Here is a 461,373-nt window from a genome sequence, read left to right as displayed (position 1 = left end):
GGGTCTCGGCCATCGTGTGCGCGAGATGCAGCGCCCACGCCAGCCACGGGTTGTCGGGCGCCGAGCCGGATCTCAGGTCGACGCTGCCGTAGCGGTAGGTACGGGGAAGGTTTGCGAACAGGACGAGCTGCGCGCCGTCCGGGCGGGGACGCAGCGCCACTGGTGGTGGCGGCTTGACGGGCCGTCCCTTCGCTCCGCGGCGGCGGTCAGCCGTGCGCGGGCGAGCACGAGGGCGGTACAGGTCGGCCAGGAACAGCTGGTGGAACCGCACTGTGGCTACGAACGGGGCGAGCACGGCCTTGGCGCGCGCATCTTCGGCGGCGACGGCGCGATCCTCGCGGGCCTGGCACCAGCACAACCGGCAGTAGCCCTTCTTCAGCCGCACGCGACGCCGGCAGGCACCGCACTCGCCGACGTGCTGGCCGAAGCGGGCAGCGGCGAAGTTGTAGCAGGCCAGGCACACGCCCTGCGCGTAGGTCTGGCCCCAGGCCAGACAGTCCGCGCAGCTGGTCACCGACCGGGCGATCCTCGGCCCGACGCCGTCACGCGCGACCATCGATCAGGTCGGCGGCAACGACCGGCCGTCCCGCCGACGCGGCACCACGCGCGGCGGCGTCGCCGGACCGTTGGCGGCGGGTTGTTCGATCTCGGCATCCGGGCCGGGAACCTTGTCCGGCTCGGGGATGAGCAGTTCCCCGATGTCGCAGCCGAGTACTACGCAGATCACATCCAGATCGGCGAGCTTGAGCGACGCCGGCTGTCCGGACCACAGGTTGGACATCTTGCCCAGCGAGATGACCAAGCCGCGTTCGGCGAGCTGGCGCTGCAACTCGGAGGCTTGCCAGATGCCGCGGTTGGCCGCGGCCAGACGCAGGTTCCACCGCATTCACATCAGTCCTTCCAGCCGCGTCGCGGCGCGCTTCTGCCCAGCGACCCAGGCGTCCTCGATGCGGCTGCGGTGCACGTGGACGTACTTCATCGTGGTGGCCACCCATGCGTGGCCGTACATCTCCTGAATGGAGATCAGGTCGAGGCCGCCGAGGTAGAGCTGCGAGGCGCAGTAGTGCCGCAGCACGTGCGGCGACAACCTGCCCGCCCAGGCTGGCAGGTGCGTCGCGGTCGCCTCGGCCAACCCTGCGCGCAAGGTGTCATAGCCGACCCGGCAACGCGATCCGTCACGGTTGGTGCGCTCGGAGGGAAACAACACGGCGCCGTGCCGGGTGTGGTCGTCTCCGAACTGGCCCCACACATCTTCGATGTACCAACGCAGTGTGCGGTTGGCGCCGTTGAGCAGCGGCACCATGCGTTCGCGTGGTCCCGATCCTCGTGCGCCCTTGCCCATTCGGATGTGGAGCTTGCCGAACCGGCCCAGCTCCCAGCGGATATCGGCCAGGTCGAGGTGCCGGGCCTCGTTGATCCGCACGCCAACGTCGGCCATCAGCCGCGCCGCTGCGTAGTTGCGCGCCGCGGGTGCGAACTTCCGGCAGGTCGCCAGTTCCTGCGCCCACCCGGTGAACAGCGTGTTGATTTCGCTTTCCAGCGGCGGGATGCGCAGCCTGGCGTCTTTGTTGCCGCGCGGCCGGTTCATCTCGTCGAGCGGGCACTGCACGACCCGGCCGGTCATCGCGTGCAGCTCGACCTTGTGCCGCAGCTCCAAGAATTCGAAGTAGAGCAACAGTGCAGCCGCTCTGGCAAGCCGAGTTCCGCTCGGCGCCATGCGCATCGCCTTGCCGAAGTAGGCGTCCGCGTCCGGCGGCTCCATCTCCCACAACGGCCGGCCGAACCACTCGCGGATCTGCTCCAGGTTGCTCACATCGCTGCGGACCGTGCCGTCCGCCATCCCCGCCGACGACCGCGCGAGCACCAGCCCCGCCATCACGTCGACCTCGAACCGCTCGAGTTCCTCGGGCGACGCCACCGCGCGATGCGCCCGCAAGTCCCGAACCGGTGCGACAGCCAACCCACGCCCCTTGTCTTCAGTCAACGTGGAGGGAGTTCACTCACGATGACACCACTTCAGGAATCCCGAAGCAACTTCAACACACCGCAACGCCCGTCACAAGGCATGAAGCCCTGGGCCAGCAGCCAGTGGCCGCCGAGGTCTCGATCGAACTCAGGTGATGTCGGATTGCATGCATCCGCGGGCAACACAGCGGTCGGCACCGCAACGCAGGACGCACCCGAGCAGCACCGCTCGACGCGATCCACGGCAGCCGCGTGTGAACGAGGCCAGGCGGCATGACACGCCGTCCGCAGCGTTCACGTCACGGGCGGCAGACTCGCTCGCTCACTGCTGATGCGGTCCCGGTGGCGACGCCGGGACCGCGCCAGCGGGCCCTCCCCGTTCACGATGCCGAACCTGTCGTGGGGTCGTTGTGCACGGGCTATGGAGGCCTGGACCTCGGAGTGCTCGCCGCGCTCGGCGCAGGCCACGTCGCGTGGTGCGTCGACCCCGATCCACACGTCGCACAGATCCTCGCGGCGCGCATGCCGGGCGTTCCCAATCTCGGCGACGTCCGGCGCGTGGACTGGCACGCCATCGAACCGGTGGACATCGCGGTGCTCGGCCTTCCCTGCAAGGACATCTCCGCCGCAGGCCGTCGTGCCGGCATCGAGAAGGGCAAGCACAGTGGCATCTGGACCGACTGCATGGCGGGCATTCGCGTACTACGACCACCGCTCGTCGTCGTGGAGAACGTCGCCGCGCTTCGCTGGGCGCGCGGAGGCCTGCACCGTGTACTCGGCGACCTGGCCGAAGCAGGGTATGACGCGCTCTGGCGTAGCGTCCGCGCCGCCGACGTCGGCGCCGCACACCGCCGCGAACGAGTGTTCCTGCTCGCCTGGTTGCGTGAGTCCAGGGCCGATCGCGCGGGCGGAAATGTTGCCGACGCCCACCGCGCACGACGGATCATCGAACGGCATCAGCGCCGCCAGCAGGCAGGGCGGGCCGTCACTGCTGGATCGGCTTCGGCTACTGCCGACACCGACGGCCTCGGACGCGAGGAACTGCACGCACAGCAACCAATCCGGTGGCCTGTCGCTGCCGGACGCGGCGCAGTCGCTGCCGAGTCAATGCACTCCAGGAACTGCTGTGGCGGAACCCGGCGTGTACCTCCCGATACCCCGGGCGACGGACGGCACGAAGGGCTGCCCGGCCCAACGCGGCTCGAAAGGCGACTTGATGCTGCCCTCGGCAGTCATCCGCCTGCTCGAGGTGGCAGCGCGCCACCAGCACGATCGCGTGAACGACGACATCTCGTAGCGGTCGCCGACCTCGGCGGCGAATCGAGCTCGGCGACCCGCAACGAGCCAGCCCTGATGAACTGGGGTGTCTACGAGGCGGCGATCCGCCGCTGGGAAGCGGTGCTGGACCGTCCGACACCTCACCCGATCCAGCCAGGAAGACACGGCCGACCCGTCCTTGCGCCTGCCTTCGTCGAGCACCTCATGGGCCTGCCGCAGGGCTGGGTCACCGACCTTCCAATACCCCGCACCGCCCAACTAAGGGCGCTGGGCAACGGCGTAGTGCCCCAGCAAGCAGCCCACGCGGTGTGCCTGCTTCTGAACGAGCTAGCCGAGCTCCTCGGCGTCAGCGCCGAAGCCCACGACCAACCCGGACCGAGCAGGAGGTGGCCGCGGCATGACCACCACACACCCGACGGCGAGCCACACTTCACCTGCCTTAAAGTTGCTCTCCCTTGGCGCCGGTGTTCAGAGCACAGTGGTCCTGCTCCTGGCGTGCGAAGGCGAGATTCCGTCCTTCGACGCCGCTCTGTTTGCCGACACCGGCTGGGAACCACGCGCCGTGTACGCGCACCTCGAACGGCTCACCGCGCACGCCAGGAAGCACGGCATCCCGGTCCACCAGGTCTCAGCTGGCAACATCCGCACCGACGCACTCGATCCCCGGCACCGTTTCGTGTCCATGCCCCTGCACACCCGCAACCCGGACGGCAGCAAAGGACTCGCACGCCGGCAGTGCACGTCGGAGTACAAGATCACTCCGCTGAAGAAGGCCGCACGAGAGTTGCTCGGATATCCGCACCCGCGACGTGTGCCGCTTGGGGTGTACGCCGAGCAGGCGATCGGCATCAGCACGGATGAGTTCACGCGCGCCAAGGACTCGGGGCTTCGTTTCCTGCGCAACGTGTTCCCACTGATCGAACTCGGCTTCGATCGAGCGCGATGCGTGGAATACCTGGCAGAGCGGGGCTTCGGAGACACGGTCAAGAGCGCCTGCGTCGGATGCCCTTTCCACGGCACCGCGGGCTGGCGATGGGTGCGTGACCACAACCCGGACGGCTGGGCGGAGGCGGTCGAGTTCGACCGCGCTCATGAAGTTCTACCTGGGAACCCATCAGCCGTCCTGGTTGGCGCGCGATCTCGACGTGCCCTTCCTGGTCAGTCACCGGCGCCTGGCCTGCCGCCGCTCACTTCCACGAGCGAGCACCTCGTGGGCGCTGGATTCCGGCGGCTTCACGGAACTGTCGCTGCACGGGCGGTGGCGCACCGATGCCGCAACCTACGTGAAAGCCGTACGTCGCTACGCCACCGAAATCGGCAACCTCGACTGGGCCGCACCCCGTGACCGCATGACCGAAGCCCATGTACTCGACCGAACCGGCCTGAGTCTGCGTACACACCAGCACCTCACCGTCGTCGACCACTTCCGGCTGCGCGACCTCGCCCCGGAGTTGCCGTTCATTCCCGTCCTTCAAGGACAGTCGATCACCGACTACCACCGATGCGCTGACATGTACGAAGAACGCGGCATCGATCTCGCCGCGCTCCCGCTCGTAGGAGTGGGAAGCGTATGCCGGCGCCAGCACACGACCGAGGTCGAACGCATCGTGCGGTCGTTGGCAGCACGCGGCTACCGACTCCATGCCTTCGGCGCGAAGACACTCGGACTGTCCCGATACGCCGAAGCCATCGCTTCCAGCGACTCAGCATCCTGGAGCCTGCGGGGACGTCACCTTCCCGGTTGCACCCCCAGCCACCGAAGCGAGTCCAACTGTCTGCGCTTTGCACTGGCCTGGCACACCCGGCTACTCGCGGCGCTCAGCGTGAGCGAGACCAAGGACACCGACGACTGCTTGTCGCGGTCCGGCAGGTTCGGCGAATCGCTTGCCGCGTAACCATTCCTCATTGGACCACACAACTCGGAGGACCCATGAACGATCAAACTCCGCATCGACAGACACGTCGACGAGCGGCGGGACGGCTCCGGCTTTCCCCGTCTGCGCAGGAGACCCAACCTGCGCCAGGGGAGGACGAATCCAGTATCGGCGAATCACCACTGGCGACGGAGATCGAGGAGAACGCAGACCAACTGCTCTTCACCCCAGAGCAAGCCGCACCTCTTCTCCAAGTGCGGCCGTCATGGTTGCGGCGCCGTGCCGCGGCGCGTGCAGTCCCGTGCCACTACTTGGGCAAACACCTCCGGTTCACGCGTGAGGATCTCGAGGAGATCGTGGCCACAAGCCGACAGCGGTCAGAAGAGTCATGCGTAACCCGATCCGGCGATCCTCCTGTGTCGGCTTGATCGCCTCGTGCACACAATGCGTCCATGAACGAACACGCCGACACGTTGCACAGCAAAGGGTTTGTCTCATGGCCTGGCCGGAAAAATCAGGGAAAAACTCGTGGCGCGTTCGCTATGAGAAGGACGACGGATCCCTCGCGTCGGTCTCAGGCTTCACCAGTGAGGCTGCGGCACAGGAAGTCGCCGATCGACTGAACCGCGAGGCGGCGGTGCGTGGTTTCGTCCCGACCGCGAGCACTCAGCCCTTCGGTGGCTGGATCGAACCGTGGTTCGGATCGATCGATGTCGCTGAGTCGACGCTGGCACAGTACCGAAGTCTCACCAGAAACCACATCGAACCGCGCTGGGGAGTGGTGCCGTTCAACGCGATCAGCAACCTCGACGCGCACACCTGGGCGGTCAGACTCCGCAATGGCGGACTGTCTGACAGCACGGTCAAGACGATCATGAAGATTCTGAAGATGATGCTCGCAGACGCCGCTGACGAAGGCATCATCCCGACGAGCCCCATCCACGCCCGGCGCCGTGGACGCCGCCGCCACCAACTCAAACCGGACATCGTTCACGCGACCCCACTGCAAGTTCTCCGCATCGCACTCCAAGCAGCCTCGCTGATGGGGGAGTGGGCCGCGATCCTGATCATCAGCGCCGCCTACACAGGCGCGCGGTGGGGCGAACTCACCGGACTGCAACGCCACAACATCCACCTCGACGACGGCTGCTTCGTCATCGACCCGCGAATCGGCGCGCTCCACGAGGTCGACGGCAAGTTGTCTCTCGGTCAGCCCAAGACCGCGTCCTCAGCTCGCACCGTCACGCTGCCGCCGTTCCTCTGTGACATATGGGGATACCTGCTCGACCAACACGACCACCCACACATCTTCGTCACCCGCGACCTGGAACTGCACCGGCGCTCTAACTTCTCCCGCCGCGTCATGCGCCCCGCCTGCGACGGAAACTACGGCGTCGCCAACCCACGGGTCCGCACCCGGACGATCTGTCCCGACCTGGTCTTCCACGGGCTACGCCACAGCCACAACACCTGGCTCATCGGCGACGACATCCCCGAAGTCGGCCGCGCCCGCCGCCTCGGCCACCAGATCCACGACAAAATCCGAGAAATCTACGATCACGTCGCCCCCGAAGTGGAGGCCAAGATCCTCATCGTCCTACAGCGACGGTGGGAAGATTCGCTGGCCACACAGTTCCCGAACGGGCTCAACTTCCCTGACGCGGCACCGATGCCCGCCCTGGCGGCGGCCTAGAGGCCGAGAATCGCATGACGAGCTGAATCGCGGAGAGACGTACCCGCAGCTCTCAGAGATCGGATCGAGCCAGCCCGGCTGACCGCGTCGATGGTGGATGGGTTTGCCTCCGATCAGGCCTTTCTGACAGGTCAGCCCTGTTTGTCTAGCGCCTGTCCTGTAAGTCATCGAAGCCAGAGCACGATGGCGGCGATGGTGAGTTCGGCCTGGTAATAGGCGACGCGCTTGGCGTAGCGGGTCGCGAGGTCCTGGAACTGTTTGAGCCTGTTGAAGCATCGTTCGACCACGTTGCGCTGCTTGTAGAGCTCGGTGTCGAACGCCGGTGGCCGTCCGCCGTGTGAGCCTTTGGCTGCGCGGTAGGCGATCTGGTCGGTGCGTTCAGGGCTGACGAAGGTGATCCCGCGCCGGCGTAACGCCTGTCTGGTCGAGGGATGCGAGTAGGCCTTGTCCGCGCGATCACGACGTCCGGTCGTGATCGCGGACGTCCCGGACCATTACGCCGGACGCGGATGCTGTCGAGCAGTGGCAGCAGTTGCGGGTTGTCTCCTGCCTGTCCGGCGGTGAGCAGCACGCGCATCGGCAGGCCGCGTCCGTCGACCCGCGAGGTGGATCTTGGTGCTCAGTCCGCCGCGGGACCGGCCGAGTCCTTCCCCTGCGACCGCGAGGGCTTCGATTTCGGCGCCGCAGCCCCCTTTTGCGGGCTCCGGCTGCGTGCTGATGGGCCCGCACGACGCTGGAGTCCACGCTGATGACCCACTCGACATCGCCGACGGAGTCGTCTTTGACGATCACCTCGTCCAGGATGCGCGCCCAGGTGCCATCTTTGGTCCACAACCGCAGTCGTTCATGCGCGGTCTTCCACGGCCCGTACCGTTCGGGCAGGTCACGCCACGGCGCAGCGGTCCGCAGCTTCCACAGGAACGCGTTGATCACCTGCCGGTGATCCCGCCACCGCCGCCCACCACCCGACACCGGCGGCAGCAACGGCGCGATCGCAGCCCACGCCCGATCCGTCAACTCACCGCGACCAACCACCGCACAGAAATATCAGACGGCCTGATCAGCCGCTTACAGGACAGGCTCTAGCCAAGAAGTACAAGACCAGCCTGTGGCCGGACCTGGCCAACGCCTTTCCCCACGTCGCGAGCCGGTAGTTGGACATCATCGAGAGTCCGGTGAAGTCCCTGCATGAGTTTCGCAACCGGCTCGCTCATCACGAGCCCGTCTGGAACAAGCCCCTGACCGAGTACTTGCAGCAGATCCACGTGGTGCTCAAGGCCATCGACCCGGCCGTGCACACCTGGGTGACCGGCCACTGCCGCGTGACCACCCTGCTGGCCGAGTGCACGTTTCACCGACCTCAGTCCTGACACCACGCATGGCCGCATCCACATCAGCACGACAGAAGGCGACGCCACCCACCGCAGGTGACGTCGCCTCGCGCTAAACGGATAGGCCTCCGGTCACGCGTGCCGAACGATCAGGCCGGCGGAGCGATCGGCCTCTGTTCCTGGACCGGCACCCGAACCTGCGGCGGCACCTCAACCTGGCCCGGCATCTGGACCTGGGGCGGGTACGGCGGCAGCGGGTACTGGGGGAAGGGGTAGGGCATCGGCGGGTAGGGCGGCAGGGGGTACGGCGTGGGCGGTTCGGCGACCTTGGCCTTGTGGGTCTCGTCGCCGGAGATGGTCACGTTGATCATGGGCACCTCCACCGTGAGGTTGAAGTAGTCCACGACGAAGGCGAGCATCACAGCGAGCACGACGGCGCGCGAGACGGCGCCCCAGGTGCCGAACAGGAACTTCAGCGTGCGCCGCGTCCTGGTCAGCTGGCTGTCCTGGGCGACGTCGTCGTTGCTCTCCGGCGTCGCCGTCTCTACGGAGCGTGGCGTACTGGGCGGGCGTTCGCGCTTTCGTGCAAAGGATTCGTTAGTTTTAGCGAAACGGCGTCGGTTCGGTGAACTGCCGTTTTGCGGGCGACGTAGTCTCACAATGTGCTCCCTGATTGAGATGCATCCTTGGCGGATAAATCGGACGACTGGGAGTACCGACGTTCACCTGCGCCAACAGGTGGTCGTCTCCCGCTCAGGGGTCGCCAAGGCGGCCCCTGAGCCATGTGCGGGGACAGGTGTCACCACAGCCCGCGGTTGGAGCCGCGGGCTGTTGCTGGTGGTGCGCTACCTGGTCTAGTGGGTGAGTGTCACCCCGGTGAACAGGCCCGAGAGCAGGCCTAAGAAGAACAGCAGCATGCTGATCGGCACCATGGCGCGCACCGGCACGGTCCGTGCCGACCACGCGACCTTGACGCATGCCGCGGACATCGATGGGCGGTCGGCCCTTGTCATCGCGGTGCCTGTCGTGGTGCCCCTCATCGTGTCGCCGCGGACTTCGGTGGTGTCGGCGGTCGACTGACCGGTGGCGGGTGCGGAGCCGGTGGGCTCGGTGCCGCCGTCGGGGCGATGGTCGGTGGCCATGCGAAGCCGCTGCCAGGCCAGGTGCCAGCGGTCGGCGTCGTCGGGGGTGCCACCGCAGACCAGGATGAACGTCCGCACGGTGTCCGGATTGGCTGGCAGTGCGGGTTTGGTGCACAGCGCGTGCACGCGGCTGCGTGACAGCGGATGTCCCAGCTCCTGGCTGGACTCGGCGATCTCGGTGTAGGACATCGCCGCGCCGTTCTTGATCGCCTCCAGCAGCTGCGACCACTGCTCGGGCGTGGTGATCTCGGCCGGGTCCGGCCACATCGCCGAGTCCGGCCACCTCCGGCGCCGCCGCGTCGACGTCACGGACGAGACCGACCCCGCCGACACGACGCCAGAGGAAGCGTTGGAGGACCGGCGCCGGTGGCGTGGCAGCGTCGCGACCACACCTGTGGTGCGCGGCGCGAGCGCGTCGCGCTGGTGGCGCTCGTAGACGCGGTTCCAGGCTTGACGGAGCTCGGCCCGCAGGGAGCCATCCTGCCCAGCACATGCGAGGTAGCCGTGCAGCACCGCACGGGAAGGCAGAGCCGGACCGGCTTCGGCCTCCCGCACCGCCGCCGCCGGCACCTCCGCTTTGCGGGCGAAGGACTCGATGTCGAGCCCTGCGGCGACGCGGACCCGGCGTAGCGCCAGTGCCAGCTGACGCCGATCGCGCTCAGTACCCACGTGGACGTCGGCGGAGCGACCCGAGCCGGACGAGTCCGTGCTCGACGGACCGGTCACGGACAGGCCGGTGTCGGACGCCGGCGCGGAGGAGGGCAAGATGGCCACCACTCACCGGCCCGCGGGGATGCGGCGCGTCAGCGCCGACGCAGGAAAACCCCCTACGCAGGTGTGAGGCGTGTCACACCAGATCGTGTAAAACATGCGCGAAGCTCCTCGATAAGAGAGTGGTTCAGGACGGGCGTTCCGTTCTGGCCGAGTGCGGCAGGGCTGCCAAGCCACCGCATTCGAGTTGCCCACCAGTATCCCCCAGACGCGCGACAGTTTCGCGCACGGGGGTGTACTCCACTCCTTTCAAGATCACCGAACGGGAGAGTTACCCGCCGGTATTAATCCAATCGGCGGCGACTAGTCGTCGTTTCTCGCGGGGATCCGGTTGACCCGCCGACGCGCGTGCGTGTGTCGATGGTCAAGCGTGAACAACTGCACATCGCCCGTTTGTGCAGGTCAGAGGGTTGGGACGTTTCAGGACGTACTCAATCGGGTGAATCGGGTTGCGTCAGGTCCCCTTGACCGCCGAATGTTGGCGGCGCAGAAAAATCCCCCGTGTCGCGAGTCCTCATGGTTCAGGGCGGGCGCAGGGAGAACAGAGGAGGGTGGAGTCCTGGCTGCCAAACTTGGACTCCACCCTCACCCTTTCGAGTAGCTATCGCATTTGCCTCCAATGCACTCTGCTTCCAGTACGTACGTCCTTCTTTTTGCCTGTAATCGAATACAGGCAGCTCACCGCCTTTGATGCGGCTGGAACATTGCGATGTGCGCGCCACTGCGGTCGCGCCCCGAGGGTGCTGATGGACGCCAGATGCACTCTCTGCTGTGGTGTTGGTCACCCGTTTGGGGTAAGCGTGTCGTGGTCGCGCTCTCACGGTCTCGGTCGTCCCGGTGTGCACGGACCGTCAGACCCATGAGGCATGCTGTTACCCCCGCCTCGCGCCGCAGCGGCTGCCGCACAGACGCTCGCGTGATCACCGCGGCGGGGCTCAGGAGCAGCTCGTCGGGGAGCTTAAGGATCACTGGTACAGCTATGGTGGGTGACGCGACCGCGGACAACGCGGACGAGCACGACGAGAACGAGAACGACACGGCCGGAACCGGTGGGCAGGACACCGGCGAGGACGTCGGCACGCACGCCGAGAAGAGCAGCAAGCGGGGCGAGTGTGACAGCGAGAAGACGCGGGGTCTGTCGCTGCCGAGGAACTTGTCCGACTTCTCCGATAACTGCAAGCTCGGCGCCGACGAGAAGTACTTCATCATCTCGATCGGCAACATCCTGCGCACGCACCCCGAGGCCACCAACGTGCGCCAGTTCCAGCGATGGACCGAACGGCAGGACAACCGCCCCGCCTGGGCGCGGGTCGAGCACAGCAAGCTCAAGAACCGCCTCTACGGATGCCTGGGCGGATCAGCTACACGCCTGCCCGACTGGGAGATCATCGAGTGGGTCATCGAGTCGTGCAGGCCCCCGACACCCGAGACCCACAAGATCGAGCAGCACCTAGCCACGCGCTACAAGAAGCTCACCGGCAAGCACCCGGCCGGCTACATCCGCAAGCCGCTGATCGGTGAGCGGCCCCTGACGCCCGACACCGCGCCGGATGACCGCACCGCAGTCCGTCTGCTGCAGCGCGAGCTCGACCGCGTCACCCAGCAGCTCGGCGATGTCGAGCACCAGCTGCGTGCGGTGGCCTTGCACGCCGAGTCCAGCGACACCGAGCTCGGCCTCGCCGAGGCCGGCGACCAGGTCCATATGCTGCAGAAGACCCTGGGAACGTTGCAGGAAAGCCTGAGCGGCCTGCGAGAACGCACCACCACGCGCATCCTCGCCGTAGAGGAGGCCAGCAGCCGCAGCGCGAACTTCGTCGCCATCCTGGCTGCCTGGCTCGACGCGCACGACGTTCTCCACGACGACCTGATCACCCACCTGCGGCTGCTCAACCTCGACGTCGACCCCGCGGCCGACATGCCGCTGATCCTCACCGCGCCACGCACGTTCCCCCAGCGCAAGGTCACCCGCTGGGTCACCGTGCACCTGCGTGCGTTCCTGCTGGCCCGCTACAAGGACGGCATCGAGCCGTTCATCGACGACTCCACCGGCCAGCTCGCCGCGCTCATCCGCGACTGCACCCTGCCCTCGATCGAGGCCGTCGCACCGCTGCTGGACGCACACGAAGTCCTGCGCGGGTTCATCCCGCGCGTGCTCGAGGAAGCGCACGCCGAGTGCCGCGAGCGCCGCTCCGAACGCGACCAGAACTCCGAGACCACCGTGATGCACATCGTCAGCGACCCCGAGCCCATCGTGATCGTCACCGACACCGGCACTGGCACCGACCTCAGACCCGCTGTGAACGCCACGTCCGCCGACGGCTCGGCGATCGCCACGAACATGAGCTGGCGCCCCGACGAGAACATCACACCCCACCCCGTGCCTGACGAACTCGCAGCCAAGCGGGTACGCGACCAGCTGCACAAGCTTGACGCCGAGACCGTGGTGATCAGGCTCGCCAGCGCTACCAGCGACGCCGCGCACATCGCCGCCGACCAGGTGATCCAGGAGCTACGTGCACTGGAGACCGGAACCGCGTAGCGGTCAGCGGCACGTCCTGACACTGGGTGCCAATTCGCCCCTTCCCCGCAAGATCCTGTGTGCCACGCCTCAGCCACTACCAGCGTGAAAGCGCAGCTAGTGGCTGAGGCGTGGCAAGCGGAGCCGCCGGCGACTACGTCGAGCGACCCACCATGATTATGAGCACGCGCTGATGAGCCGGTCGAAGCGGGTCTGCTGCTGGCCATAGCCTCTTGGACGGGTTCCAAGAGCGACCACAGGATCGCCGATCTTGTACTGCAGTCGGTGACGGGCACGATGGAGTCGTGACCTGGTTCGACGTCATCATGCCCGGTGTGAACGCAGGGGTGTTCGCGCTCAAATGCGGGGCAGGTAGGCGGAGACTTCGGCGATGGCGTCGAGGGTGTCGCGATCGATCTGGCCGGAGACGAGTTCGGTCTCGGCGATGGTGACGTTCTTGCCGTCGCGGTCGCTGCCGTAGTTCAGACCGGTGAACCGGATATCGGCGATGCCGAGCAGCGAGGAACCGAGCGGGCGGATGTCACCGCTGCCGTGGACCTTCATCACCGACTCGAACTTGTCGGCGTCGCGTGCGGAGGCCAGGCCGACCCAGGCGACCGAGAGCACCGCGGTGTTGCCCGCGCCGTCGCCGATGAGGAACAGGGCGCGTTCCAGAGAGGTGCAGCGGGTGCGGGTGAAGAACTCGCGGATCTGCCCGAACGACACCGCGACGCATTCAGCCTGCTGACGGGCGGTGCGCTTGAGCTGCTTGACCCCGAAGCGCTGCCACGCCGCCGTGCTGTCGCCGCCCCGCGCGGACTTCTGCCCTTCCGCTTTGCGCGCCCGCAGCTGCGTCGATCCACCCGAGCCCGACCCCGAGCCGAGGCCCTGCGCGGCGTTCTGCGCGCCGACCCCGACCTCGGAGACCAAGCCAGATCCGCCACCCAGGGTGCCCAGGCCGCCAGCGCCGCCGGCGAGGCCGAGCGCGAGCACCGTGCCCGCCACCACCACGCCACCCTTGCCGCCGCCGCCCTTGATGGGCACACGGTTGCCGTTGATGGTTCTCCACTGCATCAGGTTCCCGCCCTCAGTCAGGTTGTGGTCGTACACAAACGCTGCCAGTCACCGATCTCGCAGGCCCCCGGAGACGAGATACCGTCGGTGATCGCGGAGCAGCGTTCTGTGAGACAACGCGACCGCACGCCGCCACGTTGACCGGCAAACGGGTGAAACCCAAGCGGTCCACGAAGCCGAACGTCGTGACCTGCACCCGGCGTGCTGGTGCGTCAATGTCAGCACGCCTGCGGTACTCGGCCGGCAGTACTCGGCGGGCGGTGTTCGGGCGCATTAGCGTGGGAATGGGTGACCGCTGGTCGTGTCGTGCGGCGACACGGCGTGACTGGCGGTATGCCCTCCCTGCTGCCAGCGACGGGTGAGGCGTGATGCGGATCGGGCACAACGGGCGGAGCAAGGTGCAGGCCCAGCTCGTCGACGGCGTGGACGTCGTGCACGTGATCGGTGACATCGACGCCGATATCACCGAGGAGCTCGCGCCGCTGGTCTCGCAGTGGGCGCAGCGAGCCGACCGGGCGGTGGTGCTGGACCTGACCGGGGTGACGTTCCTCGGCTCAGCCGGGCTGCACCTGCTGATCGGTTTCTCGGTTAGGGCGCACTAGGAGCGGTCGATCAGTTCGCCGATCTCCATCCGGCTCAGAAGCTCCTCGATAGCCGGCTCGGTGCCGAGATCGGTGGGCTGAAGCTCATGTGTCTTGCGTTTGAGGTTCACCACCACCTCGGTCGCGGCGTCATGGATGATCGCGTTGGCCTTGGCATCATCCCAGCGGGGCAGCGGCGAGACGTTCGCGCTCGAGTCGAGCGTCGAACAGCACGTCGATCCGCGGTGCTCCGTATGCATCGGTGCGCGTCTGTTGCAGCGCGACAACTCGCCTCATGGCTCGGTCTCTATGAGGCCGACGCCGACGAATCCATCGACGCCGATCTTTCCCCACATGTCGGCTTCCTTGAACGTACTGACGTGATCGGCGATAATTAGGCGCCCTGCGCGTCGTACGTACGACAGCGCACTCGTCAGCGCCTCGGCTGTCCGGCCGTATGGGGTGGTCGAGCGTGTCCCAATCCTCACCATGCGTACGGGAAGTTCCTCTGTGAGCTGGATTTCGGCGGGCGAGGCGGTGAATTCGTGGAGACCGAGCAGAACCCCACGGTCGGAGAGGATCTGTGCGTTGTCGAAGCTGTCGTCGGCTGCCAGCAAAGACTGAACAGGGAAGTCGAGAAGTAGTCGTCCTGCGGGCATCGTGCTGCGATCTAGTAGTTGGAGGACGTAGGACACGAGATCAGGGTCGCAGGCCATGTCGTCCGTCAACGTGACGAGCAGTGTTCTGTTGTCCTGCGTTACTTTCTCGACGGAGACAGACAAAGCCCACCGCCCGATCCGGCGCATCAAGCCGGAGCGCTTGGCGATGGTGACGCATCGGTCGTGGTGGATCTCGCCTTGGAGCGGATGGTTCCAGCGAAGTCGCGACTCGACAAGAGTTTTAGTGTCACCGGCGAACATGTGCACTGGCCGGTGAAAGACCGTGATCTGTCCTTCCTCCCAAGCGCCTGCCATGAACGCGGCGAGGACTGCCTCCCCGCGGTCGACGTCATCGACCGCCGGGTCGTACATGGCCCACTCACCGCTGCCGGAGGACCTGGCGCGGTGCAGAGTCGCGCCTGAAGCACGAAGCAAACACTCAGGCGATGTGTTTTCCGGCAGACGTGGCAGCACCCCCGTCGACATCGACACCGCGATGCCGCCGCCGTCGAGCCAAAAGGGGTCCGACAACTCTTCAGCAACATTGCTGATTGTTGAGACGATGATCGAACTGGTTGTCTCGTCTTCGACGAGCACCACGAACTCTTCACCGTCCAGACGGCAAACCAGGCTGTGCTCCTGGAAGAAGACGTGTCTCAGTCGGGTCGCGACGTGTTGCAGGATCCTGTCACGTGCCGATTGACCGAGACCTCGAGCGATCGTGGGAAGAGAATCGACGCTGAAGTGGTAGAGCGTCGTACTGCGTTCAGGTGCGTTGCGAAGTAACCACTCCAGGCGGCGAACGAGTGCGGAGCGGTTCTTCAACCCGGTCAGCTGGTCGTGGTCCCGCGAGAACGCCGAGGCCATATCCGCGAATTCCAAGGCAGTCAGGTCGCGGTCCTGCCCGTCAAGTAGTTGCTGGACCCGGTCCAGTCCGGCCGTCGTGTCGCGGAGGACGTCGTCCGGGCTGGGGGTGTCGACGCCACGTAGATCGACAGTGAGGTCATGATCAGGAAGCGGAACGCTTCGCAGCCGGCTCTCGAGGTGCACGATCTTGGTCTGTGCTTCGTCGCTGAGCCGGGCGGCGCGGTCGCGCTCTTGTTCTGCCTGCGCGAGTTGTGCGTCAGCGCGGGCGCGCTCCTGCTCGGCGATGGTCAGTCGTTGCTGCACCGACTGCAGTTCCGCGCGATGAACGGCGGCTTCCCTTCGGCTTCGGTCGCGGTCGGCAGTGAGGTTGGTAATCAAGGTGGACAGTCTCATCAGGACAATGCGCAGCACCGTGATCACCTGTGCTGCCTGGTTTTCTACCTGAATGGATACGAGCAGCTGTTTCCGGGCGTCATTCAGGTCATCATTGACAGCCGCGAGTTGCCGGTAGGCCTGGATCGTCTCGTCTTTAGCCTGAAGCAACCGTGTATACGCATCGGGTAGCTCTGAACCGGAACGAGGCCGGGCGTTGCTTCTTCGGGCAGCGTCCCACAACCCCCTGGCGGTGTGCTTCCGGTCGGTCCACTGCTGCTGACTTGTGCAGGCTTCGACGAACCGCACAACGAACTGCCAGTCAGGCAGTTCCGCCCCGTTTATCTGCTTCGAGACGGTTGTGTCGCTACAACCGCAGCGAACCCCGATCTCCTTCACCGTCAGTTTCTGCTGAACAGCGATTCCGCGCAGATAGCGCGCCAGCTCGTGCCGAGCGGAGTCTGTGCCCTTCAACGGCCCCCAGGGCCTGCCCCGTCCCACTGGTTTCCTCCACGACTTGTCCGCGGACAACCTGGAGTTGTCCGCCACGACCTGAGTTGTCCCTGCGGACAAACGCGGGATGAACCGCTGATCTGCAACCTCCTCAGGGGACCTGGCCTTCAGAGTCCCGACCTTTTGAGGAGAAGACCATCATGCCCGCTGCCATCAGGGAGATTTGCCGCACGATCCGTGTTGTGTTGTCGACGTGGCACCACACATTGCGGTTTTGTGTGGTGGTCTGTGCGGTCGCGGCCTTGGCTGTCGCAGTCCGCGTGCACGGTTGGCCACCGTAAATGTGACACGGTCCTGCGAGCCGCTCCAGTGCGACAGTGGTCAGCAGGTTCTCCAGCGTTTCAGAGCAGGATGCGGGTGCCCGTATGCCGTTTGGTCCTCGTTGGAGGCGTCGTCACTCCAATGGGTGAGGCACGGTAGGACCCGTGCTCTCTGGGCGAGTTCGTCCTCTTTCGCGCTCCCAATGCTCATCGGCGGGACCAACGTGGTGAACTAATCCATTAGCTCTTTGAGCTGCGGGTTCGTGGCATGCTTCACGTCGTGGAAGATCGCGGCCCAGCGCTTCTTTTGGGTGCGCTGGGCCGCCAGGGTGTCTGTGACGAGGCATTGTTTGGAGGCCAGTGGCGGCGGCATTCCCACCTGCCGGTTGGTGATCTCGTTACGTGCCGCCGCCCTGGCCGGACCTCGGGGAGGGCACCACCCTACGCGAGATCGTTTCTGCGGAGGGCCGGACCTCGGGCGGGAGTACCAAAGGATGGGAACACTGCTGACAGGCCGCTTTATATCGGCAGTCTAGTGGTTGAGTGTCGAATCGGGCTTTCTTCTCCGGATTGACAGGCGACCTGGGTGGGGCCACTCGGTCCCCACCCAGGTCTGAATGGGCGACCATCTGTCGGGGCAGTTCGTCAGTCGTTTGCTCGGCGAGAGGCGAGGCGATTACAAGCCGGAGGTGTACCTCGACTACCTGACGAGACCCGAGCACGGGTCACGGGGGGAGTGCACCATGGGTGCCGAGGAACAGACCACTGTGGTCGATGTTGATCTCGTCGAGCTCGATGAGGGCGTTGACGAGGACGAGCGCGAGCGTCGTCGTAACAAGGCGTACACGGTCGTGGTGCGTACGCCGGCCGGGTTCGAGGCCCGGTTCCGGGTCCACCCGAATGAGAGGGTGGAGACGCTGGCGCGAAAGGCGGAGCGGTTCTTCATTCGGAGGGGTGAGCTGGCTGAGGGCAACTACCGGCTGGAGAAGCTGGCCGACGGCACGACGGTGCCGTCGGTCCCGTCGGCGACGTTGCGCGAGTCTGGCGTGGTCAAGGGCACCGTGTGTGTTCTGGTGGTCGCTGACCCGCAGGTGGACGGATGACCACGCACCCGGCGCTGCGGGCTCGTACCGCATCGGGCAATGGCATGCTCAGCGTGCTCGCGACCGCCACCCGGCTCGGACTGGCCAACACTACCTTCAGCCGCCGGTTCCCTGACCTGGTCAGCGAACTCGCTCAGCACCACCGCACCGGCACCGCGACCGCCGCGGCGACTGGTGGCTACACCGAATTGCAGCAGCAAAACCGGCGGCTGCGTGCCGAGCTCCAGGTCGCGGGCGGCCAACTCGAACTCGCCCTGGCGAGGGTGCAGCGATTGGCCGAGGATAAGCAGCAGCTGATGTCCGCGTTGGAACGGGCGCACGCTGTACGCGTTTTGCGGAACCAGACCTGACATCACGTCTGTACGCGCAACCCGACCGCGCTACCGCCCGCCTTGTAGCTAGGCGCAATCGGAAATACCGCGATCTCTTGGTCGCCCCGCGAGTGGCCCTAGACAGACGCACGTCGCGTGATCGAAGTTGTTCGCGGCCTTTCGGTGACTTGTTGAGTGGTGCGCGCTGACGGACGTCGGATATCCACGGCAGGACTTTCTGCGTATGAGGGATGAAATGGTGAGCCCGGTGAGAACGGGGTCAGGTCCGCGTTCCCACCGGGCTGGCCGGGGGTGCCGAGAGGTTGATCGTGTGCATAGCTGCAGATGATAGTCACGTTCCGTTTCGGTCCTGCTTCGGCTTTAGCGGGGCCGGAATTCGCATCCGAAGGAGTTGTAGTCCCAGTAGGCGCCGGTTCGGACTGTCGGGTCGTTCGTGGCGCCGCCGCCGAAGATGCGCTGGCGGACGTCGAACGTCCACTTGGCGCCGGCGGGGTAGACGTAGAGAACGCCGGCCCTGTTGTCCTGCTCTTCGCACGAGACTTGGATCTCGTCCTCGGTCTGGTAGCTGGCCCCGACCTTGATCTTGAGCGCTTCGGTAGAAGCGCCTTCCCAGCCGCCTTCGAGCTTCCACGTCACCTTGGTGGTCAGCCTGATGATGCCCTTGACGTTCGCGCCGACAGGCAGCGTCTTGATCGGGGTGGCGTTGCGGTCCATCTCCGCGTCGCTGACCTTGTTGATGCCGGTGTAGTAGCAGCCGGTCCGGACGCAGGGGTCGTCAGCTGCCGCGGCGACACCAGGCATTGCGGCCATCGCGGCTGCGGCTGTCAGGATCGCCACAGCGCTCCTGGAGGAGGGCGAGGTCTTGCGAATTCGGGTCATGACAATCCAATCGGAAGAGAAAGCGAATTACGGAAATGATGAACAAGCCAAGAAAGACTTTATAGCGAAGATCAATTCCTGGGTGCGCGCGTAAATCATTTATTTCGCCTTGGCGGGCGGAGGCAAGGCGGACTGCCCGGAGTGATCTGCGCTGCAGGGTATTAGCAGGTTTGTGAATCGGGTCGTTTTCCGGTGATATACCCCGGCGCCGCATGTGGTGGGGCGCTGGGACACAGGTGACCACAACAGCACGGGTGCGTTGGTCACCGAGCTTCGTTGTATCAGGACAGCGGTGTGTGGCAGGTGCTGGAGAATCCGAGGATCGAGTAGCCGGGCTGCACACCGCGCAGGCCGTAGAAGTTCGAGGTGATGAAGAACAGCCGCGGGTAGGGCGTGTTGACGTTGCCGAAGGCGTGGTCCTCGTAGGAGCCGGGCGCGACCGTGTAGACGTGCTCGGTGGTGGTGTTGCCGGCGCCGTAGGACACGGTGACTCGACCGATGATCCCGCCAGGACCTGGGTTGTAGACGCGCAGCAGTAGACCACCGTAGGTCCGGGCGGAGTACGAGCCGCTTTGCTGCACGTACACCGAGCCGCAGGCTCCGGTACCGGCCGGAGGCGCCGTGGGATCGCCCACCGCAGCGTGGGCCGATGAGCCGGACAGTAGCGCCAGCACGGTGAGCAGCGACGCTGTCAGCACCGTCGCGAGGGCATTCCATGTCGATCGCATGGAGATCTCCTGTCGATTCTGGAATTGAAGGGAACTCGTTGATGGCCGCGTTCTCTGTCATCTGGGACCGGTGTTGCCCGGCTCGGCGCGGAGCCGGGTAACACCGGGGTTCTAGGGTCTGGCTGATCGCGCGGGCCGCGCCTGCGGCCGGACCGTGGCTCTCAGCGGATGGTGGGATTCACGGTCAGGCCGCCTCTGCGCGCTGCGAGTGGTGTCAGCGCCGCAGGCCGACGGTGCGGTAGGTCACGGTGCTGCCACTGCGGAGCGTGACCACCCGCGTGGCGGTGAACTGGGAGACACCGAAGTCGTCACAGGATGCCGACTGCACGTAGTGATCCACGTGGAGACCGTCGACGCCGTCCGCGCCGAACCGCATGGCCGTGCGTCCCAGGCCGGGGTAGTAGCGGTTGGTGTCCCAGGTGCCTGGGAAGATCGCGCCCTGATCGTTGGTGATCGAGGTGATGCCACCGACGTAGAACGTGGCGTCGACCGACCTGCCGGGCTGGCCAGGCGGCGTCCAGGTGACCAGGTAGGACAGGTTGCGCCAGTCCTCGGCGTTGAAACCGCACGGCAGCGATGACGCCGCGTTCGCCGACGCGGGGGCCAGGAATCCCAGCAGCCCGGTCACCGCGATCGCGAGCGCCCCCAGCAGAACCTTGATTTTCTTCACTCGAAACCATCCTCAGGGGCGGAATCAGTATTTCTTAGTGGGTTTTTCGATGTCCACGGCAGCGTTGGACGTGCTGGAGGTCCGACCGTTGTGGTCAGATCCGACAGCTGGCGTGCAGTCCGACGTGGAAGTTGTTGTTGATGTTGGAGAAGACGGTCTTGGTGATGGTGCAGGTCGCGCCGATGGCCTCGTAGGTGGCCTTGTTGGCGTAGGCGCGGTCGTTCGCGGGGCCAGGCGTGTTTCCGTGGCCGTTGAACACCACGGTGACCGGGCTGCACGGCTTTGCGGCCAGGTTGTTGATCTCACTGGTCGACAAGCCGGCGGAACGTGCTGCGTTGTACACGGTGGCGCCGGTGATCGTGATGCGACACCCGTTGGCGGCGGGGGTGTACATGTTCGTGCTGTAGTACCAGCCAGACACGCCTGGGTAGTCACAATAGAATCCGCTGTCACCGGCCACGAAGAACGAGGCATCACCCGGTTGACCCCACGGCGCGGGACCGGCGCAGTCTGCATACGCGGTGTATCCGCCGTACGACGGTGCCGTGGCTGCCGATGCCGGCATAGCCGCGCCGATCATGGCGATTGAAGCGACCGAGGCCGCCAGGATGGCTGCACGCACTGTTTTCATCATTTCTCCCATGGGTCGAATTTCTGAATAGGACATCGCAAAGTGAGGCAAGGGGGCACGGTGTTCTTCTCGGGAACGGTGCGGGAGTCGCGGCGAGCTCGTGTGGGAGTGCGTCAGGCGGTGCTGCGGGCGCGGGACACGGCCTCGGTCGCGTCGTCGGTGAACAGGTCCGCGGCGGGGCGTTGCAGGTTGACCACGTCCAGGAACAGCCGTGCCAGGCCGGTGTCGGAGGCGGCGGCGGTGTGGAAGGTGTCGAGGTAGTGCTCGAGGTTGCGCTGTTCGGGGGGCAGGGTGCCGACCAGTGGTGCGTCACCGGCGACGGCGATGTCCCAGGCCATGGCGGTGGCAGCGGCGGCACGCGGCAGGAAACGGCCGGCCAGATCATGGAGGCCGCCGGTGAGGGTGTCGCGCAGGCTCAGGGCGTGCAGCGCGGCCACGGTCATCCCCTGGCCGTAGAGGGGGTTGAACACGCTGACGCTGTCGCCGACGGGCAGGATCGCGTCGGGGAACTCGGGCATCTGGTCATAGCGGTACCACCGGTTGGCGGGAACGTGGTGGGAGTACGGCCCCTCCAGGACCCGTTCGCCCTGCAGAAGGTCATGGATGAGGGATGAGGGCAGGCTGGCGGCGAAGCCGAGGAACTCCTCTTCGTCCAGGGGCGGCCGGTCGGTGCCGTAGCCGCCCAGGGTGGCCATCCACCGGTCGTCCTCCATCCACAGCAGTGCACCGGCGCGGGCACAGCTGGAGGTGGGACCGATGACGGCGCCGCCGGCGGGGGTGCGGCGGGTGTAGATGCGGGTGACGTAGCGCAGGTCGACGTCGAGCCGCTGCTCCTGCGGTGCGGGGTAGTCCCAGGCGGCCAGCCAGTCCGGCAGCCGCGACGCACGTCCGGCGGCGTCGACGACCAGCTCTGCGGGCAGCACGTCCTCGTACGGCAGCCCGGTCGTGGTGTCGGTGTAGCGGATCTTCACGCCGATGACCTGTCGCCGGCTGTCAGGCTGCAGCCGTGCGCGCGGTTCGAGTACGGCGCATTCGTCGCGGATCTCGACGTTGCCGATGTCGGCGACCTGGGTGCGCACGACACGTTCGAGGGCGGCGCGGCTCAGCGACAGTCCACGTAGACCGCTGTCGAACGCGGCCAGGCGGTGCCCGCGGTTGATCCAGGCCACGTCGCCGGCGATGTCGTACGGGCGTGCGCCCGCTTGCAGGAGCCGGTCCATGACGCCGGGCAGCAGAGTGGTGATGGCCTCGATCCCGCGGGCCAGAAGCCCGTGTGCGTGGCGTGCCTGCGGGGTGCCGCGGCGGGGTGCCCAGTCATCGGAGCGGGCGGGGCTGGGGAGCCGGTCGCGGTCCACGATCGTCACACCCGCGCAGTGAGGGGCAAGCGCCGCGGCGGACAGCAGACCGGCCATCGACGCACCGATGACGACAACGTGCCCCAAACGTGCCGACGCGGGCGAGGTGGTGGCGTCGAAGACGCCCGAGCGGGGGAAAGGAGACGACATGAGGCTGCTCTTTCTCCGAAGGGGCGGGGGCGAACACCCGGTCTGACAGCTCTGGTGCTGGGCGTGCTGGCGGAGGAACGCGCTCAGATTCCGCAGGTGGGGTGAGCGGGTGCCGAGCCGGTGAGCAGCGCGAGGATGTGCGGGCGGGCCTGGCGGTAGAGGTTCTCGCCTACCTCGAGGTTCTGGCGCATCGTGATGACGGTCGCCTGGCCCAGCGACGGGTCGATCAGGCCGATGAACCCGAACGCCCCGGGATCGGATAGTTCCGGCCCGTCGCTGCCGGGGCGGGCACACGGTTCGCGGATCCACCACGCCAGCCCGTAGCCGTCGAGATGATGACGGCGCCCCGGTGACACCCGCACCGCGGCGCCGGCGACGGCGTTGACGCGCATCTCCCGTACCGAGTCGGCACTGAGCAGCTGGGCGCCGCGATACACACCGTCGGCCAGATGTGCTTGCAGCAGGTGCAGATAGTCACGCGCTGAGGCTTTGGCGCCGCCTGCGATCCGCGGGTTGGCGCTGGTGTCGAAGGCCAGGGTCGGCATCTCCGCCGGAGCGGCCACATAACGACGGACGAGTTCCTGCCAGCGCTGCCCGGTCACATGTTCGGCCAGATAACCGGCCAGCTGGTAGCCCGTTCCGCCATAGGAGAAGGCCGTTCCGGGGATGTCATTCAGCGGCGCTGAGGCGATATCACGGGCACAGTCCAGCAACGTCGCCGCACCGCTGATGCATCGGTTCTCCGGGATACCGGCCGTGTGCGACAGCAGCATGCGCAGCGTGATCGCATTCTTGTTCTGTGGCCAGGACACCGGCGAGTTCCGCAGATACATCGCCACCGGGGTGTCGAGAGCGAGCAGGCCCTGGTCCACCAGCGCCATCATCGTCGTCGCGGCCACCAGCTTGGACCCCGACGCCAGCGGCACCACCTGGTCAACACCGGTGCCCCCGTCGTGGGAGTACACCGTCTCGGCACCGCGGGCCACCACCATGCCAGCACCTGCCTGGTCCACCAGGGCGTCAAGGGTGCCCACCGTGGAGGCTCCCGCGAAAGCCGTCGACAACACCGTCAGCGCAGTCGCCATCGCCGCCCCGACGAGAATAGATCGAGACCGGCTGCGAGCCACAAGGCGATTGAACATGGCAGGGGTCCTTATTCGCTCGAAACTGGCACCCCGCTTCGCCGACGAAAAAGTCAACCGGCGAAGCGGGAAGTCGATGAACAAATCTTCTAGAACGCCGCAGGTGGTTCTGAACTCCGCCGAGCCGCCCGCTTGTCAGGAAGTACAGATTCCGGCGCGTGAAAGCGGAAGTACTGAACTCGTGATAAGTCCTGGCAGGGGCGCCAACTCTGCTTATATGCCCTCGTGGGACGCCGTGTCCGCCGGGCAGGGGTCGTGACGCTTCACATCAACGCGAACAGGATTCATGATTATTCGCGCGGTCTGATCATGCAGCCGGTATGGGTGATGGACGAACGTTTCCCCAGGTGATTACTTCTGTACATGATCTGGAGTGACGCCGATGTCTTCGCCGTGGTCGCGGAAGAGAAGTCGTTCACCGCGGCGGCGGCGAGACTGGGGAAATCTCAGCCGGCGATCTCGCAGGCCGTGGCGCGCTTGGAGCGCCATCTGGGCGCGCAGCTGCTGAGCCGCACGACCAGGCGACTGAACATCACCCCAGAGGGAGACGTCGTGCGGGCGGCGGTCACTGAGATTCGGCTGGCATGGGCGCAGACACTGCGTGAACTCGATGAACTGCGCGCACCTTCCGGCGTGCGCGCAGTGCCCGCATCCGGTCATGACGCGGTCTCCCTGCTGGGGGTGGTGTCGTGGGACACCGCGCACCTGGTGCTGGCTATCTGCAGCGAGGGTTCATTCGCGCGAGCCGCACAACTGAGGCGGATCCCCCGGCAAACGGCGTCCCAGCGAGTCCGCAGCCTCGAGCAGCACCTCGGTACAGAGTTGTTCACCAGAGCAGCGACCGGGTTGACTGCCACGACGACGGGAGCGCTGATCATCAGCGTGCTACGTCGCGCCATCGCCAGCTGGGAACGCGCCTACGACCAGATCCACCGGCCGATCACCTCAACCAGCGAGCAGTCCGCCACGGCTCTGCCCTCGCCGATACGCCTGGCCGGGTTCTCGCTGGCGATCCCCATGCTGATCGAGGCCATGACCGTCCGTCTGCCCGAAGCACAGTTCGCCACCATCCCGTTCGACCCGGCGGCGAGCATGAACGAACTACGCGATGACGCGATCGACCTGGTCTTCGGCTACGCCCCGCCGGGCTCGCACGTTCCCCGGCTGCCCGGCGTCACCACACAGCCGATCCTGGACGAACCCATCTGGCTCGCCGTGTCCGACTCAGGCCCGCACAAGGACGCCGACGAACTCGACCTGCGTGACCTCGCCGAGGAACGCTGGGTCGTGCGGCCCGACGGCCCGCTGCGCCGGCTACTGGTCGACTCTTGCGAGGCTGCGGGCTTCAGCCCCCGAATCGAGCACGCCGTCTCCGACAACACCGCCGTACGCGCGCTCATCAGCACCGGCAGAGCCGTCACCCTGAGCGCACCCGGAGTCCCACTCGGCGCGGGCCTAACTGTCATTCCCCTGCGCAACGGCCCCCACCGCACCTGCTTTGCCGCCTGGAAACCCGACCGCATCCCGCACCGCTACATCCCCGCGCTACTCGACGGCCTCTGCCACTGGTATTTCCTCACCGCCCAGCAGAACTCCCGCTACTGGACGTTCCTGATCGACAACCCCGGCACACTCAGCGACACGCAAGGACACCAGGTGCTCCACGAACTCGCCCACCCACACACCACCGACCACCACTCCGGCCCGGGCCACCGCTGACCTCGTCAGCTACACGGTGTTCGGCGCCCCGAACCATTCGACTCCACCAGTCCCTGGGCATGAGGATCGACGGGAGTGCTCGCTGCCGGTGGAGCGCTGCCAAGTTGGAGGCCAGCGGCGGCGGCTTTCCATCTGGCGGTTGGTGATCTCGGTACGTGCCGCCGCCCTGGCCGGACGTCGGGGAGGGCACCACCTTGCGTGAGATCGTTCTGCACGGGGCCGGACGTCGGGGAGGGCACCACCTTGCGTGAGATCGTTCTGCACGGGGCCGGACGTCGGGGAGGGCACCACCTTGCGTGAGATCGTTCTGCACGGGGCCGGACGTCGGGGAGGGCACCACCTTGCGTGAGATCGTTCTGCACGGGGCCGGACGTCGGGGAGGGCACCACCTTGCGTGAGATCGTTCTGCACGGGGCCGGACGTCGGGGAGGGCACCACCTTGCGTGAGATCGTTCTGCACGGGGCCGGACGTCGGGCGGGAGTACCAAAGGATGGGAACGGGGCTGACCTGCTCAGCCTGGCCATCACCTCGTGGGAACTAGCTACCGACCGTTCCGCGACGACAAGTTCCTCTGCGGAGACACGGGCACCGCGGGCTTGGGGCAAGTCCATCACCGAAACGACTTTGGACCGCGAGACCGGGAGGCTGGATTTGGGCAGCCACAGCCACGCGGGTTCGAGGAAGCTGTCGTCCGACGCGTCGATTCGCCGGTAGGACCTGGGGGCAGCACCGGGGTCCTCGCGAATCACCTCGGAATAGAAGTGGTTTGAGGCGATCATGGCCACGGCGCCGTCAGTCTGCCACGACGCCAGCCCCGCCTCCTGGAGATCCAGGAGGCGGGAGGCCAGCTCGACCGGTTGGCCGGCCCAGCCCGACCCGTTCTTCCGGATCTCGCCCGCGTGCACGGCGACCCGCAACTTGATCCTCTCCCCGCCCGACCTGGTCCCGTCGTACCTCAGGACCTCCACGACCAGCTGTTCAGGCAGCTTGTCCGCGAGCGTGCTCTTGGGGACGGGGGGCATCAGGATCAACGCGCCGTCACCTCGGTCTTCGATCTCACCGTTGCCGAGATCGACGCCAATCCTGCTGAACGCCCGCTGCAACAGGTAGTGGAGACTGTCGTGCAGATCGAGTAATCGGCGAAGTTGCTCGCGTGGAACCTCGGAATCCACGGCGTCCACGGCCACGATGGTTCGATGCTCCGTTGGCACAACTGACACGAGCCCACCCACGACATCAGCCCGGCACGGTCAGCCTGGCGGCGCTGTGTCGATTATGGGAGCACTGGTGGCTGAATGTCCCATCACGCAATGTTCGCGGGGCCACCGAACGGTGATCCCGCGAACGTCCGATCACTTCTGCCTATTTCTTGAGATCAGTACCAGGCCCACCCCTTGCCGTCCGGCCGGTGCCACAGACCGTCACCGTTGGTATAGCTGCCGTCCGGCGCCTCCTCGCAGGTTCGTGGACTCTTCCGGTATCACAGTGTTGATCAGCATTGCCGCTCGACGAATCGGGTATGTGGTTGGCCGGCGCATTGAGGCGATGCGCCAGCTGAAAGGCCGGGCGGCCTGGTGTTGCGACCGGTCTGCTTGATCGTGGCGTGGATCTGACGCATGTGATCGGTGTCGAGTCGGCGGATCTCGTCGGGGACGTCCTGCGGCACCTGGACCCGGACGTTCAACGGCTCATGGCGACGAAGGGAGCGCAACGAGTCGATGGCGTGGACCGCCTTGGGGTAGCCGAGTTCTCGCACAGCCTGGAAGACATAGATGCCGAACGACGTCCGGCTCCTCTGGATGAACGCGTCGGTGTAGAGGCCGACGTTGGCGAAGTAGAAGTCGACACGTTTCTTCGAGGTCGCCGACTGTCCGGGGATCGCGGCGCAGTCCTGCTCGAGCGATGCCGAGGACTGGTAGAGCTTCCAGCGGAAATTCGCCAGGCTGTTCTCGAAGGCCCCCTCCAAGCCACCGTCGAACTCGGCGAAAGTCAGCTTGTCCTGATCAGCCAGCTTCCGCAACGCGGCGAGAACGTCCCGCCGGTCCGTCAGCATCTGACGCAGGTAGTGGTCGAGCCTTGCGCGGCACTGCGGTGACCCACTGGTGCGGAAGATGTCGTGGTAGGCGGTGTCATTTGTGTCGTCGATGTCACTGGAAGCGGAGTAGGCGATCGTGCCGTCGACGTCCTGCGGGAAGAACGCGCGGTGGTGGACGGCGCTCATTCCGCCCTTGCTGCTGCCCGTGCTCACCCAGGCACCGGTAAACAGCAGCCTGAGCGTCTGGACCAACCGGTGGTGATCGGTCGCCACTTGGGTGATGGTGAGGGTGTCCCACGCGACCGGCTGTGGCCGTGATCCGGGGAAGTGCCCGTGCTCCAGCGCGACCTGGTTCGCGTCCAAGAGACTGGTGATCTCACCGCGGAAGGGGAAGTCGGGGAGGTCGTAGCCCGGGGTCTCGAAAGCCGTGGGCCGGCTATCACCCCGGAACAGGACAGAGCCTCGCTGCTCGAACGTTCCTCTGTCAGGCCGCGAGTGATCAACTGGTTGCGTGAAGGCGAACGTGATGTACCGGTAGGGGGACGGCACCGCGAACTCACCGGTGATCGTGATGCCCGGCCGGTCGTCCAGGCGCACGGAGATGTCGGACGCCACAGTCGCGTTCGCCGACGACGCCGAACACGCGATGACTACAGCGGCGGCGGAGAGTCCGAGCACTCGCTTCGCCACGACTTGCTTGGTCACGAAAGCCTTTCACACTAACGAGATCGGCTGAACCCGGGTTGCGGGTGGCTCCTGGTCGCGCCGATGTGACAAGTGGACTGAAACCGATTGTCAGAGAGGATCCCGTGTCTCGCGGGCCGCAGAACTGTGCAAAAGAACACCAACATGACTCGACCTCGCCGAACAGGTTAAAACACAAGCTAGTCGATGAACAATAGGCGAGCTCAGCGCACATATGTGTGGTCCTGTTGAGTCAAGAGTCATTAGTCTGCGCCTGTGATCCTGGTGTTGTAACTGTATTGAGCTCCTTCGAGATCAGCTGGAGCAACCCGGCTATCGCGTCGGAGACCTGTGGTGGAAAGAGTCAGGCGGTCTTCATTGGCCGCAGTACGACCTTGAGATATTCAGGTATTTCAATGGAATAGCATGCGGGGGAAATATAGAGCACTGTGTAGCGCGTATTGACCACTTGCCTGTTGTGTGGAAAGGTAAATTTGTTAATGGTTCGCAGAATGCTTTCGAGCATACTTTCGTCAATCTCCTTTTTGGCATTTTCTGCAGGGGTCGCGATCGAGGCTGAAGCGGTGACAACGTTCAGTATAAGGTTCACTGACGCGGCGGGAACAAATTTCTGCAATGCTGGAGTAAAATACGAAATAAAATCGAATGGACCATATCGCGGAGATCTGGTGGTCTACGTCCAGCCGCAGTCTGGAGGCGCGGGGCCATCCGATTCCGAGTCGTATTCATGGAATAGTAGTGGTGGCATAGTTGCTAGCGTCGGCTTCTTGTACTGCGATTCTTTCGCAGGTCGGGGTCGAGGTCACTATCTGCGACTAGTCGACATTAATAATAGGCCGCTAGCGCAAAGTCAGGCGATTGTTGTTCAATAGAGAGTATTTTCCGCTTTTCTCCTTGTGATCGAGCGGAGCTGGGCGTTGGCACGTTCGCCGGGTCCGCGCAGGCGGCATGAGCATGGTTGGCGTCCTTCCGGCGACTTGGGCTTGATGCGACCCTCGTACGGGATGATCAGGTGTCAGCTCGTCTGGTCGTAGCTGTGATAGCCCTTGTCTCCCAGGACGATCCCCGGCATCGCGCAGTGCGGAGAGGATGTTCCAGGTGTTGGCCGTGGCTGTGCCGGGAAGGTCGCCGGACATCTACAGGATTGTGCTGTCCGGGGAGGCGATCATCTGCAGGTTCACCCCGTGCATCTTGTGTTTGCCGGAGTAGGGGGATTCGGAGGCCACTGGCCAGCAGTTCGACGGTGTCGTTGACGTAGCGCCAGCAGGTCGCGGTCGAGACCGCGAATCCGGCGCCGACATCGGCGAGTGGCTCGCCTTTGCGCAGTTACGCAAGTACCAGTAGCGCCTACTGTCCTGGGACGAGCTTGCGCCACACCGCCCCCAGTTGCTTGCGGTGAGCGCGAACCAGCCCGGACACGACGACGGCACCACGACCATCACTCTCGGACAAGTTGTCGCGGGCACTCGCATCGCGGGCCCCAGTCGCGTCGCCGACCACCGGTGTCGCTGCCGTCAAGGCGTCCATGGCAATGGCCACGCTGATGCACCAGGTCGACGACCCGTCGACACGGCCCGCCGCTTGCCGCGCGCCCGACAACGCTGCACCACATCAATAGGGAGGTGGCGGCAGACATGAGAAGGAGCCTCGTTCGACACCCGCGACGGCAGGAACACCAAATACGTACGTTCGGAAATTCGCGCTGATGGCCGCATCAGTGCAGGAAAATATGAGCTTGGTCATTCACCCGAGCGGTGGGCGAAACGTACGATCTGCGATCTCCTGCGGGACGACGCGCTCTAGCGTGCGGCGATGCCGCGGTGCACGAGATCGATGAGCGACTCCAGCCAGGGGCCGGTGGGGTCGGCGTGTTCGAGGAGCACTCGATGCATGATCGCTCCTACCAGGACGAAGATCACTTGGTGCGGATCGGCGTCCTCGCGCCATTCACCTCGTTCACGGGCTCGTTCCGCGATGGCGAACACCGGTGACACCTGCTCGGACATCCGGTGTGCGGCGAGGGCCGCGATGTCACCCGTGGTGTCGGTGCTGATGGCGGCCCGGGCCAGCGCCGTGCCGTCGGGGCGGGACAGCAGCTCGGCGATGGGCGTGGCGAGTGCGCGGAGGTCGCCGCGCAGGCTGCCGGTGTCGGGGCTGTCGGCGAAGTCGGTGCGTAGCCCGTCCATCGCGGCGGCCACGAGCGCCTCCTTGGTGGGCCAGCGCCGGTAGACGCTGGTCTTGTTCACCTCGGCGCGCCGTGCCACCCGGTCGATGCTCAGCCCTTCGAGCCCGGTCTCCGCGAGCTCGGCGCGCACGGCCGTGAGGATCGCCGCCACCACGGAGGCACCCCGCGGACGGCCCGCGTCGCGTCGCTGTGGTGCGCCGGCGTCGCGGCTGGCCATGTCGTGCTCCCCCTTCGACGTGCTGCTCGGTGCTGGCCAGCCAGTATGCCGCGCCGTGCCGCGCTGCCACTCACGGTCCCGGGCCGCCGACGCCGAGATACGACTACTATTGCAACAACTAGTTGCAATGGAGGTTCTGTGAAGATCTGTGTCGTTGCCGTCGACACCCGTGGTGGTGTCCAGCCCTACGCCGCACTCGCCCTCGGTCTGACCCGTGCGGGTCATGAGGTGCGCGTAGTCGCACCTGAGGACTTCACCGGTTGGCTGACCGGGATGGGACTGGACGCCGCGCCGCTGACAGGCCGGATGGACGAGGCCGCGCGCGCAGCGGCCGAAGCCGGCTTCTCCGGTGCCGTCGTGCCGAAAGGTATGCGCGCGCGACTGGTCGAGCAGTCACTGGTGCAAGCCCGTGAGCTGCTTGGTCACGCCGAGGGCAGCGATGTGTTGATGGGCGGGATCGGCGGAGCCGTGCTGGGGCGGGACGTGGCCGAGAAGCTTGGCGTGCCGTTCGTCGACGCCCACCTGCACCCAGTAGGCCTGGTGTCCACCGCGCTTCCCGGCGTGCTGGCGCCGTGGATGCCTTCCTGGACTGGAGGAGCCGGCAACCTGATCGGGTCGGCGATCACCGAGTTCGCACTCACCGCGCCGTTCCGCGCTGTCTCCCGCGCCGTGCGCACCGACGTTCTCGGTCTTCCGCGGCGCCGGCGGCGTCCCAGCGCTCTCGCGCTCTACGGCTTCAGCCGGCACCTCGCTTCCGCGCCCACGGGGTGGAACGTCACCGGCTACTGGTTCCTGGCCGAGGACGCGGAGTGGACCCCGCCGGCGCGGCTCGAGCAGTTCCTGGCCGAGGGCGATCCCGCCGTCTGCGTCGGATTCGGCAGCATGGTGGGCTCCGATCCCGCGGCGACCGCTCGGCTCGTGGTCGAAGCGGTCCGTCAGGTCGGCGTGCGGGCGGTCCTGCTGACGGGATGGGACGGCATGCGGGACATCGTCGACGGCGACGACGTGCTCGTCGTGGACCAGGCGCCGCACTCGTGGCTGTTCCCGAGAGTCGCCGCGGTGGTGCACCACGGCGGTGCTGGCACCACGGCCGCGGCCGCACGCGCCGGTGTCCCCGCGGTCGTGGTGCCGCACGGGGTCGACCAGCCTTTCTGGGGCAACAGGATCGCCGCACTCGGAGTCGGTCCGCGTCCGCTGCCGCGAGCGGACTTGACCGCGTCGTCGTTGGCCACGGCCCTCCGGACCGCTCTGACCGACGACGGCATGCGCCGACGTGCGGCGGTTCTCGGCGAACGACTCGCAGACGAGGACGGCGTCACCAACGCCGTCGAGCTCTTCGGTCGAGCCTTCGGGAAATGAAAGTGCGCGCATCCGAAGCGTGAGACCAGTTCGCGCACCACACGTTTGTGTGGCGAGTTGAATTATTCGCATCGATACATTGATGACCTGAGTCCGGTGTCACTGTCGTGAGGAACTGGAAGGTCATCCACTCGATGAGACTGGCGAATCTCCTTGGTTCGATTTTGGGCGTCGTCGCTGTCGCTGTTCTTGCGCCAGTCGCTGACGCGGCTGAAAGTTCGTGTGTCTCAAGCAGTTTCGGCGGGACGTATCAGCACACCGAGTTCTTCTCCGGAGGTGGCCAGCGGGCAGCGCAGGTCACGTTGAGCTCCACTGGCTACGCTTCTGCGTCATTCGGCTCCGGTGGCTCGACCTCCGGCAGTTGGAGGTACTACGACGGTGCCTTCACGATGTCCTTGAGCGGCGCCTCGTACCGCGGAATTCCGAGCTGCTCGGCTCCTGCGGGGCTGGCCCGCACGATCGGCGGGAACATCAACTCGTCTCCGTACGGCAGTGGCACTTTCTCGATGCGTCGAGTCTGAACAGGGGTTTTCATGCTGAGATTGAAGCGAATCGCCGCGGCCTTGCTGCTGCCGCTCCTGCTCGTGCTTGGTTCGAGCGGCACGGCACTTGCCGGTGCCGAGTGTGCGAAGTCGGCGTTCGTGGGTACCTGGAACGTCCTCTACAACTGGGACGGCCCGAGCGGAATCGGCAGCGGCAAGATGAGCGTCTGTTTCCGTTCCGATGGAACGTTCAGCTCCTACGACACGGAAGGCGCGGGGGCCGGTTGCTCCACCGGGGGAATCCGCTACAGCGGAACGTGGAACTATTCGCCCCAGTTCGGAACCATCTCGTTCATCTACAGCGCTCCGGCGACCGCCAGGTACTACGCCACTTCCTCCTCGTGCGCCAACGGCGGTGCGGCCATGGCTGGAACGATGACGAACGGCACGAGCGGGGGAACCTTCAACGCTGTGCGCTTCTTCCCGTGATCTGGATCGACCTCTGAGCTTCAGCGTGGTCGGTCCACGACCTCTCGCTCCGTCGGCTGGACTTGTCGCCGGCGGAGCGAGACACCACTGTTCGCGGGCGTTCCTCGAGAGCGTCCGGTCGTGGTGGCAGCTGTAGTACTGGGATTCTGACATCAGGTTGTTCGCTTGATCCGGTCGGCGTCGCCCTGTCCAGGGGCGGCGCCGCCAAGGCGTGAGGCCTCCGCCTGCCCAATTGTTCAGTCGACGTCGATCTGGCTTTCGGGCCGCACCCGGTCAAAGCGGGAAAACGAAGGCCTCTGGTCATGTGAAGTGGAACCCGAAGAGCTCCACTCACATCCAGAGGCCTTCGCTCGTCTTCGTGACGTGCGTCATCTGACCAGAACGGAACAACGTCTCGGAACCACCTCCAGTGGCCCGGCGAGTCCGCACAGGACGATCTACTTGAAGCGCAGGTAGAGGTTGTAGTACTCGTAGTTCTTCAGGCCGTCGTACACCCTTGTCGCACCGCACTGCCCCTTGTCGTAGGGGGAACGCACGTTCGCGTAAAGCGCGCTGCGGCACCTGTCGAACGAGTCGTAGGTGCCCGGCTTGTAGTAGCGGCCGTCGATGCTGCGGCCGTTGGGGTTCTCGGGGTTGAAGTAGGTGCACCAGCTGCCGCTCGGGCCGACCTGTGCGGTGCACTGTGCGGGCTGCGGGTTGAGAGGGGGGTACTCGCTTGCGTGTGCAGCCGGTACCGACAGCATGAAAATGGACGCTAGTGCGGCCGCGCCTGCTCCCACGCGTCCCAGCATTCCGGGCATATGCACTCCCTCGTTTCCTTGAATCCTTTGGCCGGTCGTGCCCGGCTTGAGTATGCGGTTCCCGATTGAAACCTCGAATTCGAGTACAGCACGGCTGCATCTTGTTTCGGGTGCACATTTGTGTTGGTGGGGAGAAGGTCTCGAGTCTTCAGGGCGATGGAAGATATACTTCCCGAGAGCTCCTGTGGTCTTCCGTGGATCGGCTTTTGTGTGTCAGTGTGATCAGGCAGAGATTTTCGTGATGAACAACCGAACGGACCTCGGTGGCGGACAGCTGAACGGTCCGTTCGGCAAGATGGTCACAAAGGGCTGCAAGATCGATTGAGCTGTGTCCTGGCCAAGACATCGGGTGAGCCATGCGCACCTCGCCGGCGGTCAGCCGCAGCAGAGCCATGAGCAGGTCTATGAGCGCGGACATGTCAGAGGCGTGTTCCGCCAGTCGTGGTCCCACCAGCGTCAACGCGAAATGACCGTCCGCACACCCGGCCAAGCCCTCCGGCCACGGTCGATAAACGTCACACTTCGGGCGGTAGTCGCTGAGGAAGCGGCGCGCGTTGTCCTGCCACACTTCGAAGAACTCGCCCGGCGCGGCGTTCACCTCGGGAGCGAACAGCTGCGGCTGGGACTCCGCGGCCAGCCTGAGGCTCGACGCCGTGCGGCGGGCCGCGTCGAGAAGTGCTTGCGGTGGCGACTCGTACAGGTTGTCCACCGACACCACGCGCCCACCGCGTTCGCGGAACTCGGCGGCGAACGCCGAAGTGCCACCGGCAACCTCGAGCACGGGACCTGACTGAAGGTCGGCGTCCGACAGCTCGAACACCGTCCTGTAGTCGGCGAGGGAGTACGACGGCACCCACACGTAATTCACACCACCACTGTTCGACGTTGAATACCAGACTTTTGCACTCCAATGAGTACTGGACCGGGAGGGCCGGCTGGTCGATGGTCGACTGTGCGAACGCACGCAAACACTCGAATCAGGAACAACCGGTGAGCCGACAGCACAACCAGGCAGACCGAGCCGGCCTCGACACGGGCTCGATGGCCGACTTGATGCCCATCGCAATGTGGATGGTCGACCGTGATCTTCGTTTCACCACTGTCGGGGGCAGTCTTTTCGACACACCGGTGGGGTCGGGCAGGCCGACGCCCGGCGATCCTTTGGCGACGTTCCTGAACGTGGTGCCGGCTGCGGACGGCACAGTGGAGGAAGGACGCGGCAGCGCGTCGTGGCGAGCACACCGCCTGGCCCTGACCGGAGAGGCGGTTCAGTGGCGCCTGGACATGCCCACAGGCGCCTACCTCTACAGCGTGTGGCCGATGTGCCTGGACGGGCAGGTGATCGGTGTGTCCGGCCTGCTCGTTCCGCTCAGCGCCACCTACGCCGCTGAATGTGCCGACTCCGACGCTCGAATCTGGCTCGCTGAGATTCTCGACCGGTCTCCGGCGGCCGCTGTGGTCAGAGACGGGAACGGTCGCCTGGTGTGGGCATCACCTGCCTTCTGCCGGGCGGCCGGCGACGAGCTGGTGAATCTCGTCGGACGCACCCTGGAGGACTTCTTCGGCGCTGAGGCCGCTGCTGTCCACGAGCGGAGCGACAGGTGCGTCCTCGAGACAGGCGACGTGCTGAGCAGCGTCGAGACGCACACCTCGAACACCGCGGGGCAACGGCAGTACGAGAGCGTCCGCTTCCCGCTGAGCGGGCCGGGCCGGAACCGTCTGATCGGTCAACTGCTGATCGACGTCACCGACCGGGAGAACGTACGTCGACGTGCGGAGCGCGCTGAGAGGAGATTCGCCGCGTTCACCGAGTACGCGCCGGTGCACGCGGCGATCGTCGACGGGCGCGGAACGCTGAGCTGGGGGAACTCGCACCTGTTCGCCGAGGTACCGGGTCTGCGTGAGTCCTGTGACCTGGGCTCGGTGCTGGTGGATGACATCGGGCGCTCCCGCCTGGCCGAGGACGTCCGGCTCGTCCTGGAGGAAGGCCGTTCACACACCTCCGTGCTCATCGTGAACTCGGCAAGCGGCATACGCACATTCACGACCAGCTACTTCCCGCTGGACGAGCCCGACGACGCCACAGGGGAACCGTCGCCCCTGGTGGGGCTGATCGCCATCGACGACACAGACCGGGAACGAGCCAACGCCCGCCTGCAACAGGTGCTGGAGCAGTTGCCTGTGGTCGTCACGGTCGCCGAACCCGACGGCACCCTCGTCTCCGTGACCGGTGCCGCCGCCCATCGCACCCAATTGATCAACTATGTGGGCAAACGACTGAGGGACAGCGTCGTCCAGGCAGACACGCAGGTTCGAGGTCGCGCGCTGTTCTCCGCCGCCGTCGCGGGTCGTACGACTCGCGACCGGGTGATGATCGATGGTCGGTGGTACGACACCATCTGCGGTCCGCTCATGCGGGACGGGGTGGTCACGAGTGTGCTGACGGTCAGCCTCGACGTTCACGAGGAGGTGGTGACGCGGGAGCGGCTCGACGCTGTGCTCAAGGGGCTGCCTGTGGTGTTCGGACTCGCGGACCGGAACGGCTTCATGACCGGTATCACCGGCGGCGCGCTGCAGCGCTTCGACTTCCTCGACGAGGAACCCGGTGAAGCGCCCGACGAGGGGGCTCTGCGCGATCCCGCGTTCCTCGAGATGCACCGCGAAGGACTGGCCGGCGGGACGGCAGTGCGGCAGGTCGTCATCAACGGACGGTGGGCCGAGGTCCGCGCCTTCCCGGTGCTGCTTCACGGCGAGGTGAGCTCTGTGGCGTTCCTGGCGATGGACATCCACGAGCAGATCCTCGCCGAACGTGACCGGCTGGCGGCTGAAGAGCGGTTCCGGTTGTTCATGACCCACGCACCGGTAGGCGCCTGGATCAAGACACCGGAACACCGGTACGTCTGGGCGAACCGCCTCCATCTCGACCACCTCGGCGACCTAGAGCTCGATCAAGTCATCGGGCACACGGCACAGGAGTTGGGGGCGTTGTGGGACGGTCCCGGCCGGAACGCCGAAGACGATCTCGTGCTGTCGACCGCCAAGGTGCTCACGGTGCGCGGCGAGTACCTCCACGGCGGCCGGGTTCGAGTCCAGCAAGGGCACGTGTTCGCTCTACCTGACCCGGGCAGGCCGGGCGGTGCGTTGCTGGCGGGTGTCTTCATCGACGTCACCGATCTGGAGCACGCGCGCAGAGAGGCCGCGACCGCACAAGCGCGATTCGACGCCTTCATGCGCCACGTTCCTGCTGCGGCGTACATGAAAGACGAAGAGGGGAAGCACATCTGGGCCAATCTCGCCTATCGGCAGCACTACGCCGCAGCGGGCATTGCCGAGGTGATCGGTGTTTCCACCGATGACCTGGACGTGCCCGGCCTGGCGGCCGCGAACCGCGCGGAGGACGACGCGGTGAGGTCCAGTGGTCAGCCCAGGCGGATCCACACCACCGGCGCTCATGGTGAGCCGCACGCCACGGGATACCGCTTCCTGGTGCCGCTCGAGGACGGGACCAACGGCATCGGCGGGATCTGGGTGGACACCAGCGATCTGACGCGAACACGGCAGGAGCTCGGACGATGGCGTGACCGCTACCGCACCCTGTTCGACCGCAATCCCACTCCTATGGCCGTCGTCGCGCTGTCCGGTGCCGTGCTCGACGCGAACCCGGCCTTCTGCGTGATGCTCGGGCTCAGAGCCTCCGAACTCCGCGGTACGCACGTACGCGACCTCACCGACGCGCGGAGCTTCGACGAGGAAGGAAAAATGCTCGCGCCCCTGCTCGACGGCCAAGCCGTGGTCACCAGACTTGTCAAGCAATACGTGCGCTTCGACGGGGGAAGGATCACGGCGGACATCACGTGCATCAGAGTGCCGGACGCCGCGGACGGCGAGGACGCCGTCGTCGGCATCGTGCAGCCGGTCGGAGAGCCCGTCAAGCCGAAGTGCTCCGTGCTGCTCAACTCGAAGGAGGCCGCGGTGCTCAGCTCGCGCGCCGCGGGCATGTCCCTGGTCGAGATCGGAGAGCAGTTGCACATGACCCGGCGAGGCGTGGACTACTACCTGCGACAACTCGCACAGCGTCTGAGGTGCCCGTCCAACAACGCCGGCGTGATCGTGGCGCGCGGATTCCACCTGGGAATCCTGGACACGGACAACTGGCCGCCTACAGTCCGCAAGGAGCACCTGGAACCCGACACGGCCGAGTGAGCGGGAACTGTCCGGCTCACGACGTGCGGGATCGAAGTCGGGTGGGGTTGTGGACCGGGCCGCCCGGTCGACAACCCCACGCTTTCAGTACTTCCGGCTCATCGCCCAGGTGCCGGAGCCGCCCGTCGCCTCGACGTACCCCGTGGCTCCCTTGATGCCGTTGACGTCGTAAGAGGGCGTGAGCGAACGGTAGCGGGAGAATCCACCCTGCGAGTTGCTGAGCTGGAAGATCAGGTGGCAGGTGCTGTCGACGTACCAGTTCCCGCTTCCTTCGGGAATCGCGACCCAGTTGAACGGCGGAGGCAGCTGCGCCTTGGACGCCGAGGTGACGCGCTTGGTGCCGAAGTCGTTGTAGAAGTAGACCGTGCCTTCGGCCACCGCTCCGTCCGACCGACGTGCGCTGATGTCGTAGCTGCCCGCGGGTTCGGGGCACGCCGCAGCGGCGGCTGCGTCCGTCGATGGTGCGGCCGCGCTGGTTCCGACGTTCATCACCAGGCCCAGGACTACGGACATCGACGCCACGGCGCAACTTGCGATTCGAACTGCTGCTCTCACTGTCTCGTCCTTCTTTTCTTTCGGTGTCGAACCACTTGTACGAGTTATAAGGCACAGGTTCGGAATCGGAGGTACGCAGATGTGTAGGCAAGCCGGCTGTTGCATTCTTGAGTGTTGTCAGTGCTGATTGATCATCACCTTGAATTGTCTGTGTTGTCGCCACATGTTTGTGTGGCGACAACGGTGGCGCGGAAGTCTTACTGTGTTCTTGGTTCGCGTACCGGGGTTTCGAGTTTTCTTCGGATCCATGCGGGCCGGTTCGATTTGTTCGATGCGATCTTTTGAGAGGTTCTCATGCGGACTTTCGGCGTTGTGTCGGGAATCGCCGTCGCGGCGATCATGTTCTCCCCGGCTGCGCAGGCTGCCGGGGCAACGGAGGTTTCCTGGCCTCAAGCGACCGGTGGCTACTACTACATCCGATGCGACCAGCCGGCGCCGAACAAGGTCAGCTGCAACGGGTACTGGTTCCTCAACGGTCAGCGGCTCGGCAGCAACACGCTCGTCCCGAACGGTTCGCGGAGCGGCATCTACGCCTCCTACGGGACCACGACCAGCGTGGCGTTCAAGACGATCGATGGAAGCCTGGTCTCCAAGGTCAGCCCGCTTCCCTGAGGTTCAGTTCTGCGATTCATGGCTGGCGGCGGCCCGTGTCGGTCGCACGCCGAACGTTGATCATCAGATTTCAGAGGTTTGTGCGTTCCTGTTCAAAATTTCATAAAAGGAGAGACATGAGGTCATTTCCGCGGGTTGTCGCGGCCGCACTCTTCGCGGTGCTGTGCACCTTGCTGGCGGTCGTGCCGGCCTCCGCCGGCACCTCTGGCGGCTCGATGAACGAGGTCTCCAGTGCCTCGTCCGACCTGTGCTTCCCGTTCGGCTGTTACACGTCCAACAGCACGTTCGTCGGGTTCTACCACGTGCCCAACTCCGCGCCGCTGTGCTCGGCGTCGGCGGTTGGTGCGGGAACCTCGTCGTGTGGCTTCAGCCGCTCGTACTCCATCACCGCGGGCGTCAGTGCCAGTGTTGACATCACCCTGATCAAGGACTCGTTGTCGACGAACTACGGTGTCAACGGCAGTTTCACGAAGACCATCACCATCACCAACGGCTGCAGCGCGACGTTCGGCTCGCGCGGCGGGTACCTCTACGGTGTCCCGGAGTACACGAAGTACGAGTTTCTCGTGCGCAACCGTGCGGTCGGCGGAGGCGGCGCCAACGACGCGGTCGTCGGCAAGGGCTGGATCGGCGTTCCCAGCGGTATGAAGTGCTTCTACAAGCACTACTGATCTCGTCGGTGGGCTGCGTCGTTCCGAGCTGGCGCAGCCCACCAACGGCGTGCACGCGAGGGCCGTCGGCTCACAGCGGCAACGCCGGAAAGTCCTCGTGGTGAGCCGCTATCCATCTGCTGTAACGCGGGCATCGCGCGACCATGACGCGGTAGACCTCCAGAACCAGTTCGTGGACCCGCTTAGCTTGCTGCGGATCGAGGGACCGGTTCGTCCAAGCCAGGTAGAGCCGCCACCGAGGTGCGTCCTTCAACGGAACCACGGCCCTGAGCGCGTGCGGCACCACGGTCGGCGCGGCGAAGCACACAGCCTCGCCGGAATCGATCAGCGACTCCACCGCGGCCGCCGGCACCGAGTCGGCGTGGTCGGGATCGATGCCGGCCGCGCGCAGTACCTCGAGCTCCCACTTGCGCACGGGCACCGACGGTGACGACAGCAGCCATCGGTCCTGGGCGAAGTCCGCAAGCGTCGCGCCGTTCTCCTCGTCCGCCGCGGGGTGGGCCGTCGATGCGAAGACCCACTGCGGTTCGGTCAGCACGGTCCTGAGCTGGATGTCGGAGGCGGAAGGCAACGGCTGAGCCGGGTACGCGTAGCCGATGATCACGTCGAGTTCTCCGCCTCGCATCGCCTCGAGAAGCGCGGGAGCGTGGTCTTTGGTGAACGACCAGGCCGTCTCCGGCGCCGCCGTCGTCAGCACCTCCCTCGTCAGCTTGACGTAGTTGAGCTGGGTCCCCACCCGCAGCCGCGCCGGCAACGGAACTGCTTCGCCGCGACTGGGACGTGTGACCGTGCCGGCCGATCCAGCAGTGCGCGAAGCGAGCCATCTGGCGCTGAGCGGAGTCGAATGCGCGGTGAACCAGTCGAGCCCCAAGCCGTCCGCCGTCGCGGCGCGCAGCGTGGACGATCCGATTTCCTCGCCCAGGACCATTGCCTGCCGGGTGTCGAGGGCATTCGAGTTCCACGCGAAGATCAGCCGGCACACGGCGTCGTCGGCGACTCTCACCTTGGCCACCCCCGCGCTCGCCGAGGACCCGGGAAAGGTGAAGGTCACCGCGCCGCTGTGCCTCACCAGGTCGGCCACGAGCTGAGGATCATCGCTCAGATGGGTCACCTTCGGTCGCGCGATCCCGTGCTCCCGCAGCACGAGCAACTGCGCTTCCCGAGTGCTCACGTCAGGGGACAACACCCAGTCGCGTTCTGCGAAGACACTGATCCGCGTGCCCGCGTCCTGCACAGCCGGGTCGTGGCCGGCGATGGCGATCCAGATCGGAGCAAGCGCGAGGGTGCGCACCACCACGTCTCTCTCCGCAGTCAACGGTTCGGCGGGCAGCGCGAAGCCACAGCACGCGTCGATCTCCTGTGCGCCGAGCCCGCCCAACGCCCCCGCGATCGTCGTGCTGCGCAAGACGTAGGTGAGACCGGGGAACGTTTCTCGCAGGCGTGCCGGAACGTGGGTCATGCCCGTGGAAGTGAGTGCTATGCGCAACTCGGCCGGCAAGCCCAGCGGATCCGCAGGCGCCGCAGAGGCGGCGGCGAGCGTGCGATCGGCGATGTCGTCTCGGAGTGCTACGAGTTCGCGGGCCCCGTCTCGAAGGGCCCGTCCCGCCGCCGTCAGCCTGATCTCGCGCGTCGACCGCTCGAGAAGCAACGTGCCGATCTCGCTTTCCAGCCGGGCGACTCGCCGGGACACCGCCGGCTGGCTCGTGTACAACCGCGCGGCTGCCCTGCTGAACGACAGTTCCTCCGCCACGGCGGTGAACGCTTCGAGATCTTGCCAGTCGTTCATGGTCATGCGTTGTCCAAGCCTGCCGCCGATGTGATCTCACACATCGTAGCCAGCTGAGACATGCCGTCTGGAGATCATCCTTCTGGGTGTAACCGGTGTCGCTCTCCGTCGGAGTTGCTTTCGGAGACTTCCCCTCAGAGGTGCTGTGAAGTGCCTTTTTCCACCCGCACACGCCATTTATGCGCTAGGTGGATCAGAGGGGTGACCTCGCATGCCGAAGCTGGCGTTGTAGAACCCGGCCCGGCTCTTCGAGAGTTGTCCTGGGTGAAGTTTCGGCACATCGGGGGCATGACGTGGGACTGGTCGACGACATCACCGCGGCAGGAGTCCACACCGGCATCCTGGACGCCGTGGAGGAGCGCTATCTCGGCGTGCTCATGGAGAACCCTTCGATCCATGCCGCCGTGGTGGACGAGGGCGGGGGTTACATCTGGGCGAACCCGACAGCTCTTGCCTTCTACGGCGCCTCCTTGGAGCAGGTGCGCGGTAAGACCCCCGCTGACCTCGGCATCGACGTGCTCTTCATGGCGCCAGGCGGTGTCAGCGTAGGGCCCGGTGAACCCGGCCCGATTCCGCAAGACCTCCAGCAGCGCCACCGTTTCCGCCTGCGTACCGACAGCGTGAAGGGGCGTCACTGGTTCGACGGTGTCGTGTTCGCGCTTCCCCGTCAGGGGTGGCGAGGCACAGTCGCGTTGGACGTCACCGCCCAGGTTGAGGCGGAGAGGGCATCACGGGAAGCGGAGGAGCGCTTCAGCGCCTTCATGCTCAACCTGCCGACAGCCGCCACCATCAAGGACGGTGCCGGTCGTCACCTGTGGGCCAACCCTGCCTACCTGCACGCTTATGGACTACTCGCCGCCGACGTCGTCGGCCGGCAGATCGCGGACCTGGTGGAGCCCGAGGTGGCTGCCGAGGTCGACCGCCTCGATCGCGCGGTGCGCGTCGACGGCACCCCGCGCAGGGACATCTGCACGCTCCCGCGAGGTGGCGATCCCAAGAGCGGCACCGCCATCGCACACAGGTTCCCACTCCGCTCTGCGGCAGGTGAGCAGGCTTTCGGAACGGTGCTGGTGGACATCAGCACCGAACGGCAGGCGCGCCGCGAAGCCGAAGCGGCCCAAGAGCAGTACCGCGAGCTCTTCCACCACGCCGGCGTACCGATCGCGTTGCTCGACATCGACGGCGTACTGCTCGACGCCAACTGCGCCTATCTCAAGCTGCACGGCCAAGACCTGTCGGAGATGCGAGGTCGGTCAATTCGCGAGATCACCCGCGGGGTGGTGGAGGCAGCAGGAGAAGACCACTGGCAGACGTTGACTTCCGGAAGACTCGCCTCCTACCGCAGGACCGCCATGCTCAAGCACGCGAACGGCGCGCTGATCATCGCCCTGTGCACCCTCACACTGGTCCGCGGTCACGATGGAGCGGCGAAGTACGTGTACGTGATCGCTGATCCGCTGACCGACATCTCGGCGGGAGGATTGCGGCCCCACCTCGAAGAGGACGGGCTCAGCACAGAGGAAGCCACCATTCTCGTCACGCTCGCCGCAGGGGAAACCTTGGGCGACGCAGGTGAGGCACTCCATCTCTCCCGCGCCGGGCTGAACCACCACCTGAGTCGGCTGCGTCGACGGCTCGGCCTGCCGGCCCGCACTCGAACAGCAGGTCTGGTCGCGCGGGCCTACACACTCGGCTTGCTGGAACTGGGAACTTGGCCGCCGAAGGTAGCCGTGGCGGTCACCGCAGGGCGCACGTCAGGTCGGATCACCGACAGTTCCGAGCCTCAAGCGCTGTAGCTCCTCGCGCTTCTTCGACCGGCGTTCCCACATCTCGCGTGCTTCTCCGCTGTCCCAGAGGCATGCCCTTCCCAGGCCGTGTCGGGAGGTGCGGCAGTCCCCCACATTCGTGTAGGGCTCGCCTGTCGTCGACGAATCAGGATGTGTTCGTGGCACTCGGAAAGGCCTTCGCGGAGCTCCGCAAGACCGGTCTTCGAGGCCCGATCTGCTTGGTGTCGAACAACCTTCAGGAGAACACCATGAAGACCATGATTCGCAAGCTGTTCGCCGTCTCCGCACTCGGCACGGCGGCATTGCTGGCCTTCGGCGCGCCGGCCCAGGCGGCTTCGGCGACGGCTGAGCGGTCCCTGCCCTCGTTCGCGGACTGCAACTACAACAAGCAGTCCGTGAGCTACCTGGACTACGCGACGCCGGGTCAGATCTACGCGCACACGGAGAAGTCGACGAGCAAGTGGGACGGCAACTGCGGTGACGTGACCATCACGCAGAACCTGTTCGTCGTCTCCGCCTCCGGCGTGCAGTACCAGACGAGCAACTCGTCCAAGGACGGAACGGTCACCCAGCAGATCACCTGGACGCTGCAGCCCGGTCAGAGCGCTCACATCCACACCAAGTTCAGCAGGAGCGGCAAGTCCAGCCCCACCTACATCGCCGCAGTGGACAGTCAGGGCAACGTGTCTTACGCCCAGGCCTGAGCCGGACGGCATCCTCGTGTTCAGCAACTGCTGGACACATGATCCCGAATGGAGACGGGATGAAGCTGTGGACCGTGCCCGCGGCCCTCGGAGTCGCTGTCACCGCACTGATCTCAGGTAGCGGGGTGGCGTCCGCCGCGTACACCGAGCCTGACCCCGCCCTTCCGCCCGGGCTTTACAAGATCGCCACCTACATGGATGGCACGGCTTGCTACACGGACGCGCAACTGTTCCTGAGCAGGCACATGGACAAGTGGCGGACCGCGGACTGCGTGCAGACCTACCCGAGCACGGGGTCCGCCTACTACTACACCCTGTGGGCTCGCAAGGAACGGGCATAGCAACTCCGAGCATGTGCGCCTCAGGCTGTGCGGCGCTCACCCGCACAGCCTGAGCTTCCGACTCGGCTACTGGAGTCTCTGCTGGTGTGCCGAGGGTGTGGTGTCCGGTAAGCAGCGACCGTGATCCGGGTCGCGGGTCTTCTCAACCACTTTGATCATTTTTGACTGCTTGTAGTTCGCATACACGATCGGGGACTGTGATGAACGCGCGTCTGCGCAAACTCGGTGTGGCCAGCCTGTCCGGCGGTGTGCTGGCGGGAATGTTGGCTTTGTGCGCCGGGCTGGCGCCGGCAGCTTCGGCTGGAGAGTGCCGGCTCGGTTTCTGCGGCGAGATCACCAACATGACCGGTACGACCATGATGATCGCTCGCTACGGCTACACCGGAATCCCTTTGTACAACGGGGAGAAGTCGAGCCAGTTCATCGCGGACACGGACGAGATCTGGTCCACTTCGTACTCGGTCCGGGTCGGCAACCGGCAGGTGGGACCCAACCAGCGGTTGAAGATCACCGACAACGAGTGGCTCACCTGCAGGCTCAGCGGATCGCTGATCACCTGCTCCTGACCGACCTCCACCACGCGCGGCGAGGCGTGCCTGGCACCGAACACGGTGCCGGGCACGTCTCGCCGTACGGCCGTCAGAGTGGACACTTCTGCCTCGCGGAAGTTCGGTGAAGCGGCTCGGTCATGGTTGACGAGAGCGCGACACCCTGTGGGACGGAACAACGGGAGGCCACTGCGAGCCGTCGAGAAGCCCCAAGTTCACCGCGCGCATGACGAGCTCGGTTCTCGTGTTGGTGTTCAGCAAGGCGCTCAGCCTCCTCAGGTGGTGCGTCACGCCGTCGCGCGTGAGCCGCAGGCACTGGGCGACCGCGGTGTCGGTCAAACCGGCCGACACCAGCTCGAGAATCCTCGCCTGACCCCGGGTCAGCAGAAAAGACGGACGGTCGTCCTCTCCGCGCTCATGTGGTTGAACCTGGAGGGGCGACAGGACGTGCACGAAGTGGTCGGGTTCTCCTCTCCAATCGCGTATCAGAACGATCGACGACTGCACCGTGCGGGGGTCGGAGTTCGCGACGAGCACGGTCACGTTCGCCGGCGGGCATCTCCTCCCTGCGAGCAAGGCCGCGCGTTGCCTGGCAAGCGTCGCGCCGAACTCCGGAGCGAGGAAGTTCTCGAGGAGCTTGCCGCGAGCGGTCGCCAGTGACCGTCGGAGGAGCTGTTCCGCAGAGCTGTTCAGCTGGTCCACCGCTCCGTTCAGCTGCGTGGCCACCATCGCCACCCCGCAGTGACCGAACAGGTCGCGGTAGCGCGCTTCAGCCGCGTTCAGGCGCGCTTTGACCGAGGTGCTTTCCGTGATGTCGAGGAAGACCTCGCCCAGCAGCTTCGTGCCGTCCCCCGCGGGCAGGGCGAACCTCCAGCCCACGTCGGTTCCGGTGGAACCGTCCGGTCTCGTGAACTTGCGGGTCGCTCGAGCCGGCTTGCCCTGCTCGAGCACTTGGCGATCAGCCAGTTCGATCATGCGCGCCTGCTCTCGGGCCTGGAGCGGCAGGTGGTCTTCCACGGTCGTGCCGAGGAAGTTGTCCGGGGGGATGCGGTAGGTGTCGAAGTAGGTGGGGTTCGCCCAGACGTACCTCCCGGCCTCGTCTTTGAGCACCGCGGCCACAGGAGCGTGTTCCATGAACGAACGAAACCGGGTTTCCGCCTCATCGAGGTTGAGCGCCGCGTTCACCACCCCGCTGAGGTCGAGTGCGAGCATCCCGTGAGTCCCGTCATCAAGAGGCATGCGCCTCAGCAGGACGTGTCTGACCCCGCCCAGGCCCACGACATCGACCCACTCGGGACTGGCTCTGAGAAAGGGGTCTGTCGCCCGAGCGACCCTCACGCCGATGTCGGTGAGTTTGCTGCCTTCGAGCGTCTCGGCGTCCACGTTGAGGTAGGCGCAGGCGGAGGGGTTCGCCCACACGATCCTCCTGTCCTGGTCGACGACCCCGGCAGGAAACGGAACGGCGGTCGCGTGCTCGCGGAAACCGGTCGCGCTCGCTCCTCCCTCACCCGCAGGCCCCGCGCAGACGAGTGCGTCCGCGGCCAGGGCGAAGAATGCCGACAGATCCGGGAGCCACAGGTTGTCCGCGGTCATCCGGCTGCCTTCGTCTCGGGGACACACCTCACGATCGCCTGCGCGAACAGCTCCACGTCGGCCATCGATTCTTCGCGTGCCGGTCGCAGGACGAGTCCGTTGACCACCACCACGCCGCGGAACTCACAGCTCCACCGCCACCGAGGAGCTACGAAGCGCTCGACCGCGAACGTGCAGCCCCCGGTCGCCACCAGCCGCCTGACCCCGTCGAGGTCGAAAGCCGCTGCCCGCAACCCGCCGAACACCGTCGCGGACCGGGCGAACCGCATGCCGGCCGCTGTCAGGAGTGTCCATGCGAAACCTCTGCCCACCTGCTCGAACCGCACTGTCGGAATGCCGTCGAAGGAACAGTTCGCGTTCTCCGCCCCTCGAGGCGCGTGAAGAACACTGATCTCGCCCATTGCGAAACCTCTCGTTGCACTGAGACAGGGATGTGCGAGCCCCCGAATCCGCCGCCGCAAACTGCTCGAGAACCGAGTAGTGCAACCAGTGATCCTGTGCTCCACGGGGAGCGTAAGCCGTGAAAGTGGCTGGTAACGCGTGTGCAAGGGGACATTTGCACAGTGGGCTGAGGTGGTGTGGTGAGAACTTCAGACTTATGTCTGGTCTCTTGTTCGGGCGGGATTGCGCAATAGGCGGTAATGAAACCGGATCGGGCGTCCCCGCCCACCACTCCGCGCCGCTGGAGGCGTCTCATTTCGCCGGGTGCCTCGACGGCGAGGGCGCCAACTCGCCGGCCATCCGTGTGACGGCGTGAACCGTTGGGACAACCGATGGCTCCGTGCTTCCGTGCGCTCTGCAGCCACACGTTTGTGCGTGGTGTGCACGGTTCGGTGGTTGACACCATCTGCCGTGGCTTTGGTCAGGCCGGCCGACGGGACGACATGCCCCTGCTTCTGGTGATCAGGGCCTGCTTTCTTCGTCCTGCTCCCGCAGTGCTCAACGAATAGGGTGGAAACCGTCATGATCCGCACGTCTGTTTCGTCCATGGCTGCTCTCGGGTGCGCGTTGGCTGCTGCTGCGGCGTTCGGTGGTGTGGCCTCCGCCGACACGACCACCCCGCAACCCGAGTGCACGTTCACCAACGCCCCGGGCAAGGTCTACTCGGCCACGGTGCGGGGCGCTTCTCCCTCGACCGGCAGCAGCAGTGTCAACGGTCGTTGGTACTTCGACGACGTGCCCGCCACCGCCAACACCTTCGTCGCGATCGGTTCCAACAACACGGTGACGCGCAACAGTGGGGCAACCAAGATCGCGTTCAAGGCGTCGGGCGGCGGGAAGGTGTACTGCGTGTCCTCCAGGTGACACAGCTCGCGCTGGGCGACATTCGATCTACCTGAAGATCAGGCGGGTACTGGGTGTGCAGGGCACTCGGTACCCGCCACTTTTCGTCTTTCGGCCTTGTACGTCCTCGCAGTTGCTTTTGTCGCTCACGAGCTGGTGTGGCGCCGAACACGGAGGACGGCCCTACGTCGACTCACCTGCCAGCCAGATTGATCTTGCTGATCCACGTCGAGACAGTTGACGGGACCTGATTCGGTCCGACAAATCCTAGAAAGTGATTCGCTTTGAAGAAGATTTCGCCTGCCCGGTCGATGCCAATGGCACGACCATCGGCCCCGGCAGGGCGGTCTCGGCTGGCTCGGCTCGGCGTTTTCGCCTTCCGCCGGCCGTGGCTCGTGCTTGGTCTGTGGGTACTGGTGCTGGCGGGTGTACCGGTCTCGGCAACGGTCGGTCTCGGGTTGCACGGGAGCGGACTGAGCACTCAGTACTCCGTCGGATCGGGAGATGCGCAAAAGGCGACGGAGTTGCTCCGGGAGCGCTTTCCCGCACGCGCCGGTGATGGCGGGCAGATCGTGCTGAGCGCGGAGGTAGGTCTGGCGCAGACCGACGTGCGCCAGACGATCGAACGCGGCCTGGCCGCCGTCCGCGCGGCCAGCCCGGAAGTGGTCGGTGTGAGCAGCCCCTACGGTGAGACCGACGGCCAGGTGGCCGACGCCGGGCAGACCTCTCCGGACGGGCGCATCGGGTTCGCCTCCGTCCAGTTCGGCCAGAGGGCGTCCGCGCTGCCGGACGGGACAGGTGAGAAGATCAAGTCGGCGTTCGGCGACGCCGTCCGCGGATCAGGTGTCACCGTCGAGTACGTGGGACAGATGTTCGTCGACAGTGGCCCGCCACCGTACGCAGAACTCGTGGGAATCGCGGTCGCTCTGGTCGTGCTGCTGTCCCTGGGGTCGATCGTTGCCCTGTCGGTGCCCCTGCTGGTCGCGCTTTTCGGTGTCGGTACCGGAATCACCCTGGTCTTGTTCTACCTGTCGAGGCAGGTCCTCGTTCCCGACTTCGCGGCACAGGTGGTCTCGTTCCTCGCCATCGGAATCAGCATCGACTACGCGTTGTTGATCGTGCACCGCTACCGGGGCGAGCTCGGACGCGGCCACGAACCTCTGGAAGCCGTACAGGCAGCCATGTCCACCGCGGGGCGAGCGACGGTGTTCTCCGCGCTCACGGTGGTCGGTTCGCTGGCCGGCATGCTGGTGGTCGGCATGGAGTTCATCAACGGCCTGGCGGTCGCCGCGATGGTCGCCGTCCTGATCTGCCTGGCCGCGACCCTCACCCTCGTGCCGGCGCTCATCAGCTTGTTCGGTCGCAAGGCACGGCCGTTGCCGCCTGACTCCGCCCAGGGGAACCGGTGGCGCAGGCTCAGCACGAGCATCCAGCGGAGTCCGCGCGTGGCAGCGGTCCTTGCCGTCGGAGTCCTGCTGATCCTCGCCGCACCGGCGTTGTCGATCAGACTCGGTCAGGTCGACGCGAGCAACGAGTCCGAGTCCTCGGCCGGACGCCGTGCCTACGACCTGCTCGCCTCCGGATTCGGGCCGGGCTCGACCGGTCCACTCACCGTTGTCGTCGACTTGACGAGGGGCGGTGGCGATCTCGACGCCGTGCGCACGCTGGCCGAGCGCTCTGCCGAACTGACCGGCGTCGTGCGAGTCAGCGAGGTGACTCCCAACCGGTCCGTGGACGCCGACGCCGCCTTCTTCCGCATCACTCCCGCCTTCAGCCAGCAGGACGAGCGCACCGCCGAGCTGGTGGCGAAAGTGCGCGCTGGCGTCATGGCCGACTTCACCCGCACGACGGGCAGCCCGGTGCACCTCGGCGGCCAGACCGCTCGTGGTATCGATCTGGCCGCGACTCTGCAGGACAGGCTGCTCTGGCTCGTCGGCGGAGTGCTCCTCGCCAGCATGATCATGCTGACCGTCCTGTTCCGCTCGGCGTTGGTACCGCTCAAAGCCGCTGCGATGAACCTGCTGTCCATCGGTGCGGCGTTCGGCGTCGTGGTCGCTGTGTTCCAGCTCGGCTGGGGAGCCGAACTCATCGGCGTCGGCCGACCTGGCCCCGTCCTCGCTTTCGCGCCCGTGCTCATCTTCTCCATCGCGTTCGGCGTCTCGATGGACTACGAGGTGTTCCTCTTGGAACGGATGCGGGAGAGCTACCTCGAGACCGGCGACAACACCGCGGCGGTCACCGAAGGAGTCGCGGGAACCGGACGCGTCGTGACGTCCTGCGCCCTGATCATGGTCGCTGTCTTCGCCGCACTGGTCAGTGGAGACGCGCTGCCGGCGAAGATCATCGGCTTGGGCCTCGCTGCCGCGGTCGCCATCGACGCGACCATCGTTCGCATGATCCTCGTTCCCGCCACCATGCAGCTCCTCGGCCACGCCAACTGGTGGCCGGCCGGGCGGCGGGGCAGGTCGGCGGCCGGCGCTGCTGGGCGGGCTTGCCCGCAGCCTCAGCTGTAGGGGGCCGCCGTGTGAGGCGGCCAGGTCCCGGGTACCAGGATGCCCACCGCGTAGGCGCGGGCCACGAGGCCCGCGGTGCGGGTTCGCTCCGGCAGGCCAAGGCGTCTGCGCAACTTCGTCACGTGGTGGTTGACGCCTTGGCGGGACAGGTGCAGTGCGGTCCCGGCTTCCGCGAGCGTGCCACCTGCTGCGAGCGTGGTCAGGATTGTGTGTTCCTCGCGGCAGAGGCGTTCTTCCTCCAGCTGCGGCACGGGACCTGTCGCCGCTCGGGGAGCGAGATCCGTGTCGATGTCCGCGACCGGGTCGGTGACGGAGTAGACGTACTGAGGTGTGCCGTCCGGACTGCTGATCAAGCTCATGGTCGCCACCGCGGCGCTCAGCGTCCCTTTGGCATGGCGGAGCATCGCACGCGACCGGTAACGACCGATCTCGCCGCTGACCAGCTTGTCCCAGCGAGGCTTGTCCTTGACCGCCGTCGTGCCGGTCACGAGGTCACGGATGTGCAGGGAGCGTAGGTGGGAAAGCGAGTGCCCGATCATCTGCGCGTACGCGATGTTGGCGTTCACGACCTTGCCGCCCAGGTCGAACACGATGATGGGTATCCCGCTGTGCTCGAACAGCTCTCGGTAACGCGCCTCGGCGCGCATCGCCGCTTCGCGTGCCTCGTGCAGCTCTGTGATGTCGATGGACACAGCACCCAGTCCTGTTCGGCCGTCCGGTGCCGGTAGGGGGAAGCGGTAGCCGATGTCCACCCCGGTGCTGCCGTCGCCGCGGGTGTGGCGGGACGTGTCGCGCAGGGGCTGACCGCTGGACATGACCTGCTGGTCCAGAGCCGTGGCGTACGCCGCCGTCTCCGTGTCGGTGAGATCGTGGATGGTCCTGCCCACGAAGTGGTCCGGATCGACCCGGTAGGTGTGGAAGTAGGCGGGATTGGCCCACAGGTAACGGCCTTCCGCGTCCTTCATCACCGCCGCCGCTGGGTTGTGCCTCATGAACGAGGTGAACCGCTCCTCGGCTGCGGCCGCCCGCGCACTGGCTTCCACCTCTGCGGTGACGTCGATGAAAACCGACCCGATGCAGGTGCGGCCGTCGGCATCGGTGAACGTGAAGCGGGTTCCTCGACGCACCAGCGGCGCGTCGCCGGCGCCGCGGTCGCGCAACTCGAACGTCATGGGTCCGCCGCCGGCTTCGAGCATCGCGGTGTCCTGAGCGAGCTCGAGCTCGGCCACCTCCGGATCGCAGACTTCGGCCGGTGTTCGTCCGACCACCTCGTCGACGTGACGGCCATGGTGCTTGGCGACCGTGTCGGTGACCCAGATGTAGTGCTGGTTCAAGTCCTTGATCGCACCGAAGGCACCCGAGTGCTGCATGAACAGTGCGAATCGTTCTTTGGCGCGAACGTGCTCGGTGATGTCGAGCAGCAACGATCCGACGCCGGGCCGGCCGTCGGGCCCGGCGACGGGGAACCGGATGCCCACGCCGTGCCCTGTCCAGCCATCGCGCTGCCGGAATCTGACGGTGATCGCCAGAGGAAGGTTGCCGGAGATGACGGTGTCTTCTTCCGCGCGGATGCGATACCGGTCGGCCTCCGCCATGCCCGGGAGGTCTGCGTCGCTGAGTCCGATCAGCTGCTGCGGACTCGTGCCGAGCCGGTCGGCGAAACCGGGGGAGACGTGGACGAACCTGCGATCGTGATCCTTGACGGCGAAGGAGATCGCGTTGAGGGCCCGCGCCCATTCTCCGCCCCACCAGGTCGAGACGCGAAGGTCGTTTCCTGCGTCCAGTTCCGCTTGCTCGCGGGTGTCTCCCGAGTGTGCAAAGTCCCCGCCGCTCATCCGGTGGTCAAGCCTCTCCGCTGTGCCGATCCTGGTCGTTCGGCCGAAGCGCACCATGCCGGCGCACGCTGTCCAGACCGCTCCGACCAGACATATGTGTGATCATTCAGCAGGCGTGGGGCCTCTGCACACCGACGAAACGTCCTCATCACGTGGCCATGCTCAGGTGGTCACGACGCGGGTCAGGTGCGGCTTGCCGGCCCGATGCCGAGGAGCGGAAGTTCCGCACTTTGCGCCGATCATCTGCACGGTCGTTGGGCGCGAAATATCTCTTCGTCACGCGGTGGATCGCGCGGTTCGATTATGAGGCCTGTTACTCGTTGTTCGCAGGAAAAGTCGAGTTCCTGACCCAGCTCGTTCCGAGAAAGTACACACATGTGTGCCTTCAATGCGGGCGCGACACCAGACTATTTCTCCCGCAAGACGTCCTCTGATGCGGCTTTCAAGGAGAAGTGATGAACACGTCGTTGCGCCAGAAGGGTTCGGTGGCCTTCGTCTTGTTGGCCATCGTCGCGTCGCTGTTCGGCACGGCAGGCACCTCTGTGGCTGAGGGCTATCCGACCACGCCGAGCGGTTCTGTCTTCTTCGCCGTCAAACCCGGTAAGACCTCGGCGACGATCACTGTCGACTTCACCGTCTCGCCACGCCTCTACAAGGCGGAGATCCTCGTGAATGGCGGCGTCAAGTCCATCATCACCGGTGCGTGTGAAGCGCCTGCTCCCTTCTGCAACTACAGCAGGACCGTCGCGACCTTCAGCTCGGTTCCCATCGACAGCCTGGAATTCCGGCTCTACGCCACCAACGGCACGATCTCGAATTCCAGGATCGTCCAATGACGGTCGCATCTCTTCAGCGTTTCAGCAACCCGACTGCGAAGAAGGAAAAGATGAGCAAGAGTCTGAAGCTCCCGCGTCTCGCACGCGCCGCCTCGGTTGCGTTGGCCGCGTCCGCTGTCCTGATCTCCCCGCTCGCCGCGGGGCAGGCCTCGGCGGTCAACGGCTACTTCCAGGTGTCCATCCAGTGCCCGGTGCTCGCATCGGAGTCGTACTCCCCGACGCCGGGCTCCATCACGTACCACGAGTACAGGTTGACCCCGTCGATCTCGGTCACCGCGACTGGTGCGGCCGGATCCGGGTCTGCAAGCGGCGCCTGCCCCTCGAGCGGTGCGTCGCAGCGCATCTACATCAACGTCGTCGTTCCCAAGGGCGCGAACTACACCCTCGACGCGAACGTCAGCGGGCTCGGCAAGTTCCAGAATCCGCGTGCGCCCTACCCCATCCCCGCGACGATCACCATCACCTCGTTCGCGGCGACGCCGGGCGGGAGTGGCACGGGGACGAGCAGGACCGTTCGCGACGGGGCCAACGCGCTGGGAAGCGGATTCAACATCGGTTGATCCTGGGGGATGACCTGGAATGATGGAAGACGATTACACGTAAGGCCTAGCGGTGACAATGGCCCGGTGACTCGATGAGTCGCCGGGCCATTGTGCTGGTGTTGAAAGATCGCTTGCTGGTGCCGAAAGCGCCTGCAAGCGATCTTTCAAACTGTTCGTCAGAGAAGAGAGAACTCGTCGAAGAGTACCGCGGCATCTTTTGGAGTTCGCGTGTCGTATCGGTACGACCGCACGACTCCGCGACCGGAGTCCAGTACTGAGAACGCGGTGACCGAATTGCTCGACACGAACGGCAACGGCGTCCCGTCGGGACCGGTCAGCGGCGCGATGGTCGGAACCACGGGCCGAAGCCCACCGGGATCACCCTGCTGGACGTAGTCGGGAGACTGCGGAACAGCGCGGGAAGCACCAGAGCTCGTGTCGTAGGCGCCGTAGGTGTTGCCGACGTTGGACGTCTCGAGCCAGTGCATGCCGCGGGCGTTGCGGAACCTGTTCCAGATGTGGGAGTGGCCGTTGAGCACCAGGTGGACACCGTGGCTGTTCAGCATCGGCTCCAGGTCGGTGAGGATCTCGTCGCGCTGCAAGGAGTAGTGATAGCGCACCGCGCTCACCTCGCCCGTCGCAGGGTCGCGCTCGACCGACTGCTCCGGATCCGAGAACGGTGGCGCGGAGTTGTCACCCAGGCCGTGGGACGGGTGATGGAACATCACCACGCGGTACTTCGCACGGCGGGCCTCGGGAGAGGACAACTCACGCTGGGCCCACCGGTACTGCTCGCTGCCCTTGGCCACGGATTCGAAGGGGAACTGGCCGTAACCCCAGCGTTCCGGTGAGCGCAGGTCAGACTCTGCCTCGCTGTACCTGCCGCGAGCGCCGGCCGTGGGAACGCGCCAGATCTGCGTGACGAACAGGCCGACGAGGAACACGTCCCCGACGGTGCGCGACCACCACCGCGATCCCCCTGAGTTGCTGCGTGGGTAAGGGAACAGCTCCTCATAGGTCCGCACGTTCCACGACCTGTCGTCAACGGAACCGCGCGCGGTCCGGTCGCGCATCGCGATCCTGCGCGGCTGCGGATCGTTGAACTGGGCGCTGAGAGGGTTGGTGGTGGAGTAGCGTCCCATGACTTCGTGGTTGCCGATCACGGGGTACAGCGGGCTGTTCTGCAGCAGCGGAGCGCCGCGGTAGATCCTGCCCGCGATCTCGCGGTGGGCTCGTCCGGTCATGCCGGCGAAGAAGGCCAGGCCCGAGGCATCGTCGAACCACTCGCTCGCGCGGTCGGGCACGTTCACCAGGTCGCCGGCCATGAGAACCCCGTCGAGTTCGGTTCCCACGGTCTGCCCCACGAGCTCGAGGTTCGCAGGTGTCATGGTCTTGAGCTGGTGGTCGCTGGTGAGCAGCAACGTCACTGGTTCGCCCGCTCGCGCCACCGCGGACAACGTGTGCACGGGAGTGATCGCCACCCGCCACCGTTCGTCGAAGGACACGACGCGGTAGGGCACGCGACGCGACGTCAGACCTTCAGCTACGGCGACATGGCGGTACACGTGCCGTTCCACCACGGTGCTGGGCTTCGAACCGCTGGAACTGTTGGACTCGGCATCCTCGCGCATTCTCGACAGACGAGCGGTCTGTGCGCTTGCCACCCTCTGATCACGTCCGCGGCGGCGGCCGCCTAGTGCAAGGGCTATGACGTCGACGTCATCAGCGTTGCGTACACCCTCGCCGTACACCACCCGATGCATGACGCCACGTGTTTCGGTGTGCCACACCACACGCACGCTGTCCGCGTCGGGGTCGAGCAGATACGGCTGACACAGAAGTTCAGTGCGTTCGATCTGCCACGCCGGCCGGTTCTTACCGTCTTCTGCGGCTGATGCCGTACCTGTTCCCGCGGTGAGCAGCGCACCGGTAGCGAGAGCTCCTCCGATGAACGACCGCCTGGTCGTGTCACCGGGCGTCGTCGCTTCTGCGTCGTGTCCAGCCGCAGCGTTCGCCTTTGTCATCATTTCCCCTGGTGGAGGTGGCGCCTCCGAGCCGGGCTCTCGCTGTCTTCCGCATTCGCGGACCGAACGAGCCGATCAGGACGAGGGGCGGCGGCTCGGCAAGCAACCATGTGGTCATGACGAGTGAACATTCAGCAGTCCGCGCTGGAGGACATGGTGTTCGACCACGAATCCAGTGTGGATTTTCCGCAGAAGTCCAGAAAGGACGGCTGAAGCACTCGTCGCGATCGTCTACGACGATCAGGTCATCCAGGCGCACAACTGTGTGGTCGCAGGATTTTCTGCCTGAGGATCGCTTGCCGGCGGGAAGCGGACTTCCGGGCTGGTGCAACCGAGGTTGCCAGCAGCCTCATGTCGTGGAGGTGAAGTCTCGCGTGGCGGCGCATGTGATCGTCCGATCCCACGAATCGTTGGAAACCCTGACTCGATACACCTGGGAGTAGGGAGTGAACGAGTTGTACGAAGAAACGAAGTTCGTGGACTTCGAACCTTGGTTCGCGGTGACCCATGCGCCATCGGTCTGGAACTGCTTGTGCTCCCAGAAAACCCTGGCGGGAGAAGTCGTTGCAGCAGTGCAAGTGATCGACACGACTGGCCAGTCGCGGTCGCGGTCCCAGGAGAAACCTCCTGTCTGACGAGGAGCGATGCTCACCGCATCCGCGGAGGAGGCGGCTTCTGCGGCCGGTGTCGATGTCGCGAAGGCGCACGCGAGCAACATCGTTGCTGCGATCAGCGGGGTCTGAGGCACCGGGACTCCTGTCGAAGACGTGTCAACGTTGCGGTGGCTGCTCACCACCGCTGCATCGTCTTCGGAGTGCGCGTGCGTCGCGCTACACCCATGTGTGCTTTGTGGCGCAGCGAAAGGGGATCCCTGTCGGAATCGCTTCCTGCCAGGGATCGAGCGGGTGGCCCCGTCGCGTCGAGGAACGCGATTGCGGACCACCCGCTCCTGTGCCGTCGGCCGATTGTCGCCGCGGTCGACCGACGGTCCCGGCTGCGGCTGGAGGCGTGCTAGGCCACCGAGCACCTGTAGTTGGCCACGACCTTGTAGCCGTTGGTGATGATGTACTGCTGCTCCGACACGCCCGCACAGGAGTGCCGCCTGCCGTCACGGTTCCACCACAATGTGAGCGACCGCTCGGCCTCGGCCTCGGCAGCGCCGATGCTGGAGCCGACGCCAGAGCACGCCAGGGTGATGCTGCCGGGCGAGCTCTGGGTCTGCGAGCAGTCGTTCGCGGAAGCCGCCGAGGCTTGACCTGCCGCCGACAACATCGCGGTGACCGCGCACGCGCCGAGCAGTGCCATCTTCGCTGGGCTGATGTACTTCATCTCATCCTCCTGAGTGGACTTGGTGCCCGTTTAGTCCACTCAGGACACTGCTTGTCGGCAATGCACGTTTGTGCGCCTGCTGTTTGGTGTCGTCTGACTCGTTCATCGATCTCCATGGCACGCAGGAGGGCTCCACGCGCCAGGAGAGATGCGCATGGAGCCCTCTCGGGGACGAACCCGAGTGCACCCCTGCAATCCGGCGACGAAACTGTGGGAGTCGCCGTGTTTCATTCGTGCTCTCCCAGTGTCCGTCCTGCGGGCGATGGTTTGCGTCGCGTTCTCTGTGCATCCGCACATCGTTGTGATGGTCGACTTCGGCCCGCTTGGTCGATGCGGGCCGCGCGGTTGGGATCGGATCGACGGCCACGTCGGGTGTGCACGTCCTGCAGCCCGCGAAGAGCGTGGCCGGTCGAGGCTGAAGACGCTGCGCTCGGCCCGCACGTGCACCCGGAACTCTTCACGCGTGGCCCGTCCCGCGCGAGCGCGATCGCCGACGAGGTGCGGCGGAGAGGGTGACGCCGCGAAGACCTGGTTCGATGACCAAGGCTGCGGTGGGGAAATGATGAGCCCACACGCTACACAAACGTGTGGGGATTTTGTCTTCCGTCTGGATAATCTCCGGCGTCGATGTGAGATCGCCTGAATTTCGGTGGCTCGCGCCGCTCGCGAATGAAGGCAGGTACCAATGTTTCGTGCGGACAACCTTGTTGCTGATGACAGCGACTCGTCGGCGTCACGGGAAATGTGCGGCGAAGACGTCGGCGTGAAATTGGGCGACGACAGCTTGAGTGTTGACCAGGTCGTTGCGGTGGCGCGAGCTGGTGAGGATCTGTCCGTGAGGATCGACGGCCGTGCGGCTGCGCGCATGCGCCGGTCTGTCGAGTTGCGGCATCGCTTGATCGCGACCGGAAGACCCATCTACGGCGTGATCACGGGCTTTGGCGACAGCGCGCGTTTCCACCTGAGTCCGGACAAGGCTACCGCCTTCCAGCAGAACCTCGTCACCTACCACCTCAACGGCACGGGTTCGAGCGCGCCTGTCGAGGTGGTTCGAGCGGCCATGCTGATCCGGGCCAACAGCTTGTCCCGAGGCTTCTCCGAACAGGCCGAACGAGTCGCGCAGGGACTGGAGCCGATCGACGTCATCCTGCACTTCGACCCGCACGCCGTGCTGGAACTGCCCCAGGAACGGAAGAAGTTTGGTGACGGGTCGGCGTTCATCGCGGACCTCATGTCGGCCACCTAAGCCAAGTTCAGCGCACGGCGGGACGAGATCCTGCGCAGGTTCGCCGAGGCGGCCGCTGCACGGACGGAGAAGCGCTCCGGCGGATGAAGGGCTGAAGTCCCTTGGTCGCGGGCGATGAAGGCCGGTCGGTCGGGATCCTCTGCGGCTCAACCTGCCGGTTCTGACGCAGACGTCACGGTGCGGTGCCCGGCCAAGAGGGCGAGTCCGTCATCTCGGCCGCTGACTCGAGCCTCCGAAGCCGGCCCGGCGACGGCGCTGTCGTCGTCGACGACGACAGCGCTTGGTAGACCCGATCGGCCTGGTCAGAGGACAGTCCTGTCAGCAACGCCTCGCTCGCGCGACGCAGCACGGCAGCCCGCCGGTCGTTGAGATCGCCGACTTCCCGGTAAGGCATCGGCGCATCCAGGTCGGCCGACAAGGTGGCGGATCGCATCGCCGCGACCAGGACCTCCCGTGCGGTCATCGCCTGGACTCCCAGGGAGACGTGCAGGCTGAAACTCTCGGCGGAAGCGACGTGCGGGCAGCCGCGTGGCACGAACAGCGCATCGCCCTGCTGAAGCACGACATCGAGGACGGGTTCGTCCGACACGTCCACGGGTGCGTTGCGCACCGGCTCCGGACGCTTCGCGAACACCCGCCATCGCTTGCTGCCGGTCGTTTGGACGGCGAGGACGTCATAGGCGTCCGTGTGCACGCTGAGTCCCGTCTCCGAGGCCGGAGTCAGGAAGAGCCCTGCCAGAACGGGCTGGGCGAGGGCAGAGCGCAGTTGATCACACAACACCGCGATGCCGGGGAGCCACAGTTCGCACCCCGGCAACGCCAGGGTGTGCCCGCTCTCCACGAGGTCGAACAGCGCTGCGTGCCTCACCACACCGGGAAGTGGAACGCGGTCGATTCGCGCGGTCGCGGTGTACTGGGCCGCCGGTACCACGACGCCGTGCCTGGTGACGACCACCTGTTCGCTGCGGAGTCCGTGCCGCCCTATCACGCCTTCCACCTCGGCGGCGGTGACGGCGGTGAACGGCGCACACTTGCCGAGGCCCGGAAGGTGCGCCGGCGACGGCTGCTCTTGAACCTGGGAGAGTCGCGCCAAAGCGGCGAAACGTTCCACAAGCGGGTGCATCTCACGCTCCTACTCGATCTGGGCTGGTCAGGGTGCCGATGACATCCGTCGCCGTGCGCGAGAGCAGGTAGCAGACCTGCAGCCTCTGGGACGCCGTGATGCCCAATCGGGTCAACTGCAGGTAGCAGAGGTTGACCGCGAACCGGTACCCCTGGTGCCAGTCGCAACGGGACAGCCGTTCGAGCTGGGCGGGATCGCCCATCGTCGCCATGTGCAGAGGACTGGCTCGCACGGACTCCGCATAACGACCCCACGTGGCAGGATCCGCGCTGGCCATCGGCATGCGCACGCCACGGCGGTGCAGAGCCGTCGCCTCATCGCGCCGCGGCTCGATCAACGACGTCCATCGCAGACCGGCGATGTCGCCGTCGGGCACGCCGTCGACGATCGAGCGAAGGCGGCGGATCAACGCCGGGCGCAGCCTGTCGTACAGCGATTCGCAGTGCTGTCGTACTCGAACAGGATCGGACGCGGTGACGACCAGCCGCTCCGCCTGCATTCGCATCGATCCGAACCCGGAGACGGGATCATGACGCTCCGGTGTGGCGATGAGTGCCGTCGAAGCGAGCAGGTCGAAAGCCAGGGAGAACTTGGAACGGCCTGCCTCCACGAGCCGATAGCTGTCGACGGAGTGCTTCCAGGCAGCGACGTCGAAATCACGCACCAGGCCGGCGAACTCCGTTCCCACCACGCCCGACCGGTCGTCCTCCACGCCGAAGTGAACGCTGTTGTCCGGCGCCAGCGGGTGCAGCGGCTCGAGGACCTGCTCGTCCCAGGCCAGTTGCTCGTGCACGGTCCGCAGCGCGTCGGGGTCGATGCGTGCGGTCGAGGGTTCGTTCAGCAAGAAGGGTTCGACGAAAGTCTGGACGCCGTGCGCCAGGAGATCCTCTGACCCGGTTCGCGGTGCGACTGCGATGCGCAGGTGGGGACCGAGTCTCCAGTGCGGTGCGAAGTAACTGGGAACCGATCGGTCTTCGAGCCACCGCAGGAGCGGAGCCACCGCACGCAACACCAGGGCATCGCGATCTTGCGAGTAGTAGTGCACGCGCGCCGCGGCCCATTGCCCGACACTCATGCGAACGCCCGGTCCGCTCGAGTCGCGAGCACGAGTGCGCGCAAGGCGTCTTCCTGAAGCGGGCCGATTCCCAGTCGGTTGGCCAACAGGTGTGCGCAGTCGCGGACCACTCGCGAGATCGGTGGTGCGTCGTCGGCTGTGCGAAGGGCGTGCACCAGCTCCGCGACGGAGTGGGCGAGAGGGGATCCCGCCAGGGCGGGGTTGTCGGATACCAGCCCCTCCGCGTGGGACTCCGCCAACCAGGTGGCCGTCAGTGTGAGCCTCGCCCGAGTGGGCATGTCATGTTCCAGATGGCGCAAAGCCAGTCTGCTGGAGTCGGTGAAATGCCGCTCGACAGCCTCCAGCACCGCGCCGCGTCCGTAGCGATCGTGTTCTGGCCGGTAGGTGGACTCGACGAGACTTCCGTGCGGAAGTGGTGGCAGCACGTCGCGCTCACCCTCCGCGGCTGCCCACGGCCGTACCGCGTCCAACCACGACCGCTCGTCGATTTCGGGTGCGGCAGGACCCTCGCGCAGCCAGTCGGAGCTGTTCTCCAGCAGCGCGTGGCGGATCCGTGCTCGATCGGCGCTGATTCTCGGATGAAGCCTCACGCGGATGTGCGGCCCTTCCTGCCAGTAGCGCAGGAAGAAGCAGCGGTCCACCAGTTCTCCGTCCATCATGGACTGGAAGAGCGGTCGCACGACATCGCGCAGGTAGTCGTCTTGACGGTGCGACAGGTGCACGTGCAGGCACACCCAGCTGGTGTCGTTCACCGTACTTCTCCCTCCAGCAGAACGTGTTCCTCGACCCTGTCGGCACTGCCGGGATCAGGCGCGAGCTCGGTGAAGACAGCGATCCCGCCCGCTCCCCGCAGCGAATCCTCGACCGCGCGCACGAGCAGCGGCGAGCCCAGGTCGAAGTAGAGGGGCTTCCTCGCCTTCGTTGTGTTGGTCGACGCAGCGGTGGAGTCGTGTTGATAGGCACGCACGAAACAACGTTCCGGAACGCCATGTTCCGCAAGCCACCGTGCCCAGCGAACGAGGTGGTGAGCACCTGTCTCGCCCGCGGCCCGTCGCGGCAACCCGTCGACCCACGCCGACCATGACCGGCGGCGCAACACCAAGCGTCCCAGAACAAGTCTCGGGTGCGACACCACATCGGACCGATCGTCGGCGCTGGGCCGGCGCAGCCACAGACGCCCCGGATACAGCGTCAAGGTGTCGGCGCAGAACCCGTGCACCAGCAGATGCAGAGCCGGGGGCAGAAAGGCCGGTGACAGCGTGCTCGTGTGCACGGGCTCCACCGCCACGTCCTCTCTGCTCCAGCGCAGCTGGAGGAGCCCGGACTGATCGCTGACCACGATCAGCTCACCGATCGGCACCCGCCGATCCCGTGCGGCCGACGAGACGAGTGACGGATAGTCCAGTACGTGTGTCGTGGTGCGAGTGCGTGCGTTGAGCGGATGCCCCAGCACGTTCTCCACCTCGATCCTGAGTGCCGCACCCCCGTCTGAGGGCGGCTCGGCCCTCAGCCCGGCAAAGCCGGCCCGCCGCAACGCTCTGTCCACGTGCGACGCTCCCCACGCCTGTGCGGGAACGACCGAGTTCACGGCGAACCTGCCCTCTGGCAGGGGTTGTCCGAGCACCGCGATCCTGGGAAGTGACCACCGGCCACCGAGCGCGATCGGCTCGAGGTCCGGCACCTCGACTTCTTCCTCGTCGCAGGGGAGTGATCTGAGCGTTCGTTCCGCCGCCGAGCGTGCCGCCAGAACGTCCCTGAGGAGGTTCCACTCCGGACCGGGCGGCGCATTTCCCGGCCACACCGCGGCATCCTGGACGGCTCGGGCCGCGATGTGGTGCCGGTGGCCGGGATCGCGAAGCGCGCGATGCAGTTCCTGGTAGAGGACCAGAAAAGGGACAGGCGAGCGCGTGAAGGCGCTGGCGTGGAAACCGGCCAGCGCGGCGCGATAAGGCAGCGTGGAGTCGAACGGGCTCAGCACCTGCCGAAGACGACCCAGATCGTCCCGGACGTGAAACGCGGGCGCGCGTGGCACGGCTATCGCCTCGCTCACCACCATTTCCTCTGTTGCCCAGGCGCCTGTGCCGCGAGGTGCCGCCTGATCGGCAAGCCACCGGTCCACCCGATGAACACCGCGCTCTACGGCGCGGCCGCACTCGTCCAGGCGCTCCGTCGCCGGCGCGGCGGCGAGTTCTTCCAGCGCCGCGACCAATTCCGCGTCCGTCGAGCGTTCACGCAACCAGGCCAGCAACGTCCGGGGCCACTCCGGGTCCTGGTCCGCCACGGGAACGTGCACCTCGAGGACGTTGGCCTCGACCAACCGCCGCACAAGCAGCTCGCCCTGGTCCGGTCGACGTGACAGCGCAGAAGCGACGTCCTGCGTCGTCGCCGGCGTCCGGTCCGCGATCAGTGCCAGCGCTCGTTCCAGTGCAGGAGTCAGCGGGATCTCCGCCACGTCGCCGGAGGGAGGAGGGCCGAGCACGACGAGACGATCGGTGTGCGCTACCAGACCGGGATTGAGCCGGATCGACAGTCGCGGCCACAACCGCGGTTCCCGAGCGATAACCGCTCGCAGCCGCATCAGCCGCTCGACCGAGGGTTCCACCACGAGGGCGGTCCGGTTGCCGCTGTCCGCGAGCTCGTCGTGCCACCGGGCCGCGCCTTGGACCAGGAACGAGGACAGGGGGCTCGTCTTCACCGCCGCACGGCACACCAGGCGGACCAGCGCCGCTCGCAGCCGCCATCCGGGAGGAGTGCCCCCGCGCAGCCAGGGCAGGATCGCGTCGGCGACAGCCGGAAGCGTCGAGCGGAGACCGCGCTGCACCACCGGGTCCGCACACACCCGCCGAAGGTGGTCCAGGGCGGACCGCTCGTGTTCGGTCACGATCACTTCGAGTTCGGCCCCGAGCCGGTCGATCTCGGCCGACCGGGCGGCGACCTCCGCCACCGCGTCACCGATCCGGTCTCCAGACCACGTGCGTGCGATGTGCACGTCCGCGGCCCGCACCTTCCTCCTGTGCGCCGCCCGGCGCACACCGACCAGTTCGCCCCGGCCGTCGCCGTGAGCGCGGTTCGCGATGACGTCGTGGAGAGCATCGGTCACCCGGCTGACGAGCACGTCCACCTGCTGCTCCCGTCGCACCAGTTCATCGAGGCGCGCTCGCAGCGGGGCCGACACCAGCGCCGTCGCGTCGGTCGATCGCAACCCCGCGCGCCTCACTGCCACCGGCAGCACGATGTCGTCCACGCTTTGCTCCTACTGAAAGGGATGGGGGTGCGAGGTGAGGGCACGTGCCGAGGCCGTCAAGGCGGCGTCCAACCGCGGGATGCCCAGGACACGTCTGGCGTTGTGGCCGAAGGTGATCGGTACCGCCCCCGGAACCAGGACCTTCACGCACCGCAGTTCTGCGGTGGTGTGTTCGACCGTCGTCTGGTCGACCACCAGGACGTCAGCGCACCGCGCGAGCGTCTCCTGCACCAGCGCGCGGCAGTCGAGCAGCAGATCGCCGCGGCTCGGCCGGCGCGACTTCGCGAACTCGCGCCACGGTCGCATCGCGCCGTGACCAAGCAGGAAGTTCCACCGTGGCACCGTGTCGGGATGGCAGTACAGCAGTCCGTGGTCGGTGATGTCCTGGACGAGGCCTGGATCCTGAAGCATCCTCGCCGCGCGGTGTCGCTGTTCGGGGTCGCCAGGCCAGGACGCGCGCCTGTGGTCCAGCGCCGCCGCCAGCTCCAGAAGGCCGCCACGCAGCGCGCCAGCCGGACAGGGAGCGGCGCCGGACGCGCACACGATCGCGGGCAGATCCGGCTGGCCGGGGGGAGCGGTCGCGACCACCCAGAACACCGGCACCGCGATGTCGCGAGTGGCCCAGAAGGCTCGAAGGTCATAACCCGACCGGGTGCGCATCCTGGTGATCAGAACTCGCAGTTCCGGATCGGTGACCGTCGTGAGATCCACTTCGGGTAACGGGGTCCGGGCGTACCAGGCAGTGATGACAGCGTCTCTTTCCACCACCTCCACCAAGGCGTGCAGAACCGCCTCTTCGAGGCACGACCCCACGGCGCACCCGCTGGACGTCTCCTGCAGCACGGGCTGGTCGGCCCCCGTTGCCCACGACTGGTAGTACGCGACGGACCTCGGAACCAGCACGAGGCGGTCCTGCCCGGCGGACCACGCGGTCACCCAGGCGAGCTCCACGTCAGGGGTGAGCCGCTGGTACGGAAACCCCTGCGGGCCAACCGGAAGCCCGAGCGACGACACGTCGAACGCCCGGTCGCCCAGTTGCGCCGAGGACGCCACGGCTGCCGCATCGCGATGGTGACGGGCCGCCCGGCGCTCCAGCGCTTCCGCGACGGCGACGACCTCGGCATCGCACGAGTCCAGTGCTCGGCCGTATCCGCGATCGGCGGCGCCGTCCAGACCGAGGGGGACGCTCGCCGACACGGAGGGAAAGGTGGTGGGGTGGTGACGAACCAGGTTGCTCGTCACTCCGAATTCCTCGTCCGAGCACCGGAGCAGCGGTACTGCTCCAGCACCGCGTAGATCGGTCAGGCGGAATCGGCCTTGCAGCACGGGACGCGGCGTTCGGGGTACGGGATCGTAGCTGGGCTCGCCGTCCTCGCCGCACACCTCACAGCCGGGATCTCGGATCAGCCGATGATCGGTGACGGCGGGAACAGCGGGTCGAACCTGCCGGACGAGGGTGTCATCGGGAAGTCCTCTTTCGAGGACGGCGGAGAGAACCGCGGCGACCAGTCGATCCTCGGCAGCCGTGTGCGCGGTCTGGTCGCCGACGTCGCGGCGTCCGGAGTGCAGGGCCTTTCTGCGCCTGACCGCACAGCGCGCACAGCTGCCGGCAACTCCCTGTCCCGCGCAGATGATCACGGATCCGCCGTCGAACACCGCTGTCACCCAGCGCGTGTGCTCCGGCAGCCGCCGGAGCACACCCCGTTCGACCGACGTGGAGTACAGCAGGCGGTAGACCGCTTGAACTCCCGGCAGGATGAACGCATACCCCGGCATCTTCTCCGGACGTGGGGACAACAGGGGAGCCAGCCGCTTCACCAGGTCAGGTTCGCCAACAGCGACGACGTCAGCCAACGCACACCTCGACCTGGCACGACACTCCAGCGGCTCGCCACACCGGACTGCCGGCCTCATCGCGGGATTCCACCGGATTCATGCGATTCCCCAGGACTGTCAACGGATCGCCGCACGTCCGCCAGGAGGGCGCCACACCTGCACTGCCGATCACCGTGCGTCCCCGCTCGCGCTGCACGCCCGCAGCGGCAGCGGACAACAGGGACTCGACACCGCGCTCCACGGTGCGTTCAGGGGTAGGGGTGCAGAAACGACCGACGACCCTGTTATCGAGCCAGAACTCCAGCACCGGCACTTCGTCGCCGAGCTGGGTCACCGCCCACGACCGGTCGTCCGCATCGAGGAGTTGCTCGAAATCCCTCAACGGGGACGGCGCGGTCGCCACGATCGCACGCACGCGCTCAGCCGGCACCGACAGCCGTGGACCGCCGGACACCTGGGAGAGGCATTCCGCCGCCGCCTCGCTCATGTCGGATCCGACGCCGATCACCGTGTTGGCAGTTCGCCGCAGGAGAAGGTCAGAGGTGATGTGCTTGCGGAGAACTCGTTCACAGGCGCGGGCGCGTGCTGTGGCGAGGTCGTCGGCAACGGCGACCGCTGTCAGGACCGCGGCACTCGCCGGGCCGGACGCTGCCGCGGTGGCTTTGGTCGCAACGCCGAAGCCCTGGAACAGACCGGTTTCACCGACACCGCGCAGAACTCCCGTCACCGGGTCTGTGCACCAGCGAAGCGCCTGTTCACGAGACAGGTCCTCGCGCATGCTGCGCACAGGTACGACGTTGTGTCGAGACGTGGTGCCATCCGGGTGAACCGCGACCACCTGTGGGCACGTGCCCCGGCGTCGGGTCTTCACCTCGAGCTCGAGAACCGCCGCCACCAGTTCTGGCGGGGCGAAATCGTGTGAGAAGCCGGTGAACGGCGGTAGCCGGCACTCGATCTGCGACCACCGCGTCTCGGTGCATCCGAGCGGTCCTATCCAGGCGGTGTCTCCACGCAGAACCGCGTGAACGGCGGATTCCGTTACCGTGGACCTCGAAGACGACGCCCCCGTGACAAGTGATCGTTTTGCTCGGTCGCGCCAATAGGCAGGACCTCCGAGAACGATCAGTGGCACATCAGGTGGCTCGCCACAGGAGAGCAAGCCGTTCGACCGCAGCAGCGTCAACGCCTCGTCGAGCCGTTCAACCAAGTGAGCGGGCGCGGCAGCGCGCAGCTCGGCGACACTCATGCTGCCGTCGAGTCTCTCGCAGAGCAGGGACATGAATCGTCCCGCCGCGCCGCTGAAGCGAAGCTCGCCATCCGGTCCGGGCAGAACGATCTCGCTACCCCGAGACTCGATCCACACGCCACGGCGCAGGACTGCTCGCACACCTACCTCCAGGTGGCCGCCGCACCGAGGCGGCGGCCCCTCACTCAGAGCGCTGGTCAGGCGACCGGGCCGGCAAAGCTGCAGCCGACCGAGCAGAACGACGTCGAGAGGCCGATCTCGGTCGCGCCGTGGCCCGCCGCGAGCGCGGCCTCCACCGAGTCGTTGGAGATGGGCATGATCTCCAGCGCGGCCATGTCGAAGGTGTCGAGTTCGTCGAACATTGCTTCCTCCTGATTGGTTGAACAGCAATCTGTTTGAGCAGCGCTGCGAACTGGCCGCGAGCTACTCCTGTGTTGAAGCTCTAGCGCACTGACTCCGATGACGATCAGGCGCTGTAAAGCGCGCACCTGATCGGAACCGTGCCGGCCGCATTGGTTGCCCGAAATTCGAGGCGCACCGACGAAGTCGGCCTGCTCCACGACGACCTGAACGGCGTCGCCCTTCCAGCCGTGTTCGCCACGAGTCTGCCGTTCTGGTACCACGCGACGTTGGCGCGTGCCGCTTGTCCTGCGGGGTTCGTCTCGCACTCCACGTAGAAGCTCAGCTTTTGTTCGTTGCCTGGCACCACGAGACCGCCCTGGGCGCCAGGTTGCAGCGTCATCGCGTCGAGTGCCGACACGTCCGCTGTCGCCGGCATCGAGGAGACGGTCATGACGGTCGTCATCACGGCGAAGGCAGCTGAAAGCAGGCGTAGCCTCGAGACGGCGCCACGTGCTTTGGTCGTGCTGGGCATGGGGTATGCCTTTCTGAATTTCTGTGATGCGGAGTGGTGAACCAACCTGCTGTTTTCTGCCGGCCTGGTGGTGTGCTTGCTCAAGTCAGCTGACGATGGTGCCGTTGCATGACAAAGAGCGGTCGTAGGAGAGGTTGTTCGCCACAAAAGTGATCTTTGTCGACGTGTTCGGCCTGCTGTAGGTGGACGTGAACGGTGTCGCGACGCCATAGCTCGTCGCTCTCCAGTCGTTCTCGCCGTATCGCCAGCCGATGTCGGCAGCTGCTGTGGCCCCTGCGGTCGCGGTGCGACAGGTGATCCGGAATGTCAGACCGGATTCGCCGGGGAATCGAGCGAAGATGTACTGGCCTCTGGGAGGAACAACCACATCGGCGCTGGCGACACCTGGCAGTGCGCCCAACAGGGCGGCGAAAGCAACGGTGGATGCGGTAAGAATTCTGGAAAATCCCATCTTCTCCCCGTCTTGAATTAGACGCAATATCGCGATTTGTAGCGTAGTGCGCACGAGTGGCGTGCAACTACACATTCGAGTGGTGTGTACCACTTGATTTCTGCTGATGTACGCGGTCGTGGAAATTGCCGAATTGGGCTCGCGAAGGCGTCAGGCAAGCTGCTGTCGTCGCCCGGCAGCTCTCACCGTGTCTTCGTCTGCGCCGACGGACCCGACTCGGCTCCGAACGTCACGCTGATCCACGGCTTCCCCATCTCGTCCCACGACTGGGCTCCGATGCGGCCCGCGCTGCGCCAGAGGGATCTGCGGCTCGTCGCACCCGATCTTCTCGGATTCGGCCACAGCGACAAGCCGCTCCAGCACTGCTACCGCATCCACGACCAGGCCGAAATGATCATGGCTGTCTGGGACCACTTCGGCATCGCCAGCACCGATCTCGTCGCACACGACTACGGAGTGAGCGTGGCCCGGGAGTTGCTGGCCCGCTGCCCGGAGAGGATCACCTCGGTGGCGTGGCTGAACGGCGGTCTCTGCCCCGACCTGCACCGGCCGGTCCTCGCCCAGCGCCTGCTCCACAGTGGACTCGGCCCGCGCGTGGCCCGAGCCATGTCCTACCGGTCGTTCGTGCGGTCACTCCGTTCCGTGCTGGGCAGGCCGGTCAGTGAGGAGGTGCTCGCCGAAATGTGGTGCTCGGTAACCCATGCGCGTGGCAACAGGGTCGTTCCCGCCCTCATGCGCTACATCCATGATCGACGCCTGCACCAGCGCCGGTGGACCGAGGCGTTGGAGAACTTCGCAGGACCGATGTCGTTCTTCTGGGGGCCCGCAGACCCGATCAGCGGAGCGCACGTCCTGAACAGGATCCGGGAGCGAATGCCTGCGGCGCAGGTGTTCGAGCTGAGCGACCCCGTCGTCGGCCACTACCCCCAGGTCGAGGACCCGGAACGGGTCGGTGCGCTCGTCGCGGACTTCCTGACTGCCTCAGCGCGGTTCTGAGGCGTGGGCGTCTCGCTTCGACGGGGACGGCGTGGTGACCGCGGTGATGCTCGGTCGAACCGTGTGAGGAGAAGCTCGCCGGTGGTCAGCGGAGAGGCGAAGTCACCACGAGATGAGCAGTTCGCGCGGACCGCGCACCAGCTGTCCCCAGCGCCACGGGACTTCCTCCGGCGCTACAGCCAGCCTGAGGCCGGGAAGCCTTCTGAGCAAGGTCGACAGCGCGACCTCGATCTCGGTCCGCGCGAGATGCGCTCCGGGGCAGAAGTGCGGACCGGACCCGAACAACAGGGTCCGGCGCTGGTTCTCGCGGCCGGGGACCAGGCTGTGCGGATCGGCGAACACCGAGGCGTCGCGGTTGGCGGCGATGACGTCGGGGAAGACGACGTCCCCCGCGGCGATCGGCTGTCCCCCGAGCACGGTGTCCCGGGTCGCTTTGCGCGGAAAACCCACGTTGATCGACAGCGCTATCCACCGCATCATCTCGTCGATCGTCTCGTTCAGCCCGGTGCTTCCGGTGCGTGCGTGTGCCATCAAGTGGGGATTGGTGCACAGCAGGAAGACCATGTTGCAGATCTCGTTCGCGGTGGTGTCGTACCCGCCCACCAAGATGCCGATGCAGAGGTTCGCGATCTCGAGTCCGTCGAGCGGTGTCCCATCGCCGGTAGGGGTGTGTGCCAGCAGACTCACCAGGTCGTGCTGTGCTTCGTTGCGCCGGGCACGCACCAGATCGTGCAGGTAGCCCAGCAGCGACTGCTTGTTCGCCGACGCCTCGTCCGGGCTGATCGACGAGATGGCCATGATGGAGTCGGCCCACCGGCTGAAGGTCGCTCGATCCTCGTACGGGACGCCGAGCAGTTCACAGATGACCATCAACGGGAGCGGGACTCCTACTCCCGCCACGAGGTCGCCCGGGCTTCCCGAGGCGATCATCGCGGTGACCAGTTGCTCGGCGATCACCTCGACTCCGGGGCGGAGGCGGGTGATGGTCCGAGGGGTGAACGACGCGGCGATGACCTTTCGCACGCGGGTGTGATCGGGAGGATCCAGTGAGACGATCGCGCCGGGCCCCTCGAACGCACCTCCGAGCGGGTCGGCCGCGTCGCCGGTCATGGCCGCGCGACTGAACTGGGGGTCACGCAGGACTTCCTGGACCGCGTCATGACCGGTGACGAGCCAGCCGATCCGCCCACCGGCGGTGTCGACCGGGTGAACCGGTCCGCGATCGATCAGATCGCGCACCACGGGGGAGATGTCGATGCCGGGGACGTCCTGCAGGGGATAGCTGACGTGGGGGGCCACGGGCGCTCCTGAGTATCACAGCGGATGAGGGCACGGCCGATCGTCCGACGCGGGTCGCGTCGCGGCACACAGGCACTCTCAGCGCTTGGTCGTCCGAGAACGCACGAGAGTTCGACCCGGTGCTGAGCTCGTCCAGCCAGCTGACTGGACCACTGCACTCCCGGACGTCAGTTCGGAGCGGACAAGAAGCAGAGATACCTGTTGATGATCGAGTGATTGTGCCTGGGTTTCCAGTCACAAGCACAGCACAACTGTGTAGGCGGGCGTCTCGCGAATGAGAGAAGGTCAACGGGATTCGGGTGATCGACGGGTGCGAATCCGAACCTGTCCACCCGTGTGCAGTTACTGGCGCGAAAGGAGCAGAGTGCCTCACCTGAGCGAGGTGATCAAAGGTGTCGCGGCACGCTCGTTGAGCAGCAATGCGAAAGCGCGGACCAGGTCGACGCGGTGTTCTTCGATTGACGCCGTTGTGGAGTCGCGCAGTCGGTCATCCTTCCTTTCTTCGCTACCTCGAGGACGGAACCGCAGCAGGCCGCCGACCCTGTGGCGCCAAGGTCGGCGGCCTGCTGTGATGAGTCACGCCTCGATGACCGGGACCAGCAGGTAGTACGTTCCGCGGCCACTGGGCCGGCAGTAGCTCTTCGGGGTGTAGAGCGACTCGTTGACGCATTCCCTCTGGGTCTTGTACTCGGCGATCACGAGGGTGCCGCTTGCTTGAGACGCCGCGGTGGTCGACGCGAGGGCCTGACCGTCGGAGAGCAGGATTGCTCCGATCGCGAGAGCTGCTGCGGAGATCTTGGCGAAGTGCATTGGTGTGTCCAATTCAAGTCGTGTCAGTGGTCTCGGAAATCGTGGAATTCTCGTGACGCTATAGCCGGATGATTTCCCGGTGGGTACGCGTTCATGTAGTTCGTGTCACTTCGTCGTGTGGTCGTCCTGAAATTGAATTCGCAATTCAAGTGAAAGTGGTGTTTCGGAGTGAGTGGCAGCAAGAGAGCGGTCGTCATCGGGGCGTCCATGGCAGGGGTGCTCGCGGCCAGTGCCCTGCAGAGCGTTTATGACGAAGTTGTGATCGTGGAGCGCGACTCGATCGCTGGCCGGCCTTCATCTCGTAGGGGAGTCGGGCAGTCCAAGCATGCGCATGGGCTTTTGGCGCGTGGAAGTCAGGCGATCGAGGAACTCGTCCCCGGGATCACGGCCGAGTTGCTGGCTGGCGGCGCACGTTCTTACGACGTTCTGCAGCAGGGCAACTTCTACAACCACGGCCAGCTGATGGCTCACGGTGTCAGTGACCTCAGGGGCCTCATGGTCAGTCGCAACCTTCTCGAACACACCGTCCGGCAGTCGGTTCTGCGCATGCCCGCCGTGCGGATGGTCGATGGCCGCGAGGTGCTCGGGCTGCTGCACGAGACCGGCGTTGTGCTCGGTGTGACCTGCAGCGGGCCGGACGGCGTGGACACGATCGAGGCTGATCTTGTCGTCGACACCACCGGCCGTGTCAGCAAGCTCGCGTCGTGGCTCGTCGCCATGGGCTTCCAGGCGCCGGCAGAAGAGCGCGTCGATGTCGACCTCGTGTACACGACGTGGACCGTGACGGTTCCCGACCACATCGCCGCGCGGCACGGTGGCGCGCTGGTGGGTCCCACGCCGGGCAATCCCCGTGCCGCCGCGCTGCTGTGGATCGAGGGCAATCGGTGGACTGCGACTCTTGCCGGCTATCAAGGGCTTCGTGCGCCGCTGAGTGTTGAGGGATTCCTGGAGTTCGCCGCTGATCTCCCCACTCGTCACCTGCACGAGGTGCTGTCCCACGCGAAGTTCGAGGAGGGACCGCACGTGTACCGCGTGCCGGCGAACCGGCGCCTGCGCTACGACCGGTTGTCCCGTTTTCCCGCCGGGCTGCTCGCCCTCGGCGACAGCATGTGCGTGTTCAATCCCCTTTACGGGCAGGGCATGACGGTGTCCGCCCTGCAGGCGCTGCTCCTTCGTGCCTGTCTCACCGAGGGCGAAGAGGCGCTAGCCCGTCGCTTCTTCGCCGGCGCCGCCGAGATCATCGACGTTGCGTGGAGGATCGCGACCGACGCCGACTCCGTCGTGGTGGGCACCGCGAACCCGGAACAGCTGTCCGCGAGCGAGCAGATGGGACACTTCCACGAGGCAGCGGCCCACGATCCCGAACTGGCACGCCAGTTCCTCCAGGTCATCAACTTCCTGGAACCGTCCAGCAGCCTGGTCGAGGCGCTGCGCAACCGCGGAGGGGCCGCGTGAACACCGCTGCCGCGCACGAACCGCGCACCATCGTGCTACTGCACGGATTCCCGCAAAGTTCGTTGTGCTGGAACGACGTGCAACGTTCACTCAGAGCTGCCGGCCACCACACTGTCGCGCCGGACCTGCGCGGCTACACCCCGCACGACCGTCCTGCGGAGCAGGAGGCGTACCGGAGCGAGGCGATCGCGGACTGTCTCATCTCGACGCTCGAACACCTCGGCACGCCTGTGGACCTCGTCGGCCACGACTGGGGCGGTGGGGTCGCATGGCACATCGCACTGAGAAGGCCCGATTTGCTGCGGTCGCTCACCGCGGTGTCGACACCTCATCCCGCTGCCTACACACGGGCACTGCGCGAGGATCCGGAGCAGCGGCGGAAGTCGGAGTACATCAAGTTCTTCACATCCGCCGACGCGACGGATCAGTTGCTCGCCGACAACGCCGCAGGCCTGCGGGCGGTGTTCTCCCACTCCCGCATGTCCGCGGAGTTGATCAGCTCCTACGTCGGGCCGCTGTCCACTCCCGCAGCGCTGAACGCGGCCCTGGCCTGGTACCACGCCGTTGACGGTGCAGGCAGCCAGCCGCCGGGCCGATGCATCGTTCCCACCTGCTATCTGTGGGGTGACAGCGACGAGGCCTTCTCCCACGCCGCTGCGGAGGGCACCGCCGCACTCGTCGAAGGTCCTTACACCTTCCGAGTGTTGCGAGGCGGAAGCCACTGGCTTCCGGACGAAAATCCCGACGAAGTCGCATCGGCCGTTCTCGAGCTCATCGCTTCGACCACCGCCCGGCCGTCCGGCGGCGAGTGATGAACCACAGCGAGGCCCGCGCTTCTGGTTGTGCCACGAGGTATGTGGTTCATGTCTCGATGTATTTCGTGGTCGAGCACGGCTGCGAGCGGTCTGCGGCTAGCCCTGGAACCAGAGGCCTTTCAGTTCGTTGCGCGACAACCAGTCTCTAGCCCCCATCAGGGTCGCGGTGTGCACGGCGCGCGCGAGTTCGGCGCCCCAGACCGATCTGGGGCCGCCGAACTGCTCTCCGGGACCTTCCGGGCAGCAGATGACAACCGCGTCACTCGCTGTCCCGGTGCCGGGTATGTCGAGCTCCGTCAGAGCCTGGGACTTGGCCTCGGTAGCGGTCACCACCATGTTGACCAAGGCGCCGTCCTCGAGAGGGACGGGCACCCAGCAGAAGGTGTTGATCGTTCCGACCGAACGCGGTACCTCGTCATGCGGAGCCGAGGCGAAAACGGGGTACGACAAGCCGACGGTCGTCGCGCAGTGCACGCCACGGTCGGCGGTGGCCGACGCGTACCGCTTGACTTCCGCGGCGGTCACCATGCCGGCACCCCTGCCGGAGAGTCTCAGCTGAGCAGTGATCTCCAGCAGGTGCTCGACCGGATCGCGGTGGTAGTCGTGGTCCACCTCGGCGTTCACAACCCAGTTGCAGCTTCCGATGCCGCCACCCACAACGGCGGTGGACACAGCACGTGTCCCTCGGGGAACCCGCCACAGCAGGACGGCGCGATCCAATTCATGTACTTCAACAATCACCCGGAACCGCCTGAGCTTCTGCGTAATCGGACGGGTGCGGCAGGAACACGCCGGGAACGGTCCACACAGGCCCGAACCGTACATGTATGCCAAGGTTGCGGCGTTTGCGGGACGAATCAGGTAGCGCTTAAATAGAACCGAAGGCGACACTCTGAAGTGATTCGGGTCACGCAAGGTGTCGTGGCTGGTCGAATGATGGAGTCGCAAGTACAAGGCGCGGGCGAGCCTCCGACGCCAAGCCTGTGGCTAGCGCCCGACGCCCCGCAAGGCGTCAAACTGCTGCTACTCAGACATGTTTCCTGTGGTTCATGGATACGGGCGCGAAACCGGTAAAACGGGTCTGCTGCACGAGTAGGTGACCAGCAGGTGACGGCCGTTCGTTTAGGGGTGGGTTAGGTGTGGCGGCGCACGGCGGCGGCGATGTCCTCGGCTTGGCGGCGTCGGTCGCGTTCGCGGTCGAGCTCGTCTTCGAGTTCGCTGATGCAGTCTTCGAGCCCGGCGACGCGGTTGCGCAGGGCGGTGAGCTCGGTGGCGTGCGCGGTTTCGCGGGCGGTAAGTGCGGCGAGTTAGTCGGCGCGGTCAGACCGGTTGGCGGTCATGAGCCTGTGGTTGGCGGTGAGCAGGTAGTCCACGACGATCACGAGCGCTCCGGCAACGCCAAGTTGGGGCGGCAAGGAGGGGTCCACGTTCCTCCTTCCGAGGTACAGGGAGATTCGCTCTGGTGAGGCATGAATCCGCAGCTCGTGCGACAAGCATATGGCTCTGTGGCGTGTACTCTCGTGCAGACTTGACCTGTCGGTCGTGGGCCAAGTATTTGGCGAGACCCGTTGGTCGTTACCAAGCTGCAAGCTTGCAGCCGCAAGGGAGAGTGATCCGCTAGGACGAGGTCTGCCAGTCCGCCTCATCTAAGAGGTAGTCGGCCTCAGATGGACGTGCCCACATAGGGCGCTCCTGAGAGTGATCGCAACACCAATTCGTCGGTGTGTCCTTCCACAGGCGCGATCGCTTAGTCCTGTTGGTTCCCTTGCGTGTTGGTTTGCTAATCGCCTTCCAACACCAGCCGTTGTGCTGGAGTACCCATGAACGCTATGGTGATCGCCGCAATCTGCCTGATCGTCCTCGGTGCCTTTGTATGGATTGCGGCGATGTGGAAAGACCCTTCTACTGCGGAAATTACGATCGGCTTGCGCATCTGGAGACTGGTGGAGGGGTCTTTCAAGATCAAGCGCAGATCTGACGACGAGCGAGGCAAGGCCGGGATGAAGCCCGACGGCACTGGCCCAGAGAAGGCGATCGAGCCGCGGTCGCAATCCCGTCGTAACCGTGCACCTGGTGGCAGGCCGTCGGGGCGGTAAACAGCCTCCTCATAAAACGGGGAGCGGACGATCGCATCCGCGCTGAATGAATCTCATGGAACGCGCACGCCTTCGCGCACAAGCTGTGCGCGGGCGTCGGGGCTCATGGGTAGGTCGGGGAAAAGGCCTGCGTCGGCGGGTGGGCCGGGGCTGGCGGTGGCGCGCAGGGTGAGGACCTGGCGAACGCGGCCGGTGCCGTCGCCGCTGATCTTGTTGCCGACAACCCACGCTGGGGTGGACAGGGCCGCGCCGACGTCGTCGACGATGCGCGACTAGTGCTCGATCACCCGCAGTCGGCGTGACAGGACGGGGCTGAGCTTGACCGTGCGGGCCGTGACGTTGAACACCAGCTTGGCTTGCTCGGTGTCGCGGGCACAGCCGTAGATCTCCGCGGGCTCCACGACACCGCCGACCAGCATGTACAGCGCCACGAACGCCAGAAGCTCGCTCTTGCCATTCTTGCGCGCGATCTCGATCCACGCGATGCGAAAGTGCCGCACGTAGCAGGAGGCCTCGGGGTCCCAACGGACCTCGCCGAACAACGGCCGGACGATGTCGTCCCGCTGCCACGGCGCGAGGATGAACGGGCGGCGCGCCCGCCGGTCCTTCGTGTGGACGCAGATCTCCTCAGCGAACGCCTGCGCGTGATCCGCGCGCGGCACACAGAAGTGCGTGCCGCGCTTGCGGCAGCGCGAGCCGTCGGACTCCCGACCACACGGGAAGCCGTGCCGTCCTGGTTGAGCCCGAGGTGCGGCGCGTGGAACGTGCCCTCGGTGCCTGCAGAGGCACCATCGTTAGTACCTCCCAGGGCTATCAGGAGGTGCGGCGTGCGCGAGTCGTACGGCCTTGAATCACACACGAAAAACAAGAAGAGATAGAGGGACGGTTTCTGCGCTTAAAACCTCGGCGGGGGTTTAAGGTTTTACAGAAACCCTCATAGTGCGCCTGAACTGCTGATACATCAGCGGAGTTGGTGGGACGCGGTCGTTTCTGATAAACACTTCTGCGCCACCGTTGGGCACGCACTGAAACCCGGTTAACTTCCCGAGGAGGGGTGCCGTGGGCTGGGTCGCGCGTCAGTGTCGGGAAGATGTTCCGTCCAGACCACGTGCACCTAACGAGTACTACGAGAGGAGTCGGTTCGCTCCGGCCTTGCCGCCGTCGGCGCCGATGTCGACCTTGACGGACTGCCGATCGGACGGCGTGAGTCCGAAACGTGCGGCGATCTGCAAGAAGGTGCGCTCGGCCTCGGCCTACACCTGGAGTGCCGGGTTTTTCATCAGGCCCGAGCCGCCCTGAACGAGCAGGGCGGAGCCGTTCACGAGCTGCGTGGCGGAGCGGTAGCGGGCCAGCGCCTCGCACAGCAGCAGCAGAAACGCGTCCACGGCCCAGACAGTCAGTACCCCGCGCTCTTCCAGGCCGGGGGCGAGTCGTTGCCAGATCTCCCGCGCACCTTCAGAAGCCCAGTCAGGGCAACGAAACTCTTCCTCGGGCGGCTCAGGTTCATCGGCGTTGATCCGGTCAGCTCGGTCGCCATGCAGGACGCGGAGCTTCGTCGGCTTCGCAGCGGGACCGCGCTTACCCATCGGCGTCACCTCGCAGGCACGAGCAACAAAGCTGAGTAGCAACGGCGGAGGCGAGATGGGGACGACGAACGAATGACCGTGGCGATAACACTACCGGCCAGTAGACCGGTATCGGTCAAGGGGCCCCGGATAAGGTATCGATCGCGCGGAGCAAGGAGGCCGCGCACGATCACTTGGTACCTACCAGGACTTCCCCGACGACGATCGGGTTGGGGAAGCCGACACCAGCCCGCCGTGAACGCGTCGGCGGAGGTACCGAGTGAAGGAAGAGGAACACGCCCAGGACAAGGAGCCTGAGCGTAAAGAGGAACGACAGCCCACCAGGAGTTCGCGCTCCGAGCAGGCCGCCGTCATCCTCACGCTCCTGATTCAGTTCGCCACGCTGGCCAGCGAGATCAGCGAACTGTTCAGGTAAAGGGGCGGGTGGTGCACGCGTTGCGTGTGCCACCCGTTCCGGCTGGTCAGCGAGTCGGCAAACGCTTGCTGTTACCAACCTGACCAACCTGACCTACCTTACACAATTTGTCCCACCGTGGGACATCTGTGTCCACATCGGCGCAGGTCAGTGGTGTTTTCAGTAAACTTTGGCATATGCCAAGCTGCCAGAGCTACGCCCTCGCGAAGGGCTGGCGGCGCGGCGCGAGATGGCGCGGCGGGCCTGCGATCAGTCGGCCGATACGGCTTCGCAAACGATCACTCCTCTCCAGTGTCGGGGGTGGTCAGGTCGACGCCGAGCAGCGCGGCGGCGGCGTGGCCGTCGAGGTACTTGTCTCCGATGTGCATCAGGCCTGCGTACTTGAGGAACGCTTCCTTGTCCTCGCGGGACTTGAAGCACAGCGCGAACCAGAACTCGGAGTCAGTGGCCAACCGGAACCGTTCGTCTTCGCGCTTGGTGCGTTCGCGGAAGCCGATCGCTAGGGTGTCGAGCTCCGCGCCGGCGTCGGCCGCCAGGTCGCCGGTCAAAGACTTGAGCGCTCGACGGCTCCGAGAAGGAGTGAATCTTCGGGGCTGCGATCAACGGTTGTTAACGTCCATGATCAATCGTCAAGTGTGCTGAACCGCGCTCAACGTGCTTGTTTTCGCAGGTCAGCGGCCTGTGAACTCGTATCTGGGGGTCAAGGGGTCGCAGGTTCAAATCCTGTCGTCCCGACGGTCTGAATCAGCCCGCTGGTTCTGGGTGAAAGCCCAGGTCGGCGGGCTTTTTCGTGCGCTCGAAACGATCTTCACTTGATCATCAATTTCATGATCAACAGGCTGATGAAGGAGTCAAAAAGGAGGCACTGGCTCCTTCGTTTTGACTAACGCCAAATGGGGTCACCACGAACGGGTGAACTTGCCGAACGACGCTGAACTGGCGTCAACCGTCCCGTTCTGACTTCATCTGCGGTCAACGGGCCATGACTGGTAATGGGTCGACCGATGCAGGAGGCCGGTCACGTCGAAGTCGTGAACGTGCTCGAACCTCTCTGTATCGGCCTGTGGTGCCCCCGTTCTTACCGCAATGCGGTCCAGCGGGTTCGAACTCGCCTTGGCTGGCACGCTGTGCCTTGCGCCGCGAAGCAGAGGCTCGAAGAAGCAGGCTTCGAAGTGCCTGCGGCGTTCGGCTGGCTTGTATCGCGAACGCTCCGAGCGAGTGCTGCCGATCCGCCAAGATGGCGGCATGACGCAGTACGCCTTCGACGAAACCCGCCACGCGCTGATGGCTGTCTGGGAAACCGGTGATGGACAGTTGGCTCGCACGGTCGCGGTGTTGCCGCCGGTGCTGGACCAGGAAGCGGCGTTGAGGCTCTCGGCCAGTCTCACGACCCTGTCTCGGTGGGCGTGGCGGACCTACACCCATCCGGCGAGCGCCGCCGAGAGCGTGGAGCCGAACACCGAAGGCTGGCGTCGGCAGGGAGAGAGGGACGCGTTCGCCGAGGTGCTCGACCACGTGAGCAAGCCCCACCTGCCCGATGAGCAGGGGTCCCTCGTTCAGTCGTACGTGCTGGTCGAGGAAGCTGCCCACCGCGTCGGGCGGGCCCTGCACTCGTTCGGTGACCAAGCGCTCCAGGATGCTGTCATTGCGGAGGTCCAGGAGGAGTTGGCGGCGGTCGAGCATGCGGAGCTGGGCGACTTCTCAGGCCGTGCGCGGCAAGCGGTTCGGTTGAGCCGTGCGGATGCTTCGCCATTGCAGGTGAACGCCGCACACGACTTTCTGCACGCGCATCCACTGTGGTCGGGCAGGCTTTTCGACGAGGTCGACCCGACCGCGGCTGCCGTGGCGGCAGCGCACTGGCTGCAGGTTGCCGCAGGGATTGCCAGCGATGCCTCGGGTGTCGCCCCCGCGAGCGTGGTGATCGAGGCGGACAACATCGAATCGCTCGCACTGGAGACCCCGACTCTGGTGCTGGAGCGCTTGGTCGCCGGGGAGAGTCCGCGACGTGTCGTTGTCGATCTGGTCGCCGGCGCTATGACCGTCGCGGAGGGCAAGCTGCCGGACCCGGATGGGTTGGTGCATGCGATCGAAGAGGCAAGGACGAAGGCTGAACTCTTCGGACCAGGTGATGAGGAGCTTCTCGCCGGGTTGATGCCACGGGTGACGCCGCTTGATCCCGCTCGTCCTGCCCAGGATCTTCTGGAGGACCTGCTGGACGGGATTCGCGGGTGCTGGCTGCTTTACCGGGAGTACGCCGACTATGACGATCTCGACGATGAGGAAAGTGGCAACCGGGTCGACGAGGAGTTCTTCGAAGCTCTTCGAGAACAGGCCGAAGACGGACGCGATCGACTTCTATAGCTCCGAGCCAGTGGCCCCTTGGGGGTGAACTATGGCGCCGATGCCGCGCTGACCTGCGGAAACAAGACTGTTGCAGGTCGGCGCGGTTCCTCTCAGGTCCGTTGAGGACCGTTCCGGCACGTTCAACGCACGAACTTGCTCCCAATCTGCTCCCACTCCGTGCTCCCAAGGCCTATGCGGAGCTACCTCGCAGCCTTGCTGGCCAACCTGATGACCCCTGCGTTAGTCGTTTTCCTGCTCGGTTGCGTGCAGGTGTTCGACGCGGTGGGAGATGGGAAGGGCGTGCTGTCGTGCACGCTGCTGGGGTTGGCCACGATGGAACGGCGCCGCCTGGCGGGAGCTGACGAGATTCGGCGTCTGGTGCGGAAGCCGGAAGCGCGGTAACGGGGCCTACCGCAGAAGCGACATCCTGTTGATTTGTTGTCATCACCGCTGACGATCACGTCGCGGATGACGCGGATCGCGCGATGGACAGCGAGGATCAGGCCGATCAGAGCGGTGATGACGCGGGTTACGAAGATCAGAGGCTGCCACCCAGGCCAGCCGGCCAAGGTGATCAGCGCGTCGAGAACTGTGGTCCACATCGTGTCTCCCCGGAGGTTGAGGTTGATGTGGATGACCTTGCGGCCGTGTCCGTTCAGTTCGGCTCGATCCGCGAACTGAACGAAATGAACGCTGGGAACCGAGGTGATGATGGTCGGAGAAGACTTCCGTTCGGCAGGAGCTGTGGTGCTGAAGTCGCTGTACGCGCTGGCAGGCGACCACCGTATGCACAGTTGATCGAACGGAGTGAGTTGCGCGGAGAATCGTTGTGTAAGGGACGATCACGAATCTCTTGATCGGAAAAGGATCACCACGACCGCGCACCGTACCGGCCTTCGTTCTTGCTTGTGTAGAACTTGCCCCCAAGAAGACGGTGTGGCCGCAGGAAACGTAGACCGCGCAGGAGTGGATCGTCGCCTACGACTCGGCCTGTGACCGGACCGCCGAAGCAGCCGAACCAGTCCGACAGGTACGAGTCGGCGTGCTTCCGCTGCCCGCTGCGGCGTTCCAGCCGCGTATGGAACTGGTCGCGCTGCTGGGTCGCGTCGTCGACGAGGGCAAGACCGCGGTACTGGCCCAGCCGACGCATCGGACCGCTCACGTCCTGTCCGGGCTCTGTGGGGTCGGCAAGTCGCAGGTGGTCGCCCTCTACGCACGTCAGCAATGGCACGACCCGGAGATCGACGTCATCGTGTGGGCTTCTGCCGCCGCTGTCAGCGGCATCGTCGAGGCGTACGCAGAGGCCGCCGTCCATCTCTTCGGCGGCGGTGGCGGGGATGCCGAGCAGGACGCGCGCCGGTTTCTGCGCTGGGCGGCCTCCACGCCGAAACGATGGCTCATCGTGCTGGATGACCTGCACGTGCCCGGTGACCTCGCCGGTTGGCGGCCGCCGATGACCTCGATTGGGCAGACGGTGATCACCACCCGGTACCGAGGTGATGCGTTCGACCGGGAGGACATCGAGTTGATCCCGGTGGACGTCTTCACCGCCGAGGAGAGCCTTGCGTACCTGCGCGAGCGGTTGAGCGGCCACAGCCACCTGGTGCCCGAAACCGACGCCGAACTCGCCGGCCTGGCCGTGGACCTGGGTTTCCTGCCGTTGGCGTTGGCGTTGGCGACCGCCTTCATCGTCAACGACGCCACCCCGGTGGATGTCTACCGGGGGCTGGTGGCCGACCAGCGCCGCCGCCTGCAAGATCTGGTACCCGCGAAGGACGAGTTGCCGGACGGCCACCAGGCCACGATCGACGCTACCTGGGCCAGTCATGCCGTGAAGAACGAAGGGTGCAGCCTCGTCGGGTTCGTCCAGTCACAGCAACGCCTTCAGGTCCTCCAAGAACTGCGTTCGCCCGGTGAAATGTGGATCGGGAGTCCATCGAGACGACTCGACAGTCGCGGGGTCTTGTGCGCATGCATGGTGGTGGATGTCGAAGTCGCCCGTTATCCGCCCGATTTGCACTGTGGTACCGGACACGTCACCGGTGATCTTGTTGTCGGTCACCGTGCTTCTAGCGCAGACGAGAGGTCATCCGTGCAGTACCAGGAGGCCAGGTCTCTCGCTGTCCATCCTCTGCCGGCGAACAGGCCTGGGCTCTCGTCGTGAGGCTCCAGGATGAAAAACCTGCTGCCGTCGTCATGGGCCCACATGATTAGAAACCGCAGCGTGGACTGTTCGATGCCCCGGACGCATACCGAGTCGGACTCCGGATAGGCGAGCTGCATGTACAACGTCGCCAGCGGCTTGGAATAGAACAGCGGAAAGGCACGAGATTGATCGTCAGGGTCGGGAACGCCCAACCAAACCCCGGTGCCGGCACCATCCTTCATCTCCATTAGCGACCAGAACGGCTGGCCTATAGCGGACTCCGACGGCAGTACCATCGGTGAGATCATCTCGCCCAACACGGCGTTGAAATGGGGTAGTTCATCTCCGTCGTAATGCAGGACCCCGTGGTCTTCGAGGTACTTCTTCGCGGCGGGCTGGAATCCGCCATTAGAGATGAATACCCCGATCGTACTCGGCAGGTCCCGGATCTTGCCTATGAAAGCGATCGTGTCGTCGCGTTCGACCGGCCGCTTGGTGTCCTTGCATTCGATGGCGACCCTGTGGTGCACTCCGGCGATGTCGAACTCGTAGAAGACATCGATGTTGTAAGTGTTTCCGCGGGTGTCGGTGACCATCGCCCGTCGTGACACCGAGATGTTTCTGCCCTGCGCGCCCAAAAGGGTTTGGTACACGAACTGGACGTACTCCTCGAAGATGTCGCCCTTGTTGGGCATCCGCCATGCCTCCGTTGAACAGGTGCGCGCCGAGCAGCCGTCTGCATCGGTGAGGTGCCGTCGACGATCAAGTGGATGTTCGATCGTAGCGTGTAAGGGCCGCATCGCTGCAGTACGAGGAATCACCGCGACTAGGTTGCGGGGAACGGTTGATGCGCCCAACCGGTCGTTCGGCGTGCAGATGAACTCAAATGGTCCCCGCAGTGTCGTTCGCCCGCTCCGCCGTCGCGGTCGATGGTCCGACCATCAGTGCCGCCGGGATCGTTTCCGGGGACGATGGCGATGAACGGGAAAGGAGAATCCGGCAGGATCCCAAGTTCGCCGGCCGCTCACGACCGGCTTCTGTAGGTCGACTTCAGCTCGTTCCACCGGTCGGACAACTCAGAACCGAGGAACTGGGCGCTACGCGCATTCGCAAGTGCTCGGCACAGCACCTCGTCCCCTTCAACGCAACCGAGGTCACGAATGACCATCACCATTCCGACGCCGACGGTCGGGCCGTTGGTCACGACGAAGTCAATCAGTTCTCTGCCACGCGGTAGCCGAAGTACGTCGTCGGCGTCATCTATACCGAACAAGATGCCGACACGTTCTGGGGTCGGACTTGGTGTGCTCGGCGAAGCAGCGCGACCCTCGATCACCCTCACTGCTGCCTCCAGGTTTCGCAACGTGTCCGCGACGTTCATGGCGATCCACGCTGGACTGTGCACCACCTTGTCCCAGAGACGATCGAAGCCGTGTTCGTTGCGCGGATCGGACGGAAAGATGTGGAACAGTCCAGACCCGATCGCCTCCATCAACACGATGCGCAGCGCGTTGGACTTCCCCATGCCGTCGTCTCCGAGTAACCAGACGTGATCAACTGTTCCGGTCTCCGGATCGTTGAGCCAAATCGGAACCCTGTCACCGGTTATGGTGCGGCCGACACTGATCGTTCCGGTCTCGGCGTCGTAGGAGCAGGTGCCCGGATGGAAAGACGGGCTGTCGAAAGCGATCGCCAGATCACGTGTTCGGGCGATCGTCTCGGACAGGGAGGTACCGGTCAGGCCAGCCAGCTCGTCGGCCAGGTCGAGCTCGACTCCGACCAGGTCTGCGAGCAGACGGACCATCGCCTCATGGGTCATGTGCGTCAAGATGTCGTTCAGCTCGGGGTACCAACCCTGATGCAGACATCGAAGGACGGCGCGCGTCGGGACGGTGTCCACCAGGTCGTCGTGCTGGGAGCGGATCAGGCCGTCGTCGCATCTGGTCCGCACGTCGTCGATCGATTCTCCGGTGATTTCACCGACCGTGTAGGACACCGTGTCGAGCAGTCGCCAGGCGCCGATGAGGTGGTCGACGTAGTCCTGAGGTTCCAGAACAGGCGCTCTCAGCGCGTTCTCGACGTCTGCTGCCGACACGAGCCCGTCGCCACTGAGCGAGGCAAGCAGAGCCGAATGCACAGCGATCCCACGCACCCGGTCGATGCTGAGGCCGCTTTCCGCTCCTGACAGCTCAACACCGGGCTCGTCCGTTTCGGCCGGAACCTGTCTGGGCGGTAGAGGATCGAAGTGGTGGCAGGGACGCGGCTCGTACCGAGGCCTCACCGGAGCGGAGAGCGAGTCCGACAGGCCCTGTCCCGGCGCGAGCCCATGTCTGAGGGTGCGCTGGAGTTCGGCGAGCGACTCGACCAGTTCCATGTTGTCGGCCAGCATCTCGACGTTGCTCGGCAGCTTCTTCCGGTACTGACGGCGGAGGGTCTTCACTTCGCGCGCGAGCCTCTTGTATTCGTCGAGGTGACCGTTTTGCGCAGCGTGCACGGCTTTCACTGAACTGATTCGGATGCTCATCCAATCGCGTTCGGTGGTGGTCCAGTCAGCTTCTGCGACCTGGTCGTCGATGTCGTCGAGAAGCATGCGGATCAACTTGTCGATGTCCCGATATGGATACCCGGTCGTCTTATCGATGCACAGCCCGGTCAGCCCGAAGGCGAGTTCGACGGACTCGTCCACCTGGAACGCCGGATCGAGCCCAGGCATGCCGGAAACGATCTCCTTGAACCTCTGGTAGTGCCGCCAGAAGGCGTCAGTCGCGCCTTCTGCCCCGTGTGCCTCGGCCAGAGCCAAGTGAGCGTATGCGTCGGCCACCGCCTCTCCCCGCCCTTGTTGACGGCTCAGGATCAGCAACCTTTCGGCGCTGTCCAGAAAGTCGTTCTGCTCGCCCGCGTTCCAATCGAGCTGCCGCGCGATGACCACCAGACTGGCGGCACGTTCCATGGCAGCCTCGTGCGTCGGTTCTGGCAGCGCCTTGACGTTCTCGAACCGTGCCCGGATTTCGGCCTTGTCGGTGGTGCGGTACGCCTCGAGCCGATTGAGAAGCGCCGTGCACGCGACCAATGCTGCGGAATGAGCCGGGATGAGCCGGTGCAGGTCGTGAGCTCGCCTGGCTGCTTCGAGCGTGGACCGCGCGGCCTCGGAGTCGTTGTGCTCGAGTTGTAGGTTCGCCAGGTTCGCCAGCGTCATCCCGCGCCGGCCGGCGATGATCGGGTCGTAGTCGTTGGGTGGTATGAGATCCAGTGCCTCCCTTAGCAGACGTTCGGCTTCGGTGAGACTTCCTTGGAGTCGTGCGATCGACGCCGTGTTGGAGAGCATCGCCGTGGTCGTCTGCCAGCTCTGCTCACCACGCTGTTTCAGGCGTTCCGCGAGGGTGGTCGCGTGCAACCGCAAGGCGCCGCCGATCACCATGTCGATGTTGTTGGTGCAGTCGAACATCAGTTCAGTGACGGCTTTCTCCATGGCCAGCAACGTCGTGCGGAACTCGTCCGGGTGTGTGCCGAGTTCCGCGCGGACGACGTCCTGGACGACTCGGTGCACACGCATCCAGTCGCGTTTCTCGCTGTCCTGCCACCGGTCGATCAGCGAGAGTTCCGTGAGAGCGGCGACCGAGACGTTGAGCGTGCTTCGATCGATGGTGAGGAGCTGCACGGGTATCTGGTCGGGATGGAGCACGCTCAAGCGCCTGAGCACGTTGATCGCGTCCGCTGGGATGTCTCCTCCCCGCGCACGAATTCGTTGCAGGGCAAGGTTCACCGCTGCAACGGCTGTACGCGGGTAGTCGTCGAGACGCTGGAGCGGGAAACTCAGCGCGTCCAGTCGCTTCACCTCGTCGTTTAGGCTGTCGAGGAAGTCTCCGATGGACTCGCGAGTGCTGCGCAGGTAACTGGTCGCTGTGACCAGGCTGAGTGGGAGGCCGTCCAACCTGCCGGACAACGCATCGGCATCCGAGTCGGCGAGAGCCCAGTCTACGAGCCTTCTCTGAACCAGAACCCGTCCCTGCTCCGTCGTGAGCGCGCCTACGCTGACGACGGGATGCTGCCCGTGCCATGCATTGGAGCGTGTGGTGATCAGCACTGCTCCGTACCCGGAGGTGGGAAGCAACGACGCGATCGTGTCGGCTGCGGGCGCGTTGTCGATGATCAGCAGCCACGACCGGGTACAGGTCGCCAACGCTTCGACTACAGCAGCAGCTGCCCCTTGCGGCGAACGGTGCGGAACGTCGCGTATCGCGATGCCCTTATCGTGCAGCCATGCCGCGAACTGCTCCAGTTCACCGGCTAGGACGCCCTCGGACGCCGCTGAGTCGTCGTCCGCATCCGCCGTCAGTTGGTAGATCCAGTCGAACTCGGCGGCGTTGTCGAGGGCGTACTGCTGGGCCAGCGTGGTCTTGCCGATTCCGGCAGGACCTGTCAGCACACAGGTCCGGACCCGCCCGTCGGTCGTGTGCGTTCCGTCCGCGGTCGTGAGATGTGTCGCCACTTCCTTGAGCAGCGCTTCACGACGAACAGCGTGCTGGCGGTCCAGCAGCCCGACCGGCACGCCCCACCTTGCCGCCAGGGCGGTTTCCACGTCGGTGCGCGACGCGCGGACAGCTGCCAGGAACTCCTCACGGCGCCACGTTCGACCGGCGACGTCGTCGGCCTCGGACTTGTCCATCGCCAGACCGAGCAGGTGTGCACGCAACAGTTCCGCCGGCTGATCACCGAGCGCTTGACCAGACATCGCCCGGACTCGTCTGAGCTCGACTCGGACCCGGTCACGCAACTCGGGCAACGCGCACGGCTGGACTCGAACCGAGGAGCGCCGCAACGCCTCCAGCAATGCGGTGCTCGGGTTTTTCCTCGACGTCAACCTCCGCAAGGTCTGCGCCAGGTCCGCATCGGTCATGGTGTGCATCTGGTCGAGCATCTCGACAAATTGCTGCGCCTTGGAGCTGAATGCTCCGTTTGCGACGAGTTCCAACCGAGTGGACTCGGTCGCGTCCCGTTCCAAGGACGTGAGCAGGCCGAGCAGTTCGTTGGGAGACCACGCCTTGGCGCCCCACCGGCTCTTGACCTGGACCGCGGTGCCGTCGGTGCCGACGCGGCCGATCAACTCGTAGTCGACCTTCTCAGCGCCAGGGCGTCCCTCGATCACGATGGAGTCGACGCCGAAGTCGTCCGAACCGCACCACAGCTCCAGCGCGGTCAGCACGATGACGTGGTATTGGAACCGATAGCCCGCCAGCCCGAACTCGCCGCTCATGACATCCCGCGTTCGGTCTGGTCGGAAGCGGTCCTTCGTTTCCAGGGCCGCCAACGGGTGCGTGGGAGGTTCCGACGACCGCTCCAAGGGATCTCAGCCGCGGCAACGATGCCGGAGCGCCTGGATCGGAGGAGCTCTGCCTCGCGATCTGCCTCGGTGTACGTATTGCGCCCGCGGGGGATCCGCACTCCCACGAAGACTCCGTAGATCACCCGCACGGCTCGTTGTGCTTCCGCGGTGGCTAGCCACTCTTCGTTGACTGTCAGTTCGGCGCGGGCCCAGATGCCGCCCTCGTCCCACAGCTCAACGCCGTCCGGTGTGTGCCTGACCGACCACGAAGGCAGCTGGGGCACGATCGTGGTGTCCGGCAGGAACCTGCCGAAACCGGCCGCGATGATGGTCTCCGCCTGAGCTTCGAACGTCCTGCTGCCGCCCGCCGACCGCATACCGACGCCGCCGAGTGGCTCGAAGAGCACGACGGGAAGGGCGCCACCTCCCATCGCGGGAGGCGGGATCTGCAGCAGCCTGGCTTCGGTGGCGGTGTCCCGCAGAATCTTCTCGATCTGATCGAATTCCTGAGAGTGCTGAGGTGCTCGAACCTCCGGAGAGCGGGACGCCACCACTTCGACGGCATCGATCGGGATCTCGTCAAGACGCAGGCTTTGCTGCCCTTCTTCACCGCGGACGGTGAAGAAGAAGTCGCCGGAAGGCTCGACCACGAACTCGGCCTCCCTAAGCACGTCGAGCAGACCGTGCAGCCGCGGGTAGGGCGCCTTGCGCACCCTCCTGGCGACAGAGCCGACTCGGAATAAGGTAATCGCGCGGCTTGCGAGACTGATCCCGGTACGCCGATACCGTTCGTCGTCCTCGTGCGACAACGACGAGGTCACGAGGTCGCGGTGAGCCGGCCCTGTCAGCTGATAGACCATGTCGCCGTCAGCACCGGCCACCCCGATGTAGGAGCCTGCGACCAGCTCACTTCCAGCAACGATCGTGTCCGAAGGTGACATTCCTATTGCCCGTCCGACCACAAACCCTGCTGACGTTCGGACGGGCGCGGAGAACTGCTCGACCGTGGCGTCAACGATCCTTCCCGACTGTGGCAGCCACAACAGGCAGTGCCCGTGCAGAACCCCGCCTTCCCAAAGCGGGTCGAGGCGCCCGTACGTGCTCCATTGGTCGCTCTCGTGCGGTCTGACCGACAACGTGACGGTGTACACGTGGGCTGCGATGCCGAGTTGTTCGTACGCGTGCAGCAGTATCATCGCGCCTACGACGGACGAGTTCGATTCGAATGCCTTGGTACGGCTGAGCCACAACAGCGGAGGCAGGATCTCGACCAGAAGGTCCGGCTCGGTCTCCGCGGTGTGCAGCAATGCCGCCACGGCCTCATCTCCGATCGGCAGTTGTATGGTCCTGTCGGGCCTCTTCCTAGGCAGGCTCCCCGCGAAGTTCGGCATGCAATGCAGGCTAGAGCGAAGCACCGACAATTTCGGGACGATATTTTGACGAACCGCCGCTCATACATCCCCTACCAGGCATATTACAGAGCAGATCGAATTTTTCGGGTAGGTGCGGATCACTGGCACGTGCAGCGCGTGACGGCCACCTTGATTCGCCGCCGATGTGAGCCGACGAGGAGGTCGACCTGTCCAGGAAGCGTGCACAGAGGTGCTATCCCTGCAGTCCAGGTCAGAGCCTGTGGGGTGCCAGAACTGTGCACTCTCCACATGATGTGGGCGTGGTGCTGTGACTGCTCCAATGCGGGTTGACTTGGTCGGTGCACGTCGTGAAGCTGCACTAACTGCGCTGAACGGTAGTCAACGGCACTGGTTTTCTTGCGCCCCTTGTGTCCCTGCAGGCCAGAGGTGTCGGGTTGTCATTCTGGCAGTGTGAGGGCCAAGGCTTGAGTCCTCGAGGGCTCCGAGAAGGAGTGGATCTTCGGCTATGTAACCAAGGGTGGTTGATGTACTTGATTAACCCTCAAGTGCGTCGAACTGCGGTCAAAGTACTGGTTTATGCAGGTCAGCGGCCTGTAAACCCGTATCTGGCTGTGTAGCGGTCATCTGGGTTAGGCGCGGTTGAGGCCTGTTGGTATGAACCGAGCGACACGGTCTTGATGTTGCGGTGGGAAGGTCGGGCCGTCGTAGGCTTCTCAGATGGTCAGCCAGGCGTATGCCGGTGCGGGGAGTGTGGCCGGTTCGTCAGGCGATGCCGGTGTCGAATTCCGTCGTGGGGTCGCGGCGTATGCGGTTGCGCATGCTCTGGCGGCCGCACCGTTGCCAGGCCTGGGTATCCCGGCGGCGGCTGGGCTGGTTCAGGCCGTCACTCTGGAAACGGAGGATGCTGTCGATGATCTGAGGATCGACTTCGCCTCTGGTTGGCGGGCTCAAGTACAGGCCAAACGCACTCTGGCCATGGGCGGCGTGCTCGCGAAGGCGGTTGGGCAGTGGAGACGCGCGGGGCTTGAGGCCCTGGATCCCGAGAAGGACCGGTTGGTCATCGTGGCCGGCACCGTGCGTGGCGGAGCCAAGGATTTGCAATACGCCTTGGAGCGACTTCGGTTCAGCACGTCTGGGCCGCCGACCGCGAAGCAGTCCAAGGCCCAGAAGTACATGGAGAAGCTGCTCATCCCCCTGAGCATCGACCAGCTAGAGATTGTCCTGCGGTGCGCGCTGATCTGGGAGCTTCCGGTGGAGGAGCCAGACCAGCCCGGAGCCCAGGCTGCAATCAGCCAGTTGCGGCACGTCGTCGCGACAGGAACCGCCGATGGTGCACTGCAAGCGTGGAGGTCGCTGCTTGGGCTGACCGGGCGCGCTGCGAGATTGAGAGCGGGACACGATCTCGCCGGCTGGCGCACCGCGCTGCTGGGTGAGGGGGTCGCGCTCCTCCGTGCCGAAGGTGCGCTGGACTTCGAGTGGCTGCGCGATCGGGCCGACGAAACGGTGCGGCAAGTCGGCGAGCGCTACACCAAGATGCTCACCGTCAAGGTGCCGCTGGGACAGGTGATAGAGGGTGTTGCGCGTTCGCCTGGCGCCCTGAAACCGATCAGGAAGGCGCTGCGGAAGTCGTTGAACCTGCTCGGCAGGTTGCGGGTTGATGAAGGCGCTCCAACAGCCTGGTGCTCTGCGCGGGAGAGATTGGCAAGCCTGGAAGGTGAGGTGAGCGCTTTCGATGGTGGGAAGGAGCTACCAGCTGGATGGGCTGTGGAATGCAGTGAGATCACGGAACTGCTGATCGCCGCAGCGTATTCCGCAGAGGATCGTCTGGCAGAGTTCCTCGACCGGACTGCCACCACCTTGTTAGACGCGGAGCGGTGGCTCGCTTCGGATACCGCGGCGGCGTGGGACAACAAGGCGCTGTTGATCAGTGGCGAGCCAGGGCAGGGCAAGAGCCACCTCCTGGCGGACACGACGCTCGCAGCGCTCGACCGTGGACAACCGGCCGTCTTGCTCCTCGGACAGCAGTTCGGGCGACGGGAGCCTTGGAGCCAGGTTCGGGAACTGCTGAACTGGTCCGGCACCACGGACCAGTTCCTGCAAGCGCTGGACGACCTGGCCTCGGCTCGAAACTGCCGCGCACTGCTGATGATCGACGCGCTCAACGAAGGCGAGATGAAGGACGCCTGGACCTCACACCTCGCGACGTTTCTCACGCGCGTCGCGAGATACCGTTCGATCGCGGTCGTGCTCACAGTTCGCTCAGCCGCGGAAGGTTCCTGTGTCTCTGCGGGTGCGCGCGAGCTGCTGTACAGAGTGGAGCACAGAGGGTTCATCGGTGTGGAGTTCAACGCTGTTCGTGCGTACTTCGCGCACCACCAGCTACCCCCACCCAGCGAGCCACTTGTCCTGACCGAGTTCAGGAATCCCCTGTTCCTCAGCATCTATTGCAGGGTCGCCAAAGCGCGACCGAACCTGCTCCGGGAGAGCTTGCCTGGGCTCAGCACGGTCCTCGAAACCTACCTCGATGTGCTGGACGGGCCTGTATGTGCTCTGACGGGCGCCGATCCGCATGACCAGGTCGTTCGTCAGGCATGCATGCGACTCGCGGGGAAGATGCACTCTGCTGGTACGCGTCACCTGCAGCGGGCCGAAGTGAAGCAGGTGCTCGACGACGTGCACCGTTCGCAGTCCTACCCACAAAGCCTGCTGGCAGGGCTGCTCAACGAACGAATCCTCGCTGAGGACTACGTCAACACCGCTACCGGCACGCAGCCGGTGATCCGGTTCACCTTCGAGCGCCTCGCCGATCATCTGGTGGCCGTCACTCTGCTCGCTCGGGTGCGCCGGGGTGACGGATCCTTCGACCTTGAAGTGCTGGAGGAGGCCGTTGAGGCCATCCCGGCTGGCAGTGGAACGATCGACGCGCTGGCAAGCTACTTACCGGAGCAGACCGGCGTCGAACTGGTCGAGGCGATGACACCGCGCGATGGTCGTGAGCGCGCTGTCCTGATTGATCGCATCTTGCAGTCGCTTCCTTTCCGGATCCCCGAGAAGATGACGCCGACTGCTGAACAGCTTCTTCGGACAGCGATGCTGGGGCCAGACCGGCGCCGTGCGCGGTCTGCAGCGGGAATCGCCATATCGGTCGCGTGCCGCAGTGGTCACCTTCTTGACGCTGACTGGTTGCACCGGACGCTTCAGGCCCTACCGATGTCCGATAGAGATGCCACGTGGTCGGTCGCGATTTCGGACATGGGCCGTAGCGGCCGAACCCCGTACGTCTGGCTTCAGCGATGGTTGCAAACCGAGCACCAGACGGCTGTCGAGGAGCTTTCGGCAGCCTCTGCCCGGATGGTGGCAATCACCGTGATGTGGTCGTTCACCAGTCCAGATCGGTTTCTGCGGGACCAGATGACACGGTGGCTGGTCCGGCTCACGTCGGCGCACGCCGGCCTGCTCCCAGAGCTTCTGCGGCTCGCGGTGGAGATCGACGACATCTACGTCCTTGAGCGAGTGTGCGCTGTCGTCTACGGCACGGCCTTGCGCGGAATCAGCGTCGAGCAGCTGCGCGCCGTGGCGGAGGTGCTCTCAGACGAGCTGTTCGCCGGTGAACCGCCCGTGCATGTACTGGTTCGCGACTATGCCCGCGGGGTCATGAGACTGGCGCGTCAGCAGGGCTTGCTTTCGGACGACGCATGGCGTCGCGCCGAGGGGCCGTGGTCGAGTTTGTGGCCTGGCAAGAACATCCCGACCCAGGCTGAACTCGAACGTGACTATCCCGCCTTCACCGAGAGCAACCCGACCGGAGGCGAGCGCCTCTGGAACTCGCTCCACAGCGGGCTCCTCGGCTACGGCGACTTCGGTATCAAGATCATCGGAACTGACCAGGGACACAGCTTCCCGTTCACGCCGGCTCCCGCGCCTTGGCTTGCAAAAGCGAGTCATGAGCTACAGAACGACGACGAGCCTGAGGTTCAGGCAAGCTTGTTGGAGCAATGGTTGCAGGACCCTGAGCTGGACGATGCCCTCCGGGCTCAACTCCAAAGCCTGCTCGACCATTCCGCCAGGGCCGCGTCGGCTGCGTCTGCGCGCAGGCCGCCGCCCTTCGACACCAAGTCGGTCAGCAGGTTCGTCTTCGCCGGCGTCGTCGAGCGTGGTTGGACTCCGGAGAAGTTCGGTGAGATCGATTCTCGGCTCGCGCGAGGCAGCGGTGACACCGGTCGGTCGTCACACAAGCGGGAGCGCATCGCCAAGAAGTACCAGTGGCAGGCTTGGCACGAAGCCTATGCGCGGCTCCTCGACACCCATGAACTCCGGGATTCGTACGGCCTTCCGGTAGCGCCAAGAATCGACATCGCGATCGACCGCGTTCGAGACATCGACCCGACCCATCTGCTCACTGGAAATCCCAGCGGTCCATCTGACGCTGAGGACGACGGTGAGGAACCTGCACTCTATCCAGAGCCTGCGTCGCCGGACCTGACGACGTGGGACCAACACACACTGTGGGTGGCTGACGCCTCGGCGTTGTACGACACCGAAGCGCTCAACTTCGTTGCGGGCAGTGACCTTCTCAGGACACCGGCAGGACGTGCTCTTCACCTCGATCCAGAGTCGCAGTGGGTGGTGCTGAGCAGTACGACCGCGTGGAACTGGGACCTGTACGGCAGAACGCCGACCATTTCGGATGATCTATGGGCCGACCACGCCATCGTCGAGCACGCCCTGCTCGTCAAAACCGCAGACACGCAAGCGGCACTCGGCAAAGCGCCTCAGCGCTACGACGGTTTCAAATTCAGGTCTGAGTTCTTCGACGGTCCCTTCCTCGGCGAGGTGCCTGATCAGCCTCACTACACTGCGCTGCTCGAACACCGCGACTTGGACGGCGTCAACGACGACGGCTTCGGCGTCGACATTGACGCGACCGATACGGTCGACAGGTACGTGTGGGAAGGCGGGACCTACGACTGCTCGCTCCGCGGCACGGTGTCGGTCTCGTTTCCCAGCAAGCCGCTGCTCGATCTACTCGCGCCAGGAGCCAAGGTCCGGGATGGCGCGACCCGTGCGCTTGACGGCACGTTGATCGCGTTCTCGCCGGGCGTGTTCCAAGCCAACGATGACGTAGATCTCTTCGTGCGGGAGGACCCTCTTCGCACAGCGCTCCTTGGATCTGGACTTGCTCTGATGCGCGTCGTCTTCCAGGAGCGCCGCGGAGGCACGGATATACGAGTCAGAGGTAAGTCCGCCGGCATGAGGACGAGGACCAGCGTCCACGTCCACGAGCCGCTTGAGACGGGATGGCGGCTCGTCGGTTCTGCACCGCACCATGACGAGTTCATGGAACCGGGTGTTCCTTGATAGGCGAGGCTTCGTCCCTGCAGACTGGCTTTCGTTCACCATGTCTCCATTGCGTTGTCAGACGAGGGAGTCATCGCGCGTTTGTCCTTCGCGCCGTCACAATCGCGTCGCTGGTGCGGTCTCGAGTAGACGGTCTGCGGTCCGGCCCTGCAAGTCGTCCTGCTCATCGCAGGGCGGATCAGTTCACCGGCGGATTTCGAGCACCGGCATCACGGCGATGTCGTGCATGCGCCAGTCCGCGTCGCGCAGCAGGCGACTGAGCCGGTCGAGCCGTTCGACGAGGTCCTCGGTGCCGGGCCGGGGCACGACCAGCATCTCGCCGACGAAGACGTGGCCTTCCTCGCGCAGCCGGATCCAGGCGTCGGTGACCCAGGGCTGGGTCAGGGCGAGTTCGGTGAGCTGGGTGGGCAGGGGGTGCGGCCGGTTGTCGGTGACGGTGCGGGGCCGGCGGTCCATGAGGTCGGCGACGGCGGTGCGGGTGGTGCGCACGTCGTCGCGGACGATGTCGGCGGAGATGATGATCGCGGCCACGGCGTCGGCCCACCACAGTCCGGCTCCGATCCCGATGATCCCGAGGACGGCCGCGCCGGCGGTGAGCCAGTCCGCGCGGTTCATCTCGGCGTCGGCGTACAGGACCTTGTCGTGCAGCTGTGCGGCCAGCTTCGTCTTGGCACGGCCGAGGAGGATCGCCGGGACCTGTGCCGCTCGAAAAGTCATCGCTGCACGTCACGCGGCATATCTGTACTCGTTGATGACTCCACCGAGGATTCGAGTGCGCAGCAGTCGGCGGGTATCGAGGTCATGCACCACGGCGGCGTGCTCTACGGCATCGGGGGGTAGCTGGTCTCGGGATTGGTGAGGCCGATGCTCGTTGTAGTGCACCTGGTAGGCCGCAAGGACTTGGCGCGCGTGGGCTTCTCCCATGATGAGGATGTGGTCGAGTACCTCGCGCCGGATACTGCCGATGATCCGTTCGCAGTGGGCGTTCATCCGGGGCGCTTGCGGCGCGCTCTTGATCACATGCAGTTCCTCGGCCTCGAAGACGGCGTCAAATGCCTCGCCGTATTTGCTGTCGCGGTCGCGTAGCAGGAAACGAAAGGACTCCGTCCGTGTTCCGAGGTCGGCGGCGAGATTCCTGGCCTGCTGCACAGTCCAGTCGCGCGTCGGATGGGCGGTCACACCGGTGATTTGCAGGCGCCTGGTGTCGTGTTCGAGGAATACCAGCGCGTACAGGCGTTTGCCGAGTGCTGTGTCGATGTGGAAGAAGTCTGTGGCGATGATGCCTTCGGCTTGGGCTGTGAGGAACTCGCGCCAGGTGGGGCCGGATCGACATGGCGCCGGGTCGACGCCTGCCGCATTCAGGATCTCCCAGACGGTGGAGGCGGCAATCGGATGGCCGAGTCGGGCCAGTTCGCCTTGGATCCGTCGATGTCCCCACCGCGGGTTCTCTCCAGCGAGTCGGAGCACGAGCGCCTTGATCGCTGCTCGGGTGGGTGGACGTCCAGTGCGTCGGCGCGCCGAGTAGTCCCACTTCCAAGCGATGAACCTGCGGTGCCAGCCGAGCAACGTGCCAGGAGTGACCGGGAAGGTCTCGCGCCAGCGGGAACGATGTATCAGGCGGGACAGGGCGGCGAACCAGAATCGGTCTGCGGGCTCGTAGCGGACCGGGCCGGCCAACTGCCGGCGAAGCACGGTGTTCTCATGCCGCAGCACGAGAAGCTCCGCATCCTTCACTGCCTCGCGGCGGAGCAGCACCGACGGGACGGACAGTAACTTACGGGTCACCTTGTACAGCAGGGACACGATCACCCGAGCATGCTCTCAGCCGGGACAACCTCGCTGCTCTCACAGCGACGAGGACTTTCCGAGCGGCACAGCCCCGATCTACGTCATCCTGGACAACCTGTCGGTCAGCATGGCCAACTCCGACCCCGACAACCCCGCGCTCGCGCGCGAACTGCAGGCCCACCTGCGCTGGCGCAACACCAACAACCGCCACCCCGACGTCCCGGCCGCACAACGCCGCGAACGCCATCAACGCTGGGAACGACCACGACCGCGAACGGCCTGACCAACCCGGCAAACCCATGAGGTCATCGCACTGGCTGGTGCTGGCGCCGACGACGCCAGCACCAGCCAGACTCGGCCACTACGAACGCGCACACATCTGTTCACGTGAGCGCCGCTGCAGTACTAAACCCAGTAGGCACACAGGTAAACGGTGTAGTTGGGGCCGGCGCCTGGCTTAAGAATGCCCAGGTAAAGGCAGTACGGGCGCTGCCCCTTGTACTGAGCCGTCTTGTAGATGCGGCTGGTCTTGCCGTTCGCCGTCCAGGACTGACCATCGGAGTAGTGTCTGAGACGGACGGTGCCGAAGCTGCCGTTGTAGGTCCCACTGCGCCCGACCACGGTGCACGACCAGCTGCTGCCACGATGCGCCCGATCCCCGGGAACGTAACACCACCCGTGGTGTTCCTTGGCGTCCTGAGCGTTGTCGTAGAGGCGCAGGTGCTTGTCACTCAGCGCCCCGTCGACGGATTTCGCGTTGTACACCGCTTCCAGGTAGTAGGCAGCGGCCGAAGCGGTGCCGGTCATGCCAAAAAGGGACGAAAGAATGAGAGAAAGAAGTATCAAAGGTTTCATTGCGCGCACTACAAAAACCTTCCCGATGGCAGAAAGTGGAACTTTTTGCCTTTGTGTTGGATGTCCCAGGGAATTTTATTTCTTCAACTTTTGCCTGTCCACGGGAAAAATCAGGAAAACTTCATAAACCAGTCAGCACTCTGCGTGACGAGCGCCCGGTTCCTCGACCTTCTCAGTGATCTGCGGCCTTTGCGCCTAGACGAGTAGGTCCTAAGTCCTGGCGGTGTCTGAAGACAGACGAAGGGTGTTCAAGATCAGTTTGTGAGGACCGACCTGAACACCCTTCTAATGACACCGGAACGATCCGGTGTGGATCTTGACGCCTGACACCCTTCCGCCCCGTGAGGCTCCGGTCAGACCGGCGCTCGTCCGCATCGGGCCGTTCTGCTGTCCGTCACCGTGCCGACGCCCGCACGCCCCTGGGCCCTGACGCCTCGCTACAGGCCGACGCGGCATGGTGACGGCGGTGGTGGTCCGGCCACGCTGGGCTCATGCCTGCACACCTCGTGGACCTGCGAGTCCTTGTGCCAGACCGGCGTGCACGGCGTGTCCGGGTCACCTCCGTCGTGTCGTGCGGGCAGGTTGTTGGTCGTGGTTCGAGCCCGTCCGCATGGCACACACCTCGCAACCGTCGAGCCGTCGAGCTCTGGCGCGCAGACCGGGACCGTGCGGGTCGCTGGGATCGCGAACGGCTCATCGGAGGTCAGGCCATCGAGCCTCGTCATTAGGGCGCCGCGCGTTCTCGCCAGGGTCTCTGACCAGCAGAGATTCCCCAGCGAAGGAGGACAGGCTGTTGAAGGTGTTCTGTGGGATCGACTGGGCCGAACGCCATCACGACGTTGCCTTGGTCGACGCCGAAGGCAAGCTGGTGGCCAAGCGGCGCATCACCGAGTCCGTCGACGGGTTCGCCGAGTTGACCGCCATGCTCGCCGAGGCCGGTGACAGCGCCGAGTCGCCGATCCCGGTCGCGATCGAGACCCCGCGCGGGCTGCTGGTCGCGGCCTTACGCGCCACTGGCAGGCCGATCTACGCGATCAACCCGCAGCAGGTCGCCGCTTACCGCACCCGGCACTCGGTCTCGCGCAAGAAGTCCGACCAGGCCGACGCCAAGACGCTGGCCAACATCCTGCGCACCGACGCCCACGAACACCGCACCCTGCCTGCCGACACCGCGCTGGCTCGCTCGATCGCGGTGCTGGCCCGCGCCGCGCAGGACGCGACCTGGCGGCGCACCAAGGCCAGCAACGAACTGCGGTCGCTGCTGCGCGAGTACTACCCCGGTTTCCTCGAAGCGTTCGCCGGCGGCACCACCGCGGGCTTGGCCACCGCTGAAGCCCGCGCGGTCCTGGCGATCGCACCGACACCAGCAGCCGCGATGAAGCTGACGAAGACGCGCATCGCCGCGGCGTTGCGGCGAGCCGGCCGCCAGCGCGGGATCGACCAGAAAGCCGTTGAGCTGCAACACATTCTCCGCCTGCCACGCTTGCGGCATGACCCGTTGGTCGAGGAGGCGATGGGCGCGCAGGCGCTGCGTCTGCTGGCCACTTTGGACGTTGAATGCGGCAGCGTTGAGCAGCTCGGCCAGGCCGCCGCCGAGGCGTTCCGCCAGCACCCCGACTACGCGGTGATCACCAGCTTTCCCGGCCTCGGTGAGCTGACCGGCGCACGAGTGTTCGCCGAGATCGGCGACGATCGAGCACGATTCGCCGACGCCCGCGCGCTCAAGGCGTTCGCAGGGTCCTCGCCGGTGACCAAAGCATCCGGCAACAGCGAGTCGGTGACCTTCCGCCGCGTCAAGAACGACCGCCTGGCCGCAGTCGGCTGGATCTGGGCCTTCGTCGCGTCCACGAAAGCACCCGGCGGCGCGGCGCACTACCAACGCCGGCGAGCTCGAGGCGACCGACACGCAGCCGCCCTGCGGCACCTGTTCAACCGGCTGCTAGGCCAGCTCTTTCACTGCCTGCACACCGGACAGCCCTACAACGAGGCGATGGCGTTCCCCAACCCAGCCGACCATCCCGAACCCGCCGCTGCTTGACAGCTAAACCTGATCGGAGGTCTGACCGCACTCTACGTCAAGATCGATGATCACCTGGGCAGGCCTGTCCGGACCGGACGACCACCACGGCTGACCGACGCTGAACTGCTCACCCTCGCCGTCGCCCAAGCCTTGCTCGGCATCCGTTCCGAGGCCCGCTGGCTGAGGTTCCTGCCCCGCCATCTGCCCGGCGCTTTCTCTTACCTGCCAAAGCAATCCGGCTACAACAAGCGACTGCGCACCGCGGTCCCGCTGCTCAAGAAGGTCATCCGGCTACTCGCGCTCGACACCGACCTGTGGACCGACGCGACCTGGGTCGTGGACTCCACCCCGGTCGAGTGCGGCCGCTCCCGCGAGACCACCAAAAGATCCGAACTGGCCGGCTGGGCCGGTTACGGCTACTGCTCGTCGCATTCACGGTTCTTCTGGGGACTGCGCCTGCGCCTGGTCTGCACTCCGGCCGGACTGCCGCTTGGCGCAGCAGGATCTGCGTCGCCGCGTTCGCCACTACTGCCTTGCCCACATCGCTACCGAGCACGTCCGCAGTGTCCTGGGTCGCGACGGTCAGGCCGGCCCAGTGTTTCCGCCCGGCTTTGGCCATGCGGAAAAGGAACTCGGCTCCGGCGCGCTCTTTCATCAGCAGCCACGCCTCGTCCACGACGACCAGGCGTGGGCGGCGGATGGCCGGGTTGGATACCCGCCGCCACACCGCGTCCAGCGTGAGCAGAGTGCCGATGGCCTTCAGTTCGTCGGGCAGGTCGCGCAGGCTGAACACGACGAGGTGGCCCTCGGGGTCGACGGTGCTGGGGCCGTCGAACAGTTGCTTGAACGCGCCCTCGACGAACAGGTGCAGCCGGGCGGCGAGCTCACTCGCGGACTGGTCGCTGGCATCGCCCGCGCTCGCGAGTTGGTCTCGCAAGCCTTTCAGCGTAGGAGAGGGGCGGGTCCAGGTGCGGGCGTCGGCGGTGATCCCCACGCTCTGATGGGTCGCGGCGATGGCCCGGTCCAGTGCTGCCCGCTGCGCCGGGTTTGCCTCCGATCAAGCCCTTCTGACAGGTCAGCCCCATCTGTCTAGACCGTCCTCGCTCGGACCTCAACGCGAGTCTGGACTTCTGTCCGCATCTGCCAGCCCAGCGGTGGCCTTTTCGCTGTCACTAGGCACCTTGAAAGCTCCCCTGATCTCTGATATTGGTCATGGTGTAGTCGTCGTGGGGACGGGCCAGTACGCGCAGATCACAGAAGATCGAAATGCCGCCGGCGGCGAGCTTGGCGTCGCGAAATCTGTGGTTCTCAGGAATCGGCGTACATGCTCAGCGTGTAGGCGCTCAAGACGTACCCCATCTGAACTCCGAACATCTTCCGAACGCCATTGGCATCGGTGGTGTGACCTGAGTGCGATCCAACGACGACTACTTTGCCGTCACCGTTGATATAGTAGACCGGAGCTCCGGAATCGCCGGAAGTCGTGTGTCTTCCGCCGTCGTACATGAAGCCCCTGTTGTCCAGGATGCAGGTGTTCTGGCCACTGAGGCAGTGGTTGGTTCCGGAGTCGGTGACGTAGTGGTTACCCTGGTTGTAGGTCGTCTGCCCACTGGTGTAGAGGTTCCTCATTCCTCGATAGGTGTACGATCCGCCGCCGACGAGCAAAGATGACTCGCTCTCGCGGTAGCCGCCAGTCCAGATTCGCATGTTGTAACTCGAGTTGCTCCCGCTGAGCAAGGCTATGTCAAGACGCCTGTTAATATACGCGACTGTGCCGATAAATCGTTTCGTGTCTGTTACGTAGACTTTTTCGCCGACTGCTCCTACGCAGTGTCCGGCGATTGTCATGAAACTGCTGCCGGATCTGTCTCTTACGGCGGCTCCCACGGTGCAGATTCCGGCATTGGTTACCACAGAGGTGGCTCCGTTGAACGGGAAAGTGTCATTGTATCTGTGTTCGGCGACGGTTTCACCCCATTCGGTTGCGAGCTCTCCTGGATATTTCTTCAGCAACGGCTCGAGCAGGGATGACGGCGCATCCGTCTGAATCACGTACCTGTCCTTTTCTGCAACGTAGAGTGTTGTGTAGCCGTACTCGACAGGAATTCCGGAACTCTCGCGCGGACCTGTCTGGCTGCCAAGGAATTTAATCCGATCGGTGGTGAACTGACTCGCTCTGACGTCGATCAGCGCACCGGTGAGCTGCGCGTTGATCCTCGACCTGACGATGCCGATCGAATCAGCTTTCTCTGCGGGCATCATGACCACATTGCGAACGCCGTCTCGGAAGGTGCCAAGTGCGCTGAGCTCTTCACTCAGGAGATCGACCTGGTGGAACTGAGAGGCTGCCAGCTTGGCCTGCGCCTCTATCGGCGGTGCTGCCATGGTGACGCCGGGCACAACGGACGCCGAACCGACTACGGCCAGGGCGGCCAAGACGGCCCGCCACTTCGGTTGAATCCCTTTTCTGGACACGCCTGTTGCCTCTCGAATGTGTGGATAAAGTGCATGTCGACAACCCGTGTCGATAGTGCATGCTTAGTCCGGATCGGGCAGTTCTGAAGTTTGCGGCTGTCAGGGTATTTCAAGCAGTTGCAAAATTGTGATTTCTCTGGCTGTGGGTCTTTGAGGGTCAGTATTGATTGGTCATGCGTTATTATTAGTCGGCCAACGCAGGGACGGCATCGCCTACGTCACTGGTTTCGGAAAAATTTCGTTGCTTTTCGGAGTGTGTTCGCATTGGTACGCAGTGTAGTCAGTTGAGTACGGGGCGCACGAGGCGGGCAAATTTCGAATGCTCACGTCGGGCATTGAGGCGAGTGCGCGAATGCCGTGGACAGTGGGCGGCAGTGCTGGTCTGTGTATGTTTCGCATGAGGGTGACCAAAGGATCGTGCGGTCAGGTGTGGCGAGGCGTGGTAACGCTTCTCGGACCCTGGGATTCCTGGTTTCCGTGAACGCCACGTTGGCGCATCGGCCGGCGAGCCGGATGCGTTCGCGGAGCATGAGGTGTGTCGGCGGCTGCCCTGACAGCCTGGTTGCTCGTCGCCCACAGAGGCTCCCAAACCGGCCGCTTCCACCATGTCGACGTCGTTGGGGATATCGCCCATGGCGGCGATCTCGTCCATCGAGACACCGTGTTGCGCGGCGAGGAATCGCAGCGCGGCGCCCTTGCAGGCTTCCGCGGGCAGCAACTCGAGGTAGTTGGTCTCCGAGGTCAATAGGCGAAGACCCGGCAGTATGCCGCGGATCAGCGACATCAGGTGATCGACACCAGGTGGCCCGGCGACGAGCATCACCTTCGTCGTCGGTTCAGAGGCGCTACCGTTCCGCAGTTCGATCCGGTCGCGCCGGGAGTAGTTGGCGAGCGCGTAGCGGAGCGCAGGACGTAGCCGCGCGGCCTGCGAATCCGACAGCGCCGACGTCCGCGGGCAGCAGGGAAATCACCTGTTCACGCAGCAGAGGCCGGGAGGCACCGAGATCGAGGTCGAGTAACCGATCGCCGGATTAGGGATCGATGATCTTCGCGCCGTTGTAGAGGTTCATCGGGTGTGCCGAGACCCAGGTCGTCACTTCGCTGGACGATCCGCAGTGAGCGGTCGACCAGAGCGCCGTCCCGATCGGTGATCAGCCAGCGCGTCGAAGGACCGGGTGCGGGTTCGTCCGAACGCTCCTAGACGAGGCTCACCACGCACCGTTGCCGGTCCGGCTCGATTGACGGCCCGCGACGAACGCGCGCAGCGACCGGATCGAGGTCCGCGGTGTGCGCTGCATGGCCGGGCTGGTCCTAGCCGGTTCCGCCGAAGGGATGGTAGTGGTCACCTGCCGGGATCAGGAGCAGCCAGGCGGCGCACACGTCCCACCCACTGACCAACGTCCCGAGCGCCGCGTCGGCCCAGCCCGCGGCGACGTGTGCCATGGACAGCGCGGCGCTGCCCGGTCTGTGCAGGTTGCTGTAGCCGGCTACCAGTTCGCCGAAGTGGGCGAGCCCGTCCGGGCCGTCTGTGCGGGTGTCGCGTGCGTTCGGGTAGCCGGTGATGAGCAGGCCACGCGACTCCATCATCACTCCTGTGGAGCGAATCGGTTCGCCGGTGAGTTCGGCGTTGTCGAGATCCGCAGTGAACACGTGGCGGGCGATCGGGTCGACAGTCATGCCGTGCACGACCGCGCCGACCGAGGTGCAGAAGAACGCGATGCCGCGAGCGAGGTTCGTCGTACCGTCGATCGGGTCGACGTCGACCCGATCGACGGACCTGCCCGAACTCCGCGCACACTCCGCATTCCCCGGTGGCGAGGCACCCGCGTGACGAGGCGTGGGGCCGGGTGGGCGGCATGCCGACGGCGACGGGACAACACTGATCCTGCAGGGACACGTCGCCGTCGTCTCTCCTAGTGACCTTGTGCGGTGACAGGTCGACCCGTACCGCCCGCGCGTCACCAGCGATGTCGTGCACCCCGCCGCGCCTGCGACATGAAGGCGGAAGTGGCGGCGATCCTCGCTGCGCTTGCCGCGATCCGGTCCACTGCGACCAAGCTGCGAGGCGGGGTGGCCGTGTACTTCGTCGTCAGCGAGAAGGACGGCGGCCTCGGCGCGTTCGACACCCTGCACCGCGTCCGCATCGGCGATACCTGCGTCGTCACCGAACCGAGCTGCGCCGCGTGGATGGTCGCGAACGCGGCACGCTCATGTCCCAATCGGAGTACCGGGCCGCGCAAACCACGGCAGCGCGCGCTACGGGGTGTCAGCGCCATCGACGCCTACCTGCCGATCCACGCCGCGCTCGCCCGCCTGGAGACCCGCCGCAACCTAGGCACCGACGCGCTCATAACCGAGTGACCCGTTCCGTACCCGCTGTCGGTCGGCATGGTCCAGGCCGCTGACTGGGCGAGCAGCTTGCCGCACCTGCTGGTCGTCGAAGTACGACTGGCGCGGCGCTGGAGGAGGAGCCCGCCCGCGCGCGGGCCGAACTGGAGACGTGCGTCGCCGAGGCGTACGCCGAAGATCCGTGGCTGTCGGTGCATCCCGCAATGGCGACGTGGCCTGCGCGCGGCCGGCTGGCCGCCAGGCACTCGCTGGCGACCCCTTCTTGACCTTGCCGAACCGGACTCGGCGCAACCCGTTCTCGCCGAGCTCCGGTCCGTTGACGTTGCCGAACCGAGCAGAGTCCTTGACATTCTCCGGAAGGAATCAGGTGCAGGCCATTGCGCTCGCCTCGGGGAGTCGCATCAGAACCAATACCAGAGGTACGAGTAGGAGCCGGCACCAGGACGGCAGCTCCATGCTCGATGATCTGTCCGGCGCCACTGGCCGTCCTTGAAGAGGGAATAGGCTTCCCGAAGGTCATAGGTGTTACGCGCACTGGCGTTGCAGGAATCGCCGTTGCCGTAGTACGACAGCGTCTGTAGTAGCACCGGGGCTGCGTTCGCGGGTGCGGAGATGCCGACCATCATCACACCCGCGAACGTAGCCGCGGCTAGACTCCGCGCTGTACGAGACTTTCGGTAGAAGTTCATTGCAAGCGATTTCTCCCATCATATTTTCGAGTTGGCCCGCCGGGCTCCGGTCGTGTCAATTGCGCGAACCCGTTCGAGTCAATAGTGGAAATATAGCCACACTCCGGTCTCTGCTCTATCAGATTTTTGCGGAACCTCTCTCTGTGACACTGCGGCTGACGATGTCGACGTGCTCCTGCGGCTTCTTCCGCGCGGCCACCGGCGTCAGCATCTTTTCGAAAAACTCCTCGATAGCACGCGCGACCGTCCTGTCTTCGGCGCACTCTTACGAAAATTACACAACGGCTTCACGAGAAGCGAAAGGTCCGCGCACTTCTTAGGGCGAGTTCGCGGAGCCGGGCGAGTGCCCCACGTGGCGGCTCGACCGCCTGCGGTGTCGACACCCTGAGTCCAGACACCGCCGCTCCAAGAACGACACCAGCTGACACGATTCGACTCAACGCCCCTCACGACTCTCGGCAGCAACTCACCGAGGTACTGCGCTCAGTCACATCTCACGATCTCTGCCGATGCGATCCTCTGCGTTCTGGAGGCCCGCAAGAAAGCGAGCCGTGTGCGGCAGCTTTACCAGGCTGGGCTCGCGCGCTTGTTCAGCAACGACGTGTTCACCGTTGAACTGCCCAGACGCCGGGAACTTCTGCGCCGCCTCGACGTCATCGGGTTGCGGCTGGGGGAGTGTGCCGACGTGCTTTTCGAGGCGATGCAGAAACGTAGTCACTGATCGGTCTTCGTCCTGACATCATGACTTCGCAACATGCGCAACCGAGTGTCCCGTACGCCGTCGCGCGAGGTGAGGAGGTCGTCACGGCACAGTTGAGCAGTCTGGTGACCATTAACCGGCACAGCCCGATCCTCTTGTAACTCCAGCTCGCTCGTAGACTGCAGGACCTGATCGAGCGGGGGAGTTGACTCCGGGGATCGTCTCGACAATGAGTTCGTCCTCGCTGAGCAGCTCGGACTGCCGCGGCCTACCGTGCGGCAGGCCATGCACACCTGGTCGACAAGGAAATGCTGACGCGCAAGCGCGGAGTCGGCACCACCGTGGTCAACAACCGTGCGTGTCGCGCTACCCAGTTGACCAGACTGTACGAAGACCTGGAGAGGGCGGGAACGGGGCCGAGCACCGAGGTGCTCGGCTTCGAGGTCGTTGCGGCGACTGAGGACATTGCGGCCGCGCTGACCATCGAAGCAGGTGCGGACGTGATCGCGGTCCGCCGGCCGCGCTTCGTCGACGACGAGCCCCTGGCCATCCTGCGCAACCACGTGCGCGCCGCCCTGGGTGTGACGGCCGTGTGCCTGGCTGAAGAGGTCTCTACCAGTTGCTCCGGGAATCCGGGAACGCCGTGCGGTCGGTCGAACAGGCCATCAGTGCGCAAGGCGACCGCCGCGGAAGCCACTCTGCTGAACGAGGGCAGGGGCGACATTGCTGACGTTGGACCGTACCGCGCACGTCGCCCAGGGCCGCCCGCTTGAATGCGGCAACGACCTGTACCGGGCATCGTTGTACTCGATCTCCATGTCCGCGGTCAGCGACTGACATCTCCTGCTGCGCAGGTGTTCGGGGGAACGTCGCGAGGTCTTCATGGACCGTTCGATCATCGGCCCGGCCTTGGTCATGTTCGTGTTCCACTGTGGACTTGAGCCCGGCGGTACGGAAACTTGTCTTGACATCAATGTGACCTCGGTGCCGGGATGGTCTCATCCCGGCAGGTCAGAGCGGTCCGGTTCAGGTCGGTCGCGCGCTCCGCGGGATCGGTCGCCGCCACCGAAATGCTTGTCACCGGCGAGAGGCACGGGCGGCGAGCGTGTCCAGATAGGACGCACCACTCCGATGGAACCCTCCGTCAGTTAAGGAATCCCAGTGACCACATCTCATCGGCGGCCGAGGGCTGCTGCCCTGCTCTTGCTACCCGTCCTGCTGGCCGGCGCGGTGACCCCCGCGAGTGCCGCCGCCGGTACGCCGACCGGCCTGGCCGCTCCGACCGTCGAAACGCCCAGGACGTTCAATGACGACGAGGGCGGCAATGTGGACTCCGACGATCCGGAGGTGTGGATCCACCCCGACGACGACGAGGATTCCATCGTCATCGGCGCGGAGAAGGAACACGGGATGAGCGTGTTCACCCTGGACGGTCACAAGATCCAGCACGTTCCTGCCGCTCCCGCACCCGGTCCGGATGACGCGGTCGGTCGGCTGAACAACCTCGACGTGCTCTACGACGTCGAACTGGGCGGGCGGGAACGCGACATCGTCGTGGTCAGCGACCGAGGCCTGGACAAGCTGCACGTCTACTCGATCGACGAGGACAAGGCCGAGGACGGCGAGCCGCCCTTGACCGAGATCACCGCCCCCGGTATGCCGTTCCTGTTCTCCGCGGACCAAGCGGAGGTCAACGAGCAGGACACCGCCTACGGCATGGCCGCCTGGAAGGCGTCGAACGGTACGGTCTACGTGCTCGCCACCAGAGAGCACCGCACCGACCTCGGTCTGTTTAAGCTGGTGTCCAAGCCCAACGGCAAGATCGGCTACGAGCTCGTTCGCCGCGCGGCCCTGCCCGCGAGCTTCACCCTGCCCAATGGTTCGTCGTGGACGCCGTGCGACGAGCCGGGCCGGCAGCCGCAGTCGGAAGGTATGGTCGTGGACAAGGAGCGCGGCCTCGTCTACATCTCGCAGGAGGGTGTGGGCATCTGGCGAGCGGGCGCCGACCTCGTCTCCTTCGCCCCGGTCCTCATCGACAAGGTGCGTGAGTACGGCGTTCCCGCCACCTACGACGCCGAGTCCGACGAGTGCATCGCCGGTGCCAACCCAGGGTACGGTGGCGCACGCCTCAGTGCCGATGTCGAGGGTCTGACGATCTACAACCGCGAGGACGGCAAGGGCTACCTGATCGCCTCGAGTCAGGGTGACAGCACCTATGCTGTGTACGACCGCAAGCCTGCCAACACCTATATCGGCTCCTTCAAGGTGGGCGGTAGTGCGACCATCGACTCGACGGAGAACACCGACAGTCTCTTCGTGACCAATCTGGCCGTCGGGGACTTCGAGCACGGTTTGTTGCTGGTGCAGGACGGCAACGACACCCCGGACATCCTGGGCGGCGACGGAGAGGTGCGGGAGAGCACCAACTTCAAGTTCGTGCCCTGGGAGAACGTGGCCCATTCCTTCAGCACTCCATTGAAGATCGACACGGACGGCTTCGATCCTCGCGACTGATCTGCGGACCAAGACCACGATGCCCTCGCCGAGGCCCGGCGCGGGCATCGTGGTCCGCTAGTAACATCCCGCCAGACGTGGCGGTGAGGTGATCACGTCTCGTCCGGCCGGGGCCACCGACTTGATCCTGTGGACACATCTAGCCTCGCGGGTACCCACGGCGGCCGGACCTTGGATCCATTGTGGACGTCGTCGTTGTTCAGTCGCTCCAGCGTTTTCCCGCACCGGATTCGAGCTCCGTGGAAACAGTCCTCATTCCGGGGACGGGTCCGCGCTCCGGCCACACGATGGTCCGCGGACGCCCTGGGACGGTGACATGGCCGCGGTTGCCTTCGAGTCGAGGCTCGCAGGTGACCGCTACCGTCGTTCAGCCGAAGTAGCGCCAGTTGAATCGGTAAACCAGTACGAACACGCCGCCGTGCACCCACTCGTGTGCCTCGACGACTCTGGTCTGAAATCGGCCATAGTAGCCGACAGTGCGCGCGAATTGCACGAAAGCCGCCGCTGCGGCAGCGGCGTCCCTGTAGGCCCTGTAGTTGTTCTGGTCGTATTGCCACGCTCCCCACGCCTGCTGCGTTTCCATCGGGACCGAGGACGTCTTCGCGATGCTTGGCTTCCCCTCCGCCACCACTGGGGCGGCACTGGCGTTGCCTGTCGCGACGGTCAGCGCCGCGGCGATCACCGCTGTTGCCGCGACCAGTCGCATCAGAAACCTGCGGGACGTGTTCGGCTGCATGGAACTTCTTCCTTCCTCTGGGGACGTCATCTGACTCCGGCAGGACCGCGATAGCAGGTCCTGCCCGGAAGATCGCGGTTCGTTCAGTTGCCGGTTCCCACGAAGAGCAGGTGGTTCGGGGACCCGGCGCCGGCGTAGGTCACCTTGTTCTTGGTGGACGCGGTGACCAGGTCGGTCGACACCTGGGCGGGGGTAGCGGCCTCGTCGTTCTGCAGGTAGCAGGCGATCGCGTCTGCCACGTGCGGGGTGGACGTGGTAGTGCCACTGATGGTTTTGGTTGCCGTGGCACTCGTGTTCCAAGCCGATGCGATGTCCCTGCCGGGCGCGAACAGGTCCAGCGCGGGTATGTAGCTGGAGTAGAAGTCGCGCGACCGCCTGGCCAGTCGGTGAAGCCGACCGTGATGGCCTGACTGACGCGAGCGGGGGAGACGGTCCTTGCGTCCCAAGACTCGTTGCCCGCGGCCACCACTTACGTCACACCGGAGGCGATGGAGCGCCGCACGGCGACGATCGCGGCGGAGACTCCGCCATCGAGGCTCATGTTGGCCACTGTCGGCCTCACCGCGTTGGCGGTGACCCAGTCGATGCCCGCGATCACGCCCGCTGTCGTGCCGCCGCCCTTGCCGTCCAGCACCCGCACGGCAACGCTCTTGGCTGCCTTGGCCACTCTGTAGGTGATGACGGCGATCGTGCTCGCGACACGGGTGCCGTGGCCGGTCCCGTCCTGGGCCACCGGGCCGTTGTCGATGAAGTCGTAGCCGTTGCCAGCTAGGCCACCGGAAGTGCTGTGCGAAACCCGTACACCGGTGTCCAGCACGTAGGCGGTGACGCCCGCTTCGGTCGAGGTGTGGTTGCAAGACCTGCTCAGCGGTAGGTTGGCCTGGTCGATTCGGGCGAGCACCCACAACGGCGCGGTGTTCTGGACCGCTTCGGCGCGCACCGCCCAGTCCTGTTCGACGTACTCCACGGTGGGATCTGCCACGAGTCGCTTTGCCTGGGAGACAGGAAGATTCTTCGCGGTGAAGCCCCGCAGTGCGCTCCCGAAGACCCTGTCGATCACGCCGCTGTGCCGTGCGGCGATGGTGTTCGCCACCGCTTCGTTGCTCGAGACCGTCTCCGAGGTGTCCTTCAGCTTGGCGATGTAGCTGTGGGCGATCTTCCCGGCCGAGTCGGCCGACAGGATCTCACCCGCGGGTGCGGCCCGAGCCGAGGAGACCTGCAGGTTGAGCGTCGTGGCGGCAGCAGCCGCCACCCCGGCTGCCGTCGGCAATCGGACGTGCCGTGACTTGCCCATTCTGCGGATCCCGTTTCTCTGGCCGTGTCGATGGCGTGGCCGATCGCGCCTGGAAATTCGCTTTCGAAGAGCTGTTCGCGGTTCTGGAGCGGTCTGCGTCGGCCCTGCCGATGTCCGGTCAGGAGGTTGCCCCTGTTGTCGACGGCACGACCCGATGAATGTCGGGCCGGCGACCCGCTTCCATTGCGTCACGCCAATCTTCACCCGCACCGCCGTATGTCTTAAAATACATCAACGAGAGAAATTTTCCCCGTTTTCGCGAGGATTCCTCGGATCTCCGAGAATCTCGATTGGACTTCGGACTGAGGTATGGGGAGGTTGGCGCCGATCGTGGTGTCGCTGGCGTGCCGTACAGCTACTTCGCGGTCAATCAGAAAAATGTGGACGTGAGCATCCTCCGGTCTTCGACCTGCACATCTGACGGAGTCGGCGTTCACGCAGCTGCTACTTCGGGTTCGCGCCTGAAGTAGCAGTACACCTGGTGAACCGTGAAGCTCCGTCCACGCCCGCGCGCCGTCCACGACTTGCGCAATGTGAGGAAACGAAGTTGTAGACAGACGTCCGGCGACCAAAGCGGGGTTAACGTTTTCCATCCGGTCTCGCCGCTGGCCGCGAGTTCATGGCGCAATCGCGGACGCGTTCTCCTCACGACCGCACCGGTGACAGCGCGCGCCGCAGCGGTCCAAAAGGCAGTCCGGACACCGGGCAGAACTGACCGTGTCCACAACCGACCCGCTTTCCCGGCTCCTGGACGCCATCGCGTCACCTGTCGCTCCCGCGTGCCACTGCGTGCTGAAGCGCCTCGGGCCGCACATCGAACGAATCACGCTCAACGCTAAGGATTCAGATGAAAGTTCTCCTCGCTGTGTTTGTGTCGCTGAGTGTGTTGCTCCCGGCACCGGCCGCGTCGGCCGATACCGTGGTCACCCCCACGAACCCGAACATAAAGTACTTCGGCCGCTGGAACACGGCTTCGCCGTCGGCACATGTATCGGAATGGGCGGGCGCCTATCTGGTCACCGGTTTCACCGGGAGTACCGTCAAACTGCGCCAGCGCGATCCCATCGACTTCTTCGTCAGCATCGACGGTGGACCTGATGTGGTCTACGTCAACAGGAGCGGGACCGTCGACGTGACACCCCGCGATCTTCGGTCGGGCAACCACACGCTGCGTGTGTCCTACCGCCCGGTCGCCGGTTCCTACCGAGGTGACGCCGTCTTCGGCGGACTCGTGCTCGGAACAGGTGAGCGGACGTTTGCCCCCGCCGTGCCGTCGAAGATCATTGAGTTCATCGGTGACTCGATCACAGTCGGTCAGCGCTCGTCGAAGCAGGCACTCACCGCCTACGGCTGGTTGACGGGCGAAAAGCTGAAGATGGGACACACTCAGATCGCCGTGGGCGGGGCTTGCCTGCACCCGGCGGCCGATGGCTGCCTGAGCATGCGTGAAGGTTTTCTGCGCACCGGTCTGCCGGTGAACTCACCCCAGTGGTCGTTCTCGCGGTACCGGGCCGGCGCGGTCGTGATCAATCTGGGAACCAACGACGTCGGTCACCGGGTGTCGAGGCAGGACTTCCAGGCCTCCTACCTGATTCTGCTGCGCCGCGTGCGTGAGAAGTACCCGGATGCGGCGATCTTCGCCCTGCAGACTTTCCGCGGGCGATACGCGGCGGAGACCCAGGCGGCTGTTCGAGAAATGGCCGGCACCGGAGATCGCAACGTCGTCTTCGTCAACACCGAAGGATGGATCGACCCCGCCACCGACACGGCCGACGGTGTGCATCCCAATGACACCGGACACCGGAAGATCGCCGACAGGCTGGCACCCGTGATCGCGGCCAGGGTGAGTCGCTGAGACGCGGATGCCCGGCACACCCATCGAGTGGTGTGCCGGGCATCCGCGTTCATCGCCGCTCAGGGACGAGCGAAGCTCGGGTGAGGCGGCTGGTTGTAGGCGCTGTTCTGCCACGCGACCGCGAGGCGGTATTGCCGGTCCTCCATCAGGGACAGTCGGCGGATCGTGGTCGGCTCGGTGGTGGTGTAGATGCGCAGCGCGGTGCTGTCCGCGGTGCGCCAGACGACTTCCTCACGCCAGTCGCCCAGGATGTCCGCGGACAGCGCCGGGGTCGCCTTGGTGCCGTTGGCCGCCTGCACACCCTGTCCCGTGAGCAACCTGAGCTCGCCCGACGGGCTGTACTTGTCGATCGTGGTGCCGTTCAGCAGCTCACGTTCGGCGTCGCCGTCCCACCACACGACGAAGTTCGCCGATCCCGGCTTGCGGGCGGACACCACCGCACCGGTGGTCGCGCTGCGCAGACCGTCAACGGCGGCGGACCACACTTCGGCTCCGGGGTTGTCCGGCCAGATGTCCGCGGCCACGGCGCGGCCGTTGTCACAGCCGCAGGACGGTGCGCTCCAGATGATTCGGCCGGTGCGCGCGTCGCCCATCCAGTCAGCGACGTCGGTCTTGCTCTCGGATGGCTTGAACACCTCGAATCCGGGCCTCGACGGAATGAAGTCACCGACGTGGTAGGCATCTCCGTGGTGGGTGTTGTTCTGCCACATACCGCGACCGTTGTCATCGATCGCCATGGAGCCGTAGGCGATCTCGTCGCGTCCGTCGCCGTCCACGTCGGCCACCGAAAGCTGGTGGTTTCCCTTGTCCATCCAGTCCGCCGGCCGTGCCTGCGCCGCGGAGTCGAACACCCAGCGGTTGACCAGTACGCCGTCGCGGAAGTCCCAGGCGGCGATCGCGGAGCGCTTGTAGTAGCCGCGGGCCATGATGATGCTGGGCCGCACCCCGTCCAGATAGGCGGTACCGGCGAGAAAGCGGTCGACACGGTTGCCGTAGTCGTCGCCCCAACTCGCCACCGAGCCACGAGCCGGAGCGAAGTCCGCCGTGGCGAGGACAGCGCCGTCGGTCCCTCGGAACACCGACAGGTACTCGGGTCCGGAGAGGACATAGCCGTCGGTGGTGCGGTGGTAGGCCTTGGCGTTGCCGATGACCTGGCCGGTGCCCGAACGGGTGCCGTCCGCTGTCTTCATCGCGACCTCGGCCTTGCCGTCTCCGTCGAAGTCGAAAACCTGGAACTGCGTGTAGTGGGCCCCGGCGCGGATGTTGCTTCCGAGGTCGATGCGCCACAACCTGGTGCCATCGAGCCGGTAGGCGTCCAGCAGGACATTGCCGGTGTAGCCCGCCTGTGAGTTGTCCTTGGCATTGCTGGGATCCCACTTGAGCACGATTTCGGTGACGCCGTCGCCGTCGAGATCGCCCACGGATGCGTCACCGGCCGTGTAGGTGTACGCCTCGCCCGAGGGGGTGGTTCCTCCCTTCGGAAGCTGGAGCGGCACGTCGATGCTCGACGTGCGCGTTCGCACTCCTGATCTCAGCGCTGTGGTGTCACCCACCAGGCGCACCTCGTAGGACGCGTCGGCCGGTGCGCCGAGGTCGAGATAGCTGGTCGCCTTGGTGATGGGATCAGCATTGATCTTCACACCGTTGCGGTAGACGTTGAACGCCGGAGCGCTGCCGTCTGCTCTCAGCAACCGCCATGACACGAAGTTGCCCGGTTGCCGCAGGGACCTGATGCTCACCAGGGCACGGGTTTCCTTCACTGCCACAGCACGCGGCTGAGCTGATGGTGTGTCCGCAGAGGATGTTTCGACAGAAATGCTGGCCGCGAGGACAGTGGAGGCGAGCACCAAAGCTTTTGCTGTGCGCGACAAAGTTTATCTCCATCCCGGTTAATTCCGATGGGAGAAGATATATCCGTCACGCGGGCTTGATCTTCCGAATTTTATTGAAGAAGCTCAAAAAAGGCCGGATTTCTCAACGCTGAACTCTCTGGGTCTGCCGGGGTCTCTGGAGTAAGTTAATCGTTCGATCTCTAATGTTAATGGTTGGCGGTGTGCTGGATCTCATTCTGTGTGGGCTTTTCGCCTGTATTGCTAGGCAATTCGGCCCACGAGATTCGCGCCTCTGTGGGCGCTGTTGAACCAGATGTCGCACTCCGGCGTGCTGGGTGCGAAGCTATTTCTGTATCGGCTGTCAGTCCTGCGGAAGCTGATTTTGGCAATCAAAACATGGCGAAGTGTGTAATTTTTGAGGTGTATCCGGTGAGCTTGGATCACAATTTTCGCGCGGCTTGGTAGTTTTACTTACGGTCCTCATAGTTATGTGCGTTTAATTGGTCTGAGTCTGTCGATCTTGCTACGGTGGCGCCGTGTTGTGATCGGCTTTATCGGCTTCGGAGGTTCAGTTGAGATCTTTGCGTGTTCTCTTGGTCGTGATGTTCGTTCTCGTGGGCGTGTTGGTTCCGGCTGGGGCTGCCAGTGCGGCGGGCGAGCGTCACTTCGTCCACATCAGCACGAGTGGTGCACCCTTGTGGCGCGCGTCGGCGACTCTCTTCGCGCAGAGTGGTAAGCCGGTGTACTACTGGAACCAGTCCCAGCGCTCCGGCGGCAGGGCGTTGTGGTATTTCACGTGGTACGGCGACAACGGCTGGATCCACGCCAACCTGCGCAGTTCCGGGGGTGAGTACTGGTCGGAACCGCTCCGTCTGGATCGTGATCACTGCTTCAAGATCGATGGGTGGGGGCAGATCCGATACACCGGCGACAGTGTCACCGGTGGGTGCAACTCAAGGTGACTACCAGGTGAGGAGGCAGCGGAAACATCGCCGTCGGCGGCGGTCGCACGGTCGTTCGGCGACCGGAAGTCGGTCATGATCTCGGCTGGTCCGGCTACATGCTGATGCCCGCCGAACGCGGAGATGATCCGATAGCGGATGCGCCCCAGTGTGCCGTCCACGATCAATACCGCGTCCGGCCTGTACTCGCGGCTTGTTCAGCGCTCCGGCAGCCGGAGTCCAGGACTTCACCGACGAGGTGCGGACCGGTGGCAGGAGTAGCTCCCGCACGTGGCGGAGTGGTCCTGGACAAACCCAATCGGAGCCCGCGGAAGTCGCCCCAGCGCACGAGAAGTCCGCAGATCCTGCACAGTGTGGGGCCTATTCGCGCGCTGTGATCGTCCCTGCCTGGTGCTTGCCATGGGACGGTCACAGCACGACGTGTCAGACCCTGGCGAACCCGAAGGTCGTCGCGATCTTGTCGATCCGAACGGCGAACATGATCCCGTTGATGAGCGCGATGTGCATGCCGGCAACCATCGCCTTGCCCTCGTGGACCGTGTAGACGGGTGCTCCCGAGTCGCCCGCTCGCGTGAGCGTGCCGTTCCTGTAGGCGATGAGGTCCTGGAAGCACCGGCCGTCGAAGCACGCGCGCGCATGGGCATCCGCCACCCGGTGATCGCAGTGTTCACCGGTGCTCCTCCCGCTCACGCACAGGTCGTTGACCGGGCCGGACAGGTGGTTGATTCCCCCGATGAGGTACGTCGCGGATGAATCGACGCCACCGCGGTAGATCGAGTTCCCGTAGCGGCCGGTGGTGGCGGCGATCAGTGCGACGTCGATCGACGGCACCGTGGACACGATCTTGCCGATCTCGGCGCGGACTCCGTTGTGGCCCGCCTTCTCCGAGTAGATCCGCGCGCCGGCCGGGAAGCAGTGAGCCGCCGTGATCATCCGGGACACACCGTCGGGGTAGACCATGCGGAATGCGCTGGTGCAGATGTTGCCGTTGCTAGGGCTCGCGATCGAAGCGCCACCGTAGAACGGGCTGTAGTCGGACTTGCGCGACTGTTGCCCACCGTCACCTCGCTGGACCACCACATCGTCGGAGAGCAAGTCCTCCAGCCGGTCGACCACCTGCTTCGGCGCGGTCGTCGTGACGATCACCCGACCGGTGTTCGCGTCGTAGTGCGTGCCGAACGAGGACTTCCGGCCGTCGGGGTCCTTCGTGGCCATCTCCTGGACCACGGCGGCCACGGCGGATGTTCGTGCTGCAGCCGACGAGTGGTCCTCGTTGGCCGCCGCTGTCGCCGGGCCGGGCCAGGCGAGCTGTGCCGCGAAGAGGAACGTCGTGGCAGCGCACAGCCGCCGCGTGCGTGCCTTGTGTGACGTCGTCCTCCGGCGCTTTGCGGAGGAACAGGAAAAGGCGGTTCTCGACATGACCTGAACTGAAACAACAGCACACCAACTCTGCCTATGCGAAAAAGTTCGAGTTCTTCTCGAATACCGTGGATTCGGGAGTCAGGGCTGCTGGCGCCGCGCTCACCGGCGGTGGGACTTGTTGCTTCCCATCCTGGATCACGCTTCCGGAAGCTTTCTCCGGGGTGAGCTTGAGGTAACAGTCGAACCGATGCGGTCGCTTATCCGTGATTCGTACGCCTGGGGTCACGCGCGATGTGCTTCAGCAGGTCTCCGACGGCAGGACGACATCGGAGACCCTGGTCGCGTGGTCGGGCGACGCCAAGCGGAGCCACAGAGTTGCCGCCAGCACCGCGGAGGCGGCGCCGAGGATGGCGAGCGCAGGCCGGAGACCTCCCGCTGCCGCAGTCATGCCCGCGATCACCAGTGGCGAGATGAACTGGCCCACGAACAGGGTGCCGGTCCACAGGCCGGTGCCCCGGCCGCGGTGGACGAAGTCGAGCAGGTCCAGCGCCCAGGTCAACAACGTCGGCAACAGCGCCCCGGTGCCGAGTCCCGTCAGGACGGCTCCCGCGGTGATCATGGGCACCGAGCCGGACGCCGCCACGACGACCAGGCCCGTCGCCGCCAGCAGGAACTCCCCGACGAGCAGCTTCCTGCGTCCGAGCCCGGCCAGGCGTCCGAACACCGCACCGCCGATCGCGGTCGCGATCGACATGACGGCACTGATGAGGCCGATGACACCCGTGGACGTGACTCCCGCCGCATCGAGCACGTAGGACAGCTGCACGATCAGCGCGTAGAACACGATTCCGCCGAGGAACGTGACACCGCACGGCGCGAGGAGGCCTCGCCACGGCACGGGCTCCAATCGCGTGCGTTGCACCGCCGACGGCGTCGGCGCCCACAGCGACCGCGCCAGGGGAATCACCAGTGCCAGGGAGACGAAGTACATCCAGAAGGGGGTGCGCCAGCCGCTCGCGCCCAGCAGTCCCCCCAACAGCAGGAACAGGGTGGCGCTCACGGCCGCCACGGTGGCCTGCAGACCGAGGTAGCGGTTGCGCTTCGCGCCGGACCAGTAGTCGCCGATCAGCGTCGTGCAGCACGTCATGATGGCGGCCTCGCACACGCCGACCAGAACGCGGCTTCCGATGATGGCGCCGAGGCCGTCGAGGTAGAGCGGAGCGGTGCCGAAGATCGCGTAGGCCACCATCGCCGCGATCAGCAGTCGTACCCGGCCCAGCCGGTCGACCACGACGCCGGCGAACGGTGACACGAGGCCGATCATCAGCGCGGGAACGGTCAGCACGATCGGAACCAGCACCGCCACACCCGGTGTCGCGGCGAACTCCTGGGCCATTAGTGGGAGGACGGGCGCGATCAGCACCGAACCGAGCACCGACATCGAGCTCGCGGCGAGAAGTAGGAGCAACTGGGGCGTACCCGCCACGCGGGTGGTGCCGTTGCCGTTCATGATCACCTCACGACGTTGTGGAAGTCTGAACCAGGCGGGCGGCGTCCGAGATGGACTTGACGCCGCCGTGTGCGGTGAGCCCGCCGTCCACGGCGATCTCCGTGCCCGTGACGAACGAGGATCCGTCGCCGAGCAGGAAGAGCACGACCGCCGCGACCTCCTCGGGAGTGCCGGTACGGCCCAGCGGGGTTTCCGCGATGTTCGCCGCGCGGAACGCCGGGCCGGCGGACGCGGTCATCGGTGTGTCGATGTAGCCGGGATGGACGGCGTTGACCCGGATGCCGCGCGGTCCCAGTTCGGTTGCGGCCGCACGGGTCAGACCGCGCAGTGCCCACTTGCTCGCGGTGTAGGCGACGGGGTGGTGACCGGTCAGCGCGGCGACCGAACCGACCGTGACGATCGACGCTCCCGCGCTCATCAGTGGCGCGAGGTGCTGGATGCCCAGCAGCGGACCGGCCACGTTGACGTCGAGCACCCGGTGCAGGTCGGCCGGATCGAGTTCGTCCAGCCTCGCGCGCCACGTGATGCCCGCGTTCGCGACGAGTCCGTGCACGGTTCCGTGCCGGGCAAGCAGTTCCGCCGCGAACACCGCCCAGCCTGCTGGGTCGGTGACGTCGAGGCGCCGGCCGGTGATGCCGGGACGGTGCGGTACGGGCTCCCGGTCAAGCGCGTACACCACGGCCCCCGCCCGTGCGGCGGCCAGTGCTTCCGCGGCGCCCTGTCCGCTCGCCGCCCCGGTGACGACGACCACGCGGCCGTCGAGGCTCATGGCCGTGTCCTGGGACGCTGCCGCGCGGCGGGGATCTTCACCGGGTCACCGCCTGCCACGACGGTGTTGGCGATGGTGCCGATGCCCTCCACCGTCATGGTGACGACATCGCCCCGCCGCAGCCCCGTGACGCCGGCGGCGTGGCGGCCCCACTTCTCGGCGAGGCAGCCGCCGTTGCCGCACGTGCCGGACCCCAGCACGTCGCCAGGCCTGACCTCGGTCCCGCGACTCGCGTAGGCCACGAGCTCCTCGAACGGCCAGCCCATGTTGGACAGCAGGTCCCGGCCGACCTCGATCCCGTTGACCTCGACGGTCATGCCCAGCGTCAGGAACCCGTCCGCGTCGCGCCACGGCTCCAGCTCGTCCGCGGTGACGAGCACCGGGCCCAGCGTCGTGGCGAAGTCCTTGCCCTTGCAGGGGCCGAGCCCGACCTTCATCTCCCGCCGTTGCAGGTCGCGAGCCGACCAGTCGTTGAGGATCGTGTACCCGGCGATGTGCTCGCGCGCGGCTTCCGGGGAAAGGTCGCGGCCGACACGGCCGATGATCGCGGCGACCTCCAGTTCGAAGTCGAGCGCGGTGCAGCCTGGTGGCACCGCCACGTCGTCGTGGGCGCCGATCACCGCATAGGGGTTGGTGAAGTAGAACGTCGGCGCCTCGAACCATTCCGGTGGCACGGCGGCACCACCCGACACCGACCGCACCACGCCCTCCACGTGTTCCTCGAACGCGACGAAGTCACGCACGGTCGGAGGTTCCAGTGGTGTGAGCAGCCGCAGACCCGCCAGTGGCACGGTGTCTCCCTGACGGAGCGCGGTGTCGCCCGCCGAGTGCAGCTGTTCGGTATGCAGCAGGTCGAGCACCGTGATTCCGGCGGGCAGGCGGTGGAACAGGTCGTCGGTGACGAGTCCGCACCGGGTGCCGGCGTCCTCGTCCCACACCGTCGCGAACTTCACGGCGCCACCTTTCCGCTCACGTGCGGCAGCGGTGCGCCCGCGTGCCACACCTCGGTGATGCGGACTTCGGTGAAGCGCCATCCCTCCGCCGTGCGGCGCAAAGCGCAGTCGTACCAACCGGAACCGTCGGCGTGGTCGAACGTGTCGTCGCTGAGCATGTGCACTCCGAGCAGATAGGACCGCGTTGTGGCGGTGTCGCCGTCGATGCTGATCGCGTGGTTCGACGACCCGTGCCACGTGCCCGTGTAGCGACCGAGGCCTCGTTCGCCTGCTGTGGCGGCGCGGATCGCGGTGCGGCCCTCGAACCGTGCCGCACCGGGGATCTCGAGCACGCCGTCCTCGGCATAAGTGGCGGCGTAGGAGTCCCAGTCCTTTTCGTCGAGCGCTCTGGCGAACTCGACCAGCAGGTCCGAGATCAGCGCGCGGTCCACCAGCCAGCGGACCTGCTCCTGCAGCGCGCTCATACCGGCGGCGCCACGAACAGGCCCTTGTCCAGATCGTTGAACGACCTGGCGGCGACGAACTCGTCCATCTTGTTGGCCGTGCCCCACTGGTCGGAGACCTCCGGGTCGGAGAAGTCGTGCAGTCCCGGGTGCCAGGTGTCCTCGTCGAGCACCTCGAGTTCGGTGGTGTACTCGATGGTGTTGCCCTGGGGGTCGAGGAAGTAGGAGAAGGTGTTGTTGCCCGCCTTGTGCCTGCCGGGGCCCCAGATCTTCTCCACGCCCAGCCGCAGCAGCCGACCGGTGCCGCGCATGTACTCGTCGATGCCACGCATCTCGAAGCTCGCGTGGTGCAGTGACGGGTGAGGGCCGCGGGCGATGGCGAAGCTGTGGTGCCAGCTGTTGCACCGCATGAACCACATCGCGTTGCCGATGTTGGGGTGGGTGAGGATGTCGGAGACCGCGAACGACAGGTACCGGGTGTAGAAGTCGACTGTGCCCTCGGGGTCAGCGGAGTTGATGACGACGTGCGACAGGCGCACGGGAATCGCCTCGGTCTCCTCGATCCTGCGGTGTTCACGCTGCGCGACGTCGCACGACACCTCGACCGTGCGGCCCTCGTTGTCGAAGAAGCGGAACCCGTACCCGCCACCGGGGGTGCTGACGGTGCCCGGCTCGGACACGATGGTGACGCCTGCTCGGGCGAGTCGCTCCGCGAGCGCGTCGACGTCGGCCGGGCGGGCCGCGCCGAAGGAGATCAGGTCGATGCGCTTGTCGGTGGTCTCGCGCAGCCGCAGTACGTACTGCTCGGGAGACCCGACGGCTGCCAGGAAAGACAGGCCCGTGTCGGTGACGGTCTCGGCGAGACCCCACTCCGCCGAGTAGAAGGCGCGTGCCCGCGCCAGGTCGGGCACGCCGATGGCGACGTGCCGCAGGTGGGTGATCAGGCGGGTCATGATCATTCCTTTCCGGACTGTCGGAGGGTGGGCCACAGGCCCAGCTTCTCGGCGTTGCCCACGGCCACGGCGGCGCGCTCACCCGTGGTGAGACCGGCGGCGTCGAGTGCCGCCAACGGGTCGGCCGCGCCCATGTCGAACGGGTGGTCGGACCCGAGCAGCACCCTGTCGGAGCCGACCTTGCCGACGAGCGCGCCGAGTTCTTCCGGTGAATGCACGAGCGAGTCGAACCACAGCCGTCGCAGGTAGGCCGACGGCGGCTCGGCGCACCCGCGGGCGTCGGGCCGCACCCGCCACGCGTGGTCGGCGCGGCCGATGTGATGAGGGAGGTAGCCGCCGCCGTGCGCGGCGAGCACCCGCAGGCCCGGATGGCGGTCGAGCACCCCGGAGAAGATCAGGTGCGAGAGCGCGACCGCGTGCTCGACCGGCTGTCCTACCGTGTTCGACAGGTACCGCAGGGCCAGGCGTGCGCCCAGGGAACACCCGAAGGGATGCAGGAACACGACGGCGCCGGTCTCGGCGGCGCGCGCCCAGAACGGCTCGAGCCGGGGATCGGACAGCTCGACGCCGGGCGCGTGCGAGGAGATCTCGACCCCGGCGAGGCCCAGCGCGAGCGCGTTCTCCAAGTCCTCGACCAGCGTCGAGGGGTGCTGCAACGCGACGAGCCCGAGTCCGGCGAGACGATCGGGCGCCGATGCCACGAGGTCCGCGACACCGCGGTTGGCCGTGTGCACGATTCGCCGGGCCTGGTCCTCATCCGCCCAGTAGTGGTACTGCGACGGGGACGGCGACACGACCTGCGCGTCGATTCCTGCCGCGTCCATGTCCGCGAGCCTGCGTTCGAGGGTGGTCAACGAGGACAGGCGTGTGCGGACCATGCGCGCCGACTCGGCTCGGGACTGCGGGCTGTCCCTCAGTGCTTCGTGCTGTCGCTGCTCCCACAGCCGCGGGTCGTCACCGACCAGCTCCTCGACCGCCCCGATGACGCAGTGCGCGTGGACGTCCACCGCTTTCATGCCGGCTCCGAGACCAGAGTGGACACCCGGTTCATCAGCTCGGGAACACCGCTCTGATCACCCGCCGCCACCATCCGTCCGATGTGGAGGGACGCGTCCACCACCGTCCGCACTCGCTCCAGCCTCCTCGCGGTGAACGAACTCCACAGGCGGTCGTCCAGGTCGTCCGCGGCGAGCAGGAGTTCGGCGAGTACCGCCGCGTCCTCGAGGGCCATCGCCGCCCCCTGAGCGAGAGTCGGCGGGCAGCAGTGCGCGGCGTCACCGATCAGTACGACACGACCGCGGTGCCACGGGCCGTCGAGCAGGTGCGTCTCGAACCACGTGTAGTGCACGCGGTCGGCATCGACGAGACGGGCGCGGATCTCGATCCAGGGTCCCTGGTACTGCTCCGCCAGCTCGCGCATCGCCGCCAGCTTCTCGGCCGGGGACAGGGCGCTGCGGTCCTGCGCGTCCTCCACCAGGTAGGCGTAGAGCGAGTCCTCTCCGGTGGGGCAGTAACCCGCGATGTGCGCGACACCGCCGTAGCAGAGTTCGGTTCGCGTCACCGACGCCGGGCGTGGGGTGAACGCCCGCCAGATGCCCATGCCGGTCGCGCGGGTCTCCAGTTCGATCCCCATCGCCCCGCGCGTCCACGACCGCACTCCGTCCGCACCCGCGACGAGGTCGTAGCGGCCACCGCTTCCGTCGGAGAACAACAGGTCCACGCCATCGACGTCCTGGGCGAGCGAGGTCGGCGAGGTGCCCGTGCGCACCTTGACACCGAGCGCGACGGCACGGTCGGCCAGGAGCCGGGCGAGGTCGGGACGATACATCCCAGCGGTGGCCGGGAGGTCGGGGCCGCCGGTGCGGGTGTCGGACACCTCGGCGAGAAGTTCACCGCTGGGCAGGCGCAGGCCGATCGAGTCGAAGCAGTACCCTGCCCGGCGGACCTGTTCCCAGACTCCGAGCCTGCGCAGCAGGCGCAGAGCGTTGCCCTGCAGGGTGATTCCCGATCCGAGCGCGGTGACGTCCGGTTGGGCCTCGACGAGGTCGACGGCGACGCCCGCCTCGGCGAGCAGCACGGCGGTGGCGAACCCGGCGACCCCACCACCGATCACGGCTACAGAACTGACTGCGGGCATCGATGCCCTCCTCACTTGACGGCGAGCGGGTTCACCGGTGCTCCGACCGCACCGGTGAACGGAATCGGAACGGCCGTGAGCCAGAACGCGTGGGCGCCATCGGCGGCACAGTCCTCGGCGAGTGCGTCGAAGTCCCACATCTCGCCGATGTACAGGCCGATGTGCGGGATGACGACCTGGTGCAGTGGCTGGAACGAGTCGTCGAACTCGTTGGGCCGCACCTCGAAGCCCCAGGTGTCGGTGGCGATCGCGGCGATGCGCGAGTCGTGCAGCCAGTCAGCGCACAGGAAGGACAGGCCGGGAGAGTCACCGCCCGCGTACTCGCCCCACCCCTCGCGGCGGGCGCGGGACAGTCTGCCCGTGCGCACGCAGACGATGTCGCCTTCCTCGATCGTGACACCGTGTGCCGCGGCCGTGGCGTCGAGGTGCTCGGGCAGGATGGCGAACCCGTCGGGCAGTTCGCCGTCGCCCAGCACCCTGCCCACGTCCAGCAGCACCCCGCGACCCGCAATGAGCGCAGCCGCCGTCTCGATGCCCGTGACCGCGTCTCCCGCGCTCGTCACGACATCACCGGCTCGTCGGCCGTTGTACGCGGTGCCGTGGTCGAAGATGTGGCCCAGTCCGTCCCATTGGGTGGAGCACTGCAGTGGCATCGACACGACGTCGTCCGCGCCTCCGAAGCCGTGTGGGAAGCCCTGCACCCCTCGTTCCGCGTCGGTGCCGGTGTCCGTCATCGAGTGCACCGGGTTGGTCCGCCGCCGCCACCCGCGCTGCGGACCGTGTTCGTCGAAGGTCTGGGCGAGGGAGAAGGTCACTCCGCGGCGCACCAGCGCCGCGGCCCGCACACGTGCTTGCGGGGTAAGGAAGTTCAGCGTGCCGTGGACGTCGTCGGAACCCCAGCGGCCGGCGTTCGAGCACCGCTTCGCCGCGGCCGTGACGGCACCTTCGGGGTCGGTCCGGTCGAGGCTCGGTCGTGGCACGGTCATGGCGCCACGCACCGGGTGCGCTGCGTTCCCAGTCCGGTGATGGTGCCTTCCATGACGTCTCCGGCCCGCAGCAGCCTGCCGTGGTGGAAGCCGTTGCCCGCGGGGCTGCCGGTGAGGACGATGTCGCCCGGTCGCAGCGGTGTCGTCCAGGAGGCCGCGGACACGAGCGCCGCCACGTCGAAGATCATGTCCTTCGTGGACTCGTCCTGCATCACCTCTCCGTTGAGGCGCAACGTGATTCTCGGATGCTGCTCGACGAACTCGGCCGGGACGAGCCACGGTCCCAGCGGGGTGAAACCAGGCGCGTTCTTGGAGCGGAACCAGTCGGCGCCGATTTCCGGCATGTCGCGCCGGAAGACCAGGTCGCGCGTCGTGAGATCGTTCGCGATCGTGTAACCGGCGATGTGGCCCAGGGCGTCCCCGCGGTCGACGCGGAAGGCGTCCCGTCCGATCACGACCGCCAGTTCGAGCTCCCAGTCGTGCTGGGCGGAGTACGCGGGCAGCGTCACGTCGTCGTAAGGGCCTGTGATGGCGGAGGGAAGACCGACGAAGAGGTACGGCTCACCGGAGGCGGCCCGGCGGTCCATCATCTCCGCCGTCTCGGCACGCACCTCGTCCGCGTCGCGGTTCGGGGAGTGCCGGACAGCGAGGTCCACGACGTGTGTGCGGTAGTTGGCCCCGGCCTGGATCACCTGGCCCGGTTCCAGCGGAGCGCACACCCGCAGTTCTTCCAGCGCCTGCCACGGCCCAGGTCCGGTCGCGAGCCGGCGCAGTTCGGGCAGTACCTCGTCCCAGGCCTGCAGCAGCTTCCACGTGGACTCGGCCACGTCGCGCAGATCGCGCACGCGGGTATCGCGCACGAGACCCGGGAAGCGTTCGCCTTCGTCCGCGGTGAATGTTCCCAGTCCGAACGAGATGTTCACGCGGGACTTCCCTTCGGTCGCAAGTGGTTGGCACCACTTTCGGACCGAGAAAGACATCAGGGAAGCGCTAGTTGCTGATGCGAGTTATCACTGGCATTAATATCCTGTGAATCTCGCAGCCCTTGATCTCAACCTTCTGGTCCCGCTGGACGTCCTGCTCACCGAGCGTTCCGTGTCCCGCGCGGCAGCCCGGCTGGGGCTGTCGCAACCGGCGTTGTCCGCCTCTCTGGCACGGCTGCGCCGGCACTTCGGCGATCCGCTGCTCGCCCGCAGCGGGAACACTTACGAACTCACGCCGCTCGCTGTCCAATTGCGCCAGCGCACCGCGATCGCGCTCAACGGTGTCGAACGCGTCTTCGCCAGCGAGCCCGCGTTCGACCCTGCGACGTCGCGCCGCACGTTCACACTCCTCGCCTCGGACTACGCGATGACGATGATCGGCCCGCGGGTGGTCGACCTGCTCGAAGAACGGGCACCCGGCACGACCCTGCGGCTCGAGCGACACAGCACACCGCTCATCGACGCGGGCGTTCACGCCCTTCGTGCCTTCGACGGAATCCTCTTCCCGCACGGTTTCTTCTCCGAACTGCCCTCGGTGGACCTGTTCAGCGACACCTGGGTCTGCCTGGCCGACCGCCGCAACCCGCACATCGGTGAGGAGCTCACCATGGCCAACGCGGCCGAACTGCCCTGGGTGTTCACCTACAACGGCCCGACCGCGTTCACCCCGGCCGGACGGCAGCTGCAGATTCTGGGCGTGGCGGCGAAGGTGTGCACCGTGGTGGAGAGCTTCCTTGCGCTGCCGCACTATCTGATCGGCACCGGCCGCATCGCGCTGGTGCAGGCCAAGCTCGCGGACCTGCTGGTGCGCGACGACCGGCTTCGGCGGTTGCGGTGCCCCTGGGACGCCGTGCCGCTCGTCGAGGCACTGTGGTGGCACCCCATGCACACACACGATCCCGAACACGTGTGGCTGCGGTCCGTTCTGATCGAAGCCGGTCTCGCCATCTGATCACGTCGCGAAACCAGAACCCGGAAAGACGACGGCACAGCGGTCAGGTGTCTCCGAAATGCGCGGAAGACCGTTGACCGTCACGTGTGACGAACGTCGACAATCCCTCTTCAACAGCGGTGGTGAGCGTGGTCGAGATCCGGTGACCGACGCTTGTTAGCGCTAACATCCTGTTGTCCGCCGGTAGGAGTTGGATCATGCACCACGGTTGCGCCAGATTCGGACGTCGCCTGCTCGCCGCGGCCACCGGCCTGCTCGTCGGGTCGGGCATCATGGCCGCGGCCGCCCCGGCGGTTCACGCGGCGGGTCCCGCGGCTCACTACGTCATGACGGCGTTCACGCGGTCCAGTGAGTCCAACATGAACGTGTACGCGTCATCGGATGCGCTCAACTGGAACACGGTGAAGATCAATGCCTACACCCCGCCCTCGGGACTGATCCGCGATCCCAGCATCCTGCGGCACACCGACGGCTACTACTACCTGACCTACACCACCAACTGGACCGGCGACACGATCGGATTCGCGCGCAGCACGAACCAGATCAACTGGCAGTTCCTGCGCAACGTCAAGGTGGGGCTCAACGGAAACACGGGCAGCACCTGGGCTCCGGAGTGGTTCAAGGACTCCGATGGCAGCGTCCACGTCATCTTCTCCGCTTCCGCCGAGGGCCGTGGAGGGCAGTTCCGCCCGTACCGGATCAAGGCGACCGACGCGGCGTTGTCCACCTGGACCGCGCCCGTCCCGCTGGGCCTCCCGGCCAACTACATCGACAGCTTCGTGGTCAAAGAAGGCGGCGTCTACCACAACTTCGTCAAGAACGAGACCACCAAGTACATCGAGCACGCCACCTCGTCCTCGCTCGGCGGTCCGTGGCGGTTCGTCGGAACCGGGAACTGGGCGGGGTGGGGCAGCGGCCTCGAGGGACCTGCGCTGGCACAGTTGCCGAACGGCAACTGGCGGATCTACTTCGACCAGTACAGCGGCGGACGGTACTTCTACGCCGACGGAGACCTGAACACCTTCTCTGCCAAGACCGAACTGCCAGGTCTGTCCGGTGTCGCCCGCCACTTCACCGTGCTGCGGGAGAACGTGGGCGACGGCGTCGTCGTACCGACCGGCAGGCGGACGATCGCGTCCGTCAACAAGGCCGGTCACGTGATCCGGCACAAGAACTTCGCCGCGCTGCTGGAACAGGTCGGTCCTGCCAGTGCCGCTCTGGACCGCGCCGACGCCACCTTCACCGTGGTCGCCGGGCTCGCCAACGGCAATTGCTACTCGTTCGCGGCGGTCAACGTCACCGGGTACTACTTGCGTCACGACGACTTCAAGCTGCGGCTCGCCCAGAACGACGGTTCAGCCGGCTTCAGGAGCGACGCGACCTTCTGCGGCCGTACCGGCTTCGCCGGGGGTGGGTCTCTGTCTTTCGAGTCCTACAACTTTCCCGGCCACTACCTCCGCCACTACGACTTCCAGATCCAGCTCGACGCTCGAGCGAGCGGAGCCTTCCCCGCTGACGCGTCGTTCAACGTGACCAACGCCCTGGGCTGAACCCGGCGCCGAGTGTCCTCATGAAACATGCGGCTCCCGTCGCCGTGTCAGTTCCCCCGCGCCATGCTTGAAATGCTCCGATGTTTCCGTTGATTTTGCCGAACTCGTGCGAAATTTCCGGAAGTCGCTGGTGATGATTTCGCGCGATACCTAACATCGGACTCACCGTCGAGCAAGTCGGTCGTTGCCGTCCGTGAATCGCGCATAAACCGTGTGGGTGCTTCTCGTGCCCAGTGGATTTGCGTGAGCTCGACGGTGTCGAGCTCACGGCTTCGGTAGCCAGATCGGCTACTCGCGGGTCTGCAGGAATGGACGCGCTCAGCCCCGGTGAACCGGCCACGGGTTCCGGCCGACTTCGAGAACGGAGGTCGAACTTGGGTGACGTGAACGGATCGCCCGATCGGCGAGGACGCGTCCGAAAAGCGCATCAGGTGAGCGGGCACGACGAAGACGCTTCCTGATCTTCAGGCGCCGATTTCATTCGGTGAGCAAAGTTGTTCAATACCAGGAAGTACTCCGAACCACTGCTGGGAGATCAGATGAGGAAGAACCTCGCCAAGGCGACCGCGATCATCGCCACCGCGACAGCCACGCTCGGACTCGCGGCCTTCGTCGCGGCTCCTGCCGCGAACGCGCAGTTCTGCGCGACCGATGCGACTACGTTCAAGTCGCGATGTACTCCCGACCTCTTCATCCGGGAGTACGCGTCGGACACCGCCAGTGGCAGGGTCTCGCGATCCTACGGACTCTCGGTCAACAGCACCTACGATTGCCTGCGCAACGGCTCGTACAGTGCTAATCCCCGGTACAGCGTCACCACGAAGTCGAACGTGCAAAATGGCGAGTGGGGTATTTATGGATCGACTGTCGGGGACTGTGGAATTCCTGTTAACACCGATTTCTGCAGTTTCCGCTCGCCTCTCAACGCTCGTGAGATCTACGTGACGCTGCACGAGCCCGGGATCCCGTGCGAAGTCGCCTACTACTACGCCTGACGCCTCGCACGCCAGAAGTCCGGCCAGAACCTGGTGCCGTGATCACGTGCGCGCTGGCCTGTGCGCTCGTCACGTCCGCGGTCGTGGAGCTGTTCGATCCAGGCCGTGACGTCCAGAGTGGACAGGCCTGCCGGTGGGGTGGCGCCCCGGCGGGCAGGATGTGGTTGCGCGCAGTGGCCGCCGTGGTCGCCGAACGTACGGATGCCGAGGCTGGGACGCCCACCGAGCCGCCCGGTCCTCGGCACTGGTCTCGCCCGTGCTGGGGCCGGGTCGATCCAGGTGTGCAGGCGCAGGCGCCGGCTGCCCTTTGGCTCGCGAAGCCGGGCACGGGACGTTCGACATGTCCGTTGTGCGTATCCGGCAGCGGAGATGCAGCTTGATCTGCAGCTCAACTCCGGCTGGGTGCGCGCCGCTCGGCAGGTATGTAGGCCGGGCTCACGCGCCGGCGCGTCTCCCTGGCGGGTGACGACGCCGACGCAGCCGGGTTCGGGCCCCGCCCTGAGCGTCGAACGTCACACCTCATCGGCGTCGTAGTCAGAAAGAACTGGAACAGGTCCGAATTTTTCCTGAACCGGAACTCACTCAGATGTGTCCTTGCTAGCTTTCTGGGCGCCGTTCAATCGATTCGAACAAGGTTCAAAAAAGGCTGATTCTCGCCCAAAATATGAGGAAGAGACCCATTTCACCGCACTGACACCTGCTGCCGCGGCGTTCTGCGTGGCTCTTGCTGCGCAGGGCCAATCTCTTTCTCGTGTTTGTGGGTACTCAGGGAGGGTGCGCGCTGGCTCCGGCGAAAGGGCGGTCTGGGACCAGGTCGTCGAGGTTCCCCGGAGTGGTCCCTTTGCGTGTCGGCGGGCGGTCGACGGGACCGGCGGCGTCGGTGGCCGTTGAAGTTGCTCACCTGTGAGGAATTCTTCGCGAAATTTCCATGCGGGAAACTCGGTGAAGGCGTCCGCGTCGGCACGAGGCGAGCGGGCAGCGTGTTCGAGCTCAACGAGCCGATCATCTGCAAGGAAGGGTAAAACTGGCATGACTCTCGCCGAGCGCTTCTGCTTGCTTGTCTGGATCTGGTGCCGTCGTTTTTGACGGCGAGTGCTCGGGATTCAATTTTGGTTCGTTTCAGGTGTGAAAATGGAGGTGATGTCGTGCTGCAGAAACTGAAGAATCGTTCGATCGTGGCAGGGCTGACGCTTGCTGCGGCAGTTGCTCTCGTCGGTGCTCCCGGAATCGCGCAAGCCCAGTCCGGATCGCGCATCTGCGGGAACTACTGGAGTTCCGGCTCGGTACTCTGGGTGAAGGTCATCGAGGTACCCAAGTCTGACTGGCCCGCCTGTGGTCGGGCGGTGGACCGGACGAACAGTGTCGGTACGGTTCCTCCTGAGGTGTGGCGCCGTAATCCGAGCGGGAATTGGGGTTCGCGGCAGCCGATTCGAATGGAAACGTGTGAAAAATTCTCGCTTGGTCTGCTGGGTAACAGGTTCGGCGGTAATGTCTGCAACAGCATGAAGCGTGCGAACAACGTGTTTGAGGTCAACCAGCGGACCATCAGCACGTTCTGGTACTGATCTCGAGCCCGCCGGCGGAAATCTGCGGAACGTCGCCTCCTGGGCTGACGCGGCCGGACGAGCCACGCCGATACCTGACCCGGTGACGCCACGTTCGCGTCCGCCACGGGTGATCGTGCCGGCGCCGGGCATGATGATCAGGACGCCATGCCGGAGCGCCACCCATCGGCAAGATCAGCTCAAGCTGCGTGGCATGGGGCCGAGGGGTCGCGAACGCACATCCTGTCGTCCCGACGGCCAAGAGAGTTCTCGCAGGTGGGATGCTGTGAGGACTCTCTTCTTGCGATCTTGCCGAGTCCTGCCTTGGGTGAGCACACCGCTCATCGGATCCTGGGTCCGGGGGCTTGCACAACGCCTCTGCCCGACCTCGACAGGCTCACTTTCGGCGCTCTCGAAGACCTGGGCGGGGCACCTTCGCGGCCGGGACCGCGCGTTGCGCTTCGCCGGCCATCCGGAGACCGCTCGCGACAATCTCCTCCTTCCCGCCGCCCGCTTCGCCCGTCCTCGGGCGAAGTCCTCGCCCGACCCGGACGCTGACGACGCCATCGCGGGCGAGGTGGCTCGCGCGCACATCGAGTTCTTCCCACGTGGATGATCGAGTCTTAGTCCGGCGTGGTGGCGCTGAACAAGCGCAAGGGTCCGCAGCGGTTCTCCCCGTCGCTGACGGAGGCCGCGGAGGACATCGCCGCCGCTCGCCGGCATAGCGGGCTCCGCAGGATGCGCTCGGCGCCGTCCCGGCATCGAGCGCCGCGCATCCCTCTCCGTCGTTCGGAGGCGCAGCTCTTTCGTTCGGCTATCGGACCATATGACTATCTTCAGAATATTATCGATAATATGCCGATAGTCTGTTGGTGAACTCGGCGAGGGAGACGACGTGAACCAGGTGTTCGACGTGGTGCAGGTGGGGTACGGGCCGGTGGGGCAGGTACTCGCCGCAGGTCTGGGCCGACGTGGCCATCGCGTTCAGGTCCTCGAACGCCATCACCAGCGGTACGCGGTGTCGCGGGCGGGAACGTTCGACCACGAGGTGATGCGCACCCTTCAGGGGCTGGGCGTGGCCGAGGAACTGGAGCGGAAGCTGGCGAGGCCGCTCGGGATGGCGATGATGGACGCCGGAGGCCGGGTCCTGACGCAGGTCGCGGCCCACCGCGACGTCGTCTCGGGGTGGCACGGCTCCTACACGATGTACCAGCCCGACCTGGAGGACGCGCTGGATCGCGTCGTCCGGGCCGAGCCCTCGGTGGAGGTCCTGATGGGGTGGGTGGTCGACCAGGTCGTTCCCGCGGTCGACCACGTCGTCGTCGAGAGCCGCCACCGTGAGACGGGCGAGCGGCGCACCAGCCGGGGGCGCTACGTCATCGGCGCCGACGGGGCCAACAGCGCCGTGCGGGAACTCGCCGGGTTCGTCCAGGAAGATCTCGGCTATCGCGGCCCCTGGCTCGTGATCGACTTCGAGCACCACGACCCGGCCGTGTCCCTGCCGTTGCGGGACGGGTTCGTGCTCGACCCCCGGCGACCGGCCCTGCTCGGACGGTGGCTCGGACGCCGTCACTCGCGGATGGAGTTCATGCTGGCCGCGGGGGAGTCTCCCGAGGACATGACCGCCGAGGACCGCTGCTGGGAGTTGGCGGCCCCGTGGGGTGTCACACCTGCGACCTCCCGCATCGCGCGCCGCGCCGTCTACGAGTTCGGCTCGCAGCTGGTCAAGGACTGGCGGAGGGGCCGGGTGCTGCTGGCCGGAGACGCCGCCCACGTGATGCCGCCGTTCCTCGGCCAGGGTTTCTGTGCCGGTGTCCGCGACGCGGCGAACCTCACCTGGAAGCTCGACCTGGTCGTGCGTGGTGAGGCGGACGAGGCACTGCTCGACACCTACACACGTGAGCGCCGTCCGCACGTGGAGCAGGTGATCCGGATGGCGATGGCCCTCGGCGCGATGGTCAGCACGACCGACCAGGTGACTGCGGACCGGCGAGACGCGGCCCTGTCCGGGAGTGGCGTGCCACCCACGCCGTCGCTTCCCGGTCTGGTGGACGGCGTGCTGCGGCCCGGCGCGGGCGGGCTCGCGCTGCAGGCGCGGGTCGAACGCGACGGCGAGCGCGGACGGCTGGACGACCTGATCGGCGGTGGCTGGAGGATTCTCACCCGGCGGCCGGTCCCGGTGGACGCGCTGACCGACCGGCGGTCGGCGTTGCTCGACCGCCTCGGAGCCGAGATCGTCGTGATCTCGCCGGTTGCCCTGTCCGGTGGCGTCGTGGACGTCGACCTCGACTACGAGGCGTGGTTCGACGAACTGAACGCGACTGCCGTGATCGTCCGCCCGGACTTCTACCTCTACGCCGCCCTGCCCGATCTCGCAGTGCTGGGGGAGGCACTCGACGATCTGGCACGGGAACTGGAACTCACGTGACCGTCCCCGGATCGGCGTTCTCGCCGGCCGACCCGGAACGGGCGGGCGTGCTCACGGCGTTTCCGCTGACCCGTCTCGTCGACAGCGGCCTCGATCTCGGCCGGGCGCAGCGCTTGCTCGCCGCCTTCGCCGGCGGGCAGGATTGGGGCCTTGCCGCGGAACACGAGGCCGGCGCGCTGCAGGACCTGCTGGCCGATGCGGGATCGGTCTCCCGCACGGCGCTGCTGCGCCGCCTGGTCGCCACGCGGGCCGTGGCCGCTCAGGCGTTCGGGCTTCCTCCCGAACGACGCAGGGAGCTGCACGAGCGGATGCGGCGATCTTTGGCCGACCTGGTTGCCGAGGTTCCTGGACTGCAGCTCGTGGAGGTGCCGCACGCGGGTGGACGTCTTCACGGTTTGCTGGCCACGCCTGGCACGGTGCGGCCCGCACCGTGCGTGATCATCGTCGGAGGACTCGACAAGTGGGGACCCGCGTTCCTCGGCACCGCGGCCGCGCTGATCGAACGGGGGCTGGCCGTCCTGGTGATCGACCTGCCCGGCCAGGGGACGACGCTGTTCGACGGTGGCCTGGTGGCCGACGCCGGCATCGCGGACGCTGTCGTCGCGAGCGTCGACTGGCTCGTCGGCTCGCCCGCCGTCGGTGATCGGATCGGTGTGTGGGGCAACAGCTTCGGTGGTCTGTTCGCCGCGCTGGGCGCCGCGTCCGACGAGCGGCTGTTCGCCTGTTGTGTCAACGGTGCTCCCGCGTCGCCAGTGGTTCCCGCCGTGCCTGCGCTGCGCGGGCTGCTGGAGGCGCTGTTCGGGCTCTCGGACGAGGCCGCGCTCGCAGGGGTGCTGCGCGCGGTCTCCCTCGGCGACGCCCGGATCGGCTGCCCGCTGCTGGTGTTGCACGGTGGGGCCGACACTCTCGTGGCGGAGGCGGATCGCGACGCGTTCGTGGCGGCCGGTGCCGCGGGAAGCCGCGTCCTGGAATGGCCGGACGGTGAGCACACGCTCTACAACCGCGCCGTGGAGCGGGACGCCCTCGTCGGCGACTGGTTCGCCGCGGTTCTGTCCTGAGCAGCGCAGGAAGGCCGTCACCTCGCTGACCTTGTCGCTGACCTTGAACCCCAGCCCCTCGACGAAGAACCGCTGGGCTGCCTCCTGCTCTGTCGTCCCGAGCACGACGTGCCCAAGTCTGCGCGGTCGTACCGGGGTGCCCCAGCGTTGTACCCCGGGCGCCCGGTCGAGCCGCTGGGTTATTCCCAGGGTGATGTCGACCCCGGTCGCGGGTTCGTGGACGCTCAGCGACGTCTCGGTGCGGTGCGCGGTGAGTCCCAACCGGGTCAGGTTCGCAGTGACGCGGTCGATGTCGTCGGGATCGTCCACGCTGACGCCGAGAGCGGGCAGCCGCCGCCGCGCGGTGCGCACGATGGTGAGCTGATCGCCGCCGTCGACGGCGAACCGGCGGGTCCCGTCATCGGGGGTCGTGGATACGGACAGGAGACCGAAGTCGGTGTAGTACTCCGCAGTGAAAGCGACGTCGGGGACTCCCAGAGTGATCCTTGTAAGTCCGTGCAAAGGCATTTCAGGCTCCTTCCGCCCGGACGACGTGGTCGAGGGCGTCCACGAAGGTGGTCGTGATCTCTCCCACCGAGCTGATCGTGCTGACGAGCGTCTCCCCGACGGCCAAGTAACGGGCAGGGGTGCGGCCACGGCCGACCCCGGCCGGTGTGCCGGTCCAGATCGTGTCGCCGTGCAGCAGCGTGCAGATCCGGGACAGCCGCGACACCAGTTCGGGAACGCCGAACAACAGGACTCTCGTGCTACCCGCTTGGAGCACCTCGTCGCCGACCCGGCAGCCGATGTGGAGTGCGTCCGGGTCGGAGATCCCGTCGAGGCTCACGATCGCTGGCCCGGTGGGGGAGAAGCCCGGGAACGACTTGCCTAGGCTGAACTGCGGCACCGGCGGTGCAAACTGCATAGCGCGCTCGGACAGGTCCTGACCGACCATCAGCCCGGCGACGTGCTCCCACGCCCGGTCCTCGGACACTCGCTCGGCGCGCTTGCCGACGACCGCGACCAGTTCGATCTCGTAGTCCACGGTGTTGCTTGAAAGTGCGACCATGGCGACGGGTCCTGTGGTGCTGGTGGGGAATTTCGCGAACACCGAGGGACGGTGGGCAGCTGGTCCTCGGCGATGCCGCTCTCGGCCGCGTGGTCGCGGTAGTTGAGCGCCACGGCGAAGACCTGCCGGGGCAGCGGCACGGGTGTGCCGAGCAGCGCGGGGGTCGATCGGGAACTCCGGCGTCGTCAGGCCGGCCACGGCTCTGCGAACTCGTCCCACCTGTCCAGTGCTTCGAGCGGGGGCGCGCCGAAACGGCCGCCCGTGGCCCGTCCGACGTCGACTCCTCCTCCTTCCACCAGGAGCGTGAGCTTTCCGGCGTGCCGGGCGATCCGCATGGGGATTCCCCTGTGGCAGTGAACTCCAGGTCTACACGACTATCTCGCTGATTGTGTATGTATAATATTATTATCGATAATTGAGGGAGATGTGGACGACCCGATATGCTGACGGAATGTCCGGTCGTGGTTCCGCAGTCACCCTGTCGAGGCATGCCTACGAGCAGATCCGCAACGAAATCCTTTCGGGTCGACTGGCTCCCGGACAGCCGCTGCGCGTGGCCGCCCTGACCGCCCAGATCGGTGTGAGCATGTCGGTGGTGCGCGAGGCGCTGACCCGGCTTTCCGAACAGGGGCTGGTCATCGCGTCGCCCAACCAGGGTTTCCGCGTCATCCCCCTGTCCGAGGACGACTTGGTGGACCTGACAGGACTGCGCGTGACACTCGAGTGTTCGGCACTGGAACGCTCCATCGACCGTGGCGACGTCAACTGGGAGGCGCTGGTCGTCTCCACCCACCACGTGCTGGAGCGTTCACCGGCTCCGTCGTCGGGGCTCGGTGAGCGCGAACGCTGGACCGCTGCCCACGCCGACTTCCACGACGCGCTCAGTTCGGCCTGCGGCAGCCCGCGTTTGCTGGGGATGGTGCGGCAACTGCGCGGCAGCGCTGAGATCTACCGGCAGTGGTCTGGTGCTCCTGGTGTGCTCAGGGGGCGCGATGTCGCCGGGGAGCACCGTATGATCATGGAGTTGGCCACGGCCCGGCGTGCTCCTGAGGCTGTCTCCGCGTTGCGTGAGCACATTGAGAGCACCACTCGACTCGTGCTGGAAAGCCGCACGCCGCCGGCCGAGTCGCCTGGATCCTGATCACCGTCTCGTCTAGATGCCGGCCGTCGCGGACCGTCGGCGATGGGACGCGGGCGAAGCCGAATCAGGCGCCCAGCCTGGCTTCGAACCGGCCTCCGACGTGCTGCAGTTCGGCCGACTTGGTGGAGGCCAGTGCGTTTGCCGTCATGGCGCTGCCGGGCACGAGAAGGCCACGTGTCGAAGTCGGCTGGTGACCGGTGATCTCCGCGATGCGCGTGAGTCGGTACTGCCAGCGTGCTGCGGTGGATCTTGAGCTGGCGCGCGGCCCTGACCCGGTTGCCCTCGTCGGCTACGAAGCACTTCAAGGTGTTGTAAAGGGTGTGTTTGCCTGCCAAGCCCTCGTCCACCTTGGCAAGAGTGCTCGCCGTGGCGGGATGGTTGAGCACGGCGAAGTCCACGATCACGCTCTCCAGGCCGAAAAGCCCCTGGGTTGCGTCCGCCGGCAACGGCCAGCCGGACGATGTCGGCCGCCTGCTGCTATCCGCTCGTGAGCTCTGCGAGCGGCTTCCACGACCGGCCGATCCGCAGGTTGCCGCCGACGCGGTCCCGCAGGCTTCGTTCGAACGCGTGCAGCGCGCGATCGTCGGACACGGGGCGAGAACGTAGGCACCGTTGGGGTGCCAGCACCGAGAGTTGCTCCTACTCGCGGTCCTACCGAACGATCTTGGCCACCTTCTTCATGGTCGCCGTGTCGGGTGAGTGCAGCGCGGCGACGGCATAGGCGTGAGCCGGCACTGAGTGGTCCGCGATCTCATCGATGCGACTGGACAGCAGCTTGACTGCCAAGGGCTTCGGGGGAGTTGCTGGTTGCGGCCGTCGCGCACGCCCTTGAAGAGCTCGCGCACGAGCTGGGTGCTGATCGCCGTGATGTCGTGCGCGACCGTTGCTCACGGAACCGGTTCATCAGCGCCAGGGGCGACGGGGAGAGGCGGTAGGCTGCGGTGTCGGGCGGCATTGCATTGAAAAGCGATCGATAGCTGCCGATCTCCAGGTCGAATTTTGCGAAGGCATGGTTCAACGTTTTTCTCGCGAGTTGCGATCAAATGCCGAGGCAGTGTGTTGAGCTGCCCTGGTGATGCTGCAAGCGCTACACGATTTGCGGAGTTTTCAACTGGATATCGGGATGTGAAGATTTTCACGGACGTAGCTCGCTCGCACGCGAAGTGATCCTGCGGTCGCGGGTCTGTTTCCCTGAGAAGAACCGGTCTTCACTTCAGAAGTGTGTGCATGCTGACGCGCGTGCACTTCTTGTGGTGCAACAGGAAAACGCGAAGAACCGGCGAAGTCGATCCTTTCTCTGATCGACTTCGCCGGTTCTTCGCGTCCATGGGTGTCACGTTTGCAGCTGTCCTCTACGCATCCGAGGACGGCGTTTCGTTTCTGTTTGCGTCGGCCGGGGACAACGGTGCTCTCGCCCTAGCGGGTCTGGCTATGAAGGTGAACCTGGGATCTTTGTTATTCCGTTCAGAAACCGGAAACTGGAACTCGCCATCTATCAGCGGGCCCGCGGCACCCGGCTCCGCCTCGGCGGACGCGCCCGCTCGCTGCTCAAGATCAACAAATGTCGCTCGCGCAGCACTGCGGCCGATCTCGCGGAAGCCCCGCTATCTCAGTTGCAGCGAAGTGAGATCCTTGCCCACCATCCGCTCGGATCGACCCACGTCTCCCGCGACACCAGGCCGACGTTGTTCCGATCGGAACACTTGTTTCGAGCAGCGTTGAGCGCATTGGCATAGGCCGCACCCTCGGTCGAGGCGTAACCGACCCCGGTAACCACTTCGCCCACGGCGAAGGCTGGACTGCTCGCGGTGGTCGAGGCGGCTGCAGCCATCACGGCAACGACAGCCGCTTTGCGAAAATTCCACAGCATTCAAATTCTCCAAAAGATAGGGAAATTATGGACAGTGAGGTTTGTGGTATGGATGGACAGTTATCCTTTGTCGCAACAGAGTTTAACTTTCAGGGGGCAAGGCGGCGCAATCCGCGATTTCCGGAACCTTGACGAGGCTTCGGCAGTGTGCAGTGCTCGCTGGATTCGAAATATGGTTTGAGATGCGCAGATCGGCGGGGATGGCTGTTGGGTATCCTCGCCTGTATTGATTTTCCGTGACGTCGACGCAACTGTGTGGGAGTCGTCGGAGATGTGAGCGAAGCCCGGTCAGCGGCTCCCCGTCGACCCGGAAGAACGGTGCTCAGTGTCCTCTGGGTACGTCTCAAAATTTTGTTCCGGTGTTCAGGAAGTCTCTGAGAAATTCGTTCGTGGTGGCTCATCGGGCAGTGGCGCTGCGGTGAAAGCATTTCCCGTGGTGGCAGGTGTCGAGGGGAGGGGGTGCGATCGGCCGTTTCCGCAGCGGCCCCTGGACCACGTGTGCGCTGCCCTTGCCGGTCGCAGCAGATCGAAGCTGCCGGTCACCGCCGTCGGAACTCCCGGTAGAGCGCGGGTAGGAACTTGGCCAGGTGGTTCATCTCCTGGCCGGTGTGGAGCAGGTTCAGCGTGGCTGGAGGACGCCCAGCGACCGGAAGTACTGAGCGCTTCACCTGGTCGGAGGCGGCCTGAGGCCGCGCGGGGCGGTACCCGACGATCGGCGCCGCGTTCACGTAGAAGCGGCTTCGCATCTCGCAACCGTCCCGCACTCGGCGGACCTGGTGGACGAACAGGGTCTGGACGTCGGTGCCTCCCTGCGGTCCGCCTCGCCCGACGATCGCGGTGCCGTCGAACTTGGAGAGGTCGAGCCCGATTTCCGCCGGGTCCACGAATGAGATGCCGGGAGTGACGATCACCCCTGCCGCGCCGTCGCCGTGGTAGTCGCGTCCTCCCCGGTAGTCGGGCAGGTACTCGTCCACGTACGAGACGTTGCCGATGTAGCGCTCCTTGTCGGTCAGCCCCGGTTCGTCGGCGAGGTCGTCGCGCAGGCTCGCGTGCAGATGGGCCTCGGGGTGCCAGAGCTTGTACCGGGCGGTGTCGGCGCTGTGCCAGCCGAACCACCAGTCCCACATTTCCGGGGTCACACCGGGCATCTTGGTCAGCGCGGCAGTCCAGGTGCCCTGTGCCGGGTCGCCGGTCAGTGAGCCGTACCCGTTCTCGATCTTGGAGTAGCCCGGTGCGGACAGTTCGGTAGCCAGATCGGCCAGTGGGGGAATGTCGGCACTCGGGGTGGGAGGTGCGGCTACTGCGTCGCGGATCTGTTGCTGTACCGGGCTCACGGTCTCGGTAAAGAACTTCGCGTAGGGCAGGTTGTAGTCCGCGCGGCGGTAGCCCAGGTAGACCGGGGCTACCGGGTTCGGTACGGGTCTGCTCCCGGCAGTGGACGCGGCGACCGTGCCCGAGCCGAGGGACATGCTTGCCGTCGCGGCCACGAGCGCGGCGCCTCCGGCGAGGAATCCCCTGCGGCCGATTGGAGAGTGAGCGGTCACAGAAAAAAAGTACCACACGTGTGTCTTTTTTATCCTGATGATTCGATGAGAGGATGGGCGCATGTCCACGGGCAAGCGAGTAGACCGCCTCCGTAACGACGAGCGGATACTGCGGGTCGCCGCTCGCTTGCTGGCCTGTGACCCGAACGCGTCCATGCAGGCCATCGCCGATACCGCAGGGGTCGTGCGGCGTACGGTCTATCGCCGATACCCCACTCGTGAGGCGCTCGTCACTGCTTTGACGACCGCCGCCCACACGGCCGCTACGGCCGCTGTCGAGACGTTTCCCGGCTGGCGCGACGGTCCTGACGCGCTGCGCGTGCTCGTCGCTGCGCTCATCGATTTCGCCATCCGCTTCCCTGTCGCCGTGCTCGAACACGACCCAGTCGCCGGAACTCCCGTCGACGCCCGCATCGCCGAGATCCTCGGCGAGGGTGCCAAGGCCGGCGTCCTGCGTGTGGACCTGGATCCCGCCCTGCTCAACGGCATGCTCTTCGGTGCCGTGTCCACAACGGCGCGGCTGCATCCCGACGGCGATCCGAGGCAACTCGCGGACGGTGTCGTCGAACTCCTGCTCGACGGAATCAGGCCTCGGTAGGACTCTTCCGCTGCCGCTTTGTCCGCCTCGGCGCGGTGACCTCGGTCGCGCTTGCGCGTGGGCTGGCCGATCGACTCCAAAAAGGACTCAACTCTGGTCGTCAACGCACTCGACATGGCCATCCGCAACTGGCGCTCCGAGCCCGGCGGCATCGTCCACGCCGATCACGGAGCCCAGCTCACCTCCTGGGTCTTCGGTGAAAGATCCGCTCAGCCGGCCTGCTGCCATCATGTGAGCAGACATGATCACAAACCTGCGCCGCGCACTCGATCCTGGGCGCGGTCAGTTGATCACGCAATCATGGACAGAGCCCTTGTCATGACACGCCCGACGCTTTGCGGCAGATCGTCATCCAGAACTACCACCGCGACGCGGCAGGTCGCCTGCGCTGGCGCACCGACGACGATGGCGGGCTGCTGCCCTCGTCCCGTGCGATCGTCTCTCCCTACGACCCCGCCGTCCGCTACGCACGCCGGGGACAACCACCCGCTGGACGGGATTCCTCGCCCACCTCACCGAAACCTGCTCGACTGAGGGCGCCAACGTGATCACGGACGTCGCCATCACCGCAGCCACGACCAGCGATGCCCACGCGCTGCCCGGTCCGCAGCCAGTGCACCACCTCCCGAGACGGCGCCCGGAACGTGGGCTTCTTCCGCGGGAACTCCGCGAACTGCAACTCCGCGTCCGCGCCGAGCAGAAGTCACCCGGCTGGCAGATCCGATACGCGGTCCGATCCGGAGTGGAAGGCGCCATCAACGAGTTCGCCCACGGACACGGCATGCGCCGATGCCGCTACCGAGGACAACCCAAGGCTCACCTACGACATGTCTTCACCGCGATCGCCGTGAACATTGAACGCCTCAGCGGCCTGCCACCATCCAGCGAGGCAACCTCGTCCCGGCTGCCGACCGCCTTCCAGGATTTCCTGGACAGGATGAGATCCCTCGACTGAAGTCCTGGCGGGCCGTCAGCAGCTGACATCGACGCGAGCAAGATCACCGACAGAGTCAAGCTAGGCATGATCGTGCGGTGCTCCGCAGCGACATCACGCCGCCTGCTAGCCCCCGGAGCACCGGACCACTGCCGGTAGCTCTCCGCGCCATTGCGCAGTTGCCGCGCCATGCAGCTGGCTACGGCCCGGCGTGCCGCCGAGGCCGTCGCCGCCTTGTGTGAACATATAGAGATCACCACGCGGCTGGTGCTGGAAGGTCGCATGCCTTCAGGCAAAGCGCCTGGTTCCTGAGCACGGGCCGCCACGACACCGGCGACTGTGTCGTGGCCGAAGCCGGGTCCGGCGGTCCGCGCTCACCACATCGATCATCGTGCGGCCGACACGACAGTCACCAGTGCGCTTCCCCGATCTCATCGGAGGCGGGGTCAAGCGCTGCCACGATCCGGCGCGAAGCCGTGCCGCGGGTGAGGGCAGCCTGATCGGCCCTCACGACGCAGTTCAGCTCTCCACCTTACGGATCGTGCCGGGGGCGCAACAGGAGAGCCGTCGGCGTCGTGACCAACAGATCGCCGGATCTCAGCAGTTCATCCCCGGCGGCTTCTCGGTGCCAGAACTGGTCCTCCTCCGGCCGTCCGACTCATCGCCGCCGCGTACTTCTCCCGGTCCAGCTGACCTTCGGATTTCGCGACCACGAAGGTGGCCACGCAGTTGCCAAGGAGGTTGACGAAGACCCTCATGGAATCCATCAGACGATCCGCGCCCAGCAGGAGCGCGACGCCGGCTGCCGGGAACGCGCCGATTGCTGCCGCAGTCGCGGACAGCGCCAGAAATGACGAACCCGGCACGCCCGCCATCCCTTTTGAGGTCAGCATCAGCACGCCCACTGCGAGGAGCTGCTGTCCCAGTGAGAGGTCGACCCCGAACGCCTGTGCCAGGAACAGGGTGCAGATGGACAGGTATATCGTCGCGCCGTCGAGGTTGAACGAGTATCCGGTCGGGACTACCAGGCCGGTCGCGGCCCGCGAGCACCCCGCGTCCACCAGCTTGCCCATGATCCTCGGCAGGACCGATTCCGTGGATGCCGTTCCCAGTGCGAGGAGGAATTCCTCTCGAGCGTAACGGAGGAACTTCCAGATCGACACGCCCGCGTACAGCCGGGCGATCACCGCCAGGATCAGCGTGAACATCACGGCGGCGGTATAACACGCGGCGATCAGCTTGGCATAGGTCGCGAGTGTGTTCAGGCCGTACTGCCCGATGATGAAGGCCATTGCGCCGAACGCCCCGAGAGGCGCCAACCGCATGATCCAGCCCATCATCTTGAAGATGACCTTCTGGAACTGGTCGACAACGTTGAAGAGCACCGGTGTGCGCTCGCGTCCGAGTGTCGCCATCGCGACACCGGTGAAAACGGCGAAGACCAGTACCTGAAGCAGCTGGTTGCGCGCAAACGCGTCGACCGCGCTCTCAGGAATCGTGTGAAGCAGGAATTCCGACGTTGAGGGCAGCGATCCGTTCATCGTCTTGCTGTCGAGGGCATCGGTCGACAGCGTCGCCGGGTCGATGTCCAGTCCGTCACCCGGCCTGACGACATTGGCGACGGCCAAGCCGAAGACGAGTGCGAAAGTCGTGATGAACTCGAAGTAGAGGATGGCCTTGACGCCGATGCGGCCAACGGTCTTCACGTCGCCGACCGCGGCGATCCCGGTGACGATCACGCAGAAGATCAGCGGTGCGATGATCATCTTGATGAGTCGGACAAAACCGTCACCCACCGGCCTGAGATCCGAACCGAGCGATGGCCAGAGGTGTCCGACGAGAATGCCCGCCATGACCGCGGCCATCAACTGGAGAAAAAGCGAACGATGTAGACGTCTGTGGCGCATTGGAAAAAACCTATCTGGCCGTGATTGGTTCCAAATTCGACAATGTACGCATCGCCAGATCCCTGGTGAGCGCGAAGGATCGCTCTTTCGTCCCGCGTTCCCTGTTAGCGGATCGGTGTCGCAAAGATAGCGGAAAGGCTGAGGAAAAATGGTGGCGCGGAAAAACTTCCGTCACACGCCTTGAGGTTTCCACATTATTAGGAGCAACAGTCGCGAGTGCGAATTCGGCCGTGCCGGGGGATCGAAGGGCGGATTCATGACCGAGAAGCGGCCAAATGACATCGCACAACGGTTGACCCAACACGAACAGCTGCTTCGTCGACTCCCGCGGCGCGTTGTACATCGGCAGTGGGTTTGGGTGCACAAGGGCCTGACTGACCGATGCCGCACTGACCTGTCACGCGTGCCCGGACGCCGGTGTGCCTGGTGGTACCACCTCAACCAGGCTCACTTCCGCGGCGGCTGCACAGATCGCCGGAGCGCCGGGCTGCTGCACGTCCGCAGGTCCGCAGGCAGTCCCCGGTGGACTGATCGAACGAGTGCGAACCTGCACCAGGCCTGGTGCGCGGGTCAGGCCGTGGAATCGTGTTGTGGCAGCCCACGCCGTGTTGCACGTGGCGTGAAGCCTTCTCCTGTCCGGGGGACGCGGGCGCTCCGAGACGAGGGCCTGCCCGTCCTCCTGGTGACCGCCGATGTCTCGTCGGCTGATCTGGAGCCGCACACCGTTGTCACCGCTGTCCGGCAGGTTCCGGAGTGATCGCCGCGGTGACGGAGGCCCAGAGGGCGTCGAGAAGCATGGCGAACATCTCGTCGGGGTCGCACATCGCCGGGACCGAGAAGTGCCGGGAGATCGCGGGGAACTGCTCGGGACAGAGCGCGGCGCGACGACCGAGCCAAGCCCGTTCCCCGATGGCTCTGCTGCGGGCCGGCAGGGTCGCGGACACCGCACGCATGCCGGCGTGGGCGAGCAGCGTGTCAGTGAGCATCCCTTGTTAGCGGGGCAGCGCCTCATCTCGGAGTCCCACCTCTTCGAGACTGGCCAGGATCAGTTCGATCGCGGCCAACTCACCAGGACCGCCAGTGATCCTGTTCGAGGTCTGCGCTGCGACGTAGGGATGGGCGACGAACACGTCCACCATTCGCTTGGCCAGCGATCGCACGCGCTCCGGAGGTGGCAGGCTGTCCGGTACCTGATCGACGGCCATGTGCAGCAGCCGGTCGCCGACGGCCAGCAGAAGCTCCTGATGGTCTGCGAAGTGTCGCCAAAGCGATGACCTGTCGACTCCGAGTTCCTTGCCCACGTTCGAACCCGTCAGCCCGTCAGGCTGCGCTCGTGCCGCGATGGTCACGGCCGCGGCGATGATCTTCTCACGCGTCAGCCTCGGTCCTTGGCTCCTGGGCACACTTCACCTCGATCATCAGAGATGTCATCCGGCGTCAGCAGGAGACTGTCCGATGCGGATCACCGCGGCCAGCCGGACCGCGGATGTTCCTCAGAACGCGGAAGATCCGCAGGATGGAGTCTCGTTTCATCGCTTGTGCCGGTTGCTCGCCAGCCATGCGCCGGTCTGGCTTGCAGTAGGGCGACCGACAGGGTGTGCGGCGCCTCGCCCAAGTCACCCGGTGCGGCACGGACAGGACCACCCCGGCATTGAACCGAAGGCTGGTCATCTGTGCCTGGGTGTCCTGTCCGACACTTCAGACTTGACCCGCACTGCCGAACACGTCGAAGCCCGCTGTGGTGACCTTTCGCGCTGGAAACCCGCGATGAGGGCCATTCCGGTCGGAGGCCGGGTGAAGAAGTGGTGCCGCGAATCTGCGGTCGGTGTCGACAGCACCCGTCCTCCCCGGAGTCCTACGCGAAACGAGGAAAGATTTCGCAGTTCTCCGTCCGCACTCCGATCGCGGATGTCGCCCCCGAGTCAGCGGAGGCCGCGCCCCCGGAGAGCGATCGATGACGCGCTACGCGCGTGTTCGCGGGTCAGTGCCCGCTGGACGTCCCGACCAGAGCTCAGAGCCAGCCGCGCTTGGCGGCGTTGACGCCGGCCTGGAACCGAGTGGCGGCTCCCAGCCGCGTGGTCAGCAGTTGCACCCTTCGCTGCACCGTGCGCAAGCTGAGAAAAAGTCTTCGGGCGATGACTTCGTCCGTCGCGCCGGAAGCCAGGAGCAGCAGCATCCGCCGGTCGGTGTCGGAGATGCTGTCGTCCAGTTCCTGCTCGCAGGTGCGCGGGAGCACCGGAGCCGCCAGTGACCACAGCGTCTGGAAGCCGCTCAGGATCGTGTCCAGGATCAGGCAGGGGCGGATGACCAGACACAGATCCCTGGCCGACTCGTCCGCCTTCGAGATCATCGCCACCGAGTCGTCGCAGATCAGCATCTTGAACGGGACCTTGTTGAGAAGCCGCACCTGCCAGCCCGCCGCGATGCCGCCCATCAGGTGTGCCACACCGCTCGGCTCGCCCAGCAGCGCCGTGTCAGCCAGGATGTCGATCCGCACTCCGCGTTCGAGCACCTCCACGCCTACCGCGTCCTCGCCGTTCTCGGGCAGCAAGGCCTGGAACGGCGGGCAGTGGTAGGAGCGGATCTGCTTCGTCGCCGCGCGGCGCAGATCGTTGAACGTCCTGCGCACCGCGGGGGAGCCGTGGATGGTCTGCACCTCGCTGGACAGGCTTCCGTTCATCTGGAACAGCGCCGCCAGCTCCGCCACCACCGAACTGGCCTTGACCAGTTGCGGCAGCTCGAAGGGTTTCATTCCTTCCGCGGTGGGTGTCACCGAGACGCGTCCTGGTCCGCCTTCGGCTCCGCGGTCCACTCCGGCTGGTCCGTCCATAGTGGAGTAAGTTAGCGCATTCTCCACGAGTGTGGAATTGATCGCCGGTCGTGCGCCGGCTCCGGAGACACCGGCTGAGATGTTCGCCGCCCGTGCCCCTCAGCCGCCCTCGGAAGGAGTCAAGGGACCCGGCCCGGTGTAGAGGAACCTCCAGAATCCGCATCGGTACTTGTTCACGCCGGTCCACGGGGTGCTGTGGTAGCCGAGGTTCCACCTCACCCATTCCGGTTGGCAGTACGGCAACTGCCCCTTGGACCATGGATCCGCGCTCAACTCCCACCTGATGTACCAGCCGGGGTGCTTCGGGTCCGCGCCCGCGAGCCGGACCTTGTAACAGATCCGCGGGTTGTCCGTGCTCGGGCAGGGCGGGTGCTCCAGAACCAGGGGCCTCCTGTCGGTGCTCGTATCGACCGTGCAGGCGTGACTGCTCCGGTGGTCCTGGCCCCAGTAGCAGAACCCGTCATGGCCCGATTTCGCGTTCTGCGGGTCGTTGTAGAAGCGGGTCATCCTCCCGTCCAGGTACTCGATCCAACTGCCCACCTTGGGAACACCGGCCGCCGCCGTTCCCAGGCAGGTGAGAAGCGCGGACAGAGTCAGGGCGAGGGCCGTGCACATCCTTCTCTTCACAAATTTCTCCTTTGGTTGTTCGACGTCGTGATCTCAGCGAAAGAATCCGCAGTAGTAGTGATTCGTTCCAGCCCAGTCGACGTTGTGGTACTCGTAGCCGAACCGGTACCAGTCAGGCATGCAGTAAGGTGCCTGGTTGGCGCGAAAAGGACTGCGGGAGATCGTGACGTACTTCTTCGTCGTGTAGACGTAGAAGGTGTTCTCCCGATTCGGGGTTGTCAGGGAAAACCGCTTGTTCTCTCGGGACGCGTCGGCGTTGCACGCCCAGTCCGCGGGATTGTCGCGCCCGCGGAAGCAGTGGCCGTCCTCGCCTCGCTGGGAGGCGGCGGGTGTGTCGTAGAGGCGGACTACGACGTTGTCCAGCTTCGCTTCTCCGAGTCGCCGGGGACCTGCCAGGGCGGGAGGCGCCATCGCGCTCGACGCGGCGGCGGCCAGCACGAGGAGAATGGTTGCGCGGCACATAGGGGATCTCTTGTGGGCATCCATTCTTGACCGTCCTTCCTGTGGTGCGAGGCATGTGAAAAAGTGGCTCGCCGTCCAGTGTCGCCATCTTCGTCTCTCGGTTCGATCCTTTCCTGCTGAATTGAAGGTGAACGTGCGGAGCTGGAATTCCGAGAAAAGTGGAGTTCTTCGAAAAAAGATGCGTCCGCGAGGATCCTGGCTCGGGTGCGAGCCGCCGAACGAGCTTTGCGGGGTGAACCAGGTGGTTCACCCCGCAAGCTCGCCTGCTCCTGTCCCGGCGTTCGCGCTCGGAACGATCAGCCCATGGTGGCCACCGCGGCCGCGGTCTGGTTCATCGTGCTCCGCACAGCGGCGGCATCGGCGCCGGGTGCGACTGAGAGGATCGCCTGGGCACCCTGGGCGCGGACCCAGTTCAGCACGATGTTCCTGACCTGCCCCAGCCCGAGGGCCAGTGCGCTGCCCGCCACGCAGTTGCCCAACGCCGAAGAGATCTGCTTGCCCTTGTCGGTCACGCCCATGATGTACAGGTAGACGAACGACTGCACGCCTCCGGCGACACAGCCCGCGATGGCTGTGGCGGCGACTGCCCCGGCGGGAAACGCTGCCAGCAGTGCGGCTTCGACGCCGAGGACTACCACCACGTACGACGCGGCCGATGCCAGCGCCGCGATCACGCCTCTCGCCCAACCCGGGAGTTCAAGGGTGGCGCGGCCTTTGTGCTGGCTGACCTTGGTGATGGAGCAGTGTCCGCTGGGGATGCCCCAGTAGGACTCGCGCAGGACGTGGTAGGTGCGGAGTTCGAGTTGTGTTCCGTTGGTGCGGAGGAAGTCGTAGCGCAGGCCGGGGACGCCGTTGCGTGGGTTGAGGAGCACCTTTTTGAAGCGTTCGAGTTGGGCGGTGCTGTTGGCGTTGATGCGGTAGTTCTTGCCGACGTGGCAGAAGCCGCCGCTGGAGTGGAAGTGGTCGCCCAGGTTGACCAGGCCGGCGGCTCGGGCGGACACCGCGGTGCTCGTGGCGTCGGTCGCCGCGGTGTCCGTGGGGTGTGCGGTCGCGGTGGTGGTGTGTGTTGCGGAATCCGCTGCCGCGGGTGCGGCTTGGGCCTGTGCGGTGCCGGCGGCCAGGGCCATCGCGGTGAGCGTGGTGAGTATCGTCCGGCTGGCGAGCCGGGCTCGCCGGCGGGTGCCGGTCGGCGAAACGTCCGACTTCATCACAAGAATCCTCCTAGGGAAAACGATGCCGATCCTGGACCGGAGTGCTTTCGGGATCAGCGTCCTGATCATGCAGGCTGGCCGAACTCGGCGGCGATGAATCGGACGAGGCCGGAGGCTGCCGGAAACGCGAGGGGATTCTGTGGCTCTTTTCCCGGCATCTGGCACTGTTCGAGAAAGGCGGATCCCGTTTCCTCGGGTCGCCGGGATCTGTTTCGGTCTGTTCGCGCCGCGCGAGTCCTCGTCCTGAAAAGAGACGCGAAAACGGCGATCTCCCACGAACGGCTTGCCGCTATCGTGGGAGATCGTCGGCCATCCGTCGGTTGTTCAGCGGTGGGAGAGTGGTGGAACGGTCACCCTCGGACCTGCTGGAGTGCGGCGGCGGTCTGGGCGACGCCCGTGTTGATCGCTGCTCCGCTGGCGCCGGAAGCGGTGGCGGAGATTTGTGCCGCGGCCCTGGTCTTCACCCAGTTGAGCACGATGTTCCTGACCTGCCCTAGTCCGAGGCCCAGCGCGGCACCGGTGAAGCAGTTGACGACAGCCGTGGCGATCAGGGCACTCTTGTCGGTGACACCGACGATGGCGTTGTAGACGTAGTTCTGCACGCTTCCGGCGACGCAGCCGGCGACGGCTGTGGCGGCGACGGCCCCGGCGGGGAACGCGGCCAGGATCGCCGCCTCTACTCCGAGCACGATGGCCACGAAGATCGCCGCGGACGCCAGCGCCGCGATCAGCCCCTTCGCCCATGAGGGCAGGGCAAGGGTGGCGCGGCCTTTGTGCTGGCTGACCTTGGTGATGGAGCAGTGTCCGCTGGGGATGCCCCAGTAGGACTCGCGCAGGACGTGGTAGGTGCGGAGTTCGAGTTGTGTTCCGTTGGTGCGGAGGAAGTCGTAGCGCAGGCCGGGGACGCCGTTGCGTGGGTTGAGGAGCACCTTTTTGAAGCGTTCGAGTTGGGCGGTGCTGTTGGCGTTGATGCGGTAGTTCTTGCCGACGTGGCAGAAGCCGCCGCTGGAGTGGAAGTGGTCGCCCAGGTTGACCAGGCCGGCGGCTCGGGCGGACACCGCGGTGCTCGTGGCGTCGGTCGCCGCGGTGTCCGTGGGGTGTGCGGTCGCGGTGGTGGTGTGTGTTGCGGAATCCGCTGCCGCGGGTGCGGCTTGGGCCTGTGCGGTGCCGGCGGCCAGGGCCATCGCGGTGAGCGTGGTGAGTATCGTCCGGCTGGCGAGCCGGGCTCGCCGGCGGGTGCCGGTCGGCGAAACGTCCGACTTCATCACAAGAATCCTCCTGGTGGGGAACGGGACGAGCCGACAGGCATTTCCTGTCGACAACCCGATCCGGTCTGTCTCAATAATCATGAATGTTTCCAGGCTGGTAAACGCACTCGGATGAATTCGGAGGCGTCCGGATTCGCGGTTTTTCAGCTCTAGTCGATGATGCGAATCCGGATGTTTACGTGATGACGTGCCGAATTATTCTGGGCGAAACATCGTGGGTGTACGCGGTTGACTTGTCCTGTCCTTCGAGCGGCTTTCTCGTCTTGTTGGAGCGGTCTGCGACCAACATGAACTCGCGGGCGCGAAGAGGATTTGGTTCAGGTCTGCTGATCGACGAATACGGATAAATGCAAAGCAGGCTCGCATCGCGATGTGGGCGATGCGAGCCTGCTTGCGAGGAACTGCCGTGGCGCGGCCGGTTCCTCTGAGGGCGTGCTCACCGTTTGCGGGAGTCGGCGGCACAAATCCAATCCTAGGTTCTCTCGCGCTCGGCTGATCGTTGATGTGCTGCTTCTAGGAAAATTCCGCCGAACGCGGACGTGCGGCCGATGCGGCCGCTTCATCTCGCGGACAGGGGCGATGTTCGGTATGCAGCTTCAGGAAGGGGGCTCGGGGAGGCTTCCGGCCGCGAGCCGACGGGTACCCGCGGACCCCTGCCCTGTAGGTGAAGGCGGGAGGGGAGCTGGGTTTGGTCGTCAGGGCCGGAGTTGTGCGCGGCGGACGGCAGAACATTTCTATCTTGGTCGTACCCCGCTCGGTCCGTGGCACGTCCTCGACGGTCCGCACCTCGAGTGATCGCCGGTGCGTGTCGACTGTGTGGCCGGCCCCGAGTCGATCGGTCGTCCCCGCGCCGAGCGTGAGCGGCGATGTGAGGGGCTCGGTGATTGGTTTCTGGTTTCACCGCCGAAGCCCGTGAGCACGTGGATGCTGATGGTGCGAACGAGAAGCGTGATCGCAAGAGCTTTTCGGGGTCGATTTCAGAGAGCAGGGCTCAGGTTCGGATTCAGCGACCTGGGTTCTGATGAAGAGATGCTTGCGGAAGTCATCGCCAGGGGAGTTCTTGTGGTGGGACGTGCCGCCGCGGTGGTGGCGGTCCGCCCATCCTGGACTGGTGGCGAACTGGACGCTGCTCGGCCATGCCGACAGTGCTCGTTCCTAGATTTCCTGTCGCCAACCCGGAGTTATCAATGAAAAATCTATCGAAAAAGATCGTAAATATGAGGGCGTTTCTGTTTTTTGTCGGAAATCTGGGCGTGCGCGGCTAGGTTGGTCGTCGTCCCGCTGGTCTGGGATCAGAATCCTCATGCGTTGTCAGTCCCTGCGTCGCGCCATCTCAACGGAGGCCATCATGAGAGCTGTCGTACTTGTCGTCGCTGCACTGCTACTGGCGACGAGCGGCACCGCCCACGCCTATCCGCAGCCCGCGAGGCTCACCGGGGACGTGGCCGCCCATGACCCTTCCATGATTCGAGATTCCGGCGGCTACACCGTCTTCTCGACACACAATTCGATCGAAACCCGCCGATCGGCCAACGGGGTGAAATTCACTCGGGGCGGCGCAGCCTTGTCGACCAAGCCCGCCTGGCACTTCCGGTACAACCCCGACGGCGACGTGTGGGCGCCTGACGTTTCCTATCACGGCGGCAGGTATCTCATGTACTATTCAGTGTCGCGTTTCGGCAGCAACAACTCGGCTATCGGTCTGGCTGTCAGTTCGACGGCGAAACCAGGTTCCTGGGTCGACCGGGGAATCGTCTACACCTCATCTACGAGGGACAACTACAACGCGATCGACCCGGCGCTGCTGGTCGACGCCGGCGGCCGGTGGTGGCTTTCGTTCGGCTCGTTCTGGAGCGGTATCCACATGATCCGCATCGACCCCGTGACCGGTAAGCAGTCCACGACCGACACGGCCCGCCGCCACCTGGCGTTCCGGCCGGAGGGCGCACACGCGGTTGAAGCGCCCTACATCGTGCGACATGGCGGGTACTACTACATGTTCGTTTCCTTCGACCGCTGTTGCGCGCGCAAGGAAAGCACCTACCGGATCATGGTCGGTCGTTCGGCCAATCCGACCGGTCCATACCTCGACCGCGCGGGGATTTCGATGCTCAACGGTGGTGGGACGCAGGTTCTCGGCACTCATGGCAACGTCATCGGACCGGGCGGCCAGAGCGTCCTGCGCGACGGTGCGGAGGATGTGCTCGTGTACCACTACTACGACGGTGCGGCCGGTGGCCGCGAGGCCCTCGGCATCAACCGCCTTGGGTGGGATTCTCAGGGCTGGCCGTACGTCAGGTAGCCCCTCCGGTGCGACTCCCGAGCGTGAGTTCGGGAGTCGCATCATCGAGCCACCGCGGGATCAGACCCCCTCCGGCTGTCGGAGACGATCCACGTCCAGCCCGGTCGGGCATAGTGAATCCCTGCCCACGGAGCCTTGGTCGCTGACGCCCTCGTGCATGGTGGGAGCCCCGTCTCGGCACGATAGACCCAAAGACGAGGGGCTCTGGCAGCGGCGCGCTCGACGCTCTGACTGCCGGACGGTGCCGGCGCCGAAAGACGTCGTCCGCTCACAGCGGCTTTTCGTAGCCCAGCACTCGCACCACCTCCAACGCCAGCAGCACCTCCAGAGCACGCTCCCCGATCGGCTTGCCCAGGAGGGACTCCGCCTGCTTGACGCGATAGGCCACCGTGTTGGGGGCGAGGTGCAGCCGGGCGGCGGCCTTGGCCCTGCTTCGCCCGGACACCAGGTACAGCCGCAGCGTCTCCCTCAAGTCAGCATTCTTCGCTCCGTCCTTGGCCAGTGCGCCGAGCGTCTCCCACGCGAACCAGCGGGCTTGCTCGCCGTCCGCGGTGAGCAAGGACGGAATCGCGAACTCCTCGTAGTCGCACAACCAAGGCCCGGTGCTCGACGATGCCACCCGAGCGGCGGACGCCGCTCCGAGGTGTGAGCGGCGGAAACCCCCCGCCCCCCGTGCGACAGGCCCGACCGCGACCCTGACACCTGCCGCTGGACTCAGAGTGCGGCGCAGGGTGGCTGTGCTCGGCCGGTCGCGGACGTCGGGCCAGGAGCCCCACACCCACGCGCTGCCCTTCAGCTCGTCGAGGTCCAGCACGAGAGTCCTCGGCCCGAGCGCGCTCGCCAGCGTCATCGCGAAGCGCGGCACCTCTCCCGCCGCCTCGTCCCGCTCGTCGGCCCACACGATGAATGCCTGATGGTGGGCGCTCATCGGCACACCGAGCAGCCGCTCCACATCGGCTGTGCTCGCCCTCGGGTCGTCGAGCAGGGTTTTGACCAGCCGCAGCCGTGCCGAAGCCGGGCTTGTGGTCCAGTGCTCGCGCTCCTCGGCGAACACGCCACCGATCTCGCCGGCGAACCTGTCCGCGCAGGCGAACACGAACGTCGAGGCGTGCTTGGCCTCCGCGTGGAAGTCGTGGTCCGCCGCATCGGTGCGCAGCGCGTGCACGAGTGCCTGGTGCAGGTGGGTGATCGTGGTCCAGATCCCCCGCAGCAGGTCTTCGGCTCGTAGACCGTGCTGTGCTGCGCACTTCGCGCCGTGCACGACCTCGTGGGGTAGCACCACCTCCGAGGGGTGCAGGTCGAGTGCCAGCGCGCACAGCAGGACCAGAACGCGAGCCTGCACGTCGCCACGCACCACCGGGCGCAGAACCGCGGGAAGTTCGTCACCGGCCTTGTCGTGGATGTCGGCGAGAACGCCGTCAGCCACCTGGAGGGCCCACAGCACCGCGCGCGCCCCCACTGTTCTCGTCGCGCGGTCGGCCAGAGACTCCGAGCAGGCGAGCGCGATGTCGTGCTCCGGTCCACGAGGCCGCAGTTCACGGATCCACGACCGCCCCACCGTCCCGGCTTCGGCCCCTGAATGCGTCCTCACGGCAAGACACCGGCACTTGTTTGTCGCCGCGGCGCAAGACCATTCGGGGCTGTCCCCGGTTCACTGGCCTTCAGAACGATCATCACCAACTCGTACACCACGTCGGGGACAACCCCGCCGCTGTCCCACTCGCGGCGGAACGTGTTCCTCGATCTGCGGACACCGCGCGGTCTGATGCGCAGCGGCGGAAGGCACTCGTGATCACACACATCGTTCTCTTCAAGCTCAAGGACGGCGTCACCAGGAACGCCGAGCTCGTCGCGGAGGCCGAGGCTCGAGCGCGGGCCGTCGGACACCACGTGCCAGAGCTGCTCGGCTGGCGGGCGGGATGGAACGCGGTCGACCGCGACGGCGCATACGACTTCGCCGTCATGGGCGTGCTGCCCGACCTGGCGGCCCTGGAGAGCTACCAGCGCAATCCCTTCCATCGCGGCTCCGTCGAGCTGTGGCGAGCGATCTCCGACTGGGTCGTCGTCGACCTGGTCGACGACTGACCCATCTGGGGCACCTGGACGCACCGATCAGGAGGACATGTGTTCACCCACTACGACATGGATTCAGCTGTGCTCACGACCGAGCTGCGCGAGCAGTTCGACACCTTCACCGCGGGCAAGTGGGACCAGGCCACGCTGGAATCCCATCAGACGCGCAAGCTCCGCGACACCGTCGCCCATGTACGGCACAACTCGCCCTTTTACAGGGAACGGCTGGCGGGACTCACCCCCGAGGCCATCGCCGCACTGACCGTCGACGACCTCGCCGATCTGCCGTTCACGACGAAGGAAGACCTGAGGAACGCCCAGTTCGACATTCTTTCAAGGCCGGTGTCCGAGGCTTGGGTGTTCTACGAGACCACCGGGACCACGGGTGCCGCGACGCCTTGCCCTCGCACGAACACGGACTCGATCAACAACAACTCCGTGCTCACCTCCTACTACGGCGATGTCCTGGAACCCCATGCCCACGGTCGGGTCGTCGGCATCTCCGGTCCCAGCGAGCTGCACGCCACCGGCGACACGTTCGGTGATGTGTGCCGGAACCTCGGGTACACGGTGGCCAAGATGTGGCCGCATTCGCCGGTGGTGGGGTTCGACCGTGCGCTGGAGGTGATGCGACTGCTGCCGATGACCGCTCTCTTCTGCACCCCCGGAATGGCGATGCGCCTGGCGCAGAAGGCGATCGACGCGGGACTGCGCCCCCGGATCGACTTTCCTCTCGACCTGCTTCTGCTCACCGGTGAGCTGATGTCCCCGAGTCTGCTCGACAACATCAGCCTGCTGTGGGACGCCGAGGTCCGCAACGTCCTCTACGCCTCCCAGGAAGCGTCCGTGCTGGCCGCGGCCACGTCCGACGGTGCTCTGCGGACCGCGCCGCTGATCAACCTGTACGAGGTGGTCGACCCCGACACCCTCGCGGCGGCGGTTCCCGACGCGAACGGGGTGCGGCACGGCGAACTCGTCGTGACCAACCTGTACCTCGGTGCCAAACCACTGATCCGGTACCGCACGGGTGACCTCGTGCGCATGCACCCGCCCGGTGCCGGCGCCGCGGTGCCCGCCCCCGCCCTGGAGGTCGTGGGACGTGTGCACGACCGGCTGCTGCTCAACGGCCGGCTGGTGAACGGCTACGACCTGGAGAATCTGTTGCTCAGCCAAGTGCGCGGCTACCGCGACTACCAGATCACCGTCGATCGTGACGACTCCGGTGCGGACCGGCTCTCCCTGCTGCTGCGGGCCGACCCGGCCAACGACAGGCCGACCCTGGAGCGCACCGTCCAGCTCTGCCGCGAGGAACTCGGCACCGGACTGAACATCCGTTTCGGCGTTCCCGGCGAGGTGACGGGAACGGGAGCGATGGTGAGCTGGAAGGCCGCCCGCGTGGTGGACCTGCGTGCCCAGCGGTCCAGCGAGGATGAGGCCGCGGACCGAGTCGCGGCGGCCAGGCTCTGATGGTGGCCGAGCACGTCGCCGCGACCCCGGTGCTCGGACTGGGCCAGTGGGCCTACGACCGTGGCGGCTTCGTCCGGTCGGATGTTCCCCACCTGCCGCTCGGTACGCAGGCTCTGCATTACGGAACCGGTGTCTTCGAAGGGATTCGCTCTCATCGCGCGGCGTCCGCCACAGTCCTGTTCCGGGTCCACGACCACTACGAACGGATGCTGCGTGCCTGCCGGCTGCTGCGCATCACCGCGCCGGGTTCGGTGGAGCACCTGGTGGACCTGACCGTCGAGTTGTTGCGTCGCAACAACCACGACGGCGACACCTACGTACGTCCCTTGGCGCACAAGCTGTCGCTGCTCCCCGGAACACCTCCGGGGGTCGGTCTGACGGGGGTGTCGGACGCCTGGTCGATCACCAGCCACGGCTTTGCGGCCGGCAGGCTCGCCGGAGGGATCCGCTGCGCCATCAGCTCATGGCGGCGCTCCTCCCGCGACGCCATGCCCGCGCAGGCCAAGATCACGGGCGGCTACGTCACCAGCGCGCTCGCTTGCGACGAGGCACGTGCCGCGGGGTACGACGACGCGATCCTCCTCGACGGCCTCGGCAACGTCGCTGAGGCCAGTACGGCCAACATTTTCGCCGTCCTCGGCGGACGGGTGGTCACGCCACCGGCCACCGGAGACCTGCTGCCCGGGATCACCAGGGACACGGTCATCACCCTGTGCGGGGAATCCGGCGTGGACGTGGCCGAACGCGCACTGGGACCGGCCGAGCTGATCACCGCCGACGAGATCTTCCTGACCTCGACCGGGAACGGGATCGTCGGGGTGCACGCCGTGGCCGGCCGGGACATCGGATGCGGCACCACAGGTCCTCTCACCCGCCTGATCGCCTCCCGCTACGACGACGTCGTCCGAGGCGTCGGCGGTGCGCATCCCGAATGGCTCACCACCGTGCACCTCGGCTGACTCTCCGACACCACTTCGACCGAAAGGACCACGCCGATGACTTCGCCGAGTTTCACCACCCTGTCGCCGCTCCTGCTCGGAATCCCTTCGACAGTCGGCACGCTCGGGCCTGCGGGGACGAGCAGCGAGGTCGCCGCGTCGCTGCTGGGGTCCCGGCTCGCCGAGCTCGAAGGCACTGCTTCCTCTGTGTCGCTCTACGACACCTATGAGAAGGCGGGCGCGGCTCTACGCGCCCACGAGGTGACCCACCTGGTGGTGGCCAATGCCTACAAGGCCATCCATGAGTTCTACATGGACCCTGACTTCGAGCTGGCCGGTGTTTTCGTCATGGACACCCCGCTCTACGGAATCGCGCGGCGCGCGGACACCAGTCCGCTGCCCGCCGCGCCGACCATCGCGAGCCATCCCTCCCCGGTGCCGCTGATCGCCCAGCTCATGCCTGCGGGCTGCGCTGTGGACGGCGTGGTGCACGTGAACTCCACCAGCGCGGCGGCCCGCGCTGCCTCGGAGGGTGCGGTCGATCTCGCACTGACCACGGTCCCCGCCGCCGCGTTGCACGGTCTGCGGTTCATCTCCCGCACCAGGCCGATCCGGATGGTCTGGTCGGTGTTCGTCGGTTCGGCCGCGGTCGGCCTGGCCGACCGCGTCGCGTAGGGGGACGGGGACGTGCTGCTGCTCAACGGAGACCAGGTCCGCGAAGCCCTTCCCGTGGCTGAGGCGCGACGGGTCGTCGCCGGCGTGATGCGCCGCTACAGCGCGGGCCACGTCGTTCAGCCGCTGCGCACGGTGCTCGGCTCGGCGCAGGACGCCTCACTGCTCGCCACCATGCCCTGCCACGTCGCCGGCGAGCCTGGCTCGGATTCTGGCTACGGGCTCAAGGCGGTGCTGCACGCGCCGGGCAACGCGGAACGCGGACTGCCCGGCACCGTCGGCCTGGTCGTGGTGTTCGACCCTGAGACCTGCCTGCCGCTCGCGATGATCGAGGGGGCGTCGCTGACCGCGCTGCGCACGGCCGCGGCGTCCGCGGTGGCCACCGATGTGCTCGCGCTGCCCGATGCCGGAGATCTCGCTCTGCTCGGTGCGGGTGTGCAGGCACGTAGCCATCTGCTTGCCCTGGCCGAGGTGCGGCGGCTACGTCGCGTGAGGGTGTGGAATCGCCATCGCGGTCGTGCGGAGGACTTCCGCTCGTGGGCGGCGACCGACGCAGGTGTCGTCGTCGAGGTCGTGGACACCCCGGCCGCCGCGTTGCGCGACGCCGACCTCGTCTGCACTACGTCGGGCGCTTCGGACCCTCTCGTCGGCGCCGCTGACCTGGCCGAGGGCTGCCACGTCAACGCAGTCGGCTCCTCCGTGCGCGGCAAGCGGGAGGTCGGCTCGGCCGCGGTGGCGCTGTGTTCGGTTTTCGTGGACAGCAGGGAGGCCGCACTGCGGGAGTCCTCCGAGATCGACGAGCCACGGCGCGCTGGTCTGATCCAGGCCGACACCGACCTTCCCGAGATCGGCGAAGTGCTTCTGGGACTGCGCCCCGGTCGCGCGGAGACCACCGAGCGGACGCTCTACAAGTCGCTCGGCATGGCGGCACAGGACGTGGCCTCAGGTTTCGCCGTGGTGCGCGCCGCCCAGCGGCTCGGCATCGGTACGACGGTCGGCTTCGTGTGGTGACCAGGGCATCCGACACGGGGACAACGGAGGAGAACGCGGTGACCGCACTGCTGATCGGCAACGTCGGGCCTGTCGCCGACCACGAGGGCATGGCTGCCTACCGGGAAAGGGTGGGCAGGATCCTGGAGGCGCACGGTGGGCGCTTCGTGATCCGGGGCGGCGAGTTCACCGTCCTGGAGGGCGCGTGGTGGCCGACGCACCTGTCGGTGATGGAGTTTCCCACCGCCGACCACGCTCGCCGCTGGTACACCTCGCCCGAGTACCGTGAGCTCCTGAGCCTGCGTGAGGGCACCCCGATGGACCTGGTCCTGGTGGAGGGGCCGTGAGCGCGCGACCGAGGATCGGCTTCGCCGAGGGGACGGCGCTCTACGTGGGCGCGGTGCTCGGTCCCGGTGCCCTCGTTCTGCCCGCCATGGCCGTGCGGGAGGCGGGACCAGCCGCGGTCGCGGTGTGGACGGCCCTGATCGTGGTCAGCGTCCCCGTGGCGCTCTCCTTCGCCATGCTGGGCCGGGCCTTTCCCGACTCCGGGGGAGTGGCGTCCTACGTGCGCCGCGCGTTCGGCGACGTCGCGGCGACCGCGACGGGCTGGTGCTTCTGCCTCGCCCTGCCGATCGGCGTGTTCGGCGGTGCCGTCATCGGGGGCCGTTACGCCGCGGAAGTGCTCGGCGGTGGGGCGGCAGCCGGTGTGGTGGTCGCGGTCGGGCTGCTGGCGGCCGCGTTCATCGCGAACTGGTCGGGCCTGCGCGTCACCACGGGAGCGCAACTCGTCCTCGTAGGATTGACGGCGACGCTGCTGGTCACCATCGCGGTGGTGAACGTCCCCTCCGTAGAGCCGGAGCGCTTCACCCCGTTCCTGCCCCACGGCTGGTCCGGGCTCGCCTCCGCGTCCGCGCTGTTGTGCTTCGCCTTCACCGGCTGGGAGGCGGTCAGCCACCTGTCGGAGGACTTCCGCTCCCCGCGCACCCGGCTCGTCCCGGTGACGGTGCTCGCGCTCGCGATCGTGGCGGTGCTCTACCTCGGCCTCGCGGTCACCACGACCGGTGTGCTGGGCGACTCGGCCGCCACGTCACCGGTACCCGTCATGGCTCTGCTCGAGCACGCGATCGGCTCGGTGGCGCGGCCGGTGACCGCCGTCGCCGCCGTGGTGCTGTCGCTCGGCGCGGTCAACACCTACATCGCCGGAGGCGCACGTCTGATCGGGTCGCTGGCGCGTGCGGGCGCGCTGCCGGGGTGGGCGGGCGTCGCTGCCCCGCACGGGACACCGCGGCGCGGTCTGTTGATCCTCGCGGTCGCGACCGCCCTCGCCGGTGTCGTCTCCGTGCTGGTGCAGGCCGATCTCGACGGCCTCCTGCTGCTGACGTCGGTGTGCCTGGTCGCCGTCACCGGGGCGGGCACGGCGGCCGCGGCGGTCCTGCTGTCGGGAACGGGGCGAGCCGCTGCCGGGTTCGCGACCGTGTGCCTGGCTGTCGTGACGGCGACCGGAGGAGTCCTGGTCCTGCTTCCCGTGGCGACCCTTGTCGTCGCAGTGCTGCTGCACCGGTGGCGCGGCGTCGTGACCCTTGCCCGAGGACCCGGACCTCGCTCAGCGGTCACCGTTGGCACGCTGTCCGAAGAGTGTGCGCCTTGACCTACATCGGACGACCGTCCCGGCGATGAGGTGCCTGGTCCCCGAGGTGTCCGGCCGTCGGCCTGCCGGAGGCGGGTCCAGCGCGCATGCCGGCCCTCGTGGGGCCGTACCGGGCCGGCGGTTCGCTGCTCGATGACAGGGCTGAGCGAGTCGTCTGCTGGTATGGGACTTCCCGCGGCGGCGGACCTTGGCGGCGTGGTCAGATCCACCCGCGTTTCGTGGCGTTGATGCCTGCCTGGAAGCGAGTCTCCGCACCGAGCCGCGACAGCAGCTCGGTGATCTTGCGCTGCACCGTTCGGACGCTCACTCCGAGAACCGTGGCCAGGCGCTGGTCGGTTGCGCCGTCCGCGAGCATCTCCAGTATCCGCAGGTCTTCTCCAGCCAGGCCGCTGTGCGCCTCCGCCTCCTCCACCCTCGATGAGGGCAGAGGTGCCGCGAGCCTCCACAGGCTGTCGTAGACGGAGTCGATGATGTTGAGCGGTTGCGACGGCCTGATCAGCAGTGCGGTCCCCGCGGATTCGGCGTCCTCGCCGATGGCGACCATCGCCGCCGAGAAGTCGAAGAGGACCATCGGGAACGGGATCCCGTCGAACAGGCGTACCTCCTGGTGGTCGACCCGGAAGTCCTGCGCCCGGATCCGCACGCCCTTCTCCCGGACGGACGCCGTGTCGTAGATCCCCCTGATCCTCAGGTCCTTCACCGCACCGGGCGGGAGCCCGAAGGGGGCGCTCCGGATCCTTTCGTCCTCGTCGAAGAGGGCCCTGCCGCACAACCGCAGATCGAGCTTGCAGGACGACCGCAGGGAGGCGAAGCACTCCGCCACGGCGTCCTCCCCGCGGATCGTCTGGACCGCGTCGAGCATGGGCTGGCGGTTGTTCAGAATGATCGAGAGCTGGCGGGTCAGCCTGGCCGCGGCCAGCAGCAGTACCCGCTCGCCTGGGGGCTGCTCGCGCGAAGGGGGCGACGGCGCTGAGTCGCCCTCCGGTGCACTGCCTGACTTGTCTTCCATCGGTTGCCGTTCCATGTCGAATCGTTGTCGCTCCGCGTCGTGAGAGCGCGGTCAGAACCACCCCAGCCTGGTGGCCCTGACACCGGCCTGGAAGCGGGTTTCCGCTTCGAGCGCGTCCATGAGGTCGCGGATCTTGCGTCGCGTGGTGCGCTCGCTGAGCCCGAGCGTGACCGCGATCTGCTCCTCGGCCACCCCGGCGACGAGGAGCGCGATGAGGTCGTGCTCTTGCGCGGTGATGGGCGACTCGCTGCCGGAGCCGCTGGGAAGGTCCACGCGCAGCGGGGTCGCCGCCGCCCAGAACGTCTCGAAAGCGGCGACCACGACGTCGAGCATGGGCGAGGGTCGCACCAGGAGAGCCGTGTCCACCTCCCTGCCGTCGCTGGCGGCGATCAGGGCGGTAGACCGATCTGCGATGGCGATCTTGAACGGCGTTCCTGACAGCAGCCGGACTGCTTGTCCGCTCATCCTGGCGCCGCGTACGCGTTCCAGGCCGTTCGGAAAGGTCATGACCTCCGTGTCGAACAGCATTCGGAACCTGATTCCCTCGCTCTTCTTGCGGAGGAACACCTTGACCTGATCGGAGACGTCGGTCCGCTGATCCGCGTAGGGTGGCCGGTCACAGCCCCAGAATTCGCCCTGGGCGTCACCCAGCATTTCCTCGTAGGCGTTCATGATCCCGCGTTGGCCCTGCACGACGGAGATTCCCTCGTCCTCCGCGGTGTCGTCGCCGACCAGCAGCAGGCGGAGCTCGCCGGCGAGCCTGCGCACTTCCCGTTCTTCCCACGATCGCCGCTGGTGCTCGTCGTCGAACTGCTCGATCACCGCCCCAAGGTAGCAACGGACGTCGTTCCCGATCGTGAGCCCGGCAGGGGTGTCGTCGTGCTCGGCGGGATGAGTGGACGGCCTGTCAGCGCGGGAATTCCGGCGGGAGAGGCGACGGGCGGGCATCCCGGCCTGCCGCACCGCTCCAGGGCGAGGCGGACGCTTCCGCTTGAAGCGGAAAGCCTTCCGCGAATCTCTGTGCGCGGAAGGGGCGTTTCGCTGATTGATTGCACACTCTTCGAGACTTTCCGGGTACTCCATTCGGGTATGGTTAGCTCCAAAATCGGGGTGGCAACCTTGCGTTCCCAGGTCTTGCTCGTGTTCGGAACGTCGGAGCAGGGCCACGGCTAAGGATCGACACCGAAGGGCTTCGATGTCCACCATCAGGCAAGTCGCGGAACTTGCCCAGGTCTCGACCGCGACCGTGTCGCGTGCCCTGCGCGGCTCACCGTCCGTCACGTCGGAGACGCGCAGACGCGTCGAGGAAGCCGCCAGACAACTCGACTACGTCCTGCCGTTCATCCCGTCCAGCCTCGCTTCCGGGCGGACCAACACGGTCGGCGTGGTCACTCCCTACCTCGCCCGCTGGTACTTCGGTACCGCGATCTCCGCCATCGAGGAGGTCGTGCACAGGTCGAACCTGGACACCGTGCTCTACACCCTGGGCAGCCATGAGATCAGACAGCGGTTCTTCGACAACATGCCGCTGCGCAAGCGCGTCGACGCCGTCATCGTGGTCAGCATTCCGCTGGCTGAACTGGAAGTCCGGGCCTTGCGGCGTCTCGGCGTGCCGTTGGGGCTCGTGGGTTTGGACATCGACGGCTTCAACTCCGTGCGCATCGATGACCACCAGGGAGGCTGGGCGGCGGCGAAGCACCTGGTGGAGTGCGGGCATCGCAGGATCGGCCTTGTTTCCGGTCTGCGCGGCGAGCCGTTCAGGTTCGACGCCCCCATGTCCAGGAGGGCAGGCTTCCTCGACGCCCTGCGCGACAGCGGATTGGAGATGTGGGACGGCATGGAGGCCGACGGCGCCTTCACCGTCGAGGGTGGTGAGGCCGCGATGGAGGCGCTCCTGCGGTTGCCCGAGCCGCCCACCGCGGTCTTCGCGATGTCGGACGAGATGGCGTTCGGCGCCCTGCGTGCGCTGCGGCTCCGCGGCCTGTCGGTTCCGCGGGACATGGCGCTGATGGGGTTCGACGACCACGATCTGGCCGCTGCGGTCGACCTGACGACCATCGCCCAGCCCACGGCGGCACAGGGCCAGGCCGCCGCCGAGGCGGTCATCGCCCAGCTCGGCGGAGCTCAACCCCGGCAGCAGGTCTTCAGCACCACTCTCGTCGTGCGCGCCAGTACGATCCAGGCGGGCTGACATCCGAAAAAACCGGATGAGGTGCTTGCGCTGCTGTGCTGGCCATCACTCTTTGCTTTGATACGCCTGTGTCGTGTCCTCAGAGGGAAAGCTACTGGTGGGAGCTTTGCCCCCAGTCTCCTCGTGACCGGGGGCGCGCTCCTTCGCAGGGGTGAGAGCATCCGTTCGAAGGCCCGGGACGAAACCACTTTCCGAAAAAGGTCAAGGTCTTCCCGCTTCGCGGACTGGCTATGTAACGCTTACATTGCCCAGAACCCAGCGAAGGGAACGACATGCTGGCTGACGCGGACCGAAACGTCGGGATCGGACACCCCCGCAAAACACGGGGTGGAACCGGCTCCGCCGCGGACGAGCTCCTCTCGGCTCCCGCTGTCGCGCGCCTGCTTCACACGGTGATCGACCCCCAGATGGCGAGCATTCCTCTCGAGGCCAGGGACACCGCCCTGACGATCATCCACACCGCGATCGGCGTCATGGCCAAGTGCGCGACGGGCAAGATCGGGGCCGAGGTGTGGCCTGCGGAACTCAGCGAACGGGTACGCGCGACGGTGGGCGACTGGTCCCGCACCGGGTGCCCGGTCGATCCGATCGTCGTCGCGCTGGGGCAGTTGACCCGTGTCATGGTCGACGTCTTCGCCGCGCGCCATGGAGAATCGGCGACGGCGTCCTCCCGGCTCCGCGAGCTCACGCTGGCCAGTCGACGGCTGCTCAGGGAGCTCTTCGACGGCGTCAAGTCCGGCGCCGCCCAGGAAGAACGCGATGACGACGGTGTGCGGCGCGCTGTGCTCACAGCCGCGCGCGAGAAGAACTCCCGCTCTCCCTCCTACGTCGTGTCGGCGCTGCGCCCCGATGACGCACGCGGTCTGGCGCGTATCCGCGCTTTCGTGAAGTCCGGCTCGGATCTGGGAGCCGTGTTCACGTCGACGCCGACGGGTCACGTCGTCCTCATCCCCTGCGCAGACAGTGCCAACGCCATGCCGACGGCTCAGGAGTTCTGGAAGCGGCTCGGTGGGCAGTACTGGATGGGGTGTTGCTGGAGAACCGTGGCCGACCTCCCGAGTGGCAGGCGGGAGGCCTCCGACCTCGCCGCGCTCGCGGTCGCCACCGGTCAGCGCCCAGGGGTCTTCGACGTGAAGAGCGTCGCGCTCGAGTACACGGCGCTCATGAATCCCGAAGTGTCCCACTCGGTGTTGAAGGCGCTGGCCCCCTTGCTGAGTGACGACCTCCTGCTGGAGACCGTTCTGGCGGTGCTGGATTCCCAGGGGTCGCGCAAGCGCGCCGCCAGGCAACTGCTCATTCACCGCAGCACGGTCAACCGCAGGCTTGAGAAGATCGCGGAGCTGACGGGACATGACCCGTCCTCCCAGCGCGGCTTCATGACGTTCACCTTGGCCATGGCGGCACGTTCACTGCTGCGCGCCGGCCTACTGCCAGGTCACTCCTCCCAGCCTCGCCTCGCGTTGGTGTGAGTTCTGGCCGGCCGGACCCCGTGTCCGGCCGGCCAGGCTGGTCGGGCGTCTTCGCGTCGAGGTGTGTCGGCGGATCGTGTCATCGCGACTTTCGCCTGGATGGACCACGTTCTCCTGGAGCTGATCAGGCTTGTCGGGTGCGCCACTCGCGGGCGCGGCAGTTCTTCCTGTTCGCCGACGAGGGAGGGCGATGCTGCGCGTCCCCGTCTCCCACGTGGCTCGTAACACTTTGATGTAAGCGCTTGCAAACTTCATTATGGTCTACTTAATTAAGTCTGTACGCCGCGACGGCGTTATATTGCAATCGCTTGCAGGAGGATCTGTGCGGTACGCGCCCCCCGGAATGTGCCTGAACGACTTCGCGGTCATGCAAAGCGGGGGGCTTTATCACCTGCTGCATCTGCAGGGGCCCTGGACGCCCGTGTTCGACGAGCGCGCCATGGAAACCTCTTACGGCCATGCGACATCGCACGACCTGGTCGAGTGGCGCACCCAGGCACCTTGCTTCGGCGTCAGCGCCCCCGGATCCTTCGACTCCTCCGCCGTGTGGACCATGCACCCCTTCCCCGTGCGAGACGGCGTCGTGGCCATGGCTTACACCGGTGTCAATGCCAGGCCGTGGGCGGAGCAAGCGATCGGAATGGCGATCACAGGCGAGGACGACGCCACCGGGTGGATGCGGATGTCCCGCGATTCCGTCGTGCGCGCGGATCCGCGGTGGTACCGCACGGAGCACCCCATGGCCTGGCGTGATCCCTTTGTGGTGGAGAACCCGGAAGGCGGGTGGGCCATGGTCGTGTGCGCCGCGTCGGCGGAGCACCCGGTTGGGAGCGCGGGATGTGTGGGATTCGCGACCTCCCACGACCTGCTGGAGTGGGACGTGCAGCCACCGCTCATCCTGCCCGGCGACGTCGACGAGTTCGAGTGTCCGGTCCTGGAGACGACGCCCGACGGGTGGCTCCTGCTCGGCAGCATCGCGTCGTCGCATCAGATCGAGGCCTGGAGGTCGCCGGCGCTCACCGGGCCGTGGGAGCGCCTCGGCCCCATCGCCCCCGCCGGCCCCTACGCCCCGCGCCTCGTCACCGGGCCGGACGGACGGCGCCTGCTCCTGCACACCGTGCAGCGCCGCACGCAGCTGACCGACTCCGGTGCGCCGTGCCGGGGGATGCTCGCCCAGCCCAAGGTCTTCGACCTCTCCGTTCCCGCCGAACCCCGTCTGACGTGGTGGCGGGGCAACGAGACGCATCTCGAGGAGGACTGGGCCGTGCGCGCCGGTGACGGCATGGCCTTGGTGGACTCCACCCGGCCTGGGTCCCTGCCGCTGCGCGAGGACGGCGGCCTGGTGCTGAGCTGGAACGGGACCAGGGTGTCCGTCGGCTGCGAGGAGACCACGCTGCGCTCGCCCGCGGCTGTGCTCCGCCTGCTCCTCGTGGGGGAGTACGTCGAGGTGTACGCCGATGACGTGCTCGTTCTCTCCGTCGTGAACTACGAGCCGCGCGGGGTCCTGCCCGTGCCGATTCGGCCGCTCAAGCCCATCGGAGCCGCACGCGACGACGTGAGCGCTCTTCGGCTGACCTCGACCAGGCACCTGTCGCGCGTCTGTGGGTGACTGGTGGTGGCGTCCACACGCATGTGGACGCCACCACTGCCTTCCCCGGATCCCTTACTGGCGGTGCCCTTCCAGGTGGTCGTCGTGCGGCAGCCGGGCGACCAGCCAGTCGATCGCGGCTGCCACGTCGATCGGCGGCGGCGCGCTGGTGCCACCGGTGCGGGAACGGACCTGGGAGTCCGCTGCGCCGCGCAACCAGGCCAGCAGCCGGCGCAGTGCCGCCTGCTGTTCCTCAGCGGTCTCCGTGGCCATGCGCAGTTCCGATGCGGCCTGACGCACGAGCACGTGCAGGCGGAAGTGCGACGGACCATGCTGTTCGAGCAGGTTGTCCTGCACCAGCAGGAGGATGTCCCGCCCCACCTCCGCAGGCGTCGCGCCCACGAGAGAGGCGACGCTCGCCGAGGTGCATGTTGCGCCTGGATGCAGCGTGATCATGCGCAACACCCGCGCCGCCGACGCGGGCAACCGGCGGATCGAGGCCACGAGCACCGCGCGCGGAGAGTTCTCCGGGTCGTCGGCCACTACCAAGCTCGCCAGCCTCGTGCACTCCGACGACAGCTCCTCGCGCAGGTGTGCCGCGGTGTCCCAGCGCAGCCGCTCCGCCGCCACCCGCAGGGCCAGGGGCAGACCTCCGCACAATGCCGCGAGTTCGCGGGCGCGTCCGTCGTCCAAGCAGGCACCGCTCGGATCGGCGTGTCGCAGGACCTCGGTCAGCAGGAGTGCGGCGGGGGTGCTCGAGAGGGGGGACAGCACCAGCCGGTGGGCGCCTTCCCGCGCGGAGAGGCCCACCAGGCCCCTGCGGCTGACGACAACGGTGGCGCAGCGCGGTTCGGCTGGCAGCAGGGGGCGCACCTGCTCGGGTTCCGCGACGTCGTCTATCACGAGCAGGACCTTCCGGCCCGCTGTGCACGACCGCAGAAGGCGGGAAAGGTCGGCGACGGTCCTGGGTAGCGACGCGCGCTCCAGTCCCAGAGAGCACAGCATCGAGACGAGCTTGCAGGCCGGTGAGTCCGGCGCTCGGCCCGCGTCCGAGCCGATCCACAAGACGCCGTCCGGGAAATGGTCGGCCCTCATGTGGGCCCAGTGGGTGACCAGAGCCGTCTTGCCCACGCCCGCCATGCCGGTGACCACCACCAGACCGCCGCCCAGAACGGTGTCCAGCCGGTCGATCTCCTTGTCGCGTCCGACCAGGAGGCCGTTGCCAGGGGGGAGCTGACGCGGCAACGGCCACGCCTGGCGGATCTGCTTCGAGGCGGTGGCGGCGGGCTTCGGCGGCACCTCCAGTGCGCTCGCCTCTCGTGAGGACGGCTCGGCGATGGAGTGCAGGGCGCGCCACCGGGCCGTCCAGTCCGCGATGTCCGAGAGTCCGGCGTCGATCTCCACGGAGATTCGCTCGGCGTGGATCGCGCAAGTCCGCACGTAGTCGACCACGAACTCCAGCGACGGGCTCGACTTGCCGGCGAGCGCGTCGAAGATCGTCGACCGGCGCAGCCTGCTGGAAAGGCGGGCCAGGGTCTCGTAAGAGGGTTTACCGCATGCCACCCTCAGTTGTGCGAGGTCCGCGGCGAAATCTGCGCGGTCGGTGTTCGTTCTGTCGGTCCGGACGACCGCGCGCTCATCTCGGGTCTGGTGGTCCACGAAGGCAGAACCTCCCGTCCGGCGGTCGGAATACCGTCGGAAGTGATCATGGCGCTAAATGGTCATCGCCGTTGGAGAATTCGTCGGTTTCTGAAAACGTAGTATTTTCTCCTGGTGAGATCCGGATGCGGCTCCGAGTGGATTTGTGGATTGTGCATCCCGATGCAGAAGGGTCTTTCACGGCGGGCATGATCGCACCACCGTGAAAGACCCTTCTCACTGCGTCGCCACTCGGGTGACAGAGGGATCCCGAACTAACGGACCACGGCGACAGCCGCGGCGGTCTGGGCCGCCGCGGTGTTCAACGCGTTCATCGGGATGCCCGCGCCCGCGTTCGCCGCTGCACCCGCAGCTGTGCCCCTGATCCAGTCGATCACCTTGGTCTTCGCCGTGCTGACGCCGAAGGCGACGAGCGCGCCGGAGATGCAATTGGTCAGCGCCGACGCGATGACCGCACCCTTGTCGCTGACGCCCATGACGAGGTTGTAGGCATAGTTCGACATCGCGCCACCGATGCAGCCGCCGACGATCTCCGCGGCCTGGATCGCGACAACGCCACCGCCGAAGTAGGCGACGACCGCGCCCGCGCCGATGCTGATCGCCACGAATACGGCCGTGGCCGCCAGTGCGGCGAGCACTCCCTTGGCCCAGCCAGGCAGCTGCCTGAGATCACGGCCCTTGTGGGGTGCGACACCGCTGGCGATGCAGTTCCCCTTCGGAATGCCCCAGTAGGACTCGCGGAGCTGGTGGTAGATCCGGAACTCCATCCTGGTGCCCGTCGACAGGAAGTCGAGCCTGGCGCCACGCGCACCGTTGGCCCTGGCCAAGGCCCTGCGGACCCGCTCGGCTTCCCCGGCGTTGGCGGTGCTGACCACGTACCTGTGGCCGACGAAGCAGATGCCGTTGGCCGAGTAGAGGTGATTTCCCTTGTTGGACAGTCGGGCGCCGGTCCCCGTGATACCGATGGGAACTCCGGCGAGCGCCTCCTGCGCTCGTGTCGCCGAGGCGGTGGGCGCCTCCGCAGACTGCGCCCCTGCCGGTTGTACCGCGCCGCCCGCGAGGGCTGCCACGGTCAGGGCCACCAGGGCGAACCTGCGAGCGAACCCGCCCTGTGCGTCCTGGGTATGCGATGCGCTTCCACAACTCTTCATAGTCATCCTCCGTGGGAGGGAAAGCGGACAGGAGCGCCTGTGCCATGTCTGCCCGCGCCGGTCATCATCGTCGATCACCGGCTCGCAAATTATTGGACGCAACTGTGATCGAGGATATATTCGCGGACGAGGCCGGATGTTTCCGGAATTTCTGCGGAATGCGCGAACTCTGATAACTTCGGAAATTTTCCCGGCGCTCACGGTGGAGGGCGGCGCGGGAAGGAGACCCTTTCCCTCGCCGCCCCCAGCCTGTCCTCACGCCGTGGGCGCGTATCCTCTCCGCGGACGAGTCCACATCGAAGGAGCCAGCGTCAGCCGAGCTTCCAATACGCGCAGTAGTACCAGGTGGTGTTCTGGTACTTGGGCAGGTGGCCGTTGTACGCGTGGGGTAGACAGTACGGGCGCTGGCCGTGGTAATGGGCGGACTTGCTCGCGATGTGGGTGCGGCCGTCGAGGAACGTCACCACTTCGCCGTTCGGGACGCTCATGATCTCGCCCACCCTGCCGCCCACGGTGCAGGACCAGAACTTACCCCGGTTGCCGGGGTCACCGGGAACGTGACACCAGCCGTCCCTGCCGGCCTTCACCTCGTTCTGGTTGACGTAGAAGTTGATCCCCTTGTCCGTCAGCAGTGTTCCCGCGGAGTACTGCTTGTAGAAGTAGTAGGGCGCGGCAGAAGCGGTGCCGGCACCCAGCATGACGAGTGCTGTGAGACCCAACAGCACTGAGAAAAACTTCTTCTGCATGCTCCAGTCCCTTCTGGGGTGTGATCGCCAGTGCGCGAAAAGTGACGATGGATCCTCATGACCTTAGGGTTGGGGCAATTTAAGTCGCCATCAGAAATTTATTTGGAAAACTCTTGCTGTGGTGCGCACTCCGATCGCGCTGCGTTCGGCGCCCTGCATCAGCGCTGTCGTAGATGCGCCGAACTGTTTCCGCTCAACGGGGAACGAGTGCCACGTCGGCATCCAGCGGAACCGGCGATCGGTAGCGTCCGCCTCCGCGGCTCGTCGAAAGCCCTGTCGAAGAGCCGCTGACGCGCCGAGGGCATCGACAGGAGCCGCATGCGAAAGCACATCATCATGGTCATGGCGGTTGTGGCGCAGGTGCTGCTAGCAGCCATTCCTGCGCAGGCCGGTACCTACTACGGGACCTACTCCCTGTTCACCGACCGGCGGGTGGACGTCTACATCGACGCGGGCATCGCCGAAAACCGCGACGGTTGGTGCGTGGAACCGGGTGGTTCGAGGCCGTGGCAATGCTTCGTCGACACCAGGCCCAGAGGAGCCAAACCCGAGATCGTCGCCGCACCCAAGGACAGCGTTTGGACGATCTACGGCAAGGACCACGTCGCGAAGCTGACGCAGCCCTACCCTGGTTGGAAGCCGTACTGCTATCCCACGGAGTACAACACCCCCCGGCTGACTTTCAAGAGGTACTTCTGCGCCTACTGGGTACCGGTGCGCAGGTAGCGGGCTGGAGGTACCTCGAGCGAGAAGGCGCGCCGGACATCGGCGTCCCCCCGCGCACGGCACGTGATCGGCCGCATTTCGTGACACCGATCCGGTGCCGACCAGATGTGGCGTTGTCGTGAAAGTGAACCCGCGACAATCGCGCCTGAAAGTTCACGGCGCCGCCGCGGCCGTCCCGAGGGGCGTCGCGGTTTTCGTAGACCCAGGTGATCCCGTACTCGGGCCGGGCAGGTGATGCCGCTGTCCGTGACGCGTGGTGACCGCTGACAGTCGTCCGAGCGATGAGCGGTGATGGTGATCGAAGGCAGGCCGGAGTGGTCAGACGTGGGCGAGGTGCCCACAACCGTTCGCCCGCATCCCTGACGTAACGGGGTGCGGGCGATGGTCATTTTGGTGCCGCGGAGCACGGCGACGCTTGGTGATCAGGGTGCTGCTGCCGCCCGACGCGCTCCTGGTGATCGCCTTGGCTCCTGCGGTGGGACCACTCCCGATCTGCTTCGCAGGCCCCGCCTCATCACACCGGCGTAAATGCCTATCCGGTGCGGCACTGGGCTGTCCAACCGGGAGCTTCTCGTGTGCGATCGCGTCCGAGAACCGCATGACCGCCGTCGTGGAGTTCCGGGGCGGTGCCGGCGACCGGGTGGAGTCGCGCGGCGATCGCGTCGAGTTCGACTCTGCGCCTGACTCGGCGTCCGGCGTCATCACGGCGGGCAAAGCGCTGCCCGCCGTGACGGGTCTTCGCAGACACTGGCTCGGACACAGCTGTACGAGGCGACTCGGCTGCCGCTGCACATGGCGCCGAACCACGTGGTGTGCCTGACGGCCGTGCCAGTGGTCGGATCGCCAACGACACCGCCCACAGATGGGCGGTGTCGTTGGCGTCCCGAGTTCCTGCCTGTTGATCCCGGCCGGGATCCGACCCCGTTACCGATCGACGACTGAGTTTCAGGTTCGTTCACGCGCCCGGCCGCGGTTCGGTGTGGTTTGGAACTGTTGCCTTGGACGCCGGTCGTCGCCTCTCCGCCTCGCGTCCTCCCTCGACGTGAAGCCCTGTGTCGTGGCGCTGGATCTCTACCGCCACGACCGTCCGTTCCCGGTGCTCAGAGCTTCCAGAAGGCGCAGAAGTACCTGTTCACGCCATTGCGCAGGGCGTGATAACCGGCCTTGCGCTCCACCCATTCGGGCAGGCAGTAGGGAAGCTGCCTGTTGAAGTAGGGGTAGGAGCTGTACTCGGCCGTGATGTGGCGGCCGCGGTGCCAGATCGTCTTCGTGGCGCGTTCGCCGGTCGAGGCCCGGTACCCGTGGGGAATTCCCCACGCCGCCGTGACCTCGAGGCGCTCGCCCGTGGTCGCGTCCACCGTGCAGGCGTAGTCGTTCTTGTGCTTCTCGCCCCAGAAGCACACCCCGTCCTCGGCGTGGTTCCTGGCCCTGTCCGGAACGCTGTACACCCGGATTTTCTGGCTCTTGTACTGGTCGCCGATGGGCACGGGCCCGACGACGCCCGCCGCCTGCGCACCGGTGCTGCCCGCGAGAACGGCCAGCAAGGCAGCCCCAGCGATGACTATCAGCCTTTTCATGGTTTCTACCTCATCGAGTCGGCTCGGTGGTGTCGCGTCAATACTTCGAGCCTCCGGGTACATGCTCAATCCGAAAGATGTGGAACTGCCGGACGTCTCGACTGCCGCGCGTGACGACTAGTCACCCCTAGTGTTCTCGCGGATCTCTGACTCTTTTCGGTGATTCTTCGCTTGCTACTCGGTGAACTGGATCACACGATTACCGCCAAGCTCCAGTGCGTTCCGCGCCATGTCCGGGGAAATGCTTTCCGTGACTTCCTGGACTTCTCGAATTCTTCGCGGAAGACGTCAGAGAGAAAACGGAGGTGCTGCGTGATCACTTCAAGGAAGCTCGTCACCAAAGTCCTTGTCGCGGTGCTGGCGGTTGCCGGGCTCGTCTCGGCGGCTCCGGCCGCTGTCGCGGCCTACGACGGTTCCTGGCGAAGTACGTTGTGGAGGCAGGGGCCGCACAACCCTGCGCCGGACGTGACCAGGCCGGACGTGATCGGTGACTGCGGGCGCCTCAACGGAGGCGCCAAGCCGAAATGTGCTTACCGCGTCATCAAGAGGCTGCCCAACTACATGGAGTACAAGCAGGTGGCGAACTGGGTGTACAACTGCAATCCCCGCGCCAAGACGCTGTCACGCTTCTTCAGCTATTCGGTTCAGGAAGCCACGACGCTGACGACCGGGACGACCTCGGTCACGACCCTCGGGGGTAGCTTGCAAGCGGGTTTCATCAAGATCACGGCCGATACCAGCCAGCAGGACTTCACCAGCCTGTCGACCACCAACGCCTCCGCCTCTGGCACCGGTTTGTATCAGGACATCCCACCTGGATACAAGGGAATCGTCTATCTCGGGATCTACAAGTACAAGTTCGAGGGCTGGTACGAGGCGAATTACCCGTCCAGGATCTTCAACCACTACAAGTGGTACTACCCCGGTTACGGGTCGGGTGGCGTGTACCTGTCGGGGGCCGTCCTCAAGAACGGCCGTCCCGACACGAGGGTGGCATCCAACGTGGTGAGGTGTTGACCGCGCGGGAGTCAGTCAGCATTTCCTCAAAAACTCGTAAAGGTGGTTCAGGTGCGTTTCTCGATTTCTGTCAAACGACTGCTGGCCTGCGTGGTGGTGGTCGGTGGTTTGGGCGCGATGCTGACGCCCGCCGCCTCCGCGGCCTACGACGGCAGCTGGAGCAGCACGTTCTGGCGTCAGGGTCCCTACAACCCCGCTCCTGACGTGACCCGGCCGGATGTCATCGGGGACTGTCGGGGCACCAACGGAGGGGTACGCCCGTCGTCCTGCGTGTTCAAGCCGGTCCGGTCGAACTACTACTGGGGCGCGTGGAAGCGGGCGTCGGACAAGTTCGACAACTGCAAGAGCCGGGTCGCGGCCAAGTTCGGGGCGGCCACGGCGGTGAGCACCGAGATCAGCGTCGAAGTCGGCAGCACGACCTCCTACAGCGGCAGCGGCGGCGTTTCCAAGGGAGCCTTCAGCGCCGCGCTCGAAATGTCGGTCTCCTACACGAACAGCCAGGCCACGGCCAATGCCAAGACCTTCTACGACTCCCAGTACATCACTGTCCCTCCTGGGCACGTCGGCTGGATGGAGTTCCGGCCGTTTAAGGTCGACGTCATGGGCTGGTTCGACGTGAAGTACCGGAACCGGATCTTCAACCACTACAACTGGTACTACCCCGGATACGGCAGTGCCGGGGTCAAGTTCACGCACAACACCGTGTTGAGCAGCGGCCTGCCTCGAGGTGAGTACAGGCCTGTCGTCCAGCGCTGCGGTGGTCACCGGTAGCAGGTCGACCGACCTGGGGTGGACCGGACTTGCCGGTCCACCCCAGACGCATGTGGTCCCTGCCGCGGAGTCACCGCCGCGCGAGCCCTCGCACCCCGGCATGTGCACGTCATGTCATGACAGATCCTGTTGTCGCCCTTGGAGAGTTCGGGGACGTGGAGCGTCTCGATCGCGGCGGAACGTACCCGCGTCGGCTGGTCCCCCGTTTCTTCCCGGCCGGATCGGGGACCTGTTTCGAAGTCTGATCCGCGACAGCCGGGCCAGAGGCGACTCTTGGCGGACGGCCCGCACACGACACCCGGTGGTGCGGGCCTTCCGCCCGCGACACCAGGAGCCATCTCGAGTTGGCGGCAGAGAACTGCTTCGGAGGTTGTTCTCCGAATTCGCCGGGAACGGTTCGGGATGGTGTGCGGCCGCCTGGTTTCCGCGGGAGGAGGTCCGATGCTCGTCACCGGAGCCGGTAAGCGGGGAACACACCGAGGAGCCTCATGTGATCAGAAGAACGGCCTTGTCGGTGCTGGTGGTCCTCACGGTGCTCGCCGCGTCGCTGGCACCCGCCACCGCGGTCACGTACCACTACGTCGGAACTCTGGGCAGGAATCTCGACGACAAGCTGATCAACCTATACCAGAACCCGCGGGACGCGGAGAAGCACGACGGGTGGTGCTACGTGCCCGGCAACCCCGACAACAGGGGGAGGGCGTGGTCGTGCACCGTCGACAAGCCTCGAGGAGATCTCTTCCGCTACGACTTCCCGATCATCGCGGAGAACATGACCTTCTACTTCGACGGCAGGACGCACCGAGCCAAACGCCGGGCACCGTACAGCGGGTACAGGCCCTACTGCGTGCCCAACGTCTACCCGCGTTCCCCGAGCGGGTTCCTGAAGCACTACTCCTGCGCTTACTGGGTGCCGCTGTGACAGCGGGTGAGAGCGGCCGGCGGTCGATCTGAAGCGCTCGCCTTGCCCCTCCTCGCTCGGCGCAGGATGCTCACCGGCCTGGACGAGGCGACTCCTCCGCCCAGCGGATCGAGTTTCCGCACGGCCGACGGCAGAACCGTCCAGCGCGACGTTGACCGATGGCGCTCCCGGAGGCGACCGTGCCGATCCGGACGGCGGTTTCATCGCGACGGCGGTCCACCTCCACCACGCTGGATCGGTACCCCCTTCGGCGAGCACGCCCGCCGGGTGCGCCGGGGCAACGGGTGGTGCCCGATCTTCGGATCGGCCCAGGCAGGGGACAAATGGTGTTCGACGTGGCTGAATCGAACCAGGGATCGCGAGGTGCCGGCTCCGCACGAAACCGCGGGTCGCCTCGACGACCGGGAAACCGGACGTCCTGCCCGTTCAGGTTGCCGCTGTGCTGGGGACAGCGCCGCCGCGCGTCCCGCTGTATCCCTCCATTCTCAAATTGACTGTTCCGGGGTGGTAGAAAATCACTCCTGCTATCCGCGGTCGAATCATTGAACAGGTCTGATTCTGTTTGCTGGAAAGGTTTTCCAAACAGGCTGGGTTCCGAGCTGCGGCGGCTCTGCTGGTCACGCTGTCTTCTTTGTCGGTAATAAACGGAACTGCTTCGGCGGCTGACTGCCGGTTGGAGCAGGTGGTTCCCGCTTACTCCTCCGAAGCGTCGATTCAGGGGATTGTCGAAATTTCTTGGGACTCCAACTGCAACTCCTATATATGCGGGTACTGGAAGTCCCGCTGACCCTCCGGTGTCGATCTGCCGTGGGACCTGGGCCAGGCGCCGGCCCTGGTGTGATGCCGGTCGGCGAGGGTTGTGCGTGTTCCGCCGTTCTACCGCTGCGTCGGTCGAACCGCGGAGCACGCATCGCGGTGGTGAGGCTTCAGCCCTGTGCGCACCGGTGGTGCGTTCTGCCGCCGCCCGATCGTGGATCACGTCCTGCCGCGGGAGTCCGGTGCGGCCGTGCTGGCCCGCACGACCAGGTGAGTGGGCAGGATCCGGGGTTCCGGCGGCTTTCCGGTCTTCAGCTGATCGAGCAGCATGCGGGCGACCGCTTCTCCCTGGGACGCCACCGGTTGCGCGATCGTGGTCAAGTCGAGCGCCTCGGCCATCTCGTGGTCGTCGAACCCCACGATCGAGATGTCCCGCGGTGCGGAGAGATGGTGACGGCGAAGCGCCTTCAAGGCGCCGATGGCCATCTCGTCGGACATGGCGAACACCGCGGTCGGCGGCTGGGAGGCCGCCAGCAGTTGCGTCATCGCCTGTTCTCCGCCACGCGCGGTGAACAGGCCGGGGGCTTCCCACTCCGCCCGCCTCTCGAGACCCGCATCGGCGAGCACGTCGAGATACCCCGCGAGCCGATCTCCCGGCGCGGTGAAGCCCAGCGTGGAATCCTCGTTTCCGCCGATCAGGCCGATGCGGTGGTGCCCGATGTTCACCAGGTGCCGCACCGCGACGCGGGCAGCGTGGCGGTCGTCGATGCGGACGCAGCCGAACCCGTCGGACTGGGCGCCGACGATGGCCAGGGGAACCCCCAGACCGCGCAATGCCGCTGATTCCGTCTCGGCGAGCGGGAGCGACAGCACCAGCATCGCGTCCACCCGGCCCCGTGCGGGGAGCTGGGTGAAGAACCGGGACCGCGAAGCGTCGTCATCGACGCTGTAGACCAGCAGATCGAGTCCCGCGCCACGCAGAACGCGCTCGGCGCCTGTGATGACCTGCCCGAAGAACCAGCGGGAGATGTGGGGCACCACGACCCCCACCGTGCCGGTGTGGCCGGTGGCCAGCCCGGAAGCAGTCCTGGACACGCGGTAGTCCAGCCGTTCCGCGACGGCCACCACGCGCAGCCGGGTCGATTCCGAGACATTGGACAAGCCGCGTAGAGCCCTCGACACCGTCGCGGTGGACACTCCCGCTTCGCGCGCGACATCGGCTATGTCGGCCATCAACCCTCCTGAAGACGTGAAGGCATCATCCTGTCACCGCGGCCACCGTCGTCGAGAGTGGATCACCGCGCCGGCGTGAGCCCCACGGGAGGGGTTCGCGTCCGCCGGCCCGCTGGGGAAGAAACTCTGATTCTCTCCGCGCCGCCGTGCTCCACGGCGATCCTCCATGAGCGATCACGGTTGGGGGTGGAACGGGTGACGGATCGAACGGTACGCGATTTCTGGCCCACTCGGAGGCGACAACCTGGAGGCGGGCTTTTTCGGGATTTTTCTCGTTGGGAGCCGTGTGAACGTAGGCTACTTTGTGGATGAGGACCTGAATCTCGTCACGTCTAACGAGGGTGTTGAATTGTGATTCAACGTGCGATTTTTCTCATGCTGGCAGCGTGTTCCCTCTCCGTCGTATTTTCTGTCGGATCGGCGTCCGCCGCGGGTGATCAGTACTATCACTGGCGCACCTACACCAAGGGCGCGATCGTGGACGACAAGGCATTGGCCATGTACGTGAACAGCAAGGAGGTGCAGGCGAACCGCGACGGCTGGTGCTTCGTTCCCGGAAACAAGAGCAATCGAGGGAAGAACTGGTCCTGCACGGTCAAGAGCAGCGTGGTCGAGGTCTACGCCCCGGAGCCGGGCAGTACCTACCTGCACCCTGACGGCAGGAGCTACAAGGCGTACCCGTACCCGTCCGATCGGATCAAGGGACACCTGCCTTATTGCCTGCCACGTGACACTTCCCCCGAAGGCCGTGTGTCTCGTGGGAACTTTTACTACTGCGCGTACTGGGTGCGTTGAACGTCCGGAGATTTCCGAGTGTCACCTGCCGGCGACTTCAGGAGGCGGGGAAGCGCCGGTCCGTTGACCGTGGTCTTGAGGTAGGGGACTGACACTCCGGTGTGGTTCGCGCCGCGTGTTCCGGGATTCGCCGCGGGGTCGTCTCCGTCACGGCGGCGAGGCCACCGGGCTCGGCGCGAAATCGTCCCTGTGCCGAAGGCCAACTCCGGTGGGGCGGTCGGACTGCACGTCACGGCCGCCCCACCGGCCCTACGGAGAAACCGGGACAGCGAGTGGTCCGGTCGTTCCCGGAGATCGACTTCTTCCCATGTCAGGGCCTCGTGCGCCAGCAGAGGGCACGACACCGCCAGAGAGCGACTCGTGATCATCGGTTCGCGACCCGGCGAAGTGCGCACGTGACCGCCCGGAAGTCGACTCCCGCGCTCGTGGTCGACAGTGGTGCGCTGGTGCCGGGAGATGTAGAGCCGCCCAGGGCACCCATGCCGAGGCAGGGGCGATCCGCTTCGGGGGACTCTCCGGACCGGGAACGTGCTCAGGATGCCGGTTCCCGCGGCCTGGGCACTGGTGGTGCTCCGTCCGGTCGCCGAGAGCTCTAGACGCCGGACGCTTCGGTGGTCGCGTTCTCACGGCGTGACCACACTGGTCATCTCACTTGCCGCCCACCGTGCTGGTGGAAGCTGTCAGAGTTCGCTCTTCGGTGCCGAAGCGCAGTGCCCGCCGAGCACATGACGATGCCTCTTCAGCTCGAAGCGCGCATCGCGGTCCAGCAGCGGGCCCAGCCGCATACCCGTCCGCTGGACCGTGCCGTCATGCTCCCAGGCTGCGGCCGAACCGGTCACCGATGTGCGGCAGTTCGGCGGATTTGGTGGTGGCCAGCGCGTGTGCCGTCATGGCGCTGCTGAGCATCAGCAGTCCACGCGTCGACGTCGGCTGGTACCCGGTGATCTCCTCGATGCGCGCGAGTCGGTACTCCAGCGTGCTGCGATGGATGACGAGTTGGCGTGCGGCCCTGCCCCGGTTGCCCTCGGCAGCGATGAAGCACTTCAGGGTGTGGTGCAGAATGCTGTTGTCCGCCAAGCCTTTGACCACCTTGGCGAGCGAGCTCGCGGTGGCGGGATGGTTGAGCACGGCGAAGTCGACGATCACCTGTTCCAGACCGAACAGACCGGGCCGCCGGCCACTGGCCACGGCCAGTCGCACGATGTCGGAAGCCTGTTGCTGGCCACTGGCGATCTCCGCGAGCGGTTTCCACGACAGGCCGATCCACAGGTCTCCGCCGATGCGGTCCCACAGGCTCTGACCGAATGCCCGCAGCGCGCGGTCGTCGGACACCGGGGCCAGTACGTAGGCCCCGTTGGGTGCCAGCACCGAGAGCTTCTGCGTGTCACGATCCAGCCGGACGGTCCTGGCCACCCTTTCCATGGTCGCCGCGTCGGGCGAGCGCAGGGCGGCGATGGCGTAGGCGGGAGCCAGCACGGAAGGGTCCGAGATCTCGTCGATGCGACCTGACAGCAGTTTGACGGCCAGCGGCTTCGAGGGGACCTGCCGGCTGCGTCCGTCCCGCACGCCGTCGAACAACTCGCGCAGGAGTCGGGCGCTGATCGTCGTGACCTCGCGCGCCATCACGATCACCTCGACCTCACCTGCGAGAAGTGGGTCCGAGGTCACCACGTCGATGGCTGTGCTGGTCAGACTGCTCATCATCACCGCCAGGCCGTCCACCGGACTCGACGTGGCGCTGCACTGGCGACCTGCGTTCCTGATGAGCGACAAGACCTCGGTGGTGCAGCAGGCCTGAGCGTTGGCGCCGGCTACGCAGTTGGCCACGACCTCGGCCAGGCAACGGGCCACCGTGGTGGAGGGTGCTTCCGTGGTCCCGCCCAAGCCGGAGAGCAGGTTGTCGTGGATCCTGTCGACGAGTTCGGCGACCGAGCGGAAGCTCCGTGACACCGCAGGGTCCGGCGAGGTGAAGTCGAGAATCTCTCGAAAGCTGTCGATCATCAGGTCGAAATTTCGTGAAGGCATGGTTCAACGCCTTTCCGCAAGCCGCGATCCAGTGTTGAGGCAGCGTGGCCAATTACTGCCTCGCAGAGGATGCAAGCGTTACACAAATTGCAGTAATCCTCAATGTTTTCTCAGGATGTGGAAGTTTCTGCTGGTCCTGATGAATTGTGCGTGGCTGCTGTCGCCGAGGATGGAGATTCCGCCTCTCAGGTCATCAGCGTGTGCACCGCCAACGCCATCGCGAGCATGTTCAGGCCGACGGTGGTGATGGGTGAGTGGCCAGTCAGCCTGTCGATCTGGTTCAGTCTGTAGTCGATGGTGCTGCGGTGGATTTTCAGTCGTTCTGCTGCTCTGGTCCGGTTTCCCTGGCTGACCACGAGGAGTTCGAGAGTCCGTTTGAGATCACTCCTCACCATGACCGGTTGAATCATGGCGAGGAGCTTCTCCCTCACGGGTGACGTCGTCGCCACCGCGAACTCGACCGGGAAATCCGAGATCTGGTAGAAACCAGGGGCCAGGTCGAACATGGCAGTCAGGCGCAGCACGCCCTCAGCGGTTCTGAACGACTCCAGCGGGCCGCCGAACACGAGCGGCTCCGCAGTCATCACCGTGCTGGGTGGCAGCATTTTCAGTAGCTCGCGGCACATCCGCTCCGCCTTCCTGCGATCGGCCAAGCGTTGTATCGCCAGTAACTCCTCCGGGGAACTCTGGACGACGGCAGAACCGGCGCCGACGTCGGTCAGCATTCGGTACAGCTCGTCTTCCTCGGGAAGTTCGCCCCGTGCCGCCACGATATAGAGACAGTTGTTCTCGTAGGTCGCCCGGCTCGCCGGATCGTCGTAGCCCGCGAGGCGCAGGGACAGCGGTGACCAGTCCGCCCGATTGGCGAGTTCGGCGTCCTTGAACCTGCAGTGGAGCGCGATCACCGACTCCGCCGTGCTGGACATCAACTCCACCGCGTGCCTGATCGTGCTCAGCCTGCTCCCGCTGGGATCCGCGATCAGTTCGTTGACCAGGGTCGAGGCGACCGTGTGCACCAGCCGGCAGGCGTCGTGCTCCTCGATTCCGGCGTTCGTCATCGAGTGGGCGACGTGACGTGCGGTCATGTCATCCGGGTGTCCCGACCTGACCACCCTCGCCAAGAGTTCTCTGAGCACGCCCGGGATGGCGGACGAGTGGGTGCTCCCCATCCCGCGGGTCGATTCGTCCTGCTGTCCCTGAACAGTGAAGTCGCCGTCCTGGACTCCGTTCTGATCGGGCGACGGGGAGGTCCAATCGATTGGCACAGGTGTCCTCGTGGTCGATGAGCGAGTGCGGACTGCTTTGTTGTCACGTCCGGCGGAAGGCGACTTGTGTGTCCTTGTCCGGGCTGGGTGTCCGAAATCGGTGCTTTCCTGGGACGAGAGTCGCGATTGACGGAAGAGTGGAGTCAACAGAATGTAGCTAAGCGTGCGCACGCGCGGTCTCGGAGCTTGCGAGCGTTTGTGCGGAACACTTCCGCCGATCTCTGATGAAACGTCTTGTTCCTGTGTGGGTGCATGTGCTGGAATCGCATTCCTGTGCGCTAGTCCGGGTCATGCTGTCAGCGTGTGGACGGCCAGCGCGATGCTCAGCATGTTCAAGCCCGCCAAGGTGAGAGGGGAGTAGCCCGTGATCTGCTTGATGCAGTCCAGGCGGTAGTCGATGGTGCTGCGGTGGATGGCCAGAGCCTCCGCGGCACGAGTTCGGTTCCCCTTGAAGTGCACGAGCGACAGCAACGTGGTCCTGAGGTTGTCCTTCGTCATGACGGGTGCGAGCACGGCGACCAGGTGCTCGCGGACAACGGTCGTGTGGGCGGCGGCGAACTCGATCGGGAAGTCCGCTGCCCGGTGCACTCCCGGTTCGATGTTCAACGCCGTGGCGAGGTTCATCACGCGGTCCGCGTCGCGGAACGGCCGGAACCAGCCTTTCGGGGTGATCGGCTCCACGGAGATCCTGGTCGCCGGCCCCAGCGCCGTCCTCACCTGCTCGCAGGTGGCCACCGAACTCGTGTTGTCCGCCAGGGTGGCCAGGATTCGGGGCCTACCACTGGAAAGGTCGACCGCTGCCGCCGAGTCGACCATCAGCTCGACCAGCGAGGGGATACGGGCGCGGTCCAGTTCAGGTCCGTCGATGCTGATGGCGCAGAAGTCCACCCGCTGAACCGAGGGAAGGCTGAACGCGGTTCGGTGCACCGCGTTCCTGTGGCTCCCGCGCTGGGCGTTCTGGACCACCTGCTGCCGGTCTCGTGCGCACCCCTCGTGGAACGTCGCGGCTATGTCGTCCGCCAGCACGATGTCCGCCATGGCGCGTGCCGCCCGGTCATGCGCGTCCGCTCGCGAAGTGCCGACCATCGTGCGGCGGACGAGTGACGACGTCGTCTGGTGCACGACGTCGAGAAGGATGTCGAGTTCCCCTCCGTTTTCCATCCACCAGTCGCAGAAGTCGTGGATCTCGGATGTCGGCGGTCTCCGTGCGACAAAGGAGCGTTCGCACATGTTTGCCACGTGCAGGGCGATTTTTTCTTCGTGTTGCGCCCATGGGGTGATGTCACGACATGCGGTGTCGATGTCCGGGCTCGTGTGAAGCATGTTTCCTCCGCAGGTCCTGCGACGTTCTCTTGCACGGGTGCCTGAAGCCACCTTTTTAGGTGATTTCGGACATCCGTCCACCCCGGTGCGGGTGGTCTCGCGGCGGAGTGGGACTTGCTCCGCCAGCAGGTTCTCTCCTCCTGCTGGCGGATCCCCGGCGCTGATGGCCATCCGCTGATGGGCTGTGGCGCTGTGGTGACAGGCAGCCCCGCGTCGTATTGAAAGTGAAACTCTCACGGGTCGGTGAGGTCCAGTGTTCGCCCTGGCGGATTGCTGCCTGTCGTAGAACGGCCAGGCATGTCATTCGATAGCGGTTCACCTGTGATGGGTCATCGACACCGAGTTTCCGTGTCGCCGGAAAGAGGGTGCGAAAACCTCATGCCCAGCCGGCGGAGGCCGGCTGAGCATGAAGGTTGTTCGTATTCGATGAGTGGAATCGACCGTGGCACCGGGCGACCGCTGTCCTCATCCCTTGACGGCTGAGCTCGCCAGGCTTTGCACGAACCATCGTTGGAACGCGAGGAAGACGATCAGCACCGGTGTCACCATGACGACCCCGAACGCCATGATCTGTCCCCAGTCGTAGGGCGGCTGCCCCTGGAACACGCTGATCGCCAAGGGGAGCGGGCGCACCGCTGGGTCGCTGACCACCAGGACCGGCCACAGGAACGATCCCCACTGGGTGAGGAAGGTCAGGATTGCCGCCGAAGCGAACACGGGCTTGCTCATCGGCACGATGACAGAGACGAACGTGCGCCACGCCCCCGCGCCGTCCAGAGTGGCGGCCTCCTCCACCTCGACGGGGAGTTCGGAGAAGAACGAGTGGAACAGATAGATCGAGAACGCGCTGGCCACGAACGGCAGGGCCTGCACCGTGACGGTGTCCCGCATCCCGGACAGCATGTAGAACAGTGGGACGGCGACCGCCTCGAACGGCAGCGTCACCAGTGCCAGCACCAGCACCAGCACCAGGTCCTTCCCCCGCCAGCGCAGCCTGGCCAACGCGTAGCCCGCGAGGGAGTTGACCACCAGCCCGCACACCACGACCACCGACGTCACCAGCAGCGACACCCCGAGGAACCCGAAGAAGTATCCGGTGTCCGCTCCGTCGAAGCGATCGACGAGCCCTGCGTAGTTGGCCGTGGTGAGGTTGTCCGGCGTGAACACCGAGAGTCCGCCGAGCACGTCCTGCGATGGCTGGAAGCTGCCCAGCACCATGTAGACGATCGGGCTGGCGAACAACAAGGCACCCACGACCAGGGAAGCCCTGTCCAGCAGGACGATCAGCCTCCGGGGCCCGCGCTTGCGGGCGTCGGTGGATGCGCGCCGTGCGCGCGGGGTGGGTGCTGTCGTCGAAGTCGTCACGCCTTCTTCCTCTCCGCTCCGAGCAGACCCCTCTGCACCAACGTCAGAGCCAGCACGATCACGAAGAACACGACCGTGATGGCCGATGCCCTGCCGATGTTGCCGTCTCCGTCGAACGCGGTGGTGACCGCCTCGTACAGCACCGTCCGGGTCGAGTCCTCGTCCGCGCCACCCCGGATGAGTACGTAGACCTGGTCGAAGAGCCGGAAGGACAGGATCGTCGTGACTGTCACGACGAAGACGAGAGTGGGTCGCAGGCTCGGAAGCGTGATGTGGCGGAACTTCTGCCACGTGGTCACCCCGTCCACTGCGGCAGCTTCGTACAGCGAATCCGGGATGCCCTGCAAACCGGCCAGGATGATCACCATCTGCAGGCCCACCCCCTGCCAGATCGACAGCAGGACCACCGATGCCATGGCTGTGCCAGGGGCGCCCAGCCAATCGTGCGGGGACCAGTTCCCTGAGGTCACGGCGTTGAGCCCGGCATTGAGCAGGCCCGCTGAGTCGCGTGAGTAGATCACCCGCCACACCACCGCGACCAGCGCCATGGGAAACACGACCGGCATGAAGAACACCGTGCGGAAGACCACCATCCCACGGACCTTGCGGTTGCACAGCAGAGCCAGTCCCAAGGCCAGCGCGGTCTGCAGCGGCACCACGACCGCTGCGAACGTGGCGTTGTTGAACAGAGCCCGCCGGAGTTGGGCGCCGAGGTCGGGGTCGAACAGGATTCGCGCGTACTGGTCGAGCCCCACGAACTGCGCGGGCCTCGCCGAGTTCAGGCGCAGGGAGAACAGCGACAGGACGACCGCCAGGACCAGCGGTACCACCAAGAAACCGATCAGGCCGATCAGCGCTGGAGCCGACATCGCCCAGCCGGTCAAGTCGCGACGCCGCCGCCCCTGCCGGGATGCGGCGTTCCGTGCGGAAGGCAATCTCATTCCCATCACTCGTACTGCTGGCTGGAAACCGGACGTGCCGCGGACACGTTCTCGACACGACACGTCCGGCTGGTACTCACTTGACGCGGTAACCGTCGTTCTCGGCGAACGTCCGGTCGATCTCGCGGGCCGCCTTGCTCAGTTCACTCTTGGCGTCCGCGCCGCGGTAGATCGCGCTGAACGCGCCGGAGAACGCCTTGCTGATCACCGGGTAACCCGGGGTGACCGGACGCGGCACGGCGACGCACTCCGGTGTCGGTGGCTGGTCCCCACACGTCCGGTTCAACTGCTCGGCGAACAGAGCCAGTGGCCCGTCCTCGCGGTAGGCGGCGCTGTTGATCAGGCCGCTGCGTGTTCCGGGCGGAGCGCCGTTGGCCGTCGTCATCGCCTTCACCGACTTGTCGGAGAGCAGGTCGTCCAGGAAGACGCCCGCTGCCTTGGCGTTGTCGCTGCCGCTGGAGATGCCCCACGCCCACGAGCCCTGGCCGGTCTTCGCACCCTTGCCGAAGTTCGGCAGCGGCAGCACCAGCAGGTTCGAACCCAGCGCTTTGGAGTACTCGGGGTACGACCAATGTCCGGACCAGCTCAGCGGCACCCGTCCCGACGAGAACGCCTTCGTGTCCGTGTTCGGGTCCACGAACTGCCGCCACGACGCGACTTCCTGGATAGCTGTCACAGCGGTGTCGGAGTCGAGCGTCCCCGCCGCCTTGTCGCCGGTCATCAGCGCGGTGCCGGCGGAGGACAGCACGGGGGAGAAGGCGTAGGAGCCCCACTCACCGTCGAAGCCGACGTTCTCCGCCAGGTCGAGGACCTTCCGGTCGGCGTCCGCCGCCGCGAGCTTCTCGAGGGCGGAGTCGAACTGCTCGACCGTCCACGCCTGGTCGACACTCGTCGGGTACGAGACGCCCGCCGCGTCCAAGAGCGACTTGTTGGCGTAGAGGCCCAGCCCTGAATCGAACATCGCGAGTCCGTAGATCTTGCCGTCTGCGGCTGTTCCCTGGGCGACGACCGAGTTCGTCGCGTTGTTCTCCGTCTGCGGGTTGATGAACTCGCTCAACGGGGAGAGCTTGCCGTTGTAGACCAGGCTGCTCATCGTGGGACCGTCGAACTCCAGCACATCGGGCAAGGCGTCGGGCGAGCTGGCGGCGATGGTCTTGGCGTAGTCGGCCTCGGGGATGAGCCTCAGGGAGGCGGTCACGCCCTTGTTCGCCGCGTTGAAGTCGGAGACCGCCTGTTGCAGGGCGGTTACCTCTCCAGGCTGGCCCTGATGGGCCCACACCGTGATCTCACCGGTCCCGCTGCCCGCCTTCGCGCCCTGCTCCGAATCACTCCCCGTCGACCCGGAGCATCCTGTGGTGATCAGTGCCGCTGTGATCACCACAGCTGACGCAACTCTGCGCCCTGGCTTGGACCTCATCGTTCCTCCTGCTCGCACAGTGACCGTGTGTGGTCGTGCGTGGACGTTAGCCAGAGCACTTCTGGCCTGCAAGCGCTTACATGAATTTACGACTAAGGGAGGAGATTCGCTTGTTTTTCTGAGATATGACGCGTGTAGACGCTTGCAGGATGCAGGGAAGCTGATCGCTGACAGGGGGTTGGACACAGATGGGGTGCGCTCCTCGATCGAGGAGCGCACCCCATCTGTTTCGCCCCGGGCCGCGAGGTGGCGCGGTCCGGGCGGGGTTCAGGGCCCTGCACCCCGAACCACGTTCGACCGTAGGTCGATCGACCGTCGTGAGTGCCTCTCGTGCACGCGTTTCACGGGATGTTCCCCATTTCGGGGAACCGTGTCGTACTGCGTCCTACCGCAGGACGACGTTGGCGTACGCGAACGCCGAGGCGTCGGTGAATACCTTGACCCCGAGCTTGGTGTTCAGTGTGGCCGCCGCGGTGGCGGTCAGCGTCAGGGTGGCCCCGGCCTGCGTGCTCGCCCCGATCTTGAACACGTCGACGGCCTTCGGCGAGAGGTTGACGCGAGCCGTCACGACGCCGCGCTTGGTGTCCACCGCGAGCCGCGTCAGCGTCACCACCTCGGTCTTGCCGATGATCGCCACGCCGCCCAGGTGCTCGATCTTGCCGTCCTTCGGAACGCCGATCACCGGTAGTTCGATGACGTCCGTCCGCGCGTGGCGGTACGAGGAAATGATCCTCAGGCCTGCGGCCTTGGTCGCCTTGGACGTCGCGGCGTCGATCGTGATCGTCGTGCTCCCCTTGGTCACGTGCTGTGCGTGCACAGCTTCCTGTGACTGCCGGGCCGTCGAGTCCGTCGCCGACGCGGGCAGTGCCGCGAAAGCCATGCCGACGCCCGCGACAGCGGTGGCGAGGGCGATGCCAAGAATACGCTTACGCATGAATCTACTCATTTCGTAGTATTCTGTGTGGTGATGCAAAGCTAGCGCGTATTCTCCTCGAAGTCGGTCGTAAAAATCCCCAATCGTCTCCTAGAAGTATGCAGGCTTCGCGGCTCATGAGCACGGTGCACGAATTCGCCGCTTAGCTCTGCGCTGGACTCTCTGGATTTCTGGTAAAGTTGAGGAAAAAATTGAGAAAGACGTGAGATCGGATACTCGTGTCCACTTCGAGGGCGCCAAAGGCCAAAACTGCTGGTGCTACGTCTCTGATGCACCTGATCGGCTGAAGAACTCGTTCTCTGGTGTCGTTCCCGACGACCCTCTCCAGCGGCCCTCGAAGTGATCCGGGTGAGTCGACGGCCGGTTCGCCCGGCTCCGCCGCTATTCCGGCGAAGGTCGGACACTTGCGCGGGGCGGCATGCGCGACGAGCGTCGGCCCTTCCTCTTACTGGCGGCGCGTGCTGATGGTCCGAGCTCGTACACCAGCAGGGCGTGCATCCTCAGAATCCCCATCGTCCGGTCCAGCCGTAGCCGGGGTAGTTCCGGTTCGAGTAGAAGCCGCAGTAGTAGGTGTTCGAATCCGCTGCGTGGTACTGCCTGCGCTCGAACACCCAACGTGGCATGCAGTACGGCTGCTGCTTCGTGCTGGCCGGCGGCGAGCCGTAGGCGATGAGGCCATGTCCAGGGATGGAGTGCTTCTCGTTGGAAGCCAGATGGAGTACGCGAAAAGGCCTTCTGTCGTTGGTCACGTCCACGGTGCACGCGCGATCGAAGTAGTGATCCCTGCCCCACTCACACCACCCATCCCGCCCGCTGCCGGCGAGCGCTGGGTTGTCGTAGAAGCGGATGAAGCCGTATCCGTAGACGTCGAGGGTGGTAACCACCCTCGGGCCCGCCTCGGCCTGTCCGGTGCTGACGAGCAACGACGCCAGCGCTGCGGTGACCAGTGTGAACACTCTTTTCAACTGAACCTCCTTTTCAACTGAACCTCCCGATTGGTCGTGCCGCCATCTCGCCGACATCGTGCGGACCGTCCGAATGCGGCACCGAGACGATAGTTCGGCACACGGCGCCGGAGCGGGGAGCCGCGCAATTCGCGGAATTTTCTGTTAGCGGGGAAAAACAACCGTGAGGTCTGAGATGAAACTCCGTGGCGAGAAGGTCGTCCGCTAGTTTCGGATTTCACGTGGCCCGCCGAACAGGTCGCATCCCCACCAGATCATCGACTGAGATCACGCCATGCGGCTGACTAGAGGTGGAGCCGCTGACGTGCCGACGTGATCGCCGTCCTGGTGTCGGCGAGGATGGTTCCGAGCCCGTTGCCGAGCCAGGTGACCGCACGTGCACGCATGGCGTTCATCGTTGCGCTCTCGGTGATCCAGGTTTCCATCCGGCGAATACCGCCCCCCAGGGCTCCGCCCGCCACCGCACTCACCAGACAACCGTAGAGACTGTCCCGGATCAGCTTGCTCTTGTTGGTGGTGCCGTAGATGTAGTTGGCTGCGAAGGCGGATGCCGCGCCGGCTACACAGCCTCCGATGATGGCCGCGAGCAGGGACGCGGTACCTCCGGTCGCGAGTTCGGTTGCCGCCGTGGCGAGCACCGCGACGGCCACGTAGAGGGCGGTCGCGGCCAGCGCAGCGAGTATGCCCTTGACCCAGCTGGGAATCTGGCCGAGTGTGCGACCCTTGTGAGGAGCCACTTTCTGCGCGATGCAGTCCCGGGTCGCCACACCCCGGACATCGGAGAACGCCGTCACGGTGAACTGGAGTTGGCCGGGTTGGTAGGTGCTAGCCATTTGAATGGGAACACCGTTGTTCTGCCCGTTGCCCGATCGCAGGACGTTGGAGACGATGTTCCTGGCTTGGACGGCACTGCTCGCGTCGACTCGGTAGGAGTTGCCGACTCGGCAACCTTTGCCGCTGACCGCGAAGGTGAACTCGCCGGTCTTGATCGGCACGCTGTGTGGTGGTGCGGCGTGCGAGATGCCTTGAACCAGGCCGAGAACGACGGCGGCTGATGTCAGAAGGACGGTCGTGGTCCGGCTCGCGGCGGCGAAAGCTCGACGCATTGGTGATTCACTGGGCTGACAGACCGTGGCGATGTCCACCGTTGTTCCTCCGAAGGCGATGATGAGAACCTGCTGTGGCCGACCTGATGAGGTGTGAAGGGAGAGGAACGAATCTCCGACTCGTCGAAAGGTCGTGAGCTGGTTGCGGTGGACGCAGAGCATGGCGGGTTCCTGGTCCTGGACGGACATCTCCCTCCAGGACCAGGAACCCGCACGCCGCGCCGCAAAGCCCGGGCGGGCAGGCGCCGTCTTTCGCAAGGTCAGGGCGCCGAGGAGCGGCCGTGGCCATCAGAAGCTGAGGCACGGTCTTTGGCCGCTCAAGCGCTGGTGCAGCCCGAGCCACTGCCGGTGTAGGACGCCCCCCCGTTGGGAGTGACCAGGAAGCAGCTGTTGGTGTTGACCGGCACCGTCCTCGTGATGTCGTTGTAGTAAGTGTGAATCTTGATTTCGACGTGCTCGTTCGCACCGCGCCACGTCCACGCCCAGTAGGCGTAGTCACCTGTGTGTGCTTCGTGCCACGAGTAGAGGATCCGGCCGTCAGACCCGACCAGCTTCCCCCATGCTTCCCAACCTGCTCCACTATGCGTGGAGATCTTGACGAAATGCCTCTCTTCGATCGCCTGTGCATTACCTGCGGTAACCACCACCACGCACAGAGCCGCCATGATTGCGGTCAACATTCTTTTGATCATCGCGTACTTCGATCCAATCTCGTTTTGCCGAATTTCGTGTCACTGCGGCTTCGTTTCGGAAGCGGCTCAGCAACGCGCTGAAGCCGCAGCTGCGAGCGCGAACCAGGCTGCGAGCGCACGCTACCTCCGCGAGAACGCTAAAGATTCGGATTTCACGGAATTACGAGAGGAAGTGATGCGACCTCCACAATGTTCTTGTCCGATAAGTGTAAAAAGAGAGATCTGTCGCAAATCGCCTCGTGGCTTACGTGCTCCAGAATTCAAAGATGTTCGACCTCGGTCGGTACCTGCCGACTTCTTCATCCTCGGAGACTTGGAGAGCGAAGCGGTCGCGTACGCACCGGATCAGTTCCGGGATGCTGCGGCCCGGCCCAGCGGTCCTCATCGGCCGCGGTCACGTTCGGCCCTGCTACGTGACTGTGCTGATCCCGTCGTAGAGGCCGGCGACCCGGAACTGTCTCCCTGGATCGCCTCGGTGTGACTTTGTTGTTGACGTGGTCGCGCCGGTCGTCTCATAAGCAGGGAGAGACCAAGCGGCGCGGTGGGGGTGCCACGCCTCGAGCGTGACCGGCATCGGGTCGGCCGCGCGCTTAAGACCGAACTGCTCGATTTCGTTGTCGCCGACCGGCCGCACCTCCGTGATCACGGAGTGACCCGGATCCGGGGGTGTCTCTGTCAACATCAAATGTGAATGACGGGCGGCCGAGGAATTTTGTGTTGTTGGTACTCGACGTCATCGGTCCTTCGAATCTGAGTGTGTTTTCTCTCGCTGGTCGCCTATGTGCAAATCTGCCAATGGCCTCCACAGATTTTGGTACGCGAATTGATTGTAGTTGTCCTTTTTGGTGCTGTACTGTGGTTCGACTGTCGAGAAACTCCGTGGCAACGCGATCATGCGCGCTCTTCTTCGAGTGAGAACGCGCTCGCTCAGCTCTGTCGTCGTGCGGGAAATAAGTACAATCCGAGGGGATTCATGTCCTACTGCTTCGGCGAACGTGAACCACATGGGCGCCAGTTTCGTCGGTGGCTCCCGGCGGCTCGTCGTGTCGCCATCGTTCTGACGACCACCGCAGCGCTCGCCACCGGTCTGGTGCAGGCGTCCGCCCACGCCGCACCGCGTCACTCCGTGCCCGTCAAGGCCGACGAGTTCATCATGGCCGTGCCCGGCAAAGGTTGCCGAGTCGGTCACACCTACCAGATCAACGCCAGCAGCGTCGCCGAAGCCCGCCGCACCAACAGCAGGTTGAAGGTCGAGAACAGTCAGCGCAACGGCGGTTCACCCATCACCGTCTTCACGCGCTACGTCGAGGGCTCCGATTTGGTGATGGCCACGGCGTACAGCGACGTGCGGGGAATCGGCACCGAGGACTGCGTGCAGCAGAAGGTCCACGCGCATCGCGGCTGCGCACTGTCTCAGATGCCGTTCTGGGCTCGGCAGTTCTTCTCCATCGCGGCCAGCTTGGTTGTATACACCGTCACCGTCACCGTCACCGTCACCGTCACCGTCACCGTCACCTTTGCCGCAGCCGCGGTAGCACTGGTCACCGGTGGTAGCGGCTCCGTTGTCGGCGTCGTCATCGGTGGCTGCGCCGGCGGAGCCCTGTCCGCGGTCGCCGCGAACAAGATATTGGGCCGCAGGAACACCATGGACATCGTTCTCGACACCGTAGCCGGTTGCCTGGCTGCCTACGCCGCCTTGCCTGGCATGACGGCAGGGCTCAACAGGCTGATCCTTTGGCTGACAGAACCCGCCACCATTCCGCAGGATGGCGTAGCGATAGGAAGGTGATCGAGACGCCATCCTTTGCAAGGAGCATGCTGGCGAGCACTGCCGGAACGGTGCGTGCAAGCCGTGAAAGACCACGCATGGAAATCCGACGTCGCGAGCTCTCGGAGGCCACCAGTGGTCTCCGTCGCCTGGTCATGATCTTGGTCCGGGAAGCTGGTGTTCATCGTTCTGGGGTGCGTCGGCCTCGACCGACCCGACATCGGTCGACGTCACTCCCGGTCGAGTGCGAGCGCCAGCACCCCGGCGTCCTGGTCGCCGTGTGGCACCCAGGACAGGCCGTGATGGGCCAGGAATCCCTGCACGTGCGTGAAAAGCGGGTTCTCGTTGGAAGACCACTGCCAAGCGTGCACCCCTGAGATCATGTGCGCTGCGGGTACCTGCCATTCCGCCAGGAGCCTTTTGGCGACAGCACTGGTGTTCGTGCAGTAGACCATCAGGTCAGGTTCGTCATCGTGGAAGTAGCCGCGTATGGTCGAGGCCGGCTCAGTGCTGTCGTCCAGCACACCGACGGCGTGCCAGGAATCTCCGTCTGTGTCGAGCAGCGCCAGCCGGGAGGCGATCTCGGCGCTGGTGACATAAGTAACCCGGAAACCCAGGCGAATGAATTCTTCGATCACCGCGAGCGCGGGAAGCGGTTGCCCGTTCTCCGGGTTGTCCAGGATGGCGATGTGCTTGCTGTGCCAGGTCTGTCTGGCCATCGGTGGCTCTCCGTCCGCTCACTGCGACATTCGTGAATCCTTCCTCAGCATGGTCTGAGGCGTTATCTCCCCGGCGCGGCCTCCACAAATTTCTGATTAAGTCCGGAGTGTTCCGCAACGGGTGATGGCCGACCGATGGAGTACCCGGACGGACTGCGTGAGCGGGTGGCCTCGGACGGCGGTCGACGACCGGTGAATGTGAAGCGGCTCGCTCGGCTGGGGGTGTGTCAAACGAGCGGTGTAACTCGGGTTGAAGGAAACTACTTGCGTCCGGCGGCCAGGCGGCCGTCGAAGGCGATGTCGAACGCGTTGAGTGCGGGTTTCCACCGCATCGTCCAGCGTGCGCGGCCGGTGCCGGTCGGATCGAGGCTCATGATGGCCATGTAGACACACTTGAGCGCGGCCTGCTCGTTGGGGAAGTGCCCGCGGGCCTTGACGGCGCGGCGGATGCGGGCGTTGACGCTCTCCATGGCGTTGGTCGAGCAGATCACCCGCCGGATCTCCGGATCGAAGGCGAGGAACGGCACGAACTCGGCCCAGGCGTTGTTCCACAACCGCACGATCGCCGGATATCGGCCGCCCCACGCGTCGGTGAACTCGGCGAACCGCTCGCGGGCGGCGGCCTCGGTCGGCGCGGTGTAGACCGGCTTGAGGGCCTTGGCGATCGCGGCCCAGTGCTGACGGCCCGCGTAACGGAAACTGTTGCGCAGCAAGTGAACCACGCAGGTCTGGGTGATCGTCTGCGGCCAGACCGTGGTGATCGCGTCGGGCAGCCCGGTCAGGCCGTCGCAGACGACCATGAGCACGTCGGCCACGCCCCGGTTCTTGAGCTCGGTCAGCACGTGCAACCAGTATTTGGCGCTCTCGCCGCCGTCGCCGGCCCACAACCCGAGGATGTCGCGCCGCCCTTCGCAGGTGACCGCGAGCGCGACGCAGATCGGCCGGTTTGCCACCTGGCCGTCACGGATCTTGACGTGGATAGCGTCGATGAAGATCACCGGGTACACCGCGTCGAGCGGCCGGTTCTGCCATTCGACCATGCCCTCGATCACCTTGTCGGTGATCGTGGAGATGGTCTGCCGCGACACCTCGGCACCATAGACCTCCGCCAGGTGCGCGGAGATCTCCTCGGTGGTCAAACCCTTGGCAGCCAACGAGATCACCATCTCATCCACACCGCCCAGGCGCCTCTGCCGCTTGGCCACGATCTTGGGCTCGAAGCTGGCGTCCCGATCCCGAGGCACGTCGATCTCGACCGGGCCCACGTCGGTGAGCACGGTCTTGGACCGGGTGCCGTTGCGCGAGTTGCCGGTCCCGCGGCCGGCCGGGTCGTGCTTGTCATAGCCGAGGTGATCGGTGATCTCGCCCTCGAGCGCGGACTCCAGCAGCCGCTTGGTCAGCTGCTGCAGCACCCCGCCCTCACCGGTCAGCTTCAGCCCGCTCGCCTTGGCACTGCTCAGCAGCTGGGCGACGAGCTGCTCGTCGAAGCCGTCCAGGCCGGTCGCGGGCTTCGAGTTCTCGGCGTTCTCCACGCCGGACATCATGTCGGTCATCAGGTGCACTTCCGTGATCGGGAGTTACACCGCTCGTTTTACAGTCCCGAGGAATCGCGGATTGGCGCCTCCGCTGCTCTCAGGGATCGGATCGAGCCCAGCGGACTGACTGTGTGGCCATGCTAGCAGTTGCCTTCGATCAAGCCCCTCTGGCTGGTCAGCCCCGCCTGGATAGACCGTCCTCGCTCATATCTCAACGCTAGTGTCGACTCTGTCCGCATTTGTCAGCCCAGCGGTGGCGCCTTCGCTGTCATTAGGCACCCGTGATGTCGGGTTGCTCCGCCGTGCCGTGGCCCATTGGTCGCATGAACTGGTGTACCTGGATGCTGGAATCGAGGTAGTGGCCGCAGACCCTGAGATGGGAACCTCTAGCGTCGTGCGACACGCCGTGAGGTTCTCAACCAGACCGTCGCCGTGTCTCGTCCGAGATAACTCCGTTGCGTAGTATTGCTGCGTACAGACAGGGATAGGCGCTGTATACCCAGGGCAGCGCTGGGCGTCCGCGCTCAGCGAGGATCGCAACCTCTCTCAGGGACGAGGCGGCCACTGCTAGCCAAAAGGCCGGATGTCAGCGCTCGGCGAGGATCACAACTTATCTCACGCGTGAAGGAGTGGATCTTGAAGTGTCGTGCGACATGCGCCAACGCACTTGATTCGCAGTCAAGCGCGCCGAACTGCGGTCAACCTGCCTGTTTATACAGGTCAGCGGCCTGTGAACCCGTATCTGGGGGTCAAGGGGTCGCAGGTTCAAATCCTGTCGTCCCGACGGCCAATGACTAGCGGGTTTACCTTTCGAGGTAGACCCGCTGGTGTCGTTTTTGCCCGATTGTGGTCGCAAAGTGGTCGCGCTATGCCGCTTCGGCTTCTTTCAGTGCTGTCTCGATCGCTTTCACCGCGTCGAGCGCGACGTGCCGGAGCAGGTGACCGTAGATTTCCGTTGTTGTCGACGAGGTTGAGTGGCGCAGCGTCTTCGATGCCATGGCCAGCGGGACTTGCGAGCTGAGCATCGTGGTCGCGGCGAAGTGACGCAGGTCGTGGACGCGAATCCTGGGCAGCCCCGCCTGCTCGGTGAGCTTGTGGAACCGACGCAGGACGTACTCAGGTCGGAGCGGTTGGCCTCCGCGTCGTGTGAACACGAGCGCGCGTGCGGGCTGCCGGCTGGCTTGGTCCTTGAGTGCGGCAGCAACTCTGTCGGAGAGCCCGATCCAAGCGAGGCTGCTCTTGGTCTTCGGCGCGGTGAAGACCGGCGTGGAGTTGTTGATGTTGGACAACGTGTGGCGGACGAAGAGCATGCGCTCTTCGAGGTGCACGTCGGACCAGTGCAGGGCGAGCGCCTCGCCTCTGCGCATGCCAGTACCGATGATCAATTCGAACAGGTTGGTCAATGGTTCGTTGTGGTCAGCGCAGTGTTTGAGGAATGTCGCGGCCTCGGCGGGTGACCAGCACACCGGCTCGTACTTGGTAGGTCGGGTGACCGAGACATACTTGGCTGCGTTGTACGGCAAGCGGTGCTGTCGCACGGCGTCGCCCAGCGCGCTGGACAGCGTCGCGAGGCAGCGGCGCAGTGTCGTGTGCCCGCGGCCGGCTTCCAGCTGGTTGCGGGCGTAGAGCACGACGTGCTGGTGGGAGAGATCTTCGAGTCTAATCGACCCGATGTGCGGGAGCAGATCCTTGTGGACGTACGCGTGGTAGTTCGCCATCGTGGTCGGCTTGAGCGTCAACGCCTTGGTGCGCAACCAACTCTCGAGATAGGTGGCGACCGTTTGGCGATCGTCGATGACGATGCCGGTGCGCTCGTATTCCAACACCTTGCCCAGCGCGGCTTGAGCGTCTGCCTTGGTCGCGAAGCCGCCCCGGCGTCGTGTGCTCCGTTTGCCGTCGAGCGATGGCAGGTCAACTGCGTAGGTCCAGGAACCGTGCTTGCGGTTCGTCAGCTTCGGGCAGCGAGCACCAAGTTGGCGACCGTCGGTGCCACGGCAGGCGCAACGGCGGTACACGCGCCCGCGATTCGGGTTCCTCATGACGAAACTCTCCGGTTCCTTCGAGCTGCTCCCTGCGAGCAGTCCAGGATCGGAGCATGTGCCGAATGCGACCACAGCGCGACCACAGACTGTATCCATGCTGGTCAGGCCGATGACACTTGTGACTGTGACAACCGGTTCCGTTTACGGAGTAAAAGCACGCATCTTCGCGCGGAAGGCGCGTGATACAACGGGCGCAGTTTACTGCAGGTGATCGCTGTGAGAATTGATTTATTGCGACGCTCCTGGTGTCACGTTTTTGACTAGTTTGCTCCTACTCCCGTGCTGCTTGTTGTGATTTACCGAGTAGGGTGTGGCTCTCACAGCTAGAGTGCGTGCGGTAACGCGTGGATACGAGAGGGCGACAAGTAGGCCATGAGTGATGTGCCCGCGCTGATCGGCCGCTACGTGGTGGAGCGCGAGCTTGGCTCCGGAGGCATGGGCGAGGTGTACCTCGCCTACTCGCCCGCTGGTGATCCCGTTGCGGTGAAGCTGATCCGCAGCGATCGGCTGGATCCGGTCACCCGCGCACGGTTCGAGAAGGAAGCTTTGATCGCCCGGACCGTCATCGGGACGAACAGGGTTGCGAGGTTCCTCGACGCGGATCCCTATGCTGATCGCCCCTGGCTGGCGATGGAGTACGTGCCGGGAAGCACCTTGTTCGTTCACGTCGAAGCGCATGGCCCGTTGCCTGCGCCGCTCGTCGCAAGTCTTGGTGCGCTCCTGGCCGAAGGCTTGGCAGCAGTACATGCCACAGGGCTCTTGCACCGAGACCTCAAGCCACAGAACGTGATCATGGGCGGCTACGGTCCGATCCTGATCGACTTCGGCCTCGGCGCCTTCCTTGACGCGGCGAAGGACACCCTCTCACACAGCGGAATGATCATCGGCACAGTGCGCTGCATGCCACCGGAGCAGGCGATGGGGCGCCCTCAGGTCACGCCAGCTGCGGACGTGTACGGGCTGGGGACCGTTCTGCTGTACGCGGCGACCGGGCACTACCCCTACGAAGGCGGCCGATGGGAAGCCATCGTCGGACAGGTCGCCGACCCCCGCCAGTACCCTGACCTGGGCGGCCTCCCGGACGCTCTGCTTCCGCTGATCTCATCGATGCTCGCGCACGATCCGGCCGATCGTCCTTCTCTCGAGACGGTGACAGCCGAGTGCACGAAGCTGATGTCCGACAATAGTTTGTCGCCAGTGAGCGCCCGGCACGCATTGATCGACCGCACGGTTGGCAGTTCGTCAGCGATAGCGGTATCACCTCCGCCGCCTTCTCTTCTGGACCAGCTCGAAGCACAGGCTGTCCCCCTCAGCGGCGAAATGGCGCTGGACAGCCCTCTTGACGGTCTTCCCGATGCGTCTGCGGAAGCCTCAGAGAACGAGGTGTCCAGTGAAGTTGACCAGGCCGCTGCACCCCCTCAGGCTGGCGTACGCCGCGGACGGGTACCTGCTTCGCAGCGAGTGGCCGAGGAGCTGCGGAAACAGTACGCAACGCAACCTGGGTTGTAGTCAGTTCTGCAGGGTTGGACGAACGAGTTCATGAATGGAGTGCGCTTGACCGCGAACGTCGGGCGAGAAGACGGCCAGGACGTCGTCGCCCTTGAGGTCGAAATGGCGCAGGAGATGCCTGAGCATGCGGCGAGGTACGCGCCTGGCGCCCAGGTGCGGATTCGTGACGAGCAGTGGTTGGTGAAGAAGGTCAGCAACACTCGGCATGACGGTTGGATGCTCGAGGTAACCGGCGTCTCCCCGTTTGTCCGCGGAACTGACGCTGTCTTCTACGAGGAACTCGAGAAGCCCGCCGGCATCGAAGTGCTCGACCCTCGGAAGACCCGGCTGGTGGCTGACGACTCTCCGAACCATCGCCGGGCGCGCCTCTACCTTGAGGCGGCGATCCGCAAGACCGCTTTGCCTCAGACGGAGCACGGTCTCGCACTCGCCGACAGCTTCCTCATGGACAAGCAGACCCATCAGCTGCGTCCCGCTGAACTCGCGTTGTCGATGCAGAACCCGCAGCCGCGCATCCTTATCGCGGACGTGGTGGGCCTTGGCAAGACCCTGGAGATCGGACTTCTGCTCGCCGAGCTCATCCGTCGTGGCCGTGGTGAGCGGATCCTCGTGGTGACGCCGGCACACGTCCTGGAGCAGTTCCAGCGCGAGCTGTGGACCCGTTTCTCCATTCCGCTGGTGCGGCTGGACTCGACCGGCATCCAGCGGATCCAGCAGGACATTCCGGCGGGCCGCAACCCGTTCGCCTACTTCAAACGCGCCATCATCTCGGTCGACACGCTCAAGAGCGACGTCTACGCGCACCACCTCGGCAACACCGACTGGGACGCTGTCGTCATCGACGAGTCGCACAACCTGGTCAACCGAGGTACCCGCAACAACGCGCTCGCCCAGCTGCTCGCCCGCCGTACCGATGCCCTGATCCTCGCTTCCGCGACCCCGCACAACGGCAACGCCGAGTCTTTCGCCGAGCTGATCAAGCTGCTCGATGAGGCCGCGATCGCAGACCCGTCGAACTACGACGTGAAGAACCTCGAGCACCTCTACATCCGGAGGACGAAGACTTCACGGGAAGTGCGTGACTCCCTCAAGGGGGCCTGGGCCGACCGGGGACCTTCCTTGCCAGTAGAAGCCAGGGCAACAGGCAAGGAAGAGGCGATCTTCGAGGAGCTCGCTTCCCGGTGGATCCCGCGCGACCGTGCAGCAGGCTCGGTCAGCGATCACCAGCTGCTCCCGTACACGCTGTTCAAGGCGTTCCTCTCTTCCCACAAGGCATTGCGGGAAACCATTGGGACGCGACTGCGCACATTGGACGATGCCAAGGCTCCGAGCGAGATCGAGCGGTCGGCGCTGCTGAACCTCGACCGGCTCGTCTCTCGAATCGAGGACGCCGACTCCGCGAAGCTGACGAAGCTCGTAGAGGTGCTCAACGAGCTCGGGGTCGGTCCCAAGTCGACGACCCGCGTCGTGATCTTCTCCGAGCGCATCGCGACGTTGAAATGGCTCGCTGAGGTCGTACCCGCACACTTGGGATTCCCCGCGGGCAAAAGCGATGACAAGAACAAGCCGTGGCTGTCCTTCGGCGGCGTGGTGCAGGTGATCCATAGCGAGGCCACCGGCGAGGACGAGCAGAAAAAGATCGTCGAGAAGTTCGGTCTGCGGGACGATCCGGTGCGGATCCTGATCACCAACGACGTCGCCTCTGAAGGCGTCAACCTGCACCAGCAATGCAACCAGCTCATTCACTACGACCTGCCGTGGTCGTTGATCCGGATCGAGCAGCGCAACGGTCGCATCGACCGCTACGGGCAGGAACGTTCCCCCGAGTTCCGTGCTCTTGTCCTCACCAGCGACGTGCATTGGCGTGTGGATGAGGAGACTGGTGAGGTCCTCTCGCTCGATGACCGGCTGGTCGGTGCCAAGCTCCTTCGGCGAGAGGAGGAGGCCCACAAGATCGAGGGATCGGCCGAGGCCGTCACAGGCTTGTACCGGGCTAAGGAGGAGGACGACCGCCTCACGAAGGACCTGATCGCGGGCCGCACCGTCGAGACCTCCATCAGGAAGTCGCGGCAGGGCAGCGCAGGTTTCCTCGCGACCATGCTGGGAAACGTGGGTGCGGACTCTGGCCAGGCTGAAGTCGCGATTGCCACGGTTCCGTCAGTGTTCGAGTCCACCGCCGCGTACTTCGACGAAGCGTTGCGCCAGATCTGCCCGACCCGTCCGGAGGACGACCTCTCGTTGCGTCGTGACGAGGACGGCACCATCGCCTTCGAACCACCGGCCGATCTGCAGTACCGGTTCAAGGCGCTACCCAAGTCCTATTTGGATGAACAGGGCATCCTGCCGACCTCGACAAGGTCCGGCCGGCTGCTGATGACGTTCTCCAAGCAGCTGGCCGAAAAGCGGCTCAAAGCAGCACGCGACTCATCGAAAACGTTGTGGCCCAACGTCAGCTACGTGTCAGACGTCCACCCGGTGCTGGACTGGGTGACGGACAAAGCTCTCTCGTCGATCCGCTATGACGAGGCGTTCGTCCTGGCTTACCTGCCCCATGAGCGCCTGTCCGGCCCAGTGTTCCTCGTCCAGGGGATCTACTCCAACGCCCTCGGCAGGCCGGCCGTTGTGGAGTGGATGGCGGTTCTCGGCTTGCCGGACTCGCCGAAGGTGGTGCCGATGGATGCCGACTTCCTAGAGCTCTGCGGCGTGGGGCCGCGGATGCCCGGTCGTGCCACACCGGAGGACAGGGATGGACTGCAACGCCTTGTCCCGCAAGCAATCGATGAGGCCGAGCAGTATCTCGTGCAGCGGGAGAATGAGTACGCGCAGCGCATCGATCGGATTCTCGAGCCTTACAGCAGGCGCGTACAGGAGTGGCGGGGGCAGGCGGTGCTTTTCGCAGCGGGTAAGACAGGACAACAAGGCGTGAATCTCGCCGCCAGTCGCCGCGAGGGTCTCATCGCATCGTTGAAGACCTCCGGAGCACCGATGATGCGCTTGCTCGCCGTCCTCGAGCCGCTGTCCGCCGTGGGAGGCACCGCCCGATGAGCACCGACTTCGATTCCTTCACCAACCGGGGCGAGTACTTCGCGGCGCACTACTTCGCCGATCAGCTCGGCGTGGATCTCAAGAAGGGGCTCCTCGCCACCTGGTCGCTGCGAGAGACCGACGAGCACGACAAGCGCAGGACGCCGCGGCAGAAGCTGCGTGATCTCCGCACCGACTACCTGTCCGAGCGAGTCCGCGCCTTCTTCGCCGAAAGTGCGGAGCAGGACGCGGCGGACGACGATGAGGTCTCCGCTCGGCTGCGCACCCACAACAATCCGGAGTGGGCCAAGAGGCTGGGAGCCTGGCACCAGAAGATTCTTGATGCCCTCGGCTTCGAGGAAGGCCCTACGCAGCTCCCGGTCTACCGGGCCGGACGCGAACACGTCGTGGAGGCCGCATGGCACGGCGATGGGATCGTTGCGGTCGAATGCGGCTGGGCAGCGGTCAACGACTCCGCTCTCGACGCCGATGGCCCTGGACGGCTGCTGCATCCGCTGCGGGTGGGCGCCAGCGAGGCGTACGAGACGGGGCCGGCTCTTGCGACCTGGTTGTTCCAGAGTGAACTGAACGAAGCCGGCGGCGCGCCGCCGCGCTTCGTGATCCTGCTGTGCGGCGGGGTCATCGTGCTCGCCGACCGACAGGCATGGGCCGAGGGACGTTTCCTCACCGTGAATCTGGATGCGGCGCTGGAACGTAACGATCGCAAGCAACTCGGCGAACTGGCCACCATCGCCGCCCTCTTCAGCCACGAGATGCTGGTTCCTGGGGAGGACGGCAAGGGGCCACAGATCGACGCGCTCCTCAAAGCATCGACCGACAACGCGGTCGGAGTCTCCGGGGAGCTCCGTGAAGGTCTTCAGCGCTCGGTCGAGATCATTGCCAACGAGGTGCTGGCGCGGTTGGACGCGGCCGGTGTCGAGCCCCGGCAAGTCGAGGACATCAGGATCCCGTTCGCCAAGGAACTCACCCGCGAGTCGCTGCGCTATCTCTATCGAATCCTGTTCTTGCTGTACGCCGAGGCTCGGCCGGAGTTGGGCATCCTTCCTGCGGATGACGGTTCCTACGAGGCCGGCTACTCGGTAGCCCGACTGCGTGAACTCGTCGAACGCGACGAGCAGCTCATCGAGGAGGAAGCCAGGAACGGGTTTCACCTCTTCGAGTCGCTGCACGTCCTCTTCGACAAGGTCAACAACGGGCACCGCCCGTATGGCACCGAGTCCGATGACGACCTCCCCGGCGACGACGAGGCGACCCGGAAGTCGAAGGCCGCACGTCGAAGCGAAGACCGCGGCCTTCGGTTCGAGCCGCTGCGCAGTGAACTGTTCGAGCCGAACGCGATCCGGCTGATCGGCCGCAGCGTCAACGATCCTCGTGCTGCTGAGGACAGCGGTGCCGTGCTGGATCTGCGGCTGCGCAACTCCGCGCTCCACGAGGTGCTGCGGCTGCTGACGATGAAGAAGGCCACCCGGCGCGGTGACCGCGGTGGGTTCATCTCGTACCGCAACCTGGGCATCAACCAGCTCGGCGCCGTCTACGAGGGCTTGATGTCCTACACCGGGATCATCGCCGAGGAGGAGCTGTGCGAGGTCGCCAAGGGAGGTGACCCGGACAAGGGGTCGTGGCTCGTCCCCGCACACCGGCAGAAGGACTACCCGTCGAGCACGCTCGTCGAGTACGACGAGCACGACAACCGCAAGGGTCTGCGAGGTCCGAAGCGTTACCCGGCAGGCAGCTTCGTCTATCGGCTTGCCGGGCGAGACCGCGAGACGTCTGCCTCGTACTACACGCCGGAGTCACTCACCAAGGTCACGGTCGAGTTGGCGTTGAAGCACCTGCTTGACCAGGAGCGGGACGCCGACGGGAACACGATCAGGACGCCGGCAGCGGAGCTGCTGAAGTACAAGATCTGCGAGCCCGCGCTCGGATCCGGGGCCTTCCTCAACGAGGCGATCAACCAGGTCGCCGATGAATACCTGCGGCGGCGTCAGGACGAGCTCGGAGTCTCGATTCCGACAGCGGACGCCTTGACGGAGAAGCAGAAGGCCAAGGCGTACATCGCGTTGCACAACGCGTATGGCGTGGACCTGAACGCGACCGGCGTCGAGCTGGCCGAAGTGTCGTTGTGGCTCAACACGATGCACCCCGGCATGCGGGCACCCTGGTTCGGCTTGCACCTTCGTCGTGGCAACTCGCTCATCGGTGCACGACGTGCGGTCTATTCGGGGGAGGACGTTGCCTCGGCGGAGAAGGCGTGGCTGAAGGCCAAGGGCGGATTGGCGCCTACTCCGTTGCCGTTCTTGAAGGACGGCGTTGAACAGCCGCTGCCGCAGGACGCGGTGTACCAGTTCCTGCTGCCGAGTCCTGGCTGGGCGGCGGTCGCTGGAGCAACCGAGGCCAAGGAATTCGCTGACAGTGAGGCGCACCAACTCGCCGCATGGAAGAGGGGGATCCTCCAGCGGCCAAAGCGCAGCACGGCGCACCTGAACACGAAGACCGGTGCACCCAAGATCAAGGACGGCAAGCCCCAGCCCGAGGCGCGATCCCAGTTCACCAGGCTCCGCGACGCCGCGAGGCGGGTGGAGTTCCTGTGGGCGCTTGTCGTCAAGCGGATGGAGATCTCCGAGCAGGCGATCGCGCGCCGGATCGACGTTTGGGGCGCTGATCCGACGGACCCCGAGTACGGCTTCCTGCGTCGGCCGAAGCACGCTGTGTCCAAGGAGCAGGTCTTCGAGGACCTCTTCAACGCCGTGGACACGCCCTACTGGCGGTTGAAGACCGTCATGGACGCTTGGTGTGCGCTCTGGTTCTGGCCGGTTGACAAGGCAGCGCTGCTCGACGGGACGGATGGGGCGTACGAGGAAACGGTCGCAGTGGACACCGTGGCAGTTAGTGCGCTGCTTGGTGAATCGCCGGTTGCGTCGACGACCTGGCCTCGGGTCGAGGAGCGCTTCGCCTTGTTCGCCCTGGGGCCTGAGCAGACCTCGCTCGCTGATCTGGAACCGAAGCCTGATGATGAACTGATCATCGAGACCGCGACGATCAGGCAGAGGTCGTTGCCGAAGGCCAAGCCGAAAGCGGTGCCTCTGCGGGATACCATCCCGCTGAAGAATCTCGACGACTGGCTGGACTTCCTCGAAGCGATGCTCGGCACCGGGGACGTGTCCGAAGACGAGATCATCAGTCAGTTCAACAACCTGGACGAGCTCAAGGACTTCGAGGCAGTCCTGCCGGCGTACATGGGGATGGATCCGGCGAACCCCGAGCAGCGCTTCCCGTGGTTGCACACAGTGCGCGATATCGCAGTGGAACACGGGTTCTTGCACTGGGAGCTAGAGTTCGCGCTCGTCTTCACACGAGGCGGCGGCTTCGACATGCAAGTGGGCAACCCGCCGTGGGTGCAGCCGGTTTGGAAAGAGGGTTCAGTTTTTTCCGAGTTTGAACCTTGGTTCGAACTGACGGAGAAGCCGTCTGCTGCAGATAAGGCGCGCCGGAGGGCGGCAGTAGTAGCGATGCCGGATGCTCGTATCTATATCCTTCGGGAGCTGGCGGCGACGGTTGCCATGTCTGAGTACCTATCAAATGTGCAGGTATACCCGTTGATTGCTGGCAGTCAACCGGATCTGTATCGGGCCTTTATGTGTCAGACGTGGAATCATGCGTCCTTCCGTGGGTGTGTCGGCCTTATTCATCCTGACACGCACTTTAACGGAGAACGAGAGGCTGACCTTCGAGAGGCTGCCTATCGAAGACTTCGCGTTCATGCGGATTTCGTTAATGCCGGCAATCGGTTCTTTCCGCCACCCATCGGGCGTTCTAGCCACTTCGGTCTTCATGTATACTCGAGTTGGGGTGAGATAGGTTTCGATCACCTTTCCTGGCTCTACTCGGTTGACTCTCTGCGTCTCTCAAATTCCCATGACGGTAGTGGCGATACTCCTGGCGTGAGATATAATGGAAGCTGGGACGAGCGCCCCCACAAGAAGCGAGTGGTGCGAGTTAACGCTCACACTCTTGCTAGATGGAAGCGATTGTCTGGCGAGCACGGGGTGGCAGTTGAAAAGGTCGCCTTGCTTACGCCGGTAAGTACGGATGAGGATCCCGCAATCGACGCACTAGGGTCCTTTCCGTTGAGGCTTGGGGCATGCGAACCTCAGATCACGCGTGGTTTCGATGAAACTGGCGCACGGAAGCCTAAATATGGTCCCGACAAGAGAAGTCCTCTGATCGACTTCAATAAAGGTCAGACTGATCGTGCGGACTATGAGGTCCACTCTTGGAGTGAGGTCATTCTCAAGGGTATTCAGCTTGGCGTTGCAAATCCGCTCTTCAAGCAGCCGAGTCACGGCGGCGGAGGCTTGCTGGGGCTAAATCATGAGAAAATGTCATCTGACGCGGTTCCTGAGTCAGAGTATCGCCAAACGGTGGACGACGAAACTTATATCGGCGCGCAAGATAAATGGATTGACCATGCTCGGCTGGAGTTGCTTCGTGCTTCTCGTGGCGAGATTGAAAAAACTAGGCTGGAGTTGTCTGCTACTCTAGCTTGCCCGCCTTCTGAAATTACTGACGGTATGGTCGACAATGAGCACGTCAGGAGGTCAAAGCGGCCGTATAGTGAGTTTTATAGACTTGCTTGGCGGCGGCAGATAGCCTCTGATACCGAACGTGCGCTTTATGCGGCTCTCATACCTCCGGGTGCCGCGCATGTAATCTCAGTTAACAGCTTGGCGATGGCTAATCCGCGCTGGACTGCATTGGTTGCTGGATTCTGGGCTTCATTGCCTCTCGATTATTTCCTGCGAGCGACCGGTCGCACTGACTTGCTGGCAACTGGCGCCAAGGCAATGCCTGCTCCGCTGTCAGATCATCCCCTCGCTTCGGCGCTACTGCTCCGCACTCTAAGGCTCAACTGTCTCACTACAGCGTATGCCGACTTGTGGCAAAACGTAATCGATCCTGCATGCATCGGCAATGAGCCCTGGGCATTCGCATGGAAAGGCATGCGCCCACTTGATGCTGTAGGGCTGAGGTGGCAACGCGACACCCCTCTTCGGTCGGAACGTGCCCGTCGCGCCGCATTGGTTGAGATTGACGCCCTCGTCGCAGTGTGGCTTGGTATTCCTGCCGAGACTCTGATTGCTATGTACCGGGCACGGTTTCCAATCATGCAGGACTTTGACCGCGTTACCTGGTTCGATTCTAACGAGCGAAAGATCGCAGGCAATCGTTATGCCTACGGTCATGGCCAGGAGAAGGCGCATTTCATTCAGCTCGAAGGTCATCTCAAAGATCCTAATAATGTGCCGCCGCCAGAGGGCTATTCGGCACCGTTCTATAAGGCCGACAGGGAGGTCGAGATGCGCGAAGCTCACGCTGTCTTTCGGGCTCGTCTTGAAGCCTCTATCGAACGGGGCGAGTGGGATCCGGTCAAGCAGGAGGTGCCGCAGCGGTGAGGCCGACGCTGGAAGCACGTGGGCTCAAGGAAAGCTTGCTGCAGTACCTGTCGACCACCTATGCCCTGACTGATGAAGGTGCACGCGAGTCCCTGCACCGGTTCCTCGGGGACGAGACCTCCGGCATGTTCCGGGGTCCGTTCCTGCGTATCCGCACACCTTTCACCACCGCGGATCCCCGCTGGCGCGAACTGCTGGACTGGAAGCGCGAGGACGGCTGGACGCCGTACGCCCACCAGGCTGAGGCCTTCGGCCGGCTCAGCTCAGCGGGTGGCCGAACCCCGCAGCCAACTGTCATCACCACGGGCACGGGCTCCGGTAAGACCGAGGCGTTCCTGTACCCGATTCTCGATCACTGCGTGCGGGAGAAGGTCGCCGGCTGTGATGGGATCAAAGCGGTCTTCCTGTATCCGATGAACGCCCTCGCGACAGATCAGGCGCAACGTCTCAACGGACTGCTCGTCGAGCACAAGGCGTTGAGCAAGCTGCACGCGGGTCTGTACATCGGTGACCGGGCGGCAACCAAGTACGAGAAGGTCCACACCCGGCGCTCGGACATGTGGCTCTCGCCGCCCGACATTCTCATAACCAACTACAAGATGCTCGACCTGTTGCTGCAACGTTCCCCAGATGCTCCACTGTGGACCGACGCGGACATCCGCTACGTCGTCGTGGACGAGTTCCACACCTACGACGGTGCGCAGGGAACTGACGTGGCGATGCTGCTGCGTCGTCTGGCTGCCGCGGTAGGGGCGCCTGAGCCTGCCCGGCCACTCGGCCGTATTTGCCCGGTGGCCACGTCCGCGACTTTGGGCTCCGGCGCTGGTGCTGACGCGAGCGCGCTGCTCGACGTCGCCACGCAGGTCTTCGGTACCGAGTTCACCGCGGACGCGGTGATCGGTGAGAACCGGCAGTCGGTCGACGAGTTCATCCCTGTTCACGACTTCGATCCGGTCCTCCCGTTCCCGTTGCCCGAGCAGCTTGCCGCGTTGCCCGATCCGGCCACGGGCGAGGAAGCGTTGGCGGATCTGATCGAGGCGGTTACCGGCACTCGTGACCTGGATCCGTTCGTGCTTGGTGCGAACCTGAAGAAGCACATGCTTACCTCGGCCGTCATGCGATCGCTGGACGGCGCGGTGCGGACGGGCGCCGAGATTCTGGACATGATGTGGCGTACTGGCGCGCAGTCGTGGGTGCAGGCGATCACCCGGCAGCCAGAGGTGGCGGCCGGTGCTCTCGCCCGGTTCGTGGCGCTGCTCTCCATCGCGCGTGACCCCGAGTCCAGTCCGGAACGGCCGCGTCCGTTCGCGCACGTCGAGGTACACCAGTGGGCCCGTTCGGTGTCCCGGCTCGTGCGTGGTGTGGTGCCGTGGCCGAAGGCGGAGTTCCGGTGGGACACAGCCGGAACCAATGATGCGCACGGCGCGAACCACGGCCGTACGGCTCCGGTGACGGTGGCGACGTCCGGTCAGTCCGCGAACCTGTTCCTGCCTGCGGTCTACTGCCGCGACTGCGGGCGCTCCGGCTGGGCGGTGTTCTCCCCGGAGAGCGACGACCAGGACGTGGAGTTCGACACTCACAAGATCCGGCGGGCCTCCACCAGCCAGGACAAGATCAGGGTCCGCAACCTGATCGCAGCGACTGATCGTGAGGCGCGTGAAGGCTCCGGCGCCGCACCGATGGCAGTGTCGGCTCGTTCCAGCAGGGACAAAGGCGCACTTGCCCACGGCACGGGTGGGATTCTGCTGGTGCTGGATGGGCCTGAACGTCGGCTGAGGGTGCCCGATCCGCAGAAGGACTACGACCAGTCGACTGGTGAACCGCGTCTGACGGCGCGCGATTCCGCCTTTGTCCTGGTCAACATCGGTGATACCGCGAACACCGCGGCCGGCGAGGACTGGTGCCCGGCGTGCGGTGAGCGCAATGCGATCCGGTACTTGGGTACTGGTGCCGCCGCGCTCGCGGCGGCATCGGTGACCCAGCTCTTCACCGGGGGTGAGCTCGACGAGGAGCTGGCTGAGGACAAGACGCTGATGTTCAACGACTCGGTGCAGGATGCTGCGCACCGGGCCGGGTTCGTTGCCAGCCGTTCGTACACGTTCTCACTGCGTGCGCTGCTGAAGAAGCATCTGTCCGAGGATCGGCCGACGGCACTGAACGACCTGATCGCCGACGTTGTCGCAGCGACCACCGATCCGAAGACCTTGAGCGCGGTCGTGCCGACCGACCTGCACGACCACAAGGGAGTGAACCGGCTGCTCTCCGGTCAGGGTCGCGGTGGAGACCTGAAGACCTGGCGACTGATCGGCGAGCGACTCGCCTTTGAAGCGTTGATGGAGTTCGGTTTCCGGTCGCGCAATGGCCGCACCCTGGAGCTGACGCGCACCGCGGCCGCACAGGTTCGCGTCCCTGACACAGCTGCGGCTGTGGAGCTCGTCAAGACTGTCCACCTCGGGCTCGAACGAGGTGGCGTGGTGCCCGAAGCGCAAGAGGGCTCGAGATATCTGGCGTTTCTGCGCATCTTCCTGGAGCGGCTGCGGACTCGTGGTGCGATCAAACACCACTGGTTGAAGGGATATCTGAGGGAGGCAGGCACCAGCCGATACCACGTCTGGGGTGGTCGGCCCCCAGGCATGCGGGCGTTCCCGAAGGGGATCGGCGCCCCGGTGTTCCTGCTGGCGCAGCCCAAAGCTGGCAGCGAGTTCGACTTCGCCACAGGCCGGCTGTCTTGGTACGAGCGTTGGGCGCAGCGGTGCCTGGAACTGCCGCGTGAACAGGCTTCCGAGTTCTGGAGCCGGCTGCTGCCCGAGCTTGCCGGTGCTGGCTTGTTGTCGGTTGGCACGCCCAACGACAGCTCCGCGCGGATCTACGGGCTGCAGCCGGGCAACATCGACATCCGGTTGTTGACCGACGATGAGGTGAACACCGCGTTTGTGCGCTGCCCAGTGTGTTTCTGGGAGCAGACGGTGCACCCGGCACTGCTGGAGCAGTGGCACGGCCAGCCTTGTCCTTCCTACCGTTGCCGCACCGGTCGGCTTGTCGCCGGAAACCGGCCGGAGGAGCTGGGAGTCCACCAGCGGGATCGCGACTACCGTGCCGATTACTACCGACGCCTGTACCGGCGTGCGGGCACGTACCAAGTGATCACCGCCGAGCACACCGGCATGCTCAGCCGTCCTGAGCGCGAGCGGGTTGAGGCAGCGTTCAAGCATGGCACCGGGTTCAAAGATCCCAACGTGCTGTCGTGCACGCCTACGCTGGAGATGGGTATCGACATCGGCGACCTGTCGGCCGTCGTGCTGGCAGCGCTGCCGCGCCGCCCCGCCAACTACGCGCAGCAGGTCGGCCGCGCGGGACGCCGAACCGGCAACGCTTTCCTGCTGACCATTCCCGATCGCAGTCGCCGGGATCTCTACTTCCTTGACCAGCCCAGGGAGATGATCGCCGGCCAGATCGTGCCACCTGGATGTCACCTCTCCGCGGTCGAAATCCTGCGCCGTCAGTACCTCGCACACCTCCTGGATCTCGCGGCTCGAGGCCGTCTGCTCCGAAACGACGGCGTCCCGTTGCGTGCTATGCCACCGCAGGCGCCTGCGTTGTTCGGTCCGTCTGGGTATCTCGTTGACCTGGTCGAGGTGGCCATCGCTCAGGGCGATCAACTTGTCGAGGGATTCCTGGCCCTGTTCCCTTCCGGGGTCAACGACGAGGCCAAGGCCGACCTGCGGGCCTATGCAACACGCGGGTTGCGCAGCGCGGCCGAGGAGGCTGAACGTGACTGGCGGCGAAGCGAGGACGTTCTGCGCTCCCGTCTGAAGATGATCGACGAGGCGCATGCGGAGCTGCACGAGTCCGATCCGGACCAGGCCAGTCAGAGGGCCGAGCTTGACGCTGAACGGCGGGCGGTCGGCAAGCGCCTGCTCCAGCACGGCATGACGCCTGCGCAGAACGCGATGTGCGACCTCGGGCTGCTGCCGAACTATGCCCTGATCGACACCACGACCACGCTGAACGCCACGCTCTACTGGTCTGAGGGCACGGACCCGGTCACGGGGAAGGACCGGTTCACTTCCAAACTGTCTTCATACGACCGGCCCCGGCGGTACGCGTTGTCGGAGCTCGCACCCGGCAACACCTTCTACGTCAACGGGTACAAGCACGAGATCACCGGCATGGAGATCGGCACCACGGCCCACCGCCAGTGGCAGCAGTGGAGGTTCTGCCAGGACTGCGGTTTCGTCCGCACCGAGAACGCAGTCGAGAACCGCTCGCCGTGCCCGCGTTGCCGCAGCCCCCGCATCGCCGATGATGGCTCGTGCCTGCATCAGGTGGTGGAGCCTGCCGTCGTCACCTCCCGTGGCAAGCGCGAGGATGCGCGGATCGGCGACGACAAGGATGACCGCGATCGGCGGTTCTACACCGTCATCGACGCAGTGGACATCCCGACCGAAGCCATCGAACCGAACACGTCGTGGCGCCACGCCACGCAGACCTTCGGTGTCGACTTCTGCCGGAACGCGATGGTCCGGCGCGTCAACGTCGGCCTCGCACGCTTCGACCGGAGCCTGGAGGACGATCTCGCTGGACAGTCCGTCCGGTTGAGCCCGTTCCACGTCTGCACTGGTTGCGGGGCGGCGACGGCCGACGGCAAACCGGTTTTCGACCACGACACGGATGCGCTGAACTCGTCCGCGGCCCGCAACCCGAAGGTCAAGCACCACCAGCCCTGGTGCCCGTTGCGGCGGGGAAAGCGCGCGGACACGGTGCCTCAGGTACCGGTGTTGCTCGCGCACCAGCTGCGGACCGAGGCACTGCGGGTACTGCTACCCGCGGCGACCGTGCTCATCGAGGAGAAGGTCCACTCGTTCCGCGCGGCGCTGCGGCTGGGCGTGGACAAGCACTTCGGTGGTGATCCACAACATCTGGACACCACCGTGGCGTCCATGCCGGACCCAGCGACCGGGGAACGGCGCCACTTCCTCGTTCTCTTCGACCGGCTCCCCGGCGGTACGGGTTATCTGCACAGGCTCACTGATCCGGTCGCGTTCAGGGCCTCGCTGGCCGATGCGCGGCGGACGCTGCTCGACTGCCCGTGCAAAGACGAAGGCCGCCTTGCCTGTCACCGTTGTCTGCATCGCTACACCGATGAGCGCTATCAGGACATCGTGTCCCGCCGTGAGGCCCTGGAGATTCTCAGCGACCTGCTGGGCACCGTGGACGACCACGGCGAGACGCTCGTCGATGCGTGGGCAGTCGAGAAGCTCCCGCACACCGGGCAGATCGGCCTGGACAGGCAGGTGGAGTCTGACCTTGAGGCTCGTTTCCTGGCAGCTTTGCGAGGATGGGTCACCACCGACGAGAAGGCCACCCTGGACGAGGACGGCCGGGCCAGCGGCTACCTCCGGTTCGCTGACACGAACGGGGTCATCAACTGGCGATTGACCACCCAGCAGGACCTGGACTACACGCGTACCGACTTCACCTTCGAACGGGTCGACGGTCCGAAGCAGAGCGTGACTGTCTACCTAGACGGCTATCGCTATCACGCAACCCGCAAGTACAACCGGCTCGCGGACGATTGCGACAAACGCAACCAGCTCCGCGCAGATGGGCGAGTGGTCTTCCAGATCACCTGGGACGACCTCGACCTGTTCGAAAGCCGGAACAATCGTGCCGAGCCGGTGTGGCCTCCGTACCAAGGGCTTGCCCAGGAACGGGCCAAGGACGTCTACGAAGGACTGGGCGAACACCGCGCCCACCTGGCCGATGCCGTGTTCGTCGACCCGATCCGTTCTCTGCTCGCGTATCTGCGGCGCCCCGACGCCGGGCTGTGGGCACGTCGTGCCAAGGCTTTGGTAGCAGGACTGACGACCTCAGCGGTCCCGATCGCCCAAGGGGTCGATCGGGAGGGTGCAATGGCGGCACTGCAGGCTGAGCTTGCCTCGCACGAGGTCGGACCGGCTGGGAACGACGGGCCGGTTCACGTGTTGCGTGGCACTGACCTGCGTGGGCTGCCCATCGTCTTGGCCGTCGACTTCAGCGATGAGGCTTCTGCCGACACGGTGCGCTGGAGCGCTATCGCGATCATCGACGACAACGACGAGGTGCTGGAGACCGACGAGCACAAGCTCCGCTGGCGTTCCTGGCTCTACTGGTCGAACCTGCTGCAGTTCCTCTCCCGTACGGGTGGAGACGGTGTGCAGCTGGCCTCCAGCAGGGCTGCCGCCTTCCCTGTCGAGATCCTCACCGTCTGCGGTGGCGGGGGCGAGCTGGATTCCCTCGTCGAGCTCAAGAGGCCGAGGAAGGTAGCGGAATCGGACGACTCGCTGTCAGCTGCTGAGCAGGATATTGCGCAGCTGCTGCGAGATGCGTCCTGGGATGACGAGATCCTGCCGATCCTTGAAGAGGACGAACCGGAGTCAGCGCTCACCAGGCTTGCCAGACTGCTTGCCGCACACGGCAAGCGAGCACCCATCTTCGGACACGAGCTCGGCGAGGCGCGCTGGCAGGCGGACTTCGCCTGGGCGGAAACCCGTGTCCGCGTCGCCGTCGTCGCCAAGTCCGACGACGATCACGACGAGGAGGCGAGGAATCGTGATCACGCGTACGCGGAGGCTGGCTGGACGGCTCGCACCGCGGACGCCTGGCTCGACCACCTCGACTTACTTCTCGAACTGCTCCCCGACGCGGAAGGTACCGCCGCCCGATGACCGCACGGCTCAGCCTGTACCAGAAGGCCGAACAGGAGCTGTACAAGCTCGACCGCTCGGTGAAGGCGAAGTTCTACGACTTCTGCCATCTCTTCCGTGACAACCCTGATCATCCTGGACTCGATCTCAAGCCGCTCAAGGGCGATCGCCGGGTCTTCCGAGCCAAGATCGACCAGTCCTACCGGGCGCTGCTTGCCAAGACGGGCATTGACGACAGGGGACAGGAGAACTGGCTCGTCATCGCCGTGCGGCACCGCAAGCACGTGTATGAGGAGCTCTCCGTCGCGGTCAACCGGATCACTGGCGAGATTGAGTTCGTGGATCTCTCAGTGGTCGGCGAAAGCCTGTTGCAGCGCGCCGGTGTCACGCTCACGCCCGCCGAACCGGAACCCGAGACTCCTCGCACCACGCCGAGCAAGCCGAGCAAGTCCGTCGCTCCGCTCCTCGCCGGCATCACAGCTGAGGATCTCCGCGGCCTCGGTGTCACAGACCAACTGATCGATCTTGCCCTCGCAGTCACCGACAGCGGTGAGCTCGACCAGCTGGTCTCCGGTGCGCCACTGCTGTCCAAGGACGTCCTCTACGGGCTTGCTGCCGGTATGAGCATGGACGAGGTTCGCCGGGAGATCACCTCCCAGGTCGAGGTCGAACTGGGCAACGACTATGCCGAGAACCTGAGCGCGGCCCTTGCTCGTACCACGGTCACTACCGTCGACGAGGACCTCAAGGCCGCGATCGAGGAGGGTGACTTCCGCACGTGGAAGGTCTTCCTGCACCCGAGTCAGGCGAAGCTCGTCGCTCGCCACTACAACGGCCCGGCACGAGTCTCCGGCGGGCCGGGCACCGGCAAGACCATTGTCGCCCTGCATCGGGTGAAGCACCTCGCTGAACAGCTGCCGCAGGGCCCAGGCAAGCCGATCCTGCTGACCACGTTCACGAAGAATCTCACCACGGACCTGCGTGCACGCCTCGCCTCGCTGCTGGAACCCGAGTTGTTGGCCCGCGTCGAAATCACCCACATCGATCAGCTCGCCGCGCGAGTTCTCAGCGAGAACGCCGGCGTCGGCGCAGGCAAGCAACGTGTCTACGACACCGTGGCGCTCGGCGTCCTCCGCCAGGTGCTCGCCGAGGTCGACGACCAACGCTGGGACGCCGAGTTCCTGCTGGAGGAATGGGACCAGGTCGTTCTCGGTCAGTCACTGAACACCCGCAAGGCGTACTTCGAAGCCCGTCGCGCAGGCCGCGGCCGGTCACTCACCCGCCCCGAACGCAACCAGATCTGGAAGCTGCTGGAGCAGTTCACCGCACGCCTGGACAAGGAAGGCATCGAAACCTGGGGCCAGGCTGCGGAGCGGGCGGCTCGCTTCGAGATGGAGCGGGCCGCGAAAATCGAGGCACGGCAAGACAACAAGTCTGCCGAAGGACCCGACCAGACCCAGCCTGACGACAGTTCCGGCATGCGCTATCTCAGCCACCGCTACCGGCATGTGGTTGTCGACGAGGCTCAGGATCTCCGCGCCGCGCACTGGACGATGTTGCGTGCCATGGTGCCGAAGAGCCCCAACGACATGTTCATCGCCGGCGACACTCACCAGCGCATCTACGACCACCAGGTCACCCTCGGCACGGTAGGTATCAACATCCGCGGCCGTTCGTCGCGACTAACCCTCAGCTACCGCACCACACGGGAGATCCTCGCCCGTGCCACTGGAGTCGTCGACCCCCAGAAGGTCTCCTACGACAACCTCGATGACGGTGTGGACACCCTTGATGGCTACCGCTCAGTGCTACACGGTCCGGAACCTGAACTCGTGGCCTGCAAATCCTGGGAGGACGAACTGCGCCAGCTCGCCGTCACCTTGACGAGTTGGCGCACAGAGATCTCCACTGGAGACAACGGAGTTCGGCGCGATCCCCGCGGCAACGTGGCCGTCTGTGTCGCAGATAGGGACATGGTCAGCCAAGTCATGCACTACCTCACGACACAAGCCGAGATCAGCTGCGCCGAACTCACCAAGGACGGCCCCAAGGGCGACGGCGAAGTCCACGTCGGCACGATGCACCGGTTCAAGGGACTCGAGTACCAGAAGCTGGCGATCGTCGGCGTTCGCGACGGCGTCATCCCTCGTACCGGCATGATCGAGCGTTACCGGAAGGAAGATCAACAGCGCTTCGCTCGCGAGGAACGCAAAGCGCGCTCGCTGCTCTTTGTCGCTGCGACCCGTGCCCGCGACACCTTGCGGATCAGTTGGCACGGCAAGCCGAGTCCGTACCTTCCGGTGTTGAACGACGCGGTGTGAATCGCGTGCCGGTCAGGCCGTGTGGCAGCCGCAGTTGGGTTGCCCGCCGCAACGGTGGCACCAGGGACAGCGGTAGCGGGACCCCGGTGCGATGTGCTGGTCTGCACAAGGCAGTGAAAGCACGTCGGCACCAGCGGTCATGTCCAGGCGGTCACCGTTGGTCTGATCGATCACCGTGTTGCGAGGCCAGAGGATCGGATAGCGCTTGCTGCACGGCCCGCAGACACGTGTGCCCCAGACCGTCCCACACACCTGACACGTGCACTGAAAGGTGTCGCGGTCCCTGGCTTGCACATCGTTGCGTGTGTGACAGCACGGGCAAGTCTCGAACAGCTTGAAGAGTGCGAGCGCGGTGTCGAGGGAGTCGTCGTCGCGAGTTCTCGGCTGCCGCGTCTCGGTACTGGGATCAAGTGCGGCACGTTCCTCCGCGCTGGGGTTGCGCAGGATCGCGATGCGCTGACGGCCGGCGAGCCGGAACCACGCGCCGTTGGCCAGATGCGGAGGTGCCTGCAGCTGGACCTCCGGTGGATACTCCTTGGTGAATCGCAGACCTTGCACTGTCCACCGCAGTGCGCGGGCCATCCTCTCCTCTCCTTCGATTTCGAGTGGGTTGATCGGCACGACGCACACACCTGAACCGAATCCCACCGGATGCAGCCGTTGGCGCAATGACGGTGACAGCGCGGCACGGTCCGCACGTAGGCCTGGGTAGGCGATGATCGCCGGTTCCGGCGTGCGGTTGATCTGGTCGAGCCATTCGGCGCGAACCGGCTCCGGCACGGCCGCGCTCAAGTCGAGCTCAGTCGGGATCACCCTGACCAGGACTTCGTTGCCGGCAGCGAGCGTGACCACGCCGCCGACCGCGATCGACCACGTCAGTTCACCCGCGGGCCCACTCAGCCGAACCGTGGTGCTGTGGCCGGAGATCGGAGTGGCGTCCTGCGGAACGTATCCGAGAACCGCAAGCGCCCGTAGGGACATCGCCGTGACGTAGTCCCGGTAAGCGCGGGGAAATTCGCTGTTCGCGGCCTGGCGGCGCGCGGACTCCCTGGTGTTCTGCACGGCCCACCGCTCCCACAACGCACCTATCCGCCGGTACCTGCGATCGCTCGTGAACAGGTTGGTCCGCATGAGACGGGTGGGCAGCCGAGCCCGGCGGTTCGCACTTCTGAGCACCGGTGTGGAGAGGAGCGCGCGCAGCCTGGCTCTGGCGCTGAGCAGGCGGTCGAGGTTCTCGTTGATCGCGCCGGCCGACGCCGACGTGTCGGAGATCGCCCGCGCCACGAGTCTGGCCACGCGGTCGAGTCTGCGCCAGGACTGCCTGGTGCGGAGCGCCTGTTCGTATTCACTGAGGTCCAGGAGGCCTTCAGCGAGCGTGCTCAGCTCGTGGATCCTGCGGGTGAGGTGTTCGCCGAGCCGGTCGACCAGTTGCGCGGCAACGCGATTTTCGTAGAAGTCCACGTCCTCGACGTAACGCTGAGAAAGCACCCGGAGAGGCCGGATTCGCCCGTGCTCCACGGCCGCCCAGTCCTCCGTATGTGACGCCAGACGTGCCAGGCCTGATGGCGGAACACGGCGAGCCACGTCCGACCGGACCAGCTCCTCAGCACGGTCGAGCCTGTTGTGGGGACGCAGGCACGTGTCGCCCAGCACGTCGAGCTCCGAGATGACGGCGAGATCCAACTCTCCAAGCGCGGTACGTTCTGACGTGTCCGGCACGAACAAGTTCGCCGCTGACCACGAGACTGGGTTCCCCTCGGCTCGCAAGATCCTGGCGATGTCGACGACCGAGTGAACGATCAGCGGATCCGGCCTGCCATCGCGGTCGGTCATCAGCTCTCCCGCCGCCGTTTCTCTTCTTCGAGCAACCTGGTGCTACGCACCGGTGTGCCATTCATGTTGTGGAGGTCCCAGCCCGCAAGCACAGCGTCACTGAGCTTCTCGATGCCGTCCGGCGTCACGTCGTAGCGCCCCCGGATAGAGCGCAGCAGCTTCATGGCCAGGAAATGATCGGCTGCCAAAGCCCGGCCGTCCTGGCCCTCGTCGCCGTAGATGTGGTCCGTCCGTCCTCCGGGCACCGTGCCGGCCTTGGCGGCGGCGACGACCGGGACGAACGACCTGAGCTGTTTTTCCAGGCGAGCGCCCATCACGGCGCGACCGTGCTCGTAGAGGTCTTCGGCCAAGCCGGAAACGAAGTCCACCACAGCCTTCGTATCGGCTTGGTGGGAGGTGGCCGCCGCGTGGAACGCCCGTCGCAGCGCGCGTGTGCCGTACTGGGGAATGTCAGGCGCGGCCATGCGCGGCAGCTGCGGGTGGCGGGTCGGCAGTTCCATGAGGAAGGCGCGGTTGTAGGTCTTGTCCGCGAACTCCAACGTCGACTCGTCCTGGTTCGCCGTGCCAACGAACCAGACGTTGTCAGGCAACGCGATGCGAGCACCGTCGACGAGGTGTTCGGGCGCACGTCCGCTACCTTGGCTGACGAGCTGGATGGGCTCGCCGTCGTTGTTCTCCAGTTTGGACAGCACAACGGAGAAGTACTGCTCGGGACGTGACAGGTTCATCTCGTCCAGCACGATGAAGAACGGCCGGTCGCGGTAAAGGGGAGTCTGCGCCAGATAGAGCGCCTGGAGGAACTCCGACTCCTCGAAGCGGCGCTCGAAGGTGTTGTGGTGACCGAAGAGGTCTGTGCGGTCGCGCCACCCGGCCTGCACCTCGACAACGGCGCACTCCGTGCCCAACGCAGCGGCAAGCGCCTTGGGCAGCGACGTCTTGCCGATCCCGCTCATGCCTTCGAGCAGGTGCAGATTGCTCATCGCAAGGCCACCCAGCACGAGGCAGACGTCGTTGAGGCGGTAGGCGCGTTTGCCTTGGGCGTGCATGAATCCCTGCAGGGACGAAGCCAGTGTGCTGAGGTCGATCGGCGTCGGCGAGACTCCGATCGGCTCGCTCAACCTCGGGTCGTCGTCCATTGCGACACAGCGCGGGAACAACGGTGTGCCGGGATCCGGACGGTCGCGGTACAGCTCCTCGATCGCGGTGCGCAGCTCGGCGATGCGCGTTTCGTAGCCGCGGCGGAGCACCTCGAAATGGCGTTCCGCGTCGTCAAGCTGCTTCATCTGCAGGTTGTTGATGCGGTTCGCGAGGGCATGACCTCGCGCCTCTTCCAGTTCGTACTTCAGCTTGTCCCGTTCGGCGACGAGGCCGCGGTTCTGCTGTTCCAGCCGACGCAACCTGGTGAGGTCGTCGTCCTGCAGCCGCTCCGCGAGCTTGTCGCGCAGCTCGCGGTTGTCCGTCTGCAGCCTGTCGAGTTGTTCTAGCAGATGCGCCGGATCGGACGACCCGATCTTGAGCAGCACTGTCGCCTGTTCGGCCAGCTTGGCGTCGAGGTCTTCGATCACCCTTGCTCTGGACTCGGCCTCGATCCGAATTACGTGCAGATCGCGTTCGAGCGCGCCGATCTCGTCCGTCGCTCGCGCCTGGATCTCCGCCTCGAGGTCTGTCGAAAGCCGGGACAGACGGATGTCCTCGCCCAGTTGCCGACCCCGCTCGAACTCCAGCTCGGAGCGCAGCTCGTCCAGTTCCTTCCTGGTTCGCGCGAGCCGACCGCGTTCCTGGTCCACGTCGGCCAGCCGTTCCCGTCGAACTTCGTCGATCTCGGCCAGATCAGCCGCTCTGAGGTCGGCCAGCTGCGCACGTTCGGCCTCAAGCGTTAGGGCGAGTTCCGTTCGCGCCGCGGCCTCTCGCTCGGCCAGCCGCGACTCGGCTGCCTGATCCCGTTGCCGCATCTGCGCTTCGCGTGCGTCGAGTTCAGCGGTCTGGTCAGCCAGACGTTCACGAAGTCTCTCAGCCTCCGCACGACTCTCGGCCGCAGCGTCGAGATCGGCTTGGGCACGGTTGGTGGCGGTGCGCAGCTGCTCGATGCGTGCCTCCGCATCCCTTTCCCTCGACGCTGCGGCCTCGGCACATCGCTCGTACTCGTCCTTCTGGATTCGCAGCGCGTCGAGCGCGGTCAGCAATCTGTCCGCGTCGTCGCCCACGACTCGTGGAGCGGGATGTGGTGCGGGGGACAGGCCCTCGGTCGTCAGCGCGGCGGCCAGCTCGTCGGTCTCCGCCGCCTCGCGGATCGCCATGGCCACCTCCGCTTCTTTGTCGCGTCGCGCAGAGGCCTTGGTGTTCTTGCGCGATGGCTGGCCGCCGAACTGCGCTTGCCCGCCCTGGGCGTGGCGCCTAGGCCGTTTCGCCATGGATGTCCGAGTCCTTTCCGGACGAGAGGGGAAGATCGAACAGAGGAAGGCCGAGATACGCCGCGGTGGTGTCCTGGGCGAGCCGCCAGGCGGCTTCGCCGTGCTCCAGGTTGAGCGGTTCCGTCCGGGCGTGTGAGGCTGAGTTGCGGTCCCGCGACAGGTTCGTCAAGTCCGTGAGCAGGTGTGGATACGCGGCAGCGAGACGCCGGAACGGATGGTCAGTATCACCGTTCGCGGCGGACACGAGCACGGCACCGAGCAGCTCCGGCGTTTTCGCTTTTGCCGGATTTCTGATCTTGGAACGCAGGTCGCGGCTTAGTACGAAGCTGACCCGCGCTTGTTCGCTGAACGGCATTCTCAACTGCCGGCAGTACGTTCCCAGTTGCCGGGCGAGTGGGTCCGCGAGCTGGCTGACAATGGAGTCCGGCGGCTGATGCTGCTCGACCAGATCACGGAGGATGGCCTCATGTAGGCGCCAGGAGTTGCGGGCTACGTCGCTCAGCTCAGGTGAGCCGTCACCCGAGCGCCGGGCCCTGTTGATGTCCTTTTCGAGCAGTGTGAGGAGCTCGAAGAGGGACTCGTGTTCGCGCAGCTTGCTCGTGAACCGGTCCTCGAGAGTCTCGGCGATCGTTCTGCGCAGCGCGATGTCAAGGAGGTCGTACTCCATCTCGATCGCCTCACTGCTGCGGCCCACGAACCGCTCGACGTATCCGCGCAGCGCCTTCGACTGCTGGACACGGGTCGCGACCAGCTTGCGCAGATAGGTGCTGGGGCGGCCGTTGAAGGGATTGCGCGCGTTCCAGCTCACCATCTTCGCCTCGGCGACGTCGCGCTTGTCCAGCAACAGCGGTACCGGTATCCACACCGGCGTTCCCGAAGTGATCAGTGAAACCCTGGACACGACGCGGTCTGGCGCCGGCCTCTCCCAGCGCCGCACCTTGTCGGCGCCCATCCGCTTCGCCTTCTCACCCCGCCACACGGCTTCGACGATCTGCTCGTTGTCCGGGCTGTCGACGTGCACTGCGGCGGGTGGGCGGACGGCGAGGGCGGTGACGCGCAGCGGGCTTCCCGCGGTGTGGAACCGCATCTCGGCCTTGTCAGATCGCGGCCAGGTCGCCTGGGCGAACTGAGAGTCCAAAGTGGATGCTGGCCACAGTGAGCCGGTCATGACGTCCTGGTACACGTAGGTCGTCACGGTGCGGGTCGGGTCGGGGAACCCGTCACGCAGGGTTCCCCGACCGGCAGGCGTCACCGCGCCGTGGGCGTCGAGGCAGGCCAAAGCTCTGAGATCGGACCTCACCAGTTCGACCAGTTCTTCCTGAAGGCCCAGAAGCGCGCCGATCTCACGGGCGTCTCGCAACCCGGAGCGCGCCAGTCCCAGAACTGCTAGCTGGAACACGTTCAGCCGGTCCTCGTGCACCAGTGGGGACACCACCCGATAGCGCAGCGCGGGCCACAACAGCCACCTTTGAGGCCCGTGGTAACGCACGTGCTCCGGCAGAACGACAGGTGTGCTAACTCCGAATTCCGGCACCGTGCTCCCCCTCGCAGAACTCGCGGAACGCCACGAGACCCTCGGCGACCGAACGTCCCGGGGTGCCAGGCACCTCCGGAGTCGCCGATCGCTCCGCCATCGCCACGTCACCGACGGCGATGAGAAGCCTTCGCTGCCGGCTCATGGCCACGCACATGCGGCTGTCGCTGAGCAGGTGCCCGTAGCGGCGAACGGCGTCCCTGGTGTCGCTCGTCACCAACGGCTGCGGGCTGCTTCGCGTGACGGAGAGGAGCACGACGTCGAACTCCATGCCCTGGAAGGCGTCCACCGTTCCGACCCGCAGCCGCTGACGCGGCCGCGGACCGCGGGTGAACGCCATCGCCGGCACGGGTTCGAACGCGCCCGTGTCGTCGTTCAGCACCCCGAGACCGATGTCGATTAGTGCGCTTTCCAGCAGGTCCTGCTGGCTCCGGTAGAAGGTGATCACACCAAAGGTGAGCTCGCGTTCCGAGTCGAGTGACGCGAGTTCGGCCAGCTCGGCCGCGAGGCGTTTCGCTTCAGCCTCTCGCACCCGGCTGAAGCCCTTCTGTACGTCCCCTCCGGCCTCGTGCCCGACGTCGATCCACACGGCCACCTTCCCGGCGTAGGGGCCCAGTTGGTGCGTCAGCTCCACTGTGGACGGATCTGCTTTGACTGCATCCGGCGACCCGTAGAACACGCGGCTCACGAACGTGCCGAGAGCGGGATGCATGCGGAACTGTGTGTCCAGCCTGATCGTGCGCACCGCCGGTTTCTCGCCGGAGAACAGGTCGAACCAGCGCTCGAAGAGGCTCTTGGACAGCTCCGATCCGTCGAGGGACTTGTTCTTGCGGAGCTCGCGCTCGACCTTCTGCTCCAAGACGTGCGGGAGCTGCTTGTGATCTCCCACCAGGATGATCCGCTTCCTGGCGAAAGCCATCGGGATCATGAGGTCGAGGGGGTTCGCCCGCGCGGCCTCGTCGACGATCACCGTGTCGAATACCGGGTGTGGCGCCTCGAGGACCTTCGACATCTCCATTGAGTTCGCCTGCTGGACGGTCGACGCGAGCACCGCGTTGTACCTCGCGAGCGTGGACTCGACCAGCGCGATGTCCTCCTTGAGGTCGTCTCGGTAGGCCCTCAGTATGTCGTCAGCACTGTCGGAGGTGCCGGCGAACGTCTCTGCCACTTCGTCGGCCAATTCGTGCAGGAGGGCGTCCACCTCGGGGTCGTGGGTCGCGGTGTGCCGGAGTGGCGATCCGTCCACTGTCCGGCTGAGCAATGCTGATCGCGTCGAGGCCAGCTCGGCCAGCAGCTCGGCGTCCGCTTCACGTGCGCTGGCGGCCTTCTCCAGTACAGCCAGAGCTGCGTCGTCCAGCAGTCCTGCCAGCCCGCGAAGTGCGATGACGGCTCGATTCGGACCGTCGTCCTCGAAGGACACCGCCGTCACGCGGATCGAGCGGATGATGCGCGAGATCCGGTTCTTGTCGTCGGCCGCGAGCGCGATGTCGGTTTTGCTCGTGTACCGCAGCCGCGCCACCAGCCGATCCACTTGGTCCCGGAGTCCGCGTGACACGTCCGTGCTGGCGAGGTGCCTGGCCTCGTCCAGCGTCGCGATCAGGTCGGCTCCAGTGACGGGTCGCTGGTCGTAGGCGGAGGCCAGCTGCATGAGCTTGGCCGCGCGATCGCGGTGGAGTGCTTCGGGCCGGTGATCCTCCAGATAACGCTCGACCTTAGCCAGCGTCTCGTCCCGCCACTGCCGGATGCCTTCACGGTCCCGTTCCTGCCGGGTGCTGACTCTGGTCGGCGGCAACCCGAGCCTGCGCGCCTGCCTGGCGACGTTGTCCACGGCGTCGTGCTGAACGCTGGAGATCAGCGTGCGGTTCATGGACACGGTCTTGTCGCCGAGCTCGTCGAGGCACCGCAGCAGATCCGTGATGAACTTGGTCTTGCCGGTGCCGGGTGGTCCCTGGACCAGGAGAAGATCCGGCGTCCGCAGCGCGAGCATCAGTGCTTCCCGTTGGGCGCCAGTCGGTTTGCTCGCATCGGGTGACCGTTTGGTCAGGGAGCTGATGATCCGATCGTGCCTGACGTTCGTCACGGGCTTGACGCCCGGCCGCGGCAGACCCTCGATGAGCAACCGCAGGCCCGGCAGCTCAGCTTGGTCCGTCTCGATGCGTTCACGGGCGACATCGCGCCTGCGAAGCCGTGTGCGGTCACCTGAGAGCGACCGGAACAGGTAGCCGGTCGGAGCCGGCGGATCGTCCCCGCTCAGTGCGAGGTCGAGCGTGCTTTCGCCCCTGGCGACGCGCCGCACCTCGCCGTGCACACCGGGTGTGGACCTTCCTCGGCTGCCGGCCAGTTCCGGTGGCAGTTCGGGCGTCGCCTCGATTTCGAGCAGTTCAGTCCGCCCGGCCACGGCGCCGAGAAACGACTCTGCTCGCTCGCCCGGTTGCAGCTCGAACCGCCACAAGCCGTCGGCGAGCACCTGACAACTCCGGTAGGAGGCCCACTTCAGCCGTTTCGCGTCTTCGAGCAAGGCCTCTCGCTCGATCTCGTTGTAGGACTGCCAGAGGTCCAGGTAACTGCGCCCGTCCGACGCCAGGCCGAGAAGAGCCGCACGAATCGCCTCTGTCGCGTCCGCCGCCTCGCCGCGGTTGACGAAGCGGATGGTGACCGAACTGAGACGCGGCCATCGCCCCCGGCCACGGGTGGGCGCGTCGGTCATCCTGGTGATCCGCAGCTGGCCCTCCACCAGGGAAACGTCTGCCACCCAGCGCATCCCGTGCAGAGTGAACGCCCTGATCCCCAGGGAGAAGTCGTCGGTCGGCCCCCCGCTGTGCACGTAGCGGTGACCGTACTCTCCAGGCACGGGAGGGAGAGCGAACTCCTCGATCAGCCATTTGCTCACTGGCTCGAAGCCGGACTGCGTTCCTTTCACCGCGATGCGCACCTGGTCAGCGACGGCGTCGTCGACTCCGATGTCCATGCGGCGTCCCAGATCAGCCGCCGTGAACGAGTGGCACTGCAGTCCGAGCCGGTCCCCGATCAAGTAGGCGGCCCAAATCACCACGACCCGCCCGTCAGCCGTGAGCCAGTCGAGATCGTCGTTCGGCACCAGGACACGGACCGGAGGCTCGCCACTGACATCCGGAACCAGCTCATGTCCCGTGTTCGACGAGGTCGGGCGCAACGTCACTTCCCGATGCTTCCGGTCTTTGGCCGCGACATTGATCAGCCACCGAGGCGTCTGTGCTCCCGCCGCCAGCCGCACTTCGATCAGTCGTTCGTCGCCCACCCGAAGTTCTTCAGCGAGCACGATCCTGCTCCTGTGGTTGCACGCTCAGGAACCTGTGAGGCTGGCGTTCTAAGCCGAAGTGCAGCGACCACGCGGCTCCGGCCTTCTCGCGCGCTGAACCGCCGGGGCGCAACTGCCGTCCTGCTCCGCCGGTCTGCGGCACGCGGCGCAGCGTCGCGGCGCCTCGATTGCGTACCTTGACCTCGTCACCGCCGTCCCAGTCGAGCTCCGCGAGCACCGCGTCTGGATCAGCGGCGTGGCGAACGGCGGTGCGCGCGGTCACCCCCAACGGCCGCTTCGCCTGCAGAACCAGGGTCAGCTCGCGGTCGACCAGCACCACACCACGCCGCGAGTCGCCCAGACGCGGGAACTCCTCCGAGACCGCGATGACCAGAACCGGTGGGCAAGGGTGACCGCACCATTCACAGCGGTCCCGAGCCACGTAGTAGCTGTGGACGCAATTCTCGCAGACGACAGTGCGGTCTGCCGCCGACCAGAGCGCGTCCGCCCACTCGCCTGCTCCTGGACGTGCACGCGGCTCCGTCAGACCCACTTCGAAGGCACGGCGGAACAGGTCCTCGAGCCGTCTGGTCAGCACGGGCTTGCCTGGATACCCGGAGCTGCTCCGGTTCACGTCATCGGAGCTGTGGTCGATCCACGGCACGAGGCCGAGCTCGGCGTCTTCCTGGTGTTCCAACGGCCCGTTGTTCACGTAGTCGCCCATGAGTGGGTGATTGGTCGTCAACGTTTCGTACGCCATGACCGCGAAGGAATGAACGTCGCTGAACACGGTGTTCCCGGACCTGCGGCGGAGCACTTCCGGCGCGATGTACGGCGGAGTGCCCACGCCCGGTCGTAGGGTGCTGCTCTCTGTCTGCAGGTGGTCCACGTCGATCAGCTGGACTTCCGCGTGCTCCTTGTTCGCGGAGACCAGTACGTTGCCGGGGGAGACGTCGCTGTAGACGATGCCCCGGTCGTGCAGGGTCGCCAGGGCGTTCGCACACTTCGCCAGCAGCACGAGCCGCCTGCGCAGCCCACCGCCCGCGCCGTACCAGGCACCCAGGTCACCCTCCGGTGGCGAGGAAAGATCCCGCATCGGGACCATGTCCTCGAGCAGCGTCATCACGTAACCCGCGACGGGCGATGCCAGGAGCGCCTCGACGCGGGTGATCGGAACGCCTTCCAACGGCAGCCATCGCTGTTGGTCCAAGCGTTCCGCGACGCGGTCGGCCGTGGCGTCCGGCGCGTTGTAGATCTTCACCGCGAACGAGCCGTGTTTCGTGCGGAAGACCTTGCCCTCACCGCCTTGGCCGAGCGGGTCGTCAGTGATGAGTTCCAGGTTGAGACCGCTGACCGTGCGCACGTTCGCAGGCCAGTCACCGATGACTGCGCTCATGGTCAGTCGAGATCCGCCAGACGCACTGCCTGCCGCCCCGTGCGCTGGTGGAGCATGCCGGTGACGGTAGCGGTCACCCACCGGAAGAGGTTGGTGATCTCGTGCACCTGGTCCGTGCGCAGGACGGTGAGGTCCGGGGTGCTGAACTCCGCCAGCACCTCGTCCGCATCAGCCGTGCGGTCGGCACCAACACCAATGGCGACCCTCATGGCGCGGCGTCCCCAACGACAAGAGAGCAACGCGTTGAGCGGCTCCTCCCAGTCGTCTGTCGGCACACCGTCCGATACGAGGATCAGCGTGGGCGGGAATGATCTTTCGGGTACTGCCGTGGGATCGTCGAGCACGGCTTGCGCGACTGCGAAGGCGCTGCCCATGGGCGTACGGCCACGCGGCAACATGTCTGCCCACCGAGCTTGTGAAGCGGGAACCATCGGCTGGTGCAGTTTGGCTTCTTCCCCGCCGAACGCGACTACCGCGACGTGGATCTCCCCGCGAACCGAGTCCTCAGCGCCGAAGGCTGAGAGCATCGCGCCGATGCTGCGGTTGAGCAGAGCGATCTTCTCCCCGTCCATGCTTCCGCTGATGTCAGCCAGGATCACCACGGGCATTGGCCGCGGTGTCTGCCGGGACTGGGCGGACAACAGTCCTCTGGCCCCGAGGTCTCGCGATGCCTGTGCTGTCCCATCCCCCTGGATCACGTCCAGTCCTCTCTCCACCCGAATCCGCCTGCATATGCGGATGCCCAGCTGCGCGGAGCCGGTCAGAATCTCACCCAACGAACGAGAGGTCAACTGTCAATCATGACCTGTCATACGTGCCTGTTCAGTGCTCGTTTATGAAGCAACCTAGCATTTGCGACCAAAGGAAGCTGTTGCTTTGAGCAGATGCCTCCTCGATCGCGTGCCCGTGCGCGGACATCAGGCGCTGTCGTGACGCCAGTGGAGCTTGCTGCTCTGCCTGACAGATACGTGCAAACGAATGAGGCGGGGGCCACTGCTGTGGAGCATCAGAGTCGGTGACCCCACCTGGCCGTCTAGATGGTTGATTCCAAGGTCAGTGGTCGTAGGCGATCAGTGAGCGTTTGACGGGCTGGGCGGTGTGGTCGTTGTGCCAGATCGCGGCGGTCAGGGCGAGGATGCGTTGCAGGACTCGGACGATGACGCCGGCGCGTGTGCGTCCGCCGTGGCGTTCGAGGTCGAGCTGGCCTTTGAACGTCTGGTTGATCGACTCGATGGTCTGGCGCAGCGGCTTGAACAGTCGTGCGCCAGGCCGCGGGGCCTCGCCCTTGCGGGCCTGTCGTAACAGCACGATCCCGGCGGTGCGCAGGGCATGCTCGAAGTCGCGGCCGTAGTAGTGCTTGTCCGCGATCAGTGTCTGGCCTTGCCGGTCTGCGACCAGGTCCAGGTCTTCCTCGAGCATGCCCAGCAGAGTCTGCCGCTCGTCGGCTTTGGCGCCGGTCAGAGCGAACGCGATGGGCAGGCCGCCCAGGGTGCAGACCAGGTGCAGGCGTAGCCCCCAGAAGAACCGGGAGTGGCTGGAGCAGTAGCCGAACTGCGCCCACCCGGCAAGATCTGAGCGTTTCGAGGTCTCGCGGGAACGACCGCACTCGACCGGGGTGGAGTCGGCCAGCCACACGTCATCGGTCCACAACGTCGTGTCGACGGCCAGTAGCCGGATCATCGACCGGATCAGTGCCGCAGCGCGGCGCAGCCGCTTGTTGTAGCCGGGCTGCTGGGGCAGATAGCGGAACAGATGCCCCAGATGCGCTCGGGCATGCCGCAACCAGCGGGCCTCGGACGTGAAGCCCAGCAACGCCTGCATCACCGCGAGCGTGACGAGTTCGGCGTCGGTCAGCTGGGGCTTGATCCCGATCTTCGGCCGCCACGGCGCTAACCCCGGTGCCCCTGCCAGCAGATCATCAGTTCTCACATAGAGTGCGGTCGCGAGGGTGTCCACTTCATTCGTCACACAATGATCATGGACACCCTCGTCCCATGCCTGGATCCAGGCCTACCCCTTGGAATCAACCATCTAGTTCGTTTCTGTGTCGTTTTGGACGTCTTTGCCCATCGCCGAGCTGATCAGGGCTAGTAGTTCGCTCTCTCGGGCGGTCATCGCGGCCTGGAAGTCGTCGGCGCGCAACGCCTCGGGGGAAATCTGGTGTGACTGCACGTTGAGGTCGACCTGTTCGAGGGTCGTCTCGGCGCTCTTGGCGAGTCCGCGCAGGTATGTGGAGGGTGCGCGGCCTCCGATGATCCGGTTGGTGCGGGCGGTCAGCGGCGTCTTGTTGAGGATGGAGTTGTAGTCAGTGGTCAGGCTCGTACTCGAAGTCATACCCACGCTCGCGCAGATAGTGCTCGAAACGCGCTTCGGCTGGACCGCCGATCTTGCTTACACGTACAGCAGGCGCACAGGTGACGGGCTTGACCACCGAGATAGGCGAGTGACCATCGAGATACCGGCTCGAGCTTGGTCGGCCACGCCAGCGGCAGCCACGTCGCGCTAGTGGAGGCTGGACACGAGCGCCTCACTTAAGGGTCGCCACGTAGTGGGCTTTGGTCGGTGGCGGCGTCGCCGACGTGTTTGTGCGCGTAACGAACGTGACGAGGGTGTCGATCTGTTGAGCGGGAGCGCGGGCAGCACCTACAGCAGCTGGTTGTCTCGTCGCGTTGTCTGAAGTGGCGCGGAGGCATGTTCTGCTTGTCGGCCGGAGCAGCGCTGAGCGCTGCAGGTCGTGACATGGCAGCTGCCTGATGAGTTCGGCGAGGTCTGCTTACTGGTCCGCAGTGACAGGGGAGGCTTGGTGCAGGCACACACGCACACGCCGGCGATCATCTTCGGGCATCACATCCGGTATGTTGTGCCGCTATTTCAGCGCCCGTATGTCTGGAATCAAGATGATCAGTGGCAGCCGCTGTGGGACGACGTACGTACGCTGACCGAGCGTCTGCTCGATGCCCCGCAGCCTGTGTACGGGGCGCCGCCGGTGCCTCCGCACTTCTTGGGCGCGATCGTGCTGGACCAGCAGATCACACCGTCCGGTTTCATCGCTGCGCGCCACATCATCGATGGACAGCAACGGCTGACCACGTTGCAGCTTCTGCTCGACGCTGCTCAATGGGTTGTGGAGCAACACGGTGCTGACATCGATGCGCAGGCGCTCAAGACGTTGGTGCTGAACGACTCCACCCTCACCAAGCATGCCGATCACGTGTTCAAGGTCTGGCCCACGGACCGCGACCAGGACGCCTTCCGGGCCGTCATGGACAACACCGTTCAACTACCGCCAGACCCGGCCACATCGAAAATCGTCCAGGCCCATGAGTTCTTCGTCGACCAGATCACCGAGTGGGCCGACGTAACCGGCGACGCGGCCAAGGTCGGCGCCCGGCTGAACGCTCTGGTCCGAGCGCTACGTGATCATCTCAAAATCGTTGCGATCGATCTCGAGCCCGGCGACAACGCACAGGTCATCTTCGAAACTCTCAACCACCGCGGCAGCCCGCTGCTGGCCGCGGACCTCATCAAGAACCTGATCTTTCAGCTCGCCCAGGCCGAGGGCGCGGACGTCCACTATCTCTACAACACCTACTGGAAACCTCTCGACAGCGACTACTGGCGTCAACTCGTCGCTCAAGGCCGCCGCCGCAGGCCACGGATCGACCTGTTCCTCAACCACTGGCTCACGATGAAGTTGCTGCGTGGGGTCGCGGGTGACCGCGTCTTCACCGACTTCCGAGACCATGTGTTCACCCACCGCCCAGCCATCGCCGACCTGCTCGCCGAGCTCGCCGCCGACGCGCAGGTGTACCAGCAGATGGAGAACCTCGCACCGGACAGCATCGAGGGCGTGTTCCACTACAGGGTCATCCGCGCGCTCGACTCCGCTGTAGTCAGCCCCTTCCTTCTGTGGATCCTGCGCTGGTCGGCCACCGACATGCCAGCGCAGCAGCGCACCAAGGCAATCACCGCCCTGGAGAGCTGGATCGTCCGGCGCGCACTGACCAGAGCCACCGCCAAAGACCTCAACCGCATGATCCTCGATCTGCTGCGCGCCCTGGACAACGATGGACCCGCACGAGCCGGCGACACCGTCGAAACAGTCCTCGCCACGCAACAAGCGGAGTCCCGTTACTGGCCCGACGATCGGACTTTGCACCGTGTGCTCGAGACACAGCCGATCTACAAGATCCTCACCAGGCCCCGCATGCGCATGCTGCTTGAGGCCCTGGAGAACTCGCTCCGCGGACCGCTCGGCGAAGGACAGGCGTGCCCGCGGAACCTGACCGTGGAACACGTCATGCCCCAAGCGTGGCGAGAGCACTGGGGCGCTGATATCGACGGCGACCACAACGCCACAGCCGAGCGTGATCAGCTTGTGCACACGTTAGGAAACCTCACCCTCGTGAACGGCAAGCTCAACCCGACCTTGTCGAACCGGCCCTGGACCGACGACGACACCGCTACGCGGGGACTGGCGGGCGGAGGCAAGCGCGCCTATCTGCTTCGCCACAGCCAGCTCAAACTCAACGCCATCCTCGTTGTACAGCACGAAGCCACCTGGACAGAACACGACATCCGTGAGCGCACCAGCAAGCTCGTACACCGCATCGCCAGCATCTGGCCTCGACCTGCAGGAGCAGTCCGCCCACAGCAGCCGACGTCAGCCGACGCCACTGACGACCTCGTGATCCACAACGACGATGACGAAAACGAGGGAGCAACGGTCGCTTCGCATACGGGCAAATACCGATCGCTGTGGCGATGGCTTCGACAGCAATCAGGCAACGACATCTCGCTCAGCTTCGCCCAGGTCGAACAGATCCTCGACGGACCTCTACCGCCCTCCGCACGCAACCACCTTCCACACTGGTACGGCTACGACGGCACCGCCCTCGGCCGGGCAATCCGCGACGCCGGCTGGAAAGCCACACACGTCAACCTGATCGACGAACATGTCACCTTCGTGCAGGTCAGCGGCTAAGCGAGCCAAGCCGTACTTACAATCGACCGATTCCGAGCGCGAAGGGAGCTGCACCCAGTGGCACAGAGGGATGAGCCCGACGAAATCGTCGTTCGTATTACCGGTGATCGCGCCATCGTGATCGGTCCCGAGGCGAAGTGTTCGCGTTGGGGCCGCCGGATCGCCGATCTTGCCGCTGGGGAGTGGAGTTCTCTGCTGCGGGCATTGGAGCCGGCGACCCGGGCTTTCGTCGAGTCACAGCGCTGGGCCGGCGGTCTAGTTGAGCTCGACGCCGTCTCTCGGGCGATGTGGTCGACAGCCCGGAAAGTCACCGAGGAGGGCGACTGGGTACAAGCCGTCCTTCGTGACGAAAGCGGCAAGTTCGCGCATCTGATGAGGGTCCGTCCCGGTAGTGGTGTCGCCATCCTGGCGGGTGGGGCCGCAGTCCTGAGCGCCATCGCGACACAGGCTCAGGCCGCCCAAATGGCCCGAGATATCAGCGTCATCCGGCAGCGAGTGGCCGACGTCTACCAACACCTGCAGTCTGATCAAGTCGGTGCAGTCGAGAACGCCATAGAGCGTGTCGACGATCTGGTGACGCGACTTCGTGAACACGGTACGGACGGCATCGAGGCGAGCGAGATCCCGATCGCTCGAAATGGCCTGGGCGATGCGATGCACAAGTGCGTGCGTCACCTAAAAGATGCGGTGACGAGGTTGGAAGAGGGCGACCCAACGACGTCGCATCAAGCGAGGAAGATCGTCAGCGATGAAGCCGTCGAAAAGGTGATGCTCTACCTCGATCTGCTCGGGAAGATCCACCTCGCTGTAGTGCAACTGGAACTCGCGCAGATCGCGGTCTGCTTCCACGACGGAAATCTTGGTCTCGTCAGAACCCGGACTGTGAGCATGACCCGATCCGCGGCCCGGTTTCGTGCTGAGATCGACGATGTGCGTGGTCGACTCGCCCAATTGGACGCCGATATCCGCAAGCTGTTCCGGCCAAAATGGCAGCACCTGATCCAACCAGGCCAAGCACTAGAGGTAGCCAGTACTGGTGCCGCTTATGTCGGCGCCCGCATGCTAGCGCCAGGCAGAACGGTTCGAGTTCCTGGATTTTCTACCCCGATCCCATGGAGTATGGCAGTCGCCGGGTTCGGCGTGATGTCGACACTCGGCAAAGGTGCCAAAAATGCCGCGCTCCAGGCCCGCGCGGAAAAGGAGCTGGATGACTGGCTGGAGCGGCTCGCTGAGTCCCGGAACAGAAGCGTCGAAACCCTCGACGGGGCGATACCGAGTCTGGAGATGCTCCAGACCTTGACCGGGGAGCTTGCGTTTCTCGCTGGTGAGGACTCATCAGCATGATCAGACTGGTTGAGGCGGGACGTCCCCGGAAGGGGTCCTCGATCTAGCATCCGCTCCGAAGGCAGGCCGCGTAAGCCGTTATGTCTAGAACGAGGGCGGCGCCCTTGAAGTCGAACGATCGACTGATACAGACGCCACCGGACGTCGTGCCGGGATCGTCCTGAGCCCGCACCAGAGTCAAACCGGGGTCAAGGGAGCAGGCCAGCCGAGACCCCGTCCAGACCGGCGGGCTCCTGCGAACTTGAGTCCATCTATCCCTGGTCGTCCTGGATGTAGGTGGCGCCTGTCCGGCCGTGGGTTTGTCGATCGACACGCAACGGTGCATGAGGCGTGACAAACGGATGCGTCTGTGGCATTCTGCTCGGCTCGCATCCACATGATCCACGGCGAGCTGGAGCCGGATGACGTGGAGTGCTGTCGTGATTAGGAGAACTCTTGAGGAGTTGCAGACGCCGGACGTCCAGACGTTGGCGTTCACCCCGTATGGGCTCGGCATCACCCATACGCTGACGCCCGAGGCGGCTCTGGAATACCAGCAGGATGTCCTTGCAAGCACCGACCTCGCGGACGCCGTCGCCCACGGCACGAAGGCCAGCTTTGATCGAGCGCGAAAGGCCTTCGAGTACGGCGTTCTCGACTACGAGTTCTTCACGATGGCTGGCGACCTCGCGCGGCTGACGATCGAGCAGGCGCTGCGCGACCGGTTTCTTGAGTACTACGAATGGAACATCCCGTTCGTCAACAAGCGTGGCGAGAAGCGCTGGCACCCGGTCCGGACGTTCGACGACGTGCGAGACGCCCTCGACAAGCTGCGCAAGAAGAAGAACGCCGAGTGGCAGCTGTGGCTTCCCCGAACACGCGGCACCATCGAGTTCAACGGCATGCTGGCAGGGCTATTCAGCTGGGCCCGCCGGGAAGGCCTGCTGCCCGGACAATGGGCCCGACGTCTGCAAAAGCCACAGGTGGACCTGAGGAACACGGTCGCGCACCCATCGGGCTACAACCTGGGCACACCAGTTGACGCGGCACGAGCCATCCGCGACATCGCCGAGATCATCAACTGCCTGTGGGGCGTTCGTACCCCAGGAGGACGGCTGCATCCCGCACCCGTGCGACGCGAAGTGTTGGCGATCATGTGGGACGACAACCGCATCACCATCGGACCAGTGGGCGTGCTGCGTGATGTCGAGGATGCACAGGTCGTGACATGCATGCTAGTTCGCGCCGTTCCGGACGACGTCGATCTCATGCAGTTCGACGCAATGTTCGAGACGACGCGGTATCCAAGTGAGTTGCTCTGGGGTCCAGGCACACCGCACGACGCACTGGAGTGGCATGAGCAGAGCGACATCTCCGGCGACGAGGTCGATCATCTTGATCGACTGCTGTTGATCCGCCTTCACGACGGTCAACTGGAACCGCCGCGCCGCCCGGACGTGGCCGCCGGCTTCGCTGCGCAGCAGCCAGACGGCGTGTGGTACCTGGTTCGCGCCGACGACCCACAGACCGCATACGGTCATCTTCGTGACGTCTTGGCCGGCGATCAGGCGCATGCGTCGAGCGGACCGTGCTCGCGGTGCGCTGCAGACTCTGTCTGCTCCGGAAGCTGGCACGAGGTCTCAGCGATGTGCCAGCAACTGGGAGTCAGTATCGCCGAAACCCCCATGCCTGACGTGCGAGTCCCCTCACCCCTGCCGCGATGGGGTGAGTCTGGCCAGTAGACACCCTGAGTTCTCACCGGCACCGTGAGCACGGCAGGCGTGATCATGAGGGAGTGTCGTCGTGGGCATTCAAGACCAGGCCAAGTACTCCGGAACGTCCCTGTCGCGGTTCCTAGATGAACATCTGCCGCACAGGGACTCCGTGGTTGAAGCGTGGGTCGAGAAGCTGGCCTCCGCAAATCGAAATGGCGCTCTGGCGCGACCCAACGGACGCGACAGCATCGGGTGGGCGCTGGAACTTCGCATCGGTCTGGATCTGGCCGATGCGCCTCCGCGGCTGCAGGAGCTGTCCTATCTCCCCGCCGACCGCTGTGCGGCGTTGCTCGCCGCTGCCGGATTCGAGCACACGCCGGTTCGTGTACTGCCTGGGAGCGGAACGACGGATCCTGTCCTGCGTCATTGGACACGAGCCCGCCACCCGATCAGCGTGGATGAGGGACAGCGAGCTTCCTTGTCGGCCTGCTTGCACCTCGACTCGTTCAGACAGCCCATGCATCGCTGGGGAGCCAAGCGCACAGTCGACGAACGCCGCGCGCTGTTTGCCAGCGCGGTGATGCAAGAACAGGGCTTCGAGGGCAGCCCCGAACTTCTTGAGGCGTTGTGCCAGGGTTGGGAGGTTTACCTGGACCGAGGCCGCCAACCGCTGCTTGCGTTGGGCGACAAAGTGATCATTGCGCCGGAACTGGCGAACGGGTACGGAGTAGCTGACTTGGTGATCGGTCGGACGTTGGTCGACGTCAAGCTCGCCGTCGAACCCTCCCAGGCGGATGTAGCCGTATGGGTCTGCTGCACCGATAGGTGACATCTGAGTTGGCTTGCCGTGATGGCGAGCTGGGAGGATGTCGCTGTGCCCAAGCCCTATCCCCAGGAGTTCCGCGACGATGTCGTGCGGGTCGCCCGTGACCGCGAGCCCGGCGTGACCGTCGAGCAGATCGCCAAGGACTTCGGGGTCCACCCAATGACGTTGTTCAAGTGGCTGCGCCAGGCCGAGATCGAGGACGGCGCCAAGCCCGGTGCGAGCCGGGCCGAGTCGGCCGAGCTGCGCGAGGCGCGTAAGCGGATCAAGCTGCTGGAGCAGGAGAACGAGGTCCTGCGCCGGGCGACCGCGTACTTGTCGCAGGCGAACCTGCCGGGAAAAGGCTCTACCCGCTCGTGAACGAGCTGGCCGCGGACGGGATTCCCGTCGCGGTGACGTGCCGGGTGTTGAACATCGCTCGACAGCCGTACTACCGGTGGCGTGCCCGCCCGGTCGCCGTCACTGAACTCGAGCGGGCGCGGCGGGCGAACGCGTTGTTCGACGCGCACCGCGATGATCCGGAGTTCGGCTACCGGTTCCTGGCCGACGAGGCGCGCGACGCCGGCCTGTCGATGTCGGATCGGACCGCGTGGCGGATCTGCTCGTCGATGGGCTGGTGGAGCGCGTTCGGCAAGAAACGCGGCCGCAACGGCAAGAAGGCCGGCCCGCCGGTCCATGACGATCTGGTCCGGCGTGACTTCACCGCGACCGCGCCGAACCTGTTGTGGCTGGCCGACATCACCGAACACCGCACCACAGAAGGAAAGTTGTATCTGTGCGCGGTCAAGGACGTCTGCTCCAACCGGATCGTCGGCTACTCGATCGATTCCCGGATGAAGTCCCGCCTCGCCGTCACCGCGCTCACCAACGCCCTCGCCCGCCGCGGTGACGTCGCCGGCTGCGTGGTGCACACCGACCGCGGATCGCAATTCCGATCAAGGAAGTTCGTCCGTGCACTTGCTCGCCACGGCCTGTCCGGGTCGATGGGCAGGGTGGGCGCGGCGGGTGACAACGCGGCGATGGAAAGCTTCTTCGCGTTGCTGCAGAACAATGTTCTCGACCGGCGCTCCTGGTCCACCCGTGACGAGCTGCGGATCGCGATCGTCACCTGGATCGAACGCACCTACCACCGCCGCCGACGCCAAGCCGCCCTCGGCAGGTTGACCCCCATCGAATACGAAGTAATCATGTCCACGCCAGCCAGTCAGGCTGCGTGACTACAACTGTCACCTATCGGTGCAGCAGACCCTATGGCTGCGGCAACTGCTCGGCTATGTACTACTGGATCGCTTCGACACCTTCCGCTTCGACACCGTGGCGGTCTACTGCGGCTGGGACGGACAAGTTCTCACCTGGCCGCTCCCGGACCTGTTGAGGTCAGCGGCCTCTGGGGCGGCGCCCACGCTAGAAGGCCTACGCGCCGACTTTCAGAAAGACATGCGTGAAGAACTGGATCACTACGCCGCCTGGAAAGAGCGTGAACGCTACTACTGATCAACTCGCCGTCGACTTCGTAAGCGCAGCAGCAAGACGACGACCGCTGATCGAGCACTAGTAGCGCGGTCAGCTTTGCTGCGGGCGGTTTCGCGGGTTGCACACACCGATTCCTTGGAGGCACGTGTAGCGGATGGCGGCGGCGGGCGTGTCTACGTCTCTGATACCGACGAGGCGTTCGATTGCACAAGTGCATCGACGAGGTCCTTCTCCCGGCTAGGCTGCTGGGGTGCTTGGACAGGTGCCGCTCGGCGACGAGGTACGGAATCGGATCCGTTTCGCTTTGCATCAGCTAGGCGTGCTTAACAGGCACCACGAGTTCGAGGAGCTATGCCGTCAGTTCGCCAACGCGCGCTTGGGCGGCAACTTCGTTCCAGCAACCGGTCCGGTGGGCGCGGGTGGTGACCAGGGCCGCGATTTCGAGTCATACCTCAGGGTCAGCGACGGGCCGGATGCTCGCCGCGTCGTGGGGATCTGCACCACGCAGCAGAGAAAGCTGCTAGGGAAGATCCGGAATGACCTGGCGAAGATCGCAGGATCGGCGAAGCTGGTGTACGCCTTCCTCACGGCTGATGTTCCGGTCTCACAGGTTCATGCCCTAGAGGACGAAGCGCTTGACGCATATGGGATGCAGCTCGAGGTGTTCGACGGCAACCGTCTTGCGGCGTTGCTGTCGGAACCTGATCTGGTGGAGATGGCCTACCGTCGGCTGGGTCTGGATGCGCGGGACCTGCCGGCCGCGCTGCGTGCAGATGAGGAGTATCTCGCCGCAGTGCGGGCGAGCGGCCTTCGACATGGCTGGCCCTACACCGGTGCGATTGCCCCCAACAACGACTTCTACCAACCGCAGCTCCTCAAGGGCCGCGACGGGCAGAGCCAGACGTGGGAGCAGGCGTTGGCAGCCGGTCGGCACCTGGTCATCACTGGACGCTCTGGTGCAGGAAAGTCCACCTTGCTCCGTCACATCGCCACGACGTTGGCCGATCGCTGGCTTAGCGGCGACCCACAACAGTGGTCTCCGGTGTTGCTGCACGCCCGTGACCTCGCCGAGCGAAAGCCGCTCGTCGAAGCTCTGCACATAGGTGCCACCACCGCTGTAGGTACAAGCCTGCACCGTGGACTCAACCATGACTTTTTCAATCGGACCTTGCCATCGATCCGGTGGCTGATCCTCGTCGACGGCCTCGACGAGGTGCTCGAACAGGTCCGCGCCAACGCGCTGGATGCACTCCTCACTGCGGCCGCTCACCCGTCGATGCACGTCGTGGTGACTTCACGGCCACTGCATCCGCGTGACCAAGACAAGCTCTCGGCGAGCTTCGTCGAACACAGCCTCGCCGAGCTCGACGAAGCCGGCCTCGAGTCTTTTGTCGCTCAGTGGTTCGCGGGATCAGGCAGTTCATCTCAGCATCAAGCAGCGTTGGCGCTGCGGTCCGCCATCGAGCAGGGGACGTACAACCCGCTGATGGCAAGCATGATCTGCGCGCTGGCCAGCGAGACAAACGCCGGCCCGATGCCATCCAATCGCACAGAGGTCTACGACGCGTTCGTCGAACTGCTCGTCAGCAAGTTGCCGGAGGCTGCGCACCCGGTCATCGCCGCCGTGCAGGACCGGATTATGCTTCTGCTGAAGGAAGTTGCATTCCAGGGATACGTTCTCTCGCTTGAGGTGGACTACCTGAAGCTAGCCGTGGAGTGGATCAGCGAACGCGGCATCGAAGTACCACCGCGTATGCATAGGCGTTGGCCGGAAACCGTCTGCGCTGTCCTGCTCGAAAGTGGGCTCATGGCTCTGGACGGCGCCGATCTTGTCTTCGCGCACCCCTCGCTCGAAGAGTACTTCGCCGCAAGGCATATGTCCGACTTCAGTCTCGATGACATCGTCGCTACCTTGCTCGACGCCGAGAACAAGTACTTCAGCAGCGACGACCTTCTGTTGGGAGAGCGCGAGTTCATCAGGTTCGTGATGGACCACGTGGGCGACGACCGGCTCGCGGCCGAGCTGGTATCCGCATTCCCTCTTGCTACAGAGACCCTCGCGGAGGTGATCGATGATCGTGAGCACGGCCAGCTCACCGAAGGGGCGCTCCGCACGCTCGCCAGCGACCCAGATCAGTACCTCGAGACACGGGCAGCCGCAGCCAAGGCACTCGACGACTGGTGGCCGGGGGAGGGCGTTGTGCACCGGTTGGCGTTGAGCGTCGACGTTGATGTCGACGAGTCCGACCGGCTCGGCATCATCGATGCCTTGGTACGGCAACGAGGACCGGTCGCCGCTGCGATTCAGTGGCTAACCTTTGAAAACTACGAGAAGTACCCGGATCCGGCTTACCACCAGCAAGCGATCCCGCGAGCGACGTTCGGGACGCCGTCGCCTGAGGACAAGGTGGCAGGTCTCCGGCTCGTGGTCGGCGCGGCAGAGCTCGATGACGATTACCGCGTCGCTGCCTGTACGGCCTTGGCCGAGTACGAACCAGACGATGCCTATCACCTGTTCGTCTCATTACAGCCGACGAGACTGACCGTCTCGTACCTGGCGAACGTAGGTGAGGGCTACGCGCCGACGCTCTTGGCGCGACTTGTGCAGGACGACGCCCAGCCGTTCCGTATCAGGCTCAGCGCATGCGAGGAGGTCGAGTGCAACAGCCCGGAGTTCGCACTGGACCTGTATGAGGCGCTGGCTCAATCAACCGCTCTCAGCCCAGGCCAGCGAGACCAGGTGCAGGACGCATTGGAGGCGTTGTGACCGCCTCAGTATCAGTGAAAACGGGCAAGGCCTCGCCGCCGTCGCCGATCGCGCGTCATCGGCTGCGCCGTTTAGCGAGCGATGGATCAGCCGCGCGCGGTCTCATCGGCAGTAGCCGGCGACTCGTGGCACGATTTCGGACTGAGTGGTTCAGGATGCCGATCAGGTGAACAGCCTCGCTGAGTGGTCAGACTGGGAGCCACTGGCCAACGCGATTGTGCTGGCCCCGCAGCTTCCCGCAGTGTGCGGCGGCCGAGTTCGGCTGGATCCGCAGGACCGGCGATAGCTGTCGATGGTCGCGGAACAGGGATCGAAAAGGGAAAGAGCGGAACGTTGTTGCTGATCAACTCGCCGATGACTTGCCAGCAGTGGGCTGGTCGCACACCCTAATGATCAAGGACAGGCCGTCTGATCCTTGATGCATGTTCCCTCGATCGAGTGGCGAACTCTGTGAGCATGGCCGGGCAAGAGGCTCCTTACGGTAGTTTTTCGCCCAGTTACCACACACCCTCTGGCCGGACGGCGTTCACCACACGGTCGAAGTGGACGCTGCCGAAGCGGCAGATGCTCTTGAGGAACATTGTCAAGAGCGTCGTCGCGTCAGATCCACCGCATGTCACGATCTTGTGAGATCTGCTGCCGCACAGCGGACTCGCAGCAAGGAAACCCCCGGATACGTATGGATGAGCACTTAGGTGTGCAGCTGGACTTGATCCCTGAGCGCGAGCTTGCCCGTGGTCAAGGAGATCGTCCTGACGTCGAGAGCACAGGTGTGGCCTGGTCCTATCTTTGGGAGGGCTCGCGCACAGGCGGCCGGTACCTGTTCTCCAGTCAGGTAAACCGGATCGGTGGCGTCGACGGTGAACGTCGGCGTCTGGAGCTCACCGCGGTGGTACGCGAGTTGCTTCATTGGGCAGGGCAGCAGGCTCAGGCCGACGACAGCGCGGAGCGGCAGGTATGACGACGTCGCGCAACCAGGCTTACACCTCCAACGGCGCCGCGCTGATGTTGCCATTCGGTGCCGTATCGGGTCGAGAATGCGCGATGACGGCGGGTCCTGGGGCGTCCGGATTGTCGGACCTGGCGGTGTCGCCGTTCGGGATGCCGCTGTCCTTGCTGTTCGGCGAAGTCCGGGTCGCGTGGATCGGTAGAACCTCCACTCACGATCGGCAAGATCCGCGGCAATCGCTGATGCGGCAACTGGATCGCTGCCGCGGGGCGGTTCCAGCCGCGTGGGTGATTGTCTGCCACTTCTACGACGTCGAGTCCGGTCGCATGGAGCTTGATCAACGAGGTCATGGCACCGGCTACGAGAAGTTCGACATCCCGATCGCGCGTGATGGGGGTATCGCTGATCTTCTCGACGAGTCGCAGCACTCCAGCCGGCGTTTTGATGTGGTGATCTGCGAGTCCACCGCACGTGTGGCGCGCCGGATGTATGAGGGCTTGTCGGTCGAGCGGGTGTTGGACAAGGGCGGGGTGCCCTTGTTCGCGTGGAACGAGCCGATCAAGCTCGACGGCGGAAGGGCTCAGCTGGTCCTGCAACGCAGGATCAATCAGGCCGTGGCCGAGTACGAGGTGCTCAACACCCTGGAGCAGTCTTGGGGCGGGTTGTGCACGCATGTCCGCGAAGGTTGGAATATCGGCAAACCGCTCTACGGCTACAAGGGCAAGACCTACCGCCACCCCAACCCCGCTAAAGCGGAGAAGGGTCTCACCAAGACCCGGCTCGAGCCAGACGGCACGCGGGCGGCGACGGTCACGCAGATCGCGACGTGGCGGTACTACGAAGGACTCGGCTACGGGGCCATCGCTGACCGGCTCAACGCAGACCTCGCCACCTACCCGCCGCCGGAGCCTCCGAACAAAGAGCGTGCCCGCGGTACCTGGTGCAAGTCCAGCGTCTGCGCCGTCCTGTCCAACCCGAAGTACACCGGCTATCAGGTGTTCAACCGCCGGGCGACGCGATCCAAGCAGGGGAAGACCAACCCGCCGAGTCATTGGGTGTGGTCGAGCGAACCCGCGCACGAGCCCCTCATCCCGAAGTGGATGTTCGACGAGATCGCGGTGTCCAGCAAAGCCAAGCGGGGCTCACGCTCTGGATCCACGTTCTCCTCGCACCCTCAGGCCAAGCGCACGTATGCCTTGCGGGGCATGGTGTTCTGCAGTTGCGGCCGCAGGATGTTCGGTAACCAGAGGCGTGGCCTCGTCTACTACATGTGCTGGCCCCGCAACAACAATCGAGGGCGGATCGGTCTGCATCCGCCGGGGATCGAAGCGGTGTACATCCGGGAAGAGGCGATCTTGCGCGCCACCGCGTCGCTGCTCGCGGAGCAGTTGTTTCGGCCCGAGCTCGCCCTCCTCCTGCAGGCCGCTGGAGGCGGCGGTGATCGACGTAGCGCGCACGGCGTCGTGACGGAGCAGGAGTGGTGGCGACGTCGTCTGACGGCGCTGGAGCGGCAGCAGCAGAACCTCTTGCATCAGGCGCGCAATGGCGCTCCCCATGATCCCTTCACGGCCGCGCTCCGTACCAGCTACAACGATCTGGAGACGCAGAAGGCCACGGTGGCCGCCGAGGTCGCCCGCTTCGAGCTCGCCGCAGATGAGGAAACGTTGCGGCAGCAGGACGTTCCTGTGTTGGCAGAACGGCTGGCCGGACTTGGTGAGTGTCTTGTGCGTGCTCCGGCACCCTTGCTCCACCGGCTGTTCGGGATCATCGAGCTCACCGTTCGGCTGCAGGACTACAGCGATCAAGCGACCGTCAGCATCCAGATGCCGACTTTCACGTGATCGATTATCCGCTTGATCACTAGTAGTCGGCACCACTGCGAAGCATAGCTGTTATCACCCATTTGGCTGATAACAGCGTTCATGTGGACAACGATGTCTATAGCATCCTGCATGGTGCACCGCCGACCACGTCGATGGGAGGTTGTCCGCAACTTTTTCGCCCGATTGCGTTCGGCACCATGGTAAGGATCGCTCTAGAGTTCCTGCTGCCTGTAACCACTCTGGCGGCCTCCGCGGCTGCCCCAAGCTAAGGACACGCTCTGAACCGCTACGTCTTCGCTTATGTCAATCCTGACACCGACGGGGTGTGCTGTTCGATTGCGTATGCAGAGCTTGCCGAGCGCACTCGAAACGATCACTTCCAGCCGGTCGCGTGGGGACAGATCAATCCTGAGACGCGGCTCGTGCTAGCCCGATTCGGAGTCGAGCCGCCGCCTGCTGCCGTGCAGCTGGTCGGCGACTACCTAGTCGTCTTGGTCGACACACACCATCCCCAGCAACTGCCCGAGAAGCTTGATGCCACGCGAGTGATTGAGATCATCGATCACCACCCAGCTGGACATCCCGAAGCGTTCCCACGCGCCGCCGTGCAAAACGAAGAGGTTGGCGCAGCGGCGACACTGATCGCTGAACGGTTCCGTACGGCCGGATTCTCTCCGTCGCCGCCGGTGGCCGGACTATTGGCGGCGGCTGTAATCTCTAACACGCTGAACCTCAGTGCCCCGTCCACCTCGGAGCGTGACCATGCGGTGCTCGAATGGCTGCGGCCGGTCGCGTCAATCCCTGATTCGTTTGTGCGCGAGATGTTCAATGCTTTGTCCGACACCTCCGAACTGACGACGGCGGAGTTGCTGGTAAGGGATTATAAAGCGTTTCGTATCGGCCGGATCATGGTTGGTATTACGCAGATCGAGGCCACTGAGCCGGGGGTACTCATCAATCGCGCGGACCTATCCGAACGGCTCTGTGAGTTGGCGGACGCGCGCGACGATGCCGAGCACGTGTTCTTGTCCGTGATAGGGCTGTTGGACCACACCACGACGGTGGTCGCGGTGCACCCAGCTACCCGCGAGCTCTTGACCCGGTCGCTGGGCCTGGAGTTCGACGGAGACATCGCACGGGCGCCTCGAATTCTGCTCCGCAAGACCGACTTCGTGCCGGGTTTGATCGCGTTTACCGCAAAGGATAATCGGAACGATGGCGCCTAGAAGCTGAGTCTGTCAGACGCGTTCTGGAGAGTTGGAGATGGCAAGCATGCTCGGATCCGCCAGTCTCGTCGCAGCATGTGGGAAGTTTCAGCCTTTCCACAACGAGCACCTCGAGTACCTGCTGGCCGCAGTGAATGAAGGTCAACGGTGCGTCATTGGAATCACCAATCCGGATCCGTCTTACATTCGTCACGAGCGTCTTGATCCGGTGCGTGGCCTCCCGGAGTCCAATCCTGCGACATACTATGAACGCCTCCTGATGGTGACCAACTCCTTGTGTGACGCTGGGGTTTCGCGCAATCGGTTCGAAGTAGTTCCATTTCCTATTAATGTACCAGAAAGCTGGTTGAACTATTTTCCGCGTGATGCTCTGGTTCTTCTGACTCTTTATGACGACGATCCGTGGCTCCCGGAGCGAAAGGCTCGCCTGGAGAATAATGGCCTAGTCACAAAGGTGTTGTGGCGTCGCGTGCGGAAAGGGATTAGCGGAGCTGATATCCGCTGGAGGATTGCTGCTGGGCAGCCCTGGAAACATCTGGTGCCCGCGGCGACGGCGAAGATTATATCGCTGTGCGGTATCGATGAGCGAATCCGTGCAGAGGGTACAGAGCGCCCGGATGGGAGTCGATTATGACCGTACCCAATGACGCGCATTGTTGCCCCTTCTGTGTCCCATCTGATCCACGTGTGGTCCTGCGTGGCGATGACGTGATTAGGGTGGTGTTGGCAAAGGGACCTCTGCTGCCGGGACACTTGCTGATCACCACGATCTCACACGTGGCCGCGTTCAAAGGGGTCGATACGCCAACGCGACGAGCTTTGTTCGCTGAGCGTGATCGGATAGACACTGCATTCCGCAGCGTGTACGGCCATCCGGCCCTCTTTTTTGAACATGGTGTGGGTGCCCAACGCGCTCTGACCGCCGATTTGCATTGCACCCATGCCCATCACAACGCGCTGCCGGTACCTTTCGGCGCGGCGGCGCTAGACGGCGTAGTGGAGAGGTTATGCGTCAGCGGCCTTAGCCCGATGTTGATGACCGGCGACGAGGCGCAGGACTGGTACACCACGGCGGCTGCGGACGACTACTACTACGTCGGCGACCTAAGCCGCCACTACCGCATCGACTACGCCGCTGCCCCGCCGCGGCGCCTGTTCCGGCGAGTACTGGCTGGCCTGCTCGAACTCACCGCACCCGATGCTGTGACCTGGGAGACGTGCTCGACCCCGCCATGGACCGACCCACGCACGGCACACCTCGGCGCCATCGTCCGGCAGCCACCTAAGGGCTCAATTTGGGGAGGTGCCTGATGTCATGTCCGTTCTGCACCGAGATCGTCACGGGGTTACCACCAGACCGCGAAGGGGTCACAGTGCCGACTCGCCTGCTTCGTGAGACTGCAGACTTCTTGGCAATCGCCGACATTAGCCCCCTGGTTGTTGGGCACATCATCGTGGTGCCTCGACGGCACCTACTGTCGTTCGGCGCCATTCCGGACGTGCACCGCCCGCAGCTCGGGACGCTCGTTGCTGATCTGTCAGCGACGCTCATCGAGCATGTTGGTGTCCCAGTGCTGCTCGAGCACGGCACTGACTCGGCCTCCGACGGCGGTGGGTGCGTCTCCCATGCGCACTTGCACCTAGTGCCGGCGGCACTCGACTGGCGGGAGCCGCTCGCGCGCTATCGCCTGACCGAAGTGTCCTCACTCGACGAGCTGTCGTACTGGGCGGAACGCGATCGTCCTTACATCTACGCGGGTGCCCCTTCGGGGGCAGGCCTAGTCGCGGACGAATTGATAGACATACCCAAGCAGTACCTTCGGATCGAGATCGCTCGGCAACTCGGATTACCAGGCAGGGTCTGGGACTGGCGACAACACATACTCAGCGACAACCTCACCGAAACGGTTGCGTTATTTCAGAGTCGCGAGGGAGCAGTTCAGTGAAGCGGCCGAAAGATTTGCTCCAGCAGGTGCACAACCAAGTCTGGGACTTGGTGAAGCATCTGTGGGCACCGAATGCCGCGTTTGGTCACGGAACTGACCACGCTCATCGCGCTTATGCGATCGGCATGCGGCTTGCCGAGGCGGAATCGGCTGATCCTCTGCCGGTCGGAGCAGCTTGTTATCTCATGGATGCTGGGCTCGACCTAACCGCCGGTCGGCGTAACCATATCGCTCGAGGGATTGAGCTTGCGCGGGAGGTTTGTGCCGCCATCCCTGCATTGGGCGAAGTAAGCGAACTGGTGTATATGGCCGTTGCTCACCATGAGGCTGACAATTCTCTCCCTCCGCTCCAGCCGCCAGAAGTATTAGTGGTCCGCGATAGCGACACCTTGGACCGCATGGGAAGCAGCGGCGTCCGCATGACGCTCACTTATGGCACGTGGATCAAGCGTCCGTTGCATCATCCGGGCGATCCGTGTTGCGAGCATCGTAAGCCTCAGCTCGACAGCTTCACGCTCGATTACGTACGACACCTATACTCCCTCAAGGATGCTATCTCGACCCAGTCAGGTCGAGCTTTGATCCCGGCCAAGCTCGCCGAGCAAGACGCCTTCATCACTGGATTCCGTGAGCGCTGGGAGCGGTTGGCAGGGCGCCTGCGCTACGTCGACGGGTTCGACATCGTCGACAAACTCGATCAGCTCGAACCTAACGGTGCAGCCGACCGAATTGGCGAGGAGTACAGATGACTGCGGACACGATTTCCTGGCTGCGCGGCTTCGGTGAAAGTGGTGCCGAGGGGTTCTTCCGGTGGCCGCTCGACCGAGCGTGTGAGATGGGCCTGCCCACCGTCCCAGGGGTCGTTGCTGAGTTTCGACCAGATTCCCGTCTTTTCGGTAGCGAGGCACCACAGACCGCACTCGCAGGTATATTCGCTGACCGGTTCAGTGACGGGCTGGGCGGTGTTCGTGCGACATTGCGATGGCGGAGCAACCAGGCGCCACGTCGCGTCGGCCAGCTCCTACCTCTTCTGGACTTGCCTGCCGAACCTAACCTGCTGGTCGCGAAGCGGTTTGTAGAACAGTTCGCAGTAGACGCGGTTGGGGTCGTCGGAACCCCGTTCGAGCAAACTGAACTCGCTGCCCTTGCTGAGCACGGAAGGACCCGGGATCGCGACCTTCCAGAAACTGCGCTGTCGAAGCTGGTCTTAGAAGGGAAGGACCACTTCGCACGACAGACCGGTATGCCCTTCCCGGAGACAGCCGTCGAGCAGTTTGCGCTCATCGTGGAGCGGTTGCGGTTAGCTGCGCCCGATCCAAACGCGTGGATCTCATGCTGTGTGCGCCGCGACTACTCGGAGCGCACGTCGGAGCTGTTGGGCAGCGTGCGCATCTACTCGCGCGACCTACGAACTGGTGCCGCCCGCTGCCAGGCGTATCTACTGCCGAATCGGCCGCCGCAGGAGCTTACCTGGGGAGACGGAGGCGATGCCATCGCATTAACGGATGCGACCTGCTCAGATGTGCCGACGTGGCTGTTGGAGCACGTACGCCGGTCTTGGAAGGCCATCGTGCGTATGGACCCAGCCCGAATTGCCCGACTCGACGCGGTCGCAGTGGGTGCAGAGCTTCTGATCGATGACTACGGACCTGTGGACGAGTCCGCCGCCGCACGTGTGGAGATCGCTGCGGAAGCCGCTCGTGCGTCAGATATCCAGCAATGGCGAAGTGCCCTAACGCGGCTAACTAAGGCGGACCTCGATCTAATTCTCACGCCCCGGCTGGACCTGACGAAGTCGCCTGAGGCAGCATTGCTGGCCAAGGGCACGGGAGTTGCTGCCGGCGCGTGCTCTGGCGTGCTGTGCACTACCCCGGATGCGGCGCTACGATACCGCGGCCGAGGGCACCCGGTGATCTATGTGGCCGATCACCCAGATCCGCAACACATCGCGGGGATCATGGCGGCAGACGGCCTCGTCTTCGTGCATGGCGGAGTGACGTCGCATGTCGCGGTAATCGCCCGGGGAACAGGTCGACCGTGCGTGATGGGTGTCGGAGCGGTCGCTGTCGAAGCGGACCTTGGCGGGACGCGTTTCGGCGAACGGCGGGTTCCGGTCGGAACGATGATCAGCATGGACGGGTTGAGCGGCGCCGTATACGCCGGCCAGATGCCCCTCGTTCATCCTGCACCACACGCTTTTGAGGCGTTACGAACCGTTCTGGACCGCTGCGACGCTGAGGCTGGACTGGCTGTCTTCGCCAACGCCGATACCGCCCAGGATGCAGGAGTGGCTGTCCGCGACGGTGCTCGCGGGATCGGGCTGTGTCGACTAGAGCATCTTCTTGGTGGCTCGCCATACCTGTCGACTCTCCAGGAGGCACTGGTGCTCGCGGTTGCCACTGCGCCGCAGACGGCAGTCAAGGCCCGCGCTGCCCGTGCGGTGGACCGGTGGGGCGCCAGCAGTGGGGCGCTGGCCTCGCTAGCCGACGCGACACATCATCTCGACCAACACCCCCTCAACGACCGCTACCGCAAGATTCTCGCCGATCTTTGCGAGGGTATCTCCGTCGAACTGCAGGCGATTCTGCGCGTGGCGCAAGGGCAAAGAGTAGTTGTACGACTTGTGGACGCCCCCGGATCGGAGTTCCTATCCCCGGACGACATAGACCTCGCTAGTCGATTAAATCTGCCACCTGACGACTATAGACGGGCCGTTGCGCGGTTGACGGGGTCGGATCCGGCGCTAGGGCTCCGTGGCGCGCGGCTGCTCGTGCTCGCTCCCGAATTCACTGCTGCCCAGGTCGAGGCGATCATGACCGCAGTGTGCCTCGCTGCGGATGTTGACGTGCACCAACGCGTACTCGTCGACATCATGGTCCCGTTCGTAACCGCACCCACTGAACTGGTTGCCCTGCGTGGACTGGTCAAGCGAACTGTCACGAGCCGCCTTGGCGCTGACCGAGATGTCGTCGTTCGGTTCGGAGCGATGGTGGAGACACCACGTGCCGCGCTGCTAGCCGGGGAACTAGCCCAAACGGCGGATTTCTTGTCGTTCGGCACCAACGACCTCACTCAGTTCACCTGGGCGTGCTCGCGAGACTCTGCCGGCGATAGCTTCCTCAACCATGGTCTTTACCGGGACCTCAACCTCGCGCCGTTTGATCGCTTTGACGAAGAGGGGCTAGGTGCCCTCATCTCGCTGGCCGTACGCCAAGCTCGCGAGACGGCGCCAGGTATCCCGATCGGTGTATGCGGGGAATTGGGCGTGGATGCCAGAGCGGTAGCGTTTTTCTCCCGAATAGGCATCGACTACGTAAGCAGTACGCCGTTACGAGTGGCCTGCGCACGTCTGGTCGCAGGACAGCGAGCGCTTCCGCAGTCCTCGACGGACTCGAGGTCCACTGAGAGCGCGGTAGTCGCACCGTGGGAGATGCCATGCACATCGTGACCATGGCCTCCCGGCGTGGAGCAGGCGTGTGGTCACATTTGCCGAGCCTCACGGTCGCGCTGCTGTCTCGACGTAAGGATCCAAGCACGGCACTCTGGGTAGACCTGGGACGCCGCTACGAAATGCTCAACCACCTTGGCCTTGCGGCTTCACTCGTGCAGGAACGAGCGTCGCTGGCTGGGATCGTGGACTGCTGCGGTGAGGAAACTGCAACCGATCCTTCTGCGTTATTGGAACTAACTGCGGCGACACTGGGTGCACATGCGTCTGAAGGCATGGCCGGCGACTCGAGCGACAGAGGATATTACGGCGATGCGCCACCGATCCGGTTGTTAGGCCCCGGAATCGAACAGTACCGCTCCGCTGTGTCGAGTTTTTCCAGCCAGGGGCATCGCGTCTTCATGGTGCCGCTCGAGGTGCCGAGTCCGCCGGCCAAGATGCCCGTCGTCACCAACCGCAGCGCGGAATTTGCCTCGGCCGTCCGGCGAATCGTGCGTGCGACTGATCCGCAGTATGTGTTCCTGACGTGCGAGGGGCAGCCGGAAGCCCACCTGTTCGGCGAGCAGCTGGCAAATAATACGCTGCTTCAGTGGGCTCTGGACGTTTCTGCAATAATCCTCTGTTTCGTACGCCACGACTCAGTGCCTCGCTTCCATGACAGCGTCGCGATCCCTGCTCTGCTTAGTCGGAATCCGCGTTGGCGAAATAGGCTGCGCCTGGCGCTGACGCGCGCTACGGAAGAGCCCTCTGTCCCACCCGCGATGCAGGACATGGTTCTCGGTCACCTTCCGTTTAGTCAATTCGTCGGGCAGGCGGTGAGCCTGGGGCGGATTCCCGTATTCGACATTCCCCGCGGACGACCAAGTCCTCCCGAGCAGAACCGATATATGAGGTCGATCGAGGCGTTGGCGCAACGCCTCGATGAATCGCTCGAAGCGGTAGTGACACCGGGGAATTGTCTTCAAGAACAGGCCCGATCATGAGCATGCAGACTGACGTGCGGGAGCGGTTCGCCCTCATCGCCGTTGCAGGGACTTCAGCTTTGAGCGAGCACGAGCTGGCCACAGAACCGCTCAAGTGGCTCAAGTATCTCGTAATGGATCGGGTAGGGCTCGAGCCGATCGGCAAGATCGCCAGCCAGATCAGTCGGTTCGCGCTGAGCGACACCGACGGGACGCGAACGTGGATTCGCGAGCAGTTCAGTGCAGCCACCGACCGAACCGGACAACTCGTCGTCATCAAGATTGTACCGTGGGGTGTCGGTGCGCAGCTGGCGAACTACCGTCTTACGTTTCCTGAGGAAATTGATCAGACCCTCGATGAGATTCAGCGGTCGTACAAGGGACTCGAACACGAGTTGTGGTGCTGTGGCTCCTCGGTTGGGCGAGACGGGTTCAACCTTGGGGGACGTCTCACCTATCCTGGTGGAGGTCGGGACCAATTCCTGGAGTTGGTCTGGTACGGCAGTCCTCGCAAGGTTGAAAGCGCGCTTTTGCCCGATTTTGACTTGCCTTATCTGCGGGCCGTACGGTCGCTTGGTGGACTCGGCTTCACCGTGGAGACGCTCCGTGTGCCTGATACATCGTCATATCCACCGCCTGACAACCGCATCTGGATCGACGATCTGCGTCAGGTGGCGCGCATGCTGGCCACCCGTGCACCTGCGATGGCGGACCTCGTGACCGCCCTACACGATATCGGCGCACAGGAGATTTGTTTTTGCTTTAAGGTCAGCGACGGTCGACTGACGATCATCGATTGGGACACTGAGATCGAGAGCAGCGCCAATGATGGACTATGGACTTGACGAAGACCTGACTCGAGCACTTCGCGACTACATCGCCTGGATTCGCTTGGCGCACCGTGACGTGGTAATCCGGGGCATCGGCCGTAACGGGGCACGGTCGGCGATGTTTCCGTTGATAACGACGTACGTATCCCTGACTGTTACGGGTGCAACGCAGAGCGCCACGCCGCCGCGTAGCACCCCGCCTGCAGCCGGGTTTGCGCTTGAGCCGATCGATTTTAGTGCACTCGTGCCGGGAGGGCCATATGGCCCTCCCGGCGAACAGCGATCAGGCGATCATCAGATCGTCGCCGAGTCCATCCTTGGGGTCAGCTCAACCGCCGTAATTACTGGGGGCCCCGGTTCCGGCAAGACCACAGTACTTAAATATATCGCACTCGCACTTGCAGAGTCAGCACTGAACCCCGAAGCAAATATGACGGGGAAGCTTGGCCTGGGCGAACGCGTCCCTGTGCCGGTGTTTATTCCACTCAACGGATTCGCGACCTTTCTTGATGGCCGCCCCTACGGAGCCAATCCGCGAGAATTTACGCTGTTGCGTTTCGCCGAGCACTACGTGATCCTTCGTCAAGCGTACCTGGACCTGCCTGAGGACTTTTTCGCCCGACTACTGCAGCGTGGGGTTCCGCTAGTTTTGTTGCTGGACGGGCTCGATGAGATCGCTGACGAGAATCAGCGCATCATGGTTAGCCGCTCAATCGAGGACATTGCTCAGACGCCTCTCTCGTGCTCAATTCTGGTTACGGCGCGGCCATCTGCGTACCGAGGGGGCGCCGTGTTGCCGCCCAGTTTTCCAGAGTTCGAGATCCGCCCGCTGGAGCGGCAGCAGGTCAATTCTATGGTCAGCGCACTCTGTGACGGCCTCTATGTCGACCCTCAAGAGCAGGTCAAGAACAAGGCCGATCTAATCCGTGCGGTTGATACGCTAGAGGAACACCGCGAAACCCTCGGTCTCGGTGCTGGACGATTGATCACTAGCCCGCTAATGGTCCGCATGCTGTTGACTCTTCACCTGGGCGAACATCGCGTAGTCGAGCAACGTGCGCAACTGTTCGCCGCGTACATCGACGCTTTACTGGCGGCGACTTACCACGCCGACGCTGCCGTGGCACAGCGGCTGACCGAAGTAGCGGGTCCTGCCATCCTTCAGCGGGCACTGTTGTGTCGGATTGCCTTCGAACTCCATAAGCGCGAACGTTCGGAGAATCCTTTCCTCACCCACGATGAGTTGCGTGGGTTTGCAGTCTCGTTGCTAGGCGAAGGTCTGAATACCGCTGAGGCGGTCAGGGCCGCAGACCGCTTCGTCGAGGCCACTCGTCAGCGTGGCGGCCTGCTTGAGCTGGAGGGCAGTTCATACCGTTTCGCACATTTAGCGTTCCAGGAGTTTTTGGTCGGCCGATACTTCGCCGATACCCTCCGATCGGCTGCGGCAATCGCAGAATTCTCGATGGGAAACGCGCGCATCGCTTCGCCGTGGTGGCGGGAGCCGATCCTATTCTGTATCGGGCACCTATCCACCACAGACCCTGAAACCGCTGTTGACCTCGTACGCAGACTTGGACTCTTGATACCTGGACCGTTACCACAAGCTGACGTCGAACTCGCGGGGTTGGAGCTGGCAGGGCAGGCATGTATCGAATGGCAGCTCGGCCAAAACCTGGACCAAGACGTGACTTGCAGAATCCGCGAGCGACTCTTGGACGACCGTGTTGGTCTGACTTACCCTCGCCTTCGTGCCGCGGCAGGCCGGATTCTCGGTGCACTGGGGGATCCCCGCCCCGAGATCATCTCGGCCGAGGCCGCGCTCATGTGGGTGCCAGCTGGGCCATTCCCTATGGGACACTCAGCGCAAGCCGCTCGTATCAACTTGCCGTCCATGCAGACCGGCAGCTACTTGGTCGATGTGGGTGAGTTTGCCATTGGTCGGTTTCCAGTAACGAATGCGCAGTACGCATGCTTTATAGAGGCGGGCGGCTATCGATCCGATGCGGCCCACCTGTGGACAGATGCCGGCTGGTCCTGGCGCCAGACCCACAGGATTGGTGAACCAGCATATTGGAATAATCCACTGTGGACTATGTTAAACCATCCAGTCGTCGGTGTCTCTTGGTATGAGGCCGCCGCGTATTGCAAGTGGCTTTCATCGGTTCTCGACCGGGATATATCCTTGCCGACGGAGGCCGAGTGGGAGAAAGCGGCACGTGGTACTGACAGGCGTGCGTGGCCGTGGGGTAACGAACCGATTCCTGTGGCCGCCAACACACTTGAGACCGAAATCGGTCAGACAACCTGCGTCGGCCTCTTCGGGTCCTATGTAGGCCCTTATGGCGTAGAAGATTGCGCTGGCAATGTCTGGGAATGGTGTGGTAGCCAGTTCCGTGACTACGGCGAATATCATGCCCGGGACGGCCGTGAAGATCTCGCAGGGGCGGCGCCAAGGGTCGTTCGCGGCGGTTCGTGGCTAAATGGTCACGATCACGCTCGACTTGCCAATCGAGACCATTACTTCCCAGGAGACCGACACTTCGACCTGGGTTTTCGGATCAAGGAGCGGCGCTGATGCGGCTCACAGAGAGAACGTCCGACTGCCTGTACCTCGACTACAATGCTGCCACTCCGTCTGATCCACGTGTGGTCGACGCGCTGAATCATGCGCTGCTCACTCTTCCTGGCAATCCGTCCAACCGTCATCACCGCTTCGGTCGGGACGCTTCCGTCGCACTCAATGCCGCGCGTGCTGAGGTTGCCCGCCTTTTTGACGGCTGTCATTACCAGGTGATTTTCACCTCCGGGGCCACCGAAGCGCTGAACTTGGCACTGGTCGGCATGCGGCCTGCCCGAGTGCTTGTTAACGCGACCGAGCACCGTGCTGTCTTGGAGCTGTGTCGCACACTTGCGCACGGCGGCGCGCACGTAGAAAAACTGCCGGTGGATGCCGATGGCAGGGTGGACCTAGCGTTTCTTGCCTTCGCGCTGAAAGAACCGGCATCGTTGGTGGTGCTCCAGTGGTGCAACAGCGAAACCGGAGTCCTCCAGCCGCTTGATGAGGCACTAGAGCTTGCGCATGCTCATGGCGTGCCGCTCCTATGCGATGCTGGCCAGGCAGTCGGCAAAGTGCCCATATCGCTGCTACGGCGATCGGTCGACATGTTAGTGGCGTCCTCCCACAAGATTTACGCACCGCCAGGTGTTGGCGTGCTCATGCTTCGGGAGAATACGATGGCTGGACGACTGCGACCGGTGCTATATGGCGGCGGGCAGGAGTTCGGATTGCGTCCGGGCACCGAGAACGTACCGCACATTGTCGCGTTCGTCAGGGCCCTGGAGCTGGCGGTCGGTGAACAGGACTTCGACAGTCGCCGCATACGCACCATCAGAGACGCATTTGAGGCTCGCCTCACAGCCATGACTACCAATGTCGTGTTCAACGGTGTGGGGGCAAATCGAATTGCCAATACCAGCAACTTCAGTCTCATTAACGGCCAGGTGGCAGAACTGCTGAATCAGCTAACAAACGTCGCGGTTTCTACCGGTTCGGCGTGTGAGAGCGATGACCCACGGCCCAGTCATGTACTAAGGGCAATGGGCCGCTCCGTCCATCTAGCCGCCAACGCCGTGCGCGTGAGTTTCGGTCGCTTCACCGCCGACATGGACGGCGTGGTCGCGGCGAACCGGATCGCTACGGCAATTCACGAGTTGCAAGTGGAGGCACCATGACGCAAGGCCTCGACTGGGGCAACGTGCCGAGCTGGGCCAGCGCGTTCGTAAGCTTGCTGGCGCTGTGTTCGGCCGTGTTCGCCGCCACGCAGGCTTGGCGAGCACTGAAGATCCAACAGGCCGGCGACCGAAGGGCGGAGGCAGAGCTGCGCAAGCGTCTGGACGAAGAGCAGCGCGCGCAGGCCGCCAAGGTCAGCGCCTGGGTCTCGATGGTCCGTGACAGCACCACCGATACAGCGATCGCAAACGTTCGTAACGCCTCCGAACTGCCGGTTTATGACCTGACGGCGCAGATCTGCCTTGACGGCCGGATGGTCGAGACTTTAGATGCCGGCGTACTACCGCCGAACAGCGAGCCGTTGCGCCGACCGCTGACGTCGTCAGGTCGTTCTGTTGATCGATGGGGAGTCACGTTGACCTTCCGCGACAGCGCGGGACTGTCGTGGCACCGCGGCCAAGATGGCGCGTTAACCAAGGTGAACCCTGTGAAGCCGTAGGAACGCTTGCTAGCGGCTGCGGTTGGACGCGGAATCGTCGCGCTCCTGGACATTCTCCAGCAGGATCCGGTCCACGAAACCTCCACGCTGCCCGCGCTTATGGTCAGCTAGCGCAAACAGATCATCCCAGCTGAGTTCGACAGTGTGCAGAAGAGCGGAGATGACCTCCACGATGTCAGCGAGCTCAGTCGGGAGTCGATCGCGGGGTGCGTCACGAGCCTCGATCGCCTCTTCGACGAGTTTGGCTCGCAGCGCGTCCCGATAAGGGCCCTCGTCGAGGATCCGGGTAGTCGGATGCCGGCCTTCCGCCTCAATGATCTGTGGGATGAGGTCACGGACCAGTTTGTTGTGCTCGACGCGCATGAGCGGACCGTAGCCCAACGGGCGCGCACAAGCTGCTGCTGGTCACCGTCTGTGGGCATCGGCGAGAGCGTAGAGGCTCGGTCGAGCACTTGATCGTTCGTGAGCGAACCTGTTTCACGAACGGTATCAGGAGAGGGACGCCATCGAGCGGCCCTGAACGGCGGTTCGTTGGGCTGGAGTTATTGGAGGGCTGGTGTTTGTGCTGACGGAAGTCCCTTTTGGACAAATTTGGAAGTGCGACGGGGTCGATGGGGTGTGTGCTCGGAGAAGGAGTGGATCTTCGGGTCTGCGGCCAACGGCGGCAAGGAGTGCTTGAGGGGTCGTCAAGTGCGCCGGACTGCGTCCAACGGGCCTGTTTTTGCAGGTCAGAGGCTCGTGAACCCGTATCTGGGGGTCAAGGGGTCGCAGGTTCAAATCCTGTCGTCCCGACGGTCTGAATCAGCCCGCTGATTCTGGGTGAAAGCCCAGTTCGGTGGGCTTTTTCGTGCGCTCGAAACGATCTTCGTTTGATCATCATTTTCATGATCAACAGGCGGGAGGAAGGAGCGAATCAGGAGCCGTTGGCTCCTTCTTTTTGACCGTGTGCCGCTCGAAAAGTCATCGTTGCACCTCACGCGGCGTATCTGTACTCGTTGATGAGTCCGCCGAGGATCCGGGTGCGTAGCAGTCTGTGGGCATCGAGGTCATGCACTGCAGCAGGCTGCGCTTGGGTATCGGGTGGTAGCTGTTCGCGAGCCTGGTGAGGTCGATGCTCGTTGTAGTGCACCTGGTAGGTCGCAAGGATTTGACGCGCGTGGGCTTCTCCCATGATGAGGATGTGGTCGAGTACCTCGCGCCGGATAGTGCCGATGATCCGTTCGCAGTGGGCGTTCATCCGGGGCGCCTGCGGCGCGCTCTTGATCACACGTAGTTCCTCGGCCTCGAAGATGGCGTCGAACGCCTCGCCGTACTTGCCGTCACGGTCACGCAGCAGGAAGCTCAGGGACTCCATCCGCGTTCCGAGGTCGGCGGTGAGATTCCTGGCCTGCTGCAGTGTCCAGTCTCGCGTTGGGCGGGCGGTGACGCCGGTGATGTGCAGACGTCTGGTGCCGTGTTCAAGGAACACCAACGCGTACAGACGTCTGACGAGTGCGGTGTCGAAGTGGAAGAAGTCCCGGGTACGAGAAGTGGCTGAGTGATGTGTCTTCTTGCCGGGCTGGCCTGATCAGGCTCTACTCGGACGCCGCACCGAACCATCGTGCTGCGGCACGTTCGAACGACTTCGGATCGGCGTGACCGTTGTCGGCCCAGGCGACGATGCCGTCGGGCCGGACGAGCACGGCTGCCAATCCCAGCTCGTCCTTCGCCCTCCCTGCCGCGTAGTGCACCTGTGTCTTCCACCGTGAGGCCGGATCGCGCAGGATCTGGTCGGCGCTGAAGTCGAGCAGCACGCCCCGTCCGTCCCGCATCAGCCCGGCGAGGCGGGGTCCGTCCACCAGGCGGAAGTCCGGGGCGTCGCGGCCGGTCAGCGGGTGGTCCTCGCCGAGGTCGTAGCGGAGCCATGCGCCTGACATCTTGCTGTAAACGTAGGTCGCGCCGTCCGGCGTCGCGATGAGGTCGCGCAGCACTCCCTGGACCGCCTGCGAGTGCAGATCCGGTCCCATGGCCGCGACCTGGGCGCGCGTCCACTCGAGCACCCAGGCTCCGATCGGGTGCCGTTCGTGCTCGTAGGTGTCGAGGAGTCCTTCCTCGGCGTCACCGCGCACGACCGCAGCGAGCTTCCACCCCAGGTTGACGGCGTCGCCCAGGCCGGTGTTGAGGCCCTGCCCACCCAGGGGCGAGTGGATGTGCGCGGCGTCGCCTGCCATCAGGACACGTCCGCGTCGGTAGGTGGACGTCTGCATGGCCCGGTCGGTGTAGGTGGAGGCGAGGTGGACGTCAGTGATCGTCACGCCGGTACCCGAGACCCGGCGCAGCACCTCCTGGACGTGCTCGCGGGTCAGCGGTTGAGAGCGGTCGAACGTGCCGCCGTCGAAGTCCATCATGCCGATTCCGCCGCCGGGCATCTTGAGGTACATGCCGGTCGGTGTCAGGTTGAACCAGGGCTTCAGCTGATCGGGGTCGTCGAGGTCGACCTGCGCGATGTAGCCGGTGAAGCGCGGGCCGGTGCCGACGAACTCGAACCCCGCGAGCTTGCGCACCGCGCTGTGCCCGCCGTCGCAGCCGATCAACCACCGTGCCCGGTGTTCCCGGCCCCCCGCGTGCGCGACCACCCCGTTCTCGTCCTGGGTGACGTCCGAGACCGCGGCGCCGCGCCTGATCTCCACACCGAGCTCCTCCGCACGCTCGGTCAGGAGGGTCTCGACTGCCTCCAGCTGTACGACCGCCTGCTGGTTCGCGGGGCTGGGGAGCGTGAAGGGCAATGCTGCGAGATCGACGTGGTCCGGGTTGATCATCATGCCCGCGAAGTGGCCGTACGCCTGCGGGGGCGCGGGCTCTTCGTCCGGGTCGTGGGAGATGCCCGCCGCTTCGAGTACCGGTGCCAGCATGCCGCGGCGGTAGAACGCCTCGACCGAAGCGACGGACAGTCCTCGCGTGCCGAGCGGCGCCCTCTTCCACGGGGAGCGCGGTTCGGCGTCCTTCTCCAGCACCAGCACGGAGCAGCCCGCGAGGCCGAGCTCACAGGCGAGGAAGAGCCCGACAGGGCCGGCTCCGACGATCAGTACGTCATGCACGAGTGATTCACCTTCCGAAGTGCGTTCGCCGCGTTGGTCAGGCGAACACTGGCGCGGACCACTCACACGGCACACACGCGGCGCACACGCGGAGGTCTCGAACTGTGCGCCGGATGCCGTCTGACAAAGTTGCGGCCGTGACGATGAACGTGCGCGTGGCGGTTCTGGGCCCGCTGGAAGTGCACGTGGACGATGCCGCGGCACAGCTCGCGGGCAACCGGCTGCGCGCCGCGCTCTGCCGGCTTGCGGTCGCCGTTCCGCACCCCGTCGGAGTCGACGAGCTGATCGACGCCGTCTGGGACGGCAGGCCTCCCGACGCGGCGGCTCACGCTCTGCAGTCGCTGGTCACCCGGCTGCGCCGCGCACTCGGCGGCGCGGGCTCGGTGCTGATGGACTCCCGCGGCTACCGGCTGCCGCTGGTCCGCGACGCCGTTGACGCGCTCGCTTTCCAGGACCTGCTGGCGCACGGCCGCCGCGCCGCGAGAGAAGGCGATGACGAGCGTGCGCTGACCACTTTCGAGGAGGCTCTCGCGCTGTGGCGCGGACCGGCTCTGACCGGGGTGCCCGACGCGCCGTACGTGCCCGGCCTGACCACCGAACTGGAGAACCTGCGCCTGGACGTCACCGTCGGGCGGTTCGCCGCGGCACTGTCCCTCGGTCGGGCCGACGAGGTGGTCGCCGACCTGCGGAGGATGGCGGACGAGTACCCGTTGCGCGAGGACTTCGCCGCCCAGCTGATCACGGCGCTGGCCGCGACCGGCCGAGGCGGTGACGCGCTGGCCGGCTACGAACGGATCCGCCGTGACCTCGCGGGAGAGCTGGGCGCCGATCCGGGGCCGGAGCTGCGCGACCTGCACCTGCGGCTGCTCAGCGGTGAGCGAGAGGTCCGCACCCCGGTGCGGCGAAGGCCTCCGCGAAGCCTGGGCGTGCCGTTGACGAGCTTTGTGGGCAGAGAAGCCGAGCTGGCCCAGGTCCGGTCGTCCGTGGCGGCGAACCGGCTGACCACGCTCGTGGGCACCGGCGGCGCGGGGAAGACCAGGCTGGCCACCGAGGCGGCGCGGGAGTGGTCGGCGGACGGACACCGCGAAGCCTGGATGGTGGAGCTGGCTCCGGTCACGTCCGGCACCGGTCTCACGCGGGCCGTGCTGGAAGCGCTCGGCCTGCGCGAGGCACGGCTGCGGCCGGACCAGCCCGTTCAGGACGACCGCGAGCGGGTGCTCGACGCCATGAGCGACGCCGCCGGGCTTCTCGTGATGGACAACTGCGAGCACCTGCTCGGCGCGGTCGCCGACCTGGTCGCCGACATCGTCGCGGTCGCGCTCGACGTTCGGGTGCTGGCCACCAGCCGCGAACCGCTCGGGCTGACCGGCGAGGCGCTGACTCCCGTACTCCCGCTCGCGCTGCCACCGCCGGGAGCCGATGCGGTGCAGGCGGTGCGGTATTCCGCGGTCCGCCTGTTCCTCGACCGGGCCTCGCACGCCTGTCCTGGCTTCGTCCTCGACGACACCAGCGTCGCGGCAGTGATCACGATCGTCCGCGGGTTGGACGGCCTCCCGCTCGCGATCGAGCTGGCCACCGCCCGGTTGCGGGTGCTGCCGGTGGCCGAGGTCGCGCGCCGGCTCTCGGACAGGTTCAGGCTGCTCACCGGAGGCGACCGCGCGGGCCTGCCGCGGCACCGCACGCTGCGAGCCGTCGTGGACTGGAGCTGGGAGCTGCTGACCGAGCCGGAACGGGTGCTGGCGGAACGCCTCGCGGTGTTTCCGGGCGGCGTGACCGAGGAGGCGGCCGTCGCGGTCTGCGCCGACGAGGCGCTGCCCGCCGAGGACGTGGGCGAGCTGCTGATGAACCTCACCGAGAAGTCGCTGCTGCGAACCCAGCACGACACGCCGATCCGCTACCGGATGCTCGAAACGCTGTGCGAGTACGGCGTCGAGCGCCTGACCGAGCAGGGGCTGGTGCGGGCGGCGCGTGACCGGCACGCCCGCCACTTCGCGGAGCTCGTCGACGCGCTGGAGCCCGTGCTGCGGGGTCGTGACCAGCTGGGCGCCTTGGCCGTGCTGCGCGCGGAGGAACCCAACATCGTCGCCGCGCGGCGGTTCCTGCTCGACTCGGGACGGTTGCGCGCGGCGTTGCTGATGACCTTGGGTACGGCATGGCTGGGCAGGATCACCGGCGACACCCACGAGGAGGGCTGGCTGAACGAGCTGATCGACGCCCATCGCGGTGCCGACGAGCCCTACCTCCGCCACGCAGAGGCGGTGCAGCTCTTGTCCACTGTGGACGAAGGTCGCGATGCCGGCGGCGACCAGGTCCGGCACCGGCTCGCCGGTCTGCTCAGCCGTCTACGGGCTGATCCGGTTCCGTCCCCCTACGGCAGCCTCGACGCGGTGCTGGCCGTCCTCCCGGCGCTCGCGGGTCTCGCGGACGAGGCCGAAGCCGTGGCCGGTCAGGCCCGCAGCTCGCCCGATCCGTGGATCCGGGCGGTGCGGCACGTCGCGGCCGCGAACTGGGCGGAGAACAGCGGTGACGCGGACCGCGTGCGGGAGGAGGTCGAGCTGGCACTGCGCGACTTCCACGCGACAGGGGACCGCTGGGGCATCGCGGTCGCCACCCGGACCAGGGCCCAGCTGCGGATGGTGGACGGCGACCTGCACGGCGCCCTGGTGGACCTGGAGGACGCACGGGTGGCCGCCGAGGAGCTGGGAGCGGCGGACGACGCCCGTTTCCTGCGGCTGAGGATCGCCTGGCTGCTGTGGTCGTTGGGACGGACCGAGCAGGCGCGCCACGAGCTGACCGAACTCCGGTCCGTTGGTGAGAACCCCTGGCGCGGTGTCGAAGCGGACCTGGTGGTCGACTCGATGCTGGCCGGCATCGAGTCGACCACCGGCAACCAGGACACGGCTCTGCGCCTGGCCGACGACGTCCGAGCTCGGCTGGGTGCGCAGGACGCGGCCAAACCGGTGCGCGGCCACGTGGTCACTACCGTGCTCGGTGCGATCGCGGTCGTCCACGCCGTCGCGGCCGAACAGTCGCCGGACCGGCTGGACGACGCCCTCGACTCCCTCGCCCAGGCGTATCCGACCGCCCTCCGGACCGGCGACAGCCCGGTCATCGCGCTGCTCGGGCCCGGCCTCGCGCAGGTGGCCGCGGTTCTGGGCCGGTTCGACGACGCGGCGGAGATCCTCGGTGCCGCGGCGCACCTGCGTGGCGGCGAAGGTGGCGCCGACGTCTTCGCGGTCAGGCTGACCGAACGACTGCGAACCGAGTTCGGCGACCGGTTCAGTCGGTGCTACCGGGCGGGCCACGTGAGAGATCGGCCTGGCGCCATCGCACGGATGGACCCGCTCCTGCTGGCCCCTCCTGTCCACGGACCGTCCGGCTCGGACTGACATCACTTCAGAACCGGAGTCCTGCTGACCCGCGGGTTCTTGATGCGAGCGGGTCAGCGGACGATGGACGGCACGCGTATTCCGCCATCCCGCAACACGCCCTTGATGCCCACGAGCGGCCAGTTGTGGGAGCGGCGCCGCCGTTGTCGCTCGCGAAGATCACGAGCGTGTCATGGCCCCGGCCCCCGCGGTCGAGGTCTTCGTGGTGGAAGCGCGAACTGGAGGGTGCTGTGACGCCGGGACCTGTCGGTGGTTCCGACGGAAGGATCCACGTGGCGTTCGGCGGTGTGCCGCACGCACTGCACCGTACGACGGTGCGGCACGGGTTCGGCCAGGTGCTTCAGGCCGCGAGGATCTTCTCGACCATCGGGGTGAGGACCTTCTTGGGACCGACCTCTGTCCAGCAGGTTTCGCCGCGGTCGGCCAGCAGTTGCACGCTTTGCACCCACCGGACCGGGGCCGAGATCTGTGCGCCCAGGTGCTGTCGGAGCCCTTCGTCGGTGTGGATGGTCCCGGTGCTGTTGCTCACCACCGGTATGCGCGGGGTGTGCAGGTCGGTTCGGGCGAGTTCGCGTTCGAACTCCGCCTGGGCTGTCGCCATCAAGGGGGAGTGGAAGGCGCCGCTGACGTTGAGTGGGACGTAGGTGCGTGCCCCGCCTGCTAGGAAGTGGGCCTTGGCCGCGTGTACCTGGGTGCGTGTGCCGGAGAGCACGACCTGGTCCGGTGTGTTGTAGCCGGCTACCCAGAGTCCGGATTCGTTCCAGCCGGCGAGTGTGCGGTGCACGGTGTCGGCGTCGAGTCCGACGACCGCGGCCATGGCGCCGTCATCGGCTGTGGCCATCAGCTCGCCGCGGCGGGCTACCAGGGTGAGTCCGGTGCTGAAGTCGAACACGCCGGCGATGTGCAGTGCGCAGTACTCGCCGAGGCTGTGGCCCAGCAGTGCGGTCGGTTCGAGTCCGCAGGTTCGTTGGACGTGCAGGTAGGTCAGCACGTTCAGGACGTACAGGGCGGGTTGGGCGAATTGGGTGGACGTCAGTCGCCGGTCGTCCAGGCACAGGTCTCGGACGGAGTAGCCGAGTACCTCGTCCGCGCGCGCGAGGTGCTCGGGGAACTCGTCGAACAGGTCGCGGCCCATTCCCGCGAACTGCGAGCCCTGGCCCGTGAACATGATGACTGGCACCGTGCTGCCCCTTCGGTCAGTTCGCTGTGGCGAACAGGTGGTCGAGGTAGTCGTCCAGTGTGGACAGTGAGGTGGTGTCGGCCAGCGCGCCGATGTGGCCGTCGGGTCGGATCACGACTACGTCGCCGAACCGGAGTCCGAGGCTGTCGCGGTAGCGGCCGGCGATGTCGAGCAGGCCCGAGGGTGTGTCGTAGCGCTGGGCCGGGGATACGCGCTCGTGCACGATGTGGGCGCGGAATGCGTTGTTTCCCAGGCGCTCCTGGTACTTCTCCAGCGTCTGTCCGAGGAGTGACTCGATGGTGTCGTACGGGCCTGCGAAGGCGAGGAGGACGTGTCGCCGGGCGCCCAGTTCGCGGAGCAGGTCGAACTTGCCGGAGGCTGTGGTCAGGGTGCAGGCAGGCATTCGCCGGCCTGGCGTGACCCCGGAACGGGTGATGGGTGCCGCCGGGGCGGGGTAGGCGACGGCGAACTGGCTGAGCTTGGCGATCTCCGAGGCGTGGTAGGCGGGTTCGCGCAGTCGCTCGTTCTCGCCGCGCAGGCGCTCGCGCTGGGACTGGTCCCGGCCGAAGACGCGTTCGCTCAGCGTGTTGTTGTAGTCGAACAGGGCCTGTGCCACCGGGAACCGCTCCCCGTGGTAGCTGTCGAGCAGGGCGTCGCCCGCCTTGGCGCGCAGCACCAGCGCGAGTTTCCAGGCCAGGTTCACCGAGTCCTGGATGCCGGTGTTCAGCCCCTGGGCGCCGATGGGGCTCTGGACGTGCGCGGCGTCGCCTGCCAGGAAGATCCCCTGTGTTCGGAAGTTGTCGGCGATGAACTGCCGGGGGTTGAACCGGCTGATCCAGTACGGATCGCCCAGTGCCACGGTGTCGAGCCCGACGGCGCTCAGCACCTGCCGGAACCGGTTCAGCACGAACTCCTCGTCCACCTCGGCGGAGGCGACCCGGCAGGTGGAGACGAGCCGGAACATGCGGCCGTCGATCGGCAGAACGGCGAGGAAGGTGCCCTCGTCGAGCCAGAACTGGTGCCGTTCGTGCGCGTGATGGGGGAACCCGCTCATCTCGATGTCGGCCATGATGAAGGTCTCGTCCTGTTCCGCACCGTCGAATTCCGCGCCGACGATCTCGCGGACCCGGCTGCGGCCGCCGTCCGCGCCGACCACGAACCGCGCGGCGACCGTGGAGGTCCGGCCGTCGGTGTCGAGCAGGTGGCAGCGGTGGCCGTCGCCTTCGACGTCGATGTTTGTCAGCGCGCGGCCGCGTTCGACGGTGATGCCCCGCTCGGCCGCCGCCCGGTCGAGGATGCCGGTCGTGTCGCTCTGGCTGAGCTGCAACAGCCCGAGGTAGTCGCCCTCGAGCTTGCCCAGGTCCGCCACACCGATGACGCTTCCGCGCTGGGTGTGGTGGTTGATCCGCTGGGACATGATGCCCTGCCGCAGGCAGGTGTCGGCCAGGCCGAGCATGTGGAAGCACTCCAACGTGCGCGGGGTGAGCGTCATGGCCTTGCTCAACGGTGACCAGTGCTCGTGCTTGTCGATGATGCGCACCCGCACGTCGCTGTCGGCGAGCGCGCAGGCGAGGACGAGGCCGACCGGGCCCGCGCCGACCACGAGCACCTCGACCTCGGCTGTGTCCACGGTAGTCATTTCAGAACCTCACGGAGGATGTCGAGCAGTTCGTGCTGCCGCTGGTCGGGATGGAGGAAGAAGTGGTCGCCTGCCAGGGCGTGGAAGTCGAAGCCCGCCGACGTGCGGGTGCGCCAGTCGCGCATCTCGTCACCGGACACCCGGTCCTCCCCGGTGCCGTGCACCGCGGTGATCGGGATGTCGAGCGTCTCCGCGTCCGCCTGCCGGAAGCTGCCCACGAGCCGGATGTCGCCGGCCAGGATCGGCAGCGTGAGACGCAGGAACTCCGCGTCCACGTCCGGCGGGGTGGGAAGCAGCATCAGCCGCGCGAGCTCGCGCAGCCCGGCGACGTCCAGCGCGCGGATCTGTGCGGTGCTCGGCATTTCCGGGTAGCCGGCGTCCGCGAGAGAGCGCAGGCAGGCGCGGTAGAACGGGTTCTCGCCGCGGCCGGGACTGCTGAAGGCGCCGACGACGAGGTGCCGCACCGCGGTGATGCCCCGTCGTCGCAACCGCAGCGCCAGCAGATAGCCGATCAGCGCCCCCGCGCTGTGCCCGTAGATGACGACGGGTTTGTCGCAGGCCTGTGCGGCTTCCGGTTCGAGGGCGTCCACCAGGTCGTACACGTCGGGCACCACCGGTTCGCCGAAGCGCTCGCCGCGGCCGGGCAGCGCCACCGGGCACACGTCCACGTCGTCGCCCAGGAGCCCCTGCCAGCGCTGGAACAGCAGCGTGCTGCCGCCGCCGTAGGGGATGCACAGCAACCGGACCTTGGCGGTGGAGTCCTTCCTCTGGCGGAGGAAGCCGGCGCGCGCGGGCACCGCGACCCCGTTGCGCCTGCCCAGCAGCCGGGTGGTCAGGTCGGCGACGGAGATCCCGGCGACGATGTCGGCCAGCGCGACCCGTCCGTCCGCGTCGATCGGCCGCAGCGCCCGGTGCAGTGTGGTGGCCTGCAGCGAGTCGATGCCGAGCGCGGTCGTCGAGTCGTGCGGCCCGATGCTGTCCGCGGGCGCGTCGGTCAACCCGGCGAGCAGACGGCGCACGATGCCTTCGACCGGGGCTCGCTCTCCCGCCGCCGCGGCGGCCAGATCGTCGGCGGTGAGGAGCAGGTCGCCGGCGACGGGTCCGGCGGCGGCCAGCACCGACTCGATGCCGCCTTCGACGACGCGCACGGTGGCGTTGGCGCAGCGGAGCACGGTTCGGCCGTCGGTGTCGCGGACCGTCACCCGGCCATGAGCGAGGGCTTCGGCGGAGTCGAACCGCACGTCGTCCAGCCGCAGTTCGGATGCCGCGGCGGGTGCGCCGGGGTGGATGACCAGGCCCTGCAGGCGTTCCACCAGAAACGCCGAGTGCTCGCCGGGCGGTAGTGCGGCGTGGAAGAGTTGCGCGCACGCGTCCAGCAGACCGGGGGTGACCCGAGCGGTGGCCTGGGACGGCGCGGTGTGGTGTTCCGGCGCGACGGTGGCGAGGACGCCGGAGTCGTCGCGGAACACCTCACCGACAACCCGCACGCTCGGCCCGAGGTGCATTCCGCGTGCCGCCAGGCCGGCGTAGAACTCGGGCCCGGAGCACACGCGTGTCAACGGCAGAGCGCGTTCCGGCTCCGCTGCCGGTGATTGCGCGGTGAGCGTGCCGTGCACGTGTTGCTGCCATTGGTTGTTCGTCGCATCGGTGAGCGAGTGGAACGCGAAGCTCGCGCGAGAGCCGCGCAGCCCTTCGAACACCAGCCGGACGACGCCGGGTGCGTCGCGCAGGACCAGTGCGGTGCTGAACCTCATGTCGGTCACTTCGAAGTCGCTGTCCGGTGCGACCTCCTTCAGCCCGCGCACCAGCATCTCGACGAAGAATCCGATGTGGACGACGTGGTGCGTGTCGGCGAGCGCCAGCTCGGCCGGGTTCAGCTCGAAGCCCACCTCGACACCGGCACCGGGTGAGAGGTGCCGCACCGGGTGCAGCGCGCCGGAGCGGACCGGTTGTGCGGCAACGGCTTCGAAGGCGTACACCGCTTCGTCCAGCCGGCTCGTGGGCACAGCGACCCGGCGTGCCCCGGTGTGCTCGTGGAGCGGGCGCCAGTCGACGTCGAAACCGAGCTCGTACAGGCGTGTCAGGCACCCGACGAGGTCCTCGGCCGCGTCGACGAGGGTGAGCCGCTCCCGGAGACGCGTGGTCGCACTGCTCTCACCGATCACCAGGCCGAGGCGTACGTCGTGCTCCAGGCACAGCCTGCCCGCCGCGTCAAGGTCGGCGCGGGTGGTGGCGGCCGCCGCCCAGTAGGCGGGGTCGGCCAGGTGCCGGGGGCCGACGAAGCCGCCGTCGCGAGGGCAGATGACGGCGGCGTCGAACTCGCGGTGACCGGGCGCGCTGGTGATCGGGGGGATCGGCCGGCCGGTGAGGTCGATGCTCTGGTCCGGACGGACCTCGGCTCCGGTGACCACCAGGCGCAGCTCGTCGAGGGCCTCACGCGGGGTGCGGGCGGCGGTCTCGACGGCGACCGCGAAGCAGCCGATTCCTTCGGCGAGCCAGATCGCCGGCCGGACGCCGAAAGCCTGCCACAGCCGCACCGCGCCGCACAGGAGCGCGAGCTGCAGGGCGGCGGACTCCACCACGTCGGTCGGCCGGGCGTCCGACTCGAGCCAGCGGGTCAGTGCCGGCTCACCCGTGCCGGACCAGGCCGCGTCCACCCGGTCGAATCCGGCGCGGAATGCCGGGAACTGGCTGTACCACGGCTGACGTCCGGTTTCCGCCGCCCCGACGAAGAACCCGAGCTTGGCCTCCCCGGCGCGGAACAGCCGCGACGGCGTGACGACCGACGTGGTGGCCAGCCTGGCTTCCAGGACGCGCACCGCCTGCTCGCGGGTGCCGGCCGGCAGGTGGGCGCGGAACGGTCCGTGCTCCCGGCCGACCGCCAGGGTGAACGCGACGTCTTCGACGTCGGCGTCCGTCTCCGTCAGACACGTTGCCAACCGGCGCATCTGGTCGGTCAGCGCGGGCGCCGAGCGAGCCGAAACCAGGATCGGCTGCGCGCTCAACCGCCGCCCCGTCCGCGTGGCCTCCGCCGAAGGAGCGGCCGACAGGATCGCGTGCCCGTTCGTGCCGCTGAAGCCGAAGGAGCTGACCGCACCGGCGGGGTGCGGGGAGGTCAGCCGTGCTTCGGTCGTGGGCGGTCGAAGGCCGAGGCGCTCGAAGTCGATGGCGCGGTTGGGTTCGCCCGCGACGAGTTGCGCGGGCACGCGCCGGTTCCTCAGCACCAGCACGAGCTTGATGAGCGAAGCGATGCCCGCGGCCGCTTCGAGGTGCCCGATCTGCGCTTTCGCGGAACCGACGACGAGGGGACGGTCAGCGGGCCGATCGCGGCCGTAGACGGCGCCGGCCGCCGACATCTCGATGGGATCGCCCAGTCGCGTGCCGGTGCCGTGCGCCTCCAGGTAGTCGACGTCGGCGGCACGCAGACCCGACCGCTGCAGGGTCTGCTCGATCAGGGCGCTCTGCGCCCGGCCGTTCGGCACGGTCAGCCCGCTGCACGTGCCGTCGTGGTTGATCGCTGTCGCGCGTACCAGCGCCAGCACGTCATCACGGTCGCGCACGGCGTCGCTCCACCGCTTCAGCACGACCACGCCGCCTCCCTCGCCGCGGCCGTACCCTTCCCCTTCCGCGGCGAACGGACGGCACCGGCCGTCGGCGGACAGCGCGCCGATGCCCGACAGCACGGTGAAGATCGACGGGTCGAGCAGCAGGTTCACCCCGCCGACCACGGCCACTTCGCAGTCGCCGGCGCGGATGGCCGCACACGCCAGGTGCAGCGCGACCAAGGACGACGAGCACGCGGTGTCGACGGCCACCGCGGGCCCGGTGAAGTCGAAGGTGTGGCTGATGCGGCCCGCCACCACGCTGTTGAGCGAGCCCGTGGCGGCATACGAGCCCGGCTCGGCCGATTGCCGCGCGAGCGCGCCGTACTCGCCCCCGATCACGCCGAAGTACACACCGACGCGGCCGTCGACGCGCCGAGGCTGGTATCCCGCACGCTCCAGTGCCTGCGCGGTGAGCTTCAGCGCGAGCCGCTGTGTCGGGTCCATGTCCCGCGCTTCCTTCGGGGAGATGGTGAAGGCGCGCGGATCGAACCGCATGACGTCGCTGTCGAGGTAGTTGGCGCGGGCGAAGCGGGCCGCGCGCGGATGCTGGCCGAAGTAGTGCCGGTAGCGATCGGCCACCCATTCGCTGGCGGGCAGATCGCGCGCGCATTCGCGGCCGGATCGCAGGAGGTCCCAGTACTCCTCCGGCGTGGTGACCCCGCCGGGAAGTTCGCAGGCCATGCCGACGATGGCGATCGGCTCGCTGTGGTTGAGCTCGCGGATCGTGTCGAGTGACTTGCGCAGCAACGCTTTCAGCGTGCCGATCTCGTGCTCGTGGGTCATGAGAGAACCTCGACGAGGGTGCGTTCGAGCTCGTGGGGGGAAAGCCGGTCGATGTCGTCGTGGCCGAGGGTGTGCAGCAGCGGGAGCTCCGGGCCGGACGCGGCCTCGGGCTCGGTGTCGCGTGCCAGCTCACGTGCCAGGTGGGTGGCGAACTCGGCGATCGTCGGGTGGTCGAACGCCGACGTCTCCGCCGGTGCGAACCCGGTGTCGGTGATGACGTGCTCGCGCAGCTGTGCGAGGTGGATCGACGACATGCCCAGGTCGAAGAAACCGCTGCCGGTGTGGGGACGTTCTCCGCGGGGGTAGTCGAGCAGCCGGGCTATGTGGTCCTGCAGGTAGTCGCAGACCCGGCGCACGCGCAACGGGGTCGGCAGGTTCGTCAGCTCGGCGAGGAGTTGTGCCGGCGGAGCCTGCTCCGCCGTGACGACGCGCGTCGGCGCGGCGGTCGTCATCGGTGCGGCCGTTGTCGTTTCCTCAGGCGGGCTTTCGGTCCGGGGCCCCGGCCAGTACCGGCGCCGGCGCAACGGCGCCGGCGGCAGGTAGACCGGACGTTCCGCGGCCAGTTCGGGGTAGACGTGCCGCCAGTCGACCGGGAACCCGACGGACCACAGCCTCGCGAGCTGGTCGTGGCGTGCGCTCGCGGCGAGCGCCAGCAGGTAGCCGAGGTCCTGGTCCTCGACGCCGTCGAAGGCGCTCCGGTCGACGACCCTCGCGTACAAGCCTTGAGGGGCGAGCAGTTCCGGGTTCGACGCGTGCTCGCCGAAGACGGTGAGCTTGGCGGCGGCCTCGGCGAGGGTGCCCGCGCTCAACGCTAGGCGGTGCGGAGCGCACGGCCGGAAGTGGAGCAGCGTCGCGGCGACGCCGGGCAGTGTCGCGGTGTGCCCGAACACCCGTGGCCCGTCGCCGGTGAGGAAGGCGGCCAGCCCCTGCGCGTGGGCGGTGAGTGACTCGGCGGTGCCCGCCGAGATCGTGAGGACGTAACGAGCGGCGGTCATCCGCGGTACTCCTCCAGGACGAGGTGGACGTTGGTGCCGCCCGCGCCGATCGAGGAGACCCCGGCGCGCAACGGGACGTCACCGAGTCCCGTCCGCGCGGGGTTCCACTCCTCAAGGCTCCGCTGCACGTACACCGGCGAGTTCGCGAAGTCGATCGACGGGTTCGTCCGGTCGGAGTGCAGCAGCGACGGGACCAGCGTGCGGTGCTGCATCTGCAGCACCACCTTGGCGATCTGGGCCACTCCCGCCGCCGCCTCACCGTGACCGATGTTGGACTTCACCGAGCCCACGGCGCAGTACTGCTTCCGCGTCGCGCCGAACGCCGCGGTGATGCCGGCGATCTCGATCGGGTCGCCCAGCTGCGTCCCCGTGCCGTGCGCCTCGACGTAGCTGATCGTGCCCGGATCGACCGCGGCCTGGCGCAGCGCCCGTTCGATCGCCAGCGCCTGGGCGGCGGGGTTGGGGACGGTGAACCCGGTGGTGCGGCCTCCGTGGGTGAGAGCGCTGCCCCGGATGACGCCGTAGATCCGGTCGCCGTCACGTTCCGCGGCTTCGAGGGGTTTGAGCAGGAAGGCCCCGACCGTCTCGGCGGGCACGTAGCCGTCCCCGCCGGCGCCGAACGCCCGGCACCGCCCGTCGGAGGACAGGAACCGGTAGTGCGCCATCATCTGGAACTTCGACGGGTGCAGCGACAGGTTCACCCCGCCCGCGATCGCCAGCTCGCACTCGCCGCGGCGCAGGCTCTCGCAAGCCATGTGCACGGCGTACAGCGAGGACGAACAAGCGGTGTCCAGGGTGAGGCTGGGGCCGCGCAGGTCGTAGGTGAACGACACCCGATTGGCGATCGCGTAGGTCTGCGAGTTGAGCACGCCGTTCGGGCCACCGCCCGAAGCCAGGTCGGCCTCGTGCTGGATCAGCTGGTAGTTGTTGAAACTCGCACCGGCGAAGACCCCGACCTCGTTGTCGTGCGCGGTGCGCAAACGCTCTCGGTCGTACCCCGCGACCACGAGGCACCCGTAGGCGGATTCCAGGAACAGCCGCTCCTGCGGGTCCATGAACCGGGCCTCGGACGGTGCGATGCCGAAGGCGGAGGCGTCGAAGCGGTCGACGTCGGAGAGGAAGCCGCCCCACTTGGCGTACACCTTGCCCGGCACACCGCGGCGGGGGTCGAAGTAGCGGTCGTGGTCCCAGCGGTCGCGGGGGACCTCGGTGATCGAGTCGGTGCCCGCGCACAGGCCTGCCCAGAACTCGTCGAGCGTGTCCGCGCCGGGGAACCTGGCGTCGAGGCCGATGATGGCGATCGGCCGGCCGGCGTCGGTCCGGTCGTGCCGGCGGCGAGCGACAGGCGGCGCCGGCCGCTCGATCCCGGGTTCGGTGTGGCCGGGCCGCTGCGTCGCGACCGGCGGCGCGGAGGGCACAGGTCGTGGCGCGGCATCTTCCGGAACGCGTTGAGCGGCGAAGTGGGCGGCGACCGCGGGCCGGTGGTCCCGCAGGACGCGGTCGGCCAGCGCGCGGATGTCGCGGCACTCGAAGAACAGCGTGACCGGGACATCGCCGAAGCGCTGGGACAGTTCGCCGTTGAGGGAGTGGATGATCAGGGAGTCGATGCCGAGGTCCGCGAACTCGGTGTCCGGCAGCACCGCGGCGAGCTGGTTGCGGGTGCCCTTGCCCACCAGTTCGCGCAACAGCTCCCGCAGGTCTGCCGCGAGATCGTCCGGTGCGTCCGTCGTGGTCTGCGGGAGGGGTGGTGGTGCCGGAGCGCTCACCTCGTGCTCTCTCAACGGTTCTGCGGCCGCGGCGGGTTCCCGGCCGTCGAACCTGAACTCCGCGTCCTCGTGCCGGTGCTCGTGCTGGTCGAACGAGTAGCCGGGCAGCCCGGGGATGCGCTCGACCCCGGTCTGCGGCCCGGCCCAGTCGACCGCGCACCCCGCGAGCCAGAGCCCGATCAGCGAGGCGGCGAACGCGGTCGCCGTCGCCGTGTCGATGCGCACCGAGCGGCTCGGGGGATCGGTGAGGTCGCCGACAACGGCCAGGCAGTCCGCCCGGACAGCCTGCGGGTAGTCCCACTTGACGTCGGTGAGGATGCGAAGGCCGGCGTGCCGGCCGGCGGTGTGCTGCCTGAGCAGCGGCAGGTCGGCCAGCACGGTGGAGCGGACGTCGCGGTGGTCGCGGGCCTGCGCGGCGACCGCCGCCAGGTCGGCGGTCCCGGCGAGCAGGTCCAGCGCGGTCGTGGGGGAGAGGATGCCGCGGCGCACCAGGTTCGCCAGCTCGTGCGTGCCTTCGTCGAGCCATCCCGCGGGGGTCAGGCCCCAGGCGTCGTCGATCTCGGTGTGGGCGACGTCGATCGCGAGGGCGATCATCGCGCGGTGCTCGGGCGTCAGCGAGTCCGCGGTGGTGGCGAAGTCCTGGACGGTCTCCATCAGGTGCACGCCGTGGGCCTGAGCGGGGTTGACCCAGCCGCTCAGCGCGCGGGTGAAGGTGTGCTGGTGGCCGAGAAGACCGGCCGCCTGTGCCACATAGCCGGTGACGGCGGCTGTCGAGCGGGCACAGCGTTCCCCGAGCGCGGCCAGGTAGTCGGCGGTGATCTCGTTGGGCAGCAACAACTGTTCACCGATGTGCACGGCCGTCGACGGCGACGCCGAGGCGATGAGAACGCCGTCGCCCGCCAGCGCGTCGGTGGCGGCGCTGATCGACATCATTCCGGAGTGCACCAGGGCGGCAGCGGCACCGTTGCCGCAGAGCGCGACCAGTTCGGCGCCGTGCACGTCGCGCTCGGCCAACGCGCGCAGCGCCGCCACGTGGCTCGCGAACGGGCCGGCGGCCAGGAGCACGGCGAGCTCGGGCCGGCCCTCGCAGTGCCGGACGTCCGGGCGGGTGAGCGCGGTGACGAGATCATCGGCGTGCGCGGCGAACCGGTACGGCAGCGTCAGGTCGCGCTGGTTCGACGCGCGGCAGAGGCCTGCCAGGGCCTCCGGCGGCGCGGACCGCACGTGCCGGGACCAGTCGGCGAGTGAGCGGGTGAGCGCGGCGGGGGTCTTGGCCGCCAGGGTGAAGACAGGGGCGTCAACGCCGGATGTCCTGTCCCGCAAGGGGTTCGGCTCGTACTCCGACACGATGGCGTGGCAGTTCACACCACCGAAGCCGAACGAGCTGATGCCCGCGGTGAGTGGCCCCTCGCCCGTCCACGGCACGGCATCGGAGGGGAACTCGATGCGCCCGGCGGTGTTCTCGATGAGCGGGTTGACCCGCTCGATGTTCAGGGTGGGGGCGATCGTCCTGTTGCGGAGCATGAGCAGGACCTTGATCAGCCCCGCCAGCCCCGCTCCCGCCTCGACGTGGCCGATGTTGGTCTTGACCGAGCCGACCGCCAGCGCCGTGGTCCGGTCCTGCCGGGCGTAGGCGAGGTCGAGCGCCTCGATCTCGATCGGGTCGCCCAGACTGGTGCCGGTGCCGTGCGCCTCCACGTAGGTCACCCGGGCGGGCTCGATCCGGGCGTCGGCCAGAGCGCGGGAGATGACGTCGACCTGAGCCGGGACGCTGGGGGCCGTGATGGTCCGGTTGCGTCCGTTGTGGTTCGTGGCGATGCCCTTGAGCACTCCGTACACGTGGCAGCCGAGCCGTTCCGCGTTCGACAGCGTGGTCAGCAGCACCACGCCGACGCCTTCACCGGGGACGTAGCCGTTCGCCCGGGAGTCGAAGGTGAAGCAGCGGCCGTCCGGGCTCAGCATGCGGGACTGGGTGAACGCCAGGTACCGCCACGGCGAGGAGACCAGGTTGACTCCGCCGACGAACGCGAAGTCGCAGCCCTCGTGCAGCAGGTCCTGGCGGCCGTTGCTCAACGCCACCAGTGAGGACGAGCAGGCGGTGTCCACCGCGCGGCTCGGCCCGTGCAGATCCATGAAGTACGAGATGCGGTTGGCCGACAGGCAGTGGTAGTTGCCGAGCGGGTCGAACACGTCCACCCGCTTGTTGTTAGCGGTCGACCTGAGCAGGTGGTCGTGCACCGACAGGGCGATGTTCACCGACGTGCGCGACCGGCGGAGCAGGTCGATCGGCAGGCCGGAGTCCACCAGGCAGTGCCACGCCTCCTCCAGCAGGAGGCGGTGCTGCGGGTCCAGTGCGACCGCTTCACGCGGTGAGATGCTGAAGAACGCGTGGTCGAAGTCGCGCGAGTTGCCGAGGCCGCCGATCCACTTGCTGTTGATCTGCCCCGTCTCGGCGCCGTCGGGCGAGTAGAAGGTGTCCGAACTCCAGTGGTCCGCGGTGACCTCCTTGATCCCGGACCGCCCGTTCGCGAGATTCTCCCAGAATGCGCCCGCGTGTTCCGAGTCCGGATATCGGCAGGCGATGCCGACGATCGCAACATCTTCACGCATTTGTCACACCCCCATGGCGGCAGTAAGGCCATACCTGCCTTCTGCGGATGTCAGCGAAACGTAAGAACTGATTGTCGAAACCGTCAAGCAGGAGTGACTCAGGTCACTACTGTCGTGGTGACCAGCGATGACTGAGTTTTTTGATCCTGTCTCATCGAAATTCATGAAAGCCGCGATCGGGTGTTTCGATGGGCTCCTTGACGAAGGAAACTCGCCGGTCGGATGCTGCAGGGAACGCCGATCGAAAGAGGTCATCCATGTCCGCTGATGCCCGGATCGCGGGTGTTCTCCAGCTTCTCGGGCTGGGTGACGACGCGACGGTACGCCCTTTTCCGGCCACGCCGACACCCTGGGCGTCGACCTATTCCATCGAGGCCGACGGCACCCGCCGGGTCCTGCGCCTGATCGACCTGCGGTTCGCCGAGGAGGGCGTCGTGCCGACGGAGTTCCGGGCGGCCCGGCTGCTCGGGGAACAGGGCGTCGGCCCACGGGTGCAGCACGCCGATCCGGAGGCCGGTGTGCTGGTCATGGACGAGATCGACGGCACCCCGGCGGTCACCCGGCCGCTGACCCGGTGGCAGGCGCTCTCACTCGCCCGTGTGTTGCGGGAGCTGCACACCCTGGAGATGGACGGCCAGCCGCGGCTGCACGTGAACAAGGAGCGCGCCGCGACCGCGGCGGTGGCCCGCATCGCCGCCCCGGTCCCGGAGTTCGCCCTGTACTGCGAGGCGTCCGGGCGGTTCGACTCCCTGCGTGCCGCGCTCGCCCGGCTCGGCGTCGCGGATCGGTTGTGTCACAACGACCTCAACCGCGGCAACGTCGTGTTCGACGGCGTGCGGGCGTGGCTCATCGACTTCGACCACCTCGGCGTCGGAGACCCGATGTACGACCTGGCCAACGCCATGCTCTCGCAGGGCATCGACGGCGAGCTGGGTGAGGAGTTCCTCCAGGCCTACTTCGACCGCCCCGCCGACGCGGCCGAGACCGCCCGGCTGGAGCTGATGGCCTGCCTGGTGCTGCTGCGCTACGGCCTGAGCGCGCTGTCCCTGGTGCCCGCCGAGCTGCACGACCGGCTGGGCACCTGGACCCCCGACATGCTCGGCGACCCCTTCGACTTCTCCCCCAGGGAGAACGAGGAGGTGGGCTGGCTCGTCTTCCGGCTGAGCCTGTCGTTCGTGCACGCAGGCATGGCACGCCTCGACGCGGACGCCGCGACGCGCGCCGCCGAGACGCTCGGGCTGCTCGGTGCACGGGTCTGAGCGGGCGGCCATGACCCACGTCGTCGCCACCGCTGGACCGGCCTGCTCCTCGCCGGAGGTCCTCGGCGACCTGCTCAAGGCGGGCGTGGACGTCTTCCGGTTCACGGCCTCCAAGACCCCCGTGTCCCGGCTCGTCTCCCTCGCCGAGGACGTTCGCGGGCTCGCCGCGGGCCTCGGTCTGCCGGTCGAGCTGGTGCTCGACCTGCCCGGTGCCAAGCAGCGGCTGACCAACGACGACTACCTCGACCTGGCCGGTGTCACCGGACTGGTGCTGCGCTTCGACGGTGGCCCGTCCGAGTTGTCCGGCCCGGTGCCGGTGCTCGGGGTGGCGGGCCTGCGTCCCGGCGACCCGGTGCCGCACGAGGGCGACCTCGTCGTCATCGGTGACGGCGAGGACGCGCTGCGGATCGTCGGGCACGACGCCGGATCGTGCACGGCGGTACCGCTGACCACCGGTGTGATCGGGATCCGGCGGGGACTCTCGTTCCCCGGCATCCGGCGCGCGGGCGACGCGCAGGAGCTCACCGACCACGACGTCGCCGGGCTGCGGGCGATGGCGGGCACGCCGTTCGACGCGGTGGTGCTCTCCTTCGCCGAGTCGGCTGATCTCGTCGAACGCGCTCGCGCCGTGCTGCGGGAGAGCGCCGGCGGGGCTCCGCTGCCCGCGGTGGTCGCCAAGATCGAGACCGCGGCCGGGGCGGCCCGCGCCGACGAGGTCGCCCGTGCCGCCGACGGGATCCTGCTCGGCCGGGGCGACCTGCTGCTCGACACCGGCCCGGTCGAGTTCCACGCGGCCTGCCGCCGGGTGCTCGACGCGGGTCGCACGGCCGGATGCCCGGTGGTCGTCGGCACCCAGCTGCTGACGAGCCTCGCGGCCGGCTGGCTGCCGCACCGGTCGGAACTGGCCACCGTCAGCGAGCTGCTCGGTGAGGGCGTGGCCGGGCTGATGCTCGCCGAGGAGACCGCGGGGTTCGCCGACCCGGTCCGCGCCGTGACGCTCCTCAGTGGACTCCGCGACCGGTACGCGCCCACCACCGTCCGGACCGCACTCTTCCCGGGCCGCCCATGACCCAGCGACCCTTCATCTCCGGAATCCTGCTGGACGGGCACGAATGCAGCGGCAAGACCAGCCTCGCCCGTGTGATCAGCGCCGGCCTGCGGGCGCGTGGCCACGCGGTCACGCAGTCACACGGCACGCTGACCGGGGGCGGGCTCGTGGAGGCGATGCTCCGCGAAGCGGTGGCGGTCTTCGACGACGCCGTGGACCGGCCCTTCCACGACCTGCGGTTGTGGCGCCGGTTCAACAGCATCCGCTCGGCGCAGCTCGTCGTCGACGCCGAACTGGCGCGGCCCGGCCCGGACGAGGTCAGGGTGCAGGACCGGTACTGGCTGACCCAGCACTCGTTCAACACCTTCCTGACCCCCGGTGAGGGTTACCTGGCACCGGAGTGGATCCGCACCAGGGCTCCCCGCTTCGCGGTGCAGGTCTACCTGACGTGTGCTCCCGCCGCCCGGCGGGAACGGATGGCGGCCCGCACGGGCCCCGCCAAGCACGCCGTCAACGCCTTCCTGCACCGCCACCTGGACGAGATCATCCGGCTCGACGAGCTGACGCTGCGGCAGGTCGTCGACGATCCCGAATGGACAGTGCTGCGCACGGACCACGTGGGGGTGCCGGAACTCGCCGAGCAGGTGCTCGACCTCTTCGACACCGCTGACCGGGCAGGCAACACGTCCCGCCGCATCCTCGACCACCTGACGACCCGAAAGGCCACCGCCTCGTGAAGGACAGCACCCTCCTCATCCCGGCACCGCTGCGCGCCTACATGCTCGCGCACAGCGTGCCGCTCGACGCCGTGCAGCAACGGCTGATCGAGCGCACCACGGCGCTGCCCGAAGTGGCGCACTGGCAGACCGCACCGGAGCAGAGCGCTCTCATCACCCTGCTGGTCCGGGCTCTCGGCGCGCGGCACGCCGTCGACGTCGGCAGCTTCACCGGCATGTCCTCGCTGGCGATCGCCCGCGGCCTGCAACCGGGCGGCCGGGTGATCGCCTGCGACATCACCGACGACTGGACGCCGGTGGCGACCGAGGCCTGGCAGGCGGCAGGCGTGGCGGACCTGGTCGAGCTGCGCATCGCGCCCGCGATCGAGACGCTGCGCGCGCTCCCGGCCGAGCGGTACCTGGACTTCTCCTTCGTCGACGCGGACAAGGAGGGGTACCTGGACTACTACGAGGAACTCGTCGTGCGGACCCGGCAGGGCGGCATCGTCGCCTTCGACAACACCTTCCGGAGCGGCCGGGTGCTCGAGCCGGTCAAGGCCGCCGACCACGCGGTCATCGAGTTCAACGCGCGTCTCGCCAAGGACTCCAGGGTCGAGGTCGTCATGCTCCCCGTCGCCGACGGCATGTCGCTGGCGTGGCGCAAGTGAGCGCGCGGAACGCCGTGGCGACACCCACGCACCAGCAGGAGCACCCCGCCGACTGGCTCGCCCCGTTGCGGGAGCGGGACCTGCTGCCCGCGGACGCGCTCGCCGCCTTCGTGGTCGGTTCGGTCGCCCGCGGCTGGGACAACTCCCGCAGCGACTTCGACATCTACGTGGTCACGACCGCGGAGTGGGAGACCGACACCTGCAGCGCCACCCTGATGCCGCTCGACCCGCCGAGGGTCCGCAGCGAGGTGTTCTACGACAACGGCAGGCGCTGGGAGGTCACCTACTGGCTGGAGAGCCAGATCGACCAGATGCTCGCCAAGATCAGCTGGGAGAAGTACGCCGGCGGTGTCTTCGCGGGCGAGATCCTCTCTCCGCGCGAGGAGACCTCACTGGCCCGGTTCGCCCACTGCCTCCCGTTGCTCGGCGGCGAGTGGATCGACGCCAAGTACGAGCAGATGAAGCAGTCCGCGTTCCGCTCCATCGTCGTGGTCCGCTCGCTCGGCCTCGCCGACGACGCCGCCGAGGACGCGTTGGGACAGCTGGAGTCCGGACACCTGGAGAGCGCGGTGCTGTCGGCCCGCCGGGCGCTCGGTCACGCCGTCGACGCGCTGCTGGAGAGCGCGGGCGAGTACGGCAGCCACATGCCCAAGTGGCGGCCCAACAGGTTCAAGGCCGCCGCTCCCGACGTGCTGTCGTTCGAGAAGTACTGGGAGCTGGAGACGATGCGCGACTACGACCCGGCCGATGCCCGGCCGTGGGTCCGCTCCGTGCTCACCACCTGCCAGGACATCGCGATGCGAGTGGAGACCTCATGAGCACCGGCCTGCGGGTACCGCGCCGCTGTCTCGGGGTCCGGGTCCGCCGCGTCTCCGGCGACCTCGTCCTCGGCGTCGACGACGACGGACTGGAACTCACCGACGTGGCGAAGCTGATCTACGAGTCGGCGGACGGGCGCAACCGCGTCGCCGACATCGCGGACATCGTCGCCGCCGCCTACGAGGCCGACGTCACCGAGGTGCGCGACGACGTGGCCGAGTTCCTCGACGTGCTCGTCGACCGCGGTGTCGTCGAATGGACCGGCGAGGAGCCCCTGCGGTGATCCGTCTGCGGATGGACGACGACAGCCTCGGCCGGGTGCGGCTCGCGCTCAGTCCGCTGTGGGAGACCATCGGCAGTCTGGCGATCCTCGCCCGCTATCCGGGCGAGGCTCCGTCGCCCTACTCCCGCTGGGCCCGCGCGGTCCGCGGCGGCATGCCGCGGGAACTGGTGAAGGGCCTGGTGGAACCGCTGCGGCGGGCCGACCCGCCGTTGTTCCCACCCGGTTCCGTGCCGCTGCCCAGCCCGGACCGCGGCACGCTCGCGGCCGAGCTGGAGGAGCTGCGACGCCGGTACGAGGGCCACGGCGCCGATGAGCTCTGCACGCTGCTGGAGCGGTACTGGGACTGGGCGATCGCACCGCACTGGGCGCGGATGCGCGCGTCGCTGGAGGAGGAGGCGCTCTTCCGGGGCCGGACGCTCGTCGTGTCCGGGCCGGAGGCGATGCTGGAGGAGCTGGACGGCCGGGTGCTGTGGTCCCGGCCGGTGCTCACCGCGCCGTTCCACTGCGATCTCGACGTGTCGGTGACCCGCTCGCAGCTGCTGCTGGTGCCGACCGTGTTCGCCGGTGGAGTGCGGCTCTTCCAGCGGGAACCGGGCGTCGTGGCGCTCTCGTACCAGGCCAGGGCCACCGGCTTCTTCCAGGTGCTGACCGCGTCCGAACGGGTCTCCCGCACCGGGGACCGGCTCGCGATCCTGCTGGGCAGCGGACGCGCGCAGGTGGTGCGGGCGCTGGAGGTGCCGCAGACCACCACCGCCGTGGCGGCGTCGCTGGGCATGGCCAAGAGCACCGTGTCACAGCACCTGACGGTCCTCTCGGCGTCCGGGCTAGTGTGGAAACAACGGCTCGGCGGACGGGTCTTCTACCAACTGGACCGGGGCGGCGTCGCCCTGCTGGAACGACTGGGGTTGTGACCGTGGAGCTGCGTCCGGAACTCACCCGGCCGGACACCCGGCTGCACGCGTCCTGGCTCGCCTCCCACGCCGAGTGGCCGGCGGGGTCGCACCAGGACGGGGCCGGGCTCGCCGCCGGGGACGACGTGACCAGCCAGGAAGGCTTCGCCGCCTGGGTCGCCAAGCTGTTGCGCAGCGCCGATCCCGAGGTCGTCCCGGCACCCGGCCGGGCGCACTCGACCTACTGGTGGATCACGCACGACGACGTCTGCCTCGGCGCGATCGAACTGCGGCACGAGCTGACCCCCCTCCTGCTGGAGGCGGGCGGGCACATCGGCTACAGCGTGTGCCCCCGCTACCGGCGGCGCGGCCTCGCGACCTGGGCGCTCGGCACCGCACTGGACCGGGCGCGGGCGCGGGGCATGGACCGGGTGCTGCTGACCTGTTCACCGGACAACCACGCGTCCGGCCGCATGATCGAGAAGGCCGGCGGTGTGCTGGAGGACGTCCGCGACACCGTGATCGGCCCGAAGCGGCGTTACTGGATCACGCTCTGACGCGTCAGGCCGATCTCGGGACACCGTAGCGGCGCACCAGGTCGGCCAGGAGTCCCGCCGCCCCCAGCGGATCACGGCCGAAGGTGGTCTCCGTCGTGAGCAGCAGTCCGTCCACACCGGACTCCAGCAGGCCGCACACGTAGGCGAGCTCGGAGCGCAGCGGCAGCCACGAATGCTCCAGACCGGACAGCAGCTGCGTGCCCACCACCACCGGCACGGACAACCGCCGGCATTCCCGCACGGCGGTCGTGCACAGCCCGTGGAAGTCGATCACCCCGCTGTCCATGAGCAGGTCGCCGCGGCCGACCAGCACGCTGTCCGCCGCGGGGGCGATCTCCGCGACGTTCGCCACGCCGGCCCTGGTCTCGACCTTCGCCACGACGGCGTTGCCACTGCGCCCGCCCCACCGCGCGCGGACCGGTTCCAGCACGGCCGCGTCCTCCGCGAACGAGACGATCGCACCGGTGAACGCCGAGTCGCTCAACCGGTCGAGCAGGGCGAGGTCCGCCTCGGGGTCCGCGGCCCGCGGCCGGTGGGACCCACCCATCACCCAGACACCCTTGCGCGGACCGAGCACGCCGCCTTCGAGCGCTTCGGCCACGCAGTGCGTCGCCGTCGCCGACACCACGCGAGCCGCGACCTCGCCGTCACCGACGAGCAGGACGTCGCCGGGAGCGATGCCCGCGCCCAGCCCGGGATCGGACAGTCCGATCTCGGGCAGGTCCTGGTCGTGGCGGGTGGGCTGCGAGGCGTAGGCGACGCGGAACCGCGGTGTGGCACCGAGGTCGAGCGCGTCCGTGTTGGTGAACCGGATCTTCGCGCCGGGCAGGTCCAGCAGCAGGTCCACGTCCCGGCCCGCCGCGCGGCCCGCCGCACGGACGTCCGCCGCCTGCGCCGCGAGCTCGTCGGCGGCGAACTTGGACGCGGAGAACCGGAACCCGCCGACACCCAGGCGGATCAGCGCCGCCATCGTCTCCGGCGCGCGGGTCGCGGGACCGATGGTCGCGAGCATGGCCGTCATCAGCCGATCCTCTTGGACGGGGGAGCGGCGGGGCAACGCGGTCGTGCGCAGCATCCTCGATCACCCGCATCACCGCGTTCGATGGCCGGTCGTTCAGCCGAAGTCGCGGCGTCCGCGCAACGGGCTGAGCAGCAGCACGAGCGGTGCGAGCAGGGTTCCCGCGCACACCAGCCACAGGGCGGGACGCAGACCGGCGGCGTCCGCGACCAGCCCGCTGAGCGCGGCCCCGAGCGGAATCGCGCCCCACGAGACGAACCGCGTGGTCGCCATCACCTGGGACAGCAGCTCCGGAGGGCTCTCCGTCTGCCGGTAGGTGCGGGTCAGGATGCTGCCGACCACCACACCGGCCGACAGGCCCACGTTGCCGATCATGAAGTAGTGCAGCGTGCCGAGGCTCGTGGTGAACGGGATGACCAGGGCCAGCAGGCCGCCGGCGATGCTCGTGGCGATCAGCGCGCGGGCGGTGCCGAGCCAGGCGGCGAGCCGGGTCGCGACGGCCGAACCGAGGACCGCGCCGAGCCCGTCCATGGCCAGCACGACACCGACGGCCGCCGTCGGCACGTTCGCGGCCCGCACCAGGTAGACCGGTGTGAGCGCGAGCAGCGCGGTGCCGAAGAAGTTCGTCGCCGTCGCCCACCACAGGCAGGGCCCCATGACCGCGTGCCGGACCACGAACGTCCAGCCCTGCTTGATCAGCAGGCCCGGTTTCGGCCGGGTGCCGCCGCCGGTGCTCCGGTGCTCCGGGAGGGTGCGCAGGGTCAGCGCCGACACCAGGTAGCTGACGGCGTCGAGCAGCAACGCGAGCACCGGGCCCATCACCTGGACCAGCACCGCGCCCGCCGACGGGCCGCCGGTCTGGGTCACGGCGTGCGTCCCGGACATGAGGCTGTTGCGGGCGTTGAGCTCCTTGCGGTCCACGATCGCCGGCAGGAACGTCGAGTTGCCGATGTCGAACAGGACGTTCGCGAAGCCCATCACCAGCGCCGCCAGCAGCAGGTGCGCGTAGGTCAGCCCGCCGAGCAACCAGGCCAGCGGGATCGAGCCGATCGCCGCCAGCCGGACGAGGTCCATGGCGACCTGCAGGCCGCGCAACGGGAACCGCTGCACGATCACCCCGGCGGGCAGGCCGAGCACCAGCCAGCCCGCCTGGCCCGCCGCGTTGAGCAGCGTGACCTCGAAGACCGACGCGTCGAGGACGGTCAGCGCGACCAGGGGCAGCGCGACCATCGTGATCGCGGACCCGGCACCGCTGATCGTGGTCGCGATCCAGAACCGGCGGAACACCGCTGCCGGGCTCATCGCCGGTGCGAGCGTGGCACCGGCCTTGTCGTTGCCGCTCACCGCAGCGCCTTCCCTTCGGTTCTCGTCAGTGGCGCGTCAGCTGGCGGCCAGGTCACCGGTGGCGTGCACGCCCCACAGGTCCGCCCGTTCGAAGGCGTCCCGGGTCCGGGCGTCGTCGAGCGCGCCGGCCTCCGCGAAGTAGCGGACGACGGGACGGGCCGCCTCGGCGATGGTCCGGCGCACCGTGCGCGGCGGCCACGACTCGGCGATGACCTGGGCGGCCTCGTCGCCGGTCAGACCGATGCCGAGCAGGTGCCGGAAGGACTGCTCGTAGTCCGGTTCGAGGAACGCGTCGACCACGGCCGGCACGTGCGGCCCGATGGCCTGCTGCTCGCGCGGGGTGAGCGCGGGCCAGAGGTGCTTGAGCAACGTCCGGAAGTACTGGTGGTGCCGGCCCTCGTCGGCGGCGTGGTCGCGGACCAGTTCGCGCACGCTGCCGGGCAGCCGCTCGTCGCGCGGGATGTCCGACAGGATTCCGGAGATCAGCGTCTCGCTGACGATGGCGAACAGCAGCGACTCGACGCCGCGGATGTCGTGCGGCAGTTCTTCGCGCACCTCGTCGAGCCTGCGCAGGAACGACGGCGCGGCGGCGTGCTCGGGAACCTGGTACGGGATGGTGGTGCCGGCCTCGATCTGCCGGGCGAAGTCGTGCGAGAACTGGGCGTGCCACGCCTCGTCCGTCACGATCTTGAACGCGTCGGCCTTCATCTGCGGCGGCAGGACCAGGCCGGACCGGCCGCGGCTGATCTTCGTGGCCACCGGGATGACCGCGAGGTTCTCCAACTCGGTGGTGAAGTCGAGGTAGTCGTACAGGCGGCACAGCAGCAGCGCCTTGACGACCACCTCGCCCTTCGCGGCGACCAGCGGGTGCAGGACGACCGGGTAGAGCTCCGGGGGGAAGAAGAGGTCTGACGTCTCCTCGCCCGGCACGTAGTCCCGCCGAGGCTTGCGCCGCACGCTCGCCAGGTCCTCCCAGCGCTCGTACCGGCTGGCGTACACGGTCACCGGGGGGCGCGCCGAGGCGTCACCCCGCAGCAACTGCTCCTGAGCCATCGACTCGTACACGTCTCACCCGCTGAACGTCAGAAGTCGTTCGCCGAGCAGGGCTTCGAGGTCGGACCGGACCTCGTCGGCGTGCACGCCCGCCTTGTCGAGCACGTCGCCGAAGGTCGTGGTGCCGTCGAGCAGGCTCAGCACCCTCAGGACGGGACTGTCCTGCTCCAGGACGTACTCGATCTGACCCGCGTTGAGCAGGAACCACGACTCCTGGGTGTCGGTGAGGAGCTGGACGTCCGCGGTGAACGCCAGCACGCCCTCCGCCGGGTGGTCGTGCTCGGCGCCGAACGGCGTGGCGTCCGCGCCGGAGCCGGTCGCGGTCGCGGTCGCGAGGCTGACCCGGACGGGCCCGGCGGACAGGTCCGACAGGCGCGGCGGGGCGGCCGCCATCTCCGCCAGCAGACCCATGTTGACAACCCGCATGAGCATCTCCGCGGCAGGCGCGTTCGTCTCGCCGTCGCCGAACTCGGTGAGGCGACGCCGGATCGCGGCGCCGTCGAGGTACTGGTCGGCGCCGGGAGCGGCCAGGGCGCGCTCGACGAGCTCTCCGTCGTCGCGGCGCAGCAGGCGGATCAGCATCCGGTACGCGTGCCACGTGCCCGAGCCGTAGAAGAACGGGCCCTTGGGACGTTCCGCGATCCTGGCGGGCAGCAGGTCGCGCACCGCTTCACGCAGGATCTGCTTGTTCCACAGCAGCCGTGGACGCAGGTGCCCGGGGATGACCGCCGTCAGCTCGACGAGCCGGTGGTCGAGGAACGGCACCCTGGCCTCCGTGCCGCTGCCCGCGGCCGTGCGGTCCTCGTGCCAGACGTTGTACTGCTGCACCTTCGCGTACTCGGAAGCCACATAGGCCTGGTAGACGTCTGTGGTGGCGTCACCGAGCGACTGGGCGAGTGCGGCGTCGGAGAAGAAGTCGTGGCCCTCGGCCCACCAGCGGCGCAGGCCGGGATGCCGGTCGAGGCGGGTGGCGCGGTCGAGGTAGCGCAGGCTCTCGACGAAGGACTCCCAGCCGGCGCCGCCGCTCAGCTCGTCGGAGTAGCCGCCGTTGAACTCGTCGCTCGCGGCGCCGAGCAGCATGCCGCGCAACTCCGGGCGTTCGGCGCGGGCGAACCGGTGCAGTTCGTGCTTGTAGTAGACCTCGGGGCCGGTCATCGGCGTCTCCGCCAGCCACACGAGGCGCGCCCATTCCTCGGGCGTCGGCACGTGGTCCCGGTCGAAGACCACCTGGTGGTTCTCGACCCCGAGGCTGGTCGCCAGCCAGTTCGCGTGCTCCGCGTCGCCGTTGACCTGGGTGCCGCCGGACAGCGCCGTGAAGGTGTGCAGGCCCGGCAGCTGGGGAGCCGCCAGGGCGAGCACGGCCGCGGAGTCGATGCCGCCGGACAGGAACAGGCCGAGTTCGGTGTCCGCGGTCGCGCACTCCTGGACGGACTGCTCGAGGAGCGCGCGGTAGCGCTCGACGAACTGCTCCGCGCTGACGCCCTCCTCGGCGTCGGTGGGCATCTCCCAGTAGCGGTGGCTGTCGGTGCGGCCGTCGCGCAGGTCGATGCGCAGGATCGTGGCGGCGGGAACGCTCTCGACACCGGAGAACCAGGTACCCGTTCCGGGGCCGCCGAAGCGGGCGGACGCGGCCAGGTAGGGGATCTCGAGGGAGCTCTCCCAGTCGAAGGCGCGCGGGGTCGCCGGGTCGGCGAACAGGCCCTTGATCTCGGAGGACAGCGTGATGCGCCGGTCGTCGCGGTGGTAGTAGAGCGGCTTGATGCCGAACCGGTCGCGCGCGAGCACCAGCTGGTTGCGCGCGCGGTCGAACAGGATGAGACCGAACATGCCGCGGACGTCGTTCAGGAACTCGAGACCGTGCTCCCGGTACAGGTACAGCAGCACCTCGCAGTCGGAGCCGGTCTTCATGCGCGTCCCGGCGGGCAGCCCGGCCACGAGCTCGCGGTGGTTGTAGACCTCACCGTTCGCGATCAGGACGAGGTTGCCGTCGTCGCTGACCAGCGGCTGGCTCCCGTCCTCGGGGTCGACCAGGGACAGCCGGGTGAACGCGAGGCCGACAGGGCCGGTGCGCAGACACTCCCGGTCGTCCGGCCCGCGGTGGTGCAGCGTGTCAGCCAGCAGTTCGAGCAGGGCGTCGGCCTCAGGACCGAGGTCCTGTCCGTCGATGCGGGCGGTTCCCGCGATTCCGCACATGGCTGTTCCTTTTGACAGGTGGTTCAGGCGTAGGTGCGCGCCCTGCGAACGAGGGCGCGCACCTACGGGTGCCTACGGAACCGTCTCTCGCTCGCGAGGGCGGCTGTCCGTGTCAGGCTCAGGTGTTGACCTTCAGCACCGTCTCCTGCGAGACCTTGCTGACAGCCGGCTTGGCGTACTTCTTCATGTGTGTTCACCTCCGCTGCTACGTGTTCTCCATCCGGGAGCCGGGAGGTTCGTCCGCCCTGCTCCTGTCTGGTGATCACGACAAGACCACCGTCGGAGGTGGACGGTCCAGGGATTCGGTCCTCACCGAACACGGCCGTTCTTCCGCCCGGACAGCGCCGTGGCCCTCGCGCACCGGCTGTGACCGGCGAACTTCCTGGATTTACCGCGGAATAACCGGTCGTGTTATTTACTGGACGCGGGCACGGCGGCGGTGAACGACCGAAGTCGCCGATGACAAAGAAAAAGTAAAGATTGACGATGACGAGGTAAAGAGAACAGGGTCAAGAGATCACGAGGAAGTTGGATTCAACCGCGCCGCCATCGGTGTTGGGCCGACGCTGGTCACGCCATTCAATGATTTTCGGGGTGATCCTCGGGGCGGCCGCGGTATTCGTGCATGGGGGGCATGTCACATGGATTTGAAGCAACTGAGCACGTTCCACCGGGTCACGACCCACATGAGTTTCACCAAGGCCGCGACCGAGTTGCGGTACGCGCAGTCCAGCGTCACCGCACAGATCAAGGGGCTCGAGGCCACCCTGGGCAAGGAGCTCTTCGAGCGGCTCGGCGGGAAGATCCGGCTCACCCCGGTCGGCGAGCGGCTCGTGCCCTACGCCGAACGCATCCTCGCGCTCGTCGACGAGGCGCGGCACAGCTTGGGCGACGAGGCCGAACCGTCGGGAACGCTGACGGTCGGGGCGGTCGAGAGCCTGATCTCCTACCGCATGCCCGTCCTGCTCGAGTTCTTCCACCACCGCTACCCCCGCCTGCAACTGGCCCTGCAGTCGATCACCTGCGCGGAGGCGCACGAGTCCGTCCGCCGCGGCGTGCGGGACCTGGGCTTCCTGGTCGAGGCCGAGACCCGGCACGAGGGACTGGAGACCAAGGTCCTCGGGACCGAGCGACTGGTGGCCGTGGTCGCACCCGGCCATCCGCTCAACCGGGCCTCCCAGGTGTCGACCTCTCATCTGCGCATGTTCCCCGTGCTGGCGCCGGGCCCGGAATGTTCCTACCGCTCACTGCTGGAGGCGGAGTTCCACGAGGGCGCCGAGGGCCCGATCTCGCTGCTCGAGTTCGGCAACATCGAGTCGGTGAAGCAGGGGGTCGAGGCGGGGATCGGCGTCAGCGTGCTGCCCGAGGTCACCGTGGCGGGCGCCGTCGAATCCGGACGGCTGAACGTTCTCGACTGGCAGCCCTCTTTCGAGGTGTACGTCCAGATCGTGTGGCGGCAGGGCAGGCAGCTCACGAGGGAAGCGCAGATCTTCATCGACCTGGTCGCCCAGACCATGGGTCAGGAAAAGGAACCGTTGATCGGCCTCGCGTCGTAGGATTCGGCCCTTTGATCGTTCGCTTCTGGCCTCACAGGCTGTCGATGTGCCTTCTGAGTGGTGCGGCGAGGTCAGGGTGGTGTCCTCTGTCGATGCGGTGGAGCAGCTGAGCAGCCACGTAGAACTGGGCCAGCAGGCCTGCGTCGGTGGTCAGCACGTCGGCGAACACGCTTCGCACCCGCTCGGCCGTGTGCGGTTCGAGGAGGCTGTGGCCGAGCAGGGTGGCGGCGTCCGTTCCTGCCGGACCGCGGCCCCACGACTCCCAGTCCAGCAGGCCGAACGCCGGGGCCATCAGGTTCGCCCAGTGCAGGTCGCCGTGCACCGTCTCCCATGCACGCACGACGGGGTTCACCGAGTTGCCGAACTGCTGCTGGATGCGGCCGGTGACCAAGGCCTGGTCCGCGTGGACGCGGTGTGTTGGCATCGCGGCTGTCGACGTGGTCGTTCGGCGCAGTTCTGCCCACCACTCGTCTGGGAGGTCGATCGGGTGGCGCAGGACTGTGCTGTGTGAGCAAGGCGAGCCTGGCAGTGCTGTCATCAACTCCGCTCGCTGGTGCCGCTCGTCCTCCCACTCGAAGATGGCGACTACTCTGGGTTTGGGCAGGTTTGCGAAGGCGTTCGCTTCGAGGTTGCCGGTCCATGACTCGCCTTCGATCCACTGCCTGTCCTCGGACACCACTCGTAGCCACAACTGGTCGCCGCGGCCTTGTACCGGTGCGCTGATCGACCTGTCCTGCCGGCCGAGGCCGGGTTCGCCGAGGACGGTGAGCCCGAAGTGTTCGGCCGCGTGGGCGAGGTTGTCGTGCATCCACCTCCGGAAGTGCGCGTCGGCCGTGCTGAGGCGTGAGTGGTCGGGTTGTTCTGGCACGGGATCCCTTCACGTGGAGCATCCCCCGCCGCTTGTTCTACTGGTTGGAATTCCTCCAAAGCGAGATGCCGCAAGGTGCTTACGTCTTTCGGGTACAGCAACGAGGTCGTCGGGGTCAGGTGATGTCGTGCTGCTGCAACCACAGTTCCAGCACGCCGAGGTGCCACAGTTCGTTACCGCCCGCCTTGGTGGCGTGGCCGTTCGGGTCGGCCAGCAGGTCGTCGACGTAGTCGCGGCGGAGGACACCGCGGCGGCGTGCCTCCGGTGAGGTCATCGTCGTCCGCAGCAGGTCGAGGACCTCACCGTCGAGCCTGGTGAGGGCCGGTACGGGGAAGTAGCCCTTCTTGCGGTCCACGACCTCGAGCGGCAGCAGGTCGCGGCCGATGTCCTTGAGCAGGCCCTTGCCGTTCTGGTCCGACTTGAGGTTCGGCGGGCAGGCGGCGACGAGGTCGACCAGGTCCTGGTCGAGGAACGGGACGCGTGCCTCGACGCCCCACGCCATCGCCATGTTGTCGACCCGCTTGACCGGGTCGTCGGGCATCAGGAGGTGGGTGTCGGTGCGCAGGACTGCGTCCAGTGCCGTGTCCGCGCCGGGGTCGGCCAGGTGGGTCGCGGCCAGGTCGCCGCTCACGTCGTGGCGGGGGAGCCAGTGCGGTTCCAGGACTTCTGCGAGTTCGTGGTGTTCCAGGTCGTGGAACGCGTCGCGCAGGACGTCGGCTGCTTCGCGCCTTGGCGCGTTCGCGGCGGGCTGGTGGTAGCGGTAGCCGGCGAACACCTCGTCGGCCCCTTGGCCGCACTGGACGACCTTGACGTGTTTCGAGACCTCGCGGCACACGAGGTGGAACGCGGTGACGTCGTGGCTGCCCATCGGCTCGCTCATCGAGCCCACGGTGTCCTCGACCGCCTTGGCGATCTCCTCGTCGCCGATGCGGATCTGGTGGTGGTCGGTGCCGAACTTCTGCGCGATCGCGTCCGAGTAGACGAACTCGTCGCCTTCGACGTCGTCGCGGCTCGTGAAGCCGATGCTGAACGTGCTCGGCTTCTGGCCTTCCGCCGCGAGGAGCGCTACCAGGAGGCTAGAGTCGAGGCCGCCGGAGAGCAGCACGCCTACGTCCACATCGGACACCGTGCGGCGCCGTACGGCGACCTGGAGTGCTTCGCGGACGGCCTGTCGCCAGTCCTGCGCCGTCCAGTCCGCGTGCTCGGGGCGGCGTGTGTACGACGGCTGCCAGTAGACGTGGTCGCGGGGTGCCTGGCCGCGTTCGAACACGCGGATGGTGGCGGGCGGGAGTTTGCGCACTCCACGCAGGACGGTGCGCGGGGCGGGGACGATCGAGTGCCAGGTCAGGTAGTGGTGCAGGCCGACCGGGTCGAGTTCGGTGTCGACGCCGCCGCCCGCCAGCAGTGCGGGCAGGCTCGAGGCGAACCGCGTCCGCCCGCTCATCTCGGCCACGTAGAGCGGTTTGATGCCTAGGCGGTCACGGACGAGGAGCACGCGGTCGCGCCGGCGGTCCACCAGGGCGATCGCGAACATGCCGACGAGGTGGTCGACGAACCGGTCGCCCCAGTGGTCGTAGGCCTTGAGGATCACCTCGGTGTCGCTCGTGGACCGGAACCGGTAGCGGCCCGACAGTTCTTCGCGCAGCTGCTCGTAGTTGTAGATGCACCCGTTGAACGCCACGGCGAGCCCGAGTTCGTCGTCGACCATGGGCTGCGCGCCGGCGTCGGACAGGTCGATGATCGACAGCCGCCGGTGCCCGAGCGCCACGTGTCCTTCCGACCAGTGGCCGGCGCCGTCCGGACCGCGCGACCACATGGTGCGCGTCATGCGCTCCACCGCGCTGAGATCCGGCCGGCCCGCCTGGTCGGTGACGATCTCACCGGCGATTCCGCACATGGCGTCTCCTCGGGATGTTCGGCTGACAGTGGTCATCCGGGTACCCCGGAACGTCGATGACCATGTTCCACCTGTGGTCTTGCTCGCGTGTGAGCAAGACCACGGCCGCTTCGCCCGCCTGCCGGTTGCGCGCGCGGACCGGCGGACGGGCAATGGACGCATGCAACTGTCGGCCGCCGATCTCGACCGGGCGACCATCCCGCTGCTCGCGCGCCGGATGGCGGACGGCGAGCTCACCTCGTCCGGCCTGACCCGTGCCTACCTGTACCGCATCGCCGAGGTGGACCGGGTGCTGCGGGCCGTCCTCGCGGTCGACCCGACCGCGTTGTGCCAGGCCGAGGAGAGCGACCGCAGGCGGGCACGCGGTGCGTCACGCGGGCCGATGGACGGCATTCCGGTGCTGTTGAAGGACAACATCGACACCGAGGGACTCGCGACCACCGCCGGGTCGCGGGCGCTGCGCGTGCCGCCTCGCGCCGACGCCGAGGTGGTGACGCGCCTGCGGGCGGCCGGCGCCGTGGTGCTGGGCAAGACGAACATGACGGAATGGGGCAACTTCCGCTCCCCGCAGGCGACTTCGGGCTGGTCGGCGGTGGGCGGGCAGACGGTCAACCCGCACGTGCTGGACCGCACGCCGTGCGGGTCGTCGTCGGGCTCGGCCGTCGCGGTCGCGGCGTCGCTGGCGCAGGTGGCGGTCGGCACCGAGACCAACGGGTCGATCGTGTCCCCGGCGGGGCATTCCGGTGTCGTGGGGTTCAAACCGACGCCCGGCAGGGTCGGCAACTCGGGCATCGTGCCGATCACCTCGCTGCGGGACACGGCCGGCCCGCTGGCGCGGCACGTCGTGGACGCGGCGATCCTCCAGGCGGCGATGGAGGGCGCGGACTTCTCGCTCACCCCAGGCACGTTGCGGGGGACCAGGGTCGGCGTGTGGCGCAGGGCCGGGTTCGACGCGGAGGTCGACCGCATGATGCAGTCCACTGTGGACCTGTTGCGGGAGAACGGGGTCACCGCCGTGGACGTCGAACTGCGGCACCAGGACGTGATCCACGCGGCCGACCGGGCGGCCATGGCGGCCGAGTTCCGGCACGACCTGGAGCAGTACCTGCGCACGAGGCCGGGAGCACCGGGCACGATGCGCGAGCTGATCGAGTTCAACGAGGACGACCCGGTCGAGCTGAGCCGGTTCGGTCAGGAGTTGTTCCACGACACCGGGAACGCCCGGCCGCTCACCGATCCGGTCTACCGCCACCAGCGGCGCACCGCGACCGACCTGGCGCGCCGCTCGATCGACGAGGTGCTCGCCGCCCACGGCCTGGACGTGGTCGTGGCGCCCACCAACGGACCCGCGTGGCCCGCCCGCGGTGCCGACCCGGCCGGTCCCCGCACCGCGCTGCCCGCGGCGGTCGCGGGCTACCCGAACGTCAGCGTTCCGGCAGGGTTCGCCGGGCCGTTGCCGCTCGGCGTGTCCTTCATCGGCGGCCACGGAGCCGACGACGAGGTGCTGCGTTTCGCCGCCGCCTTCGAAGAGGCGTCACGCGTGCGGCGGACGCCCGCCTTCCTGCCTTCCGTCTGACGCACCGTTCCGCGTGGCAGAACGCGGTGCTTCGTCCACGCGTGCGCTGAATCACATACTCCGGCCCGGCGGAGCGCACCGCTCACCACCGGGAACCGCGGAGGCGGTCTACAGAGGACGAGGGTCGACAATGGAACTCAGCGCCGAGCAGGTGGACAGACCACCCACCGAGCAGTTCGTCTCGTCACGAGGGCGCGTCCCTCTCATCGCGGTGACCGTCGTGATCGGCTTCACCGCCGCCGCGGTCACGTTCATGCTCTCGCCCCTCCTCCCCGTTCTGCTGCGCGACTTCCAGCTCACCGTCGGTGACGTGGCGTGGGTCTTCACGGCGCTGCTGATCGGCAGCGGGGTCAGCACGATCCTGTTGCCGCGCCTGGCGGACGTGCTGGGCGACCGCACGGCGACGGCGCTCGGTCTGGTGTTCCTCGCGATCGGGGCCGCGATCCCCGGTGCCGTGCACACGTATCCGGCGCTGCTGGCCGGCGCGTCGGTGATGGGGGTCGGGGCGGCGACCGGTCAGCTCGGCGTCGGGGTGCTGCGCCGGCACCTCCCCGGCGAGTCGGTGCGGACGGCCGTCGTCGTCACGCAGTTCGCCCAGGCGAGCGGCTCGGGCGTCGGTCTCGTCGCCGGCGGCATCGCCCTGAGCCACATCTCCATGCAGCAGTTCTTCCTGTCCGCCACGGGTGTCTACCTCGTCGTGGCCGTGCTGGCGTGGCTGGTCATCCCGTCCAGTCCGCGCGATCGCACGGTGGTCTTCGGGCTCGGCAACGTCGTGGGGCTGGTGGCGTGGCTGGTGCTGCTGCTCTACGGCATCAACACGGCCGGCTCGGAGGGCGTCACCTCGCCCAAGGCCATCGGGTTCGCCGTCGCGGGCCTCGCCGGCGCGGTCGTCTGGGCCTTGCTGGAGAAGCGTTCCCAGGCACCGGTGTTCGACCTCGCCCTCATCCGGTCGGGCACCGTGGCGAGGACCATGCTGGCGGGTCTCACGATCGGCATGGCCATCCAGTCGGTCACCTTCCTCATCCCGTTCTACGTGCAGACGCCGAACGCCGTCGGGTACGGCTTCGGCTACGACGCGCTGAGCACCGGCCTGATCCTGCTGCCGTACTCGGTGGTGGGTGCCGTGGCGGGTATCGCGGGCGGCGTGATCGCGGCACGCACGCGGCCGCTCGTGGTCGCCGGGATCGGCGCGGTGTGCCACGCGGTCGCGGCGCTGGTGCTGATCACGAGCATGCCCGGCGCCTCGGCGACGTCGTTCCTCGTGGCGGCGTGCGTCTACGGCGTGGGCAGCGGCATGGTCGGCGTCGGCCTGTTCGCGTCGATGCAGAGCTGCGTTCCGCAGAACCTCACGGGCATGGGGACGAGCATGGTCGGGATCATCGTCACGATCTCCGGGGCGCGACCGCGTCCGCGGTGTGCGGGGTGATGTCACGTCCGCCGCCGACAACGCCGAGGCGGTCAGCACGGCCGTGTCGGCGTTCGGCGGCCTCGACACCTTCGTGGGCAACGCCGGGCTCTGGGACTTCGGGCGCGAGCTGCGGGCCATGAGCCCGCAGGAGCTCGAACGCGGCTTCGACGAGCTGTTCGGCGTGAACGTCAAGGGGTACGTGCTCGGCGCCCGCGCGGCCGCGGACGCCGTCGCCGAACGCCGCGGTTCGATGATCTTCACGCTGTCCAACGCGGCGTTCCACCCGCGTGGCGGGGGAGTGCTGTACACGGCGTCGAAGCACGCGGCGGCCGGGCTGATCTCCCAGCTGGCGTACGAGCTGGCGCCCCACGTCCGGGTCAACGGCGTCGCACCGGGAGGGATGGCGACCGACCTGCGCGGACCGGGGTCGATGGCTCTGGACGGCACCGCCATCACGGACGTGCTGCCGGACGCGGACTCGCTGGGCAGGTACTCGGCGCTCGACTTCAGCCCGCGGGCCGAGGACTACGTGGACTCCTACGTGCTGCTCGCAGCCCGCGGTGAGTCGAGGACGGTCACCGGTGCCGTTTTCGACATCAGTTCGGTGGGGACGCCACGGCGTCCGGATCTGCCGGTCTGACGGTGTTTCCACTGGCGTGAAAAGAGATTTCGTGTCCTCACCGGCACCTCTATAGCGTCGATCGCATGGGATGGAGCTTTCACTCGGCCGAAGAACTCGTCGCCGCGATGCGGGCCGGCGCGGTGACGTCGCGGGAGCTGACCGACGAGGCCATCGCCCGCGTCGAGCGCGACGACGTGGTGGTCAACGCGATCTGCGTGCCGGACTTCGACCGCGCCCGTGCCGCCGCGCGCGCCGCCGACGAGGCACGGGCGCGCGGTGAGGACCGGCCGTTGCTCGGTGTCCCGGTGACGGTCAAGGAGTCCTACGACATCGCCGGGCTGCCCACGACGTGGGGCATGCCACCGCACCGGGACCACGTGCCGGCCGAGGACGCGGTGCAGGTGTCGCGGCTCAAGGACGCGGGCGCGGTGGTACTCGGCAAGACGAACGTGCCGCTGGGGTTGCAGGACGTCCAGAGCTTCAACGACATCTACGGCACGACCACGAACCCGTGGGACCCCGGTCGCACGGCGGGCGGGTCGTCCGGCGGGTCGGCGGCGGCGCTGGCGGCCGGCTTCGGCGCGGTGTCCATCGGCTCGGACATCGGCGGCTCGCTGCGCACGCCCGCGCACTTCTGCGGTGTGTACGCGCACAAACCGACACTGGGGCTGGCGGCGAGCCGCGGCATGGTCGCGCCTTCCGAACCGGCGTTGCCGATCGACCTCGACCTCGCCGTCGTCGGTCCGATGGCGCGCACGGCCCGCGATCTCGCGCTGGTGCTGGACGTGATGGCCGGACCGGATCCGCTGACGTCCGGCGTGGCGTACCGCCTGTCGTTGCCGCCCGCCCGGCACGACCGGCTCCGCGACTTCAGGGTGCTGGTCCTCGACGAGCACCCGCTGCTCCCGACCGGTGCCGCCGTGCGCGCGGGGGTCGAGTGGGTGGCCGCCGCGCTCGCCGGCGCTGGTGCCCGCGTGCGACGGCACAGCGCGCTGCTGCCCGACCTGGCCGAGGCCGCGACCGTCTACATGCAACTGCTGGTCTCCGGTTCCGTGGCACGCTTTCCCGTCGGACCACAGGAGTCCACTGTGGACGACCGGAGTCTGCACGCCGTGCGACTGCGCGCCATGGAGTTCAGCCACCGCGAATGGCTCGAGGCCAACGCCCGCCGCGAGGCTCACCGGCACGGCTGGCGGCGGCTGTTCGCGGAGTTCGACGCCGTGGTCTGCCCGGTCACGCCGACGCCCGCGTTCCCGCACGACCACAGCCCCGATCCGATGCGGCGGCTGATCGACGTCGACGGCGCCGAGCACCCGTACTTCGACCAGCTCGTCTGGGCCGGGCTCGCCACCACACCCGGACTGCCCGCGACCGCCATCCCCGCCGGTCGCTCTCCCGAGGGGCTTCCGGTGGGCGTGCAGCTCATCGGCCCGGCGTTCGAGGACCGCACGCCGTTGCGGCTGGCCGAACTGCTCGAACGGGAGATCGGCGGCTTCGAGGCACCGAGGTGAGCCGGGTGCGCGGACGTCGCGGTCGTCGCCGCGTTGCCCCCGCGAGTCGAACCTCACCCAGTTCACTATTTGACTAGTGAAAGCTGCTACCTTGCCGTTGTCCGATGACGAGAGGAGGTGGCCGTGACCACGCGAAGGCACCCTGACCGGGCGCTTCCGGTCCTTGCCGAGGGGGTGGGCAAGAGGTACCGCAGGGGGTGGGCGCTGGAGGAGACCTCCTTGGTGATCCCGGAGAACCGGGTGGTGGCCCTGGTCGGTCCGAACGGTGCCGGGAAGAGCACGTTGATGGGGCTGGTCACGGGCTTGCTGCGCCCGTCGGCCGGGTCGATCGCGGTGTTCGGTGACGAGCCGAGCGGCAAGGGGCTGCACCCGGCGGTGTCCTACCTGGCGCAGCAGAAGCCGTTGTACCGGCAGCTCACGGTCGCCGAGACGCTGACGTTCGGGGCGCGGACGAACCCGACCTGGGACCAGGGGTACGCCTCGCACCTGGTCGAGCAGGCCGGCGTGCCGATGAACGCGAAGGTGGGCACGCTGTCGGGTGGGCAGCGCACGCGTGTCGCTCTGGCGCTGGCGCTGGGGAAGCGGCCGAGGCTGTTGTTGCTGGACGAGCCGCTGGCCGATCTGGACCCGTTGGCGCGTGAGGCGGTGCTGCGCGTGTTGATGTCCGAGGCGAGGATGCAGGGGATCACGGTGGTGTTGTCCTCGCACGTGCTGGCGGAGCTGGAAGGGGTGTGTGACCACCTCGTGCTGCTCCACAGAGGACGCGTGCTGCTGGCCGGGGACGTGAACCGGCTGAGCGGGGACGGGACGCCGCTGGGCGAGTTGGTGCTGCGGCACATGCGTGCGGCGGCGGCACAGGAGGTGGCGGCATGATCTGGGCGGCGTTCCGGTTGCAGCGCCTGCAACTGCTCACCCTCCTCGGACTGCTCGTGGCCGGCTCGGTCACCGTGGTGCTGCTGCGGTCCAACATGATCGACTTCTTCACCTCGACGCGGATCATCGAGTGCCTGGCGCCGAACGCCGGCCCGTGCCCGGCCTCTCCGGAGGACCTGGAGGCGTTCGCGGCGAACTGGGGTGACCTCTTCCTGGTCGGGCGCGTCGTGATCGTCCTCCTGCCGGTCCTGATCGGCGTGTTCATCGGGGCTCCGCTGTTCGCGCAGGAACTGGAGCAGGGCACCCACGTGCTCGCGTTCACGCAGTCGGTGAGCCGCACGCGGTGGATGCTGAGCAAGCTCGTGGTCGCGCTCGTGCCGGCGCTGGTCGTGCTGGTGGTGCTGCAGTACCTGGTCTGGTGGTGGCTGGACGCCGCCGGTGTGCTGGGGCCGCACGCGAACGGTTCGTTCCACGTCCTCAACTTCGGCGTCGAGCACGTCTCACCGGTCGGGTACGCGCTGTTCGCGTTCGCGCTCGGCACCTTCGCCGGGGCGGTGTCCCGCCGCACCCTGGTGGCGATGACCGCGGGGCTCGGGGTGTTCGTCGCCGCGCGGTTCGCCCTGTTCGGGCTGGCGAACCGCTGGGTGCCGCGGGAGCGCCGGGACGCTCCGGTCGGTTCCGGCGGGGACCTCGGCCAGGACGGTCTGTGGGTCGGCTCGGGCTGGCTCGACACGGCGGGACAGCAGGTGTCGCCCGACAGGGCAGCCGCGCTGATCAAGGCCTGCAAGCCGGGAACCGAGACGCAGGAGGCGTACACGGCCTGCCTGCAGCAGTCCGGCGTCGCCGGGCGGTACGTGATCACGATTCCCGAGAGCAGCGCGTGGCTCGCGCACGTGTACGACTTCGCGGTGTTCGGAGGGCTCGCCGTGGTGCTGCTGGCGGGCACCGCCTGGGCGCTGCGGCGACAGAGCTGAGTGTGGTGGAGGCCTCGGGCAGGGGGAGCACCTATGCTGACGGGCGTGATCGAGTTCCGGATCGACCGGCACTCCGGGGTCTCCACCTACGTGCAGATCGTGCAGCAGGTGAAGCAGGCCATGCGGCTGGGGCTGCTGGCGCCGGGGGACCGGCTGCCCTCAGCGCGGGAGGTGGTGGACGCGACCGCGGTCAACCCCAACACCGTGCTCAAGGCCTACCGCGAACTCGAGCGCGAGGGGCTGGCGCAGGGCCGCCGCGGCCTGGGCACCTTCATCACCAAGTCCCTGGCGTCGGAGGCGACGGCCGGGGACGACGCGCCGTTGCGCAAGGAACTGGGCCGCTGGATGGGCCACGCCCGCGAGGGCGGCCTGGTCGTCGAGGACGTCGACGCCCTCTACTCCGCGGTCCGCGACGAGCACTACCCCGCCGAGGAACGATCATGACGCCGTTGACCGCGACCGCCGTGGGCAAGCGCTACGGCCGCCGCTGGGCGGTCCGCGACTGCTCCTTCAGCCTGCCGGAGGGCAAGGTCGTGGCCCTGGTCGGCCCGAACGGCGCCGGCAAGAGCACCCTGCTGCGCATGGCCGCCGGCCTGGTCCGGCCCACCACCGGCGAACTCCGCGCCTTCGACACCCCGGTGCGCGGCCGCATCCACCCCGACGTGTCGTTCCTGGCGCAGGACCGGCCCCTGCACGGGCACCTGACCGTGCGGGAGATGATCCGCCTGGTCGCGGCGCTCAACGACCGCTGGTCCACCGACCGCGTCGAGGAGATGCTCGCCCTGCAGGCCGGTGTCGACCGCGATGCCACCATCCGCACCCTGTCCGCCGGCACCCGCACCCAGGTCGCCATCGCCCTCGCGCTGGGACGCCTGCCGCGACTGCTGCTGCTCGACGAACCGCTGTCCGACCTCGACCCGCTGGCCCGCGACGAGACGTTGCGGATCATCATGGCCGAGGTCGCCGACCGCGGCACCACCGTCGTGATGTCCTCGCACCTGCTCGCCGACCTGCGCGAGGTCTGCGACCACATGCTGCTCATCGACGACGGCCAGGTCCAGATCGACGGCGACATCGACGACGTGCTCGGACGCCACCGGATCCTCATCGGCCCCGCCACCGACGAGACCGCGGTGCAGGGGGCGCTCGTCAGCGCCACCCGCACCCCGCGCCAGACCACCATGCTCGTCCGCGACCCCCAGCCCACCCCGCGCGGGTGGACGGGCACCGAACCCGACCTCGAGTCGCTGGTCATGGGGTACCTGCGCGCCGCACGCGACCGGTCGGCGCGGCGCGACTAGCGCGTGTGTCGCAGTCCGGTCCGCGACTGCCGGGCCCGAGGCGTTGATCACCGGTTCGGGCTCCTCGCCCGCCGGGGGACCGGACATCTGCCGGTAGCGGTGGGGGTGGCGGCGGCCGGGTGCGGCCACGGCGGCGCGGAGCCTGCCGGTCTGGGAGGTGGTGGAGGAGCTGACCGGGCCCTTCACGAGGTGAGCGCGGCGTGCGGGACCTCGACCCGCGTTCCCGGCAGCACCAGCCGGACCGCGACCTGGGGGGCGAGCCGGGCGACCGCGTCGGCGTAGTGGCGCGGGTCCTGGTTGCCGCGCGTGATCATCCGGTCGCCCAGTTGCCCGCTGTGGAAGGCGTAGTGCTGCGGGATGGCCATGACCGGGTTCAGCACGGCGGTGAGGGCCGCGGCCTCCTCGGCGTTCATGACGACCTGCCTCATGTTCAGCGGCCGCAGGCACAGGCCGTTCGTCGGCAGGAGGGCGAGGTCCACCTGCCCGAACCGGGCCGGGATCTCGTCGAGCTCCGGGACGCGCAGCGAGTCGCCGCCGAAGAAGACCGAGCGGCCGCCCGCCTGCAGCACGAAGGTGACCTCGTGGACGCCGTGCTTGCCCGGGGTGGCGGTCACCGTGAGGTCGCCGGTCGTGGCGGACTCCCAGCTCTCGATCGCCTGGACGTTCCGGAAACCCCTTTGCCTGGCCAGTTCCGCGACGGTTCCCGGCCCGATCACCGGGGTGTCCAGGTCGAAACCGCCTGCGACGAGCGCGTCGAGGTCGCAGTGGTCGTAGTGCTCGTGGCTGATGACGAGCGCGTCGATGCGGCCCAGTTCGCTGACGGTGGCGGCCACGGGTTCGCCGGGGTAGTAGGTCGCCTTCTGGGTGAACCACGGGTCGGTGAGCACGCGGGTGTCGCCGAACTCGATCAGCTGGCAGGCGTGCCCGATGCGGGTCACGGCGAGGGTGGTGTTCATGTGGATCTCCTGTGAGGGGTTCAGAGGTTGCCGAGGTCGAGCAGCGCGCCGAGCAGTTCCTCGGGCGACTCGAGCTGGGGCAGGTGTCCGGTGCGGGGGATCGGGGTGAACGTCGACATCGGGACCGCGGCGGCGAAGGCCTTGCCGTACTCCAGGTCGACGATGCCGTCGCTCTCGCCCCACAGGACGTGGAAGGGGACGTGCACCTGCCCGAGCCGCTCGGCGAGCGTCGGGTCGGACATGGCGGGTCCGGTGTGGTTCAGGAGGGCGCGCACGTCCGGGCCCGGGCCGGTGCCCGTCGGACGCGGGGCCTTGGCCGGGTCGTGCCAGGAGAGGGCGGTGAGCTCGGCAGGGGAGAGGCCGCGCACGTCCGTGACGGGGTGTCCGGGGACGTCGAGCCCGATGCCGTTGACGATCACGGCGCCACTGACGCGCGGGCTGTCCAGCAGGGCGATCTCGGCGGCCAGCCAGCCGCCGAACGAGTTGCCGATCACCGTGACGTCGCTGAGGCCGAGCTGGTCCAGCAGCGCGACGTACGTCTTCGCGAGGTCGACGACGCTGGAGAGCGCTTCCGGCCTGGGGGTGCCGGCGAAACCGGGATGCGTCGGCAGCAGCACCCTGGCGTGGGTGCGTTCGGTGAGCAGGCCGGCGAAGCCGGTCATCGTCGCCACGCCACCGCCGCCGTGCAGCAGCAGGTAGGGGCGGGTGCGGTCGCGGTCCTGCATGGTCAGCTCGACCGGGCCCGCGGCGGTGTCGAGCACGTGCGTCTCGGTGCGGGTGGGCCTGAGGCTGCCTGCCTCGGGGGTCGGGGTCATCGTCGCTCCAGGTGTTCAGGTTGCTTATGTAAGGAACCTTAGATCAGGTTCCTTAGTTACGCAAGGCCTGCCTGTGCCCCGAGGAGTGGTGGGTTTGTTCTTGCTGGTCGCGCGAGTGGCGAGAAGGTGTCGGTGCGTTCCGCGCGGCCGCGAAGCGCGGTCTGGGCGCGTCAGTCGCGCGGTGGCCACTGGGATCGCGGCCGTGCGCAGGACCGCTGCCGGCCACCTGAGGCGCCGGCAGCGGTGGGTTCGTGCGGGCTAGGCCTGCCGGGCCGCGCGCTCCCGCAGCACCTCGAGTGCCTGGTCGGCGTGGACGGTGAACTTCAGCTCGCTCTTGACCACGGCGAGCACCGTCCGGTCGGTGTCGATGACGAACGTGTGCCTCTTGGCGTGCAGCGGGCTGAAGCGCCGCCAGACGCCGAACTGCTTCGCCACGGCACCGTCCTCATCGGACAGGAGCGGGTAGTCGAAGCCGTAGGTGGTGGAGAACGCGCGTTGCTTGCTCACGGCGTCGGGGCTGATGCCGACGCGGTGCGCGCCCACGTCGCCGAACTCCGCCGCCAGGTCGCGGAAGTGGCAGCTCTCCGCGGTGCAGCCGCCTGTCATCGCGGCCGGGTAGAAGAACAGCACCACCGGTCCGGAGGCCAGGAACTCGGACAGGGTGCGGGGGTCGCCGTTGTCGTCGGGCAGGGTGAAGTCGGGGGCGGTGTCTCCTTGTTTCACACCAGGTCTTCGGAGCCGCGACCGGTGGGGATTGCGGCTCCGAAGACCTGGCGAACGCCGCAAGGCCGCCCCGGGGCGCGGTCGGGGCGGCCTGCACGTGCGGGTGGGTCAGAGGCTCAGGTCGAGGTCGTTCAGGACGCCGCCGACGTTGACGTCGCCCAGCTCGCCGGAGATGTCGCCGATCTTGCCGAGGTCGCCGACGGAGCCGACGCCGGTCACGTCGCCGACGTTGCCCACGTGCGAGACGACGTCGGTGACGTTGCCGACGTGGTCGAGGGAGAGGTCGTTGCCCGTCACGGTGCCGATGGCGGAGGTGACGTCGCCGCTGAGCACGTCGTTCACGCCCAGGTCGCCGGTCTGCACGCCGCTCGTGACGTCGCCGACGACGTCGGTGACGTGCGTGGTGTCGAGGACGTCGGTGCCGTTCGTGATGTCGCCGACGGTGTTGGTGACGTCGAGGTCGGTGACGGTCTTGGTGACGTCGGTGATCTCGGTCCCGGCGACGACGTCCAGGGCGCTCGACGGGTCGCTGAGCACGTCGAAGCCGTTGGTGACGCCGTGCACGGCGGCGGTGAGGCCCGAGACGGCGCCGAGGACCGTGTTGTCGTCGAGCTGCTGGCCGACGGTGTTCTGCAGCGTGCTCATGAGGTCGAGCTGCTGGTCGAGGTCGAGGCCGGAGATCGTCGAGCCGAAGTCGCCGAGCGAGGTGACCGGGGCGAAGTCGAGCACGAGCGGCAGGAGCTCCTGGATGTCCGCCGGGTGCACGTCACCGAGGCCGGCCGCGTCGAGCGAGCCCTGCGGGTCGAGCTGGAAGGCCGAGCGGGCCTCCGGGTCGCTCAGCAGGTTGAGGGTGAAGTCGTGCAGCGTCTGCGGCAGGGTCACGTCGAACTCCAGGTGCGTCGTTGTGCTTGTGCCACTGAAAGCTACGAAGAGCGGGTTGATCACCGCATCGGGTGACGTGCCTGGTCCTGTAGGTGGGGGACGGATCGGGGGTTGGGGCTACCGCGTGTAGGGGGATAGGGGGTGTTTCCCGATCTTCCGGTCGAGACCAAGCCTGAACGGGTGATGAACCGAAGTACCCCGGTAGAGGTCGGCCACCAGGAGGTTCACGCGCTCATGTCCCCGATGCCGGACACGCCCTTGTTGCTCGACGACGGGACGGCCCGGACGCTCGAACGGGCGCGCGGCGCGGACCACGTCGTGCTGACCGGGCCCGCCGGGTGCGGCAAGACCACGTTGCTGCGCGCCTTCGCACAGCCGATCGCCGTCGACGACGGGCACGCGCTCGGGGAGGACGAGGCCGACCGGCTGCTGGACGAGGTCCGTGCGGGCGGCCGGCTCGTGCTCGCGCATCGGCCGTGGCCGGACAACCGCGCGCTGGGGCGACTGGTCGGCGCGTTGCCGGGGACCGTGGTCCGCGTGCGGCTCCGGCCGCTGACGCAGGGGCAGGTCCGGTCGCTCGCCGCGCGCGTTCTCGGCGCCGAGGTGAGCGACGAGGTCGCGGGACGGCTGCACGAGCGGACCGGGGGCACGCCGGGGTTCGTGCTGGACGAGCTGTCGCCCGAGCCGCGCGGCGCGTTCGCCCGCCACCTCGACGAACTGCCCGTCGCGGCGAACGACCTGCTGCTGGCCCGTGCGCTCGGCGCCCCGTTCGACGTGGAACTGCTCGCGGCGGTCCTCGCGCTGGACCCCCACGTGGTGTCGGAGTCCGCCGAGGCCCTCAGATCGGCCGGCCTGCTCCGGATCGACGGGGCACCGCTGCCCGTCGCCGCCGAGGCGGCCGAGGCGCTCGCTCCGGCGGAACAGCGCGCGGACCTGCTGCGCAGGCTCGCCCTGACCCAGGTGGAACGGTCGCAGCCGGTGGCCGGGTACGCGCGGCCGCTGCTGGAACTCGGCGTCGTGGACCCCGGGCTCGCGGACGTGTTCATCGCGGCGGGACACGAGGTGGTCGACGACGACCCGGCGCTCGCGGCGCGGGTGTTCGCCGCCGCCGGTCCGGGCTCCTCCGCACTCCTCGCGCGGGCCCGCGCGCTCAGCGGCGACCTCGACGGGGCCGTGGACGTGGTGGACCTCGAACACGCCGACGCGGACGCGCTGCTGGTCGCCGCGACCGTGCTGACGCTGCGCGGGCAGGTCGGCCGCGGGGGCGAACTGCTCCGGCGCTCGGACAACGGCCTCGCGCTGGGCTTCGCCGTGACCGGTCTCCTCGGTGCCGGACGGCTGGAGGAGGCGCGTGCCGTCCAGTCCGGCGCGCACCCCGCAGCGTCGCTCACCGACACGCTCGGGCACCGGCTGGCGGGCGTCGTCCTCGACACGGTCACCGGCCCGCCGATGGCCGCCGTCGCCGCCGCGGTGGCCACGGCGGGGGTGAACCAGGCGGGCTCCAGGGCGTCGGTGCAACCGGACAGTCCCACCGCACTCGCCGCGTTGGTCTGCGTCCACGCGGGAGAGCTGTCGGTGGCGAGGTCGTTGCTGGCCAAGGCGGTGCGGGGCGACGACGGCCGGGGACTGCACGCGGACCGGCACCAGCTGCTGCTCGCCTGCGTGGACCTGTTCCGCGGTGACGTCGAAGAGGCACGACGACTTTCGCGTCCCGACCTCTCCCGGGAGCCGCGGGAGGCCCTGTTCGCGGCGGCGCTGGAGCTCGGCGTCACCCGCCGCGCCGGGGACCTCCACGCCCTGCGCGCGGCGTGGGAACCGGCCCAGCAGGCGCTCGTCGTGCACCCCGTCGACCTCTACACGCTGCTCCCGCTGACCGAGATCGCCGTCGCGGCGGCCAGGATCGGGCAGTTCCACCGGGTCGAGACGCACCTGGACGAGGCGTGGACGTTGCTCGGCGACCTGGGCGACCCTCCCCTGTGGACGGTGCTGCCGCGCTGGAACGCCTTCCACGCGGCACTTCTCCTCGGGGACCACCCCGCTGCCGAGGAGCACCTCGCGGCGCTGGACACCGCGGCGGACGCGTTGCCGTTCGGCCGCGCGCTCGCGACCGCCGCGCACTGCTGGAGCGAGGCCGGTCACGGCGACGTGGACCACCTGCGCGTCGAGTCGGCGGCGCGGGAACTGCACGCCCACGGCCTGCGCGCCGACGCGGCACGGCTCGCCGGGCACGCGGCGATGCACACCACCGACCGCAGGGCCATGACGCAGCTGCTCGACATCGCCCGCCAGTTCCACGGCACGAACGGCGGCCAGGGCAACGGGGGCGCGGAGGTCCTGAGCGACCGCGAGCAGGAGGTCGCCGCGCTGGTGCGGGACGGGCTCACCTACCGCGAGGTCGGCGACGCGCTCTTCATCTCCGCGAAGACCGTGGAACACCACGTCACGCGCATCCGCAACAAACTCGGCGCGCGGAACCGGCGCGAGCTCGAACGCGCTTTGGAGGACGTCTCACTTCCCGCACCCCGGTGATCACTCGATCAGGTGCAATGGGCCTCGAACACCGATCCGGAACCGCTGCGGGGTACGGATGTGGTGCGCGAGGATCCGCCAGATGCGGTTCAGCCGGCTCGGGACGGCGCCACGCGGGTCCCTGTGCGTTCACACCTGTGGACGCACAGGGACGCGGCGCCTCCACCACGTGATCACCGTCCGTCGACATCGGACGCGCGACTCTTCATCACAAAGTAGTCGGAAATGAATGTTTCAAAATAATTAGTTCTCGTGACCTGCGGAGAACAAATTTCTCGCACTTTTGTGCAATCCACCCTCTTGGGGGAACCCGAATGCCTTGACGTACAGGTGCTCATTCGGTGAGAGGGGGTGATTGCATGAAGTTGACATGCTCCACAGCGCTCAAGCGGACTTTCGGCGTGGCCGGTTTCCTCATCGGATTCGGCCTTCTCTCGGCGGGGGTCGCGAGTGCTGACGACGGCGGGTCGCCCGGTCCGCTGGGCGGTGTCGCCGGACTCGTCGCGCCGGTGACCGATTCGGTCGCGCCGCTGACGAGGGACGTGACGGCGGTGGCCGAGCCGGTGCTCGAACCGGTGCTGGAGGCCGCCGAGCCGGTGACCGAACCGGTGCTGGAACCGCTCGCGCCGGTCGTCGACACGGCGACGCGGGCGCTGGACCCGGTGCTCGAGCCCCTGCGGCCCGTGACCGCGCCGCTGCTCACCCCCGTGGTGAACGCGGTGCGGGACGTGCCGCTGGTCCCGCGGATCGCGGAACCGCTGGTGGCACAGCCCTCCGCCGCGGCGGAGGTCCCGCCGCCGGTGTCCGTGGCACCGGAGACACCGGACGTTCCGGTGGTCGTGCCACAGACACACGTGGTGGCTCTGCCCGAACAGGTCGCGGTGGCGGGAACGCCGCAGCGGCAACCGATCTCCGCGCCTGAAGCGGCGCCGCCGACCGAGGCGCCTTCCCCGCCGTCACCTGGCGTGCCGTTCGCTCCGACCGGCACCACGGGATCGGCGTCCTCGACCGGATCGACGGGCCTCGCGCTCTCGGACCTCCCGGCGGAACGGGGAGTTCACGCGGGCGACGGGTCCCTCGTGGTGGTCACCGACCACCAGGTCCACGGGTCGTGGTGCTACTACTACGGCCGGAACCATCCCAGTTGAGCAGTCCTGACGACCAAGCCGGCAGATCACCAAGCTTGATCAACAGGAAGGTTCGACAATGCACAGCTCTGTGCGACGCGGTCTGGTGGCCGCAGCGTTCTCGGGAGGCTTCCTCCTGTTCGGAACGGCGATGGCAAGCGCCGACACGGGTGGCGACGGCCTCCTGGGCGGCGTCGGCGACGCCGTGCACTCGATCGTCAACGGCGGCAACGGCGGTGACTCGGGCAAGGGCGGCGACGCCACGAGCTCGAACAACGCCAGGTCCGGCGACTCGGGCGACTCGGGGAACTCCGGTTCCACCGGCGGCAACAGCGCCTACGGCCTGTGCGTGCTGGCCGAGTGCCACACGAACGTGAGCTCGGGTGACTCCGGGGACACGGGCGCGACCGGATCGACCGGTGACGCCTCCAACCACAGCGCCACCGCGGGTGGGAACTCCGGTTCCGCCGGCGACGGCGGCGACGCCACCGCGGCGGGCCGCTCGGGCGATTCCGGCGCGAACGCGGGCAACGGCGGCAACTCGGGCGACGGCGGCAACGCCTCCAGCTCGAACAACGCCACGTCCGGGAACTCCGGTGACTCGGGCAACTCGGGTGACACCGGCGGCAACAGCGCCTACGGCGTCTGCGTGCTCGCTGAGTGCCACACGAACGTGAGCTCGGGTGACTCCGGGGACACGGGCGCGACGGGGGCGACCGGTGACGCTTCCAACCACAGCACCACCGTGGGTGGGAACTCCGGTTCCGCCGGTGACGGCGGCGACGCGACGGCCGTGAGCAAGGACCAGAAGTGGGGCCACAACAACAACGGCTCCACTGAGGCCACTGCGGGCAACGGCGGCAACTCGGGCAACGGCGGCAACGCCACGAGCTCGAACAACGCCACGACCGGTGACTCGGGCGACTCCGGTAGCTCGGGTGACACCGGCGGCAACAAGGCCGTCGTGCGCACGACCGGTTCGGAGCAGGGCCACGGCTGGAACCGGGACGAGAAGTCCTGGGACGGCGACAAGTCCTGGACGACCGTCACGTCGGGCGACTCCGGCGACACGGGTGCCACCGGCTCGACCGGTGACGCGTGGAACCACAGCACCACGGTGGGCGGGAACTCCGGTCCGGCCGGTGACGGCGGTGACGCCTGGGCGGTGACCGAGCAGGGCAAGTCCTGGAAGCACCACGGCAAGTGGAGCAAGCACAGCGACAACGGCTCCACTGAGGCCACCGCGGGCAACGGCGGTGACTCGGGCAAGGGCGGCAACGCCACGAGCTCGAACAACGCCACGACCGGTGACTCGGGCGACTCCGGGAACTCCGGTGACACCGGCGGCAACTCGGCGGTGGTGAAGAACGAGAACAAGAACAACGGCTGGAAGCACGACAGCTGGAAGAAGCACAGCTGGAAGCACGACGGGTGGAAGCACGACGGGTGGAAGCACGACGGCTGGAAGAACCACGGCACGCAGTCCTGGACCGAGGTCACCTCGGGCGACTCCGGTGACACCGGTGCCACGGGTTCGACCGGCGACGCCTCCAACCACAGCACCACGACCGGTGGCCACTCCGGTCCGGCGGGCGACGGCGGCGACGCCGCGTCCTGGACCCACGGGAAGCACTCCGTGAAGGCGTGACCACGAGGTGATCACCAAGGCGGGGCCGGTTCCGACCGGTCCCGCCTTGCGCTGTGCCGCGGGCCGTGGTGGCGGTGCGTTCGGACGGCCTTCGGCGGATGTCTCGGGCCATGGCCACCGCAGCTCCACGCGGGCTGCCGGAACAGCGCCCGCCGAGCCCCGCGAACACGGGATCCGTCACCGGGCACCTCAGCAGAGGTGCCGTCGTCACGGACTCCGGCCCGCGGGTCGGCTAGTGGTGTGGCGCAGAAGGTTGCCGGGGGAATTCGCGGTCAGACGGGTGCATCGTGGTGCCGCCCCCACGTCCTCGTACTGGTAGTACGGGGGCGTGGGGGCGGTGCCGCGAGGCGCCCTGCTGAGTGTGGATTACCTCGCCGACCTTCTGGGACGCACCACTAGCTCAGGGCGTGAGCGCCGGGGTCCTGGCGTTCAGTTCGGCGAGGACGCGGCGGGCCGTGTCGTCGTTCTGGCGGAAGAACGGGGCGTTGCGTCCGGGACGGGAGAACGCGCCCAGTGCCCCTCCGCCGGCGAAGAGGCCCAGCGCCAGGCGGCGCGGATGTGCGTCGCCCGTGTCGTCGAGGACGTGGAACGTGTCCGGGTCCACCGGCACGCGGGTCCTGTTGTGCGCCAGCGGGAGGAGCAACGGGTGCGTGCGGGCGTCGGGGTCGGGCAGGCGGGCCTCGACGAAGTGCCTCGCGCTGACCGCGAACGGCAGGGAGTCCGTGTGCGCGGTGAAGGCGTCGGTGCGGGTGACGCGCAGCCCTGCTCCCAGGAAGTGGAGCAGGCCTGCGCGCGTCAGGGCTTGGAGTTGCTCCAAGCGGTGTGGGGGAGGACCGGACCCCAGGTAGGCGGCGAAGCGCGACAGGACCGCGGCCGTGCGCGCGGTCGCCGGGGTGGGCGCCGCCTGTTCGAGCACCTCGCTCACGGTCAGGAGTCCGTGCAGGACCGCGGCGTGTGCGCTGTGACGGGGGTCGGTGGCGCGGGCCACCGCGTGGCCCATGTGGTCGCGCATCCACGTGTTCAGCGCCGCCTGGTCCGGGAACGAGCGGGTCAGCGGAGCGCGCAGGAAGCTCGTGTCCGCGCGGTCGGCCGGGTCGGGAACGGCCTGCGCGACCAGGACCTCCAGCGCCGGGTCGGTGATCGGCAGCGCGGCGAACGCCGACGCGAAGGCGTCCCGCGGCATGCGGGTCCGTTCGGCGTGCGCGGCGAAGAGCTCGCGGTAGTGCGCCCAGACGAGTTCGCGGCACGCGGCGCCCACCAGTTCGCCCGGTGTGGTGGCGCGGGCGAGGAGCGCCGGGGTGAAGAAGCGGGGAGCACGGTCGGCCAGCGGGGGCGGCACCGGCTTCGGCAGATAGGGGACGCCTCGGCGGGATCCCGCGTGCAGCACCGGTTCCCGGCCGCTCGGGTGGTAGGTCAGCGTGCCGTCGCGGCCGCGGGTGAAGCGGCCGCCCCGGCCCTGCGTCAGCAGGACGACCAGGTCCACGAACGCCAGACCCATGCCGGACACCAGGACCGCCTCGCCCGCGGGCAGGCGGTCGAGGTCCTCGTCACCGGGGCACGACGGCGGCAGGTACGTGCCGCCGGTGCGGGCGGCGAAGTCCTGGTGCGCCAGCTGGCCCGGGGTGCGGTGACCGCCCACGTTCCCCTGCGCCAGCACGACCACGTCGGCGACCACGTGCGTGCCGTTCGCCAGCGCGACGGTCTGGCGCGGGCCGTCCGAGAGGGCCACGGCGCTGGTCCGGTGCACGAAAACCCTGACAACGCGCGGAAAAGCGCGCACGGCTCGGTCGAAGCACCACCTCAGGTAGGCGCCACCCTGCCGGCGGGTCGGGAAGACGTCGTCGTCCAGCCCGGACCACTCGGCGAGCGTCGGGCCCGGGGTGATCGGGCCGGCGCAGCGGACGCTGTCGTCGGTGAACATCGTGACGTCGGCCGCGCGCGAGTTCATCAGCATCAGCGGGGACTGGTCGGGGCGCCACACGCGGCCCGCTCCCGCCGGGTGCGGGTCGACCACGTGGATCTCACACCCCGCCGGGAGCAGGGAGGCGTTGGCCGCCAGCCGTTCCAGCAGACCGGTGCCGCGCGGGCCGGCACCGATGATCGCGAGCACGGCGGTCATACGAGCACCGCCGGTTCCTCGACCGGCGCGGGCCCGCGGGTGACCACCACGGCCCGCAGCAGGGGCACGCAGCCGAGCAGGGCGAGGCCCGCGCACACCCACGCCGTGGGGCGCAGGCCGAGCGCGTCGGCGAGCAGGCCGCCGCCCAGCGCGCCGAGGATCTGGGCCGTCGTGGCGATCGTGCGCAGACTCGCGATGGCGCGGCCGAGCGCGTTCTCGGGCACCAACTCGGTCAGCGCGCCGCTGAGGCCGACGTTGGCGATCGCGCCGAACACGGTCGGCAGCGCCAGGCCCAGCACGGCGATCGTGAGGGCGACGGGCAGCGGCCCGCCCGCCGACGGCAGCACGAAGGCGGCACCGACGGTGCCCGCACTTCCCAGCACCGCCAGCGAGTGCAGGCTCATGCGCTCGGCGAGGCGCCCGGCCGCCAGCGAGCCGACGAGCCCCGCCAGGCCGCTGACCGCGAACAACGCGCCGTAGAGCTCCAGCGGCACGTGCAGGTCGCGCAGCAGGAAGGGCGCGACGATGGTCGCGAGCGCGCCGACGCTCATCGAACGCACCGCCGTGAACACGCCGAACGTGCGCAGGAACGGGTACTTCGCCACCTGGCGGAAACCCTCGCCGATCTCGCGGTGCAGCGACCGCGGCGCGTCGGCGGGCGGGGCGCCCTGGTCGGGTGCGGTGATGCGGGTCAGCAGGACGAGGCTGACGAGGTAGGTCAGCGCGTCGACCACGAGCGCGAAAGCGCCGCCCAGCACGGAGATCAGCACACCCGCGAGCGCCTGCCCGGCCGTGCGGGCGCCGTACTCGCCTGTCTGCAACCGGGCGCGGCCCGCGGTCAGCCGGTCCGGCGGCACGAGGCTGCGCAGGTGCGTGAAGTAGACGGTCTCGACGACGGTCGCGATGCAGCCGAGCACGAAGCACAGCGCGGCGAGCCACCAGATCGTGGCGGCACCGGTGCCGATGCCGAGCGCGACGACGAGCACCAGAGAGGCGGCCGCGGCGTTGCAGCCGATCAGCACGCGGCGCGGTCGGCGCAGGCGGTCGCCGAGGACACCGGCCAGCAGGCCGAAGACGCAGGCGGGCAGGATCGCGGCCGCGCTGACGAAGCCGAGCTCGCTCGGCGACGCGTTGAACACGATGACGCCGAGGGTGGCGATCGCCATCGTGGTGAACGTCGAACCGAAGGTGGAGCTCACCTCGGCCGACCAGTAGTAGCGGAAATCGCGGCTCACGCTGGTCCTCCTGCGACGCGGAGAAGTCATCCTGGGCGGAAAGAGCTTCGGGGCGGAGAGCGGGGGAGTTCCCCCGCCTCCGCCCCGTGGCACGGCGTGACCTGTGGAAGGTCAGGTCAGCAGACGATGCTGGCGGTGCTCTTGCCCGGCTCGACCTCGACCGGGTTGGTGTAGCCGGCCTCGGTGTTCTCGTCGTCGGCGAGGTTCTGCAGCTCGTTGATGTCGGACATGTCCGTCTCCTTCGTTGAGGTGAAGTGCTTGCTGTGGTGCGGGAAGAGCGGGTGGGGCCAGGTCAGCAGACGATGCTGGCGGTGCTCTTGCCGGGCTCGACCTCGACCGGGTTGGTGTAGCCGGCCTCGGTGTTCTCGTCGTCGGCGAGGTTCTGGAGCTCGTTGACGTCGGACATGACTGCCTCCTCAGGGGTTTTCTTGCTACCGCTCGACTTCGTCGAGGGCGAACAGGGGATCCGGGTGGTCGTCCAGCACTCCGGCGAGCACCGTCAGCACCCCGGCGGACCCGAACCACAGGTCGCCGCTGAGGCGCAGTGCGTGCTCACCGGGGACGTACGTCCCGGTCTCGTGCGGCACGGCGTAGAGGAAAAGACGCTGTGCCAAGGTCTGCGCACGGTCCAGGCTCGCCTGGTCGCCGTGCCTGCGGCCGTGGTCGTGCAGGGCGAGGCTCAGTCCCGCCATGCCGTCGAACAGGCCGCCGTAGTGGGTGAACGAGCAGTTGAGCCCCGTCAGCAGGCCCGGGATCGCGGCGGCGACGCGCTCGTCGCCGGTCGTGGCCAGGTAGCGGCTCGCCACCATCAGCACACCCGCGGTGCCGGTGCTCAGGTACGGCATCAGCCTGCGGTCGCGGTCCGAGACCCCGAACAGCAGTCCGCCCTCGGAGAGTTCGGCGCGGTCCAGTTCCTCGTGCAGGAGACCCAGTCCCCGCGCGAGGTGGTCCTCGTCCCCGGTCAGCACACCGAGGTGGTGGTGGAACAACGCGAGCCCGGTCCGTCCGTCGACGAGTCCGGCGGCGTTGTGCCGGCCGAGCAGCTCGGTCGGCGAGCCGGGGATCTCGTGGGCGTGCCGGACCGCCTGGTCCAGGTGGGCGCGGTCGCCGGTGTGCCGGTACAGCGCGAGGTGGGCGAGTCCGACGCCGGCGGAGCCGAAGCCGAGCGTCGCGGACCCGTGCAGCAGCGGGTGCTCGTCCGCCCGGGCCAGGAGCTCCTGCGCCTCGGCGATCCTGCCGTGCTCCGCGAGGACGCGGGCCACGCCCGCCTGTCCCGCGACGAGTCCGGGAGGCAGGTCGTCCGCCTCCGCCAGCGCACGGGCGCACAGCCGGTCCAGCAGTTCGTCCGACGGCGTTCCCGCCACGTGCAGGGCGTGCACGACGCCCGCCAGCCCGTGGCCGAAGCCGAGCCTGTTGGTGGCGTAGGACCGGGGACCGAGCGGCACCACGCCGTCGGGGTGCCCGGTGTCGCGCAGACCCGTGATCAGGCCGTCGCGCAACGCCTTCAGGCAGTTCCAGGGGTTCGAGGTGACCTCGTCCGCGGACGGGACGGGGTCGGGCTCGCGGACCTGCGTCGCCAGCGCCCACATCTTCCGCGGCACCAGGCCGTGCGGGTCGAGCTGCGCCTTCAGGTGGGCGAGCACGCCGGGGAACAGGTCGGCCGTCGTGGTGATCGGCGCGATCAACGCCAGCGCGATCGAGGAGAGCGCGTAGTCGTCGTAGCGCACCGGGTCGTCGGCGAACCGCAGCGGGTCGGCCGGGAAGAACCCCGGCGTGCCGATCGGCGTCAGCGGTCCGCCGAGGCGGGCGGCCGTCTCGAAGTCGATGAGCCGGACCCTGTCCTCGTCGTCCACGAGCACGTTGTCCGGGCTCAGGTCGATGAAGGCGTAACCCAGGCCGTGCAACCGTTCCAGCTGCGCGGTCAGTTGGTCGAGGATCTTCGCGGCCCGTGCGTAGTAGGCCAGGAAGTCGTCGTCGGTCGCGGTGGACCAGATGATCGGGTTGTGCTCGACCCACCACGAGCGCAGCGATCGTCCCGGCACGAACTCGGTGACCAGGAACTCGTTCTCCAGGTGGCGGAAGTACCGCACCGGTTCGGGGGCGAAGCCGGAACCGGCGCGGTGCAGCTCCCGCAGCACCTCGTACTCGTTGCGCAGCCGGTCCTGGCTCGCGCTGGTGGGGCTCACCAGGCCGTGGTGGCCCCGGCTCTCCTTCACGAACACCGTGCGCCCGGTGGCGACGTCGGTGCCCTGGTAGGCGCCGCCGCCGTTGCTGTGGCGCAACGCCTTCTCGAACCGCACACCGCCGAACTCCGGCGCGCCAGTGCGTTTCGGCGCGTCCACAGAGGACTCGGCGAACGGGTCGGTGATGCCTTCGGGCGTGCTGAACCTCGTGCCGCGCACGTCCGGGACGCTCCGCCCGGCCGCGTCGAGGACCAGCAGCTCGTGCCAGCCCTGCGCGGTGAGCCTGCGCCGGGCGACGAACGCGCCGTAGCGGTAGTGCACGACCCGCGAGTCGCCGAACCGGCGATCGCTGAGCACGTAAGGACCTTCCTCACCGTCGAACGCGGCGGCGAGGTCGCGCATGAGCGCCTCGGCGGTCGCGGCGTCCGGCGGGTAGGCGGCGCAGAACTTGCCCGACTGGCTGCGTTCGGCGTGCTTGTGGTGCGTCACCACGAAGTACAGCGAGCAGCTCAGGTGCTTGAACCCCACGCCGTGCGCCGCGAAGATCGGCGCGGCGACGTCCAGCACGTGCTGGGCGCGGTTCGCACGGGCCGACAGGTGGATCTTCCAGCCGTCGGTGACGCCGCCGAGCTTGTGCGGCGGGTACCACCCCGTCCACACGTCCTGGTGGTGCCGGCTCCAGTCCGCCGGCATGCCCGTCGCGGTGTACTCGGTGCCACGCCGGGTCGTGCGGCTGAGCGGGGCGTAGAACTCCGGATCGGCGTGCACGAGTGAGATGCTCATTTTCTCGTTCCCCTCTCCGGATTCCTTCGGGCTTTTCCCTTGCTCTGGAAACAATTCTGCTTGCCTGCCAACGGGTTCGGAAGGTCGTGGCGCGTCAGCTTCCGGACCGTTCGCGGACAACAAGATGACCCCGTTGCGGGTGACGAAAAGGGCGGGCACCCGCAGGTACCCGCCCTTGGTCCGCGCCGGTCTATCAGTCCCAGCCGAACGCGCCGATCACGTCGTCGTCCTCGCCGATCCCGTTCGATCCCGCCTTGCGCACCATGTTTCCTCCTGAACAGTGTCACCTGCTGTTGTCAGGGCAATGAGGTCTCAGATCCAGCCGCGCCGCGCGGCCGCCATTCCCGCCTGGAACCGGCTGTCCGCCCCGAGTTCGTCCATGAGCCGCGCGATCCGCCGGCGCAGGTGCCGCACGGACACGCCGATCTGCCGGGCGACGAGCTCGTCGGTCAGTCCGGAGGCGAGCATCCGCAGCACGGACCGGTCGTCGTCGGACGGCGCGCCGGCGGGTTCGGCGAAGTCCTGGGCGCCGTCCCACAACTGCCGGAACCGCCCGACCAGCTCGCTCACGATCCCGGGCTGGTGCACGACCAGCGCGCCGGAGCCCGCGTCGGTCGGATCGGACGGCACGATCGCGATCCGTTCGTCCAGCAGGATCAGCCGCGCGAGCGGACCCGGCAGGAACCGGATCTGCGCGCCGGACGCCGTGCGCTCACCGAGCCGGGCACGGGTGCGTTCGGCGCGCAGCACCCGCTCGTCGTAGATGATCCGCATCGTCACTCCGCGGCCCAGGCTGCGGTTGTCGAGCCGGGACGCCTCCGCGCGGGCCGCCTCGCTGGACGCCCGCGCCGGCTGCACCGCGTACACGCTGGACCGGGTGAAGAAGCACAGCTCCGCGAGCCGCTCGCGGATCCGTTCGGGCTCGGTGATGTGCTCGACCTCGACCGTGCGCGCGTCGTGCCGGAACCCCGCCGCGAGGCCCGCCAGTTCGGTGCGCGTGCCGCCGATCTTCTGCTGGCGCCGCAAGGTCTCCTGCTCCAGCCGTTCGATCAGCTCGCCGACCACGACCTCGGGGTCACCGGGCGCGTACCCGCACGGGGCGGTCGCGGCCACCTCCACGACACCGAGGGCGAGCAGTCCGGCCAGCGCGTTCCGCACGGCGGTCTCGTCCGTGAGCAAGAGCGACGCGAGGGTGCTGTTGTCCCGCAACGGATCGGCCAGCAGGCTCCGGTACACGCCCTCCTGGAGCGCGTCGAAGCCGAGGTCACGCAGCGACATCCCACCACCCCGATCAGTTCCACCGCCTGAGGAGACTGTGCGTCACCTGGTTGCGCGGTCACATGGGTAGTGGCTCCCCATATTCGCTGCGGGGTGTGGGGGCGGAACACGCAAAAGCCCGGTCCCGCGGGGGCAGGACCGGGCTTTGCGCAGGTAGAACGGCTACTCGACCACCCAGGGGCCGAACGCCTGCAGCGGCTCCTCGCACTTCGTCGCGTCCCCGATGACGACGGCCGCGAGGAGTTTGGGGGCCAGCAGGTGCACGCCCACGTGGTAGATGTCGGACGCGGTCACCTCGGCGAGCAGGTCGGGGCTGCGCCGGATCCAGTCGAGGTCGAGGCCGACCCCCAGCAGCGTCACCAGGGTCGTGGCGAGACCCGACCTGGTGGCGATCGACATCGCGAGGTTGCCGGCGGCGAACTGGCGGACGTCGCGCAGCTCCTGGGCGCTCGGCCGCAACGTCGACAACCTGCCCAGCTCGTACCACATCTCGAGCAACGCGGGCGCGGTCACGTCGGTGGCGACGTCGGCCTCGATCACGAGCGTGGACCCCGCGCTGCTGTGCATGATCCGGCTGCGCGGGGTGTAGGTGTACCCCTTGTCCTCGCGGATGTTCGCCACCAGCCGCGACGAGAAGTACCCGCCGTAGATCAGGTTCGCGAGGTGCAGGGCGGGGAACAGCGGGTCGTCGCGGCGCAGCGCGGGCCCGCCGATCCGGATCGACGACTGCACCGAGCCGGGCCGGTGGAACAGCCGGGACGCCCCCGCGGGGGCCTCGTCCGGCAGCGGCGGCAGGTCCGGCACGGGGAGCCCGCCGGGCCGCCAGTCCGCGAAGTGGCGGCGCATCGCCGTGACGGCCCGGTCCGGATCGACCAGGCCGACGACGACCAGCACCGCGTGGTCGGGCACGACCCGTTCGGCGTGCAGCGCCCGCAGCTGTCCGGCGGAGATCGCGTCGACCTCGGCGCCGGTCGGGATGCTCGCGCCGTAGGGGTGGTCGCCGTACAGGTGCCGGTGCAGGATCTCTCGCGCCCGGATGGCGGCCTGCGACCGCGCCGCCGTCAGCCGCGACGCGAGCCGCCCGCGTTCGGCCAGCACCTCCCGGTCGGGGTAGGTCGCCTCCCGCACGACCTCCGCGAGCACGGCCAGCAGGTCCTCGAACCGGTCCGCGAGCACGGTGCCGCTGAACAGCAGCCGGTCGTGGTCGACCTCGGCCCGCAGGCTCGCCCCCAGCTCGCCGACGCGTTCGGCGAGCCCGATCCGGCCGGTGGCCGCGGTGCCCGCCAGCACCGTCTCCGACAGCAGCCACGCGCGGGCCAGGTGACCCGGCGCCATCGAACCGAACGGGACGCTCAGCCGGATCTCGGCCAGCGGCGCGCCCGGCCGCTGCAGCGCGAGGAGCCGCAACCCGTTGGCACAGCGGTCTTCCGTGACGTCCGGGGAGATGATCTCCGGCCACGGCCGCAACGCGGGAACGACACTCGCCGTCATGCTGCCTCCTCCTGGTACGAGGCGGGCAGCAGTTCGACCACGGCCCGGCGGTCGGGGGTGATGCGCGCGGCCGCCCGAGCCACCTGCTCGGGCGTGATCGCGGTGAGCAGGGCGGGCAGCTCCCCGAGCAGTTCGGCACGGCCGTGGCGGAGTTCCAGCGACGCCAGCGCCTGCGTGCGCGCGAGCACCGAGTCCGTCTCGACCAGCAACCGGGTGGTGAGGCGGCTCGCGATCCTGTTCAGCTCGCGTTCCTCCGGACCGTGCCGCGCCACCAGGGCGAACTCCTCCGCGACCGCGTCGAGCACCTGCTGCGAGCTCGTGCCGGGCGTCTGCCGGGCACTGCACACGAGCGCCGTCGGGTGGCCCGTGTCGAGCGGGTCGCCGAGCATGCCGAGGTAGCAGCGGTGGCTCGTGGCGAGGCCGTCCTGGCGCACCAGCCTGCGGTGCAGCCGGCACGCGGGTCCGTCGTCGGACATCACGTCGGCGAGCAGCAGGTACGGCAGGTACTCGTCCCACTGGCCGATCGGGTCGGGCACCCGCCACCCCGCGGCCACGGCGGGCAGCGGCGCGTGCGGGTCGTACTTGACCGTGCGGCGCTCGCCGGTGATCTCCGGTTCCGCGAAGTCCGGCCGGGAAGGCCTGGGGCGGAACGGGATCGGCCCGAAGTGGCGTTCCACCATCGCGAGCGCCTCGTCCGCGTCGAAGTCGCCGCACAACGTCAGCAGCGCGTTCGCCGGGGCGTAGTAGCGGTCGAAGAACTGGCGCGCGTCCTCGACGGTCGCCGAGTCCAGGTCGTCGAACGAGCCGTAACCGTCGTGCGAGTTCGCGAAGCTGTCGAAGAGAACTCCCGGCAACGTCACCCACGGGAAGCAGCCGTACGGCTTGTTGGTGACGTTGGCGCGGATCTCCTCTTTCACGACGTCGATCTGCACGCGCAGGTTCTCCGCGTTGAGGTTCGGCGCGCGCATCCGGTCGGCTTCGAGGAACAGCGCGCGCTCCAACGCGTTGCTGGGCAACACGTTGTGGTACTGCGTGTAGTCGAGGTGGGTGCTGCCGTTGAAGATCCCGCCGGACGCCTGCACGTAGTGCGCGTGGTCGAGCTTCGGCAGCAGCTCCGAACCCTGGAACATCAGGTGCTCGAAGAGGTGCGCGAACCCGGTGCGGCCCTCCGGCTCGGAGCGCATGCCCACGTCGTAGTGCACCGCGACGGCGACGACCGGGACGGTGCGGTCGGGTGCGAGCAACACCCGCAGCCCGTTGGCCAGCTGGGTGCGGACCAGGTGCTGGTGTGTTCTTTGCACGGCCGTCTCCTTCCGGTGCTCGTGTGGGGGAGTGGTGTGGCGCAGGAGGTTGCCGGGGGAATTCGCGGTCAGACGGGTGCATCGTGGTGCCGCCCCCACGTCGTCGTACTGGTGGTACGGGGGCGTGGGGGCGGTGCCGCGAGGCGCCCTGCTGAGCGTGAATTACCTCGCCAACCTCCTGGGACACACCACTACTAGCGGAACGGAACGCAGAGGCCGGGGCCGGTCAGCTCCTCGTCGGCCTCGAGCAGTTCGATGAAGTTCGGCGCCGAGGGCGTCTCGTCGTCGTGGTGCTCGGGTTCGGTCATGGTCGGGTCACCTCCTTGCGCGCGCGGATGACGTCGAGCACTCCGGCGTCGAGTGCGTCGGAGAACGCTTGTGTGCGCGGGAGTTCGCCGCCGCAGCGGCGCCAGCGCGCACGGGATCGGCTGCTGTAGCCCGAGTCGAGCTCACCGACGGCGAGGTGGTCCTCGCCGACCGCGTCCCAGCAGCTGAACAACGTGCCGTCCGGGGCCACGACCGCGCCCAGGCGGCCGTCGGTCTCGGAGCAGAAGTCGCAGTGGTCGTCGCGCGGGCGGACGAGCCGGAACCCGAGTTCCGCCGCCCTGGCGCAGGCTTGCACCGCTTGTTCCGCGGCCCGTGCGTCCGGTGCCGGGACGCCGGCGCCGTAGTCGAGCACGGGAGCGATCGCGAGGCTGGTCCTGGGGACGTCGAGCACCGCGGCCGCCTGGTCGAGGAGCGTTCCGAGGTGGGGCAGGACGTCCGGTGTCACGTTGACGCGCACGGTGAAGCGGAGGCCGGTGTGCCGCTGGGCCGAGGCCACGTTCGCCAGGATGAGGTCGAACGTGGGCCTGCCCCCGCGCGTCACGCGTGTCCTGTCGTGCCGATCGCGCTCGCCGTCCAGGGTGACCTGGAGGTGCCCGAGCCCGGCCTCGTGCAGCCGTGCGGCCGTCCGAGGGGTGAGCAGCACGCCGTTGCTGATCATGCTCGCGGTGACCGGCATCCGCGCACCGAACGCCCGCAGCACCTGCAGACACCCGGCGGGGTTGAGCAACGGCTCACCACCGAACAGGAGCAGCTCCAGCCGCCGCACGCCCAGTTCGGCCATCTTCTTCTCGGTGAACTCGACACAGCGCGCGACGGTGCGCGCGTCGAGTCGTGCGGGAGCGATGCGCCGCCTGCCGTCCGGGGTGTTCTGGAAGCAGTAGGAGCACCCGAGGTTGCAGCCGGTGGACGTCACGACGGTGAGGCTGTAGTGGTCCGGTTCCGGCACCGCGTCCAGGCCTGCCCCGGCCACCTGCTCCCGGCCTTCCGCGGTGAGGTCACCGCCCCGCACCAACCGGTCCGGCAGCAACGCCGTCGCCGACCGGCCGATGCACCACCAGCCGTTCTCGCCTCGCACCAGTCGCACGTCCCGCACCTCCCTCGGCATCCGCGGGTGGATCAGATCCCGTAGTAGTCGCCGAGGTCGTGGTAGCCACCGGTGCCGACGCAGCGCACGTCCTGGTCGCCGTACTCGTCACCGAAGTCCGGGGTCTTGAGCATCTGATCCCACCTCCTTCCGCTCGTTCGTCTCCTCCACTGTCGCCTGGGGGGAGGGCGGGGGACAGCGGATCGAACGGCAGGTAGGGGACGCCGTGATGGCAGCTTGCGGACCTGGTGGCGGAACCGCTCCTAGGCGTCCACCGGCGTGCGGGTGGTGCTCCGCGTGAGGTTGACCGGCATCACGATCGAACGCACGGGCGTCGCGATGGCGGTCTCCACCCAGTGCGGCAGGGGCTCCGGCGGGAGGTGGCGCCGGGGGCGGAGGACCAGGCGCCGCGTCAGCCGGGACTCGAGCTGCCACAACGCGATGTCCATGCCGCCCGCCGGCACGTCGAACTCGAGCTCCCGGGTGGTCTCCGTCTCCACGTCGATGCGGACGGTGGACTGGGTGAGCTTCGACCACTCCGCAGACAGTTCGGCCGACGCCTTGGCGACCCACACGTCGCCTTCCGCCTCGACCTTGAGCCCCGCGGTCCTCGCCAGCTCCCTGCTCTTCTCGACGCCCACTCCCCAGCGCACGGTGCGGGTGTCCCTGAACGTCGCGGGTCCGGCGACGGACTCCGCCCACAGCAGCGACCACACCTTGGTGTGCTGGAAGAGGAAGGTCAGCGTGTTCGCCACCGCGGTGAGGTGCTCCGGGGACAGCACGGCGAAGCCCTGCTCGTGCGCCAGCAACTGGCGGGTCAGCCCCGGCGCCGTGATGGCACGCGCCGTCGTCCACGGTGACGAGAGCTCCGCCAGCAGGTCCATCCCGCTTCCGATGGCGGAGCCGGGGAAGTCCGGTGGCTCGTTGTGCTCCACGCGGGTCGTCCTTCCGTTCAGAACCAGTTCTTGATCGATTGGAGCAACGACTGCCTGTCCGGGTCCTTCCGCATCAGCGGGCGGTGCACGTCCGCGTAACGGATGAAGTGGCCGATCAGCACTCTCGCGGTGACGAGGTTCCTGGTCTGCGGCCCGGACAGGGTCACGTCGATGCCGGGCACGTCCAGCGTGCTGAGCTTGAGGAGCCCGTCGTCGCCGCCGATCGCGGACGGGTAGAGCAGGGACATCGACACCCGGCCCGCCTTCGTGTCGAGCCAGCCCCGTGCCAGCAGGCGGCCCTGGCCGATGCTCAGCCGGACGTGGGCGAACTCGGGGCTGCGCAGCTGTTCGCGCTCGGCGCGCAGCGCGTCCAGGCCCGGCCGGGAGTCGGTCCAGCCCCGCACCGACAGGTGCTCCCCGGTCTCGGCGCGCGGCTGCGTCCGCGCCTGCCGGGGTACCTCTCGCGGCGGCGGGTCCGGCGCCGGTTCGGGAGTCTCCTCGGTACGGGGCGCCTCGGGTCCCGCCTGCTCCCGCGGTTCGGGAGGCGCCGGGGATCCGGGGGCTTCTGGTTCCGTCTCCCGCGGGACCGCCGGATCCGGTGCGCCGTCTGTGATCTGGAACGCCGACATGGGCAGTTCCACGTACTTCTTGCTGCCGCGGATGAAGAGGTAGTGCCTCGCCGTGACGAACCCCTTCAGGTCGACGCCCAGGCTCACGAAGAAGTAGTCGTGGTTGTGGCCCAGGTCGTCGACCGTCTCCTGGTAGCCGTGCACGTCCCCCGAACTCAGCTCCCGCAGTCCGTTCGGGTGGTGGCTGTGCCAGCTGCCCAGTTGCTCGATGTCCGGCCGCGCCGCCTCGAGCCTGCGGAACTCGGCGGTCTGCCAGTCCGGGTCTCCGCGGTGGAACCCCGCGGTCCGCTGCGCCGCCGGCCCGTCGTCGATGTAGTCCACGACCTCGAACGTCAGCCCGGGCACGGCGCGCAGCCGCTCCTCGAGGGTGTCGTGCCGCGCGACTCCCCTGATGAAGCCGACGTACTTCCCGCCCACCTCGACGTGCGGGTGGTCGTTGATCTCCTTCGTGAACCGCTCGGCGACCTGCACCGGCACGATCACCTGAGGGGCTCCGGGACCTCTCGCGCCCACGCCGGTCATCTCCCTTCCCCGCCGCCGCACCGCAGGTGGCATTCCGCCCGCGGGCGCAGCAGGACGCGTGAGGTGTCGTACATGGCGTTGAAGAGACCGTCGACGCGACGCAGCGAGAGGGTCAGCCAGTTGAAGGACGGCACCGTGAGGTACCGCGACCCCCGTCCCGCGAGCAGCGAGATCACGTAGTGGGCGTGGTAGGACGCCACGACCGAGATGTCGGCGGCCAGGCCGGACGCGGAGAAGTCCGCCTCGCCGACCCCGTAGATCCGCCGGGTCTCCTCGTCGGTGAGGTCGAGCCAGTTCTCGACGTCGCGCCCCTGTTCGAGGCTGAACCGCACCTTGCAGTCGTGGCAGCCGGCCTCCCCTGGCAGGTAGGCGTAGACCTCGCCGCCCATCCCGGTGCGGAACACGGAACCGAAGACGCAGGGCGTCCGTTCGCGCACGCAGACTTCGTTCACGAAGCTGCGCGCCTCGGGCGTGTCGACCGCGCACACCACGAGATCCGCGCCGGCCACGTCGGCGGGGAACCCTTCGTCCCCCACCACGTTCCCGCCGATCCGTTCGATCGTGCAGGCCGGGTTCCTGTCGAGGAGCCAGGTCCGCGCGATGTCGGTCTTCGCGCGCCCGAGGTCCGACCGCCGCGCCGGGTGCTTGACGAGGTTCACCGGGTCCAGCGCGTCCGGGTCGTAGAGCGACCACCTCCCGACGCCGGTCATGCCGAGCCGCTCCAGCACGACGGCGCCGCCGCTGCCCAGTCCGACGACGACGACCTTCCTGTCGCGCAGTCCGGCCCCGCTCACCAGGTAGTCGATCCGGGACGTGTCGAAGCTGGTGTCAGAGCTCATGCCACCACTTCCTCACCTTGTAGATCGGGCCGTGCTCGTGCTGCTCCGGACCCGGCCAGATGCCCTTGTCGAGGAACACCTCGTACTTGTTGAGCCACAGAGCGGACTTCGCGACGAGAAAGGCCACGGACATGAACGAGGCCCACTGGTTCGCGCGCATCACGCACAGCCCGCCGCGGATGATGTGCGGGTTCGGCCTGAGGGTCCAGCCGACCGGGTGGATCTCGGGCAGCGAGTGCGGGTAGGACGAGTCCGCCGTGATCTCGACGCGGTACTTCCGCCCGGTGAACGTCTCGAGCTGCCCGCGGGCCACGGCGAAAGCGTCGGTCCTGGTGGAGAGCGTGAACTGCGGGAAGTGCGCGGCGAGGATCTTCTTCTCGGCGGCGAGGCGGCCGTCGGGGGTGGCGCTGACGAGGAGCGACCTCGTCACCCGGAAGTCCACCGGCCCGCCTTCCCGTACTCGCCCCTCTGGTCGGAGATGCCCGCGATCGACTTGCCCGACGCGGCGGCCGGGGACTTGCCGACCGCGTAGATCTTCCCGTTGGAGTCGATTTCGACGAGGTCCTCGTCTCCGAGGGAGGAGAGGAGTCTCTCGGCCTCTTCTCTGCTGGTCATGGGATTTCCTTCGGTTCGTGTGCGCCCGTTCGGCCGTCTTCACCTTGGAGTCGACCGGTCAGTCGCCGAGTACAGGCGCGGTGTTACGTTCGCGTCCACGTGGAATTTGCCTTCGGGACAACGATCTTCGCGGGCGGGCGCGCACGGTGAAATTCCGTCCGATGTGGACAAAGTCGTTCCGGTGGGCGCGATGGCCGTTCACACCGGGCGTTGTTCAGACCACAGTGGACGGAACCGGACCGCGGTCGGGGACGGCGTGCCGCGGTCAGCGTCCCGCGCGGGCGGCGCGCGTCGCGGCCGCCAGCCAGGCCGCGGGCACCGGCGCGACGGACCGGCCGTGCCCGATCGCGGGATCCACACCCGCGTGCACCGCCGCCCGCCACCCGGACGCGCCCAGCCAGTCCTCCAGGTCGTCGCGGGCCGCGGTGAACACGACCCCGTGCTTGCCCAGCCCGCCCCGCACCCGCGTGCCCCGGTCGCCGAGCATCGAGACCTGCAGGTGTTCGAGCAGCAGGTGGCTGCCGGGGGCGGACAGCGCGGTCACCGCGTCCAGGAGCGCGTCACCCTCGTCGGGCGTGAGGTACATCAGCACGCCCTCGACCAGCCACGCGGTGGGCCTGCGGGGGTCGAACCCCGCCGCCCGCAGCGGCGCGGCCCAGTCCGTCCTGAGGTCGGCGGCCACCCCGATCCGCTCGCAGGTGGGAGTCAGGCCGGACTGCTCGACCAGGGTCGTCTTGAACTCGGTCATGGCCGGCAGGTCGAGCTCGAACCAGCGGGTGTCGCGCGGGCACGGCAGGCGGGTCGTGCGGCCGTCCACGCCCGAGGCGAGGGCCACGACCTGCCGCACGCCGTTGTCCAGCGCGTACCTGATCCGGTCGTCGAAGTACCGGGTGCGCACCACGTGGTAGGACGGGAAGCCGCTCGAGGTGTCCTGCATCTGCGTGATGAACGCGGCCAGGGCCGGGTGGTCGCCCGCCGCGGCGACGAGGAAGTCCGCCAGCGGGTCGGTGAACAGCGGATCGGGGCGGAGGGACTCCTCGTGCCTCACCCAGGCGGTGTAGAGGGCGGTGTGGCTCAGTCCGTCGAGCGGGATCTGCATCAGGCCAGGTCCGATCGGAAGGCGGCGGCGAGGGCCGGGACGAGCTGGCCGAAGCGGTGGCCGCGGGTGCGTTCTCCGTCGCTCAACCGGTACCGCGCTCCGGGGTCGTTGAGCGACCAACTCGCCCGGCGCGCGAGGGTTGACCATTCACGCACGTGCCGGCCCAGGTCGCTGTCCTGGGCGACGACGACGGGCTCGCCCCGGTCGGCTGCGGCCAGCGCGTCGGCGAGACCAGGGGTGTCGCCCACGCCCAGCTCGGTGACGAGCGCGGCCACCTCGGACCTGCTACCCCTCGACGGCTTCGTGCGGCTGAACCAGGTGTCGACGTGCATGCTCGGCAACGAGGCCGTGACCTGGTCGAACGTGGGTAGAACGCCGGTGATCAGGGTGGTCAGCCGCAGCGCGCGGGCCACCGGCTCCTCGTAGCGCAGCCGCCAGCTCTCGTCGTCGTCATCGTCGTCGTCCGGGTGGTCGAACCCGGCTTCGAGCATCAGCGGCAGCAGGCGGTCCGGGTCCTCGCCGCCGCGTTGTTCCGGGTAGTTGAGGTTGAACCACGTCGTGACGGTGCCGTGCACGGCGTGGGTGAAGTTCGGCGAGGCGTAGTCGTGCCGCAGGACCGCGACGGCCTCGGTGCCGCGGGAAAGCGCGTCCACGACGTGGGTCAGCGAGAACCCGGTCGGCTGGACGAGGACCGCCCACTCACCGAGCCCGAACGCGGAGACCACCTCCGGGTAGCCGTCGTCGTAGTCGTGCGTCTCCGCGATCTCCCCCGGCGTGCGGTCCGCCAGCGTGTCCTGCAGACCGCCGGCGCGCCGCAGGGCGTCGAGCGGGGTGACACCGCGGACGAACGCCAGCGAGTAGATCTCGCCCAGGAAGGGCCCGGAGCCCGGGTGGGCGTCCGCCCAGGACAGGTCGTGCTCGTTCACGTGGTCCCCCCGAAGTGGTGGGTGACGCTCGTCGCGTCACGTGGATTCGAGTCGGTGCGCGCTGTTCGCCTAGGGTGCTGCGTGTGTCGCAGTGCGGCCTCGCCCGGATGCCTGGGTGCCTCCACGAGCGCGGTCGCTGCCAGGGACAATGGTTCCCGACCGTTCAGCTCCAGGAGGATTGTTGATCCACAAGTTCTCGGTTCGCTCCGCGGGGGTCGCGGAGCCCGACATCCGTGAGCTCGGCCGATCGTGGGGGCTCGACGACCTCGAGGTGTGGCGCGACTACTACGTCGAGTTCGAGGGCGCGCCGGATCCCGCCGCGCTCGCCGACGTGGCCGCCGTGCTCGGGGACCAGCTCGACGTCGAGGTGTCCCTGGACCGGCCGTTGGACGCCGGTGCCGTGCAGGTCGCCTACAAGCGCGGCGTGGTCGACAACGAGAGCGACTCGATCATCACCGTGTGCGGGTTGCTCGGTGTGAAGGCGCGCGCCGGCAAGGTCGCCACCAGCTACAGGTCGGCGTCGCCGCAGCTGAGGGACCTGGTCGCCGCCACGCGGTTCAACGCGACGATCGAAGAGCTGCACGACGAGGAACCGCACTACGACACGCTCGTGCCGCAGGGCCACTACGAGTCGGCCGCGCAGTACGACCTGCGCGGGCTCGACGACGAGGCGCTCGCCGCGCTGGGCGTGGCCGGTGGCCGCAACCTCTCGCTCGCCCAGATGAAGCACGTCCAGCACGTCCAGGAGACGCTCAAGGACGAGTTCGTCACCGACGTGCTGCTGGAGGCGCTGGACGCCCGGTGGAGCGACCACTGCGCGCACACCACCTGGAAGTCGCTCGGCAGCCTGCTCGGCCGGCTCGTGCAGGCCGCGAAGGACGTCGACAACCCGAACGTGCTGAGCATGTTCCACGACAACGCGGGCGTCTGGGACTTCTACGACGGCCACGCGATCGCGATCAAGGCCGAGACGCACAACGGCCCGTCGGCCATCTCCGGCTACTTCGGCCAGCTGACCAAGCTCGGCGGCGTGCTGCGCGACATCCTCGGCACGGGCCTGTCCGCCGACCCGATCGGCAGCTTCGAGTACACCGCCGTCGGCGAGCCCGAGGCGCCCGCGCCGATCAAGGGCCGTCCCGACGCGAAGAGGCTCGCGGGCGAGACGATCCGGGCGATCAAGGAGTACGGCAACACGTTCGGCGTGCCGATGATGTCGTCGCGCATGACGTTCCACCCGGCCTACCGCGCCAAGCCGTTCGCGCTCGGCGGCAGCATCGGCCTGCTGCCCGTGTCGGCGGCGCAGCGCGGCACCCCGCGTCCCGGCGACTTCGTCGTGCTCATCGGCGGCCTGACCGGCAACGAGGGCATCCACGGCGCGTCCGCGAGCTCCGCGGGCGCCACGATGGACACGGCCGCCGTGCAGATCGGCGCGCCGCTGGAGCAGGTCAAGTTCCGCAAGGCCCTGATCGAGCTGCGCGAGGCGGGCTGCATGAGCGCGCTGACCGACGTCGGTGGCGCGGGCCTGAACAGCGCCGTCGGTGAGATCGGCGAGGCGTGCGGCGTGTGGATCAACACCGCGCTGGTGCCGCTCAAGACCGCGGCGCTGCCGATGTGGCGGATCCTGCTGTCCGAGTCGCAGGAGCGCATGCTGCTCGCCGTCCCGCCGGAGCACCAGGCGCGGGCGAAGCAGATCCTCGACCGCCACATGGTCCGTTCCACCGTCATCGGCCGGTTCGCGGACACGGGTCGCTACCACGTGTTCCACGCCCCCGACCTGACCGAGGAGGCGCTGATCGCGGGCGCTCCCGACGAGGTGCCGGCCCACCAGGGCGAGACCGGCTTCGACGTGGCGTACGACCTGCTCGACCTCGAGGTCGAACGCGTCGAGGTCGGAGCGCCGCCGCGTCCGACGGACGTGGTGGAGTGGCCTGAGCTCGCGCCCACGCAGCTCGCCGGGCTGCTGGAGGAGGTCGTCGCCGACGCCGAGGTCGCCTCGCAGCACTTCGCCGACTCGCAGTACGACTCCACGGTCCAGGGCAACACCTGGTACGGCCCGCACTACGGCACCGAGCACTCGGTCCGCACGGCCTACTGGGCGGGCACGCCGGTCACCGGGTCGCCCGCCGCGGCCGTGCTGAACACCGCGTTCAACCCGTGGATGTTCGACGCGGACCCGGTCGCCGCGACCCGTCAGATGTTCTGCTCGGCGATCGCGGGCCAGGTGCTCGCGGGTGTCGAGGTCAAGGACATCTGCATGTGCGACAACTTCTACACCCCGCACCTGTCCCCGCACTGGCGCGAGTGGCTGGTCGGCATGGTCGACGAGCTCGCCGTGCTGGTGCGCCACTTCGGCGTGCCGCTGATCTCGGGCAAGGACTCGTCGGCCGGGTCCGTGCAGACTGACGAGGGCCTCGTCAGCGTGCCGCCCGCGGTGTTCCTGTCCGCGCTGGGCAAGGTGCCGCACACCGACCGCCTGCTGCGCGAGCAGTGGACCACGCCGGGCAACGTGCTCGTGCGCGTCGGCCTGGAGACGCCGTCCCCGGTCGGCACGGTCGCCGCGCGCAAGCTCAGCCTGCCGACCGGCGCGCTCGACGACCTGGAACTGTCCGAGGTGGACAGCTACCTGACCGCGCTCGCCGCGAGCAGGACCCTCCTGCGCAGCGGCGCCCGCATCGGCGCCGGCGGCGTCGCGGCCACGCTCGCCCAGGGCGTGCTGGCCAGCGGCATCGGCGTGAGGCTGGAGTCCGGGACCACCGCGTCGCTCTTCGCCGAGCACCGCGTCGCAGCCGTCGTCGAGGTCGCCCCCGACGACGTCGCCGCCCTGCCGGCCGAGCTGAACCCCGTCGTCCTCGGCACCCTCGAAGGCACGCTGGAGGGCACCGGGATCGGGCTCGAAGGCATCGACCTGTTCGCACCGGCCGCGCGCGACGGCTGGCTCAACTCGTTCACGGCGAGGATCGCATGAAGCCGACCGTCAACGTCCTGTACCTGCCCGGCACCAACTGCCAGGAGGAGACCGTCCGAGCGTTCGCCGAGGTGGGTGCGCAGCCGCGGATGAGGTTCGCGGCCGACCTGCTGGCGGGCACCGAGCGGCTCGACGACGCCGACATCCTCTGCATCCCCGGCGGGTTCTCGTTCGGCGACCACCTCGGCGGTGGCGCGGTGGCGGCGGCGTTGCTGCGCAGCCACCTCGCGGACCAGTTCGAGGCGGCGCGCACGCGTCCGCTGATCGGCATCTGCAACGGGTTCCAGATCGCGGTGCGCGGCGGCTGCTTCGGCAAGGTCGGCCTGAAGGTCAACAGCGCCGGCACGTTCCGCAACGAGGAGAACCAGCGGCACGTCGTCGAGAACGACAACGACAGCCCGTGGCTCACCGGCCTCGGCGGCCAGACGCTGACCTTCCCGTGCGCGCACGGTGAGGGCCGCTTCGACCCGGGCAGCGAGACCGCGGGCTTCCGCGTCGCGCTGCGCTACGAGAAGGACTCGAACCCCGACGGCTCGTTCGACGACATCGCCGGTGTCACGAGCGCCGACGGGCTCGCGTTCGGGCTGATGGACCACCCCGAGCGGGCGATCGACCGCGAGGTGCGGCTGGCGTTCTTCTCGAACGGCGTGCGCGCGGTCCGCTAGCGGTGCTGGTGCCGGCCCCACCGCGAGAGCGGGGGCCGGCACCATGTCCGTGCCGTGATCACCACGGCACGGTGGTGATCATGAAATCACTCCTGATCGCGGCCCTCGTCGCCGTGACTCCCTTACCGCCCCTGCAACCGGAACTGCTGCACGCGGCCATCGCCGACCTGGAGCACCCGGTGGCGACGTCGGCGCAGCTGCGGGTGGCCGGTCCGGCCGGCCGCTGGTACGGCGCGGAAGGCCTCGCGGACGGCCGGCGCGAGGTCCGCCCGGACGACAGGTTCCGGATCGGCAGCGTCACCAAGGTGTTCGTGGCGACGGTCGCGCTGCAGCTCGTGGCGGAACGCAGGCTCAGCCTCGAAACGAAGGTCCGCCACTACTTCCCGGACGTGCCCGAGTCGCTGGACGCCGTGACGGTCGGCCAGCTCCTGAACCACACCAGCGGCATCCCGAACGAGGTCGGCTACCCGGACCTGAGCACGCCGGAGAAGGTCCTCGCGCACCGCTACGACCGGTGGACGCCGCAGCAGCTCCGGGACCTCATCCCGGAGAGCGGGCCGAAGTTCCCGCCCGGCACCAGGCAGGAGTACCGCGGCATCAACTACCTGCTCGCCACGATGATCGTCGAGAAGATCACCGGCCGGGACCTCGCACGGGAGGTCGAAGAACGTGTCACGCGCCCGCTGGGCCTCACGAAGACCTATGTGCCGCAACGGAACGAGACCACCATCCGCGGCGCGCACGTGCACGGCTACCTGGACGTCTCGGGGCAGAGGGTCGACGTCAGCGACTTCAACTCGTCCCGCGCCCACGGCGAGGGCGACATGGTGTCCACGACCGGTGACCTCACCCGGTTCATCGACGCGCTGTTCGGTGGCCGGCTGCTGCCCGAGCCGTTGCTGGAGAAGATGTTCACCCTGCCGGAGGTGTCCATGGTGGACGGAACGCCCGCGAGGTACGGCACCGGCCTGCAGACCTTCACGGTCAACGGCGTCGAGGTGTGGGGCAAGACGGGGGAGTGGTACGGCTACAACGCGGGCATGTTCTCGACGCGCGACCGGCAGCGGCGCATCGCCTACTCCTTCACGCCCGCGGTCAGGGACGCGTCGCAGCAGGAGATGACGCTGCGCATCGCCAACGCGGTGACCAGTGGTGCGGCGCAGGAGGTCGGCGAGGTGATGCGCACCCAGCAGGGCGTCTCGTGGCGGCACCACGATGCACCCGTCTGACCGCGAATTCCCCCGGCGACCTCCTGCGCCACACCACTAGCCCCTGATCTGGTCGGCCTTGATGCCGTACTGCGCCATCTTGCGGTAGATCGTCGCCCGCCCGATGCCGAGCTCGGCGGACGCCTGCGCGATCGTCGCGCCCGGCGCTGTCAGGCAGCGCACGATCTCGTCGCGTTCCAGCACCTGCAACCGGCTCAGCCGGTGGCCGACGCTGGTGAACACCTCGGCGGGCAGGTGCTGCACGTCGACGACGTCGGACCGGGCCGCGGCGACGCGCACGACGTGGCGCAGCTGCCTGGTGTTCTCGGGCCACTCGTACGACAGCAGGGCGCGGGCGGCGGCCGACGTGAAGGTGATCTCGCGGCCCCGGTCGCGGTGCGCGAAGTAGTGGGCGAGCGGCAGGATGTCGTCGGGGCGGAACCGCAGGGCAGGGGCCTCCACGACGACGTCCACCAGCGGGGCCAGCGCCTCGGGCAGGGCCTCGGTCGCGGTCAGCACGAACCCGGTCAGCAGCGGCGCGAGTGACGACGCGGCCCACGCCGGCAGCGCGTCGACGTCCGAGACGACGACGCACGTGTCGGCCTTGCCCAGTTCCGGGGTCCACAGCCGCAGCCACTCCCCGACGGCGTCGGGGGCCGGCGGACGGGCGTTGAGCAGGCGTTCGCGGGGGCGGACGGACCGGCGCGCGCACGTGGCCAGCGCCGTCTTGCCCGCTCCCGGCTCGCCGACGACGGCCACCACGCGGTCCTCCCGCATGGCCTCGGCCGCGGTCGCCACCGCCGACGTCCAGGAAGCGGACAGCTTCGGCGGCGCCACCCGGTCCGAGTAGACGCGGAACACCTCGCCGCGCGGGGTCGGGCGCGCCTTGCGGCCCGAGGCGCGGGCCAGCATCAACGCCGCCGTGTTGCCCGCCGCGGCCTGCGCGAGCGCCAGGAGCAGGTCGGACGACTGGTCGGACCAGGTCGTGAGGTTCACGCTGCCCGCGAGGGCACCGGACACCGGGTCGAGCACCGGCACGGCCGCGCACGTGTAGCCGCGCAGGCCCGTGCAGTAGTGCTCGTCGGCGCGGACCAGCGACGCCGTGCGGTCGGCGAGCGCGAGGCCCAGGCCGTTCGTGCCGGCGTTGGTCTCGGCGAAGTAGAAACCGGGGGCGAGGTAGACGCGGTCGAGCGAGCGGACGATGCCCGGATCGGTGCAGAGCCTGGTCAGGACGAGGCCGTCGCTGTCGGTGATCATCAGACTGATGGGCTCGTTGGACAGCGTGGCGTGCAGGCCGCGCAGCACCTCGTGGCCGCACTCGTAGAACAGCGAGGACGTGTCGACCGTGCCGGTGAAGACCGGCCGCACCTCGTCCTCGGGCACGCCGTACCGCTCACTGCGCAACCACGACGCCCGCAGTCGCTGCGGGATCGCGGCCAGCCGCCGGTCGTCCACGTCGACCTCCTCGTCGCGCGTTCGAAGCCCAGAGTACGGCCGGGACGTCCGTTCGGCGTGTGGATCCCTGTCTCAAAGTGAGACACCGGGTGGGTGCCTGAGCTGCGCCGATCTTCCTACGGTCTGCCACAACCACCACGCCAGCGGGAGGCAGCATGTACTCGAAGGACGGCGAGGACTACTTCATCGTCGACGCGCACATCGCTCTTTGGGACGCCCGCCCCGAGAACCAGCGCAACATCCACGGCAAGCAGTTCATCGACTGCTTCTACGACTACCACCGCAACCTCTCGCCCGAGTCGGAGGTGTGGTCGTACGAGGAGTACCTCTACCAGGGCGGTGACCGCCTGATGAAGGACCTCTTCGACGACGGGTACGTGGACCACGCGATCTTCCAGCCCGCCCACCTCGGTGCCTTCTACCACAACGGTTTCGGGCAGACCGAGGAAGCGTGGGCGCTCACCTCGAAGCACCCGGACAAGCTCACCTACAACCACTGCTGGGACCCGCGCCGCGAGCAGAAGGGGCTCGACGAGCTCAAGCGCGACGCGGAACGGTTCGGGCTCAAGGGAGTGAAGCTCTACACGGCCGAGTGGTACGGCGACTCGCGCGGCTACCGGCTCGACGACCCGTGGAGCTACAAGTACCTGGAGGCCGCGCAGGAGCTCGGCATCCGCAACATCCACGTGCACAAGGGGCCCACGATCCGGCCGCTCGACCGGGACGCGTTCGACGTGGCCGACGTCGACCACGTGGCGACGGACTTCCCCGAGATGAACTTCGTGGTCGAGCACTGCGGGCTGCCGCGCCTGGAGGACTTCTGCTGGATCGCCACGCAGGAACCGAACGTGCACGCCGGTCTCGCGGTCGCGATGCCGTTCATCCACACCCGGCCGCGCTACTTCGCGCAGATCATCGGCGAGCTGCTGTACTGGCTGAACGAGGACAGGATCCAGTTCTCCAGCGACTACGCGCTGTGGACGCCGCGCTGGCTGGTCGAGAGCTTCGTGGACTTCCAGATCCCCGAGGACATGACCGAGTACGCGCCGCTCACCGTGGCCCAGAAGAAGAAGATCCTCGGCCTCAACGCGGCGCACCTGTACGACATCCCGGTGCCCGCCGGTCTCGACGTCGCGCCGGTCGAGCAGGAGGCGGTGGCCGTCGCATGATCGACACCGCCGTGTTCCAGGCGCTCGACGAGGTGATGGACCCCGAGCTGGACGAGCCGATCACCACGCTCGGGTTCGTCCGCTCGGTCGAGCTGGACGGTGACGTGCTGACCGTCCACCTGCGACTGCCGACGGCGTTCTGCTCGCCGAACTTCGCGTACCTCATGGCGTCGGACTCGAAGGACGTGCTGCGCGACCTGGCCCCGCACGTGGTCGTGGTGCTGGACGACCACCACGACTCGGACGTGATCAACCGCGGCATCGCGGCGGATTCGGGATTCGTCGGCACGTACGGCGAAGAGGCGTCGCGAGAACTCGAAGAGCTGCGGCTCACGTTCCAGCGCAAGGCGCACGCGGCGGCGATGGAACGGGCCGTGCGCGACGTGCCGGTCGACCGCCTGAGGTCGTTGACGCTGAAGGACCTCCCGGCGACCAAGGCGGCGGAGGCGTTGCGGCGCAGGCGGTCCGCGCTCGGCTTCGACACCTCGCCGGACGCGCCGGTGCTCGTCGACGACCACGGCGTGCCCCTGCCCGCGGGCCAGTTGCCGCTGCGGCTGCGGTTCGCCCGGTCGGTCGGCATTTCCATCGAGGGCAACGCGCACTTCTGCCGCGGCCTGCTCCGCACCCGTTACGCAATGGAGGAATCGGCATGAAGGCCGTCCAGGTAGTCGGCTACCACCAGCCGTTGGCGCTCACCGAGGTCGAGCAGCCGAAGGCGACCGGCCCGTTCGACGTGGTCGTGCGCATCGGCGGCGCGGGCGTGTGCCGCACGGACCTGCACATCCTCGAGGGCCAGTGGGCGGAGAAGTCCGGCGTCGCCCTGCCGTACACGATCGGCCACGAGAACGCGGGCTGGGTGCACGAGGTCGGCTCGGCCGTCACGAACGTCGCCGTGGGCGACAAGGTGATCGTGCACCCGCTGATCACGTGCGGCCTGTGCCGGGCCTGCCGCAGCGGCGACGACGTGCACTGCGCCGCCTCGCAGTTCCCCGGCATCGACACCGCGGGCGGCTACGCGGAGTACCTGAAGACGTCGGCCCGCAGCGTCGTGAAGATCGACGACGCGCTGGAGCCCTCCGACGTGGCGGCGCTCGCCGACGCGGGCCTCACCGCGTACCACGCGGCGGCCAAGGCGGCGCGCAGGCTGCGGCCGGGGGACCGGTGCGTGGTGATCGGCGCCGGCGGCCTCGGGCACATCGGCGTGCAGGTGCTGAAGGCGCTGACGGCGGCCGAGATCGTCGTCGTGGACCGCAACCCGGACGCGGTGAAGCTCGCCGAGACGATCGGCGCCGACCACGGCGTCGTCGCGGACGGCTCGCACGTCTCCGCGGTCCTCGACCTCACCGGCGGCAACGGTGCCGAGACCGTCATCGACTTCGTCGGCGAGGGCGGCGCGACGAAGGACGGCGTGGCGATGCTGCGGCGCGCGGGCGACTACCACGTCGTCGGCTACGGCGAGAACATCGACGTCCCGACGATCGACATCATCTCCACGGAGATCAACCTGATCGGCAACCTCGTCGGCTCCTACAACGACCTGTGCGAGCTGATGGTGCTGGCGGCGCAGGGGAAGGTCACACTGCACACGCAGAAGTACCCGCTCGACAGGTTCCAGGACGCGATCGACGACCTCGACGCAGGACGCGTGCGGGGCCGCGCGATCCTCACGCCCTGAGCCGGACCTCGTTCGGGCTGTAACGCTCCGCGCCGCCGCGCGGATGAGTGGTCCATGGGTCTGGTCACCGTCAACGGCAAGGACGTCGGGTTCACCGACGCCCTGTCCCGCGTCGCCGAGCAGCTGGAACCGCTCGGCGACGCCGGCCGGTGCGTAGCGGAGACGTACGCGCTGGCCACCGAGATCCGCCGGATCACCGAGGCGGCGGCGGTGGACGACAGGGAGGTCAAGCTCGCGGTGCTGCACCAGCGCCGCCGCGAGTCCACCGCCTCCCTGCGCAGCATGCGCAAGGAGCTCGGGAGAGCCGACAGGAGCGCGGCGGCGTTGCGCGAGTGCATGGTGAACATGCAGCGCGCGACCGTGAAGCCGGGCATCGAACTGGCCGAGCGCCGCGCGTACATCGACCTGACCCAGCACTTCACGACCATGCTCGTGCAGCACCACACCGAGCTCACCGGCGGCGTCGCGGACGTCATCGACAAGGTGCTCAACGGATCCGGTGCCACCGCGCTCGCGCCCGCCCGCAAGCCGCGCCGCCGCCGGTGAGCCGCAACAGGAGCGGCTGCGGGGGCTGCGCGCTCGCGTTCCTCGCCCTGTTCTTCTGGCTGCCGCTGGCGCTGGTCCTGGTGTCGCCCGCCATCGCGTTGCGCACCGCCGTGGACGGCGTGCCGGAGCAGGTGTTCCACCCACGCGAATGGCTGTGGGGCGCGGCCTTCTCGGTGCCGTTGAGCGTGCTGGTGGTCCGGTCCGTGTTCCGGCGCGACGGCAGGGTGCGCGGAGCCCCGCCGGGGAAGCGGTGGGCAGGGCTGCTGGCGCACGGTCTGGTCCTGCTCGCCGCCACGAACCTCGTCGCCTACCAGAAGAACGCCCCCGGCGAGTACGTCGTGCAGAACAGCGACCTGCCGTTCGTGGGTACCGCGTCCCTGACCGCAGTGGCCGTGCTCGTCGTGATGGCGTTGTGGGACCGCCGTGCCCGTCGCGTCACCGTCGAGGAGGTGCGGGAGGCCGCCGCTCAGGCCGACCGAGCGCTCAAGCGCGTCCACGCCGAGAACGCCAAGGTGCACCGCCAGGCCGAACAGGTGCAGGCGCGCCTGGTGAAGCTCCAAGCTCGTGCCCCGGTCCGGAACCGGCGTGGCGAGGTCGAGTTCCATTCGCTGCGCGTCTTCCACCGCGAGTCCTACCAGTGCGCCGACACCGCGCACCTCGCCTACACCTCCGCGCAGACCTCGCTGCGCACCATGTCGCCGCTGGTCCGCCGGGCCAGGAGCGCGGCGCTCCAGCTGACCGTGAGCAGACGCGCCCGCGCCGAGATGCGCGCCGCGGCGACGCACCTGGCGACGTCGTGCGGCGAACTGCGTGCGCAGGTCGACCACGGGCTGGGCATGGTCCGCGACCTGAACGCGAACACGTCCGAGCTCAAGCACGAGATCCGCGACAACTGCGGCGCACAGGGCCGGCGGTGGTTCGAGGAGCTGGAGGAGCGCATCGAGCAGGCACGGGAGGAGCGCCGTACAAGTCGTACGCGCTGATGGCCGCGGGTGAAGGAGAAAGGAACTCGCGTTCACGGCGGTCGGAGAACTTGCGGGAACTCCCGGACAGGACGAGAAGTTTTCTATTCCACGCCAATCCTTCTTGTTAGGGGGTTCGGTACGGGCAGGAAACGGACAGGAATCGCGCAGAGTGTCGGTGCCCGTGGCGGTGGGTTACCCGGACGGAGTAGTGGCGGTCGCCGTGTGGCCCAGGACACTGCGGCAGGCGGGTGTGCCGCGCCGTAACGCCTGCCCGCCCGTCTCAGCACGGCGATGACCAGCGGAATTGACGCGTTCCGGAGGGTGTCGAACTCCAAGATCACGACGGGGTAATGGCGGAGTTGATCACGCTCGGTCGCGAGATCCGCATGCGAAATTCCGAATAAGTGCCGGTGACGGAAAGCAACATCCGGTCGCGCTGCGTTCTTGCTTAGAAGACGGCCCGCGACCGTGTCAAGTTGCCGCCCATTAGGGGGCTCGTTCCCAGTGTCGTGCAACGAAAGCCCAGCTCGGTGCCGCTTTCGTCCGCTCGGTCGAGGGGGAGCGCCCCTACCTGTCAGAACGCCTTCCCCCAACGCGACAGGTCACCTGAACTCGGATAGGGGGTGTTGCGCTGCGCATCTGACTGAGTACTCTGCTCTCACCCCTCAAGATCATCGCTGTTGATAGTGTTGATCTTGCAGTGCTATCTTTCCGTCGCCAATTCGGGTGGTCGTGGAGCGTTGTGAAGCTGAAGAACGTGCCTGAGACGAATTACAAGACAATTCGTTCTCGGCTCACTGGTGTCGTGGTGGTTCCCAGCGTCGTCCTTCTGGCCATGTGGGCGCTGTTCTCGTCGTACACGGTGTTCGAGGGTCTCTACCTCCAGCTGGTCGCCTCCGGCGCGCGGGACGCGTCGATCCCCGCCGTGCAGTCCTTCGCGTCGCTGCAGAAGGAACGCGAGCTCAGCATGACGAGCCTGAGCCGTTCCGGCGCGACCTCGTCGGCGTTGCTCAAGCAGCAGCAGGACACCGACAAGGACGTCGAGAAGATGAAGGCGGCCTTCGGTGAGCTCGCCTCGCAGGCGCCGCAGGAGATCGTCGACGGCATCAACAAGCTCAACGGGCTGCTCGACCAGCTGCCGGACCAGCGCGAGCGCCTCGAGTCCGGCAACTCGTCCAAGGACGAGGTCTACCGCTACTACAACAGCGTGCTCGACGCCGGCGGCTCGCTGTTCGGCACGCAGGCCCGCATCGTGCCCGACGCCGAGACCGTGCAGGGCGCGCTGACCGCGTTGCAGGCCTTCCAGGCCTCCGACGCGATGTCGCGGGCCAGCTCGGTCGCCGCCGGTGCGATCGCGGCGGGCAAGTTCACGCCGGAGGAGCACCGCGAGTACGTCAACCTCGTCGGCGCGTACCACTTCACGCTGAACGTCATCGAGCCCGTCGCGCTGCCGGACGTGCGCGAGCACTACAAGCAGCTCACCGGCAGCGCGCCGTACCAGCAGCTGGTGACGTTCGAGAACCGCCTGCTGCAGAACTCGGAACGGCCCGTCGGGCAGCAGGTCACCCTGGCGGACTTCGAGAACGCCACCCGCGCGGTCTCGCAGGAGATCGTCACGATGGTGCAGGAGCAGTCCACCGGCGCCGTCAACATCGCCATGGCGAACGGCAAGGAGAAGTTCACCACCGTCCTCATCGGCTCCCTCATCGCCCTGATCGCGGTCATCGCCGGCATCTTCGTCGCCGTGCGCGTGTCGAACCGACTGGTCAACAAGGCGTTGATCGTCCGCCTGATCAGCCTGAAGAGCGACTCGCTGAAGCTCGCCCACGAGCGGCTGCCGGACATCGTCGAGCGGCTGCGCGACGGCAAGCACGTCGACGTCGCCGCCGAGGTCCCCGCGCTCGACTACGGCAACGACGAGATCGGGCAGGTGGCCGACGCGTTCAACGCCGCGCAGTACACCGCCGTCGCCGCGGCCGTGAAGGAGTCGCAGACCCGTGAGGGCGTGAACCGGGTCTTCCTCGACATCGCGCGCCGCAACCAGGGTCTCGTGCACCGCCAGCTCAAGATCCTCGACAAGCTGGAGCGCGAGGAGGAGAACCCCGACCACCTCGACGCGTTCTTCCAGCTCGACCACCTCGCGACCCGCGCCCGCCGCAACGCCGAGAACCTGATCATCCTGACCGGCGAGCAGCCGGGCAGGCAGTGGCGCAAGCCCGTGCGCATGCTCGACGTCGTCCGCGCCGCCGTCGCGGAGACCGAGCAGTACGCCCGCGTGAAGGTGAACCCGGTGCCCGAGGTCGCGCTGGTCGGCGCCGCCGTCGCGGACACGATCCACCTGATCGCCGAGCTCGTCGACAACGCGACGTCGTTCTCCTCGCCGCGCTCGCAGGTCGAGATCCACAGCAGCGAGGTGCCGCAGGGCCTCGTCATCGAGATCGAGGACCACGGCCTCGGCATCAAGCCCGAGGACCGCGAGCAGCACAACCAGATGCTGGAGGCGCCGCCGGACTTCGAGGCGATGAGGCTGCGCGGCGAGTCCCGCCTGGGCCTCTTCGTCGTCGCCCGGCTGGCCGCGCGCCGCCACATCCACGTCGAGCTGCGCGACTGCCCGTCCGGCGGCACCATCGCGCTGGTCCTGATCCCGTCCGAGCTGATCGTCGGCGAGGCGGGCGCGGTGGACCCCGCGGACTCGGTGCAGATGCCGAAGCCGACGTTCCGCCAGCAGACGATGCAGCAGGCCGCGCGCTCGCCCGAGGCCCTGGAGGCCGCGGTCCCGCTGCAGGGCGACCTGACGCACGAGTCCCTGCCGGCCGAGCGCCCCACCGAGACGTTCCAGCTGGACGAGTTCTGGGCCGGCAGGGCAGTGGGAAACGGCCACGCCCCAGACCCGGAAAGGGATCTGGACAGCAACAGCGGGCAGCTCGAGCTGCCCCGGGACGACCGCCAGGCAGGCGCCTGGCCGACCGACGACCCGGCGGAAGGTGAGACGACGCGCCAGAACGCCCGGCCCGAGCTGCCGCGCCGGAGGCGGCAGCAGCACCTCGTACCGCAGTTGGCCAACGACGACCTCCGGCCGATGCCCGAACTCGCGGAGTTCAACCCCGAGGAACGGGCGGAACGCACCCGCGACGGCATGGCCGCGTTCCAGCGGGGAACCCGTGACGCCCGCCAGGCCGACGACGTCGTGGAACCGTGATGACGAATACTGAAAGGGCTATTTCCGTGGACGACCTGACCAGCGGGCACCCCGAGCTCAACTGGCTGCTGGAGGACCTCGTCGCGAGAGTGGTCGGTGCCCGGCACGCGGTGGTGCTCTCCGCGGACGGCCTGCTGCTCGCCCACTCTCCCGAGCTCTCCAAGGACGACTCCGACCACCTCTCGGCGATGGCGTCGGCGTTCCAGAGCCTCGCTCGCGGCACCGGGAGGCACTTCGGAGGTGGGCAGGTCCGCCAGACCATCGTGGAGATGGAACGCGCGCACCTCTTCGTCACCGCGGCGGGACAGGGCGCCTGTCTCGCGGTGGTGGGCGACGAGGACGCCGACATGGGCATGATCGCCTACGAGATGAACATGCTCGTGAAGCGCGTAGGCGCCTACCTCTCCTCGGCACCCCGAACAATGGCCTCGCCGAGGATGCCCAACCCCCTCGGGTTGTCATGAGCAACTCCTCCGACTGGTGGTACGACGAGGCGGCGGGCCCCATGGTCCGCCCCTACGCCATGGTGAGCGGTCGCACCAGGCCCAAGCCCGCGGGCGAGGACCTGACCCTCACGACCCAGGTCCGGGCGCTGCGCACGACGACGGACCAGGGCACGCTCTCGGTCGAGCACCTGGAGATCATCAAACTCTGCCGGAAACCGCTTTCCGTGGCGGAGGTCGCCGCCTACCTGCACGCGCCGCTCGTCGTGGTGAAGGTGCTCCTGAGCGACCTCATCCAGCGCGGTGACGTCATCACCAGCAGCCCGTCCACGAAGGTGGTCCCGGTCGACATGAACCTACTCCAGAAGGTGCTCGATGGTGTCCGTGCAATCTGAGCAGGGCAGGGAAGAACTCTCCGTCCCCACCTCCGTGAAGATCGTCGTGGCCGGCGGCTTCGGCGTCGGCAAGACCACGATGGTCGGCGCGGTCAGCGAGATCACGCCGCTGCGGACCGAGGAACTGCTCACCGAGGCCGGCGAGGAGATCGACGACCTCTACGGCGTCGAGGGCAAGACCACGACGACGGTCGCCCTCGACTTCGGCCGCATCACGATCAACCCCGAACTGGTGCTCTACCTGTTCGGCACACCCGGCCAGGACCGCTTCTGGTTCCTGTGGGACGAGCTCGCCATCGGCTCGATCGGCGCCGTCGTCCTGGTCGACACCCGCAGGCTCGACGCGGGCTTCGGCGCGATCGACTTCTTCGAGCGCAGGGGCATCCCGTTCGTCGTGGCGGTGAACTGCTTCCAGGGCAGCCACACCTACACGACCGAGGAGCTGCGCGTGGCGCTGGACGTGCCGGACTCGGTGCCGCTGGTGCTGTGCGACGCCCGCGACCGCGAGTCGTGCAAGGCGGTGCTGGTCCGCGTGATCGAGCACGCGATGAACCGGCTCGACGTGATGGCCTGAAGCAGGCCCGCTGAAGCCCTTGGTGTGCCGCACACCAAGGGCTTCAGCCGTTCCTACGGCCTGATCTGCTCCAGCCGGCACCGGAACGGCCGCAGGATCGGCGGCACCTCCGTGAGCCGGTAGCCGGGCACCTGCTCCGGGTCCCTCGCGATGCCCGCCAGCGTCTCCGCCACGTACTCCAGGTGACTGCGGGTGTAGACGCGGCGCGGGATCGCGAGCCGCACCAGCTCGAACGGCGCGGGCGTGAGCAGCTCGCCGGACGGGTCGATGTCGCCGAGGTAGAGCGAACCGACCTCCGCACACCGGATCCCGCCCGCGAGGTACAGCTCCGACGCGAGCGCGTGGCCGGTGAACCGGCTCGGCGGGATGTGCGGCAGGAGCCGGGCCGCGTTGAGGTAGACCGCGTGCACGCCCGTCGGCCGCACACTGTCCACACCGGCCTCGCGCGCGCAGTCCGCGAGGTACGCCGTGGCGTCGGCGCGCTCGCGCAGGTACATCGGGTCGGTCACCTCGACCAGGCCCTGCGCGCACATGTCGAGGTCGCGGCCGGAGAGCCCGCCGTACGTGCTGAACCCCTCGGTCGCGATCAGCAGGAGTTCGCACTGCTTGGCCAGATCGGCGTCCTGCAGCGCGAGCATCCCTCCGATGTGGACGATGCCGTCCTTCTTCAGGCTCAGCACGCACCCGTCGGCGAGCCGGAACGCGAGCTTCGCGACCTCGCGCGGGCTGTGGCCGCGGTAGCGCTCCTCGCGCTGCGTCACGAGCCACGCGTTCTCGGCGAACCGGGCCGCGTCGAGGATGAACGGCACGCCGTGCTTGCCGCACAACGCGCGCACGGCCTCGAGGTTGGCCATCGACACCGGCTGGCCGCCACCGCCGTTGTTGGTGATCGTGATGAGCACCAGGCCGACGTCCTCGGGCCCGTCCAGCAACGCCTCCAGTGCGACGAGGTCGATGTCGCCCTTGAACGGCACGTCGCTGTCGAAGTCGGAGAAGGCCGGTGACGGGAGGTCGCGGACCACGCCGCCCGCCAGTTCCACGTTCGCCCGGGTGGTGTCGAAGTGCGTGTTGCTGACCGAGATCTGCCCGGGTTTGAGCAACGCGCTGAACAGGATGCGTTCCGCAGCGCGGCCCTGGTGCACGGGCAGGATGTGCTCGTACCCCGTGAGGTCCGAGGCCACCTCGCGGAACCGGAACCAGGAGCGCGAGCCCGCGTACGTCTCGTCGCCGCGCATGCCGGCGGCCTGCTGCTCCGCCGACAACGCTCCGGTGCCGGAATCGCTCAGCAGGTCGATCGTGACGTCTTCCGCCGTCAGGTTGAACTGGTTGTACCCGGCCTCGGAGTAGCGGCGTTCCCGGTGTTCGCGGGTGGTGATGGGAATGGGCTCGACGACCTTGATGCGGTACGGCTCCACGGCGGTGGCCTTTCTGGTGCAGCGCTAAGCGGATAGTGCTTTGGTGCGGGGCGGCGTGACGTCGTACGCCTCCGACGACAGGTAGACCGAGACACCGGGCTTCGGTCTGCCGAGCCGCAGCGACACGTGGGCGATCAGGCCGACGCCGTCCCCGAGCGGGCGTTGGACGAGGCTCGCCAGCGCCATCACGAACGGCGTCGTGTCGAGCCCGCACCTGGCCATGATCGCCAGGACGCGCTCGCACGCCTCCAGGTCGTCCTGCACGTAGTCGCGCACCGGGATGTAGAGGGAGTAGCCGCTGGGCCGTTCCGTGTCGCCGGACAGGAACGTGTAGCTCGACATCAGGGGACGCCGGGAGAACGGCCCCGTGCCGCCGCAGGCGAGCTCGCAGACGTCGGCGAGGATCGCCGGGTCGACCGCGGGCACCGCGGCCGCGGCGCGCACCACGTCCGCGACCACGGCGTCGTCGTGCGCGACGTAGGTCTTCACCCGCGCCCGGTCCTCCTCCATGAGGTCGAGGGCGAAGAAGGAGAACCGGTCGAGCCCTGCGCGCCGCAGCGCGTGCTCCTGCACGGCCGGCAGGGCCGCGCTCAGACCGAGGCGGGACAGCGCCTCGCCGACCAGTGCGGTCGCGCTCTCACGGCCGCGCACGTCGGGGTTGAGGTAGACCTTGACGGCGGGAGGCGCACCGGGCCCGACGATCAGCGAGTACCAGAACGCGAACGCGCCCTGCGGGTCTTCGGGCAGGAACAGGTCGCGGACCAGGTCGAGCTGCCGCAGCCGCACCTGGTGCCGTTCGGTCAGCCCGTCGAGCACCCGCAGCGCGGCGGTGACGTTGGCCTGCCGGCCGGGCTGCTCGGCGAGCGACTCGACGATCATGCGCACGGCGGGGGGTTCGTTTTGAGCCAAAGCCACCGAGAATTCGACCGGGGTGTGGTCGTCGGCGACCGATGAGGGCCAATGGGGAACCGCGGAGAGGGGAAGCCGGGAACCGGGGCCTAATGCTTCACCCAGCAGTTCTGTCGCGCTTTCGGCTGAGTTCGTTAAACCGACAGCGCGGAGCAGGTCGTGTAGTTGTCCAATGGCGAAATCGTGCAACGAGACGGATGGCGCGCTCAAGATGGGGCACTCCTGATCGGCCGGGGAATCAGGTCGGCTTGCAATCCCTGACGGGGTGGAATCGCACCGTGAATTCTCTCAAGCGGCCACATGTCCAGGTCAAGAGCCAAGGGGGTTGCATACGACACTCTCCACTGTGATGAAGATTGCACCACTCGGTCTATTGACTCGGGTGTTTGAGCCTGCCATTGAGCGCAATTGCGTCTGCGCGTATGGGTGTGCTATGTGCAACAGATGTCGGTTTCGCAGAGTAAGGTTTGTGTCGTTGGCGGCCGATATGGTAGCGAGATCCGCATCCCGCCCGTTTGTCCCGGTACAAAAGAAAACGGGGGCGCCCGCCGGAGCGAACACCCCCGTTCGGGGTTGTTTCGGGAACTGATCAGCCGCGCGACTTCGCGCACCGCGCTTTGCCCGGACAACTGCGGATCATGCGGACCGAAGGGGCCTCGTCGATCGTGGCGGGCGGATTCACCGCGCCTCCCGGCCACTGCACCGAGATCGCGATCGACGCCGCGTTGTTGTCGTAGTTCTTCTCCAGCAACGCGCGATCGGCGTTCACCACGTTCACGACGTCGTAGGTGCCGGACTTCACGTTCGTGAGGTCCAGCCACTGGAAGTCGACCTCGTACTTGTAGTCGTCGCCCGATCCGACGGAGATCCCGAACATCACGTCCAGTGCGGACGGGTTGTGGTGCTCGCACATGTGACCGCGAAGTCGTTGTGCCAGCTTGCCTTCCGGGCTCTCCGGGTCGGACGGCCGGTGCTCCAGGTCGTCCGACACCGTGTACCGGTCGCCGATGCAGAAGCCGTTCTTGCGGTCCGTCACGACCACGCCGCCGTCGGGTGTGCGCAGCTGGAAGTACTCGAAGTTGAGCAGGTGCCAGTGCGTGTGCGTCGGCGCGGGCTCGTAATAGGCGCTGGAACTGGTCTCGCGCCCGGCCTCGTTGTACGACCCGGCGATCGAACCGTCCACACCGGACTGAACCGCCTGCCGGACCCTCATCGTGGGGGTGGCGGTGCTGTCGCGGTGCGCGTGCAGCAGCAGCGGGCCGTCGCCGACGTTGTCGATCGAGGTGGTGAACCGCAGGCGCACGGCCTGGGCCCTGCCACCGCGGTTCATGCACTTGCCACGCGGCGCCGAGGCGTCCTCCACGAGGCAGACGTCCCAGGCGCGGCACAGCAGCGGCGCGCCGTCGTGCCCGCCGGGACAGCCGATGGGCGCCTGGCGGAGATCGGGCAGCAGCGGGGCCGGATCGGCCTGGACGTGCTGCGAGGAGACCAAGTTGACCGCGGTGATCGTCAGTGCTGCGATCACCGCGCCGATTCTGCTGACCATGCGGTGTCCTCCTGGGTCGAGGAACTCCTGGCGTCGCGCAGGAGTGCGTCCGTCACGGAGTTGGACAGCTCGACGCTCGAGTTCCAGCTCGTGACGTTGGGGTAGACGTGGGCCGTGGTGGCGAGCCGCAGCCGGGTGCCGGGCACCTCGACGGGCGGGCGCTGCGCGAGATATCCCAGCGGGTACACCGGTTCGACGAACGGCGCCTTGAACACGCGCACCTCGTCGACGTCGTCCGGCGTCAGTCCCTCGTGGATGCTCAGCAGCTGCTCGGTCCAGCGGCGGGCGATGCTGTCCGAGTCCTCGCGGTACAACGCCGACTCGCGGTCCGTGTAGTGCATGACGTACACGAGGTGCCGGTCGCCGTAGCGCTCCGAGCCGGTGAGCGGCGTCATCTCGATCACGCCGTCGAAGTCCGTGCCCGAGCGGATCACGGGTGCCCAGTAGTGGCCGGACAAAGGCTTGCGCAGGAAGAACAACGCGTTGACGACACCCTGGTACGGCAGCCGGACCTCCGGCAGCCGCGGCGCGAGGTCCGGGTCTGCGATGGACCGCAGCGCGGGCAGCGGGACCGTGGAGACGGCGTGGTCCGCCTCGATCGTCTCGCCGTCGATCAGCGTGACCAGCACGCGGTCCTGCGAGGCCTCCAGCCTGCCGACGGGAGCGGAGGTCCGGACCTCGCCGCCGTGCGCCTCGATGGACGCCTGAAGCGCGTCGATCACGCTCTTGTAGCCACCGGCCGGGTAGCCGCGCACCGACTCGTTGCTCTCGCGGCCCAGGCGCTGCCACACGTAGAGCGCGGGCACGTCGCCGAACGCGGAGCCGAACTTCGCGCCGAACAGAGGAGCGAGCAACAGCTCCCAGATCCTGTCGCCGTACAGGCCGCGCAGCCAGTCCTCGGTGCGCAGGTTGTCGAGGTCCTTGCCCTTGCCCAACCGGCGCAGCAGCACCGAGACCACGCCGAAGCGGATCCGGTCCGCGAAGCTCAGCGGGCGGAACCCCAGCAGGTCGAGCGCCGAGTTGAACGAGCGGTGCTCGCCCTCGACGACCATGCCCATGGTGGTGGGGTTCCACTGGACGCTCTCGCGCAGGCCGACCTCGTCCAGCAGCGCCAGCAGGGCCGCGTCGGTCGGCATCACGCAGTGGTAGAAGCGTTCCACGGAACGGCCCTGCGAGGTGAAGAACGTGCCGAGGCCGCCGAGCTGGTCACTGGCCTCGAGGAGGGTCACGGCGAGGCCCTCGCGGGCGAGCCGGTGGGCGGTGGCGAGGCCGCAGATGCCCCCGCCGACGACGACAACGCGCTGGGGCATCAGAGCTTCCGGAACGGAACGGGCGCGAGGCGGTCACGCGTGAGCAGGAGCAGGTACTGCTTGAGCGTGCGACCGAGCCGGAGCTTGCTGGCGCCCGGCTTGCGGTCGTAGCGCAGGTGCAGCGGGATCTCGCTGACGATCGGCCCGCAGTGCCGCAGCTTCAGCAGCAGCTCGACCATGCAGGCGAACCCGCGTTCCTCGACGAGGCGCTCACCCCAGTGCGCGGCGGCCCGGCGCAGCAGGCTCACCCGGTACGCGCGGAAGCCGCTCGTGAAGTCCTGGACGCCGTCGAAGTGCAGCACCTTGCCGAACACGACGCGGGCACCGCGCGAGAGCAGCCGCCGCCACTGCGGGGCCGTCGAGTCGTCGCCGCCCGCGACGAACCGGGAGCAGATCACGACGTCCGCGCCGGCCTTGACCTCGGCCAGCATCGCGGGGAACACACCGGGGTCGTGCGTGTCGTCGGCGTCCATGACGATCAGGACGTCGTCGGGCGCAGCCTCGGCGAGCGCGGCCATCAGTCCTGATTGGACGGCCTGACCCAGGCCGAGGTTGACCGGATGCGTCACCAGCCGGACGTCGAGCCCGCGCACGTCCGCCGTGCAGGCCCCGGTGCCGTCGGACGAGCCGTCGTCGACGACCCAGACCGTGATCCGGGGGGCGAGGTCGGTGCCCGCGATGCGCGCCAGCAGCGACGGGAGCGCCACGGCCTCGTTGTAGGCGGGCAGGACGACGTGGACGTCGCCGCACGTGCTGATCGGTTTCTGCACGATGGCGACGGGCTCACCGGCCGAATGCCGGATGCCGTGTTCGTCGACTCTCACTCTGGCGCCCCCTCTTCGGTGGCTCGTGGTTGGTGGCGTGAATTATTGACACCGCGTGCTAAAGCTTGGAGGCGGCCCTGGGTGAGTTCAGGGCAGGAACAACGTCGAAACCTCACCATTCGCGTTCACGCGTGACACCGAAGAGGGATATTGATACCTGAAGAGATGATTTCTCAGCGCTCATTCACTCTTTCGTGCACTCTCGCGGCTCTAACTCCTTCGATCGGATGATCTTCCATGAGGCGATTCTCGGCGGTTGCCGTTCCAGCAGACCCGCTCCTCACCCACGAGGCTGAGCTCCTGCGGCCCGCGCAACGGCCCCTCAAGCCGTCCTCCGTGGGCCGCGACGTGCTCAGCCGGGTGAACGCGGTCGCTGTCCTGCTCGCCTTCGCGGACCTCGCGGCGCTCGCCGTGGTGTGCGTGCGGCACGGCCTGGGGTGGGGCTGGAGCACCGCGGTCGTGGCCTCGGTGGTCACGATCAGGGGGACGTGGCGGCTCTACCGGCGGCGGCTGTGGCTGTCGTGGTTGCAGGACCTGCCCCGGTCCGCCGCGAGCACCGCGCTGGCCTTCGCGCTGCTGTCCGGCGCGGGCCTGGTCGGCGGCTCCGACCAGGCCGCCCTCTCCGGCGCGCAGTGGGCGATGATCGAGTTCGCGCTGGTCATCGAGCCCGTGAGGTGGGCGGTCTTCGCGTTCGGGCGGTGGTGCCGGCGCCGGTTCGACCGCTGCGACCGCACGATCATCGTCGGAGCGGGCGAGGTCGGCGTGAACCTCGCCAAGACCATGCTGGAGCACCCCCAGTTCGGCTTGCGGCCCGTCGCGTTCGCCGACTCCGGGCCCGATCCCGACCGGCGGCCGCCGCTGCTCGAGGTGGTCGAGGGCGACCTGGCCGACGCGATCGTCCGGCTCAAGGCGGGCACCGTCGTGCTCGCGTTCTCCCACACCCGCGACTCACCGCTGGTCGAGGCCGCGATCACCGCGCACCGGCTCGGCTGCTCGACGCTCGTCGTGCCCCGCATGTACGAGCTGCACCCGGACGGCCCCGGCATCGAACGGCTGCGCAGCTACCCGCTGATGCGCCTCGGCACCGCGCCGACCAGCAGGCCGACCTGGTGGATCAAGCGCGCCGCCGACCTCGTGCTGGCGGCGTTCGCGCTGGTCGTGCTCTCGCCGGTGATCGGGCTGTGCGCGCTCGCGGTGCTGGTCGAGAGCGGCCGGCCGCTGTTCTTCCGGCAGGTCCGCGTGGGCATGGACGACCGCACGTTCACGCTCTACAAGATCCGCAGCGTCCGGCAGACGGGTGAGGACGACTCGCAGTCCACGTGGTCGGTCGTCGGCGACTCGCGGGTCGGGCCGGTCGGCCGGTTCCTGCGCCGCACGTCGCTCGACGAGCTGCCCCAGTTGTGGAACGTGCTGCGCGGCGACATGTGCGTCGTCGGGCCACGCCCGGAGCGTCCCGGTTTCGTTCGCGAGTTTTCCGCTATTCACGAGCTATATTGGGCGCGCCATCGCGTTCCGACCGGCTTGACGGGACTCGCTCAGGTGCACGGACTGCGAGGTGACACTTCCATCGCCGACAGGTCTCGGTACGACAACTACTACATCGCGAATTGGTCGTTGTGGCTTGACCTGAGGATTCTACTGATGACAGCGGGTGAGTTGTGTTGTCGGAGAAATCGCTGATTCGTCGATTCGCCGTTGTCGCCCTCGTACTTCTTTCGAGTGCATGTGCGGTCAGCGCCGCCGAGTCGGACCCGATCATCACGGGGCCGATCCCGAAGGCCCTGGCCCCCTGCGCCTGGTGGTACGGCATCGGCGACTCGCCCTCGGCGTGGGAGATCAGAGCCGCCGCGAAGCACTACGACGTCGTGGTGCTCAACGCGTGGGAGACGGCCGCCATGCGGAAACTCCACGAGCTCAACCCCAAGGTCAAGGTGCTGGTTTACAAGGACTTCTCCAGCACCCGCAACTACAACGGCGCGGTCGAGGGCGACCGCGACGCCCAGTACCTGCCGACCGGGATCGGGTACAACGCCGCGGAGCGCACGCCGGGGTGGTTCGCGATCAGCACGCTCGGGCAGCGCATCGAGTGGGACGGCTACCCGAAGCACTGGCAGATGACGGTGTGGGACCCGGCCTACCAGAAGGCCTGGGCGGACGCCGTGGTCAGCGAGGTGCTGCGCGAGGGCTGGGACGGCGTGCTGGCGGACAACGACTTCAGCTCCCTCAAGTACTACTCGCCGTCCGTGATCGCGGGCACCGCCGACGCCGCGGGCTCGGACCGGCTGCTGCGCGACGGCCTCGACGGCATGCTCGAACTGACCGGCGACGCCCTGGAGAAGGCGGGGAAGATGCTCGTCCCCAACGTCTCGGAGTCGCAGCTGACACCGGGGCGGTGGTCGGCGCACTCCCGGTACGCGGGCGCGATGGAGGAGAACTTCGGCCTGCGGGGCGACGACGGCACCGGCGAGCTGATCACGTTCCAGGGCAACCAGTTCAAGGAGCAGCGCGCCCAGGCCGCGCTCGGCGAGTCGTGGCTGCTGCTGATCACGCACACGAAGTCGGACAGGGAGGAGCGGGTCGGGTACGCCTCGGCCGCGCTCCTCGCGAGTCCGCACACCTGCTGGACCAGGGCCCAGCCCGACTACAAGAACCCGTACTGGTCGACGTACCAGGACGCGCGGCTCGGCGAGGCGGTCGAGACGGCGAACCGGCTGCCGAGCGGGGTGTGGAACCGCCGCTACTCTAACGGCTGGGTGGCCGTGAACCCGACGAAGACGTCCGTGCTGCTGACGCCTCCGCCGGGCCTCGTGACGCTGCGCGGCGAACCGGTGCCGCCCCAGCTCGACCTGCCGGCCGCCGACGCCGTGGTGCTGGTCAACGGTCCGCGGCGGTGAGCCTGCGGTAGAGGTCGAGGTGCCTGCGGGCGCAGACCTCCGGGGTGAACCGCTCCCGTGCCCTCGTGGCGAGCCGGTCCCCGGTGCTCGCGGGATCGGGATCCGCGAAGAGCTCCTTCAGCCGTGCGGCGAGCGCGGGCACGTCACCGGGCTTCGGGCAGTCGTCGCCGGGGATGCCCAGCATGTCCGCGACCCCGCCGGTGTCGGTGGCGACGACGGGTTTGCCCGCCGCCATCGCCTCCGCGACCACGAGCGGCTGCTGCTCCATCGTGGACGGCAGCACCAGGGCGTCGTGGCCGAGCAGCAGTTCGGGGACGTCGCCGCGGAACCCCAGGAACCGGACCCTGTCCCCGAGACCCCTGCGCGTGACGCGGCCCTCCGCCTGAGACCTTTGTGGACCGTCGCCGACGATCGTGAGCGTCGCGTCCCGCGGCATTGTGGTCTCGAGCGCGTCCAGCAGGTCCAGCAGACCTTTGCGCTCGACGAGCAGGCCCACGAAGATCAGTTTGCGCACCGGCCGGGCGGGCGGGTTCGCGGCGCCGACCTCCACGCAGTTGTCGATGTGCGTCATGCGGTGCGGTGGCACGTAGAGGCGTTCGCGCAGGAACCTGCCCATCTCCCTGGCGGGGACGACCGTGCGGTGCACGACGCGGGCGACGGCGGCGTCGGCGGCCAGCACCGCCCTGGTGTAGGCCGGGGGAGGGGTGGCGCCGCGGACGTTGCGGAACCACGGCTCGGCCACGTCGTCCGGCACGCCGTGGTAGGTGTGCACGATCTTGGTGCCGGTGGTGGCGAGAGGCGCGCTGACCAGTCCTGAGCGGCGGTCCTGGGCGTGCACGAGGTCCGGGCGCCACGCCTTGATGGCCGCGCGGGCCTGCCTCGCGGCGGCCATGTCCCCCTTGCGCACGACCAGGGTCTCTTCGAAGAACGGGTCGATCAGCTCGGCGCCGCGCCTCGGCCGCGGGCCGAAGACGCGCACCTCCGCCTCACCCGACTCGGCCAGCGCGGCGGCCAGGCGCACCGTCACGTCCACCGGGCCACCGCTGTCCTGGGTGAGCAGGTAGGCGATCCGTGTCATCGTCGTCCTTCCTCGGTGACGAGCCTCGCGGTGAGCGTCACGATCTGGTCGGTCATGCGGTCGCGGTCGAACAGGGTCTCGGCCCTCTGCCGGCCCCGTTTCCCCTCCGCCGCGGCGAGTTCGGGGTCGGCGAGCCTCAGCGCAACCGCTTGCGCCAACGCCTTCACGTCGCCGGGGGGCACCACTTCGCCCGCGTCGCCGATGCTCTGCGCGACTCCCTCGACGTCGAACGCGACGACCGGGCGCCCGCACGCCATGGCTTCCAGCGGCACCAGCGCCATGCCCTCGGCGCGGGACGGCAGGACCACGACGTCGGCCTCGGCGTAGTGGGTGTGGACGGCGTCGCTGTGGCCGTGCCAGCGCACGTGGGGGTGGTGCCGTGCTTGCAGTTGTGCCGCCATCGGACCGTCGCCGACGATCAGCAGTTCGGCGTCCGGGACCTTCCCGAGCACGTGGGGCCAGGCTTCCAGCAGCAGGTCCTGGCCCTTCTGGTGGGCCAGCCTGCCGACGCACACCGCCGTGGGGGTGTCGTTCGTCTTGGCCCGCGGGGTCAGCCTTCCGGTGTCGACGCCGTTGCAGACGACCTCGGCTCGTGCGGTGACCTCGGCTTCCCGGCCGGCCTTCAGCTCGTCGTCGCTGACGCAGAGGAGCAGGCTCGTCCAGCGGGAGGCCTGCGCTTCCCAGAACCGGCAGGCCCTGCTCAGCACTCCGGTGGCGACGCGGAACGACCACAGGTGCGGCTGGAAGATCGTGGGGACGCCGTTGCGCACGACGAGCCTCGCCAGACCGGCTTTCGAGCTGTGCAGGTGGACGACGTCCGGGTTCAGCCGCCGCAGGATCTTCCGCAGGGCCCTGAGTTCCAGCGCGGTGCGGGGCCCGGGGCTGCGGGTCGCCTGCCAGGGGAGCAGTGGGATCCCGGCTTTGTGAGCTCGTTCCGGCAGCCATCCCGTGTCCGGGCAGGCGATGCTGACGTCCCAGCCCCGTTCCCGCTGGGCCCTGGCGAGGGCCAGGACCACGACGGCGACACCGGCCTCGACCGGCTGCGTCACGTGGACGATCTTCACGCGCGCTCCTTCAGTCCGATGAGGACGGTGCGGTTCAGGGGGAGGGTGATCGCGCAGTAGGCGGTGAGCAGCACGAGCCCGGTGGTGACGAGGCCCGCGAGGCCGGTGCTGCCGGGCAGGAGGACGCTGATGGCCCAGCACGCCGCCGCCGCGCCGCCGACGCTCGAGATCGCCCGTACCGGGAAGGGGAACGCGAGGCCGTTGCGCCGGAGCACCAGCCAGGTCACCGGGACCAGCAGCCACACGACGGTCACCTGGGTGATCGCGACCGCCGCCGGGCCGTGCCCGGTGGTGAACACCAGCGCGGTCAGCAGCAGGACGAGGTGGGTGGCTTCGAGGGCGAGGTACTGGCGGGCGTGGCCGGCGGCCCTGATCACCTGGTACCAGACGTGCAGCAGGCCGAGACCGAACCCGTAGCCGCAGAGGAGGGCGAGGAGCCGTGCCGCGCCGGCCCACTGCTCGCCGAGGACCACGATCCCGTGGGCGGACAACGCGACCGTCGTGTAGAGGCCGCCGGTGATCACCAGCGTTGCGGTGGTGAAGCGCCCCAACGTGTTCGGGAGCTGGTCGGACCGTCCACTCCGGACGAGTTCGGCGCAGATCGGGAACAGCACCCCGCCCAGCACGACCGCGATCATGATGTACGGCACCCAGGCGATGCGGAAGGCGAGGCTGTAGCCGCCCACCGCCTGCGGCCCGAGCACGTGCCCGATCGCGAGGTAGTCGACGTTGATCAGCAGCACCGCGATCAACGCCCCCGGCCCCACGACCACCAGCCAGCGGGTCGCCTCCGCCGCGGCGTCGCGGTCCCACACCGGACGGATCCGCGCTCCGGCCACGGCGGCCAGCACGGGCTGGGCGACCGCGGTGCACAGCAGGCCCCAGACGAGTGCCGAGGGGCCGGTTCCCTGCGCTGCCAGCGTGACGGTGACCGCGGCGCCGAGGAGCATGCCGCCCGCGTCGGGGAGCATGCGGCGCCGAAAGTCGAGGTCCCGGTGCATCAACGCCATCTGCACCCCGCCCGCCGCGGTGAACGGCAGGGTGAGCGCCGCGAGCCGCAGCATCCCGGCCGCGTCCGGAGCCCCGAGCGCGGCGGCGAGCGGGCCGGCGGTGGCGACGAGCACCGCGGCGAGCACCGCGCCCGCCGCGACGCTCATCGTGAGCACCGTTCCGGCCGTGGTGAGGGGATCGCGGGTCGTGCGGCTGACGATGTCGTAGACACCCATCGCCTGGACGACCTGGCCGATGTTGACGATCGACACGACCAGGGCCACCGCGCCCAGATCGGCCTCGGTGAGGAACAGGGCGAGCGCGAGGGTCACCACGATCTGGCTGCTCTTGCTCACCAGGTTGACCGCGAAGAGCCACAGCGACCCCCGCACCGCCACGTCCGTCATGCGGCGCGCCGGACGTGCCGCACCGCGAACACCGCGAGCACCAGCCACGCCGCCACCAGCGCCACCCCGTCCAGCGTGACGCTCGCCCGCGCGCCGAGCAGGCTCTTGACGACCGTGTCGACGAAGTACAGGTGCGCGAACGGAACCACGACCAGCAGTGCGGCGACACCGGCCCACCGCCAGTGGCTGTCCTTGCGCCGCCTCCATGCCACCACCGCGAGCGCCACCAACGCCGGAACCGCGATCAACACGTCCCCCGGCTGGTGCACGAGCGCCACCACGATGCCGAGGCACACCAGCAGATCCGCCGCCGGGGTGCCGTTCTCGGTCCGGTCGAGCCGGCGAGCGAGCAGTGCCGTCACCGCGAGAACTCCGCACAGCGCCAGCAGTTCCGCGGCGGGCGGCAGCCAACCGGTCGTGCGGAAGAACACCGCGGGCAGGTCGACGCGCTGCGCCGTCATCGAGTCGACCGCGCCGTACCCGGTGCTGCTCGCCCATTCGAGGTTGCGGGAGATGACGTCGAGGAACTCCCTGACCCCACCACCTCGGACGACCAGCAACGCCGCCACGGGAAGGCTGGCCAGCGCCGCGATTCCGGTTCCCAGGAGCGCGACCCTGCGGTCACCGCGCACGAACAGCAGCACCGCCAGCGGAAGCCCGAACTGCGGCTTCAACCAGGCCAGCGCCAGTGCCGCGGCCGCCCACCCGGGACTCCTCGTGCGCACCAGCAACGCCCCGGCCACGCTGACCGCGATCAGCGGGTTGACCTGGCCGATGTACATCTGCGCCTTGCCGACCTGGCTCGTCACCAGCAGCGTGGCGATCACGACGCCGCCCGCGACGACCGGCAGCCGGGCGCCGTTCGCGGCCATGACCGCGAGGCCGACGAGCAGCACCAGGCACGCCAGGGCGAACGCCACCGCGCCCACCCGGTACTCCGGCAGTGCGAACGGCAGGTGCAGCACCAGGTGGTAGGGCTGGTAGAGGTTGAAGTTCTGCCGCACCGGCCAGTGGTCGAACATCACCGCCGGGTCGTACGGGTTGCCGCCGCCCAGGAACTCGCGGACGGGGAAGTAGAGCGCGTCCCGGAAGTCCTGCATGCGTTCTTCGGGGAGGTTCTGCTCCGTGGGGAGCGGGACCTCCCACGAGGGCTTGAGGGCGCGGAACGCGCTGAGGGCGCCGGCGAGGGCGACCAGGGCGACGCCGAGGGTCCTGGCGAGGCCCGCCCGGTCGGTCGTGGCGATCATTCCGGCATCACCGCCACCACGACGGCGGCCGAGGCGAGCGCGACGACCGCGGCCAGCACCGCGAAGCCCACCGCGGCGAGCACCGCGGGGATGCTGTCGCTGCGCAGGAGCGCCGCCCAGCGCGAGGAGAGCGTCACGCCAGCACCACCGCCACCAGCACCGAGGACGCGGGCAGCACCGCCAGCGCCGTGGCCAGGTCACCGCGCCGCGCCCGGTCACCGGACGCGACGGCGATCACCGCCGTGCCGTCCGCAGGCTCGGAGGCCTTGTCCGGCAACGCCCGCGCGAGCGCCTCCGCCCGCTCCACCAGCGACGGGCTCACCGGCAGCACCCGCACCGGCCGTGCCGCCGCCACGCACAGCGCCGCGAGCCGCTCGGTCAGGCCGGGGTCGTCATCGGCGGCCACGACGACCGGGTGGCCGATCCCCGCGGCGGCGAGCGACGTCCGGACGTTGCCCCGCAGGCGGCGCAGCGCCACCACGGCGACTCCCGCGATCACCGCGGCGACCAGGGCGAGTCCGGTGGCGAGGCGCCAGTCCGGAGACACCTGCGTGGTCTCGGGGCGCGGGTCGACCAGGCGGAAGCGGGCGGCCGGGGCGAGCAGGTCCGCCTCGACCACGGCCCGCGCCACCGCCGTGACCGCCGCCGAGGCGTGGTCCGCGGAGTCCGCGCGCACCGAGATGCGGGCCACGCCGGACGCCGGGACCAGCTCGACCGCGATGGCGTCGGCCAGGCGCTCGGGCGTCGTGCCCGCCGCCCCGGCCGCCGCGTCCAGCACGGACGGGCTGCGGACCAGTTGCACCACGGCCGGTGCGGCGAGCGAGGTGACCTCGCCGAACTGGGCGCTGTCGGCCGCGACGGGGGTCGCGAGCAGCGTCAGCCTTCCCTCGGTCACGCCGTCGCGCATCGCCACGGCCAGCAGCACGGCCGCGCCGACCAGCACGGCGGCCAGCACGCCTTCCAGCACAGCTCTGGGAGCCTTCATCGTCCCTCCAGGACGGTACGAAGCAGTTCGTCGTAGGACTTCATCAACGTGTGCGCGTCGGCCGAGCCGTCGTGCGAGGCGGCCACCGAACGCGCCGCGGGGGACTGGAGCAGGCCGCGCAGCGCCTTCGCGGTCCGCGCGGGGTCGCGGCGGGGCACCAGGACCCCGCCCCCGCCGGACAGCACCTCGCGCACACCGTCCACATCGGACGCGACGACGGGCCGGCCCGCCGCGAGCGACTCGAGCAGCGCGATCGGCATGCCCTCCCAGTCGCTGGTGAGCACGGTGACGTCGGCCGCCTCCAGCAGGTCGCGCACGTCGGTGCGGGTGCCCAGGAAGCGGACCCGGCCGTCGGCGCGCGACTCCAGTTCGGAACGCAGGCTGCCGTCGCCCGCGAGCCACAGCTCGGCGTCACCGGGGACCTGGGCCCACGCGTCGAGCAGCACGTCGTGCCGCTTCTGCGGTTCCAGCCGGGCCGGGCACAGCGCGACCGGCACGTCCGGAGGCGTTCCGAGCCGGGCGCGCACGGTCGCGCGGCCGGCCGACGGGGGAGTGGGGAACACGGCGTTCGGGATCACGACCACGGACCGGAGTCCGGCGCCGGTCAGCTTGGCCGCGGCGGCGGAGGCGACGGCCACGACCGTCGACGACACCCGGTTCAGCACCCGCACCGCACCGGGCACGTCCGCCTCGGCCACGCCGTGGAACACCGTCACGACGGGCCTGCGCGCGGCGGCGAGCCGGGCGACGAGCGAGGCGGAGACGTTGTGCGCCAGCACGACGTCGGGCCGGAAGCGGCGCACGGCCACCCGGACCGCCCACGTCGCGCGCAGCACACCGAGCGGCGAGCGGCGCGCCACCGGCACGTCGAACGTGGGAACACCACCGGCCCGCACCGGCTCGAGGCGGAACCCGGGGCCGCTCGCGACCGCGGACTCCCAGCCGACGTCGCCGCCCGCGAGGGCCATGCCGGCCACGAGCGCCTCCGCGCCGCCCGCGCCCATCTCGCTGATCACGTGGAGAACGCGCATCGACTCTCCTTCAGTGAACGCTGCTCGATCGCGACGGCGAGGGCGACGAGCGACCACAGCGGCAGGTAGTACTGCTCGGACAGGAAGATCGAGGCGATCAGCACGGCGATCAGCGCCGCCTGCACGGCGACGGCCTCACGCCGGTCCGCCCCGCGGCGCAACGCCCGTTCGCTCGCCACGAAACCGATGGCGACGAACGCGATCAGCAGCGCGAAGCCGGGAACGCCGAGCTCGGCGGCGACCTCTAGGAACATGTTGTGCGCCACCGGGGTCTGCTCGTCGATCTCCGCGTTGTGCCCGGCCGCCGCGTACTCCTGGCGGAACCCGCCGGGCCCGACCCCCAGCACCGGGTCGTCGGCCAGCATCCGGGAGGCCGCCTGCCACCGCAGCACCCTGGTGTCGGCGTTGGTGCCCGCGATGTGGCTCTTCTCCTGCAACGCCCGTGACAGCTCGGCCTGCGCGGCCGAGGCGAACACCAGTGCCGCCACGCCCGCGACGGCGGCCGTCACGGCCACCGCGCGCACCGGGATGCCGCGCCGGGCGACCAGCCACACCAGCGCGCACGCCAAGGCGAGCCCGCCGCCCCGGGAGAACGTCGCCGCGGCACCGGCCACGAGCACCGCGCCCAGCACCAGCGACACGACCCGCGACCGGCCGCGAGCGGGGAGCGCGACCAGCAACGGCAACGCCGCCACGAGGAAGAACGCCAGGTCGTTGGGGTCCTCCACCGGCCCGGTGGCGCGCAGCGACCCGCCCACCAGGCTCAGCAACCCGCCCGCGGCCGCGACGACCGCGCCGGCGACCGCCGCCGCGAGGAGCGCGCGGACCGGCACCTCCCGCGCGGCCACATCGGCGAGCACCACCGCGATGACCAGGAACGGCAGCCACCGCACCAGGTACTCCAGCGTGAACGGCTCGGCCACGTGCACCGCGGAGGTCGCGAGCAGCACCACGGCCAGCAACGCGATCACCAGGTGCAGCGGGTGCGGCGCGGGCAGCCGCCGGTGCCGGTACAGGGAGAACAGCCACACGCCGATCAGCAGAGCGGGCACGACCTTGGCCGACTGCCCGTGCACCTGCAGCAGGTACCCCTCCAGCGGGGCCAGTGCGACCGTGCCGCAGGCGAGGACGCGCAGCAGGACCGTCAGCCACATGCGACGGGATCCCGTTCGCGCAACCGGGAACCCGTGACGCGCTCGACGTGCTCGCCGGTGCCGACGACGTCGAAGTGCCTGCGCAGCAACGACAAAACCCACCCGAGCAGCGCGACCTTCTCGGCGCCGGGCACGGCCATGCCGGGGAAGAACTCCATCCCGGGCGCCTCGGTGCCGGACAGCACGTCGGTCGGGTGCAGCAGCAACGACGGGGAGACCCTGCGCGCCAAGCACAACCGCAGCGCCGTGCGGAAGTAGCCGCGGGCCAGCCGGGGCGAGATCTGGTGCAGCTGCAACAGGTAGGCGCCGTGGATCGGCACCCGCAGCAACGGCATGGTCGTCACCGGCAGCTCGACGACCCCGTTGCCGCGCCAGCGGAACGCCGTGTTGGGCGCCTTGACCTTGCCGAACCCGCCGAACAGGTCCTCGCCGCCGTCGGTCGATCCGGCGGTCCGGTTGTGGTAGGCGCGGGCTAGCGGGCCGATCCACGTCGGCAGCACGCTGGCGTCGTAGACGTACCCGCGCCGCGCGAGCACGTCGAGCAACGCGGGCGTGACGCTGTAGCCGGGCCCGCGGAACCCGACGGGTCGCGGCGCCCCGGCGGCCATGATCGCCTCCTCGGCGCGCATGACCTCCTTCTCGACCTCCTCGTCGGAGAACCGGTGCAGCCACGGCTGGTGCCAGAACGAGTGGTTCGCGATCTCGTGCCCCGCGGTCACGAGCGACGACACCGCCTCGGCGCCGTCGTCGCGTTCCGCGTCCGCGCCGACGACGAAGACCGTGGTGGTCAGGCGCTGTTCGCCGAAGACGTCCAGCAGCCTCGGCACCGCGGACGGCAGGAAGCTCGGCCTGCTCTCCCAGCGCGGGTCGCCGTGCGTGCGCAGGTACGCCCAGAGGTTGTCGAGGTCCAGCGACACGCTGGCGACGGGCTTCACCGCTCACCTCTGGCGGACACGAGCTCGGCGGCGGGCCTGCGCGCGGCGGACCCGAGCACCAGCACACCGGACACGACGAGCAGGATCCCCAGCGCGACCCACCACTCGCGGCCGGGCGTGATCCGGTCGCCCATCACCGCGAGCCCGGCGGCCGCCCCGAGCACGACGCTGGTCGCGTCCATCGACGCCACCGCGGAGGTGGCCGAACCGCGCTGCAACGCCGTCGCGAGGCACGCCTGCCCGACGAACGCGGCGATCACCATCACCCACGTGAGCGGGTGCAGCACCAGGTCGAGCAGCGGCTTGCCGGAGACGTTGCGCGCGGCCACCGCCACGACGGCGAACGCGACACCGGCGAGCACCGGCGTCAGCGTTTTGAAGACCCGTGCCAGTGGCAGCACCGCGAGCGTCAGCACCCCCAGCACGGCCAGCGCCGGCACCAGCGGGAGCTCACGGGCCTCGGACGGCGCCGCGGCACCCGTCAGCAACAGCAGGCCGCACGCCATCACCGCCAGCACCGCGATCTCGACGTGCCGGATCCGCCAGCCGAGCAGCAGCACGCCGATCACGGTGGCGAGGCCGACCGCGGACGACGAGCCCGCCTGCACCAGGTACAGGGGGAGTTCCTCGCGAGCCAGGAACGCGAACAGGAAACCGCCGACCTGACCGGTGAAACCCAGCAGGTACAGGCGATCCGAGGCGAGGCGGGCGAGCAGCCCCACCCCGGCGCCGGGACGTTCATCGGCCCTCCGCGCGGCGACGGTCTGCGCGACTATCCCCAGGCCGTACAGGACAGTGGACACAGCGAGTGCCAGATGACCGGACATGAGCGCGCACACTACGACACGCTTGTGCCGCAACACTTTCGAGCGATATCCCAGGCAACTCTTTCGAGTGAACGTGAGCGGCTTTCGTCCCGATTCGTCAAGATCGATGAAGTACCTTGCCGCGGTGCGGGAAACGAACACCGTGACGATCGTCTGCGGCACAAGACCGGAACTGATCAAACTCGCGCCGCTCGTGGAACACCTCGGCAGCGCGTGCACCATGATCTACACCGGCCAGCACTACGACCGCTCGATGTACTCGCTCATCCGCCGTGATGTGCCGGAACCGGGCGGCTTCCACGAACTGCGGCTCGGCGGTCTGCGCCGAGGCGACCAGCTCGGCCGTGCCGTCTCGGCCGTGGACGAGGTGCTGGCCTCCGAACGCCCGGCCGCCGTGGTCGTGCAGGGCGACACGACCTCCGCGCTCGCGGGGGCGTTGGCCGCCAACGCCTGCGACGTGCCGCTGGTGCACGTGGAGGCGGGCCTGCGCAGTTACGACCGCGCGATGCCCGAGGAGCACAACCGGGTGCTCATCGACCACCTCTCCGACCTCTGCTGCGCGCCGACGTCGTTGAACCGCGACAACCTCCTGGCCGAAGGCGTCGCCGCCGGCCGCATCGCCGTCACCGGCAACACCGTCGTGGAGGCACTGGCCCACGCGCTGCCCTCGCCCGAGGAGGAGGACGCCGTCCTCGGCGACCTGGGCCTCAAGCACGACGGCTACGTCCTCGCGACGATCCACCGCCCCGAGAACGTCGACGACGCCGCGAACCTCGAGACCATCCTGCGCCAGCTGGGCGAGCTGCCGCTCCCCGTCGTGCTCCCGCTGCACCCGCGCACCGCCCAGCGCGTCACCGCGTTCGGCCTGGGAGCGCTGCTGCACGGCCTGCAGGTAGTCGAACCCCAGCCGTACCGCCCTTTCCTCGCCCTGGCCCACGCCTCCGCCGTCATCGTGTCGGACTCGGGCGGGATCCAGGAGGAGGTGAGCGTGCTCAAGCGGCCGGTCGTGGTCGTGCGGCGCAGCACCGAACGTCCGGAGATCGAGGGCACGTTCGGCACCCTCGTCCCGCCCGGCCCGCTCGTGAGCACCGCGGTGCTGCGCTGGCTCGACGACGTGGAATCCCACCGCGCGGCACTGCGCGAGATCCCCTCGCCGTACGGGACGGGTTCTCCGTCGGCACTCATCGCGTCGGCGGTGCGCACGATGCTGGAGTCCGCCCGCTGAACCGGGCGGTGTGGCCGCGCCCCCCTACGCCGCGGCCACACCTGGTCTCAGAGCCGCACCAGCGTCATCGGCTGGTCCGGACCGACCTCCTCGGCGGCGGGTTCGTCGGACGCCGGCACCCGCAAAGCCCGTCCGGACGCGAAAACGGACTGCCAGGTGTCCCACACGGCGATGAGCGCCGCGGACAGCACCACCGACGCGGCGACGGCGAGCACGCCGTCGTCCTCGAGCAGCACCACGGCGGCGACGACCGCCCAGAGTTCGACGGCCGTGAAGACGACCGCGAACAGCACCCGTTCGGTGTGCTTGCGGCGTGCGCGCGCCATCTGCTTGCGGGAGCCGGGTTCCGGCACGGTGTGGCGCTTCATGGTCTCTCCCCTGGTGACTGCTGGTGGCCTGTGCACCAAGGGAACCGCGACCACGCCGCAACGTCTGCGTCAAATGCCGCAGACCGCGCGCAGTTCGTCCTCGCGCAGGATCTCCACGTGCGAGCGCCGGGTGGCGATGATCCCGGCCTCCCGCAACGTTTTCAAGGCCCGCACCAGCGTCTCGCGCGAGATCCCCGCGATGGCCGCGAGCTCGCGCTGGCTGAGCGGCACGGTCGCGATCATGTCGCTGACGTCGCGGTGCGCGAGCCCGAGCAACACCCCCGCGACCCGCTGCAACGACGGTCCGGTCCGCAGGTCCTGCTGGTCACCCGCCGCCCGGGCACGCGACACCACGACCCGCAGCACGGCCCACACGACCCGCGGATGCCTTTCACACAGCCGGATGAAGGCGTTGGCGGTGATCAGGATCCCCTCGACGTCGTCCACCGCCGTGAGCGTCGCCGACCGCCCCTGCCCGTCGATCGCCGCGACCTCACCGATGATGTCGCCGGCCCCGCGCACGGCCAGCAGGGTCTCGTCGCCGTTGAGCGCGAACCGGCTGACCCGCACCCGCCCCCGCGACACGACCAGCACGTTCCGCGTCTCGTCCCCCTGGTGGCAGATCACGGTGCCGGGGCCGAACGTCCTGCGGGTCGCCGCCGCCAGCATCGCCGCGCGTTCGGTCTCGTCGAGCATCCCCCAGAACGACCGGCCGATCCCCATGCTTCCATGATTCACGGAACAGCTCGGCGGTCACTGCCCCGATCGATCTAATCGCACCCCGTTCGCACCGGTGCGCGTAACGGTCCGCCACGACCACCCGAAAATCCCGGCGGGGCACGCCCGTGCCCGCTGCTCTCATCGGCTGAAATCTCCGGCGGAGCAGTCCGAGTGCTCCTCGGTGTGAAGGGAATCCTGCTGTAGTAACGCACGAGTGTCTGCTGTGCGAGATCCCGCGGGGTGGAACTGGGCCTTGTGCGTCAAACGGCGCGCAGCCCGGCCGGGTCGGTCTGGTACACGACGAATCGGCTCGCCGGTAGCAGCCGGCGTCATGTCGTGGAGAGGACGGTCGTGCCCCACTCGCCACCGACCGAACACCGGACGATCGTCGCGGTCGACGTCGCCGAGTTCACCCGTCCGGACCGCACCGTCGCGGACCAGATCGCGGTGCAGGAGGGCCTGTACGGCGTGTTGAGGGCCGCGCTCACCGCCGCGGGCGCGGTCGTGGACGAGTGCGACATCGAGGACCGCGGCGACGGCGCCCTGATCCTGATCCCGCCGTCGGTGTCCAAGAGCGAACTGGCCGACAAGCTGCCCGACCGTCTGGCCGCCGAGATCCGCCGCCACAACGCGACCCACGCGCGACCGGCCCAGTTCACGCTCCGGGTGGGGTTGCACGCCGGGGACATCCGCAAGAACGCGAACGGCTGGGTCGGGAACGCCGTGGTGCAGACGTTCCGGATCCTGGACTCGGAGGAGGCGAAGACGGAGTTGAGCAGATCCGGGCAGCTCGTCGCCTTCATCGCGAGTTCCTACTTCTACGACGAGGTCATCAGCCAGGACCCCGGCAGCGCACCGGAGTCGTACCGCCGCATCGACGTCTCGGTGAAGTCGTTCGACGGGTACGCGTGGCTGCGGCTGCACGGGGGGCGCTGGGAGGCCGGCGCGTCGCCGCCGGCGCTGGTCGCCGGTCCGGCGCACGACGACGTCGTCGTGCGCTCCCTGTTCCCCGCGGACGAGATGAAGGTGCTGGAGGCGCTGCTCTCGGGCGTGGAGACCGATCGCCTGCCGATGCTCGTCCGCCGCGCCACGCGGGCGAGGATTCCCCTGCCCCGTTTCCACTCGGTCTGGGAGGCCTTTCTCAACCTGGCCGACGTGAACGCGGATTCCGACGGAATTCCTCCTGCCATCGAATTACTCGAACTGCTCGCCGAGGAGCTCGGTGCCGACACCGCGGCCGAACTGACCGAGTGGGTTTCGCAGAAGATCTACAACCTTCGACGCACCGAGCAGCGGCAGGAACGCCGGGAGTCGAGGAACCCGATACCCGAGCAGCCGTTTCTGCACCTGATGATCGTGGTCGAACTGGACGCGATAGACGAGACCAGGTGCGTGCTCTCGTTCTGGCGTCAGGAAGATCCGCTCGAATGGCCGCCGCCGCGCGGGGGACCGTACGAGCTGGCCGTCGGTGAACTGGAACGGCGAATCGACGAGGTGATCGTCAAGGCCGAGAGCGAGTGGTCGGACCAGGCCGTTTCGGTCGCGCTGGAATTCGTGATGCCCAGGCCGCTGCTCCAAATGCCGATCATGGCGTGGCGCAAGGAATACGGGTCTGGTTACCCACGCCCGCTCGTGTACGACTATCCTTTGGCGCTCAGATCTCTAGAACGAATGCGGTCCGCTCACTGGCACCGGATTTGGCGCATGAGGTGGGAGTCGGCTGTGGACGACACCCCGTCGATTCGGCGAATTCACCCGTACGGGCCAGCTGAAGCCAGGGAGAATCCGATCGACGCCGTGCTGAGCGAATCCACGTGGGTTGGAATGGTCATGGACGAGCCGCCTTCCGCGCATCCGGATCCGAGCTCCGGGCCCGATGCGCTGACCGCCGCGTTGCGGGCCGGTGTGCCCCTGGTCGTCTGGCACCCGCGCGCGAGCGCCGAGGACCTGCGCGACCTCGTCGGCCGGCTCGTCACCGGTGAGGGCGGCATCTCCGGGGTGCCGGGCCGCCACCGCGCCGCGCGCCTGGCCGCCACGGAGGACGACCTCATCCGCAACCTCGTCGTGCTGCTCGACGACCCGAACCGGAAGATCGGACCCGGCGGACCTCCTCCGCCGACGTCGAGTGGGGGCCTCGAATGAGCGTGCGGGAACACGGCCGGGACAACCGCAGGGCGGGACTCGACGCGCCGGACTGGTGGATCTACCGGGGTACCGGCAGGGAGATCCACGACATCGATCTCGGCGAGATACTCCCGCCTCCTCCTCCGTGGCGCGACTTCCAGGGCGGCCCCCTCCCGGTGGACGACGTGCCACCGGGCGACGACGGCGAAGCGGATCGCCGGCTGGGGCCGGAGATCAACCTGGCGGAGTCCGACGTCGACGCGCACGAACTCGACGTCGTCAACGCGGCCCTGTACCTGCGCCGCCCGCTGTTGCTGACCGGCAAACCGGGAGTGGGCAAGTCCTCCCTCGCCTGGCGGGTCGCCAGGGAACTGCGTCTGGGCCGCGTGCTCAGGTGGTCGATCACCAGCCGCACGACGCTGAGTTCCGGGCTGTTCGACTACGACGCGATCGGCAGGGTCCAGGCGGCCGCGAGCCGCGCGCAGTCGGGGAACGCCGAAGAGGCACCCATCGGTGAGTTCGTCCGGCTCGGGCCGCTGGGCACCGCGTTCCTGCCGCGCCGGCTTCCCCGTGTCGTGCTGATCGACGAGCTCGACAAGTCGGAGTCGGACCTGCCCAACGACCTGCTGAGCATCTTCGAGGACGGCGAGTTCGTCATCCCGGAACTGGCCCGCGTGCGCAACCAGACGCGTGAGGTCACCGTCCACACGAACGACCCCAACGGGACCGCGACGGTCGTGGACGGCCGGGTCGCCTGCCGCGCGTTCCCGATCGTCGTCATGACCAGCAACGGCGAGCGCGAGTTCCCGCCCGCGTTCCTGCGCCGCGTGCTGCAACTCGAGATCAAGGACCCGACGGTCGAACAGCTGGCCGCCATGGTGGCCAACCACCTCCTCGACGAGCGGGGAGAACACCGCGACCGGCTGGTGCGCGAGTTCATCGCGAAGAGCCGCGCGGAGGGCGGGCTGCCCGCGGACCGCCTGCTGGACGCCGTGTACCTCGCGACGTCCGGGGCGTACCAGCCCGACGACCTGGCGTGGCAGCGGTTGCTCGACTCGTTGTGGCGCAGACTGACGGAGCTGTGACGTGGACGGCTTGGAGGGTCTGGGCTGGACCGACGTCGGGGACGTCGTGTGGCTGGCCGCCGCGATGGGCGGCGGCGCACCGGAGAACCGGGAGGACGACCTCGGTGATCCGGATCCACCCGTTCCCGTGAGGCCGCCGCCCGTCGAGTCCGTGCGCGAGGAACCGTCCGCGCCCGTCGAACCCGAGTCCGAACCCGAGGACGTTTCCGCCGCTGAGCCTCCGGCCGTCCCGGAGCAGGTGGAGGCCGAGGCGGAACCGGCCGAGCTCCCACCGGGTCATGACGACGAGGAACGCGGGGAGCTGCCGCCGGCCGCGGTGGTGGCGCCCGCTCTCACCGAGATGCTGGAGTGCTTCCGAGCGTTGCGGCCGTTGAAGCGCGAGGTCCCTTCTTTCCGTTACGGCTCAACGGTCCTGGACGAGGTGGCGACCGCGGAACAGGTGGCGAGCACCGGCACGTGGTGGCCTATCACCCGGTCGTGTCCGGAGCGGTGGCTCGATCTGACCGTCGTTTTGGACGACAGTCCGTCCATGTCGTTGTGGCGGCCGAAGGTCGTCGCGTTCCTGGAGATGCTCGCGCGGCTCGGAGCCTTCCGCACGATCCAGTTCCGCTTGGTCGACGTCGTCCGCGACGGGGAGGGCACGGAGGTCCCGGTGTTGCGCGGTGGTACGCCCGGTGCGCCCGCGCGTGACCCGGCGGAGGTGCTCGACGTCTCCGGCCGCAGGGTCATGCTGCTCGTGACGGACGGCGTCGGCGGCGTGTGGCGGCCGGACCTGCTCAACCCGATGCTCGCACGGTGGGCGCGGTCCATGCCCGTGAGCGTGCTGCACCTCCTGCCGCAGTGGCTGTGGGGCCGTGGTTCCGTGCCGCTGCACCGCGCGAACCTGACCGTGCCGGCCGCGATGCGCCCCAACCGCCGCTGGACCTACGACCTGCCCGACGCGTGGCTGGAAGAGGACCCGCAGGCGCACCTGCGCAACGGTGCCGTCGCGGTGCCCGTGATCGAATTGCAACCTCGTTACCTGAAGTGGTGGGCGCGCTTGATCACGACGGGCCACCGCGGCCCGGCCGCCGGAACGGTGGTGCTCGCCACCCGCCAGACCGCGGCCGCGACCAATGGCGACCTGTCGGCGAAAGAGCACGTGGGCAGGTTCAGAAGCCTAGCCTCACCACCCGCGCTCCGGCTCGCGACGTTGCTGGCGGCGGTCCCTGCGCACCCCGAAGTCGTGAAACTCATTCGCCATCAATTCGTCCCGGAGGCGAAAACCGAGCACCTCAGCGAATTGCTTTTGAGCGGAGTGGTGCACTATTCTCCCGTCGGCCGTGGAGTTCCTGCTTGGGACTCCACTGCTTTCGTCTTTCCCGAGAAAGTGCGAGAACTGCTGCTCAGCGGCGCTCGGCGGTCCGAAACCGCGGGTGTCGTGCAAACGGCTGCCGCGGTATTCGGGGATCGTATTCCGGCACTGAGACGTCTCCGTGACGCCATAGTGGATCCAGACAACACCCCGGACCCCGTTCCCTCTGTTTCGACAGCCGCTGAAGTCGGGCTCCAGCGTGCGGTGATGGGAGCGTTGTCGGGTCCTTACCTCTCACGCGCTGATCGGCTGGGCGATGCTGTGAGACGCGGCGGCGGCCATGCTGAATCAATCAAGCCCAGTGAGCCTAGGATAGCGAGCAAGAAAATGTCCGATGCGGCCGAGCGCGCCAGCACGACCACGGTATCCGAACCACCCGCGTATTCCGCATCGAACGCGGCGCAATCCGCCGGGTCGCGCGACAACGACCTCCCCGAGGTGAGCGGTATGACAGTTCTTCCCGCTTCGAGCTCGAGGACGTTTCACGAGCGGAGGTCGGATGATCCTCCCGTCATCTGGGGAAATGTCCCGCCGCGAAATCCGAACTTCACCGGCCGCGAAGAACTGCTGGACCAGCTGGGCAAACGCCTGACCGCCGGTGGTGCCACCGCGGTGCTGCCGTCCGCGCTGCACGGCATGGGCGGTATCGGCAAGACGCAGATGGCGACCGAGTACATCTACCGCCACCTGCAGGACTACGACCTCATCTGGTGGATCGAGGCGGCCCGGCCGACCCAGATCCGCGCCGGTCTCACCGAACTCGCGCGTCAGCTCGGACTGCCCGGCGCCACCGAGGCGAACACCGCCGTCCCCGCCGTCCGCGAGGCCCTGCGCGTCGGCCGGCCGTTCCGCCGCTGGCTGCTCGTCTTCGACGCCGCCGAGAGTCCCGAGGAAGTGCGCCCGTTCTTCCCCGCCAACGGTCCCGGCGAGGTGCTGATCACCTCCCGCAACCCGGACTGGGCAGGCGTGGCCAGGCCGCTGGAACTCGCGGTGTTCGACCGGCAGGAGAGCATCGAACTGCTCGGCAAGCGCGGCCCGGAGATCGACGAGGCGGACGCGGACGTGCTCGCGGAGAAGCTCGGCGACCTGCCACTGGCGGTCGAGCAGGCCGCGGCCTGGCGTGCGGTCACCGGCATGCCCGTGAGCGAGTACCTGCGGCTGTTCGACGAGTCCGTCGCGGAAATCCTCGACACGTCCGCCCAGACGGACTACGAGCGTTCGGTCGCCGCCGCCTGGAACGTGTCGTTCGACGAGCTGAAGAAGCGCAACCCGGCAGCGCACCAGATCCTGCACATCTGCGCGTTCTACTCGCCGGAGCCGATCTCCCGCGACCTGTTCACCGGCGTCAGCCGGGTGTCGATCTCCCCGGAGCTGGACGCGGCCCTGCGCGACCCGATCAAACTCGCCAGGGCCATCCGCGACATCAACCGCTACGGCCTGGCGAAGATCGACCACGGCAACAACACCCTGCAGCTGCACAGGTTGGTCCAGTTGGTGCTGCGCAACCGCACCATGGCGCCGCAGCTGCACGCGCAGATGAAGCACGGGGCGCACCAGCTCCTGGCCAGCCTCGACCCCAACGACCCGGATTCGAGCAAGCACTGGTCGCGCTACCGCGAGCTGCTGCCGCACGCCTACGCGTCCGACATCGTCGAGTGCGACGAGGACTGGCCCCGTCAGCTCATCATCAACGTGATGCGCTTCCTCTCCGCGTGGGGCGACCACGACGAGGCCGCGCGCCTGGCCGAGCGGGTCAGCGAGGCGTTCGAACGCAAACTCGGCCCCACCCACCCGCAGTCGTTGTACGTGGCCGCACGCCTCGGCTTCTACCTGTGGGTCGTGGGCAGGTACGAGGAAGCCTCGCGGATCAACCAGCGCACCCTGCAGCGCCAGATCTCGGTGACCGGTGAGGACAGCGAGGAGGTGCTCACCGTCCAGGCCAACGTCGTGACCGACCTCCGGGCACAGGGGGACTTCGCCACGGCGGCGAAACTGAGCGAGGAGATCCTCACCAAGTCCAGGCGCCTGTTCGGGGACGACGACCCGGAGACCCTCAAAGCGGCGTACCAGCACGGCATCAGCCTCCGGCTGTCCGGCGAGTACGTCGCGGCGGCCGAACTCGACCGCGACACCGCGGACCGCCGCAGCGAGGTGCTCGGACCGGACCACCCGAGGACGGTCAGCAGCTACTCGGCGGAGATCGTCGACAGGCGCGAGGCGGGCGAGTACATGCGCGCCCGGATCGACATGGAGAAGTTCGCCGAGACCTACCGGATGCGGCTCCCGGCGGACAACCCGACGCAGTCGACCCGGTCGTTCCTGCTGTCCGTGTTGCGCCGCAAGGACGGCGACCACGAGCGGGCGCTGGAGCTGTCGACTCCGGCGCTGGCCCAGTTCACGCTGCTGTACGGGCACGACGACCAGACCCGGTTGGCCTGCGCCGTGGCGCATTCGATCGATCTTCGCCACGCGGGGGAACTGGTCGCCTCGAAGGCGCTGGGCGAGGACACGTTCGAGCGGTACCGGCGCGTTCTGGGTGAAGACCACCCGCACACCGTTCTCGCGACCGTCGACCTGGCGGTGACGATGCGGCTCAAGGGCGAGGTGGCCGAAGCACGGGAGCTCGACGAGCGGGCTTCGGAGCTCTTCCGCGGCCGACTCGGTCCGAACCACCCCTACGCGATCATCGCCACGATCAACCTGGCGAGCGACCTCGCCGCCCTCGGCGAGACCGAGCAGGCCATCGCATTCGGCCAAGATGCCGTGGAGCGCGGTAACAGGGTGTTCGGTGTCAACCACCCCACCTTGCTGGCGGCGTCGCTCAACCTGGGACACGACCTCCGGGCGGCGGGCCGCCTGGAAGAGGCCGCCGTCCACCACGGGCCGGTGCTGGAGAGGTATCGCAAGGTGCTGGGCGAGGGACACCCCGGCACGATCGCCGCGATCAAGGGGATGAGGGCGAACTGCGATATCGACCCGCTGCTGATGTAGCGGGCCTCAGCCGGAGACGAGCTGGCCCAGCCACCGGGCGAGTTGCTCCGGCGTCGGTACGTCGCGTGCGGTGCGCCGGAGTTCCCGGTGCACCGCACGCACCATTTCCGGGCAGTGCAGCAGTGCGCGCGCTGCCGGGTTGGGGCCGGCCGCGTTCAGGGCGAGTCCCAGTCCCACGAGCGACACGGGCCGGTCGGGGTCGGCGTGCAGTTCCGCGCGGTAACCGGAGGCGGCGTCGGCGTGATGCCCGGCGATCAACGCGAAGTCCGCCTCGGTGGCACCGGGCACCGACCGCCACTGTTCACGGCCCTCGTGGCTCATGCCGAGGCGCAGCAACGTGGCCCGGCTTCGCGACCACGGTCCGTCCGGCACCGGCGTCGGCGGGAGATCGGCGGGCGGCAGGACGACCGGCGGCCGTGCCCTCCCCGCCAGCCAGGCGCCGGCCGTCGCGGAGACGATCGCGGGATCCGGCCGCAGGTGCCGCAGGAGCCAGCCGGCCCGGTGATCGGCGGCGAGCAGTCCGGTCAGTTCCAGGACGTCCTCGGGCACCGGATCCTGCTGCCAGGGTCCTAGCACCTCGGCGATGCCGTCCAGGAAACGTCGCCCCGCGTCGGTGAGGGTCGCGTCCTTGCGCAGAGTGAGCAGGGTCCGCCACGTCTGGCCACGCCAGTGGGCGAACTCGAACGCCGCCCGCCGCGATGCACTGGATCGGGCCGCACTGCGCCAGAACGCGGTGACTCCGAAGAACGCGTACACGCCCTGATACGCACCGCTCAGAGGGCGCGGATCGTCCCGCCACGGCACGTAGATCCTCTCCGTGCGGTCGTTCTCGTACAACCGCGCCAGGTGCAGAACGCCGCCCAGCACGATGTGCTGGTGCTCGTGGACCAGCGTGGCGGCCAGGTCCGCGGCGTCCTCGGGCAACCCGATCACGGCGCTGCCGAAGGCCTCGCCGGTCGACGCGCTCGGGTTCTGGAAGGGCACGTTCGGCTTGGGCACCACGGAGTCCAGACCGGCGGCGATCATCCCGGCCAGCTCCGGCGTGGCGCCCCGCAGCAGGTCCCACGACTCGCTCAGCAGACGTCGCCACGTCCTGGTGTCGGCGCTGCTCAGCCGGTCCGGCGGAAGCGGCTCGTGCAGCCCGCGGTAGGGATCGAGGTCGTCCAGGGTCAGCGAGAGCCGGTTCGCCGCGTCGCCCGCCCGGCACGTCCGCAGTGCCCACCAGCCGGGGGAGTCGGTGCCGAGTCTCGCCGGCAGCCGGACCTCGCCGCTCTCACCCCGGACCACGTAGCGTCCACGTCCACCCGTCACCACGGCCGTGCAGAAGCGGTCCGCGGCAGGCAACCGCGCTGTCCCGAGCGAGGGCAGGACCGCGTTGCCGTCCCACACCGGTATCCGCATCTCGAAGTCCAGATCGGCTGTGATCGCGGCCGCGGCCGCGAGCGCGTGCACGTGGCCGAGGTGGATCCACAGTGGACACACACCGTCCATGTCATTGGTCAGCAACCTGGTCGAGTACCCGGCCCAGCTTCCGGTGTAGGGGTGGGCGAACACCTCGTCCAGCGCCACCGGTGACACGTTCTCGACTCGCGCGAGCAGGTCCCAGACCGCTTCGAGCGGCGGCAGCGGCCCGAAGGCCCCCGGCGTTTTCGCCGACGCTTCGAGCAGCGCGTGCACCAGGAGCTTGCGTCTGCTGAGTTCGGCTCCGCGCAACCGGGCGATCATGGACGCGTCGCCCTGCAGGCGGGCGAAGGCGTCGAAGTCGGCCCACGGCATGCGGTGGAAGGGGGTGGGCTGCGGCATGGTCAGTCGATTCGCTCACCGCCCGAATCGGTGCTGCTTCTGTAGCCGCCGCTGACGAGCGCGGCTCGTTCCACGACGTGCCGCAGGGAGTGGCGCAGGAGGGCGCTGTCCAGGTCGCGCAGCCTCGTGAAGGGGACGCCTTCGAGATCGATCAGCGCGGATTCCAGGTCCGGCTCCAAGCCCGATGAGCTCATGGTGTCGATTCCCCTCACGCCGAGTGCCGGTCAGTGCAGGCGATTCCATGATGGCGCAACAATGAGGGCTTCAGGTAGACCGATGCCTTGCGTTTCCTTGCGCCGAAACGAGCAACTGATGCTGCGGCAGGCGTTGTTGACCTGGAATTGGACAGGAATTGGAGACTTTCCCGGTGGGGTGTGCTCGACCCGGTCGATCGTGAGCAGGCCGGCGCGGGCTCGTCGCTCCGCCTCGTGTCCTTTGTGGACTGCGATTCGACCTGGAGGACCGAGCCGTGCCCGACCGACCCGAGATCGTCTGCCTCTGCGGCTCCACCCGGTTCGCGGAGGAGATGCGCGCGGTGAACCGCGACCTGACCTTCGCCGGTGTCATCGTCGTCGCGCCCGGCGAAGCGGACGAGGTGATCACCGGTGAGCAGAAGGCCGCGCTGGACTCACTGCACCTGCACAAGATCGACCTGGCGGACCGGGTCCTGGTGGTCAACCCAGGCGGGTACGTCGGCGAGTCCACGGGCAGGGAGATCGCGTACGCCCGCGCCACCGGCAAGCCGGTCTCGTTCACCGATCCCGGCTGATCGGCGGCGCGGTGGGCATCTCCACCGTCACGCCCGGGGCGTGCCGGCCTGGGAGGACGCGGGCTGCCCCTTCAGTTCGCTCTTCCGCCGGGTCAGCACCAGCGGGCCGTCTTCGGTGATCGCGACCGTGTGCTCGGAGTGCGCCGTGCGCGAGCCGTCGGCCGAGCGCAACGTCCAGCCGTCCTCGTCGTAGACGATCTCGTCGGTGGTGGCGGCGAGCCACGGCTCGATCGCGACGGTCAGGCCCGGCTTGAGCTTCATGCCGTGCCGGCGGCGGCCGTTGTTGGAGATGTGCGGCGCCTCGTGCATGGTCCGGCCGATGCCGTGGCCGCCGAACTCCAGGTTGGGCGTGTACCCGTACTGGCCGCACACCTCGCCGATCGCCGCCGAGATGTCGCCGATGCGGTTGCCGACCTGCGCCGCCTCGATCGCGGCCGCTAGTGCCACCTCGGTGGCCTGGATCAGGCGCTGGTCCTCCTCGCGCGGCGTGCCGACGATGACGGTCATGGCCGAGTCGGCCGCCCAGCCGTCGATGAGGACGGCGATGTCCATGGTCAGCACGTCGCCGTCGGCCAGCACGTAGCTCTTGGGCAGGCCGTGCAGCACCGCGTCGTTGACCGCCAGGCAGGTGACGTTGCGGAACGGCCCGCGCCCGAACGACGGCGAGTAGTCCCAGTAGCAGGACACGGCGCCGCGTTCCTGCAGCATGTGGCGCGCGTGGTGTTCGAGGTCGAGCAGGTTCACACCCACCGCGGCCCTGGCGGAGAGCTCGTCGAGCACTTCCGCGATGAACTGGCCGGTGACGTGCATGCGCTCGATCTCGGCGGGGGACTTGAGCTCGATCAACGTGTTCCTCCATCAGCGGTTACCGGTATAACTATACCGGCTTCGCGGAACCGGCTGAACAACACCACCCAGGAGGGGGACGCGCGTTGCATCCTCCCGGCCGCGTCACCACAGTGCCTCATCATGAAGCAGGTGTTGCAGCACAGGATCGACTCGACCTTCGCCCACTACGACGTGAACCGCAACGGCGTCATCGAACTGGCGGACATCTACGCCCTCGCCAACCGCCTGCTCCAGGCGTACGGCGAGCCCGCCTCCTCCGAGCGGGGCCGCGACCTGGTCGAGGCCTACGACAGGTTCTGGGAGATGCTCGCCGACCACTGCGACACCGACCGCGACGGCCGCATCGGCCCGGAGGAGTACCGCGCCGCCATGATCGAGGCCTTCGTCGAGGGCGGCCCGATCAACATGGACTTCCTCGAGGTCGTCCAGTCCCTCCTCGTCCTCATGGACACCAACGGCGACGGCCGCGTCGACGCCGCCGAGTTCGGGGTGCTGCTGAAGGCGCGCGGCCTGTCGGTGGAGGAGTGCGCGACCGCGTTCCTGCACCTCGACACCGATGGCGACGGGGCGATCAGCGTGCAGGAGTACGTGGCGGCGGTGCGGGACTACTACACGAACCCGGCGGAGGACACGCCCGGCAGCTGGCTGTACCCGAAGGCGCTGCAGCGCGCCTGAGTTCGTGGGGGCGCGGGCGTCACGTGCGCACGGCCGGTCGGCCTCCGCGCGCCGCTAGGGTGACCCGATGGTCACCCGAGCGGAACGCAACGCCTCGAACCCCGACCTGGGAGTCCTGTCGGGCCGCCTGCTGTTCGCGGTGCAGCGGGAGCTCTTCGAGAAGCTCGCCGACCTGGGGTTCGGCGACCTGAAGCACCGCCACGGCGCGGTGCTCGCCTACCTCGACCCCGACGGGGTGCGTGCGACGGACCTGGCGCACCTCTCGGGGCAGCACAAGCAGATCATCGGCACGCTGGTCGACGAGCTGGAGGCGCTCGGCTACGTCGAGCGCCGGCCCGATCCGAGTGACCGCCGGGCGAAGCTCGTCTGTCCCACCGGCCGCGGGCTCGCGCAGATGAAGGCCGCCGACCACATCATGGCCGCGATGCAGGAGCGGCACGCCGAACGGGTCGGCGAGGACGAGTACGCGCGGTTCAAGCACGTGCTCGTGGACATCACCGAGCACCAGCGGCTCGTGGAGCGACCTGGATTTGGTCAAGAATCGTGACTATCATCGATTCATGACTACTTCGGTGGAACTCACCCGCTTCCGCGTGGCGCCCGAGAACGTCGAGGCGCTGCTGGCCGCCCGGCCGGGCATGGTCGCCGACTTCGAGGCCGACCGCGAGGGTTTCCTCGGCGCGCGGCTCGTGCGGCTGCCGAACGACGAGTGGCTCGACATCGTCGAGTGGCGCTCCTCCGAGGACTACGCCGCGTCCAGCCGGAAGGGGCCGAACCTGCCGGGTATCAAGGCGTTCTTCGACGCGATCGACTCGCTCGTCTCCGCGGAGGAAGGGGTGCTCGGCCTCGTGTCCGCAGGCGAGGCCGAGCCCGGCGCCGAGCCGCCTGCCTAGAGGCAGCGGTAGCTGGACGCCGCCTTCGGGTCGCCGTACACGTACCGGGACACCTTCGGGTACGCGCAGAGGTCGCGGGTCGAGCCGGCCGCGGCGGCCGTGAGGGTGGCCGGCGCCTTGCCGCGTTCGACCCAGTCGACCAGCTGGCCCAACGCGTTCGTGGGCTGAGCGCCGGCGCCGCCGGAGCAGTGGTCGACGCCCGGAGCGGTGAACAGGCGGTAGAAGTCGTCGACGTGGCCCATCCGCCGCTCGACGGCGTCGCGGTACCGCAGCGTGCCGCCGGGCGGGATCAGCTGGTCGTTGGTGCCGACGAACGTGATCAGCCTGCCGCCCGAGCGGCGGAACGCCGACAGGTCCGGGTCGGAGGTGCCGATGACGCCGTCGTACTCGCGCACCGACTGGCGGAACAGGTCGCGGTACTGGGCGTAGGTGAGCTTCGAGGTGTCGAAGCCGGGCTGCTTCAGCAGGAAGCTCTGCACCCACAGCGCGGCGACGGGGAAGCCGGGACCGGACGCGCCGGGCAGCGTGCCCGCGAGCCACACCGGGTCGGCGCCCTTCGGCAGGCCCGGCCAGAGGCCGCGGCCGCGCTCGTCGGTCGGGCCGTCCCAGATCTTGCGCATGACGTCGGCGTCGGCCTTCGTCACGGTGATCTCGGTGCCCTCGCAGAGGATCTTCGCGCCGATGAGCTGACGCGGGTCGTAGCCGCAGCGGTCCGGGCGGTCGACGATGCCGTCACGGACGCGGTCATTCGCGTCGCACGCTTCCACGGCCGCCTTGCGGAACGCGTCGAGCACGCAGTTGCTGACGACGTGCCCGTCGTTGCCCTGCACGACCTGTGGCCACAGGGTCGCGACGGCGAACTGCGCCCAGTTGACGGCGGGCGCGTTGGCGAGGACGCCGTCGTAGTCTTCCGGGAAGTGCTGCGCCTCCGCGTACCCCTGGCGGCCGCCGGTCGAGCAGCCGTTCCAGTACGAGTAGGTGACCGGGCGCTGGTAGTGCCCGCGCACGACCTGCTTGGCGATCACCGCCGCCTCGTGCACCGACCGCGTGGCGAAGTTCGTCAGCAGGGTCTGGTCCACCGAGCCGTTCCGGAGCGCCCAGCTGGTGTCGAGGGCGTCCAGCACCCCGGCGTCGGTCGTGACGGCCGCGTAGCCGTCCTCGACCGCCTGCTCGAACGGCGCACCGGTGTCGCCGGCGGCGTAGGCGCTGCCGCCGACGCCCTGCAGGCGGCCCGTCCAGTTCTGCGGCAGCCCGACGACGACCTTCACGTGGTCGCCGGTGTGGATGAGCGTCACGGTGATCTCGCAGTGCGCCGGACGGCTCACGGCGCCCACGGACTCGATCTTCGCGCCCGCCGGGGCGGTGACCGCGACCGCCGCGCAGTCGGGGGTGCTCGCCGAGGCGGGCGCGAGTGGCGCCAGGCCGGTCAGGAGCAGGGTTGTAGCCAACAACTTCGTCAGTCGTCTCACGCCGCGCGACGCTAGGCGGGGCTCCGGAACGCTCGCGCCCGTCAGGTGACGCTGCCGGTGTACGTCACCGGACCGGGTGACAGACTTCCACGCATGCGCGAGGTGGGCAACAGACGCTACCGGCTGGACCGCGAGCTGGGCCGGGGCGGCATGGGGGCGGTGTGGCTGGGGAAGGACACCGTGCTCGGCCGCGAGGTCGCGGTGAAGGAACTGCTGCTGCCCCAAGGCGTCCCGGCCGCGGAACGCGCCGTCTACCGGGAACGGGTGCTGCGCGAGGCGCGCATCGCGAGCCAGTTGCAGGACCCCGCCGTGGTCACCGTCTACGACCTCATCTCCGAGGACGACCAGACGTACATCGTCATGGAGCTGATCAACGCCCCGACCCTGGAGTCGCTGGTCGAGAGCTCCGGTCCGCTGGGCGTCCGCGCGGCCGCGAGGCTGGCGGGGCAGCTGCTGAACGCGCTGGAGGCCGCGCACGCCTCCGGCGTCGTGCACCGGGACGTCAAGCCGGGCAACGTGATGGTGCCCGGCAGGGGCACCGCGAAGCTCACCGACTTCGGCATCGCCCAGGCCGTCGACGACCCCAAGCTGACGGCGACCGGCACGTTGATCGGCTCGCCCGCCTACATGGCGCCGGAACGCCTCGCGGGCGGTGACGCCTCACCGGCGTGGGACCTGTGGGCGCTGGGGGCGACGCTGTTCTTCGCCGTGGAGGGCCGCGGCGCGTTCGACCGCCCGACCACCTCGGCGACGATCCTCGCGGTGATGAGCGAACGCCCGGTGCCCCGCGTGACCGGCCCCCTCGGCGAGCTCATCACCGGCCTGATGGAACCCGATCCCGCCCGCAGGACCGGCGTCGAGCGGGCACACCGCCTCATCGAGGCGGCGCTCCTCGCGGAGACCCACGCGTCCAGGCAGACCGGGCCGGTGGCGGACGGCAGACCGACCGTGGCCGGTCCGGCGTTGGGCGCGGTGCTCGCGACGCTGCCGGCACAGGGCCCGCCGCCACCGACTTCGGGCCCCGTGGCGATCGGCCGGTTCACCCCGCCCCCGACGTCGGGTCCCGTCGCGATCGGCCGGTTCGCCCCCGCCCCGGCCTTCCCGGTGCCCCCTCGCCGGAAGCGCCCCGTCGGAGCGATCCTCGCCGGAACCCTGATCCCGCTCTTCCTCGTCGGCGCGCTGGTCCTGCTGTACTTCACCGTGTTCAAGCCGATGTTCACGAGCTGGGGCCTGGGCACGCCGGACGGCCCGGCGAGCACGCCCGCGATGCAACCCGTCCTGACCATCGGGCCGGGTGGCGACATCGCGGACGGCGTGGTGTCGATGGCGTTCCGCAGGTCCTGCCTCACCTGGGTGCCGGCCAAGGACGTCCGCAAGATCGAGTCGAAGGACCGCGTCGGCTGCTACGCCGAGCACGACGTCGAGGTGCTCGACACCGTCCTCGCCAACACCGAGATCGAGAAGGACGTGCCGTACCCCGGCGCCGAGGAGCTCACCAGGATCGGCGGCACCGGGTGCACCCGCACGTTCCTGTCGGACAAGGTGAACGGCCAGGACAAGGAGAAGACCCTGCGTTACTGGGTGGTCATCCCGACCGCGGAGGCGTGGAAGGTGAAGACGGAGAACGGCTACCGCAGCTCCGACCGCCTGATCCACTGCTTCGTCGGCAAGGCGGACGGGACGAAGCTGGTCGAGCCGCTGATGAAGGACTAGGAGGGGACTTGTCGTATCCCGAAGAGGTCTACTTCGGACAGACCGGCGAGGTGAACGCGCGCTTCCGCCCCGCGAGCACGCCGCCGGACAAGGGCACCGAGGGCGACGGCATCCACTACCTCGCGACCACCGCCACCACGGGTGGCGAGTTCGGGCTGTACCGCGTGATGATGAGACCGAGGGCGGGCGGCCCGGCGACCCACTTCCACCGGACGATCTCCGAGTCGTTCTTCGTCCTCAACGGCGTCGTGCGCCTCTACAACGGCGACAGGTGGATCGAGGCGGGGCCGGGCGACTTCCTGCACGTGCCGCAGGGCGGGTTGCACGCCTTCCGCAACGACTCCGACGCGGCGGCCGAGATGCTGCTGCTGTTCACGCCCGGCGCGCCGCGCGAGGAGTACTTCGAGAGGCTCGGGGACATCGCGGAGGAAGACCTCACCGCGTTCCGGGTCAAGCACGACTCGTACTTCGTCTGATCCCGGCGGTGCCGGACCGGCGAACCGGTCCGGCACCGCGGGACCACTACTCCGAGACGGCGATCGCCGACGCCGGGCAGACGGCGGCCGCGTGCTTCACGTCCGCGAGCCGCTCGGCCGGCGGGTGTGCGTCGAGCAGGTCCACCAGACCGTCGTCGTCGCGCTGGTCGAACACGTCGTCCGCGGCCAGCACGCACTGGCCCGCCCCGACGCACTTGCCCTGGTCCACCACGATGTTCACGCCGACCTCCAGGTGACGGGCAGCTCCGCGACGCCGCCGGTGAGCGTCGCGCGGACCTGCAGCTGGTCGAGTTCCTTGGCGAGCCGCATGTCCGGCAGGCGCTTGGCCAGGGCGGCGAACACGACGCGCAGCTCCGTGCGGGCCAGCGAGGCGCCGATGCAGAAGTGGGCGCCGTGGCCGAAGCCGAGGTGCGTCCTCTCCGGACGGTCCGGGTTGAACTCCTCGGCGTCGGAGTACACGGTCGCGTCGCGGTTGGCGGCGTTGATGGAGAGCACCACCGCGTCACCGGCCTGGATCGTCACGCCCGCGATGTCGACGTCCTCCCGCGCGTACCGGAGCAGGCCGAGGTCGCCGGGGGCGCCGAGGCGCATGACCTCCTCGACCACCGCGTCGACGCGGCCGTCCGGGTCGGCGACGAGCGCGTCCCAGCGCGAGCGATCGGTGAGCAGGAACAGCACGCCGAGGCCGATGCGGTTGACCGTGGTCTCGTGGCCCGCGAACAGCAGGCCGACGCAGAGCCGGACCATCTGCACGTAGTCGAACGTCTCGTCGTCGGCCTGGGCGCGCACGAGGTCGGAGATCACGTCCTCGCCGAGCGCACCGCGCTTGCCCTCGACGAGACCGACCATGTACCGCATGAACTCCTCGCGCGCCCGCTGCGCCTCGTCACCGATCTCGGTGCCGGCCATGCGTTCGGACAGCGACGCGAACTTCTCGTTGTCCTCCTCGGGCACCCCGAGCAGCCGACAGATCATGGCAACCGGCAGCGGAAACGCGAGGCCGTGGTGCAGGTCCACCACGCCGGTCCGCTCGTGCTCGGCGACCAGCGCGTCGAGGTAGCCGTCGACCAGCTCCTCCATGTTGTCGCCCAGCTTCCGCATCCGCTTCGCGGAGAACGCGGGCGTGAGCAGGCGGCGCATGCGCGTGTGGTCGGCCTCCTCGGTCGCGTACTCACCGGTGGGCCCGTCCTGGACGGCGGCGGTCGAGACGCGGGAGGCCTTCTCCGGTTCGGGGTGGGACCGGCCGAAGCGCTTGTCCCCCAGCAGGAGGCGGACCTCCTCGAAACGGGTCACGAGCCAGGCGGGGTCCCCCGCCGGTGTCGTCACGGGTGCGATCGGCGCCTCACGTCGCAGCACCTCGTAGAGCGGAGCGAGTTCGAGGACGTTCGGCCTGGGCAGCGGTAGCGTCAGGCGCTCTGCGTCAATGCTCATGCACCGACCGTAGCGCTTAATGGCAGATGCTGCCAATAAATGTTCTCAGGCGGGTGACGTGCTTGAATCGCCCGATGACGGACGTTGCGACAGAAAAGCCTCGCCGGGGACGGCCGCCGGTGAGCGACGAGCAGCGTCGGCGTCAGCGCCTCGACATCTCGCGCCACGCCGTCCGGTTGTTCGCCGAGAAGGGCGTCGCCGCGACGTCGGGAGAGCAGATCGCGCAGGCCGCGGGCGTCTCCGAGCGCACGTTCTGGCGCTACTTCCCGCAGAAGGAGAGCTGCGTCGAGCCGCTGCTCACGAAGATGGTGGACGCGTTCTGCGCCGTCGTGCGGGCCTGGCCGCGTGAGATCGACCTCATCGACCACCTGCGCGAGGCCTACAGCCCGTTGCTCGACGCGGCCTCCGACGAGGACATCGAGGCGGTCCTCTCGGTCGTGCGGCTCACCCACGGCGAACGGGCGTTGCGCGCTGCCTACCTGATGCTGCGCGAACGGGCGGAGGACGCGCTCACCGAGGTGCTCGCGGAACGCCTGGGCCGCCCGTCCGACGGCTTCGACGTCCGGGTGCAGGCCGCGTCGATGAGCGCGGTGCTCAAGGTCGCCACCGACGAGGTGGCGCGGGCGGCGGCGGGCGGCGTCACCACGGAGACCCTGGACGGGCACCGGGAGCAGATCGCCACCGCGCTGCGGGACCTTTCGCAGATGTTGTAGCTACACCGACATGTTCGACCACGCCCAGATGAACGTCACGACCAGTGCGATGACGACCAGCACACCGACCGAACCGGCCAGCGCGAGGCCCGTTCCCGCCGACCGCCACGGTGCCGGTGCGGCGACTTTCACGACCAGGCCGACGAGGGCCGAGCCGAGGGCGATCCAGATGAACGAGTAGGCGTATTCGCCACCCCGCCAGCCGAACGACTCGAAGGTGTCGTTCAGGAAGGCGACGACGGTCAGGGTCAGCAGGACGGCGGTGGTGGCGAACCCGGCCAGTGCGGCGAGGCGGCCACGGTCGATTTCGGTCACACGTCGAGGGTGCCGCCACTCCTGGGAGACGGCATCGGTACAACTACTCACACCCCGAGCAGCGAGACCACGCGATCCCGCAGCGCGTGCGCGACCGAGTCGAAGCCGTTCTTCACGTAGTCGCCCTGGGCCGCGAAGACCGCGTCGGCGTACTTGCCGGTGAACGTCTCGAAGGTCTGGTAGCCGCACCGGTCCGCGGACAGCGGCGTGATCACCTGGTCGCGCGTGCCGAGCAGGCCGGGGAACGTGTCCCCGGTGTCGTAGCGCAGCAACCGAGGGGGTTCGACCGCGCGGATGTACTCGCGACTGACCCACGTGCCCGCGGAGCCGTCCGGGCGCGGCAGCGTCAGGTCGATCGGTGAGCCGACGGCCAGCGTGGTCGTCACCGCCAGCGTGTAGGGATTCCACTGTGGATAGTTCGGGTAGTCGAGCAGCACGTCCCACACGAACGCGGCGGGCGCGTCGATCTCGACGACCACGGACTCGATCAGATGTGTGCTCATGCCGGCATGTACTCCCCGCCGTTCACGTCCAGCACGGCCCCGGTGACCTCGGAGGCGTTGCGGGACAAGAGGAACAGGATCGCTCCGGCGCAGGCGTCGTCGGCCGGGATGCGGCCCAGCGGGTTGCGGGCCGCGATCTCGTCGTAGACGGCCTGTTCGGTGGTGCCGCGCGCCTCGGCGGTGAACTTGAGGTAGAAGCGCACGCCGGGTCCGTCGAGCCAGCCCAGCACGGCCTGGTTGGCGCGGATGCCGTGCTCGCCCAGCTCCAGGGCGAGGAACTGGGTCGCGGTCGCCATCGCGGCCTTCGCGACGGCGTAGCCGCCTTCGCCCCGCATCGGTTTGCGGGTGGTCATGGTGCCCACGTTGACGATCGAGCCGCGCCCGGCGGCCTTCATGTGCGGCACGACCGCGCGCGTCACGTTCAGGGCGCCGAACAGGATGATGTCCACCGAGCGGCGGACGGCCTTCTCCGGCGTGTCCAGCAGGTCGAACCAGCCGGGGTGACCGAAGGCCGAGTTCACCAGGCCGGTGATGGCGCCGAAGCGCTCGACGGCCGTCTCGACCAGGTGGGCCACCTCGTCGGGGCGGCGGACGTCGCACCGCACGCCGATCGCTTCCCCGCCGGCCGCGCCGATTTCCTTCTCGGCCTGCTTCATCACGTCGGCCGAGCGGGCGGCCATCACGACCCTCGCCCCCTCGGCGGCGGCGCGGACGGCCAGCTTCGAGCCCAGGCCGGGGCCGACGCCGGTGATCAGCACGACCTCGTCTCGCAGCATCACAGGTAGACCTCCGAGTAGAAGGCGAAGTCGCGGCGCAGCTGGTCCTCGGACAGGCCGAAGTCCTCGGGGGTGTAGGAGTGCGAGCCGTGGCGTTCGGTGCGGTTCTGCTCGAGGTAGGTCTCGAACGCCTCGTCGTCGGCGGGACCGGGAGGCAGGCCCAGGGCGGTCATGACCTCGCGGGCGACCTCCAGGGGTCTGCCGACGGTGTCGGCGAAGCGCACGTCCACGAACCGGTCGGGGCGTGCGGAGCGGGCCGCGGCGAATCCCTCCAGCGTCCTGGCGAACCGGCGGGACCAGTACCGTCCGATGTGGACCGGGTCGGCGTCGTCGCTGTACTGCGAGGACATCGCGCGGACCATCGACGCGTACGACGGCACGGCGCTGACCGGGGAGCGGTGCGTCATCACGATCCTGCAGTCCGGGAACTCGTCCAGCACCGTGTCGACGGCGGTCAGGTGGTGCGGTGACTTGAGCACCCAGGGCAGCGAGCGCGCGGTGTTCTGCCACTGCAACACCTGCAGCCACTCGCGCAGTTCACGGTAGGCGGGGTGCTGGTCCGCGGAGCGCAGCCAGTCGCCGTACGTGGGCACCCGGTAGAACGAGTCGAAGCTCATCGACACGAACGTGCGGTCCAGCAGGATCACGTCCTCCTCCGGCCCGTCCCACACGACGGTGTGCAGGTCGCCGAAGTCGGGGGAGAGCTGCGAGAACACCTGCATGCGTTCCCGGGCGCGGGCTTTGCGCAGCTCCGCGTCCGGGCCCTCGCCGGGGAACGGCAGCGGGTAGGCGACCTCCCAGGACAGCGTGGACGTCACCTGCGGTGAGGCGGACAGCAGCCGGTGCAGCAGCGTCGACCCGGTGCGCGGCAGGCCGCAGATCTCGGCGGCCACGCGGACCTCGACGTCGAGCACCCCGGGGTTCGACCGCTGCACCGCGCGCAGCCGCAGCCGGTCGGACAGCAGTGCGGTGAGCCGGTGCCTGGTGAGCTCGAAACCCAGTGGGGACAACGCGGCCTCGGTGTTGAGGCTGTGCACGAGCACGTCCAGCGGCTCGCGGAACCAGTCGTCGCCGAAGTCCGCGAGCCCGGTCTTCGCCGTGGCCTTCTCCATCAGGTCCGGCACCTTCAGCGCCGTCATCGAACCTCCTCCAGTGCGACCACGCGGCACTTCGGAACGGGGTGCTCGGACGCGCCGAGCCAGCGCAGCAACGCCGTGCCGGACGTGTGGCCGCAGGTGTCGATCCAGTTGCCCACGCCGGGGTCCTCGGCGGCCACGACGATCGTCAGCCGGCCGTCGGTGAGCGACGCCGTGTGCTTGTTGACGGTGATCCTGCGCCGGTGGTCGAGCGACTCCATCCACCAGTTGTCGAGCTGGAAGTTCCAGTACGGGCAGTCCGGCACGTCGGTCTCGATCACCCACGCCTCGCCGGGTCGCAACGCCCAGTACCCGTGCAGGTAGAAGATCTCCGGGTCGCCGCCCGCGCGCTGGAACATCTCCTGGCCGAAGTCGGGGAGTTCGTTGGGGCGCGCCATGAACGTGCGCGTCCAGTGCGCGAACGTGGCCGCGGTGCCGTGCACCGACAAAGCCGCCCGCCGCAACGCTTTGGCGAGGAACTCCGGCGTCAGGGGAGCGGGTTCGGCCGGGCCGCCGACCTGTTCGACGTGCCACGAGCCGGGGGTTTCGGTGGTGCGGTCGAGATAGGTCTGGCGCACCACCAGTCCCGTGGAGTCGGGAGCGAGCGGGAGCCAGTTGCCCCTCTGCTCGGTCGCGCTCGCGATGATCTCGACCGTGCCGTCCGGGGCGATCTCGAGGTCGGCGTCGGACAGCTCCCCGGTCGACGCCATGGTGCCGTCCTTGGCGTACCGGTTGGCCTTCGAGCCGATGCTGAAGTACGCGATGGTGCCGCGGGTGCCGGTGATCCGGTACGTGCGGTCGCCGCGGACGTTCGCGGACAGGTAGACGTTGTCCGGGTTGTCCGCGCCGATCTTCACGAGGTCGAGCTCGTGGAAGCGCGGGAAGTCCGGATCGGCGTTGTCCAGGCAGGAGTAGAGCATCTCGCGGGTCAGCCGCGCGAGGTACCGGTACCCCTCCGCGCGGTCCAGCGGGGTGTCGGGCGCCCCGTCCGAGAGCACCACGTCACCGGCCTTCTCCAACGCCCGGCAGAACTGCGACCACGCCTCGTCCGGCACCGGATGCCTCCCGAAGTTAGAACGTGTTCTAGCGGAACCTACACGATTCTGGACAACGTTCAACAGACGCCGAGCGTGCGAAGCCGTGCCACCACGGCGTCGGCGGCGGCCTGCGGGCTCAGCTCCGTCGTGTCGATCCGGACCTCGGGATCGAGCGGTGGTTCGTAGGGGGAGTCGATGCCGGTGAAGTTCGCCAGCTCACCCCTGCGCGCCTTGCGGTACAGGCCTTTCGGATCACGCCGCTCGGCGACCTCGAGCGGGGTGTCGACGAAGACCTCGCAGAACTCGTCCTCCTCGACCAGGCCCCGTGCCAGCGCCCGCTCGGCCCGGAACGGCGAGATGAACGAGACCAGCACGACCAGTCCGGCGTCGACCATCAGCGCGGCGACCTCGGCGATGCGCCGGATGTTCTCGACGCGGTCGGCGTCGGTGAACCCGAGGTCGGAGTTGAGCCCGTGCCGGACGTTGTCGCCGTCGAGCAGGAACGTGTGCCTTCCCTCGGCGTGCAGCGCCTTCTCGACGAGGTCCGCGATCGTGGACTTGCCCGCGCCGGACAGCCCGGTCAGCCACACGACGCACGGCCGGTGCCCGTTGCGCGCGATCCGGGCGTTCTTGTCGACGGTCAGTTCCTGCCAGCGCACGTTCGCCGGGCTCAGCGCGAAGTCGATCATCCCGGCGCCGACCGTGGCGTTGGACAGCCGGTCGAGCACGATGAACGACCCGAGGTCGCGGTTCGCCCGGTAGCCCTCGAAGGGCACGGGCGCGTCGAAGTGCACGGTGTCGACGCCGATCTCGTTGAGAGCCAACGCCTTCGTCGCGGTGAACCCGACCGTGCGCGCGCCGATCTTCGCGAGGTACTGCCGGCCGGGCAGCAATCCCGTCTCGTGCAGCCAGACCAGCTTCGCCTGGAACGAGTCGGCGACACGGGGTGGGTCCGCGGCGTCGCCCAGCACGTCACCGCGGCTCGCGTCCACCTCGTCGGCCAGCACGACCGTGACCGACGAGCCGGTCGGCGCCACCTCCAGGTCGCCGTCCATCGTGACGATCCTGGCCACCCTGGTGGTGCGCGGGCCGAGGCGGACCTCCTGGTCCCGTGCCAGCGTCCCGTCCAGCACGCGCCCGGCCAGGCCCCGGAACGTCGCGTCCGGCCTGGTCACCCACTGCACGAGGAACCGGGCCGGGCCGTCCCGCCGCGTCGGCGGCTTCACGGTTTCCAGCCACTGCACCAAGGTCGGGCCGTCGTACCAGGGCGTGAGACCGCCGCGACCGACCACGTTCACACCTTCGGTCGCCGACATCGGCACGCAGGTGACCTCGTCGAGGTCCAGTTCCGCCGCGAACTCCAGGAACTCGGCTCCGACCTGCTCGAAGGCGTCCCGCGAGTAGCCCAGCAGGTCGAGCTTGTTCACCGCCACGGCCACGTGCCGGATGCCCAGCAACGACACGATGCGCGCGTGCCGCCGCGTCTGGCTGAGCACGCCTTTGCGCGCGTCGAGCAGCAGGACAGCCGCATCGGCCGTGGACGCGCCGGTGACCATGTTGCGCGTGTACTGCTCGTGTCCCGGCGTGTCCGCGACGATGAACCGCCGTGCCTGCGTGGCGAAGAACCGGTAGGCGACGTCGATCGTGATGCCCTGCTCGCGTTCGGCGGCCAGACCGTCCACGAGCAGCGCGAAGTCCAGGTCGCCGCCGCGCGTGCCGACCCGCCGCGAGTCCGCCTCCAGCGCCGCCAGGTGGTCGGCGTAGAGCAGCTTCGACTCGTAGAGCAGGCGCCCGATCAGCGTGCTCTTGCCGTCGTCGACGCTGCCGCAGGTGATGAACCGCAGAAGCTCCATCAGAAGTAACCCTCCCGCTTCTTGCGCTCCATCGACCCGCTCGAGTCGTGGTCGATCACCCGCCCCTGCCGCTCCGACGTCGTCGCGGTGCGCATCTCCTCGACGATCTCCGCGACCGTGCGGGCCCCGCTGCGGACCGCGCCCGTCAGCGGGTAGCAGCCGAGCGTGCGGAACCGGACCAGTTCGTGGCGCGGTCGTTCGTGCAACGGCATCCGGTCGTCGTCGACCATGATCAGCGCTCCGTCGCGGTCCACCACCGGGCGTGACGCCGCGAAGTACAGCGGCACCACGGGAATCCGCTCCCGTTCGACGTAGCGCCACACGTCGAGCTCGGTCCAGTTCGACAGCGGGAACACCCGGATGCTCTCGCCGGGCGCGACCCGCGTGTTGTAGAGCCGCCACAGCTCGGGCCGCTGGTCCTTCGGCTCCCAGCGGTGCTGCGCGGTGCGGAACGAGAACACCCTTTCCTTGGCGCGGGAGGCTTCCTCGTCCCGCCGCGCGCCGCCGAGCGCGACGTCGAAGCGGTGCTCGTCCAGCGCCTGCCGCAGACCCTGGGTCTTCCACAGGTCGGTGTGCACCGCGGAACCGTGGTCGAACGGGTTGATGCCCGCCGCCACGCAGTCCGGGTTGCGGTGCACGATCAGCTCCAGGCCCAGTTCGGCGGCCGTCGCGTCGCGGAACGCGATCATCTCCCGGAACTTCCACGTGGTGTCGACGTGCAGCAGCGGGAACGGCGGCTTAGACGGGTAGAAGGCCTTGCGCGCCAGGTGCAGCAGCACCGAGCTGTCCTTGCCGATCGAGTACAGCAGGACCGGTCGCGCGCTCTCCGCCACGGCCTCGCGGAAGATGTCGATGCTGTCGGCTTCGAGGTGGTCGAGGTGGTCCACGTCACCGAGGGTAGGAGCAAAACGAACAACGTTCAATATGCGTTCTGAACGTTGTTCAAGTTAGGCTGGACGCGTGAGCACCGAGCAGACCGCCTGGGGTGACGCGGAGGGCAGGCGGCGCGACATCCTGTCGTCCGCCGAGCGGATCCTCGAGGAGCAGGGGTACGCGGGCCTGACCATGCGCGCGATCGCGGTCGGCGCCGGCGTCAGTTCCGGCACCGTCTACCAGTACTTCTCCGGCAAGGAGGACGTCTTCGCGGCGTTGATGGAACGGCGCCTGGACGAACTGCGGCGCACCCTCGCGTCCGTCGACCGCACCCTCGGCATCGCGGGCGTGCTGAAGGAGGTCGAGCCGCAGGTCACCGAGTTCTGGCGGCGGTTCGGGCGGTCGGCCGCGCAGTGGGAGGCCAAGGTGCTCTCCGGTGGCCGTCGCGGCAAGGAGGCCGCGAACTCGGCCCAGGACTACCGCAAGACGCTCAAGGCCCTCGCCAAGGCTCTCGAGGAGACGGCGTCGGCGAGCGGCCAGGAGCTGATCGACGACCCCGCGCTGCCGCACTGGGTCTGGGACTCGCTGATCGGCCTCGCGGACGACCTGCTGCTGCAGGGCGCGCGGATCAACCGGGTCAAGCCGGCTCAGCTGGTCGCGTTCGCCACGGGGGCGATCGAGCGGGGGATCATCGCCCGCTGACGGGCTGGTCGTAGCGGCGCCGGATGCTCGTGCCGAGAATGCCGATGTCGGCGCCGTAGACGTGGATCGAGATGGCGACGGAGCTGGAGTTGTTGCACACCTTGTGGATGTCGCCCGGCGGCACGAGGTAGGACGCCACACCCTCCGGGGTCTTGTTGACGCGCAACGGGATCAGCCGGTCGCCGCGCAGCCGGTAGGTGGTTTCCTCCTCCTCGCCCACGTAAGTGCCGACCACGCACCACGACACGTGGTCGTGGATGCACGTCTCCTGGCCCGGTAACCAGACGAGCGCCACGACCGAGAAGCTGCCGTCCGGTTCGACGTGCAGGACGTGCTGGCGGTAGGCGTTCGGGTCGGGCTCGCGCTGCGCCGCGCTCAGCAGGAACGGGTCGGTGAGGTGCCCTTCCAGCGTGCGGGCCACCTGTGCGGCAACGGTTTCGTCGTCGCCACCGCGGGCGATCGCGGCGCGGAGGGAGCCCACGAGAAGCGTGGCCGTGGGGGAGAGCAGGCTGTGCGTCATGAGCGGGTCCTCCTCCGAGGAACGGGGAGATCAGCCGATCAACACCGTGCCGGTCAGCACGAGCACGACGATCACCGTGGTCGAGAGCAGGCCCAGCAGCAGCACGGCCGGGCCGGAGCGGATGAGGGAGCGCAGGCGCACCGCCGTGCCGAGCGCGAACATGCCCGCGGCCAGCAGGACGGTGTCGACGAACGTCGCCGCCGACAGCACGACGTCGGGCAGCAGGCCGGTCGCCCGCACCGCCGCCATCGCGAGGAAGCCGAGCACGAACAGCGGCACGATCGGCGGGCGTTGGCCCGAGGTCGGGTACTTGAGGCGTTCGGCGAAGCTCACGGCGGCGAGCATGGGCGCGAGCAGCACGACCCGTGTCAGCTTCACCGCGACGGCGATGGCCAGGGCACCGCTCACCGGTCCGGCGGCGGCCACGACCTGCGCGACCTCGTGCACGCTGCCACCCGCCCACACGCCGTACTGCGCGGGCGTGAGGCCGGTCAGCGGGAACAACGCGGGCAGGCCGAACATCGCGACGGTGCCGAAGAGCGTGACCAGGCCGAGCGCCTTCGCCACGTCCTCCTCGTCCTGCTGCCGGACGCTGTTCATCGCGGCCACGGCGGAGGCGCCGCAGATCGAGAAGCCGGTCGCGATCAGCAACGACAGGCCCTCGCCCACCCCGAGCACCCGTCCGAGCCACCGCGTCACGACGAACGTGACCACCACGGCGACCACCGCGAGGACGAGGATCTCGTAACCGAGCTTCAGCACGTCGTGGAAGACCAGCTTGAGCCCGAGGAGCACCACACCGAGGCGCAGGAGGCGACGGCCCGCGAGCTTCACGCCCGGCGTGACCGAGGCCGGCAGCGTCACGACGTTGGCGACGACGGCGCCGAGCAGCACGGCGATGGTCAGCGCGCTGACCGACGGGAAGAGCCAGGACACCACCATCGCGACCGTGACACCGGCTCCGACCAGCGCGAGGCCGGGCAGGACCGAGTCGGCGGTGCGCGGAGTGGTCCTGACGATGCCCATGCCACCACGATGGCGAGCAGGGGCTATGCGCAGTAGATGGCCATTTGTTGGGGGCCTATAAGCCGCGCTTATGCCTGGGCCGACGCGGAGATCAACGCGTCCACCGTGGCGCGCATGATCGGCAGCCGGATGAGGTCCGGCCAGGTGTACAGCGCGGTCAGCCGTTGCGCCGCAGACTCCACCTCGATCGCCGTCAGGCCGGGGTGCTGCAGGAACGACAGCAGCAGCCTCGGCACGAGCGCGACGCCCAGACCTGCGGTGACGAGGCTCTGGATGGCCAGGTTGTCGTCGGTCGAGCAGGTGATGTCCGGGACGAAGCCCGCCTTCTCGCACGCCTGGTGCAACGCGCGCTGGCAGCGCACGCAACCGGCGATCCAGCGTTCCTCCGCCGCCTCGGTCAGCGACACCCGCTCACGCCCGGCCAGCCGGTGGCCGGTGGGCACGAGCAACGCGAGCGGCTCCCGCAGCAACGGCACGCTCAGCATGCCGTTCACGGTGGCCTCGTCCTGCGGTTCGTCGAGGTAGCTGAAGCTCAGCACCAGGTCGGCCTCACCGCGGCGGAGCAGGGCGAACGAGTCCGGCGGCTCCTCCTCGACGAGCTCGAGCCGCAGCTGAGGGCGTTCCTCCGCCAGGATCGCGGCCGCTGCGGGCACCAGGGACACGTTGGCGCTGGGGAAGGCGCAGATGCGGATCGTGCCGATGTCGTGCGTCGCTATCGCGCTGACCTGCTGGTGGGTCGTCGCCAGCCGGTCGAGCAGGTCCGACCCGCGTTCCGCCAGGATCCGCCCGGCCTCGGTGAGGTGCAGGCCCCGGCCCGTCCGCACGAACAGCGGCCCGCCCACCTGCCGTTCCAGCGCGCGCATCTGCTGGCTGACGGCGGGCTGGGTGCAGTGCAGCAGGCGCGCGGCGGCGCTGAACGATCCGGTCCTCGCCACCGTCGCGAAGACCTCCAACTGCCGGGTGTCGAACATTCCCGCAGCGTAAGGCTCACTTGCCGGAGAAGAACGCGTCGAGCGTGCCGCCGTTGCTCTCGCAGTGCCGGCGGGTCGTCTCGAGCGTCGCCGGTTTCTCCGCCTCGTCGGCCATGCCCACCTGCGCGAAGACCCGCCGCAGCAGCTCGATCTGCTCCTCCAGACCGGCCCGCAGGAAGTCGCTGCAACTCGACCGGACGGTCAGCCCGCCGTTCGACGGCGAGCCGTCCGCGGGCACGAAGACGAAGAGCAGGGCGATGACCACCGCGAGCCCGAATCCGACGACCGCGCCGTTGCCGGAGCTCTTGCGCGGCGCCAGCCAGGCCTCCGCCTCCCGCACGAACGGCTCGGCGGGGGAGAGGTCGGTGTCGATCCAGAACTCGAGGCTGTCACCGCCGGTCACGTCGAACTGGACGTGACCGGCGGCCAGCATGATGCGTTCGACCTGCTCGCGCTCGTACGAGCCGGTCCAGAACGGCTCCGGGCGCACGAACACGAGGCGGTCCGGCAACAGGAACACCACGTCGCGCTCACCGCGGGCGAGGCGTCCGGTCTGGCCGGGGCCGAGGATCGCGCCCGCGAGCCGTGCCGTGACGAGGGCGTGTTCGTGCTCGTCGAGGGCCTCGGCGGCCGACGACCACAGATCGGGTTCCACGTCACTGCTATCGCCGCGAGTGGGGACCTGGGTTAGCCGTGCCGGCCGAGGTTCCTCCGAATGCCTTTCAGAACGTGAGCTTCCAGGAGTTGATGTAGCCGGTGTCCTGCCGCGCCACGTCCTGGACCTGCAGCTTCCACGTGCCGTTCGCGACCTCGCTCGACGCGTTGACCGTGTAGGTCGCCACGACGTTGTCGGCGGAGTCGTTGTTCGAGGCCTTCAGGCGGTACGCGGTGCCGTCCGGGGCGATCAGGTCGATGACCAGGTCACCGCGGTAGGTGTGCACGATGTTGACGTCGACCTTCAACGTCGCCGGGGCGTTGCCCGTGATGCCCGAGACCGTGATGGAGCTGCTCACGGCCGCGCCCGCGTCCGGGATGGCCACGTCGTTCGTGTTCTCGAACGACCCGCCGCCGGGAGGGGTCGTGCCGGTGTCGACGGCGGCGAACGCGTCGACGCGGCCCTCACCGAAGAAGTTGTTCTTCGCCGTCGTGCCGCTGCACCGGCTGTCGGTGCAGCTCAGGTCGTCCGCCTGGGTCGCGAGCAGCGCGCGCAGCTGCGCCGGGGTCGCGGTGGGGTTGGTCGACTTGAGCAGCGCGGCGACGCCCGCGACGTGCGGGGAGGCCATCGACGTGCCGGACATGGTGGTGTAGCGGCCACCGGGGATCGTCGAGTAGACGCTGTCGCCGGGCGCCGCGACGTGGATCTTGTCGGTGCCGAAGTTCGAGAACGACGACTTGGCGTTGCTGGAGTTGATCGACGCGACGCTGACGACGCCGGAGACCTCGGTCGGGACGCTCAGGCAGGAGTTGGTGACCGTGCGCGTCGCCGGGGTCGAGTCGTTGGGGCTGCTGGAGTCGCTCGACTTGTTCGCCAGGTTGTAGTTCTCGTTGCCCGCCGCGGCGACGTTGAGCACGCCCTTGCCCTCGGCGTACGCCACCGCGCGCTTCACGCCCTCGAGGATCGCGTCCTGGTCGGCGTTGTCCGGGCAGTTGAACAACCACGGGTCGGTGTAATAGCTGTTGTTGGTCACCTCGAAGCCGCGGTCACCGGAGAACACCATGGCGCAGATGGTGTTCTCGGGGAAGAACAACCCGCTCGGCTTCTCCGCGATGCGCACCGACGCCACCTTCACGCCGGGAGCGACACCGACCATGCCGCGGCCGTTCTTGGCGGCCGCGATCGTGCCGGCCACGTGCGTGCCGTGCGACCCGGTGTCCCGCCACGACCCGGTGCGCGTGTCGAGCTTGCCGTAAGCGCACGACGCGGAGTTGGCGGAGTCGAAGTTCGGCGCGAGATCGGCGTGCAGGTCGTCAACGCCCGTGTCGAGCACACCGACCGTGACACTGGAAGACCCGGTGTTGACCGCCCACGCCCTGTCAGCGCCGATCTGGCTCATGTCCGCCCGCACCGGCTCCCCGGTCGCCGGCGTGGCCTGCGACGGCGAGGTGGGAACCGGCGGGTTCGCCGCCTCCGCCGGAACGTCACTCGTGCGGGTGGCACCGACCTTCTGCACACCGGCCGTGGCGCGCATCTTGGCGGCGAAGTCCGCGGCGCTCGAATGCGCGACGACGACGCCGATGGCGTCGAAGCTCGACCACACCGTCCCGCCGTTGCCGCTCACGGCCGTCTTGGCACCGGCGGTGTCACCGGGCGCCGTGATGACCAGATAACTGCGCGTACCTGCGGCGGGCGCGGCAGCGGCGGGGGTGGCCGCCGCCAGCACACCGGCGCCCACGGCCGCGGCGATGACCGCGGCGCGCAGGCGTGATCGTGAACCCAGGAACACGATTCCTCCAACTCCTAAGCGGGCGTCGCCCGCGCACGTCGCGCGGGTGCAGGGGCCCGTCAGAGTCATTAGAGGAGGTCAGGAGGGAATCGGGACGCCTGGTTCCGGAAATGCCCCGTTCGGCTTACTACGAACGTCGCACGTCAGGCGTGTCGCGTGAGCAGCCCGACGAAGTGGTTCACGTCGGCCTGCAAGCACCTCCCCGGCGTGCTCGCCCGTGCAGCCCGGAGCCCACCCGCTGCCGTCGTCTTAGAGGGAGAAGTGGAACCCGATGCCCGCGGCCCGGAGGTGCGCGGCCGTGAGCAGTGCCGGCTCCCTCGCCCGGTTCTCCACCACGGCCTGGATCGGATTGACCGTCAGGTCGCCGACGTTCCCCATCTACAGCGCGACCCCCATGCCCCGCAGCTTCTCGACGTGGTGCGCCGGGCTCTGCGCGTTCCAGATGCCGTCGAACGGCCAGATCGGCGACCCGAACACGGCGTCCGCGTTCACGGTGGGAATGCCCGACGCGGGGTTGACCAGAGTGGTGGTCACGGCGGCGCGCACCTCGGAGTTCCGCATGTCGAGGCCTCCCAAGAAGCTGCCGACGTGGCTGAACAGCTCGGGCCGGTGCTCGGCGTAGTGGAACGCCCCGAACCCGCCCATCGAGTGCCCGGCGACCGCCCTGTTCGCCCGGTCGGCCTTCGTGCGCAGGTTGGTGTCCACGAACGGGATCACCTGGTCCAGGTGGAACGTCTCCCAGTTCTGCGGCCCGGCCGCACCGGGGTTGACCCAGTTCGAGTACCAGCCGCGGCCGCTCCCGTTGAGCTGCACGGTGATCAGGTCCTCGTTCTCGGTCGCCCTCTCGACCACGCGCTGGTTCCAGGGGAGTCGGGGCGGTCCGGGTGGCCGCGCAGGTAGTACTGGACCGGGTAACGGGTGTTGGTGTCGTAGTCGGCGGGCAGCGTGACGACGATGGCGTGCCGGCCGGGCTCCTGGCCCTGGAGGAGGGGCGGCGTGGGCACCTCGTTCGTGGACACGCTGAAGACGAAGATGCGGCGGTTCTCGTCGACCCACCTCGGCTGGCTCGTGACGGTGAGGCCGAAGGCATTCGCTAGGTGCGGTGGTGCCTCGTCGGCCTTGGCCTGGGGGCCGGACAGCGTCGTGGCGGCGGTCAGGGCGGTGATCAGGAACGCACCGCGCCTGGTGGCGGTGCGGAATCGGACTGACAGCCGCGATCCTGGTGTTCGGCCTGGTGGGAGGACCAGGCCAGGGACCGGCCATTGGTGGCCGGTCGTCACTTGGGCGGTTGTACCTGGTTCACCGACTGGCCCGGGAGTTGGCTCGGTTGTTGCAGCACGCCGGTCACCGCTGCCCCGGCGAAGCCCGTTGCGAGCGCCGTGACGCCGGCGATCACCACCGTCGACACGGGGACCAGGAACGACTTCAACCGGGTGAAGTCGCGAATGCGCCCCCACCGCACGTTCGCCGCACGCGTGAGCCACCATTCCCACGCCAGGCCGAGGCACAGGCAGAACACCAGGGTGAACCCGGCCTTGATCCCCACCGCCAGCGCAAGAGCGCGCATCGGTGCGCTGAAATCGATGGCCAGGATCTCGGCCGGCAGTACCACGAGCAGCAGTGCCATCGCCTTGGTGAGCGGAGTGGCACCTCGGACAGCGGGGTAGAAGTATCCGAAGATCGCGCCGAGCACGATCCAACGGAGGCAGTACGAGCCCCAGAGGACCAGGATGAGCGGTGACCACTCCTTGAACATGTACAGGTTGCTCATCGTCGCGGTGACTGCCGGCCACATCTCGTACACGACAGACGGCAGGCTGATCACCGCGGCGATCAGCGCGCCGAACCGCGCGTTGTGCGTCAGGCTTCGGCCTGCCGCGGAACCCTGCGCGGCCTGTGTCAGCCCGACCTTGTGCCCGTCGAGGTGACGGAAGTGACCAGCCCCTACGTCGAGGGTCCTCTGCGCGGCCATCGCTTCCTGCGGTGTCACGTCGTGCCCGGCCACTTTGCTTCTTGCTGCTCGGTGGTGCGCGGTGGCGTATTCCTGCATGCTGCGCCGGTAGGTGTCGAGGCGCAGCAGTCGCGCGTGGGCCAGCGGACTCACGAGAGCGAGCCGCTTCGCATTGGGGCCGTTCCTGATGAGCCAGGCCATGAGAGCGATGAAAAGCATCAGTCTCAAGACATCGACGGAAACCGGTGCCCACGAGATCCAGACGGGCAGGAGCAAAGCGATCCCGGCGGCTCTGGGAAGAGCTGTGCCTACTGTGTCGGCATCATCCCGGGCTCGCCACAGCAGTCTGGCCAAGTACGCCAGGAGGACATAGCCGCTCGCGACCAGCATATGCTCGGCGATGTACAGCTCGGACGTGCTGAAGTTCGCCGTGAACGCGATCGCGTGGAGATCCAGAATCCTCCAGTTGTACAGCAACAAATGGATCGGTGACATACATGCCAGTGTGGCGAAGAGCCCAGCCGTGGCCACCGCCCGTCCGCTGCCCCACCTTCGCAGGCCGACGTATACCGCGATGGCCCACGGTATCAGCCCGACCGGTGCAAGGAATCCCTGGGGGAAATCTATGTGGTGCAAGAAAATGACGCTGGTCAGGCAGATCGCGCCGAACAGCAGGCTATGTCGCCAGCTTCTGAACGAGGGGATGAAAATCGATGCTAGAAGGCCTGTTCCGAAGGCGATCATCACCCTTCCGTACGTCCCTGGGTGGTCGAACTGATCGAGGCCGACGTAGGCCATCGTTCCGAGTGCCACGACCGTGGTGAGGGTGGCGCTGAACTTCCGTGGCGTCAGTTCGGTGCGATGAAACGCAAGAACCAGTGCTGTGGGTACTGCGACGAAAATTATGACAAAAATCAGGCTCTTGACTCCGAGATTTATCACCGTCGTGAGACCGCCTGCTACGAAAACGCTCAGAACCAGCCATCCGAACAGGTGTCTGACCGTGTGCCGCTGAGGTGAGTATTCCTTCCTGGAAAGCACGAGGAAGCTTGTCCAGGGAAAAAGTGCCAACAATGGGAAGAGAAGCAAAGTTTTCGGGTCATTTGCTTTCTTGGAGGACGGCACGTACGGTACGTCTGGCGCTGGGAGGCCGTCTGGGGAAACCGAAAAAACAATCGGCGACTGCGCGTGGACGAACGAGTAAGTCGCAGTGGTGTGGTCCTGGCTCCGTACCGTTGCGCCATCAACGCGAGTGATCTTCATTTGCTCGGTCCGGATCGAAACCTCACCGAGTTCGAGAGCGTTGCGCCACTCATTGGTCGCCTTGCGCATTTTGACGGTGACCGCTCCAAGTGGCACAGTGGCGCTGGAGACTGCAGTGACACGTGCCATCTTCGTACTGCTGTCGACCGCGATGGCGATGGCTGACGGCTCCATCGTGGCCTCCTCGCTGCTGCGCACGGCGATGAGACCGAAGTGGTTTCTCACGAACTCCTTGTCGCTGACGAAGTTCAGGCTGCGCAGGCAATCGAGCACCGGATCGTGAGTGGCGAGCACTAGTTCGAACGTGGCATCGACACGTGCGGAAGCGCCCTGGCGGTTCACTGTGAACGACGTCTTCCAGGACCGTCGCAATTCCCGCGTCCGCTCGACGCACTGAAGATCGTTGGAGTAGGAGACGACCACTCTAACGCCGCTGTTGTCGCCGTCGTGGTAGAAGACATCACGCAGTGATCTGTCGCCCGCAAGCTGTCTCTCGACGTCCCAAGCCCAGATATTGCCACCTGTAATGGAATCTTCCAGCCAGCCGGCGGAACCCGCCAGGACGCCCAGCATCAAGAGGGAGAACAAGAGTCGAAGCGTTCTTCGCGCCCTCTGCATGAGCTGCCATTCCTCGAATAGTCGGCCGACTATTCGACTTCGTCATGGCCGCGGAGAGCGTTACAGAGCTGCTCTGCAGACCTGCAGCAGCAGGCTGTGGAAGTGGTGCACGCCGTCTTCGGACGGCCCGGTTCCCGCCGTAGACGATCCGCCCCTGGGCGAACGTCGGCGTGCGCATCCCGTGCTGGACGCTCTCCACGATGCCGATGTCCTGCTGCTGCAACACCTCATCGATGTACCGCACACCGTCGAGTTCCGCGGCGGTGAGGTCGGTGGTCTCGAAGTAGAAGTCCCACGTCTCGCGGGTGTGTTCCGACCGCGCGGATCAGCCAGGTCGGCCCCGCGCGGAAACGGCCCTGCGCCTCGGTGTTGATGCGCTCGAACTCCTCGTCGGCCTGCGCGAGCGACCAGAGCTGCAGCCGAGTCCGCGCTCACCCGCCGAGCTCGGTGAGCACCGCCGGCAGGCGTTCGAAGCCGCGCAGGATGCGGGTCGGGCGGCGGTGCGCGCCCGGCAGCGTCGTCAGGCCGGGGAAGCGGTCGAAGATCGTCCGCAGGCCGATCTCCCCCTCCATGCGCGCGAGCTGGGCGCCCAGGCAGTAGTGGCGGCCCGCACCGAACGAGACGTGGTCGCGGGCGTTCGGGCGGGTCACGTCGAACGCCGACGGGTTCTCGAAGACGGACGGGTCGCGGTTCGCGCCGGCGAGCACGGTCGTGACCAGCTGGCCTCGCCGCACCGGAGCCCCGGCGACCGTCGTGTCGCGGGCGCACAGGCGGCCCGTCAGCAGGACGGGCGGGTCGTAACGCAGGACCTCGTCGACGGCGTTGCTCCACAGCGACGGGTCCGCGCGGAGGGCTTCGAGTTGCGCGGGGTGCTTGGTGAGCAACGAGATGCCGTTGCCGATCAGGTTGACGGTGGTCTCGAAACCGGCGGCGAGCACGAGGCCCGCGGTGGCCTTGAGCTCGCGTTCGGTGAGGCCCTCGCCGTCCTCGCGGGCGGTGATGAGGCGGCTCAGCAGGTTGTCGCCGGGGTGGGCGCGCAGCGCGTCGAGGTGGCGGGAGAGCCAGTCGTCGAACGAGTTCAAGCCCGTCTCGACGTCGCGGAACACCCGCCACGACAGGCCGAGGTCGAGCGACGGTGCCGCGGCCGCGCCGAGGGCCAGGACGGTGGAGCGCTCCTGCGCCGGCACGCCGAGGATCTCGCTGATCACGGTGACCGGGAGCAGGCCGCAGTACGCCTCGATCAGGTCTACCGGGCTGGACGGGTCCAGGTCGTCGAGCAGTTCGTCGGCGATCTCCTGGGTGCGGACGCGCAGCTGTTCGACGGCGCGGGCGGTGAAGACGCGGGTGACGAGCTTGCGGTAGCGGGTGTGCGCGGGCGGTTCGACGGCCAGCAGCGACGGCGGCTGGACGGGGTGCAAGACCTCGGTGGACGACCACGCGGCGAGCTTGCCGAGGACGCCGGCGCCGAAGCGCGGGCGGGCCGTCACGAACGCGTCGTCGGACAGGACAGCCTTGACGACCTCGTGCCGCGTCGTGGTGTGGCCGATGCGCGTGGCGGCCAGCGGGCCGCGGGCGCGGATCTCGTCGAACAGGCCCGTCAGGTCGGCGCCGGTGGAGGCCTCGACGGTGATGCGGCCCTGCAGGTCGCCGCGGCGGGCGGCCAGGCGGAGCACGGCACGCGGCAGGGCGTGCCCGATGCTCCAGCGCACCGCGGGTTTGACGTGCTGCTCAGCCAGGCTCGTCACGGTTCGCAGCGTGCCCAGGGGGCCGCCGGGAGTCAAGGCCTCGGCCGTCCGGGCGATTCGGGAGTCCACTTGGGACGGCGCGATAGGGTGCGCCGCCATGGAGATCCGGGCGCTGCTCGACCGCATGGACGACGACCGCTGGAGGACCGAGGCCGGCGACTTCACGCGTGAGCACGGGATCACGACGTTCGGCCGGTTGGTGGAGCTGCTCACGACCGCGCAGGACGGCGACGTCGTGCGGCAGGGCTATCGGGTGTTCTCCCTGCTGGCGGCGGACGACGAGCTCTACGCCGGCCTGCTGGGCCACCCGCACCACGGCATCCGGCGGGCGGCCGCGAGCATGTTCCGCGGCGAGAAGGCGTTGCGGTACTCCCGCGAACTCCTGCCGCTCCTCGCCGACGAGGACCATCACGCGCAAAGGGAAGCGCTGTGGGCGTTCGGCACGATGGGTCCGGAAGTGCTGCCACTGCTGCAGGAGACCCGCCGCACGGCCAAGGGCGCGCTGCGCAGGGGTGCCCTCGTCGGCATCGCCGAGGTCGCCGGCCCCGACGCGTTCCTGCCGCAGGACCGCAGGGTGGTCGACCGGTTCGTCCGGTACAAGATCGAGGACGAGGCGTACGACGTCGACGAGATGCACCTGTGCGGCGGCTGGTACGCGATCAGGACGGACGACCAGGCGGCCGTGCTCGGCGTCTGCGGCCTGCACGACCCGGTGCCGGTGACCAGGGTGCTGGGCGCCGACGCGTGGAACAACGACCACCACGCCTGGTCCAAGGACGACGAGCACGTCCGGTGCGCCAGGGTCTACGTGACGGGGGCGTGGGACGGCTGGACGCTCGTGTTCGGCGAGCCGTTCGAGCACGGAACCCGTTCGGTGCAGGAGATCTGCGCGGTGCTGAGCGCCGTCTTCGGCGAGACGCACTACTACGGCATGAGTTGTGGTGACGGCTGGACGGCGTGGTGCATCGCCGAGGACGGGGAGATCGTCCGCTACTACGACGCGTTCGAGGAGGACGAGCAGATCGGCGAGCTCGAGGTCGAGAACGGCTGGTGCCTGCCGCACGACCTCAGCGAGGAGAACGAGGACCTCGACGACATCTACGCCACCGACGTGGCCGGCGAACTCTCGGTGGACCCCACGTACTTCGAGGGCGACGTCGAGGGACATGGGGTGCTCGCGCTGACCCAGTGCGGCCGCGACCACGGCTCTCCCAAGGGTTTCCTGCGGATCAGCACCTGATCACCGGCACCTCCAGCGCGCGCACGGTCTCGTTGTCCGCGTCCGTGATCACCCCGGCGACGTCGGCGAACGGCAGCACGGTGAACCGCGAGGCCGTGCCGATCTTCTCCGAGCTGGCCAGCACGTAGGTGTCCGCGGCCTGGTGGGCGAGCGTGCGCTTCATCGCGGCCTCGTCCGCGTCGCCGGTCGTGAGGCCCGCGTCGGGGTGCACGCCCGTGACACCGAGGAAGAAGAGGTCCGCGTGCACGCCCCGTGCGGCCTCCACGGCAGCGGCACCGCACGCGACCATCGAGTGCTTGAAGAGCCGCCCGCCGATCACATAGACCTCGACGTCCTGATGTTCTTCCAACGCGCTCGCGATCGTCGGGCTGTGCGTGACGACCGTGGCGCGCAGGTCGAGCGGTAGGGCGCGCACGACGGCAAGGGTGGTCGTGCCGCCGTCGAGGATCACGGTGCTGCCCGGTTCGACCAACGCAGCCGCCGCCCGTGCGACCCGTTGCTTGCCATCGACCTGCACGCCCTGACGCGTGGCGTAGTCGGCGATAGCGGGCGATACGGGCAGTGCACCGCCGTACACGCGTTGGCAGAGACCCGCCGCCGCCATGTCACGCAGGTCGCGCCGGATCGTGTCCTCGGAGATGCCGACTTCGGCGGCGAGGTCCTTGGCGACGATCCGGCCGTCGGTGCGCAGTCGTTCGAGCAGCAGGTCACGGCGTTGGGCAGCCAGCATGCACGTTTCTCCTTGTTTTTGCCGAGTCTTGCACATTATGGTCGGGGTCATGCTGATTCTGATCGCGGGCCCCTACCGCTCGGGCACCGGGGACGACCCCGAACTGATGGCGCGCAACCTCGAATGCCTGGAGGAGGCCGCGTGGCCGCTCTTTCGCAGCGGGCACGTGCCGATGATCGGCGAGTGGGTCGCGCTGCCGGTGCTGCGCGGCGCGGGCGGGAGCTCGCCGACGGACCCGATCGCTTCGGAGATCATGTACCCGACGGCCGAGCGACTGCTGCGGCACTGCGAGGCGGTGCTGCGGCTGCCCGGCGAGTCGGCCGGGGCGGACGAGGACGTGCGGATCGCGCGGGAACGCGGGTTGCCGGTGTACCACCGGGTGGAGGACGTGCCGGGGTACCGCGCGGCCTAGGAGGGGACGGGGGACTCCAGCCTACGGCCGCGCCGAGCGCGCCGCCGCCACGAACTCCCGCATCCGGCCGTGGTCCTTGACCCCGCGGCTCGACTCGATCCCGCTCGACACGTCCACGCCCCACGGCCGCGCGACGCCGATCGCGTCCGCCACGGTCTCCGGCGACAGCCCGCCCGCCAGCACCCACCTGCCGGTGGGCGGGTTCCCGGCGAGCCGCGTGATGTCCCACTGCTCGCCCGACCCGGCGACCGGGGAGTCGATCAGCAGCAACTCCTCGCCGAACGCCCCGGTGCGCACGTCCGTGCCCGGCCCCAGGGCCGTTGCCCTGACCAGGCCGAACGGCAGGTCCGCCAGTTCGTCGAAGGCTTCCTTCGAGTAGTCGCCATGCAGCTGCAACGCGCGCACGCCCGTCTTCAGCGCCAGCTCGCCGGCCTCCGTGGCCGTGATGCCGCGCACGACGGCGACGGTGAGGACGTCCGCGGGCACCTCCGCCACGAGCCTGCTCGCCAGGTCGACGTCGATCTGGCGGGGGCTGGTGGTCAGCACGAAACCGACGGCGTCGGCGCCCGACTCCACGGCGGTGGTGACGTCGGACTCGGTGCGCAGGCCACAAAGCTTCACGAACACACCACCGATCCTAGTGATGTGGCGACGAACGCACTGTCACGCGGCTAACAGTCACAAGCTCCGGTGCTGCGCGGTCCTGGTTAATGGAAGACACGGGCAACGGAGGCCGCGATGAACCAACATGAACGCCGAGTAGCCACTTCGGTCCTCGTGATCGGCACCGGAGGCGCGGGACTGCGCGCCGCCATCGAACTCGCCGAGCGCGGCGTCGACGTGGTGGTCGTCGGCAAGCGCCCCAAGGCCGACGCGCACACCGCGCTCGCGGCCGGCGGCATCAACGCCGCGCTGGCGACGATGGACCCCGCCGACACGTGGCAGCAGCACGCGGCGGACACCATCAAGGAGAGCTACCACCTCGCGAACCCCGAGATCGTGCGGGTCGTGGCCGAGCAGGCGCCGCGCGGGATCGAGGACCTCGAACGCTGGGGCATGCCGTTCGCGCGGGAGGCCGACGGGCGCATCTCGCAGCGGTTCTTCGGCGCGCACACGTTCCGGCGCACGTCGTTCGCCGGCGACTACACGGGCCTGGAGATCCAGCGCACGCTCGTGAACCGGGCGGCGCAGCTCGGCATCCCGATCCACGACTCCTGTTACGTCACGCGGATCCTGGTGCGCGACAACGTGGTGTTCGGCGCGTACGGGTTCGACCTGAACACCGGTGCGCGGTCCGTGTTCCACGCCGACGCCGTCATCCTCGCGGCGGGCGGGCACACGCGGATCTGGCGCCGCACGTCGAGCCGCCGCGACGAGAACACCGGAGACTCGTTCCGCCTCGCCGTGCTCGCGGGCGGCCGGATCCGCGACCCCGAGCTGGTCCAGTTCCACCCGTCCGGCCTGCTCGAACCCGAGAACGCGGCCGGCACGCTCGTCTCGGAGGCCGCGCGCGGCGAGGGCGGCGTCCTGACGAACGCCTCGGGCGAGCGCTTCATGGCCCGCTACGACCCGCAGCGCATGGAACTGTCCACACGCGACAGGGTGGCGCTCGCCGCGTACACCGAGATCAAGGAGGGCCGCGGCACCCCGAACGGCGGTGTGTGGCTCGACGTGTCGCACCTGCCGCGCGAGCAGATCATGCAACGCCTGCCCAGGGTGTACCAGACGCTGCTCGAACTGCAGATGAAGGACATCACCCGGGAACCGGTGGAGATCGCGCCGACCGCGCACTACTCGATGGGCGGCGTGTGGGTGTCGCCCGCCGACCACTCCACCGGGGTGGAGGGCCTGTACGCGATCGGGGAGGCGTCCAGCGGACTGCACGGCGCGAACCGGCTCGGCGGCAACTCGCTCATCGAACTGCTGGTGTACGGGCGGATCGTCGGCGAGGCGGCGGCGGAGTACTCGGCCTCCCTGGACGCGCAACGGCGTTCGCGCGAGGCGCTCGACGAGGCCCGGTCCGAAGTGGACGGACTGCTGGCCGCCGACGGGCAGGAGAACGTCCGTGCCCTGCAACGCGCGTTGCGCAACACCATGACCGAGCACGCGGGCGTCGTCCGCGACGAAGCCGGGCTGCGCAAGGGACTCGAGGAGCTGGACCAGCTGGAGGAGCGCATCCGCCACGTCGGCGTGCACCCCGACCTGGCCGGGTTCCAGGACCTCGCGCACGCGTTCGACCTGCTGTCGTCGGCGCTCGCCGCCCGCGCGACCCTGGAGTGCGCGCTCGAACGCCGTGAGACCCGCGGCTGCCACAACAGGTCCGACCACCCGGACCTCGACCCCGCGCAGCAGGTGAACCTCGTCTGGTCGGGGCCGGGACAGGTGGACCGGGAGGAGATCCCCGCGGTGCCCGCCGAGATCACTGCTCTGATGAGGGACGTCGACACGACCGGCAAGCTGGTCGAGTGAGCGGCGGGGGGCGGGGGACGGGCCCCGCCCCCCGCCGGGGACGTCACGGTCGTGGCGCCCTGAGGTGCTTGCGCGCCTCCAGTTCTTCCGGTTCGACGACGGTCAGCATCGGCTGACCGGGCGCGCAGAACATCGTGACGACGAAGGCCGACTCCTCGTCGGCCAGGTGGTTGCCGTCCTGGTAGTGGATGACGTCGCCGCCCGGTTCCCAGAACGTCCCACCCGCGCGCACGACCCGCTCCGGCTCGCCTTCGAGCTCGAAGACGATGGCGCCCTTGACGACGTAGCCGTACGCGGGCCCGGAGTGCCGGTGTGGCGGGGCTCCCGGGCTCGACGGCGGCAGCGTCACGAAGATCGTCATGGCCTCGGCGCCGTCAGGGATCTGCGGCGCTCCCGCCACGGTGCCGATGACGTCGATCTTCGGCGGCGGACCGCTCTGGTCGGGGTTGTCCAACTGGTGCGTGTGTTCGTGGCTCATGTCCGAAAAGACAACGCGGCGAGGCGATCTGTGACAGCGTCCGGGTTCGCCCGCCGAGAGGAAGACCGTTGCACGAGGAGATCGCCGGCTGGGAACTGTCCCGCCAAGACGGCGAGGAGCACTTCCGCAAGTGCCTGGCCAACGGCGTCACCGTCCACGCGACCTGGGGCGGCACCGGCACGGTCGAGGCGTACACCGAACCCGCCGGGATCGGGCGCACCATCGCCCGCGGCCGCGAGGAGTTCCGCGACAGGGAGGCGTTCTTCACCGCCGCGCGGCTCGTCGTCGACATGGCCGCCAACCTGCCGTCGTTCCGGATGGGCGCGCAGACGCACGCGGACCACGTGCTGACCGGCGAGGTGGCGGGGTCGGTGGACGCGATGCCCGGTTCGGGCGCGGTGCCGGAGGCCGAACTGAGGTTCACGCTCACGGACGGCCGCTCGGTCACGCTGATCCTCACCGAGGACCAGTCGCACGACCTCACGTCGAGCATCTACTCGCTGAGCAAGCACGTCTGGTCCGAGCAGCACGAGGAGCAGCACGAAGAACAGCGCGAGGCAGTGCCGGAGCGCGTGGCCGAGGTGCCGGACGTCAGCGAGGTGGAGGCGGGACCGGACACCGGCCACGAGCTGATGCTGGTGCTGGAGCAGCGGTTCGGCGTCACCCAGGACTTCCTGCTGGCGCACGTCGACTGGTCCGCCGTGGTCGTCGTCGGCGAACCGGCGGTCAGCACGCTGCTCGACCGCGCGGACGAGCTGACCGAGGCCATCGCGCCGAGGTGGTTCCCCGGCGCGGTCGAACGGCCCGGTGAGGTCTGGGTGGTCCTGCACCGCGCGTTCGGGTAGGTCAGGGCTTGAAGGGGAGCAGTTCCTCCTCGACGCCGGTCCGCACCACCACGCACGTCGACTCCGGCACCTCCTGCCACGCCCCGACGAGGTCGGCGAGCGGTTCGGAGACGATCAGCCGCGAGTCGTCGGCGAGGTGGTGCAGAGCCGGGTTGTCGGGGTACTGGCGGCGCAGCGTCGACACGTCGGTGCTGTGGTAGAGCGTCCGCGACTTGCCGCGGCTCGAGTACCGGAACGCCCAGGTGGTCGAGCCGTCGGTGACCGCGACGGTCATCTGGACCGGGTACTCGATCCCCGCGCGCCGCCCGACGTCCTCGACGAACTCGACCATGCGCGCCACCCCGGCCGGCGGGTCCTGCTCCAGGCCGAAGCTGATGGCCAGGTAGAACATGATCTCGGAGTCCGTCGACCCCTCGACCAGTGGGAACAGCACGGGGTCGATCGCGAGCACCAGCTCGCGCCGCACCAGCGGGAACTTCGGGATCAGCCCGTTGTGCATCCACAACCAGTTCTGGTGGCGGAACGGGTGGCAGTTCGACCGCTGCACCGCGCCGCCCGTGGACGCCCGCACGTGCGCGAAGACCCGGTCGACCGTGATCTGCGCGGACAGTTCTCGCAGGTTGCGGTCGTTCCACGCGGGCTCGGTGCTCAGGAAGAGGCCGGGAGTGCTCGTGCTGCCGTACCAGCCGATGCCGAACCCGTCCCCGTTCACGGCCGTCGCACCCAGCCGGGCGTGCTTGGACTGCATGACGAGCGAGTTCTCCGGCGCGTAGAGCAACTCCTCCAGCAGAACGGGCGAACCGGAATACGCGAGCCACCGGCACATGACGAACCTCCTAGACCCCAGCTGCTACATGGGAACACGTAGCAGACCGGAATGGGAGGTTTGCGGCGACGCGCCCTCCTCGGGCAGCATGGCTGGGGTGACGGTCCCTCCCGGCTTACGGCAGCCGCCCTACGAACAGCCGCGCGGGAACTTCGAGACGATCGAGGTGTACGCGCCGGTCACGCAGGTGCCGCCCCGCCAGGAACCGCCCCGTCCCGCGCCGCCCCGTCCCGTGCCGCCTCGCCCTGGGCCGGAGCCGGTCGAGGAGTCCGCGGAGCGCTCCGACATCGCCGTCATCGGCCCGATCGCCGCCGTCGTGCTCGCCCTCACCGCCAGCACCCTGGTCCTCGACCACCCCGCGGCCCGCGCCGTCGCCGCCGGTCTCGCCACGATCGGGCTGATCGTGGCGGTGGCGTTGATGCTGATGGGCAGGAAGCCGAAGCCGGGACGGCACGTGGCCCGGCACGCGGTCGACCCGGAGGCGACGGACCGGATCGCGCCTCCCGGGTGGGGGACGACGGACCGGCGCCGCTGACCCGCGGCTCAGCGCAGGGTCGCGAGCCCCGCCTTCGCGAACTTCTCGTCCAGGTCGCCGCTGGGCGCCCCGCCGACCCCGATGCCCGCCACGGACGTGCCGTCGACCGCCACCGGCACGCCGCCGCCCAGGAACAACGTGCCGGGGATGTCCCGCAGCGTCGCGCCCTGGCCCGTGACGCGGCCGGCGAGTTCCGAGGTCGGGGCGTTGAACGACACCGCGGTGAACGCCTTGCGGCGTGCCGACTCCTCGGTCTGCGGGCCCGCGCCGTCGCCCGCGAGGAGCACCACGAGGTCGCCGCTGCGGTCCACGACGGCGACTGTGACGCGCTGGTTCTCCTTCTCGGCCGCGTCGAGGGTGGCCTGGGCGGCCCTGACCGCCGCGTCGATGGTCAGCACCTTCTCCGTGCGGGTGGTGGTGCGCTGGTCCGCAGCCGCGTAGCCGCCGCCGATGCTCAGCACGACGAGGGTGGCGATTGCGATCTTCTTGATGTCCATGACCACAACACTGGTCTCGTCAGGGCTGCTTGCCATGGTGGTGATGGTTGAACGTCGGTTCAACCCATCGGTTGACCCGCGGGGCGTGCCGGTTCGCCTAGGGTCGCCGTCGTGTGGCTGCACAGGGCGATGCACGCGGGGTTCTACGTGCTGCTGACGGCGTCGGCGGCGCGGTATGTCGCGTACCACGGCGCCGACCTCGCCGTGCTCGGGCCGGCGGCGGTGCTGGGGCTCGTCTACCCCGCGAGCGTGCGGTGGCCGCGGACCCTGCCGGTCGTGCTGGCCGTGTGGCTGGTGCTGGTGTGGCTCGCGCCGAGCTTCGGCTGGTGCGCGATCCCGTTGTTCTTCCAGTGCCTGCGCCAGCTGCGGCCGCGGGTGGCGCTGCCGGTCGCGGGCGTGCTGACGGTCGCGGTGGTGGCGGCGCAGGTGAGGCTGGCGGCGACGTTCGACTGGTCGCTCGTGCTCGGCCCGGTGGGGGTCGCGGTGCTGACGGCGGCGGTGTTCTTCGACCGCGCGCGGCTGCTGCACGAGGCCGGGGTGCTGGAGGAACGCCAACGCCTCGCGCGCGAGATCCACGACACCCTCGCGCAGGGCTTCTCCAGCATCAACCTGCTGCTCTCGCTCGGAGAGACGGAGAAGGCCGCCGAGGTGGCGCGGGACAACCTGGGCGAGGCGCGCCGGTTCGTGCGCGACCTGGCGCCGATCCACGGCACACTGGTCGACGCGCTGCACCGGCTGGTCCCGCACGTGGAGGTGGACGGCGAGCCGTACCCGTTGACCGTGCAGACGGAGGTCGCACTGCTGCGGGTCGCCCAGGGCGCCGTGGCCAACGCCGCCGAGCACGCCGCGGCCTCGCGGGTCGCGATCACGTTGTCGTACCTGGGAGACGCGGTGACACTGGACGTGGTGGACGACGGGCGCGGCTTCGACCCGGCGGCGGTGCAGGCCGCCGACGGCCGCGGCTACGGGCTGGCGTCGATCCGCGGCCGCATCTCGGAGCTGGGCGGCACCGTGTCCGTCGAGAGCGCGCCGGGGGAGGGAACCGCAGTGGCCGTGACGGTGCCGACGCCGTGAGGGTGCTGGTGGTCGACGACCACCCGGTGGTCCGCTTCGGACTGGCCGGGTTGCTGTCGCGCGACTTCGAGGTGGTCGAGGCCACGACCGGCGAGGACGCGGTGCTACGTGCATCCACTGTGGACGTCGTGCTGATGGATCTCCAGCTGGGCAAGGGGATCGACGGCGTGGAGGCCACCCGCCGCATCCGCGCGCAGGAGGACGCGCCCCAGGTCGTGGTGCTCACCACCTACGACTCGGACGCCGACATCGTGCGCGCCGTCGAGGCGGGCGCGATCGGCTACCTGCTCAAGGACTGCGCGCCGGAGGAGCTCGCCAAGGCCGTGCGCACGGCGTCGACCGGCCAGACCGTGCTGTCGCCGGACATCGCGCAACGGCTGCTGCGCCAGGTCCGCGGCCCGGCGCCGAAGCTCAGCAAGCGCGAGGTGCAGATCCTGGAGCACCTGGCGCGCGGCCTGTCGAACCGGGAGATCGCGAAGGCGCTGTTCATCAGCGAGGCCACGGTGAAGACGCACCTGGTGCGGATCTTCGCGAAGCTCGGGGTGGAGACGCGGACGGCGGCCGTGACGACCGCCGTGGAACGCAAGCTGATCCGGCTCTAGTCCAACGACGGCGGCGTCGTCTTCACCAGGCGCTCGTCCGGCCGGCTGCCCGACATCGCGAGCATCCCGCGCAACACCTGCAGCAGCTTGCGCAGCCCACCGGGCTTGCGGCGGTCGATCCCCCCGATCACCTGCTTCAGCACGCTGAGCTGGTCGAAGTAGATCCGCTCGGTGACCAGGTTCTCGTTCTCGTCGAATATGAAGTACGCGTTCATCCGCGTGCGGTGCGTGCCGCCGGTCGCCGGGATCTTGCCCAGCGGACCGAGGTGCGTGCCCAGCAACCAGAACTCGACGATCACGGCGTCGACGCTGTGCCGGAACGAGATCAGCTCGTGGTGCTGGTCGGGGAACGCCACGCGCGTGTCGGTGTAGTACTGGCGCACCGCGTCGTCGCCGTCGTGGACGACCATCTGGGCGATGATCTCGTAGTGGGGGTGCGGGAACGTCGAGAGCGTGGCGTCCCAGTCGTGGGCGACCTCGTCGCGGAAGTGGTCGAGCACGAGCTTTTCGCGCGCCTGAAGGACTTCCCCGGACGGGAAGGTGAAGCGGTCGGACATGGCGGGAGCTCCTCAGTGGACGATCTGGCCGTGGCTGAACGTCGGCTTGGTGCCGGGGTTCGTCCACGCGCCGGTGAGTTCGCTGGAGGGGAAGAACTGCAGGAATCGCGGGTCGGACTGGCTGCGGTCGGCGAGCGTCTTCTCCAGGACGGTCGAGTTGTACTGGTCGGCCGTGCTCTCGATGGTGTTGGCGTTGAGCACGACCTCGTGCTGCCACCGGCGTGACCAGGCGGCGAGGCCCGGCAGCTTCGAGTGCTCGGGGGTCAGCGCCTCGGCGGCGATGACGTTCTCGCTGCTCACCCAGATGCCGGTCGAGGTGTTGACGACGAGGCTCTGGTTGCCGAACACGTGGCCCGGGGTCTTGACCACCGCGACGCCCGGCCCGAGCACGACGGAGCCGTCGATCGGCAGGAACGCGTCCGGGGACAGGTCGCGGTAGGTCGACGGCTGGTACCACGGGCGCTGCAACGGGTGCAGGTCGGTGAGGGCGGTCAGCTCGTCGCGTTGCACGATCACCTTGGCGTTCGGGAAGTACGGCGTGGCACCGATCCAGCGCCTCAGGTCCTGGGTGTGCAGGTGGTCGAACATCAGGTAGTCGACGTCCTCGGGCGCGATGCCCAGCTGGTCGAGGTGGCCGGGCACGGTGCCGTGGACCTTCACCATGCGCCGCTCCACCACGTCGGGAGTGCGTTCGGACAGGTCCTCGAAGTACGGCGTGTAGCGGCCGTGCTCGTGGTCGCTCGGCTCGAACAGCAGGACCCGCTCCCGGTCGCCCTCGGTCCAGCGGATCACCAGCATGCGGTTCGTGATCGACAGGAACGGCGCGATCGCCCGCGACGCCCTGAACAGCCCGAACCGGGTCGGGTACGGCAGCGTCACCAGGTCACGCGTGACGATGCCGCCCGGCGTGCCGGTCGTGACGAACTCCCGCCGGAACGCCTCGCCGCGTTCGCGCACGAGACGCAGCCGCGCTCCAGGGCCGCCTTCGACGTCCATGCCGTCGAGCGTGTCGATCGCGCTGAAGTTCATCACCCCTCCAATACCCACACTGTGGGTTAATTCGAAGGTTAAACCCACGGTGTGGGCATCCGCAAGGCACAATGGCCGGATGACTGGAACCCGCCGAGGCCGTCCGCGGACGCCGCTGCTGTCGCGCGAGTCGATCGTCGCGGCGACGCTGCAGGTCATCGACGCCGAGGGCGTGGCGGGCGTGGGCATGCGGTCGGTCGCGCGGGCGCTCGGGGTCGACGCGAAGAGCCTCTACAACCACGTCGACGGCAAGGACGGCCTGCTCGACGCCGTCGCCGAGCAGCTGCTGGGCGGCCTGGTGCTGCCCGCACCCACCGGCGACGCGCGCCACGACCTGCACGCCATCGCGACGGCGTTCCGTTCGCGCGCGCTGGCGCACCCCGGTGCCGCGCCGCTCGTGCTCACCCGCCAGCTGTCGTCGCTGGAAGGCCTCGCGCCGGTCGACGCGGTGCTCTCGGTGCTGCTGGCCGCGGGCGCCACGCCGGAGCAGTCCGTGCACCTGCTGCGGATGTTGCTCGCCACGCTGATCGGCACGTTGCTGCGCGAGCTCTCGGCCGCGCCGGCGTTCGGGGGCGACGACGGGGAGCGGCGCCGGGCGCTGGAGGCCTCCGGGCTGCCGGCGGTGGTCACGACGGCGCCGCACCTGGCGGCGTTCGACCGCGACGCGGAGTTCGAGCACACCGTGGACCTGGCGATCACCGCCGTGCTGGACCGCCTCGGTCAGCGGTCGGGGTCCAGGTCCTCGTAGAGGCCCTGCACCAGCCGCCCGGTCGGTTCGCCGCCGGACGTCTCGAGCAACGCCCAGCCGGGCGAGCCGGTGGCGTCGTCGCCGGGATCGTCCAGGAAGTACAGGGCCGAGTGCAGTGCCTCGTACGCGACCATGCGCGCGAACGCCCGCAGGTCCTGCGGATCCATGCCGGACATCCTTCCGGTTGATCTTCGTCCGGCGCGGTGGGCCGAACGGAGGCAGACTGCCTCAGCGTGAACCTTCGACGGTGGCCCGTGGTCGCGGCGGCGGGATTCGTCTTCGCGGCGGTCGTGTACGTCCTCGCCGTGCTGACGAAGGCCGGCCAGACCATCGAGAACGCCGCGCTGCGCGGCGCGGACCAGGACGACGTGTCCGGAACGGACGCCGCCTGGCAGTCGCTCGGCCAGATCACGATCTACTCGCTGGCCGCGGCGGTCGTCGCGGTGGCGCTGGTAGGGGTGCTGAGAAAGCGCTGGGACCTCACGATCGCCGCCGTGGGCGTGATCGTCGCCGGCCAGGTCGTGGTGCAGGCGCTCAAGCGGTTCGTCCTGCCGCGCCCGGCACTGGTCGAGGTCACCGGCGACTACGCGCACAACAGCCTCCCGAGTGGACACACGACGATCGCGATGACCGTGCTGTTCGCGGCGGTGATCGTGGTGCCGTGGAAGTGGCGCGGGGTCGTGCTGTTCTTCGTGCTGCCGTGGGCGACGGCGATCGGCCAGTACACGCTGACCGCGAAGTGGCACCGCCTCAGCGACACCCTCGCCGCCGACGGCATCGCGCTCGCCCTCGCCGCGCTCGCCGCGTGGTGGTTGCAGCGCAGGGGATCCCTGAAGCCCTACACCGGACCGCGACGCGTCGGCCGGGTCGTGCTGGTCGTGTTCTGGTCGCTCGGTGCGGCCGCGTCACTCGTCCTCGGCGCGATCCTGTGGGGGTTCCCGCTGGCCAGAGAGGGGCTGAACGCCGACGAGTGGGTGATCTACCTCGGCGCCGGGTCGTTCGCGTCGGCCGGGTCGCTGCTCGCCGCGCTGACCTACCTGGCCTGCTGGCGCCGGATCGAGTGACAACCAGTTGATCTCCCGCGCGTCCATTCCAGTGGAGAGGTTTCGGGAGAAGGGGACAGGACGTTGAGCTTCAACCGACGTGCGGCGCTGACCTTGGGCGCGGGAGCGGCACTGGCCGTGGCGGTTCCGGCCCAGGCACAGGCGTCGACGATCACCGGCAGGCTGCGCGAGCTCGAGAGGCAGCACCACGCGCGCCTCGGCGTGTTCGCGACGGACACCGGCACCGGCCGGACGGTGCTGCACCGGGCCGACGAGCTCTTCCCGATGTGCTCGACCTTCAAGACCATCGCGGCCGCGGCGGTCCTGCGCAAGGACCGCGACGGGACGTTGCTGGGCAAGGTGATCACCTACACCCAGTCCGATGTGGACAAATCCGGGTACGGGCCGATCACGGGCAGGCCCGAGAACCTCGCGAACGGCATGACCGTCTCGGCCCTGTGCGAGGCGACCATCACCTTCAGCGACAACTGCGCGGCCAACCTGCTGCTCAAGGAACTCGGCGGGCCCACGGCGATCAGCCGCTTCTGCCGCTCGATCGGCGACCCCGTCACGCGCCTCGACCGCTGGGAGCCGGAGCTGAACTCCGCGGAACCGGGCCGCGTCACCGACACGACGTCGCCGCGCGCCATCGGCCAGAGCTACGCGCGCCTGACGCTGGGCCACGCCCTCAACTCCAACGACTCCGACCAGCTCACGAAGTGGTTGCTGGCGAACACGACCGGCGACAACCGCCTCCGTGCCGGCCTGCCCGCCGCGTGGCGCTGGGGCGACAAGACCGGCACCGGCAGCTACGGCACGACGAACGACGTCGGCATCGCGTTCCCGGTCGGCCGCGCGCCGATCGTGATCGCCGTGCTGTCGACGCGCGAGAGCGAGCCGACCGGCGGCGCCGACGAGCCGTTGCTCGCCAAGACCGCTGAGCTGGTGGCCGCGACGTTCAGCTGATCGCCGCTAGCCGCATCGCCGCCGCACCGGCTACGTTCGACGTGAATCTCGTTCACGTTCCCAAAGGCGGCGGCGATGCGGCGAGCGGTTCTCCTGACGGTCCTCTTCCTCTTCTCCCTGGTGATCACCCCTGCCCGCGCGGAGTTCGACGGCTCCGAGCTGCGGGTCTCCGGCGGGGTCTTCCGCGACGAACACGGCCGCGAGGTGGTGTTGCGCGGCTTCAACGTCTCCGGCACGGCGAAACTGGCCGAGAACCGCGGGCTCCCGTTCGCGAACGTCGCCGACGCGCGGAAGTCGGCGCAGGCGATGAAGCAGCTGACCGGCGCGAACGCCGTGCGGTTCCTGCTGACGTGGGCGTGGATCGAACCGCGGCGCGGCCAGATCGACCACACCTACCTCGACGGTGTCACGGCCCAGCTGCGGGCTTTCACCGGTGAGGGCATCCGCGTCTACCTCGACTTCCACCAGGACCTGTACTCGCGCTACCTGTTCAACTCCGGCAGCTGGTACACCGGCGACGGCGCCCCGGCCTGGGCCGCGAGCGGGTACCCCAAGGAGTCGTGCGGGATCTGCGTGCACTGGGGCCAGAACATGAAGAACAACAACGCCGTCACCGCCGCCACCTACGACTTCTGGCACAACCGGAACGGCGTGCAGGACTCGTTCGTCAACGCGGCCGGCGAGGCGCTTGAGCACGTGAAGCAGTCGTTGCCCGGCAACGAGTTCAAGCTCGTGGTCGGCGTCGACCCGCTGAACGAGCCGTACGCCGGCAAGTATGACGCCGGACAGACCTCGCAGACGTGGGAGCGCGACCTGCTGATGCCGTTCTACCAGCGCTTCCGCGCGGAGATGGACGAGGCGGGCTGGGCGCACAAGCCAGCGTTCGTGGAGCCGCTGGTGTTCTGGAACCAGAACGTGGACTTCTTCGCCGAACCCGGTGGGCTGACCCTGGTCCCGTCGCTCGGCGAGAGGTTCGTGTTCAACGCGCACTTCTACGACGGCAAGGCGCAGTCCGGGATCCTCATGCCGGGCAAGGCGGGCGACGGCCAGTACACCCAGGCGTTCGGCACGATCCGCGACCGCGCGCGGGCGCTCGGCACCACCGCGATCGTCTCCGAGTTCGGCCACCCGGTCGCGGGCTTCACCTCCGACAAGACGCCGTCCGTGCTGAAGGCGATCTACCAGGGCCTCGACTCGACGGCGCCGGGCGCGCGCTGGTGGTCGGCGCCGCGCGGCAGCGTGCTCTCGGGCAGCCAGTGGCACTGGGACACCAACTACGGCCGCCACCGCGAGCTGATGAACGACAACCCGGCCAAGGTCAAGACCGACGGCGACGCGATGAACGACGAGCACTTCTCGGCCGTGAAGCTCGACGACGCCGGCACCGCGGTGCTGAACGTCGACCGCGCCCTCGTCGACCGCGTCTACCCGCAGGCCGTCGCGGGCACCACGCTCGCGTTCACCTACGAGGACCGCGTCTACCAGACCTGGCAGCAGATCCCGCTCCCGAACGTTCGCGCGCTCGTCGGCTCGGCCCCGTTCGCGGTGCTGGTCTGGGACTCGGACGGGGGCTCCGCGCCGACCGAGCTGCACCTGCCGGGGTCGCTGCGCTCGCCGCTGGTCGTCAGCTCGGCGGCTTCCACCGTGCAAGGTGACAAACTCCTGCTCCGCAGCGGCGCCGGACGCCAGTTCGCGCTGGTCACGGCCCCGTCCGGCGGCGACGTCGCCGCTTCGGAGGCCGAGATTCGACAGTGGTACGTAAGCTGGTGAAGTGCGAACAAGGCCCACTCTGACCTGGTCGAACCCCGGCCCGTCGCTGCCGCGCACCTCCACCCTCGCCGACGTCGTGCCGATCGTCGAGGAGGGCGGGGTGCTGGTGCTCAGCGGCGCGGGCATCTCGACGGAGTCCGGCATCCCGGACTACCGCGGCGAGGGCGGGTCGCTGCGCAAGCACACCCCGATGACGTACGAGGAGTTCACCACCAGCGAGGCCGGCCGGCGGCGCTACTGGGCGCGCAGCCACGTCGGCTGGCGCACCATCGCCCGCGCGCACCCCAACGCGGGCCACCACGCCGTGCGTCGGCTGCACCCGAAACTGGCCGGGGTGATCACCCAGAACGTCGACGGCCTGCACCAGGCCGCGGGTTCCCCGGACGTCGTGGAGCTGCACGGCGGCCTCGACCGCGTGATCTGCCTCGGCTGCAGGCTGATCACGCCGCGCCTCGACCTCGACCGGCGCCTGCGCGAGGCCAACCCGGACTTCCACGCGACGACGGACGAGATCAACCCGGACGGCGACGTCTTCCTGCCCGAGGAGCAGGTGCGCGGCTTCCAGGTCGTGCCGTGCGAGGCGTGCGGCGGCGTGCTCAAGCCGGACGTCGTGTTCTTCGGCGAGAACGTGCCGCGCCCGCGCGTCGAGCAGTGCTACTCGCTCGTCGACGGCGCGCGGTCCCTGCTCGTCCTCGGGTCCTCGCTGACGGTCATGTCGGGGCTGCGGTTCGTGCGGCGGGCGGCCGCGGCGGGCATTCCCGTCGTGATCATCAACCGGGGCGAGACGCGCGGTGATCCGCACGCGTCGCACCGGGTCGACCTGCCGCTCGGGACAACGCTGACGGAGCTGGCGGAAGTCGTTGTGCGGTGAGGAATGGTGACATTCCCGGTGGACGACGTCACGCCCGTCACCGACCCGCTGCACGCCGTCGGCAAGGCGTTCGCGGAACACCGGCCCCTGGTGCTGTCACCGGACGCGGTGTGGGCCTCGCCGGCGTCACCCGGCACGAGGACGGCGCGCTGGAACCGGTGGCGGGCTGGGCGCTGACGGCTGCTCCGCCGGGCATCGAGACGGTGCTGGACCGCGTCGTCGCCGAGCAGCTGTCGGAGCCGCGGCTGAGCTAGTGGCGTGGCTCAGAACGTTGCCGGTGTATTCGTGGTCAGACGGGTGTCTCGTGGTGCCGCCCCCACGCCCTCGTACTGGTTGTACGGGGGCGTGGGGGCGGTGCCGCGAGGCGCCCTGCTGAGCGCGGATACGCCGCTAACGTTCTGAGTCGCACCACTAGTTCTGCGACCGGAACTGGTCCAGCACGCGCCGCTCCCGCTTCGTCGGACGCCCCGCGCCCCGGTCGCGGCGCGCGATCGGGATCTCCGGCGGTGGCTTGGGCGTGCGGTCGATGAAGCACATCGCCGCCACCTCGGCGCCGACCCGCTTCTGGATCACCCTGACCACCTCGACGACGCGGGTCTTGTCGCCGACGCGGGCGCGGACCTGGTCGCCGGGCACGACCGTCGTGGAGGGCTTGGCGGGCTTGTCGTTGATGCGCACGTGGCCGCCCCGGCACGCCTGGGCGGCGTCGGGGCGGGTCTTCGTCAGCCTGACCGCCCACAGCCAGCGGTCGATGCGCGTGGACTCCACCCCGCCATCATGGCACCCGCGGCGGTGGTGACGCCGTCCCGGCCCGGCCGCTAAGCCTCCACTGTGGACGGCAGGCCGAGCATCCGCCCGAGGCCCGACAGCTCCAGCACCCTCGTCACCTGGACGGACGCCGCCGAGACCTTCAGGCCGCCCGCCGCGGCCGACGCGCGGGCGTGACCGCGCACCAGGGCGCTCACGCCGCTGGAGTCGCAGAACGTCACGCCGCTCAGGTCGAGGACCACGTAGCGGTGGCCGTTGTCGAGCAGGCGGTCGAGCCGGGCGAGAAGCCGTTCCGCGCCGGGACCGGCGAGTTCACCGGAGACGGTGATCAGGGTGGAGGCAGGCGACGACTTCGTCACCGTGACTTCGAGCATTTCGCAGCAGTACCCGCTCCCGCCGGGCCCGAAACCACCCCTCGGCCCGTCGCCCGTGCGGTGGGCCGTGACGACAGCGCGTGAAACAAGATCCCAATTCGCAAGATCGCCTTTTCGGCGGTTCTCGAAAATATTCTCGTCCACCTCGTATCCGCTGCGTGACGGCATTTTGGTTCTCGGCAAAAGCTTCGACGGTGTTTTCATCCGTACGGAGACTGGCGGTGGGGCAGGTGCTTGTTGGGGAGAACAGGTCGCCTGGTAGAGGGGATACAGGGGGAGACATGAAGAGGCACGTGCGCGACAGTTTCTTCGTCGTGGGCGAAGGTGTGCTGGAATTCGACGACAAAGGTGTGGCCACCACGCGTCAGCCCTCCACGGCGGAGGAGTTGCGCAGGTTCCGGTTCTCGCGACTGGGGCCGAAGGGGCCGCGCACGGACGAGGAGACGCGGACCGCCCTCGCGACCGCGATCACCGCGAACGTCCCGCAGCCCGACTCGGCCGACCCGGTCGTCCCGGCGGGCTTCACCTACCTCGGCCAGTTCGTCGACCACGACCTGACGATGGACCGCACCGAGTCGCAGCTCGGGCAGGACGTGAACCTCGACGAGCTGCTGCAGGGGCGCTCGCCCGCGCTGGACCTCGACTCGGTCTACGGCCGCGGCCCGCGCGACAAGGACGACCAGGCCTTCTACGCCCAGGACGGCGTGAAGCTCAAGGTCGGCACCACGACGCCGGTCCCGTTCCCGGACGAGGGCACCAACGTCCCGTTCGAGGGCTTCGACCTGCCGCGCCGCGGTGGGACGGCGGGCACGGCGGCGGACCGGCGGCTGCCGCTGATCCCGGACGCCCGCAACGACGAGAACCTCGTGGTGGCGCAGACGCACCTCGCGTTCATCCGCTTCCACAACCGCGTCGTCGACGAGCTCGCGCTCACCGGCCTCACCGGCTCGCGGCTCTTCCGCGCCGCCAAGGAACTCGTGGTGCGGCACTACCAGTGGATGCTCAAGACCGACTTCCTGCCGCGGGTCGTCGACCAGGCGATCGTGGACGACGTCTTCACCCACGGCCGCCGGTTCTTCGAGGTGCCGGGCCGCTGCCGCGACGACTCGCCGACCATGCCCGTCGAGTTCTCGGTCGCCTCGTACCGCTTCGGGCACAGCCAGGTCCGCGACGAGTACCAGTGGAACCGCGTGTTCAACGAGGCGGGACCGGGTGGCATCGCGACGTTGTTCGCGCTGTTCACCTTCACCGGTGTGGCCGGCAACTTCGACCCGGGTTCGCGCACGCCGGGCGACCTCGACGACGTGCACCGCGGCCCGCTCTTCACGTTGCCCAGCAACTGGATCGCGGACTTCCGGCGCCTGTACGACTTCACCGAGGCCGAGCGCGAGGACCTCGTGCCGCCCGCGGCGACCGGCGGCGGCAACGTCACCAAGCGGATCGACACGCTGCTGGTCGACCCGCTGACGCGGCTGCCGGCCGGCACGTTCGGCGGGCGCGGCACGCAGTTCCGGGAGATCGAGCGCAACCTCGCGTTCCGGAACCTGACCAGGGCCTCGATGATGGAGCTCGCCACCGGTCAGCAGATCGCCGAGCTCTTCGGCGTCGAGCCGCTCACCGCCGAGCAGATCCTGGAGGGCAACGGCGGCGCGGTCGTCGAGGGCCTGTCGGAGCAGCAGCGGGCGCAGCTGGTCGAGGCTACCCCGCTGTGGTTCTACGTCCTGCGGGAGGCCGAGGCCGGCGGTGGGCTGATGGGCCCGGTCGGCGGCAGGCTCACCGCGGAGGTCTTCCACCGCGCGATGGAGGGCAGCCGGATCTCGATCGTGCGCTCGCCGTACTGGCGGCCCACGCTCGGGCCGGACTCCAGCACGTTCCGGATGGTCGACCTGCTGCTGTTCGCGTTCGAGGGCAAGGCCGACCTGCTGAACCCGTTGGGCGACTGAACCGCACGCCGGAAGCCGCCCGGTTCAAGGGATCGGGCGGCATCCGCGTCGTTGTAGCTTGTCCTGATGGGGGATTCACTCGCGCCTTTGGCGCATCCGGCTTTCCGCTGGCTGCTCGCGGGTCGGGTCACGACCATCGCGGGCAACGCGCTGGCGCCGATCGCACTGGCCTTCGCCGTCCTCGACCTCACCTCGTCGATCACGTCGCTGGGCGTCGTCGTCGCCGCGCGGTCGATCGCGAACGCGGTGTTCCTGCTCTGGGGCGGCGTCGTCTCGGACCGGCTGCCGCGCCAGCTCGTGCTCGCCGGGTCGTGCGCGGTCAGCTTCGCGAGCCAGGCCCTGATCGCGGCGCTCGTGCTGACCGGGACGGCGTCGGTGACGTGGTTCGTGGTGCTGTCGGTGGTGAACGGCATGTCGAGCGCGTTCTCGCTCCCGGCCTCGATGGCGCTGGTGCCGCAGACAGTGCCGGTCGAGGTGCGCCTGCAGGCCAACGCGGTGCTGCGCCTGGGGTTGAACACCGCGCGCATCGGCGGTGCGGCGCTCGGCGGCCTGCTGATCGCGTTCATCGGTCCCGGCTGGGGCCTCGCGGTGGACGCGCTGTCGTTCGCGCTGGCCGGGGTGTTCTTCGCGCTCGTGCGCGTGCCCGCCGCCCGCCTGCCCGCCGAGCACAGGCCCTCGGTGCTGTCCGAGCTGAAGGTCGGCTGGGCGGAAGTCGTGTCGCGGCAGTGGGTCTGGGTCGTGATCGTGAGCTTCACGCTGGTCAACGCGGCCCTCGTCGGCGGCGTCATGGTGCTCGGGCCGGTGCTCGCGGACACGACGTTCGGACGTGGGGTGTGGGGCCTGGTCCTGGCCGCGCAGACCGCGGGCATGGTCGTCGGCGCGTTCGTCGTGATGCGGTTCAGGGTGCGCCGGCCGTTGCTGCTCGGCGTGGCGCTCGTGTCGGGTTTCGCGGTGCTGCCGGTGGTCATGGTCGTGCACCCGGCGCCGTGGCTGCTGATCGCCACCTCGTTCGTGACCGGGGTGGGCCTGGAGCAGTTCGCGGTGGCGTGGGAGACGGCGCTGCAGCAGCACGTGCCGGCCGACCGGCTCGCCCGCGTCTACTCCTACGACATGCTCGGGTCGTGGGCGGTGATCCCGCTGGCGCAGCTCGCGATCGGGCCGGTGACGCACGCGTTCGGCACGTCGGCCGCGTTGCTCGGGTGCGCCGCGCTCTACCTGATCGCGACCGCGGCGATGCTCGCCTCCCCGTCGGTGCGGGCGTTGACGAACGAACCGGTGCCGGCGCGGTGACCTACACGGCCGCCGTGCCGATCAACCCGTTGCGCGTCACGAGACCTGCGAGTTCGGCTTCGGTCAGCTCCTGCGTGCCGTCGGGCCGGCGCGGCAGCACCATGTACCGCGACTCGGCGTTCGCGTCCCACACCTCGATCCTCGTGGTCTCGGGCAGCGTGAGGCCGAACTGCTCCAGCACCTCGCGCGGGTGGCTGACCACCTTCGAGCGGTACGCCGGGCTCTTGTACCAGGTGGGGGACGGGCCGAGCAGGGAGAGCGGGTAGCAGCTGCAGAGCGTGCAGACGACGACGTTGTGCACGTCGGCGGTGTTCTCGACGACGTGCAGCACCTGTGGTTGCAGGCCGCCGCCCATCGACAGGCCGAGCTCGGGCAGCGCGTCGTTCGCGTCGTCGAGCAGGCGTGCGCGGAAGCCGTCGTCCGTCCAGGCGCGGGCCACGACCCGGAAACCGTTGGCGGGGGAGGACTTCGCCGCGAACGCCTCCAGCACCTGGTCCAGTTCGCGCGGGTCGAGCAGGCCCTTCTCCTCCAGCACCGCCTCCAGGTCCCGGACCTGGGCGGCGATCGCGGAGTCGTCGTGGTCGTCACTCATCGCTGAGGTAGTCCTCCCAGAGGGACAGCGTCACGCTGTGGTCGCCGTGGCCGAAGAGCTCATGTGCGGTGAAGCGCACCAGGTAGACCTGTTGCGGCTGCTGGACGCCCTGGGCGCTCAGGTCCGCGAGCGGGTGGACGCCGTCGCTGCCGACCACCGTGCCGACGTGACCGCGCGCGTAGTGCGGCAGCCGCGTGTGGTGGTCGGGGTCCACTGTGGACGTCCGCACCCGGTCGCCGGTGCGGTAGCGCTCAGACAACGCCCTTCTCCTTCAGGAGCGTCCGGATGGCGCGGAACCAGTTCTCGTAGTAGCTCGACTCGTGGGACATGGTCCGTTCGACGGCGTCGCGGAACTCGTCGAGGTTGTAGACCTTCTGCCCGATCAGCGCGCGGTTCATCGCCATCACGTGCGCCTCCCAGTCGTGGTGGAAGGGCGGTTCGTCGAGCTCCTCGACCACCGGGCCGAACCCGTCGAGGCCTCCGACGTCGTTGGTCCTCGGCATCTCACCTCCTGCGCTCAGCCAGATTCTGCGCCGCCTCCCGCCAGTTCGGGAAGTGGAACTCGAATCCCGCGTCCTGCAGCCTGCCCGGGACCACCCGGCGGCTCTTCAACAGCAGCTCGGTGTCGGTGCGCAGCGCGAACGCCCCGATCTCGGCCATCCAGCTCGTCGCGGGCAGGCCCACGGGCACGTGCCAGGCCCTGCGGAGCTCGCGCATGAACTCCCGCTGCGGCACCGGTCCCGGCGCCGCGAGGTTGACCGCGCCGGAGATCGGTTCCCGGATCAGCAGCGCGACGGCCCGCACGAAGTCGTCGTCGTGGATCCACGAGACGTACTGCCTGCCGCCCGCCACCGGGCCGCCCAAACCGAGCCGGGCCATCCACGACAGGTAGTCGAACACGCCGCCCCGGTCCGGGCTCATCACCATCGCCGAGCGCAGCGCGACCTTGCGGGTGGCCGGGGTGTCGGCCTCCTCCAGTTCGGCCTCCCAGCGCTTGGCGATCTCGACGCTGTAGGCCCAGTAGCCCGGCACGTCCGGCTCCCGGCCGCCGAGCACGCCGGTCTCCTCGTCGTTCGGCGCGTCGAACCGGTGCGCGTAGATCGTTGCCGTGCTCATCTGCAACCAGACCGCCGGAGGGTCGTCCGCCTTCGCGATGGCCTCGCCGACGACGCGGGCCGAGTCGACCCGCGACCGCATCATCTGCTGGAGGTTCTCGGCGTTGTAGCGGCAGCTCACGCTGCGCCCGGCCAGGTTGATGACGACGTCGGCACCGTTGATCTCGTCGGCCCACGGACCGAGCGTGTGGCCGTCCCAGCGCACGCCGGCGCTGCGGCTGATGACCACCACCTCGTGGCCCGCCGCCCTGAGCGCACGGGTCAGCACGCCGCCGACCTGTCCGGTCCCGCCTGGAATCACGATCTTCATGTCGGTGTCCCCCCTCGCGGCCGAAGCTAGTCCCCGGTCGCTGAGAGTCGTGTCAGCTATGCTCGCGGCAAAACGCTCAAACGAACAGGCGGTCGGTCATGCGGGAGTCCAGCGAGGCACGGCGGCAGCGGATCCTGGCCGTCACGGCGTCGCGGGGCACGGTCAAGGTGAGCGATCTGGCCGAGGAACTGGACGTTTCGATCGTCACGATCCGCCGTGACGTCGAGGAGCTCGCCCGCCTCGGCAAGCTGCGCCGCGGGCACGGCGTCGCGCGGTCGCTCACCCCGGTCGAGCAGCCGGAACCGAGACAGGCGGCGAACGGGTCGATCGCGCTGGTCGTGCCGGAGCGCCACACGTACCTCTACGAGACGATGAACGGCGCCCGCAAGACGCTCGAAGAGGCCGGCATGCGGGTCGTCCTGCACATCGCGCCGCAGGTCAGGGGTGCGGAACGGCCCATCGTCGAGAAGGCGCTGACCGAGTCCGTGCAGGGGCTGCTGATGGCGCCGCGGTGGCGCACGTCCGAGGAGGAGACCGAGGACGACTGGCTCGCGGACACCGGCGTCCCGACCGTTCTCATGGAACGCCGGCCGAGCGGCGGGCTGCGCGCGATGAACTCCGTGTGCTCCGACCACTGGTACGGCATGTACCTGGCCGTGAAGCACCTGACGGACCTGGGACACCGCCGGATCGTGCTGGCCGCACGCGACGACAGCCCGACCGCACGCGTGTTGCGCAGGGCGTTCGCGGAGATCTCCGCAGGGCTGGAGGACGCGGTCACGGTGCGGAGCTCGCCCGACGACACCGAGCTCGCGGACGTGCTGCGCGCGCACCGGGCCACGGCGGCGGTGCTGCACGGCGACGAGGACGCGTTGATGCTGGTCCAGCAGCTGATGCGCGCGGGTGTCGACGTGCCGGGGATGTGTTCGGTCGTGTCGTACGACGACGTGGTCGCCTCTCTCGGCAGCATCCCGCTCACGGCCGTCGCGCCGCCGAAGACCGAGGTCGGGAAAGTCGCCGCCGAGCTGCTGCTGCGGAAGCTGAAAGGCGAGGTCACGGCCGCCGAACGGGTCGAGCTGCTGCCCGCGTTGAAGATCCGTTCGTCGACTGAGCGTTTGACCGTTTCTTGACGTAAAACCGATCAGGCGATCAGGATGCGACTCATGCGCCTGAGTCGTCGCACACTTCTCGCGGCGGGCCTCACGGCACCACTGGCGGCCTGCTCCACTCCGCAACGCCGCGGTGCCGGAGGTCCGGTAGAGATCACGTTCTGGTCGGCCCTGCGAGGTAGTCAGCAGGTCGTCGACGCGTTCAACTCCTCGCAGAACCGCATCAGGGTGGTCTTCCAGCAGATCCCCTCGGGTGGGCAGGGCGGGTACGCCAAGCTCAGCAACGCGGCTCGTGCGGGCAACGCCCCCGACGTCGCCACGATCGAGTACCCGCAGGTGCCGGGGTACGCGATCGACGGCGTCGCCAGGGACATCACCGACCTCGTGACCGATCGCGTCAAGCAGAAGATCCTCCCGCAGGCCCTGAAGCTCACGACGTTCGACGACCGCGTGTTCAGCGTCCCCCTCGACGTCGAGCCGATGGTCCTGCACTACCGCGCCGACCTGTTCGAGGCCGGGGGTTACGAGGTCCCGGCCACGTGGGACGAGTTCGCCTCGCTCGCGCGCACGGTCCGCGACAGGAACCCCGACCAGCGGCTCGCGATCTTCCCGACCGACGGCGCCATGCAGTTCGCCTGCTACGCCTGGCAGGCGGGCGCGCAGTGGTTCGACACCAGCGGCGGCAAGTGGCGCGTCTCGCTCGCCGACGAGCCGACGCGGAAGGTCGCGGACTACTGGCAGCGGCTGATCGACGAGGACCTGGTGTTCCGCAACGCCGCCGACAGCAAGCAGCACGACGCGCAACTCGGTCAGGACCGCGTGATCACGAGGCTCAGCGGCGCCTGGGACGCGGGAGCGCAGATGCGGGCCCGTCCGGCGCAGAAGGGCAAGTGGCGCATCGCCCCCATGCCGGTCTGGGACGAGCAGGTCGTCGGCACGCACGGCGGGTCGACGTTCGCCGTCACCAAGGACTCGCGGCAGCCCGAGGCCGCGATGGAGTTCATCGAGTGGCAGTGCACGCACCCGGACGCGCTGACCGCCCGGCTCAAGAGCGGCACGAGCAGCCAGTACCCGGTGGCGCCCGGCCTGGTCGAGGCGGGCGCGAAGGCGTTCCCCGGCGAGTACTACGGCGGTCAGGACATCTACCGGCTGTTCCAGCAGGAGGCGGACAAGATCCGCGACGGCTGGGTGTGGGGGCCGCGGATGACCGCCACGCAGAAGGTCGTGCAGGACGGGTTCGCGCGAGCCGGTGCGGGAGTCGGCACGGTGATCGACGCCCTGCGCGAGGCCCAGAGCGGCACGATGCCGGACCTCAAGGCGCTCGGTCTGTCCACTGAGGAGGGTGCGCGGTGAAGGGCAGGCTCGCCTGCGCCGTGCTGATGGCGCCGTTCTTCGTCCTGCTCGTGACGGTGTTCCTCGTCCCGACCGGGACGGCGGTCTGGCTCAGCTTCTTCGCCGCCGACCAGCCCGGGCTCGGGTTCGGCCCGGAGAGCACCGTGTTCGTCGGGCTGCGCAGCTACCTCGCGGTGCTCAGCGACCCGACCTTCCTGAACGGCCTGCTGACGGTCGTGCTGTACTGTCTGCTCTACATCCCGCTGATGGTCGTCGGTGCCCTGACCCTCGCGTTGCTGCTCGACTCCGGCGTGGCGAAGCTCCGCAGCTGGGCGCAGATGAGCCTCTACCTGCCGCACGCCGTGCCGGGCATCATCGCGGCCCTGATCTGGCTCTACCTCTACACGCCGGGGCTGAGCCCGATCGTCGACCTGTTCGCCAAGGCCGACATCCAGATCAACTTCCTCGGCATCGACACCGTGCTGCCGTCGATCGTGAACATCGCCCTGTGGAGCAACCTCGGCTACAACATGGTGATCTTCTACGCCGCGTTGCAGGCCGTGCCGCGCGAGGTGCTGGAGGCGTCCGTCGTGGACGGTGCCGGCCCCGTCAAGCAGGCCGTGCGGATCAAGGCGCCACTGGTGCGCGGCGCGATCGTCACGGTGGGCATCTTCACGCTGATCTGGGCGCTGCAGCTGTTCACCGAACCGGTGCTGCTCTCGCAGTCGACGCCCATGATCAGCGCCCGGTTCTCGCCGAGCATGTACATCTACGACGCCGCCTTCACCCGCAACAACTACGGCCTGGCCGCGGCCGCGTCGGTGATCCTGCTGGCGTTCACCGTCGCGCTGTCCTACGGCGTCACGCGCTGGACGAACAGGAAGGCCATCTGATGACCCTCCTCGGCCGGACCACGGTGAACGTGGTCGTGGGCATCTCGGTGCTCTACACCCTGCTGCCGGTGATGTGGCTCGTGCTCGCCGCCACGAAGAACGTCGACGCGCTGTTCAACAGCGACCTGTTCGGCGGGTTCTCGCTGGTGGAGAACGTGCAGAACCTGTTCGCGATGGACAAGGGGTTGTACGGGCGCTGGTACCTCAACAGCCTGCTGTACGCGGTGTTCGGCGCGGCCGTCAGCGCGTTCATCTCGATCGCCGCGGGCTACGCGTTCGACAAGTACGCCTTCCGCCACAAGGAGAAGCTCTTCGGGCTCGTGCTCGCGGCGGTCATGGTGCCGCAGACCGTGCTCGCGCTGCCGCTCTACCTGATGGCGTCCGAGGCGGGCCTGGTGAACACGTTCTGGGCGGTGTTCATCCCGGCGCTGTTCAACCCGTTCGGCGTCTACCTCGGCCGGATCTTCGCGCAGGGCTACGTGCCCGACGAGGTGCTGGAGGCCGCGCGCATCGACGGCGCCGGCGACCTCGCCACGTACTTCAGGGTCGCGCTGCGCATGCTCGGGCCGGGGCTGGTCACCCTGTTCCTGTTCCAGCTCACCACGATCTGGAACAACTTCTTCCTCCCCATGGTGATGTTGTCCGACCAGTTGCTCTACCCCGTCAGCCTTGGCCTGTACCAGTGGAACAGTTCGGCCACGGTGTCTCCCGAGTACTACCCGGTGGTGATCATGGGATCTCTCTTCGCGGTGCTGCCGCTGATCCTCGCGTTCATGATGCTGCAACGGTTCTGGAAGGCCGGCATGACCGCGGGAGCCGTCAAGTGAGGGCTGCGGGCGTGATGTCGGCGGAGGCCGCCACCGCCGTCCTCACGCCCGTGCTCGGCTCCCTGGAGGCGGTCTGCGACTTCCAGGGCGTCTTCCCGGACTTCGCGGACGTGCCCGACGTCGACCTGCTCGTGACGGGCTGGGGGTGTCCGCCGATCACGGCCTCCGTGCTGTCCCGGTTGCCTCGTCTGACGGCGATCGTGCACACGGCCGGGTCGGTCAAGGGCTTCGTCACCGACGCGTGCTGGGACCGGGGCATCGCGGTGTCGTCGGCCGCCCAGGCCAACGCGCTGCCGGTGGCCGAGTACACCGTCGCGATGATCCTGCTGAGCGGCAAGCGGGTGCTCGAACGCGCCCGCGAGTACCGCGAGACCAAGCGGATGGCGGTGTACGAGGTGGCTCCTTCGGTGGGCAACTTCGGCGCCGTCGTGGGCATCCTGTCGGCGTCGCTGATCGGCCGCCGGGTGATCGAGCTGCTCGCGCCCTACGATTTCCAGGTGCTGGTGCACGACCCGTTCGTGACCGAAGTGGACGGTGCCGAATCGGTGGGGCTGGCCGAGTTGTTCGAACGCAGCGACGTGGTCAGCGTGCACACGCCCCTGCTGCCGGAGACCGTCGGCCTAGTGAGCGCCGAACTGCTCGGGCTGCTGCGCGACGACGCCGTGCTGATCAACACGGCCCGGGGCGCGGTGGTGGACCAGGACGCGCTGGCGGCGCAGGCCGGGCGGATCCGGGCAGTGCTCGACGTGACCGACCCGGAGGTGCTGCCCGCGGAGCACCCGTTGTGGCACAGCGATGCCGTGCTGATCACGCCGCACCTGGCCGGGTCGCAGGGCAACGAGTGGGGGCGGCTGGGGCGGCACGCGGTAGACGAGGTGCGACGGTGGGCCGCGGGGGAGGGGTTCGCGACCCCGGTGCCGGCGGCGTTGAGGGAGAGGATCGCGTGAGGGAGCCGGACGAAGGGACGCAGTGCGTGAGGGAGCCGGACGAACGAACGAAGCCAGAGCCGGCCGCCGGCCGAGTGAAGGGACCCATTGCGTGAAGCTGCCCGACCCCGACCACACCCTCAGCCCCCGCACCGGTTTCACCCGCGCCCACTGGGTCGCCGCCGCCGACGGCCTGCTCGACGCCGCCTGGCGCCACGCCTCCCCGGACCACGCCTTCCTCGACCTGCCCGGCAGGCCGTCCCGCAGCGGCGTCCGGTCCGACGGCCTGGAGGGCTACGCCCGCACGTTCCTCGCCGCCGCCTTCCGCACCGCGCACGGCGACGACCCGCACAACTGGCTCGAGCGGTACGCCGCAGGTCTCACCGCCGGGACCAGCGGGGAGTGGCCCGCCATCTCCGACGTCGGCCAGCCCATGGTCGAGTCGGCCTCCGTGGCGCTCGGACTGCGCCTCACCAAGCCGTGGCTGTGGGACAAGCTCCCCGAGGAGACCCAGGACCGCGCCGAGGCCTGGCTGAGGGGTTCGCTGCGGCACGTGCCGGCCGCCAACAACTGGTACTTCTTCCCGTACACCGTGGCGTCGTTCCTGGAGAACGCCGGTCGCGGCGACGACGAGACCCGCCGGGCCGAGCAGCGTGCGATGGAGTTGCTCCAAGGCTGGTACGTCGGGGACGGCTGGTACTCCGACGGCGACGGCAGGGCGTTCGACCACTACAACGGGTGGGCGCTGCACCTCTACCCGGCGCTCGACGCGCACCTCGACGGCCGGCCGGTCACCACGCACCTGCGCGACCACCTGAAGAGCTTCCACCTGCTGTTCGGCGCGGACGGCGCTCCGCTCTACTTCGGACGGTCGCTGACCTACCGGTTCGCCGCCGCGTCGGCCGTGGCGCTGGGGGCGGTGACCGGGGAGACGCCGTTGAGCCCCGGCCACTCGCGGTACCTCATCAGCAACTCGCTGCGGTACTTCCTCGACCGCGGCTCGCTCACCGACGGCCTGCTCAGCCTCGGCTGGCACGGGCCGCACGAGGCGAGCCTGCAGCCCTACTCCGGCCCGGCCTCGCCGTACTGGGCGTCGAAGGCGTTCGTCTGCCTGCTCGCCGGCCCCGACCATCCACTGTGGACCGCGACAGAAGAGGCGCAGGACGAGGACCGAACGCTCGCGCTGCCCGGTCCGGGCCTCCTGGTCCAACGCCACGGCGGCATCACGAGGCTGCACAACCACGGCAGCGACCACGTCCGGCCGTTCGAAGGGGAGTACGCGACCGACGACGACCCGCTGTACAGCCGGTTCGCCTACTCGACCTCCACCGGCCCGACCTCGAAGCACAACGTGGCCGACAACCACCTCGGCCTGGTCGTCCGGGGCGACCGCAGCGTGCGCAGGCGGATCCACCCGCTGGGCGCGCGGGACAACTGGGCCGCGTCCTGGCACCGCCCGGTGTTCGACGCGAACCAGGTCATGGTGCCGGGCTTGAAGGTCGAGAGCGTCACGGCCGTGTGGGGTGACCAGGAGCTGCGCGTCCACCGCGTCATCGGCGCGCCACCGGGCACGACGGCCGAGCTCACCGGCTGGGCCACCGACCTGCCGTCCCAGCTCGTCGGGGTGCGGGGCTGGACCGGCGAGAAGTCGCAGACCGCACCTCAGGGCACGGCCTTCACCACCGCCGCACACGTCCCGACCCTCACCGCGGACGTGGAGGGCACGGTCACGCTCGCCGCCGTCGCCGTCCTGAACGGCACCGTCGAGGAGGCGGACTGGGACGCCCGCGTGGACGACCTGCTGGAACGAACCCTCGACGCGGACTAGTGGTGTGGCGCAGGAGGTTGCCGGGGGAATTCGTGGTCAGACGGGTGCATCGTGGTGCCGCCCCCACGTCGTCGTACTGGTTGTACGGGGGCGTGGGGGCGGTGCCGCGAGGCGCCCTGCTGGGCGCGCATCACCTCGCCGACCTCCTGCGCCACACCACTAGACGGGAACGTCGAAGAACGACCGCACCCGCGCGCCCGGCGCGAGCCACGGCTCCACCAGGGCGCGGGCGCGGCCGGGATCGCGGTGGAACAGGCCGACGCGCACGGCGAACACGAGGTCGAACCGCCGGTCGCCCAGGTTCACGTCCTCCAGCGACGCGATGAGGAACTCCGCCTTGCCCGACGCCACGTACGGGGCGTTGCGGCGGGTCGCGGCCTCGACCATCCGCACCGAGCGGTCGATCGCGGTGAGCGTGCCGGTGGACAGCAGCTGGCACACCATCGTGGCGGCCACGCCCTGCCCGCAGCCGATCTCCAGCACCCGGTCGCCGGGCCGGATCGCGAGTTGGCCGACCACACCTCTCAGACGCTCGCTCATGATCCCCATGATGCGTCAGCGCGGCGGGCGGGGCTACTCCCGCGGCCCCGCCCCGCCGGCGGTCAGCCCAGGCCGCCCAGGTTGACCATCCAGTTGACGCCGAACCTGTCGACGAGGTCGCCGTACTCGTCGCCCCACATCTGCTTCTCGAGCGGCGTGCCGATCTTGCCGCCCTCCGCGAGCGCGGTGAAGTACTGGCGCAGCACCTCGTCGTCGCCCGACAGCGACACCGTGATGCTGGAGCCCTGCCGGTACTCCATGCCGGGCGGCGTGTCGGCGGCCATGATCGTGTAGCCGGCGTCGGTCTCCAGCTGCGCGTGCATGATCTGGTCGGCCTGCGGCGTGTCCTGCATGCCGAACTCGCCGAAGGTGTTCATCTTCAGCTCACCGCCGAAGACCGACTGGTAGAACTCCATCGCCTCGCGGGCCTGGCCGTCGAAGCTGATGTACGGGTTGAGGCGAGTGGCCACCGGAATCGCTCCTTCTCCGAGGATGGGTTCGCATCGTCGCAAACCCTTGGCACGCCTACAACTTGAACCTATTCCGTCACCCCGGGGTCACCCTGTGCGACCTTGCCCGCGTACACGAGTGTGGCTTCGGGTGTGAGCGGGTGGAACGTTCCGGCACGCACGTCGCGGTAGGCGCGTTCCAGCGGTGAGCGCTTGAAGAACGACCGTCCACCGAGGACCTCCATCGCGATGTCCACGACCTCGATCGCCTCCACGACGGCCTGCCGCTTCGCCAGCATCACGGTGGTCGTCGCCTCCGGGCCCGCCGTGTAGTCCGAACCGAGCTCCTCGATCGATCCCATCAGCGACCACCACGCCGTGCGCAGCTTGTAGTCCATCAACCCGATCTGCCGGCTGGCGTTCTTCGTCGTCGCGCGGACGGCCACGTCCCGCGCGCCCGACGCGATGCCGAAGTACGTCGCCCCGCACACCGGTGCGAAGTGGACGACCGCGGCGAACAGAGGAGCGCCGAACTCGCCGTGCGGACGGCGGGCCGCGATCTTGTCGGCAGGGATGAACACGTCCTCCAGCACCACGTCGTGGCTGGCCGTGCCGCGCATGCCGAGCGTGTCCCAGGTTTCCTCGATGCGCACGCCGTCGGCGTCGAGAGGCGCGCTGAAGTGCAGCACCTCCTCCCCGAGCACGGCGGACGTGGCCACGACGTTCGCGCGCGGCGACTGGCTGCAGAACGCTTTGCGCCCGTTCACGAGGAACCCGCCGTCGACCGGGGTCGCGGTCGTCGTCGGCCACAGCCAGTCCGACCCACCGCTGGTGGCGATGACCAGGCCTTCCGCCGCCACGCGCCGCAGCACGCCCTCCGCGTCCGGCGCGCCCTTGCGTCTGCGGTAGCCCTGCATCAGCGTCAGGTAGAGGTGCATCGTGACGGCCAGCGCGGTGGCGCCGTCGTGGCGCGCGAGCTCCGCCTGGGCGTAGCAGACCTGGCGCATCGTGGCGCCGAGCCCGCCCAGTTCCTCGGGTACGGCCAACGCCAGGTAGCCCTCCTCGCGCATGGCCTCGTAGGCCTCGCTGACGAACGTGGCGTCGCGGTCGTGCTCGGAGGCGTGGGCCGCCGCGACCGCGCCGATGCGGGCGGCCAGGTCGGTGAACTTCGCGTCGTCTTCCCTCGTGACGGTCGGGAACGTGCCGGTCACACGGGGTGCGTCAAGAGTTGTCATGCGATGAACGTAAGAACCGGTAAGCCCCGCGGGTAGTTCTGAAAGTGAACCGGACGGCGGTAACGAAACACGCCACCGGGCGGAGACTTCCCCTGTGAGGACCTATGCGCAGTACTGCCCGATCGTCCGCGCCGTCGAGGTGCTGGGCGACCGGTGGACGTTGCTGATCGTGCGGGACATGCTCGTCGGTGCCTCGCGCTTCAACGAGCTCTCCCGCGGCCTGCCGGGACTCTCCCGGGCCCTGCTGTCGCGGCGGCTGCGGCAGCTGACGACCGCCGGTCTCGTGCAGCGCACGGGTGACGGCTACACGCTCACGCAGGCGGGGGAGGCGTTGCGCCCGCTGGTGTTCAGCCTCGCCGACTGGGGCGCCCGGTACGCGTTCGGCGACCCGCGCGCCGAGGAACTCGACCCCGAGGTGCTGATGTGGTGGATGCACGGCCGCGTCGACACCAGCGGTCTGGACAAGCGCGCGAACATCGAGGTCCGCATCAGCGACCGGCGACGCACGTTCTGGCTCGTCGTCGAACCCGGTGACGCCTCGATCTGCTACACCGACCCCGGCCTGGAGATCGACGCCGTGCTGGCGTCCGACCTCGCCACGCTCTACCGCATGTGGGAGGGCGAGTTCGAGCTGCTCGACGCGGTCCGCGCGGGCACGATCGAACTGACCGGTCAGCGCTGGGTGGTGCGCGGCCTGCCGGACTGGCTCAAGCTCAGCCCCGTTGCGGAGTACGTGCGCGCGACACGCGCCTGACCAGCGGTTTCGAGGTTTCTCAAGATTTTTCGGCGGTCGTGTCGATCCGGGGTGGTGCCCGTTCGACTCCTCGGTGGAAGGACACGACAGCCCAGGAGGAACCCGAGATGACCGCCACGACCACCGCCCCCGCCGCCATCACCGTCCGCAGGTCCGCCGCCGCCCGCCACGCGACGATCGTGACCCGCGTGCTGATCGGCCTGCTGTTCACCGCGACCGGCTTGAACGGGTTCCTGAACTTCATGCCCGCACCCGATCCGAGCACGATGGCGCCCGCCGGGGTGGCGTTCAGCGCGGCTCTCTACGCCACCGGCTACATGTTGCAGCTCGCGTCCGGCGTCCAGGTCGTCGCCGGTGTGCTGCTCCTCGCCGGCCGGTTCGTGCCGCTGGCACTCGCGCTGCTGGCCCCGGTGGTCGTGAACATCTTCCTGTTCCACGTCTTCCTGGAGCCGAGCGGCCTGGTGACGGGACTGCTCGTGACCGCCGCCGAGATCGGCCTGGCGTGGGCGTACCGCGACCGGTTCCGCCCGATGCTGCAGGCCCGCTAGACCTCACCGGGGAAATCCCCCGCGGGCTCATCGCCGGCGTGGGGATTTCCCTTGGTACAAGGGCGTTCCTACCGGACGAACGCGGCGAGCAGCGCCTGCACCTCGTAGACGTCGACACCCTTGCCGAACTGCTTGGAGATCGGCACGTCGTGGCTCGAGACCCAGATCTTGAGCTCGGCGTCGAGGTCGAAGTGCCCGGCCGTCTCGACCGAGAACTGCGTGATCGCCTTGTAGGGGATCGAGTGGTACTCGACCTTCTTGCCCGTCATGCCCTGCTTGTCGACCAGGATCAGCCGCCGGTCGGTGAACAGGAACGAGTCGCGCAGCAGCTGGTACGCCGCGTGGATCTGCTCCCCGTGCGACAGCAGGCGCCCGAACTCCTTCGCGGCGTCCCGCGGGTCGAGCTTCGACGCGTTCCCCATCATTCCGCTGAGAAGTCCCATACGTCCACGTTTACCAGGCTTTCCCCGGTTCCGGGCCGCCTCCTGGTCATCGCGGCAGAGCGTTGCGCAGGCGGATGCCGCTGAAGGTGTGCGGACCGGCCACGACCTCGTCCCAGAACGGCCACAGGCTCGGCAGCAGCCGCAGTTCGATGCCGGAGGCGCCGTGCAACGCGAGCAGGTCACCGACGGGTTCGGCAGGCCCCAGCGGCGTGACCGGCTCGGTGGCGACGTGCGCGTGGCCACCGCCCTCACCTTCCTCGCCGAACGGCCGGAACGGTGCCGCGTCGAACCGGTACGCGTACAGCTCCGCGGTCCGCATCCGCTCCAGCCACCCGTGCTCGATCGCGTGCACCCTGGCCGTCGGGGAGATCACCAGCACCCGCGGGCACTGCCGCGGGAACCAGTAGTCCGGTGCGCGGTGCGCGTCCACCGCCCACACGTACGCATCGGGCTGCCGCGCCGTCGCCGCCATGTGTGGGACGAACCGCGTGAGCGACGGGTCCTCGGAGAAGTGCATGACCTGACCGGGTTCGGGGCGCATGTGGTCGATACTGACCCGCATGCGGAGGCTGACGCTCGCGGTTTTGCTGGTCCTCACCGGCTGCTCCTCAGGCGGTGCGGACAACTCGGTCGGATTCACCGCGGTCGACCTGACGGCGACGCCGGAAGCGTTGGCGACGCACGGGGAGACGCTGGTGATCGGCACTCGTCCGTCCGACCACCCGGAGCTCGTGACGCGGGCGAAGGACGGCACGACCACCAACTCCCGGCTGACCCCGGCGACGCCGTACGGCAAGGAGGCGCACTGGTACGGCATCACCTCCGACGGCACCACGATCACCGGTGTCGGCGGTGAACGGGGCGGCGCGCACGGCAACGTCCGCTGGAGCGCCTGGACCGGCGACACGCGTGCGATCACCGAGCAACCGCAGGCCTTCAGCACGTTCGGCGGGTACGGCGCGGGCGAGCTGATCGGGCCGGTGCGGACGAAGAACGGCCCGCTGATCATCGGCACGTGGCAGAGCGACAAGGCCGGCCTCGACATCGCCGCCTGGACCTACGCGGCCGGCACGTGGACCCGCCAGCCGTCCGCCGGCACGGTGCTGGAGAGCTCGCAGGAACTCCTGCGCTTCCCGCTCGCCGTGACCCCGGACGGCGACGGCGCCCTCGTCGTGGGCTGGCAGATCGCGAAGGGCGTGGTGAGCGCCGCGGTCTGGCGGTTCGACGGCAGCACCTGGACCACCGCCGTCCTCCCGGACGGCGACGCCGCGCTGGCCGCCCGCTGCTGGGACGGCACCTGCCACGTCGTGGGCCGCGCCGGGGGCCGGCTGGCCTGGTGGACCGGTCCGGACTGGAAGAAGGTGACCACGCCGGACGTCCCGGTCGGCGACGACCAGACCCTCGCCGCTCCGGTGCCCGTCGACGGCACACCGACGCTGGTCGTCGACCACGGCGGCGTGAAGCTGGTGTCGGAGAAGGGGGAGCGCCCCGCGGACGGGCCGTCCGGCGCGGTGGTCGCGGTGGAGAGGGCCGGAGATCAGGTGTTCGTGATCGCCGGCGGCCGTTTGTGGCGCCTTTCTTAGGCTCACCTAAGCCATCTGGCCGTGCCTGGTGTGACGCGGTTCACGCCGTTCGGCCTAGTCGCCCGTGAGCTGCTCGGACGTCCGCCCTGCTCCGCGTCGGTGCAGTAACGGTGCACACCTGAAGCGCTTCACAGCGTGATGTCCGGTTTCCGATCACATTGCGCTGCTTGTCTCACATCTTCTGGTCAATGCATTCACCCAGATGCGTCACATGCATCCGTGGTGAGACAGAACTTCACGCGGAAAACAGCGATCCGGCCGCACAATGGTCACGCTTGAACACACAATTCACGAGAGTCAACTGTTGATGCGGCTGTTCCACCGGCCAATCCTTCACGCATGGGTGACTATGGCCCGGTCAGTGGGCCTCCGCCGCATTGGTGGGGGTGGGCAGCGGTCCGCCGGATCGGCGGTTAACCTCTTGCAACTCGTCCACTGCAATCCAGTGAGCCGACGTCGCAACCACCGGGGAGAGGACTGAACACGGGTGGCCGGATTTCTGTTGCGGCGGTTGGTCAACTACGTGGTGCTCGCCCTCGTGGCGACGTTCCTCGCGTTCACGTTGGCCTCCGCCACCTTTGACCCGATCGGGGTGTTGCAACAACGCAACCCACCGCCGCCGGCGGCCTCGATCGAGGCGAAGAAACGAGACCTGCACCTCGACCAGCCGATCCCGCAGCGGTTCGTGACGTGGATGGGGGGAGTGGTCCAGGGCGACTTCGGTCGCACGATCACCGACCGCCCGATCACCGACGAACTCGGCAGGCGCGTCGGCGTGAGTCTGAGGCTGTTCCTGCTCGGCATCACGATCGGCATCCTGTTCGGCGTGCTGCTCGGCGTGGTGAGCGCGATCAGGCAGTACAAGTTCAGCGACTACTTCGCGACTTTGTTCAGCTTCGTGTTGCTGTCCACACCCGTGTTCGTGCTGGGCACGCTGCTCAAGATGGGCGCGCAGGGGATCAACGACTCGATCGGCACCAACGTGCTGATCTTCGTCGGTGAGACCACACCCGGCTTCCAGGGCAACTGGTTCGAGCACCTCGGCGACCGGCTGCAGCACCTCATCGTGCCGACGCTCGCGATCGCCCTCGGCCAGATCGCCTACTACAGCCGCTACCAGCGCTCGTCGATGCTCGACGTGCTCGGCAGCGACTTCCTGCGCACCGCCCAGGCCAAGGGGCTGACGCGGCGCAAGGCGCTGTTCAAGCACGGCCTGCGCACCGCGCTCATCCCGATGGCGACCCTGTTCGCGTTCGGTTTCGGCCTGCTCGTCGTCGGTGGCACGTTCACCGAGCGGATCTTCGGCTGGTTCGGCATGGGTGACTGGCTCGTCACCGGCATCTCGGCGCAGGACACGAACATCACCGCCACGGTGACGCTCTTCGTCGCGGTGTGCGTGCTGTTCTCCGGCTGGCTCGCCGACGTGCTGTACGCCGCGCTCGACCCCCGAATCCGCGTGAACTAGGCAAGGTGACGACGACGTGACCGTGATCCTCAACGAGGGCGACTCCGCGGGAACCACCGGCGCCGCCTCCGGCAGCCCCGTGGACGCGGCGCCCGAACCGGGCAAGGCGATGACGCGCGGCAGGCTCGTGCTGATCCGCTTCGCCCGCAACAAGCTGGCGCTGGTCGGCCTGGTGCTGATCGTCGCGATGTACCTGATGGCGTTCGTGGGCCCCTTCCTGACGAAGTGGAGCTACGACCAGCAGGACTACACCGCGTTCCTGGAGCCCCCGTACTCCGAGCACATCTTCGGCACCGACAAGATCGGTACCGACATGTTCGCGCTGACCATGCGCGGCCTGCAGAAGTCGCTGATCATCGGCCTGCTCGTGGCGCTGATCTCGACCACCGTGGCCGCGATCGTCGGCGCGGCGGCGGGTTACTTCCTCGGCGTGGCCGACAAGGCGCTCATGTGGGTCGTCGACCTGCTGCTGGTGCTGCCGTCGTTCCTGATCATCGCGATCCTGAGCCCGTGGTTCCGCGGCAAGTCGTGGTTCCTGCTGGTGCTGATGCTCGCGGCGTTCCAATGGATGATCACCGCCCGCATCGTCCGCGGCATGACGCTGACGCTGAAGGAGCGCGAGTTCGTCAAGGCGGCCAAGTTCATGGGCCAGCCGGCGCGCAAGATCATCGCCAAGCACATCGTGCCGAACATGGCGTCGCTGCTCATCATCGACGCGACCATCAACGTCGGTTCGGCCGTGCTCGCCGAGACGGGCCTGAGCTACTTCGGGTTCGGCGTGCAGTCGCCCGACGTCTCGCTCGGCACCCTGATCGGCCTCAACGCCGAGTCCGCGACGACCTTCCCGTGGCTGTTCCTGTTCCCGGCGGGCTTCCTCGTCGTGTTCGTGCTGGCGGTGAACTGGGTCGGCGACGGGCTCCGCGACGCGCTCGACCCCACCTCCACGCGCGTGCGCCGCAAGGAGAAGAAGGACACCAAGGAGAAGGCCGCCTGATGACCACCTCGGAGCTCCAGTTCGACACTCCGGCCGACCGCGTCGTCGAGGGTCCGGTCCTGCAGGTCGACGACCTCCACGTGTCCTTCCCGAGCGAGGCGGGCCGCGTGCGGGCCGTGCGCGGCCTGAGCTACCACGTCTCGCCCGGTGAGGTCCTCGGCATCGTCGGCGAGTCCGGTTCCGGCAAGTCCGTGTCGTCGCTCGCGGTCATGGGCCTGCTGCCCAACTCGGCGCGCATCACCGGTTCCATCAAGTTCCAGGGCCGTGAGCTGATCGGCCAGAGCGACACCGAGCTGTCGCGGATCCGCGGCCGCCGCATCTCGATGGTGTTCCAGGACCCGCTGTCCGCGCTGACGCCGGTCTACACCGTCGGCGACCAGATCGCCGAGGCGATCCTGGTGCACCGCAAGGTGTCCAAGTCCGCCGCCGCCAAGCGCGCGGTCGAGCTGCTCGACCTCGTCGGCATCCCGAACGCCGCCGAGCGCGCCAAGGCGTTCCCGCACGAGTTCTCCGGCGGCATGCGGCAGCGCGCGGTGATCGCGATGGCGATCGCCAACGACCCCGACCTGATCATCGCCGACGAGCCGACCACCGCGCTCGACGTGACGGTGCAGGCGCAGGTGCTGCAGCTGCTCGGCACCGCGCAGGAGGTCACCGGCGCGGGCATCGTGATCATCACCCACGACCTCGGCGTCGTCGCCGGGTTCGCGGACCGCCTGATGGTCATGTACGCGGGCCGTGCCGTCGAAAAGGGCAAGGTCGACGACATCTACCAGCAGCCGCGCATGCCGTACACGCTCGGCCTGCTCGGCTCGATCCCGCGCCTCGACGTCAGCGAGAAGCAGGCGCTGGTGCCGATCAAGGGCCAGCCGCCGTCGCTCACGGACCTGCCGGACGGCTGCCCGTTCGCGCCCCGCTGCCCGATGGTCGTCGACGCCTGCCACACCGCCGAGCCGCCGCTGGTGGACGTCGACGGGTCGCAGGAGCACGCCGCCGCCTGCATCCGCACCAACGAGATCGCGGAGGCGGACGGCGAGGGCGCCGAGGCCGCCGTCGAGATCTTCGGCGCCGAGGTCGCGGACGAGCCCGAGGTCGCGAAGATCCCGCGCGAGCAGCGCGAGGTCGTGCTGGAGCTCGACCAGCTCGTCAAGGAGTACCCGGTCAACAAGGGCGTGGTGTTCAAGCGCCGCGTCGGCACCGTGCACGCGGTCGCGGGCATCTCGTTCGACGTCCGCGAGGGCGAGACCCTGGGCCTCGTCGGCGAGTCGGGCTGCGGCAAGACCACGACGCTGATGGAGATCCTCGGCCTGCAGAAGCCCATGGGCGGCGGGATCTCCGTGCTGGGCACGAACGTGTCCGATGTGGACAACAAGCGCCGCTTCGAGATCCGCCGCGACATGTCCGTCGTGTTCCAGGACCCGATGGCGTCGCTCGACCCGCGGCTCACGATCAACGACTGCATCGCCGAGCCGATGCAGGTGCACGGCTACTCGAAGGACGAGATCAACCGACGCGTGCCGGAGCTGATGCGGCTCGTCGGCCTGCGTCCCGAGCAGCTGTCGCGCTACCCCGGCGAGTTCTCCGGCGGTCAGCGCCAGCGCATCGGCATCGCGCGGGCGCTCGCCCTCGAACCGAAGCTCGTCGTGCTCGACGAGCCGGTGTCGGCGCTGGACGTCTCCATCCAGGCGGGTGTCATCAACCTGCTGGAGGAGCTCAAGTCCAAGCTGGGCCTGGCTTACCTGTTCGTGGCCCACGACCTGTCGGTGGTGCGCCACATCGCGGACAGGGTGGCCGTGATGTACCTCGGGAAGATCATCGAGATCGGCGAGGTGGACTCGGTCTTCGAGGCGCCGCGCCACCCGTACACGCAGGCCCTGCTGTCGGCGATCCCGATCCCCGACCCCGTCAAGGAGCGTCAGCGGGAGAGGATCATCCTCACCGGCGACCTGCCGAGCCCGGCGAACCCGCCGTCCGGCTGCCGCTTCCGCACGCGCTGCTTCCTGCACGCGCAGCTGCCGCCCGAGAAGCAGCGCCAGTGCATCGAGGTGGAACCGCCGCGCGAGGTCCAGGCCCCCGACCACGAGGCCGCCTGCCACTTCGCCCAGATCCGTCAGGTCCTCTGATGCATCCGTCGCCTCAGAAGACCTACGAAGGAACAGTGTCCCCGGCAACTGGTGTCCGGGCACGAGGGAGGTTCACGACAGTGAGTCGACGTACCACGGTGGGAGTGTCCGCGCTGGCCGCGGTCGTCCTCACGCTTACCGCGTGTGGGGGGCCCAGCAACAACGGCGGCAACTCCGGCCTCAAGGGCGCGGACAACACGATCGGCCAGGCGGACGTCAACCCGCAGGACGCGTCGAAGGTCAAGGACGGCGGCGAGTTCCGCTGGCCGGTCGACCAGTTGCCGGACAACTGGAACTACAACCAGCTCGACGGCACCAACGCCGACGGCCGCCGCATGATCGACACGGTGATGCCGAACCTGTTCAAGCAGAAGGCCGACGCGACGATCGAGGTCAACAAGGACGTCCTCGACGACGCGAAGCTCGCTTCGAACGACCCGCAGGTTCTCGAGTTCAAGATCAACCCGAAGGCCAAGTGGTCGGACGGCACCGCGCTGTCCTACAAGGACTTCGAGGGCATGTGGAAGGCCCTGAACGGCACCGACAAGGCGTTCGAGGTCGCGAGCACCACCGGGTACGAGGACATCGAGAAGGTCGAGAAGGGCGCGACCGACCAGGACGTGAAGGTCACGTTCAAGAAGAAGTTCGCCGAGTGGAAGGGCCTCTTCACGCCCCTCTACCCGGCCGCGCTGACCGCCACGGCCGACGAGTTCAACAAGGGCTGGGCCGACGCCCCGAAGATCACCGCCGGTCCGTTCAAGATCGGCACGATCGACCGCACCGCCAAGCTCGTGACCGTGGTCCAGGACCCGGCGTGGTGGGGCCCGAAGCCGAAGCTCGAGAAGATCACGTTCCGCCAGGTCGACCGTCCCGCGCTCGCGGACGCGCTCGCCAACGGCCAGATCGACTTCTTCGAGATCGGCTCCAGCATCGACCTGTTCACGCGTGCGCAGTCGATGCAGGGCGTGACGATCCGCCAGGCGATCACGCCGGACTACTCGCACATCACGTTCAACGGTGCGAAGGGCGCGATCCTCGAGGACCCGAAGGTCCGCGTCGCGCTGCAGCGCGGTGTCGACACCAAGACGATCGCCAAGGCCCTCCTCGGCCAGATGATCAAGGGCGACGCCCAGGTCACCGGTAACCACTTCTTCCTGCTCGGCTCGGCCGGCTACAAGGACAACTCGTCCGTGGCGTCGTACGACAAGGAAGCCGCGAAGAAGGAGCTCGACGCGGCCGGCTGGAAGCTCGAGGGCGAGACCCGCAAGAAGGACGGCAAGGAGCTCGTGATCCGCTACGTGATCCCGACCCCGAACCCGACCTCGGACCAGATCTCGAAGCTCGTGCAGTCGCAGCTCAAGGAGGTCGGCGTCAAGGTCGACATCCAGGCCGTGCCGTCCGCCGACTTCTTCAAGCAGTACGTGAACGTCGGCAACTTCGACATCACCACGTTCCGCTGGCTGGCCTCCGCCCTGCCGATCTCGGACAGCAAGGGCATCTACGGGTACGACCCGAACAGCACCAACCAGAACTACGGTCGCATCGGTTCGGACGAGGTCAACAAGCTCCTGGAGCAGGCCAACGGCGAGCTCGACGACACCAAGCGCCTCGAGATCGCGAACGAGGCCGACAAGAAGATCTGGGAGCTCGGCCACCAGCTGCCGCTGTACCAGATCCCGGGCGCGGTCGCGATCAAGAGCAACGTCGCCAACATGGGCGCCGTGGCGTTCGCGAACCGTCCGTACGACTACATCAACATGGGCTTCACCTCCTGATGTAGCTAGTGTTGTGAACGGCCCGGCGGGTCTCTCCGCCGGGCCGTTTCTTTCTGTTTGGAGCTCGTCTTGCTGCGTTCCCGGGTTCGTGCGTTGCGCCACGGTCTGCTCGCCACGGCGGTCGTGCTGGTCGTGTGCTTCGTGGTCGCGTTGTTCTCGTGGCTGTCCTATTCGGACTCGCGTGCGGCGCTGACATCGCTCACCGCCCGCGCCACGGGTGAGGTGGTGTCCTTTGCGGACGGTGCGGTCGAGGTGCGCTGGCCGACCGGGAGCGCCCGCGTCGCGTACGAGAACGGCGACCGGGTCGTGGGCAAGCAGACGCAGATCGCGTTCGACCCCGCCGACCCGTCGCGTGCCGTGATCCCGGGCTCGGACCTGTTCCTCGAGACCGACCGGGCGCTGGGCGGCGTGACGTTCTCCATCGCCGTGGCGGTGCTGGTGCTGCTCGCCGGTGCGGTGCGGGTGCTGCTCGCGGTGCGCTCGGCACGCGCTCCTGCCGTGACGGTCTCGGTGCGGCGGATCCGGTTGCAGTCCGGCCTGATGGTCCGGTCGTGGCTCGAGATCGACGGACCGGTCGAGCGCTGGCTGCCCGTCTACTACGACCCCGTGCTCGTGACGCTGCCGTCGCCCGTGGACGTCGAGCTGCGCGGGGGCCGTGTCGCGGTGGTCGACGGCGTGACCGTGTACCCGTCCGGCCGGGCGGTGACGAAGCACCCGCGCGGCCGCCGTCTCGACAACCCCGTGCGGCCGGACCCGGAGACGCGCGCCCCGCGTGGCCTCGGCGCCCAGCTGCGGGTCGACGCGGTGTTCCTGGTGCCCGCGCCGATCGTCGGCCTGTTCTGGGCCTACCTCGACGGCAGCGGGTTCACCGGCTGGATCACGGCCACCGTGGTCGCCGCGGTGCTGGGTCTCTGGTGGGGCGCGTTCCGCGGGTCCGATCCCTCGTAATGTTTTCGCGCGGCGAGCGACCTCCATCGGTAGGAGGCCGCTATGACCGAGGTCACACTGCGCGTGCACGAGGACGGCGCGGACGACGAACGCATCGAGCAGCTCGCCGCGTTCCTGGGAACCGAGCTGAGGGAACTCGTCGCGGTCGGCGCCGTTCCCGGTGAGGTGCCCGCGGGCGCCAAGGCCATCGACATCGCCGAGCTCGGCACCCTGCTGACCACGATCTCGTCGTCCACGGTCCTGGCCGCGGTCATCAACGCCGTGTCGGCGTGGCTCGGCCAGCGCCGCGACCGGTCCGTGACGGTCGAGGCGGACGGCGAGCCCCTGGAGCTCACCGGCGCCCCCACGGAGGCGGAGCTCGCGCACCGCTCCGAGTGGCTCGGCCGGCACCTGCACCGCTACGCCCTGATCATCGCGAGCCACGAGTTCGCCGACCCGGGCCTGTCGTCGCTGCGCGCCCCGGCCCACGACGCCGCCCGCCTGGGCGAGGTGCTCGCGGACCCGCGCATCGGCGGCTTCCACGTGCGCACCCTGATCAACACCCCGGCCGCCGAGGTGAACGAGGCCGTCGAGGACTTCTTCGCCGACCGGGAACCGGACGACCTCCTCGTCCTGCACTTCTCGGGCCACGGCGTGAAGGACGAGGCCGGCGAACTGCACTTCGCCACCTCCAGCACCAAGCTCGCCCGCCTGGCGGGCACCGCCGTGTCCGCGGACTTCGTCGCCCGCCGCATGAACCGCTCCCGCTCCCGCCGCGTCGTGCTGCTCCTGGACTGCTGCTACTCCGGCGCGTTCGGCCGAGGCATGGTCGCCCGCGCGGGCGGTGCGGTGGACCTGGAGGAACAGTTCGGCGGCAGCGGCCGCGCCGTCATCACGGCCTCGTCGGCGATGGAGTACGCCTTCGAGGGCGCGTCGGTCGCCGACACCTCCGAGGCGGAACCGTCCGTCTTCACCTCGGCCCTGGTCGAGGGCCTCGAGTCGGGCGACGCCGACCGCGACCAGGACGGCCACGTGGGCCTCGACGAGCTCTACGAGTACGTCTACGACCGCGTGCGCCGCGTGACGCCGCACCAGACCCCCGGCAAGTGGATGCTGGACGTGCGGGGAGACCTGCGCATAGCCCGCCGCGCCCGTCCGGTGTCGGTGCCGGCCGCGCTGCCGTCGGAACTGCAGGACGCCATCGACCACTCGCTGCCGGGCGTGCGCGCGGGGGCGGTCCCGGAACTGCGGCGGATGCTGTCGGTCGCGCACGAGGGGCGGGTGCTGGCGGCCCGGCTCGCGTTGCGGCGGCTGGTGGACGACGACAGCCGGATGGTGGCCGCGGCGGCGAGGGAGGCGCTGGGGGAGAAGCCCGCCCCGGTGGGGGAGGCCGCAGCCAAGGCGGCTGCCGCGTCGGCGCCGCCGAAGGCGGCGACAGGGTCCGTGCCTGCCGGGGAGAGACCGAAGGCGGTCACGGCACCCGCGCCCACCTCGCAGATCAGGCGGAAGCCGGAGGAACCGAAACCCCCGGAACCCCCGGAACCCCAGCGGCCGGCCGCCGACAAAGCCGCGCCGAAGCCGTTGGTCGCGAAACTCGCGCCCCCACCCTCCACCGCGGACCGCGCGCCCACCCCGGCGCAAGCGCTCGCCGTCCTGCCCCGCCTCGCCGGGGGACTCGCCCTCGTCCTCCTCGTCATCGCCCTGATGACGATCCCCGGCAGCAACCTCCGGGCCCTGGGCGAGGCCAGCCTCACCACGTCCGTCTTCATCGCGATCTGGCCGTGGGCCCTGGCGGCGGCCCTGTTCGTGATCACCTGCCGCGACCACCCGTGGGTCCCGGGCGTCGCGCTCGGCCTGCTCGCCGGCACCACCGGACTGCTCAGCGGCGGCGAGGTCCACAGCTGGATCCCGTACGCGCTGGCCGCCGTCGTGCTGGCCGTCGCCGCCACCACGACCCCGTGGTGGCTCGCACTGGCCGGCGGCGGGCTCGGCGCCCTGGGCGTCTTCGTGGTCGCGGCGATGGCCAACGACCTGACACCGATCGACGACGACGGCGAGGAGTTCACCTACTTCGCCACCGCGGCCGCACTGGTCGCCCTCGCCGGCTACCGCGTCTGGCGCGACAGGCGCTGGCCCGCCGCGATCGCCCCGGCCCTGCTCCTGCTGGACGTGGTCCTCACCCTGAACGCGGAGGTCCCGCTGTTCGTCACGCACGCGAGCCTGGCCGGCCTGGTGGTGGTCCCGCTGGTCGCGGTGCTCACCACCGGCACGGCCGCGTTCGCCGCGTACGCCGCCGTCGCGGCCGGACTGCTGGTGCGGGCGAGCGACTACGTGACCGGGCACGACCCGTCGTTCACCGGCGTCGCGCACGTGACGTTGCCGCTGGCGGCCGCGCTCGTCGCCTACTTCTCGCGCTCACGCTGAGCCTTGCGGCGCTTGCCCTCGTGCATCGCGGCCACGCGGGCGACCGGGATGGTGTGGCCCTCGGCGACGAGATCGTCGGGCAGGCGTTGCAGCGCGGGCATCAGCGAGGTCCACGGGTCGCCGTCGAAGCGCGTCCTGATGGTGAAGTCGGAAGGCTTCACGTCCCCCAGCGAGTCCCACGGGACGGGGAACGAGATCGGCAGGCCCTCGCGCAGGCGGGGGCTGTAGGCGGCGACGACCGTGGCGCCCCAGGCGCGCGTCGAGTCGAGGAAGACCTTTCCCTCGCGCTCGTCCTTGATGTACGCGGTGGTGGCCAGCGACGGGTCGAGCTTCTCGGCCCGTGCGGCCACCGCGCGCGTCGCCGCGGCCACGTCGTCGGGGGAGTGCTCCTGCAACGGCACGAAGATGTGCACGCCTTTGGCGCCGCTGGTCTTCACCAGGCCCTCCAGGCCCGCGTCGGCCAGCGCCTGCCTGATCAGCAGCGCGGAGCCGACCACGACGTCGAAGCCGGCGCCCTCGGGCGGGTCGACGTCGAGCACCATGTGGGTCTGCACGTGGTCCTCGCCGAAGTGGTCGCCGAGGTAGAGCGGCACGTGGTACTCGACGGCGCGCTGGTTCGCGAACCACATCAGCGTCCGCTCGTCGTCGCAGACCGCGTACCTGATCTTGCGGTGCGACGCCTCCGCCCACACCTCGACCGTGCGGACGAACGACGGCGTGTACTTCGGGACGTTCTTCTGCATGAACGGGTCCTGGCCGCGCAGGACCCGCCACACCGACAGCTGCCGCCCGGCGAGCACCGGCACGAACCTGTCCGCCACGAACTCCAGGTACTCCACCAGGTCGCCCTTCAGGGCGCCACCGAACAGCGGCTGGTCGAGCGAGGAGAACTTGATCGGGCTACTGCTCATCCGGGACCTCGAGTTCGTCGCGGGCGGCCCACTCCAGCAGCGGCTCGATCGACCACACCGCGTCGTCGATGCCGGCGTGCAGGTCGCCCAGTTCGGCGTAGCGCTTCGGCACGGTGGCGATGGTGAAGTCCCGCGGGTCGACGTCCGGGACCTCGTCCCAGCGGATCGGCGTCGACACCGTCGCCTCGGGGAAGCCGCGCACCGAGTAGGCGCTGGCGATCGTGTGGTCGCGCGCGTTCTGGTTGTAGTCCACGAACACGAGCTTCGGGTCGCGGTCCTTGCGCCACCACGTGGTCTCGACGTCGTCGGGTGCCCGGCGTTCGACCTCGCGCGCGAACGCCAGCGCGGCCTTGCGCACGTCGGCGAAACCGTGGTCCGGCTTGATCCGCACGTAGACGTGCAGTCCCTTCGAGCCGGACGTCTTCGGGAACCCCGTCGCGCCCAGTTCGGCGAGCACCTCCTGCACCACCAGCGCGACCCGCCGCACCCGGTCGAACGTGCAGTCCGGCCCGGGGTCGAGGTCGATGCGCCACTCGTCGGGCTTCTCGGTGTCGGCGGCGCGCGAGTTCCACGGGTGGAACTCCACAGTGGACATCTGCACCGCCCAGATCACGTCGGCGACGTGCGTGACGCACAGTTCGTCCGCGTGGCGGTTGTAGCGGGGGAAGTGCACGCGGACGGTCCGCACCCACGGCGGCGCGCCGTTCGGCAGTCGTTTCTGGTGCACCTTCTCGCCCGTGACGCCCTCGGGGAAGCGGTGCAGCATGCACGGCCGTTCCCGCAGCGCGCGGACGATGCCGTCGCCGACGGACAGGTAGTACTGCGCGAGGTCCAGCTTCGTCTCCCCGCGCGCGGGGAAGTAGACGCGGTCGGGATTGGAGATCCGCACGACGCGGTCCCGCACCTCGAGCTCCACAGCCGGGGACTTGCCCATGCCCACCAACCTAACCGGTAGTCCGCCCTCGATCCTTGTAGTTTGCGGCTGTGGACCTTTTTTCGCAGGCGCTGGGGGCGCTCCTGAAAGCGGTCGGCGAGCTCACCGACGACGACTTCGCCCGGCCGTCCGGATGCGAGGGCTGGCTGGTGCGGGACCTGGTGTGCCACTTCGTGATCGACGCGCAGGACGTGCTGATCACGCTGGTGACGCCCACCGCCGACGCCGTCACGCACGACGAGGTGACGTACTGGAAGGTCTCGCACGAGCCCGTGGACGACCCGCTGGCCGCGCTGACCGTCCGGCTGGCCGCCGCCTACGGCGAGCCCTGGATGTTGAAGCACCACGTCGACGACGTGGGCCGGGCGGCGGTGCGCGCGGCGCAGCTCGCCGACCCGACGCTCAAGGTGACCACCCAGGACATGGTGCTGTGCACGTCCGGCTACCTCGGCGCGTACGTGTGGGAGTGGACGCTGCACCACCTGGACCTGGTCGCGCACCTCCCGCACCTGGAGGGACCGCCGCCGCAAGCGCTCGCGCGGTGCCGGAGGACGCTCGAACGGATCGCCGGAGCGTTCCCCGCCACGTGGTCCGACCTGGACGTGCTGCTCGTGGGAACAGGACGGCGCGCCCCGACCGGGTCGGAACGCGCCGCACTGGGTGGGATCGAGATCCCGTTCGTGCTCGGTTAGCTCTCCTGCTCCTCGAGGCGTGCCTTCTCCGCGAGACGCGCCTCCTCGGCCTTGAACTCCTGGTAGGTGGCGCGCTCGCGCACCAGCCACTCGGGGTTCTCCTCCTTGAGCGCGTTGATCTGCTCGGTGGTGAGCGCCTCGGTGATGCCGGCGCGCACCAGGCCCGACGAGGAGATGCCGAGCTTCTGCGCGATGAGCTGCTTGGGGTGCGGGCCGTTGCGGCGCAGGTCCGCCAGCCACTGCGGCGGGTTGGCCTGCAGTTCGTTCAGCTCGTCGCGCGACACGACGCCGGCCTGGAACTCCTCGGGCGTGGCCTCGAGGTACACGCCGAGCTTCTTGGCGGCGGTGGCGGGCTTCATGGTCTGCTGCGACTTCATGCGAAAAGGGTAACGGGCTCGTCCGGTAGCCTCAGCACGTGACCGGATCGTTCACGCTCGCGTACGTCCCAGGCGTGACGCCGGGCAAGTGGGCGCGGGTCTGGCAGGACCGCCTGCCGGAGACCGAGCTGACCCTCGTGCAGGTACCCGCCGCCGAAGCCGCCGCCAAGGTGCGCTCCGGCGAGGCCGACGCGGCGCTGCTGCGGCTGCCCGGAGACCGGGAGGACCTGCACGCGATCCCGCTCTACACCGAGACGAGCGTCGTCGTGTTCCCCAAGGACCACGAGTTCGCCGCGGCCGACGAACTGTCCCTCGGGGACCTGGCGGAGCACGTCCTGTGGCAGCCGCTCGACGACGCGCTGGAGTGGGAGTCCGTTCCCGGTCAGCCGCCGGTGGAGCGCCCGGAGACCACGGCGGACGCCGTCCAGATCGTGGCGGCGGGTGTCGGCCTGCTGGTCGTGCCGCAGTCCCTCGCGCGGCTGCACCACCGCAAGGACGTGAAGTACGTGCCGCTCACCGACGCGCCGCAGTCCCGCGTGGCGCTGTCGTTCCCGATCCGCGACGAGAACCCCGAACTCGTCGAGCACCTCATCGGCATCGTCCGCGGCCGCACGGTCAACAGCACCCGCGGCCCCGCGCCGGAACCGGCGAAGAAGCAGGCGCCGCGGCAGCACCAGCAGCGACGGGGTCCCGCGCCTGCCCAGAAGAAGCAGCCCGCCAAGCGCGGGAAGACCCGTCGCGGTCGCTGACCGTCCACTCAGGACTGCTGCGCGGTGATCTGCTCGCGCATGCGGTCCTCCTGCGCCTGGATCTCGGGCGTCAGCGCGTCACCGAACGCCTCGGGGCCGTGGACCTGCCGGATCTCGACCTCACCCTCCGCGAACGGCGCCTTCTTCAGCCACTCGACGGCGTCCTGCAGCGACGGCAGCTCCCAGATCCAGAAGCCCGCGATCAGTTCCTTGGTCTCGGTGAACGGGCCGTCGATGACCGTGGTCGCGCCCTTGCCGTCGAACCGGACGCGCGCGCCCTTCTCGCTCGGGTAGAGGCCGTCACCCGCGAGCATCACGCCGGCCTTGACGAGCTCCTCGTTGAAGTCGCCCATGGCGGCGAGTTCCTCGGTCGTGGGCATCACGCCGTTCTCGGTGTCCTCGTTGGCCTTGACGATGACCATGAACCGCATGTCGGTCTCCTCTGGCTCGTGTCCGGTGCGTTTCTACCGGGGCGTCGATCGGGCACCCCCGCCTTTCGACCGGCGCGCGGCAAGTGTGACCGGGATCACAGGGTTAGTGTTGAAGGCATGCGCGAAGACGTCGACTGGATCCTCGAGAACTGCCAGGTCTGGGCCATCGTGGGCCTCTCGGACAACCCGTCCCGCGCGGCCCACGGCGTGGCCCGGTTCCTGCAGCAGCGCGGCAAGAAGATCGTGCCGGTGCACCCGTCCGCCGAGACCGTGCACGGCGAGCAGGGCTACGCGTCGCTCGCGGACATCCCGTTCGAGGTCGACGTCGTCGACGTGTTCCGCCGCTCGGAGGACGCCGGCCAGTTCGCCGACGAGGCCGCGGCGATCGGCGCGAAGGCCGTCTGGTTCCAGCTCGGCGTGGTGGACGACGCCGCGTACGCCCGTGCGAAGGACGCCGGCCTGCGCATGGTGATGGACGTCTGTCCCGCGATCGAGTGGCGCTCCCGTTGAACGAGTAGCTAACCTGGCGTGGTCGTCCGGACACCTGGGGGTTCCGGAGACATCAGCCTGGGGGGCTTGATTTCGCATGCTCGTAGACATCACCGCGCTGCGGTCCGCCGAGTCGCCGCGGCTGCGCGGCTGCAGCGACGACTTCGTCCGTTCACTGGCGTCGTCCGGCGCCCAGCTGCCACCGATCGTGGTGCACCGCCCGACGATGAAGGTCGTCGACGGCACCCACCGCCTGAAGGCCGCGGCGCTGCGCGGCTGCCGGTCCGTCGAGGTCGAGTACGTCGAAGGCCCGGCGGAGGACCTGTTCGGCCTGTCGGTGTCGCTGAACCTCTCCACCCTGTCGACCGCCGACCGCGAGGCCGCCGCCCGCCGCCTGCTCCGGTCGCACCCGCAGTGGTCCGACCGCGCCATCGCCGCCTCGACGGGACTCGCCGCCAAGTCCGTCGGCGTGCTCAGGCGCGCCGTGGGCGGCCAGGCCCCGATCAGGGTCGGCCGCGACGGCAAGGTCAGGCCGGTCAACTCCGCCGCGGGCCGCAGGCTCGCGGGCAGGATCGTCGAGGAACGCCCGGACGCCTCGCTGCGCGACGTGGCCCGCGCCGCCGGCGTGTCCCCGGGAACGGTCCGCGACGTGCGCCGGCGCCTGAGCGCGGGCCTCGACCCGGTACCCGAGCGCATGCGCGCCGCCGAACGCGCGGAGGCCGTGCTGCCCTCCGGGCGCACCGAGGCCCGCGACCCCGACGCCACCCTGCCCATCCTGCGGCGCGACCCGTCGCTGCGGTTCAACGAGCACGGGCGGCTGGTGCTGCGGTGGCTCGAGGCGCACGCCGTGTCGTCGGGGGAGTGGGCCGGGGTCGTGTCCGGGGTGCCGTCGCACTGCCGGGAGCTGGTGGCGGACATGGCCCGCGGGGTCGCGGAGGCCTGGGTGGAGATGGCGGAGGCGCTGGAGCGGGAGGGGCGGCGGACCGCGGTCTAGTCCGGACGGCCCAACCGCCAGCCTCCGTGCCGGTGACACCACAGCTGCGGGCGAAGGTCGCGAAAGTGGCCTTCGCCGTTCTCCTCCTGCCCGTGCTGGGCTGGTTGATCGGCGCCATCGGTCGCCCCCGGCCCGAGCTAGGCGGTGGCGCGGATCTGCCACCGCCACGGCCCGGTCAGCACCCACGGGTTCGGCTTCTGGCCAGTGCGCCGCCGAGTTGCACCACAACGGTGCGGACAAGGCGACCGGGTAGATCGTCAACTTCCTCGGCCCCACCGACGTCGGGCGCAAGGTCGCGACCAAGCGCGAGGGCACCGGACGCCGTTCGCACGACGTCCGCGCGGCCGAGCGGCCGCTGGCGGGCTGGGCGTGGCTCGCCCTGCCGCTCGCCCTGGTGTGGCTCCACCTCGTGTTCCGCGTCGCGCGGCCGTTGGTGCGGGACCTCGGCAGGGTCCTCGACGCGATGAAAGCCGAGGTCCCGGCGCACGGTGTCACTGCTGTCGTTCGGGATCGTGGGGGCCGTCCGCGGCACTCCGTGGGCGCTGGAGGGGTTCGGCGGGCAACGGGTCCTGGCGCTGGTGGGCTGGGGCCTGGTCGTGCTGGTCGTCGGCAACTTCCTGCGGCGCTTCGTGTTCGGCCCGTGGGTGACGGTCTCGCGGGACGGCCTGTCTTCCGCGGCAACCGGCTCGCCTGGGCGGAGGTGCGGGAGGTGCGGCTGACCCGGCGCACCGTCCTCGTGATCACACCCCTCAACGGCCGCACGCGCAGGATCGGGCGTTTCGGCGACGACGGAACCCGGCTGCACCAGGCGTTGTGCCAGTTCGCCGGCGCCTCGTACAGCCGCGAGAACACGCCCGTCTAGGCGAACAGGATCTCGCCGATCTCGCCCGCGACCTCCCGCCCCGCCGCGGGACGCAGGCGCGACAACAACCTGCTGAACGCCGTCAGGTCTATGTGGACGGTCGCCGACCGCACCTGCCGGATGTCGTCGAGCAGGTCGACGACGAGTTCGCAGGCGTGGTCCACCTCCCCGGCCTCGGCGTGGGCCAGGGCCCTGCGCAGGCCGAAGCGGGTGCGGGCGCGCAGGGCGGTCGGGGCGATCAGCGGCATCTGGGCGTCGAGGATCGCGGCGGCCTCGGCGTGGCGGCCCAGGTCGTGGAACGACCAGGCGCGGGCGACGGCGACCTGGTCCATGAGACTCGTTGTGCCGTAACGGGTTTCGCTGGCGGCGCGCTGGAGTTCCGCGGCGCGGTCCAGTGCGTTCTGGCAGCGGTCGGCGGCTCCGGCGAGGGCGTAGCCCTGGGCCTCGCGCAGGGCGGCCGCCGCCTGCACCGCGATCGAACGGGACTTGCCCGCCTGGCGCGCGAAGCTGACGGTGGCGTGGGCGTCGCCGCGGTACAGGGCGAACTCGGCCATGCGGACGTGCGCCCAGGACCCCAGTTCCGGGTCGCCGCCCTTCGCGGCGTACTGCACGGCGCGTTTGGTGAGCTCGGCGGCCGAGGCGTCGTCGCCCCGTTCCTGTTCCATCCAGCCCGCGTACTCGGCGTAGCGGGCGGCGAGCAGCCACAGGCCTCGGCCGAGGCCCGGGTCGTCGGCGGAGCGGGCCATGGAGCTGAGGACGTCGACCTGGGGGCGCAGGCTCGGCAGCACCACCTCGGAACTCAGGCGGTGGCCGAGTGCCCGGTGGTGGTCGAACATCGCGTCGAACGTGTGGAGCGTCGTGTGGTCGCTCGGGATCGGGCGGGCCGGCGCGTCGGCCAGTTCGATCAGGTGACCGCCGGCCTTCAGGACGTTGTCGAAGAGCCTCGCCATTTCGGGGTTCGGGTGAACCTGACCGTTCTCGATCTTGCTGAGGTGTCCCTTGCTGTACGGTACGAGATCGGTCATCTTGCTGAGCGAGAGCCCGCGCTCGTTGCGCAGGCGGCGAACCTCCTGGGCGAACGTGGGCGGCACGGCTTCACCCCCTCCCCCGGAAGTGTGGACGCCGACGAAGAGCCTCCAGCCGAATGTCCATTAATTGGCCTGTGATTGACGATCAACTGGGATCATCTGGAGCGGTCGGCGATGGTTCCATGTGAGTCATGGTGATGACGCGCTCCGACGAGGCGGCTGGTGTGGTGATGGTCTGGCAGCGCTTGGCGACCAACGTGGTGCACCGGTCTCGTTGGTTCGAGGTGCGCTCCGACAGCGTCGTCAGACCGGACGGCGGGCACGGCACCTACACCCACGTGGTGGCGCCGGGGTCCGTGACGGTCCTCGCGATCCAGGACGACGACGAGGTCGTCCTCACCCGCCAGTGGATCTACACGCACGGCGGCACGGAGTGGCGGTTGCCCGGTGGCGCCGTCGACGAGGCGGACGCCGATCCGCTGGCAGCGGCACGTCGTGAGCTCGCGGAGGAGACCGGGCTGCGGGCGGGCCGGTGGGAGCGGCTCGGCCAGATCCACGGCGCGGACAGCCTGAGCAACCACGTCGACCACATCTTCCTCGCCACCGACCTCACCCAGGGCGAGCCGGCGCTCGAGCCCGGTGAGGCCGACCTGCGCGTGCGGACCATGCCGTTCTGCCGCGCGCTCGACCTGGTCCGCCAGGGCATGCTCCCGCACGCCGGCAGTTCGCACGCGCTGCTCGTCATGGCGTTGCGCCGCACGACCCAGAAATAACGCGCGCGCAGGGTTTCCTCATTCTGCACGCAACAGGAAACCCATTCTCATCCGGCTGACTGGAAGCCATTCTTGGTGCATCGGCGAGAACAACAGGCCGAAAGCCAGTCAGATGAGAAGGTGAATTTCTCGATGAGAATGATCTGCTCACTCGCCACCGTTGTGAAAGTTGCCGCGATCTGCCTTTTCGTGGGATTCATGGCCGGCAGCGTCTTCATCGCGACGGTGATCTGACCCGTCTTTCGGGCTGCGGTTCTCCCTGACCGTCAAAGGGAGGTGTCAGCCGTGGAACCGCACTTCTGCATCGAGATGATCTGAACGTCTCCGGCTATCCGCGTGGCGTCCACTGCACGCCGTAGCCGCGGCCCTGACGAGGGTGTGGGAACTGCACGTCGATCTCACCGATCTCGTCCAGCGGCAGCGTCTGCGGCCAAGGCGTCAGGTCATCGGTGTCGCGCGCGAGGGCTTCCTCGACGCGCCACACCGATGCCGGCAGGTCGTCCTGGTCGAACCGCACGCGCAACCGGAACGACTCGCACATCCGCTCCGGCCAGAACACGTAGGTCGGACGCATCGACTGTCCTCGCGGTACGCGCACTTCGAGTGCGAACTGGTGCGTTTGTCCCGCGTTGAGGGGTCGGGGCAACCGCAGCTTCATCAGGAAACGTCGAGGGGACGGACGTTCGTGGCCGATGAGCTCGACCCCGTGCAGCACCTCCACGTCCAGGTCACCTGGAGCACCGTCGGGCGTGGGTGAGGGGATCGTGATCGACCACGCGATCTCGTTGACACCGTCGGTGTCGGCCACCACGGTCCGGCGTTCCGTGCACGCGGGCGTCGGGCCGTCCAGCTTCAGCAGCGCGTCGAACTCCTTGACGTGCCACAGTTCCGACGGCGCCACGTGCGTCGTCGAAGGAGCCGGCTGCAGCGCCACTTCCACCAGGCGCTGCAGCCCGGCGTCCATCCTCCTGCGCACCGTGCGCGCGCCCCGGTCCTGCTGTTTCGCAAGCCACTCGATGCGTTCGTTGAGGAAGCGGAACTGGGCGTCGTCGTGCAGGCCGAGCGGCGCCAGAACGGCGTTGCGGACCTCGACGGGGAATCCGCGCGTCGCGTTCGCGACCCAGTCGCGCAGTTTCGTGCGCACCGCTTCCGCGCCGTCCGTCTCCACGATGCCGCACACCTGGCGCAGCGCCGGTCCGACGTGCAAGTCGATACCGGGAGTCTGCACACCGCGCCCGCGGCACAGGGTGCGCAGCTCTTCCATCAGCTGCTCAGGTGAGACAGGCATCCGTCCTCCGCGCGGAAATGCTTTGCCGGGCATGTCGGGCTTACCTGATCGGACGTTACTCCGGATGCACCATCCGGGTGAACGCGAATGTCGGCGGGCGAGGGGATTCTTCTACACCGTCCCGCGAGATGATCACCGCCGAACGACTGATGTCCCGGCCACCTCGAAACCGGTAACGTGCTGGTCACGGGCAGTGACTCCCTCCGGTCGCCGCCACCCCTGCCGTTGGAGGTTTTCTCAGTGCTGCGCACAATAGTGAGCGTCGCCGCGGTGTTCTCGCTGCTCGGCGGCGTGCCCGCCGTCGCGGCCCCGGCCGAGGGCGCGTACCTGCTGCAGTTCCGCGCCACCCTGTCCGACAGCCAGCGCGACCAGCTCGAGGGTCTCGGCGTGCGGCTCGGCGCGTTCGTCCAGGACGGCACCTACCTCGCCCGCATGACGGACACCGCGCGCGTCTCCAAGCTGGGCTACGTGCGGCAGGTGACGCCGTTCCAGGCTCAGCCGCGGGTCATGGCCCTGGGCGGCTCGTCGAACTACCTGATCACGCTGGTCGAGCAGGACGAGCGCGACCAGCGCACCGTCGCCGCCAAGGTGAAGTCGTTGGGCGGCAAGGTGAAGGAGGTGTCCGCGAGCCGCGAGCACATCATGGCCAGCCTGGACGCGGGCCAGGTCGCGCAGCTCGCGAAGCTGCCCGCCGTGATCGCGATCGACCCGGTGTCGGCACCCGAGACCGACATGGCGATCTCCCGCGAGTCGTCCGGCGCGAACTACATCGAGAGCGTTGGCGGCTACAAGGGCCAGGGCGTGCGGGGCGAGGTGATGGACGGCGGCCTGCGCACCACGCACCAGGAGTTCCGCGCCCGCCCGCCGCTGATGCACACCGGTAACTCGTCGAGCACCTCGCACGGCACGTCGACGTACGGGCAGATCTTCGCGTCCGGCGTCTCGTCCGCGCACCGCGGCCTGCTGCCCGAGGCGCAGGGCATCTTCGCGATCTACGGCTCCGGCGACCGCTACGCGCACACCCAGCAGCTCGTCGACCCGTCCGGCCAGTACCGGGCGGTGTTCCAGAGCAACAGCTGGGGCGACTCGCTCACCACGGCGTACAACTCGATCTCGCAGCAGATGGACAGGATCGTGTTCGACCACGACATCCTGATCTGCCAGTCGCAGAGCAACGCGGGCACTCGCAGCTCGCGCCCGCAGGCGTGGGCGAAGAACGTGCTCTCGGTCGGCGGCCACTACCACTACAACACCCTCGACCGCGCCGACGACAAGTGGAACGGCGGAGCGTCGATCGGCCCCGCCGCCGACGGCCGCATCAAGCCCGAGATCTCGAACTACTACGACCGCATCGACACCACGACTTCCACCAACGACACCGCGTACACCACGTCGTTCGGCGGCACGTCCGGCGCCACGCCGATCACCTGCGGCAACGCCGGCCTGATGTTCCAGATGTGGGCGGACGGCGTGTTCGACGGCGGCCCCGGCAAGGGCCGTGACGTGTTCGCCTCCCGCCCGCACGCCGCGACCGCGAAGGCGCTGCTGATCAACACCGCGAACCAGTTCACGTTCAGCGGCACCACGCACGACCAGACCCGTACCCACCAGGGCTGGGGCACCGCGTCCGTGCGCAACCTGTACGACCGCGCGAAGGCGGGCGGCTGGAAGCTGCCGGTGCTGGTGAACGAGACCGACCTGCTCACGACCGGTCAGTCGCGCAAGTACACGTTCACGTCCAACGGCCAGCAGCCGCTGCGCGCGACCCTGGCCTACACCGACCCGGCCGGCTCGCCGACCGCGGCCAAGGCCACGGTCAACGACCTGTCGCTGAAGGTCACCGCCCCCAACGGCACCGTCTACTGGGGCAACAACGGCCTCCTGGCCGGCAACTTCTCCACCTCCGGCGGCAGCGCGAACACCGTCGACACCGTGGAGAACGTGCTGCTCCAGACCGCGGCCGCGGGCACCTGGACGGTCGAGGTGGTCGCGACCGCCGTCAACGTGGACGGCCACACCGAGACCGCCGCGACCGACGCCGACTACGCGCTGGTCGTGTCCTAGGTCCCCGGGGCTATTCGAAGCGCTCGGGGTCGCCCGCGCCGTAGCGGATGATCTCGGCCTCGCCGCTCGAGAAGTCCACCACCGTGGTGGGCGTGGTGCCGCACTCCCCGGAGTCGATCACCGCGTCCACCACGTGGTCGAGGCGTTCCTTGATCTCCCAGCCGTCGATCAGCGGCTCGGCCTCGTCGGGGAGCAGCAGCGTCGACGTGAGCAGCGGCTCGCCCATGGCCTGGAGCAGCGCCTGCGTGACGACGTGGTCCGGGATGCGCGCGCCCACCGTCTTCTTCTTCGGGTGCATCATGCGGCGCGGCACCTCCTTCGTCGCGGGCAGGATGAACGTGTAGTTGCCCGGCGTCGAGGCCTTCACCGCGCGGAACACCGCGTTGTCCACCACCACGAACTGGCCGAGCTGGGCGAAGTTCTCGCACATCAGCGTGAAGTGGTGCTTGTCGTCGAGCTTGCGGATCTCCCGGATGCGGTCGATGCCGTCCTTGTTGCCCAGGCGGCAGCCGAGCGCGTAGCAGGAGTCGGTCGGGTACGCGATCAGGCCGTCCTCCTGCAGGATCCGCACGGCCTGGTCGATGGCGCGCTTCTGCGGGTTGACCGGGTGGACGTCGAGGTACTTGGCCATGGCGAGTCAGCTTATGCTCTTGATCTGGGGCCCGGCATTTCGGCTGGCCCGCGTTGCTAACCTGGGGAGACTTCTTCCACCCCGTTTTGGAGACCCCTAGCGATGCTCGACCGTGCCGTCGTCGACGCCCTGTTCCCCTCGGACCTGCCTGAGCCGTCCTTCTGGGAGGAGCAGTACCCGCCCCGCGGGCTGGGCGAAGGCGCGAAGGTCACCCGCCTGGGGCCGTCGCCGACCGGGTTCCTGCACATCGGCGGCCTGTACGTCGGCTCCATCGACCGCGACATCGCGACCCACTCGGGTGGCTCGTACATCGTGCGCGTCGAGGACACCGACCAGGCCCGTGAGGTCGCCGGCGCCGTCGAGCAGTTCAACCAGGCGTTCGAGTACTTCGGCATCCAGCCCGACGAGGCCGACGAGGTGGGCGCGTACGGCCCGTACCACCAGTCGCAGCGCGAGCAGATCTACCTGACGTACGTGCGCGAGCTGCTGCGCGCAGACAAGGCGTACCTCTGCTTCGCGACGAAGGAAGAGCTCGCGGACATCACCGCGCGCCAGCAGGCCACGAAGCTCCCCACCGGCTACTACGGCCGCTGGGCGATCTGGCGCGACAAGACCGCCGAGGACGTCCAGGCCGCTCTGGACGAGGGCCGCCCGTACGTCGTCCGCTTCCGCTCGCCGGGCAAGGCGGGGGAGCGCACGTCGTTCGTCGACGCCATCCGCGGCCCGCTGGAGCACGAGGCCAACCGCAACGACGTGGTGATCCTCAAGGCGTCCGACCAGTCCCCGCGCCTGCCCACGTACCACTTCGCGCACGCCGTCGACGACCACCTGATGCGCGTGAACCTGGTGATCCGCGGCGAGGAGTGGATCTCCTCCGTCCCGACCCACCTGCAGCTGTTCGACGCCCTGGGCTTCGAGCGCGTCGAGTACGCCCACATCGCGCCGCTGATGAAGCAGCAGGGCGGCTCCCGCCGCAAGCTCTCGAAGCGCAAGGACCCCGAGGCCTCCGTCGAGTTCTTCATCGAGGCGGGCTTCCCGGCCGAGGCCGTCCAGTACTACCTGCGCGGCCTGGTGAACGCCCGCCTGGCCGAACTGCCGCTGGACGAGGCCCTGGCGTCGCCGATCTCCCTCGCCGAGTGCGGCGTGGCGGGCCCGCTGGTCGACCTCGTCAAGCTGGACGACATCTGCGCCGACTACGTGGCCACCCTCTCCGGCGAGGAGATCATCGCCCGCGTCTCGGAGTGGGCCACCAAGTACGACCCCGAGCTGGTCGAGGTGCTGGCCGCGGAACGCGACGCGGCCCTGGCCGCTCTGCAGGTGGAGCGGGGCCCGGAGGTCGCGAACCCGCGCAAGGACCTCCGCAAGTGGTCGGACTTCCGCACCGCCTACGGCTTCTTCTTCCCGTCGCTCTTCCCGCTCGTCTCGGACAGGACCGACGAGCGCCTCGGCGGCCTGCCGCCGGAGCTGATCTCGGCGTTCGCCGCGGACTTCGCCGACGGCTACGCCGACCTGGAGGACGGCCAGGAGTGGTTCGGCCAGATCCGTGAGCTCGCCACCAAGCACGGCTTCGCGCCGAACCCCAAGGAGTACAAGAAGAACCCGGACGCGTACCCCGGCTCGATCCGCGAGGCGGCGCAGCTCATCCGGGTGGCGCTGACCGGCTCCAAGGCGAGCCCGGACCTGCACGCGGTGGCCCGCACCCTGGGGGCGGACGAGGTGCTGCGCCGGGTGCGCGTGCTGGCAGGCTGACACAGGTGTGTGAACGGCCCTCGGCTCCTACGGGAGCCGGGGGCCGTTCACTTTCCGGTGCTCGGCCCACGACCGTGCGGCCTCGGTGGCCGGTGTGAACTAGGAGCGCATCACCTGTGAGCCCGTGGATCAGCGACGAGCAACGGCGCGACGCGGAGACCATCTGGGGCTACCACCAGATGGGGCACGAACCACGTCCGGTCGACGTCGCCATCGGCCTCGGCAGCCACGACCTGGGTGTGGCGACCTTCGCGGCCGACTTGTACCGCAAGGGGCTGTTCCCGCTGCTCGTGTTCAGCGGCGGGAACAGCCCGACGACGGCCGCCCGGTTCCCGCGCGGGGAAGCGGTGCACTACCGGGAGCACGCCTTGGCGCTCGGCGTGCCGGAGAGCGCGATCCTGGTCGAGACGCAGGCGGGCAACACCGGGCAGAACATGACGCTGTCGCGTGCTTTGCTGGCGGAGAACGGTCACGAGCCGCTCTCGGTGCTGCTGATCTCGAAGCCCTACATGGAGCGCCGCGCGTACGCGACGTGCCGGAAGGTGTGGCCGGGCGTAGATGTCGTCTGTGCCTCGGAGCCGCTGGAGTTCGCGGACTACGTTCGGTCGATCGGTGACGAGAAGCTCGTCATCGACATGCTCGTCGGGGACCTGCAGCGAGTCGTGGAGTATCCGAAGCAGGGCTTCGCCGAGGCACAGGACGTGCCGTCCGACGTGTCCGCCGCGTACGACCGGCTCGTCACAGCCGGTTTTGACAGCCGCATGCTGCGCCGGTAGGCGCGAACGAACGCAATGCCGCAGGCGAGGCGTCCCTACCTCTATCTGCTCGGGAAGCGGTGGTGACGCAACCCCGACGGCGATTGGGGCTTGACCTTGGGTGCGAGGCGCTACCCTTCCGAGATCGGCCGGGCGCTTTTCAGCCCGGCTTTTCCAGGCCGACCAGCGCCTCGCAAGGGCCCCGAAGTCAAGCCCCAATCGCGATCGTCGCGAAGCGGCGATGAAGTGCCCCGGCTCGTCAAGACCCGAGCAAGCACCCGCACAAGGGCGACGCACGCACACAGGCGACCACCCCGCTGGAACCGGCACCAACCAACCAGCCCACCCCAAAACCGCACAGCACCGAACAAGCCCGCTATGGGACTTTCGTCCCGAAAGTTTCCGGAACAAAGTCGTGAGAGCGTTCCCATTGACGCGGACGTAACACGCCGTTGAGGATCGCGGCATGCAATGGAGAAGCACTCTCGCCGCAGTGCTGGGGCTGACGCTCGCCGCCGGCACGACCTCGGCGGCCGTGGCGCAGGACGCGCAGCACTGGCCGCCGAAGCCGCCCAAGCAGACGGTCATCGGGCAGCCGAAGACGCAGAACGGCTGCGCTCGCATCGAGAAGTCCTTGCCGGAGCTCAAGGGCTGGCCGAAGGTCGAGAGCCAGCTCACGGGTGACCGCAGGGACGAGGCCCGCATCAAGGCGATCCTCAAGGACATGACGCTGGCCGAGAAGGTCGGCCAGATGACGCAGCCCGAGATCGCCGCGATCACGGCGGAGGACGTCAAGAACTACGGGTTCGGGTCCGTCCTCAACGGTGGTGGCAGCTGGCCCGGCGCCAAGAAGAACGCGACGCCGCAGGAGTGGCTCGCGCTCGCCGACGCGTACTTCGAGGCCTCGAAGCAGTCGCGCACCAAGATCCCCGTCATCTGGGGCATCGACGCGGTGCACGGCAACAACAACGTCTACGGCGCGACGGTCTTCCCGCACAACATCGGTCTCGGTGCGACGCAGGACCCGTGCCTCATCCGCGACATCAACGAGGCCACGGCCGAGCAGATCCGCGCCACGGGGCAGGACTGGGCGTTCGCGCCGACGCTCGCCGTCGTGCAGGACGACCGGTGGGGCCGCACGTACGAGGGCTTCTCCGAGGACCCGCGCATCACCCGCGCCTACGGCTACGAGGCCGTGAAGGGCTTGCAGGACAACGCGAAGAAGCGCATCGGCGAGGACGGCGTGATCGCCACCGCCAAGCACTTCCTCGGTGACGGCGGCACGACCGGAGGCAAGGACCAGGGCATCAACGCCTCGTCCGAGAAGGACATGATCAACATCCACGGCCAGGGCTACTACGGTGCCCTCGCCGCGGGTGCGCAGACGGTGATGATCTCGTTCAACAGCTGGACGAACGACGTCATCAACGAGGGCAAGGTGCACGGCTCCAAGTACGTGCAGACCGGCATCCTCAAGGAGAAGATGGGCTTCGACGGCCTGCTCGTCTCCGACTGGAACGGCCACGGCCAGGTCACCGGCTGCACCAACGCGAGCTGCCCGCAGGCGATCAACGCCGGTCTCGACATCATCATGGTGCCGAACGACTGGAAGGCGTTCATCGCCAACACGATCGCGTCCGTCGAAAAGGGCGAGATCCCGATGGCGCGCATCGACGACGCCGTCACCCGCATCCTGCGCGTCAAGCTGCGCGCCGGTGTGTTCGAGGCCGAGAAGCCGTCGCTGCGCGAGCACGCCGGTGACGCGAAGGCGTTGCAGCACAAGGAACTGGCGCGCGAGGCCGTGCGCGAGTCCGCCGTGCTGCTGAAGAACGAGAAGCGCGTGCTGCCGCTTCCCAAGCGCAGCAAGGTGCTGGTGGTCGGCAAGAGCGCCGACAACATCGGCAACCAGACCGGTGGCTGGACGCTGTCCTGGCAGGGCACCGGCAACACCAACGCCGACTTCCCCAACGCCACCAGCATCCTCAAGGGCATCCAGGACACCCTGGGCACCTCGAACGTCACGTTCGCCGAGACCGCGGAGGGCGTCGACCCGAGCCAGTTCGACGCCGTCATCGCCGTCATCGGTGAGACGCCGTACGCGGAGGGCGTCGGCGACCTCGGCAAGCGCTCCTTCGAGGCCGCTCGCCTGCACCCGCAGGACATCGCCGTGCTCGACAAGGTCTCGGGCAAGGGCAAGCCGGTCATCACCGTCTACGTCGGCGGCCGCGCGCTGTACATGAACAAGGAGATCAACCGCTCCGACGCGTTCGTGGCGGCCTGGCTGCCCGGCTCCGAGGGCGGCGGCATCGCCGACCTGCTGATCCGCGGCAAGCACAACGGGTTCAGCGGCAAGCTGTCCTACTCGTGGCCCGGCGAGGCCTGCCCGGCGCTGCCCGGTGAGCCCGCGAAGAAGCCGCTGTTCAAGCTCGGCTACGGCCTGCGCGACTGGGAGACCGGCCGCGTCGGCAAGCTCGACGAGACGAGCCCCGGCGTCCTGTGCTCCGGTGGTGGCGGCGGCACCGCGACCGACGACCTCGAGATCTTCAACCGCACCGACATCGCGCCGTACCAGTCGATGATCGGCTCGGCGGAGAACTGGGGCGGCACGGTCATCGGGCCCGACGGCCAGGCCTCGCACGCCGAGATCAACGTCGTGCAGTCCGACGTCAACGTCCAGCAGGACGCGCTCAAGACCACGTGGACCGGCACCGGCCCCGCCCAGGTGTACCTGCAGAGCCCGGCGGTCAGCGACCTCCGCGGCTACGGCAACGCCAACGCGGCCATCCAGTTCGACGTGATCGTGCACCAGGCCCCGGCCAACCGCACGGTCATCAGCGCGCACTGCCAGTACCCGTGCATGGCCGAGATCGATGCCACGCAGGCGTTCCGCAACCTCCCGGTCGGGCAGAAGGCGACGGTCAAGGTGCCCGTCTCCTGCTTCTCCGACAAGGGGCTGGACCTGGAGAGCGTCAACACGCCGTTCCTCGTCTACACCGACGGCGCGTTCCAGGCCTCGTTCGCGAACATCCGGTGGGTGCCCAAGGCGGGCGCCGATCCCGATGTCATCCCCTGCACGTAACCGCCGTTGCACGTGAGCACCAACGGGTGAACCGCGGCGCGCTTCAGGCTGTCTTCTCCAGCAGGAAGCGCGCCGCCACCTGTGCCTGCCGGGCGGGTTCGGACGACACCGTGATCGCCGTGTTCGTCATCGCCCCCTCGAACAGCAGGAAGATCGAGTCCGCCACCCACTCCTGCCGCCCGGTCGCCGCGACCATCGCCGCGATCGCGCCCCGCACGCCGGACTTCTGGTGGCGCACCACGGCCGTCACCCGCTCCGAGGACGGCCCCAGCTCCGCGTAGGAGTTGATGAACGCGCACCCGCGGAAGTCCGTCGTCCCGGACGAGTCCGCCATCCAGTCGAAGACCGCGAGGATCTGGTCCTCCGGCGTCGACGCGCGCAGCACGTACTTCATCGTCGCGGCGGTGATGGCCTCCTCCCGCCGCCGCAGCACCTCCTCGACCAGCGCTTCTTTGCCGTCGAAGAGCGAGTAGAGCTTCTTCAGGGAGACGCCGGCCTCCGCGCGTAGTTCGTCCATGCCGACCGCGTGCGCGCTCTTCGCATAAAAGAGCCGGTCAGCGGCTTCCAGGACCCTCTCCCGGGCCTCAGCATCACCTTGTGTGGTCGCGGTCACTTCGATTACCCCTTGCCGTGGAGAACGCTCGTTCTCTACTGTAGCAAACACACCGGAGAACGAGCGTTCTCCGCCACCGGAGGAGACGGAAATGTCGAAGATCGTGCTGGTTCACGGACTGTGGCTCACCGCGGCGAGCTGGAAGAACGTCGCCGAACGCTTCGAGGCCGCCGGCCACGAGGTGCTCACGCCGACCTGGCCCGGCTACGGCGAGGTCGCGCAGATGCGGGCCCACCCGGAGGTCGCGAACGGCCTGGGCGTCGTCGAGATCACCGACCACGTCGAGAAGTTCATCCGCGACCACCACGCCGAGGACGCGATCATCATGGGCCACTCGTTCGGTGGCCTGATCACGCAGAAGCTGCTCGACCGGGGCCTCGGCAAGGCCGGTGTCGCGATCCACTCGGCGCCCGCCAAGGGCACGCTGGGCCTGCCGTTCTCGTCGCTCAAGGCCGCGTTCCCGGTGCTCAAGAACCCGGCCAACGTCAAGCGCAACGTCGCCCTGACGGCCGAGGAATGGCATTACGCCTTCACGAACACGCTTCCGAAGGACGAAGCCGAGGCGTTGCGCGAGAAGTGGGCCATCACCGCGCCGGGACGTCCGCTGTGGCAGGCCGCGACCGCGAACTTCACCACCCACAACGCCACGAAGGTCGACTACAAGAACCCGAACCGCGCGCCGCTGCTGTTCATCGCGAGTGAGAGCGACAACGTCGTGCCCGCGTCGATGAACCGCGAGAACGCCCGTCGGTACAAGACGCCCACCGTCACGGAGATCAAGGAGTTCCCGAACCGCCCGCACTTCGTGATGGGCACGCAGGGCTGGGAAGAGGTCGCCGACTACGCCCTCGGCTGGGCCGGGAAGTTCTAGTCGGCAACGTCCAGGTCGACCGGCTCGCCCCTGATCGCGGTGACCGCACCGCCGGTCTGAGCGGCGAGCCAGACCTCGAACGCCTCCGGGTCCTTCGTGAGAACGGTGAAGGTGACGTCATGACCGTAGTCCGTGTCCGCGACGTGGTGCCCGGCCGCGCGCAACGCGTTCTCCAGCTTCCCCGCCTGATCGTGGTCCACCGCCAGCAGCACGCTCTCGTGCCGTTCGCGACTCAAGGTCCCCAGCGCGTCGATGGCCTCGGACACGGCCCGTCCGTACGCGCGGACCAGGCCACCGGCGCCGAGCTTGATCCCGCCGTAGTAGCGGGTGACGACGACGGCCGTGTCGACCAGATCACGCCTGGTCAGGACCTCCAGCATCGGCACGCCCGCCGTCCCGGCGGGTTCGCCGTCGTCGGACGAGCGCTGGGTGTCCGCGGTCCGGAACGCCGTGCAGTTGTGCGAGGCCTGCCAGTGCTCCTTGCGGATCCGGGCGAAGAAGTCCGAAGCGTCCTGGTCGGTGGTGACGCGAGCGACGTGGCACAGGAACCGTGACCGCTGGATCTCGATCTCGTGCCTGCCGTCCCGCTTGATCACCTTCACGGTTCGATTGTGCGCCTGCGCTCGGCCTCGCCGAACAGGGCGTCCAGCTCGGCGGGCGGCACCTCCTCGAGCTGCTCGTACGTGCAGTCCAGGGGCTCCTTGTCGGGGCGGAACCGCACCAGCCGGGCCGTGTGCCGGAACCGCCCGCCCTGGACGTGCTCGTACCGCACCTCCGCCACCCGGCTGGGCTCCAGCAGCACGACCTGGAGCTGCTTGCCGGGGTTCCACCGGCTGTTCATGCCGGGACCCTCGTACGTCGCCCACGCCGCCCACGGATGCTCGGCGGGGTCGAGCAACGGCGCGAGCTCGTCGACCAGCTCCCTCCGCCGCGCCGCCGTGAAGCTGCTGGCCACGCCCACGTTGTGCAGCTCGCCGTCCTGGTAGAGCCCCAGCACCAGCGACCCGACCGTCTCGCCGTCCTTGTGCAGCCGGTAGCCCGCGACCACGCAGTCGGCCGTCCGCTCGTGCTTGACCTTGAACATCACGCGCTTGTCGGGCTCGTAGACGCCGTCCAGGGCCTTCACGACCACGCCGTCGAAGCCCGCGCCCTCGAACCGGGTGAACCAGTCCTGCGCGACCTCGGGATCCGTTGTGGACGGTGTCAGGTAGATGCCCGGCACCTCGGTGACGGCCTTCTCCAGCAAGGACCGCCGCTCGGCCAGCGTCAGGCTGGTGAGGTCGGAGTCGCCCAGCGCCAGCAGGTCGAACGCCACGAAGCTCGCCGGCGTCTCGACCGAGAGCTTCCGGACGCGCGACGCGGCCGGGTGCAGCCGCAGCTGGAGGGTGTCGAAGCTCAGCCCGTCCGGCGTGACCAGCACGATCTCGCCGTCCACGACGCAGCGCGGCGGCAGCGCCCGCTTCAGCAGCTCCACGACCTCCGGGAAGTACCGGGTGAGCGGCTTGTCGTTGCGCGAGCCGAGCTCGACCTCGTCGCCGTCGCGGAACACGATGCAGCGGAAGCCGTCCCACTTCGGCTCGTACGCCAGTCCGTCCCCGCGCGGCAGCTCGGGGACGGACTTCGCGAGCATCGGCTTCACCGGCGGCATCACGGGCAGGTCCACTGGGCGACCATAGGCCGTGTCGGGCCGCTCCGTTCGATGAGAGTCACGTCTGAGCGGAGCTGTGGCGGTGCCGCCGCAGCTGCCTCATACCGGACGTATCAGGAAGTTGCGGCGGTGCCGCCACAGATCCCCTCAGGCGCGGCTATCGCGGACGGGGCGGCCCGACACGGCCTTGCTCAGCGCAGGGACACCGCGAGCTTTTCGAGTTCGCGCACGTCGGCGTCCATCCCGTCGTCCTCGGGGATGGCCAGCGCGATCGGCAGCCTCATCGTCACCGCTCCCGACCTGCGCGTCTCCAGCCCGGTCCGCAGCCGTTCGGACAACGGCAGCTCCTCGGGCGTCTCCGCGACGTACGGGCTGATCCGCACCAGCCCGTCGCGGCACTCGATCACCCGCCGGTAGTAGCGCCGGTGCACGCCCCGCAACGAGAACGCGTCCCGGCGCGACGGCACGCGGTGCAGCGCGTCCTCCGGGAACGACTGGTGCAGCAGCGTCCACAGCGGAGCCAGGCGGTGGTACGCGCGCAGGTGCCGCAGCCACAGGCGGCTCGCCGCGAACCGCATCGCCGCGATCGGGTAGATCACGCCGACGACGGCCAGCAGCACGCCCGGCAGCAGGAACCACACGGCGGTGGTCAGCAGCCAGCGGGGGAGCGGCTCGCCGAAGTAGCGGGAGATGTTCGAGGACACGAAGATCGCGTCGGCGGGGACCAGCAGCGCGAGGCCCGTCGAGGTGATCAGCAGGCCGCGGCGCAGGCGGGGTTCGGCCTCGCGGGCGTAGCGGCGGGCCCAGACGAACATCGTCGCGAAGCCGTAGAGCAGGTAGCCGTTGCCCAGCGCGTAGAACACCGTGATCGCGAGGATCCCGGTCGGGCCGCCGCCGAGCGAGTTCGGCACGCGGGCCGCCGCCACGCGCAGCTCGTCGGGGATCGCGAGCACCGCCGACGTCATGATGCCGATGCACAGCACCAGGGGTGCGAGCTGGAGCAACGCCTGCCGTTTCGCGCGGGCGTCGTCCAGGGCGGAGAAGATGAAGAAGCAGATCAGCCCGTACACGCCGACCTGCAGCATCGAGTGCTGGATGAGCTGGCAGACCATCGGGTCGAGTCCGAACAACCACCGTCCGGCCGAGGCCGCCCGGCCGAACGGGTAGCCGATCGCCCAGCCCGCCACCAGCGCGGTCACCGAGCGCAGGCGCGGGTCGCGGGGCCGGCGCACCAGCAGGTACAGCACGACCGCCAGCGCCGAGAACGCGACGATGCCCTGGGTCTCCTTGAGGTACTCCACTACAACCACCCCAGGCGGT

At 67.6% G+C, this 461,373-nt stretch carries 389 protein-coding genes and 6 pseudogenes (2 of these 395 running past the window's edge); 182 read left to right on the top strand and 213 right to left on the bottom strand.

From position 1 onward, the window contains the following. The 3 genes in view from ND450_RS20575 to ND450_RS20565 are tightly spaced (at most 45 nt apart) and all read right to left on the bottom strand, a layout consistent with a single transcriptional unit that may run on beyond the window. A protein-coding gene (locus tag ND450_RS20575; protein ID WP_253327693.1) for an integrase crosses the window boundary here: on the bottom strand, positions 1 to 514 show its start. The gene continues 1,127 nt to the left of window position 1, outside the view; the window shows 514 of its 1,641 coding nt (coding positions 1-514); its start codon is at positions 512 to 514; its stop codon lies off the left edge, out of view. 45 nt (positions 515 to 559) lie between these two features. After that, positions 560 to 886: a helix-turn-helix transcriptional regulator gene (locus ND450_RS20570; RefSeq protein WP_253327692.1), complete on the bottom strand. Its 327-nt coding sequence runs from the start codon at positions 884 to 886 to the stop codon at positions 560 to 562. Continuing rightward, positions 887 to 1,960 carry a site-specific integrase gene (locus ND450_RS20565; protein WP_253327691.1) on the bottom strand — a complete coding sequence of 358 codons (1,074 nt, stop codon included), beginning with the start codon at positions 1,958 to 1,960 and terminating at the stop codon, positions 887 to 889. A gap of 278 nt (positions 1,961 to 2,238) precedes the next feature. On the opposite strand from ND450_RS20565, the gene ND450_RS20560 reads away from it, so the two are divergent. The 4 genes from ND450_RS20560 to ND450_RS20550 all read left to right on the top strand — a co-directional run bounded on the left by ND450_RS20560 (position 2,239) and on the right by ND450_RS20550 (position 6,810). After that, positions 2,239 to 4,104 carry a DNA cytosine methyltransferase gene (locus ND450_RS20560; RefSeq protein ID WP_253327690.1) on the top strand — a complete coding sequence of 622 codons (1,866 nt, stop codon included), beginning with the start codon at positions 2,239 to 2,241 and terminating at the stop codon, positions 4,102 to 4,104. Positions 4,105 to 4,334: 230 nt separating this feature from the next. Further along, positions 4,335 to 5,138 carry a hypothetical protein gene (locus tag ND450_RS20555; protein WP_253327689.1) on the top strand — a complete coding sequence of 268 codons (804 nt, stop codon included), beginning with the start codon at positions 4,335 to 4,337 and terminating at the stop codon, positions 5,136 to 5,138. Positions 5,139 to 5,173: 35 nt separating this feature from the next. Next, a complete protein-coding gene (locus tag ND450_RS46080; protein WP_371927740.1) occupies positions 5,174 to 5,545 on the top strand; it encodes a helix-turn-helix domain-containing protein in 372 nt (123 codons plus the stop codon). Positions 5,546 to 5,613: 68 nt separating this feature from the next. Further along, complete coding sequence (locus ND450_RS20550; protein WP_253327688.1) at positions 5,614 to 6,810, top strand: tyrosine-type recombinase/integrase; 1,197 nt, start codon at positions 5,614 to 5,616, stop codon at positions 6,808 to 6,810. 164 nt (positions 6,811 to 6,974) lie between these two features. Here the strand turns inward: ND450_RS20550 and ND450_RS20545 are convergent. Continuing rightward, positions 6,975 to 7,845 (bottom strand): annotated as a pseudogene (locus ND450_RS20545) (IS5 family transposase). A gap of 119 nt (positions 7,846 to 7,964) precedes the next feature. Between ND450_RS20545 and ND450_RS20540 the strand changes: the two are divergent. Continuing rightward, the gene (locus tag ND450_RS20540; protein WP_253327687.1) at positions 7,965 to 8,180 is read left to right on the top strand and encodes a hypothetical protein; all 216 of its coding nucleotides are present in this window, start codon (positions 7,965 to 7,967) and stop codon (positions 8,178 to 8,180) included. Between the two features lie 110 nt (positions 8,181 to 8,290). Here ND450_RS20540 and ND450_RS20535 read toward each other — a convergent pair whose 3' ends face one another. Further along, positions 8,291 to 8,800 carry a hypothetical protein gene (locus tag ND450_RS20535; protein ID WP_253327686.1) on the bottom strand — a complete coding sequence of 170 codons (510 nt, stop codon included), beginning with the start codon at positions 8,798 to 8,800 and terminating at the stop codon, positions 8,291 to 8,293. A gap of 195 nt (positions 8,801 to 8,995) precedes the next feature. Continuing rightward, positions 8,996 to 10,048, bottom strand: a complete 1,053-nt coding sequence (locus ND450_RS20530; RefSeq protein ID WP_253327685.1) for a helix-turn-helix transcriptional regulator — start codon at positions 10,046 to 10,048, stop codon at positions 8,996 to 8,998. A 985-nt stretch (positions 10,049 to 11,033) separates the two neighbouring features. On the opposite strand from ND450_RS20530, the gene ND450_RS20525 reads away from it, so the two are divergent. Next, positions 11,034 to 12,593, top strand: a complete 1,560-nt coding sequence (locus ND450_RS20525; protein WP_253327684.1) for a hypothetical protein — start codon at positions 11,034 to 11,036, stop codon at positions 12,591 to 12,593. Positions 12,594 to 12,929: 336 nt separating this feature from the next. Here the strand turns inward: ND450_RS20525 and ND450_RS20520 are convergent, their stop codons facing one another. Beyond that, positions 12,930 to 13,646, bottom strand: a complete 717-nt coding sequence (locus ND450_RS20520) for a hypothetical protein (RefSeq protein ID WP_253327683.1) — start codon at positions 13,644 to 13,646, stop codon at positions 12,930 to 12,932. A gap of 368 nt (positions 13,647 to 14,014) precedes the next feature. On the opposite strand from ND450_RS20520, the gene ND450_RS20515 reads away from it, so the two are divergent. Further along, positions 14,015 to 14,248 carry an STAS domain-containing protein gene (locus ND450_RS20515; RefSeq protein WP_253327682.1) on the top strand — a complete coding sequence of 78 codons (234 nt, stop codon included), beginning with the start codon at positions 14,015 to 14,017 and terminating at the stop codon, positions 14,246 to 14,248. Here ND450_RS20515 and ND450_RS20510 read toward each other — a convergent pair. Both ND450_RS20510 and ND450_RS20505 read right to left on the bottom strand, forming a co-directional pair. After that, entirely contained in the window at positions 14,245 to 14,487 is a 243-nt protein-coding gene (locus ND450_RS20510) for a hypothetical protein (RefSeq protein WP_253327681.1), read from the bottom strand. The genes ND450_RS20515 and ND450_RS20510 overlap by 4 nt on opposite strands. A gap of 33 nt (positions 14,488 to 14,520) precedes the next feature. Next, on the bottom strand, positions 14,521 to 16,626 hold the full coding sequence (locus tag ND450_RS20505; protein ID WP_253327680.1) for an EAL domain-containing protein: 2,106 nt from the start codon (positions 16,624 to 16,626) through the stop codon (positions 14,521 to 14,523). A gap of 889 nt (positions 16,627 to 17,515) precedes the next feature. Here ND450_RS20505 and ND450_RS20500 point away from each other — a divergent pair. After that, positions 17,516 to 18,001 (top strand): hypothetical protein, encoded by a 486-nt coding sequence (locus ND450_RS20500; protein ID WP_253327679.1) that lies wholly within the window; start codon positions 17,516 to 17,518, stop codon positions 17,999 to 18,001. Beyond that, on the top strand, positions 17,998 to 18,351 hold the full coding sequence (locus tag ND450_RS20495; RefSeq protein ID WP_253327678.1) for a hypothetical protein: 354 nt from the start codon (positions 17,998 to 18,000) through the stop codon (positions 18,349 to 18,351). Before ND450_RS20500 ends, ND450_RS20495 begins: the two co-directional genes overlap by 4 nt. Before the next feature lie 342 nt (positions 18,352 to 18,693). Here the strand turns inward: ND450_RS20495 and ND450_RS20490 are convergent, their stop codons facing one another. The 6 genes from ND450_RS20490 to ND450_RS20465 all read right to left on the bottom strand — a co-directional run bounded on the left by ND450_RS20490 (position 18,694) and on the right by ND450_RS20465 (position 23,888). Beyond that, positions 18,694 to 19,170, bottom strand: coding sequence for a hypothetical protein (locus ND450_RS20490; RefSeq protein ID WP_253327677.1), 477 nt, complete (start codon positions 19,168 to 19,170; stop codon positions 18,694 to 18,696). Between the two features lie 323 nt (positions 19,171 to 19,493). After that, positions 19,494 to 19,940, bottom strand: coding sequence for a hypothetical protein (locus ND450_RS20485; protein WP_253327676.1), 447 nt, complete (start codon positions 19,938 to 19,940; stop codon positions 19,494 to 19,496). A gap of 214 nt (positions 19,941 to 20,154) precedes the next feature. After that, on the bottom strand, positions 20,155 to 20,610 hold the full coding sequence (locus ND450_RS20480; RefSeq protein ID WP_253327675.1) for a hypothetical protein: 456 nt from the start codon (positions 20,608 to 20,610) through the stop codon (positions 20,155 to 20,157). A 94-nt stretch (positions 20,611 to 20,704) separates the two neighbouring features. Beyond that, positions 20,705 to 21,253 carry a hypothetical protein gene (locus ND450_RS20475; protein WP_253327674.1) on the bottom strand — a complete coding sequence of 183 codons (549 nt, stop codon included), beginning with the start codon at positions 21,251 to 21,253 and terminating at the stop codon, positions 20,705 to 20,707. Positions 21,254 to 21,354: 101 nt separating this feature from the next. Further along, positions 21,355 to 22,746, bottom strand: a complete 1,392-nt coding sequence (locus tag ND450_RS20470) for an NAD(P)/FAD-dependent oxidoreductase (RefSeq protein ID WP_253327673.1) — start codon at positions 22,744 to 22,746, stop codon at positions 21,355 to 21,357. A gap of 83 nt (positions 22,747 to 22,829) precedes the next feature. Continuing rightward, on the bottom strand, positions 22,830 to 23,888 hold the full coding sequence (locus ND450_RS20465; protein ID WP_253327672.1) for a serine hydrolase: 1,059 nt from the start codon (positions 23,886 to 23,888) through the stop codon (positions 22,830 to 22,832). Between the two features lie 363 nt (positions 23,889 to 24,251). Here ND450_RS20465 and ND450_RS20455 point away from each other — a divergent pair, with 363 nt between their 5' ends. After that, on the top strand, positions 24,252 to 25,607 hold the full coding sequence (locus ND450_RS20455) for a LysR family transcriptional regulator (protein ID WP_305885225.1): 1,356 nt from the start codon (positions 24,252 to 24,254) through the stop codon (positions 25,605 to 25,607). A 1,493-nt stretch (positions 25,608 to 27,100) separates the two neighbouring features. Here ND450_RS20455 and ND450_RS20450 read toward each other — a convergent pair. From ND450_RS20450 to ND450_RS20440, 3 genes and pseudogenes are all read right to left on the bottom strand, one after another. After that, the gene (locus ND450_RS20450; protein ID WP_253327671.1) at positions 27,101 to 28,348 is read right to left on the bottom strand and encodes a S28 family serine protease; all 1,248 of its coding nucleotides are present in this window, start codon (positions 28,346 to 28,348) and stop codon (positions 27,101 to 27,103) included. A 901-nt stretch (positions 28,349 to 29,249) separates the two neighbouring features. Next, positions 29,250 to 29,800 (bottom strand): annotated as a pseudogene (locus ND450_RS20445) (transposase family protein); the annotation flags it as partial. A gap of 347 nt (positions 29,801 to 30,147) precedes the next feature. Continuing rightward, a complete protein-coding gene (locus ND450_RS20440; RefSeq protein ID WP_253327670.1) occupies positions 30,148 to 30,750 on the bottom strand; it encodes a TetR/AcrR family transcriptional regulator in 603 nt (200 codons plus the stop codon). A 138-nt stretch (positions 30,751 to 30,888) separates the two neighbouring features. Between ND450_RS20440 and ND450_RS20435 the strand changes: the two genes are divergently transcribed. After that, the gene (locus tag ND450_RS20435; RefSeq protein WP_253327669.1) at positions 30,889 to 32,109 is read left to right on the top strand and encodes a glycosyltransferase; all 1,221 of its coding nucleotides are present in this window, start codon (positions 30,889 to 30,891) and stop codon (positions 32,107 to 32,109) included. Between the two features lie 533 nt (positions 32,110 to 32,642). Then, a complete protein-coding gene (locus tag ND450_RS20430) occupies positions 32,643 to 33,080 on the top strand; it encodes a hypothetical protein (protein ID WP_253327668.1) in 438 nt (145 codons plus the stop codon). A gap of 437 nt (positions 33,081 to 33,517) precedes the next feature. Here the strand turns inward: ND450_RS20430 and ND450_RS20425 are convergent, their stop codons facing one another. Both ND450_RS20425 and ND450_RS20420 read right to left on the bottom strand, forming a co-directional pair. Then, positions 33,518 to 33,823, bottom strand: a complete 306-nt coding sequence (locus ND450_RS20425) for a hypothetical protein (RefSeq protein ID WP_253327667.1) — start codon at positions 33,821 to 33,823, stop codon at positions 33,518 to 33,520. 205 nt (positions 33,824 to 34,028) lie between these two features. After that, positions 34,029 to 34,589, bottom strand: a complete 561-nt coding sequence (locus ND450_RS20420) for a hypothetical protein (protein WP_253327666.1) — start codon at positions 34,587 to 34,589, stop codon at positions 34,029 to 34,031. On the opposite strand from ND450_RS20420, the gene ND450_RS20415 reads away from it, so the two are divergent. After that, positions 34,565 to 38,083 (top strand): PAS domain-containing protein, encoded by a 3,519-nt coding sequence (locus tag ND450_RS20415; protein ID WP_253327665.1) that lies wholly within the window; start codon positions 34,565 to 34,567, stop codon positions 38,081 to 38,083. The two genes, ND450_RS20420 and ND450_RS20415, sit on opposite strands and share 25 nt — an antisense overlap. Positions 38,084 to 38,167: 84 nt before the next feature. Here the strand turns inward: ND450_RS20415 and ND450_RS20410 are convergent, their stop codons facing one another. Next, positions 38,168 to 38,596: a hypothetical protein gene (locus tag ND450_RS20410; RefSeq protein ID WP_253327664.1), complete on the bottom strand. Its 429-nt coding sequence runs from the start codon at positions 38,594 to 38,596 to the stop codon at positions 38,168 to 38,170. Between the two features lie 354 nt (positions 38,597 to 38,950). Between ND450_RS20410 and ND450_RS20405 the strand changes: the two genes are divergently transcribed. Both ND450_RS20405 and ND450_RS20400 read left to right on the top strand, forming a co-directional pair. Beyond that, positions 38,951 to 39,250, top strand: coding sequence for a hypothetical protein (locus ND450_RS20405; protein ID WP_253327663.1), 300 nt, complete (start codon positions 38,951 to 38,953; stop codon positions 39,248 to 39,250). A 116-nt stretch (positions 39,251 to 39,366) separates the two neighbouring features. Beyond that, a complete protein-coding gene (locus ND450_RS20400) occupies positions 39,367 to 39,921 on the top strand; it encodes a hypothetical protein (protein WP_253327662.1) in 555 nt (184 codons plus the stop codon). Positions 39,922 to 39,991: 70 nt separating this feature from the next. On the opposite strand, the gene ND450_RS20395 is transcribed toward ND450_RS20400, so the two are convergent. Beyond that, positions 39,992 to 41,713, bottom strand: coding sequence for a LysR substrate-binding domain-containing protein (locus ND450_RS20395; protein ID WP_253327661.1), 1,722 nt, complete (start codon positions 41,711 to 41,713; stop codon positions 39,992 to 39,994). A gap of 287 nt (positions 41,714 to 42,000) precedes the next feature. Between ND450_RS20395 and ND450_RS20390 the strand changes: the two genes are divergently transcribed. The 4 genes from ND450_RS20390 to ND450_RS20375 all read left to right on the top strand — a co-directional run bounded on the left by ND450_RS20390 (position 42,001) and on the right by ND450_RS20375 (position 45,105). Further along, positions 42,001 to 43,503, top strand: coding sequence for a PAS domain-containing protein (locus ND450_RS20390; protein WP_253327660.1), 1,503 nt, complete (start codon positions 42,001 to 42,003; stop codon positions 43,501 to 43,503). A 239-nt stretch (positions 43,504 to 43,742) separates the two neighbouring features. Further along, positions 43,743 to 44,198, top strand: a complete 456-nt coding sequence (locus ND450_RS20385; protein ID WP_253327659.1) for a hypothetical protein — start codon at positions 43,743 to 43,745, stop codon at positions 44,196 to 44,198. A gap of 59 nt (positions 44,199 to 44,257) precedes the next feature. Continuing rightward, positions 44,258 to 44,539: a hypothetical protein gene (locus tag ND450_RS20380; protein ID WP_253327658.1), complete on the top strand. Its 282-nt coding sequence runs from the start codon at positions 44,258 to 44,260 to the stop codon at positions 44,537 to 44,539. Between the two features lie 200 nt (positions 44,540 to 44,739). Further along, positions 44,740 to 45,105 carry a hypothetical protein gene (locus ND450_RS20375; RefSeq protein ID WP_253327657.1) on the top strand — a complete coding sequence of 122 codons (366 nt, stop codon included), beginning with the start codon at positions 44,740 to 44,742 and terminating at the stop codon, positions 45,103 to 45,105. A gap of 120 nt (positions 45,106 to 45,225) precedes the next feature. Here ND450_RS20375 and ND450_RS20370 read toward each other — a convergent pair whose 3' ends face one another. Next, positions 45,226 to 46,680, bottom strand: a complete 1,455-nt coding sequence (locus tag ND450_RS20370; protein WP_253327656.1) for a PAS domain-containing protein — start codon at positions 46,678 to 46,680, stop codon at positions 45,226 to 45,228. Further along, on the bottom strand, positions 46,677 to 46,949 hold the full coding sequence (locus tag ND450_RS20365; protein WP_253327655.1) for a hypothetical protein: 273 nt from the start codon (positions 46,947 to 46,949) through the stop codon (positions 46,677 to 46,679). The genes ND450_RS20370 and ND450_RS20365 overlap by 4 nt, the downstream gene beginning before the upstream one ends. A gap of 718 nt (positions 46,950 to 47,667) precedes the next feature. Here ND450_RS20365 and ND450_RS20360 point away from each other — a divergent pair. Beyond that, positions 47,668 to 47,985, top strand: coding sequence for a hypothetical protein (locus ND450_RS20360; RefSeq protein ID WP_253327654.1), 318 nt, complete (start codon positions 47,668 to 47,670; stop codon positions 47,983 to 47,985). A gap of 290 nt (positions 47,986 to 48,275) precedes the next feature. Beyond that, positions 48,276 to 50,477 carry an MMPL family transporter gene (locus tag ND450_RS20355; protein WP_371927739.1) on the top strand — a complete coding sequence of 734 codons (2,202 nt, stop codon included), beginning with the start codon at positions 48,276 to 48,278 and terminating at the stop codon, positions 50,475 to 50,477. On the opposite strand, the gene ND450_RS20350 is transcribed toward ND450_RS20355, so the two are convergent. Further along, positions 50,468 to 52,369 carry a PAS domain-containing protein gene (locus ND450_RS20350; protein ID WP_253327652.1) on the bottom strand — a complete coding sequence of 634 codons (1,902 nt, stop codon included), beginning with the start codon at positions 52,367 to 52,369 and terminating at the stop codon, positions 50,468 to 50,470. The genes ND450_RS20355 and ND450_RS20350 overlap by 10 nt on opposite strands. 398 nt (positions 52,370 to 52,767) lie before the next feature. Between ND450_RS20350 and ND450_RS20345 the strand changes: the two genes are divergently transcribed. Further along, entirely contained in the window at positions 52,768 to 53,148 is a 381-nt protein-coding gene (locus tag ND450_RS20345; RefSeq protein WP_253327651.1) for a hypothetical protein, read from the top strand. Further along, entirely contained in the window at positions 53,145 to 53,708 is a 564-nt protein-coding gene (locus ND450_RS20340) for a hypothetical protein (RefSeq protein WP_253327650.1), read from the top strand. The genes ND450_RS20345 and ND450_RS20340 overlap by 4 nt, the downstream gene beginning before the upstream one ends. A 158-nt stretch (positions 53,709 to 53,866) precedes the next feature. Here ND450_RS20340 and ND450_RS20335 read toward each other — a convergent pair whose 3' ends face one another. Both ND450_RS20335 and ND450_RS20330 read right to left on the bottom strand, forming a co-directional pair. Further along, entirely contained in the window at positions 53,867 to 55,321 is a 1,455-nt protein-coding gene (locus ND450_RS20335) for a metallophosphoesterase (protein WP_253327649.1), read from the bottom strand. Positions 55,322 to 56,725: 1,404 nt separating this feature from the next. Next, a complete protein-coding gene (locus ND450_RS20330; protein WP_253327648.1) occupies positions 56,726 to 57,043 on the bottom strand; it encodes a hypothetical protein in 318 nt (105 codons plus the stop codon). 685 nt (positions 57,044 to 57,728) lie between these two features. Between ND450_RS20330 and ND450_RS20325 the strand changes: the two genes are divergently transcribed. Next, complete coding sequence (locus ND450_RS20325; protein ID WP_253327647.1) at positions 57,729 to 58,289, top strand: aromatic amino acid lyase; 561 nt, start codon at positions 57,729 to 57,731, stop codon at positions 58,287 to 58,289. A 172-nt stretch (positions 58,290 to 58,461) separates the two neighbouring features. Here ND450_RS20325 and ND450_RS20320 read toward each other — a convergent pair whose 3' ends face one another. The 9 genes from ND450_RS20320 to ND450_RS20280 form a co-directional block, all read right to left on the bottom strand. Beyond that, positions 58,462 to 59,412 carry a cupin domain-containing protein gene (locus ND450_RS20320; RefSeq protein WP_253327646.1) on the bottom strand — a complete coding sequence of 317 codons (951 nt, stop codon included), beginning with the start codon at positions 59,410 to 59,412 and terminating at the stop codon, positions 58,462 to 58,464. Between the two features lies 1 nt (position 59,413). Continuing rightward, positions 59,414 to 60,487 carry a lantibiotic dehydratase C-terminal domain-containing protein gene (locus ND450_RS20315; RefSeq protein WP_253327645.1) on the bottom strand — a complete coding sequence of 358 codons (1,074 nt, stop codon included), beginning with the start codon at positions 60,485 to 60,487 and terminating at the stop codon, positions 59,414 to 59,416. After that, positions 60,484 to 61,239, bottom strand: coding sequence for a lantibiotic dehydratase C-terminal domain-containing protein (locus tag ND450_RS20310; protein WP_253327644.1), 756 nt, complete (start codon positions 61,237 to 61,239; stop codon positions 60,484 to 60,486). Before ND450_RS20310 ends, ND450_RS20315 begins: the two co-directional genes overlap by 4 nt. Then, positions 61,236 to 63,491 (bottom strand): lantibiotic dehydratase family protein, encoded by a 2,256-nt coding sequence (locus ND450_RS20305; protein WP_253327643.1) that lies wholly within the window; start codon positions 63,489 to 63,491, stop codon positions 61,236 to 61,238. The genes ND450_RS20310 and ND450_RS20305 overlap by 4 nt, the downstream gene beginning before the upstream one ends. A gap of 249 nt (positions 63,492 to 63,740) precedes the next feature. Continuing rightward, entirely contained in the window at positions 63,741 to 65,396 is a 1,656-nt protein-coding gene (locus tag ND450_RS20300; RefSeq protein WP_253327642.1) for a YcaO-like family protein, read from the bottom strand. Positions 65,397 to 65,577: 181 nt separating this feature from the next. Further along, on the bottom strand, positions 65,578 to 66,954 hold the full coding sequence (locus ND450_RS20295; RefSeq protein WP_253327641.1) for a hypothetical protein: 1,377 nt from the start codon (positions 66,952 to 66,954) through the stop codon (positions 65,578 to 65,580). 56 nt (positions 66,955 to 67,010) lie between these two features. Further along, positions 67,011 to 67,175, bottom strand: a complete 165-nt coding sequence (locus tag ND450_RS20290) for a hypothetical protein (protein ID WP_253327640.1) — start codon at positions 67,173 to 67,175, stop codon at positions 67,011 to 67,013. Between the two features lie 104 nt (positions 67,176 to 67,279). Continuing rightward, on the bottom strand, positions 67,280 to 67,771 hold the full coding sequence (locus ND450_RS20285; protein ID WP_253327639.1) for a hypothetical protein: 492 nt from the start codon (positions 67,769 to 67,771) through the stop codon (positions 67,280 to 67,282). A gap of 1 nt (position 67,772) precedes the next feature. After that, the gene (locus ND450_RS20280; protein ID WP_253327638.1) at positions 67,773 to 68,192 is read right to left on the bottom strand and encodes a hypothetical protein; all 420 of its coding nucleotides are present in this window, start codon (positions 68,190 to 68,192) and stop codon (positions 67,773 to 67,775) included. A gap of 30 nt (positions 68,193 to 68,222) precedes the next feature. Here ND450_RS20280 and ND450_RS20275 point away from each other — a divergent pair, with 30 nt between their 5' ends. Beyond that, positions 68,223 to 69,134 carry an alpha/beta fold hydrolase gene (locus tag ND450_RS20275; protein WP_256557539.1) on the top strand — a complete coding sequence of 304 codons (912 nt, stop codon included), beginning with the start codon at positions 68,223 to 68,225 and terminating at the stop codon, positions 69,132 to 69,134. A 102-nt stretch (positions 69,135 to 69,236) separates the two neighbouring features. Here the strand turns inward: ND450_RS20275 and ND450_RS20270 are convergent, their stop codons facing one another. Then, positions 69,237 to 70,433, bottom strand: coding sequence for a cytochrome P450 (locus tag ND450_RS20270; protein ID WP_253327636.1), 1,197 nt, complete (start codon positions 70,431 to 70,433; stop codon positions 69,237 to 69,239). 576 nt (positions 70,434 to 71,009) lie between these two features. Further along, complete coding sequence (locus ND450_RS20265; RefSeq protein ID WP_253327635.1) at positions 71,010 to 71,243, bottom strand: hypothetical protein; 234 nt, start codon at positions 71,241 to 71,243, stop codon at positions 71,010 to 71,012. Positions 71,244 to 71,411: 168 nt separating this feature from the next. Here ND450_RS20265 and ND450_RS20260 point away from each other — a divergent pair, with 168 nt between their 5' ends. After that, on the top strand, positions 71,412 to 72,698 hold the full coding sequence (locus ND450_RS20260) for an NAD(P)/FAD-dependent oxidoreductase (RefSeq protein WP_253327634.1): 1,287 nt from the start codon (positions 71,412 to 71,414) through the stop codon (positions 72,696 to 72,698). Beyond that, on the top strand, positions 72,695 to 73,510 hold the full coding sequence (locus ND450_RS20255; protein WP_253327633.1) for an alpha/beta fold hydrolase: 816 nt from the start codon (positions 72,695 to 72,697) through the stop codon (positions 73,508 to 73,510). Before ND450_RS20260 ends, ND450_RS20255 begins: the two co-directional genes overlap by 4 nt. Before the next feature lie 99 nt (positions 73,511 to 73,609). Here ND450_RS20255 and ND450_RS20250 read toward each other — a convergent pair whose 3' ends face one another. Continuing rightward, positions 73,610 to 74,254 (bottom strand): adenosylcobinamide amidohydrolase, encoded by a 645-nt coding sequence (locus ND450_RS20250; RefSeq protein ID WP_256557560.1) that lies wholly within the window; start codon positions 74,252 to 74,254, stop codon positions 73,610 to 73,612. Positions 74,255 to 74,652: 398 nt separating this feature from the next. Here ND450_RS20250 and ND450_RS20245 point away from each other — a divergent pair, with 398 nt between their 5' ends. Continuing rightward, positions 74,653 to 74,979 (top strand): hypothetical protein, encoded by a 327-nt coding sequence (locus ND450_RS20245; protein WP_253327631.1) that lies wholly within the window; start codon positions 74,653 to 74,655, stop codon positions 74,977 to 74,979. Between the two features lie 354 nt (positions 74,980 to 75,333). After that, positions 75,334 to 75,609: a hypothetical protein gene (locus ND450_RS20240; protein ID WP_253327630.1), complete on the top strand. Its 276-nt coding sequence runs from the start codon at positions 75,334 to 75,336 to the stop codon at positions 75,607 to 75,609. A 272-nt stretch (positions 75,610 to 75,881) separates the two neighbouring features. On the opposite strand, the gene ND450_RS20235 is transcribed toward ND450_RS20240, so the two are convergent. Together ND450_RS20235 and ND450_RS20230 are read right to left on the bottom strand one after the other, a co-directional pair. Continuing rightward, positions 75,882 to 76,271 carry a terminase large subunit domain-containing protein gene (locus ND450_RS20235; RefSeq protein ID WP_253327629.1) on the bottom strand — a complete coding sequence of 130 codons (390 nt, stop codon included), beginning with the start codon at positions 76,269 to 76,271 and terminating at the stop codon, positions 75,882 to 75,884. Between the two features lie 591 nt (positions 76,272 to 76,862). Further along, entirely contained in the window at positions 76,863 to 77,195 is a 333-nt protein-coding gene (locus ND450_RS20230; protein ID WP_253327628.1) for a P27 family phage terminase small subunit, read from the bottom strand. A 259-nt stretch (positions 77,196 to 77,454) separates the two neighbouring features. On the opposite strand from ND450_RS20230, the gene ND450_RS20225 reads away from it, so the two are divergent. After that, complete coding sequence (locus tag ND450_RS20225) at positions 77,455 to 77,610, top strand: hypothetical protein (protein WP_253327627.1); 156 nt, start codon at positions 77,455 to 77,457, stop codon at positions 77,608 to 77,610. Between the two features lie 278 nt (positions 77,611 to 77,888). Here the strand turns inward: ND450_RS20225 and ND450_RS20220 are convergent, their stop codons facing one another. Continuing rightward, positions 77,889 to 78,158: a hypothetical protein gene (locus ND450_RS20220; RefSeq protein ID WP_253327626.1), complete on the bottom strand. Its 270-nt coding sequence runs from the start codon at positions 78,156 to 78,158 to the stop codon at positions 77,889 to 77,891. Between the two features lie 697 nt (positions 78,159 to 78,855). Here ND450_RS20220 and ND450_RS20215 point away from each other — a divergent pair. The 3 genes from ND450_RS20215 (at position 78,856) to ND450_RS20205 (ending at position 82,117) form a co-directional block, all read left to right on the top strand. After that, positions 78,856 to 79,971: a hypothetical protein gene (locus ND450_RS20215; RefSeq protein WP_253327625.1), complete on the top strand. Its 1,116-nt coding sequence runs from the start codon at positions 78,856 to 78,858 to the stop codon at positions 79,969 to 79,971. A gap of 195 nt (positions 79,972 to 80,166) precedes the next feature. Then, a complete protein-coding gene (locus tag ND450_RS20210; protein WP_253327624.1) occupies positions 80,167 to 80,355 on the top strand; it encodes a hypothetical protein in 189 nt (62 codons plus the stop codon). A gap of 640 nt (positions 80,356 to 80,995) precedes the next feature. Then, the gene (locus tag ND450_RS20205; protein ID WP_253327623.1) at positions 80,996 to 82,117 is read left to right on the top strand and encodes a hypothetical protein; all 1,122 of its coding nucleotides are present in this window, start codon (positions 80,996 to 80,998) and stop codon (positions 82,115 to 82,117) included. Here the strand turns inward: ND450_RS20205 and ND450_RS20200 are convergent. From ND450_RS20200 to ND450_RS20190, 3 genes are all read right to left on the bottom strand, one after another. Next, complete coding sequence (locus ND450_RS20200) at positions 82,012 to 82,794, bottom strand: restriction endonuclease (protein ID WP_253327622.1); 783 nt, start codon at positions 82,792 to 82,794, stop codon at positions 82,012 to 82,014. The two genes, ND450_RS20205 and ND450_RS20200, sit on opposite strands and share 106 nt — an antisense overlap. A 329-nt stretch (positions 82,795 to 83,123) precedes the next feature. Continuing rightward, positions 83,124 to 87,353, bottom strand: coding sequence for a tetratricopeptide repeat protein (locus ND450_RS20195; RefSeq protein ID WP_253327621.1), 4,230 nt, complete (start codon positions 87,351 to 87,353; stop codon positions 83,124 to 83,126). After that, a complete protein-coding gene (locus tag ND450_RS20190; protein ID WP_253327620.1) occupies positions 87,350 to 88,813 on the bottom strand; it encodes a hypothetical protein in 1,464 nt (487 codons plus the stop codon). The genes ND450_RS20195 and ND450_RS20190 overlap by 4 nt, the downstream gene beginning before the upstream one ends. A 699-nt stretch (positions 88,814 to 89,512) precedes the next feature. Between ND450_RS20190 and ND450_RS20185 the strand changes: the two genes are divergently transcribed. Then, a complete protein-coding gene (locus tag ND450_RS20185; RefSeq protein WP_253327619.1) occupies positions 89,513 to 94,153 on the top strand; it encodes a hypothetical protein in 4,641 nt (1,546 codons plus the stop codon). Positions 94,154 to 94,336: 183 nt separating this feature from the next. Here the strand turns inward: ND450_RS20185 and ND450_RS20180 are convergent, their stop codons facing one another. Both ND450_RS20180 and ND450_RS20175 read right to left on the bottom strand, forming a co-directional pair. After that, positions 94,337 to 94,870 carry a hypothetical protein gene (locus tag ND450_RS20180; RefSeq protein WP_253327618.1) on the bottom strand — a complete coding sequence of 178 codons (534 nt, stop codon included), beginning with the start codon at positions 94,868 to 94,870 and terminating at the stop codon, positions 94,337 to 94,339. Positions 94,871 to 94,879: 9 nt separating this feature from the next. Beyond that, on the bottom strand, positions 94,880 to 95,962 hold the full coding sequence (locus ND450_RS20175; protein WP_253327617.1) for an integrase core domain-containing protein: 1,083 nt from the start codon (positions 95,960 to 95,962) through the stop codon (positions 94,880 to 94,882). A 106-nt stretch (positions 95,963 to 96,068) separates the two neighbouring features. Between ND450_RS20175 and ND450_RS20170 the strand changes: the two genes are divergently transcribed. Next, complete coding sequence (locus ND450_RS20170; protein WP_253327616.1) at positions 96,069 to 96,224, top strand: hypothetical protein; 156 nt, start codon at positions 96,069 to 96,071, stop codon at positions 96,222 to 96,224. Between the two features lie 122 nt (positions 96,225 to 96,346). Here the strand turns inward: ND450_RS20170 and ND450_RS20165 are convergent, their stop codons facing one another. Beyond that, positions 96,347 to 96,748: a hypothetical protein gene (locus ND450_RS20165; RefSeq protein ID WP_253327615.1), complete on the bottom strand. Its 402-nt coding sequence runs from the start codon at positions 96,746 to 96,748 to the stop codon at positions 96,347 to 96,349. Positions 96,749 to 97,589: 841 nt separating this feature from the next. Between ND450_RS20165 and ND450_RS20160 the strand changes: the two genes are divergently transcribed. Together ND450_RS20160 and ND450_RS46075 are read left to right on the top strand one after the other, a co-directional pair. Then, the gene (locus ND450_RS20160; protein WP_371927775.1) at positions 97,590 to 98,834 is read left to right on the top strand and encodes an IS110 family transposase; all 1,245 of its coding nucleotides are present in this window, start codon (positions 97,590 to 97,592) and stop codon (positions 98,832 to 98,834) included. A 9-nt stretch (positions 98,835 to 98,843) separates the two neighbouring features. Next, positions 98,844 to 99,308 (top strand): annotated as a pseudogene (locus ND450_RS46075) (IS982 family transposase); the annotation flags it as partial. Here ND450_RS46075 and ND450_RS20155 read toward each other — a convergent pair. The 4 genes and pseudogenes from ND450_RS20155 to ND450_RS20140 form a co-directional block, all read right to left on the bottom strand. Continuing rightward, a pseudogene (locus ND450_RS20155) lies at positions 99,304 to 99,873 on the bottom strand (conjugal transfer protein TraC); the annotation flags it as partial. The pseudogenes ND450_RS46075 and ND450_RS20155 overlap by 5 nt on opposite strands. Positions 99,874 to 100,124: 251 nt before the next feature. After that, complete coding sequence (locus tag ND450_RS20150) at positions 100,125 to 101,291, bottom strand: S1 family peptidase (RefSeq protein ID WP_253327614.1); 1,167 nt, start codon at positions 101,289 to 101,291, stop codon at positions 100,125 to 100,127. 280 nt (positions 101,292 to 101,571) lie between these two features. After that, positions 101,572 to 102,231 carry an HAD hydrolase family protein gene (locus ND450_RS20145; RefSeq protein ID WP_256557559.1) on the bottom strand — a complete coding sequence of 220 codons (660 nt, stop codon included), beginning with the start codon at positions 102,229 to 102,231 and terminating at the stop codon, positions 101,572 to 101,574. 371 nt (positions 102,232 to 102,602) lie between these two features. Beyond that, positions 102,603 to 103,253 carry an inositol monophosphatase family protein gene (locus ND450_RS20140; RefSeq protein WP_253327612.1) on the bottom strand — a complete coding sequence of 217 codons (651 nt, stop codon included), beginning with the start codon at positions 103,251 to 103,253 and terminating at the stop codon, positions 102,603 to 102,605. Positions 103,254 to 103,286: 33 nt separating this feature from the next. Between ND450_RS20140 and ND450_RS20135 the strand changes: the two genes are divergently transcribed. After that, on the top strand, positions 103,287 to 103,652 hold the full coding sequence (locus ND450_RS20135) for a hypothetical protein (RefSeq protein WP_253327611.1): 366 nt from the start codon (positions 103,287 to 103,289) through the stop codon (positions 103,650 to 103,652). A 1,164-nt stretch (positions 103,653 to 104,816) separates the two neighbouring features. On the opposite strand, the gene ND450_RS20130 is transcribed toward ND450_RS20135, so the two are convergent. Further along, positions 104,817 to 105,047 (bottom strand): hypothetical protein, encoded by a 231-nt coding sequence (locus tag ND450_RS20130; protein WP_253327610.1) that lies wholly within the window; start codon positions 105,045 to 105,047, stop codon positions 104,817 to 104,819. Between the two features lie 290 nt (positions 105,048 to 105,337). Between ND450_RS20130 and ND450_RS20125 the strand changes: the two genes are divergently transcribed. Together ND450_RS20125 and ND450_RS20120 are read left to right on the top strand one after the other, a co-directional pair. After that, positions 105,338 to 105,802, top strand: coding sequence for a GntR family transcriptional regulator (locus ND450_RS20125; RefSeq protein ID WP_253327609.1), 465 nt, complete (start codon positions 105,338 to 105,340; stop codon positions 105,800 to 105,802). Between the two features lie 388 nt (positions 105,803 to 106,190). Next, the gene (locus ND450_RS20120; RefSeq protein ID WP_371927737.1) at positions 106,191 to 107,543 is read left to right on the top strand and encodes a phytase; all 1,353 of its coding nucleotides are present in this window, start codon (positions 106,191 to 106,193) and stop codon (positions 107,541 to 107,543) included. Between the two features lie 367 nt (positions 107,544 to 107,910). Here the strand turns inward: ND450_RS20120 and ND450_RS20115 are convergent, their stop codons facing one another. The 3 genes from ND450_RS20115 to ND450_RS20105 all read right to left on the bottom strand — a co-directional run bounded on the left by ND450_RS20115 (position 107,911) and on the right by ND450_RS20105 (position 109,573). Next, entirely contained in the window at positions 107,911 to 108,279 is a 369-nt protein-coding gene (locus ND450_RS20115; RefSeq protein ID WP_253327608.1) for a hypothetical protein, read from the bottom strand. An 83-nt stretch (positions 108,280 to 108,362) separates the two neighbouring features. After that, positions 108,363 to 108,725 carry a S8 family serine peptidase gene (locus ND450_RS20110; RefSeq protein WP_253327607.1) on the bottom strand — a complete coding sequence of 121 codons (363 nt, stop codon included), beginning with the start codon at positions 108,723 to 108,725 and terminating at the stop codon, positions 108,363 to 108,365. 23 nt (positions 108,726 to 108,748) lie between these two features. Continuing rightward, a complete protein-coding gene (locus tag ND450_RS20105; protein WP_253327606.1) occupies positions 108,749 to 109,573 on the bottom strand; it encodes a S8 family serine peptidase in 825 nt (274 codons plus the stop codon). Between the two features lie 847 nt (positions 109,574 to 110,420). Between ND450_RS20105 and ND450_RS20100 the strand changes: the two genes are divergently transcribed. Next, entirely contained in the window at positions 110,421 to 111,428 is a 1,008-nt protein-coding gene (locus tag ND450_RS20100; protein ID WP_253327605.1) for an SGNH/GDSL hydrolase family protein, read from the top strand. 59 nt (positions 111,429 to 111,487) lie between these two features. Here the strand turns inward: ND450_RS20100 and ND450_RS20095 are convergent, their stop codons facing one another. The 12 genes from ND450_RS20095 to ND450_RS20040 all read right to left on the bottom strand — a co-directional run bounded on the left by ND450_RS20095 (position 111,488) and on the right by ND450_RS20040 (position 124,258). After that, on the bottom strand, positions 111,488 to 113,275 hold the full coding sequence (locus ND450_RS20095; RefSeq protein WP_253327604.1) for a rhamnogalacturonan lyase: 1,788 nt from the start codon (positions 113,273 to 113,275) through the stop codon (positions 111,488 to 111,490). Positions 113,276 to 114,143: 868 nt separating this feature from the next. Then, positions 114,144 to 114,383 carry a hypothetical protein gene (locus ND450_RS20090; protein ID WP_253327603.1) on the bottom strand — a complete coding sequence of 80 codons (240 nt, stop codon included), beginning with the start codon at positions 114,381 to 114,383 and terminating at the stop codon, positions 114,144 to 114,146. A 262-nt stretch (positions 114,384 to 114,645) separates the two neighbouring features. Next, the gene (locus tag ND450_RS20085) at positions 114,646 to 115,458 is read right to left on the bottom strand and encodes a S1 family peptidase (protein ID WP_253327602.1); all 813 of its coding nucleotides are present in this window, start codon (positions 115,456 to 115,458) and stop codon (positions 114,646 to 114,648) included. A gap of 424 nt (positions 115,459 to 115,882) precedes the next feature. Then, entirely contained in the window at positions 115,883 to 117,094 is a 1,212-nt protein-coding gene (locus ND450_RS20080; protein ID WP_253327957.1) for an MFS transporter, read from the bottom strand. A 7-nt stretch (positions 117,095 to 117,101) separates the two neighbouring features. After that, positions 117,102 to 117,863 carry an SDR family NAD(P)-dependent oxidoreductase gene (locus ND450_RS20075; RefSeq protein WP_253327601.1) on the bottom strand — a complete coding sequence of 254 codons (762 nt, stop codon included), beginning with the start codon at positions 117,861 to 117,863 and terminating at the stop codon, positions 117,102 to 117,104. Further along, positions 117,860 to 118,816 (bottom strand): fumarylacetoacetate hydrolase family protein, encoded by a 957-nt coding sequence (locus ND450_RS20070; protein ID WP_253327600.1) that lies wholly within the window; start codon positions 118,814 to 118,816, stop codon positions 117,860 to 117,862. Before ND450_RS20070 ends, ND450_RS20075 begins: the two co-directional genes overlap by 4 nt. After that, a complete protein-coding gene (locus tag ND450_RS20065) occupies positions 118,813 to 119,280 on the bottom strand; it encodes a nuclear transport factor 2 family protein (protein WP_253327599.1) in 468 nt (155 codons plus the stop codon). The genes ND450_RS20070 and ND450_RS20065 overlap by 4 nt, the downstream gene beginning before the upstream one ends. Beyond that, positions 119,277 to 120,212, bottom strand: a complete 936-nt coding sequence (locus tag ND450_RS20060) for a VOC family protein (RefSeq protein ID WP_253327598.1) — start codon at positions 120,210 to 120,212, stop codon at positions 119,277 to 119,279. Before ND450_RS20060 ends, ND450_RS20065 begins: the two co-directional genes overlap by 4 nt. Positions 120,213 to 120,214: 2 nt before the next feature. Next, positions 120,215 to 121,228 carry an amidohydrolase family protein gene (locus tag ND450_RS20055; RefSeq protein ID WP_253327597.1) on the bottom strand — a complete coding sequence of 338 codons (1,014 nt, stop codon included), beginning with the start codon at positions 121,226 to 121,228 and terminating at the stop codon, positions 120,215 to 120,217. Beyond that, a complete protein-coding gene (locus tag ND450_RS20050; RefSeq protein ID WP_253327596.1) occupies positions 121,225 to 122,349 on the bottom strand; it encodes an FAD-dependent monooxygenase in 1,125 nt (374 codons plus the stop codon). The genes ND450_RS20055 and ND450_RS20050 overlap by 4 nt, the downstream gene beginning before the upstream one ends. Before the next feature lie 11 nt (positions 122,350 to 122,360). Next, positions 122,361 to 123,335 carry a cyclase family protein gene (locus ND450_RS20045; RefSeq protein ID WP_253327595.1) on the bottom strand — a complete coding sequence of 325 codons (975 nt, stop codon included), beginning with the start codon at positions 123,333 to 123,335 and terminating at the stop codon, positions 122,361 to 122,363. Next, positions 123,332 to 124,258 (bottom strand): fumarylacetoacetate hydrolase family protein, encoded by a 927-nt coding sequence (locus ND450_RS20040; protein WP_253327594.1) that lies wholly within the window; start codon positions 124,256 to 124,258, stop codon positions 123,332 to 123,334. Before ND450_RS20040 ends, ND450_RS20045 begins: the two co-directional genes overlap by 4 nt. Before the next feature lie 106 nt (positions 124,259 to 124,364). Between ND450_RS20040 and ND450_RS20035 the strand changes: the two genes are divergently transcribed. From ND450_RS20035 to ND450_RS20010, 6 genes are all read left to right on the top strand, one after another. Continuing rightward, positions 124,365 to 125,270: a LysR family transcriptional regulator gene (locus tag ND450_RS20035; RefSeq protein ID WP_253327593.1), complete on the top strand. Its 906-nt coding sequence runs from the start codon at positions 124,365 to 124,367 to the stop codon at positions 125,268 to 125,270. Positions 125,271 to 125,467: 197 nt separating this feature from the next. Beyond that, entirely contained in the window at positions 125,468 to 126,820 is a 1,353-nt protein-coding gene (locus ND450_RS20030) for a glycoside hydrolase family 43 protein (protein ID WP_253327592.1), read from the top strand. Between the two features lie 539 nt (positions 126,821 to 127,359). Then, a complete protein-coding gene (locus ND450_RS20025; RefSeq protein WP_253327591.1) occupies positions 127,360 to 127,815 on the top strand; it encodes a hypothetical protein in 456 nt (151 codons plus the stop codon). Positions 127,816 to 128,960: 1,145 nt separating this feature from the next. Then, positions 128,961 to 129,380 (top strand): hypothetical protein, encoded by a 420-nt coding sequence (locus ND450_RS20020; RefSeq protein ID WP_253327590.1) that lies wholly within the window; start codon positions 128,961 to 128,963, stop codon positions 129,378 to 129,380. 874 nt (positions 129,381 to 130,254) lie between these two features. Beyond that, complete coding sequence (locus ND450_RS20015; protein WP_253327589.1) at positions 130,255 to 131,787, top strand: bifunctional 3-(3-hydroxy-phenyl)propionate/3-hydroxycinnamic acid hydroxylase; 1,533 nt, start codon at positions 130,255 to 130,257, stop codon at positions 131,785 to 131,787. After that, entirely contained in the window at positions 131,784 to 132,845 is a 1,062-nt protein-coding gene (locus ND450_RS20010) for a S9 family peptidase (RefSeq protein WP_253327588.1), read from the top strand. The genes ND450_RS20015 and ND450_RS20010 overlap by 4 nt, the downstream gene beginning before the upstream one ends. A gap of 508 nt (positions 132,846 to 133,353) precedes the next feature. On the opposite strand, the gene ND450_RS20005 is transcribed toward ND450_RS20010, so the two are convergent. Together ND450_RS20005 and ND450_RS20000 are read right to left on the bottom strand one after the other, a co-directional pair. Further along, positions 133,354 to 133,935 (bottom strand): fumarylacetoacetate hydrolase family protein, encoded by a 582-nt coding sequence (locus ND450_RS20005; RefSeq protein ID WP_253327587.1) that lies wholly within the window; start codon positions 133,933 to 133,935, stop codon positions 133,354 to 133,356. A 143-nt stretch (positions 133,936 to 134,078) separates the two neighbouring features. Continuing rightward, entirely contained in the window at positions 134,079 to 134,228 is a 150-nt protein-coding gene (locus ND450_RS20000; RefSeq protein ID WP_253327586.1) for a hypothetical protein, read from the bottom strand. A 116-nt stretch (positions 134,229 to 134,344) separates the two neighbouring features. On the opposite strand from ND450_RS20000, the gene ND450_RS19995 reads away from it, so the two are divergent. Further along, on the top strand, positions 134,345 to 135,034 hold the full coding sequence (locus ND450_RS19995; RefSeq protein WP_253327585.1) for a GntR family transcriptional regulator: 690 nt from the start codon (positions 134,345 to 134,347) through the stop codon (positions 135,032 to 135,034). Between the two features lie 1,609 nt (positions 135,035 to 136,643). Here the strand turns inward: ND450_RS19995 and ND450_RS19990 are convergent. Continuing rightward, positions 136,644 to 136,904, bottom strand: coding sequence for a hypothetical protein (locus ND450_RS19990; RefSeq protein WP_253327584.1), 261 nt, complete (start codon positions 136,902 to 136,904; stop codon positions 136,644 to 136,646). A gap of 539 nt (positions 136,905 to 137,443) precedes the next feature. Further along, entirely contained in the window at positions 137,444 to 138,448 is a 1,005-nt protein-coding gene (locus ND450_RS19985) for a DAPG hydrolase family protein (RefSeq protein ID WP_253327583.1), read from the bottom strand. A 61-nt stretch (positions 138,449 to 138,509) separates the two neighbouring features. Here ND450_RS19985 and ND450_RS19980 point away from each other — a divergent pair, with 61 nt between their 5' ends. The 3 genes and pseudogenes from ND450_RS19980 (at position 138,510) to ND450_RS19970 (ending at position 140,001) form a co-directional block, all read left to right on the top strand. After that, positions 138,510 to 139,046: a TetR/AcrR family transcriptional regulator gene (locus tag ND450_RS19980; protein WP_253327582.1), complete on the top strand. Its 537-nt coding sequence runs from the start codon at positions 138,510 to 138,512 to the stop codon at positions 139,044 to 139,046. A gap of 45 nt (positions 139,047 to 139,091) precedes the next feature. After that, a pseudogene (locus tag ND450_RS19975) lies at positions 139,092 to 139,276 on the top strand (IS3 family transposase); the annotation flags it as partial. 314 nt (positions 139,277 to 139,590) lie between these two features. Then, positions 139,591 to 140,001 (top strand): transposase, encoded by a 411-nt coding sequence (locus ND450_RS19970; RefSeq protein WP_253327581.1) that lies wholly within the window; start codon positions 139,591 to 139,593, stop codon positions 139,999 to 140,001. 584 nt (positions 140,002 to 140,585) lie between these two features. Here ND450_RS19970 and dctA read toward each other — a convergent pair. From dctA to ND450_RS19930, 8 genes are all read right to left on the bottom strand, one after another. After that, on the bottom strand, positions 140,586 to 141,887 hold the full coding sequence (dctA, locus tag ND450_RS19965; RefSeq protein WP_256557538.1) for a C4-dicarboxylate transporter DctA: 1,302 nt from the start codon (positions 141,885 to 141,887) through the stop codon (positions 140,586 to 140,588). A 728-nt stretch (positions 141,888 to 142,615) separates the two neighbouring features. Beyond that, positions 142,616 to 142,873, bottom strand: coding sequence for a hypothetical protein (locus ND450_RS19960; RefSeq protein ID WP_253327579.1), 258 nt, complete (start codon positions 142,871 to 142,873; stop codon positions 142,616 to 142,618). A 6-nt stretch (positions 142,874 to 142,879) separates the two neighbouring features. After that, a complete protein-coding gene (locus ND450_RS19955) occupies positions 142,880 to 143,290 on the bottom strand; it encodes a TetR/AcrR family transcriptional regulator (RefSeq protein ID WP_256557537.1) in 411 nt (136 codons plus the stop codon). Positions 143,291 to 143,898: 608 nt separating this feature from the next. Continuing rightward, positions 143,899 to 144,639 carry a helix-turn-helix transcriptional regulator gene (locus ND450_RS19950; protein WP_253327577.1) on the bottom strand — a complete coding sequence of 247 codons (741 nt, stop codon included), beginning with the start codon at positions 144,637 to 144,639 and terminating at the stop codon, positions 143,899 to 143,901. A 177-nt stretch (positions 144,640 to 144,816) separates the two neighbouring features. Further along, a complete protein-coding gene (locus tag ND450_RS19945; RefSeq protein ID WP_253327576.1) occupies positions 144,817 to 145,344 on the bottom strand; it encodes a hypothetical protein in 528 nt (175 codons plus the stop codon). Between the two features lie 33 nt (positions 145,345 to 145,377). Further along, the gene (locus ND450_RS19940; RefSeq protein ID WP_253327575.1) at positions 145,378 to 145,782 is read right to left on the bottom strand and encodes a hypothetical protein; all 405 of its coding nucleotides are present in this window, start codon (positions 145,780 to 145,782) and stop codon (positions 145,378 to 145,380) included. Positions 145,783 to 146,102: 320 nt separating this feature from the next. Continuing rightward, on the bottom strand, positions 146,103 to 147,014 hold the full coding sequence (locus tag ND450_RS19935) for a hypothetical protein (RefSeq protein WP_253327574.1): 912 nt from the start codon (positions 147,012 to 147,014) through the stop codon (positions 146,103 to 146,105). A 353-nt stretch (positions 147,015 to 147,367) separates the two neighbouring features. Beyond that, positions 147,368 to 148,282 (bottom strand): hypothetical protein, encoded by a 915-nt coding sequence (locus ND450_RS19930; protein ID WP_253327573.1) that lies wholly within the window; start codon positions 148,280 to 148,282, stop codon positions 147,368 to 147,370. Positions 148,283 to 149,633: 1,351 nt separating this feature from the next. On the opposite strand from ND450_RS19930, the gene ND450_RS19925 reads away from it, so the two are divergent. After that, a complete protein-coding gene (locus ND450_RS19925; protein ID WP_253327572.1) occupies positions 149,634 to 150,587 on the top strand; it encodes an arabinan endo-1,5-alpha-L-arabinosidase in 954 nt (317 codons plus the stop codon). Between the two features lie 268 nt (positions 150,588 to 150,855). Here ND450_RS19925 and ND450_RS19920 read toward each other — a convergent pair whose 3' ends face one another. After that, the gene (locus tag ND450_RS19920) at positions 150,856 to 152,178 is read right to left on the bottom strand and encodes a CdaR family transcriptional regulator (RefSeq protein WP_253327571.1); all 1,323 of its coding nucleotides are present in this window, start codon (positions 152,176 to 152,178) and stop codon (positions 150,856 to 150,858) included. A 197-nt stretch (positions 152,179 to 152,375) separates the two neighbouring features. On the opposite strand from ND450_RS19920, the gene ND450_RS19915 reads away from it, so the two are divergent. From ND450_RS19915 to ND450_RS19885, 7 genes are read left to right on the top strand one after another with little or no spacing between them, the layout of a single operon-like run. Continuing rightward, positions 152,376 to 152,672: a Dabb family protein gene (locus tag ND450_RS19915; RefSeq protein ID WP_253327570.1), complete on the top strand. Its 297-nt coding sequence runs from the start codon at positions 152,376 to 152,378 to the stop codon at positions 152,670 to 152,672. 57 nt (positions 152,673 to 152,729) lie between these two features. Beyond that, positions 152,730 to 154,127, top strand: coding sequence for a phenylacetate--CoA ligase family protein (locus ND450_RS19910; protein WP_253327569.1), 1,398 nt, complete (start codon positions 152,730 to 152,732; stop codon positions 154,125 to 154,127). Positions 154,128 to 154,129: 2 nt separating this feature from the next. Next, the gene (locus ND450_RS19905) at positions 154,130 to 155,086 is read left to right on the top strand and encodes an aminotransferase class IV (RefSeq protein ID WP_253327568.1); all 957 of its coding nucleotides are present in this window, start codon (positions 154,130 to 154,132) and stop codon (positions 155,084 to 155,086) included. A gap of 36 nt (positions 155,087 to 155,122) precedes the next feature. After that, positions 155,123 to 155,740: a hypothetical protein gene (locus tag ND450_RS19900; protein ID WP_253327567.1), complete on the top strand. Its 618-nt coding sequence runs from the start codon at positions 155,123 to 155,125 to the stop codon at positions 155,738 to 155,740. 12 nt (positions 155,741 to 155,752) lie between these two features. Further along, on the top strand, positions 155,753 to 156,748 hold the full coding sequence (locus ND450_RS19895) for an ornithine cyclodeaminase family protein (protein ID WP_253327566.1): 996 nt from the start codon (positions 155,753 to 155,755) through the stop codon (positions 156,746 to 156,748). Positions 156,749 to 156,786: 38 nt separating this feature from the next. Beyond that, positions 156,787 to 157,074 (top strand): DUF1330 domain-containing protein, encoded by a 288-nt coding sequence (locus tag ND450_RS19890; RefSeq protein ID WP_253327565.1) that lies wholly within the window; start codon positions 156,787 to 156,789, stop codon positions 157,072 to 157,074. Continuing rightward, a complete protein-coding gene (locus ND450_RS19885) occupies positions 157,071 to 158,375 on the top strand; it encodes an APC family permease (RefSeq protein ID WP_253327564.1) in 1,305 nt (434 codons plus the stop codon). The genes ND450_RS19890 and ND450_RS19885 overlap by 4 nt, the downstream gene beginning before the upstream one ends. A 199-nt stretch (positions 158,376 to 158,574) precedes the next feature. On the opposite strand, the gene ND450_RS19880 is transcribed toward ND450_RS19885, so the two are convergent. Together ND450_RS19880 and ND450_RS19875 are read right to left on the bottom strand one after the other, a co-directional pair. Then, the gene (locus ND450_RS19880) at positions 158,575 to 159,384 is read right to left on the bottom strand and encodes a helix-turn-helix transcriptional regulator (RefSeq protein ID WP_253327563.1); all 810 of its coding nucleotides are present in this window, start codon (positions 159,382 to 159,384) and stop codon (positions 158,575 to 158,577) included. A 51-nt stretch (positions 159,385 to 159,435) separates the two neighbouring features. Next, on the bottom strand, positions 159,436 to 160,467 hold the full coding sequence (locus ND450_RS19875; RefSeq protein WP_253327562.1) for a helix-turn-helix transcriptional regulator: 1,032 nt from the start codon (positions 160,465 to 160,467) through the stop codon (positions 159,436 to 159,438). Between the two features lie 112 nt (positions 160,468 to 160,579). Here ND450_RS19875 and ND450_RS19870 point away from each other — a divergent pair, with 112 nt between their 5' ends. From ND450_RS19870 to ND450_RS19860, 3 genes are all read left to right on the top strand, one after another. Continuing rightward, a complete protein-coding gene (locus ND450_RS19870; RefSeq protein WP_253327561.1) occupies positions 160,580 to 161,575 on the top strand; it encodes a LacI family DNA-binding transcriptional regulator in 996 nt (331 codons plus the stop codon). 392 nt (positions 161,576 to 161,967) lie between these two features. After that, entirely contained in the window at positions 161,968 to 163,044 is a 1,077-nt protein-coding gene (locus tag ND450_RS19865; RefSeq protein WP_253327560.1) for a CdaR family transcriptional regulator, read from the top strand. Positions 163,045 to 163,300: 256 nt separating this feature from the next. Then, positions 163,301 to 164,653, top strand: a complete 1,353-nt coding sequence (locus ND450_RS19860; protein ID WP_371927733.1) for a hypothetical protein — start codon at positions 163,301 to 163,303, stop codon at positions 164,651 to 164,653. Between the two features lie 54 nt (positions 164,654 to 164,707). On the opposite strand, the gene ND450_RS19855 is transcribed toward ND450_RS19860, so the two are convergent. The 3 genes from ND450_RS19855 to ND450_RS19845 form a co-directional block, all read right to left on the bottom strand. Beyond that, entirely contained in the window at positions 164,708 to 166,291 is a 1,584-nt protein-coding gene (locus tag ND450_RS19855) for an NB-ARC domain-containing protein (protein WP_253327559.1), read from the bottom strand. A 254-nt stretch (positions 166,292 to 166,545) separates the two neighbouring features. Further along, positions 166,546 to 167,373, bottom strand: coding sequence for a hypothetical protein (locus ND450_RS19850; RefSeq protein ID WP_253327558.1), 828 nt, complete (start codon positions 167,371 to 167,373; stop codon positions 166,546 to 166,548). 380 nt (positions 167,374 to 167,753) lie between these two features. Continuing rightward, positions 167,754 to 168,188, bottom strand: coding sequence for a hypothetical protein (locus tag ND450_RS19845; RefSeq protein ID WP_253327557.1), 435 nt, complete (start codon positions 168,186 to 168,188; stop codon positions 167,754 to 167,756). Positions 168,189 to 168,506: 318 nt separating this feature from the next. On the opposite strand from ND450_RS19845, the gene ND450_RS19840 reads away from it, so the two are divergent. Then, entirely contained in the window at positions 168,507 to 168,914 is a 408-nt protein-coding gene (locus ND450_RS19840) for a hypothetical protein (RefSeq protein WP_253327556.1), read from the top strand. Between the two features lie 1,100 nt (positions 168,915 to 170,014). Here the strand turns inward: ND450_RS19840 and ND450_RS19835 are convergent. After that, complete coding sequence (locus ND450_RS19835; protein WP_253327555.1) at positions 170,015 to 170,491, bottom strand: hypothetical protein; 477 nt, start codon at positions 170,489 to 170,491, stop codon at positions 170,015 to 170,017. A 312-nt stretch (positions 170,492 to 170,803) separates the two neighbouring features. Between ND450_RS19835 and ND450_RS19830 the strand changes: the two genes are divergently transcribed. The 3 genes from ND450_RS19830 to ND450_RS19820 all read left to right on the top strand — a co-directional run bounded on the left by ND450_RS19830 (position 170,804) and on the right by ND450_RS19820 (position 173,201). Next, a complete protein-coding gene (locus ND450_RS19830) occupies positions 170,804 to 171,508 on the top strand; it encodes a hypothetical protein (RefSeq protein WP_253327554.1) in 705 nt (234 codons plus the stop codon). Positions 171,509 to 171,559: 51 nt separating this feature from the next. Beyond that, positions 171,560 to 172,279, top strand: coding sequence for a hypothetical protein (locus ND450_RS19825; protein WP_253327553.1), 720 nt, complete (start codon positions 171,560 to 171,562; stop codon positions 172,277 to 172,279). A gap of 490 nt (positions 172,280 to 172,769) precedes the next feature. Further along, a complete protein-coding gene (locus ND450_RS19820; protein WP_253327552.1) occupies positions 172,770 to 173,201 on the top strand; it encodes a hypothetical protein in 432 nt (143 codons plus the stop codon). A gap of 975 nt (positions 173,202 to 174,176) precedes the next feature. On the opposite strand, the gene ND450_RS19815 is transcribed toward ND450_RS19820, so the two are convergent. Beyond that, positions 174,177 to 175,190: a LacI family DNA-binding transcriptional regulator gene (locus ND450_RS19815; RefSeq protein ID WP_253327551.1), complete on the bottom strand. Its 1,014-nt coding sequence runs from the start codon at positions 175,188 to 175,190 to the stop codon at positions 174,177 to 174,179. 351 nt (positions 175,191 to 175,541) lie between these two features. On the opposite strand from ND450_RS19815, the gene ND450_RS19810 reads away from it, so the two are divergent. Next, on the top strand, positions 175,542 to 175,985 hold the full coding sequence (locus ND450_RS19810) for a hypothetical protein (RefSeq protein WP_253327550.1): 444 nt from the start codon (positions 175,542 to 175,544) through the stop codon (positions 175,983 to 175,985). 807 nt (positions 175,986 to 176,792) lie between these two features. Here the strand turns inward: ND450_RS19810 and ND450_RS19805 are convergent. From ND450_RS19805 to ND450_RS19760, 10 genes are all read right to left on the bottom strand, one after another. Continuing rightward, the gene (locus ND450_RS19805; protein ID WP_253327549.1) at positions 176,793 to 177,986 is read right to left on the bottom strand and encodes a CdaR family transcriptional regulator; all 1,194 of its coding nucleotides are present in this window, start codon (positions 177,984 to 177,986) and stop codon (positions 176,793 to 176,795) included. Positions 177,987 to 178,195: 209 nt separating this feature from the next. Further along, positions 178,196 to 179,095 (bottom strand): helix-turn-helix domain-containing protein, encoded by a 900-nt coding sequence (locus tag ND450_RS19800; protein WP_253327548.1) that lies wholly within the window; start codon positions 179,093 to 179,095, stop codon positions 178,196 to 178,198. 468 nt (positions 179,096 to 179,563) lie between these two features. Then, positions 179,564 to 180,769 (bottom strand): CdaR family transcriptional regulator, encoded by a 1,206-nt coding sequence (locus ND450_RS19795; protein ID WP_253327547.1) that lies wholly within the window; start codon positions 180,767 to 180,769, stop codon positions 179,564 to 179,566. A 294-nt stretch (positions 180,770 to 181,063) separates the two neighbouring features. Continuing rightward, positions 181,064 to 181,963 carry a carbohydrate ABC transporter permease gene (locus ND450_RS19790; RefSeq protein WP_253327546.1) on the bottom strand — a complete coding sequence of 300 codons (900 nt, stop codon included), beginning with the start codon at positions 181,961 to 181,963 and terminating at the stop codon, positions 181,064 to 181,066. Next, positions 181,960 to 182,832: a carbohydrate ABC transporter permease gene (locus ND450_RS19785; protein WP_253327545.1), complete on the bottom strand. Its 873-nt coding sequence runs from the start codon at positions 182,830 to 182,832 to the stop codon at positions 181,960 to 181,962. Before ND450_RS19785 ends, ND450_RS19790 begins: the two co-directional genes overlap by 4 nt. Before the next feature lie 148 nt (positions 182,833 to 182,980). After that, entirely contained in the window at positions 182,981 to 184,282 is a 1,302-nt protein-coding gene (locus tag ND450_RS19780) for an extracellular solute-binding protein (protein ID WP_253327544.1), read from the bottom strand. Between the two features lie 424 nt (positions 184,283 to 184,706). Next, positions 184,707 to 185,255 (bottom strand): hypothetical protein, encoded by a 549-nt coding sequence (locus ND450_RS19775; protein ID WP_253327543.1) that lies wholly within the window; start codon positions 185,253 to 185,255, stop codon positions 184,707 to 184,709. 500 nt (positions 185,256 to 185,755) lie between these two features. Next, positions 185,756 to 186,220, bottom strand: a complete 465-nt coding sequence (locus ND450_RS19770) for a hypothetical protein (protein ID WP_253327542.1) — start codon at positions 186,218 to 186,220, stop codon at positions 185,756 to 185,758. Positions 186,221 to 186,504: 284 nt separating this feature from the next. Then, on the bottom strand, positions 186,505 to 187,365 hold the full coding sequence (locus tag ND450_RS19765) for a hypothetical protein (protein ID WP_253327541.1): 861 nt from the start codon (positions 187,363 to 187,365) through the stop codon (positions 186,505 to 186,507). Between the two features lie 278 nt (positions 187,366 to 187,643). After that, positions 187,644 to 188,006: a hypothetical protein gene (locus ND450_RS19760; RefSeq protein WP_253327540.1), complete on the bottom strand. Its 363-nt coding sequence runs from the start codon at positions 188,004 to 188,006 to the stop codon at positions 187,644 to 187,646. Positions 188,007 to 188,991: 985 nt separating this feature from the next. On the opposite strand from ND450_RS19760, the gene ND450_RS19755 reads away from it, so the two are divergent. After that, entirely contained in the window at positions 188,992 to 189,807 is an 816-nt protein-coding gene (locus ND450_RS19755) for a hypothetical protein (RefSeq protein ID WP_253327539.1), read from the top strand. A gap of 209 nt (positions 189,808 to 190,016) precedes the next feature. Here ND450_RS19755 and ND450_RS19750 read toward each other — a convergent pair whose 3' ends face one another. From ND450_RS19750 to xerC, 3 genes are all read right to left on the bottom strand, one after another. After that, positions 190,017 to 190,505 (bottom strand): hypothetical protein, encoded by a 489-nt coding sequence (locus ND450_RS19750; RefSeq protein WP_253327538.1) that lies wholly within the window; start codon positions 190,503 to 190,505, stop codon positions 190,017 to 190,019. 260 nt (positions 190,506 to 190,765) lie between these two features. Continuing rightward, on the bottom strand, positions 190,766 to 192,049 hold the full coding sequence (locus ND450_RS19745; RefSeq protein WP_253327955.1) for an IS256 family transposase: 1,284 nt from the start codon (positions 192,047 to 192,049) through the stop codon (positions 190,766 to 190,768). 857 nt (positions 192,050 to 192,906) lie between these two features. Continuing rightward, a complete protein-coding gene (xerC, locus tag ND450_RS19740) occupies positions 192,907 to 194,079 on the bottom strand; it encodes a tyrosine recombinase XerC (protein ID WP_253327537.1) in 1,173 nt (390 codons plus the stop codon). A gap of 375 nt (positions 194,080 to 194,454) precedes the next feature. Between xerC and ND450_RS19735 the strand changes: the two genes are divergently transcribed. Genes ND450_RS19735 through ND450_RS19715 form a run of 5 tightly spaced genes read left to right on the top strand, consistent with a single transcriptional unit; the run spans position 194,455 to position 213,096 of the window. Continuing rightward, on the top strand, positions 194,455 to 195,591 hold the full coding sequence (locus tag ND450_RS19735; protein WP_253327536.1) for a serine/threonine-protein kinase: 1,137 nt from the start codon (positions 194,455 to 194,457) through the stop codon (positions 195,589 to 195,591). A gap of 45 nt (positions 195,592 to 195,636) precedes the next feature. Then, positions 195,637 to 198,636, top strand: a complete 3,000-nt coding sequence (locus ND450_RS19730; RefSeq protein WP_253327535.1) for a DEAD/DEAH box helicase — start codon at positions 195,637 to 195,639, stop codon at positions 198,634 to 198,636. Beyond that, a complete protein-coding gene (locus ND450_RS19725; RefSeq protein WP_253327534.1) occupies positions 198,633 to 204,089 on the top strand; it encodes a class I SAM-dependent DNA methyltransferase in 5,457 nt (1,818 codons plus the stop codon). Before ND450_RS19730 ends, ND450_RS19725 begins: the two co-directional genes overlap by 4 nt. Further along, positions 204,086 to 210,796, top strand: coding sequence for a DEAD/DEAH box helicase (locus tag ND450_RS19720; RefSeq protein ID WP_253327533.1), 6,711 nt, complete (start codon positions 204,086 to 204,088; stop codon positions 210,794 to 210,796). The genes ND450_RS19725 and ND450_RS19720 overlap by 4 nt, the downstream gene beginning before the upstream one ends. After that, complete coding sequence (locus ND450_RS19715; RefSeq protein WP_253327532.1) at positions 210,793 to 213,096, top strand: UvrD-helicase domain-containing protein; 2,304 nt, start codon at positions 210,793 to 210,795, stop codon at positions 213,094 to 213,096. Before ND450_RS19720 ends, ND450_RS19715 begins: the two co-directional genes overlap by 4 nt. Before the next feature lie 12 nt (positions 213,097 to 213,108). Here ND450_RS19715 and ND450_RS19710 read toward each other — a convergent pair whose 3' ends face one another. The 8 genes from ND450_RS19710 to ND450_RS19675 all read right to left on the bottom strand — a co-directional run bounded on the left by ND450_RS19710 (position 213,109) and on the right by ND450_RS19675 (position 225,881). Beyond that, a complete protein-coding gene (locus ND450_RS19710; RefSeq protein WP_253327531.1) occupies positions 213,109 to 214,929 on the bottom strand; it encodes a hypothetical protein in 1,821 nt (606 codons plus the stop codon). Beyond that, on the bottom strand, positions 214,929 to 217,226 hold the full coding sequence (locus ND450_RS19705; RefSeq protein ID WP_253327530.1) for an AAA family ATPase: 2,298 nt from the start codon (positions 217,224 to 217,226) through the stop codon (positions 214,929 to 214,931). The genes ND450_RS19710 and ND450_RS19705 overlap by 1 nt, the downstream gene beginning before the upstream one ends. Before the next feature lie 97 nt (positions 217,227 to 217,323). After that, positions 217,324 to 218,799 (bottom strand): hypothetical protein, encoded by a 1,476-nt coding sequence (locus tag ND450_RS19700; protein ID WP_253327529.1) that lies wholly within the window; start codon positions 218,797 to 218,799, stop codon positions 217,324 to 217,326. A 55-nt stretch (positions 218,800 to 218,854) separates the two neighbouring features. Continuing rightward, entirely contained in the window at positions 218,855 to 221,971 is a 3,117-nt protein-coding gene (locus ND450_RS19695) for a DEAD/DEAH box helicase (protein ID WP_253327528.1), read from the bottom strand. Positions 221,972 to 222,161: 190 nt separating this feature from the next. Further along, positions 222,162 to 223,547: a protein kinase gene (locus tag ND450_RS19690; RefSeq protein WP_253327527.1), complete on the bottom strand. Its 1,386-nt coding sequence runs from the start codon at positions 223,545 to 223,547 to the stop codon at positions 222,162 to 222,164. 2 nt (positions 223,548 to 223,549) lie between these two features. Beyond that, positions 223,550 to 224,155, bottom strand: a complete 606-nt coding sequence (locus tag ND450_RS19685) for a VWA domain-containing protein (protein WP_253327526.1) — start codon at positions 224,153 to 224,155, stop codon at positions 223,550 to 223,552. Positions 224,156 to 224,600: 445 nt separating this feature from the next. Then, positions 224,601 to 225,515, bottom strand: coding sequence for an IS982 family transposase (locus tag ND450_RS19680; RefSeq protein WP_253327525.1), 915 nt, complete (start codon positions 225,513 to 225,515; stop codon positions 224,601 to 224,603). A 63-nt stretch (positions 225,516 to 225,578) separates the two neighbouring features. Continuing rightward, positions 225,579 to 225,881, bottom strand: a complete 303-nt coding sequence (locus tag ND450_RS19675) for a hypothetical protein (protein WP_253327524.1) — start codon at positions 225,879 to 225,881, stop codon at positions 225,579 to 225,581. A 469-nt stretch (positions 225,882 to 226,350) separates the two neighbouring features. Between ND450_RS19675 and ND450_RS19670 the strand changes: the two genes are divergently transcribed. From ND450_RS19670 to ND450_RS19575, 20 genes are all read left to right on the top strand, one after another. Further along, positions 226,351 to 228,531 (top strand): DUF262 domain-containing protein, encoded by a 2,181-nt coding sequence (locus ND450_RS19670; RefSeq protein ID WP_253327523.1) that lies wholly within the window; start codon positions 226,351 to 226,353, stop codon positions 228,529 to 228,531. A 57-nt stretch (positions 228,532 to 228,588) separates the two neighbouring features. Continuing rightward, a complete protein-coding gene (locus ND450_RS19665) occupies positions 228,589 to 229,875 on the top strand; it encodes a hypothetical protein (protein ID WP_253327522.1) in 1,287 nt (428 codons plus the stop codon). Between the two features lie 443 nt (positions 229,876 to 230,318). Then, on the top strand, positions 230,319 to 231,596 hold the full coding sequence (locus ND450_RS19660) for a hypothetical protein (RefSeq protein WP_253327521.1): 1,278 nt from the start codon (positions 230,319 to 230,321) through the stop codon (positions 231,594 to 231,596). 61 nt (positions 231,597 to 231,657) lie between these two features. Further along, positions 231,658 to 232,398, top strand: coding sequence for a hypothetical protein (locus tag ND450_RS19655; RefSeq protein ID WP_253327520.1), 741 nt, complete (start codon positions 231,658 to 231,660; stop codon positions 232,396 to 232,398). 45 nt (positions 232,399 to 232,443) lie between these two features. Continuing rightward, a protein-coding gene (locus tag ND450_RS19650; protein WP_253325604.1) for an IS3 family transposase occupies positions 232,444 to 233,609 on the top strand; the annotation gives its coding sequence in 2 pieces (ribosomal slippage) (positions 232,444 to 232,728 and positions 232,731 to 233,609; 1,164 coding nt in all). A gap of 19 nt (positions 233,610 to 233,628) precedes the next feature. Continuing rightward, positions 233,629 to 233,886, top strand: a complete 258-nt coding sequence (locus tag ND450_RS19645) for a hypothetical protein (RefSeq protein ID WP_253327519.1) — start codon at positions 233,629 to 233,631, stop codon at positions 233,884 to 233,886. A gap of 229 nt (positions 233,887 to 234,115) precedes the next feature. Then, the gene (locus ND450_RS19640) at positions 234,116 to 236,632 is read left to right on the top strand and encodes an NACHT domain-containing NTPase (RefSeq protein WP_253327518.1); all 2,517 of its coding nucleotides are present in this window, start codon (positions 234,116 to 234,118) and stop codon (positions 236,630 to 236,632) included. Positions 236,633 to 237,329: 697 nt separating this feature from the next. Continuing rightward, positions 237,330 to 237,593: a hypothetical protein gene (locus ND450_RS19635; RefSeq protein WP_253327517.1), complete on the top strand. Its 264-nt coding sequence runs from the start codon at positions 237,330 to 237,332 to the stop codon at positions 237,591 to 237,593. Continuing rightward, on the top strand, positions 237,590 to 239,422 hold the full coding sequence (locus ND450_RS19630) for a recombinase family protein (RefSeq protein ID WP_253327516.1): 1,833 nt from the start codon (positions 237,590 to 237,592) through the stop codon (positions 239,420 to 239,422). Before ND450_RS19635 ends, ND450_RS19630 begins: the two co-directional genes overlap by 4 nt. 260 nt (positions 239,423 to 239,682) lie before the next feature. Further along, the gene (locus ND450_RS19625; protein WP_256557556.1) at positions 239,683 to 240,630 is read left to right on the top strand and encodes a DHHA2 domain-containing protein; all 948 of its coding nucleotides are present in this window, start codon (positions 239,683 to 239,685) and stop codon (positions 240,628 to 240,630) included. Positions 240,631 to 240,667: 37 nt separating this feature from the next. Beyond that, the gene (locus ND450_RS19620; RefSeq protein ID WP_253327514.1) at positions 240,668 to 241,264 is read left to right on the top strand and encodes a hypothetical protein; all 597 of its coding nucleotides are present in this window, start codon (positions 240,668 to 240,670) and stop codon (positions 241,262 to 241,264) included. A gap of 119 nt (positions 241,265 to 241,383) precedes the next feature. Continuing rightward, entirely contained in the window at positions 241,384 to 241,941 is a 558-nt protein-coding gene (locus tag ND450_RS19615; RefSeq protein WP_253327513.1) for a hypothetical protein, read from the top strand. A gap of 62 nt (positions 241,942 to 242,003) precedes the next feature. Continuing rightward, positions 242,004 to 242,576, top strand: a complete 573-nt coding sequence (locus tag ND450_RS19610; protein ID WP_253327512.1) for an HIT family protein — start codon at positions 242,004 to 242,006, stop codon at positions 242,574 to 242,576. After that, entirely contained in the window at positions 242,573 to 243,325 is a 753-nt protein-coding gene (locus ND450_RS19605) for a hypothetical protein (RefSeq protein ID WP_253327511.1), read from the top strand. The genes ND450_RS19610 and ND450_RS19605 overlap by 4 nt, the downstream gene beginning before the upstream one ends. Next, the gene (locus ND450_RS19600; protein ID WP_253327510.1) at positions 243,322 to 246,024 is read left to right on the top strand and encodes a putative PEP-binding protein; all 2,703 of its coding nucleotides are present in this window, start codon (positions 243,322 to 243,324) and stop codon (positions 246,022 to 246,024) included. Before ND450_RS19605 ends, ND450_RS19600 begins: the two co-directional genes overlap by 4 nt. Then, complete coding sequence (locus ND450_RS19595; protein WP_253327509.1) at positions 246,012 to 247,007, top strand: hypothetical protein; 996 nt, start codon at positions 246,012 to 246,014, stop codon at positions 247,005 to 247,007. The genes ND450_RS19600 and ND450_RS19595 overlap by 13 nt, the downstream gene beginning before the upstream one ends. Positions 247,008 to 247,009: 2 nt before the next feature. Beyond that, positions 247,010 to 247,831: a hypothetical protein gene (locus ND450_RS19590; protein ID WP_253327508.1), complete on the top strand. Its 822-nt coding sequence runs from the start codon at positions 247,010 to 247,012 to the stop codon at positions 247,829 to 247,831. Then, complete coding sequence (locus tag ND450_RS19585; RefSeq protein WP_253327507.1) at positions 247,812 to 250,391, top strand: SUMF1/EgtB/PvdO family nonheme iron enzyme; 2,580 nt, start codon at positions 247,812 to 247,814, stop codon at positions 250,389 to 250,391. Before ND450_RS19590 ends, ND450_RS19585 begins: the two co-directional genes overlap by 20 nt. Next, complete coding sequence (locus ND450_RS19580) at positions 250,391 to 251,548, top strand: cysteine desulfurase family protein (protein ID WP_253327506.1); 1,158 nt, start codon at positions 250,391 to 250,393, stop codon at positions 251,546 to 251,548. The genes ND450_RS19585 and ND450_RS19580 overlap by 1 nt, the downstream gene beginning before the upstream one ends. Next, the gene (locus tag ND450_RS19575; protein ID WP_253327505.1) at positions 251,545 to 252,045 is read left to right on the top strand and encodes a hypothetical protein; all 501 of its coding nucleotides are present in this window, start codon (positions 251,545 to 251,547) and stop codon (positions 252,043 to 252,045) included. Before ND450_RS19580 ends, ND450_RS19575 begins: the two co-directional genes overlap by 4 nt. Before the next feature lie 9 nt (positions 252,046 to 252,054). Here ND450_RS19575 and ND450_RS19570 read toward each other — a convergent pair whose 3' ends face one another. The 3 genes from ND450_RS19570 to ND450_RS19560 all read right to left on the bottom strand — a co-directional run bounded on the left by ND450_RS19570 (position 252,055) and on the right by ND450_RS19560 (position 255,122). Further along, the gene (locus ND450_RS19570) at positions 252,055 to 252,408 is read right to left on the bottom strand and encodes a nucleoside triphosphate pyrophosphohydrolase (protein WP_253327504.1); all 354 of its coding nucleotides are present in this window, start codon (positions 252,406 to 252,408) and stop codon (positions 252,055 to 252,057) included. Between the two features lie 610 nt (positions 252,409 to 253,018). Further along, positions 253,019 to 253,513 carry a transposase gene (locus ND450_RS19565; protein ID WP_253327503.1) on the bottom strand — a complete coding sequence of 165 codons (495 nt, stop codon included), beginning with the start codon at positions 253,511 to 253,513 and terminating at the stop codon, positions 253,019 to 253,021. Between the two features lie 106 nt (positions 253,514 to 253,619). Next, positions 253,620 to 255,122: an FAD-dependent monooxygenase gene (locus ND450_RS19560; protein ID WP_253327502.1), complete on the bottom strand. Its 1,503-nt coding sequence runs from the start codon at positions 255,120 to 255,122 to the stop codon at positions 253,620 to 253,622. 143 nt (positions 255,123 to 255,265) lie between these two features. Between ND450_RS19560 and ND450_RS19555 the strand changes: the two genes are divergently transcribed. After that, positions 255,266 to 258,511 carry a BTAD domain-containing putative transcriptional regulator gene (locus ND450_RS19555; protein WP_253327954.1) on the top strand — a complete coding sequence of 1,082 codons (3,246 nt, stop codon included), beginning with the start codon at positions 255,266 to 255,268 and terminating at the stop codon, positions 258,509 to 258,511. Positions 258,512 to 258,851: 340 nt separating this feature from the next. On the opposite strand, the gene fabD is transcribed toward ND450_RS19555, so the two are convergent. The 5 genes from fabD to ND450_RS19530 are packed head-to-tail and all read right to left on the bottom strand — an operon-like array spanning position 258,852 to position 271,089. Beyond that, positions 258,852 to 259,691 carry an ACP S-malonyltransferase gene (gene fabD / locus ND450_RS19550; RefSeq protein ID WP_253327501.1) on the bottom strand — a complete coding sequence of 280 codons (840 nt, stop codon included), beginning with the start codon at positions 259,689 to 259,691 and terminating at the stop codon, positions 258,852 to 258,854. Positions 259,692 to 259,707: 16 nt separating this feature from the next. After that, positions 259,708 to 261,330, bottom strand: coding sequence for an FAD-dependent monooxygenase (locus tag ND450_RS19545; RefSeq protein ID WP_253327500.1), 1,623 nt, complete (start codon positions 261,328 to 261,330; stop codon positions 259,708 to 259,710). Further along, a complete protein-coding gene (locus tag ND450_RS19540; RefSeq protein WP_253327499.1) occupies positions 261,327 to 265,718 on the bottom strand; it encodes a beta-ketoacyl synthase N-terminal-like domain-containing protein in 4,392 nt (1,463 codons plus the stop codon). Before ND450_RS19540 ends, ND450_RS19545 begins: the two co-directional genes overlap by 4 nt. Beyond that, a complete protein-coding gene (locus tag ND450_RS19535) occupies positions 265,715 to 266,713 on the bottom strand; it encodes an acyl carrier protein (RefSeq protein ID WP_253327498.1) in 999 nt (332 codons plus the stop codon). The genes ND450_RS19540 and ND450_RS19535 overlap by 4 nt, the downstream gene beginning before the upstream one ends. Then, positions 266,710 to 271,089: a beta-ketoacyl synthase N-terminal-like domain-containing protein gene (locus ND450_RS19530; protein WP_253327497.1), complete on the bottom strand. Its 4,380-nt coding sequence runs from the start codon at positions 271,087 to 271,089 to the stop codon at positions 266,710 to 266,712. Before ND450_RS19530 ends, ND450_RS19535 begins: the two co-directional genes overlap by 4 nt. Before the next feature lie 257 nt (positions 271,090 to 271,346). On the opposite strand from ND450_RS19530, the gene ND450_RS19525 reads away from it, so the two are divergent. From ND450_RS19525 to ND450_RS19490, 8 genes are read left to right on the top strand one after another with little or no spacing between them, the layout of a single operon-like run. Continuing rightward, positions 271,347 to 272,348: a phosphotransferase gene (locus tag ND450_RS19525; RefSeq protein WP_253327496.1), complete on the top strand. Its 1,002-nt coding sequence runs from the start codon at positions 271,347 to 271,349 to the stop codon at positions 272,346 to 272,348. A 10-nt stretch (positions 272,349 to 272,358) separates the two neighbouring features. Next, the gene (locus ND450_RS19520; RefSeq protein WP_253327495.1) at positions 272,359 to 273,417 is read left to right on the top strand and encodes a pyruvate kinase; all 1,059 of its coding nucleotides are present in this window, start codon (positions 272,359 to 272,361) and stop codon (positions 273,415 to 273,417) included. Continuing rightward, positions 273,414 to 274,133, top strand: a complete 720-nt coding sequence (locus ND450_RS19515) for a hypothetical protein (RefSeq protein ID WP_253327494.1) — start codon at positions 273,414 to 273,416, stop codon at positions 274,131 to 274,133. Before ND450_RS19520 ends, ND450_RS19515 begins: the two co-directional genes overlap by 4 nt. Next, positions 274,130 to 274,780 carry an O-methyltransferase gene (locus ND450_RS19510; RefSeq protein ID WP_253327493.1) on the top strand — a complete coding sequence of 217 codons (651 nt, stop codon included), beginning with the start codon at positions 274,130 to 274,132 and terminating at the stop codon, positions 274,778 to 274,780. The genes ND450_RS19515 and ND450_RS19510 overlap by 4 nt, the downstream gene beginning before the upstream one ends. After that, positions 274,777 to 275,598 carry a hypothetical protein gene (locus tag ND450_RS19505; RefSeq protein WP_253327492.1) on the top strand — a complete coding sequence of 274 codons (822 nt, stop codon included), beginning with the start codon at positions 274,777 to 274,779 and terminating at the stop codon, positions 275,596 to 275,598. The genes ND450_RS19510 and ND450_RS19505 overlap by 4 nt, the downstream gene beginning before the upstream one ends. Beyond that, positions 275,595 to 275,882 (top strand): PqqD family peptide modification chaperone, encoded by a 288-nt coding sequence (locus ND450_RS19500; RefSeq protein WP_253327491.1) that lies wholly within the window; start codon positions 275,595 to 275,597, stop codon positions 275,880 to 275,882. Before ND450_RS19505 ends, ND450_RS19500 begins: the two co-directional genes overlap by 4 nt. After that, positions 275,879 to 276,793, top strand: a complete 915-nt coding sequence (locus ND450_RS19495) for a helix-turn-helix transcriptional regulator (RefSeq protein ID WP_253327490.1) — start codon at positions 275,879 to 275,881, stop codon at positions 276,791 to 276,793. Before ND450_RS19500 ends, ND450_RS19495 begins: the two co-directional genes overlap by 4 nt. A 2-nt stretch (positions 276,794 to 276,795) precedes the next feature. Next, positions 276,796 to 277,329 (top strand): GNAT family N-acetyltransferase, encoded by a 534-nt coding sequence (locus ND450_RS19490; RefSeq protein ID WP_253327489.1) that lies wholly within the window; start codon positions 276,796 to 276,798, stop codon positions 277,327 to 277,329. Between the two features lie 4 nt (positions 277,330 to 277,333). Here the strand turns inward: ND450_RS19490 and ND450_RS19485 are convergent, their stop codons facing one another. The 4 genes from ND450_RS19485 to asnB form a co-directional block, all read right to left on the bottom strand. Beyond that, on the bottom strand, positions 277,334 to 278,350 hold the full coding sequence (locus tag ND450_RS19485) for a pyruvate kinase (RefSeq protein WP_253327488.1): 1,017 nt from the start codon (positions 278,348 to 278,350) through the stop codon (positions 277,334 to 277,336). Between the two features lie 93 nt (positions 278,351 to 278,443). Continuing rightward, a complete protein-coding gene (locus tag ND450_RS19480; RefSeq protein WP_253327487.1) occupies positions 278,444 to 279,691 on the bottom strand; it encodes an MFS transporter in 1,248 nt (415 codons plus the stop codon). Between the two features lie 36 nt (positions 279,692 to 279,727). Continuing rightward, the gene (locus ND450_RS19475; RefSeq protein WP_253327486.1) at positions 279,728 to 280,756 is read right to left on the bottom strand and encodes a diiron oxygenase; all 1,029 of its coding nucleotides are present in this window, start codon (positions 280,754 to 280,756) and stop codon (positions 279,728 to 279,730) included. Positions 280,757 to 280,759: 3 nt separating this feature from the next. Then, positions 280,760 to 282,937: an asparagine synthase (glutamine-hydrolyzing) gene (gene asnB / locus ND450_RS19470; protein WP_253327485.1), complete on the bottom strand. Its 2,178-nt coding sequence runs from the start codon at positions 282,935 to 282,937 to the stop codon at positions 280,760 to 280,762. Between the two features lie 641 nt (positions 282,938 to 283,578). Between asnB and ND450_RS19465 the strand changes: the two genes are divergently transcribed. Further along, the gene (locus ND450_RS19465) at positions 283,579 to 284,493 is read left to right on the top strand and encodes a LysR family transcriptional regulator (protein WP_253327484.1); all 915 of its coding nucleotides are present in this window, start codon (positions 283,579 to 283,581) and stop codon (positions 284,491 to 284,493) included. A gap of 31 nt (positions 284,494 to 284,524) precedes the next feature. Here ND450_RS19465 and ND450_RS19460 read toward each other — a convergent pair whose 3' ends face one another. Together ND450_RS19460 and ND450_RS19455 are read right to left on the bottom strand one after the other, a co-directional pair. Then, entirely contained in the window at positions 284,525 to 285,361 is an 837-nt protein-coding gene (locus tag ND450_RS19460) for an aminoglycoside phosphotransferase (RefSeq protein ID WP_253327483.1), read from the bottom strand. Positions 285,362 to 285,476: 115 nt separating this feature from the next. After that, positions 285,477 to 287,258, bottom strand: coding sequence for an N-acetylglutaminylglutamine amidotransferase (locus tag ND450_RS19455; protein WP_253327482.1), 1,782 nt, complete (start codon positions 287,256 to 287,258; stop codon positions 285,477 to 285,479). A gap of 160 nt (positions 287,259 to 287,418) precedes the next feature. Between ND450_RS19455 and ND450_RS19450 the strand changes: the two genes are divergently transcribed. The 8 genes and pseudogenes from ND450_RS19450 to ND450_RS19415 all read left to right on the top strand — a co-directional run bounded on the left by ND450_RS19450 (position 287,419) and on the right by ND450_RS19415 (position 295,523). After that, a complete protein-coding gene (locus ND450_RS19450; RefSeq protein WP_253327481.1) occupies positions 287,419 to 288,834 on the top strand; it encodes an amidase family protein in 1,416 nt (471 codons plus the stop codon). 130 nt (positions 288,835 to 288,964) lie between these two features. Then, the gene (locus tag ND450_RS19445) at positions 288,965 to 290,260 is read left to right on the top strand and encodes an MFS transporter (RefSeq protein ID WP_253327480.1); all 1,296 of its coding nucleotides are present in this window, start codon (positions 288,965 to 288,967) and stop codon (positions 290,258 to 290,260) included. Then, complete coding sequence (locus ND450_RS19440; protein ID WP_253327479.1) at positions 290,250 to 290,882, top strand: SDR family NAD(P)-dependent oxidoreductase; 633 nt, start codon at positions 290,250 to 290,252, stop codon at positions 290,880 to 290,882. The genes ND450_RS19445 and ND450_RS19440 overlap by 11 nt, the downstream gene beginning before the upstream one ends. A 65-nt stretch (positions 290,883 to 290,947) precedes the next feature. Further along, entirely contained in the window at positions 290,948 to 292,375 is a 1,428-nt protein-coding gene (locus tag ND450_RS19435; RefSeq protein ID WP_253327478.1) for an amidase, read from the top strand. Between the two features lie 117 nt (positions 292,376 to 292,492). Then, a pseudogene (locus ND450_RS19430) lies at positions 292,493 to 293,017 on the top strand (ATP-binding cassette domain-containing protein); the annotation flags it as partial. Between the two features lie 227 nt (positions 293,018 to 293,244). Then, a complete protein-coding gene (locus ND450_RS19425) occupies positions 293,245 to 294,222 on the top strand; it encodes an ABC transporter permease subunit (RefSeq protein ID WP_253327476.1) in 978 nt (325 codons plus the stop codon). Positions 294,223 to 294,267: 45 nt separating this feature from the next. Further along, the gene (locus ND450_RS19420) at positions 294,268 to 294,666 is read left to right on the top strand and encodes a GntR family transcriptional regulator (RefSeq protein ID WP_089919703.1); all 399 of its coding nucleotides are present in this window, start codon (positions 294,268 to 294,270) and stop codon (positions 294,664 to 294,666) included. Next, positions 294,663 to 295,523, top strand: coding sequence for an ATP-binding cassette domain-containing protein (locus ND450_RS19415; protein ID WP_253327475.1), 861 nt, complete (start codon positions 294,663 to 294,665; stop codon positions 295,521 to 295,523). Before ND450_RS19420 ends, ND450_RS19415 begins: the two co-directional genes overlap by 4 nt. A gap of 182 nt (positions 295,524 to 295,705) precedes the next feature. Here ND450_RS19415 and ND450_RS19410 read toward each other — a convergent pair whose 3' ends face one another. The 4 genes from ND450_RS19410 to ND450_RS19395 form a co-directional block, all read right to left on the bottom strand. Further along, a complete protein-coding gene (locus ND450_RS19410) occupies positions 295,706 to 296,479 on the bottom strand; it encodes an MBL fold metallo-hydrolase (RefSeq protein WP_089919483.1) in 774 nt (257 codons plus the stop codon). A 20-nt stretch (positions 296,480 to 296,499) separates the two neighbouring features. Beyond that, positions 296,500 to 297,294 carry an alpha/beta fold hydrolase gene (locus ND450_RS19405; protein WP_253327474.1) on the bottom strand — a complete coding sequence of 265 codons (795 nt, stop codon included), beginning with the start codon at positions 297,292 to 297,294 and terminating at the stop codon, positions 296,500 to 296,502. 258 nt (positions 297,295 to 297,552) lie between these two features. Further along, the gene (locus ND450_RS19400) at positions 297,553 to 298,017 is read right to left on the bottom strand and encodes a peroxiredoxin (protein ID WP_253327473.1); all 465 of its coding nucleotides are present in this window, start codon (positions 298,015 to 298,017) and stop codon (positions 297,553 to 297,555) included. Positions 298,018 to 298,125: 108 nt separating this feature from the next. Beyond that, the gene (locus ND450_RS19395) at positions 298,126 to 298,899 is read right to left on the bottom strand and encodes an IniB N-terminal domain-containing protein (RefSeq protein ID WP_253327472.1); all 774 of its coding nucleotides are present in this window, start codon (positions 298,897 to 298,899) and stop codon (positions 298,126 to 298,128) included. 234 nt (positions 298,900 to 299,133) lie between these two features. Between ND450_RS19395 and ND450_RS19390 the strand changes: the two genes are divergently transcribed. The 3 genes from ND450_RS19390 to ND450_RS19380 all read left to right on the top strand — a co-directional run bounded on the left by ND450_RS19390 (position 299,134) and on the right by ND450_RS19380 (position 304,203). Further along, entirely contained in the window at positions 299,134 to 301,428 is a 2,295-nt protein-coding gene (locus ND450_RS19390) for a LuxR C-terminal-related transcriptional regulator (RefSeq protein WP_253327471.1), read from the top strand. Positions 301,429 to 301,787: 359 nt separating this feature from the next. Further along, positions 301,788 to 302,576 carry a hypothetical protein gene (locus ND450_RS19385; protein WP_253327470.1) on the top strand — a complete coding sequence of 263 codons (789 nt, stop codon included), beginning with the start codon at positions 301,788 to 301,790 and terminating at the stop codon, positions 302,574 to 302,576. Between the two features lie 130 nt (positions 302,577 to 302,706). Next, on the top strand, positions 302,707 to 304,203 hold the full coding sequence (locus ND450_RS19380) for a hypothetical protein (protein WP_253327469.1): 1,497 nt from the start codon (positions 302,707 to 302,709) through the stop codon (positions 304,201 to 304,203). A gap of 400 nt (positions 304,204 to 304,603) precedes the next feature. Here the strand turns inward: ND450_RS19380 and ND450_RS19375 are convergent, their stop codons facing one another. From ND450_RS19375 to ND450_RS19310, 14 genes are all read right to left on the bottom strand, one after another. Next, positions 304,604 to 306,322, bottom strand: coding sequence for an FAD/NAD(P)-binding domain-containing protein (locus tag ND450_RS19375; protein WP_253327468.1), 1,719 nt, complete (start codon positions 306,320 to 306,322; stop codon positions 304,604 to 304,606). Further along, a complete protein-coding gene (locus ND450_RS19370) occupies positions 306,319 to 307,557 on the bottom strand; it encodes an MFS transporter (protein WP_253327467.1) in 1,239 nt (412 codons plus the stop codon). The genes ND450_RS19375 and ND450_RS19370 overlap by 4 nt, the downstream gene beginning before the upstream one ends. A 431-nt stretch (positions 307,558 to 307,988) precedes the next feature. Continuing rightward, positions 307,989 to 310,523: a class III lanthionine synthetase LanKC gene (gene lanKC / locus ND450_RS19365; RefSeq protein ID WP_253327466.1), complete on the bottom strand. Its 2,535-nt coding sequence runs from the start codon at positions 310,521 to 310,523 to the stop codon at positions 307,989 to 307,991. Positions 310,524 to 310,835: 312 nt separating this feature from the next. Next, a complete protein-coding gene (locus ND450_RS19360) occupies positions 310,836 to 311,801 on the bottom strand; it encodes a hypothetical protein (RefSeq protein WP_253327465.1) in 966 nt (321 codons plus the stop codon). A 162-nt stretch (positions 311,802 to 311,963) separates the two neighbouring features. Beyond that, positions 311,964 to 313,292, bottom strand: a complete 1,329-nt coding sequence (locus ND450_RS19355; protein ID WP_253327464.1) for a pitrilysin family protein — start codon at positions 313,290 to 313,292, stop codon at positions 311,964 to 311,966. Next, entirely contained in the window at positions 313,289 to 314,593 is a 1,305-nt protein-coding gene (locus ND450_RS19350) for a pitrilysin family protein (protein ID WP_253327463.1), read from the bottom strand. The genes ND450_RS19355 and ND450_RS19350 overlap by 4 nt, the downstream gene beginning before the upstream one ends. A 304-nt stretch (positions 314,594 to 314,897) precedes the next feature. Continuing rightward, positions 314,898 to 316,004, bottom strand: coding sequence for a radical SAM protein (locus tag ND450_RS19345; protein ID WP_253327462.1), 1,107 nt, complete (start codon positions 316,002 to 316,004; stop codon positions 314,898 to 314,900). A 263-nt stretch (positions 316,005 to 316,267) separates the two neighbouring features. After that, positions 316,268 to 316,939 (bottom strand): hypothetical protein, encoded by a 672-nt coding sequence (locus tag ND450_RS19340; RefSeq protein ID WP_253327461.1) that lies wholly within the window; start codon positions 316,937 to 316,939, stop codon positions 316,268 to 316,270. A 17-nt stretch (positions 316,940 to 316,956) separates the two neighbouring features. Further along, positions 316,957 to 318,051 (bottom strand): hypothetical protein, encoded by a 1,095-nt coding sequence (locus tag ND450_RS19335; protein ID WP_253327460.1) that lies wholly within the window; start codon positions 318,049 to 318,051, stop codon positions 316,957 to 316,959. A gap of 35 nt (positions 318,052 to 318,086) precedes the next feature. Continuing rightward, on the bottom strand, positions 318,087 to 318,929 hold the full coding sequence (locus ND450_RS19330) for a ThiF family adenylyltransferase (protein ID WP_253327459.1): 843 nt from the start codon (positions 318,927 to 318,929) through the stop codon (positions 318,087 to 318,089). After that, the gene (locus tag ND450_RS19325; RefSeq protein WP_253327458.1) at positions 318,919 to 319,359 is read right to left on the bottom strand and encodes a hypothetical protein; all 441 of its coding nucleotides are present in this window, start codon (positions 319,357 to 319,359) and stop codon (positions 318,919 to 318,921) included. Before ND450_RS19325 ends, ND450_RS19330 begins: the two co-directional genes overlap by 11 nt. Then, positions 319,356 to 319,544: a hypothetical protein gene (locus ND450_RS19320; RefSeq protein ID WP_253327457.1), complete on the bottom strand. Its 189-nt coding sequence runs from the start codon at positions 319,542 to 319,544 to the stop codon at positions 319,356 to 319,358. Before ND450_RS19320 ends, ND450_RS19325 begins: the two co-directional genes overlap by 4 nt. A gap of 265 nt (positions 319,545 to 319,809) precedes the next feature. After that, on the bottom strand, positions 319,810 to 320,643 hold the full coding sequence (locus ND450_RS19315) for an SAM-dependent methyltransferase (protein ID WP_253327456.1): 834 nt from the start codon (positions 320,641 to 320,643) through the stop codon (positions 319,810 to 319,812). After that, positions 320,643 to 321,569, bottom strand: a complete 927-nt coding sequence (locus tag ND450_RS19310; RefSeq protein ID WP_253327455.1) for a DUF6461 domain-containing protein — start codon at positions 321,567 to 321,569, stop codon at positions 320,643 to 320,645. The genes ND450_RS19315 and ND450_RS19310 overlap by 1 nt, the downstream gene beginning before the upstream one ends. A 181-nt stretch (positions 321,570 to 321,750) precedes the next feature. Here ND450_RS19310 and ND450_RS19305 point away from each other — a divergent pair, with 181 nt between their 5' ends. From ND450_RS19305 to ND450_RS19295, 3 genes are all read left to right on the top strand, one after another. Then, positions 321,751 to 324,534: an AIR synthase-related protein gene (locus ND450_RS19305; protein WP_253327454.1), complete on the top strand. Its 2,784-nt coding sequence runs from the start codon at positions 321,751 to 321,753 to the stop codon at positions 324,532 to 324,534. Beyond that, positions 324,531 to 325,199 carry a phosphoribosylformylglycinamidine synthase subunit PurQ gene (locus tag ND450_RS19300; protein ID WP_089919449.1) on the top strand — a complete coding sequence of 223 codons (669 nt, stop codon included), beginning with the start codon at positions 324,531 to 324,533 and terminating at the stop codon, positions 325,197 to 325,199. The genes ND450_RS19305 and ND450_RS19300 overlap by 4 nt, the downstream gene beginning before the upstream one ends. An 80-nt stretch (positions 325,200 to 325,279) precedes the next feature. Beyond that, complete coding sequence (locus ND450_RS19295; RefSeq protein WP_253327453.1) at positions 325,280 to 326,428, top strand: serine hydrolase; 1,149 nt, start codon at positions 325,280 to 325,282, stop codon at positions 326,426 to 326,428. A 36-nt stretch (positions 326,429 to 326,464) separates the two neighbouring features. Here the strand turns inward: ND450_RS19295 and ND450_RS19290 are convergent, their stop codons facing one another. Further along, positions 326,465 to 327,862, bottom strand: a complete 1,398-nt coding sequence (locus ND450_RS19290) for a helix-turn-helix domain-containing protein (protein WP_253327452.1) — start codon at positions 327,860 to 327,862, stop codon at positions 326,465 to 326,467. A gap of 155 nt (positions 327,863 to 328,017) precedes the next feature. Between ND450_RS19290 and ND450_RS19285 the strand changes: the two genes are divergently transcribed. The 9 genes from ND450_RS19285 to ND450_RS19245 all read left to right on the top strand — a co-directional run bounded on the left by ND450_RS19285 (position 328,018) and on the right by ND450_RS19245 (position 336,828). Continuing rightward, entirely contained in the window at positions 328,018 to 329,031 is a 1,014-nt protein-coding gene (locus ND450_RS19285) for an amidohydrolase family protein (RefSeq protein WP_253327451.1), read from the top strand. Further along, positions 329,028 to 329,684, top strand: coding sequence for an iron-sulfur cluster assembly protein (locus ND450_RS19280; protein WP_253327450.1), 657 nt, complete (start codon positions 329,028 to 329,030; stop codon positions 329,682 to 329,684). The genes ND450_RS19285 and ND450_RS19280 overlap by 4 nt, the downstream gene beginning before the upstream one ends. Then, the gene (locus ND450_RS19275) at positions 329,681 to 330,706 is read left to right on the top strand and encodes an NAD(P)-dependent alcohol dehydrogenase (protein ID WP_089919442.1); all 1,026 of its coding nucleotides are present in this window, start codon (positions 329,681 to 329,683) and stop codon (positions 330,704 to 330,706) included. The genes ND450_RS19280 and ND450_RS19275 overlap by 4 nt, the downstream gene beginning before the upstream one ends. 54 nt (positions 330,707 to 330,760) lie before the next feature. Then, positions 330,761 to 331,252 carry a hypothetical protein gene (locus ND450_RS19270; protein ID WP_253327449.1) on the top strand — a complete coding sequence of 164 codons (492 nt, stop codon included), beginning with the start codon at positions 330,761 to 330,763 and terminating at the stop codon, positions 331,250 to 331,252. Continuing rightward, positions 331,249 to 332,235 carry a hypothetical protein gene (locus tag ND450_RS19265; RefSeq protein ID WP_253327448.1) on the top strand — a complete coding sequence of 329 codons (987 nt, stop codon included), beginning with the start codon at positions 331,249 to 331,251 and terminating at the stop codon, positions 332,233 to 332,235. The genes ND450_RS19270 and ND450_RS19265 overlap by 4 nt, the downstream gene beginning before the upstream one ends. A gap of 787 nt (positions 332,236 to 333,022) precedes the next feature. After that, entirely contained in the window at positions 333,023 to 335,416 is a 2,394-nt protein-coding gene (locus ND450_RS19260) for a nitrate- and nitrite sensing domain-containing protein (protein ID WP_253327447.1), read from the top strand. 26 nt (positions 335,417 to 335,442) lie between these two features. Beyond that, positions 335,443 to 335,880 carry a roadblock/LC7 domain-containing protein gene (locus tag ND450_RS19255; RefSeq protein ID WP_253327446.1) on the top strand — a complete coding sequence of 146 codons (438 nt, stop codon included), beginning with the start codon at positions 335,443 to 335,445 and terminating at the stop codon, positions 335,878 to 335,880. After that, positions 335,877 to 336,254: a DUF742 domain-containing protein gene (locus ND450_RS19250; protein WP_089919434.1), complete on the top strand. Its 378-nt coding sequence runs from the start codon at positions 335,877 to 335,879 to the stop codon at positions 336,252 to 336,254. The genes ND450_RS19255 and ND450_RS19250 overlap by 4 nt, the downstream gene beginning before the upstream one ends. Next, positions 336,235 to 336,828, top strand: coding sequence for an ATP/GTP-binding protein (locus ND450_RS19245; protein WP_089919432.1), 594 nt, complete (start codon positions 336,235 to 336,237; stop codon positions 336,826 to 336,828). The genes ND450_RS19250 and ND450_RS19245 overlap by 20 nt, the downstream gene beginning before the upstream one ends. A 53-nt stretch (positions 336,829 to 336,881) precedes the next feature. On the opposite strand, the gene ND450_RS19240 is transcribed toward ND450_RS19245, so the two are convergent. The 5 genes from ND450_RS19240 to ND450_RS19220 all read right to left on the bottom strand — a co-directional run bounded on the left by ND450_RS19240 (position 336,882) and on the right by ND450_RS19220 (position 342,832). Beyond that, a complete protein-coding gene (locus ND450_RS19240; RefSeq protein WP_253327445.1) occupies positions 336,882 to 338,243 on the bottom strand; it encodes a tryptophanase in 1,362 nt (453 codons plus the stop codon). A gap of 24 nt (positions 338,244 to 338,267) precedes the next feature. After that, positions 338,268 to 339,341 carry a tryptophan dimethylallyltransferase family protein gene (locus ND450_RS19235; protein WP_305885229.1) on the bottom strand — a complete coding sequence of 358 codons (1,074 nt, stop codon included), beginning with the start codon at positions 339,339 to 339,341 and terminating at the stop codon, positions 338,268 to 338,270. A 400-nt stretch (positions 339,342 to 339,741) separates the two neighbouring features. Further along, the gene (locus ND450_RS19230) at positions 339,742 to 340,698 is read right to left on the bottom strand and encodes a lysyl oxidase family protein (RefSeq protein ID WP_253327444.1); all 957 of its coding nucleotides are present in this window, start codon (positions 340,696 to 340,698) and stop codon (positions 339,742 to 339,744) included. After that, positions 340,674 to 342,008, bottom strand: coding sequence for an NAD(P)/FAD-dependent oxidoreductase (locus tag ND450_RS19225; RefSeq protein WP_253327443.1), 1,335 nt, complete (start codon positions 342,006 to 342,008; stop codon positions 340,674 to 340,676). Before ND450_RS19225 ends, ND450_RS19230 begins: the two co-directional genes overlap by 25 nt. After that, positions 342,008 to 342,832, bottom strand: coding sequence for a glycosyltransferase (locus ND450_RS19220; RefSeq protein ID WP_253327442.1), 825 nt, complete (start codon positions 342,830 to 342,832; stop codon positions 342,008 to 342,010). The genes ND450_RS19225 and ND450_RS19220 overlap by 1 nt, the downstream gene beginning before the upstream one ends. A 237-nt stretch (positions 342,833 to 343,069) precedes the next feature. On the opposite strand from ND450_RS19220, the gene ND450_RS19215 reads away from it, so the two are divergent. Then, positions 343,070 to 344,512 (top strand): sugar transferase, encoded by a 1,443-nt coding sequence (locus ND450_RS19215; protein ID WP_253327441.1) that lies wholly within the window; start codon positions 343,070 to 343,072, stop codon positions 344,510 to 344,512. After that, complete coding sequence (locus ND450_RS19210) at positions 344,491 to 345,726, top strand: putative glycoside hydrolase family 15 protein (protein WP_371927731.1); 1,236 nt, start codon at positions 344,491 to 344,493, stop codon at positions 345,724 to 345,726. The genes ND450_RS19215 and ND450_RS19210 overlap by 22 nt, the downstream gene beginning before the upstream one ends. On the opposite strand, the gene ND450_RS19205 is transcribed toward ND450_RS19210, so the two are convergent. Genes ND450_RS19205 through ND450_RS19160 form a run of 10 tightly spaced genes read right to left on the bottom strand, consistent with a single transcriptional unit; the run spans position 345,707 to position 355,444 of the window. Beyond that, positions 345,707 to 346,804, bottom strand: coding sequence for a glycosyltransferase family 4 protein (locus ND450_RS19205; RefSeq protein ID WP_253327439.1), 1,098 nt, complete (start codon positions 346,802 to 346,804; stop codon positions 345,707 to 345,709). The two genes, ND450_RS19210 and ND450_RS19205, sit on opposite strands and share 20 nt — an antisense overlap. Then, positions 346,801 to 347,868: a glycosyltransferase gene (locus ND450_RS19200; protein WP_253327438.1), complete on the bottom strand. Its 1,068-nt coding sequence runs from the start codon at positions 347,866 to 347,868 to the stop codon at positions 346,801 to 346,803. Before ND450_RS19200 ends, ND450_RS19205 begins: the two co-directional genes overlap by 4 nt. Continuing rightward, the gene (locus ND450_RS19195; RefSeq protein ID WP_253327437.1) at positions 347,865 to 349,313 is read right to left on the bottom strand and encodes an oligosaccharide flippase family protein; all 1,449 of its coding nucleotides are present in this window, start codon (positions 349,311 to 349,313) and stop codon (positions 347,865 to 347,867) included. The genes ND450_RS19200 and ND450_RS19195 overlap by 4 nt, the downstream gene beginning before the upstream one ends. After that, positions 349,262 to 350,512: a glycosyltransferase family 87 protein gene (locus tag ND450_RS19190; RefSeq protein WP_253327436.1), complete on the bottom strand. Its 1,251-nt coding sequence runs from the start codon at positions 350,510 to 350,512 to the stop codon at positions 349,262 to 349,264. The genes ND450_RS19195 and ND450_RS19190 overlap by 52 nt, the downstream gene beginning before the upstream one ends. Then, positions 350,509 to 350,649, bottom strand: coding sequence for a hypothetical protein (locus tag ND450_RS19185; protein WP_253327435.1), 141 nt, complete (start codon positions 350,647 to 350,649; stop codon positions 350,509 to 350,511). The genes ND450_RS19190 and ND450_RS19185 overlap by 4 nt, the downstream gene beginning before the upstream one ends. Beyond that, complete coding sequence (locus tag ND450_RS19180) at positions 350,646 to 351,497, bottom strand: hypothetical protein (protein ID WP_253327434.1); 852 nt, start codon at positions 351,495 to 351,497, stop codon at positions 350,646 to 350,648. Before ND450_RS19180 ends, ND450_RS19185 begins: the two co-directional genes overlap by 4 nt. Next, complete coding sequence (locus tag ND450_RS19175; RefSeq protein ID WP_253327433.1) at positions 351,494 to 352,528, bottom strand: glycosyltransferase; 1,035 nt, start codon at positions 352,526 to 352,528, stop codon at positions 351,494 to 351,496. The genes ND450_RS19180 and ND450_RS19175 overlap by 4 nt, the downstream gene beginning before the upstream one ends. Then, positions 352,510 to 353,682, bottom strand: a complete 1,173-nt coding sequence (locus ND450_RS19170) for an O-antigen ligase (RefSeq protein WP_253327432.1) — start codon at positions 353,680 to 353,682, stop codon at positions 352,510 to 352,512. The genes ND450_RS19175 and ND450_RS19170 overlap by 19 nt, the downstream gene beginning before the upstream one ends. Then, positions 353,673 to 354,617 carry a polysaccharide deacetylase family protein gene (locus ND450_RS19165; protein ID WP_253327431.1) on the bottom strand — a complete coding sequence of 315 codons (945 nt, stop codon included), beginning with the start codon at positions 354,615 to 354,617 and terminating at the stop codon, positions 353,673 to 353,675. The genes ND450_RS19170 and ND450_RS19165 overlap by 10 nt, the downstream gene beginning before the upstream one ends. Then, positions 354,614 to 355,444 carry a hypothetical protein gene (locus ND450_RS19160; protein ID WP_253327430.1) on the bottom strand — a complete coding sequence of 277 codons (831 nt, stop codon included), beginning with the start codon at positions 355,442 to 355,444 and terminating at the stop codon, positions 354,614 to 354,616. Before ND450_RS19160 ends, ND450_RS19165 begins: the two co-directional genes overlap by 4 nt. A 124-nt stretch (positions 355,445 to 355,568) precedes the next feature. On the opposite strand from ND450_RS19160, the gene wecB reads away from it, so the two are divergent. Beyond that, the gene (gene wecB / locus ND450_RS19155; protein WP_253327429.1) at positions 355,569 to 356,669 is read left to right on the top strand and encodes a non-hydrolyzing UDP-N-acetylglucosamine 2-epimerase; all 1,101 of its coding nucleotides are present in this window, start codon (positions 355,569 to 355,571) and stop codon (positions 356,667 to 356,669) included. Between the two features lie 47 nt (positions 356,670 to 356,716). Here wecB and ND450_RS19150 read toward each other — a convergent pair whose 3' ends face one another. Both ND450_RS19150 and ND450_RS19145 read right to left on the bottom strand, forming a co-directional pair. Next, positions 356,717 to 357,037, bottom strand: a complete 321-nt coding sequence (locus ND450_RS19150) for a hypothetical protein (protein ID WP_089919399.1) — start codon at positions 357,035 to 357,037, stop codon at positions 356,717 to 356,719. Between the two features lie 69 nt (positions 357,038 to 357,106). Further along, complete coding sequence (locus ND450_RS19145) at positions 357,107 to 357,760, bottom strand: Crp/Fnr family transcriptional regulator (RefSeq protein WP_253327428.1); 654 nt, start codon at positions 357,758 to 357,760, stop codon at positions 357,107 to 357,109. 348 nt (positions 357,761 to 358,108) lie between these two features. Between ND450_RS19145 and ND450_RS19140 the strand changes: the two genes are divergently transcribed. The 3 genes from ND450_RS19140 to fxsT are packed head-to-tail and all read left to right on the top strand — an operon-like array spanning position 358,109 to position 365,311. After that, complete coding sequence (locus ND450_RS19140; RefSeq protein ID WP_253327427.1) at positions 358,109 to 359,899, top strand: hypothetical protein; 1,791 nt, start codon at positions 358,109 to 358,111, stop codon at positions 359,897 to 359,899. Continuing rightward, a complete protein-coding gene (locus ND450_RS19135) occupies positions 359,896 to 360,966 on the top strand; it encodes a MoxR family ATPase (RefSeq protein ID WP_253327426.1) in 1,071 nt (356 codons plus the stop codon). The genes ND450_RS19140 and ND450_RS19135 overlap by 4 nt, the downstream gene beginning before the upstream one ends. Before the next feature lies 1 nt (position 360,967). After that, complete coding sequence (gene fxsT, locus ND450_RS19130) at positions 360,968 to 365,311, top strand: FxSxx-COOH system tetratricopeptide repeat protein (protein WP_305885224.1); 4,344 nt, start codon at positions 360,968 to 360,970, stop codon at positions 365,309 to 365,311. Positions 365,312 to 365,317: 6 nt separating this feature from the next. On the opposite strand, the gene ND450_RS19125 is transcribed toward fxsT, so the two are convergent. Both ND450_RS19125 and ND450_RS19120 read right to left on the bottom strand, forming a co-directional pair. Then, positions 365,318 to 367,114 carry an HEXXH motif-containing putative peptide modification protein gene (locus ND450_RS19125; protein ID WP_253327425.1) on the bottom strand — a complete coding sequence of 599 codons (1,797 nt, stop codon included), beginning with the start codon at positions 367,112 to 367,114 and terminating at the stop codon, positions 365,318 to 365,320. 2 nt (positions 367,115 to 367,116) lie between these two features. Beyond that, the gene (locus ND450_RS19120; RefSeq protein ID WP_253327424.1) at positions 367,117 to 367,308 is read right to left on the bottom strand and encodes a hypothetical protein; all 192 of its coding nucleotides are present in this window, start codon (positions 367,306 to 367,308) and stop codon (positions 367,117 to 367,119) included. Between the two features lie 275 nt (positions 367,309 to 367,583). Between ND450_RS19120 and ND450_RS19115 the strand changes: the two genes are divergently transcribed. Beyond that, complete coding sequence (locus tag ND450_RS19115) at positions 367,584 to 367,883, top strand: hypothetical protein (RefSeq protein ID WP_253327423.1); 300 nt, start codon at positions 367,584 to 367,586, stop codon at positions 367,881 to 367,883. A 27-nt stretch (positions 367,884 to 367,910) separates the two neighbouring features. Here the strand turns inward: ND450_RS19115 and map are convergent, their stop codons facing one another. Beyond that, positions 367,911 to 368,729: a type I methionyl aminopeptidase gene (map, locus tag ND450_RS19110; RefSeq protein WP_253327422.1), complete on the bottom strand. Its 819-nt coding sequence runs from the start codon at positions 368,727 to 368,729 to the stop codon at positions 367,911 to 367,913. A 123-nt stretch (positions 368,730 to 368,852) separates the two neighbouring features. Between map and ND450_RS19105 the strand changes: the two genes are divergently transcribed. From ND450_RS19105 to ND450_RS19095, 3 genes are all read left to right on the top strand, one after another. Then, on the top strand, positions 368,853 to 369,407 hold the full coding sequence (locus ND450_RS19105) for an EF-hand domain-containing protein (RefSeq protein WP_253327421.1): 555 nt from the start codon (positions 368,853 to 368,855) through the stop codon (positions 369,405 to 369,407). A 67-nt stretch (positions 369,408 to 369,474) separates the two neighbouring features. Further along, a complete protein-coding gene (locus ND450_RS19100; RefSeq protein ID WP_253327420.1) occupies positions 369,475 to 369,954 on the top strand; it encodes a MarR family winged helix-turn-helix transcriptional regulator in 480 nt (159 codons plus the stop codon). 13 nt (positions 369,955 to 369,967) lie between these two features. Further along, complete coding sequence (locus ND450_RS19095; RefSeq protein ID WP_253327419.1) at positions 369,968 to 370,300, top strand: antibiotic biosynthesis monooxygenase; 333 nt, start codon at positions 369,968 to 369,970, stop codon at positions 370,298 to 370,300. Here ND450_RS19095 and ND450_RS19090 read toward each other — a convergent pair. Continuing rightward, entirely contained in the window at positions 370,297 to 371,769 is a 1,473-nt protein-coding gene (locus ND450_RS19090; protein ID WP_253327418.1) for a tannase/feruloyl esterase family alpha/beta hydrolase, read from the bottom strand. The genes ND450_RS19095 and ND450_RS19090 overlap by 4 nt on opposite strands. A 93-nt stretch (positions 371,770 to 371,862) precedes the next feature. On the opposite strand from ND450_RS19090, the gene ND450_RS19085 reads away from it, so the two are divergent. Together ND450_RS19085 and ND450_RS19080 are read left to right on the top strand one after the other, a co-directional pair. Continuing rightward, the gene (locus tag ND450_RS19085) at positions 371,863 to 373,482 is read left to right on the top strand and encodes a serine/threonine-protein kinase (protein ID WP_253327417.1); all 1,620 of its coding nucleotides are present in this window, start codon (positions 371,863 to 371,865) and stop codon (positions 373,480 to 373,482) included. Between the two features lie 8 nt (positions 373,483 to 373,490). Beyond that, entirely contained in the window at positions 373,491 to 373,958 is a 468-nt protein-coding gene (locus tag ND450_RS19080) for a cupin domain-containing protein (protein WP_253327416.1), read from the top strand. Between the two features lie 46 nt (positions 373,959 to 374,004). Here the strand turns inward: ND450_RS19080 and ND450_RS19075 are convergent, their stop codons facing one another. Next, entirely contained in the window at positions 374,005 to 374,199 is a 195-nt protein-coding gene (locus tag ND450_RS19075; RefSeq protein ID WP_089919376.1) for a ferredoxin, read from the bottom strand. Continuing rightward, the gene (locus tag ND450_RS19070; RefSeq protein ID WP_253327415.1) at positions 374,196 to 375,410 is read right to left on the bottom strand and encodes a cytochrome P450; all 1,215 of its coding nucleotides are present in this window, start codon (positions 375,408 to 375,410) and stop codon (positions 374,196 to 374,198) included. Before ND450_RS19070 ends, ND450_RS19075 begins: the two co-directional genes overlap by 4 nt. A 119-nt stretch (positions 375,411 to 375,529) precedes the next feature. Here ND450_RS19070 and ND450_RS19065 point away from each other — a divergent pair, with 119 nt between their 5' ends. Next, positions 375,530 to 376,123 (top strand): TetR family transcriptional regulator, encoded by a 594-nt coding sequence (locus ND450_RS19065; RefSeq protein WP_253327414.1) that lies wholly within the window; start codon positions 375,530 to 375,532, stop codon positions 376,121 to 376,123. On the opposite strand, the gene ND450_RS19060 is transcribed toward ND450_RS19065, so the two are convergent. Genes ND450_RS19060 through cysD form a run of 7 tightly spaced genes read right to left on the bottom strand, consistent with a single transcriptional unit; the run spans position 376,124 to position 382,666 of the window. Next, positions 376,124 to 376,438 carry a hypothetical protein gene (locus tag ND450_RS19060; RefSeq protein WP_253327413.1) on the bottom strand — a complete coding sequence of 105 codons (315 nt, stop codon included), beginning with the start codon at positions 376,436 to 376,438 and terminating at the stop codon, positions 376,124 to 376,126. A gap of 47 nt (positions 376,439 to 376,485) precedes the next feature. Beyond that, positions 376,486 to 376,941, bottom strand: a complete 456-nt coding sequence (locus ND450_RS19055) for an SRPBCC domain-containing protein (protein WP_253327412.1) — start codon at positions 376,939 to 376,941, stop codon at positions 376,486 to 376,488. Beyond that, on the bottom strand, positions 376,938 to 377,717 hold the full coding sequence (locus ND450_RS19050) for an SDR family oxidoreductase (RefSeq protein WP_253327411.1): 780 nt from the start codon (positions 377,715 to 377,717) through the stop codon (positions 376,938 to 376,940). Before ND450_RS19050 ends, ND450_RS19055 begins: the two co-directional genes overlap by 4 nt. Further along, positions 377,717 to 378,856: a sulfotransferase gene (locus ND450_RS19045; RefSeq protein WP_253327410.1), complete on the bottom strand. Its 1,140-nt coding sequence runs from the start codon at positions 378,854 to 378,856 to the stop codon at positions 377,717 to 377,719. Before ND450_RS19045 ends, ND450_RS19050 begins: the two co-directional genes overlap by 1 nt. Then, positions 378,853 to 379,908: a DUF1214 domain-containing protein gene (locus ND450_RS19040; RefSeq protein WP_253327409.1), complete on the bottom strand. Its 1,056-nt coding sequence runs from the start codon at positions 379,906 to 379,908 to the stop codon at positions 378,853 to 378,855. Before ND450_RS19040 ends, ND450_RS19045 begins: the two co-directional genes overlap by 4 nt. Before the next feature lie 59 nt (positions 379,909 to 379,967). Then, positions 379,968 to 381,743, bottom strand: a complete 1,776-nt coding sequence (cysC, locus tag ND450_RS19035) for an adenylyl-sulfate kinase (protein WP_253327408.1) — start codon at positions 381,741 to 381,743, stop codon at positions 379,968 to 379,970. Next, positions 381,743 to 382,666: a sulfate adenylyltransferase subunit CysD gene (gene cysD, locus ND450_RS19030; protein ID WP_371927730.1), complete on the bottom strand. Its 924-nt coding sequence runs from the start codon at positions 382,664 to 382,666 to the stop codon at positions 381,743 to 381,745. Before cysD ends, cysC begins: the two co-directional genes overlap by 1 nt. A gap of 37 nt (positions 382,667 to 382,703) precedes the next feature. Between cysD and ND450_RS19025 the strand changes: the two genes are divergently transcribed. Beyond that, on the top strand, positions 382,704 to 383,318 hold the full coding sequence (locus ND450_RS19025; protein ID WP_253327406.1) for a TetR/AcrR family transcriptional regulator: 615 nt from the start codon (positions 382,704 to 382,706) through the stop codon (positions 383,316 to 383,318). Here the strand turns inward: ND450_RS19025 and ND450_RS19020 are convergent. The 10 genes from ND450_RS19020 to ND450_RS18980 all read right to left on the bottom strand — a co-directional run bounded on the left by ND450_RS19020 (position 383,305) and on the right by ND450_RS18980 (position 393,856). Further along, positions 383,305 to 383,838, bottom strand: coding sequence for a cysteine dioxygenase family protein (locus ND450_RS19020; RefSeq protein ID WP_253327405.1), 534 nt, complete (start codon positions 383,836 to 383,838; stop codon positions 383,305 to 383,307). The two genes, ND450_RS19025 and ND450_RS19020, sit on opposite strands and share 14 nt — an antisense overlap. Positions 383,839 to 383,868: 30 nt before the next feature. Beyond that, positions 383,869 to 384,864, bottom strand: coding sequence for a YeiH family protein (locus ND450_RS19015; RefSeq protein WP_253327404.1), 996 nt, complete (start codon positions 384,862 to 384,864; stop codon positions 383,869 to 383,871). Positions 384,865 to 384,932: 68 nt separating this feature from the next. Further along, complete coding sequence (locus ND450_RS19010) at positions 384,933 to 385,835, bottom strand: LysR family transcriptional regulator (protein WP_253327403.1); 903 nt, start codon at positions 385,833 to 385,835, stop codon at positions 384,933 to 384,935. A 16-nt stretch (positions 385,836 to 385,851) separates the two neighbouring features. Then, positions 385,852 to 386,490: a hypothetical protein gene (locus ND450_RS19005; protein WP_253327402.1), complete on the bottom strand. Its 639-nt coding sequence runs from the start codon at positions 386,488 to 386,490 to the stop codon at positions 385,852 to 385,854. 67 nt (positions 386,491 to 386,557) lie between these two features. Continuing rightward, entirely contained in the window at positions 386,558 to 388,279 is a 1,722-nt protein-coding gene (locus ND450_RS19000; protein WP_253327401.1) for a S8 family serine peptidase, read from the bottom strand. A gap of 249 nt (positions 388,280 to 388,528) precedes the next feature. Further along, positions 388,529 to 388,657 (bottom strand): hypothetical protein, encoded by a 129-nt coding sequence (locus ND450_RS45740; protein WP_256557536.1) that lies wholly within the window; start codon positions 388,655 to 388,657, stop codon positions 388,529 to 388,531. Beyond that, positions 388,658 to 389,131 carry an alpha/beta hydrolase family protein gene (locus ND450_RS18995; RefSeq protein WP_253327400.1) on the bottom strand — a complete coding sequence of 158 codons (474 nt, stop codon included), beginning with the start codon at positions 389,129 to 389,131 and terminating at the stop codon, positions 388,658 to 388,660. It lies immediately after the preceding gene. Further along, a complete protein-coding gene (locus ND450_RS18990) occupies positions 389,098 to 389,559 on the bottom strand; it encodes a hypothetical protein (protein WP_253327399.1) in 462 nt (153 codons plus the stop codon). The genes ND450_RS18995 and ND450_RS18990 overlap by 34 nt, the downstream gene beginning before the upstream one ends. Then, on the bottom strand, positions 389,556 to 392,066 hold the full coding sequence (locus ND450_RS18985; RefSeq protein ID WP_253327398.1) for a hypothetical protein: 2,511 nt from the start codon (positions 392,064 to 392,066) through the stop codon (positions 389,556 to 389,558). The genes ND450_RS18990 and ND450_RS18985 overlap by 4 nt, the downstream gene beginning before the upstream one ends. A 476-nt stretch (positions 392,067 to 392,542) precedes the next feature. Beyond that, positions 392,543 to 393,856 (bottom strand): cytochrome P450, encoded by a 1,314-nt coding sequence (locus ND450_RS18980; RefSeq protein WP_253327397.1) that lies wholly within the window; start codon positions 393,854 to 393,856, stop codon positions 392,543 to 392,545. A 97-nt stretch (positions 393,857 to 393,953) separates the two neighbouring features. Between ND450_RS18980 and ND450_RS18975 the strand changes: the two genes are divergently transcribed. Beyond that, a complete protein-coding gene (locus tag ND450_RS18975) occupies positions 393,954 to 395,096 on the top strand; it encodes a HEAT repeat domain-containing protein (RefSeq protein ID WP_253327396.1) in 1,143 nt (380 codons plus the stop codon). Here the strand turns inward: ND450_RS18975 and ND450_RS18970 are convergent. Beyond that, positions 395,086 to 395,826, bottom strand: coding sequence for a DeoR/GlpR family DNA-binding transcription regulator (locus ND450_RS18970; protein ID WP_253327395.1), 741 nt, complete (start codon positions 395,824 to 395,826; stop codon positions 395,086 to 395,088). The genes ND450_RS18975 and ND450_RS18970 overlap by 11 nt on opposite strands. Positions 395,827 to 395,875: 49 nt before the next feature. On the opposite strand from ND450_RS18970, the gene ND450_RS18965 reads away from it, so the two are divergent. Beyond that, complete coding sequence (locus tag ND450_RS18965) at positions 395,876 to 396,238, top strand: DUF4406 domain-containing protein (RefSeq protein WP_253327394.1); 363 nt, start codon at positions 395,876 to 395,878, stop codon at positions 396,236 to 396,238. A gap of 21 nt (positions 396,239 to 396,259) precedes the next feature. Here the strand turns inward: ND450_RS18965 and ND450_RS18960 are convergent, their stop codons facing one another. Further along, on the bottom strand, positions 396,260 to 396,859 hold the full coding sequence (locus ND450_RS18960) for a phosphoribosylanthranilate isomerase (RefSeq protein ID WP_371927729.1): 600 nt from the start codon (positions 396,857 to 396,859) through the stop codon (positions 396,260 to 396,262). Between the two features lie 117 nt (positions 396,860 to 396,976). Here ND450_RS18960 and ND450_RS18955 point away from each other — a divergent pair, with 117 nt between their 5' ends. After that, positions 396,977 to 398,707: an L-aspartate oxidase gene (locus ND450_RS18955; protein ID WP_253327392.1), complete on the top strand. Its 1,731-nt coding sequence runs from the start codon at positions 396,977 to 396,979 to the stop codon at positions 398,705 to 398,707. Positions 398,708 to 398,750: 43 nt separating this feature from the next. Here ND450_RS18955 and ND450_RS18950 read toward each other — a convergent pair whose 3' ends face one another. Then, complete coding sequence (locus tag ND450_RS18950) at positions 398,751 to 399,185, bottom strand: cupin domain-containing protein (RefSeq protein ID WP_253327391.1); 435 nt, start codon at positions 399,183 to 399,185, stop codon at positions 398,751 to 398,753. A gap of 68 nt (positions 399,186 to 399,253) precedes the next feature. Between ND450_RS18950 and ND450_RS18945 the strand changes: the two genes are divergently transcribed. Then, entirely contained in the window at positions 399,254 to 400,030 is a 777-nt protein-coding gene (locus ND450_RS18945; RefSeq protein ID WP_253327390.1) for a hypothetical protein, read from the top strand. A 1-nt stretch (position 400,031) separates the two neighbouring features. Here the strand turns inward: ND450_RS18945 and ND450_RS18940 are convergent, their stop codons facing one another. Next, positions 400,032 to 400,856 carry a class II glutamine amidotransferase gene (locus ND450_RS18940; protein ID WP_253327389.1) on the bottom strand — a complete coding sequence of 275 codons (825 nt, stop codon included), beginning with the start codon at positions 400,854 to 400,856 and terminating at the stop codon, positions 400,032 to 400,034. Positions 400,857 to 400,953: 97 nt separating this feature from the next. On the opposite strand from ND450_RS18940, the gene ND450_RS18935 reads away from it, so the two are divergent. Beyond that, positions 400,954 to 401,391, top strand: coding sequence for a hypothetical protein (locus tag ND450_RS18935; RefSeq protein WP_253327388.1), 438 nt, complete (start codon positions 400,954 to 400,956; stop codon positions 401,389 to 401,391). Positions 401,392 to 401,399: 8 nt separating this feature from the next. On the opposite strand, the gene ND450_RS18930 is transcribed toward ND450_RS18935, so the two are convergent. Further along, positions 401,400 to 401,924 (bottom strand): heme-binding protein, encoded by a 525-nt coding sequence (locus ND450_RS18930; protein ID WP_253327387.1) that lies wholly within the window; start codon positions 401,922 to 401,924, stop codon positions 401,400 to 401,402. Positions 401,925 to 401,999: 75 nt separating this feature from the next. Between ND450_RS18930 and ND450_RS18925 the strand changes: the two genes are divergently transcribed. Beyond that, on the top strand, positions 402,000 to 402,962 hold the full coding sequence (locus ND450_RS18925) for a sensor histidine kinase (protein WP_253327386.1): 963 nt from the start codon (positions 402,000 to 402,002) through the stop codon (positions 402,960 to 402,962). Then, positions 402,959 to 403,564 (top strand): response regulator transcription factor, encoded by a 606-nt coding sequence (locus ND450_RS18920; protein ID WP_253327385.1) that lies wholly within the window; start codon positions 402,959 to 402,961, stop codon positions 403,562 to 403,564. Before ND450_RS18925 ends, ND450_RS18920 begins: the two co-directional genes overlap by 4 nt. Here the strand turns inward: ND450_RS18920 and ND450_RS18915 are convergent. Together ND450_RS18915 and ND450_RS18910 are read right to left on the bottom strand one after the other, a co-directional pair. Further along, on the bottom strand, positions 403,561 to 404,121 hold the full coding sequence (locus tag ND450_RS18915; protein ID WP_253327384.1) for an ester cyclase: 561 nt from the start codon (positions 404,119 to 404,121) through the stop codon (positions 403,561 to 403,563). The two genes, ND450_RS18920 and ND450_RS18915, sit on opposite strands and share 4 nt — an antisense overlap. Positions 404,122 to 404,133: 12 nt before the next feature. After that, on the bottom strand, positions 404,134 to 405,150 hold the full coding sequence (locus ND450_RS18910; RefSeq protein WP_253327383.1) for a hypothetical protein: 1,017 nt from the start codon (positions 405,148 to 405,150) through the stop codon (positions 404,134 to 404,136). 79 nt (positions 405,151 to 405,229) lie between these two features. Between ND450_RS18910 and ND450_RS18905 the strand changes: the two genes are divergently transcribed. Next, the gene (locus ND450_RS18905) at positions 405,230 to 405,898 is read left to right on the top strand and encodes a TetR/AcrR family transcriptional regulator (protein WP_253327382.1); all 669 of its coding nucleotides are present in this window, start codon (positions 405,230 to 405,232) and stop codon (positions 405,896 to 405,898) included. On the opposite strand, the gene ND450_RS18900 is transcribed toward ND450_RS18905, so the two are convergent. Further along, a complete protein-coding gene (locus ND450_RS18900; RefSeq protein WP_253327381.1) occupies positions 405,871 to 406,065 on the bottom strand; it encodes a hypothetical protein in 195 nt (64 codons plus the stop codon). The two genes, ND450_RS18905 and ND450_RS18900, sit on opposite strands and share 28 nt — an antisense overlap. Positions 406,066 to 406,131: 66 nt before the next feature. On the opposite strand from ND450_RS18900, the gene ND450_RS18895 reads away from it, so the two are divergent. From ND450_RS18895 to ND450_RS18875, 5 genes are all read left to right on the top strand, one after another. Continuing rightward, positions 406,132 to 406,962: a phosphatase PAP2 family protein gene (locus ND450_RS18895; RefSeq protein ID WP_253327380.1), complete on the top strand. Its 831-nt coding sequence runs from the start codon at positions 406,132 to 406,134 to the stop codon at positions 406,960 to 406,962. A gap of 63 nt (positions 406,963 to 407,025) precedes the next feature. After that, on the top strand, positions 407,026 to 407,907 hold the full coding sequence (bla, locus tag ND450_RS18890) for a class A beta-lactamase (protein WP_253327379.1): 882 nt from the start codon (positions 407,026 to 407,028) through the stop codon (positions 407,905 to 407,907). A 75-nt stretch (positions 407,908 to 407,982) separates the two neighbouring features. Then, positions 407,983 to 409,677, top strand: a complete 1,695-nt coding sequence (locus tag ND450_RS18885) for a cellulase family glycosylhydrolase (protein ID WP_253327378.1) — start codon at positions 407,983 to 407,985, stop codon at positions 409,675 to 409,677. Between the two features lies 1 nt (position 409,678). Beyond that, positions 409,679 to 410,548, top strand: a complete 870-nt coding sequence (locus ND450_RS18880; protein ID WP_253327377.1) for an NAD-dependent protein deacetylase — start codon at positions 409,679 to 409,681, stop codon at positions 410,546 to 410,548. Positions 410,549 to 410,658: 110 nt separating this feature from the next. Further along, positions 410,659 to 410,802, top strand: coding sequence for a hypothetical protein (locus tag ND450_RS18875; RefSeq protein ID WP_253327376.1), 144 nt, complete (start codon positions 410,659 to 410,661; stop codon positions 410,800 to 410,802). A 157-nt stretch (positions 410,803 to 410,959) separates the two neighbouring features. Here the strand turns inward: ND450_RS18875 and ND450_RS18870 are convergent, their stop codons facing one another. Both ND450_RS18870 and ND450_RS18865 read right to left on the bottom strand, forming a co-directional pair. Continuing rightward, positions 410,960 to 411,316: an RNA-binding S4 domain-containing protein gene (locus tag ND450_RS18870; RefSeq protein WP_245786306.1), complete on the bottom strand. Its 357-nt coding sequence runs from the start codon at positions 411,314 to 411,316 to the stop codon at positions 410,960 to 410,962. A 50-nt stretch (positions 411,317 to 411,366) separates the two neighbouring features. After that, positions 411,367 to 411,690: an STAS domain-containing protein gene (locus ND450_RS18865; RefSeq protein ID WP_253327375.1), complete on the bottom strand. Its 324-nt coding sequence runs from the start codon at positions 411,688 to 411,690 to the stop codon at positions 411,367 to 411,369. A gap of 281 nt (positions 411,691 to 411,971) precedes the next feature. Between ND450_RS18865 and ND450_RS18860 the strand changes: the two genes are divergently transcribed. Continuing rightward, entirely contained in the window at positions 411,972 to 413,633 is a 1,662-nt protein-coding gene (locus tag ND450_RS18860) for a heme peroxidase family protein (RefSeq protein ID WP_253327374.1), read from the top strand. Between the two features lie 66 nt (positions 413,634 to 413,699). After that, a complete protein-coding gene (locus tag ND450_RS18855) occupies positions 413,700 to 414,923 on the top strand; it encodes an MFS transporter (RefSeq protein ID WP_253327373.1) in 1,224 nt (407 codons plus the stop codon). A 1-nt stretch (position 414,924) separates the two neighbouring features. Here ND450_RS18855 and ND450_RS18850 read toward each other — a convergent pair whose 3' ends face one another. From ND450_RS18850 to ND450_RS18835, 4 genes are read right to left on the bottom strand one after another with little or no spacing between them, the layout of a single operon-like run. After that, a complete protein-coding gene (locus tag ND450_RS18850) occupies positions 414,925 to 415,515 on the bottom strand; it encodes a nitrile hydratase subunit alpha (RefSeq protein ID WP_253327372.1) in 591 nt (196 codons plus the stop codon). Continuing rightward, complete coding sequence (locus ND450_RS18845; protein ID WP_253327371.1) at positions 415,508 to 415,774, bottom strand: SH3-like domain-containing protein; 267 nt, start codon at positions 415,772 to 415,774, stop codon at positions 415,508 to 415,510. Before ND450_RS18845 ends, ND450_RS18850 begins: the two co-directional genes overlap by 8 nt. Next, the gene (locus ND450_RS18840; RefSeq protein ID WP_218159701.1) at positions 415,767 to 416,018 is read right to left on the bottom strand and encodes an SH3-like domain-containing protein; all 252 of its coding nucleotides are present in this window, start codon (positions 416,016 to 416,018) and stop codon (positions 415,767 to 415,769) included. Before ND450_RS18840 ends, ND450_RS18845 begins: the two co-directional genes overlap by 8 nt. 1 nt (position 416,019) lies before the next feature. Continuing rightward, the gene (locus ND450_RS18835) at positions 416,020 to 416,940 is read right to left on the bottom strand and encodes a TIGR01777 family oxidoreductase (RefSeq protein ID WP_253327370.1); all 921 of its coding nucleotides are present in this window, start codon (positions 416,938 to 416,940) and stop codon (positions 416,020 to 416,022) included. 98 nt (positions 416,941 to 417,038) lie between these two features. On the opposite strand from ND450_RS18835, the gene ND450_RS18830 reads away from it, so the two are divergent. The 6 genes from ND450_RS18830 (at position 417,039) to ND450_RS18805 (ending at position 423,855) form a co-directional block, all read left to right on the top strand. Then, positions 417,039 to 418,070 carry a substrate-binding domain-containing protein gene (locus tag ND450_RS18830; protein WP_253327369.1) on the top strand — a complete coding sequence of 344 codons (1,032 nt, stop codon included), beginning with the start codon at positions 417,039 to 417,041 and terminating at the stop codon, positions 418,068 to 418,070. A 33-nt stretch (positions 418,071 to 418,103) separates the two neighbouring features. Beyond that, positions 418,104 to 419,402 carry an ABC transporter substrate-binding protein gene (locus ND450_RS18825; protein WP_253327368.1) on the top strand — a complete coding sequence of 433 codons (1,299 nt, stop codon included), beginning with the start codon at positions 418,104 to 418,106 and terminating at the stop codon, positions 419,400 to 419,402. Next, on the top strand, positions 419,399 to 420,274 hold the full coding sequence (locus ND450_RS18820) for a carbohydrate ABC transporter permease (protein ID WP_253327367.1): 876 nt from the start codon (positions 419,399 to 419,401) through the stop codon (positions 420,272 to 420,274). The genes ND450_RS18825 and ND450_RS18820 overlap by 4 nt, the downstream gene beginning before the upstream one ends. Next, a complete protein-coding gene (locus ND450_RS18815) occupies positions 420,274 to 421,101 on the top strand; it encodes a carbohydrate ABC transporter permease (protein ID WP_253327366.1) in 828 nt (275 codons plus the stop codon). The genes ND450_RS18820 and ND450_RS18815 overlap by 1 nt, the downstream gene beginning before the upstream one ends. Next, positions 421,098 to 422,048, top strand: coding sequence for a hydroxyacid dehydrogenase (locus ND450_RS18810; RefSeq protein ID WP_253327365.1), 951 nt, complete (start codon positions 421,098 to 421,100; stop codon positions 422,046 to 422,048). The genes ND450_RS18815 and ND450_RS18810 overlap by 4 nt, the downstream gene beginning before the upstream one ends. Positions 422,049 to 422,139: 91 nt before the next feature. Next, positions 422,140 to 423,855, top strand: a complete 1,716-nt coding sequence (locus tag ND450_RS18805; RefSeq protein ID WP_253327364.1) for a DUF2264 domain-containing protein — start codon at positions 422,140 to 422,142, stop codon at positions 423,853 to 423,855. Positions 423,856 to 424,014: 159 nt separating this feature from the next. Here ND450_RS18805 and ND450_RS18800 read toward each other — a convergent pair whose 3' ends face one another. From ND450_RS18800 to ND450_RS18790, 3 genes are all read right to left on the bottom strand, one after another. Further along, a complete protein-coding gene (locus tag ND450_RS18800; protein WP_253327363.1) occupies positions 424,015 to 424,395 on the bottom strand; it encodes a class I SAM-dependent methyltransferase in 381 nt (126 codons plus the stop codon). A 62-nt stretch (positions 424,396 to 424,457) separates the two neighbouring features. Beyond that, positions 424,458 to 424,865, bottom strand: a complete 408-nt coding sequence (locus ND450_RS18795) for a VOC family protein (protein WP_089919281.1) — start codon at positions 424,863 to 424,865, stop codon at positions 424,458 to 424,460. 68 nt (positions 424,866 to 424,933) lie between these two features. Beyond that, on the bottom strand, positions 424,934 to 426,079 hold the full coding sequence (locus tag ND450_RS18790) for an acyl-CoA dehydrogenase family protein (protein ID WP_253327362.1): 1,146 nt from the start codon (positions 426,077 to 426,079) through the stop codon (positions 424,934 to 424,936). A 94-nt stretch (positions 426,080 to 426,173) separates the two neighbouring features. Between ND450_RS18790 and ND450_RS18785 the strand changes: the two genes are divergently transcribed. Together ND450_RS18785 and ND450_RS18780 are read left to right on the top strand one after the other, a co-directional pair. After that, positions 426,174 to 426,833: a helix-turn-helix domain-containing protein gene (locus ND450_RS18785; protein WP_253327361.1), complete on the top strand. Its 660-nt coding sequence runs from the start codon at positions 426,174 to 426,176 to the stop codon at positions 426,831 to 426,833. Between the two features lie 107 nt (positions 426,834 to 426,940). Beyond that, positions 426,941 to 427,381: a DoxX family membrane protein gene (locus tag ND450_RS18780; RefSeq protein ID WP_253327360.1), complete on the top strand. Its 441-nt coding sequence runs from the start codon at positions 426,941 to 426,943 to the stop codon at positions 427,379 to 427,381. Positions 427,382 to 427,449: 68 nt separating this feature from the next. Here the strand turns inward: ND450_RS18780 and ND450_RS18775 are convergent, their stop codons facing one another. Next, complete coding sequence (locus tag ND450_RS18775; protein ID WP_089919274.1) at positions 427,450 to 427,824, bottom strand: PH domain-containing protein; 375 nt, start codon at positions 427,822 to 427,824, stop codon at positions 427,450 to 427,452. A gap of 46 nt (positions 427,825 to 427,870) precedes the next feature. Beyond that, positions 427,871 to 428,365 carry a DUF6886 family protein gene (locus ND450_RS18770; RefSeq protein WP_253327359.1) on the bottom strand — a complete coding sequence of 165 codons (495 nt, stop codon included), beginning with the start codon at positions 428,363 to 428,365 and terminating at the stop codon, positions 427,871 to 427,873. 19 nt (positions 428,366 to 428,384) lie between these two features. Here ND450_RS18770 and ND450_RS18765 point away from each other — a divergent pair, with 19 nt between their 5' ends. From ND450_RS18765 to ND450_RS18735, 7 genes are all read left to right on the top strand, one after another. Beyond that, a complete protein-coding gene (locus tag ND450_RS18765; RefSeq protein ID WP_253327358.1) occupies positions 428,385 to 429,407 on the top strand; it encodes a hypothetical protein in 1,023 nt (340 codons plus the stop codon). Between the two features lie 487 nt (positions 429,408 to 429,894). Beyond that, positions 429,895 to 430,872: an ABC transporter permease gene (locus ND450_RS18760; RefSeq protein ID WP_089919264.1), complete on the top strand. Its 978-nt coding sequence runs from the start codon at positions 429,895 to 429,897 to the stop codon at positions 430,870 to 430,872. Positions 430,873 to 430,888: 16 nt separating this feature from the next. Further along, entirely contained in the window at positions 430,889 to 431,866 is a 978-nt protein-coding gene (locus ND450_RS18755; protein WP_218159699.1) for an ABC transporter permease, read from the top strand. Beyond that, entirely contained in the window at positions 431,866 to 433,989 is a 2,124-nt protein-coding gene (locus ND450_RS18750; protein WP_253327357.1) for an ABC transporter ATP-binding protein, read from the top strand. Before ND450_RS18755 ends, ND450_RS18750 begins: the two co-directional genes overlap by 1 nt. An 80-nt stretch (positions 433,990 to 434,069) precedes the next feature. Further along, entirely contained in the window at positions 434,070 to 435,764 is a 1,695-nt protein-coding gene (locus ND450_RS18745; RefSeq protein ID WP_253327356.1) for an ABC transporter family substrate-binding protein, read from the top strand. A gap of 69 nt (positions 435,765 to 435,833) precedes the next feature. Further along, positions 435,834 to 436,712 (top strand): hypothetical protein, encoded by an 879-nt coding sequence (locus tag ND450_RS18740; RefSeq protein WP_253327355.1) that lies wholly within the window; start codon positions 435,834 to 435,836, stop codon positions 436,710 to 436,712. Between the two features lie 42 nt (positions 436,713 to 436,754). Beyond that, on the top strand, positions 436,755 to 439,115 hold the full coding sequence (locus tag ND450_RS18735) for a caspase family protein (RefSeq protein ID WP_253327354.1): 2,361 nt from the start codon (positions 436,755 to 436,757) through the stop codon (positions 439,113 to 439,115). Here the strand turns inward: ND450_RS18735 and ND450_RS18730 are convergent. Both ND450_RS18730 and ligD read right to left on the bottom strand, forming a co-directional pair. Next, a complete protein-coding gene (locus tag ND450_RS18730; RefSeq protein ID WP_253327353.1) occupies positions 439,094 to 440,026 on the bottom strand; it encodes a DNA polymerase domain-containing protein in 933 nt (310 codons plus the stop codon). The two genes, ND450_RS18735 and ND450_RS18730, sit on opposite strands and share 22 nt — an antisense overlap. Beyond that, complete coding sequence (ligD, locus tag ND450_RS18725) at positions 440,016 to 440,960, bottom strand: non-homologous end-joining DNA ligase (RefSeq protein ID WP_253327352.1); 945 nt, start codon at positions 440,958 to 440,960, stop codon at positions 440,016 to 440,018. The genes ND450_RS18730 and ligD overlap by 11 nt, the downstream gene beginning before the upstream one ends. Positions 440,961 to 441,010: 50 nt before the next feature. Between ligD and ND450_RS18720 the strand changes: the two genes are divergently transcribed. Next, complete coding sequence (locus ND450_RS18720) at positions 441,011 to 441,652, top strand: maleylpyruvate isomerase N-terminal domain-containing protein (protein ID WP_253327351.1); 642 nt, start codon at positions 441,011 to 441,013, stop codon at positions 441,650 to 441,652. Here the strand turns inward: ND450_RS18720 and ND450_RS18715 are convergent. Next, a complete protein-coding gene (locus tag ND450_RS18715; RefSeq protein ID WP_218159714.1) occupies positions 441,649 to 442,011 on the bottom strand; it encodes a DUF5997 family protein in 363 nt (120 codons plus the stop codon). The two genes, ND450_RS18720 and ND450_RS18715, sit on opposite strands and share 4 nt — an antisense overlap. Before the next feature lie 56 nt (positions 442,012 to 442,067). Here ND450_RS18715 and ND450_RS18710 point away from each other — a divergent pair, with 56 nt between their 5' ends. Further along, entirely contained in the window at positions 442,068 to 442,778 is a 711-nt protein-coding gene (locus tag ND450_RS18710; RefSeq protein ID WP_253327350.1) for a LysR family transcriptional regulator substrate-binding protein, read from the top strand. A gap of 8 nt (positions 442,779 to 442,786) precedes the next feature. Here ND450_RS18710 and ND450_RS18705 read toward each other — a convergent pair whose 3' ends face one another. Then, positions 442,787 to 443,209, bottom strand: coding sequence for a YciI family protein (locus ND450_RS18705; protein ID WP_253327349.1), 423 nt, complete (start codon positions 443,207 to 443,209; stop codon positions 442,787 to 442,789). 117 nt (positions 443,210 to 443,326) lie between these two features. On the opposite strand from ND450_RS18705, the gene ND450_RS18700 reads away from it, so the two are divergent. The 4 genes from ND450_RS18700 (at position 443,327) to ND450_RS18685 (ending at position 445,554) form a co-directional block, all read left to right on the top strand. Continuing rightward, positions 443,327 to 443,719: a CoA-binding protein gene (locus tag ND450_RS18700; RefSeq protein WP_253327348.1), complete on the top strand. Its 393-nt coding sequence runs from the start codon at positions 443,327 to 443,329 to the stop codon at positions 443,717 to 443,719. A gap of 76 nt (positions 443,720 to 443,795) precedes the next feature. Further along, positions 443,796 to 444,692, top strand: coding sequence for a ParB N-terminal domain-containing protein (locus ND450_RS18695; protein WP_253327347.1), 897 nt, complete (start codon positions 443,796 to 443,798; stop codon positions 444,690 to 444,692). A gap of 488 nt (positions 444,693 to 445,180) precedes the next feature. Further along, positions 445,181 to 445,411: a hypothetical protein gene (locus ND450_RS18690; protein WP_253327346.1), complete on the top strand. Its 231-nt coding sequence runs from the start codon at positions 445,181 to 445,183 to the stop codon at positions 445,409 to 445,411. Further along, positions 445,402 to 445,554 carry a hypothetical protein gene (locus ND450_RS18685; protein WP_253327345.1) on the top strand — a complete coding sequence of 51 codons (153 nt, stop codon included), beginning with the start codon at positions 445,402 to 445,404 and terminating at the stop codon, positions 445,552 to 445,554. The genes ND450_RS18690 and ND450_RS18685 overlap by 10 nt, the downstream gene beginning before the upstream one ends. Here the strand turns inward: ND450_RS18685 and ND450_RS18680 are convergent. Beyond that, complete coding sequence (locus tag ND450_RS18680; RefSeq protein ID WP_253327344.1) at positions 445,551 to 446,645, bottom strand: helix-turn-helix transcriptional regulator; 1,095 nt, start codon at positions 446,643 to 446,645, stop codon at positions 445,551 to 445,553. The two genes, ND450_RS18685 and ND450_RS18680, sit on opposite strands and share 4 nt — an antisense overlap. A 128-nt stretch (positions 446,646 to 446,773) precedes the next feature. Here ND450_RS18680 and ND450_RS18675 point away from each other — a divergent pair, with 128 nt between their 5' ends. Next, positions 446,774 to 447,355 (top strand): NUDIX hydrolase, encoded by a 582-nt coding sequence (locus tag ND450_RS18675; protein ID WP_245786302.1) that lies wholly within the window; start codon positions 446,774 to 446,776, stop codon positions 447,353 to 447,355. Positions 447,356 to 447,683: 328 nt separating this feature from the next. Here ND450_RS18675 and ND450_RS18670 read toward each other — a convergent pair whose 3' ends face one another. Beyond that, positions 447,684 to 448,643 carry a hypothetical protein gene (locus ND450_RS18670; protein WP_143091667.1) on the bottom strand — a complete coding sequence of 320 codons (960 nt, stop codon included), beginning with the start codon at positions 448,641 to 448,643 and terminating at the stop codon, positions 447,684 to 447,686. A 240-nt stretch (positions 448,644 to 448,883) separates the two neighbouring features. On the opposite strand from ND450_RS18670, the gene ND450_RS18665 reads away from it, so the two are divergent. Next, positions 448,884 to 450,707 (top strand): S8 family serine peptidase, encoded by a 1,824-nt coding sequence (locus ND450_RS18665; protein ID WP_253327343.1) that lies wholly within the window; start codon positions 448,884 to 448,886, stop codon positions 450,705 to 450,707. A 10-nt stretch (positions 450,708 to 450,717) separates the two neighbouring features. Here the strand turns inward: ND450_RS18665 and ND450_RS18660 are convergent, their stop codons facing one another. Then, positions 450,718 to 451,338, bottom strand: coding sequence for an L-threonylcarbamoyladenylate synthase (locus ND450_RS18660; protein ID WP_089919225.1), 621 nt, complete (start codon positions 451,336 to 451,338; stop codon positions 450,718 to 450,720). 102 nt (positions 451,339 to 451,440) lie between these two features. On the opposite strand from ND450_RS18660, the gene ND450_RS18655 reads away from it, so the two are divergent. The 3 genes from ND450_RS18655 to ND450_RS18645 all read left to right on the top strand — a co-directional run bounded on the left by ND450_RS18655 (position 451,441) and on the right by ND450_RS18645 (position 456,921). Beyond that, positions 451,441 to 453,087, top strand: coding sequence for a glutamate--tRNA ligase (locus ND450_RS18655; RefSeq protein WP_253327342.1), 1,647 nt, complete (start codon positions 451,441 to 451,443; stop codon positions 453,085 to 453,087). A 116-nt stretch (positions 453,088 to 453,203) separates the two neighbouring features. Further along, positions 453,204 to 453,863 (top strand): YdcF family protein, encoded by a 660-nt coding sequence (locus ND450_RS18650; RefSeq protein ID WP_253327341.1) that lies wholly within the window; start codon positions 453,204 to 453,206, stop codon positions 453,861 to 453,863. Positions 453,864 to 454,308: 445 nt separating this feature from the next. Continuing rightward, positions 454,309 to 456,921: an exo 1,3/1,4-beta-D-glucan glucohydrolase gene (locus tag ND450_RS18645; protein ID WP_253327340.1), complete on the top strand. Its 2,613-nt coding sequence runs from the start codon at positions 454,309 to 454,311 to the stop codon at positions 456,919 to 456,921. Positions 456,922 to 456,964: 43 nt separating this feature from the next. Here ND450_RS18645 and ND450_RS18640 read toward each other — a convergent pair whose 3' ends face one another. Then, complete coding sequence (locus tag ND450_RS18640) at positions 456,965 to 457,534, bottom strand: TetR/AcrR family transcriptional regulator (protein WP_256557535.1); 570 nt, start codon at positions 457,532 to 457,534, stop codon at positions 456,965 to 456,967. Positions 457,535 to 457,625: 91 nt separating this feature from the next. Here ND450_RS18640 and ND450_RS18635 point away from each other — a divergent pair, with 91 nt between their 5' ends. Beyond that, on the top strand, positions 457,626 to 458,405 hold the full coding sequence (locus ND450_RS18635; protein ID WP_253327338.1) for an alpha/beta hydrolase: 780 nt from the start codon (positions 457,626 to 457,628) through the stop codon (positions 458,403 to 458,405). Here ND450_RS18635 and ND450_RS18630 read toward each other — a convergent pair. From ND450_RS18630 to ND450_RS18615, 4 genes are all read right to left on the bottom strand, one after another. Continuing rightward, positions 458,402 to 459,007, bottom strand: coding sequence for a YigZ family protein (locus tag ND450_RS18630; RefSeq protein WP_253327337.1), 606 nt, complete (start codon positions 459,005 to 459,007; stop codon positions 458,402 to 458,404). The genes ND450_RS18635 and ND450_RS18630 overlap by 4 nt on opposite strands. Next, positions 459,004 to 460,068, bottom strand: a complete 1,065-nt coding sequence (locus tag ND450_RS18625; RefSeq protein WP_253327336.1) for an ATP-dependent DNA ligase — start codon at positions 460,066 to 460,068, stop codon at positions 459,004 to 459,006. Before ND450_RS18625 ends, ND450_RS18630 begins: the two co-directional genes overlap by 4 nt. 176 nt (positions 460,069 to 460,244) lie before the next feature. Further along, positions 460,245 to 461,354: an MAB_1171c family putative transporter gene (locus ND450_RS18620; protein ID WP_253327335.1), complete on the bottom strand. Its 1,110-nt coding sequence runs from the start codon at positions 461,352 to 461,354 to the stop codon at positions 460,245 to 460,247. Beyond that, positions 461,354 to 461,373: the 3' portion of an ImmA/IrrE family metallo-endopeptidase gene (locus ND450_RS18615; protein ID WP_089919210.1), read on the bottom strand. Its footprint extends 493 nt past the window's final position; only the last 20 of its 513 coding nucleotides appear in the window; the start codon falls outside the window, past its right edge — the gene reads right to left on this strand; its stop codon occupies positions 461,354 to 461,356. The genes ND450_RS18620 and ND450_RS18615 overlap by 1 nt, the downstream gene beginning before the upstream one ends.

Source organism: Lentzea sp. HUAS12 (assembly GCF_024125735.1).
Classification (GTDB): Bacteria; Actinomycetota; Actinomycetes; order Mycobacteriales; family Pseudonocardiaceae; genus Lentzea; species Lentzea albida.
The sequence above is the reverse complement of the archived record's forward strand: the minus strand, read 5'-3'. Positions and strand labels throughout refer to the sequence as shown.

Coding starts and splice junctions, on each gene's coding strand:
- ND450_RS20570 (WP_253327692.1), bottom strand. CDS start 886: ATGCGGTGGAACCTGCGTCTGGCCGCGGCCAACCGCGGCATCTGGCAA.
- ND450_RS20560 (WP_253327690.1), top strand. CDS start 2,239: ATGACACGCCGTCCGCAGCGTTCACGTCACGGGCGGCAGACTCGCTCG.
- ND450_RS20555 (WP_253327689.1), top strand. CDS start 4,335: ATGAAGTTCTACCTGGGAACCCATCAGCCGTCCTGGTTGGCGCGCGAT.
- ND450_RS46080 (WP_371927740.1), top strand. CDS start 5,174: ATGAACGATCAAACTCCGCATCGACAGACACGTCGACGAGCGGCGGGA.
- ND450_RS20550 (WP_253327688.1), top strand. CDS start 5,614: ATGGCCTGGCCGGAAAAATCAGGGAAAAACTCGTGGCGCGTTCGCTAT.
- ND450_RS20525 (WP_253327684.1), top strand. CDS start 11,034: ATGGTGGGTGACGCGACCGCGGACAACGCGGACGAGCACGACGAGAAC.
- ND450_RS20520 (WP_253327683.1), bottom strand. CDS start 13,646: ATGCAGTGGAGAACCATCAACGGCAACCGTGTGCCCATCAAGGGCGGC.
- ND450_RS20515 (WP_253327682.1), top strand. CDS start 14,015: ATGCGGATCGGGCACAACGGGCGGAGCAAGGTGCAGGCCCAGCTCGTC.
- ND450_RS20510 (WP_253327681.1), bottom strand. CDS start 14,487: ATGCATACGGAGCACCGCGGATCGACGTGCTGTTCGACGCTCGACTCG.
- ND450_RS20500 (WP_253327679.1), top strand. CDS start 17,516: ATGGGCGACCATCTGTCGGGGCAGTTCGTCAGTCGTTTGCTCGGCGAG.
- ND450_RS20495 (WP_253327678.1), top strand. CDS start 17,998: ATGACCACGCACCCGGCGCTGCGGGCTCGTACCGCATCGGGCAATGGC.
- ND450_RS20485 (WP_253327676.1), bottom strand. CDS start 19,940: ATGCGATCGACATGGAATGCCCTCGCGACGGTGCTGACAGCGTCGCTG.
- ND450_RS20475 (WP_253327674.1), bottom strand. CDS start 21,253: ATGGGAGAAATGATGAAAACAGTGCGTGCAGCCATCCTGGCGGCCTCG.
- ND450_RS20470 (WP_253327673.1), bottom strand. CDS start 22,746: ATGTCGTCTCCTTTCCCCCGCTCGGGCGTCTTCGACGCCACCACCTCG.
- ND450_RS20465 (WP_253327672.1), bottom strand. CDS start 23,888: ATGTTCAATCGCCTTGTGGCTCGCAGCCGGTCTCGATCTATTCTCGTC.
- ND450_RS20455 (WP_305885225.1), top strand. CDS start 24,252: ATGATCTGGAGTGACGCCGATGTCTTCGCCGTGGTCGCGGAAGAGAAG.
- ND450_RS20440 (WP_253327670.1), bottom strand. CDS start 30,750: ATGGCCAGCCGCGACGCCGGCGCACCACAGCGACGCGACGCGGGCCGT.
- ND450_RS20430 (WP_253327668.1), top strand. CDS start 32,643: ATGCTGAGATTGAAGCGAATCGCCGCGGCCTTGCTGCTGCCGCTCCTG.
- ND450_RS20425 (WP_253327667.1), bottom strand. CDS start 33,823: ATGCTGTCGGTACCGGCTGCACACGCAAGCGAGTACCCCCCTCTCAAC.
- ND450_RS20410 (WP_253327664.1), bottom strand. CDS start 38,596: ATGTCCGTAGTCCTGGGCCTGGTGATGAACGTCGGAACCAGCGCGGCC.
- ND450_RS20400 (WP_253327662.1), top strand. CDS start 39,367: ATGAGGTCATTTCCGCGGGTTGTCGCGGCCGCACTCTTCGCGGTGCTG.
- ND450_RS20395 (WP_253327661.1), bottom strand. CDS start 41,713: ATGACCATGAACGACTGGCAAGATCTCGAAGCGTTCACCGCCGTGGCG.
- ND450_RS20385 (WP_253327659.1), top strand. CDS start 43,743: ATGAAGACCATGATTCGCAAGCTGTTCGCCGTCTCCGCACTCGGCACG.
- ND450_RS20380 (WP_253327658.1), top strand. CDS start 44,258: ATGAAGCTGTGGACCGTGCCCGCGGCCCTCGGAGTCGCTGTCACCGCA.
- ND450_RS20375 (WP_253327657.1), top strand. CDS start 44,740: ATGAACGCGCGTCTGCGCAAACTCGGTGTGGCCAGCCTGTCCGGCGGT.
- ND450_RS20370 (WP_253327656.1), bottom strand. CDS start 46,680: ATGACCGCGGACAACCTGTGGCTCCCGGATCTGTCGGCATTCTTCGCC.
- ND450_RS20365 (WP_253327655.1), bottom strand. CDS start 46,949: ATGCGGTTCGCCCGGTCCGCGACGGTGTTCGGCGGGTTGCGGGCAGCG.
- ND450_RS20360 (WP_253327654.1), top strand. CDS start 47,668: ATGGCTGCTCTCGGGTGCGCGTTGGCTGCTGCTGCGGCGTTCGGTGGT.
- ND450_RS20355 (WP_371927739.1), top strand. CDS start 48,276: ATGCCAATGGCACGACCATCGGCCCCGGCAGGGCGGTCTCGGCTGGCT.
- ND450_RS20350 (WP_253327652.1), bottom strand. CDS start 52,369: ATGGTGCGCTTCGGCCGAACGACCAGGATCGGCACAGCGGAGAGGCTT.
- ND450_RS20345 (WP_253327651.1), top strand. CDS start 52,768: ATGAACACGTCGTTGCGCCAGAAGGGTTCGGTGGCCTTCGTCTTGTTG.
- ND450_RS20340 (WP_253327650.1), top strand. CDS start 53,145: ATGACGGTCGCATCTCTTCAGCGTTTCAGCAACCCGACTGCGAAGAAG.
- ND450_RS20335 (WP_253327649.1), bottom strand. CDS start 55,321: ATGCGCGAGGATGCCGAGTCCAACAGTTCCAGCGGTTCGAAGCCCAGC.
- ND450_RS20330 (WP_253327648.1), bottom strand. CDS start 57,043: ATGAAGTACATCAGCCCAGCGAAGATGGCACTGCTCGGCGCGTGCGCG.
- ND450_RS20325 (WP_253327647.1), top strand. CDS start 57,729: ATGTTTCGTGCGGACAACCTTGTTGCTGATGACAGCGACTCGTCGGCG.
- ND450_RS20320 (WP_253327646.1), bottom strand. CDS start 59,412: ATGCACCCGCTTGTGGAACGTTTCGCCGCTTTGGCGCGACTCTCCCAG.
- ND450_RS20315 (WP_253327645.1), bottom strand. CDS start 60,487: ATGAGTGTCGGGCAATGGGCCGCGGCGCGCGTGCACTACTACTCGCAA.
- ND450_RS20290 (WP_253327640.1), bottom strand. CDS start 67,175: ATGTTCGACGAACTCGACACCTTCGACATGGCCGCGCTGGAGATCATG.
- ND450_RS20265 (WP_253327635.1), bottom strand. CDS start 71,243: ATGCACTTCGCCAAGATCTCCGCAGCAGCTCTCGCGATCGGAGCAATC.
- ND450_RS20240 (WP_253327630.1), top strand. CDS start 75,334: ATGAACGCTATGGTGATCGCCGCAATCTGCCTGATCGTCCTCGGTGCC.
- ND450_RS20230 (WP_253327628.1), bottom strand. CDS start 77,195: ATGGGTAAGCGCGGTCCCGCTGCGAAGCCGACGAAGCTCCGCGTCCTG.
- ND450_RS20215 (WP_253327625.1), top strand. CDS start 78,856: ATGACGCAGTACGCCTTCGACGAAACCCGCCACGCGCTGATGGCTGTC.
- ND450_RS20200 (WP_253327622.1), bottom strand. CDS start 82,794: ATGCCCAACAAGGGCGACATCTTCGAGGAGTACGTCCAGTTCGTGTAC.
- ND450_RS20195 (WP_253327621.1), bottom strand. CDS start 87,353: ATGAGCGGCGAGTTCGGGCTGGCGGGCTATCGGTTCCAATACCACGTC.
- ND450_RS20190 (WP_253327620.1), bottom strand. CDS start 88,813: ATGCCGAACTTCGCGGGGAGCCTGCCTAGGAAGAGGCCCGACAGGACC.
- ND450_RS20185 (WP_253327619.1), top strand. CDS start 89,513: ATGGTCAGCCAGGCGTATGCCGGTGCGGGGAGTGTGGCCGGTTCGTCA.
- ND450_RS20180 (WP_253327618.1), bottom strand. CDS start 94,870: ATGACTTTTCGAGCGGCACAGGTCCCGGCGATCCTCCTCGGCCGTGCC.
- ND450_RS20170 (WP_253327616.1), top strand. CDS start 96,069: ATGGCCAACTCCGACCCCGACAACCCCGCGCTCGCGCGCGAACTGCAG.
- ND450_RS20165 (WP_253327615.1), bottom strand. CDS start 96,748: ATGACCGGCACCGCTTCGGCCGCTGCCTACTACCTGGAAGCGGTGTAC.
- ND450_RS20135 (WP_253327611.1), top strand. CDS start 103,287: ATGAAGGCGGAAGTGGCGGCGATCCTCGCTGCGCTTGCCGCGATCCGG.
- ND450_RS20125 (WP_253327609.1), top strand. CDS start 105,338: ATGCTGACGCGCAAGCGCGGAGTCGGCACCACCGTGGTCAACAACCGT.
- ND450_RS20115 (WP_253327608.1), bottom strand. CDS start 108,279: ATGCAGCCGAACACGTCCCGCAGGTTTCTGATGCGACTGGTCGCGGCA.
- ND450_RS20105 (WP_253327606.1), bottom strand. CDS start 109,573: ATGGGCAAGTCACGGCACGTCCGATTGCCGACGGCAGCCGGGGTGGCG.
- ND450_RS20100 (WP_253327605.1), top strand. CDS start 110,421: ATGAAAGTTCTCCTCGCTGTGTTTGTGTCGCTGAGTGTGTTGCTCCCG.
- ND450_RS20080 (WP_253327957.1), bottom strand. CDS start 117,094: ATGAACGGCAACGGCACCACCCGCGTGGCGGGTACGCCCCAGTTGCTC.
- ND450_RS20075 (WP_253327601.1), bottom strand. CDS start 117,863: ATGAGCCTCGACGGCCGCGTGGTCGTCGTCACCGGGGCGGCGAGCGGA.
- ND450_RS20065 (WP_253327599.1), bottom strand. CDS start 119,280: ATGAGCGCGCTGCAGGAGCAGGTCCGCTGGCTGGTGGACCGCGCGCTG.
- ND450_RS20060 (WP_253327598.1), bottom strand. CDS start 120,212: ATGACCCGCCTGATCACCCACCTGCGGCACGTCGCCATCGGCGTGCCC.
- ND450_RS20055 (WP_253327597.1), bottom strand. CDS start 121,228: ATGAAAGCGGTGGACGTCCACGCGCACTGCGTCATCGGGGCGGTCGAG.
- ND450_RS20050 (WP_253327596.1), bottom strand. CDS start 122,349: ATGCCCGCAGTCAGTTCTGTAGCCGTGATCGGTGGTGGGGTCGCCGGG.
- ND450_RS20045 (WP_253327595.1), bottom strand. CDS start 123,335: ATGACCGTGCCACGACCGAGCCTCGACCGGACCGACCCCGAAGGTGCC.
- ND450_RS20030 (WP_253327592.1), top strand. CDS start 125,468: ATGCACCACGGTTGCGCCAGATTCGGACGTCGCCTGCTCGCCGCGGCC.
- ND450_RS20025 (WP_253327591.1), top strand. CDS start 127,360: ATGAGGAAGAACCTCGCCAAGGCGACCGCGATCATCGCCACCGCGACA.
- ND450_RS20000 (WP_253327586.1), bottom strand. CDS start 134,228: ATGCGGATCGCCCGGCACGCCGGAAAGCTCACGCTCCTGGTGGAAGGA.
- ND450_RS19995 (WP_253327585.1), top strand. CDS start 134,345: ATGTCCGGTCGTGGTTCCGCAGTCACCCTGTCGAGGCATGCCTACGAG.
- ND450_RS19990 (WP_253327584.1), bottom strand. CDS start 136,904: ATGCTGTGGAATTTTCGCAAAGCGGCTGTCGTTGCCGTGATGGCTGCA.
- ND450_RS19980 (WP_253327582.1), top strand. CDS start 138,510: ATGTCCACGGGCAAGCGAGTAGACCGCCTCCGTAACGACGAGCGGATA.
- dctA (WP_256557538.1), bottom strand. CDS start 141,887: ATGCGCCACAGACGTCTACATCGTTCGCTTTTTCTCCAGTTGATGGCC.
- ND450_RS19960 (WP_253327579.1), bottom strand. CDS start 142,873: ATGCTCACTGACACGCTGCTCGCCCACGCCGGCATGCGTGCGGTGTCC.
- ND450_RS19950 (WP_253327577.1), bottom strand. CDS start 144,639: ATGAAACCCTTCGAGCTGCCGCAACTGGTCAAGGCCAGTTCGGTGGTG.
- ND450_RS19935 (WP_253327574.1), bottom strand. CDS start 147,014: ATGAAGTCGGACGTTTCGCCGACCGGCACCCGCCGGCGAGCCCGGCTC.
- ND450_RS19930 (WP_253327573.1), bottom strand. CDS start 148,282: ATGAAGTCGGACGTTTCGCCGACCGGCACCCGCCGGCGAGCCCGGCTC.
- ND450_RS19925 (WP_253327572.1), top strand. CDS start 149,634: ATGAGAGCTGTCGTACTTGTCGTCGCTGCACTGCTACTGGCGACGAGC.
- ND450_RS19910 (WP_253327569.1), top strand. CDS start 152,730: ATGGATTCAGCTGTGCTCACGACCGAGCTGCGCGAGCAGTTCGACACC.
- ND450_RS19900 (WP_253327567.1), top strand. CDS start 155,123: ATGACTTCGCCGAGTTTCACCACCCTGTCGCCGCTCCTGCTCGGAATC.
- ND450_RS19880 (WP_253327563.1), bottom strand. CDS start 159,384: ATGGAAGACAAGTCAGGCAGTGCACCGGAGGGCGACTCAGCGCCGTCG.
- ND450_RS19875 (WP_253327562.1), bottom strand. CDS start 160,467: ATGGAGTACCCGGAAAGTCTCGAAGAGTGTGCAATCAATCAGCGAAAC.
- ND450_RS19870 (WP_253327561.1), top strand. CDS start 160,580: ATGTCCACCATCAGGCAAGTCGCGGAACTTGCCCAGGTCTCGACCGCG.
- ND450_RS19860 (WP_371927733.1), top strand. CDS start 163,301: ATGGTCTACTTAATTAAGTCTGTACGCCGCGACGGCGTTATATTGCAA.
- ND450_RS19845 (WP_253327557.1), bottom strand. CDS start 168,188: ATGCAGAAGAAGTTTTTCTCAGTGCTGTTGGGTCTCACAGCACTCGTC.
- ND450_RS19840 (WP_253327556.1), top strand. CDS start 168,507: ATGCGAAAGCACATCATCATGGTCATGGCGGTTGTGGCGCAGGTGCTG.
- ND450_RS19835 (WP_253327555.1), bottom strand. CDS start 170,491: ATGAAAAGGCTGATAGTCATCGCTGGGGCTGCCTTGCTGGCCGTTCTC.
- ND450_RS19815 (WP_253327551.1), bottom strand. CDS start 175,190: ATGGCCGACATAGCCGATGTCGCGCGCGAAGCGGGAGTGTCCACCGCG.
- ND450_RS19805 (WP_253327549.1), bottom strand. CDS start 177,986: ATGATCGACAGCTTTCGAGAGATTCTCGACTTCACCTCGCCGGACCCT.
- ND450_RS19800 (WP_253327548.1), bottom strand. CDS start 179,095: ATGACCGCACGTCACGTCGCCCACTCGATGACGAACGCCGGAATCGAG.
- ND450_RS19795 (WP_253327547.1), bottom strand. CDS start 180,769: ATGGCCATCAGCGCCGGGGATCCGCCAGCAGGAGGAGAGAACCTGCTG.
- ND450_RS19785 (WP_253327545.1), bottom strand. CDS start 182,832: ATGTCGGCTCCAGCGCTGATCGGCCTGATCGGTTTCTTGGTGGTACCG.
- ND450_RS19775 (WP_253327543.1), bottom strand. CDS start 185,255: ATGCGTAAGCGTATTCTTGGCATCGCCCTCGCCACCGCTGTCGCGGGC.
- ND450_RS19760 (WP_253327540.1), bottom strand. CDS start 188,006: ATGTTGACCGCAATCATGGCGGCTCTGTGCGTGGTGGTGGTTACCGCA.
- ND450_RS19755 (WP_253327539.1), top strand. CDS start 188,992: ATGTCCTACTGCTTCGGCGAACGTGAACCACATGGGCGCCAGTTTCGT.
- ND450_RS19750 (WP_253327538.1), bottom strand. CDS start 190,505: ATGGCCAGACAGACCTGGCACAGCAAGCACATCGCCATCCTGGACAAC.
- ND450_RS19745 (WP_253327955.1), bottom strand. CDS start 192,049: ATGATGTCCGGCGTGGAGAACGCCGAGAACTCGAAGCCCGCGACCGGC.
- xerC (WP_253327537.1), bottom strand. CDS start 194,079: ATGAGGAACCCGAATCGCGGGCGCGTGTACCGCCGTTGCGCCTGCCGT.
- ND450_RS19735 (WP_253327536.1), top strand. CDS start 194,455: ATGAGTGATGTGCCCGCGCTGATCGGCCGCTACGTGGTGGAGCGCGAG.
- ND450_RS19725 (WP_253327534.1), top strand. CDS start 198,633: ATGAGCACCGACTTCGATTCCTTCACCAACCGGGGCGAGTACTTCGCG.
- ND450_RS19715 (WP_253327532.1), top strand. CDS start 210,793: ATGACCGCACGGCTCAGCCTGTACCAGAAGGCCGAACAGGAGCTGTAC.
- ND450_RS19710 (WP_253327531.1), bottom strand. CDS start 214,929: ATGACCGACCGCGATGGCAGGCCGGATCCGCTGATCGTTCACTCGGTC.
- ND450_RS19705 (WP_253327530.1), bottom strand. CDS start 217,226: ATGGCGATCCGCGAGGCGGCGGAGACCGACGAGCTGGCCGCCGCGCTG.
- ND450_RS19690 (WP_253327527.1), bottom strand. CDS start 223,547: ATGAGCGCAGTCATCGGTGACTGGCCTGCGAACGTGCGCACGGTCAGC.
- ND450_RS19685 (WP_253327526.1), bottom strand. CDS start 224,155: ATGCCCGTGGTGATCCTGGCTGACATCAGCGGAAGCATGGACGGGGAG.
- ND450_RS19675 (WP_253327524.1), bottom strand. CDS start 225,881: ATGACTTCGAGTACGAGCCTGACCACTGACTACAACTCCATCCTCAAC.
- ND450_RS19630 (WP_253327516.1), top strand. CDS start 237,590: ATGACGACGTCGCGCAACCAGGCTTACACCTCCAACGGCGCCGCGCTG.
- ND450_RS19620 (WP_253327514.1), top strand. CDS start 240,668: ATGGCAAGCATGCTCGGATCCGCCAGTCTCGTCGCAGCATGTGGGAAG.
- ND450_RS19600 (WP_253327510.1), top strand. CDS start 243,322: ATGACTGCGGACACGATTTCCTGGCTGCGCGGCTTCGGTGAAAGTGGT.
- ND450_RS19595 (WP_253327509.1), top strand. CDS start 246,012: ATGCACATCGTGACCATGGCCTCCCGGCGTGGAGCAGGCGTGTGGTCA.
- ND450_RS19590 (WP_253327508.1), top strand. CDS start 247,010: ATGCAGACTGACGTGCGGGAGCGGTTCGCCCTCATCGCCGTTGCAGGG.
- ND450_RS19585 (WP_253327507.1), top strand. CDS start 247,812: ATGATGGACTATGGACTTGACGAAGACCTGACTCGAGCACTTCGCGAC.
- ND450_RS19580 (WP_253327506.1), top strand. CDS start 250,391: ATGCGGCTCACAGAGAGAACGTCCGACTGCCTGTACCTCGACTACAAT.
- ND450_RS19575 (WP_253327505.1), top strand. CDS start 251,545: ATGACGCAAGGCCTCGACTGGGGCAACGTGCCGAGCTGGGCCAGCGCG.
- ND450_RS19570 (WP_253327504.1), bottom strand. CDS start 252,408: ATGCGCGTCGAGCACAACAAACTGGTCCGTGACCTCATCCCACAGATC.
- ND450_RS19555 (WP_253327954.1), top strand. CDS start 255,266: ATGAACGTGCGCGTGGCGGTTCTGGGCCCGCTGGAAGTGCACGTGGAC.
- ND450_RS19545 (WP_253327500.1), bottom strand. CDS start 261,330: ATGACTACCGTGGACACAGCCGAGGTCGAGGTGCTCGTGGTCGGCGCG.
- ND450_RS19540 (WP_253327499.1), bottom strand. CDS start 265,718: ATGACCCACGAGCACGAGATCGGCACGCTGAAAGCGTTGCTGCGCAAG.
- ND450_RS19535 (WP_253327498.1), bottom strand. CDS start 266,713: ATGACCGCCGCTCGTTACGTCCTCACGATCTCGGCGGGCACCGCCGAG.
- ND450_RS19530 (WP_253327497.1), bottom strand. CDS start 271,089: ATGCGTGAAGATGTTGCGATCGTCGGCATCGCCTGCCGATATCCGGAC.
- ND450_RS19525 (WP_253327496.1), top strand. CDS start 271,347: ATGTCCGCTGATGCCCGGATCGCGGGTGTTCTCCAGCTTCTCGGGCTG.
- ND450_RS19520 (WP_253327495.1), top strand. CDS start 272,359: ATGACCCACGTCGTCGCCACCGCTGGACCGGCCTGCTCCTCGCCGGAG.
- ND450_RS19515 (WP_253327494.1), top strand. CDS start 273,414: ATGACCCAGCGACCCTTCATCTCCGGAATCCTGCTGGACGGGCACGAA.
- ND450_RS19500 (WP_253327491.1), top strand. CDS start 275,595: ATGAGCACCGGCCTGCGGGTACCGCGCCGCTGTCTCGGGGTCCGGGTC.
- ND450_RS19485 (WP_253327488.1), bottom strand. CDS start 278,350: ATGACGGCCATGCTCGCGACCATCGGTCCCGCGACCCGCGCGCCGGAG.
- asnB (WP_253327485.1), bottom strand. CDS start 282,937: ATGTGCGGAATCGCGGGAACCGCCCGCATCGACGGACAGGACCTCGGT.
- ND450_RS19465 (WP_253327484.1), top strand. CDS start 283,579: ATGGATTTGAAGCAACTGAGCACGTTCCACCGGGTCACGACCCACATG.
- ND450_RS19455 (WP_253327482.1), bottom strand. CDS start 287,258: ATGTGCGGAATCGCCGGTGAGATCGTCACCGACCAGGCGGGCCGGCCG.
- ND450_RS19450 (WP_253327481.1), top strand. CDS start 287,419: ATGCAACTGTCGGCCGCCGATCTCGACCGGGCGACCATCCCGCTGCTC.
- ND450_RS19445 (WP_253327480.1), top strand. CDS start 288,965: ATGGAACTCAGCGCCGAGCAGGTGGACAGACCACCCACCGAGCAGTTC.
- ND450_RS19435 (WP_253327478.1), top strand. CDS start 290,948: ATGGGATGGAGCTTTCACTCGGCCGAAGAACTCGTCGCCGCGATGCGG.
- ND450_RS19425 (WP_253327476.1), top strand. CDS start 293,245: ATGATCTGGGCGGCGTTCCGGTTGCAGCGCCTGCAACTGCTCACCCTC.
- ND450_RS19415 (WP_253327475.1), top strand. CDS start 294,663: ATGACGCCGTTGACCGCGACCGCCGTGGGCAAGCGCTACGGCCGCCGC.
- ND450_RS19410 (WP_089919483.1), bottom strand. CDS start 296,479: ATGAACACCACCCTCGCCGTGACCCGCATCGGGCACGCCTGCCAGCTG.
- ND450_RS19405 (WP_253327474.1), bottom strand. CDS start 297,294: ATGACCCCGACCCCCGAGGCAGGCAGCCTCAGGCCCACCCGCACCGAG.
- ND450_RS19390 (WP_253327471.1), top strand. CDS start 299,134: ATGTCCCCGATGCCGGACACGCCCTTGTTGCTCGACGACGGGACGGCC.
- ND450_RS19385 (WP_253327470.1), top strand. CDS start 301,788: ATGAAGTTGACATGCTCCACAGCGCTCAAGCGGACTTTCGGCGTGGCC.
- ND450_RS19380 (WP_253327469.1), top strand. CDS start 302,707: ATGGCAAGCGCCGACACGGGTGGCGACGGCCTCCTGGGCGGCGTCGGC.
- ND450_RS19375 (WP_253327468.1), bottom strand. CDS start 306,322: ATGACCGCCGTGCTCGCGATCATCGGTGCCGGCCCGCGCGGCACCGGT.
- lanKC (WP_253327466.1), bottom strand. CDS start 310,523: ATGAGCATCTCACTCGTGCACGCCGATCCGGAGTTCTACGCCCCGCTC.
- ND450_RS19360 (WP_253327465.1), bottom strand. CDS start 311,801: ATGTCGCTGCGTGACCTCGGCTTCGACGCGCTCCAGGAGGGCGTGTAC.
- ND450_RS19355 (WP_253327464.1), bottom strand. CDS start 313,292: ATGACGGCGAGTGTCGTTCCCGCGTTGCGGCCGTGGCCGGAGATCATC.
- ND450_RS19330 (WP_253327459.1), bottom strand. CDS start 318,929: ATGAGCTCTGACACCAGCTTCGACACGTCCCGGATCGACTACCTGGTG.
- ND450_RS19320 (WP_253327457.1), bottom strand. CDS start 319,544: ATGACCAGCAGAGAAGAGGCCGAGAGACTCCTCTCCTCCCTCGGAGAC.
- ND450_RS19315 (WP_253327456.1), bottom strand. CDS start 320,643: ATGCAGATCCCGCTCGACGGACTGAGCCACACCGCCCTCTACACCGCC.
- ND450_RS19300 (WP_089919449.1), top strand. CDS start 324,531: ATGAAGCCGACCGTCAACGTCCTGTACCTGCCCGGCACCAACTGCCAG.
- ND450_RS19295 (WP_253327453.1), top strand. CDS start 325,280: ATGAAATCACTCCTGATCGCGGCCCTCGTCGCCGTGACTCCCTTACCG.
- ND450_RS19285 (WP_253327451.1), top strand. CDS start 328,018: ATGTACTCGAAGGACGGCGAGGACTACTTCATCGTCGACGCGCACATC.
- ND450_RS19280 (WP_253327450.1), top strand. CDS start 329,028: ATGATCGACACCGCCGTGTTCCAGGCGCTCGACGAGGTGATGGACCCC.
- ND450_RS19275 (WP_089919442.1), top strand. CDS start 329,681: ATGAAGGCCGTCCAGGTAGTCGGCTACCACCAGCCGTTGGCGCTCACC.
- ND450_RS19270 (WP_253327449.1), top strand. CDS start 330,761: ATGGGTCTGGTCACCGTCAACGGCAAGGACGTCGGGTTCACCGACGCC.
- ND450_RS19250 (WP_089919434.1), top strand. CDS start 335,877: ATGAGCAACTCCTCCGACTGGTGGTACGACGAGGCGGCGGGCCCCATG.
- ND450_RS19245 (WP_089919432.1), top strand. CDS start 336,235: ATGGTGTCCGTGCAATCTGAGCAGGGCAGGGAAGAACTCTCCGTCCCC.
- ND450_RS19230 (WP_253327444.1), bottom strand. CDS start 340,698: ATGGTCAGCAGAATCGGCGCGGTGATCGCAGCACTGACGATCACCGCG.
- ND450_RS19225 (WP_253327443.1), bottom strand. CDS start 342,008: ATGCCCCAGCGCGTTGTCGTCGTCGGCGGGGGCATCTGCGGCCTCGCC.
- ND450_RS19215 (WP_253327441.1), top strand. CDS start 343,070: ATGAGGCGATTCTCGGCGGTTGCCGTTCCAGCAGACCCGCTCCTCACC.
- ND450_RS19205 (WP_253327439.1), bottom strand. CDS start 346,804: ATGACACGGATCGCCTACCTGCTCACCCAGGACAGCGGTGGCCCGGTG.
- ND450_RS19190 (WP_253327436.1), bottom strand. CDS start 350,512: ATGATCGCCACGACCGACCGGGCGGGCCTCGCCAGGACCCTCGGCGTC.
- ND450_RS19180 (WP_253327434.1), bottom strand. CDS start 351,497: ATGAAGGCTCCCAGAGCTGTGCTGGAAGGCGTGCTGGCCGCCGTGCTG.
- ND450_RS19175 (WP_253327433.1), bottom strand. CDS start 352,528: ATGCGCGTTCTCCACGTGATCAGCGAGATGGGCGCGGGCGGCGCGGAG.
- ND450_RS19170 (WP_253327432.1), bottom strand. CDS start 353,682: ATGTGGCTGACGGTCCTGCTGCGCGTCCTCGCCTGCGGCACGGTCGCA.
- ND450_RS19160 (WP_253327430.1), bottom strand. CDS start 355,444: ATGTCCGGTCATCTGGCACTCGCTGTGTCCACTGTCCTGTACGGCCTG.
- ND450_RS19150 (WP_089919399.1), bottom strand. CDS start 357,037: ATGAAGCGCCACACCGTGCCGGAACCCGGCTCCCGCAAGCAGATGGCG.
- ND450_RS19145 (WP_253327428.1), bottom strand. CDS start 357,760: ATGGGGATCGGCCGGTCGTTCTGGGGGATGCTCGACGAGACCGAACGC.
- ND450_RS19135 (WP_253327426.1), top strand. CDS start 359,896: ATGAGCGTGCGGGAACACGGCCGGGACAACCGCAGGGCGGGACTCGAC.
- ND450_RS19125 (WP_253327425.1), bottom strand. CDS start 367,114: ATGCCGCAGCCCACCCCCTTCCACCGCATGCCGTGGGCCGACTTCGAC.
- ND450_RS19120 (WP_253327424.1), bottom strand. CDS start 367,308: ATGAGCTCATCGGGCTTGGAGCCGGACCTGGAATCCGCGCTGATCGAT.
- ND450_RS19105 (WP_253327421.1), top strand. CDS start 368,853: ATGAAGCAGGTGTTGCAGCACAGGATCGACTCGACCTTCGCCCACTAC.
- ND450_RS19100 (WP_253327420.1), top strand. CDS start 369,475: ATGGTCACCCGAGCGGAACGCAACGCCTCGAACCCCGACCTGGGAGTC.
- ND450_RS19095 (WP_253327419.1), top strand. CDS start 369,968: ATGACTACTTCGGTGGAACTCACCCGCTTCCGCGTGGCGCCCGAGAAC.
- ND450_RS19085 (WP_253327417.1), top strand. CDS start 371,863: ATGCGCGAGGTGGGCAACAGACGCTACCGGCTGGACCGCGAGCTGGGC.
- ND450_RS19070 (WP_253327415.1), bottom strand. CDS start 375,410: ATGAGCATTGACGCAGAGCGCCTGACGCTACCGCTGCCCAGGCCGAAC.
- ND450_RS19055 (WP_253327412.1), bottom strand. CDS start 376,941: ATGAGCACACATCTGATCGAGTCCGTGGTCGTCGAGATCGACGCGCCC.
- ND450_RS19050 (WP_253327411.1), bottom strand. CDS start 377,717: ATGCTGCGAGACGAGGTCGTGCTGATCACCGGCGTCGGCCCCGGCCTG.
- ND450_RS19045 (WP_253327410.1), bottom strand. CDS start 378,856: ATGACGGCGCTGAAGGTGCCGGACCTGATGGAGAAGGCCACGGCGAAG.
- cysC (WP_253327408.1), bottom strand. CDS start 381,743: ATGGAGCTTCTGCGGTTCATCACCTGCGGCAGCGTCGACGACGGCAAG.
- ND450_RS19020 (WP_253327405.1), bottom strand. CDS start 383,838: ATGACGCACAGCCTGCTCTCCCCCACGGCCACGCTTCTCGTGGGCTCC.
- ND450_RS19015 (WP_253327404.1), bottom strand. CDS start 384,864: ATGGGCATCGTCAGGACCACTCCGCGCACCGCCGACTCGGTCCTGCCC.
- ND450_RS19010 (WP_253327403.1), bottom strand. CDS start 385,835: ATGTTCGACACCCGGCAGTTGGAGGTCTTCGCGACGGTGGCGAGGACC.
- ND450_RS45740 (WP_256557536.1), bottom strand. CDS start 388,657: ATGGGGAACGTCGGCGACCTGACGGTCAATCCGATCCAGGCCGTGGTG.
- ND450_RS18985 (WP_253327398.1), bottom strand. CDS start 392,066: ATGCTGGGCGTCCTGGCGGGTTCCGCCGGCTGGCTGGAAGATTCCATT.
- ND450_RS18975 (WP_253327396.1), top strand. CDS start 393,954: ATGGAGATCCGGGCGCTGCTCGACCGCATGGACGACGACCGCTGGAGG.
- ND450_RS18970 (WP_253327395.1), bottom strand. CDS start 395,826: ATGCTGGCTGCCCAACGCCGTGACCTGCTGCTCGAACGACTGCGCACC.
- ND450_RS18965 (WP_253327394.1), top strand. CDS start 395,876: ATGCTGATTCTGATCGCGGGCCCCTACCGCTCGGGCACCGGGGACGAC.
- ND450_RS18955 (WP_253327392.1), top strand. CDS start 396,977: ATGAACCAACATGAACGCCGAGTAGCCACTTCGGTCCTCGTGATCGGC.
- ND450_RS18950 (WP_253327391.1), bottom strand. CDS start 399,185: ATGAGCCACGAACACACGCACCAGTTGGACAACCCCGACCAGAGCGGT.
- ND450_RS18940 (WP_253327389.1), bottom strand. CDS start 400,856: ATGTGCCGGTGGCTCGCGTATTCCGGTTCGCCCGTTCTGCTGGAGGAG.
- ND450_RS18930 (WP_253327387.1), bottom strand. CDS start 401,924: ATGGCAAGCAGCCCTGACGAGACCAGTGTTGTGGTCATGGACATCAAG.
- ND450_RS18915 (WP_253327384.1), bottom strand. CDS start 404,121: ATGTCCGACCGCTTCACCTTCCCGTCCGGGGAAGTCCTTCAGGCGCGC.
- ND450_RS18910 (WP_253327383.1), bottom strand. CDS start 405,150: ATGAACTTCAGCGCGATCGACACGCTCGACGGCATGGACGTCGAAGGC.
- ND450_RS18905 (WP_253327382.1), top strand. CDS start 405,230: ATGACTGGAACCCGCCGAGGCCGTCCGCGGACGCCGCTGCTGTCGCGC.
- ND450_RS18900 (WP_253327381.1), bottom strand. CDS start 406,065: ATGGATCCGCAGGACCTGCGGGCGTTCGCGCGCATGGTCGCGTACGAG.
- ND450_RS18885 (WP_253327378.1), top strand. CDS start 407,983: ATGCGGCGAGCGGTTCTCCTGACGGTCCTCTTCCTCTTCTCCCTGGTG.
- ND450_RS18865 (WP_253327375.1), bottom strand. CDS start 411,690: ATGCTCGAAGTCACGGTGACGAAGTCGTCGCCTGCCTCCACCCTGATC.
- ND450_RS18860 (WP_253327374.1), top strand. CDS start 411,972: ATGAAGAGGCACGTGCGCGACAGTTTCTTCGTCGTGGGCGAAGGTGTG.
- ND450_RS18855 (WP_253327373.1), top strand. CDS start 413,700: ATGGGGGATTCACTCGCGCCTTTGGCGCATCCGGCTTTCCGCTGGCTG.
- ND450_RS18850 (WP_253327372.1), bottom strand. CDS start 415,515: ATGAGTGACGACCACGACGACTCCGCGATCGCCGCCCAGGTCCGGGAC.
- ND450_RS18840 (WP_218159701.1), bottom strand. CDS start 416,018: ATGCCGAGGACCAACGACGTCGGAGGCCTCGACGGGTTCGGCCCGGTG.
- ND450_RS18835 (WP_253327370.1), bottom strand. CDS start 416,940: ATGAAGATCGTGATTCCAGGCGGGACCGGACAGGTCGGCGGCGTGCTG.
- ND450_RS18830 (WP_253327369.1), top strand. CDS start 417,039: ATGCGGGAGTCCAGCGAGGCACGGCGGCAGCGGATCCTGGCCGTCACG.
- ND450_RS18825 (WP_253327368.1), top strand. CDS start 418,104: ATGCGCCTGAGTCGTCGCACACTTCTCGCGGCGGGCCTCACGGCACCA.
- ND450_RS18815 (WP_253327366.1), top strand. CDS start 420,274: ATGACCCTCCTCGGCCGGACCACGGTGAACGTGGTCGTGGGCATCTCG.
- ND450_RS18800 (WP_253327363.1), bottom strand. CDS start 424,395: ATGAGCGAGCGTCTGAGAGGTGTGGTCGGCCAACTCGCGATCCGGCCC.
- ND450_RS18790 (WP_253327362.1), bottom strand. CDS start 426,079: ATGACAACTCTTGACGCACCCCGTGTGACCGGCACGTTCCCGACCGTC.
- ND450_RS18780 (WP_253327360.1), top strand. CDS start 426,941: ATGACCGCCACGACCACCGCCCCCGCCGCCATCACCGTCCGCAGGTCC.
- ND450_RS18775 (WP_089919274.1), bottom strand. CDS start 427,824: ATGGGACTTCTCAGCGGAATGATGGGGAACGCGTCGAAGCTCGACCCG.
- ND450_RS18770 (WP_253327359.1), bottom strand. CDS start 428,365: ATGCGCCCCGAACCCGGTCAGGTCATGCACTTCTCCGAGGACCCGTCG.
- ND450_RS18765 (WP_253327358.1), top strand. CDS start 428,385: ATGCGGAGGCTGACGCTCGCGGTTTTGCTGGTCCTCACCGGCTGCTCC.
- ND450_RS18750 (WP_253327357.1), top strand. CDS start 431,866: ATGACCACCTCGGAGCTCCAGTTCGACACTCCGGCCGACCGCGTCGTC.
- ND450_RS18735 (WP_253327354.1), top strand. CDS start 436,755: ATGACCGAGGTCACACTGCGCGTGCACGAGGACGGCGCGGACGACGAA.
- ND450_RS18730 (WP_253327353.1), bottom strand. CDS start 440,026: ATGAGCAGTAGCCCGATCAAGTTCTCCTCGCTCGACCAGCCGCTGTTC.
- ligD (WP_253327352.1), bottom strand. CDS start 440,960: ATGGGCAAGTCCCCGGCTGTGGAGCTCGAGGTGCGGGACCGCGTCGTG.
- ND450_RS18715 (WP_218159714.1), bottom strand. CDS start 442,011: ATGAAGCCCGCCACCGCCGCCAAGAAGCTCGGCGTGTACCTCGAGGCC.
- ND450_RS18705 (WP_253327349.1), bottom strand. CDS start 443,209: ATGCGGTTCATGGTCATCGTCAAGGCCAACGAGGACACCGAGAACGGC.
- ND450_RS18700 (WP_253327348.1), top strand. CDS start 443,327: ATGCGCGAAGACGTCGACTGGATCCTCGAGAACTGCCAGGTCTGGGCC.
- ND450_RS18695 (WP_253327347.1), top strand. CDS start 443,796: ATGCTCGTAGACATCACCGCGCTGCGGTCCGCCGAGTCGCCGCGGCTG.
- ND450_RS18675 (WP_245786302.1), top strand. CDS start 446,774: ATGGTGATGACGCGCTCCGACGAGGCGGCTGGTGTGGTGATGGTCTGG.
- ND450_RS18670 (WP_143091667.1), bottom strand. CDS start 448,643: ATGCCTGTCTCACCTGAGCAGCTGATGGAAGAGCTGCGCACCCTGTGC.
- ND450_RS18660 (WP_089919225.1), bottom strand. CDS start 451,338: ATGGCCAAGTACCTCGACGTCCACCCGGTCAACCCGCAGAAGCGCGCC.
- ND450_RS18655 (WP_253327342.1), top strand. CDS start 451,441: ATGCTCGACCGTGCCGTCGTCGACGCCCTGTTCCCCTCGGACCTGCCT.
- ND450_RS18645 (WP_253327340.1), top strand. CDS start 454,309: ATGCAATGGAGAAGCACTCTCGCCGCAGTGCTGGGGCTGACGCTCGCC.
- ND450_RS18635 (WP_253327338.1), top strand. CDS start 457,626: ATGTCGAAGATCGTGCTGGTTCACGGACTGTGGCTCACCGCGGCGAGC.